The 461,373-nt window shown below is 58.1% G+C and carries 323 protein-coding genes, 5 tRNA genes and 1 pseudogene (2 of these 329 cut by a window edge); 161 read left to right on the forward strand and 168 right to left on the reverse strand.

What is annotated here, in order from left to right; all coding sequences use genetic code 11:
• From nusA to INF32_RS01045, 5 genes are all read left to right on the forward strand, one after another.
• Positions 1-916: the 3' portion of a transcription termination factor NusA gene (nusA, locus tag INF32_RS01025; protein ID WP_226386559.1), read on the forward strand. 314 nt of this gene lie to the left of the window's left edge; 916 of the gene's 1,230 nt are visible here — the last part of the coding sequence; its start codon lies off the left edge, out of view; its stop codon occupies positions 914-916.
• Positions 917-1,054: 138 nt separating this feature from the next.
• Entirely contained in the window at positions 1,055-4,039 is a 2,985-nt protein-coding gene (gene infB, locus INF32_RS01030; protein ID WP_226386560.1) for a translation initiation factor IF-2, read from the forward strand.
• Positions 4,040-4,049: 10 nt separating this feature from the next.
• The gene (locus INF32_RS01035) at positions 4,050-4,466 is read left to right on the forward strand and encodes a hypothetical protein (protein ID WP_226386561.1); all 417 of its coding nucleotides are present in this window, start codon (positions 4,050-4,052) and stop codon (positions 4,464-4,466) included.
• Positions 4,381-5,079 (forward strand): glycosyltransferase family 10 domain-containing protein, encoded by a 699-nt coding sequence (locus INF32_RS01040; RefSeq protein WP_226386562.1) that lies wholly within the window; start codon positions 4,381-4,383, stop codon positions 5,077-5,079. Before INF32_RS01035 ends, INF32_RS01040 begins: the two co-directional genes overlap by 86 nt.
• Before the next feature lie 74 nt (positions 5,080-5,153).
• On the forward strand, positions 5,154-6,641 hold the full coding sequence (locus INF32_RS01045) for a calcineurin-like phosphoesterase C-terminal domain-containing protein (RefSeq protein WP_226386563.1): 1,488 nt from the start codon (positions 5,154-5,156) through the stop codon (positions 6,639-6,641).
• Positions 6,642-6,776: 135 nt separating this feature from the next.
• Here INF32_RS01045 and INF32_RS01050 read toward each other — a convergent pair whose 3' ends face one another.
• Together INF32_RS01050 and tsaD are read right to left on the reverse strand one after the other, a co-directional pair.
• Positions 6,777-7,691, reverse strand: coding sequence for an O-fucosyltransferase family protein (locus tag INF32_RS01050; protein ID WP_226386564.1), 915 nt, complete (start codon positions 7,689-7,691; stop codon positions 6,777-6,779).
• A gap of 10 nt (positions 7,692-7,701) precedes the next feature.
• On the reverse strand, positions 7,702-8,724 hold the full coding sequence (tsaD, locus tag INF32_RS01055; protein WP_226386565.1) for a tRNA (adenosine(37)-N6)-threonylcarbamoyltransferase complex transferase subunit TsaD: 1,023 nt from the start codon (positions 8,722-8,724) through the stop codon (positions 7,702-7,704).
• A 109-nt stretch (positions 8,725-8,833) separates the two neighbouring features.
• Here tsaD and INF32_RS01060 point away from each other — a divergent pair, with 109 nt between their 5' ends.
• From INF32_RS01060 to INF32_RS01090, 7 genes are all read left to right on the forward strand, one after another.
• Positions 8,834-13,357 (forward strand): translocation/assembly module TamB domain-containing protein, encoded by a 4,524-nt coding sequence (locus INF32_RS01060; protein WP_226386566.1) that lies wholly within the window; start codon positions 8,834-8,836, stop codon positions 13,355-13,357.
• Between the two features lie 12 nt (positions 13,358-13,369).
• On the forward strand, positions 13,370-14,056 hold the full coding sequence (locus tag INF32_RS01065) for a MotA/TolQ/ExbB proton channel family protein (RefSeq protein ID WP_226386567.1): 687 nt from the start codon (positions 13,370-13,372) through the stop codon (positions 14,054-14,056).
• 4 nt (positions 14,057-14,060) lie between these two features.
• On the forward strand, positions 14,061-14,453 hold the full coding sequence (locus tag INF32_RS01070) for an ExbD/TolR family protein (protein ID WP_226386568.1): 393 nt from the start codon (positions 14,061-14,063) through the stop codon (positions 14,451-14,453).
• A 7-nt stretch (positions 14,454-14,460) separates the two neighbouring features.
• A complete protein-coding gene (locus tag INF32_RS01075) occupies positions 14,461-15,228 on the forward strand; it encodes a TonB family protein (RefSeq protein ID WP_226386569.1) in 768 nt (255 codons plus the stop codon).
• A gap of 52 nt (positions 15,229-15,280) precedes the next feature.
• Positions 15,281-15,667: a DUF1573 domain-containing protein gene (locus INF32_RS01080; RefSeq protein ID WP_226386570.1), complete on the forward strand. Its 387-nt coding sequence runs from the start codon at positions 15,281-15,283 to the stop codon at positions 15,665-15,667.
• Positions 15,668-15,738: 71 nt separating this feature from the next.
• Positions 15,739-17,055, forward strand: a complete 1,317-nt coding sequence (locus INF32_RS01085) for an amidohydrolase (protein ID WP_226386571.1) — start codon at positions 15,739-15,741, stop codon at positions 17,053-17,055.
• Between the two features lie 40 nt (positions 17,056-17,095).
• Positions 17,096-17,689, forward strand: a complete 594-nt coding sequence (locus INF32_RS01090) for a lipocalin-like domain-containing protein (RefSeq protein ID WP_226386572.1) — start codon at positions 17,096-17,098, stop codon at positions 17,687-17,689.
• A 58-nt stretch (positions 17,690-17,747) separates the two neighbouring features.
• Here the strand turns inward: INF32_RS01090 and INF32_RS01095 are convergent, their stop codons facing one another.
• Positions 17,748-18,374: a TetR/AcrR family transcriptional regulator gene (locus tag INF32_RS01095; protein WP_226386573.1), complete on the reverse strand. Its 627-nt coding sequence runs from the start codon at positions 18,372-18,374 to the stop codon at positions 17,748-17,750.
• A 229-nt stretch (positions 18,375-18,603) separates the two neighbouring features.
• On the opposite strand from INF32_RS01095, the gene kduI reads away from it, so the two are divergent.
• The 3 genes from kduI to INF32_RS01110 are packed head-to-tail and all read left to right on the forward strand — an operon-like array spanning position 18,604 to position 21,442.
• On the forward strand, positions 18,604-19,446 hold the full coding sequence (gene kduI, locus INF32_RS01100; protein WP_226386574.1) for a 5-dehydro-4-deoxy-D-glucuronate isomerase: 843 nt from the start codon (positions 18,604-18,606) through the stop codon (positions 19,444-19,446).
• Positions 19,447-19,505: 59 nt separating this feature from the next.
• On the forward strand, positions 19,506-20,294 hold the full coding sequence (locus INF32_RS01105; protein WP_317172703.1) for a gluconate 5-dehydrogenase: 789 nt from the start codon (positions 19,506-19,508) through the stop codon (positions 20,292-20,294).
• An 8-nt stretch (positions 20,295-20,302) separates the two neighbouring features.
• Positions 20,303-21,442: a DUF4861 family protein gene (locus tag INF32_RS01110; protein ID WP_226386576.1), complete on the forward strand. Its 1,140-nt coding sequence runs from the start codon at positions 20,303-20,305 to the stop codon at positions 21,440-21,442.
• A 292-nt stretch (positions 21,443-21,734) separates the two neighbouring features.
• Here the strand turns inward: INF32_RS01110 and INF32_RS01115 are convergent, their stop codons facing one another.
• Positions 21,735-22,844, reverse strand: a complete 1,110-nt coding sequence (locus tag INF32_RS01115) for a glycoside hydrolase family 88/105 protein (protein WP_226386577.1) — start codon at positions 22,842-22,844, stop codon at positions 21,735-21,737.
• 123 nt (positions 22,845-22,967) lie between these two features.
• Positions 22,968-27,395, reverse strand: a complete 4,428-nt coding sequence (locus INF32_RS01120; protein ID WP_226386578.1) for a hybrid sensor histidine kinase/response regulator transcription factor — start codon at positions 27,393-27,395, stop codon at positions 22,968-22,970.
• A 169-nt stretch (positions 27,396-27,564) separates the two neighbouring features.
• On the opposite strand from INF32_RS01120, the gene INF32_RS01125 reads away from it, so the two are divergent.
• Positions 27,565-28,956 carry a glycoside hydrolase family 28 protein gene (locus INF32_RS01125; RefSeq protein WP_226386579.1) on the forward strand — a complete coding sequence of 464 codons (1,392 nt, stop codon included), beginning with the start codon at positions 27,565-27,567 and terminating at the stop codon, positions 28,954-28,956.
• Position 28,957: 1 nt separating this feature from the next.
• Here the strand turns inward: INF32_RS01125 and INF32_RS01130 are convergent, their stop codons facing one another.
• The 6 genes from INF32_RS01130 to INF32_RS01155 all read right to left on the reverse strand — a co-directional run bounded on the left by INF32_RS01130 (position 28,958) and on the right by INF32_RS01155 (position 36,274).
• Complete coding sequence (locus INF32_RS01130; protein ID WP_226386580.1) at positions 28,958-30,223, reverse strand: YeiH family protein; 1,266 nt, start codon at positions 30,221-30,223, stop codon at positions 28,958-28,960.
• A gap of 567 nt (positions 30,224-30,790) precedes the next feature.
• Positions 30,791-32,053, reverse strand: a complete 1,263-nt coding sequence (locus tag INF32_RS01135; protein ID WP_226386581.1) for a sugar MFS transporter — start codon at positions 32,051-32,053, stop codon at positions 30,791-30,793.
• 123 nt (positions 32,054-32,176) lie between these two features.
• Positions 32,177-33,142: a glutaminase A gene (gene glsA, locus INF32_RS01140; RefSeq protein WP_226386582.1), complete on the reverse strand. Its 966-nt coding sequence runs from the start codon at positions 33,140-33,142 to the stop codon at positions 32,177-32,179.
• Positions 33,143-33,144: 2 nt separating this feature from the next.
• Complete coding sequence (gene gadC / locus INF32_RS01145; RefSeq protein ID WP_226386583.1) at positions 33,145-34,701, reverse strand: putative glutamine/gamma-aminobutyrate antiporter GadC; 1,557 nt, start codon at positions 34,699-34,701, stop codon at positions 33,145-33,147.
• A 150-nt stretch (positions 34,702-34,851) separates the two neighbouring features.
• On the reverse strand, positions 34,852-35,466 hold the full coding sequence (locus INF32_RS01150; protein WP_226386584.1) for a porin family protein: 615 nt from the start codon (positions 35,464-35,466) through the stop codon (positions 34,852-34,854).
• Positions 35,467-35,701: 235 nt separating this feature from the next.
• Entirely contained in the window at positions 35,702-36,274 is a 573-nt protein-coding gene (locus INF32_RS01155; protein WP_226386585.1) for a porin family protein, read from the reverse strand.
• Between the two features lie 274 nt (positions 36,275-36,548).
• On the opposite strand from INF32_RS01155, the gene INF32_RS01160 reads away from it, so the two are divergent.
• Positions 36,549-37,490: a DUF5106 domain-containing protein gene (locus INF32_RS01160; protein WP_226386586.1), complete on the forward strand. Its 942-nt coding sequence runs from the start codon at positions 36,549-36,551 to the stop codon at positions 37,488-37,490.
• On the opposite strand, the gene INF32_RS01165 is transcribed toward INF32_RS01160, so the two are convergent.
• Positions 37,481-38,491, reverse strand: coding sequence for a LacI family DNA-binding transcriptional regulator (locus INF32_RS01165; protein WP_226386587.1), 1,011 nt, complete (start codon positions 38,489-38,491; stop codon positions 37,481-37,483). The genes INF32_RS01160 and INF32_RS01165 overlap by 10 nt on opposite strands.
• Positions 38,492-38,657: 166 nt before the next feature.
• On the opposite strand from INF32_RS01165, the gene rbsK reads away from it, so the two are divergent.
• The 3 genes from rbsK to INF32_RS01180 are packed head-to-tail and all read left to right on the forward strand — an operon-like array spanning position 38,658 to position 41,709.
• Entirely contained in the window at positions 38,658-39,575 is a 918-nt protein-coding gene (gene rbsK / locus INF32_RS01170; protein ID WP_226386588.1) for a ribokinase, read from the forward strand.
• Between the two features lie 52 nt (positions 39,576-39,627).
• Entirely contained in the window at positions 39,628-40,641 is a 1,014-nt protein-coding gene (locus INF32_RS01175; protein WP_226386589.1) for a GRP family sugar transporter, read from the forward strand.
• Between the two features lie 45 nt (positions 40,642-40,686).
• The gene (locus tag INF32_RS01180) at positions 40,687-41,709 is read left to right on the forward strand and encodes a nucleoside hydrolase (protein WP_226386590.1); all 1,023 of its coding nucleotides are present in this window, start codon (positions 40,687-40,689) and stop codon (positions 41,707-41,709) included.
• 345 nt (positions 41,710-42,054) lie between these two features.
• Here INF32_RS01180 and INF32_RS01185 read toward each other — a convergent pair whose 3' ends face one another.
• Entirely contained in the window at positions 42,055-43,179 is a 1,125-nt protein-coding gene (locus tag INF32_RS01185; protein WP_226386591.1) for an aldose epimerase family protein, read from the reverse strand.
• 532 nt (positions 43,180-43,711) lie between these two features.
• On the opposite strand from INF32_RS01185, the gene INF32_RS01190 reads away from it, so the two are divergent.
• The 12 genes from INF32_RS01190 (at position 43,712) to INF32_RS01245 (ending at position 64,186) form a co-directional block, all read left to right on the forward strand.
• Positions 43,712-45,529, forward strand: coding sequence for a glycoside hydrolase family 2 protein (locus INF32_RS01190; protein ID WP_226386592.1), 1,818 nt, complete (start codon positions 43,712-43,714; stop codon positions 45,527-45,529).
• A gap of 436 nt (positions 45,530-45,965) precedes the next feature.
• Positions 45,966-49,127: a SusC/RagA family TonB-linked outer membrane protein gene (locus tag INF32_RS01195; RefSeq protein WP_226386593.1), complete on the forward strand. Its 3,162-nt coding sequence runs from the start codon at positions 45,966-45,968 to the stop codon at positions 49,125-49,127.
• A 14-nt stretch (positions 49,128-49,141) separates the two neighbouring features.
• A complete protein-coding gene (locus tag INF32_RS01200) occupies positions 49,142-50,656 on the forward strand; it encodes a RagB/SusD family nutrient uptake outer membrane protein (protein WP_226386594.1) in 1,515 nt (504 codons plus the stop codon).
• A 20-nt stretch (positions 50,657-50,676) separates the two neighbouring features.
• Positions 50,677-52,407, forward strand: coding sequence for an IPT/TIG domain-containing protein (locus tag INF32_RS01205; RefSeq protein WP_226386595.1), 1,731 nt, complete (start codon positions 50,677-50,679; stop codon positions 52,405-52,407).
• Positions 52,408-52,425: 18 nt separating this feature from the next.
• Positions 52,426-54,345, forward strand: a complete 1,920-nt coding sequence (locus INF32_RS01210) for an IPT/TIG domain-containing protein (RefSeq protein ID WP_226386596.1) — start codon at positions 52,426-52,428, stop codon at positions 54,343-54,345.
• Between the two features lie 103 nt (positions 54,346-54,448).
• Complete coding sequence (locus INF32_RS01215; RefSeq protein WP_226386597.1) at positions 54,449-55,822, forward strand: polysaccharide lyase 6 family protein; 1,374 nt, start codon at positions 54,449-54,451, stop codon at positions 55,820-55,822.
• Positions 55,823-55,834: 12 nt separating this feature from the next.
• Positions 55,835-58,093 (forward strand): chondroitinase-B domain-containing protein, encoded by a 2,259-nt coding sequence (locus INF32_RS01220; protein ID WP_226386598.1) that lies wholly within the window; start codon positions 55,835-55,837, stop codon positions 58,091-58,093.
• Between the two features lie 9 nt (positions 58,094-58,102).
• On the forward strand, positions 58,103-60,310 hold the full coding sequence (locus INF32_RS01225) for a heparinase II/III domain-containing protein (RefSeq protein ID WP_226386599.1): 2,208 nt from the start codon (positions 58,103-58,105) through the stop codon (positions 60,308-60,310).
• Between the two features lie 24 nt (positions 60,311-60,334).
• Positions 60,335-60,679, forward strand: a complete 345-nt coding sequence (locus INF32_RS01230; RefSeq protein ID WP_226386600.1) for a cupin domain-containing protein — start codon at positions 60,335-60,337, stop codon at positions 60,677-60,679.
• A 19-nt stretch (positions 60,680-60,698) separates the two neighbouring features.
• Positions 60,699-62,150 (forward strand): MFS transporter, encoded by a 1,452-nt coding sequence (locus tag INF32_RS01235; protein ID WP_226386601.1) that lies wholly within the window; start codon positions 60,699-60,701, stop codon positions 62,148-62,150.
• Between the two features lie 29 nt (positions 62,151-62,179).
• Positions 62,180-62,932 (forward strand): SDR family NAD(P)-dependent oxidoreductase, encoded by a 753-nt coding sequence (locus INF32_RS01240; protein ID WP_226386602.1) that lies wholly within the window; start codon positions 62,180-62,182, stop codon positions 62,930-62,932.
• Between the two features lie 78 nt (positions 62,933-63,010).
• Complete coding sequence (locus INF32_RS01245; RefSeq protein WP_226386603.1) at positions 63,011-64,186, forward strand: alginate lyase family protein; 1,176 nt, start codon at positions 63,011-63,013, stop codon at positions 64,184-64,186.
• Positions 64,187-64,320: 134 nt separating this feature from the next.
• Here INF32_RS01245 and INF32_RS01250 read toward each other — a convergent pair whose 3' ends face one another.
• Positions 64,321-65,739 carry a sialate O-acetylesterase gene (locus INF32_RS01250; protein WP_226386604.1) on the reverse strand — a complete coding sequence of 473 codons (1,419 nt, stop codon included), beginning with the start codon at positions 65,737-65,739 and terminating at the stop codon, positions 64,321-64,323.
• Between the two features lie 4 nt (positions 65,740-65,743).
• A complete protein-coding gene (locus INF32_RS01255; protein WP_226388075.1) occupies positions 65,744-66,736 on the reverse strand; it encodes an alpha/beta hydrolase in 993 nt (330 codons plus the stop codon).
• A 102-nt stretch (positions 66,737-66,838) separates the two neighbouring features.
• Here INF32_RS01255 and INF32_RS01260 point away from each other — a divergent pair, with 102 nt between their 5' ends.
• The 3 genes from INF32_RS01260 to INF32_RS01270 all read left to right on the forward strand — a co-directional run bounded on the left by INF32_RS01260 (position 66,839) and on the right by INF32_RS01270 (position 69,754).
• Positions 66,839-67,747 (forward strand): polysaccharide lyase, encoded by a 909-nt coding sequence (locus INF32_RS01260; RefSeq protein WP_226386605.1) that lies wholly within the window; start codon positions 66,839-66,841, stop codon positions 67,745-67,747.
• A gap of 55 nt (positions 67,748-67,802) precedes the next feature.
• Positions 67,803-68,498, forward strand: a complete 696-nt coding sequence (locus tag INF32_RS01265) for a FadR/GntR family transcriptional regulator (RefSeq protein ID WP_226386606.1) — start codon at positions 67,803-67,805, stop codon at positions 68,496-68,498.
• A gap of 224 nt (positions 68,499-68,722) precedes the next feature.
• Positions 68,723-69,754 (forward strand): hypothetical protein, encoded by a 1,032-nt coding sequence (locus INF32_RS01270; RefSeq protein WP_226386607.1) that lies wholly within the window; start codon positions 68,723-68,725, stop codon positions 69,752-69,754.
• Positions 69,755-69,854: 100 nt separating this feature from the next.
• Here INF32_RS01270 and INF32_RS01275 read toward each other — a convergent pair whose 3' ends face one another.
• The 13 genes from INF32_RS01275 to INF32_RS01335 all read right to left on the reverse strand — a co-directional run bounded on the left by INF32_RS01275 (position 69,855) and on the right by INF32_RS01335 (position 91,698).
• A complete protein-coding gene (locus INF32_RS01275; protein WP_226386608.1) occupies positions 69,855-70,988 on the reverse strand; it encodes a uroporphyrinogen decarboxylase family protein in 1,134 nt (377 codons plus the stop codon).
• 284 nt (positions 70,989-71,272) lie between these two features.
• Positions 71,273-71,857 (reverse strand): D-sedoheptulose 7-phosphate isomerase, encoded by a 585-nt coding sequence (gene gmhA, locus INF32_RS01280; RefSeq protein ID WP_226386609.1) that lies wholly within the window; start codon positions 71,855-71,857, stop codon positions 71,273-71,275.
• Entirely contained in the window at positions 71,854-72,957 is a 1,104-nt protein-coding gene (locus tag INF32_RS01285; protein WP_226386610.1) for a hypothetical protein, read from the reverse strand. Before INF32_RS01285 ends, gmhA begins: the two co-directional genes overlap by 4 nt.
• A 5-nt stretch (positions 72,958-72,962) precedes the next feature.
• On the reverse strand, positions 72,963-74,852 hold the full coding sequence (locus INF32_RS01290; protein WP_226386611.1) for a PfkB family carbohydrate kinase: 1,890 nt from the start codon (positions 74,850-74,852) through the stop codon (positions 72,963-72,965).
• 22 nt (positions 74,853-74,874) lie between these two features.
• Entirely contained in the window at positions 74,875-77,178 is a 2,304-nt protein-coding gene (locus INF32_RS01295) for a GH92 family glycosyl hydrolase (RefSeq protein WP_226386612.1), read from the reverse strand.
• A gap of 247 nt (positions 77,179-77,425) precedes the next feature.
• Positions 77,426-79,375, reverse strand: coding sequence for a glycoside hydrolase family 88 protein (locus INF32_RS01300; protein ID WP_226386613.1), 1,950 nt, complete (start codon positions 79,373-79,375; stop codon positions 77,426-77,428).
• Between the two features lie 30 nt (positions 79,376-79,405).
• Positions 79,406-80,980: a glycoside hydrolase family 28 protein gene (locus INF32_RS01305; protein ID WP_226386614.1), complete on the reverse strand. Its 1,575-nt coding sequence runs from the start codon at positions 80,978-80,980 to the stop codon at positions 79,406-79,408.
• A gap of 114 nt (positions 80,981-81,094) precedes the next feature.
• Positions 81,095-82,933, reverse strand: a complete 1,839-nt coding sequence (locus INF32_RS01310; RefSeq protein WP_226386615.1) for an SUMF1/EgtB/PvdO family nonheme iron enzyme — start codon at positions 82,931-82,933, stop codon at positions 81,095-81,097.
• A gap of 30 nt (positions 82,934-82,963) precedes the next feature.
• Positions 82,964-84,922, reverse strand: a complete 1,959-nt coding sequence (locus INF32_RS01315; protein WP_226386616.1) for a hypothetical protein — start codon at positions 84,920-84,922, stop codon at positions 82,964-82,966.
• A gap of 24 nt (positions 84,923-84,946) precedes the next feature.
• Complete coding sequence (locus tag INF32_RS01320) at positions 84,947-86,638, reverse strand: RagB/SusD family nutrient uptake outer membrane protein (RefSeq protein WP_226386617.1); 1,692 nt, start codon at positions 86,636-86,638, stop codon at positions 84,947-84,949.
• 28 nt (positions 86,639-86,666) lie between these two features.
• Positions 86,667-89,987, reverse strand: a complete 3,321-nt coding sequence (locus INF32_RS01325) for a TonB-dependent receptor (RefSeq protein WP_226386618.1) — start codon at positions 89,985-89,987, stop codon at positions 86,667-86,669.
• A gap of 84 nt (positions 89,988-90,071) precedes the next feature.
• Positions 90,072-91,073 (reverse strand): FecR family protein, encoded by a 1,002-nt coding sequence (locus tag INF32_RS01330; RefSeq protein ID WP_226386619.1) that lies wholly within the window; start codon positions 91,071-91,073, stop codon positions 90,072-90,074.
• 64 nt (positions 91,074-91,137) lie between these two features.
• A complete protein-coding gene (locus INF32_RS01335) occupies positions 91,138-91,698 on the reverse strand; it encodes an RNA polymerase sigma-70 factor (RefSeq protein WP_226386620.1) in 561 nt (186 codons plus the stop codon).
• Positions 91,699-91,981: 283 nt separating this feature from the next.
• Here INF32_RS01335 and INF32_RS01340 point away from each other — a divergent pair, with 283 nt between their 5' ends.
• The 7 genes from INF32_RS01340 to INF32_RS01370 are packed head-to-tail and all read left to right on the forward strand — an operon-like array spanning position 91,982 to position 98,657.
• Positions 91,982-92,605 carry a TetR/AcrR family transcriptional regulator gene (locus INF32_RS01340; protein ID WP_226386621.1) on the forward strand — a complete coding sequence of 208 codons (624 nt, stop codon included), beginning with the start codon at positions 91,982-91,984 and terminating at the stop codon, positions 92,603-92,605.
• Positions 92,606-92,608: 3 nt separating this feature from the next.
• Complete coding sequence (locus tag INF32_RS01345) at positions 92,609-93,889, forward strand: TolC family protein (RefSeq protein ID WP_226386622.1); 1,281 nt, start codon at positions 92,609-92,611, stop codon at positions 93,887-93,889.
• Positions 93,889-94,782: an HlyD family secretion protein gene (locus INF32_RS01350; RefSeq protein ID WP_226388076.1), complete on the forward strand. Its 894-nt coding sequence runs from the start codon at positions 93,889-93,891 to the stop codon at positions 94,780-94,782. Before INF32_RS01345 ends, INF32_RS01350 begins: the two co-directional genes overlap by 1 nt.
• A 24-nt stretch (positions 94,783-94,806) precedes the next feature.
• Complete coding sequence (locus INF32_RS01355) at positions 94,807-95,724, forward strand: ABC transporter ATP-binding protein (RefSeq protein ID WP_226386623.1); 918 nt, start codon at positions 94,807-94,809, stop codon at positions 95,722-95,724.
• Positions 95,717-96,457: an ABC transporter ATP-binding protein gene (locus INF32_RS01360; RefSeq protein WP_226386624.1), complete on the forward strand. Its 741-nt coding sequence runs from the start codon at positions 95,717-95,719 to the stop codon at positions 96,455-96,457. Before INF32_RS01355 ends, INF32_RS01360 begins: the two co-directional genes overlap by 8 nt.
• A complete protein-coding gene (locus tag INF32_RS01365) occupies positions 96,457-97,551 on the forward strand; it encodes an ABC transporter permease (protein WP_226386625.1) in 1,095 nt (364 codons plus the stop codon). Before INF32_RS01360 ends, INF32_RS01365 begins: the two co-directional genes overlap by 1 nt.
• 8 nt (positions 97,552-97,559) lie before the next feature.
• Entirely contained in the window at positions 97,560-98,657 is a 1,098-nt protein-coding gene (locus INF32_RS01370; protein ID WP_226388077.1) for an ABC transporter permease, read from the forward strand.
• Between the two features lie 42 nt (positions 98,658-98,699).
• Here the strand turns inward: INF32_RS01370 and INF32_RS01375 are convergent, their stop codons facing one another.
• The 9 genes from INF32_RS01375 to INF32_RS01415 all read right to left on the reverse strand — a co-directional run bounded on the left by INF32_RS01375 (position 98,700) and on the right by INF32_RS01415 (position 114,607).
• Positions 98,700-100,145, reverse strand: a complete 1,446-nt coding sequence (locus tag INF32_RS01375) for a sialate O-acetylesterase (RefSeq protein ID WP_226386626.1) — start codon at positions 100,143-100,145, stop codon at positions 98,700-98,702.
• A gap of 5 nt (positions 100,146-100,150) precedes the next feature.
• The gene (locus INF32_RS01380; RefSeq protein WP_226386627.1) at positions 100,151-101,560 is read right to left on the reverse strand and encodes a glycoside hydrolase family 28 protein; all 1,410 of its coding nucleotides are present in this window, start codon (positions 101,558-101,560) and stop codon (positions 100,151-100,153) included.
• 19 nt (positions 101,561-101,579) lie between these two features.
• Positions 101,580-102,950 carry an alpha-amylase family glycosyl hydrolase gene (locus INF32_RS01385; RefSeq protein ID WP_226386628.1) on the reverse strand — a complete coding sequence of 457 codons (1,371 nt, stop codon included), beginning with the start codon at positions 102,948-102,950 and terminating at the stop codon, positions 101,580-101,582.
• A 74-nt stretch (positions 102,951-103,024) separates the two neighbouring features.
• On the reverse strand, positions 103,025-104,587 hold the full coding sequence (locus INF32_RS01390; protein WP_226386629.1) for a SusE domain-containing protein: 1,563 nt from the start codon (positions 104,585-104,587) through the stop codon (positions 103,025-103,027).
• A gap of 26 nt (positions 104,588-104,613) precedes the next feature.
• Positions 104,614-105,774, reverse strand: a complete 1,161-nt coding sequence (locus INF32_RS01395) for a SusE domain-containing protein (protein WP_226386630.1) — start codon at positions 105,772-105,774, stop codon at positions 104,614-104,616.
• Between the two features lie 12 nt (positions 105,775-105,786).
• The gene (locus INF32_RS01400; RefSeq protein ID WP_226386631.1) at positions 105,787-107,358 is read right to left on the reverse strand and encodes a RagB/SusD family nutrient uptake outer membrane protein; all 1,572 of its coding nucleotides are present in this window, start codon (positions 107,356-107,358) and stop codon (positions 105,787-105,789) included.
• A 12-nt stretch (positions 107,359-107,370) separates the two neighbouring features.
• Entirely contained in the window at positions 107,371-110,352 is a 2,982-nt protein-coding gene (locus tag INF32_RS01405) for a SusC/RagA family TonB-linked outer membrane protein (protein WP_226386632.1), read from the reverse strand.
• 42 nt (positions 110,353-110,394) lie between these two features.
• Positions 110,395-112,707, reverse strand: coding sequence for a GH92 family glycosyl hydrolase (locus INF32_RS01410; protein WP_226386633.1), 2,313 nt, complete (start codon positions 112,705-112,707; stop codon positions 110,395-110,397).
• A gap of 193 nt (positions 112,708-112,900) precedes the next feature.
• Complete coding sequence (locus INF32_RS01415; protein ID WP_226386634.1) at positions 112,901-114,607, reverse strand: DUF6377 domain-containing protein; 1,707 nt, start codon at positions 114,605-114,607, stop codon at positions 112,901-112,903.
• 398 nt (positions 114,608-115,005) lie between these two features.
• On the opposite strand from INF32_RS01415, the gene INF32_RS01420 reads away from it, so the two are divergent.
• Together INF32_RS01420 and INF32_RS01425 are read left to right on the forward strand one after the other, a co-directional pair.
• Positions 115,006-116,214, forward strand: coding sequence for a glycoside hydrolase family 88 protein (locus INF32_RS01420; protein WP_226386635.1), 1,209 nt, complete (start codon positions 115,006-115,008; stop codon positions 116,212-116,214).
• Between the two features lie 12 nt (positions 116,215-116,226).
• Positions 116,227-119,910: a glycosyl hydrolase gene (locus INF32_RS01425; RefSeq protein WP_226386636.1), complete on the forward strand. Its 3,684-nt coding sequence runs from the start codon at positions 116,227-116,229 to the stop codon at positions 119,908-119,910.
• 55 nt (positions 119,911-119,965) lie between these two features.
• Here INF32_RS01425 and INF32_RS01430 read toward each other — a convergent pair whose 3' ends face one another.
• The 5 genes from INF32_RS01430 to INF32_RS01450 all read right to left on the reverse strand — a co-directional run bounded on the left by INF32_RS01430 (position 119,966) and on the right by INF32_RS01450 (position 125,213).
• Entirely contained in the window at positions 119,966-120,610 is a 645-nt protein-coding gene (locus INF32_RS01430; RefSeq protein ID WP_226386637.1) for a nitroreductase family protein, read from the reverse strand.
• Positions 120,611-120,823: 213 nt separating this feature from the next.
• Positions 120,824-122,125 (reverse strand): acetylxylan esterase, encoded by a 1,302-nt coding sequence (locus INF32_RS01435; protein ID WP_226386638.1) that lies wholly within the window; start codon positions 122,123-122,125, stop codon positions 120,824-120,826.
• Positions 122,126-122,205: 80 nt separating this feature from the next.
• Positions 122,206-123,354 (reverse strand): uroporphyrinogen decarboxylase family protein, encoded by a 1,149-nt coding sequence (locus tag INF32_RS01440; RefSeq protein ID WP_226386639.1) that lies wholly within the window; start codon positions 123,352-123,354, stop codon positions 122,206-122,208.
• A 452-nt stretch (positions 123,355-123,806) separates the two neighbouring features.
• Positions 123,807-123,880: transfer RNA gene (locus INF32_RS01445), tRNA-Met, on the reverse strand.
• Between the two features lie 139 nt (positions 123,881-124,019).
• Positions 124,020-125,213: a porin gene (locus INF32_RS01450; protein WP_226386640.1), complete on the reverse strand. Its 1,194-nt coding sequence runs from the start codon at positions 125,211-125,213 to the stop codon at positions 124,020-124,022.
• Positions 125,214-125,344: 131 nt separating this feature from the next.
• Between INF32_RS01450 and INF32_RS01455 the strand changes: the two genes are divergently transcribed.
• Positions 125,345-126,076, forward strand: coding sequence for an ion transporter (locus INF32_RS01455; RefSeq protein WP_226386641.1), 732 nt, complete (start codon positions 125,345-125,347; stop codon positions 126,074-126,076).
• A 27-nt stretch (positions 126,077-126,103) separates the two neighbouring features.
• On the opposite strand, the gene mscL is transcribed toward INF32_RS01455, so the two are convergent.
• From mscL to INF32_RS01495, 8 genes are all read right to left on the reverse strand, one after another.
• On the reverse strand, positions 126,104-126,538 hold the full coding sequence (mscL, locus tag INF32_RS01460; RefSeq protein ID WP_226386642.1) for a large-conductance mechanosensitive channel protein MscL: 435 nt from the start codon (positions 126,536-126,538) through the stop codon (positions 126,104-126,106).
• Positions 126,539-126,651: 113 nt separating this feature from the next.
• Positions 126,652-127,383: a LytR/AlgR family response regulator transcription factor gene (locus tag INF32_RS01465; RefSeq protein WP_226386643.1), complete on the reverse strand. Its 732-nt coding sequence runs from the start codon at positions 127,381-127,383 to the stop codon at positions 126,652-126,654.
• 5 nt (positions 127,384-127,388) lie between these two features.
• Entirely contained in the window at positions 127,389-128,441 is a 1,053-nt protein-coding gene (locus INF32_RS01470; protein ID WP_226386644.1) for a sensor histidine kinase, read from the reverse strand.
• Between the two features lie 34 nt (positions 128,442-128,475).
• Positions 128,476-129,696, reverse strand: a complete 1,221-nt coding sequence (locus INF32_RS01475; RefSeq protein WP_226386645.1) for an ABC transporter permease — start codon at positions 129,694-129,696, stop codon at positions 128,476-128,478.
• Between the two features lie 15 nt (positions 129,697-129,711).
• Positions 129,712-130,455: an ABC transporter ATP-binding protein gene (locus INF32_RS01480; protein ID WP_226386646.1), complete on the reverse strand. Its 744-nt coding sequence runs from the start codon at positions 130,453-130,455 to the stop codon at positions 129,712-129,714.
• 24 nt (positions 130,456-130,479) lie between these two features.
• Entirely contained in the window at positions 130,480-131,655 is a 1,176-nt protein-coding gene (locus INF32_RS01485) for an efflux RND transporter periplasmic adaptor subunit (protein WP_226386647.1), read from the reverse strand.
• A 22-nt stretch (positions 131,656-131,677) separates the two neighbouring features.
• A complete protein-coding gene (locus INF32_RS01490) occupies positions 131,678-133,003 on the reverse strand; it encodes a TolC family protein (RefSeq protein WP_226386648.1) in 1,326 nt (441 codons plus the stop codon).
• 297 nt (positions 133,004-133,300) lie between these two features.
• The gene (locus tag INF32_RS01495) at positions 133,301-134,239 is read right to left on the reverse strand and encodes a dihydrodipicolinate synthase family protein (protein WP_226386649.1); all 939 of its coding nucleotides are present in this window, start codon (positions 134,237-134,239) and stop codon (positions 133,301-133,303) included.
• Between the two features lie 173 nt (positions 134,240-134,412).
• On the opposite strand from INF32_RS01495, the gene INF32_RS01500 reads away from it, so the two are divergent.
• Positions 134,413-135,345: a DMT family transporter gene (locus INF32_RS01500; protein WP_317172651.1), complete on the forward strand. Its 933-nt coding sequence runs from the start codon at positions 134,413-134,415 to the stop codon at positions 135,343-135,345.
• Between the two features lie 15 nt (positions 135,346-135,360).
• On the opposite strand, the gene INF32_RS01505 is transcribed toward INF32_RS01500, so the two are convergent.
• The 6 genes from INF32_RS01505 to INF32_RS01530 all read right to left on the reverse strand — a co-directional run bounded on the left by INF32_RS01505 (position 135,361) and on the right by INF32_RS01530 (position 142,263).
• Positions 135,361-137,460, reverse strand: a complete 2,100-nt coding sequence (locus tag INF32_RS01505; protein WP_226386651.1) for a KamA family radical SAM protein — start codon at positions 137,458-137,460, stop codon at positions 135,361-135,363.
• Between the two features lie 358 nt (positions 137,461-137,818).
• Positions 137,819-138,364, reverse strand: coding sequence for a hypothetical protein (locus INF32_RS01510; RefSeq protein ID WP_226386652.1), 546 nt, complete (start codon positions 138,362-138,364; stop codon positions 137,819-137,821).
• Positions 138,365-138,377: 13 nt separating this feature from the next.
• Entirely contained in the window at positions 138,378-139,208 is an 831-nt protein-coding gene (locus tag INF32_RS01515) for an SDR family NAD(P)-dependent oxidoreductase (protein WP_226386653.1), read from the reverse strand.
• A 157-nt stretch (positions 139,209-139,365) separates the two neighbouring features.
• A complete protein-coding gene (locus tag INF32_RS01520) occupies positions 139,366-140,175 on the reverse strand; it encodes an SDR family NAD(P)-dependent oxidoreductase (protein ID WP_226386654.1) in 810 nt (269 codons plus the stop codon).
• A 13-nt stretch (positions 140,176-140,188) separates the two neighbouring features.
• A complete protein-coding gene (locus INF32_RS01525; protein ID WP_226386655.1) occupies positions 140,189-141,406 on the reverse strand; it encodes an NADH:flavin oxidoreductase in 1,218 nt (405 codons plus the stop codon).
• Positions 141,407-141,495: 89 nt separating this feature from the next.
• Positions 141,496-142,263 carry a DUF1295 domain-containing protein gene (locus tag INF32_RS01530; RefSeq protein WP_226386656.1) on the reverse strand — a complete coding sequence of 256 codons (768 nt, stop codon included), beginning with the start codon at positions 142,261-142,263 and terminating at the stop codon, positions 141,496-141,498.
• A gap of 396 nt (positions 142,264-142,659) precedes the next feature.
• Here INF32_RS01530 and INF32_RS01535 point away from each other — a divergent pair, with 396 nt between their 5' ends.
• The 6 genes from INF32_RS01535 (at position 142,660) to cydB (ending at position 151,710) form a co-directional block, all read left to right on the forward strand.
• Positions 142,660-143,814 (forward strand): efflux RND transporter periplasmic adaptor subunit, encoded by a 1,155-nt coding sequence (locus INF32_RS01535; protein ID WP_394368324.1) that lies wholly within the window; start codon positions 142,660-142,662, stop codon positions 143,812-143,814.
• A gap of 55 nt (positions 143,815-143,869) precedes the next feature.
• Positions 143,870-147,046: an efflux RND transporter permease subunit gene (locus INF32_RS01540; RefSeq protein WP_226386658.1), complete on the forward strand. Its 3,177-nt coding sequence runs from the start codon at positions 143,870-143,872 to the stop codon at positions 147,044-147,046.
• A gap of 30 nt (positions 147,047-147,076) precedes the next feature.
• Positions 147,077-148,567 (forward strand): TolC family protein, encoded by a 1,491-nt coding sequence (locus INF32_RS01545; protein WP_226386659.1) that lies wholly within the window; start codon positions 147,077-147,079, stop codon positions 148,565-148,567.
• Positions 148,568-148,688: 121 nt separating this feature from the next.
• Positions 148,689-148,904 carry a DUF4492 domain-containing protein gene (locus tag INF32_RS01550; protein WP_226386660.1) on the forward strand — a complete coding sequence of 72 codons (216 nt, stop codon included), beginning with the start codon at positions 148,689-148,691 and terminating at the stop codon, positions 148,902-148,904.
• A gap of 6 nt (positions 148,905-148,910) precedes the next feature.
• Complete coding sequence (locus INF32_RS01555; protein WP_394368311.1) at positions 148,911-150,542, forward strand: cytochrome ubiquinol oxidase subunit I; 1,632 nt, start codon at positions 148,911-148,913, stop codon at positions 150,540-150,542.
• 13 nt (positions 150,543-150,555) lie between these two features.
• Positions 150,556-151,710, forward strand: coding sequence for a cytochrome d ubiquinol oxidase subunit II (cydB, locus tag INF32_RS01560; protein WP_226388079.1), 1,155 nt, complete (start codon positions 150,556-150,558; stop codon positions 151,708-151,710).
• 75 nt (positions 151,711-151,785) lie between these two features.
• On the opposite strand, the gene INF32_RS01565 is transcribed toward cydB, so the two are convergent.
• Complete coding sequence (locus INF32_RS01565) at positions 151,786-153,723, reverse strand: glycoside hydrolase family 127 protein (RefSeq protein ID WP_226386661.1); 1,938 nt, start codon at positions 153,721-153,723, stop codon at positions 151,786-151,788.
• Positions 153,724-153,971: 248 nt separating this feature from the next.
• Here INF32_RS01565 and INF32_RS01570 point away from each other — a divergent pair, with 248 nt between their 5' ends.
• Positions 153,972-155,552 (forward strand): bifunctional GNAT family N-acetyltransferase/carbon-nitrogen hydrolase family protein, encoded by a 1,581-nt coding sequence (locus INF32_RS01570; RefSeq protein ID WP_226386662.1) that lies wholly within the window; start codon positions 153,972-153,974, stop codon positions 155,550-155,552.
• A complete protein-coding gene (locus tag INF32_RS01575) occupies positions 155,552-156,055 on the forward strand; it encodes a prolyl-tRNA synthetase associated domain-containing protein (protein WP_226386663.1) in 504 nt (167 codons plus the stop codon). Before INF32_RS01570 ends, INF32_RS01575 begins: the two co-directional genes overlap by 1 nt.
• Before the next feature lie 83 nt (positions 156,056-156,138).
• On the opposite strand, the gene INF32_RS01580 is transcribed toward INF32_RS01575, so the two are convergent.
• The 3 genes from INF32_RS01580 to INF32_RS01590 all read right to left on the reverse strand — a co-directional run bounded on the left by INF32_RS01580 (position 156,139) and on the right by INF32_RS01590 (position 159,684).
• The gene (locus INF32_RS01580; protein WP_226386664.1) at positions 156,139-157,689 is read right to left on the reverse strand and encodes a sulfatase family protein; all 1,551 of its coding nucleotides are present in this window, start codon (positions 157,687-157,689) and stop codon (positions 156,139-156,141) included.
• A complete protein-coding gene (locus tag INF32_RS01585; RefSeq protein WP_226386665.1) occupies positions 157,686-158,900 on the reverse strand; it encodes a glycoside hydrolase family 88 protein in 1,215 nt (404 codons plus the stop codon). Before INF32_RS01585 ends, INF32_RS01580 begins: the two co-directional genes overlap by 4 nt.
• Positions 158,901-159,036: 136 nt before the next feature.
• The gene (locus tag INF32_RS01590; protein WP_226386666.1) at positions 159,037-159,684 is read right to left on the reverse strand and encodes a carbohydrate-binding family 9-like protein; all 648 of its coding nucleotides are present in this window, start codon (positions 159,682-159,684) and stop codon (positions 159,037-159,039) included.
• A gap of 177 nt (positions 159,685-159,861) precedes the next feature.
• Between INF32_RS01590 and INF32_RS01595 the strand changes: the two genes are divergently transcribed.
• Entirely contained in the window at positions 159,862-163,947 is a 4,086-nt protein-coding gene (locus INF32_RS01595) for a hybrid sensor histidine kinase/response regulator transcription factor (RefSeq protein WP_394368312.1), read from the forward strand.
• Positions 163,948-164,069: 122 nt separating this feature from the next.
• Here INF32_RS01595 and INF32_RS01600 read toward each other — a convergent pair whose 3' ends face one another.
• Together INF32_RS01600 and INF32_RS01605 are read right to left on the reverse strand one after the other, a co-directional pair.
• Positions 164,070-165,344: a glycoside hydrolase family 88/105 protein gene (locus INF32_RS01600; RefSeq protein ID WP_226386667.1), complete on the reverse strand. Its 1,275-nt coding sequence runs from the start codon at positions 165,342-165,344 to the stop codon at positions 164,070-164,072.
• A gap of 295 nt (positions 165,345-165,639) precedes the next feature.
• Entirely contained in the window at positions 165,640-168,726 is a 3,087-nt protein-coding gene (locus INF32_RS01605) for a chondroitinase family polysaccharide lyase (RefSeq protein WP_226386668.1), read from the reverse strand.
• A gap of 311 nt (positions 168,727-169,037) precedes the next feature.
• Between INF32_RS01605 and INF32_RS01610 the strand changes: the two genes are divergently transcribed.
• From INF32_RS01610 to INF32_RS01625, 4 genes are read left to right on the forward strand one after another with little or no spacing between them, the layout of a single operon-like run.
• Positions 169,038-171,017 carry a hypothetical protein gene (locus INF32_RS01610; protein ID WP_226386669.1) on the forward strand — a complete coding sequence of 660 codons (1,980 nt, stop codon included), beginning with the start codon at positions 169,038-169,040 and terminating at the stop codon, positions 171,015-171,017.
• Between the two features lie 34 nt (positions 171,018-171,051).
• Positions 171,052-174,297, forward strand: coding sequence for a SusC/RagA family TonB-linked outer membrane protein (locus tag INF32_RS01615; RefSeq protein WP_226386670.1), 3,246 nt, complete (start codon positions 171,052-171,054; stop codon positions 174,295-174,297).
• A 20-nt stretch (positions 174,298-174,317) separates the two neighbouring features.
• On the forward strand, positions 174,318-175,970 hold the full coding sequence (locus INF32_RS01620) for a RagB/SusD family nutrient uptake outer membrane protein (protein ID WP_226386671.1): 1,653 nt from the start codon (positions 174,318-174,320) through the stop codon (positions 175,968-175,970).
• 25 nt (positions 175,971-175,995) lie between these two features.
• The gene (locus INF32_RS01625; protein WP_226386672.1) at positions 175,996-178,095 is read left to right on the forward strand and encodes a polysaccharide lyase family 8 super-sandwich domain-containing protein; all 2,100 of its coding nucleotides are present in this window, start codon (positions 175,996-175,998) and stop codon (positions 178,093-178,095) included.
• Between the two features lie 76 nt (positions 178,096-178,171).
• Here the strand turns inward: INF32_RS01625 and INF32_RS01630 are convergent, their stop codons facing one another.
• Both INF32_RS01630 and INF32_RS01635 read right to left on the reverse strand, forming a co-directional pair.
• A complete protein-coding gene (locus INF32_RS01630; RefSeq protein ID WP_226386673.1) occupies positions 178,172-180,787 on the reverse strand; it encodes a sodium:solute symporter family transporter in 2,616 nt (871 codons plus the stop codon).
• Between the two features lie 33 nt (positions 180,788-180,820).
• Positions 180,821-181,996: a sialidase family protein gene (locus INF32_RS01635; RefSeq protein ID WP_226386674.1), complete on the reverse strand. Its 1,176-nt coding sequence runs from the start codon at positions 181,994-181,996 to the stop codon at positions 180,821-180,823.
• A gap of 270 nt (positions 181,997-182,266) precedes the next feature.
• Here INF32_RS01635 and INF32_RS01640 point away from each other — a divergent pair, with 270 nt between their 5' ends.
• On the forward strand, positions 182,267-183,139 hold the full coding sequence (locus INF32_RS01640) for an AraC family transcriptional regulator (protein WP_226386675.1): 873 nt from the start codon (positions 182,267-182,269) through the stop codon (positions 183,137-183,139).
• 147 nt (positions 183,140-183,286) lie between these two features.
• Here INF32_RS01640 and INF32_RS01645 read toward each other — a convergent pair whose 3' ends face one another.
• The gene (locus INF32_RS01645) at positions 183,287-183,640 is read right to left on the reverse strand and encodes a PepSY-like domain-containing protein (protein ID WP_226386676.1); all 354 of its coding nucleotides are present in this window, start codon (positions 183,638-183,640) and stop codon (positions 183,287-183,289) included.
• A 295-nt stretch (positions 183,641-183,935) separates the two neighbouring features.
• On the opposite strand from INF32_RS01645, the gene INF32_RS01650 reads away from it, so the two are divergent.
• Entirely contained in the window at positions 183,936-185,303 is a 1,368-nt protein-coding gene (locus INF32_RS01650; RefSeq protein ID WP_226386677.1) for a mechanosensitive ion channel family protein, read from the forward strand.
• Between the two features lie 326 nt (positions 185,304-185,629).
• On the opposite strand, the gene INF32_RS01655 is transcribed toward INF32_RS01650, so the two are convergent.
• The 4 genes from INF32_RS01655 to INF32_RS01670 all read right to left on the reverse strand — a co-directional run bounded on the left by INF32_RS01655 (position 185,630) and on the right by INF32_RS01670 (position 193,752).
• Entirely contained in the window at positions 185,630-186,256 is a 627-nt protein-coding gene (locus tag INF32_RS01655; protein ID WP_226386678.1) for a hypothetical protein, read from the reverse strand.
• A gap of 192 nt (positions 186,257-186,448) precedes the next feature.
• Positions 186,449-187,537, reverse strand: coding sequence for a glycoside hydrolase family 88/105 protein (locus tag INF32_RS01660; protein ID WP_226386679.1), 1,089 nt, complete (start codon positions 187,535-187,537; stop codon positions 186,449-186,451).
• Positions 187,538-187,547: 10 nt separating this feature from the next.
• Positions 187,548-189,473, reverse strand: coding sequence for a heparinase II/III domain-containing protein (locus tag INF32_RS01665; RefSeq protein WP_226386680.1), 1,926 nt, complete (start codon positions 189,471-189,473; stop codon positions 187,548-187,550).
• A 187-nt stretch (positions 189,474-189,660) separates the two neighbouring features.
• Positions 189,661-193,752: an ATP-binding protein gene (locus INF32_RS01670; RefSeq protein ID WP_226386681.1), complete on the reverse strand. Its 4,092-nt coding sequence runs from the start codon at positions 193,750-193,752 to the stop codon at positions 189,661-189,663.
• A 310-nt stretch (positions 193,753-194,062) separates the two neighbouring features.
• Here INF32_RS01670 and INF32_RS01675 point away from each other — a divergent pair, with 310 nt between their 5' ends.
• The 9 genes from INF32_RS01675 (at position 194,063) to INF32_RS01715 (ending at position 213,320) form a co-directional block, all read left to right on the forward strand.
• Entirely contained in the window at positions 194,063-197,161 is a 3,099-nt protein-coding gene (locus INF32_RS01675) for a glycoside hydrolase family 2 protein (protein ID WP_226386682.1), read from the forward strand.
• A gap of 56 nt (positions 197,162-197,217) precedes the next feature.
• A complete protein-coding gene (locus INF32_RS01680; RefSeq protein WP_226386683.1) occupies positions 197,218-198,762 on the forward strand; it encodes a sulfatase family protein in 1,545 nt (514 codons plus the stop codon).
• A gap of 9 nt (positions 198,763-198,771) precedes the next feature.
• Entirely contained in the window at positions 198,772-200,364 is a 1,593-nt protein-coding gene (locus INF32_RS01685; protein ID WP_226386684.1) for an arylsulfatase, read from the forward strand.
• 119 nt (positions 200,365-200,483) lie between these two features.
• Positions 200,484-204,176 (forward strand): glycosyl hydrolase family 28 protein, encoded by a 3,693-nt coding sequence (locus tag INF32_RS01690; protein WP_317172654.1) that lies wholly within the window; start codon positions 200,484-200,486, stop codon positions 204,174-204,176.
• Between the two features lie 93 nt (positions 204,177-204,269).
• A complete protein-coding gene (locus INF32_RS01695; protein ID WP_226386685.1) occupies positions 204,270-206,159 on the forward strand; it encodes a heparinase II/III domain-containing protein in 1,890 nt (629 codons plus the stop codon).
• A gap of 60 nt (positions 206,160-206,219) precedes the next feature.
• Entirely contained in the window at positions 206,220-207,857 is a 1,638-nt protein-coding gene (locus tag INF32_RS01700; RefSeq protein ID WP_226386686.1) for a GH39 family glycosyl hydrolase, read from the forward strand.
• Positions 207,858-207,971: 114 nt separating this feature from the next.
• A complete protein-coding gene (locus INF32_RS01705; RefSeq protein ID WP_226386687.1) occupies positions 207,972-208,904 on the forward strand; it encodes a metallophosphoesterase in 933 nt (310 codons plus the stop codon).
• A 162-nt stretch (positions 208,905-209,066) separates the two neighbouring features.
• Positions 209,067-212,003 carry a TonB-dependent receptor gene (locus tag INF32_RS01710; protein WP_226386688.1) on the forward strand — a complete coding sequence of 979 codons (2,937 nt, stop codon included), beginning with the start codon at positions 209,067-209,069 and terminating at the stop codon, positions 212,001-212,003.
• Positions 212,004-212,033: 30 nt separating this feature from the next.
• Positions 212,034-213,320 carry a DUF4957 domain-containing protein gene (locus INF32_RS01715; protein ID WP_226386689.1) on the forward strand — a complete coding sequence of 429 codons (1,287 nt, stop codon included), beginning with the start codon at positions 212,034-212,036 and terminating at the stop codon, positions 213,318-213,320.
• A gap of 266 nt (positions 213,321-213,586) precedes the next feature.
• On the opposite strand, the gene INF32_RS01720 is transcribed toward INF32_RS01715, so the two are convergent.
• Both INF32_RS01720 and INF32_RS01725 read right to left on the reverse strand, forming a co-directional pair.
• Complete coding sequence (locus tag INF32_RS01720; RefSeq protein ID WP_226386690.1) at positions 213,587-214,849, reverse strand: metal-dependent hydrolase family protein; 1,263 nt, start codon at positions 214,847-214,849, stop codon at positions 213,587-213,589.
• Between the two features lie 36 nt (positions 214,850-214,885).
• Positions 214,886-215,563 carry a MarC family protein gene (locus tag INF32_RS01725; RefSeq protein WP_226386691.1) on the reverse strand — a complete coding sequence of 226 codons (678 nt, stop codon included), beginning with the start codon at positions 215,561-215,563 and terminating at the stop codon, positions 214,886-214,888.
• Positions 215,564-215,822: 259 nt separating this feature from the next.
• Here INF32_RS01725 and INF32_RS01730 point away from each other — a divergent pair, with 259 nt between their 5' ends.
• Entirely contained in the window at positions 215,823-216,722 is a 900-nt protein-coding gene (locus tag INF32_RS01730; RefSeq protein ID WP_226386692.1) for an NAD(P)-dependent oxidoreductase, read from the forward strand.
• Here INF32_RS01730 and INF32_RS01735 read toward each other — a convergent pair.
• The 14 genes from INF32_RS01735 to INF32_RS01800 form a co-directional block, all read right to left on the reverse strand.
• Positions 216,690-217,484, reverse strand: a complete 795-nt coding sequence (locus INF32_RS01735; protein WP_226386693.1) for an aspartate dehydrogenase domain-containing protein — start codon at positions 217,482-217,484, stop codon at positions 216,690-216,692. The genes INF32_RS01730 and INF32_RS01735 overlap by 33 nt on opposite strands.
• Before the next feature lie 224 nt (positions 217,485-217,708).
• On the reverse strand, positions 217,709-218,497 hold the full coding sequence (locus INF32_RS01740) for a hypothetical protein (protein WP_226386694.1): 789 nt from the start codon (positions 218,495-218,497) through the stop codon (positions 217,709-217,711).
• A gap of 236 nt (positions 218,498-218,733) precedes the next feature.
• Positions 218,734-219,861, reverse strand: coding sequence for a metallophosphoesterase (locus INF32_RS01745; protein ID WP_226386695.1), 1,128 nt, complete (start codon positions 219,859-219,861; stop codon positions 218,734-218,736).
• Between the two features lie 99 nt (positions 219,862-219,960).
• Complete coding sequence (locus INF32_RS01750; protein ID WP_226386696.1) at positions 219,961-220,689, reverse strand: IclR family transcriptional regulator; 729 nt, start codon at positions 220,687-220,689, stop codon at positions 219,961-219,963.
• Between the two features lie 192 nt (positions 220,690-220,881).
• Positions 220,882-222,186, reverse strand: a complete 1,305-nt coding sequence (locus INF32_RS01755; RefSeq protein ID WP_226386697.1) for a hypothetical protein — start codon at positions 222,184-222,186, stop codon at positions 220,882-220,884.
• Positions 222,187-222,335: 149 nt separating this feature from the next.
• Positions 222,336-223,598: an MFS transporter gene (locus INF32_RS01760; RefSeq protein WP_226386698.1), complete on the reverse strand. Its 1,263-nt coding sequence runs from the start codon at positions 223,596-223,598 to the stop codon at positions 222,336-222,338.
• Between the two features lie 8 nt (positions 223,599-223,606).
• Complete coding sequence (locus tag INF32_RS01765; RefSeq protein WP_226386699.1) at positions 223,607-225,103, reverse strand: glycoside hydrolase family protein; 1,497 nt, start codon at positions 225,101-225,103, stop codon at positions 223,607-223,609.
• A 22-nt stretch (positions 225,104-225,125) separates the two neighbouring features.
• On the reverse strand, positions 225,126-225,836 hold the full coding sequence (locus tag INF32_RS01770; protein WP_317172655.1) for an SDR family NAD(P)-dependent oxidoreductase: 711 nt from the start codon (positions 225,834-225,836) through the stop codon (positions 225,126-225,128).
• Between the two features lie 35 nt (positions 225,837-225,871).
• Positions 225,872-226,942 carry a dihydrodipicolinate synthase family protein gene (locus INF32_RS01775; protein ID WP_226386701.1) on the reverse strand — a complete coding sequence of 357 codons (1,071 nt, stop codon included), beginning with the start codon at positions 226,940-226,942 and terminating at the stop codon, positions 225,872-225,874.
• A gap of 14 nt (positions 226,943-226,956) precedes the next feature.
• On the reverse strand, positions 226,957-228,804 hold the full coding sequence (locus tag INF32_RS01780) for a RagB/SusD family nutrient uptake outer membrane protein (RefSeq protein ID WP_226386702.1): 1,848 nt from the start codon (positions 228,802-228,804) through the stop codon (positions 226,957-226,959).
• Positions 228,805-228,818: 14 nt separating this feature from the next.
• Positions 228,819-231,950 (reverse strand): SusC/RagA family TonB-linked outer membrane protein, encoded by a 3,132-nt coding sequence (locus INF32_RS01785; RefSeq protein ID WP_226386703.1) that lies wholly within the window; start codon positions 231,948-231,950, stop codon positions 228,819-228,821.
• Positions 231,951-232,018: 68 nt separating this feature from the next.
• Entirely contained in the window at positions 232,019-234,463 is a 2,445-nt protein-coding gene (locus tag INF32_RS01790; RefSeq protein WP_226386704.1) for a TonB-dependent receptor plug domain-containing protein, read from the reverse strand.
• A gap of 19 nt (positions 234,464-234,482) precedes the next feature.
• A complete protein-coding gene (locus INF32_RS01795; protein ID WP_226386705.1) occupies positions 234,483-236,804 on the reverse strand; it encodes a glycoside hydrolase 5 family protein in 2,322 nt (773 codons plus the stop codon).
• A 635-nt stretch (positions 236,805-237,439) separates the two neighbouring features.
• Positions 237,440-237,513: transfer RNA gene (locus INF32_RS01800), tRNA-Ile, on the reverse strand.
• 279 nt (positions 237,514-237,792) lie between these two features.
• Between INF32_RS01800 and INF32_RS01805 the strand changes: the two genes are divergently transcribed.
• Positions 237,793-238,671: a Cbp1 family collagen-binding glycoprotein adhesin gene (locus INF32_RS01805; protein WP_226386706.1), complete on the forward strand. Its 879-nt coding sequence runs from the start codon at positions 237,793-237,795 to the stop codon at positions 238,669-238,671.
• Positions 238,672-238,818: 147 nt separating this feature from the next.
• Positions 238,819-239,088, forward strand: a complete 270-nt coding sequence (locus INF32_RS01810; protein WP_226386707.1) for a type B 50S ribosomal protein L31 — start codon at positions 238,819-238,821, stop codon at positions 239,086-239,088.
• 209 nt (positions 239,089-239,297) lie between these two features.
• Here the strand turns inward: INF32_RS01810 and INF32_RS01815 are convergent, their stop codons facing one another.
• Positions 239,298-239,756 (reverse strand): hypothetical protein, encoded by a 459-nt coding sequence (locus INF32_RS01815; protein ID WP_226386708.1) that lies wholly within the window; start codon positions 239,754-239,756, stop codon positions 239,298-239,300.
• Between the two features lie 538 nt (positions 239,757-240,294).
• Between INF32_RS01815 and INF32_RS01820 the strand changes: the two genes are divergently transcribed.
• The 7 genes from INF32_RS01820 (at position 240,295) to INF32_RS01850 (ending at position 250,201) form a co-directional block, all read left to right on the forward strand.
• Complete coding sequence (locus INF32_RS01820) at positions 240,295-241,491, forward strand: helix-turn-helix transcriptional regulator (RefSeq protein ID WP_226386709.1); 1,197 nt, start codon at positions 240,295-240,297, stop codon at positions 241,489-241,491.
• A 559-nt stretch (positions 241,492-242,050) separates the two neighbouring features.
• On the forward strand, positions 242,051-243,316 hold the full coding sequence (locus INF32_RS01825) for a DUF3575 domain-containing protein (protein WP_226386710.1): 1,266 nt from the start codon (positions 242,051-242,053) through the stop codon (positions 243,314-243,316).
• Entirely contained in the window at positions 243,313-244,323 is a 1,011-nt protein-coding gene (locus tag INF32_RS01830; protein WP_226386711.1) for a DUF5119 domain-containing protein, read from the forward strand. The genes INF32_RS01825 and INF32_RS01830 overlap by 4 nt, the downstream gene beginning before the upstream one ends.
• Before the next feature lie 47 nt (positions 244,324-244,370).
• Positions 244,371-245,369, forward strand: coding sequence for a fimbrillin family protein (locus tag INF32_RS01835; RefSeq protein ID WP_226386712.1), 999 nt, complete (start codon positions 244,371-244,373; stop codon positions 245,367-245,369).
• 109 nt (positions 245,370-245,478) lie between these two features.
• The gene (locus INF32_RS01840) at positions 245,479-246,465 is read left to right on the forward strand and encodes a fimbrillin family protein (RefSeq protein WP_226386713.1); all 987 of its coding nucleotides are present in this window, start codon (positions 245,479-245,481) and stop codon (positions 246,463-246,465) included.
• Positions 246,466-246,488: 23 nt separating this feature from the next.
• Positions 246,489-247,655, forward strand: coding sequence for a fimbrillin family protein (locus INF32_RS01845; protein ID WP_226386714.1), 1,167 nt, complete (start codon positions 246,489-246,491; stop codon positions 247,653-247,655).
• Positions 247,656-247,669: 14 nt separating this feature from the next.
• Complete coding sequence (locus INF32_RS01850) at positions 247,670-250,201, forward strand: DUF4906 domain-containing protein (RefSeq protein WP_226386715.1); 2,532 nt, start codon at positions 247,670-247,672, stop codon at positions 250,199-250,201.
• An 81-nt stretch (positions 250,202-250,282) separates the two neighbouring features.
• Here the strand turns inward: INF32_RS01850 and INF32_RS01855 are convergent, their stop codons facing one another.
• The 4 genes from INF32_RS01855 to INF32_RS01870 form a co-directional block, all read right to left on the reverse strand.
• Positions 250,283-251,173, reverse strand: a complete 891-nt coding sequence (locus INF32_RS01855; protein ID WP_226386716.1) for a bile acid:sodium symporter family protein — start codon at positions 251,171-251,173, stop codon at positions 250,283-250,285.
• 193 nt (positions 251,174-251,366) lie between these two features.
• Complete coding sequence (gene thiE, locus INF32_RS01860) at positions 251,367-251,996, reverse strand: thiamine phosphate synthase (protein ID WP_226386717.1); 630 nt, start codon at positions 251,994-251,996, stop codon at positions 251,367-251,369.
• Positions 251,997-252,008: 12 nt separating this feature from the next.
• Positions 252,009-252,815 (reverse strand): hydroxyethylthiazole kinase, encoded by an 807-nt coding sequence (gene thiM, locus INF32_RS01865; protein ID WP_226386718.1) that lies wholly within the window; start codon positions 252,813-252,815, stop codon positions 252,009-252,011.
• A gap of 21 nt (positions 252,816-252,836) precedes the next feature.
• Positions 252,837-253,508 carry a Crp/Fnr family transcriptional regulator gene (locus INF32_RS01870; protein WP_226386719.1) on the reverse strand — a complete coding sequence of 224 codons (672 nt, stop codon included), beginning with the start codon at positions 253,506-253,508 and terminating at the stop codon, positions 252,837-252,839.
• A gap of 118 nt (positions 253,509-253,626) precedes the next feature.
• Between INF32_RS01870 and INF32_RS01875 the strand changes: the two genes are divergently transcribed.
• The 3 genes from INF32_RS01875 to INF32_RS01885 all read left to right on the forward strand — a co-directional run bounded on the left by INF32_RS01875 (position 253,627) and on the right by INF32_RS01885 (position 258,396).
• Positions 253,627-255,234 carry a glycoside hydrolase family 28 protein gene (locus tag INF32_RS01875; RefSeq protein ID WP_226386720.1) on the forward strand — a complete coding sequence of 536 codons (1,608 nt, stop codon included), beginning with the start codon at positions 253,627-253,629 and terminating at the stop codon, positions 255,232-255,234.
• Positions 255,235-255,260: 26 nt separating this feature from the next.
• Positions 255,261-256,817 carry a glycoside hydrolase family 28 protein gene (locus INF32_RS01880; RefSeq protein WP_226386721.1) on the forward strand — a complete coding sequence of 519 codons (1,557 nt, stop codon included), beginning with the start codon at positions 255,261-255,263 and terminating at the stop codon, positions 256,815-256,817.
• Between the two features lie 127 nt (positions 256,818-256,944).
• Complete coding sequence (locus INF32_RS01885; protein WP_226386722.1) at positions 256,945-258,396, forward strand: glutamate decarboxylase; 1,452 nt, start codon at positions 256,945-256,947, stop codon at positions 258,394-258,396.
• A gap of 70 nt (positions 258,397-258,466) precedes the next feature.
• Here the strand turns inward: INF32_RS01885 and INF32_RS01890 are convergent, their stop codons facing one another.
• Together INF32_RS01890 and INF32_RS01895 are read right to left on the reverse strand one after the other, a co-directional pair.
• A complete protein-coding gene (locus INF32_RS01890; protein ID WP_226386723.1) occupies positions 258,467-258,763 on the reverse strand; it encodes a helix-turn-helix domain-containing protein in 297 nt (98 codons plus the stop codon).
• Positions 258,764-258,778: 15 nt separating this feature from the next.
• Positions 258,779-259,105, reverse strand: a complete 327-nt coding sequence (locus INF32_RS01895) for a hypothetical protein (protein ID WP_226386724.1) — start codon at positions 259,103-259,105, stop codon at positions 258,779-258,781.
• 251 nt (positions 259,106-259,356) lie between these two features.
• On the opposite strand from INF32_RS01895, the gene INF32_RS01900 reads away from it, so the two are divergent.
• From INF32_RS01900 to INF32_RS01930, 7 genes are read left to right on the forward strand one after another with little or no spacing between them, the layout of a single operon-like run.
• Entirely contained in the window at positions 259,357-259,707 is a 351-nt protein-coding gene (locus tag INF32_RS01900; protein ID WP_226386725.1) for a hypothetical protein, read from the forward strand.
• Positions 259,704-261,701, forward strand: a complete 1,998-nt coding sequence (locus INF32_RS01905) for a LamG domain-containing protein (protein ID WP_226386726.1) — start codon at positions 259,704-259,706, stop codon at positions 261,699-261,701. The genes INF32_RS01900 and INF32_RS01905 overlap by 4 nt, the downstream gene beginning before the upstream one ends.
• A gap of 13 nt (positions 261,702-261,714) precedes the next feature.
• The gene (locus tag INF32_RS01910; protein ID WP_226386727.1) at positions 261,715-261,960 is read left to right on the forward strand and encodes a hypothetical protein; all 246 of its coding nucleotides are present in this window, start codon (positions 261,715-261,717) and stop codon (positions 261,958-261,960) included.
• Entirely contained in the window at positions 261,944-262,204 is a 261-nt protein-coding gene (locus INF32_RS01915; RefSeq protein WP_226386728.1) for a hypothetical protein, read from the forward strand. The genes INF32_RS01910 and INF32_RS01915 overlap by 17 nt, the downstream gene beginning before the upstream one ends.
• Positions 262,205-262,208: 4 nt before the next feature.
• A complete protein-coding gene (locus INF32_RS01920) occupies positions 262,209-262,811 on the forward strand; it encodes a hypothetical protein (RefSeq protein ID WP_226386729.1) in 603 nt (200 codons plus the stop codon).
• A gap of 10 nt (positions 262,812-262,821) precedes the next feature.
• Entirely contained in the window at positions 262,822-263,223 is a 402-nt protein-coding gene (locus INF32_RS01925; RefSeq protein ID WP_226386730.1) for a D-Ala-D-Ala carboxypeptidase family metallohydrolase, read from the forward strand.
• A complete protein-coding gene (locus tag INF32_RS01930) occupies positions 263,220-263,792 on the forward strand; it encodes a DUF6808 domain-containing protein (RefSeq protein ID WP_226386731.1) in 573 nt (190 codons plus the stop codon). Before INF32_RS01925 ends, INF32_RS01930 begins: the two co-directional genes overlap by 4 nt.
• A 106-nt stretch (positions 263,793-263,898) precedes the next feature.
• Here the strand turns inward: INF32_RS01930 and INF32_RS12120 are convergent, their stop codons facing one another.
• Complete coding sequence (locus INF32_RS12120) at positions 263,899-264,735, reverse strand: methyltransferase family protein (RefSeq protein WP_394368313.1); 837 nt, start codon at positions 264,733-264,735, stop codon at positions 263,899-263,901.
• Between the two features lie 408 nt (positions 264,736-265,143).
• On the opposite strand from INF32_RS12120, the gene INF32_RS01945 reads away from it, so the two are divergent.
• A complete protein-coding gene (locus INF32_RS01945; RefSeq protein WP_226386732.1) occupies positions 265,144-266,244 on the forward strand; it encodes an SGNH/GDSL hydrolase family protein in 1,101 nt (366 codons plus the stop codon).
• A 228-nt stretch (positions 266,245-266,472) separates the two neighbouring features.
• Here INF32_RS01945 and INF32_RS01950 read toward each other — a convergent pair.
• From INF32_RS01950 to INF32_RS01970, 5 genes are all read right to left on the reverse strand, one after another.
• Positions 266,473-266,544, reverse strand: a tRNA-Arg gene (locus tag INF32_RS01950).
• A gap of 58 nt (positions 266,545-266,602) precedes the next feature.
• Entirely contained in the window at positions 266,603-267,613 is a 1,011-nt protein-coding gene (locus INF32_RS01955) for a beta-ketoacyl-ACP synthase III (protein WP_226386733.1), read from the reverse strand.
• A complete protein-coding gene (gene plsX / locus INF32_RS01960) occupies positions 267,613-268,557 on the reverse strand; it encodes a phosphate acyltransferase PlsX (protein ID WP_226386734.1) in 945 nt (314 codons plus the stop codon). Before plsX ends, INF32_RS01955 begins: the two co-directional genes overlap by 1 nt.
• 27 nt (positions 268,558-268,584) lie before the next feature.
• Complete coding sequence (rpmF, locus tag INF32_RS01965; protein ID WP_226386735.1) at positions 268,585-268,767, reverse strand: 50S ribosomal protein L32; 183 nt, start codon at positions 268,765-268,767, stop codon at positions 268,585-268,587.
• A 36-nt stretch (positions 268,768-268,803) separates the two neighbouring features.
• On the reverse strand, positions 268,804-269,385 hold the full coding sequence (locus INF32_RS01970) for a YceD family protein (RefSeq protein WP_317172656.1): 582 nt from the start codon (positions 269,383-269,385) through the stop codon (positions 268,804-268,806).
• Positions 269,386-269,512: 127 nt separating this feature from the next.
• Here INF32_RS01970 and INF32_RS01975 point away from each other — a divergent pair, with 127 nt between their 5' ends.
• Together INF32_RS01975 and INF32_RS01980 are read left to right on the forward strand one after the other, a co-directional pair.
• On the forward strand, positions 269,513-269,938 hold the full coding sequence (locus INF32_RS01975) for a hypothetical protein (RefSeq protein WP_226386736.1): 426 nt from the start codon (positions 269,513-269,515) through the stop codon (positions 269,936-269,938).
• A gap of 211 nt (positions 269,939-270,149) precedes the next feature.
• A complete protein-coding gene (locus INF32_RS01980; RefSeq protein WP_226386737.1) occupies positions 270,150-270,578 on the forward strand; it encodes an Hsp20/alpha crystallin family protein in 429 nt (142 codons plus the stop codon).
• A gap of 250 nt (positions 270,579-270,828) precedes the next feature.
• Here the strand turns inward: INF32_RS01980 and INF32_RS01985 are convergent, their stop codons facing one another.
• The 3 genes from INF32_RS01985 to lptB are packed head-to-tail and all read right to left on the reverse strand — an operon-like array spanning position 270,829 to position 273,851.
• Complete coding sequence (locus INF32_RS01985) at positions 270,829-271,812, reverse strand: chorismate synthase (RefSeq protein WP_226386738.1); 984 nt, start codon at positions 271,810-271,812, stop codon at positions 270,829-270,831.
• Positions 271,813-271,826: 14 nt separating this feature from the next.
• The gene (gene aroA, locus INF32_RS01990) at positions 271,827-273,110 is read right to left on the reverse strand and encodes a 3-phosphoshikimate 1-carboxyvinyltransferase (protein ID WP_226386739.1); all 1,284 of its coding nucleotides are present in this window, start codon (positions 273,108-273,110) and stop codon (positions 271,827-271,829) included.
• A gap of 6 nt (positions 273,111-273,116) precedes the next feature.
• The gene (gene lptB, locus INF32_RS01995; RefSeq protein WP_226386740.1) at positions 273,117-273,851 is read right to left on the reverse strand and encodes an LPS export ABC transporter ATP-binding protein; all 735 of its coding nucleotides are present in this window, start codon (positions 273,849-273,851) and stop codon (positions 273,117-273,119) included.
• A gap of 350 nt (positions 273,852-274,201) precedes the next feature.
• Here lptB and recQ point away from each other — a divergent pair, with 350 nt between their 5' ends.
• Positions 274,202-276,391, forward strand: coding sequence for a DNA helicase RecQ (gene recQ, locus INF32_RS02000; RefSeq protein WP_226386741.1), 2,190 nt, complete (start codon positions 274,202-274,204; stop codon positions 276,389-276,391).
• A gap of 149 nt (positions 276,392-276,540) precedes the next feature.
• Complete coding sequence (gene rsmA / locus INF32_RS02005; protein ID WP_394368325.1) at positions 276,541-277,374, forward strand: 16S rRNA (adenine(1518)-N(6)/adenine(1519)-N(6))-dimethyltransferase RsmA; 834 nt, start codon at positions 276,541-276,543, stop codon at positions 277,372-277,374.
• Between the two features lie 277 nt (positions 277,375-277,651).
• Here the strand turns inward: rsmA and INF32_RS02010 are convergent, their stop codons facing one another.
• A complete protein-coding gene (locus INF32_RS02010; RefSeq protein WP_226386743.1) occupies positions 277,652-277,831 on the reverse strand; it encodes a hypothetical protein in 180 nt (59 codons plus the stop codon).
• A gap of 129 nt (positions 277,832-277,960) precedes the next feature.
• Between INF32_RS02010 and INF32_RS02015 the strand changes: the two genes are divergently transcribed.
• Positions 277,961-278,533 carry a porin family protein gene (locus INF32_RS02015; protein ID WP_226386744.1) on the forward strand — a complete coding sequence of 191 codons (573 nt, stop codon included), beginning with the start codon at positions 277,961-277,963 and terminating at the stop codon, positions 278,531-278,533.
• 126 nt (positions 278,534-278,659) lie between these two features.
• On the opposite strand, the gene INF32_RS02020 is transcribed toward INF32_RS02015, so the two are convergent.
• Complete coding sequence (locus INF32_RS02020) at positions 278,660-279,682, reverse strand: uroporphyrinogen decarboxylase family protein (protein ID WP_226386745.1); 1,023 nt, start codon at positions 279,680-279,682, stop codon at positions 278,660-278,662.
• A gap of 297 nt (positions 279,683-279,979) precedes the next feature.
• Between INF32_RS02020 and prmC the strand changes: the two genes are divergently transcribed.
• Genes prmC through INF32_RS02035 form a run of 3 tightly spaced genes read left to right on the forward strand, consistent with a single transcriptional unit; the run spans position 279,980 to position 283,112 of the window.
• A complete protein-coding gene (prmC, locus tag INF32_RS02025; protein ID WP_226386746.1) occupies positions 279,980-280,852 on the forward strand; it encodes a peptide chain release factor N(5)-glutamine methyltransferase in 873 nt (290 codons plus the stop codon).
• Complete coding sequence (locus INF32_RS02030; RefSeq protein WP_226386747.1) at positions 280,834-281,343, forward strand: regulatory protein RecX; 510 nt, start codon at positions 280,834-280,836, stop codon at positions 281,341-281,343. The genes prmC and INF32_RS02030 overlap by 19 nt, the downstream gene beginning before the upstream one ends.
• Positions 281,344-281,351: 8 nt before the next feature.
• Positions 281,352-283,112, forward strand: coding sequence for a M23 family metallopeptidase (locus tag INF32_RS02035; RefSeq protein WP_226386748.1), 1,761 nt, complete (start codon positions 281,352-281,354; stop codon positions 283,110-283,112).
• Between the two features lie 136 nt (positions 283,113-283,248).
• Here the strand turns inward: INF32_RS02035 and INF32_RS02040 are convergent, their stop codons facing one another.
• The 5 genes from INF32_RS02040 to holA all read right to left on the reverse strand — a co-directional run bounded on the left by INF32_RS02040 (position 283,249) and on the right by holA (position 287,109).
• Complete coding sequence (locus INF32_RS02040; protein WP_226386749.1) at positions 283,249-284,088, reverse strand: aminotransferase class IV; 840 nt, start codon at positions 284,086-284,088, stop codon at positions 283,249-283,251.
• A gap of 4 nt (positions 284,089-284,092) precedes the next feature.
• The gene (locus INF32_RS02045; RefSeq protein ID WP_226386750.1) at positions 284,093-284,707 is read right to left on the reverse strand and encodes a rhomboid family intramembrane serine protease; all 615 of its coding nucleotides are present in this window, start codon (positions 284,705-284,707) and stop codon (positions 284,093-284,095) included.
• Between the two features lie 181 nt (positions 284,708-284,888).
• Positions 284,889-285,323 carry a hypothetical protein gene (locus INF32_RS02050; protein WP_226386751.1) on the reverse strand — a complete coding sequence of 145 codons (435 nt, stop codon included), beginning with the start codon at positions 285,321-285,323 and terminating at the stop codon, positions 284,889-284,891.
• Between the two features lie 76 nt (positions 285,324-285,399).
• A complete protein-coding gene (locus INF32_RS02055) occupies positions 285,400-286,005 on the reverse strand; it encodes a Crp/Fnr family transcriptional regulator (protein ID WP_226386752.1) in 606 nt (201 codons plus the stop codon).
• Positions 286,006-286,035: 30 nt separating this feature from the next.
• Positions 286,036-287,109, reverse strand: a complete 1,074-nt coding sequence (gene holA / locus INF32_RS02060) for a DNA polymerase III subunit delta (RefSeq protein ID WP_226386753.1) — start codon at positions 287,107-287,109, stop codon at positions 286,036-286,038.
• 204 nt (positions 287,110-287,313) lie between these two features.
• Between holA and INF32_RS02065 the strand changes: the two genes are divergently transcribed.
• On the forward strand, positions 287,314-289,143 hold the full coding sequence (locus INF32_RS02065) for a heparinase II/III domain-containing protein (RefSeq protein WP_226386754.1): 1,830 nt from the start codon (positions 287,314-287,316) through the stop codon (positions 289,141-289,143).
• A 55-nt stretch (positions 289,144-289,198) separates the two neighbouring features.
• On the opposite strand, the gene INF32_RS02070 is transcribed toward INF32_RS02065, so the two are convergent.
• Genes INF32_RS02070 through INF32_RS02095 form a run of 6 tightly spaced genes read right to left on the reverse strand, consistent with a single transcriptional unit; the run spans position 289,199 to position 296,264 of the window.
• Positions 289,199-290,203, reverse strand: a complete 1,005-nt coding sequence (locus INF32_RS02070) for a uroporphyrinogen decarboxylase family protein (protein WP_226386755.1) — start codon at positions 290,201-290,203, stop codon at positions 289,199-289,201.
• Positions 290,204-290,224: 21 nt separating this feature from the next.
• The gene (locus INF32_RS02075; RefSeq protein WP_226386756.1) at positions 290,225-291,115 is read right to left on the reverse strand and encodes an AraC family transcriptional regulator; all 891 of its coding nucleotides are present in this window, start codon (positions 291,113-291,115) and stop codon (positions 290,225-290,227) included.
• 26 nt (positions 291,116-291,141) lie between these two features.
• A complete protein-coding gene (locus INF32_RS02080; RefSeq protein ID WP_226386757.1) occupies positions 291,142-292,353 on the reverse strand; it encodes an AGE family epimerase/isomerase in 1,212 nt (403 codons plus the stop codon).
• Positions 292,343-293,737 carry an MFS transporter gene (locus tag INF32_RS02085; protein WP_226386758.1) on the reverse strand — a complete coding sequence of 465 codons (1,395 nt, stop codon included), beginning with the start codon at positions 293,735-293,737 and terminating at the stop codon, positions 292,343-292,345. The genes INF32_RS02080 and INF32_RS02085 overlap by 11 nt, the downstream gene beginning before the upstream one ends.
• A gap of 4 nt (positions 293,738-293,741) precedes the next feature.
• Positions 293,742-294,926, reverse strand: a complete 1,185-nt coding sequence (locus INF32_RS02090; protein ID WP_226386759.1) for a glycoside hydrolase family 130 protein — start codon at positions 294,924-294,926, stop codon at positions 293,742-293,744.
• Positions 294,927-294,944: 18 nt separating this feature from the next.
• A complete protein-coding gene (locus INF32_RS02095) occupies positions 294,945-296,264 on the reverse strand; it encodes a glycoside hydrolase 5 family protein (RefSeq protein WP_226386760.1) in 1,320 nt (439 codons plus the stop codon).
• A gap of 742 nt (positions 296,265-297,006) precedes the next feature.
• Between INF32_RS02095 and INF32_RS02100 the strand changes: the two genes are divergently transcribed.
• From INF32_RS02100 to INF32_RS02125, 6 genes are all read left to right on the forward strand, one after another.
• Entirely contained in the window at positions 297,007-300,045 is a 3,039-nt protein-coding gene (locus INF32_RS02100) for a SusC/RagA family TonB-linked outer membrane protein (protein WP_226386761.1), read from the forward strand.
• A gap of 10 nt (positions 300,046-300,055) precedes the next feature.
• Complete coding sequence (locus INF32_RS02105; RefSeq protein WP_226386762.1) at positions 300,056-301,648, forward strand: RagB/SusD family nutrient uptake outer membrane protein; 1,593 nt, start codon at positions 300,056-300,058, stop codon at positions 301,646-301,648.
• A gap of 30 nt (positions 301,649-301,678) precedes the next feature.
• Positions 301,679-302,929 (forward strand): IPT/TIG domain-containing protein, encoded by a 1,251-nt coding sequence (locus INF32_RS02110; protein WP_226386763.1) that lies wholly within the window; start codon positions 301,679-301,681, stop codon positions 302,927-302,929.
• Positions 302,930-303,016: 87 nt separating this feature from the next.
• The gene (locus INF32_RS02115; protein WP_226386764.1) at positions 303,017-304,537 is read left to right on the forward strand and encodes a glycoside hydrolase family 28 protein; all 1,521 of its coding nucleotides are present in this window, start codon (positions 303,017-303,019) and stop codon (positions 304,535-304,537) included.
• An 8-nt stretch (positions 304,538-304,545) separates the two neighbouring features.
• Positions 304,546-305,643 (forward strand): glycoside hydrolase family 26 protein, encoded by a 1,098-nt coding sequence (locus tag INF32_RS02120; protein WP_394368314.1) that lies wholly within the window; start codon positions 304,546-304,548, stop codon positions 305,641-305,643.
• 75 nt (positions 305,644-305,718) lie between these two features.
• The gene (locus INF32_RS02125) at positions 305,719-306,975 is read left to right on the forward strand and encodes a uroporphyrinogen decarboxylase family protein (RefSeq protein ID WP_226386766.1); all 1,257 of its coding nucleotides are present in this window, start codon (positions 305,719-305,721) and stop codon (positions 306,973-306,975) included.
• Between the two features lie 106 nt (positions 306,976-307,081).
• Here INF32_RS02125 and INF32_RS02130 read toward each other — a convergent pair whose 3' ends face one another.
• Genes INF32_RS02130 through INF32_RS02165 form a run of 8 tightly spaced genes read right to left on the reverse strand, consistent with a single transcriptional unit; the run spans position 307,082 to position 316,095 of the window.
• Positions 307,082-307,528 carry a hypothetical protein gene (locus INF32_RS02130; protein WP_226386767.1) on the reverse strand — a complete coding sequence of 149 codons (447 nt, stop codon included), beginning with the start codon at positions 307,526-307,528 and terminating at the stop codon, positions 307,082-307,084.
• Between the two features lie 15 nt (positions 307,529-307,543).
• Positions 307,544-309,370 carry a V-type ATP synthase subunit I gene (locus INF32_RS02135; RefSeq protein ID WP_226386768.1) on the reverse strand — a complete coding sequence of 609 codons (1,827 nt, stop codon included), beginning with the start codon at positions 309,368-309,370 and terminating at the stop codon, positions 307,544-307,546.
• Between the two features lie 8 nt (positions 309,371-309,378).
• The gene (locus INF32_RS02140; RefSeq protein WP_226386769.1) at positions 309,379-309,987 is read right to left on the reverse strand and encodes a V-type ATP synthase subunit D; all 609 of its coding nucleotides are present in this window, start codon (positions 309,985-309,987) and stop codon (positions 309,379-309,381) included.
• A gap of 17 nt (positions 309,988-310,004) precedes the next feature.
• Positions 310,005-311,330 (reverse strand): V-type ATP synthase subunit B, encoded by a 1,326-nt coding sequence (locus INF32_RS02145; RefSeq protein WP_226386770.1) that lies wholly within the window; start codon positions 311,328-311,330, stop codon positions 310,005-310,007.
• 6 nt (positions 311,331-311,336) lie between these two features.
• Positions 311,337-313,097 (reverse strand): V-type ATP synthase subunit A, encoded by a 1,761-nt coding sequence (locus INF32_RS02150; protein WP_226386771.1) that lies wholly within the window; start codon positions 313,095-313,097, stop codon positions 311,337-311,339.
• Between the two features lie 16 nt (positions 313,098-313,113).
• Positions 313,114-313,959, reverse strand: coding sequence for a DUF2764 family protein (locus INF32_RS02155; protein ID WP_226386772.1), 846 nt, complete (start codon positions 313,957-313,959; stop codon positions 313,114-313,116).
• 10 nt (positions 313,960-313,969) lie between these two features.
• The gene (locus INF32_RS02160; protein ID WP_226386773.1) at positions 313,970-314,593 is read right to left on the reverse strand and encodes a hypothetical protein; all 624 of its coding nucleotides are present in this window, start codon (positions 314,591-314,593) and stop codon (positions 313,970-313,972) included.
• Positions 314,594-314,631: 38 nt separating this feature from the next.
• On the reverse strand, positions 314,632-316,095 hold the full coding sequence (locus INF32_RS02165; protein WP_226386774.1) for a DUF4301 family protein: 1,464 nt from the start codon (positions 316,093-316,095) through the stop codon (positions 314,632-314,634).
• Between the two features lie 216 nt (positions 316,096-316,311).
• Here INF32_RS02165 and INF32_RS02170 point away from each other — a divergent pair, with 216 nt between their 5' ends.
• From INF32_RS02170 to INF32_RS02195, 6 genes are all read left to right on the forward strand, one after another.
• Positions 316,312-317,685 carry an MATE family efflux transporter gene (locus tag INF32_RS02170; protein ID WP_226386775.1) on the forward strand — a complete coding sequence of 458 codons (1,374 nt, stop codon included), beginning with the start codon at positions 316,312-316,314 and terminating at the stop codon, positions 317,683-317,685.
• Between the two features lie 40 nt (positions 317,686-317,725).
• Positions 317,726-318,742: a UDP-N-acetylmuramate dehydrogenase gene (murB, locus tag INF32_RS02175; protein WP_226386776.1), complete on the forward strand. Its 1,017-nt coding sequence runs from the start codon at positions 317,726-317,728 to the stop codon at positions 318,740-318,742.
• 18 nt (positions 318,743-318,760) lie between these two features.
• On the forward strand, positions 318,761-320,116 hold the full coding sequence (gene tilS, locus INF32_RS02180; RefSeq protein WP_226386777.1) for a tRNA lysidine(34) synthetase TilS: 1,356 nt from the start codon (positions 318,761-318,763) through the stop codon (positions 320,114-320,116).
• A gap of 142 nt (positions 320,117-320,258) precedes the next feature.
• The gene (locus INF32_RS02185) at positions 320,259-320,831 is read left to right on the forward strand and encodes a porin family protein (RefSeq protein ID WP_226386778.1); all 573 of its coding nucleotides are present in this window, start codon (positions 320,259-320,261) and stop codon (positions 320,829-320,831) included.
• A gap of 145 nt (positions 320,832-320,976) precedes the next feature.
• Positions 320,977-322,965, forward strand: coding sequence for a fructose-1,6-bisphosphatase (locus INF32_RS02190; RefSeq protein WP_226386779.1), 1,989 nt, complete (start codon positions 320,977-320,979; stop codon positions 322,963-322,965).
• Between the two features lie 308 nt (positions 322,966-323,273).
• Positions 323,274-325,568, forward strand: coding sequence for a DUF2264 domain-containing protein (locus tag INF32_RS02195; RefSeq protein WP_317172704.1), 2,295 nt, complete (start codon positions 323,274-323,276; stop codon positions 325,566-325,568).
• A gap of 80 nt (positions 325,569-325,648) precedes the next feature.
• Here INF32_RS02195 and INF32_RS02200 read toward each other — a convergent pair whose 3' ends face one another.
• Both INF32_RS02200 and INF32_RS02205 read right to left on the reverse strand, forming a co-directional pair.
• Positions 325,649-326,740: an NAD(P)-dependent oxidoreductase gene (locus INF32_RS02200; RefSeq protein WP_226386781.1), complete on the reverse strand. Its 1,092-nt coding sequence runs from the start codon at positions 326,738-326,740 to the stop codon at positions 325,649-325,651.
• Positions 326,741-326,858: 118 nt separating this feature from the next.
• Entirely contained in the window at positions 326,859-328,262 is a 1,404-nt protein-coding gene (locus tag INF32_RS02205) for a sialate O-acetylesterase (protein WP_226386782.1), read from the reverse strand.
• A gap of 306 nt (positions 328,263-328,568) precedes the next feature.
• On the opposite strand from INF32_RS02205, the gene INF32_RS02210 reads away from it, so the two are divergent.
• From INF32_RS02210 to INF32_RS02270, 13 genes are all read left to right on the forward strand, one after another.
• Positions 328,569-330,524, forward strand: coding sequence for a PIG-L family deacetylase (locus INF32_RS02210; RefSeq protein ID WP_226386783.1), 1,956 nt, complete (start codon positions 328,569-328,571; stop codon positions 330,522-330,524).
• Positions 330,525-330,712: 188 nt separating this feature from the next.
• On the forward strand, positions 330,713-331,183 hold the full coding sequence (coaD, locus tag INF32_RS02215; RefSeq protein WP_226386784.1) for a pantetheine-phosphate adenylyltransferase: 471 nt from the start codon (positions 330,713-330,715) through the stop codon (positions 331,181-331,183).
• A 13-nt stretch (positions 331,184-331,196) separates the two neighbouring features.
• The gene (lpxD, locus tag INF32_RS02220) at positions 331,197-332,246 is read left to right on the forward strand and encodes a UDP-3-O-(3-hydroxymyristoyl)glucosamine N-acyltransferase (protein WP_226386785.1); all 1,050 of its coding nucleotides are present in this window, start codon (positions 331,197-331,199) and stop codon (positions 332,244-332,246) included.
• Positions 332,247-332,254: 8 nt separating this feature from the next.
• Entirely contained in the window at positions 332,255-332,947 is a 693-nt protein-coding gene (gene ruvC / locus INF32_RS02225; RefSeq protein ID WP_226386786.1) for a crossover junction endodeoxyribonuclease RuvC, read from the forward strand.
• Positions 332,944-333,972, forward strand: coding sequence for a TlpA disulfide reductase family protein (locus INF32_RS02230; RefSeq protein WP_226386787.1), 1,029 nt, complete (start codon positions 332,944-332,946; stop codon positions 333,970-333,972). The genes ruvC and INF32_RS02230 overlap by 4 nt, the downstream gene beginning before the upstream one ends.
• Positions 333,973-334,062: 90 nt before the next feature.
• Positions 334,063-334,136, forward strand: a tRNA-Arg gene (locus tag INF32_RS02235).
• Between the two features lie 310 nt (positions 334,137-334,446).
• Positions 334,447-334,995 carry an RNA polymerase sigma factor gene (locus INF32_RS02240; RefSeq protein WP_226386788.1) on the forward strand — a complete coding sequence of 183 codons (549 nt, stop codon included), beginning with the start codon at positions 334,447-334,449 and terminating at the stop codon, positions 334,993-334,995.
• Positions 334,988-335,329: a hypothetical protein gene (locus INF32_RS02245; RefSeq protein ID WP_226386789.1), complete on the forward strand. Its 342-nt coding sequence runs from the start codon at positions 334,988-334,990 to the stop codon at positions 335,327-335,329. The genes INF32_RS02240 and INF32_RS02245 overlap by 8 nt, the downstream gene beginning before the upstream one ends.
• A 36-nt stretch (positions 335,330-335,365) precedes the next feature.
• The gene (locus INF32_RS02250; protein WP_226386790.1) at positions 335,366-335,818 is read left to right on the forward strand and encodes a hypothetical protein; all 453 of its coding nucleotides are present in this window, start codon (positions 335,366-335,368) and stop codon (positions 335,816-335,818) included.
• Complete coding sequence (locus tag INF32_RS02255) at positions 335,815-337,302, forward strand: DUF1553 domain-containing protein (protein ID WP_226386791.1); 1,488 nt, start codon at positions 335,815-335,817, stop codon at positions 337,300-337,302. The genes INF32_RS02250 and INF32_RS02255 overlap by 4 nt, the downstream gene beginning before the upstream one ends.
• A 23-nt stretch (positions 337,303-337,325) precedes the next feature.
• The gene (locus INF32_RS02260) at positions 337,326-338,684 is read left to right on the forward strand and encodes a DUF1501 domain-containing protein (RefSeq protein ID WP_226386792.1); all 1,359 of its coding nucleotides are present in this window, start codon (positions 337,326-337,328) and stop codon (positions 338,682-338,684) included.
• Positions 338,685-338,696: 12 nt separating this feature from the next.
• Positions 338,697-340,847 carry a hypothetical protein gene (locus INF32_RS02265; protein WP_226386793.1) on the forward strand — a complete coding sequence of 717 codons (2,151 nt, stop codon included), beginning with the start codon at positions 338,697-338,699 and terminating at the stop codon, positions 340,845-340,847.
• 1 nt (position 340,848) lies between these two features.
• Positions 340,849-341,970 carry a chorismate transformation enzyme, FkbO/Hyg5 family gene (locus INF32_RS02270; protein ID WP_226386794.1) on the forward strand — a complete coding sequence of 374 codons (1,122 nt, stop codon included), beginning with the start codon at positions 340,849-340,851 and terminating at the stop codon, positions 341,968-341,970.
• 59 nt (positions 341,971-342,029) lie between these two features.
• Here INF32_RS02270 and INF32_RS02275 read toward each other — a convergent pair whose 3' ends face one another.
• Positions 342,030-342,569: a flavodoxin family protein gene (locus INF32_RS02275; RefSeq protein WP_226386795.1), complete on the reverse strand. Its 540-nt coding sequence runs from the start codon at positions 342,567-342,569 to the stop codon at positions 342,030-342,032.
• 206 nt (positions 342,570-342,775) lie between these two features.
• Between INF32_RS02275 and menA the strand changes: the two genes are divergently transcribed.
• Positions 342,776-343,672 (forward strand): 1,4-dihydroxy-2-naphthoate octaprenyltransferase, encoded by an 897-nt coding sequence (gene menA / locus INF32_RS02280; protein WP_226386796.1) that lies wholly within the window; start codon positions 342,776-342,778, stop codon positions 343,670-343,672.
• 162 nt (positions 343,673-343,834) lie between these two features.
• On the opposite strand, the gene INF32_RS02285 is transcribed toward menA, so the two are convergent.
• Both INF32_RS02285 and INF32_RS02290 read right to left on the reverse strand, forming a co-directional pair.
• The gene (locus INF32_RS02285) at positions 343,835-346,123 is read right to left on the reverse strand and encodes an FAD-dependent oxidoreductase (protein ID WP_226386797.1); all 2,289 of its coding nucleotides are present in this window, start codon (positions 346,121-346,123) and stop codon (positions 343,835-343,837) included.
• A gap of 6 nt (positions 346,124-346,129) precedes the next feature.
• Positions 346,130-347,797 carry a sodium:solute symporter family protein gene (locus INF32_RS02290; RefSeq protein ID WP_226386798.1) on the reverse strand — a complete coding sequence of 556 codons (1,668 nt, stop codon included), beginning with the start codon at positions 347,795-347,797 and terminating at the stop codon, positions 346,130-346,132.
• A 203-nt stretch (positions 347,798-348,000) separates the two neighbouring features.
• Between INF32_RS02290 and INF32_RS02295 the strand changes: the two genes are divergently transcribed.
• On the forward strand, positions 348,001-349,014 hold the full coding sequence (locus INF32_RS02295; protein ID WP_226386799.1) for a LacI family DNA-binding transcriptional regulator: 1,014 nt from the start codon (positions 348,001-348,003) through the stop codon (positions 349,012-349,014).
• Positions 349,015-349,113: 99 nt separating this feature from the next.
• Here the strand turns inward: INF32_RS02295 and INF32_RS02300 are convergent, their stop codons facing one another.
• The 4 genes from INF32_RS02300 to INF32_RS02315 are packed head-to-tail and all read right to left on the reverse strand — an operon-like array spanning position 349,114 to position 356,207.
• The gene (locus INF32_RS02300) at positions 349,114-349,848 is read right to left on the reverse strand and encodes a DUF4998 domain-containing protein (RefSeq protein ID WP_226386800.1); all 735 of its coding nucleotides are present in this window, start codon (positions 349,846-349,848) and stop codon (positions 349,114-349,116) included.
• Between the two features lie 18 nt (positions 349,849-349,866).
• Positions 349,867-351,117: a DUF5000 domain-containing lipoprotein gene (locus tag INF32_RS02305; RefSeq protein ID WP_226386801.1), complete on the reverse strand. Its 1,251-nt coding sequence runs from the start codon at positions 351,115-351,117 to the stop codon at positions 349,867-349,869.
• A 24-nt stretch (positions 351,118-351,141) separates the two neighbouring features.
• A complete protein-coding gene (locus INF32_RS02310) occupies positions 351,142-353,082 on the reverse strand; it encodes a RagB/SusD family nutrient uptake outer membrane protein (protein WP_226386802.1) in 1,941 nt (646 codons plus the stop codon).
• Positions 353,083-353,093: 11 nt separating this feature from the next.
• Positions 353,094-356,207: a SusC/RagA family TonB-linked outer membrane protein gene (locus INF32_RS02315; RefSeq protein WP_394368326.1), complete on the reverse strand. Its 3,114-nt coding sequence runs from the start codon at positions 356,205-356,207 to the stop codon at positions 353,094-353,096.
• Positions 356,208-356,707: 500 nt separating this feature from the next.
• Between INF32_RS02315 and INF32_RS02320 the strand changes: the two genes are divergently transcribed.
• Together INF32_RS02320 and INF32_RS02325 are read left to right on the forward strand one after the other, a co-directional pair.
• Positions 356,708-358,807 (forward strand): alginate lyase family protein, encoded by a 2,100-nt coding sequence (locus INF32_RS02320; RefSeq protein WP_226386804.1) that lies wholly within the window; start codon positions 356,708-356,710, stop codon positions 358,805-358,807.
• Between the two features lie 7 nt (positions 358,808-358,814).
• A complete protein-coding gene (locus tag INF32_RS02325; protein ID WP_262892951.1) occupies positions 358,815-361,010 on the forward strand; it encodes a GH92 family glycosyl hydrolase in 2,196 nt (731 codons plus the stop codon).
• Here the strand turns inward: INF32_RS02325 and INF32_RS02330 are convergent.
• The 4 genes from INF32_RS02330 to INF32_RS02345 are packed head-to-tail and all read right to left on the reverse strand — an operon-like array spanning position 360,989 to position 369,648.
• Positions 360,989-364,981, reverse strand: a complete 3,993-nt coding sequence (locus INF32_RS02330; protein ID WP_226386806.1) for a hybrid sensor histidine kinase/response regulator transcription factor — start codon at positions 364,979-364,981, stop codon at positions 360,989-360,991. The two genes, INF32_RS02325 and INF32_RS02330, sit on opposite strands and share 22 nt — an antisense overlap.
• Before the next feature lie 39 nt (positions 364,982-365,020).
• Positions 365,021-365,674 carry an SGNH/GDSL hydrolase family protein gene (locus tag INF32_RS02335; protein WP_226386807.1) on the reverse strand — a complete coding sequence of 218 codons (654 nt, stop codon included), beginning with the start codon at positions 365,672-365,674 and terminating at the stop codon, positions 365,021-365,023.
• A 3-nt stretch (positions 365,675-365,677) separates the two neighbouring features.
• Positions 365,678-367,753: an alpha-galactosidase gene (locus tag INF32_RS02340; protein ID WP_226386808.1), complete on the reverse strand. Its 2,076-nt coding sequence runs from the start codon at positions 367,751-367,753 to the stop codon at positions 365,678-365,680.
• A 38-nt stretch (positions 367,754-367,791) separates the two neighbouring features.
• The gene (locus tag INF32_RS02345; RefSeq protein WP_226386809.1) at positions 367,792-369,648 is read right to left on the reverse strand and encodes an FAD-dependent oxidoreductase; all 1,857 of its coding nucleotides are present in this window, start codon (positions 369,646-369,648) and stop codon (positions 367,792-367,794) included.
• A 633-nt stretch (positions 369,649-370,281) separates the two neighbouring features.
• Between INF32_RS02345 and INF32_RS02350 the strand changes: the two genes are divergently transcribed.
• From INF32_RS02350 to INF32_RS02385, 8 genes are all read left to right on the forward strand, one after another.
• Positions 370,282-370,788 carry a DUF1735 domain-containing protein gene (locus INF32_RS02350; RefSeq protein ID WP_226386810.1) on the forward strand — a complete coding sequence of 169 codons (507 nt, stop codon included), beginning with the start codon at positions 370,282-370,284 and terminating at the stop codon, positions 370,786-370,788.
• Between the two features lie 66 nt (positions 370,789-370,854).
• On the forward strand, positions 370,855-373,926 hold the full coding sequence (locus INF32_RS02355) for a SusC/RagA family TonB-linked outer membrane protein (protein WP_226386811.1): 3,072 nt from the start codon (positions 370,855-370,857) through the stop codon (positions 373,924-373,926).
• A gap of 6 nt (positions 373,927-373,932) precedes the next feature.
• Positions 373,933-375,642, forward strand: a complete 1,710-nt coding sequence (locus tag INF32_RS02360; protein ID WP_226386812.1) for a RagB/SusD family nutrient uptake outer membrane protein — start codon at positions 373,933-373,935, stop codon at positions 375,640-375,642.
• Positions 375,643-375,676: 34 nt separating this feature from the next.
• Entirely contained in the window at positions 375,677-378,688 is a 3,012-nt protein-coding gene (locus tag INF32_RS02365) for a SusC/RagA family TonB-linked outer membrane protein (protein ID WP_226386813.1), read from the forward strand.
• A gap of 17 nt (positions 378,689-378,705) precedes the next feature.
• Complete coding sequence (locus INF32_RS02370; RefSeq protein ID WP_226386814.1) at positions 378,706-380,538, forward strand: RagB/SusD family nutrient uptake outer membrane protein; 1,833 nt, start codon at positions 378,706-378,708, stop codon at positions 380,536-380,538.
• 20 nt (positions 380,539-380,558) lie between these two features.
• Complete coding sequence (locus tag INF32_RS02375) at positions 380,559-382,376, forward strand: formylglycine-generating enzyme family protein (RefSeq protein WP_226386815.1); 1,818 nt, start codon at positions 380,559-380,561, stop codon at positions 382,374-382,376.
• 218 nt (positions 382,377-382,594) lie between these two features.
• Complete coding sequence (locus tag INF32_RS02380) at positions 382,595-385,558, forward strand: glycosyl hydrolase 115 family protein (RefSeq protein ID WP_226386816.1); 2,964 nt, start codon at positions 382,595-382,597, stop codon at positions 385,556-385,558.
• Positions 385,559-385,601: 43 nt separating this feature from the next.
• Positions 385,602-387,635 carry a hypothetical protein gene (locus INF32_RS02385; RefSeq protein WP_226386817.1) on the forward strand — a complete coding sequence of 678 codons (2,034 nt, stop codon included), beginning with the start codon at positions 385,602-385,604 and terminating at the stop codon, positions 387,633-387,635.
• Between the two features lie 40 nt (positions 387,636-387,675).
• On the opposite strand, the gene INF32_RS02390 is transcribed toward INF32_RS02385, so the two are convergent.
• Positions 387,676-391,632 carry a hybrid sensor histidine kinase/response regulator transcription factor gene (locus INF32_RS02390; protein ID WP_226386818.1) on the reverse strand — a complete coding sequence of 1,319 codons (3,957 nt, stop codon included), beginning with the start codon at positions 391,630-391,632 and terminating at the stop codon, positions 387,676-387,678.
• A 197-nt stretch (positions 391,633-391,829) separates the two neighbouring features.
• On the opposite strand from INF32_RS02390, the gene INF32_RS02395 reads away from it, so the two are divergent.
• The 5 genes from INF32_RS02395 (at position 391,830) to INF32_RS02415 (ending at position 397,307) form a co-directional block, all read left to right on the forward strand.
• The gene (locus INF32_RS02395; protein WP_226386819.1) at positions 391,830-392,915 is read left to right on the forward strand and encodes a glycoside hydrolase family 88/105 protein; all 1,086 of its coding nucleotides are present in this window, start codon (positions 391,830-391,832) and stop codon (positions 392,913-392,915) included.
• A 13-nt stretch (positions 392,916-392,928) separates the two neighbouring features.
• A complete protein-coding gene (locus INF32_RS02400) occupies positions 392,929-394,164 on the forward strand; it encodes a DUF2264 domain-containing protein (protein ID WP_226386820.1) in 1,236 nt (411 codons plus the stop codon).
• Between the two features lie 15 nt (positions 394,165-394,179).
• Entirely contained in the window at positions 394,180-395,211 is a 1,032-nt protein-coding gene (locus INF32_RS02405; RefSeq protein ID WP_226386821.1) for a glycoside hydrolase family 43 protein, read from the forward strand.
• A gap of 81 nt (positions 395,212-395,292) precedes the next feature.
• Complete coding sequence (uxuA, locus tag INF32_RS02410; RefSeq protein WP_226386822.1) at positions 395,293-396,474, forward strand: mannonate dehydratase; 1,182 nt, start codon at positions 395,293-395,295, stop codon at positions 396,472-396,474.
• Positions 396,475-396,491: 17 nt separating this feature from the next.
• Positions 396,492-397,307 (forward strand): SDR family oxidoreductase, encoded by an 816-nt coding sequence (locus INF32_RS02415; RefSeq protein WP_226386823.1) that lies wholly within the window; start codon positions 396,492-396,494, stop codon positions 397,305-397,307.
• Positions 397,308-397,506: 199 nt separating this feature from the next.
• Here INF32_RS02415 and phnW read toward each other — a convergent pair whose 3' ends face one another.
• The 6 genes and pseudogenes from phnW to INF32_RS02445 all read right to left on the reverse strand — a co-directional run bounded on the left by phnW (position 397,507) and on the right by INF32_RS02445 (position 407,196).
• Complete coding sequence (gene phnW, locus INF32_RS02420; protein WP_226386824.1) at positions 397,507-398,607, reverse strand: 2-aminoethylphosphonate--pyruvate transaminase; 1,101 nt, start codon at positions 398,605-398,607, stop codon at positions 397,507-397,509.
• Between the two features lie 13 nt (positions 398,608-398,620).
• Positions 398,621-399,415, reverse strand: a complete 795-nt coding sequence (gene phnX, locus INF32_RS02425; RefSeq protein ID WP_226386825.1) for a phosphonoacetaldehyde hydrolase — start codon at positions 399,413-399,415, stop codon at positions 398,621-398,623.
• A 20-nt stretch (positions 399,416-399,435) separates the two neighbouring features.
• Positions 399,436-400,749: pseudogene (locus INF32_RS02430) on the reverse strand (DUF5690 family protein).
• A gap of 292 nt (positions 400,750-401,041) precedes the next feature.
• A complete protein-coding gene (locus INF32_RS02435; protein WP_226386826.1) occupies positions 401,042-404,887 on the reverse strand; it encodes an alpha-mannosidase in 3,846 nt (1,281 codons plus the stop codon).
• A gap of 198 nt (positions 404,888-405,085) precedes the next feature.
• The gene (locus INF32_RS02440) at positions 405,086-405,541 is read right to left on the reverse strand and encodes a GNAT family N-acetyltransferase (RefSeq protein ID WP_226386827.1); all 456 of its coding nucleotides are present in this window, start codon (positions 405,539-405,541) and stop codon (positions 405,086-405,088) included.
• A 113-nt stretch (positions 405,542-405,654) separates the two neighbouring features.
• A complete protein-coding gene (locus tag INF32_RS02445; RefSeq protein WP_226386828.1) occupies positions 405,655-407,196 on the reverse strand; it encodes a glycine--tRNA ligase in 1,542 nt (513 codons plus the stop codon).
• A gap of 65 nt (positions 407,197-407,261) precedes the next feature.
• On the opposite strand from INF32_RS02445, the gene ruvX reads away from it, so the two are divergent.
• Positions 407,262-407,681 carry a Holliday junction resolvase RuvX gene (gene ruvX / locus INF32_RS02450; RefSeq protein WP_226386829.1) on the forward strand — a complete coding sequence of 140 codons (420 nt, stop codon included), beginning with the start codon at positions 407,262-407,264 and terminating at the stop codon, positions 407,679-407,681.
• 4 nt (positions 407,682-407,685) lie between these two features.
• Positions 407,686-408,237, forward strand: a complete 552-nt coding sequence (gene def, locus INF32_RS02455) for a peptide deformylase (RefSeq protein WP_226386830.1) — start codon at positions 407,686-407,688, stop codon at positions 408,235-408,237.
• Between the two features lie 504 nt (positions 408,238-408,741).
• Here def and INF32_RS02460 read toward each other — a convergent pair.
• From INF32_RS02460 to INF32_RS02475, 4 genes are all read right to left on the reverse strand, one after another.
• The gene (locus tag INF32_RS02460) at positions 408,742-409,314 is read right to left on the reverse strand and encodes a DNA-3-methyladenine glycosylase I (RefSeq protein ID WP_226386831.1); all 573 of its coding nucleotides are present in this window, start codon (positions 409,312-409,314) and stop codon (positions 408,742-408,744) included.
• Between the two features lie 701 nt (positions 409,315-410,015).
• Complete coding sequence (rlmH, locus tag INF32_RS02465) at positions 410,016-410,489, reverse strand: 23S rRNA (pseudouridine(1915)-N(3))-methyltransferase RlmH (protein ID WP_226386832.1); 474 nt, start codon at positions 410,487-410,489, stop codon at positions 410,016-410,018.
• Positions 410,490-410,537: 48 nt separating this feature from the next.
• Positions 410,538-411,995, reverse strand: a complete 1,458-nt coding sequence (locus tag INF32_RS02470) for a glycoside hydrolase family 2 protein (RefSeq protein WP_226386833.1) — start codon at positions 411,993-411,995, stop codon at positions 410,538-410,540.
• A 30-nt stretch (positions 411,996-412,025) separates the two neighbouring features.
• Positions 412,026-413,771, reverse strand: a complete 1,746-nt coding sequence (locus INF32_RS02475) for a DUF4954 family protein (RefSeq protein WP_226386834.1) — start codon at positions 413,769-413,771, stop codon at positions 412,026-412,028.
• Between the two features lie 171 nt (positions 413,772-413,942).
• On the opposite strand from INF32_RS02475, the gene ppk1 reads away from it, so the two are divergent.
• The 5 genes from ppk1 to INF32_RS02500 all read left to right on the forward strand — a co-directional run bounded on the left by ppk1 (position 413,943) and on the right by INF32_RS02500 (position 420,873).
• On the forward strand, positions 413,943-416,024 hold the full coding sequence (gene ppk1 / locus INF32_RS02480; protein ID WP_226386835.1) for a polyphosphate kinase 1: 2,082 nt from the start codon (positions 413,943-413,945) through the stop codon (positions 416,022-416,024).
• A 3-nt stretch (positions 416,025-416,027) separates the two neighbouring features.
• Positions 416,028-416,957, forward strand: coding sequence for a Ppx/GppA phosphatase family protein (locus INF32_RS02485; RefSeq protein WP_226386836.1), 930 nt, complete (start codon positions 416,028-416,030; stop codon positions 416,955-416,957).
• A 157-nt stretch (positions 416,958-417,114) separates the two neighbouring features.
• Entirely contained in the window at positions 417,115-418,512 is a 1,398-nt protein-coding gene (gene asnS, locus INF32_RS02490) for an asparagine--tRNA ligase (protein WP_226386837.1), read from the forward strand.
• Between the two features lie 103 nt (positions 418,513-418,615).
• Positions 418,616-420,052 carry an RNA polymerase factor sigma-54 gene (rpoN, locus tag INF32_RS02495; protein WP_226386838.1) on the forward strand — a complete coding sequence of 479 codons (1,437 nt, stop codon included), beginning with the start codon at positions 418,616-418,618 and terminating at the stop codon, positions 420,050-420,052.
• A complete protein-coding gene (locus INF32_RS02500) occupies positions 420,049-420,873 on the forward strand; it encodes a hypothetical protein (RefSeq protein WP_226386839.1) in 825 nt (274 codons plus the stop codon). The genes rpoN and INF32_RS02500 overlap by 4 nt, the downstream gene beginning before the upstream one ends.
• A gap of 139 nt (positions 420,874-421,012) precedes the next feature.
• Here INF32_RS02500 and INF32_RS02505 read toward each other — a convergent pair whose 3' ends face one another.
• The 7 genes from INF32_RS02505 to INF32_RS02535 form a co-directional block, all read right to left on the reverse strand.
• A complete protein-coding gene (locus INF32_RS02505) occupies positions 421,013-421,984 on the reverse strand; it encodes a diacylglycerol/lipid kinase family protein (protein WP_226386840.1) in 972 nt (323 codons plus the stop codon).
• Between the two features lie 66 nt (positions 421,985-422,050).
• Complete coding sequence (locus INF32_RS02510) at positions 422,051-423,511, reverse strand: aminoacyl-histidine dipeptidase (protein WP_226386841.1); 1,461 nt, start codon at positions 423,509-423,511, stop codon at positions 422,051-422,053.
• A gap of 27 nt (positions 423,512-423,538) precedes the next feature.
• Positions 423,539-424,492 carry a phosphoribosylaminoimidazolesuccinocarboxamide synthase gene (locus INF32_RS02515; RefSeq protein ID WP_226386842.1) on the reverse strand — a complete coding sequence of 318 codons (954 nt, stop codon included), beginning with the start codon at positions 424,490-424,492 and terminating at the stop codon, positions 423,539-423,541.
• 31 nt (positions 424,493-424,523) lie between these two features.
• Positions 424,524-425,483 (reverse strand): PhoH family protein, encoded by a 960-nt coding sequence (locus INF32_RS02520; protein ID WP_226386843.1) that lies wholly within the window; start codon positions 425,481-425,483, stop codon positions 424,524-424,526.
• A gap of 10 nt (positions 425,484-425,493) precedes the next feature.
• Positions 425,494-426,135, reverse strand: coding sequence for a porin family protein (locus tag INF32_RS02525; protein WP_226386844.1), 642 nt, complete (start codon positions 426,133-426,135; stop codon positions 425,494-425,496).
• A 113-nt stretch (positions 426,136-426,248) separates the two neighbouring features.
• Positions 426,249-427,352 (reverse strand): ROK family protein, encoded by a 1,104-nt coding sequence (locus INF32_RS02530; protein WP_226386845.1) that lies wholly within the window; start codon positions 427,350-427,352, stop codon positions 426,249-426,251.
• A gap of 11 nt (positions 427,353-427,363) precedes the next feature.
• A complete protein-coding gene (locus tag INF32_RS02535) occupies positions 427,364-428,524 on the reverse strand; it encodes an MFS transporter (protein ID WP_226386846.1) in 1,161 nt (386 codons plus the stop codon).
• Between the two features lie 180 nt (positions 428,525-428,704).
• Here INF32_RS02535 and der point away from each other — a divergent pair, with 180 nt between their 5' ends.
• From der to INF32_RS02560, 5 genes are all read left to right on the forward strand, one after another.
• Complete coding sequence (gene der / locus INF32_RS02540) at positions 428,705-430,009, forward strand: ribosome biogenesis GTPase Der (RefSeq protein ID WP_262892952.1); 1,305 nt, start codon at positions 428,705-428,707, stop codon at positions 430,007-430,009.
• A 300-nt stretch (positions 430,010-430,309) separates the two neighbouring features.
• Positions 430,310-433,471: a SusC/RagA family TonB-linked outer membrane protein gene (locus INF32_RS02545; RefSeq protein ID WP_226386847.1), complete on the forward strand. Its 3,162-nt coding sequence runs from the start codon at positions 430,310-430,312 to the stop codon at positions 433,469-433,471.
• A 13-nt stretch (positions 433,472-433,484) separates the two neighbouring features.
• Positions 433,485-435,128, forward strand: a complete 1,644-nt coding sequence (locus tag INF32_RS02550; RefSeq protein WP_226386848.1) for a RagB/SusD family nutrient uptake outer membrane protein — start codon at positions 433,485-433,487, stop codon at positions 435,126-435,128.
• A 25-nt stretch (positions 435,129-435,153) separates the two neighbouring features.
• Complete coding sequence (locus tag INF32_RS02555) at positions 435,154-436,281, forward strand: formylglycine-generating enzyme family protein (RefSeq protein WP_226386849.1); 1,128 nt, start codon at positions 435,154-435,156, stop codon at positions 436,279-436,281.
• Positions 436,282-436,315: 34 nt separating this feature from the next.
• On the forward strand, positions 436,316-438,031 hold the full coding sequence (locus INF32_RS02560; protein ID WP_226386850.1) for an Ig-like domain-containing protein: 1,716 nt from the start codon (positions 436,316-436,318) through the stop codon (positions 438,029-438,031).
• A gap of 103 nt (positions 438,032-438,134) precedes the next feature.
• Here the strand turns inward: INF32_RS02560 and gltX are convergent, their stop codons facing one another.
• The 6 genes from gltX to INF32_RS02590 form a co-directional block, all read right to left on the reverse strand.
• Positions 438,135-439,670: a glutamate--tRNA ligase gene (gltX, locus tag INF32_RS02565; RefSeq protein WP_226386851.1), complete on the reverse strand. Its 1,536-nt coding sequence runs from the start codon at positions 439,668-439,670 to the stop codon at positions 438,135-438,137.
• Between the two features lie 202 nt (positions 439,671-439,872).
• Positions 439,873-440,295 carry a Fur family transcriptional regulator gene (locus INF32_RS02570; protein WP_226386852.1) on the reverse strand — a complete coding sequence of 141 codons (423 nt, stop codon included), beginning with the start codon at positions 440,293-440,295 and terminating at the stop codon, positions 439,873-439,875.
• Between the two features lie 10 nt (positions 440,296-440,305).
• Positions 440,306-441,214: a cation diffusion facilitator family transporter gene (locus tag INF32_RS02575; protein WP_226386853.1), complete on the reverse strand. Its 909-nt coding sequence runs from the start codon at positions 441,212-441,214 to the stop codon at positions 440,306-440,308.
• A 199-nt stretch (positions 441,215-441,413) separates the two neighbouring features.
• Entirely contained in the window at positions 441,414-442,142 is a 729-nt protein-coding gene (locus INF32_RS02580; protein ID WP_226386854.1) for an SIMPL domain-containing protein, read from the reverse strand.
• Positions 442,143-442,154: 12 nt separating this feature from the next.
• A complete protein-coding gene (gene ychF / locus INF32_RS02585) occupies positions 442,155-443,255 on the reverse strand; it encodes a redox-regulated ATPase YchF (RefSeq protein WP_226386855.1) in 1,101 nt (366 codons plus the stop codon).
• Between the two features lie 79 nt (positions 443,256-443,334).
• Entirely contained in the window at positions 443,335-444,261 is a 927-nt protein-coding gene (locus INF32_RS02590; RefSeq protein WP_226386856.1) for an NYN domain-containing protein, read from the reverse strand.
• Positions 444,262-444,396: 135 nt separating this feature from the next.
• Between INF32_RS02590 and INF32_RS02595 the strand changes: the two genes are divergently transcribed.
• The 7 genes from INF32_RS02595 (at position 444,397) to INF32_RS02625 (ending at position 451,707) form a co-directional block, all read left to right on the forward strand.
• A complete protein-coding gene (locus tag INF32_RS02595; protein WP_226386857.1) occupies positions 444,397-445,698 on the forward strand; it encodes an OmpP1/FadL family transporter in 1,302 nt (433 codons plus the stop codon).
• Positions 445,699-445,817: 119 nt separating this feature from the next.
• Positions 445,818-446,891 carry a hypothetical protein gene (locus INF32_RS02600; protein WP_226386858.1) on the forward strand — a complete coding sequence of 358 codons (1,074 nt, stop codon included), beginning with the start codon at positions 445,818-445,820 and terminating at the stop codon, positions 446,889-446,891.
• 21 nt (positions 446,892-446,912) lie between these two features.
• On the forward strand, positions 446,913-447,626 hold the full coding sequence (gene rsmI / locus INF32_RS02605; protein ID WP_226386859.1) for a 16S rRNA (cytidine(1402)-2'-O)-methyltransferase: 714 nt from the start codon (positions 446,913-446,915) through the stop codon (positions 447,624-447,626).
• Positions 447,627-447,635: 9 nt separating this feature from the next.
• On the forward strand, positions 447,636-449,003 hold the full coding sequence (locus INF32_RS02610) for a TIGR00341 family protein (RefSeq protein ID WP_226386860.1): 1,368 nt from the start codon (positions 447,636-447,638) through the stop codon (positions 449,001-449,003).
• 1 nt (position 449,004) lies between these two features.
• The gene (locus INF32_RS02615; protein ID WP_226386861.1) at positions 449,005-449,787 is read left to right on the forward strand and encodes an inositol monophosphatase family protein; all 783 of its coding nucleotides are present in this window, start codon (positions 449,005-449,007) and stop codon (positions 449,785-449,787) included.
• Positions 449,784-450,683 carry a lysophospholipid acyltransferase family protein gene (locus tag INF32_RS02620; protein ID WP_226386862.1) on the forward strand — a complete coding sequence of 300 codons (900 nt, stop codon included), beginning with the start codon at positions 449,784-449,786 and terminating at the stop codon, positions 450,681-450,683. The genes INF32_RS02615 and INF32_RS02620 overlap by 4 nt, the downstream gene beginning before the upstream one ends.
• A gap of 13 nt (positions 450,684-450,696) precedes the next feature.
• Complete coding sequence (locus INF32_RS02625) at positions 450,697-451,707, forward strand: glycosyltransferase family 2 protein (protein ID WP_226386863.1); 1,011 nt, start codon at positions 450,697-450,699, stop codon at positions 451,705-451,707.
• Positions 451,708-451,837: 130 nt separating this feature from the next.
• Here INF32_RS02625 and INF32_RS02630 read toward each other — a convergent pair whose 3' ends face one another.
• From INF32_RS02630 to glpK, 9 genes are all read right to left on the reverse strand, one after another.
• Positions 451,838-453,400: a sialate O-acetylesterase gene (locus INF32_RS02630; protein ID WP_226386864.1), complete on the reverse strand. Its 1,563-nt coding sequence runs from the start codon at positions 453,398-453,400 to the stop codon at positions 451,838-451,840.
• 104 nt (positions 453,401-453,504) lie between these two features.
• Complete coding sequence (gene xylE, locus INF32_RS02635) at positions 453,505-454,932, reverse strand: D-xylose transporter XylE (protein ID WP_226386865.1); 1,428 nt, start codon at positions 454,930-454,932, stop codon at positions 453,505-453,507.
• A gap of 18 nt (positions 454,933-454,950) precedes the next feature.
• Positions 454,951-456,258, reverse strand: coding sequence for a xylose isomerase (gene xylA / locus INF32_RS02640; protein ID WP_226386866.1), 1,308 nt, complete (start codon positions 456,256-456,258; stop codon positions 454,951-454,953).
• Between the two features lie 24 nt (positions 456,259-456,282).
• Entirely contained in the window at positions 456,283-457,764 is a 1,482-nt protein-coding gene (locus INF32_RS02645; protein ID WP_226386867.1) for a xylulokinase, read from the reverse strand.
• Positions 457,765-457,784: 20 nt separating this feature from the next.
• Positions 457,785-458,534 (reverse strand): NUDIX hydrolase, encoded by a 750-nt coding sequence (locus tag INF32_RS02650; protein WP_226386868.1) that lies wholly within the window; start codon positions 458,532-458,534, stop codon positions 457,785-457,787.
• A 187-nt stretch (positions 458,535-458,721) separates the two neighbouring features.
• On the reverse strand, positions 458,722-459,291 hold the full coding sequence (locus INF32_RS02655) for a GNAT family N-acetyltransferase (protein WP_226386869.1): 570 nt from the start codon (positions 459,289-459,291) through the stop codon (positions 458,722-458,724).
• Positions 459,292-459,360: 69 nt separating this feature from the next.
• Positions 459,361-459,431: transfer RNA gene (locus INF32_RS02660), tRNA-Gln, on the reverse strand.
• 80 nt (positions 459,432-459,511) lie between these two features.
• A complete protein-coding gene (locus INF32_RS02665) occupies positions 459,512-460,252 on the reverse strand; it encodes an MIP/aquaporin family protein (RefSeq protein WP_226386870.1) in 741 nt (246 codons plus the stop codon).
• Between the two features lie 10 nt (positions 460,253-460,262).
• On the reverse strand, positions 460,263-461,373 hold the 3' portion of the coding sequence (glpK, locus tag INF32_RS02670; protein ID WP_226386871.1) for a glycerol kinase GlpK. 398 nt of this gene lie beyond the right edge of the window; only the last 1,111 of its 1,509 coding nucleotides appear in the window; its start codon lies off the right edge, out of view — the gene reads right to left on this strand; the stop codon is at positions 460,263-460,265.

The following is a 461,373-nucleotide window of genomic DNA, read 5'->3' on the forward strand; positions in this document are numbered from 1 at the left end:
CGGGCGCCGCGCCGTGCTGTCGCTCCGTCAGAACCTGGCCTCGCGCATCCTCGATCTGGAGAAGGCCAACCTGTACGACAAGTACAAGGAGAAGGTGGGCGAGATCATCACCGGCGAGGTCTATCAGGTTTGGAAAAAGGAGGTGCTCGTGCTCGACGACGAGGACAACGAACTGATTCTGCCCAAGAGCGAACAGATTCCGAGCGATTTCTTCCGCAAGGGGGATACGATCCGGGCGATCGTCTCGAAGGTGGAGATGCGTAACAATACGCCGGCCATCATCCTGTCGCGCACGGCTCCCGAATTCCTGGAGCGGCTCTTCGAGCTGGAGGTTCCCGAGATTTTCGACGGGCTCATCACGATCAAGAAGATCGTCCGCATTCCGGGCGAGCGCGCCAAGGTGGCCGTGGAGTCGTACGACGAGCGGATCGACCCCGTGGGCGCCTGCGTGGGTATGAAGGGGTCGCGTATCTATTCGGTGGTCAAGGAGCTGCGTAACGAGAACATCGACGTGGTGAACTGGACCGCCAACACGCAGCTGCTGATCCAGCGTGCGCTGAACCCGGCCAAAATCTCTTCGATCCATCTCGACGAGGAGAAGAAGACGGCCGCCGTGTACCTCAAGCCCAGCGAAGTGTCGCTGGCCATCGGCAAGGGCGGCCTCAATATCCGGCTGGCCAGCATGCTGACCGGTTACGACATTGACGTCTACCGCGAGGTGGAGGAAGAGGACGTGGCGCTGGACGAATTCTCGGACGAGATCGACCAGTGGATCATCGACCAGTTGAAAGCCATCGGCTGCGACACGGCCAAGAGCGTGCTGGAGATTCCTGCCGAAGAGCTGGCGCGCCGTACCGATCTGGAGGACGAAACCATCCGCGAGGTGATCGGTATCCTCAAGGCCGAATTCGAATAGCCCCGCTCCGGGCAGGACGGCGGCTTAATTCTTCGTTAATTGCGCCGCATGCCTTGAAATTGGAAAATTTAGGAGTATTTTTGTAAAATGTAACACGACGGGTTTCCGTCACCAAGTAACGCCGAAAAAGGAGAATATATGCCCAGTGAAAGAAGAGTCAGGCTCCATCAGGTCGCAAGGGAGTTTAAAGTAGGACAGACCACGATTATCGAGTTTTTAGAGAAGAAGGGATTCAAGGTGGAGAATTCACCGAGTTCTTTCATCGGGCCCGATGCGTACAGCGTGCTCGAAAAGGAGTTCGGAGGAAACCGCACGGGCGAGACGGTCAATATCCGGGAAAGGATCAACCTCAAACAGGAGACGATCTCTTTGGGCGACAAAAGAGAGGGCGCTTCCAGGGGGGATTCCGATTTCAAGGATGAGGTCGTCATCAAAAGCGGCGTTATCAGTGTGAAGGACGAGGTCGCCTCGCGCAGCCATGCACCCAAGATACTCGGTAAGATCGACCTTTCCGCCGGGAATAAGCCCAAGCCGGCTCCTGCTCCCGCGCCTGCGAAGAGCGCGGCGCCGCAGCCCGAGCCCGTGAAGCCTTCCGCTCCGGCCCCGGCTCCTGCGGTGAAGGAAGAGCCCGTTCCCGCACCCCGGAACGAGGAACCGGTGCCCGCATCCGTTGCGGAGAATGTTTCCGGAAAGAAGGAGACGGCGGAGCCTGCCGTGGAACCTGCAAAAGCGGCCGAAACGCCGCGGGAAGCAGCTGCGGCGCCTGTCGCAGAGAAAAAAGAGCCTGTCGTCGCTGCGGCGTCTGCCGAGCCTGTCCCTGCGCCGAAAGAGCCGGAACCGGCGAAGGTCCCGGAGAAGAGCGCTCCCGTTGCCGAGCCGGTCGTGATCCAGACTAAGACCTACGACGAGCGCCAGGCCGAGAACGACGACAACGTATTCCGCCCGAGCGAAGGCAACCGGCTCTCGGGACCGAAAGTGCTGGGTAAGATCGACGTGCAGGCTTTCGACCGGAAGAAGGGCGGGGACCATCATAAGCGCGAGAAACGCAAGCGGATCACCAAGGATAAGGTGGACGTGACACGTCCGCAGCCGGCGGCTCCCGGAGGCCAGCGCCCGCAGGGCGGGGGTGCCGGGGCGCAGGGCGGCAAACCCGGCTTCAGGGATGGCGCTGGGAAGAAGAACAAGGGCGGCAAGGGGGCTCCGAAGCCCGTATTGCGGCCCGAAGTGAGCGACGAGGACGTACAGAAGCAGATCAAGGATACGCTGGCTCGCCTCACCTCGAAGGGAGGGAAAAGCAAGAGCGCCAAGTACCGCAAGGACAAGCGTGAAGCCGTTTCGGCCCGCCTGAACGAGGAGATGGAGCGTCAGGAGCAGGACAAGACTACGCTGAAGGTGACCGAATTCGTGACCGTCAGCGAACTGGCCACCATGATGGATGTGCCCGTGACGGACGTCATCACTGCCTGCATGAATCTGGGGCTTATGGTGTCGATCAATCAGCGGCTCGATGCCGAGGCGCTGGTGGTCGTGGCCGAAGAGTTCGGATACAAGGTGGAATTCGTTTCCGTGGACATCCAGGAGGCGATCGAGGAGGAGCACGACGATGAGGAAAACCTCGTGCCGCGTCCCCCGGTGGTGGCTGTCATGGGCCATGTGGACCACGGTAAGACCTCGCTGCTGGACAATATCCGGAAGACGAACGTGATCGAGGGTGAAGCGGGCGGTATCACGCAGCACATCGGCGCGTACAGCGTGGAGCTGAACGGACGCAAGATCACCTTCCTCGACACGCCGGGTCACGAGGCCTTCACAGCGATGCGTGCCCGCGGTGCGAAGGTGACGGACGTGGCCATCATCATCGTGGCCGCCGACGACAACGTGATGCCCCAGACCATCGAGGCGATCAACCATGCTACGGCGGCGGGTGTCCCGATGGTGTTCGCCATCAACAAGATCGACAAAGAGGGTGCGAACCCCGACCATATCAAGGAGCAGCTGGCCAATATGAACTACCTGGTCGAGGACTGGGGCGGCAAGTATCAGTCGCAGGAGATTTCGGCCAAGAAGGGCGTCAACCTCGACAAACTGCTCGAAAAGGTGCTTCTGGAGGCCGAATTCCTCGATCTGAAGGCCAATCCCGACCGCCGTGCTTCGGGTACGGTGATCGAATCCACCCTCGACAAGGGGCGCGGCTATGTGGCCACGGTGCTCGTGCAGAACGGAACGCTCCGCGTGGGCGACGTGATGCTCTCGGGCATCCATTCGGGCCGCGTGAAAGCCATGTTCAACGAGCGCGGCAAGAAGGTGAACGAGGCGCCTCCCTCGACACCGGTGCTGGTGCTGGGTCTCAACGGGGCGCCGCAGGCGGGCGACACCTTCAACGTGATGGAGGACGACCGGAGCGCCCGCGAGATCGCCAGCAAGCGTGAACAGTTGCAGCGCATGCAGGGCCTGCGCACCCAGAAACACGTGACGCTGGACGAGATCGGCCGCCGGATCGCCATCGGCAACTTCAAGGAGTTGAACATCATCGTCAAGGGCGACGTGGACGGCTCGATCGAAGCCATGACCGACTCGCTGCTCAAACTCTCGAAGGAGGAGGTGCAGGTGAACGTGATCCACAAGGCCGTAGGCCAGATTTCGGAGTCGGACGTACTGCTGGCCGCCGCTTCCAACGCCATCATCGTCGGGTTCCAGGTGCGGCCGTCGGCCAGCGCCCGCAAGCTCGCCGAGAAGGAGGAGATCGAAATCCGTCTCTACTCGATCATCTACGATGCCATCAACGACATCAAGGATGCCATCGAGGGTATGCTCGCTCCGGAGACCAAGGAGGAGATCGTCTGCTCGGTGGAGGTGATGGAGACCTTCAAGATTTCGAAGGTGGGCACCGTGGCCGGATGTATCGTCCGCGAGGGAAAGATCGCCCGCAACACCCCGATCCGCGTGATCCGCGACGGTATCGTGGTCTACACGGGACGGCTCGGCTCCCTGAAGCGTTTCAAGGACGACGTGAAGGAGGTGACCAGCGGTATGGAGTGCGGTCTCAATATCGAAAGCTACAACGATATCCGTGTGGGAGACATCGTGGAAGGTTACGAAACCGTGGAGGTGAAGAAGAAATAGAACCGGCCCTATGGAGAAGAAAACGGTTGAAGTCGGATTCGTCGATTTTTGGCCGGGATTCGATCCGGCGGACAATTTCATCGTCGCGGCTCTTTCGGAGCGGTACGAGGTGGTGGTGTCGGAGCGGCCGCAGATACTTTTCTTCTCCTGTTTCGGCCAGCGTTTCACGGGATACGATTGCGTGCGGGTGTTCTATACGCCCGAAAATCTGGTGCCGGATTTCAATGTGGCCGACTATGCGATCGGATTCCATTACCTCGATTTCGGACGGCGCTATCTGCGGTATCCCATTTACCATGCCTATGGGTGTGATGGTAAACTGATTGATTATAAGGTATTTAATGGGGGGGGCTGCCGCCCGCAAATTCTGCAGTTTCGTCTACTCCAACGGGGAGTGGGCTTCGCCGCTCCGGAAACAGTTCTTTGATCTTCTCTCTGCCTATAAACGGGTCGATTCGGGCGGCCGCTACATGAACAATGTCGGCGGTCCGGTGGAGGACAAACTCGCCTTCCAGTCGGAGTATAAGTTCTGCATCGCGTTCGAAAACTCGGTCGGGGAGGGATATACGACGGAAAAACTGGTGGAAGCCATGATGAGCGGTTCGATTCCTGTCTATTGGGGCGATCCTTCCGTGGCGGAGGAGTTCAATCCCGGGTCGTTTATCAACGTGTCGGATTTCGGGTCGCTGGAAGAGGTCGTGCAGGAGGTCGTCCGGCTCGACAACGACGACGAAGCCTATCTGGAGATGCTCAACCGGCCGTGGGTACGCCCCTGCGACGGGGCGTACGATGCGGTTCTGTATTCGGGGGAGAGGCTCTCCGCTTTTCTTGGCGACATCGTGGAGCATCCGGTGAAGTATGTCGTTCCTGGTAATCGACATTGTGATAATCACGAGAATATGTATCGGACCTATGCACTGAATCTGGATTTGTTCGATGATACACGCAAATTAGCGGGTTTGCGGCCGATTTATCGTTTATGTGGGCATTATTATCGTTATTTTGGGAGAAAATTATTGCATAAGTTCAACAGGAAGTAGAAATTAGGGCAGGCTTGAGATGTATCGGGCTGGATCTTCATCGGGGCCGGGTGTGAAACTTTTTTGTTCGGTATATGAAAAAAATATGGTTTGTTGCCGTATGGGCGGTGTGTGTTGCCGTCGATGCGTGGGCGGTTCCCGTCCGGGGTGTCGTTTTCCGGGACCGGAACGGAAACGGTATTCGGGACCGGGGTGAAAAGGCGTTGACGCACATTCCCGTTTCCGATGGGGATACGGTCGTGCTGACCGACGGAAAGGGGCGCTTTTCGCTCGATATCGGGCCCGGGACGAGCGTTTTCCCCATTCTTCCCGCCGGATACGCCTTTGCGGAGCGGGGCATTGCGAACGCTTCGTTCCGTTATTTCGGGCCGGGGGAGGAGATCGGGAGGGAGGAACTCTCTTTCGCACTGGTCGAAACTCCCCGGCGTGAGCGGTTCCGGATCGCGGCTGTGGGCGACGTGCAGGTCAAGAACCGGGACGAAGCCAGCTATGCCGACCGCACGGTGCTGACGGAGCTTGCCGGACGCGGAGATATCGACTTTTCCGTCTTCCTGGGGGATCAGGTCAATGACGACTGCGATCTGATGCGCTCGTTTGTCGGCGATCTCGCGGCGCTTCCCCATCCCGTATGGACGGTGGTGGGCAACCATGACCGGGATATGGATTCGGTCCGGCTGGACCGGGTCTACTGTTCCCTGCTGGGGGCGGGTACCTATGCCTTCGATTACGGGAAGGTCCATTTCATCGTGCTCAACAACGTTTTCACCGAAGGGCGGAAGGGCTATTCGGGCCGGGTGACGGAGCGCCAGCTGCGTTTTGTCCGCAACCGCCTGCGGCTGGTGCCGGAGAAGGACCTGGTCGTCCTGTGTCAGCATATTCCGCTGGCCTATACCAGGAACAGAGATGAGGTGGAGCAGGCGCTCGGGGGACGCAGGGTGCTCGTGCTCTCCGGACACACCCACACCGTCGGCCGTCATTGCCTGTCGGAGAAGATACACGAACTGGTCGCCGGAGCCTCCTGCGGAACCTGGTGGGTGGGCGAACGGGACCAGAATGCCATCCCCCTGGCGATGCAGCAGTGCGGTTCGCCGCGCAACTATTTCGTGGTGGATTTCGACGGTGCGGACTACGCCTTCCGTTACAAGGGGATCGGATTGGATGCGGACAGGCAGATGGAGGTGTGGATCGGCGGGGAGGAGCGGATCGACGGCGAGATACCGAAACTGGCGGCGATTCCGGCCGGAACCGTGGTTGCCAATGTGTTCGGCGGATGCGATTCCACCCGGGTGATGATGCGGGTGGACGACGGGGAGTGGATCGAGATGGAGCGCACTCCGATGACCGCGCCGAATGTGAGCCGGGTGGCCTACTGGAACCGTCACGGAGGATACCCCACGAAATTCAGCCGCCGGATGCCGCTGCGTCAGTCGGAATCGCCCCATATCTGGGTGGCTGAGTTGCCCGTACAGGCGATGACGGGAACCCACCGGCTCACTTTTACGGCCCGTGATCCCTATGGGTTCGACGTGAGCGGAGTCCGGGTGTTCACCCTCTCCCGCTGACGAAGGTTGCGGACCGGAGAATGCCGGAAAGGATGGCAGCGCCCTTGCCGCGGTGTACCGCGGCAGGGGCGCTGTCGTTCGGCACTCGTGGATTCCGCAGGAGGGAGAAAAACGGGGAAATCCCGCCGGAGATTGTCAGGGGTTCGTTTCGCCGGGAGTTTTTCGGCACACTTCCAGTTCCGTGCCTCCGATGGCGGCGGCCGTGCGGGAGAAGGTGCTGTACCATGTGGCGATGATGTAGCGGCAGCGGGAGAGCGTGTAGAGTTCCACCACAGCCTGTTTCATGCCTTCCGTGTCGTTCCGGCTGAGGCGGCCCCGGGGCGTCGTGAGCCGGCTGCCGAACAGGGACGAGAACTTCTCCTTGACCGAGGGGCTGTCCGTAGCCAGATAGAACCGGACGTCCGGATCGCGGGCGATCTCCTGCCGCATCCGTTCCACGAACAGTTCGTCGGGGCTCTCGCGGATCGCCACTTCGTTGTCCGTGCGGCGGATGTGGATGCCTACCGCATGGGCCGGGTCGCCCACTTTTCGGCACTCCTCCGCAATGCGGCGCTCCAGTTCGGAAACGGGTTCCCACCGGGAAAAGTCGGAACGGTCGATGCCGTACCAGCCTCCGGAATAGAAGATCCACCGGGTGCGGGCCGCCGCTTTCCATACTTCCGCCTCTCCGGTCGTGCCGAAAGCCTGTTTGCACAGTTCTTCGGCTGTACGGTACTCCGGATTTTCGGCCAGCACGAAAGGCCGTCCGAAGGCTGCGGCGAATTTCGCCAGCCACTTTGCGGCGGGTCGCAGGGGACCGACCCGGCATCCGGCCAGCCAGAGCATGCGCCACGGATTCAGCCGTCCGGCGATCCGGAACGTAACCGGGACGGAGACTTTTTCCGTGAGGGATTCGATCCGGAACAGCTCCTGCGGCCGGCAGCGTATCTGCCAGTTTACGCGCCAATAGATCACCACCGGCGTGCGGAGGCTTTCGCCCAGCGCGATGGCCGATTCGATGCTGCGCATGCGGTTGCAGAGGCCGCCGTCGGGGATGGAGAGGATCGGCATGGGGTTCCGGTCAGAGTTCGCTGATGCGGGCCACGGGAGAGACGTCCATCGGGGCGAATTCGCCCTTCAGATAGCGGTGCATTCCCGTCATGGCGATCATGGCGGCGTTGTCGGTGGTGAATTTGAATTCGGGCAGGAAGGTGCGCCACCGGCGCTTCTTTCCCTCGCGTACGATCGCTTCGCGCAGTCCCGAGTTGGCCGATACGCCGCCCGCGATGGCGATGTCGGTGATGTCGAAGGCCCGGGCCGCCTTGACCAGCTTGTTCAGCAGGATTTCGATGATCGTGTACTGGAGCGAGGCGCACAGGTCTGCCTTGTTCTCCTCGATGAAGGCCGGGTCTTCGGCCATCCGGTCGCGCAGGAAGTAGAGGAACGAGGTTTTCAGCCCGCTGAAACTGTAATCGTATCCGTCCACGGAAGGACGGGCGAAATGGAAACGTTTGGGGTCGCCCTCCTTTGCGAGCCTGTCGATCACCGGACCGCCGGGATAGGGCAGGCCCATGACCTTGGCACATTTGTCGAAGGCTTCGCCCGCCGCGTCGTCGATCGTGGTGCCGATGATCTCCATGTCGAGGTAGTCGCGCACGAGCACGATCTGCGTGTGGCCGCCCGAAACCAGCAGGCAGAGGAACGGGAACGAGGGATGGGGCAGCTGCCGGTCGGGCAGGTCGATGAAGTGGGAGAGGATGTGGCCCTGGAGGTGGTTCACCTCCACCATCGGGATGTTTTTGGCAAGGGCCAGCCCCTTCGTGAAAGAGACGCCTACCAGAAGCGACCCCAGCAGGCCGGGACCCCGTGTGAAGGCGATGGCGTCGATGTCGTCCAGCGTGAGGGAGGCTCCCTTGAGGGCGGCGTCCACCACGGGAATGATGTTCTGCTGGTGGGCGCGCGAAGCCAGCTCGGGAATCACGCCGCCGTAACGGATGTGCACTTCCTGGCTGGCGATCACGTTCGACAGGAGCACGTTTCCCCGCAACACCGCCGCCGACGTGTCGTCGCACGAAGACTCGATTCCCAGTATCGTTATATCCATTTATATCGGGCTTAAATGACGTTTTTTTGACTAAAATTTAATAGATTTGTACGCTTGTTCCGGCACGGGGCACGAATCCATGGGCAAAGTTATAAAAATATTGCTTTCTTTGTTATCTGCGGCGATTTTAACCGCGATCATCGTTCCCGTGGCCGTCTCGCTGCTGCTGTGTCTTCCCTCCGTGCAGAACTTCGCGGCCAGGGAGGCGGCCGGGTGGCTGGGCCGGAAGCTGGAGATCCCCGTCGCGGTGGAGCAGGTGCATCTGCGCCTTTTCAACCGGGTGACGCTCGAGGGGCTCTACGTGGAGGATTATCATGGCGATACGCTGCTTTACGTTCCGCGGCTTACGGTTGCGCTGAACCGGCTGGAGCTCTCCTCGGACCGGGTGGCATTGGGAGGAGTGTCGCTCGAGGGGCCCCGCTTCTATCTGATGCAGGACAGCACGATGACCTCCAATCTGAGGCAGGTCCTCTCCCGTCTGAAGCGGAAGAAGCCGAAGCGGGAGAAGAAGCCCTTTTCGCTCACGGCTTCCTCGGTGGAGATCAGCGACATGACGTTCCGGCACCGGAAGTTCGTGCGCAAGGGGCGGGACGGGGTCGATTTCACCGACCTGGCGGTCGATCATTTTTATCTGAAAACGCGCGGACTTTCGGTCGTGGGAGACAGCGTGACGCTGGCGATCCGGCAGATCGCCCTGCGGGATAAAAGCGGTTTTCAGATCGACGATTTTTCCGCGCAGCGTTTCTCGATTTCGGGTTCCGGCATGTACTTCGACGGGCTGGAGATCAGCCTGCCCGATTCCCATGTGGAGATGAAATACCTTCGGTTCCTGACCGGGACCTGGAAAGGGTACAACGACTTTCTGCGGCGGGTGAAGATCGAGGCGGAACTGAACGACTCGCGCGTGAGTTTCCGTTCGATCGCCTATTTCGCCCCTTCGCTGCGGAGCTGGCAGACGGTGCTGGACGGGGTGACGGGTACGGTGTCGGGGCCTGTGGCCGACATGCAGGGCCGTATCGCACGTGCCCGGACCCGCGATACGGAGATCGGCGTGAGGTTCTCCATGCGGGGCGTGCCCGATATCCGGAATACGCATTTCACCTTCGACGTGTTCCGGCTGCGGACTTCGGCCGAAGACGTGCGGTTCATCGCGGAAGACATAACGGGCCGGACCTTCTCGCCCGGGCTCGAAAAGAGTCTGTACCGGCTGGGAAATATCCATTTCAGGGGGCGGTTCGACGGTCTGCTGAGCCGTTTCCGGGCCGACGGACGATTCCGCACCGTGTTGGGCGAAGCGGCCGTCGATTTCGCGGTCACCCCCGCCGCCGACGGACAGAAGGCTTTCCGGGGCGACATGCGGGTCAACCGGTTCGATGTGGGAACGCTCTCCGGCAGCAGAAAACTGGGACGGGCCACGGTGCAGGCCCGGCTGGACGGGACCTTCGGGCGGGACGAACTCACGGTGAAGACCGATGCCGGGCTCTCCCTGCTGGAATTCAACGACTACGCCTACGGAGGGATCGTGCTGGACGGAACGGTGCGCAACCGTATGTTCCGGGGGCTGATCCGTTCGGACGATCCCAATCTGCAGTTCGATTTCGACGGTCTGCTCGATTTCAACGATACGGTTCCCCGGTATGATTTCGACCTGCGGATGCACATGGCCGACCTGCATGCGCTGAACTTCAACCGCAGGGATTCGATCTCGGTGGTGCAGGGACGCCTGACGGCCCACGCCGGAGGGTCTTCGCTGGACGACGTGAACGGCGAGGCGGTGATCCGTGACCTGCTCTACGTCAATCCGGTCGATTCGGTGCGTACGGGAGAGATACGGCTGGTGGGGGAGAACGGGCCCGACAGCAAATCGCTGGCATGGTACTCTCCCTTTGCCGACGTGACGTTCCGGGGGCGGTCGAGTTACGACCGCATGTTCGGTTATTTCACCAATACGCTGCGCTACTATCTGCCGACCCTGTCGGCCGGGAAGCGGCGCACGGACCTTTTTCCCGACCGGGACGGCGCTACGAACGTGGACGATTATTACGTGGTGAAGCTGGACGTGAAGCAGGCCAATAACGTGGCGGGTATCTTCCTGCCCGGCCTCCAGCTGGCCGAGGGGACGAAACTTTCGTTCCTGTTCAATCCGCAGGCCGAGCAGTTCTCCCTGTCGCTGAATTCCGACTATATCGAACGGGGCGACTTCTTCGTCTCCGGTCTCAGCGTGAACAGCCGCAACCAGGGCGACTCGATCTCGCTCTACGTGGGAGCGGAAGACCTCTTTGCCGGCGGGTTCTACATGCCCGATTTCTCCGTGATCGGCGGTGCCAAGCAGAACCGGGTCAATCTGGGCGCCCGTTTTTCCGATCCCGAACAGGGAACCTCCGCCCTGCTGGGGGTCGTGTCGGCACTGGAACGCGACAGCCTGTCGGGCCGGCCCCGCGTGCGTATCCGGTTCACTCCCTCGAGCTTTACCACCGGGGGACGGACCTGGCGGATCGGGGCCCGCAGTATCGTCTACGATGCGGATCGGGTGGCGATCCGCCGTTTCCGCATCACGAGCCAGGGACAGGAGCTGGGCGTGGACGGTGTGGCCTCCCGCGACCGGGAGGATACGCTTCATCTGAATCTTTCCAATTTCGACCTGACACCCTTTTCGCAGCTCTCCGAACGGATGGGTTACCATGTCCGGGGCATCACCAACGGGCATGCCGACATGGTGTCCGTACTGGGAGAGGGACTGATGTATGCCTACGTGAATTTCGACAGCGTGCGCGTCAACGACGTGGCGGTCCCGCCTGCAGTTTTCGAAAGCCGTTGGGATTTCCATGCCGAGCGGGCCAAGTTCACCCTGATGCGGCGGCAGAGCTCCGATACGCTCATGGTGGGGTATTACCGGCCGACCGACCGGCGCTACCGGGCCGACTTCGACCTGAAGGGGCTCGACCTTTCGCTGCTCGATCCGCTGCTCTCGGGTGTGGTGCGCGACACGCGGGGAAGCGCCGATGCCGCGCTGATGGTGACCGGCGTGCGGAGAAACGTGTCGCTGAACGGAACGATCCGGATTCCGGAACTCTCCACTACGGTGGACTTCACGAATGTACCCTACCGTCTCCGCGACGGGGAGATCGTCGTGAAGGACAATGTGTTCACACTGACTCCCGCCTGGCTGACCGATCCGGGGGGGAACCGGGCCTCCATGGAGATGAGCCTCGACATGAACCATCTGGCGAACCTTTCCTACGATCTGAAGGTGCAGCCCGAGAACATGCTCGTGCTCAACACCACTTCCCGGGAGAACGAACTGTTCAACGGCACGGTGTACGCCTCCGGAGGCGCACGTATCCGCGGCGACAAGCGGGGCACGAACATGACCATCGCCGCGACGACCAGCGACAACTCCTCCTTCTTCATGTCGCTGGACGGTACGTCGAACATTTCGCAGGCCGATTTCGTGGTGTTCGAAAACCCGAACCGGGTGCGGTCCGACAGTCTCAGCGCCGTGGAACTCAGGAAACTCAGGTTCAAACGCGAGCGGCGCCGCCGGAATCCGTTCCGCAGCAGCCTCGATATAGACATGTCGCTGAACGTGCGTCCCAACACCGATTTCCGTCTGGTGATCGATCCCGAAATGGGCAACGGCATCCGGGCGCGGGGCAACGGGGCGCTCAACCTGCACGTCAATCCCACCAAGGACGAGTTCACGATGTTGGGCGACTACGAAATTACGGAGGGGAGCTATAACTTCGTGTTGCAGAACATTATCAACAAGACCTTTACCATCCAGCCCGGCAGCGCCATCCGGTGGACGGGCGATCCGGCCGACGCCCTCCTCGACATCACGGCCGCCTACAAACTCAAGGCCTCGCTGGCCCCGCTGCTGAGCAGCGACGATGAGAATTTCCGCCGCAGCGTGCCCGTGGAGTGCGACATCAAACTGGCCGAACGGCTTCGGCAGCCGGCCATCACATTCGACGTGCGGGTGCAGAACGTCGATCCCGAGACGCAGAATCTGGTGGCCAATGCGCTCAACACGCAGGAGATGATGGCGACCCAGTTTTTCTGGCTGCTGGCCGTCAACAGTTTCTATTCGGACAATACGGGCAGTAACCAGAGCCTCAATATCGGCGCGATGGGCGGCAGCGCCACTGGGTTCGAGTTCCTGTCGAGCCAGCTGAGCAACTGGATCTCCTCCGACCGTTACAACATCGGTATCCGCTACCGTCCCAAGAGCGACCTCACTTCGGACGAGCTGGAGCTGGGGCTTTCGACGGGGCTGTTCGACAACCGCCTGCTGCTGGAAATGGAGGGAAACTATGATTTCGGCAACAATGCCGCCATGACCAACCGGCAGGGGACGAGCAACCTGACGGGCGACTTCTACCTCACGTGGCTGATCGACCGGGCCGGAAACCTGCGGACGAAGGCCTTCACGCGGACGATCGACCGTTTCGACGAGAACCAGGGTTTGCAGGAGAGCGGCATCGGTATCTACTACAAGGAGGACTTCAACAGCTTCAAAGATATTCTGAGAAATATACGCGAACGGTTCCGTCGTAAGAAAAACAAAGAAAAATTCGTAACTTCGCCCGGTGAAACATCCGAAAGCGAGAAACAAGAGCATAAAACCGAATAAAACCAGACACGTATGAGCATCTTATTACAGGCAACGGAGGCGGCTGCGGCCGTCGCCGAGGAGGGCGCCCGGACCACGATGGGACTGGGTCAGTTGATCGTGGCCGGAGGCTGGCTGATGATTCCGCTGGCCCTGCTGGCGGGAGCCACCGTCTTCATCTTCGTGGAGCGCTTCCTGGCGATCCGCAAGGCTTCGGAGATCGACATGAACTTCATGAACCGCATCCGCGACTATATCTACGAGGGCAAGGTGGCCGCCGCAGTGGACCTGTGCAAGTCGACCGACACGCCGATCGCCCGCATGGTGGCCAAGGGAATCGAGCGGATCGGGCGTCCGATGTCCGACGTGCAGAATTCGATCGAGAATGTGGCCAACCTCGAGGTATCGCGCCTGGAGAACGGGCTGCCTTTCCTGGCCACGATCGCCGGCGGTGCGCCGATGATCGGTTTCCTGGGTACGGTGGTCGGCATGGTGCAGGCTTTCATGAATCTTTCGCAGGCGGGCGGCACGGTCGATATGAGTTTGCTTTCGGCCGGTATGTACGTGGCGATGGTGACCACGGTGGCCGGTCTGGTGGTGGGTATTCCCGCCTATTTCGGCTACAACTATCTGGTGGCCCGCATCGAGAAGCTGGTGTTTCAGATGGAGGCCAATTCGATCGCCTTCATGGATATTCTCAACCAACCCGTAGACCGGTAGCGCCATGGCAATCAAACGAGGATCGAAAGTCGATAAATCGTTCAGCGCGGCTTCGATGACCGACCTGATGTTCCTGCTGCTGATGTTCATGCTCATCGCCACCACGCTCATCAATCCCAATGCGCTGAAGCTGTTGCTCCCCAAGAGTTCCAACCAGCTCAAGGAGAAGCCCTATACCACCGTCTCGATCACCGCCGACCTGCACTACTACGTGGAGACGGAGCCTGTGTCGTACGACAATCTGGAGAGTGCCCTGCGGAGTAAGATGGCGGGTGCGGAAGACCCTACGGTGTCGCTCCACTGCGACAAGAGCGTGCCGGTGGACGAGGTGGTGAAGGTGATGAACATCGCCAAGGACAACGGATACAAACTGATTCTGGCCACGAGCCCCAAATAGGAATCCCATGTACTATTACAGCACGGACGACCGCAAACGCAAATGGATCGGCGCTGCCGCGACGGCCGCCTACCTTGTCTTGTGGGTGGTGCTGATGGTGTGCGTCAAATTCAGTTTCGAGCCGCCCGAAACCGAGGGGGAGGGTATTCTGATCAATTTCGGAACGACCGAAGAGGCCGCCGGAGAGCAGGACCCCGCCCTGCAGGAGCAGATCGCGCAGGTTCCCGAGTCTCCGCAGAGCCCGGCTTCGCAGGAGGAAGTGACCACGCAGGAACACGAGGAGGCTCCCGCGGTCGAGACCCGGAAGCCGAAACCGACGGAGAAACCGGCCGAAAAACCGGTGGAGAAACCCCGCGAGGTCAACAAGAGGGCTCTGTTTCCCGGGAAGACGGCGGGAAGCACCTCTTCTTCCGAAGGAGAGAGCCGGGGAAAAGGCAATCAGGGCAATCCGGCAGGAGAACCTTTGGGCAGCCATGCGGGTACCGGAATGGGCGATTCGGGTGTGTCGTTCGACCTGCGGGGCCGGAATCCGGTAGGGGAGGTGAGGCCCAATTACAACGGCAACGACCGGGGCCGTCATGTGGTGAAGGTGCGTATCACGGTCAACCCTTCGGGCAGTGTGGTGAGTGCCGTGCACCAGGCCCAGGGATCGACCACCAACAGCAGGGCTTTCGTGGACGAGGCCCTGCGTGCGGCACGCAAGCAGCGTTTCACCCCTTCGGAGGGCGACAATCTCCAGACGGGGGTTATCACCTATGTTTTCAATGTGATGTGATTTCCGGAGCCGGATGCGCCGGCTTCGGCACGATAATTTCTGGATGAAAGGGATGAGAAGAGTCGTTTTGTTGCTGGCCCTCTCGCTGGCGGCGGTTGCGCTCCGGGCCCAGGAGGCTCCGGCCGAAGGACCCAGGCTCGTGTTCGACCGGGAAACGCACGATTTCGGCCGCATACCGGGCAGAGGCGGAAAAGTGTCCTGCGAGTTTCCGTTCACCAACCGGGGGACGGCTCCGCTGGTGATTACCCGTATCGTGACCTCCTGCACCTGCACCAAGGGGAGTTTCCCGAAGAGGCCGGTGGCCCCGGGAGGGACCGGGACGGTGACGATCACTTATGACCCAGCCCAACAGCAGGGGGTCTTTTTCAAGGCGATCCAGGTGTACAGCAACGACGGACGGAAACGCGTGATCGTGACGGTCAAGGGAGAAGTGTACTGACACGTGCCGGTTCCGGAACGATGGCTTTTCCGGGATTTTGATTATCTTGTCCTCCGAAAAAAACAGAAGTTATGAATATTCTGATTAACGATACGCTGGTGCTTCCGATGACCGCTTCCGGCGGCGAGGCACCTGTTTTCCGCGGCCATGTCGGTATTTCGGGCGACCGGATCGTGATGGTCGGCCGTGACGGTGAGGATGCGGAGCGTTTCCGCCGGGAACATGCCGGGGCGCTGCGCGAGATCGACGGCAGGGGAAAGCTGGTTATGCCGGGTTTCGTCAATACCCATAACCATGTCGCGATGACGCTCATGCGCGGCTATGCGGACGATATGCCGCTGATGCCGTGGCTCACCGAAAAGATATGGCCTTTCGAGGAGAAGGAACGGCCCGACGACGTCCGGTTGGGCGCCGAGGTGGGAATCGCCGAAATGCTGCTCGGAGGAACCACGACCTTCGTGGACATGTACTGGATGCAGGCTTCCGTGGCCGAGGCGGTCTGCCATTCGGGTATCCGGGCCGTGTTGTCACCCTGTTTCGTGGATGCCCGGTTCGGGGAGTTCGAACGCGATCTGGAGACCGTCATGGAGCGTTATGCCGGGGCCTGCGAAGGACGTATCGGCGTTATGATCGCTCCGCACGCTCCCTATACCTGTTCGCCGGAGCATCTGCGCCGGGCACTCGAACTGAGCCGGCATTACGGTATAGGGATCAATATTCATGTGGCGGAAACGGCGGCCGAGATCGAAACGATTGCCGGGAAATACGGGAAGAGCCCTGTGGCCTACCTGCGCGACCTGGGCGTCTTCGAGCGTCCCACCCTTGCGGTCCATGCCGTGCACCTGACCGACGGGGATATCGCCGTGCTGAAGGAATACGGCGTGTCGGTGGCCCATAATCCGCAGAGCAATATGAAGATTTCCAGTGGAATATCTCCCGTGGCGCGCCTGTTGAGCGAAGGCATCAACGTGGGGATCGGCACCGACGGTCCCTCCTCGAACAACGACCTGGACATGTGGGAGGAGATGCGCAGCGCATCGTTCCTGCAGAAAGTGGCGACGGGCGACCCGTGCGTGTTGCCGGCTTACGAAGTGCTGAAAATGGCCACGGTGAACGGAGCCCGGGCGATCGGCATGGAGGGAAAGGTGGGGCAGATCGCCGAGGGGCTGCTGGCCGACGTGGTCCTGATCGACATCTGCAAACCCCACCTCTGTCCGCAGCATGACGTGGTGGCCAATCTGGTCTATTGCGGCAAGAGTTCGGACGTGGATACGGTAATCGTGAACGGGAAGGTGGTGGTGGAGGGAGGCCGTCTGCTCACGCTCGACGCAGGGGCTTTGTGCGGCGAAGTGCAGGAACGGGCGGAGGAGATGCTCCGCCGCAGCTGACCTTTCGGAAAGAGAGACTCACTTTTAATCCGATAAGACGATGAAAAAAACGGTTCGGTTTTTGGCCGTAGCGGCTATCGCCGCAGCGGTGGCGGCGTGTTTCGGGGAGGCGCAGACTCCGGCTCCTTTTGTGGAGGGGGTGGTGCTGGATGCTTCGATGAACGGGGTGACGATCGTGACAGGTACGGGCGATACACTCGACCTGAGTACGATGGGCGTGAGCCGGGAGAGGTATCCCGGCGTGCTGATCGGCGATTCGGTGAAAGTGAAATACAGCGATGCCGATCGGGACGGAGCACGTGTTGCTACGGTCGATTCGCTGGTGGTCACCGTCCATTCCCCCTATTATTACATTCAGGGGGCCTGGGTGATGCCCGATCCCGTAAAACGGGGAGCCGAACAGGGATTCCGTCTCGAACCCGGCGGAGCGGAGTCGATCGGCATGGCTACGCTGCTGGTGGAGGACTGGGAGCTTCTCGTGTCCCGCAACGAACTGGTGCTCCGTGTGAAGAGTGTCGGAAACGGGAATGTGTCGGTGGGATACGATACGCTCCGGGTCGAAAAACTGAATGCCGATTCGCTGGTGCTTTCGAAGGACGGAACCGTGCTTTGGAGGCTGTCCCGCCGGAAATAGGGGCGGCTGGGACGGACGCCCCGTTTGAGGCGCTCGGTGCGGAGATCGGTTTGTCCGGCTATCGTTTGCCGAGGGTGTATTCGTCCAGCAACCGGATTCCTTTTTGGGTCGAAATACCCCGGAAAAAATAGGTCACAATGTATTTGAAGGCTTCGGACGGGGTGATATTGCTCTGCGAGTAACGCTCCGGCCGGGTAATCAGGCCGTACACCGAATCGGTGAAAATCATGATGGCCAGCTCCACGTTGATGTCCGGCAGGAAGAACCCGTCGCGGATGCCGTCGCGGATGCCGTCGCGGATCTTGTTTTTGAACATATTGAGCCGGTATTCCCCTTTCTCCTTGTCCTGCGTAGCCTCTTCGTAGATGCGGGGATAGAATTTCTTGATTCCCTCCATCAGTTTCATGTTGCCGTCCATGATGCTGTCCCAGTCGTCGAGCAGGTAGATGAACTCCTCGATGACGTTGCGGGCCTTCATCGTGCGTTGTTTCATCAGTTGGTCGATGCTTTCGAAGTGGTAGGCCAGGCATTGGCCGATCAGATTTTCCTTGTCGCCGAACAGTTCGTAGAGGGTGCGTTTGGAGATTCCCATGTGCGATGCGATGTCGTCCATGCGGATGGCCCTTACGCCCTGCTGTATGAACATCCGCGTCGTCTCTGCGATGATGTGTTGTTTGTCGAGCATGATGGTTCCGTTGCGTTAAGCGTTGCAAATATAAAACCTGAAAACTTATAAAACAAAAAAAGTTTTTAAAAATTCCTGTCAAAATCATACATTTTCATGCGCTTTTCGTTTATTTCGGAGTGAAAGGCGTACGGTACACTTGCACAAATGAAGAAAAAAGGGGATATTTGTATGTTCGCCCGCGAAGGCGAAAGAACGAACGACGTGTGATCTATTAAACCATAAACAGATGAAAACAAACTACGAAGTACGTTACTCCTCGCATCCGGCCGATGCGAAGAGATACGACACCGCACAGCTCAGAGAGCATTATTTGATGGAGAATGTGATGGTGGAAGACGAGGTGAACATGGTCTATTCGATGTTCGACCGGATTATCGCCGGCGGTGCCGTGCCCGTGAACGAAACGCTGGAACTGGAACCGATCGACGTGCTGCGGGCCGAGTATTTCACCGAACGCCGCGAGGTGGGCATCATCAACGTCGGCGGTCCCGGTGTGGTGGTGGCCGGAGACAAGAGCTACGACATGGAGTTCAAGGAGGCCCTCTATCTGGGCCGCGGCAACCGCAAGATCTATTTCAAGAGCAAGGACAGTAAAAATCCCGCCCGCTTCTATTTCAACTCGGCTACGGCCCACACCGCCTATCCCGACAAACTGGTGACCAAGAAAGACGCCGTGGTCATGGAGATGGGTTCGCTGGAGGGCAGCAACCATCGGTTCATCAACCGGATGCTCGTCAAGGAGGTGCTTCCCACCTGCCAGTTGCAGATGGGGATGACCGAACTCCAGCCGGGCAGCGTGTGGAACACCATGCCGGCCCACACCCACGACCGGCGGATGGAGGTCTATTTCTATTTCGAGATCGCTCCCGACCAGGCCGTGTGCCACTTCATGGGCGAGCCGAAGGAGACCCGCCATATCTGGATGAAGGGCGAGCAGGCCGTGATCTCCCCCCAATGGAGCATCCACTCGGCCTGCGCCACCAGCAACTATACCTTTATTTGGGGCATGTGCGGGGAGAACCTCGACTACAACGACATGGACGGATGCGCAACGACCGAGCTGCGTTAGAAGAATCGTAACCGAATCGTCAATTTTTAAACCTATTGATTATGAACTGCAAGTGCAACATGTTCAGCCTGGAAGGCAAGGTGGCCCTGGTGACGGGCGCCTCTTACGGAATCGGGTTCGCCCTGGCTACGGCTTTCGCCAAGGCCGGCGCCAAGATCGTTTTCAACGACATCAAACAGGAACTGGTGGACAAAGGTCTGGCCGCATATAAGGAAGAGGGAATCGAGGCCCACGGCTACGTCTGCGACGTGACCAGCGAGGAGCAGGTGAACGCTCTGGTGGCCAAGGTGGAAAAAGAGGTGGGCGTGATCGACATTCTGGTCAACAACGCCGGTATCATCAAGCGGATTCCGATGGTGGACATGACCGCCGCCGAGTTCCGCCAGGTGATCGACGTGGACCTGAATGCTCCGTTCATCGTATCGAAAGCCGTGATCCCTTCGATGATCAAGAAGGGCGGTGGCAAGATCATCAACATCTGCTCGATGATGAGCGAACTGGGCCGCGAGACGGTTTCGGCCTATGCCGCAGCCAAAGGCGGTCTGAAGATGCTGACCCGCAACATCGCATCGGAGTACGGCGAGTACAACATCCAGTGCAACGGTATCGGCCCGGGTTATATCGCCACGCCCCAGACGGCTCCCCTGCGCGAGCGTCAGGCCGACGGTTCGCGCCATCCGTTCGATGCTTTCATCGTGGCCAAGACTCCGGCTGCCCGCTGGGGCACGCCCGAAGACCTGATGGGCCCGGCCGTGTTCCTCGCTTCGTCGGCTTCCGACTTCGTGAACGGCCACGTGCTCTATGTGGACGGCGGTATCCTGGCCTATATCGGTAAACAGCCCAAATAATGCGGACGATGAAAAAGGTGCTTTTCGCAGCCGCTTTCGCAGCGGTGCTTTCCGCCTGCTGTTCGGCTCCCGGGGTGGAGCTGACCGTCAGCAATCCGCTGGTCGCAGACCGCAATGCCGAGGTCGTAGAGGTTGCCTGGGCCGATGTGGCCGCCGGGCTGGCCGGTCTTACCCCGGAGAATGTGGTGGTGCTCGACGCCCAGGGGGCACAAGTGCCTTCGCAGGCTGTTTTTTATGGCGATACGGTGCCCCGGACGCTGATTTTCGAAGCGACGGTGCCCGCGTCGGGCCAGAGTACCTATAAGGTGGTCGAGGGCGTTCGGGAGAAGTATCCCGTGAAGGCTTACGGCCGTTACGTGCCCGAGCGTGCCGACGACTATGCCTGGGAGAACAACATGGTGGCTTACCGTCTCTACGGTCCCGCCCTGGAGACCACTCCCAAGGAGATGCTCGTGACGCCCGGTATAGACGTGTGGGTGAAGAGCACCGAGAAGATGGTGATCGACGAGCGTTACAAACGCGGTCATTACCATACCAACTACGGTGACGGCATGGACTGCTACAAGGTGGGCCGTACGCTGGGCGCCGGTGCCTGCGCTCCCTTCGTGGACGGCAAACTGTGGATGAGCCGCAATTACGCCACCCAGCAGAACCTGGACAACGGCCCGCTGCGCACGACCGTGAAACTGACTTACGCTCCTTTCGCGGCCGGAGAGGACAGTGTGTCGCTGGTGAAATACATTTCGCTGGACGCCAACACGCCTTTTACGAAAATGACCAATATCTATTCGGGTGATTTCGAGACGATGCCCGTGGCTGCCGGTGTCGTGATGCACGACGTGAAGGGCAAGTTTACGTCCGATACGTATGCCGGTATCACCGAAGCCGCTTCCGATTCGAAGCAGCCCGAGGAGGACGGCGACATTTCGCTGGCCGTCATCATGCCCGCTGCCGACAGTTCGCTGGAGGCCGAGGGTCACATGCTGATGGTGGGTCAGGCCCGGAACGGCCAGCCGCTGGTGTACTACATCGGCAGCGGCTGGAGCGGCGCTTCGGTGCCCGACGTGACCGTCTGGGAGGGTGTCGTGAAGGATGCCGCCCAGAAGATCGCCAATCCGATGACCGTGACTGTCAAAGCCGGAAAATAGATTTGGATTTCCGGAACCGTCATTTCCGGTTTGTTTGATAACGAAGGAACCCGAATATTCGGGTTCCTTCGTTCGTTTTTGAGGGTGCCGGAGGCCGGCTTTCTGTCATGGATTTCGGTCGGGCGAATGCCGTCCGTCCGGCGTGTCCGGTCGTAGGGAACGGGGTGTCGTTGCGGGAAAAGAATCCGGTGCGCGGTGTGGCGGTACAGTGCCGGTATGGAAACGTCCCCTTCCGGCGGGAGGGGGGACGTTTGGGAACGGATCGTGTCGTCGGTATCCGTTATTTTTTATCCTACAACGCTTCGTACTCGAGCGAAGCCCAGATGAAAGGACCGACGCCTTTGGGATCGTTGTCGCGGATTTTTTCGTTGATATAGTAGTCGAATGTGCCGCTGCGCGTGGCATTCGTCCCGACCCCGCCCACGCCGGCCACTTCGCAGCAGCGGGTGAGGGAGATCGTACCGTCGGGATTCTCGCGGATGAAGGTCTTCACCAGATTTTCGTAGTTCTTTTTGGCCTGCGGCAGCAGTGAGGCGTCGAGGTAACCCATGCGGATACCTTTGAGCATGGCGTAGGTAATCATGGCCGAACAGGTAGCCTCCTGGTAGTTTCCCGCCCGGTCGGGCAGTTCGAGAACCTGGTACCACATGCCTGTCTGACGATCGGCATAGCGGGGCAGTTCCCGGTAGAGGTTACGGAAGATTTCGATCATTTCGCGGCGGCCTTTCGTCCCCTCGGGGATGTAGTCCAGTGCATCCACGATGCCGATCAGGTACCATCCTATGGCCCGGCCCCAGGAATGTCGTGCCAGTCCGGTGGTCTTGTCCGCCCAGAATTGGGTGCGGGTTTCGTCCCACACGTGGCGGTATAGTTTCGTGACGGGGTCGTAACTGTGTTCGGCCATCAGCAGAAATTGCCGGGCGACATCCTCGAAATCGCGTGTGCGGGCTTCGCCCGTTTCGAAACGGGCGATGTACATGGCGTAGAAGGGAGAGCCCATGTAGAGACCGTCCAGCCACATTTGACGGGGATAGATCAGTTTGTGCCAGAATCCTCCGTCGTGGGTGCGGGGTTGCAGGAGCAGCTGGCGGCGCAGCAGGTCCATCGCCTTTCTGTACTTGGTCTCGCCCGTGTGTTCGTAAACCTGGAAGAGCAGGGTGCCGGGCTTGATGTGGTCGAGGTTGTACTTTTCAAGCACATAGCGGCGGATGTCGCCTTCGTCCGTAATCATCGTGTCGGCGTACCGCAGGACGTAGTCCCACATGGCGGGATCTCCGTACCGGTTGTACACGTCCATGAAGGCATGGATTTCCAGCCCCGTGGTGTAGTTCCACTCGGGAAGTCCTTTCGGGGAGTCTAACAGATAGGGAACCGGGTGGCGCCGCATTTCCGATTCGGCCATGCGGACCGACCAGGGTTTCGTGTCCGGGGGGGGGCTGTCCGTCCGCGAACGGGAACGCGCCCGCTGTCCCGAGTGTCAGCAGGAGTATTCCTGATTTCAACAAGATGTTCATTCGGTTCTGTTTTAGGATGAGTGATTTCGGGTTTTGACCTGTTTCAGGAAGTCGGCCGCAGAGACTTTGTACTGTTCCTTGAAACATTTGCTGAAATATCCCGGGTCGGAGAAGCCCACTTTGTACGCCGCTTCGGAGACGGAGACCTGTCCCGATTCGAGCAGCATCCGTCCCCGGGCCAGACGGTATTCGCGCAGTAACTCGACGGGGGATTTTCCGGTAAGGCTCTTGAGCTTGTTGTACATGGTGGTGCGTCCCAGTCCGACGTGGGAGGCGAGCCGGTCGATCGTCAGTTCCGGGTCGTCCATGTTGTGTTCGATCCATCCGGTCACTTCCTTCAGGAACTCTTCGTCCCGGTCGGTCACGACGATCCGGGCGGGCGACAGATCGACCGTTTTCCGGGGTGTTTCCGTCTCCGGTGACTCCCCGGCAGGGGCGTCTGTCCGCAGGTTCGTGAATTTCTCGAACAGTTTGCGTCGCTGGGCGATCAGATTGTCGATACGGGCCTGGAGCAGTTCGATGCTGAACGGTTTGGTCAGGTAGTCGTCCGCTCCGTAACGCATGGCTTTGAGACGGCTTCCGATGGTCGTCTTGGCCGTGAGCATCACGATCGGGATGTGGCTCGTAGCGAAGTTGTCGCGGATGTGTCCCACCAGTTCGAGACCGTCCATGTTCGGCATCATCAGGTCGGTGACCACGATGTCGGGTTCCTCCTCTCCGATCCGGACGAGGGCTTCGGCACCGTCGGAGGCTTCCGTTACCCGGAACGTCTCCGAAAGTTGGTTGTAGAGGAAGATTCGCAGTTCGCGGTTGTCCTCCACGAGCAGTACGCGGGGTGCGTCGGCCGGGGCGGTCGGTTCGTTCCGGTTCAGCCCGCCGGGAAGATCGTCGCTGAGGGTAAGGTATTCCGATGTGGTGCGGTAGGCGCGGTTTCCGTCCGTAAAGTCGATCTGCTCCATGCTGAAATGGGCATTGCCCATTTTCAGCGTGAGGATGAAACGCGATCCCGCACCGGGACGGCTTTCCACCCGGATCGAACCGTGATGCAGCTCCATGATCTCCTTGCACAGGGCCAGTCCGATGCCGCTGCCCGGACCGGTCCTCATTTTGTTCTCCACCTGTGCGAACGGTTCGAAGATGTAGGACTGTTTCTCCCGGGGAATTCCGATACCCGTATCGCTCACCGTGACGGTGAATTCGGGAGACCCTTCCGGGTGTTCGACCGAAAGGGTGATGCGGCCTCCGTCGGGAGTGAATTTGAAGGCGTTGGCCAGCAGGTTGTTCAGCACGCTTTCGATCCGAGAGCGGTGGATCCATGCCTGCAGGCCGGCGGGCGGAAGGTCGGCCGTCAGTTCGATCCTTCGTTCATGGGCGGAACTTTCGAAGTCGGCCAGTACGCCCCGGGCCAGTTCCGTCACTTCCGTGCGGCTCACCCGCAGCTCCATCTTGTCGCTCATGATCTTGCGGAAGTCAAGCAGCTGGTTGATTAGGTTGAGCATCCGTCCGGCATTCTTGCGGGCCAGCGCGAGGTTGCTTTCGCTGCGGGGGGAGAGCCGTTCCCGTTTCTGTACCTCTTCCATGCCGCCGAGAATCAGCGTAAGCGGGGTGCGCAGTTCGTGGGAGATGTTGGTGAAGAAACGCAGTTTCATTTCGGTCATCCTGCGCTCCATCCGTACGCGGTTGCGCAGGGAGAAGAGCGTGAAGAAGATTTTCCAGCCCGTCCAAAGCAGGATCGTCCCCAGAATGACGTAACCGATGTAGGCCCAGGTGGTTTTCCACGGCGGAGGCAGAATGGTGATGGCCAGCGACCGTTCGTCGTTCATGTTGGGGTTGTCCTCCGCATAGCAGCGGACCTTGAACCGGTAATGCCCGGGCGGGACGTTCGAGTAGGTGGCGCTCCGGATGTTGCCGGCCAGCGTCCAGTCTCTTTGGTATCCCTCCAGAATATAGGTATAGTTGAGCCTCGGCTGCATCCGGTAGTTCAGCGAGGCGTATTCGATCCGGAACAGCGAATAGTCGTAGGGCAGCGTGATGTCCGGGGCTTCGGAGACCGATTGTTTCAGGGGCGAGTCGTCGCCGGGGGAGACCTCCTGGTTCCGGATTTCGAATTTGGTGAAGGTGAGGTGGAAATCCTCTTTCGAGGAGCGGATGCTGTCGGGCGTGATGATGAAGAGCCGGGACGTGCTGCCGAACAGCAGCCGTCCGTCCGGCAGCGAGAGGGCCGTAGCTTCGCTGAACGAGGCGGGGGGAATGCCGTCGTACCGGGAGTAGTTGCTGAATGTCCGGGTCGAGGGATCGAATTTCGAAAGTCCGTTCTCGGTCGAGAGCCAAAGGTTGCCCTTGGCATCCTCCGTGGAGGCGAAGACGAAGTTGCTCGAAAGCCCCTGTCGGGTGGAGTACACCTCGAAACGGGGATGTCCTTCGCCGTCGTATCCCGTGAGCCGGTTCAGCCCGCCTCCGAGCGAAGAGAGCCACACGCGTCCTTTCGAATCGCGCATGATGTGAACGATGTCGTTGCTGCCCAGCGAGAGGGTGTCGCCGGGAATTTTCTGGATGAGGCGGAACTCCATCTCTTCGGGCGTCTGTGTCGGGTCGAAGAGGATGAGCCCCTCGATGGTTCCCATCATCATGCGTCCGTTTCCGTCGGGCAGGATGTAACGGGCCTTCTGTCCGTGGCCGGCGGGAAAGTTCGGGAAACTGTTGCCCGGGTGGAGGAAACGTCCCCGTCCCTCGCCGTCGGGGCCCGGCGGTTCTTCCGATTCGAGCAGGTTGACCGCCCCGCCGTAGGAGGCGAACCACATGCGCCCCTGTCCGTCTTCGGCGATCGAAAAGATCGTCCGGTTGCTCAGGCTGAACGGGTCGTCGTCCCGGTGGCCGAAGTGTGTGAAGCGGAAACGCTCCCCCTCTTTGTGCATCCGGAAAACACCGTTGTCGCGGGTACCGATCCACAGGTCGCCGCGCGAATCCGTCTTCAGCGTATAGATCTGTCCCAACCGGGAAGGGCCTCCCTCTTCCGGGAACCGGTGCAGCTGTCGGAAACGGCTGTCGTAGCAGAACAGGTTTCCCGTCTTCGTGCCGAGCCACAGGTGGCCGTTCCGGTCGCGGCACAGGGCCCGTATCTCGTTGGAAGCCATGTTTTCCGGATGCTTGTCCGGCGCGAGCAGAGAGACCTGCCGCTGGATGATGGTCCCTTTGGTCAGGCCGCGCGAGTAGGTAGAGAGCCAGAGCACGTTGTTGGGGTCTACTTCGAAACAGGTAATGGCGTTCGTCATTCGGGCGGAGGTCTCCCCGGGTGAAGGAACGTTGTAGAAGGGACGCACCTCGTCGCGTTTGCGGTCGTAGTAGCCGAACCCGAAGCGGTTCATCTTGATCCACAGCACTCCGTTGCGCTCCACGATTTTTGTGATGGAGTCGTTGTAGTAGGGGACCGCATTCCGTTCGTGGACGAAATGTTTGTAGTTTTTCGTGCGGGGATCGAACCGGACGATACCCGTGCTGGAGGTCGTCACCCAGACGAGTCCTTTGCTGTCTGCGACCATTTCCCGCAGGCGGCCCGGACAACCGGCGGCCCGTTCTGTCCGTCCGTCGCGCGGGGTGTAGATGACGATACCGGAGCGGGCCGTACCGATGTAGAGGGTTTCGTGGTCGGGCGATTTCTCGAGTGCGGCGATACGGTCGTTCTCGCAGACGTGCAGGCGGGTAACCCGTCCGGTCCGTTTGTCGAGGACGAGCAGCTCGGTACCGGCTCCGAAACAGACGAACCGGTCCATCTCCACGATCGAGGAGACGTCGGACGCACTGGAGAAGAGCGAAATGTCGTAGTCCTTTTCCGAGGGCGAGAGACAGGCGATGCCCGTTTCCGAAACGACCCATATACGGCCGTTTTTCTCTTCGAACAGGCCGGTGATCTTTTTGCCGATCTCCTCGTTGTCGAAATAGTCGGTCACGTTCACCTCGCCGTCGGGCCCGCTCGTCACCCGGATCAGCCCCGCCTCCTCCAGGGCGATCCATGTGTCGTGCCCCGAAGCGTTGAGGTACCTGCTCACCTTGAAACTCGTGCCGGCCAGTTTTTCGGAGGCGCGCACCACGTCCGTAAACTGTTCCCGGTTACGGTCGAAACGGAACAGTTTGTTGTCGTAGGTTGTGACCCAGAGGTAGCCCAGGGCGTCTTCCGTGACTTTGAAGAAACGGTTGTGGGTGAGCGGCGAGCAGTCGCCCGGCAGGGTCTGGTAGTTCTTGAACGTGTACCCGTCGAAACGGCTCAGCCCGTACCACGTGCATATCCACAGAAAACCCTGCCGGTCGTGGTAGATGTCCAGTACGGCATTGTGCGGCAGTCCGTCCAGCGACGAATAGTGCTCGAACACGCATTCGGGCGCGGCGCCTGCGAGACGGAGGGCGGACAGGGCGGAGACGAGGAACAGGAACAATCGTTTCATCGGGAACCGGGTAGCGGGACAAAGATAGGAAAATATTCGGTTTTGTCCCCGGTCCGTCCTCTCCTGCGTCCGTTTTTCGGAGGGGGCAGTCGTTTTTCTTGTCGTTTTCCGAAAAAATAATCGTATTTTTAAACCGTCCGGTCCGTTGGTTCGGACGAAATGATGGATGATGAAAAGGATTTTTTTTCTGATCTTGCCGTTGTTTGCGGCCCTTTCCGGGGCAGGAGCCGCAAGGGAATGGACGACGCTCTGTCCCGCCATAGAACGGGAGATTTCCGTCCCCGCTTTTCCGGACCGTACGTTCAGTATCGTCGATTACGGCGCCGTGCCGGATGACCCGAAGGCGCTCAACCACGGAGCGATCGGCCGGGCGATCGAGGCTTGCCACGAAGCGGGCGGAGGCCGGGTGCTGATTCCTGCGGGTGTGTGGCATACAGGGCCGCTGACCCTGCGGAGCGGAGTGGACCTGCATCTCGAAGCCGGGGCCACGCTGCTGTTTGCTACCGATCCGGCCCTTTATCCTCCCGTGCTGACCCGTTGGGAGGGAATCGACTGTTATAACCTTCATCCGCTGATCTATGCCTATGGGGAGCGGAATATTGCGGTGACGGGGAAAGGGGAGATCGACGGGGGAGCCGGTCCCGACAACTGGTGGTCCATGAAGGGACAGACCCGCTACGGATGGCGGGAGGGGATGGTTTCCCTGCGGACGGGGCGTCCCAAACTGCTGGAATGGAGCGAACGGAACGTGCCCGTGGAGGAGCGGGTGCTGACCCCGGAGGATGGGTTGCGGCCCCAGCTGATCAATTTCTATCGGTGCGAGAACGTGCTGATCGAAGATGTCACGCTGACGCGGTCCCCGTTCTGGGTGATTCATCCGCTGATGTGTACCGGGCTGACGGTGCGCGGGGTACAGATACACACCTTCGGGGGGCCCAACTGCGACGGGTGCGATCCCGAGTCGTGCCGGAACGTGCTGATCGAGAACTGTTTTTTCGATACGGGCGACGACTGTATCGCCATCAAGTCGGGGCGCAACGCCGACGGACGGCGGGCGGGGCTGCCCAGTGAGAACATCATCGTCCGCGACTGCCGGATGAAGAACGGACACGGGGGCGTGGTAATCGGCAGCGAGATTTCGGGCGGTTTCCGCAATCTGTTCGTGGAGCGCTGTACGATGGACAGTCCCGAGCTGGAGAGGGTGATCCGGATCAAAACCAACGATTGCCGCGGCGGTGTGATCGAGAATATCTTCGTGCGGGACGTGGAAGTGGGCCGCTGCAAGGAGGCCGTGCTCAAGGTCAATCTGAATTACGAGCCGGAAGAGAAGTGTTCGCGGGGCTATTTCCCCGTGGTGCGCAACATCCGTATGGAGCGTGTACATTGCGGGGAGAGCCGGTATGGCGTATTGATAGATGCCTATGCCGACCGGCTGAACGTCTCCGACATCCGCATCGAAGAGTGCCGCTGGGACCGTGTTCCGGAAGGAAACAGGGTGATCGGGCAGACCCGGAACATCGAGTACCGGAATCTGCGGATCGACGGGAAAGCAGTGGAGTGACTTACCGTTCGAAATAGGGTTTCACGATGCCGAACAGCACATAGGCGACCGCAAGCGTGACCACGATATTGAAGAGCTGGGCCGTCATGAAGGCCTTGAACGGACGCCGGTTTTCGCGCGAGAAGATGTCGCGGAAACGGGTTTCGAGTCCGATGCAGACGAATGCGATGCTGAAAAGCGTGTTGCTGAACCCTTTGGTTACCTTGCCTGCCGCTTGGGCCGTCTCCGCATCGAGCAGGAAGCTGAAGACGAGCGAGGCCAGGACGAATCCGACCACGAATTTCGGAAAGCGGGCCCAGATCACGCCGAGTGTGGGCTTCTCCTCGCGCTCCTGACCGCTGTACGACCAGTAGAGCGAAATGGCGAAGGCGGCCAGTCCGAGCAGTACGTTCTGGGACGACTTGACGATGATGGCCGTCTGGGCCGCCTGCTCTCCGAGCATGGTTCCGGAGGCGGCGACAGCGCCCGTCGTGTCGATCGTGCCGCCGAGCCAGGCACCCGCCACCTCCTGGCTGAGCCCCATCAGCTCGGCGAGCCACGGCATCACGTACATCATCGGGACGGCGCAGACCAGCACCAGGGAGATGATGTAGGAGAGTTTTTTGTTGTCGCCGCGGATGGCGCCGCAGGTGGCGATGGCTGCCGATACACCGCAGATCGACACGGCGCTCGAAAGCATCGTGGACATCTGGCGGTCGACACCCATCCGGCGCGAAATCCAGAACGCGAAATACCAGACCGTGACCACTACCGCGAGCGCCTGGATCAGTCCGTAGGCTCCCGACTGCATCACGCTGTCGAACAGGATGGTCGAGCCGAGGCAGATGATACCTATTTTAATATAGAATTCACTTTGAACGGCCGGTTTGATCCATTCGGGTACGCGGCCGATGTTGCTTATGAGAAGTCCGAAGATCACCGAGAAGAAGACCGGTTCGAATCCCCATTCCTTGATGATCGGAATGGACGACACGGCCGACGAGAGGACGGCGATGCCGAAAATGGCCAGCAGCGAGAGGGGCAGGCCCCGCACCGGGCGGCGCAGGACGAACTGGCAGCCGGCGATGACCGTCAGGATGACGGCGAAAAGATAGAGGGCGTCGATCCAGGCCGCGGCGTTACCGAGCGTACGGGGCATGGCAGGCATCAGGTGCGGGAAAATCACCGAAAAAAGCAGCAGCAGCCCGCCCGCACAGACGATGATCCACTCTTCGGAGAGCAGGGGGCGTATGTTTTTTTGTACGCGGTCGGCGGAACGTTTTGTCATGGTTTTCATTTTGTCTGATTTCAAGGGACAAAATTGGCGGTTCCCGCCCGATTCTGCAATACGTAAATATACGTAAAATTAGCGAGATAAAGAGCGGATTCCTTCCGGGGCGCGATACGGGGAAGACGTGTGGGGGGAGGGAACGGAATGTGCCGTGTCTTTTTTTCGTCCGGCAGCGACTGCATTCCCGGGAACAGGGACAGGCTTCCGTTCCGTGCGGAGAGCGGAATCGCAGTGCCGGAGTCAAGGAGGGCGGATACATAAACGGCTACGGGATCGTAAGGGCATAAAAAAACCGGTATAGCTGAAGAACTCAACTACACCGGCACCCTAAAAAAACTAACTACCCTAAAAAAACCACCTAAACTGAGTTAGGTAGACCGTTATTATCGGATGGGCTTTCCTGCCCGGATAATGTCGTCGATCGTTCCCGGAATCCACCGGTCTGATTTCATATTGCAAAACTAATGCAGAAACTTCGTCCGGGGTGGGAAATTTTGTCATAAAGGAGGGAATTTTTATCAAAAAAGGGGCCTCAAGCCCCTTTTTGTATGATTTCCTTTTGATTTATGCGTTTTCGTGTCCGCGTCCGATCTTGTACAGGCGGGTGGCGAACAGCAGGATGATGATGTAACTCGGAAGGAGAATCAGGTAGGGCAGGTGCAGGTTGCCGCCGATAGCGTCGGCCCATGCTCCGTAGAGCAGGGGAATCGTGGCGCCTCCGGCGATGGCCATGATCATCAGGGCCGATGCCGTGCCGGTGTATTTACCGAGTCCTTCGATCGAGAGCGGCCAGATGCTCGGCCACATCAGCGCATTGCCGAAGCTGAGCATGACGATGAAGAAGATCGACAGTTTGCCCGTGGTGAGCAGGGCCAGGGCCAGAAAGACGATGTTCAGCCCGGCGCAGACGGCCAGTGCCTTGCGCTGCGAGATGTATTTCGGGATCAGCAGGATGCCCAGGATGTAGCCGACCGTGAGCGCCAGCAGGCTGTATGTCCCGAGTTTCGTGGCCACGTCGTCTGTCAGTCCGCAGTATTTGCCGTAAAGACCCAGCGTATCGACGGCGACCACTTCGGCCCCCGTATAGAAAAAGAGGGTCAGCACGCCCAGCCACAGGTAAGGGTAGCTGAAGATCGACTTGCGGGAGACTTCGCCTTCCGATACGTTCGATTCGGCGTCGATCTCCGGCAGGTGGGCTTTCTGGATGGCGAAACCCAGCAGCAGGAGCAGGACGGTGATGGCGATATAGGGAATGATGATTTTATGGGAAAGTTCGCTCAGCAGCAGGGCGTGTTCCTCGCCCGTGGTGGTGGCCAGGTGTTCGCTGATCGAATTGATATCGGAGAAGAGCAGGTAACTCAGCAGGAAGATGCCGATCATGCCGGCCACCTTGTTGCAGATACCCATGATGCAGATTCGCTGTGCGGCGCTTTCGATCGGACCCAGAATGGTGACATAGGGGTTGGAAGCCGTCTGGAGCAGGGCCAGTCCGGTGCCCTGGATGAAGAGGCCCAGCAGGAAGAGAATGTAGTTGCGGTCGAGGGCGGCGGGGATGAAGATGACCGATCCGATGGCCATGACGATCAGTCCGAGGGACATTCCCTTGACGAAACCGGTCTTTTTGAGCACCCACGACGACGGCAGGGCCATGACGAAGTAGGAGATGTAGAACGAAAAGGTGACCAGCAGCGCTTCGAAGTTGGTGAGCTGGCAGACCTGTTTGAGGAAGGGGATCAGCACGCTGTTGATCCAGGTGACGAAACCGAAAATGAAGAACAGCGCCCCGATGACGTAGATGCTGAACAGGTAACTTTTGTTGGTATTCATTCAGGTGAAGTTTTATTGATATTGACTCGTTGGCAGTGTTTCGAGTCTAAAAGTAGGAAAAAAATCGCATAAAAAAAGCATCCGGCATACCGCCGGATGCTTTTAAGAACGATTGTGCACCCATTATTGAACGATTTCGAACTTTTTATGTCCGAAAACGTTTACTCCGAGTTTGTTTGCGATGTACCTGATCGCTTTCTGGGCTTTCACCGAATTGCCCGCGCTGTCGAGCGGGGGGGCGAAGGCCGCGATGCCCATCAGTCCGGGGACGACGCCCATCACGCCACCGCCCACACCCGTTTTGGCCGGGATGCCGGAAGTGTAGAGCCAGTCGCCCGTGTGCTCGTAGAACCCGACGGTGGCGATCAGCGAGACGATCTGGGGCGATATGCCTGCTTCGAATACTTTCGTTCCGGTCACCGGATTCACGCCGTCCGAGGCGATCGTGCCTCCGGCGATGGCGAGCTGGCGGGTCGTGACGCCCATCGAACACTGCCGGGTGTAGAGGTCCAGCGACAGGTCGGGATCGTCGTAGATGCGGTCGTAATTCTTGAGCAGCCAGGCGATCGACTTGTTGTTGAAATTGGTGGCCGTTTCCGACTTGTAGAGTTCGTCGATCAGCACCAGTTTGCTGCCGCAGAGCGCTTCGAGGAAGTCGGTGATGGCTTCCCATTTGCCGTTCGGGTCGCCTGTGGGTTTGACCATGCTGCACGCGGCGATGGCACCCGCGTTCACCAGAGGCGTGGAAGGATGGTCCTTTTCCAGAAGGATCGCCATGATCGAGTTGAAGGGAAGTCCCGTGGCGTCGGCCCCGATCTTGTCGAGCAGGGTCTGTGCGCCGTATTGTTTCATGACCAGGATGGCTGTGGGGACTTTGGAGACCGATTCGATGCCGAACGCATAGTTCGTGTCGCCTACCTCCACGACTTCGCCGTTGGACAGGCAGACCGAGATACCGAACAGCGACGAGGGGATATTGGCCAGATAGGGGATATAGTTGGCGTTCGCTCCGCCCGTGTCGTTCTTGATTTTGTCGTATGCCTCCTGCAGGAGTTCCTGCATCAGGGAGACGGAAATTTTGTCGCTCATGTTTATTTGGTGTTTTTAGGAGTTTCTGCCTTTTTCTGGCCGGGAGCGGCGGAAGCGGTGCCGGATGCGGCGGCCGGAGCCGGCGCGTCACCGATTTGCTGCATGTACTGTACGCCGAACGGGGCGAATTCCTCGGCCGCTTCGGGGTCTTTCCACGACGGTTTGCGCGAAGCGTAGATGATGAAGGGGGCTACGACCACCACGATACAGCCGATGACCAGTACCGAGAACCATACCGTGTGGCTGCCCGTTGCGATCTGTCCGGGCGGAATGAAGCTCAGGATGAAGGCCAGCAGGGCGCCGCAGAAGCCGATTCCGGCCACGAGCCACAGCAGGCCGTTGCCCTTGCCGATGCGGAACGGGCGAACCACGTTCTTCATCTTGTACCGCAGGACGATCGCCGAGGAGAACATCAGCAGGTACATGATCAGGTAGAGCAGGACGGTCAGCTGCGAGAGTATCTGGTAGAACGACTGTACGGAAGGCATCACCACGAACAGCAGGGCCAGTACGGTGACGATGCAGCCCTGGATCATCAGGATGTTTTTCTGTACGCCGAGCTTGTTGGTTTTCTGGAAGAAAGGAGGCAGGTAACCCGCCCTGCCCACGGCGAAGATACCCTTCGAGGGACCTGCGACCCAGGTCAGCACACCGGCCAGTACGCCGAACATCAGGGCGACGGCGATAACGGGCGAGGCCCAGCTCATGCGCAGATACTGGAAGTAGTTGTCGAAGCCGATCAGCAGACTCTGCGTGAGGTTGATGTCCTTGGCCGGAATGATGAAGCCCAGGGAGAAGGTGCCCAGCACGAAGATCAGTACCGTGATGAGCGAACCGATGAAGATGGCTTTCGGGTAGTTCTTGGTGGGGTTCTTTACGTCCATGACGTGGATGCCCATCATCTCCATACCCGCGTAGAAAAGGAAGATGCTCGACGCCAGTACGAGATTGTCGAATTTCGAGAGGTCGGGGAAAAAGCCCTGGCTCATGTCCATGTGGTTATGGCCTCCGGTACTCAGGTAGACGATACCCAGGACGATCAGCAGTCCGGCCGGAATGATGGTGCCGACCACGCCGCCGATCTTGGCGATCTTTCCGACCCAGTCCAGTCCCTTCAGGGAGATGAAGGTGGCCACCCAGTAGATGAGCAGTACCACGACGAGGGTGAATACCTTGTTGGAGGCCATCAGCATGTCGTGGCTCTCGTTCATGCCGATGAAGGCGATGGATACGGCTCCGAAAGTGAGCACGGTGGGATACCAGATGGTGCTCTCGATCCATTGCAGCCAGATGGCGAGGAAGCCGGTCCTCGGTCCCAGCGCTTCGCCGACCCAACGGAACACTCCGCCCTGTTTGTCGGCGAACATGGCGGCCAGTTCGGCGGCCACCAGCGCCGTGGGAATCAGGAACACGATCGCCGCGAAGAGGTAGTAGAAAGCCGACGAAGGACCGTAAACGGCCTCTGCCGGCAATCCCCGCAGGCTCACCACGGCGGTGATGTTCATAATTGCAAGTGTCATGACACTCAATTTGAACCCGGTGTTTTTCTTTACATCCATATACGTGTGATTAGTGATTAGATAAAATGTCGTCGGTCGATTCCCGATCTGACGCAATGTCTGCAAAGAGTGTGCAATTCTTGCCGCAGGGATAAAAAAACGGAAGACCTCCAGAGGAGGCCTTCCGCTCTATGTTCGGGGCGAAACGGCTTAGAACACGAAGCCCATGCCCAGCTGAATCACGCTGTTTTTCCCTTTCATTCCCGTCAGGTCCTTGTCGAAGAAGTTGGTGATCCCCAGTCCGTAACGGGCCGAAACGAAGAGATTTTCGTTCAGATTGTAGGTGGCGCCCATGGCGATGCTGAAGTCCACCACATTGTAGCTGTTCTTGTCCAGCCGGCTCTTGGCGTTCACCACGTCGCGTCCGTCGCTCGTATCCACGCCTTTAGAGAAATCTTTGGCCGTCAGCACGAAACCGATCTGAGGTCCCAGGTCGAGAGTGAGGTTGTCGAGCAGGTAGAGGCGGGCCAGTACGGGAATGTTGATGTAGTTGGCCCGGACGCGGTTCCGTAATTTGCTGTCTCCCTCTTTCACGATGCCATAGGCCACACCCTGACGCGAATAGACCACTTCGGGCTGGATGGCGATGAAATCGTTGAATTTGTATTCGGCAAATGCGCCCACATAGATACCCGTCTTCATCTGGTTGGTGGGCACGTCCGTCAGGCTGGAGACGTTGAGACCTCCTTTGATACCCCAGGAGAACTGGGCGAATGCACCGGTTGCCATGACAACGCAGGCTGCGAGCAACAATACTTTTTTCATAATCGGATTTATTAAATTGGACATAATGAATCGGTGTTTGCCGTTTGGCAATTCAAATAAATAATAATTATGCCGGATTCGAGCAACTTTTCAACTTTTAGAGTATATTTTGTTACTTTAAGGACATTTCGCGGTATCCGAGGCTGCGCGGCCGGCCGGATTTATGCCGGTGGGGAAAAAGAAACAGCGGAACCGTTTTGAAACGGTTCCGCTGTGTTTGTCGGATCGGACAGGATTAGAAACGGTATCCTACACCGATCTGGATAACGCCGTTGCGGCAGGCATCGCCTTCGTTGTCTTTCACAACGTCGGTGAGACCCAGGTTATAACGGGCTGCCACGTCGAATTTCTCGGAGATCATGTAGGAAAGACCCATGTTCAGACCGAAATCGAACGTGTTGAATTCGTCGCTGATCGAAGTTTTGTACTCCTGATCGTCGTATTTCATCTTGGCTTTGCCGTTGAGGTTGAAACCGAACTGAGGACCTACATCGACCGAAAGACCCTTCACAACGGTAAATTTGCACATTACCGGGATATTCAGATAGTTCAGACGCTCCCAGCGTTTGAGATCGCCTTCCTTGAAATAAGCGCCCTGACGGGAGTAGAGCAATTCGGGGCTGAGGGTGAAGAAGTCGGAAATCTGGAAATCCACGAATGCACCGGCATAGAAACTGGGTTTCATCTTCGAATCCTCTACATTCGAAATGTCTGCCAGGTTCAGACCGGCCTTGATTCCGAGCTTGGGCTGGGCGAAAGCTCCGGCAGCTACGAAAGCGCATGCAACAAGTAAAACGAGTTTTTTCATAATACTTTAAATTTGGTTGGACTTATAGGTGTAAAAAATTCAATGCACAAATATATCATTAAAATATATTTTTTAGACATATAAATTCGTTATTTTTTTCGGAAATCGGAATAAAGGGTCCTGTTCGCGGTTACGGAACGCAAGAGAAGCGGTTATTTTTCATGGTATTATTTCCGTCGGGGGGTGGAGTACGATAAAATAAAGGAAAATATTCCGGAATCCGGTCGGGATGAACCCGGAAAATTCGTATTTTGGGGTCGGAATGAATCGGTATATGATGACTTTTTCGAGAATAGCGTGGGGGGCGTGCTGTTGCCTCTGTCTGCTCTCCGGCTGCGGCCGGGGCGGTGCCGGTGCGGTTGCCGGAGACGGGTTCGCGCTGCCGGAGATACCGGCCGTGATTACCTTGCCGGAGGAGAGGGCCGCCTATCTGGGACGACATTTCTGGGATCGTTACGACTTTGCGGACACGGCTCTCGTCTTTTCCGGCGAGGTGACCGAGCAGGCTTTTGCTAATTACGTGCAGGTGCTGGGGCTGCTGGCTCCCGAAGAGCGGAAAACGGCGGTGGGGAATCTGTTGGACCGCGCCCTGGAGACCGACAGCGTGGTGTTCGGGCGGTTTGCCGATCTGTTCGACAAATATCTTTACGATCCTAATTCTCCGATGCGCGACGAGGAGCTCTATATTCCGGTGCTGGAACATGTCGTCTCCTCGCCCCGGGTGCCGGAAGCGGAGAAGATTCTGCCCAGGGACCGGCTGGCCTGGGCATTGCGCAACCGAGCCGGTACGCGGGCTGCCGATTTCACCTATACGCTGGCTTCCGGTGCGACGGGAACGCTTTACGGTGTGAAGGCCGACTATACGCTCCTGTTCTTCAACAATCCGGACTGTCCTGCCTGCAAACGGATGCGGGAGGAGATTTCGGCTTCGCCGTTGCTCTCCGGCTGGATCGGACAGGGGCGGCTCCGGGTGCTGGCCGTCTATCCCGACGAGGACCTGACCGCCTGGCGGAATTACCGGAATGACATTCCGCCGGAATGGATCAATGCCTACGACGCCTCCCTGGCCCTGCGCGACGGGGAACTCTACGACCTGAAGGCGATTCCGACGCTGTACCTGCTGGGCCGGGACAAGACGGTGTTGCTGAAGGACTGTCTTTCGGTGGGACAGGTGATCGCTTTTCTTGAACGGGAACAGGCTTCGGATCAGAGCTGACGGACCGATTTGGCCAGCAGCAGAGTGGGGGGCAGCAACAGCTGTCCGGGCTTTTCGTCCCGTTTTTCCATCGTGCGGAGCAGGATTTTGATGGCCAGTACGCCGATTTCGTCGATCGGCTGGGCCACCCGTGTGACGGGCGGTTCCAGAAAATCCAGATACATATAGTTGTCGAAGCAGACCAGCGACAGGTCGTGAGGGACTGTGAGACCCGCCTCGCGGATGGCCTTGTAGGCTCCCAGGGCGATCGTGTTGCTCAGTGCGAAAAGCGCCGTGGGAGGCGTGCCTCCGGTCAGCAGCAGTTTGGTCTCGCCGTATCCGTTCTGTACCGAGAAGTCGTTGCCTACGACCAGCGCGTTGTCCGCCAGTCCGTGGTCGGCGAGGGCTTTGCGGTAACCCGCCACCCGGTTGCGCGTGGGGGTGGCCGAAGGGATTCCCTGCAGGCAGACGATCCGCCTGTGGCCGCAGCCGATCAGATGCTCGGTAGCTTCGTAGGCCCCGGAAAAGTTGTCCGTGCTGACATAAGGGAGCACGGTGTTCTCGAAATAACGGTCCACCAGTACCACGGGAACGCCCTCCCGGTCGATCCTCTCCAGATGTTCCGGCGACGTGCCGCACGGCACGACGATCATCCCGTCGATGCGGTGGGAGAGCAGCGACCGAACGCACTCCGCCTCGCCCGTCTCGCTCTCTGCGCTGTCCATCAGCACAATCGTATATCCGGCATTTTTCGCTTCGCGCACGATCACGCTCGCCACGTTGGCGAAAAACGGGTTGTCGATGCAGGGCACCACGAGGCCTATGGTATGGGTTTTGTTCGTTCTCAGTCCGCGGGCGATCATGCTGGGGGAGTAGTTGCAGCGCTGCGCTTCGTCCTCGATGATTTGCACGGTCTTTTTGCTGATCCGGTATTTTTCGGCTTTCCCGTTAAGCACCCTCGAGATGGTGGAAATCGAGAAGCCGGTGGTCCGGGCGATGCCCGTTATGGTTGTTTTGTCCATTGTATAACAATAATATATGCGATAAAGGTATCTTTTTATTTTATATTCCGCAACAAAAACGGTATAAAATTTTGGAAAATTGAAATCTTTGCGTACTTTTGGACAAACGTTTGCGCAAAACTTTACCTGAAACCGATTCTGTAAACCTGAAAACCGAACCTGAAACATGGGTAAAATCGTAGTGATAGGCAGTTCCAATACGGATCTGGTCATCAAGACCTCCCGCATTCCCCGTCCGGGGGAGACCATCATCGGAGGCGAGTTCATGATAAATGCCGGCGGCAAGGGGGCCAATCAGGCCGTGGCCGCGGCCCGTCTCGGCGGGCAGGTCGTCTTCGTCGCCAGGACGGGCGACGACCAGTTCGGCCACAGCGCCGTGGAGAATTACGAGCGGGACGGAATCGTCACCCGTCATATCGGCCGCGACGGGGCTTCGGCTTCCGGCGTGGCGCTGATTGCCGTGGACGATGCGGGCGAGAACTCCATCGTCGTGGCGCCGGGCGCCAATGCCACCCTTTCCCGGGCGGATGTGGACCGGGCCTCTGAGGAGATTCGCGGCGCCGACTACGTGCTGATTCAGCTGGAGATACCGCTCGATGTGGTGGCCTATGCGGTGGAGACGGCCCATGCCGCCGGCGTGAAGGTGGTGCTCAATCCGGCACCGGCCGCCCGGTTGGCGAACGACATACTGGCGAAGCTCTGGCTCATCACGCCGAACTGTACGGAGGCCTCCCTGCTTTCGGGCGTGGAGGTGACGGATGAGGCGAGCGCTCTCGAAGCCGCCCGGACGATCGCCCGGACGGGTGTTCCCAACGTGATCGTCACGATGGGGGGAGCCGGCGCGCTCATCCTGACACCGGAGGGGCACGAGACGGTGTCCGCCTTCCGGGTGGATGCCGTGGATACGACGGCGGCGGGCGACATCTTCAACGGGGCACTGGTGACGGCTCTCGTGGAGGGAAAGACACTGCACGAGGCCGTGCGTTTCGCTTCGGGGGCGTCGGCCATCTCCGTGACGCGCATGGGGGCGCAGACCTCTGCGCCCGGACGGAAAGAGGTGGAGGAGTTTCTCTCCGCCCGGTAGTTCTGGACCGGGATCTGATCAATCGGAAATACTAACTTAAAACCTGACTGATATGTTTATTGTGAACAGTTATGCTCTGGCAGTCGTCTTCTGCATCGTTACGATGCTTTGCTGGGGCTCGTGGGGAAACACCCAGAAACTCGCTTCGAAGAACTGGCGGTACGAACTCTATTACTGGGACTACGTGATCGGAATGCTGCTCTTCAGTCTGCTGATCGGCTTTACGCTGGGCAGCCACGGCGAAGGCGGACGTCCGTTCCTCGAAGACCTGCGGCAGGCGGATGCGTCGGGCATCGGCAGCGTGCTGTTGGGAGGCGTGGTTTTCAATGCCTCGAATATCCTGCTTTCGGCATCCATTTCGCTGGCCGGACTGGCCGTGGCTTTCCCGCTGGGAGTGGGGCTGGCGCTGGTGCTGGGTGTGATTATCAACTATATCGGTGCTCCGAAGGGCGATCCGGTGATCCTTTTCCTGGGGGTGGCGCTGATCGTGGCCGCCATCGTCTTCAACGGAGTGGCTTCCGGCCTGCAACAGAAAGGCAACGAGACGAACCGCAGCCATAGCCGCAAGGGAATCGTGCTGGCTGCTCTGGCCGGTGTCATCATGGCGTTTTTCTACCGCTTCGTGGCGGCGGCCATGGACCTGAACAACTTCGTGGAGCCCACGCCGGGCATGATGACGCCCTACACGGCGCTGTTCGTCTTCTCGTGCGGCGTGGTGCTGAGCAACTTCGTGTTCAACACCTATGTGATGCGCCGGCCGTTCGTGGGCGCTCCGGTCACCTATAAAGAGTATTTCAAGGGGAGCCTTTCCACCCACCTGGTGGGGGTGCTCGGCGGTATGATCTGGGCGCTGGGTACGGCGTTCAGCTATATTGCCGCGGGCGAGGCCGGTGCGGCCATCTCCTACGCCCTCGGGCAGGGCGCGCCGATGATCGCCGCCATCTGGGGCGTCTTCATCTGGAAAGAGTTCAAGGGGGCGTCCCGGACGACCAATCTGCTGCTGGCCCTTATGTTCCTGCTTTTTATCGGCGGACTGGCCCTGATCATCCTCTCGGGCGGAAATTGACCGGTTCCGGGAAGTTCCTGTTTGTCTGACTGCTAAACCGACGATATGAAAATGAAGATGAAATCCTTCTCTCTGTTGGCGGCCATGCTTGTGCTGGGGCTCTTCGTCTCTGCCGGGCCGTCGCCCAAGCCCCTGAAAGTGATTTTCGACACGGACATGGGCAACGACGTGGACGACGCCCTGGCGCTCGACCTGCTTTACAAGTATGTGGAGGACGGGCGGATCGACCTGCTCGGCATCACCTCCAACAAGGAGGAGCTGGCCAGCGTCGAATATATCGACATCATGAACAATTTTTACGGGTTTCCCGACATTCCGATCGGCCGTATCACCGATGGGGCCAACTGCGACCGGGTGAACAGCTACGTTTCCGTCGTGTCGAAGGACAAGCGTTACAAACGGAGCCATAAGGACTATACTAAACTGCCCGAGAGCGTCGATCTGATGCGCCGTCTGCTGGCCGAAGCCGAAGACGGTTCTGTGGCGATCGTCGCCGTTGGTTTTTCCACGAATCTTTCCCGCCTGCTCGCATCGAAACCCGACGGGTATTCTGCGCTGGACGGCCGCGAACTCGTACGCCGCAAGGTGAAGGGGCTCTATATGATGGCGGGGGACTTTACCCCCAAGCCGATCCGGCCCGAATACAATATCCGGATCGACAGGGCTGCCGCACAGGACGTATTCCGCAACTGGCCCACGCCGGTGGTGACCAGTCCCTGGGAGGTGGGAGAGGAGGTGCTCTATCCCTGCGAGTCTATCCTGAACGACTTCAAATACGCGGTGCCGCATCCGATGGTGGAGGCCTACAAGGTCTATAAGCCGATGCCTTACGACCGTCAGACCTGGGATGTGACTACGGTACTCTATGCCGTGGAGCCCGATGCCGGATATTTCGGTACGAGCGGTCCCGGTCGGATCGTGGTGACGGACGGCTCCCAGACCCTTTTCGAAGCCGATCCGGATGGAAACCGGAGTTATCTGACCATTACGCCCGAGCAGAGCCGGCGCGTGCGCGACTACTTTATCCGGATGATTACGCGGGTTCCCCGCGTCTACGGCGGAAAATAAAAACCGGAACCGGTGTTTCCCAAAATCGGGAGACACCGGCTCCGCCCGATAAGTCTCTGTCTCTTTTTGGAAGCTCTTTTGCGTCGGGAGTGCTCCTGCCCGGAACGGGACCGTGTGTGAGCAGCACGGTCCCGGGGGCGGGAGAGCCTTGCGCGGAGAGTCTTCCGGAAAGAGCGGAATCGGCCACCGGGACCGTTTCGTTTTTCCCGGGCCGGGACGACGAAGAACCGGGACTTCATGCTCCGGGATGTGATTCACCCCCTGTCACGGTACGTTCGTGACAGGGGGTGAATCCGTATAATTATATAGGGATGCGTTCCTTCCGAAGAAGGAGTGCATCCTGTACTATTTCGTGAAGAATTTGTACAGGCAGGTATGGGTGTAGACCTCGCCCGGCCGAAGTATCGTGGAGGGGAAATCGGGATGGTTGGGCCCGTCGGGGTACTTCTGGGTTTCGAGTGCCACCGATTCGCGGAAACGGAGCGGTTTACCCGTTTTGCCTGTGGTCGAGCCGTCGAAGAAATTTCCGCTGTAGAACTGGAGGGCCGGCTGGTCGCTCCATACCTCGATTCCGCGTCCCGAAACAGGCTCGTAAAGCGATGCAATCCATTCCACGTCGTCGGGGCTCTTGCGGTCGATCACCCAGTTCATGTCGTATCCGCGTCCGTTTTTGAGCTGGACGTTCTCCTGGTCGATCCGTTCCCCGATGGTCCGGGCGCTGCGGAAATCGAACGGAGTGCCTTCGACCGGCAGAATCTCTCCCGTGGGGATCAGTACGGAATCGACCGGGGTGATGGCGCTGCCGTTGATCGTGAGTAGGTTGTCGGTGACCGTTCCGTTGCCTTCGCCCTTGAGGTTGAAGAAGGAGTGGTGCGAGATGTTCGCCACGGTCGGTTTGTCAGTCGTGGCCCGGTAGGTGATCTTGAACCCGTTCTCCGGAGTAAGCGTGTAGGTCATGGTGATCGAGAGGTTGCCGGGGAATCCCTCCTCGCCGTCGGCGGCCAGATAAGAGAGGACGAGACGGTCGGCTTTCACCGAATCCACGTTCCACACCACGCGGTCGAGACCGTTCAGACCGCCGTGCAGGGTCTGTCCGTGGTCGTTCTGCGGCAGGGTGTAGGTTTCGCCGTCGAGGGTGAACGTTCCCCCTGCGATACGGTTGGCGCAGCGGCCTACCACGGCACCCAGAAAGCGTTCGCCCGTGTTGTTCACATACCGGTCGATGTTCTGGTATCCCAGTACCACGTCTTCGTATCTGCCTTCGCGGTCTGGAGCCCAGAGGGTTACCACCCGGGCTCCGTAGTTGGTGACCTGCATGGTCAGGTCGCCGCCCCGGATCGTGTAGAGCGATACGGCTTTCCCGTTGAGCGTGGTGTCGAAATCCGAAACCGGAAGCAGGGCGAACGGCTCCTGTTTCTTCGTGCAGGATGCGGCGAGCAACAGCAATGCGCCGAAAAGAAGTTTTTTCATCTGTTTATTGTCGTTTAGGTTTTCAATATCTGTGTCCGGAAACCGAAATGCAATTTAAAAATAGGAAGTTTTTCCGGAAAAAGTTCCCTTTTTCTCCGTTTTGCTCGATCTGTGCCATTGTTTGCCCGAATCGTTACATTTCCGAGTGCCGCCGGTCATCTTTTCCGGAGTGTACGAAGGGAGGGCTGGAGTCGTGGAATGGGGCGGAACCGCAGGGGAGGCAGGGAACATTCGGCGTATCGTTTGCCGGAATGATTCTGTGTAGGATGGTGTTTGTCCGTATCCTGAATAGCCGGAGAGCTCTGCCTCGATGTGGATGAGGGGATTGACTTTCCCGTTGTTGCCTGATTCGTTTCCGGACGACATTTTGTTCCGGAAATGGTACGATTTGACCGGATTGTGGCAAGGCCATTGTCCGGAAAGTCCTATTTTTAACTGCCGAAAATGTTTCGCGGCGGAGTGGAAAGCGTCTGTCCCGTCGGGAGACGGGGTGCCTGATGTTGGAAAATTTATTAACCTGAAAGAATTCGATATGAAAAAACGTTTGTTGTTGCTGTGTCTGTTGGGAATGGGTGCGGCTGTCCAGGCGCAGTGGGCTCCGGCGGGAGACCGGATCAAAACCCGCTGGGCGGAGTCGGTCGATCCCGCCCGGGTGCTGCCCGAATATCCTCGGCCCCTTATGGAGCGTTCCGAGTGGGTCAACCTGAACGGCCTGTGGGACTATGCCATCGTCGATGCGGGTGGCGGGGAGCCTCTCTCCTTCGACGGGAAGATACTCGTTCCCTTTGCCGTGGAGTCCTCCCTCTCGGGCGTAGGCCGCCGGGTGGGCGAGTCGAAAGAGCTGTGGTACAGCCGGACGTTCGGGGTGCCGTCGGCCTGGCGCGGGCGCCGGGTGCTGCTTCATTTCGGTGCCGTGGACTGGAAGGCCGACGTGTGGGTGAACGGCGTCCGGGTGGGCGGACACAAGGGCGGATACGCTCCTTTCAGTTTCGATGTGACGGCCGCTCTGGCCTCCAGGGGGGATAACCGGCTCGTGGTGCGGGTGTGGGACCCCACCGACCGGGGGCACCAGCCCAGGGGCAAGCAGGTGAACGATCCCAAATCCATTTGGTACACGCCGGTGACCGGTATCTGGCAGACGGTGTGGATGGAGCCTGTGGGGGAGTGTTCGGTCCGCGGTCTGCGTATCACACCCGACATAAATCGGAGGTCTCTGACGGTGGATGCATCGATCCGGGGTGCCGGTGCTTCGGATGTGGTCGAGGTGCGGGTGACGGACGGAGAGCGCCGGGTCGCTTCGGGTCGGGCCGTGGCCGGACAGGCCGTGGAGGTGCCTATGCCGGGAGACATGAAGTTGTGGAGCCCCGAATCCCCGTTTCTCTACGGATTGGAGGTGGTGCTGACCCGGGGCGGGAAAACCCTCGACCGGGTGAAGAGCTATGCCGCCATGCGCAAGTTTTCGGTGGGTACCGATCGCAGGGGAATCGTGCGGCTGATGCTCAACGACAAACCGCTGTTCCAGTACGGTCCGCTGGACCAGGGGTGGTGGCCGGACGGATTGTACACCGCTCCCACGGATGAAGCGCTGGCCTACGACGTCGTCAAGACGAAGGAGTGGGGTTTCAACATGATCCGTAAGCATGTGAAGGTGGAGCCGGCCCGCTGGTATTACCACTGCGACCGGTTGGGGATGATCGTATGGCAGGACATGCCCAGCGGGGACGGACAGACCGAATGGCAGCGTTTCGCCTATTTCAACGGTCGGGAGTTCGAGCGTACTCCAGAGTCGGAAGCCGATTTCCGCCGGGAATGGAAGGAGATTATGGATTGTCTCTATTCATATCCATCGGTGGGTGTCTGGGTGCCTTTCAACGAACGTTGGGGACAGTTCAAGACGGAAGAGATCGTGCGGTGGACGCAGGGTTACGATCCCACGCGGCCTGTCAATCCCGCCAGCGGAGGCAACCACTATCCCTGCGGGGATATGCTCGACCTGCACCACTATCCCGATCCGCAGCTGGCGATGTACGATCCCCGGCGGGCGACCGTGCTGGGCGAGTTCGGCGGAATCGGACGTGTGATGGAGGGGCATCTGTGGGAACCCGACCGCAACTGGGGCTACGTGCAGTTCCAGTCGTCGGACGAGGTGACCGACACCTATGTCCGGTATGCCGGTATGCTGCGAAAGCTGGTGGAGAAGGGGTGTGCCGCCGCGGTCTATACTCAGACTACCGACGTGGAGATCGAGGTGAACGGCCTGATGACCTATGACCGTAAGGAGGTCAAGGTGGACGAAAAACGTCTCCGCGAAGCCAACCGGGTCCTCTGCCGTTCGCTGGAAGGGGAGTAGGGGTGCTCTTCGCGCTCTGTCGCGTCACGATATAAATATGTAATATAAGTAGAAGGACGGCCTCCGGAGGCCGTCCTTCTTATTTTGAGGTCTCGGGGCTGCTTTTGAAAATGCAACCATAATGTCTGTGAATTGAGGCCGGGGACTGATGACTTTCGGAAAGGCGGAAAGTGTCCGAAAAGAGGAACGACGGAGCCGTTTCCGATAACTGAAACTGGGAAATAGCTCATTCTTAGTGGATTGTATTCCGTTAGGGCGGGAGACATCGTTCAAAAAGCAAAAAATTGCCGGATAAATTTGTTTATGTCATCTTATTTTCTTTATCTTTGACTACAATTAAAAATTGGTTTACCAGTTTGGTCGTCCAAAATACCGGGTTTGAGAATGAGATAATTATCTGTTAATCAGTACTAACCAAATAACTTGAGACTGCTTTATGGCTAAAAATTACTTGCAGAAGTCGTTGCTGATGCTATCAGTTCTGTTGATTAGCACGGCGGCAGCCTATGCGCAGAAAATCACCGTTCGAGGTGTGGTTTCTGACGAGCAAGGGCCTCTGATCGGCGTTTCCGTGGTGGTCAAATCCTCCGCCTCTTCATCCCCGACAGGGACCGCGACGGGTATCGACGGTTCTTATTCGATTTCGGTGCCCAATGCGGAGTCGGTGTTGGTGTTTTCCTACGTCGGCTATAAGACGATCGAGATCAAGGTCGGGAAACAGACTTCGATCAATGTGAAGATGGAAGCCGATGCCGCGAAACTCGATGAAGTGGTCGTGGTCGGTTATGGCGTGCAGAAGAAATCGCATCTGACGGGTTCTGTCGCGAAAATCGACGGCGGTATCCTGGCGGATCGTCCCGTTTCGGATGTCACGACGGCTCTTCAGGGTCAGATTCCCGGTCTGACGATCAATAATACTACGTCCGAAGTGGGTGTGACGCCGTCGATCCGTGTGCGCGGTACGGGGTCGATCTCGGCCGGCAGTTCGCCGCTGGTCATCATCGACGGTTATCCCGTTCCTGACGGTTTGCAGACGCTCAACCTTTCGGACATCCAGTCCATCGAGGTTCTGAAAGACGCCGCTTCGGCTGCTATCTACGGTTCGCGTGCGGCCAACGGTGTCATCATGGTCACCACTAAAAGCGGTGCTTCGGACAAATCCCGCTATTCGGTGAAACTTTATCAGGGTGTGAAGTGGGCTTACAAGCTCCACGACATGCTTTCGGCTACTGAGTACCTCCAGTGGCAGGAGAAGGAGGCTGCCTGGGGCGGTCCGGCCGTGAAGACGCAGGACAAGGTGGCCGCCTGGCTCGAGCAGAACATGGGGTCGACCGACTGGCAGCGCGAGGGTTTGCGCGATGCGGCCAGCGTCACCAACGTGCAGTTCTCTATGCAGGGCGGCAAACGCGGTGTCCGCTATTACTCGTCGGCCGCCTGGACCCGCGATCAGGGTATCATGCTCCAGAACGAAGTACAGAAAGTGACCTTCCGTACGAAGGTCGATGCCGATCTTTCGAAAACGGTCACTTTCGGGGTGAACGTGTCGGCCAACTATCAGAAGGCGGAGCGTCCGCGCAACAACTTCATTGATTTCTACCGTACGCCGTCGTTCCTGCCTGTTTACCACAATGCGTGGTCGACGGCATTGACGGGTTACACGGGTTTCGCACGCGGTAGCCACTTCAATAACCTCTATGCGCCGGTGGGCGATCCCGACGAGTACGGTAACCCGACCTACAATACGACGCCCGTGTCGCCCTTCAACTCGGCGAACAACAATCCCCGCAGCGTGATGGCCAACACCACGCGCTGGAGCGAGAACTTCCAGGGTATGGCCAATGTCTACCTGACGGTGGATATTTGCAAGGGCCTTCAGTTCAAGACTTCGAACGGTGTGAACGCTCGCTACCGGCCGCAGTATAGTTATGCCAACAAAAACGCCCTGAAGGACGGTACGGCCAGCGAGGCTACTTTCAACAGCATGCTCTACGTTGACCTGTTGACCGAGAATACGCTCACTTACAACCGCAAGGTCGGTCGGCATGAATTCGACATCCTGGCCGGTTACACGGCCGAGTCGACCCGCGTGCAGAACGTGGCGCTCACCGGTACGGGTTTCCCCACCGACAACATTCAGACACTCAATGCGGCGACGATTTTCGAACTGGCTTCCGAAAACAACGGAAACGGTGAGGGAACGGGAACGTTCCGTTATCCGAACCAGGTGCTCGAGTCCTATCTGGGACGTGTTTCGTACAGCTATGACGATCGTTATCTGATTTCTGCGTCGTTGCGTCTCGACCGTTCGTCGCTCTTTACGTCGGGTAACCGCAATGCATGGTTCCCTTCGGTGTCGGTCGGCTGGCGGATTTCCGAGGAGCGGTTCATGAAAAGCCAGCGGGTGTTCTCGAACCTCAAATTGCGTGCCTCCTACGGTGTGACGGGCAACAACAGCATCGACTACAACGCCGCCCTCGAAGTGCTCAATCCGGCCAACTATCCCACGGGCGCGGGCAATGGCTCGCTGACGCCGGGTGCTGCCAATATCTCTACGACGCTGGCTAATTCGAACATCACGTGGGAACAGACCGACGAGTACAACTTCGGTCTCGACGCCGGGTTCGTTGACAACAAGATATCTCTTTCGGTAGACGGATACTATTCGGTGACCCGTGCCCTGCTGTTCGAACAGCCTACGCAGTCGTTCACCGGATTCCAGTCCTACTGGAACAATATCGGCAAGGTCCGCAATGCGGGTGTCGAAATCCAGCTCGACACGCGGCAGATCAACCACAAGAAATTCAAGTGGTCGACGAATTTCAACTTCTCCCTTTCCCGCAATAAACTGCTCGAGATCGGTGGCGAGAAACAGGTCATCACGCAGGGTGAACGCTCGGAGAGCTATATCGCGCGTGTCGGCGAACCGCTGATTCAGTATTACGGCTTCAAAACCGTGGGCGTATGGAACAATCAGGCGGAGATCGACGCGAATCCTCATTTCGCGGGCGATGTGCCGGGAGGCCTCCGCATCTGGGATGCCGACGGAAACGGCGAACTGAACGATAACGACCGCGTGGCACTGGGAAGTCCCTATCCCGATTTCACGTGGGGCATGACCAACAACTTCAGCATCGGCAATTTCGACGTATCGTTCCTGCTGCAGGGCGTACAGGGTGTCACGGTGTTCAACGGCGATGTATTCTACAACGAGAGCCATAAGTACAACCGGGCCTACATGGAGAACCGCTGGGTGAGCGACACTCACCGCGGCGACGGCAAGACCCCTTACGCCAAAACCGGCTACGATATCATGCTTACCGATCTGGGCTTGCAGAATGCCTCTTATCTCTGTCTGCGGGACCTGACCGTAGGTTATACCTTGCCCAAGAAGACGGCGCGCAAAATCGGCCTGAACGGTCTGCGGCTCTATGTCACCGGCAGCAACCTGTTCTATCTCTGGAGCGATGACTACAAGGGTATCAACCCCGAGTCGCGCATGACTTCGGGCGATTATGCCAGCCCGCTGATCGACGGTTACCAGCGCGGTGGCTTCCCGCTCACGTCGACTTTCACATTCGGCATCGACCTTAACTTCTAACATCCGGAATGAAGATGAAAACTATTCTGAAATATATCGGTTCGGCGGCCCTGATGTTCGTCTTCGGAGCCTGCAACCTCGATCAGTATCCCTATTCCGAAACTGCGGCCGACGAGTACGTTAAGGATGCTGCGGCGGTGAACGATCTGGTGATCGGAACCTACAACGGCCTGCACAACGTCATGTATTACGAGTGGGCGCTCACCGAGCTGCGTTCGGACAATACCCGCATGCGTGTGAACGGTTCCTCGTCGCAGGATACGAAACTCATCGAACAGCTCGACCAGGGGACCATTACCACGGCTCATTCCTGGGTCGAGAACTACTGGAGTACGGCCTATGCGGCCATTGCCCGTGCCAACAAGGTGCTGGAAAACCTCGGTGTGGTAGGCGACGAAACGCTCCGCGCCCAGTACGAAGGCGAAGCGAAGTTCCTGCGCGCACACCTCTATTTCAATCTCGTGCGTCTTTGGGGACCGGTGTTCCTCGTGACGAAAAAGACGGGTTCCGATGAGGCGCGCCACATGCAGCGTTCGCCCGTAGAGGATATTTACGGATTGATAGAGGGCGATCTGAACGCCATCATCAACGGTGCGATGCTTCCCGATGTGGCGGCGTCGGGCAATGAGGGCCGTGCGACGATGCCTGCGGTCAAGGGACTGCTGGCCAAGGTCTACATGACCCGTTACGACGTGGGCTCCGATAATTACATGAAGGCCGGAAGCCTGTTGCGCGACGTGCTGGCCGCGGCGGGCAATCCGCAGAACGGATCGGATCTGGTGCCCTACGACCGGATTTTCGCCGTCGACAACGAGATGAACAAGGAGATCATCTTCGCCGTGCGCTACCTCTCGGGCAATGTGGGGCTGGGGTCTCCCTTCGGAACGCTTTTCGGGCCGATGAACAACGGCAATAACGTGATTATGGGTTCTCCCAAGCATTACAACTATCCTTCGGACGACCTGGTGGCGGCGTATAACAACAACGGTACCACCGAAAAGCCCGATCTTCGCAAGACCGTGACGCTCAAGGAGAGCTACTACAATGCCACGACCGAACAGACCGTCGAGGCCCGCTGGTGCGACAAGTTCCTCTCGCCGATCACCTCCGAGTACGACGGGGAAAACGACTGGCCCGTGCTGCGCGTGGGTGATGTGGCTCTGCTGCTGGCCGAGTGGATCAACGAAACGTCGGGTCCCACGGACGAAGCGATGCGGTATCTGAACATGATACGCGAACGTGCCGGCGTGACCACCTACGCCACGTCCGACCTCTCGTCGAAATACCTGTTCCGGGTGGCCGTGCGCAACGAACGCCGTCTGGAACTGGCGTGCGAAAACCAGCGCTGGTTCGACCTGATGCGCTGGAAAGTGGCCGCATCGACGGTCAGCGATCATCTCGCGTCGGAACTTTTTTACTCCGATTACGACTATACGGTCAATCCGATCGAGGAATGGCAGGTCCTGCTTCCCATTCCCATCTCGGTCATCAACATCAATCCCGACGTGGCCCAGAACCCCGGCTACTAAACTGATAACAGTAAAAACCTATGAAACGAATCGTAAATCAGATATGCACCTTTGCAGCTGCCGCCGGAATGTTCTTCGCGGCGGGTTGCGACGACACCTATGTGGACGAAGTGGTGAAGCATGCCCCCGTTATCGAGTCTTTCTCGCCCGCCTCGGCTCCCGTGGGCGCTGAGATCATCGTCACGGGACAGTATCTCAGCGGAGTCACCAAGGCTTATATCGGCGACGTGGAGATGGTCATCAAGGAGAAGGTGTCCGACAGCAGGCTGTCGATCGTCGCCGGGGCCGAGGGCCGCGACGGCAGGATCGTATTGGTCAACAGCGAGGGCCGCAGCGAATCGGAAGCCTCGTTCGTTTTCAGCTATGCGGTTCCCGAGCTGAAGGCTTCCCTGTTGCAGCCTTCGGTCGAAATGGGCGATCGCCTGCTGCTCTCGGGTACGCATCTTTCGGCTGTGGAGGCGGTGCTCTTCACCGCCGACGGGGACGACGGCGGGACTCCCTACGAGGGACACGAGGGCGATATCTATGAACAGAGCGAGTCGGAGATCGTCGTGCGCGTACCTTATGTCGAAAACGACAATGTGCGTATCACGCTGCGTTATTTCGACGGTACGGAGTCGGTGACCACGTCTCTCGACGAGGCACCCTCGATCGAAGTCATCCGTATCGTGCCCGAGTTCGATCAGCCTGTTGTATTGGAACGTACAGCCGTGGGGAAAACCGTGAAACTGACAGGAAAGAATCTCGACAAGGTCGACCGGATTCTCGTGGGCGGGTTTGAGGCTACGGTGTCGAAACAGCCTTCGGAACTGATTTTCACGGTTCCTGCCGGAGATTTCGTCGACGGAGACACCGAGACGGATGTCGTGGCGGAGTATTTCGACGGCGAGGAGAATATCGTCCTGAGCGAGACGTTCGTGGTCTACGTACCGTTCGTCCAGTTCTGGGAGAATATGCGGACCTGGGGACAGGGACGCGACGTGGAGACGCTCGCTTCGTTCTTCTCACCCGCAACGGGCCGCGTTTACGCCAATTCCGACTGGCGCGAGAAGGTCGACCCGATTTCGTTCCGCTACCAGGCGGCAACCTGCTCTGCCGCCAATACGCCCAACAAGTCGGCGATTACCGAGGAGCAGTACAATTCGGTCAATCCGTATTTCTTCTTCTCGGGTCTGAATGCGGGTCAGTTGCAGATCAATTCTCCCGCGAATTCGAACAGCCAGTTGCGTAACTTCTTCATCAATGCGACCAATCCCAGCGGAACGAAGACCGACGAGAACCGGCTGCCCGGGGCGAAGGTCGACTGCTATGGTACTCCCGTACTGACGTTCCGCTACCTCGATCCTTCCAACGGAACGGAACAGGCATTGATCGAGCAGGTCCGGAACCAGACGCTGGAGAAGATCGACGAAGAGGTTTTCCCGATCGACGTGGAGGCGAAGACCGTCGCCGGTATCGGGATCAATTCGGCGAAAGGCTCTCTGAACAGCGACGTGTGGGCGAATGGCAAATATACGGCAGGTACCGACGCTGCCAATGTCGATGTCGATGCCGTGCTGATGGTGCTTTATTACGGATACGAGGGTTCGACGGGAAATGTCGCGGCGAATGTGAAGCGGATCGGCTTCCTGCATATCCGTACGGTCAATTTCAAGACCTATAACAACACCAAAGCGCCGTCGTCGAGCGATGTGACTTTCAACTGTTACTGGCAGAAGTACGATTACGATTATTCCAAGATTGTCAAATAACCTAAAACTTCCCCGAAGATGAAACGAGTCTCCAAGTATCTGGCTCTCCTTCTGGCGGGATCGCTCGCGGTGCTGACTGCGTGCGGCCCTGAGATGAGCCAGGTTGATGTACAGCATATTCCTGCGGTAGACGGCACCAAACTCGATCCGTTGACCGACGAAAGCGGAAGTTCCCGTGCCTATGTCGGTACGGAAGTGAAGGCTGAGGGTTTCAACCTCGACCTCGTGACCCGCGTGAGTGTGGGCGAACTCGACGCCGAGATCACCGAACAGACGATCAAGACGCTCAAATTCAAGATTCCCGAGCTGCAGTTGGCCCAGCAGGACGCTCCGCATGCGGTTGACCTGAACATTTACGACGCGAAAGGTACGATCTTCACCTGTCCTTACTATGTGACCGTTCCGGTCACCGATGCCCGGATCGAAGGTTATGAACCCAACGAGGGTACGGTCGGTACGGAGATCACCCTCAAGGGGCGGAATCTGGAACAGATCACCCGCGTGCATTTCGGTGGAGTGACGGTCGAGGCGGCCGACTTCACGGACGTGGCCTCCGGTGCGGTGAAGTTCGCGGTTCCGGGAGGAGATTACGCCGCAGGGGACAGCCAGATCGCCATTTCGGCCGAATGGGGTACGAGTACGATCGACGTGACGGGAGAGGCCCCGTTCGCGATGCATACGCCGCGTTTCGATGCCGTGTCGCAGCCCGAGGGTACGAACTCCGCGATCGGCGATGAGGTGACCTTTACGGGTTCGAACCTCGATCTGGTGAACGGCATGAAGTGGGGCGAGTATGAATTGATCGTGACCGAAACGGAGGCCACGGCTGTCACGGTGAAATTCCCCTCGTCGATCGACAAGGCAGATCCGGTCGTTGCGACGGCGGCGCTGACGGCGCTTTGGGGTACTCCCCAACAGTCGACAAGCGTGGTTTCGGCATGGCGTGTCGATACGACGCCCACGGGTCCCGCAACACCGGTGCTGACCCGTATGGAGGCCGAGGACGGCGGCGAGGACAACAAGTTCTATCTGGGCAAGACCGTGACGGTCGTGGGCGAGAATTTGGCCTCGGTCGAGGGCTTTACGGTCGGCGGTGTGGAGGCCTCACTGGTCGGCGTCCCGACGGATGTCGAAGCTAAATTCACCGTGCCCGACGGCGTGACGTTCACCGAGGCGACGGAGGTTGATGTCGTGGCGCTCTACAACGGAGGCAACCAGGCCGATTTCGGCAAGGCGAAAGTCTATCCGTTCTATTACTACAAGAATGTCAAAATCGGTGCGCGGGATGCATCCAACGCTCAGATCGCTTTCTGTTTTCCCGACCTGGGCCGGACCGTGTCCACCGACGACTGGAGAACGTATGACAAGTATGCTTCCGCCGAAGTGATGAAGACGAAAAACGAGTTGAATAAAGATGTTATCGGCAAGGCGGAATATTACGAGGTACTTCCCTATTTCTTCTGTTCGAGCGGTTCTTCCTCGTTCTCGCTTCAGGGCCCCTGCGGCAGCAACAGCCAGTTGAAGAACTTTAAGACGAGCGGAGGTGTCAGCATTACCGACGGGAATACATGGTACGGAACCCCGATCGTGGGATTCCGCAATATCGAGGAGTCCGGAGCCAAAGAGGAGGCCCTGGCGACTGCCGCGGCCGTGCGCGACGGGTCCATCGGAACGATGGTTTTCACGACCGTGAAAACCGCGACCGCTTCGCCCGCCTATGCTTTCGACGGCGATGCGACGGGGTCGGGTGATTTCAAGGTCGGTTCTGTCCTGCTGGTACAGTATTCGACCTACGACTGGGGGAAGATCAAGGCCGAAGAGGACGGCATCTGCCGGACAGGGTTCCTGTTTATCAAGGAGGTGACGGCTGCGGCTACGGACGATACCTCGGGAACCATTACATTCGACATGTACTGGTCGAAGACGCTGAACGAATAGAAGCGGAACTGCATTTTATGGTTAAATGAGGGACGTCTTCCGGGGAACAGCCTCGCTTGAAAAGCGAAGGCTGTTCCGGAAGACGTTTGAAAGGAGATACGAAATGGTGCGCAAATCTTTCATCCTGTTGATGCTGCTGGCTGCACAGACATTGGGCTGCTCGGGAGGCGAGACGACGCCCGGTCCGTCGGGTCCGGAAGTGCCCGGAACGTCGGGAAAACTTTCCGGAGAACCGGTCTATGTCGCATCGGCCGACGAACTCAAGGCGCTGGGAAACCTCACGGCGGGATCGGTCGTCATCTGGAGGAACGGCACGTATGCCGACCAGACCGTCGAACTGAAAAGTGCCGGAACGGCTGAAAATCCCGTCGTTTTGCGGGCCGAAACCCCCGGGAAGGTCCTCTTTACGGGGACTTCGCGGCTCTCGGTGTCGGGAACGCACGCCGAGGTGAACGGTTTCTGGTGGCGGGACCCGGAGCCCGTGAAGGGAAAGGCGGTGGTCACGTTGGCGAAAGGGGCGGAGAAGTGTGCACTCGTCGATTGCGCCGTTACGGGGGACGGTACGCGGGAGGATACCTCTATCGATACCAAATGGGTTTCGCTCTACGGTTCGGGGCATCGTGTCGAAGGGTGCACGTTCCGGGACAAGCGCAATATCGGCACGCTGCTGGTTGTCTGGCTGGAGACGGGCATCACCCCGGGGCATACCGTTAGGGGCAACCGGTTCGAACGTCCCGTGACGCTTTACGATGGGAAAGGCAAGGCGATCAACGGCCAGGAGACCATCCGTATCGGTACGAGCGACTTTTCGATGCAGGATGCGTCGTGCACGGTCGAGGACAACTACTTTTATCACTGCCATGGGGAGCAGGCCGAGATCGTTTCCAATAAGTCGTGCCGGAACCTCTACCGCCGCAATCTTTTCGTGGAGTGCCAGGGCTCGCTGACCCTGCGGCACGGAAACAGTTGTACCGTGACGGGCAACTATTTCGTGGGTAACGGCATGGCCGGTACGGGCGGTATCCGTCTGATCGGCGAAGGACATACCGTCGAACGCAATTACCTCGAAGGGCTGGCCGGCACGGGGTACCGTTCCGCGATCTGTCTCGTGCGCGGCCAGCAGGATGCCCCCCTGAACGGCTACTGGCAGGTGAAGGATGCCCGGGTCTGCAACAATGTGGTGACAGGCTGCAAATACGGGCTGAACGTCAACTATGCCAGCAGCGGCAGCGACCAGGTGCTTCCCGTCGTTTCGACCGTGATAGCGAACAATACCGTATCGGCCTTGTCGTCGGGATATGCCGTCGACTGTACGACGCCGCCCGCTCCCGATATCGCATGGGAGGAGAACATCCTTTACGGCCGCCAGCGGGGTGTCTCGCTGCCTGCCGTGACGACGGCTCCCGTCAAACCCAATGTGCAACCGGCGATGGATGCTATCCGTGAGGGCGCCGGATGTTCCTGGAAAACCGAATAACACCGAAATTTTATGAAATACCTGAAACCGATTCTTCTGGCAGCGGTTGCCGTATTGTCGATCCGGCCCGCTCCGGCACGCGAGTACCGCGTGACGCTGGACAGCGTGGCCGCGGTGCTCGAAACGGCCCGTCCCGGCGACCGGATCGTCGTCGAAGAGGGCACATACCGCGATATGGAACTCAAGTGGCGCGGTGCGGGTGCCGAAGGAAAGCCCGTGCGCATCGAGGCTGCGACTCCGGGCGGCGTCGTAATCGGCGGCGCCTCGACGCTCCGCATTGCGGGCAGATGGCTCGAAATCTCCGGATTCGATTTCCGTGACGGATATGCTCCGTCGGGTTCGGTCATCGAATTCCGTTGCGGTAGGGAGGTCGCCGACGACTGCCGCCTGACAGAATGCGTCGTCGAAGGATACAATCCGGTCCGCCGTGACCAGGCATACAGCTATGTCCTGCTTTTCGGCCGCCGCAACCGCGTGGACCATTGCACGCTGACCGGGAAACTGAATCTGGGCGTGACGCTGATTGTGATGCTCAACGAACCCCGCAGCCAGCAGAACCATCACCGGATCGACCATAATTGGTTCGGACCTCGGCCTGTCTATGGTTCCAACGGTGCGGAGACCATCCGTGTCGGTACTTCGCAACAGGCCTATACCTCTTCGAATACCCTGATCGAGGAGAATCTTTTCGACCGTTGCAACGGCGAGGTCGAAGTGGTCTCGATCAAATCGAGCGACAACGTGATCCGCCGCAACGTCTTTTTCGAATCCGAAGGCGTGCTGGCGTTGCGCCACGGCGACCGCAACACGGTCGAGGAGAACCTCTTCGTGGGACACGGCAAGCGGAACACGGGCGGTATCCGTATCGTGAATGCCGGTCATAAGGTGAGACGCAACACGCTGGTCGGCATTGCCGGCGGACGTTTCTTCTCGGCGCTTGCGCTGATGAACGCCGTGCCCAATTCGCTGCCCAACCGATACTGTCTGGTCGAGGATGTCGAGGTGACCGACAATACCTTCATCGACTGTTCGAACATCGAGTTCGGAACGGGCAAGGACCTCGAACGCACCCTTGCTCCCGAGCGTGTCCTTTTCGCGCGCAATACGATCGTCAACGGGAAACTCGACGCCCCTTTCATAGCCGTGGACCGCACCGACGGATTCACGTTCCGCGACAATCGGGTGAAACTGGCGGAGAAGTGCACGCTCGAAGGGTTTGAGAATGTTGTGCCGCAGCTTCCCGTGCTGCCGACCGAGACTGCGATGCGTGCCGGGAAGGGCGCTGCGTGGTACAGGCCCCGGACTGAGATTCATAAACCGGTAGAGACGGTTTACACCGTACATGCCGGCGAGGACCTGCCCGCCGTGGTCGAGCGGGCCGAAGCAGGGGCGGTCGTCGAGCTGGCCGATGCCGGAGGCGACTACGCCATTGCGCGGGCGATGGTGGTGAAGGTGCCGCTGACGATCCGCGCCGCGAAGAACGGTGCCCGGCCCGTGGTGCGTTTCAACGGTGCGAAGGGCGATAACATGGTGACCATTGCCGACGGCGGTGATCTGCGTATCGAAGGCATCGCTTTCTCGGGAACGCTCGAAGCGGGCAAGGCTCTGGCTAAGGCAGGGATTTCTACCGCCGCAGAGATGATCCGTCCCTATAACCTGCGGATCGACAACTGTGAGTTCTTCGATTTCGGCGAAGGCGGTTTCTTTGCCGTGAAGGGGTTGCAGGCGACCTTTGCCGGGCGGGTCGAGATCCGCAATTCATTGTTCCGCGATCTCTCGGGCGATGCGATCAACTATGCAGCCGAACGTGACGACAAGGGGCGTTACAATGCCGACGACATGCTGATCGAGAACTGCTCGTTCTACCGGATACTTGGCCTGCCGATCAATATCTACCGCGGCGGCAGCGACGAATCGACCGCCGGACCCTATGTCGAAATCCGCAACTGCAACTTCGAAGACTGCTGTAACAAGGAGCGTGGTTCCGTGATGCGTCTGGTGGGGCCGCAGGTGCTCGATATTGCAGGATGCAATTTCTCGAACAGCGGCCGGGGGGGGCGTTCGATCCGTCTCGACGAGGCTACATGGGAGAAAATTTCCATTGCGGACTGTAATTTCTGGAATGCCGGGGGTATCCTTTCGATGACGGGCAATGTCGTCAAGGGGAAACTTTACGATGTGGAGCCTGACTATGCCGATCCTGAGGGACACGACTTCGCGCAACGTCCCGGCAGCCGTCTGGCGCAACTGGGAATCGGTGTGAAAAAATAAGTGGAGACGATGAAAAGGATATTTTATACCGTTGTGTTTACGCTCCTGACGTTTGCCCTGACGGCCGGGGAGCACCCCTCTTTGCTGCTTACGAAGAAGGGCGTCGCCGCCATGCGCGAGGCCCGGGGACAGGTTCCGGCGTTCGATGCCGCGATAGCCCGTACGCTGGCCGGTGCCGATGCTGCCGTGGCTTCGGAGATCGTCGTTCCCGAGCCCCGCGACGGAGGAGGGGGATACACGCATGAGCGCCACAAACTCAATTATTACGAAATGGTCGACTGCGGCATCGCCTGGCAGGTGACCGGAGAGGAGAAATATGCACGTCGTGTCGTGAAGATGCTGGAGGCTTATGCCGACCTCTATCCGACGCTGGGATTTCATCCCGTGACGCTGTCGAAGACTCCGGGCCGCATTTTCTGGCAGACGCTCAACGAAAGCGTGTGGCTGGTGCATACCGCGATGGCCTACGATTGCGTCTATGATTACATGACCCCCTCGCAGCGGGACGATGTGGAGCGGAACCTCTTTCGTCCGATGGCTGATTTCCTGATGAACGGCATGGAGGGAAACCGCGGCAATAACAAGGTGTTCAATAAGATGCATAACCATGCCACATGGGCTACCTCGGCCGTGGGCATGATCGGCATGGCCATGGGGGATGGCGCGCTGGTGAACAAGGCGCTTTACGGCACCGACGAAACGGGCCGGACGGGCGGGTTCATCCGCCAGCTGGATTATCTCTTTTCGCCCGATGGTTACTTCACCGAAGGGGCCTATTACCAGCGGTATGCCATCTGGCCTTTCATGGTTTTCGCGCAGTGTATCGAGCACAACCGCGCCGACCTGAATATCTTTGCCTACCGCGACGGTATTCTGCTCAAAGCGGTTTCTACGCTGTTGCAGCTGGCTTACAACGGGCGTTTTATGCGTTTCAACGATTCGCTGGAGAAGGGTTACGACGCTCAGGAGCTGATCTATGCCGTGAATATAGCCTACAATGCCGATCCGACGAACAAGATGCTGCTGGATGTAGCGGCGCGCTGGCAGGATTGGGTGCTGCCGACCGATGCCGGTTTCGCCGTGGCGCGCGATATCGCCCGCGGCGAGGCACGACCGCTCGTTCTCCGCAGTTCGCTTTTCCGCGACGGGCGCGACGGCGACGAAGGAGGGATGGCGGTGATCCGTTCCACGGACCCTGCGCTGAACAGTGCCCTGACACTGAAGGCCACGTCACACGGACTGAGCCACGGTCATTACGACAAACTGACGATGGCTTATTACGACAACGGCAACGAGGTTCTGGCGGACTACGGCGCTGCCCGGTGGCTCAACATAGAGGCCAAATACAAAGGGCATTACACCCGTGAAAACAAGACCTTCGCCATGCAGACCATCGCCCACAACACGCTGGTCGTGGATGAACGTTCTCATTTCGGCGGCGATTACGACGAGTCGATGAAGCACCATTCGGACATCTATTTCGCCGATTTTGCACACGACAGCGTGCAGGTCGTCTCGGCCAAGGAGGACAACGCCTGTCCGGGAGTGCGCATGCACCGCACGCTGGCCTATGTCACCACGCCGTTTCTGCAATATCCGCTGATTCTCGATATCCTGCGGGCCGAGAGCGGGTCGGAGCACCGGTATGACTATCCGATGTGGTACAACGGCCATCCGGTGAGTTTCAATTTTCCCTATGAAAAGGCTCTTTCGACGATGACGGCGCTGGGAACGGCCAATGGGTACCAGCATCTATGGCGGCAGGCGGCAGGGCGCAACGAAGCGTCGGGAACGAGTATCTTCACCTGGATCACGGGAAATCGGTTCTACTCGCTTTCGACCGTAACGACCCCGGCCAGCGAAATGGTGTGCGTCGAGGCGGGAGCCGGTGATCCCGATTTCAACCTGCGTTCCGAAAAGGCGTATATCGTTCGTGAAAAGGGAAAGAAAAACCACACGTTCTTTTCCTCGCTCGAGACCCACGGGACCTATGATCTGCAGGTGGAACAGTCCGACAATCTGACCTCTTCCTGTCTCGGGGTGAGGCTCGTGGCCGATACGCCCGACTATACGGTCGCGGTGGCCGACTATGCGGGGGGGCACAGCGTTACGCTCTGTGTCTCGAACCGTACGGCCGGTACCGGGGAGCGTCACAGCGTGGAGACCCCCGAAGGCCGTTTCGAATGGACGGGACCCTATGATGTGAAAATGAAATGACAAACCCATAAAAAATTGAAAAAGATGAAAACACGCAGTGAAACCTTTCAGCTCGAGAGCGAGCTGCAGTGGGAGAGCCCCGCTCCCGGCATCCGGCGCCAGATCATGGGGTACGACGGACAGTTGATGATCGTGAAGGTGAAGTTCGACAAGGGAGCCGTGGGAGCGCAGCATGAACATTACCACAGCCAGGCGACCTATGTGGCCAGCGGCAAATTCGAATTGTCGATCGGCGGTGAGAAGAAGATTCTCCAGGCCGGCGACGGTTACTATGTGGCTCCCGACGAGATTCACGGTTGCGTATGCCTTGAACCGGGTATTCTTATCGATACGTTTTCGCCGCACCGGGAGGATTTTCTGAAGAAGTAACCTGCAAACGGATATTCGAATGAAGATAAAAGGATTGCGATGGATCGTCCTGGCGCTTATCGCCATTGTGACGATCATCAACTATCTCGACCGGGGGACGCTCAACTACATGTGGGTGGCCAATACGAAGGTGGTATGTCCCGCCGGGGAGTATACGTTCGACGCCGAATCCGACACCTATGCGGTTTCTTCCGGCGGGGACCGTTTCGTGCTGCCGGCCGGCGATGTGACTCCGCTTGCCGACGGAGCTATCGAATACGTGAAGCACGGCGGTATCGCCAAGGAGCTGGGACTGATCGACACCTCGGCCCCTGCCGAGGAGCAGCAGCGGCAGGCCAAGAGCCTGCTGGCCGTCATTACCATGTTTTTCATGGTCGCCTACGGTGTTAGCCAGCTGGTTTCGGGCAAGATCTACGATAAGATCGGGACCCGTCGCGGATTCACCCTTTCGGCCATTCTCTGGGGAGGTGCCGATGCATTGGCTTCGATGGCCTCGGGTCTCAAGTCGCTGACTTTTTTCCGGGTTCTGCTCGGACTGGGCGAGGCAGGACCGTGGCCCGGCACCACCAAATCCAATGCCGAGTGGTTCCCGCAGAAGGAGCGCGCTTTCGCGCAGGGTATCTTCGGGGCGGCCGCTTCGGTGGGTTCGATCATCGCTCCCGTGCTGATTCCCGTGCTCTTCCTGGTTTTCGGATGGCGCGTGACGTTCGTCGTCGTGGGTTCGCTGGGTATCATCTGGGTTATTCCGTGGCTTATCATCAATAAGAAAGGTCCCAAGGAGCATCCCTGGATCACCGAGAAGGAGCGTGAATATATCCTCACCGGTCAGCCCGAGTGCCGCGTGTCGTGCGATACGGCCAAGTCGTGGGGGACGCTGTTGAGCGAGCGGAAGAATTACTCCGTGATCCTCGGCCGCTTTTTCCTCGATCCCATCTGGTGGATGTTCGTGACGTGGCTGCCGATCTATCTGATCGAGGTCTTCGGACTCGATATCAAGCAGATCGCCATGTCGGCCTGGGTTCCTTACGTGGGTGCCGCCATTGGGTCGGTGGCCGGCGGGTGGTTCTCCGGCCTGCTGATAAACCGGGGTAAGAGCGTCAACTTTGCACGCAAAGCCGCGATGATTGTAGGGGCTTGCTTTATCGTTCCGGGCATGGCCTTGGCCGCAGTGGCATCGTCGGCGACGATGGCCGTGGTGATGATGGCCTTCATCCTGGGTGGATACCAGTTCGTAATGACCAATATCCAGACCCTGGCCAGCGATCTGCAGACCGGCAAGGCCGTCGGCTCCCTGGCCGGGCTGGGCGGAGCGGCCGCTGTGCTGGGAACCATCATTTCGATCCTGTTCATCCCCTACCTGACACAGAGCGGCGATTGGACGCTGTTTTTCGTGCTGGGGGCGGCGCTCGTGCCGGCCAGCCTCCTGTGCGTGTTCCTGTTCGGCGGACGGATTGAGCAGCAAGTGAAATAACCAATAACCTTTTAAATATCAGAAAAGATATGAGACTAAGTGGAAAAGTAGCCATCGTTACGGGTGGCGCGCGCGACCTGGGTCGTGCGATCTCTGTGAAATTGGCTGCCGAAGGCGCCAAGGTATGTCTGAACTATTTCGACAATCCCGAGGATGCCGAAAAGACGCTTGCCATGATCAAGGCCGACGGCGGCGAGGCGATTGCCGTGCAGGGAGACATGACGAAAGCCGCCGACGTGAAGAATCTTTTCGCCAAGGCCGGCGAGGCTTACGGCGGCAAGGTGGACATTCTGGTGAATGTCGTGGGCGGTATCGTGGGCCGCAAACTCATCACCGAACAGGATGAAAAGTGGTACGATTTCCTGATGGACGTCAACATGCGGTCGGTGTTCCTCTGCACGCGCGAGGTGGTTCCGATGATGCCTGCCGGCGGTTCGATCATCAACTTCTCGTCGCAGGCCGCCCGCGACGGCGGCGGTCCGGGCGCTTCGGTCTACGCCACTGCCAAAGCGGCGGTGATGTGCCACACGCGTGCCATGGCCAAAGAACTCGGTCCGAAGGGCATTCGTGTCAATGCGCTGGCTCCGGGCATGATCAATACCTCGTTCCATGACCGTTTCACCAAGCCCGAGGCTCGGGAGAACCTGCATCATACGGCTCCGCTGCGTCGTGAAGGCGAAGCTTCGGAGGTCGCTGACCTGGTATGTTTCCTGGCCAGCAGCGAGTCGAGCTACCTCACGGGTACGAATATCGACATCAACGGCGGTACGCTTTTCTCGTAAGGCTTCCGGACGTTTTCATGCAGGGCGGACGAGATCCTCGGCGAGGGTATCGTCCGCCTTTTTCCTAATACCGTTGTTATGAAACGAATCTTTCTTTTCTTGCTGTCGATAACGGCCGTCTGTCCGGCCGTAGCGCAGTATGCGTTCAGTCCCGAGCTGCTCGGACGCTTTGCTGCGGCTTACCGCGAAGGCGATCCGCGTGCCGTGAGGGCTGCGGAACGGGTCATCGCGGCTTCCGGAGAGCTTCTGGAGATGGAACCGATGACGGTGACTTCCAAAAAACAGTTGCCGCCCAGCGGCGACAGGCGTGATTACATGTCCTTGTCTCCCTATTGGTGGCCCGACCGGTCGAAACCCGACGGCCTTCCCTATGTCCGCCGGGACGGGGAGCGCAATCCCGAAGTCTACGACTTTCCCGAACGGGAAAACGGTGACAGGCTCGGATATGCCGCACGGACACTGGCCGTTCTCTATCATGTCACGGGAGATGAGCGGTATGCCGCCAAATGTGCGGAACTGCTGCGCACGTGGTTTCTCGATCCGGAGCAGGGAATGAATCCCAACATGACCTACGCGCAGCTGATCCGGGGCCGTACGACGATCCGGGGTACGGGGATCATCGACGCGCGGCGCATGTGTTTTGCACTGAATGCCGCCTCGCTGATCGGGAACTCTCCCGCCTGGAGCGACGGGGACCGTGCTGCATTGGGCGAGTGGGCCCGGGCGTTCCTCTATTGGTTGGAGCACAGCGTCAACGGGCAGAAGGAATTGCACGCGTCCAACAACCACGGACTCTGGTACGATGCCATCCGCTTGATGACGGCGCAGGCCGCAGGGCTCGGCGGACGGGTGCGGGAGATCGCAGAAAAGTCCGTGAAACCCCGTTTCACTGCCCAGGTGGCTGCCGACGGATCGTTGCCGGAAGAGTTGGAGCGTACGCTTTCGCTGCACTATTCGACCTTCGTGCTTGAGGCCCTTTCCACGGCTCGTAACATGGCCCTCCCGTCGGGTGTGGACCTCTGGAGAATGCCCGAAGCGCAACGTGTGCTGGAGTTCCTGCTGCCGTATTACGAAAAGCCCGATACGTGGCCGTATCCCCAGATCAAACCTTTCGAACGCCGTCGCGGTGCGGCCCTGCTCTATGAGGCGGGAGTCGCTCTCGGCCGTTCGGAGTGGATCGACGCTGCCCGTCGTATCGGATACGGGGAAGGCAAGGCCGATTTTGCGGCTTTGCTGTTCTTCGAGTTGCAATAAACCGGCGAATTCCCGTAGAAACATGGCGGCCGGCAAAACGTAGATAATGGAACCGCCCCTGTCGGAAGAACTCCGACAGGGGCGGTTCCGTGAATGAGGGGTGCGCCGGTCTTCGGCTTTCCCGTTTCCGGAGACTATGGACGGTCCGTGCGGAACGGGAACGCCGGGAGCCCGAGCGTGTTGCGCAGATTGGTCGGCGTGTAGTTGCGGAAAGCGTAGCGCACGGCGGTCGGAACGGCTACCGCTTCGGAGGTGACCTCTACGATGGGTTTCGACGGAACGATGCGGCCCACGGCCGGGTGGAAAATCCCGTCGGCCCCTGCCAGTTCGAAGCCGGGAATGTCTTCACCCTGCGGTGTCAGTCCGTAGCGGGCATTGTCGAAGGTCACGACGGCCTTGCCGTCCGAGAACTCCGCATGGCGGAACCGAACGCCGGACCAGCACTCGAGACGCATGCCATAGGCGCGTATCAGCGCTTCGGCGGCCAGCCGTTCACCCACTTCCCTCTTTTTCCGGGGATGGATGCAGGTCTTCTCGCCGAGGTCGGTCGTGGCGATCATCGCCGCGTTGGGGATCAGTTTCAGCGCGTCGCTCTGGGCTTCCATGACCAGCACGCCGTCCGTCGCATCGGCGTCCTTGTAGTCGTATGGGGCGATCTGCACATAGAGAAAGGGCATCGCGGCCTTCGTGTCGCCCCACCGGGCGCGCCAAAAGCCGACCATCTCCTGCATCAGCCGGGCATAACGACCGGACTCCCGGCGGTTCGATTCTCCCTGGTACCAGGCGAATCCGCGGGCCGTGTATCCGGCGACCGGGGCGATCAGCCCGTTGTAGAGAAGACCGCATTTGGCACGTTGCTGAATATCGGGATCGGCATTGATCTTGTCGACATCGTAACCCATGCCGCGCAGCGAGGCAGGGTTCATCCATGCTTCGATTTTCGAACCGCCCCAGCTGGCCGAGATGATGCCTACGGGGACACCCAGCGTCCGGGTCAGCGTTTGCGCGAAATAGTAGGCTGCGGCGCTCATGCGCAGCGAAGTGGCGGGGGAGGGTATCTCCCAGTGTCCTTCGAAGTCGCGCTGCGGGGTTTCCGCCTCTTTCTTGGGCAGCGTGATCATGCGGATGCGGTTGCCGTACAGGGGAGATTCGAGTGCCGTGCGCATGGCTCCTTCGACGGGTTGTCCCGTATAGCCTCGCAGGGGCATGTACATGTTGGACTGTCCGGAACATATCCATACCTCTCCGATCAGAACGTTGCCGAGCGTCAGTTCGGAATCGGCGTCGCGTACCGTGAGGGTCTGCGGTACGTACGATCCGGCCGGAGTTTCGATTTCGGCCGTCCAGCGTCCTTCGATTACCTCGGTGCGTACCGGGGTGTCGCGCCACGAAGCCGAAAGCGTCACCTCCTTCTGGTCGGAGTCGCCCCAGACACGGACTTTCTGTTGTTGCTGCAACACCATGTTGTCGCCGAATACGGAGGGCAGGAGAACTTTGCCGTGGACGGTCAGTGCGGCCGGGACCGCAAGCAGCAGGAAGAATGCGCGTTTCATGCGTTCAGAGGTTTGCGGTAAGGAAATCCACGCTCTTGAAGAAAATTTCCTCCATCTTGTCCGAAGCCTTGTTGCTCAGATTGTGGTCGTAACCGGGATACACCTGGAGATCCACCTTGCCGCCGCGTTTGCGCAGGGCTTCGGCGAACTTTTCGCTCTGGGTGTATTCTACCGTGATGTCGCCCGTGCCGCAGAAGAGCTGCGCGGCGGGTACATGTCCGGAGGGAACGATGCTCGCAGGCGATGCCTCACGCAGGATTTCGGGATCGCGGTTGCAGAAATAGGCGATGCGCTGCTCGTCTTTCGATCGCTGGCAGATCGCGGCGGTTTCGAGATCGTATATGCCCGAGTAGCCGACGAACGCCTTGGCTTCGGGCGTGCGCATCGCCCCTACGGCGGCCAGATGCGCTCCGGCCGACGATCCGACGAAGCCCATGCGCGAAGGGTCGATGTTCAGCTCCCCGGCGTGGTCGCGGACATATTGCACGGCTGCCAGAACATCGGCGATCGACACGCGTACGTCGGCACCCGGCTGGGGGGCCAGCGAGTAGGCGATACGCACGCCTGTCACGCCTTTCTGTTTGGCCATGTATTGCGACAGCGTGCGGTAGACACCGTTGTTGCCGCGCGCCCAGCCCCCGCCGTGGCAGTAGAAGACGACGGGTGTGGGCCGTTCGCTCTCGGCCATGTCTACGGCGATCCGCAGTTCGTAGCCTTTGTGGGTCGTATAGACGAACTCGCGCACCTCCACCCCGCGGTAATCCTGCGTCTGTAACCGGTCGCGCTTATAGGTGTAGGGGACGAGCAGGTCTTCGATTTCCGAGAGGTCGAGGATTTTGGCGTAACGTTTTTCATTGATAAGCGAGTAGCTGCCGTCGTCGTTCCGGGAGAGCTTCATGGCATACCTGTTGGTGATCTGCTCGGCTTTTTGCGCGGGTTGCTGTGCCGAAGCCGTGAAGATCACGGCCAGAAATGCCGCAGAGAGGATTTTTTTCATTGTTTTCACGTTTAGGTTCGTTTTTTTGCTATATTTGTTCACGGAATTTTGGTCAACCAATTTTCCGTGAACAAATATAGCCGAATAAAATTACATGACCAAATGATGAAACGACTAATTTTCATGGGTTTCTTGCTGCTCGGCTCAGCCTGTTCGGCCGGTGTTCCGGAGGATGAACCCGCTCCCGGCGCTCCGGACGGCGGGTCCGAACCTGCTGCCGGGATGCTGGTCGCCGACGGCGATACCCCCGGGACCTATGCGCTGATCCGCCGCAGCGGGTACAATTACGAGACGCCCGACATTTCCAACGCCCATGCACGGGAGCCGTTCCAGCATATCCGTCAGTCCTATGACGAGGAGTTGGGGGCCTATGTTTTCGATTTCTATATCCACATCGACATCGACGACGATCGCGGGCTGCCGAACATTACCGACCGGCAGCGCAACGAAATCAAGACCGATGCCAAGTCGCCGGCTTCGATGGTGGGGCAACAGGGCGACGAAATGATTTTCCGCTGGAAATTCCGTCTGCCCGAGGAGATGAAGACCACGGAAAAATTTTGCCACCTGCATCAGATCAAGGGGATCGACAATGCGGAAGGGACGGCGGATGTGGGCAATCCTCTGATTACCTTTACGGCCCGTACGCTTTCCAACGGCAAACAGCAGTTTCAGGTGATCTTCGTGGGACCCTCTTCCGCTTCCACGGGCAACGTCTATCTCGCACGGGCCGATCTTGCGGAGTTTCTGGGCCGCTGGGTCGAGGTCGAGGAGCGTGTCGTGTGCGGCATGCAGGGCAGTTACCGGGTGAGTGTGAAACGTCTCGATGACGGCCGGGAGCTGGTTTCCGTTTCCGAGACCGGTTTGGCCATGTGGCGTGAAGGTGCGGCGGGGGTACGGCCCAAATGGGGAATTTACCGCAGTTTCGGTGCCGGCGGATCGCTCAAGGCCCGGCTGCGTGATGAAGTGCTTCGTTTTGCGGATTTTTCGGTCGAAAAGGTTTCCAAATAATTTGGGATAATTGTTTTTTTACGATCTTTGCATCTGTTTAATCAGTTTTTGTGCAATGACGAACATTAAACAGGTCGATATCGTATTGAAGCATATCAAGGAGCAGCTTTATCAGGGACGTTTGCAACCGGGCGACCGCCTGCCGGCGGAGCGCCGTCTGGCCGAAAAGCTGGGTGTGGGACGCACTCATGTGCGTGCTGCGTTTCAGAAACTTGAGTTTTACGGCATTGTCCAGACCTTTCCCCAGAGCGGCACCGTCGTCGCGCAGGAGAAGATGCAGGTGCTGGAGAGCATGATTACCGACGCACTCCGGATCGAGCAGTACGACTTCGCTTCGCTGGTTTACGTGCGTGTCCTGCTCGAGATCGAGGCCATAAAGCTCTGTGCCCGTAACCGTACGGACGAGGATCTGGTTGCCATCGAAGAGGCTCTGGTCGAATGTGAGAAGGGTTTCTATACCGACGACCGGGTGTCGAAGGATTTTGCCTATCACCAGGCACTCGCCCGCGGAGCCCATAATCCGGTGATCGCCTCGCTGCTGTTGGTTATTACGCCCGATGTATTGCGTTATTACCAGCGTTATCGCGTCTGTTCCGTGCCGTCGGAAGAAGTGTGCTTCGAACACCGCGAATTGTTGCGCTTTGTCCGTGAGAAGGACGAGGAGGGGGCGGCCAAGATGCTGCGCCGCCATTTCCAGTCGCTGCGTAAGTTCGCTGCGACGAACAACGATGAAAATCATTTTCTGGAATAGGTTTACTTCTCTCCGGTGTATATAGTTTTGTAAAATATGGATTCCGGCTTACAAAGCGCTGTCTGAATTTCGGAATCGTCCGGCGACGGATTTATTTTCTGTCTTTCCCGGAGCGGCCGGGGTATGCCGGTCGGCAAGGAGTGGCCTTTCCCCTTTTTGCGGTGATTCCTGAGAAATTTCCCGCTTTATTCGTATGTTTGCATCCGATTGGTAAATTCAAACGAATGACAATGATGAATAAATGGCTCTGCTCCCTGCTGTGTATGCTGGCTTTTGCAGCATGCAGCGACGACGGCAACGACACTCTGTTCGTGCCGGACGATGAAAAACCGTTTGCCCCGCACTCTTCGGCCGAGCTGCGGAGTCTGATGCAGGACAATCTGGACCAGTGCGAGCGGCAGGAGGCCGATTTCGGAACGTATGTGGAGCAGGTGCAGGATCGCTTTGCCGAAGCTATGGAGCATTACGGCGTGGATTTCGGTTTCGTTACGATCACCTCCGACTTCTCCTCGCCGCAGGTGCGGAGCGCTTCCGGGAACTCTTTCGTGGGGATGAAGCTGACGTGGAATCCCGACAAGAGTACACCGGGTTTCGACACGACGATCAATGCCGGTGCGGTCGTGGAGGTGCTCTTCCCTTCGTCGGTGACGGACGATTCGAAAAACGATCTGCGAGTGGTGATTAACAGCACCGTGGCGGCTTCGGAAAAATGGCTGGAATTTTCGCTGTATCACAACGGCGAACTTCAGATGCGTAGCAGTCGCTATGTGTCCGATACGAAGTCGGAGGGGGCGGTGACGGTTCCTCCCTATTCCGCGACGATGAGGCGGTTCCGTAACGAAGTATCGCTGAGCCGTTTCGTCATTTCCAGCATATCGGCCGAGTATCTGTTGAAAAAGGAGGGCGGTGCCTCGCATCTCTTTTCGGTGCTGACCGTCGGGTCGGATATGGAAATGAAGATGGAGTACAATAACATCCGCGTCCGGGGAACGATCAATCAGATTGGCAATATCTATGAATTGTGGTCCCTGTTCGAAGATATGGGGGAGGAACGGGCCAACGAATTGATGGGCGAGCTGATCGGCAAGAATCTGTCCCGGGCGGTGGTCGTGTTCACGGACCGTGACCAGAAGATCGGAGACCTGGAACTGGAGGCTTTCAACGGCAATTTTTACGATATGGATTGGACCTGCCGTTTCAGGGACGGGGAGAAGTTCTCGTTCCGGTTCGTTGCGCCGGGTCCCATGTTAAAATGACGAGGGCGGATGCGGAACGCCGGATGCGACATTCCGCACCGGACTTCATCCGTTTCGGGCATGATATAGTGATTCGCCTGCCGATGAGGGCGGATTGCTTCTACCGGCATATCTCGTGTATCCGGTCGTAGGTTTCTTCCTGTTCGGCGGGCGTTTCGCAGTAGGTGACCACGATCAGTTTCATGCCCGGTCGCCACAGTTCGCGCACTTTCTGTCCGACGGTTTCGGGCGAACCCACCATGCGGGCGTTCAGCACCACACCGCTTCCGGCGAAAGCCTCCGCAAATCCTTCCGTAGGATTGGCCGCGGGATCGGTCGCCTTGGTGAAGGCCCCGTCGGCCATGCGCAGCCCCTCGATGCCGGCCACGAGGCGCTTCTTGTCCGACCAGTTGCCGCACGAGTGGAATACACCGCCGCCGAACGGCGCGCATGCCTTGACGAAAGCGGGTACGGCCAGTTCGGAGTACATGTCGCCCGGGAGCATCACCGCGTTGTCATCGCTCATGCCCATTCCCTCGAAGGTCCGGCTCGACGAGAATCCGTGGCCGGGTTTGGCCAGCGCGCCGCCGATCATCTCCCGCTGGATTTTCATGTATTCCACGAACAGATCGGCTACCCGGTCGAACGCCCGGCGGACCAGATCGGGGTTGAGCACGAAATCCATATAGAACTGGTTCGAATCGACGATATTTCCCACCACGTTCAGCGGCGACTGCACGTCGCAGTAGGAGACGGGAAGCCGTCCTCCGGTTTTCTCCAGGAAATATTCCACCATCTCCAGTGTATGCCGTCCGATCTCCGTTTCCCGTACCGGCCGGGCGTCGTAGGCCAGCATCTCTTCGACCGAGCCGAAATGTCCGTCCACAGCCGGGGCCTGCCCCGGGTTCCATACGTATCCGAATCCGAAGGCCGAAGCCACTGTGCCCAGTCCGTACCACGGTTCCAGAAAGTTGGGGACGTCGGCCTTGAATTCCATGCTTTTGCGCAGGGCGCCCAACTGCCATTCCAGCGATTTGCGCATGTCGCGGCAGTCGGTTGAGAAAACCTCCTTCACACGCATGCGGCGATAGACCAGCACCCCTTCCTTTCCCTTCCAGAAGGCGTCGCACCGCTCGTTGAGTTCCTGTTCGTAGGCTTCGTAGGCCGGGATGTCGAATTTCTCCGGGGTCAGCGGTTCCACGGCCGTAGCCTGAGAGTCGGACAGCGAAAAGTCGAATTCTTTTTCCTGTGTCATCGTTTAGGGTGTCGTTTCGGAATTTTTACAAAAGTAGCAAACTTGCGGCAGAGAAAAAATGTACGATTCGTGCCGGATGGCTGGACGATTCTTTTCTGTCCGGGGAATGGCCGGACCTTTTCAGTCCGGTCCCTGTCCGGCCGGAATTTTTGGGGAAACACGGGGGGGTTAAGTCGGAAAGGCGGATCGAAAATGTCTGTAAGGCCTGAGCTCTGTCGTGGGCGGGTGTGCAGGACTGAAGCGTTTCGGTCCGTTTTACGATCCGGTGAGCGCGGCGGGACATGTCATTCCCCCACACCCAGCTCCAGTTCGATGTAATGGACCAGGCCGTGGATCACTTTTTCGTGAATCTCCTGCGCCCGGTCGGAATAACGGGTTTGGGGGGCACGGATTTCCACGTCGCAAAGCGAGGACAACTCTCCGCCGTTTTTGCCCGTGAGGGCTACCGTGGCGATTCCCATGGTCCGGGCCGTCCGGATCGCTTCGATCACGTTGGCCGAATTGCCGCTGGTGCTGATGCCCAGCAAGACGTCGCCGGAACGTCCCACTCCCTCTACGTATTTCGAAAAGACGTATTCGTACCCGTAGTCGTTGGCCACACAGGTGAGGTGGGAGACGTCCGCGGCAGCTACGGCGGCCAGCGCCCTGCGGTTCTCCCTGAACCTGCCTGTCAGCTCTTCGGCGAAGTGCATGGCGTCGCACATCGACCCTCCGTTTCCGCAGGTGATGATCTTGCCTCCGTTCCGGAGCGCCTTGACCATCAGGTCGCCGGCCCGGCGGATCGCATCCCAGTTGGCTTCGTCGGCCGTGAAGGCATCGAGGGTGGTGCGTGCTTCGGCGAAGTCTTCCCTGATTCTGTCGATACTCATCGTAGTGTCTGTTTGGATAGTTCCTGATAGAGTGCCAGTAAAAAGTCGCGGTTGTCTGCGGTGGTGTAGCTCATTTGTCCGCCCATGCGGGAGAAGGTCTTGCAGTAACGCAGATAGTAGGCCGGATTGTCCATCGGAGGCTCGCCCGATTGGTTCCAGTCCCAGGTCGATTCGGCCAGATCGACCACGAAAATCCGGTGTCCGTGGATGGTCTCTCCCCGTTGGAGGGCGAGGTTCTGCGACATGGAGAGCGATTTCTCGAAAACCATGGGCGACATGACAGCCGAACCGACCGACATGTAGACTCCGTCGGTAAGGCCTGCCACACTGTCGGCGAAGCGGAGGAAATCCCGTTCGGCCGTCCGTCCCACGGCGGCCCCGCAGTTCATCGGATGGGTGTATATGATGTCGTGGCCGAACATGGGGTGGGCCGTGAAGGGAATGCCCAGCCGCACGGCGGCGGCCTGGATACCGTACTGCGGGTAACGGTGTTTCACTTCGAGGAACCCCGGTTGCAGTCCGAACCTCCGGATCACCGTACAGAGGTCCAGTGCCGCCGCCGACCGTTGGGGATCGTCCCGCATGTGTTCGGCCGCAAAGGTTTCCAGCTCCTCAGTCGAGGGAATCGGCAATCCGTCGTCGGCGACCAGACGGCCGACCGATTCGCCGTAGCCGAATCCGCGCCAGGCACCTACGTTGAGGGCGAGGTTGAGGTTGAAGCCGGTCTCCTGCCAGGTGCCGAACTCCCCCCGGCAGACATTGGCCCGCACGTCCTCGCTGGTCTGTCCCTGGAAGGCCAGCTCCCAGTCGTGGATGATGCCTGCCCCGTTGGTGGCCAGATGGGTGCACCACCCCTCTTCCATTAGGGCGATCAGCGTGGGAGCCATGCCGTTCTTGATGGTGTGGGCTCCGAATGTGAGCATCACCGAACGCCCCTCCCGGCGGGCCTGCAGGATAAGCGGAACGAGGGTTTCGACCGTGTCCCGGGCCCGGTCGGAGAGGTGCCGGGGCGGCGTGTCGGGGGAGATCATGTCCCTTTCCGCGAACACTTTGTTCTTGCGTTCGGAGAGCGGTTTGATGATTAGTTCGAAACGGTTCATGGTTCTCAGAATATCAGTTGTTTGAGCTGTTCGAGCTGCGAGTAGTCGGGAATGACGATGTCGGCCCCGGCCAGAATCAGCCGTCGGCGTTTGGTTTCGTTCAGTCCGTAACGCCGTATTTCGTCGCTGGCTACGCCTACGGTGAAGCCTCCGGCTTTGGCCGTTTCGCGGATTTCCACGGGACCGTCGCCGAAGGTGACGATGCGCGATGCATTCTCCCGTCCCACCGAGTTGATGATGTTGTTGAGCACGATTTTCTTGGGTTCGTGTTTGATGTCGTTCACCGCGCCCCAGATGCCGCCGTCGAAATAGCCGGCATATCCCAGCAGTTCGGCTTCGCGGCGGACATCCTCCTCGTCGGTCCCGCTGGCCAGGAAGAGGCGTACGCCCATTTCGCGGAGGGCTTTCAGCAAACCGAACGATCCTTTTACGGTGACGTCCTCCAGTCCGAGTTCCCCCCGGCGAACCTTTTCGATGCGCCGGTTCACCATTTCCATCAGTGCCTCGTTATACAGCGCCTTGTAGCCGAATTCGTCGAGGATTTGCTCTTCGGGTACAAAACCGTATTCTCGGACCATTTTTACCAGTCCCTGCATCTGTACGAGGGTCTGGATTCCGGTGGTTTTGTCGATGAACTGGCGTACGTCCTGTTCGATTTTTTCGAACAGGGCTTCGCTTGCTTTGTCGTACTGGTCGCCCAAAATGGCGCGAATCATGACGGGTTCCATCACTTGTTCCCATCCTTGGCGCAGGGTGGAGAAGGTGCCGTCGTGGTCGAATACGGCGAAGGCGAAGTCGTGCGGGGATTCGCGGCCGGTGACTATTTCGATCTCCGAGCCTTCGAAATAACGGGCACGGCGTACCGATTCCGCGAGATCGTGGTTGTAGGCGTAGTCGGCGGTTGCGGCGAATGCGGTGATTTCGGCGGGAGTGGCGGTTCCCGTTGTGAAGAGTTTCTGGATGGTGACCCCGGCCACCATATTGCCGAATTCGGCGGCTTCGTCCGGGCGGCAGCCTGCGGCCAGGCTGGCCGCGATGCCTGCCAGCATACTGTCGCCGGCACCTACGGTATCCACTTTCGCGGTGATGTGGAAGCCCGGGACCGTCCGTATGCCGTTTTCGTCGCAGACGAGGCAGCCCCGTTCCCCCCGGGTGAGGAAGAGCGGTTTTTGCCACATTTCCCGGAGCCGTCCGGCCACTTCGCGGGCCTGTTCCTCCAACGGGTCGTCCGTATCGGGCAGACCGCACAGGATGGAGCCCTCTCGGTTGTTCAGTTTATGGACGGCATCGGGATACTCGGTGTTGTAGTCGCGGCAGTCGGCGATGAATACCGTCTGCGGGAACTCCTTCATGATGCGGCGCAGCCCCTCCCGGAAGCCCGGGGTATGGATGCCGTGTACGAACTGTTCGTTGACGACGAAATGGCCGACCTTTTCCGCCAGCCGGCGGATCGCCTCCAGCAGACGGTTTTCGGTTTCGGCGTTCAGACGGTTGAACGTGCCGAAGTCGATACGCTCCAGTTCGCGTTCGCCGTCGATCACCTTGCTGTAAACATGGGTATCCCACTCCCCGGACTGGATGCATATATGGCTGCGGTCGATTCCTTTGCCGTCGAAGAGTCTGAACAGCTCCTTGCCGAAGCAGTCGTCGCCCACTACGCCCACCGCGTAGACATTGCGGACGCCCAGGTCGATCAGGTTGTTGGCCACGTTGGAGGCGCCCCCCAGCGAGAATCGCATTTGGCTGACGGCCCGTACGGGCTGGCCTGTTTCCAGCGACAGTTCGGAGTGTTCCGGGTCGATCCGGTAATAGGCGTCGAGGCAGAAATCCCCGATGACCGCCACCTCTACGTCCTTCAGGCGTTCGAGGTGTTTTTCGAGATTCGGAATGAACATGGTATGACTGTGATCGGATCGGTTAACGTACAGGAGTCATGGAGTAGGGCCGGGCCTCCTTGCCGGCGGCCCATGCCTTGTTGGGTTCCGGACCCATTTCGAAGACCAGCGTGGAGCCGTTCGTTATGTCGTCGTGGGTGAAGTAGCTTTTGTCGTAGGGTTTCCCGTCGAGCGTGGCCGACTGGATGTAGACGTTTTCGTCGGAAGCGTTGTTGGCAACGATCGTGAATACCTTGCCACCGGGCAGTTCGATTTCCGTTTTGGGATACATCGGACTGGCGATGGCATACTGCGGTACACCGGGACATACGGGATAGAAACCCATCGACGAGAGCATGTACCAGGCCGACATCTGTCCGGAATCCTCGTTGCCGCAGAGCCCGCCCGGACCGTCGGCATATTCGGTGCGCAGGATGTCGCGCACGTAGCCCTGCGTTTTCCACGGCAGACCGGCCCAGTTGAACAGGAAGGCCGTCTGGTGGCCGGGTTCGTTGCCGTGCCAGTAGAAGTGGTGGGCGAACATGCTGTCGAGGTTGGCCACGAAGGTCTCTTCGCCCATAAAGTCGATCAGTCCCTGCACGTCCTGGGGCACGTACCACGTGTAATGCTTGGGTGTGCCTTCGGTGATGTAGCGGACTTTGACCGCAGGATCGAACGGCTCGATGAACCGGCCGTCCGCATAGCGGCCCCGGGCCCATTTCGTCTCCGGATCGAGCACGTTCTTGTAGTTGGCGGCGCGGGCGGTCAGTTTGTCGTAGTCGTCCGTCTTGCCCAGGTCTTTGGCTATCTGGGCCAGTACGAAGTCGTCGTAGGCGTACTCCAGTGTCCGGCTCACCTGTTCCCCGCGGTGGAAAGCGTCCAGGACGGGGTCTTCCAGCGGTACGTATCCGTACTCGAGGTAGGATTTCAGCGCCCGGCGGCCCATTCCCATCTTGTAGTCGGCCGAATCGGGCGAATCGAAGGCATTCTGACGCATGGCGGCATAGGCCTTTTCGATGTCGTAGTTGCGGATTCCCTTGCACCATGCGTCTCCGATCATGGCGATGCCGTGGTCTCCGATCATGGCCGACGTGTAGTTGTTGTGGAGCGGGAAGATGGGCAGCCAGCCTCCCTCTTCGTATTTGGCGATGAAGGAGTTGACGTAGTCGTTGGTCTTCTGCGGTTCGATGATGGCGGTTAGGGGCAGGGTGGCGCGGTAGATGTCCCACATCGAGAAGTCGTCGTAGTAGTCGCCCTCGTAGGCGGTCGGGACCGTCTCGCCCGTGGTGAAGGCGGGGCGCTGGCCGTCGAGGTCGTTCATCTTGCGGGGCAGCAGGGAGGTATGGTAGAAGGCCGTGTAGAAAATGTCTTTCTGTTGGTCGGTGGCCCCTTCGATCCTGATTTTGGACAGGTGCTCGTTCCACTGTTTCTCGGCCTCTTTCTTCACTCCGGTGAAGTCCCATTCGGGTATCTCCCCGTCGAGATTGGCCTGTGCGCCGGCCAGACCGGTAAAGGAAGTTCCTGCCTTGGCCGTTATTTTTCCGGTGCCGTCTTTAAAGGTCACCGTGGCCCCCATGTCCTTGAGGTCCCGGGCGGTGGTGGCTCCCGACTGTATCGTGCTGTCGCCGAAAATGCTCCACGATTCGAAGTCTCGGTCGAACCGCACCACGAAATAGCCGTTCAGATGGGCGGAAAGATGGTTCATCCGGTATTGGCGGTTGACGGGATTGTAGCCCCGTATCTCGCGTTTTTGCGGGTCGATTTCGATGAAACCCAGCCCGCGGTCGTTGTTGATCTGGACGATCGCTCCCGGCGTCTCGTCCCCTTCATAGTCGAAACGGAAAATGGCCGTACGTTGCAGTGCGGTCATCTCCGCGTCGATTCCGTAACGCTCCAGGCGAACCGAGTAATAGGCCGGTGTGGAGATTTCGCTGTCATGGCTGAAGAGGGAAGCCCTCGTTTCGGAGGTGGGGAAAGGGGTGCCGGTGACCGGCATCAGGGTAAATGTCCCGTAGTCGGCGGCACAGCCTCCGTTGATCCAGTGCGAGCCGCGGAAACCCTGCATCAGAGAGTCTTTATAATAATACGGAGCGACGCATTTCACCTCGGTGGCGCGTGTCTGGGGCGTCCACAGAGTCATGGGGTTGGGAGTGCAGACGTTGGGTGTGGTCTGGGCGAGGGATTCCGTGCCGGCCGAAAAGGTCAGGGCACTGACGGTCGTGCTCGCGCCGGTTCCGGTCTGGGGATTGACGTGCCGGATCAGGTCCGGCGCGGGGCCGCTGTTACAGGCCGTCGTTCCGATCGCCGCGATGCACGCGGACAGAAGGGTCGATCGTAGGTTTCTCATAACGGTTTGCAGTGTGAAGGTTTGTTTGTCTTTTTGATCGTTTTTGTTGGAGGGAGATTCCGATCCGAACCGCCGGAGCGGAGACCGGAAAGCAGGTTGAATATAGGAAGAAAAAACGAGACTGCCAATCCTCGAATTGGTTTCTGACGGCATTTCGGGATCGTTTTCGGATGAAATTCGGATAAAAATCTTTCAATTCAGGATGCTTTTCTGACAGAAGAAAAACACGGTCCCTGCCCGGAGGCGGTTATTCCTGTTTTTTCAGTTTCCGGTAGGTATTGTCGAACAGGATAGCCGCTCCGAGGGCGAATTCGGTCCCCTGTACCACGCCGCGGCGGTAGTAATACCCCCTGTCGCCGATGCAGGTTCCCGCACAGACGTTCCCGATCGTCACGTAATGTCCCGTAGGGAAGATGCTGTACTTTCCTAACCCTTCGTGTGCCCGTTCGACGGCGGGCATGAACCGGCGGGCGGGCAGGTCTCCCGTTTCGATTCCGCGGGCCATGGCGTAACCGAACATCGCCGTGCAGGAGCTTTCGATGAAGTTGCCCCGGCCGAGGTCTTCCGTGTGGACGGGCAACTGGAGCCAGTGTCCTGTCCGGGCATCCTGCAGGGGGAGCAGGGTGTTCATCATGCGGACGAACAGTTTCCGGCACTCCCTGCGGCCGGGGTAATCCTTCGGCATGGTGGCCAGGCAGTCGGCCAGCGTCATGGCGATCCAGCCGTTTCCGCGACCCCAGAATTCGTCGTTGCGTCGCTGCGGGTTGGCGCTCCAGTTCAGTTGGCAGCAGCCGTCGTCGGTCACCGTCGTGTCGTTGTCCCAGCCATGGTACCAGAGGCCCGTGTGCGGGTCGCCCAGTTTGTCGTAATGGGCGATGATCTGGACCGAAAGTTCATCCAGGTAGGATTCGTCGCCCGTCGCCCGGTACATTTCCAACAGAAAGACCCCGATCATGTAGATCGTGTCGTCCCACAGTTCGGTGACGTCGGCACGGTGCGAAACGCCGCCGTTCGAGGTCCGCGGTATTTTCAGGTAATCGCCGTACACCCTGTGTGCCGCTTCCATGTATTTCGGGTCGTCGGTGTGGCGGGCCAGGAACGCCAGTCCGAGTGCCGAGGCCACGGCATTCGGATGTTTTCCGTAGGCCCGTTCCAGATGGCGGTCCATACAGCTGTGGACGTACCGCATCGCCGCCTCCTTTTTCTCCGGCTGGTCCTCGTACAGGTCTACCATACCGCGCAGCAGGACGGCATCGCGCCAGTTCCAGCGGTATTTCGAGGGAGGCAGGTAGCAGCCGGTCGAATAGTGGACCAGCGAATCGCCCCAACTGCGCAGGGCGAACGGCGGTTGCGGATCGTCGAACGTCAGCCGTTCGACCGCCTCTTTCAGCTTGGCGGGCACCTCTTTCTCGATCATGTATTCGTGGCCGATGAACCCTTTGTATCCCGTTGCATAGATGGTTTCGGAAAGCGCCTTGAAATCCAGCGGCTCCCGGTCGGTGAAAGGCTTGCGGCCCTCGATCCCCGCCATGTGGTAATGGGCGATGTAGGGGGCGTACCGTTTGACGTCGGAAAAGACGTCGCGTCCCATGTCGTACATCTGCCATACGTCGTAGAGCAGTTTCAGATTCGGGGAACCCACCCTGTCGCATAAACGTGCGCCCCATTCGGGCGAGTCGGCGGCGTAGTGGGGAAAACTGTGTTTGAAGTAGAGGTCCTTTCCCTCCCTGCTGCTGTAAAGTTCCAGCAACAGGGTCACGTTGTTTTTCTCTGCGCTGCGGACGATCTCCTTCAGCCCCCGTGCACAGATTTCCAGCGCCTCTTCGGACGTATGGCGGGTGTTGAGGCCGGAGTAGCATATCAGATAGGGAATCCCCGCTTTGGCCACCCGGGGGATCATTTTTTTGTAGCGGGCGATCAGTTCCGGCTGGTATTCCGGATCGGCGAAGCCCCGTTCGATTCCCAGATCGGCCCCGTCGGCCACCAGGATGTCGAATCCCTGCGACTGTATCTGCCGCCATTGTCCGGGGCCCACGACCTCGATCGTGTGGACGTCGAGCGGTCTGGCCTGTTCCATCAGATAACTCAGAGGTACGCGGAATGCCCAATGCACCAGCGAATGCCTTACCTGCGATTCCCCGGCCCGGGAGACGGCGGCTGCCAGCAGAAGCAGGGCGACCGTCCAGGTTCTTTTCATAGCGTGTCTCATATAAACGGTGTCTCTCCTTTATTCGAAATTGTATTTTTCTATGATTGCCTCGGGGGCTACCTCGGCCGAGCGTTCTACGTGGCGTTCCACCCGGGTCAGGTCGTTTCCCGCCAGTTTGATGCGTCCGGTGCCGGCACCGCTCACCCGCATCAGCAGGGGAATCCGGCCTCGTCCGTCATATCCGGTGAAAGTCACATTGGTACACTCCTTTATCCGGACAAGGGCCTGTTCCGACGTGTGGTCCTTCGCCTCGAGGCCGGAAATCCGCACATTGTGCGCGTCTTCCAGCCAGAGAGCATGCCGGCGGTCGGAGTGTTCGAGGTTGACCCGGATATTTTCCAGCACGATTCCGTCCACGTGTCGCAGATAGAAGCCGTAGGCGGGCAGGGAGGGGCCGAACATCTTGTTCTCGGGATACATCCTGATCTGTTCCGGCACCTCCTTTTCCACAGCATCGATCAGGCCGCCTCCGCAAACGTTGAGCGTCACGTTGCTGATGGTGATTCCCTCCACCCGGTGGCCCGGGATACCCGTGATCGAACTGCTCATGTGGCTCACTCCGTTCGCAACGATATTGGAGATGACCACGTCGCGGAAGAAGCGCGGTTCGCGCGGTCGCCGGGCCCCGAACCGGATGAAGATCGGGGTGAGCACGTTGTCCATGACGATATTGGAAATCGTCACCTTTTCGAAGACGGCTGCATCCACCTGTTCCAGCGCTATGCCCGAATTGTTGTGCACCGGTACCGAAACGCCGGGAACGATGTGGGATTTGTAGCTGAACAGATCGTTTTCCGCCGGGGTCTTGATGACGCAGTTGCTCACGGTGATGTTCCGGAAACCGCATTTGGCCGCCGTGCCGAATTTGATGGCATTGCAGTTGGAGGCGACCACGCAGTTGGTTACGGCGATGTTCTGACAGGGTTCGCCCGAAGGGCTTTCGCTCTTGAAACAGATGCCGTCGTCGGTGGCTTCGATCAGGCAGTCGGATACCACGATGTCCCGGCCGTCGATGTCGATGCCGTCATTGTTGAAATTGCTGTGGGAGTAGATGCGGATTCCCCGGACGAACACCTCGCGGCTGTCATGGATCTTGAACGTCCAGAATCCGGCATTGCGCAGCGTGACGTCCTGCACGTTCACCTTCCGGCAGTCGTCGAGCAGGATGCAGTGGGGCCGCAGTTCGTTCTGGCCTCCCACCTGGAAGGCGGGACACTCCCCGCTGCCGTAAATCTCCCCGAAGCCCGTGACCGCGATGTTCGAAACACCGGCGCAGTGGATCAGTCCCTTGCGTTCCTTTTCCATGTCGGGATAATCCTTGTAGTCGGTGCTGCCGATCAGCCGGGCGTTCTGCTCCAGATGCAGCTCCACGCCGGAACGCATGAAGATCACCCCCGTATAGTAGTTTCCGGAGGGTATTACCACCCGTCCTCCGCCCTGTGCCGAACAGCGGTCCACCGCCTGTTGGATGGCTGCGGTGGCGAGCGTGCGTCCGTCGGCGACGGCGCCGAAATCGAGAATGTTGTAGTCGCCGGCCATCGCCCGGACCGCGGAGGAGAGCAGCAGGGCGGCGAAACAGATCGTTTTTTTCATTTTCGAAATAGGTTCGTAGGAATGTCCGGGCAAACTGCCCGGACATTTTTCTGTTTTTTGTGAAAACGGCAGGGAATGTTTCTTTCCCCTGCCGTTTTCCGGTGTATCGTTCCGTTATTCCGTCACGGGCAGGCAGAAGCGGAATCCCACGTTGCCTTTGGACGTGCCGTCCGTCGTGTTGTCCAACGTACTGCGGTGGATGCAGCGGAGATCGCTCTTGTTATTCGAGGGAACGTCGTTGGAGTAGTTGCCTCCGCGGATGGTTCTCGCCTTGGACCCGTTGTTTTGCTGGGATGCGAAGGTCTCCCAGTCGGATTTGTAGTTCTGGTACCAGGTGCAGGTCAGCTCCGACACGTTGCCGGACATGTCGTACAGTCCGTATCCGTTGGGGGCTTTCTGCCCGACGTCCTGCGGACCCGAAGCGTTGCCTTTGTACCAGGCCACTTCGTCGATATTGTCGCTTCCGGCGTACATGGTTTTGTCCGCATCGGTGTATTTGCCTCCCCGGGCCGCGAATTCCCACTGCGCTTCGTTGGGGAGCGTGCCGCCGTAGAATTTGCAGAATTCGAGCGCGCCGTAATAGGTGACTCCCGCTACGGGCTTGTTCTCGTGGCCGCCTTTGGCCCTCCACGTATCGCCGACCTTTTCGATTTTGATGGTCGAGGCATCGAACATCTTGACGGTGAACGTGGTCTCCTTTTTGTCGATGATGTCGGTCACCTCGATCGTCTCCTTCTGGAAGAGGGTCATGAACTCGGCGTATTCGCTGTTGGTCACCTCGTATTTACCCATATAGTAGGTTCCTAATTCTTCGGGCTGAACCGGCATGGGCATCGGGTTCTTTTCGTCTTTGTTCCGGTCGATCTGCGTCTGTTCGGTGAAAAGTCCGTCTTTGGTCGAAGTCCATCCCATCAGGTAGGCGGAGGCGGGCGGTGTGATCAGCACGAGACGGTCGTTGCCCATGCCGTAGGTGAAGGTCCGGACCTCCTGTGCCTGGCTGTAACCCGTACCGCCTTCGTTCACGGCGAAAGCCGCCACGTAGTATTTCGTGTAGGGTTTCAGTCCTTCGATCCGGGCCGTGAACGTCTCGCCGCCGGCTTCTACCACGTTGTCGGAGACCGTCGGGTTCGGCGAGGTTGACCAGCAGAAACCTTTGCGTGTCACGGTGCCGTTCGCTTCGGTGATCGCGGCTTCCACGTCGAGCGTAAAAATGCCGGTGTTTTCCTTGCCGATCGGGTTGAGAGTCAGTTCGGGCAGTTTCAGGTCGAGCGTCGTGAACGTGATCGTCTCGCTGTACCCCACGCCGGCTTCGGTCCGGGCGAATGCACGTACGTAGTAGGTCGTGTTGTTGGCCAGCAGCTGGTTGTCGAACAGGATCGGTCCCACTCCCGGTTCCTCTACGCTGTACTTCTCCCCGTTTTCGATGTCGGGATCGGGTTCGGTGCTCCAGCAGAAACCGGCCTCGAGAATCGGGAACCCTCCGGCGGAGACCACTTCGCCCGTGAAGAGTGCCGAAATCGAAGTGACGGAAGTCGGTTCCTCGATGGTCACCGTAGGCACCGCCACGGCCAGCGTGGTGAAACTCTTCTCCTTGCCGTACACGACACCCGTGGGGTACATGGCGAAAGCACGGATAAAGTATTTCGTGCTGTGTTTCAGCTCATAGGCGGTGAGCGTGTATTCGCCCGCACCTTTTGTCGCCGACACCATGTCGTCGTTTACGGTGGGCGTTCCGAGCGTATTGTAGCATATACCCCGGGCCATCATGCCCGACGTATTGCCTGCCGTTTTCCCTTTCAGGTCGGCTGACGAAACGGTGACGTTCTCGGCATCGAGCGTCTCCACGGATGCGGAACCGTTTTCGGTATCGTCGTCGCTGCATCCGCTGAATCCGCCCGCCGTCAGCATGAGGACGGCCGAGAGCATGCCTGTCAGTATTTTTTTCGTTGTCATGTTGTCTCCTTGTTTGTGTTAACGGTGAAATTATTTGGCGTAGGACGACCGGGCAAAGATTCCGTTGGCGACATCCGTCCCGTCCACTGCATAGACACTGCCTGAGGGCAGGGTGATGCCTCCGGTGATGTCGGTCGCTTTTTTTGTCTCGCGGTCGGCCGCCACTCCCAGTTTTTCGCCGCCTGCGGGCGTCACGTAGGCCGAGTAGACCGTTCCCCCGGCATCGGCCGGAGTGGAAATTTCCACGGCAGCGTCGATCATCGTCTTGCGGAACCGTTCGAAGGCGGCATCGTCGGTGATGCCCTCCTCCACGCGCCACCACATGGCTACGGCGCCGAACTTGCCTTTGGCAGGAGTGCCGGCCGAAAGCTGGGCGGAAAGGTGCATCGCGTCGCCCATGTTGGAGACGGTTTTCTTCTTGTTGACGATGCTGACCGGAACGGCGGCGTCCTCATCGTTCTGGACCAGCAGGTAACGGATGCCCACGGCCACGTCTTCGAAACGGAGGAAGAAGGTCTGTTTGTCGTCGGTCGAGAGGGGCTGTTCGGAAATTGCGCTCCAGTCGGTGATTTGGGTATTGCCGTTCCACATTCCGTCGATCTTGCTGGCCGGAATGATGACGTGCGAGCGTACCTTGTCGTTGATGACGGAGGTTTCGCTGCCGTCGGCCGCCAGCAGGAACACCATTTCGCTGCCGCGCACGGCTCCTCCCGATGTCACGTCGCGTTGGGCCCGTGCCAGCAGGTTGTCGCGCAGGTGGCGAGGTTTGGTGTGGCCCTGGCCGGTCACCACCTGGTTTTCGGCGTACGGATCGTTGCGGCCTTCGAGCACCGATGAGATGTTGACTACCAGTTTGCGGGCCGCGCTCGACAGGTTGATGACGAAATTCTTGTCCTCATAGCCGTAGGTATGTCCCGCACTTCCCATGTTCACCTTGTCGCCCACGAAAGAGATGGCATACTGGTCGGCGTCCGCCCCCGTTTTGTAGACGATCGTCCGGGGCGTTTTGTCGATCAGGGAGAGGGCCTGTCCGGTCGGGGTCCAGAAGGCATGGGAACTGTAAAAATCGGTGTCCCAGCCGCGGAGATAGTGGGCCATCAGTCCGTCGAGAGTGCCCGAGCGGCTCGAAAAATAGTTGTAGTCGCGCGAATGGGGGCCGCCCAGATACATGCCCGTCTTGAAGTAGTTGCCGAAAAGCAGCAGGCTGTAATATTCCAGTGCGATGTTCGCCTCCTGTTTTGCGGTCGCATCGTCCGTGAGGGCGGCCATGCAACCCAGGGCCACGGCGGCCACTCCGCTGTAAGTGGGGCTGTTGTACTCGGCCACTCCGTTCCGGGCGAGTTCCTGCATCCAGGTGCGGAGCATACCGTATCCTTCCTGTGCGGCTGCATTGTCTCCGGTCGCCTCCCCGAGCGCACTCAGCGACCACATTTTCATCACGTAGATATTGGTGTAGGTGACGGCTACGTTGTGCCGCTGCATGGCGACGATCGCCAGCCGGATCATCTCGTCGAGCATGGCCTTGTTCTCTGCGTTCAGATTGCCGTAGTAGAGTTTGCGCAGCACGGCCAGCTTTTCCATACAGAACTCCGCGGCGTTTTCGTCGATCTTGACACCCTTTTCCGCATTCCCTTTGGCGAAGTGGAAATTACCGTAGTACTGCCCGTATTCCGGGTCGCTCTGGTCGCGGATTTGCAGGTCGGTCAGGTTGGTCAGCGCCAGTTTCAGCCGGTTCTGGCTCCAGTTGTAGGCAGTGGCCTGGAGCAGGAATTCGGCGATGTCGCGTGATTCGAGTCCGTCGTTGTTCGCTTTTACCTTCGCCCAGAGATCGTCCAGCGCCGGCAGCGAATAGGGGGCTTCGGGATCGGGCGTGACGGGCAGCCGGATAGGGTCTACCGTGCAGGAGACGGCCGGCAGCAGAAGGCCCAGCAGAAGGGCGGAACTCAGCAGCCGCCTCCCGAAGGATCGCATTGATTTTATGTATTCCATGGTTCTCTGTTTTTTTCGTTTCGGTTAGTTTTCCCATCCGGGATACTGGGTCAGGTAACGGTTCATGTCGGTTTCGGCCTGTGGAATGGCGAACTGCCAGTTGCGTTCGGTGAAGACACGGTCCGAAATGTAAATGGACGTATTGAAGCCGGTTATTTTGTAATTGAGTTTTGTGGCGATGTCGTACGAGGAGTCGTACTTGTACCAGCGGCGATAGTCGTTGAAACTGTGGCCTTCGCCCGCGAGTTCCCACATGCGTTCGTCGCGGATGGCCTGCCGCATTTCGGTCTTGCCGAGACCCGACAGCGGGGGCATCTCCACCGAAGGACGCTGGCGCACCTTGTTGATCGCCCAGTAGACGCTGTCGACGGGGCCTTCCGCCTCGTTCTTGGCTTCGGCGAAGAGCAGCAGCAGGTCGGCATAACGCATGACGGGGATGTCGATCGGAGCGTTCCGGCGGATGGGACACTGGTTGCCCGTATTGACGAATTTTCTCCAGGCATAGGTTTGTACGTTGTTGTTGGTGGCGAATGCCATGTACTCCTTCTTGCCCGTGTAGGAGGCGGGATAATACTGGTAGGTCGAGGACTTCTTCGTCGAGTTGTAGGCTCCTTCGAAGAAAGCCCAGGGACGGATGACGGAGGCCTCGAGACGCGGGTCGCGGTCTTTGAACGCCTTTTCCACTTCGGTTTGCGAATTCCAGAAGGCATTCTGGTCGGCTGCGGCGGGAATGTCGCTCCAGCGGAATTCCGAGCCGTCCGTTTTGCGGTAGGAGTCCACCAGATAGGGTGTGGGCACGCATACGTTGCCTCCTTGGGCGAACGAGGAGCGGCTGCCGTAGATCATCATCATGAAACTGCCGTAATCCTGGATGTCGAGGTTGGGAACGATGAAGATACCTTCCTTGTTGTCTTCGCCGTCGAGCTGGAACAGTAGGTAGTAGTCCGGATAGAGTTCGTATTTCTGCTCCCGTTCGTTCTGGGCGACCACGGCGCCGAAGGCTCCGGCTGCCTTTTCCCATTGTTCGCTGTAAAGGTAAACCTTGCCCAGCAGCATTTGGGCGGCGGCGCTGTTGGCCCGGCCCGCCTCCGACGAGGTGAAGGGCAGGTCGGGGATCGCTTCCTTCAGGTCTTTGATGATCTGGGCGCGTACCTGGGCCGGCTTGCTGCGGGGCAGATAGGCGTCTTCGTAATTGGTGGGTTCGGTGTAGAGCGGTACGCCGGGGTCTCTCTGGTCATGGCCGCTGAAGAAACTGAGCAGGTCGAAGTAGAACAGGGCCCGGCAGAATTTGGCTTCCGCCAGCAGGGTGTTCTTCGTCTTTTCGTCGATGTTCATGCCCGGCAGGTGGGCTATCGCATCGTTGGCCCGCGCTATGCCCTTGTAAAGGGTGGTCCATTTTTCCTTGAAAATGGATTCGTTGGCCGTGGCCGTATTGATACAGAGTTTGTAGAAGCGGTACTCGTCGAACGTGGTGCCGGTTCCGTTCACGCACCATGCCTGAGGCGTGAGGCAGTCGTTGATGCCGTACATGTTGAACGCGAGTTTGGTCCGGACCGAATTGTAGATGGCCACCACGCCGAGTTTGGCGTCTTCCTCGGTGTTCCACATCTGGTTCGATCCGATGCCGTCTTTGGGATTGGTGTCGAGGAATTCGTTGTCGCAGCCCGACAGCAGCATTCCCAGCGACAGTGCCGCTGCACAATATATTTTTTTCATATAAAATCCTTTCATGACTGATGACCGATTAGAAGGTGATTGAAATACCGCCCACGATGCGCTTCATGTTCGGATAGGCATCGGCGCCGGAGAGTTCGGGGTCGAGGCCCTCGAAACCGGTGATCGTGAAGAGGTTCTCCGCACTGCAATAGATTCTCAGACGCTGCACGACGAACTTCCGGGTCCATTTGGCCGGGAACGTATAGCCGATCTGGATGTTTTTCAGCCGGAGGTAGGAGGCGTCCTGCAGCCAGAAGTCGTTGTTGGCCGTGTTCCGTCCGCCGTCGTCGGTCGTGACGGCGGGGATGTTGCTCGTGGGGTTCTCCTCGCTCCATGCGTTCAGGAACTTCTTGTTGATCTGCGACCCGTTTTTCAGCACGTTGGTGTACCACATGCTGTTCAGGTATTTGTGGACGCCTGCCACGCCCTGGAACAGGGCCGAGAAGTCGATGCCTTTCCACTCTGCGTTCAGCGTCAGCCCGAAATAGTGTTCGGGTACGGAGTTCCCCTTGATGACCCGGTCGTCGTCGTTGATGATCTTGTAGCCGGGTTCGCCGGGCTGTTGCTGGTCCTTGTAGATGAAATCGCCCGGTTTGGGGGTGGAGGGATAGAACTTGTAGCCGTTGGCCAGCATCTCGTCGATTTTGTCCTGGGTGGCGATGCACTCCACTTCGCGCACGTAGAACGGGTAGAGGCGGATACCTTCCAGCAGGATGCGCTGTCCGCTGTAAGTGGCCACTTCTCCGCGGTAGCGGTCCACTTTGCTGCGGACGAAAGTGTAGTTGGCGCTGATGCCGTACCGGAATTTGTCGCGGATCGCGTCGTTCCACCGGATGTTCAGTTCCACGCCCCGGTTGGAGACGATACCCGCATTCTGGTAGGGGGCAGAAAGTCCTCCCAGTACGAGGGGAACCGGCAGCTGGAGCAGGATGTCTTTCGTCTTCTTGTAGAAGAAGTCGCCCACGAATCCCAGCCGGCCGCCCAGTACGTCGAAGTCGATACCCACGTTGGTCATGGCTGTCGATTCCCACGTGAGGTTCCGGTTGACCAGATTGGTCATGGCGGCGCCCGTCGTCACCTGTCCCGCCAGTACGGCATTGGCCGATTTGTAGATCGACTGGGTTCCGTAATCGTCCGTCCGGTTGTTGCCCAGCGTACCCCACGAAAGGCGGAGCTTGAGGTTGTCGAGCCAGCCGATGTTCTTCATGAAATTCTCTTCCGAGATGCGCCATGCGCCCGAGAAGGAGGGGAACAGACCCCAGCGGTGGCCTTTTGCGAACTTGGAGGAGCCGTCGTAGCGGAGGTTGGCTTCCAGCAGGTACTTGTCGTCGAAATTGTAGTTGATACGTCCGAAACCCGAACGCAGGGCACGGTTGGAGAAGCCGCCCTTGATGGTCGAGGGGGATGCGGCCGAATTCATCACGTCGGTGTCGTAGCTCAGCAGGTCGTAGGCCGTGCCGATCGTGTTGGAAGACTCTTCGTACTCCTGGTTGTAACCCAGGATGAAATCGAGTTGGTGTTTGGCGTTGATCGGCAGGGAGTAGTTCAGGTAGGAGTCCACGATCAGACGGTAGTAGCGGTTGTCGTCGTTCTTCAGCGTGGTGCGGCTGGCTCCGGCCGTGCGGACCACCGTGTTCTCCTTCAGGTTCCACAGCTTGACGGGCTGTTGCCGGATATTCTCGAAACTGTTGTCGAACGTGACGTTCACGCTGTTATGCCACGTGAGGTTCTTCGTGAAGCTGACCGTCGCGCTCAGGGTTCCCAGCACCCGGGTGGTATAGTACATGTCGTCCGTCTCGTCGAAATTGGCGAAGACGTTGTTGGCCTGCTGGTTGCCTCCGGGGGCCCATTCGGCTCCGAGGCGGCCGTCCGAACTGCGGGGCAGCGTACCCGGCGAGGAGTTGCTGACGTATCCCATGTAGGCGCTTACGTCGGCATTCTCCCGGATGCTCCGATACCCGCTCACTTTGGTCCCCACTTTCAGCCAGGGGGTGACCTGTGCGTTCACGTTGCTGCGGAAGCTGTATTTTTCGTAGTCCGTTTCGGGCATCGAGCCGTTGTTGCCCAGATAACCCACCGAGATCATGTAGTCCACTTTTCCGGAACTGCCGCTGGCCTGCAGCGTATGTTCCTGGATGAAGGCGGATTTGTAGACTTCGCGGAACCAGTTGGTGTTCGGGTAGATTTCCGGATCGAGGGGCGAGTTGGCACGCCATTCGGCGATGATGTCGTCCTTGTACGCAGAGGGTTGTCCGGCCCGGTTCAGGGCTTTGTTGATGGTCTCCATGTAGAGGGCATAATCGTCCACCACGTCGATGTTGAAAGTCGGGCGCTGACTGCCCAGATAGGTGTTGTAGGTAACGCGGATTTTGTCCTTGCTGCCCTGTTTGGTCGTCACGAGGATCACGCCGTTGGCCGCCCGCGAGCCGTAGATCGAGGACGATGCCGCGTCTTTCAGCACCGAGATGGAGGCCACGTCGCTCGGCGCCACATCGCTCAGGCTGCCCACGATACCGTCCACGACCACCAGCGGCGAAGAGTTGTTCAGGGTGCCCTGGCCGCGGATGGTGATCGAAGTGGATTCGGCGCCGGGCTGCCCGGAACTCTGCTGCGAGAGCACGCCGGACATGACGCCCTGAAGGCTCTGGCTCATGTTGGTGATGGCGCGGGTCTCACCCAGGTTCTCCATGTCGACCGAGGCGACCGAACCCGAAAGGTTCACCTTTTTCTGTACTCCGTAGCCGACCACTACGACATCCTCCATTGCCACCGACTCCTCTTTCAGCCGGATGTCGATGACCGTACGGCTGCCCACTTCGACCTCCTGGGGAACGTAGCCCAGGAACGTGAACAGCAGGCGTCCGTCGGTGGGGACATTGAGTGTGAACCGGCCGTCGCTTCCGGTGCTGGTTCCGGTATTCGTGCCCTTGACGATGACGTTGGCGCCGACGATGGGGGCGCCTTTCTCATCGAGAACGCGGCCCGATACGGTCCGGATCTCCCTGCCGCCCGATTTCTGGCGGGAAATCACGATGTGCGCTCCTTTGATGGCGAAGGTGAATCCCGTGCCCTCGAGCAGTTTGGTCATCACTTCGCTGACCGTACCCGGAGCCGGTACGGATGCGAGCACCTTTTTGACGTCGATCAGCCGGGCGTCGTAATCGACCGACAGGGAGGTCTGTCTCTCCACCTGTTCGAACGCGGCCCTCAGCGTGAGGTTGTTTCCTGTGAGCGTCACCCGCTGATTCTGCCCGTAGGCCAGCGGTGCGACCAGAAGAAACCCCAGCAGGAGCACTGCCTGCCAGAAGTGTTTACTCCTGTGCAGACGTACTAAAGTCCAAAATTCCATGCTTTGTCGTTTTTAGTTAGTAGACCGGATTGGATTTGATTGTCAGAGTGTTGCTGTATGGTGTGTCGGAAAGGGAATAGAGTGCTAGTGTAGGTAGACCACCGATTCGTTGAACTGATAGGAGGCTCCGATCAGTTTGGCGAGGATCGCTATGGCCTGTTCAGCGGTTTCGTGCGGCTGGAATTTGATATAGTAGTACCTGCCTTCGTAAAGGGCCGCATTGTAGCTGATCCGTATGTTGTACCGTTTTTCGAGTTTGAGTACGATCTCCTCCAGCGGTGCGTTCTGGAAGATCAGATGTCCTTCCCGCCACATGACCAGCGAGGCTGCGTCCACGTCGTCGATCGCCACTTCGTTCGTATGCCGGGCGTAAGTCAGCTGCTTGTCGGGAGTCAGTACGGCCGAATAGAGCTCGGCTCCCCCGTCCGTGCTTACCCGGACCCGGACGCTGCCCTCCTCCAGCGAGGTGCGTACGTAGCGGGCGCCGGGGTAGGACTGTACGCAGAATACGGTGCCCAGTGCCTCGACCTGCATGTTTTTGGTATGTACGACAAAGGGTTTTTTGGGATTTTTCGCCACGCTGAAGTCGGCCTCTCCGTTCAGGTAGACGCTGCGTGTCCTGCCGGTGAACGATTCGGGGTAGATCAGAACCGAACCGGCATTCACCCAGACGACCGATCCGTCGGGCAGCGTTATTTCCTGACTCTCCCCGTAGGGTACGAAATGCTCTGCCATGCGGGGCGAGGAGGTGTCCGGCGCGGACGAAACCGCAGCGAAATAGGCCGCCAGTCCCGTTGCCGCCAACAAGGCCAACGCGGCGGCGTAACGTGCAATGCGCCGGAGGGGGTGACGGTGGCCGGCCGGCCGTCTCGCCGTTTCGATCCGTGCCCGCAGCCGGGCAAAGTCGGCCCGGGTCTTATCCGTGGCCATCGAGGGCGTGCGTTCCCATATCTCTTCCAGCGCTTCCTCCTTTTCCCGGATGTCGGTGTCGATACGCAACCAATAGAAGAAACGCCCGGCTGTCTGTGCCGAGAATCTGTTTTTGAAAAACGTACCGATGATCCGCCGAATGTTTCCCTCTTCCATAATTGCCGTTTGTACCTATAAGACAGCGACGGGGCCCGTTACGCACGGCCGGAAGCGGAATTTTTCAGAAATAGAAGAATATCAGGCAGATTTTCACCACTTTGCGGATGTCGTTCAGTGCCAGTGAAAGGTGGTTCTCTACGGTCCGCTTGTTGATCCGGAGCATCTGCGCTATCTCTTCGCTGGAGAGATTCTTTTCCCGGCTCAGGCGGTAGATCAGTCCCCGCTGGGGCGGCATGCGGGACACGGCCAGCCCGATCAGCGCTTCCAGTTCTTCGGCGAAGATCGTCTCTTCCGTTTCGTTCGATCCGGGTGCCGTCCGTCTGGCCGCGGCCGTTTCGAAACGGCCGCGTACCTGCCTGTGGTCGTGATAATTGTAGATCGTGTTGCGGGCCATGCGGAACAGGTAGGCTCCGAACGACTGCACTTCGGCGAATTTCTCCCGTTGTTCCCAGATCGTATAAAAAATGTCCTGTGCCATGTCGCGGGCTGCCTCCTCGTCTTTGACGAACCCTTCCAGAAAGCATACCAGCCGCGGCTGCCAGGCCAGAAACAGCGATTCGAAGGCACGGGTATCGCCCGTGCTCATCCTGAGCAGATATTCGTGTTCCGTATCCTTGTTCATGGTCATTCCGTGCATAGTGGAAAAATATCCGGTTCCTCTTTCCGTCCTGCGATGGCGTCGGACTTCTTTGCCGTAGAGGACGGCTTTCGTCCGGATCGGGGGGCGGAATGCAAACGGATAATTTCGGATCGGGAAAACGGCGGCATCCGGATACGGACCGCAATATAAATAAATTATGGGATAAAATATAAAAAAATCAAAAAAGAATTTGCAGATACGGATTTTGTTCGTATGTTTGCATCAACAATGTTGTTAAATAAAATTGTTAATTCATTGAAAAGCGATGACAGAACAATCCCGGAATAAAGAGGAGGCGATCCTGGAGGCAGCGGAGCGGGAGTTTATAGCCAAAGGCTTCGACGGGGCCCGCACGACTTCGATCGCCGAAGCGGCAGGTGTGACGCATGCCATGCTGCATTACTATTTCCGTACGAAGGAGAATATTTTCAATCGTATTCTCGACGAGAAGATGCGGCTGATGAGCCGGTCGGTGCTGATGGCTTTCGGGGAGGCGGGGCTTCCGCTGGTCGAGCGGCTGCGCAAGGGCATTGAAAACCACTTCGATTTCGTGGTCGAGAATCCCGGCCTTCCGCGCTTTATCGTCAATGAAGTGATGTCCCGTCCGGAGCGTCACGAGGCATTTAAGCGCAGGATCGGCTATCTGCTCGGTGCGGTGGTCGAAGGGTTGCAGCACGAGCTGGACGAGGCCGCCGACAGGGGGGAGACCGAACGGATAGATGTCAGGATGCTGATGCTCGACATCGTTTCGCTCAATATATTCTCGTTCATCGCCATGCCGATCATCGAACCGCTGGTCGGGGACCTGGCTGCCGACCGGGAGACGTTTTACCGGTTGCGCAAAGCGGAAAACGTGGAGGTTATTTTACGTCGTATCAAAAAACGGTGAATGATGAAACGAATTCTGATAGCCGGTTTCTGTCTGCTGGTTTCGTCCGGGGCGTGGGCCCAGCTTACGCTCGACGAATGTCGGCGGCTGGCCCGCGAGCACTATCCGGAGATCCGGCAGTACGATCTGATCCGGCAGAGCACGGAATACACTCTTTCGAATGCCCGCAGGGCGTATCTGCCGCAGCTGGCGCTCTCCGGGCAGGCCACCTGGCAGACCGATGTGCCGGGATTTCCGGAGGCGTTGACGGGAATGCTCGCAGGGCAGGGACTGCGTATCCCGGGAATGAACAAGGATCAGTATAAAGTCGCATTGGAGTTGAACCAGACTCTCTGGGACGGCGGGAAATCCCGGGCCGACCGGGATGTCGCCCGGGCCGAATCGCTGGAGTCGCAGCGTTCGGTGGATGTCGACCTCTACTCGCTGGAGGGACGGGTGGACGACCTTTTTTTCGGGATATTGCTGCTCGAGGAACGGATCGGGCAGACGAAACTGACTGCGGACCTGTTGCGCAGCAATCTCGAAAAGGTGCGTTCGATGCAGCGTAACGGTGTGGCCATGCAGACCGATGCCGATGCGGTGGAGGCCGAACTGCTCTCCGTGGGACAGCAGCTCGGGCAAGTCGAAGCGGCGTGCGACAGCTACCGGAGAATGCTCGCGGTCTTCATCGGCCGGGAGACGGACGGTCTGCGTCTGGAGCGGCCTTCGGTCGCGGAGCCCTCCGGTTACGAACCTCGGCGTCCTGAACTGGAACTGTTCGATGCCCGGATCGGAAAATTGTCGGCGCAGGAGTCGCTGGTGAAATCTTCCGTACGGCCCCGTTTCGGGCTCTTCGCGCAAGGTTACTACGGGTATCCGGGGATGGATTACTTCGAGAGCATGATGTCGGACGACTGGTCGTGGAACGCGCTGGTCGGTGTGAAGATGTCGTGGAATTTCGGGGCCTATTATACCCGGAAGAATTCGCTGAACCGGTTGCGTACGGCCCGGGAGCAGATCGGTGTGCAGCGCGACGTCTTTCTGTTCAACACCCGTTTGCAGGTGGCCGAGGAGAGCGGGGAGATCGCCCGTTTGCGCAAGGCTCTGGCAGACGACGACCGGATCGTCGGCCTGCGCCGTTCGGTGCGTGAGGCGGCCGAGTCGAAACTGCGCAACGGGGTGATCGACACCAACGACCTGTTGCGGAAGATCACCGAGGAGAGCACGGCCGCCATCGCCCGCAGCGCCCGCGAGATCGAATTGCTGAAAGCCATTTACGAACTGAAACACACGATAAACCGATGATGAGACGAATCTGGATTTGTGCTGCCGTATCGCTGACCGTAACGGCATGCGGCCGTGGCGGGGATTTCGATGCCACGGGAACTTTCGAGGCTACCGAAGTGGTCGTATCGGCCGAAGCGGCCGGACGTATCCTCTGTTTCGATGCGGAGGAGGGCGATGTGCTCGGGGCGGGCCGGCAGGTAGGTGCCATCGACACCGTGCAGCTCTATCTGCAGAAGTTGCAGATGGAACGGCAGCGGGCTTCCGTGCGGAGCGGCCGGCCCGATATTTCGAAACAGGCTTCGTCGCTGCGCGAGCAGATCGCCAAACAGCAGACCGAACGCCGGCGTGTGGAGAGCCTGCTCCGGGACGGTGCGGCGACCGCCAAGCAGCTCGACGACATAGATGCCCAGCTGCGGGTGCTGAACGGACAGCTGGATGCGTTGCTCTCCACGCTGGAGAACAACGCGCTCTCGATCGACGAGAACTCGTCGGCGATCGAACTTCAGATCGCGCAGATCGAGGACCGTCTGGCCAAATGCCGCATCGCCTCTCCAATCGGGGGGACGGTGCTTGCCAAATATGCCGAAGCCGGCGAACTGGCTTCGGTAGGGAAACCGCTGATGAAGGTGGCCGACCTGGAGCATATGCACCTGAGAGCCTATTTCACCTCGGATCAGCTGGCCGGGTTGGAACTCGGGCAGCGGGTGACCGTCACGGCCGATTTCGGCGGAGAGCAGCAGGTGGATTACCCGGGGCGCATCGTGTGGATCGCCTCCGAGAGCGAATTTACGCCCAAAACCATTCAGACGCGCGATTCCCGGGCCAATCTGGTCTATGCCGTGAAGATCGCCGTCGAGAACGACGGAAAACTGAAGATCGGGCTGTACGGAGAGGTGCGGCTGGACGACTGACGAACCCGCAGGACGATAGAGATTATGGATACGCAGTATGCCGTCGAAGTGGACGGACTGACCAAACGCTACGGCCCGCTGACGGCGCTGGACCGGGTGTCGTTCGGGGTCGGACGGGGCGAGTTGTTCGGGCTGATCGGTCCCGACGGGGCCGGGAAGACGACGCTGTTCCGGTTGCTGACGACGCTGCTCGACCCCGACGAGGGACGGGCCGCGGTGGACGGGTTCGACATCCGGACCGATTACCGGAAAATCCGGGAGCGGGTCGGATATATGCCGGGGCGGTTTTCGCTCTACCCCGATCTGTCGGTGGGGGAGAACCTCTCCTTTTTCGCCGCCTTATTCGGGGTTTCGACAGGGGACCATTACGACCTGATCGCCCCCATTTACCGGCAGATCGAACCGTTCCGTACGCGCCGGGCCGGGAAACTTTCGGGTGGTATGAAACAAAAGCTGGCCCTGTGCTGCGCTCTGATCCACCGGCCCTCGGTGCTCTTTCTCGACGAACCGACCACGGGCGTGGACGCCGTCTCGCGCAGCGAGTTCTGGGACATGCTGGCCCGTCTGAAGGAACGGGGGATTTCGATGCTCGTCTCCACGCCCTATATGGACGAGGCGACGCGCTGCGACCGGGTCGCCCTCTGCAACGAGGGGAAACTGCTCGGAATCGATACTCCACAGGGGATCGTCGCCCGGTTCGACGAACCGCTTTACGCCCTCTCGGGGGAGAATATGTACGGACTGCTGCTCGAAGCCCGCCGGGCGGAGGGCGTGAGGGAGTGTTATCCCTTCGGGGAGGCGCACCATCTGGTAACCGCTCCCGGGTTCGATCCGCAGCGGTTCGCCGATGCGCTGGTCCGGAAAGGGTTCCGGGGTGTGACTGTCCGGACTGCCGAGCCGGGAATCGAGGATGTGTTTATCAAACTGATGCGCCATGAATGATCCGATCATATCCGTCCGGGAACTGAGCAAACGGTTCGGCGACTTTACGGCCGTCGACCGCATCTCCTTCGATGTCGCCCGGGGAGAAATATTCGGTTTCCTGGGAGCCAACGGGGCCGGGAAGACCACTGCGATGCGCATGCTGTGCGGATTGAGCTATCCTTCCTCGGGCTGCGGCACGGTGGCCGGGTTCGACGTGATGCGGGAGGGCGAACGGATCAAGCGCCGCATCGGATACATGAGCCAGCGGTTTTCGCTGTACGACGACCTGACGGTGATGGAGAACATCCGCCTCTATGCCGGTATCTACGGACTGACGCACGGGGAGACGATGCGCCGGGCGGTCACGCTGCTCGACCGTCTGGACTTCCGCTCCGAAGCCGCTACATTGGTGGGTTCCCTGCCGCTGGGGTGGAAGCAGAAGCTGGCTTTCTCGGTGGCTACGGTGCACCGCCCCGAGGTGGTCTTCCTGGACGAGCCGACGGGCGGGGTCGATCCCGTGACCCGGCGTCAGTTCTGGGAACTGATCTACGAGGCGGCGGCCGGCGGGACGACCGTGTTTATCACCACGCATTACATGGACGAGGCCGAATACTGCTCGCGCGTGTCTATCATGGTCGACGGCCGGATTCGCGCGCTGGGTACGCCGGCCGAACTGAAAAAACAATTCGACGCGGAGACGATGGACGAAGTGTTCCGTACGTTGGCCCGCGGTGCAAAACGATCGGAGTGATGAAGGGGAGTTTCATGTCGTTTGTCCGGAAAGAGACGCTGCATATCGTGCGCGATCCGCGTACGATGATGATCGTGCTGCTGATGCCCGTCATACAGATGGTTCTCTTCGGTTTCGCCATATCCAACGAGGTGAACAACATAGATGTCGCTGTCGTGGCTCCGCATCCCACGGAGGCGGTCCGGCAGGCCGTCGAACGGATGTCGTCCAATCCCTATTTCACGTTCAAGGGGTATGTGCCCGGAACGCGGGTCGACGCGACGCTCCGTTCGGGGGAGGCGGATGCCGTGGTCGTCTTCGCCGACGACTACGACCGCCGGATCGGGGCGTTCTCCCGGGGCGAAGGCGGGGAGGCGGCGCTCCAGATCGTGTTCGACGCTTCGGATACCAATACCGCATCGGCCGGGGCCGGCTATCTGAGAGGCGTGTTGCTGGGCGGCATGTCCGCCGCTTCGGCGCCGGAAACGCACCTGCTTTACAATCCCCAGATGAAGAGTTCGTACAGTTTCGTACCGGGTATCATGGGGATGATCTTCATGTTGATCTGCGCCATGATGACCTCCGTGTCGATCGTCCGTGAGAAGGAGACCGGAACGATGGAGGTGCTGCTGGTGTCGCCCGTGCGCCCGTTGCGGATCGTCTTCGCCAAGATGATCCCCTACTTCACGCTCTCGTGCGTCAACCTGCTGACCATCCTGCTGCTGGCCCGGTTCGTGCTGGAGGTGCCCATGTCGGGCAATCTGGTTCCGATCGTCGGGCTGTCGCTGCTCTACCTCGTGCTGGCGCTGGCGTTCGGGCTCTTCATCTCCACCGTCGCGGAGCGGCAGGCGACGGCGCTCATCATCTCCGCGATGCTGCTCCTGATGCCGATCATCATGCTCTCCGGACTGGCTTTCCCTATCGAAAACATGCCGGGCGTTTTACAGGCTCTTTCGTGTGTCGTCCCCACGCGCTGGTATATCGAGGCCGTACGCAAACTGATGATCGAGGGGCTGCCGCTGGCCGCCGTGCTGAAGGAACTCTCCATTCTGGCGGCGATGACGCTCGTTCTGATCGTCGTGTCGCTCCGCAAGTTCAACGATAAACTCGAATAGCGATGAGAATCCTCCGTATTTTGCTCGATAAGGAACTCCGGCAGTTCGTCCGCAATCCGTTCCTGCCGAAAATGGTGGTCATGTTTCCGCTGATGGTGATGCTCGTCATTCCGTGGGTCACCACGATGGACGTGCGGCACATCAACGTCTCGGTGGTCGACAACGACCGCTCGCCGGCTTCGCGGAGACTGATCCGGAAGATCGCCGCCTCGGACTATTTTACGCTGCGGAGCGTACAGGAACACTATGCCGTTTCGCTGGCAGCCCTCGATGCGGGCGATGTGGATGCCATCGTCGAACTTCCCGACGGATTCGAGCGCTCGCTCTCGGGCGGGCCGTCCGAACGGGTGCGCATTTCGGCCAACGGGGTGAATGCCGTCAAAGGAAGCCTCGGGATGCAGTATCTGCTGCAAGTGGTGAACGGAACTCTTTCGGAACTGCGCGGCGAGAGGGGCCTGCCTCCGGCGGCCGATCCGGTCGTGGTGCAGAACCGTTACAATCCGACGCTGGATTATCGCCACTACATGATTCCTGCGCTGATGATCATGCTGCTCATCATGCTTTGCGGCTTTCTTCCGGCACTGAACATGGTAGGGGAAAAGGAGACGGGGACGATCGAACAGATCAACGTCACGCCCGTGAGCCGTCTGACTTTTACGCTGGCCAAACTGATTCCCTATTGGGTGATAGGGCTGGTCGTGCTGATGCTGGCGATGCTGCTGGCCTGGCTCGTTTACGGCCTGGTACCCGCCGGGTCGTTCGGGGCGATCTGCCTGGCGGCGGCGCTTTTCATCCTCACGATGTCGGGGATCGGCGTCGTGGCGGCCAACCACTCGGCGACCATGCAGCAGACGATGTTCGTGATGTTCTTCTTCGTGATGATTTTCGTGCTGATGAGCGGCCTGATCACGCCCGTCGAGTCGATGCCCGAGTGGGCCCGGTGGATCACGCGATTCCTGCCGCCCCGCTATTTCGTCGACGCCATGCGTTCGGTCTATCTCAAGGGATCGTCCGTCGCGGAACTGTGGCCGGATTATGCGGCGCTGACTCTCTTCGCTGTCCTGTTCAACGGCTGGGCCGCCCTCAGTTACCGGAAACAGGCGTGATCCGGAGAAGGGGTCGAATCACGCCTGTCCGGACGGTCCGTGTCAGTATGCGTCGTCCCACCGGTCGGTGCGGAACGGGGCCAGCGGCAGTCCCTCGGTAGTCGTTACGTTGGCGTCGGTCCAGTTCCGGAACGCATAGCGCAGGGCCACGGGTTCGGGGACGCTGTCGCAGGTCACTACGATCTCGTTGCGGTTTTCGGTGTGCCGTGCCCGGGCCGAATGGAAGCGGCGGTCGGCGCCGGCCAGCTCGAAGCCCCGGAGTTCGCCGGTGAAGTAGCTGAAACTGCCCCATGCGGCCGGAGCGTGGTCGGAGATTCCGCGGAACGTGACGACGGCCTTTCCTGCCGTGAACACCACCGTATCCACGACGGGAGGTTCCGGAAGCACCTTGATGCCGTAGGTCCTGTCCAGCGCGAGCGAAGCCAGCCGCTGACCCACCTCTTTTTTATGCGGCGGATGGATGGCGGTGGGGTGTCCCAGGTCGGTCGTGGGCACGATTCCCGAGTTCGGTATCCGTTCGAGAGCTCTGTACTGGGCTTCGACGGTCAGCGGAAGGGTGATGCGCTCCTTGCCGTCATAGGTGAAGGGAGCCAGCTGGACATAATAGAACGGCATGTCGTCGTTGTGCCATTCCGAACGCCAGAGCCGTACCATCGAGGCCATCAGTTTGTCGTAGTCGAAATAGTTGTGCTGGTTCGACTCGCCCTGATACCAGATGAATCCCCGGGCGGTGAATTTCGTGAGCGGGGCGATCATGCCGTTGAACAGGTAGGAGGCTTTCGCCGCATCGTGTCCGGCCCGGGGTGTCAGGGCCAGCTCCCGGTCGATCCCCTCGGTCGAACGGATGGCCTCCTCGGTCATCCACGGCTCGATGGCGATCCCTCCCACATTGGGTGTGATGAGCCCGACGGGAACACCCAGCACCCGGTGGAGGTATTTGCCGAAGAAGTACCCTACGGCGCTGAAATCTCCCACACTGCGGGGTGTGGATTTGAGCCAGTTTCCGGGACAGTCTTCCTGCGGTTCGGATTTAGGTGTGGGCGGGACGGTGAACATGCGGATGTCGGGATAGCGGGAGGCTTCGAAAATCGTCTCGACGCTGCCCTCCACCGGCTGGCCGTAGAACCCGTGCACCGGCATCTCCATGTTCGACTGGCCGGAACAGATCCACACCTCGCCGGTCAGTATGTCGTGCAGGGTCAGCGAGTCGGTACCGCAGACGATGCGCAGGCTGTGGGGACCTCCGGCCTGCGGGGTCTTTACCCGCACGAGCCAGCGGCCGTCGGTGCCGCTCGTCGTCGTGGCGGATTGTCCGCTCCATGAGGGCGTGACGGTTACCGTTTCCGACGGGGCGGCCCATCCCCAGAGGTTGACCCGGCTCGATCGCTGCAACACCATGTTGTCGCCCAGAATGGCCGGGAGGCGGATCTGGGAAACGCCGCACGCCGCGATGAGGCTGCAAATGGCGGACAGGAGGATTCTCTTCATGGCTGTCATTCGTTTATGATCGTACCGGTGTGGATGCTGACGATCCCCTGTTCGCTTCCGCTCGTCTTGTATCGCGTGTTCCGGAGCGTTGCCCGTCCCACGTTGTCGAACCAGAGGGCGGGACGTGTCTCTTCGCCTTCGAACGTCAGGCTGACGTTCTCGAAGAGGACGTCGCGCACGTTGCGCAGGTACCAGCCCCAGCAGGGCAGCTGGCGCGAGTCGGCGGGCGGCTGTCCCACCTTCAGTTTCCGCAGGGCCGCATTGTCGTTGCCCGCGTAGCTGTACGAAATGTCGCGGAACACCAGCTTGTCGAAACGTCCCCCGCGCCAACTCTCGGCCGACGCTGCGGCGAAGGTGATCCGGGTGGCGGTCACCCGTTCCACGAGGATGTCCCCCGCTTCGTTGCCTTCGTTGAGCACCATCATGATCGGATTGGTCACGCTGTCGATCCGGATGTCGTGGATGTGGATATCGTCCATGTCGCCCACGGCCCGGCCCCATCCTCCCGGCTGCAGCAGGATGGCCGACTGCATGTTGGTACGCCGCAGTTCGCGGGAGGTGCGGTGGGGATAGCGGCCGGGACCCTGGAAATCGCAGTGGGCGATGGTCAGGTCGGTCGAGGGCATGATCATGCGGATGCCGTTGCAGGCCGTGTTGATGTGGCAGTCGCTGATCGACATGTTGTCCCAGTAACCGCCCGCGATGGCGTCGTCGCCCGTGTGGAACTCGCAGTCGTGGATGACGATGTTTTTCCCGCCGCGGATGTGGATGCCGTCCCAGCCTTCGTTGATGGAGAGGCCGCGGAACGTGCAGTTTTCGATTTCGTAGGCCATGAAGGCGTAGTTGGCTGCGTTGTTGACCGTGATGTTTTCCATCGAGAAGTTGCGCGATTCGGCTACGATGATCGTATGGGGGCCTCGCATTTTCTCCTCCCCGCGGGGATCGAATACATGGCAGCCGTCGATCGTCCCTTCGCCCTCGATGGTGAAGTTCTTCAGTCCCACGCCGAGAATCAGCGCCCGGTTCCAGCGGGCGTCACGCGAATTGTTGGCGTTCTGGCCTCCTCCTCCGCTGTCGAAACGGGAGATGTCCTTGGTCGGGACGTAGGATTCGTAACGGTCGAGGTCGGCGGTGGCCCGCAGTACGGCATCCGCTTCCAGATAGAGGCGGACGTTGTCTTTCAGGTGGATCGTACCCGTGACGAACACTCCTTTGGGTACCAGCACCACGCCGCCGCCCCGGGCGTTGCAGGCTTCGATGGCCGCGTTGATGGCTTGCGTGTTGAGCGTTTTTCCGTCCCCTTTCGCACCGAATTTGCGGATGTCGCAGACGTTGCGCTGCGGGGCGAAAGTTCCGGCCTGCACTGTAAAAGCCAGGGCGAACAGGAGGAACAGAACAAATGGAGTCTTTTTCATGCGTTGCGTAGGATTGGGTTTATCGGACGTAAATGGCATAGCCGTTCTCGCGCAGCGGAATGCCTCGTTCGGTGAGTTGTTCGTAGGTGTTGTTCAGATAGTTTTTGAAGGTACCGGAGGGAATCTCTCCTTCGAAACGGCATTGTACCGCGTAATTGCCCAGGTTGAGAATCACCAGCACCTCGTGGTCTCCCCGCACGCGGGAATAGGCGAATACATTCTCGTTCGTGGTGGGGTAGATCTTGAGCGAACCCCGGTTCGTGCCGTCTTCCAGTGCGGGGTTGGTACGCTTGAGCTGGGTCAGTTTCTTGAAGAGGTTGATGAAAATCTTGTTGGCCGGGTCCCATTCCACGGGGCAGACTTCCGAAAAGACGAGCGACTTGTCCATACCGATCTCCTGTCCACTGTATATCAGCGGCATGTCGAAAATCGTGAACGTCAGTACGGTGAGGGGCAGCACGTTGCTTCCGAAGCGGGTGAATTCCGTACCTTCGAAGGCGCTCAGGTCGTGGTTGGTGAGGTAGACCATGCGTCCCTTGTCCCTGTATACTGGGTCTTTGTGCAGTGTTTTGCACGCTTCGACCAGAGCCGGTACGTCATTGGTCTGTCCGAACGACTTGAGCGCGTCGGCGAACTCCCAGGCATAATTGTAGTCGAACACCTCCATGTAGTCGGGATCGGAACCTTCGGCCAGCCACGTCACTTTCCGTACGGCATCGACCTGCCGGCGCACTTCGCGCCAGAAATCGAGGGGCACGTAGTCGGCTGCGTCGCAGCGGAATCCGTCGATGTCGAACTCTCGTACCCAATACTGCATGGCGTCGATCATGGCCGCCCGCATTTCGGGGTTGCTGTGGTCGAGCTGTATGGCGTCGTTCCAGCCGGGAGGCGAGTAGGGACGTTCGCCCTGGTCGTTGGTCGCGTAGTAGTCGATGTGGTCTTTTACCCAGACGTGGTCCCAGGCCGTGTGGTTGGCTACCCAGTCCATCCAAAGCTCCATGCCCTGCGCATGTACGGCGGCGATCAGCGACCTGAAATCATCCTCCGTGCCGAAATCGGGGTTGATGGCCTTGTAGTCGCGCACGCCGTAGGGGCTGCCCAGCGTTCCCTGCCGGTTCTCCTCTCCGATGGGATGGATCGGCATGAGCCACAGGATATCCACACCGAGTTCTTTCAGGCGTGGCAGGTCCTTTTCGATCCCCTTGAAGTCGCCTCTGCCTCCGTTCGAGTAGCTGTACACGTTGGCTTCGTAGATCACCCGGTTTCCGGCGGTGATCGGCTGCACCTGGCTGTTGGGCAGGTCGGACCATGTGTTGTCGTCGTCGTTTTTGCAGCCCCCCAGCGCCAGTGCGGCGGCAGCGGCTGCCATGAACCATTTTATCGCATTCATCGTTCCTGTTTTTGATCTGTTTGAAAGGCCCCGCACCGCTTTTCCCGCAGGCGCGGAGCCCGGTCGGTTCCCTGTTATTTGCGGAATATCGCGTACTGTCCCGTCAGGTCGTTGAAGACCACACGCAGCCGGGCGGCTTCCGGTCCGAAATAGACGTTTACGTCCGTCTCCTGCCGGAAAATCATGGTACCGTAAGGTGTGGACCAGTCTTTGCCGAGTATGTTCTGCCACAAGTTGTCGTAACTGCCGTCCGCGATGAATTTCCCGCAGTGGTATCCCAGATCGGAGGGCTCGATCGAGGTGTCCAGCGTCCAGATGTGGTTGTTCTCGTCGGAGAAACGGGTCATCGGTATCCGGGAGGGGTCCCATCCGGAGAATGTCCCGAAGAAGCACATCGTGTTCCATACGGTGGCGCTTCCCGCATCGTAATCGGCGATGCTGTACGTCATGTTATGGGTGTCGAGCGTGATGGTCTTGAATCCGGCCGTTTGATTCCAGAAAGCTATTCCCGTAGCCGAAATCTCCACGTCCGGCGCTCCGTCGGCCACCAGGCAGAAGGCCATGTCGGTGCCGAGCGACATTTCGGGCATGAACTTGTAGGCTCCCTGGGGCATGTATCCCGTGTAGGTGTACACGTAGTTCGACGTCTCGCTGTCGGTCTTGAACATAGGATACATGGCCGTGAAGTCCGACAGGCCCCAGTCGTTGATGTGCTGTCCGTAGATATAGACCGCCTGCAACGGATCGAAGTCGGCGAAGGGGACGATATAGAGCGTGAGCCGGTTGGACGATACGGTCTCCCCGGCGGATTCGCCTTCGCCGTAGGCGATCAGCAGCCGCATCTCCACTTCGTAGGCATGGCCCGCCGTCGCTCCGAAATCGTTCATCAGGATGGAGTTGAGTGCGTTGGCGTGAACGTCGGCCGAGAGCGACGAGGTGGTGGCCAGCGTCCTCGGATCGGCGAAGTCGTTGTTGCTCCGGTCGATCTGCAGCGTGTAGCTTACCGGCGAGACGGGAGAGGGCTCGGACGAGTCGTCCAGGTAGAACTGCGTGGCATTCCACGTGACGGTGAATACCTTCGGGTCCTTCACGCCCTGGTAGACGAGCGTGTAGGTGTCGGGCTGGAGCTCATCCAGCGTGCTCTCCTCGATGTCTGTGATGACGGGCGGCGCCGTGTAGGGCACGACCGTGAGCAGTACCGGTTCGGAGCAGACGGACATGCCGCCTCCGGTCGATTTGATCCGGAAACTCAGTACGAGCGGTTCTTCGCTCTCATCCTCCGCATAGTGGCCGCAAATGTCCCGGAGCGTCTGGGCATAGATGTCCAGATAGAGGCCGGAGGTCTTGGCGACCGATACCGGAGCGGAGAAATCGTTGTCGGAGAGGTCGGCCTGCACTTCGTATTCGATGCCGTCCACCCAGACCGGTTCCCCGCTTGCGGAGAAGAATTTGGTCTTGGTCCAGTTCATCCGGAAAAAGTAGGGGTTTTCGCTCTCTTCCGGCAGCTCGAAACTGCTCTCCTCCAGCGAGGCGATCACCGACGGCTGCGGCGCGAAGGTCTCCGGATCGTCCTCCTTGCATGCCGGCAGCAGGGCCGACAGGCAGAGAACACTCAAAAGGATTCGTATGTTTTTCATCGGTTCTGTTTTTTCGTTTGCGGCATTTATTGCTTCAGGATGACGTAGTGTCCCGTCAGGTCGTTGAATACGATCCGGTAGGCGCCGCCCTCTTCGAGGATGACGTTCGGGTCGGCCTCGTCCCCCGTCAGGTAGACGGTCTTCCCGTAGGGCACGTCGTAGGGATTGACCGCGGCCCAGCGGCTGTTCCAGCTTCTCGCTCCGCGGAACTTGACGTTGTGTATCTCTCCTTCGCCGAGCTCCGGAAGCGTGTAGTCCAACTGCCAGATGTGCGGATTTTCCGGAGAGATCTGCGTCATCAGCGGTTCGTTTTCCCAGTTGCAGAAACTTCCGATGAAGCCCAGGATGTTCCAGTCGAGGGCACCCGATTCGTCGTAGTCCTCGATCGACCAGGCCATGCTTCTCAGGTTGATGGTCACGGTCTTGTATCCGCCCGCGTCCACGTGGAGCGGGGTGCCGCTTTCGGCCAGTTCCAGCGTGTTGCCGCCCCCGTCGAACCAGGCTTCAGTTCCGCCCACCGATTCGCCCGGCACGAGTTTGAAGTCGCAGTTGTCGGGGAAATATCCGGTGAAGGTGTAGGTCTGGGTGTTGTCGTCGCTGTTGTCCTTGAACATGACGAGCATGCGGCTCGTGTTCCCGTTCTCCCATCCGGTCAGGTCGCCGGTGATATAGACGGGCGACAGGGGATCGCGGTCCTCGAACGGAGTGACCGACAGGGCGATCGTATTGTCCGAGAAGAGCGTCCGGGGCGTATTCTGTCCATAGTTCACTTTCAGACGCAGTTCGGCGTCGAACGGCTCGTCTGCCGAGGCGCCCAGGCTGTCGAGCAGCAGAAGGTTGAACTCCTTGAGGTGGACGTTCGAGGCGAGCGCCGAAGTGATGGTCACGGTTTTGGCCGATTCGAAGCCGTTGCCGGCCTTGTCGACCTGCAGCGTGTACTCTACGGGGGCCACGGGGGTCGGCGTCTGCGAACCGTCGAGGTAGAAGAGCGTTTCCGTCCAGGTGGCTGTGAAGAGTACGGGATCGGAGTTGCCGGGATTCCGGAGCACGTAGGTCTGCGACGGCAGGGGGTCGAGCGTGCTGGGAACCACCCGGTTCAGGGCCGGTTCGGTGTCGAAGTCGCCGCTGCAGGCCGTCATTGCGAGCAGCCCCAGCAGACCGAAAAATGATAGGATGCGTGATTTCATCTCTGTATGCCTTTAGTAACCGGGATTCTGTTTGATTCTGGTGTTGGCCGTCACCTCCGTAGCGGGGATCGGGTATATCTTGTACTTCTCGTCGATGTTGGTCACGCCGATATGCACTCCGTTTTTCCACGGCCATTTGTAGTTTTCGGTGAAACGGCCGTAGCGGATCAGGTCCATACGCCGGTGACCTTCCCAGTAGAGTTCGCGCGAACGCTCCTCGAGGATGAAGTCCAGCGTCAGGTCCACGGATTCGATGTCATCCGTGTGGGCCCTCCCGCGCAGTTCGTTGAGGTAGATCAGCGCCTGTTCCCTGGTACCTCCTTCACCCCCGCGCAACACGGCTTCGGCGTACATCAGATAGGCGTCGGCCAGCCGGAACATCGGGAAGTCGGTGTCGGCGTGGGCCGTGTTGGAACCCGGCGTGCCGTCGCTGTTCAGGTTGGAGTATTTGACCACCGACCAGCCGTAGGTGAAGTCGTACCATACGGAGGTCTCCAGCGTGCGGTCCTGTTTCCAGAACATGCCCCGCACGTCGTTGTCGGCAAAGAGTTCGGAGAGGCTCTCCTTGGCCCGGATGTTGGACCATGCCTGCGTGAAGCCCACGTTCGTCCCGGGGTTCATGTCGGTCTTCTGGGAGGCCGCGATCAGGAAGGTCGTGCCGCCGAAGGTGGCCGCCCTGCGTCCGTCGTAGACGATCGGAAAGATGATTTCCGGAGAGTTGTGGTTATCTGCGCAGAACATGTTGCTGTACGTGGGGTCGATGGAGAATCCCGCGCCCAGCACCTTGTTCAGGTAATACAGGCAGTCGTCGTAGCGTTCCTGTCCTGTGTAGACCTCTGCGTTGAGGTACATTTTGGCCAGCAGCATCCACACGGTCGGGTCGTTCACCATGCCGTAGTGGGCCTTGTCGGCCGGAGGCAGTTTGCCTTCCACCGCCTTCAGTTCGGATTCGATCCACGGGAAAAAGAAACTGCGGTCGCGCTGGACCACTTCGTTCGAACCGATCGGGAAATTTTCGTCGATGAACGGGACGTTTCCGTAGAGGTCCATCAGAAAGTAGTAGTTCATGGCCCGCAATACCCGGGCTTCGTTCCGGAAACCGGCCACCTTTTCCTTCAGCCGGTCGTCCGCGTTCCGCTCGGCGAGTTTTTCGGGAGTCGTCTCGCGCAGGTATTCGTTGGCGTAGGCGATATTGAGGAAAATGCGGGTATAGTTGAGCGAGACGAACTTGTTGGACGAGTTCCACTGGCAGAAATAGAGGCCGCGCATGGACTCGTTGTCCTCGGCTCCGATCACTTCGTCGGTACAGAGCTCCTGCAGGTTCCAGTAGGTACGCAGGAAGGTGGCTTCGCCCTGGTCGTCGGCCGTGATGTCGGGTTCGCCGAAAGAGCCCGAATTGCCCGACAGGGCCAGTCCGGCGTATATTTTGGCGAGGAACTCCTCGTAAGAGACGGGGTCTTTCCATGCCTGGTCGGGAAGGAGCAGGCTTTCGGTCAGCGGCTCCGTGTCCAGATCGCTCAGGCAAGAGGGCAGAGCCGTGCTGAGACCGAGCGAAAGGAGAAACAGAATATATGTTTTTTTCATGGTCATGGAGTTTTAGAAATTCAGATTGACGCCGAAAAGGTAGGTGACCGGACGGGGGTAGAGCGTCCCGTCGTATCCGCCGAACACCTCGGGGTCGATGCCTTTGTAGCCTGTGAAGACGAAGGGATTCTGCACCGTCGTGTAGATGCGGCCGCTGAGCGGGAACCATTTCGATTTGCGGAACGACCAGCCCAGCACGATGTTGTCGATGCGGAAGAACGAGGCGTCCTGGACATAGTAGTCCGACAGGGGCTGCGCGATCTGGAAATTGGTGTCGAACGCGCTCTTCACCCGGTTGTTGAGCGTTTCGCTCACGTAGACCGACGTGGGACTCAGGCCCGCTCCGTTCGCCGCCACGGCATTGTAGTTGTAGTTGCCGAGGCTGCCGTGGCCCGCGATGGCGAAATCCCACGCCTTCCAGGTCAGTTTCGTGTTCAGACCGAACGTCCAGTCGGCCGCCGCCTTTTTATAGGGACGGAGGTCTTCGGCGCTGATCTTGCCGTCGTTGTTCTGGTCTTTGTAGAGGCCTTCGATCGGTTTGCCGTGTTCGTCGTAGATCTGTTCATAGACGTAGTACATATTCGAAGCGTATCCGACCATGTTGACCACCACGCCGCTCTGGAGCCGGGTGTTGCGGTCGTCGCCGTCGGTCAGTTTGGTGATCTTGTTCTGGTTCCAGGCCGCATTGAATCCCACTTCCCACTGGAGGTCCTTCTTGTGGATAATGTGGCCGTTCAAGCCGAACTCGATGCCTTTGTTTTCGAGGCTTCCGATGTTGGTGGCCACGAACTCCTTGAAGTTGGTGCCGGCCGTCGTCTTGGTCTGGAGATTGATGAGGTCCTCGGTCTTGCGGTGGTAGAAGTCGAACGTTCCTTCGATGCGGTTGTTGAGGAACCCGAAGTCGAGTCCGATGTTTTTGGTGATGGTCGACTCCCATTTCAGGTCGGGATTGTACGACTCGGGGCGCAGGAGGGCCACCCAGATCGGGGTGCCGTTATCGAATCCGCGCAGGTAGCCCACTTCCGTGCCGGTCGAGTGGAGGTAGGCGCGCAGATGTCCGTAGTCGATGTTGATCTCCTGCTGTCCTGTGATTCCCCAGCCGAGCCGGAGCTTCAGGTCGCTCACCACATTCGAGTTTTTCAGAAAACTCTCTTCGGAAATCCGCCATGCCAGCGCCACCGAGGGGAAAAGCGACCAGCGGTTCGCCTTGGCGAAACGGGAGGAGCCGTCCCGTCGCAGGGTAGCCGTCAGCAGGTAGCGGTTCTTGACGTTGTAGTTGAGCCGGCCGAAGAACGAGATGAGGTAGTGTTCGTTCTCGTAGCTGGTGTCTTCGATCAGACGCGGGTTGCCGTATTCGTCGAAATCTTTGAGCCGGTGGCCGATGCTGCTCCCTTCCCGCCAGTAGCGCTGCCATTCGTAGCCGGCCATGATGTCGATGTGGCTGTCGAGGAACCCGAGTTTTTTCTCGTATTTGGCATAGGCCGTGAGCGTCGAGTTGCGGATGCTCTGGTCCCAGTTGAATTCGCCGCCCCCGTAGGTGTAGTCAGAGGGGATGAATTCGTCGTAGTATTTGAACCCGTCGCTGTTCGAGGCGTCGAGGCTGAGGTTGAGGTTCAGCCGCAGGTCGGGCCAGAAGTGGAGCTTGTAGTCGAACTGGGCGTTGCCCTTGAAGTTGAAGGCGTGGGCCTTGTCCTGGAACATTTCGAGCATCGACAGCGGGTTTTTGGTCGCCACCTGGATGACCTTGTGGTCGTCGCCGACCCAGGTGAAGTAACCGCCGTAGGGGCTGTCCTTGTCGTAGACGGGCTGCGAGGGGTCCATCGCCACGGCGGCTCCGATGGCATCCCAGTTGGCGAAGCGGTTCTTGACGTACATGAAGCGCCCGTTGAGGGTGATGCTCAGATGGTCGTCGAACAGTTTCGGCGTGAGGGAGAAGCTGCCCGTGTAGCGTTCCGTGCGCGAGGTCTTGAGGATACCGTCGAGATCGGTCAGGCCGAAGGAGACGCGGTAGGGCATCCAGTCTCCGGCCGAACCGTACACGCTGAGGTTATGCTCGGTGTTGACCGTCGTCTGGAAGATGACGTCCTGCCAGTCGGTGTTCACGAGTCCCTGCCTTTCCTTCATCTTTTCGTAGATCGGCAGATCGGAATAGGCCTCCTTGAGAAAGACGCGGAATTCGTCGCCGGTCATCACGTCCACCTTCTTTTTTAGCGTCCCGACGGATACGTTGCCGTCGTAGGTGATCCGGAGTTTGCCCGGCGTTCCCTTCTTCGTGGTGATGAGGATCACGCCGTTCGAGGCGCGTGAACCGTAGATGGCGGTCGCAGAGGCGTCCTTGAGCACGGTGAACGACTCCACGTCCGACGGGTTGAGCGTGCTGAGGATGTTGCCCACGCCGTTGATCTCCTGGTTGTCGATGTAGACCCCGTCCAGGATGATGAGCGGTTCGTTGTTGGCCGAGAGCGAAGAGCCGCCCCGGATACGGATGCGGGAGTGGCTCTGGGGAGCTCCGCCTTCGTTGATGATCGACACGCCGGCCACCTTGCCCACCAACAGGTCCTGGGCGTTGGGAGTGAAGCCGCGGACGGCATCGTCGATCTTCACGTTGGCCAGCGATCCCGTGACGTCCTGCCGGCGCATCTGGCCGTAGCCGACCACCACGACCTGTTCCAGCGTCTTGTTCTCCTCGAGGGTGACTACCAGTTCCGTCTGTCCTTTGAAGGCGATCTCGCGGGTCACCTGCATGTAGGAGAACACCAGCGTGTCGCCGACCGTGACGTTCGGCAGCACGAAACGCCCGTCGATGCCGGTCGAAACCCCGTTCGACGTGCCTTTCACATAGACGGCCGCGCCGACGAGCGGCTCCCTGTTCTCGTTTTGCACCACTCCTTTGGCCGTGCCCGGCTGTGCCGCCGCGGCGCTCTGGAGAAGGAACAGCTGGAGAACCGCCGCAAAAAGAGACGCGATCTTCATAAAGTTCAACTTTCTTCTCATTGGGTTCGGATTTTTATTTGTCATTCAGGTTGTTCGTCCGGTTTATCGCGCCGCCCGTCCGGGAGCGTCGCTGAACGAGGTGGGGCGTGCCGCGTCCGAGGTCCCCCTCGAACGGTTCGGCCGGTCGCTCATAGAGAAATCGAGCCGTCCGCCCCGTTGCAGCATGGCATGGGTGAAGTAGTTCCGGTCGTACGGACGTCCGTCGATCGTCAGGCGGTCGATGTAGACGTTCCGGTCGGAGTTCTCCGGAGCGTTGATCTCCAGTTTCTTCCCGTCGGCCAGCGTGACCGTCATTTTGCGGAAAAGCGGGGAGCCGAGGGCGTATTCGCCGTTGACGGGACAGACCGGATAGAAGCCCATGGCCGACAGCACGTACCAGGCCGAGGTCTGTCCGTTGTCCTCGTCGCCGCAATAGCCGTCGGGCGTGGGACGGTAGAGTCGCCTCATCGCCTGGCGGCTCCAGTATTGCGCCTTCCAGGGCTGTCCGACCCAGTCGTAGAGATAGATCATGTGCTGGATGGGTTGGTTGCCGTGGGCGTATTGTCCGAGGCCGGCCACCTGCATTTCGCGTATTTCGTGGGTCACGATGCCGTAGAAGGATTCGTCGAAGACGGGCGGCATTCTGAAAACGGAGTCGAGCATGCGGACCATCCGCTGCCGGCCGCCCATCAGTGCCATCAGTCCGGCGGGATCGTGGAACACGCTCCAGGAGTAGTGCCAGCTGTTGCCTTCGGTGAATTCTCCGCCCCAGGCGAACGGATCGAAATCGTTTCGGAACCCGCCTTTCGAATCCCGTCCGGCCATCAGTCCGCAGGTCGGGTGGAAGAGGTTTTTGTAGTTGAGCGAACGGTCCGCGAAAACTTTCCGTGTCTTTTCGTCCTTGTTCATGTATTCGGCCAGACGCAGCACGCAGTAGTCGTCGTAGGCGTATTCCAGTGTGCGTGCGGCGCTCTCTTTCACTCCCGCGTCGGTCGGGACGTAACCCAGACGGTCGTAAAGGCCGATACCGGCCCGGCCGACCGACGTGATGGTCGGATGGGCGTGGTAGGCATTCTTATAGACGGCCTCCCAAAGTACGTCCAGATTGTCTTTGACGCCGTTCAGGATGACTGCCGAGGCCACAACCGAAGCCGAATTGGAGCCCACCATGCAGTCCACGTGGCCCGGGGATACCCATTCGGGCAGCCAGCCGCTTTCGCGGTAGGTGTTGGCCAGCCCTTCCAGGAAATTCCGGCTGAATTCCGGGTAGAAAAGATTGAAAAAGGGGTGCACGGCCCGGAACGTGTCCCAGAATCCGTTGTCCGTGTACATGCGGCCCGGCAGCACCTTGCCGTTGAAAGGGCTGTAATGGACGAGCTTCCCGTCCGCATCGTATTCGTGCAGTTCACGCGGGTAGAGGAGCATGCGGTACAGGGCCGAGTAGAACGTGCGCAGGCGGATGGCATCGCCGGCTTCATCATCCTCCACGGCGAATCGTGACAGGTGGCTGTTCCATACGTCGTGTCCTTCCCGGCGGATACGGTTGAAATCTTTCTCCCCGATCTCGCGGGCCAGATTGCGTTCGGCCTGTTCGGGGCTGATGAACGAGGTGGCCATGCGGACCGTTACCGGTTCGTCCCGTTTCGTCTCGAACGTCACGACGGCGCCTCCGCGCGAGACATTCTCCGACTCGTCGCCCTCGGCGAAGCCGCCGTCGCGCCAGAGGGTTGCCGAGGCAAACGGCCGGTCGAAACGGATGACGAAGTAGTTTCTGAAGTTGCCCGGTTTGCGCTCGGGGCCGAATCCGTAGGAATCGGTCGTGTAACCTACTATTTTTCGTTCGCGGGGGATGATCTTCACGTAGGATTTCCCTGCGAAGGCGTCGATTACCACGTGGGAGCGGCGGCCCTCCGGGAAGGCGAACCGCATCATGCAGCCCCGCGGGGTGGGACTCATTTCGGCCGTGACGTCATGGTCGGCCAGATAGACGCTGTAATAGGCCGGTTCGACCGTTTCGGTCTTGTGGGAGAACCAGCTGCGGCGGTCCTCCTCGAGGAAGACCCGTTCCCCTACGGTCGGCATCAGCGAGAGCATGCCGTAGTCGCCGGCCCACGGGCTGGGCTGGTGGGTCTGCTTGAAGGCCACGATGTGGCTGTCGGTATAGGAGTATTGCCATTTGTCTCCGTTGACATCGGTCTGGGGGGTCCAATGGTTCATTCCCCACGGGCGGGCGATGCAGGGGTAGAGGTTTCCGTTCGAAAGTCCGGGGTCGTTCAGCGATCCGATGACGGGATCGACATATCGTACATAGTCCCTTTGGGCGAAAAGTTGGATGCCTGCCGCGAGGGCCAGCATCGTGAAGAACAATTTTCTCATGGTTCCGTTCGATAGTTTCAGGTGAGGGCCGGAGCCCGATACAAAACTATGCGAAATATATACTCAGGGTATTCCGAAGTAAACGTGAGGTAAAAAATAGCGGGATTCGGATTTTTTATCTGTTTGTAAACAAGGTTGTTGTGGACCTCTCCTGTTTTTCGCGGAGTAAAAATCCCTTTTGTTCCCGGGGCGTTCAGATGCTTTCGGAACCGATCCGTTTTACCCGTTCTTCGAAGTCTTCTCCCGTGTTGAGGGCCTTCGACCGGACCTTGCTGCGGTAGTTGTAGACGGTGCGGGCGGTGTAGTTCAGGAAGGTGGCGATCTTGTTCGTATCCCGGATGCCCAGCCGGATCAGGGCGAAGATGCGCATTTCGTGGTTCAGCGACCCGTCTTCGTTCTCCGGATAGCGCTCCTCCTCGCGTAGCAGGGCGTTGAACTCCTCCACGAAAGTCGGGTAGATGTTAAGAAAGGCCCGGTCGAAGTTGACGTAGAGTTCCCGGAGTTCCTGGGCCGTACCCTCGGTGTTGGAGGTCAGCCGGAGCAGGTCGGCGCTCTGTCCCGCCCGTATTTTGCGGTTGACCGTTACTTTGAAGGCTCGCAGTTTCTCGATGTACTCCGTGCAGATGTCCAGAAAGTTTCCGATGAAGAGCTCTTTGATATGGTTCGCTTCGGCCAGGTGGGCGTTGGTCTCCTGTTGGCGGCGGTTGGCGTTCTGCAGGATCGCGTTCAGGTTCTTGAGGCGGGAATTGGCGTTCTCGATATATTTGTTGGCCCGGGAGAGCCTCTTCATCTGGAGGGCGACGAATACTACGGCACCGATCAGAATGACCGACAGGACGCTGATCATGGTCAGCATCATGCGGAGTTTGCGCTGCTGGCTGGCCCTGTCCAGTTCGTAGGCCTTGTCGATGATCGGGAGCACTTTGGAGGTCTGGATGTTGCGCAGGCGGGCGTTGTAGAAGTTGGCGTCGTCGAGGCTCTTTTTGACGTAGCGGTTGGCCCGCCGCAGGTCGCCTTCCTGGAAGAGGAGTACGGCCAGCGCCCGGAGCGAAATGTTCTCCTTGATGCTGGCTTTCACGTCCGATAGGGCGGAGATGGTCAGGTACTCCTTCTGGCGGTCGTAATCGCCTTTCTCTCCGTAGATGTGCGAGAGAACGGAGGTGAGTGAAGCCATCTCCTTCGTGTCGGGCTCCACGCCGGGCAGGAAGTCCGTCAGTATCTTCTCGGCACTGTCGAGCCGGTTGCGCGCGATGTAGCGGTGTCCCGAATAGATCGCGTAATCGAAGGTGTTGCGATCGACGATCCTCAGCAGAGAATCCTGATAGAGCCCCCTGTTCCGGATCAGCTGGTCGAGGTTGTGCCCGTCCTGGTATTCGATCTGGTAGATGAAACATTCGATGTGGGTCTTGTAGTATTCGACCCGTTGCCGAAGGGTCAGGTCGCGGCTTGCGATCGAATTCAGAATGTCGAGGGCGTCGGCGAACATGCCTGCCTTGGCCTCGCTCCGCGCCCACTGGATTTTCCCGTCGTTCATCCACTGCGTGTTCCCGAGCGACCGGGCTTCGGCGATGGTCCGCAGGGAGTAGCTGACGGCCGAGTCGCATTTGTAGGTTTCGTACTCCCGGGCCAGGTTCAGACAGATAAAACACCGTGTTTCCGGAGAGAGCCCCGGTTCGGAAAGCTGTCCCTTGAGCCTCTCCAGATAAGCCTCTTTTCGCGCTACGTACTCCTTTTCGTTTCCGATGGCACGGTCCAGTTCGTGCAGCAGCGGTTCGGGGCTTCCTGCGAGGGCGGTGCAGGCCGACGACAGGAAACACAGCACGGACAAAATCCGCCGCCGCGGACCGAAACCCGGAGTGACAGCGGCAACCGTACGGTGTGGCAGTAAGATGCGGAGCATAGGACGGTTTTCTTGTATACAAATATAAAATAAATAATTCGAAACACGATGAACGAATCGGGGCGGAATCTTTTTCCTCCGGGGGAAAGTGCTTGTACCCTGTCTTTTGCCGGAACGGGACGAAAAGGAAAAACTGAGATTATCCGGTCAAAAATGGCAGTATCCGGTCAGATGCAGGGACTGTCCCGCCGGGTGTATCGTCTTTTCCGGGCTAAATTTTATTTTTGTGGGCATGCCTTCCGTATGGCGGGAAGACGGAGTCGTTTCGGGAATGCCTGTCCGGAAGTGCGGTCGGATGAAGAAGTCCGGCGGGGGCTGTTTCGCGGCCCGCGGAATTTTTAGTGCTAACCTGCAGGTGTCCGGAAAAACCGGAGCTTGTTTATTGAACAAAAGAGAGAATGAAAATTTATTCTTCGGTGGCAGCGGTCTTTTGCTGTTTGGCCGTCGCCGGGTGTTCCACCCATGAAAAAGAGATGAGCGCACTCGTGAACGGCAGTCTGCACACGGCTGCCGTGCAGTCGGAACGGATGGCGGAGAGCCTGATGGACAGGCCTGACGAACTGCCCCGGACGATCGGGAAGGACGGGAAACTGATGACCTCGAAGTCGAACTGGTGGACGAGCGGTTTCTTTCCGGGGGTGCTGTGGTATCTGTACGAGGCGGAAGGCGACGATTCGCTGAAAATGTATGCGGAGAATTTCACCCGCAGGGTGGAGAAGGAGCAGTTCACGACCGACAACCACGATGTGGGGTTCATGCTCTATTGCAGTTTCGGGAACGGGTTGCGTCTGACCGGTAATGAGGAGTATGCGAAAGTGCTCCTGCAGGGAGCCCGGTCGCTGAGTACGCGGTTCCGGCCGCAGGTGGGATGTATCCGCTCGTGGGACTGGAACCGGCAGGTGTGGCAGTATCCGGTCATCATCGACAATATGATGAATCTGGAGTTGCTGTCGTGGGCGTCGAAATATTCGGGCGATCCGAAGTTCGCGGAGATCGCGCGGTCGCATGCCGACGTGACGATGAAGCATCATTTCCGTCCGGACCACAGCAGTTACCATGTGGTCTCCTATGATACGATTACGGGACAGCCCGAAAAAAAGAATACGTGTCAGGGATATGCCCACGAGTCGTCGTGGGCCCGGGGACAAGCCTGGGCCCTGTACGGATACACGATGATGTACCGCGAGACCGGCGACAGGAAATATCTGGATCATGCCGGGAATGTGGCCCGCTTCATCATGGACCATCCCCGGCTGCCGGAAGACAAGATTCCTTACTGGGATTTCGACGCTCCCGACATTCCCGATGCCCCGCGCGATGCCTCGGCCGGAGCGATCATGGCTTCCGCTTTGATCGAACTGAGCCTCTGCACGGAGGGAGATTTCTCGAAACGGTGCCTTTCGGTGGCGGAGACCCAGCTGAAGACGCTCTCCTCCCCCGAGTATTTGGCCGAGCCGGGGACGAACTGCCATTTCATCCTGAAACATTCGGTGGGGAATTATCCCGGCAAGTCCGAGGTGGACGTTCCGCTGACCTATGCCGATTATTATTATGTAGAGGCACTGGTGCGTTATAAACGGGATGTATTGAAAGAGAACATGCGATAAAATTCCTGAACGATGCCGAGACTTTTACTGTGTGCCGCGGCCGCGTGCTGCTGGCTGTCGCTCTGCGGGCAGGAGGGCGGGAGCGCCGTCCCCCTTTTCAACCGGACCGAACCTGGCCGGTGCAAACCGGTCGCCGAACTGGAACGTGATTTCGAACGGCTCTCCGACAAGGCGCGTCCCTATACCTATTGGTTCTGGATGAACGGCAACATTACGAAGGAAGGCATCACGAAGGACCTGGAGGCCATGCACCGGATCGGTGTGGGCGGGGTTTTCAATCTGGAAGGGGGAACGGGCATTCCCAAGGGTCCCGTCACTTATCTGAGCGGGGAGTGGTCCGAGCTGAAGGCTCACGCCGTCGCCGAAGCGGCCCGTCTCGGCATCGACTACGTGATGCACAACTGTCCGGGGTGGTCCTCGAGCGGAGGGCCGTGGATCACCCCCGAATATTCCATGCAGAAACTGACCTGGAGCGAAATCGAACTGACCGGGGGAGCGGAAGCCGATACGCTGCTGCCGCAGCCGCCGACCGTACAGGGATATTACCGGGATGTGGCTGTGCTGGCCTTCCCTTCGTTCGAAAACGGGAAGCCGGTCGCTTTTTCGGACTGGAAGCGATTGAACAACAGTGTGTTCAATCATGACGGGAGGATTGGGATACAGGAGTATGACCGGCAGCAGGTCATCGACCCGGCCACCGTCGTCGACCTTTCCGGAAATCTGATTTCGGAAGGGCGTCTTTCGTGGCGTGTCCCGCAGGGGCGCTGGACCGTCATCCGGCTGGGACATACCTCCACCGGACAGAGGAACTGCGCGGCTCCCGATACGGGCGTAGGGCTCGAATGCGACAAGTTCAGCAAAGAGGCGATCCGTCTGCATTTCAATAAAATGATGGACCGGTTGTACCCGCTGATCGAGCCCTATGTGGATAAAATCCGGATCGGGCTGGAGATCGACAGCTGGGAGGTCGGCATGCAGAACTGGACGGCAGGGTTCGAGGACGAATTCCTCCGGCGGGCCGGCTATGACCCGATCCGCTTCCTGCCTGCGATGACGGGCAAGATCGTGGGGGACCGTGAACGGACGGAACGTTTCCTGTGGGATGTCCGCAGGGTTCAGGCCGACCTGCTTGCCGACAACTATTACGGGGAATTCCGCCGTTTGTGCAACCGTTACGGGTTGATCTCCTACTGCGAACCTTACGACCGGGGTCCGATGGAGGAGTTGCAGATCGGTGCGAGGGTGGACGGGGTGATGGGTGAGTTCTGGAACGGACTTTCGGCGATTTTCCAGAACAACCTGATGATGCGCCGCACCACCAAACTGGCCTCTTCGATCGCCCACACCAACGGGCAGCGGATCGTAGGGGCCGAGGCATTCACCTCGGAACCCGAGTCGGGCCGCTGGCAGGAGTATCCCTTCGCCCTGAAAGCCGTGGGAGACAAGGCCTTTACGGAAGGTATCAACCGCATGGTCGTCCACCGCTACGCAATGCAGCCGCATCCGACGGCGGCGCCGGCCATGACCCTCGGGCCATGGGGTATCCATTTCGACCGTACCAATACGTGGTGGGAACCGGCCCGGGCCTGGATGGACTATCTGAACCGTTGCCAGACCGTCCTGCAGGAGGGTCTGTTCGTGGCGGATTTCGCCTATTTCATCGGGGAGGAGGTGGTGGGCTACACCGATGTCCACCGGAAGGACCTGACCCCGGTGCCTCCCGAAGGGTACGATTACGACCTGATGAACTCCGAGACCCTGCTGCGGAGGGCCCGGGTGGAGAATGGACGTATGGTGCTGCCGGACGGGATGAGTTACCGGGCACTCGTGTTGCAGGGCCGTTCCCGCATGACGTTGGGGGTATTGAAAAAATTGGATGCGATGGTTGCCGGGGGATTGACGCTGATCGGACCGCGGCCGGAACATTCGCTGGGGCTGGCGGCATATTCGCCGGAGAACGAGGCGTCGTTCGTCCGGCTTTGCGATCGTCTGTGGGGGACCGGGACCGGGCCGGTCGTCGACAGGAGGATCGGTGCGGGCCGTGTTCTCTCCGGGATGAAGATGGAAGAGGCGGTGGACAGACTGGAACTGGGACCCGATTTCGAAGTGGTCTCCAATCCGGGGAACATTCCCGTACGCTATATCCACCGGAGGATCGGAGAGGCCGATGCCTATTTCGTGTCGAATCAGCGGAGAAGTGCCGGGGAGGTCGTGTGCCGGTTCCGGGTGGGGGATAAAGTGCCCGAGTTCTGGAATCCCGTGACGGGCGAAGTCGCTTCTGCCGTGATGTACCGGGCCGACGGGGAGTATGTTTCCGTACCCGTCCAGCTGGAGGAGTACGGCTCCGTGTTCGTGGTCTTCCGGCCCGGGAAGCCGCGGAAGGTGCTGACTGCGGTCCTGCGGGATGGAAGCGTGGTGGCGGATGCCTCCGCCTCCGGTACCGGAGAAGAGGGGCGGACGCTTTGTCCGGATGTGCGGGACGATTTTTCGGTCGCCCTGTGGGTGAAGCCCGAATCGGACGTGATGCTGAATACCGATAATCCGATGGGGTACATTCCTCATCCGTGGACGGAGTACTATGCGATATATCCCTCCGGAGGGGCGGCTCTGTACGGTGAAGGACATGCAACCTGCGGAGTGGCCGTCGGCCGAAACGGGGTGGCCGTGTGGGAGAACGAGAAGGGTTATCCCGAATTCCGGCTGGCGGCGGAACGGCCTCTGTCGGGCTGGACTCATCTGTGTCTGGTTTACGAGGGAGGCGTGCCCTCGGTCTATATCGACGGAATGTTGGCCGCCCGGGGCGAAAAGTCGCGGAGGAGTGTGCATCCCGGGCTGAATGCAGCCACACTGGCGGAGGGAGCTTCCTATTACAACGGGGATATGACCCGTCTCGTGCTGATCCGCCGGGCGGTGGACGCCGGGGAGATCGGACGGATGCGGGCCCGGGGATTCGCTCCGGAGGAGACCGGGCGGGCCCTCGACTGGATGTTCTCGGGGAATGCCTGGCTGGTGTGGCTTGAAGGCGATTACGTGACGGTGGCATCGGACGGTACGCGCCGTCGGGTGCCGGTGCGGAATATCGGTCGTCCTGTGGGGCTCGATGGCGCGTGGAGCGTCCGCTTTCCTGCCGGATCGGGTGCTCCCGGCCGGATTACGCTCCCGGAACTCGGATCGCTGCACCGGCATCCGCAGGAGGGTGTGCGCTATTTCTCCGGCACGGCGGAATATACGAAGGAATTTACCGTGGATGCTTCGCTTCTGGGCGATGGACGTCTGTTCTGGCTGGACCTGGGCCGGGTGGAGGTGATGGCCGAAGTGGAGGTGAACGGGGTGAACAAAGGGATTCTGTGGACGAAACCCTACCGGGTCGATGTTACCGATGCGTTGAAGCCGGGCAGGAATACGCTGACGGTGCGGGTGACCAATCAATGGACCAACCGCCTGATCGGGGACGAACAACTGCCCGAGGAGAACGATTACGTGCCGGGAGGGGGCGGCTACGGTCTTGCGGCGCTGAGCCGGGGTGCGATCCGTTCGCTGCCCGAGTGGTACCGGAACGGAGATGAGAAACCGGCGGGGGGGCGCATCGCGTTCGCCACATGGAAGCATTACCGCAAGGACTCTCCGCTGCTGGAGTCGGGGCTGATCGGTCCCGTCCGGCTCGTTCCCGCCCGCAGGATGAAGGTACCGGAATGACGGGGCTTTATTCCTGTCTCTGCGGGGTGCGGGCGGGGCTTCGGCTTTGGGCCCGTTATCTGGAAATAATCAACTCTTCCGTACGGAGTTTGGGAACGTAGTGGGTGCCGTTTCTGCGGTAATAGGCGAGGCTGTCGCCGGAACCGGCGGGAATCAGTTCGATCTTTTCGATACCCCGGCCGATAGCCAGGATCAGGAGCGGTTCGAAGGGCAGCCGGAACTCGTGCCTGATCCGGTCCCGGTCGAAAGAGCCGATGCAGAGGCCGTTGAGGCCGATCTCCGTGGCTTGGAGCAGCATGCTTTGGGCCGAGATACCCAGGTCGATATCGACGTAACGGTCTTCGGCCACGGTCGAACAGATAATGATGAAAGCGTTGGGTTCCGTACCCGGCAGAGGCAGGTGCAGGTCGGGCAGGGCTCCGCCGAGGCGGATGCCGGCCAGAATTGCGGGGGCTTCGTCCGACAGGACGGGTCTGAACCGCAAGACCTGCCGGTTTTGTGCCGACGGAATCCGGGTGTTGACTTCGATGATGCGCCGCAACTGGTCTTCGCGTACTATGAAGCGGCTGTCGTAGCCGCGGTGGCTGCGGTTTTTCAGAAGCAGTCTGCCCAGTGTGGCCAACGGCTTGCGGGGATTCCGGTCTGATGCAGGCCGGGCCAGATACTCTTCCATTTTTCTGCCGAGGTAGTTGTCTGCCATCTCCGTGCTGATTGTTTTCCGCAAAGATAGGGTATTTTTCGCTCGGAGGGACCCGATAGGGACGGATAATGTGTGTTCCGCATCGGGAGGACCTGCACGCTGCCGTGTCGCTTATGGCCTCTGATGTTTTTCGGTATCGACGAGTCCGCCCCTGTGCGGTGTAGGCGGCAGGGGCGGATTTGATCGTAGGTTAGCGGCGGTAACGTCGGATGGTTATTTTCGCAGTTGACGGAGCAGCCACTCCCGTTCGAATCTGTTGGTTTCCGGGTAGGTCCAGTGGGCCGCGTCGAGTGTGAGGCGGAGCTCTTTCGGCGAAGTGATTACGTTATAGGCCGCCAGGGTCGAGGTCGGGGGACAGGTGGCGTCGTTGTATCCCGTGCAGAACAGGATCGGGACCTTGAGCTTCCGGGCGAAGTTGACCACGTCGTAATATTCCGACACTTTCATCTTCGTTTCGAGATTGCTCTCGTTCGGGTCGCGGAAGATATGGGGCCAGCCGCCCGTAGCGCCCCGGTGGTAACCCGTCAGGTCGCAGAGAGCGGGATAGTTGGCCCACAGGCATTTGATCCTCGGATCGAGGGCGGCGGTGACGATGGACAGCGCTCCGCCCTGGCTCCCTCCGCATACGGCGATGCGATCCTTGTCGACCTGGGGCAGCGTGCAGAGGAAATCGACGGCCCGGACGCACCCTGCGTAGACGTTCCGGTAATAATACTTCTCGCGGTTGTCGATGTTGTAATAGTAATAGCCGTTCAGCGCGCCGAAACGGAGGTTGTTGTAGAGTTCGTCCGGCAGGTTGACGGGAATTCCGTGAATACCGATTTTCAGGGTGACGGCCCCGGCTTCGGTGTACTCCCTGTCCGGCAGGTAAGGTCTTACGCCGGCACCCGGAACCTGCAGTACGGCGGGAAACGGGCCTTCGCCTTTGGGAACCGACAGCATACCGTAGATATAACGGCCCGCGTTCCCGTTGCGGAAACGAATGTGATAGACATTCATTTTGGACGTGCAGTGTTCGGGCAACAGGGTCATCACCGGTTCGAGCGGAATGTTACTGTTGGACGAGAGGGTCTGTTCCCAGAATTCGTCGAAATCCGCGGGCAGTTGGGCGAACGGCTGGATCTTATCGGGGGCGAAAGCCACTTTGATGTAATTGGAGTAGTTGATCCCGCCGATGCGGACTTTCGCCGTGAGGGCCATGAAGCCGGGCTTGTCCATTCCGTCGACCGTCAGTTTCCGGCAACCCTCTCCTGTGTCGAGTTTGCCTTGTGTGACGGGTTTCAGCATGTCGGGTCCCCATTCGTAGGTCACCTCCACATTTTTTTGAGGGAAGTTGTCCTTGATGACCGATACGGTGAATTCCGGTTTTTCGCCGACCCGGTAATTCCAGTCGGCATGGTTCGGTGTGAGCAGGATTTTTACGTAGGTATGCTCCCGGGAGCGTTGCGCCCGTAAGGGCGACGACAGGATAACCCCCAGCAGCAACAGGGCCGTTATCCGGATTAGGTTCTTCATGGTTCGTCGTTTTGTAGGTTTCGATCGTATGGTGCAAATATAGAAAAATGGGGAAATGATGACTGTATGGGATAGGATTGCTACTCGTAATATCCGAATTCTTCGACGAGTTCGGACAGTTTCAGAATGTTCTCTTTCGGAACTTTCGGGGCGATGGAACAGGCTGTGCTCAGGATGAAACCCCGCCCTTTGGTCATGCCCGTTTCCAGAATGTGCCGTACGTCGTTGCGGATTTTTTCGTCGGAACCGAACAGCAGAGTATTGATCGAGTCGATATTTCCCTTGATGAACATCGACTTGCCGATCCGGTTGAAGGCATCTTCGATGTCGACGTTCCCGACCGGTGCGGGATCGAGACATTCCAGCCCGGAGGCACCGCTTTCCCTCATCAGTTCGAGCCTGTCGCCGATGGAGCCGCAGGTGTGGATATATACTTTTTTGCCGGCCGCCTTGATGGCGTCTATGATCCGTGTCTCGAACGGGAGCACGAATTCCCGGTAGGCCTCCGTCGAAATGAATCCCTGTCCGGCGAAAGGCGACGATATTTTGACGGCGTCGATGGGTGCGCGGCACATGCCTTCGGCTAAAGCCGTAATGCCTCGGGTGAATTTGTTGAGTATCCGTTTGCTTTTTTCGGGCTCGAGCAGCAGGGCGATCAATCCGTTCTCGTATCCCAGAAAATCCAGAAAGTAGTCGAACGGAGAGGTGATTTCCCCGTGAATGGATACCTCGTCGCCGACTTTCCCGTGAATCAGGTCGAAAATGTCGAACATCCGGTCCTTGCAGAGAGGAAAGTGCAGGTTGTTGGAAACGGGGATATAATTTATCTCGTCGGGGATATCTTTCTCTATGTCGACGGTTTCGATGGACGGAGTCGTCCCGGGGGATTTGAATTCAACCAGGGGCAGGTCTATCCACGAGTGGGTCTCCGTCCTGTCGGGATAATGCAGCCGTACTTTGCCGGGTTCTATCTCCTCGCGTTCGATGAGGTCTTTTTTCCATGCATCGGAATGGCCGTGCAGGCTGACCAGAATACCGTCGAAACGGAATTGCCGGCAAAGTGAAACCAGTCCGTCGGCGAACCTATCTTCGTTATACCAGAATTCTACGGGGTCCGGTTTCAGCTGCATCATCATGGAGCCGATGCTGAATTGGCACATAAGAGGTACCCTGTCGGGTTTTTGCAGGTTCATGGCCGTCTGTATCCGTTGCCTGGAAGTGAGTTTCATAGTGCGGTGACAAATTTGGTCGGTTGCGGTCGGGAATCTTTTTTCCGATCGGAATTTCCGATTTCGGTTCGGATTTCCGTTCTTTTTCGTGGAGGACTGTGAACCCCCATTTCTCCACTCTTTCCTGCCGGACATCGGTAGACGATAGAATCCCTGCGTTTTTTCTTGGTCTTCTTTCTCTGTCCGGGGCGTCGAGAATGATGAGGCTCGTTCGTCTTCCACGGTAAAGATAGATATTTCGTATAAGACTGCAAAAGTTTTTCTGTAGTCGTTGTTTATCGGGATGGTTCTGCGACGAGAAAATACGTAGATGAAAATCTCAAGTCGTATAATAGGAAGGCACGATAGATGCTTTGTGCTGTACTGTTCTGAATGGTTCGGATTTTGCCTCTTTATTATTATTTTTAAAAAGAAAAAGCAGTTACTTTATTTGTAACTGCTTGATTTTCGAGTAGCGGGAGAGAGACTTGAACTCTCGACCTCATGATTATGAATCATGCGCTCTAACCAGCTGAGCTATCCCGCCATCTTCCTTAAAGGCAGGTGCAAAAGTAATCATTTTTTTGTTAAGTCCAAACCCGTGCGGTGAAAAATATTTCCGGAACGACACATTCCGTGTCGGGAAAAGTAACTCCGGATCGGCTATCCTGCTCGCGGACAGAGGATCAGAACGATGCGACCACTTCGATCGTGAATTTGTCCTGCAGCAGTTTGTTTGCGGCGAAATCCGAAGGTTTGTGATGCCCGAGGAAATATTTTTCGTAGTTGAGCCGCAATTCCGATTTCAGCAGTTTCGGGGACAGTCCGAAGTTGACCCCGATCGTCATGCGGTTCGCATTGAACCGGTCGTGCAGTTTGGTTTGCGAGTTCAGGAAGTCCACTCCATGCCCTGTGTCCCAGCGGGCGATCGGTGCGATATGTTCCGCGAAACCGTTCCGGGGCAGTCCGAACTGGTAATACCCCTGTATGTGGGCCGCCGTGATGACATCCTTCTCCTTGTCGAACAGGATACGTTGCGCCACCTCCGCCTCGATCAGGAAGCGGTCGCCCACATAGTGGAGTTCGCAGCCCCACATGCGTATCTTTTGGGTGAAATCCTCCTCTTTCTTGACTCCGTCCGTTTCCACGACGTGTACGTCCAGCGGCGTGCGTCCCGTGTAGAAGCTGGCCGCACCGCCCAGTCCTTCGCGTTTGCCGATGTCCAGCCGGGTGGAGAGGTTCACGCTCTTCGACCACTCCGGATTGTTGCTGCCCGACCCGTTGAACACACCCACCGTGACGCGCATCGGAATTCCGGCCCGGAAACTGTAACGGCCCAGGGCGCCGATGTCGCGCGAACCGATCGTCTTCACGTACTCCTCGGCCTGGTCGCCCGCGAGGGTGCTGCCGTAGTAGGACGTGAGGTATTTGGCGATGAACGACCGGTTGGCGAACATGTTGGAACTGGGTCCCCGGTCCAGATCGGTACTGAATTTATACTGTTGCTGACCCAGCGTGAATTCGAAATTTTTCCGGAAATAGGTGACGTACGAATCGAGGATCGAAATTTTCCCCTCATTGTTGAAATCGACCTGGACGGCATAGCGCATGCTGGGGCTGACGAATCCCTTGACGCCGATCCGGGAGTTGCGTACGTTGAACCGGTATTCGCCGTCGGTCGTGCTCAGTTCCATTTTGGCCTTGACGGCTCCGTAGACCTGGGGCAGATAGGATATTTCGCCCGATTTGCGGACCGGAATGTCCGTTCCCCGCGTCTGGGTCCTGGACGTGTCTGCCGGTACGGGCTCCGCTGCGGTATGTCCGGCTGCCGTGACGGCGCCGAGCAGAAAAAGGAGGGAGAGGTTCGTTCGCAATGTCATAATCCGTAGTTGTTTTCCATAACCTCCGCAAAAATAGGGCAAATCCCGGGGATTGCAAACCGGTTGCCCCGAAAGTGGTATTTAATTTGATAAGATTAGGTATTTATGCTGATAATAAACGGAATAGCGATATGAAAAGAGAAAAGTACGGAAACCGGGGCGATCTCCGGCCCGAGACTTCCGTGCGGGGAGCCGCTCCTTCCGGCGGACAGACGGTCAGCCGGATTTTCAACGGATTGGTTCTCGCCGGCAGCCTTCTGATCCTGGTGTCGCTTTCGTTCGACATCATGTTCGAGCGGCAGTATTATCTGGGGGCCGGTTTCCTGCATCTGCAACTGGCCGTCTGCCTGATCTTCATGGCCGACTTTTTCGTACGCCTGGCGACGGCACCCTGCAAGCAGCATTACGTGGCCCGCAACTGGATTCTGCTTCTGGTCTCCGTGCCGCTGCTCAATCTGATGGAGTGGTTCGGCGTGGAACTTTCCCGGTCGTGGTATATCGTTTTCAAGGCCGCTCCGCTCGTGCGCGGTTTCTACGGTATGCTGATTCTGATCGGGTTCACCCGGGACCGCGTGCGCAGTCTGTTCTATGCCTATCTTTTCACGGTGGCCGGGTTTACCTATTTTTCCGCGCTGATCTTCTATTCGTTCGAACACGGACCCAATCCGAAGCTGGATTCCTTCGGTGATGCACTCTGGTGGGCCTGTATGAATGTCACCACGGTCGGAGCCGAAATTTTCGCTGTCACGACCATCGGTAAAATCCTGTCGGTCGTTCTTCCGGGGCTCGGCATGCTGATGCTGCCGGTCTTCACGGTCTACGTCACCGACCGTTTCAAACGAACACGCTCCGCCGGAAAGTAGCGGAGCGTGCATGTCGGTGAGTCCGGGTTATTTTCCGCCGCCTTTCGGGGCCATTTCGCTGTTCTGCTGTTTGAGCAGGTCGCGGATGTCGGTCAGAAGCATCTCCTCTTTCGACGGTGCGGGAGGTGTGGCCGGAGCCTCTTCCTTCTTCTTTTCCAGTTTGCTCATGACACGTATTACGGCGAAGATCGAAAAGGCGATGATGATGAAATCGACCACCGTCTGGATGAACTTTCCGTAACTGATCACCACGGCCGGGTCTGTTTCCGTGGCCTGTTTCAGCGTCACCGACAGATCGGCGAAATTGACACCGCTGAGCAGCAGGCCGATCGGGGGCATGATGACGTCGGCCACCAGCGAACTGACGATCTTGCCGAACGCACCGCCGATGATGATACCCACGGCCATGTCCACCACGTTGCCGCGCATGGCGAATTTTTTGAAATCGGATAAAAAACTCATAACAGAATACATTAAAGGGTTTCGGATTTTTGCTGCATAAAACGCACCAAACCGGACCGGCAGTCCGATCCGGGTACAATGGTAGTGATTTTCAGGCAAAAAACAAAATCCGGTTATCCGAGCGACCTGAGTTTCAGCAGTTCAGCGAACCGCTCTTTGTGGGAATCCGAAACGGGGATATATTCTTTCCCGAAAACGATCCGGCCCCGCTCGATCGTCCTGATCCGGTCCATGTTCACGATGTACGAACGGTGGACCCGTACGAACCGGTCGGCGGGCAGCCGTTCCTCCGCTGTTTTCATGCTCATCTGGGTGATAACGGGGCGGGTACCGTCGACCGTGTGGATTTTCACGTAATCGCCCACTCCTTCGATATAGAGGATCTCGTCCAGCGCGATCTGTAGCTGTTTGTAATCCGCTTTGACGATGATCGAACGGGGAGACGGCGATACGGCGGACTTCCTGCCCGCCCGGAATGCCTCGTCCTTCTCGAACCATTGTAAAGCCCTGCCTGCCGACCGAAGGAATTCGGCATAGCTGATCGGTTTGAGCAGATAGTCGAGCGCATCGACCCGGAACCCTTCCAGTGCATATTGTTCGAAAGCGGTGGTGAAGATCACCCGCGGGCGCTGGCCGATCATTTCCGACAGTTCGATCCCGCTCAGGTGGGGCATCTGGATGTCGAGGAAAAGCAGGTCGATTCCGCCTCCCCCCAGTATCCGCAGGGCTTCGGCTCCGCTGTTGCTCCGGCCGGCGAGGGTGAGGAACGGTGTACGTCCTATGTACTCTTCCAACAGGTCGAGTGCCAGCGGTTCGTCGTCTACGATCAGGCAGTTGAGGGTCATACAGGTTACAGGTTTACGATCAGTTGCGTGAGAAAGGTGCCGCCTATCTGTTGCTGGCGCAGGCTGTGGGCCTGCGGATAGAGCAGGTTGAGCCTTCGCAGGAGATTCTGCATCCCGATGCCCGATCCGCTCCGGTCGTCGTCCGATTTGGGGAAACAGCTGTTTTCGATCGTGCAGATCACGATGTCGTCTTCCCGCAGGCTGATCCTGATCCGTACGAATGAGGGCTTTTCCGTGCTGACCCCGTGTTTGAAGGCGTTTTCGATCAGCGTGATGAACAGCAGCGGGGCGATGCGCACTCCCCGGCAGTCGTCGGGCAGGGAGACTTCTACGGTCACGTTTCCGGCCAGCCGCAGTTTCATCAGTTCGATGTAACTGCGGATGAAGGCGATCTCCTGCTCCAGCGGCACTTTGTTTTCGTTGTTGTCATAGAGCACGTAGCGCAGCAGGCGGCTCAGGCTGTGTACGGCCCATTGCGCACGGTCCCGGTCGATGGCGATCAGCGAATAGATGTTGTTGAGCGTGTTGAACAGGAAGTGGGGATTGAGCTGGCTCTTCAGGTTGCGCAGTTCCGCTTCCGTCCGCTCTTTCGCCATTTCGGCCTTCTCCTGCTGGGTGCGGTACCATCCCGATGTGGTTTTGATCGCCACGCTCAGGGCTCCCGTCAGCATCATCATGGTCGCGTCGCGCAGGATGAACATCACCATGTCCGGTTTCGGTCCCCGGAGAGGTTTCGTGATCTGGGCCAGATGGGAGAAATAGTATCCCTGCCAGAGATGGAGCAGGCCCGACACCGTCCCTATCAGCAGCAGGTTGACGCCCAGGAATACGAGCCACCTGCGACGGAACAGCAGCCGGTCGATCAACAGAAAATAGTTGACATAGAAGACGATCATGAAGGCCGCGGGCACGAAAATATAGCCCAGATACCGGTTCCACGTCATCGGGTTGCCGTCCCGCGGCGACACGAGCAGAGGCAGTCCGAAAAGAATGCCCCAGCCGATGACGTGGATCAGGGCGACCAGCAGATCGTTGCGCCGGGATTGTGGCATGTTCATGGCGGTTTGGGAATGCAAGATAATGATTTTTCGTCTATTCGTAACGCAGGGCCTCGATCGGGTCGAGCCGGGAGGCTTTCTGGGCCGGATACCAGCCGAAAAAGATACCCGTCAGCGTGCAGACGGCGAAGGAGAGCACCACCGAGTAGAGTTGTACGAAAACCGGCCAGTTCAGCACGTATTTGATGACCGCCGCCGCTCCTACGCCCAGCAGCACGCCGATGATGCCGCCCGTGACGCTGATGATGACCGCTTCGATCAGGAACTGGAACAGGATATGCCGGCCTTTGGCGCCGATCGACATGCGCAGGCCGATTTCCCGCGTGCGTTCGGTCACCGAGACGTACATGATGTTCATGATGCCGATGCCTCCCACCAGCAGTGAAATGCCTGCGATGCAGGCCAGCAGGACGGTCATCATGTTGGTCGTGCTGCTGAGCATCGAGCTGAGTTCCTCCTGCGAGCGGATCGTGAAGTTGTCTTCCTCTCCGGGTTTGATCTTGTGGGTCTGGCGCAGGATTGCCGTCAGTTCGTCGATCGCCTTGTCCGACAACTCCTCGCTCACGGCCGAAAGGAAGATGCCGTGCAGGTAGGTGATGGCCAGCACCCGCTTCTGGACGGTGGTGTAGGGGGCGATGATCAGGTCGTCCTGGTCCTGTCCCATGGAATTGTAGCCTTTGGGCGTCAGTACCCCGATGATCTTCAGCGGAATCTTGTCGAACCGGATCGTCTTGCCCAGCGGGTCCTCCCCGTTCGGGAAGAGGTTCTCCACCACGGTCTTTCCCACGATGCACACCTTGGCGGCCCGTTTCACGTCCTGGTCGGTGAACATTTCGCCTTCGCCCACCGAGAGCTTGCGGATGGTCATATAGTCGCCGTTCACGCCGTAGAGCGAGGTGGGGGCATTGTTCGCTCCGTTGATCGCCTGCCCGCTGGCGTTCACCGTGGGCGATGCGGCGCTCACATAGGAGGCTTCGTGCACGATGGTGTTGTAGTCTTCGATCTTGAGCGTCTGCATGTCGCTGGCGCTCTGGCGCACGCCGCCCCGGCGGTCGGCTCCCGGATGGAGCATGATCATGTTCGATCCCATCTGGGAGATCTGTTCGCGGATGCTCCGCTTCGACCCTTGTCCGATGGCCAGCATGGCGATCACCGAGGCCACGCCGATGATGATCCCGAGCATGGTGAGGAAACCCCTCAGCTTGTTGTTGGCAAGGGCCTTGAGTGCGATCTTTATCAGATTGTTGTAGTTCATTCCTTACTTCCGGTTTTAGTTGTTCTCCACGGGCAGCGATTCGAGGACTTCCCGGGCCGATCGGATTTCGGGATTGGTCACGTCTTCCGTGATTTTCCCGTCCCGCAGGGTGATGTTGCGGCTGCTGAACTGGGCGATCTCCGGGTTGTGCGTCACGAAGACGATGGTGCGTCCTTCGGCGTGCAGCCGCTGGAAGAGCGTCAGTATTTCAAACGAAGTGCGCGTATCGAGGTTTCCTGTCGCCTCGTCGGCCAGGATCATCACGGGGTTGTTGACCAGCGCTCGGGCGATGGCCACCCGCTGCTGCTGTCCGCCCGACATCTGGTTCGAACGGTGCTGGATGCGGTCGGCCAGTCCGACGGCCACGAGTGCCTGTTCGGCCCGCTCTTTCCGCTCCCGGGCGCTCACCGCCGGATTGTAGAAGAGCGGCAGTTCCACATTCTCCAGCGCCGTGGTCTTCGGCAGCAGGTTGTAGGACTGGAAGACGAACCCGATCTTGCGGTTGCGGAGCGTGGCCCGGTCGTTGCGGCCCATCTCTCTCACGCGGATTCCGTCGAGGTAGTATTCGCCCGAGGTGGGTGTGTCCAGGCAACCCAGAATGTTGAGCAGGGTGGATTTACCCGAACCGCTCGTTCCCATGATGGTGACGAACTCCCCCCGTGCGATGTCGAACGATACACCCCGCAGGGCGTGCACCGTCTCCTCGCCCACCGTGAAATCCCTCCGTAGTTTTTCAGCCCGTATGATATACTTTTCCATAAGACGATTCCTCCGTTGAACCGATTATTTTTTCTTTTTCCGCTGTCCGGGAGGCTGGGGCATGAAGGGGCTCGACCCTTCCGGATTCTGGGCCTCCGTTACGGCGATTCCCATACCGAGTCCGGTCACCACCTTGTCTCCCTCCTTGATCTCTCCCGTCACTTCGGTGAAGATACCGTCCGAGTCCCCTGCCGTCACGGCCACGCTTTTCAGCGTTCCTCCGTTGTCCAGCCAGAGCGTCTTGGCCCGGTAATTCGCCGGGTCGGCCTCGGGTGCTTCCATCCCTTCGGGGGTGAAGCGGAGGGCTTTGGCCGGTACGATCAGCACGTCGTTCTTCTCCATCGTATAGACCGTGATGTTGGCCGTCAGCCCCGGTTTCAGCTTCAGGTCGGGATTGGGGGCATCGACCACCACCTCGTAGGTCACCACGTTCGATTCGGTGGTGGCCTGCAGGCGGACCTGCGTCACCGAACCCTCGAACACGTCGTCCGGATAAGCGTCCACCGTGAAGGTCACCCGCTGCCCGTCCTCCACGCTGCCGATGTCCGCTTCGTCCACGTCGGCGATCACCCGCATCTGGCGCAGGTCGTTGGCAATGGTGAACAGGGTGGGGGTTTCGAAGCTCGCCGCCACCGTCTGTCCCTCTTCCACTTCGCGGCCGATCACCACTCCGTCGATCGGCGAGGTGATGGTGGCGTAGCCGAGGTTCTGGCGCACTTTGAACATGTCGGCCTGTGACTTTTCGTAGGCGCTTTTCGATTTCATGTAGTTGTATTCCGCCGTTTCGAATTCCGTGTCGCTCACCAGGCCTTTCTCGTGCAGCCCTTTGGTGCGGAGATAGTTTTTGGTCTGGTACTCGTATTCGGTCTTGTTCGATTCCAACGTGGCGGTGCTCGATTCCAGTTCGGCCTGTAGGGTCGAACGGTCCAGTTCGGCGATCACCTGCCCCTTTTTGACCACCGAGTTGTAGTCCGCATAGATATGGTCGATGATGCCCGATACCTGTGTGCCGACCTCGACCTGTACGATCGGCTCCACCGTTCCCGTGGCGGTTACCGTGTTGATGATCTGTCCCCGCCGCACGGTCGTCGTGTCGTAGCTCGTGCGCGGTTTCGTCTCCCGGGTGAGTACCCAGGTCAGCGTGCCTGCCACGAGGGCGAGGACGATGACGGCGATTCCGATTTTCTTGCCTGTTTTCATGGGTTCTGCTATCTGTTTTTCGTTATAATTCGATGGATTCCCCCCGGTAGAAATTGAGAAGTTTGAGCGACAGGATCGCCTGGTATTTGGCTTGGAGCTGTTCGCGTTGGGCGCTGAGGTAGTTGTTCTTCTCAGTAAGCAGTTCCACGGTGTTCTTCATGCCGGCGTCGAACTGTTTGCTGACCAGTTCGTAGCTCTGTCGAGTGGCTTCGGTCTGGTCTTCGGCCGCCCGGTAGCGGCTCTGGGCCGACACCACGTCTTGATGGAGCGATTCGACCGTTTTGAGCAGCTCCTTTTCCGCTGCCGTGAGTTCCAGACGGGCCGAAACGGTCTGGAGTTTGGCCCGGGCAATGGAGCTGCTGGCCTGCCGGTTGCTGAAAATGGGAACGCTGATGCTCAGCCCCGCACTCTGGTTGAATTTGCGGTCGAGCTGGTTGCCGAACGAGATGCCCGATCCCGAGAAGTTGCCCGTTCCGATCCCTGCACTGAGCGATACGGTCGGCAGACGGGCTGCCGAGGCGATCTTCTCTTCGAGTTCGGCCGCTTCGATGCCGGTTCGGCTGCTCTGGATTTCGGGCATCGTCTCCAGTGCGGTGCGGTAAACCGATGCCAGCGTGGGGACAGGCAACAGCACCTGCGAGTCGGACAGTTCGGGGAAACTGACCTCGAACGGTTCGTCGAGCCCCAGTTCGAGCAGCTGTTTCAGGTCGAGGCGGGCCTGCGCGAGACTGTTTTCGGCTACTGTCACCTGATAGTTGTCGCTGCTGCGCTGGGCCTTGATCTGAGCCAGGTCGCTGACCGAGATCGACCCGGCCTTGCAGAGCTCTTCGGCCCGGGCCAGTTCGGCCTGCGAAACCTCCAGCGTTTGGCGGGCGATGGTCAGTGCCTCGTTGGCATAGAGGATTTCGAGGTAGTACTGCGTGACGGCGATCTCGATGTCGTTCTCCGCCTTGTTCACGTCGTACTGTCCGCCCCGGACGAGTGCTTCCTGCTGACGCACGGTGTTTTTGACCTTGCCTCCGTTGTAGAGGGTCCATCCGGCGTCCAACCCGTAGTTACCCGAGTAACTGGCGGCGGAACCGAGGGCGCCCGTGGCATTTTCCCGGCGCTGATTGATGACGCTCTGCGTAGTGCTGAACCCGAGCGAGGGGAGCCGCTGGCCTTTGGCAGCGTGCAGTTCCACCCGGGAGATTTCGGCCGAGATGCGGCTCTCCTCGATCTGAATGTTCTTCTGGCGCGCATAGTCGATGCAGCGCTTCAGCGTCCACGGCTGCGATCCGCTCTCCTGTGCGGAAAGAGTCCCTGCCAGCAGCAGGAGGGCGGCGGTTGTCGGTATGATCCGGATCATGTCTGCCTTACTGTTTTTGGTTTGCGGCAAACATACCCATCAAAAACCGAACCCCGAAACGAATCGGACGAACGGCCGTTTTTTGCCGTCGAACGCTTCCGTCCCGGGTGGAGAAAGGAAGGTTCTCCGCATACGCTCCTGTCTGCCGCAGGAGGATACGGCGGGAGCCACTGCCAGTCGGACAGGAGCGGATCAATGCCGGTTACGGTTCCCCGGCGAGGATCGTGTGAGCGGTGGTCATAGATAATAGGGCACGGCGACCTTCGCCGTGCCCGCGGATGCCGGAGCGCTGCCGCTTCAGGCCGGAAAGAATTCGGGGATGATGTTCCGGGCCTTCCGGCGTACCGTTTCCGCGTAGTCGGCCGGGATCGACCGGTAGGGCCACCGGAGCCTGTCGCCCGCGTCGCACCAGCCGCCCACGAGCGCCATGAACCGGTCGCAGGCATGGTTGGGATAGTGATGTTCGGTGATGAAGGGCGTGATGCAGCTCGCCATGAAGAGTCCGATCCGTTTTTCCAGTTCGAGGGCTCCCGGCAGGTCGGAAAGCATCTGTTCATACCATCGCTGGGCGGCATACGGGTTCAGGCAGGCCACGTTCGAGTAGGCTCCGTGCATGCCGGCCCGGACACCCGTGGCCAGATGGTGTCCCGGGACGAAGACCGAAAGACCCCGTACTTCGCGGTTTACCGTGTCGTACCATGCCGGGTCGCAGTCGTTGTCGAACACTTTGACGCCTGCCAGCGACGGTATTTCCCGTTTGAGGACCATCCACTCTCCGGGCGCCAGCCTCCGTTTGGCGTGGGGCGGATTGTAGAGTACCAGCGGAATCCCTTCGGCTTCCTGTTCCATGACTTTCAGAAAATCGACGGCTTCGGCGTCGCTCACGGGAAACCAGTCGGGCAGGATCACCTGCACGGCTCCCGGTTTCAGACGGCGGACGGCCCGCAGCCGTTCCAGCGAACGCTGGGCGCAGGGATGGCTCACGCCGATTTGGTAGGGTACTCCGGCCGCCTCGCATTTGGCGGAGAGCAGTTCGCTGATGTGCAGGAACTCCTCTTCGTCCTGGGAGTAGAATTCTCCGGCCGTGCCGTTCGAATAGATACCGCAGGGGCGGGAGTCGATCAGTATGTCGATCTCCTCTTCCAGCCGGGCGTAATCCATTGTCCCGTCCGGACCCGTAGCCAGCAGCAGGGTGGCCCAGTTACCCCGTATTTCAGTGTGGTCGAGTGGTTTCATCGTTCGTGTGTTCGGATAGCTGTCGTTTGTCTGACAAATATAAGGGTTATTTTTATTTATCCTATTTGTATGATGAAATAATCCGGGAATTTTTCCGGACTTCGCTCTATTTCGGCGGAAGGTTGCGTTATCTGCGAACTGTTTCGTATTTTTGCGCCCAAAATGAAAGGATGATGACCGACGACAAGAAACTTTCCGGCCATTTGGCGCTGCTGGGTGCCAATGTGATTTTCGGCCTCAATATGCCGATCTCGAAGACGGTGCTTTCGCTCGATTTCGTGACGCCCTACACGCTGAACCTGTTCCGTATGGGCGGTGCGGCGGTTCTTTTCTGGATCGCGTCGCTTTTCTGCCGCCGGGAAAAGGTGCCCCTGCGCGATGTGCTGCTGCTGTTCGCCGCTTCGCTGTTCGGCGTGCAGCTCAACCAGGTGAGTTTCCTGATCGGCCTGTCGATGACCGCTCCGGTCGATGCCTCGATCGTGGCGACGACCGTGCCGATCATCACCATGATTATCTCCGCCCTCTACTTGAAGGAACCCATCACATGGAAAAAGGTGATCGGCGTGCTGGTGGGGGCTTCGGGAGCCATCATGTTGATTACGGGCGGACAAGGCGCCTCGGGAGGCGAGTCGCACCTGGCCGGGAACCTGCTCTGTCTGTTGAGTGCCGCCTCGTTCGCCACCTATCTGGTGCTGTTCAAAAAACTGATCGGCCGTTACTCCTCCGTGACGCTGATGAAGTGGATGTTCCTCTTCGCGGCTCTGTGCAACCTGACTTTCTGCTGGGACGATTTCATATCCACCGACTTTTCCCGTTTCACGTGGGATGTCTCCCTGCGCGTGGCCTACGTGGTCTGCGGCGCCACGTTCCTCTCCTACATGCTGATTCCCGTGGGGCAGCGGACGCTGCGTCCCACGGTGGTGAGCATGTACAACTACGTGCAGCCGCTGGTCGCCTCGCTCGTGGCCGTGCTGATCGGTCTCGATTCGATGAACTGGGTGAAGGGCGTTGCCGCCGTGCTGGTCTTTTCCGGGGTCTATATCGTGACCCTCAGTAAGTCGCGGGCACAGCTCGAGGCCGAAAGGGCGGCCCGGACGAAAGTGTAGGCTTTTCCCTGCGGGTCAGATCGCGTCCGGGGCGATATTGGTGATTGCGGAGGTGACCTGCACTCCGTCGTCCGGGTATTCGAACAGGGCGAAACGGGGTTCCGTCTCCCCGTCCCGGTAACTCCACAGCGTTCGGTAGTGGTCGGGATTTTCTCCCATTCCGGCCAGTTGGCGCAGATAGGCCGCCAGCGACTTGTTTTCCGTGATGTAGACGTGCTCCATGTGGTCGATCACCGGACTGTGGCGCCGGCCGCGGTCGTGGTCGAATCGGAGGATTCTCCTGCCGTCCGGGGTGAGGCCTGCGAGGATGAAGGTCATGCTCTTTCCGATGGCGGGCAGATTGAGCACGCTGCGGTCGGTCGCCAGGAAGGGCAGGCCTTTCCCCTGCATGAACTCCCTCAGCCGGGTACGGAGCTGTTCGGGATGTCCGAATGTCCGCATCAACTCACGGGCCTCTTCGGGCGTCATCCCTCCGTAGCGTTTCTCCTCCCGTTGTTCCTGCATCGAGCGGGCATTGGGTGCGAACAGGGCATAGTTCTCCCCGAAACCTTTCACCGAGAAGGTGTAGTAGCAGATCACTCCTTCCCGGTTGAGCATCTGCCGCAGGCGTGCGGTGTGTCCCCGGCGCGAGGCGGCTGCCGTGAATACCAACTGGTTGGTGACGATCCACCCGGCCGATTGCAACCGGCGGATGCCTTCGCGTGCCTCGGGCGTGATCTCCAGGGGCGATTCGAAGTGGGTCTGGATGATGAATTGCCGTACGCCCGCTTCCGAAGCCCGTTCCTTGAAACTCCGCAAGATACTCACCAGTTCATCGTCGATCCGCATGGGCAGGTAGGCTGGCAGGCGCGTGCCGAGCCTCACCCGTTGCAGTTCGGCGTATTTCTCTCCCTCCGGTCTCCGGGCGTTGGCCCGGCGCTTGCGCAGGGCCATGCGGTAAACCGCCTCCAGAATACCCCGCAGCGTGGCATTGCGGCTCATCAGCGCGTCCCCGCCCGTGATGAGGATGTCCTTCAGTTGGGAATCTTCTTCGAAATAGCGCATCAGTTTGCGCAGTTTCGTATTCCAATGTTCGTTGGGTTTCAGGTTCTGGAATTCGAACCCCAGCCTCCGGCTCTGGAAATCGTACATTCGCTGGCAGGGGGCGCACAGCCCGCCGCAGGCCCGGCCCATCGAGTCGGGAATGAGGATCGCCACGTCCGGATAGCGCCGGTGGATGTTGTGTCCCGGTACGATCCATCCTGCCGCATTGGGTTTGCCGGCCTCCACGATGTCCTCCTTCTCCCAGGCCCGGATCGTCCCGTAGGTCCGCACCAGCTCCGGGGAGTAGATCACGTAACTGCGGATCGTCCGGTCGTCGTACCCGTCGGGGCCCGGATTCAGCAGCGAGAGGTAGTAGGGGGTCACGAAGAAGGGAATCTCCTTGTGCCGGGCCTCCTGCAGCAGTTCCATCGTCTCGCGGGAGAGCGATCCGCCCAGCATGCGGTTCAGTTCACGGGGGGAACGCACGGCCATCGCCAGGTGGAAACGGTGGTCGTTCCACCACCGGCCGATCGTCTCGCGTTTCTCCTCCCGGGAGAGACCCTCCGGGAAAACGAACCGGCTTTGGGTGCCCGTCCTGTGCTCCACTTTTTCGATCAGCAGGTCGATGATCCGTTCCTTGTTCCGCTCCCGCACGGCCCGCACCTGCGGGTCGAGCCCCGAAACCCAGCGTCCGGCTTCCCGGGCCACGGCGATCCGGTTAGGAACGGGATATTCATGCCCTTCCAGCTGCCGGAACAGTTCGGTCATCTCCAGCATGAAATCCGGATGGGTCTCTTCGCCCCGGAGCGCTCCCCGCAGCAGGGCGAGCGTACGGCAAGGTACCTTCTCGCCGGTCGAAAGGTCGGTTACGGTCGTCCCCTCCGCCTCGAGCAGCCGGCGCAGGTGTACTTCGGCCTCCCGGGCCGGGGTCGGTCGCTCCCCGTTCCTTTCGTCCAGGCAGCGGCGGAGTCCGTCGCGGAACGACTCTGCGTCGGGCGACTCGTCGGCCAATGCGGCGATCTGCGGATATTTGCGGCGGAAATGCTCCACGATCCGTTTCGTGGGCAGTGTCAGTAATTCGTGTAATGTCATAGCCTGTCTCTGTTTTTCGTCTCTTCGTTCGAAGTCAGGGCATCCCGTTTTTCTCCGGAAAGGGGGATACGGCAATATCCCGCAGAACTTTCCGCGTGCGGCACCGAGCATGTAGAGCTGATCGTCCCGGAAACGGGGCGGGCTCGTGCGCGAGGGTCGGAGAATCGACCGCAAGAATTGTGCAGTGCCGCCGCCGGGAAACTGTACTTCGGACAAATATAGCGAAAAAAAGGGAGAAATCAAAACACGGTTTCCGGAAACCGTGCAGAGACGGGCAGGGTCCGGTATCCGCCTTCCCGGATGGAGGATACGCGGAAGCGGTTTGCCGCTTCCGCGTATCCGGCTTTGTCGGGCGGGTCTATTTCTTCTCTTCGGCCCTGTATTTTTCGATGACCCGGAAGAAATCCTTTTTGTCCTGTTCGGTGAAATCCCCGTAGCGGAAGAAGTCGATCACGCCGTTCCGGCTGACCAGCAGGACGACGAACTTGTTGTTGCAGTCGCCCAGATTCCATCCGTCGCGCAGGCTGTGGTCGGGATCGGTGTAGATGGCCGCTCCGGTCGATTTCTGCTTGGAACGCATCACGGCGCGGAGCACGCTGTTGGGCAGCAGGGGGGCGTCCTTGAGGTTGGTCACCCCGTAACCCCGCAGTGTGGGACCTTCCACCGGATTTTTCGTCAGGTAATCCACGAACTCCTCATTCTGTTTGTAGTGGTCGGGGTCGACATAGAAGATCAGCAGGTTCTTCTTCCCGAATTCGGGCAGGGGCAGGGGATTGTTCTGCGTGTCGCGGATGACGACCGTTTTCACCGTCGTCCCCTCCACCTCTTTCGGTGTCTTGGCCTCTTGGGCCGCGGCCGTGACCGATAACATCAGCAGCAAGGCCGGAATAGATGTTTTTTTCATGGTATGGTGTCGTTTAGATCTCTTCGAGACCGGTTTTTTCCCGGACCAGCCGTTCCGTTTCCTCCCACAGCGTGCGGCGGCAGGGTGAGCCGGTCACCCGCCGGGGGAGTCGTTTCGGCCGGCGGCCGGCGTAATAGACGGCTCCTTCCGGTGCCGCACCTCCGAGTGCCAGCCACAGGGACGTGTCGGCACCCTGCCGGGGCGTGCGGATCAGCGGCCGGAAGAGAAGATCGGCCAGCGGATCGAACCAGCGGCCCATCGTAATCATCCCCGTGCTCACCACCCCCGGGTCGGCGCCCCAGACGCCGATACCGTGTTCCTTCATCCGGTCGGCCAGTTCCAGCGTGAAGAGCAACAGGGCGAGTTTCGAACGGGAATAGGCTCCGAAACGGGAGTAGTTTTCAGCTTTGGGCCGCAACGGGTCGCGGCCCAGCCGGCCGATGCGCCACGTGCAGGAGAGGGTGTTCACGATCCGGCTTCCGGGCCCCATGCGGTGCAGCAGCAGACGGGTCAGCAGCCAGGTGCCGGTGTAGTTCACTCCTATGGTCTGCTCCAGTCCGTCCGCCGTGGTGCGAAACTCTCCGTTCATCACACCTGCGTTGTTGATTAAGGTCTTTACGGCGATTCCGTCGCTTTCCAGTCTCCCTGCGAAAGCAAGGATCGAACCGAACGAGGAGAGGTCGAGCGGCAGCAGCCGGATGTCCGGGTTTTCAGTCGCGGTCGCGATTTCGTCCCGGACGGGCATGCTCCGCTCCATGCTGCGGCAGGCCATGACGACCCGTTTCCCTGCGAAGGCCAGCTCCTCAGCCAGTGCCCGGCCCATACCGGCGTTCGCTCCGGTCACCACATACCAGCCTTCCCTCTCAGAGCCGGACGAGGGTCCTGCCGGAGAGGACGGTGTGCAGGTTGCCGCCCTGCCGGATGCCGGTTCGGGAACATCCGTTCTTCCGGGGCGGGCGGTCCCGGCGGGGGAAGTGTCCGTTCCTGCGGTATGCGGTTTTTTATCTTCCATAGCGGTAAAATCCTGCGTGACGTTTGATCCACCGTACCAGCGGGGAGGGAATCAGCGGCGGGATGAGGACGAACAGCCGGTTGATCGCCCCCGGCATGACGCACCGTTTCCCGCGGAACATCGCCCGCAGTCCTTTCCGTGCCAGCCGTTCGGGCCGCATCAGGATGCCCAGCCGGATGCCCAGCCGCTGGAGTCGGGGCTGAAGCCCGTAGAGATCGGTAGCTACGGCGCCCGGACAGACGGCTGTTACGGTAACCCCGTAGTCGTACAGTTCGTTGTACAGCGCTTTCGAAAAGATTTTCAGGTAACTTTTGCTGGCCGCATAGACCGCGATGCCGGGCACCGCGAATGTAGCCGCCATCGAAGCCATGTTGAGGATATGGCCGTGTCCCCGCCGTTTCATCGCTCTGCCGAACAGGTGACAGAGCAGGGTGGGAGTGGCCATGTGCAGGCCCGTCATCGTTTCGAGCCGGGAGGTGTTCACCTCGACGACGTCGTCGAAAAAGAAGATGCCCGCGTTGTTGATCAGTATCTCGATCTCCATTCCCTCCCGTTCGCAGTATCCGTACAACTCTTCGGCGGCTTCCCTGCGCGAGAGGTCCATGCAGAGCGGCCGGGCGTCGATCCCGTACCGTCCGGCCAGTTCCGAGGCCACGTGTTGCTGTTCGGCCTCCTGGTTGCTCACCAGCAGCAGGTCGAAGCCCCGCGCCGCCAGTTGTCGGGCATATTCGAGGCCGATTCCGGAACTGGCTCCCGTGACCAGCGCCCGTCGGCGGAGAGAGGATTCCGTCTCTTTCATGTTTTTATCCGTTTTATTTGCCTTCCAACCGCTCGATTTCCCGTTTCAGGCAGCCGGGCAGGTCGTTCAGGTGTTTGTGGCAGGCCATTTCGCGCGAGTACATCCGGGCGATGCAGTAGTTGGAGTGCCCGCAGTCGCAGCACGCCTCACCGGCCTTCATGCGGTTCACGAAATCCGGCGTGTTGAGCAGGGCCCGCGCCATCGCTACGAATTCGAATCCCGAGTCGAGTACCATGTCGATCTTTTCGCGCGATACGAGGCCGCCCACATAGACCAGCGGCAGTTTCAGCGCCTCGCGGAAACGGAGCGCATCCTCGTAGAAATAGGCCTCTTTGAAGGGCACCGAGGGAATCATCCACCGTCCGACCATCCGCACGCCCCAGCGCAGCCACCACGGATGCATGTACCATGTCATCGAACGGATCGGCATCTCTCCCCGCATGACGTACATCGGGGCCTTGCTCACGAATCCGCCGCTGAGTACCAGCGCGTGGGCCCCCGAGGCTTCCAGCGCCCGGGCCACTTCGAGGCACTCGTCGATTTCGAGCCCTCCCCGGAAACCGTCCCGCATGTTGGTTTTCACCAGCACGGCCATATCGCTGCCCGCCGCCTCCATCACTTCGTCCATGCACATGCGCATGAATTTCATGCGGTTTCCGAGCTGACCTCCGTACTCGTCCCGGCGCCGGTTGGTATAGGGCGAAAGGAACTGGCTGATAAGGTACCCGTGTCCGGCATGCACCTCCACTGCGTCGAAACCCGCTTCGCGTGCCAGGCGGACGGCCTGTCCGAAGGCTTTCGCCATTTCGGGCAGTTCGGAGGCCCGGAGCCCCCTCACGAACGTGGGCGAATAGAGGTTGAATCCCGAAGAGGCGGAGACGGGCGTTTCACCCGCCATACCCGGTTTGGACATATTGCCGCAGTGGCCGATCTGAATCGAGGCCGCCGCGCCTTCGGCATGGATGGCGTCTGTGATGCGCCGCAGTCCCGGCACCGCTTCCGGCCGCATCCAGAGCTGGTGCGGAAACGAAAGACCGTTGCGTGTGACCGAAGCGTAGGCCAGCGTGGTCATGCCGATTCCTCCGGCCGCTACGCTGCGGTGGTAGTCGTAGAGCAGTTGTGTGGGGCCGTTTCCTGCACACATGCCTTCGAATGCGGCGGCCCGGATCGTCCGGTTGCGCAGTCTGAGGGGGCCGATCTTCCCCTCCGTGAAAAGTAGCGAATCCTTCATGCCTTATCCTTTTTGCCTGCCGGCCGTACCGGTCAGGATTGACGTATTTGTATGATCGTGGCGGACGTATCCGGCCCCGTTTTTTTATTTTAATATATATAAGGTATCACCCGTTTCAGTTTTTTCCCGCGCATCTCTTCTCCGAACATCTCTCCGTAACGGTGCCAGATGGTGTTGGCCCGGGGAACGAGGTTGGCGAACGTCCATACGGCGAAGGCCGTTCCCGCCAGCGACCAGGTCAGAACGGCGAATCCAGTCCATTCGACGATCTCTCCGAAATAGTTGGCCGAGGTGACGTAGCGGAAAAATCCGCCGCGGGGCAGGTAGTGGTTCCTGTCGCCCGGCTTTCTCAGGTGGCGGATGACATGGTCGGAGTGGAGGTTGATCGCCATGCCTGCGAAAAAGAGTAGGGTGCCGGCGAGGAATTGGGGCGAACCGAGCCATGAAAGCGGGTAGGCCTCCTCCGGTGAGAAATAGAATATCCATCCGCCCTGCATACAGGCATTCAGTACGTTGAACACCACGCCCATCGTGACGATGCCCAGGGGCATGGGGCTCGGCGTGCGGATCAGCAGCGGATAGACGAAGGCCCGGTTCAGGTAATGGAGCTGGAACAGCCCGAAAAAGACGAGCCGCACCGCATCGTCCCGGCGGTCGGAGAACCACCACAGCAGCGTCATGGCCACGAAAACGGGCGCTTCCATCACGATCCATCCCACCCGGTTGTCGATCTTCGGTCCCCAGCGCCCGTCGCGCAACATGCCGTATCCTGCCTTGACGAAGTAAAGCGCCACGAAAACGACCGCGGCGAGGGCGATCATGATCCAGAGAAAGAGTTCGAATTGTCCGGTTGTCATCGGTTTGCGTTTTTGGGGTCCGCCGGAGCGGAAAAACGACACAAGATAGAAAATTTTTCCGGGTTTTCTCCCTTCCGATGCTTTCTGGGGAGGGCGGACGGGGCGTTTCTGAAAAAAGTACAGAAAACTTTCAATTTTTTTTGAAAAATATATTATCCGACGACCTTTTTGGCATATATTTGGAAACCAGTGTGTTTTGAAGACCGGTTTTCGGAAAACTTTCAGTACGTTCCGGGTACCGCCGGATGTAAAAGAGTATTTATCTGCGAAATAAATACTAAATTTGCCCGTTCAAAAGAGTGAATGTAACGTTCAAGATCAAATAGTATGAGTAGAAGAGTTTTAAGCAAACGGAACGGAAACGTGCGGGGAGTGACAGGTTCGCTCGCCCGTGTGATGGTTTTATCTTCGATGGCGCTGGCCGCGGTCTCCTGCGGTGGGAACCAGCGGGGAATGGGCATGGGCGGTGTGAAAGCCTATGCGGTACAGACGCTGGAGCCCACTTCGGTGAGTCTGAACACCTCCTATCCTGCCTCCATTCAGGGTATGCAGGACGTGGAGATTCGTCCCCAGGTGAGCGGTTACATCACCAAGCTGTGTGTGGATGAAGGTGCGGTGGTGAAAAAAGGGCAGGCGCTCTTTCTGATCGACAAGGTGCAGTATGAGGCTGCCGTGCGCTCTGCCGAGGCTGCCGTGAAGATGTCCGAAGCTGCTGTGGCTACTTCGAAACTGACGCTGAACAACAAACAGGACCTGTATAACAAGAATATCATTTCGGAATATGATCTTTTGACCGCCCAGAACAATCTGCGCACGGCCGAGGCTCAGCTGGCCCAGGCAAAGGCCCAGTTGATTTCCGCCCGTCAGAATCTGGAGTTCACGACCGTGGCCAGTCCTTCGGCCGGTGTGGTGGGAACGATCCCCTACCGGGTGGGAGCGCTGGTGAGCGCTTCGTCGGCACAGCCGCTGACCACGGTATCGGATATCTCCAAGATGTACGTTTACTTCTCGATGACCGAGAAAGACCTGCTCAAGTTCGTGCGGAACGGCGGTACGGTGAAGGAGTTGCTCGCCGCGATGCCCGAGGTGCAGCTCAAGCTGGTCGACGGTTCGATCTATCCCGCCAAGGGACGTGTCGAGACGCTGAGCGGCGTGATCGACAAGAGCACGGGTGCCGCTTCGATCCGGGCCACTTTCCCCAACGACAAGAATATCCTGCGTAGCGGCGGAACGGGTAACGTGTTGGTTCCCATGCAGATGGATTCGGTTCTGACGGTGCCCCAGAAAGCCACTTTCGAATTGCAGGACAAGAAGTTCGTGTATGTGGTGACCGACAGCGCCACCGTGTCTACGCGTGAGATTCAGATATCTCCGGTTGACAACGGTGCGGAATATGTGGTGACGGGCGGTCTGAATCCCGGTGAAAAGATCGTGGTTGAAGGTGTGGTTTCGCTGCGCGAGGGCATGAAGATTCAGCCTGTGGAGAAAGGTGCAGCCGCCGCTGTGCAGCCTGCCGCAGAGGCCGGGAAAGCAGGGGAGGCCGCCGAATAGGGCGTACTGTTCCGTTGAACGGTATGATCGGTAAAATAATTACAGAAAGAGAATTATGAGATTAGATAAATTTATTAACCGTCCCGTCCTTTCGACGGTTATCTCCGTGATAATCGTCATACTGGGTATTTTGGGCCTCGTATCGTTGCCTGTCATGCAGTATCCGGACATTGCGCCTCCGACGGTGCAGGTGTCCACGACCTATACCGGTGCCGATGCGCAAACCGTGCTGAACTCCGTGATCGCCCCTCTGGAGGAGGAGATCAACGGTGTGGAGGACATGGATTACATGACTTCGACGGCCACCAATACTGGTAGTGCCACCATTACGGTCTATTTCAAGCAGGGAACCGACCCCGACATGGCGGCGGTGAACGTGCAGAACCGTGTGGCGAAAGCACAGAACCTGCTGCCTGCCGAGGTGACGAAGGTGGGTGTGATCACCTCCAAGCGTCAGACCAGTATGTTGCTCGGTTTCTCTATTTACAGTTCCGACGACAAGTACGATACACAGTTCATCGAGAATTATGCCTCCATCAACCTCGTGCCGATCATCAAGCGTGTGAACGGCGTGGGCGACGTGATGGTGATGGGTTCCGACTATTCGATGCGTATCTGGCTCAAGCCGGACGTGATGGCCCAGTACAACCTGATGCCGACCGATGTGATCGCTGCCCTTTCGGAGCAGAATATCGAGGCCGCTCCCGGTCAGTTCGGCGAACAGGGCAACCAGTCGTTCCAGTACGTGATGAAATACCGGGGACGCCTCCAGTCCGAACAGGAGTTCGAGGATATCGTGATCCGGGCCACTCCGGACGGCGAGGTACTTCGCCTGAAGGACATCGCCACGCTGGAGCTGGGACGTCTGACTTATGGCTTCAATAACATTATCAATGGCCATGACGGTGTGACCTGTATGATCTTCCAGACGGCCGGGTCGAACGCCACGGAGATCGTGGCCGACATCAAGGTTCAGCTCGAGGAGATTCAGAGGCAGCTGCCTCCCGGTATAAAGATCGAGATCATGATGGATACCACGGACTTCCTCTTCGCGTCGATCCACGAAGTACTCAAGACGCTGATCGAGGCCTTCATTCTGGTGTTCCTCGTGGTGTATATCTTCCTGCAGGATTTCCGTTCCACGCTGATTCCGACCATTGCCATTCCTGTGTCTTTGATCGGCACTTTCTTCCTGCTCTACATTATCGGGTTCAGTGTCAACCTGCTGACTCTGTGCGCTCTGATCCTTGCGATTGCGATCGTGGTCGACGACGCCATCGTGGTGGTCGAAGGAGTACACGCCAAACTGGACCAGGGTTACACTTCGGCCAGAAAGGCTTCGATCGACGCCATGAGCGAACTTTCGGGCGCCATCCTCTCCATCACGATGGTGATGATGGCCGTATTCATCCCGGTGAGCTTCATGTCCGGTACGTCGGGTACCTTCTACCGTCAGTTCGGTCTGACGATGGCCTTCGCCATCGGTATTTCGGCGCTGAACGCCCTGACGCTGACCCCCGCGCTGTGTGCCGTGCTGTTGAAACCGCACCAGAAAGGAACCGGAAAGAAACCCTCGCTGATAGACCGTTTCCATACGTCGTTCAATGCGGCTTATGAAACGACCCTGAAGAAGTACAAGAACGGCGTGCTTTTCTTCATCCATCACCGCTGGATGTCGTTCGGAACGGTGGCTCTGAGTATCGTGGTGCTGATGCTGTTCATGAAGTTCACCCCGACCGGTCTGGTGCCGAACGAGGATACGGGTACGATCTTCGCTGTGGTGGACCTTCCGCCTGCAACGTCGCAGGAACGAACGAATGCGATTATGAAACAGGTGGACAGCCTGGTGGGATCGCATCCCGCCATGCAGAGCCGCACCACGATCACGGGATACAGTTTCCTGGCCGGACAGGGCAGCAACTACGGTACGATCATCGGAAGGCTCAAACCGTTCGAAGAGCGCGAGGGCGAGGGAATGGACGTGAACTCGGTGGTGGGCATGCTCTACATGCAGGCCATGCACTCGATCAAGGATGCGCGGGTACTGCTCTTCTCGCCCCCGATGATTCCCGGTTACAGTATCACCAACGGTTTCGAGTTCAACCTTCAGGACCGTACGGGCGGCAGCCTGGACGACTTCTTCGAGGTGGCGAACAATTTCCTCGCCGCTTTGCAGGCACGTCCCGAAATCGCGTCGGCACAGACTTCGTTCAACCCGACCTTCCCGCAATACATGGTGGACATCGACGCCGCCAAGTGTAAGCAGGCGGGACTCAGTCCGAGCGACATTCTGACCACGCTGCAGGGTTACTACGGCGGTATCTATGCGTCGAACTTCAACCGTTTCGGTAAGCTCTACCGTGTGATGATCCAGGCCGATCCCGCGTTCCGTATCAACCCCGAGACGCTCAACAGCATCAAGGTGCGCAACGGCAGCGAGATGGCGCCGATCACCCAGTTCGTGACCCTGCGCAAGGTGTACGGTCCGGACAATATCAACCGGTTCAACCTGTTCACCTCCATGAAAGTGAACGGTGCGCCGGCCGACGGCTACTCTTCGGGCGAGGCGATCGCCGCGATCGAGGAGGTGGCCCGCGAAACGCTGCCGTTCGGATACAGTTACGAATATTCGGGCATGACCCGTGAGGAGCAGAGCACCGGTACGAGTACGACGGCGATCATCTTCGTCCTCTGTCTCGTGTTCGTGTACCTGTTGCTGAGCGCCCAGTACGAAAGTTACATTCTGCCGCTGGCCGTGATTCTTTCCATTCCGTTCGGTCTGGTGGGCAGCTTCCTCTTCGCCCGGATGATGGGGCTGGAGAACAATATCTACCTCCAGATCTCGCTGATCATGCTGATGGGTCTGCTTGCCAAGAACGCCATCCTGATCGTGGAGTTCGCGCTCGACCGGCGCAAGATGGGAATGACCCTTTCGTGGGCGGCCATGCTGGGTGCGGCAGCCCGTCTGCGGCCTATCCTGATGACCTCGCTGGCCATGGTGGTCGGACTGTTGCCGCTGATGTTCGCCAAAGGCGTGGGTGCCAACGGTAACAGCACGCTGGGTGCCGGAGCCGTGGGCGGTATGTTGATCGGTATGATCTGCCAGATCTTCATCGTGCCCACCCTGTTCGTGGCCTTCCAGTATCTGCAGGAGCGGGTGAAACCGATTCAGTGGAACGATCCCGATTCGAGCGAGGTGGATGCCGAGTTCAAGGGTTATGTCGAAGAGTAACAGTAACAAACGATGAAAAAGATTATGGGAATGAAAAGATATGCGGGGGTGACGGCCGTGTTGGCCGTGACCGTGGTGCTGAGCGGCTGTAACATCTACCGGCCCTACAAGCGCCCCGACATGAAGGTGCAGGGGCTCTACCGCGATACCGTTTCGGTGAACGACACCCTGCGCGGCGATACGACGAACATGGGCAATCTGCCCTGGCAGGAGGTTTTCACCGACGCCAAGTTGCAGAAACTGATTCAGCAGGGGCTCGATAACAACATTGATCTGCAGACGGCCATCCTGCGCGTGAAGGAAGCGCAGGCCCAGTTGACCTCGGCCCGTTCGGCGTTTGCCCCGGGCTTCTCGCTGGCCCCCAGCGGAACGGTGGCGAGCTTCGACAAGAGGAAGGCCACGTGGACGTACCAACTGCCTCTGTCGGCCAGTTGGGAGGTGGACCTTTTCGGCAAACTGCTGAACTCGAAACGGGGGGCCAAGGCCGCCCTGCTGCAGAGCGAAGCCGGGCGCCAGGGTGTCCGGACGCAGGTGATCGCCACGGTCGCCAATCTCTATTACACGCTGCTGATGCTCGACCGCCAGCTCTCGATCAGCGAGGAGACGGCCGAGAACCTGAAGCTCACGGTGGAGATGATGAAATCGCTCAAGTCGGCCGGTATGACCAACGAAGCGGGCGTTGTACAGGCCGAGGCCAACTACTTCTCGGTGGTGGCTTCCCTCTCCGATCTGAAGCAGAGTATCCGGGAGACGGAGAACTCTTTCTCGATCCTGCTCGGCCAGACGCCGCAGGCGATCGACCGCGGCACGATCGAAGAACAGCGGCTGCCCGACCGGTTGGCTGCGGGGATTCCCGTCCAGCTGCTGTCGAACCGTCCGGACGTGAAACAGGCCGAAATGGCGTTGGCTACGGCTTATGCCAATACCAATGTGGCCCGTGCTTCGTTCTACCCCGGACTTTCGTTGACGGGAGCTTTCGGATGGACCAACGATGCCGGTTCGATGGTAATCAATCCCGGTAAGATGATCGCCACGGCTACCGCGTCGCTCGTGCAGCCTCTTTTCGCCAAGGGCGCCAACCGGGCACGGCTCAATGTGGCCAAAGCCCAGCAGGAGGAGGCCCGTCTGGCGTTCCAGTATGCGCTGCTGAATGCCGGTTCGGAGGTCAGCAATGCCCTCTACCAGTACAAGACGGCGGACGACAAGGGCGTATGGCGCGATCAGCAGATATCCTCGCTGGAGAAGTCGGTGGACTATACCAAGGAGTTGATGCAGATCGGATCGGCCACCTACCTGGAGGTGATTACGGCCCAGCAGTCGCTTTTGAGTGCACAGCTTTCGGGTGTGCAGGACGATTATCAGCGGATGGAGGCGGTGGTGAACCTCTACCATGCGCTGGGCGGCGGCCGCGGTGAAAATACGCTGCGCGAGAAGGATATGAAGGTGTACGATTCCGTCTATGAAAAGGCTACGCGCCAAACCCGGGCGGATCGGAAAAAAGCCGCGAAGGAGATACGGTAATTTTTCGGAGGACCTATTTATGCCAAAAGAGGACGGGCGGAAGTTTTTCCGCTCCGTCCTCTTTCTTTGGCTTTGTTTGTGTTGAAAAAGTTTCTATTTTTGGACAAAACAGACAGACGACATGGCACAGGAAAATGTCATAGTCCGGGTGTATCGCTTCTACCGGGACGGTTTCCGGGGAATGACCCTCGGACGCACGCTTTGGGCCGTGATTCTGCTGAAACTCTTCATCATGTTCGCCGTGCTGAAACTCTTTTTTTTCCCCGACGTGCTGGGGCATTTCACGCCCGAGGAGCGCAGCGATTACGTGCTGGAGCAATTAACCACTAAACCGTAACGAGCAATGATGCTATCTGCTGCCGACTGGATGAGCGTGGTGGACTGGTCGCGGGCCCAATTCGCCATGACGGCCATCTACCATTGGCTTTTCGTGCCCCTTACGCTGGGGCTGGGCTTTATCGTCGCCATCATGGAGACGATCTATTACCGCACGGGCGACGAATTTTGGAAACGGACGACCAAGTTCTGGATGCGGCTTTTCGGAGTGAACTTCGCTATCGGCGTGGCTACGGGGATCATCCTCGAGTTCGAGTTCGGGACCAACTGGTCCAACTACTCCCATTTCGTCGGCGATATTTTCGGGGCGCCGCTGGCCATCGAAGGAATCATGGCCTTCTTTCTGGAGAGCACCTTCATCGCCGTGATGTTCTTCGGCTGGAACAAGGTGTCGAAAGGGTTCCACCTGACGGCTACGTGGCTGACGGCCGTGGGGGCCAGCCTTTCGGCGCTCTGGATTCTGGTGGCCAACGCCTGGATGCAGTATCCGGTGGGCATGACTTTCAATGTGGAGACGGCCCGCAACGAGATGACCTCGTTCTGGGACGTGCTCTTTTCACCGGTGGCGATGAACAAGTTTTTCCATACGGTCACTTCGAGCTATATGCTGGCGGCCGTTTTCGTGGTGGGAATCAGCGCGTGGTTCCTGCTCCGGGGCCGTGAACGGCAGATGGCCCGGCGGAGCATGGCGGTGGCTTCGGTGTTCGGGCTCGTTTTCGCACTGGTCGCTGCGGCCACGGGCGACGGGTCGGGCGTGCAGATCGCCCGCACGCAACCCATGAAGCTGGCGGCCATGGAGGCGCTCTACCACGGACAGAAAGGGGCCCCGCTGACGGTGATCAGCGTTCTGAAACCCGAAGCGGAGCGTGCCGCGGAAGAGAAGGCGGGGTGGTTGAACATCGAAATTCCCCGCATGCTTTCGTTGATGAGTTACCGTGATGTGGATGCCTATGTGGCCGGGATCAACGATTTGGTGAACGGCAATCCGGAGCGAGGTATGATCTCCACGCAGGAGAAGATCGAACGGGGCCGAGTGGCCATCGGCGAACTGGCCCGTTACCGCCAGGCGAAACAGGCGGGCGACCGCGAAGCGATGCGGGAGGTGCTGGCCAAGTTCGACCCGCAGACGCCGGAGGGAAAGGCGTTCCACAAAGAGTATTTCCGCTATTTCGGTTATGGTTACCTCTCCTCGCCCGACGAGGTGGTGCCCAACGTACCGCTGGTCTATTACAGTTTCCGCGTGATGGTGGGGGCCGGGGTTTTCTTCATCCTTTCGTTCCTCTTCACGCTGTGGCTGCTGAAGAAGGGGCGTATCGAATCCCGGCGCTGGTGGCTGTGGGTGTTGCTGTGGTCGATTCCGCTGGCTTATGTCGCCTCGCAGGCGGGGTGGATCGTGGCGGAACTCGGGCGCCAGCCGTGGACTATCCAGGACCTGCTGCCCACGGTGGCGGCCGTGTCGAGGATCGACTCCACGTCGGTGATGGTGACCTTCTTCCTTTTCGTGGCCCTCTTCACTACGCTGCTGGTCGCCGAGGTCATGATTATGAGACGGCAGATACTCAACGGTCCCGAAGACCTTTCGCCGGAGGCCGGAACCGCGACCTCATCGGCCGGGGATAAAACGAATGCGAACGAATAAGAGCGAACACGTTATGGATACCTATGTGCTTTTACAACATTACTGGTGGTTTCTGATCTCCCTGCTGGGCGGCCTGCTGGTCTTCCTGCTCTTTGTGCAGGGAGGGCAGGGCATGCTCTACACGGTGGGAAAGAGCGGTATGGAACGGGATATGATCGTCAATGCGCTGGGACGCAAGTGGGAGACCACCTTCACCACGCTGGTCACCTTTGGGGGCGCCTTTTTCGCCTCGTTCCCGCTCTTTTACAGCACCAGTTTCGGCGGTGCGTTCTACGTGTGGATGCTGATCCTGCTCGTCTTCGTCATCCAGGCCGTGGCCTACGAGTTCCGCCGCAAGGCCGACAATTTCCTCGGGGAAAAGACTTACGAATGGTTTCTGATGATAAACGGCGTGTTGGGTGCCCTGCTTTTGGGCGTGGCTGTGGGCACGCTCTTTACGGGGGCCAATTTCACGGTGAACCGGCTCAATCTGGCAAACGTGGGTGGCGATACCACTATTTCGCAGTGGACGACCCCGTGGAGGGGGCTGGACGCACTGGCCGACTACCGCAACTGGGCGTTGGGGCTGGCCGTGCTCTTCCTGTCGAGGGTCCTGGGGGCGCAGTATTTTCTCAATACGATTGACGACAAGTCGATCCGTACCCGTTCGCGCCGTCAGCTCTGGTTCAACGGGGTCCCGTTTGTCCTCTGCTTCCTGCTTTTTCTGGTGAGCATCCTGCTTTCAGACGGGTGGGCGGTCGATCCGGCTACGGGAACGATCTCTGTGGAGCCCTATAAATACTGGCACAATCTGCTGGCGATGCCGCTCCTTTTCGCGGCGCTCACGGCGGGAGTACTGGCCGTACTGACCGGAATCGTGCGCGATCTGCGGAAAGAGAGCAGTACGCAGGGAATTTGGTGGAGCGGGTCCGGGACGGTGGTGACGGTCGTGTGCCTTTTCCTGCTGGCCGGATATAACGATACCGCCTACTATCCTTCGCTGTCCGACATGCAGAGTTCGCTTACGATCTACAACAGTTCGTCGAGCGAGTTTACCTTGACGGCCATGAGTATCGTTTCGGTGCTGATTCCGTTCGTGGTGGCCTATATCTGGTATGCATGGCGGGCGATGAACCGCAGGAAGATCACCCGCGAGGAGATCGCCTCGGCGGACGAGCATCTGTATTGACCTTCTGCGTAAAACAGTCGGAGCGGAACCCCGAAAAGGGTTCCGCTCCGACTGTTTTACGTAGAGGTAAGGGGATCACTCTTCCGGCGCCGTGCCCAATGGCCAGTAGAGGGTGTATCGTTCGAAGTGGATGCGGTAGAAGGGTTCGATCGAGACCTGCCCGTAGCCGGGGGCGTCGATACCGAACGTAAGCGGACGTTCGCTCCGGCGGACGATATGCCGCAGGGGCGGCTCTCCGGCCGGAAGGACACTCCGGTCGGGAACGGGGATTTTGTTGTGCGCGATGTTGTCGATGCCGGCCCAGAAGGAGGCGGGCAGATTTTCGGTACCCATGCGTCCGGCCAGCACGTAGGGGCCGTAAAGAAGGGCGGCGTAGCGGTCGGAACCGGGCAGCGGTTCGGTGCGCAGTTGCAGAGGGAAGTCGATTTCGATCGTGTTTTCCTTTTTCCAACGTGTCTCGATCTCCCAGTAACCGTTGCGGCCGACCGTCGGGGTGACGGTCCGGCCGTTGACCCGGATAGCGGCCTTTTCCCCCCAGCCGGGACGCCGTACGAGCAGCCGGACGTCCCGGCTGTCTCCGGGACGGAACCGGAGAACGACCCGTCCCGATTCGGGCATCGAAGCCTGTTGTTCGAGCCGCATGCCCTGATCTTTCCATTCGAGGGTGGCGGGTACGAAGAGATTGACCATCGGGTCGTCTCCCTGCCGGGTGAATACGAAGCGGGTGAGTTTGGCGGGTGTCTCCAGTCCGGACTGGTTGCAGCACCAGAAGGAGCCCTCCTCGGAGCCGTAGATACGGTAGTGGGCCGGCCGCATGGGTGTGAAATAGCAGCACATGCCCCTCTGCGGATCGTAGGCCGGAAGAATGTGGTTGAGCAGCACCCGTTCGTAGAAATCGGCCATGCGGGCCGTAGGCGTGTAGGCGAACAGGGCTTCGGTCAGACGCATCATGTTGGCCGAATTGCAGGTTTCGGGACCGCCGCCCGAAAGCATCTTCTTTTCGAACTCTCCGACGGGGAAGAAAAATTCGCCGGCACTGTTGCCGCCGATCACCCACGAATGTCGGCCGGTGACGATCTCCCAGAAGGCGCGGGCCGCCCGGTCGAACCGTTCGTCGCCCGTGAAGGCATAGTAGCGTTCGAAACCGATGAATTTGGGTATCTGGGTATTGGCATGCCAGCCCAGCAGAATGTCCCGGTTTTGCGAGAGAGGTTCCCACATGGCCCGATCGTGGAGCCTGCGTCCCCATTCCAGGTAGCGTTTGTCTCCCGTGAGTGCGTAGGTTTCCACATAGGAGAGGTTGATCGAGCCGTGTTCGCAAATGAGCAGGCGTTGCAATTGGTCGTCGTCGAGGCGGTCGATCACTTCCCGGCCGAACCAGTCGGCCAGTCCGGTAAGCAGGGTGAGGGCCCGTTCCTCGCCGCAGGTGACATAGGCGATGGCCAGTCCGCGCATTGTCTTGTCGATCAGGTAGAGAGGGGCCCACGAACCGTTGACGGTGGGGTTGTCCGTTTTGATTTTTCCTGCGGCCACATCGCGGAACAGGGCCCTTCCGTTGCGGATGCCCATGATGTATCCGTCGCCTCCGGCCCGGCGGCAGGTGTCGAGTTCGGCCAGCGTGTAGCGCAGGCGTTCGAGCAGAAGGGGATTGCCGGTGGTGCGGTACATCAGGGCCAGTCCGGAGAGGTAGTAGCCTACGAAACCGCCCCGCAGGGGGCCTGCGCCCCACACGTTGCACGACTCCCAGCCTCCGTAGGGTCTGGCTTTCGGGACGAGACCCGCCTCTGTGCGCACGAAGTGGAGCAGGGAGTCGGGCTGGAGCCGGAGCAGGTATCTTTCGCCTTGCCGCTGCAGGTCGAGCAGGGGGCCTTCGTTCAGCCGGACCGTGCCGGGGATGAAGTAGGAGACGGCGGGCGTTACGGTCGGGGAGACCTTTTCGCCCTGGCCGGAAGCCGTTGCCCGGAGTGCACAGAGGCAGCCCAGGACGATCATCAGGTGTCGGGTAAGTGTCATAGTATAACGGTTGTTTTTCGGTTTTTTTCAAAGATAGGGGGTCTGCCGGGGTTGTGCAAATCGCTTGCTTTTTATTTAAGGTGTTTATTGTCAGTGTTGTAAGTGAATAGTTTCCGGTTTTTGCCCCGATTGTTCTATCTTTTGGTTAAAACCGGCGATAAATTTCCGGTCTCCGGGCGGTTCGGAGGACCGGGCGGGACAATTTATGCCGAAATGTTGTAAATTTGCAGCCGTTAAACGACGGAATCATGGAATATCCTTTGAAAATCAACAAAGTCCAGATACGTAATCTCCAGATGGAGGATTACGAGGAACTTTCTCAGTCTTTCACGCGGGTGTACTCCGACGGTTCGGACGTGTTCTGGACCCGCAAGCAGATCGCCAAACTGCTGCGTATCTTCCCCGAGGGGCAGATCGTGGTGGTGGTGGACGACAAGATCGTGGGGTGCGCCCTTTCGATCATCGTGGATTACGATCTGGTGAAGAACGACCACACGTACGACAAGGTGACCGGACACGAAACCTTCGATACGCACAATCCGAACGGGAACATTCTTTACGGAATCGAGGTCTTCATCCATCCCGACTACCGGGGGCTGAGGCTGGGACGGCGGATGTACGATTACCGCAAAGAGATATGCGAGAGCCTCAATCTGAAGGCGATCATGTTCGGCGGCCGGATTCCGAACTACCACAAGTATGCCGACAAGATGCGCCCCAAGGAGTATATCCAGAAGGTGAAGATGAAGGAGATTTTCGATCCGGTGCTTACATTCCAGCTGTCGAACGACTTCCATGTGCGCAAGGTGATGACCAACTATCTGCCCAACGACGAGGAGTCGAAGCACTACGCCACGCTGCTCCAGTGGGACAACATCTACTACACGCCCCCCACGCAGGAGTACATCACCCCGAAGACCTCCGTACGCGTGGGGCTCGTGCAGTGGCAGATGCGCAATTACCGCGACGTGGACGAACTGTTCGAACAGGTCGAATTCTTCGTGGACGCCGTGTCGGGGTACAAGAGCGATTTCATCCTTTTCCCGGAGTATTTCAATGCGCCGCTGATGGCCGGTTTCAACGACAAGGACGAGTCGGAGGCGATCCGGGAGCTGTCGAAATACACGCTGGGCATCCGCGACCGTTTCATCAATCTGGCGATCAGCTACAATATCAACATCATTACGGGCAGCATGCCCTACATCAAGAAGGACGGCCTGCTCTACAACGTGGGGTTCCTCTGCCGCCGGGACGGCAGTTACGAGACCTACGAGAAGATCCATGTCACGCCGGACGAGATCAAGAGCTGGGGGCTGTCGCCCGGCCGGACGATCCGCACGTTCGACACCGACTGCGCGAAGATCGGCGTGCAGATCTGCTACGACGTGGAGTTTCCCGAACTCTCCCGCATCATGGCCGAGCAGGGAATGCAGATTCTCTTCGTACCTTTCCTGACCGATACGCAGAACGCCTATTCGCGCGTGAGGGTGTGTGCCCATGCCCGGGCCATCGAGAACGAGTGTTTCGTGGTGATTGCGGGCAGCGTGGGCAACCTGCCCCGGGTGCATAACATGGATATCCAGTATGCACAGTCCGGGGTCTTCACGCCGTGCGACTTTGCTTTCCCCACCGACGGCAAACGGGCCGAGGCCACGCCCAATACGGAGATGATCCTCGTTTCGGACGTCGACCTCGACCTGTTGAGCGAACTGCATACCTACGGCAGCGTGCGCAACCTGAAAGACCGTCGCAGCGATCTGTACGATGTGAAACTCAAACGGTCCTACTCGGCGGAGGATGAAGACGAGGACCTGAAACAGGACCGGTGATGGAAGAGACAGTGGATCGCAAACGGGTCGTTTACGACTACCTCGACCGGGCGGGTATCCGGTACACGTATTACGATCATCCGGAGGCGCCGACGGTCGAGATCGCCCGGCAGTACTGGCACCGCGACGGATCGCGTCATTGCAAGAATCTTTTTTTCCGGAACCACAAGGGAAACAGGCACTATCTGGTAGTGTTCGACGCCGACCGGAGCCTGGCCATTCACGATCTGGAGCGCCGGCTGAGGCAGGGAAAACTGTCGTTCGCCTCCGAGCAGCGCTTGGAGCGTTACCTGGGCCTGAGGCCCGGCTCGGTGTCTCCTTTCGGACTGATCAACGACACGGAAAACCACGTGCACCTGTTTTTGGACAAAAATCTGGAACGGGAGGAGAGCCTCAGTTTTCATCCGAACGACAATACGGCTACCGTGGTGATCGCCCGGGAGGAATTTCTCCGGTTCCTGAACGGGTGCGGAAACAGCTACGAATTCGTCGAACTGTACTGATTGCGGTTTATTGACGATGAAAAGGGAGGAGGCACCTGTCTAACGGGTGCCTCCTCCCTTTTTTATTCCGTATGCCTGCGGAATTACCGGTATGGCAGCAGGTCGGACAGTATCCGGTCCCGGTACCACGGGTCGCCGACCGTTTCCAGTTCGGCGGCCAGGCGTGCGAGCAGCCGTTCGGTGAGGGCAGGGTCTTCCGAAAGGGGAATATTCCGCAACTGGTAGGGGTCTTTCCGGTCGTCGAAAAGCAAGGCATGGTCGAGTTGCAGGGTTTCGGGATCGAGGTAGAGGGCCAGCGTGTGGGATTCGGTCTTCAGACCGCGTGCCACGGGCAGGTAGTCGCGTACCAGCCCGGCGGAGTCGGTCTTTCCGTCGATATTCTTGATATAGAGCGCCGCATCGGGGCGGACGGGACCGCGGGTCGTATCGGCCAGGAACAGGGACGAAAAGTCTCGGCCCTGGACGGCGGCGGGAATCCGGTCGCCCAGTCCGCTCAGGCCCAGCAGGGTGGGCATGATGTCGGGCGAGGAGAGCAGCAGATCGTCCACGCGCGGGGCGATCCGGCCCGGCCAGCGCACGAGGAAGGGTACGTTCATCGACTCGGCGTAGGGCGAATTCTTGGGGTCGTCCGTGCCCTGGCTGCACATTGTCTCCCCGTGGTCGGAGGTGAAGACGACGATCGTGTTGTCGTCCAGTCCCAGTTCGTGCAGGGTGGCCAGAATGCGTCCGAATTCGCGGTCGACACCCGTTACCGAAGAGAAGTAGTAGCGGGCCGATTCGGCCTTCTCCATGCGGGGATCGGCATTGGGGCGTATCAGGAGACTGTCGAGCGGGATGTCCCTGTACAGGTCGAAATCCTGCTCCATGCAGTCGTCCAGTGAACGGTAGGGGCTGTGGGGCGGATTCATACCGATCATCAGAAAAAACGGCTTGTCGCCGCTGCGCTCCCCGTGTTCGTTGCGCAGATAGGCGATCGCCCGGTCGGCTTCGTGACGGGGCGACCATTCGCGGATTTCGTGGCGGCGGCCTTCGGTGTCCCAGTAGTGGGGCCGTTTGTGTACGTCGAATGTGCCGTAGGAGTACCAGTAGTTGAACCCGTGGCGCCGTTCGGCCGGGGTGTAGGCGTCCCAGGCGGGAATCCGGTCCTCCACGTAATGTCCGGGACGCTGGGGATCGTTCGGCCTGGGGAAGTCGGCGTGCAGTTTGCCGATGTAGGCGCAGTCGTATCCCGCGCCGCTGAATACATCGCTGACGGTGACGGCGTCTTCCTTCAGCGAGGAGATCGGCCGCGAGGAGTTGCAGTTGAGCGGAATCCCGCTTTCGTGGGGATACATGCCCGTGAGGAGCATGCCCCGGTGAGGGCTGCTCAGCGGACAGTTGCTCTGGGCCGAGGTGAGTACGAGCGCCTGCCGGGCGAACGAGTCGAGGATAGGGGTGTGGACCGGATCGGGCCGGAAGTCCACCCGGTCGCGGAAGCCCTCTTCGCCCCAGAAAGCCATGGCGTGGTTGCGCATCTGGTCGGGGAAGAGGTAGATCACGTTGGGTCCGGCGGTCTCCTGCAGGCCGGACCCGCAACCCGGAAGGGCGGCTGCAGCGCAGCCGCCCAGCACGAAGGGCAGGATACGGCGTTTCATCCTAATTTCCCGTTTTTCTCCAGTTCGCGTTTGCGCAGGAGCGCTTCCAGATAGTAATAGTCCGCGTAGTTCAGCGGCACGTCGATCTCCTGCCCGTGGGGAATGCTGCCTACTGAGTGCATCAGGATGAAATTGTTGTTCGTTCCTACGGGAGCCCGGTAGGCAGGCGAGGAGAGGTTTTCCACGATTTTGTCGGCGGTCTCCTTGTAGCCCTTGTCCGGTACGTAGGTGCTCAGTTCATAGAGGGCCGAGGCGGTGCAGGCTGCCGCCGAGGCATCGCGCGGTTCGTTGGGGATGCCGGGTGCGTCGTAGTCCCAGTAGGGAACCAGATCGGCGGGCAGGTTCTTGTCGTTGAAAATGAATCCGGCGACCTTTTCGGCCTGTTTCAGATAGCGTTCGTCTTTCGTGTAGCGGTAGCAGAGGGTGTACCCGTAGAGAGACCATGCCTGTCCTCGGGCCCATGCCGATTCGTCGGCATATCCCTGGGCAGTCTGGCGTGCCCGTACGGCCCCCGTTTCGGGATCGTAGTCTACCACGTGGTAGCAGCTGTTGTCGGGCCGGAAGTGGTTGGCCATCGTCGTGTTGGCATGGTCGACGGCAATGTTCCACAGCGTGGAGTCGCCCGAGAGCCGCGAGGCTTCGAAAAGCAGTTCGAGGTTCATCATGTTGTCGATGATGACCGGGCATTTCCATCCGCGTTCGGCCTGCCAGCCCCGGTCCACGTTCCACGACTGGATGGTGCGGGCTCCCGGACGGTAACGGGTGGCCAGCGAACGGGCCGCCTGCACGATCACATCCTTATAGGCCGGTACGGAATCGGTGCGGTAGCCGTTCAGGTAACTGCACCCGATCATGAAGCCTACGTCGTGGTGCCACGTGAGGTATTGCACCGAATCGAGGGCTTCGGTGTACTTTTTGGCCAGCGGCAGCCATTTCGGATCGTCCGTGAGTCGGTAGATGTACCACATGGTGCCCGGGAAGAAGCCGCTCGTCCAGTCGTCGATCGGCACGTAACTGATGCTGCCGTCGGGTAGGGTGGTGCGGGGATTGAGCACGTGTCCCGACTGTTCGATCAGGTCGGTCTGCAGGGTGAGCTGCTGCGCCGCATGGGCTACGTTCTCTTCGATAAAGTCCCCTTTGTCGGCGGAGGGAGAACCGCATCCGGCAGCCAGAAGTACCGACAGACCGAGAAGTTTTGAGAGTCCCTTCATAGTGTGTACAGGTTGATTTTGAAGATTGCTGAGATTTTTTTCCGAGTACGAAAGTAGGCACGGCGACCTGTTCCGGGGGGATAAAATCGTACATTAATCGTCCAAAATCATCTGAACCGCCTTTTTATGCGGAATTTCAGCCGAAGATCATCTCTCCGAACCACTCCGGGCGATGGAAGTCGGGTTGCGGAGTACGGATCGGGTTCCATGAAAGGAAATGGGGGCGGGGCAGTTCGTCTCCGCACTTGTAGAAATTTCCTCGCATCGTGTCGCCCGGTTTCGGAGCGAGCGTATGCCGGGAAAAGAGTCCGTAGGGAACCGAAAGGGCCACTTCCCACGCACCTTGTGCCGGGCGGGTTTCGAAGGGGGTGCGCCCGAGCGAGGCGTAGCGGTCTGCGGCGCGGAGTTCTCCGGCCGGAATGCGGACGCGGTCGTGGCGTCCGGTCCCTACGCCCAGCAGCAGGGTGCCGATGCAGTTGCACTCGATATTGTAATAGGGCCCGTCAGGGGTGGGCTGCAGGAAAAATTCGACGCAGGAATCGGTCCATACCGATCCGTTGTCCTCTCCGTACCGGGCCCGCAGGTCGGGTTCCCCGACCCGGAAATGGAGGCAGAAGCCTTCCGGGGTGTAGGCGATGCGGAAAGCGGCCTGCGGACGGAAAGGGTATTCAGCCCAGTTGGCCGAGGCGATCGGGTGCCAGGACAGCCGGGACGTGTCCATGACTTCCGGCAGTTCGGCGGCCGGAATGCCGGCCGGCAGGGGGGGGACGAAAAGCGGTTTCATCGTAGTCTCAGTTTTCGGGGTAAGATAGTGTTTTTTTCGGGGAAAACCTCGCCTGTTCCGGGAAACCGGGCGGGGAAAACAGCGGAAAACGATACGGTTCGTGTACTAAAAATGGTCTCCGGACGGTTTATTTTTACATAATAATGGTATATTTGTTATATAAGATATGTTTTCCCTATGCCGAAATCGCTGAAAAGACTATCGCTGAAAAGGCTGTTGCCGGTATGGTTCGCGGCGGTGGCCGTCCTGCCGCTCTCCGCCCGGAACATCACGTTCCGGCACCTGACTCCGGACAACGGATTGTCGCAGGTGTCGGTCAATGCGCTCTACATCGACGCGCGCGGTTTCGTGTGGATCGGTACGAGGGAAGGGCTCAACCTTTACAACGGGAACGACATCAGAACGTTCCGCCTCGACAAGAACGACCCGAAGAGTCTGTTCTGCAACAACGTGTTGAGGATCACCGGCGATAACGAGGGCAATATCTATCTGCTCTGTACCGACGGGGTCGCCCGGTTGGACCTTCACCGGGACGAGTTCACGACCCTGTACGAGGGAAGCGTGTCGGCCATCTGTTACGACAGCGTGCTGTACGTGGCACGGGGTGGCAGGATAGATAGTTACGACCCCGCGGCGGGGACTTTCGAGCCGTGGTACACCTTGCCGGGGGGCGCACAGGGGAAAATCACGGCCCTGTACCGCGATCCGGAGGGTGTGATGTGGATCGGCACCGAACGGCAGGGTATTTTTTCACTGGACCGGGACGGGAGGCCGGACCATCCGGTGCGGGAGGGTAACGTGATCGGTTTTTACCGCGATTCGAAAGAGAATGTCTGGGTGGGAACCTGGGAGCACGGCCTTTGGCGGCGCGATGCGGAGGGGCGCTGGAGCAATCTGCGGAGCGGCCGGGGAGAGGGGAAGGGCCTGCTGTCCGATTTCGTGAGGAGCGTGTGCGAGGACAATCAGGGAAATATATGGATCGGAACCTTTTTGGGGTTGAACCGGCTCGACGTACGCACGGGGAAAATGGACGCCTTCGTGGCCGACGGGCGTCCGGGCAGTCTGAGCCACTCTTCGGTGTGGTGTCTGCTCAAGGACCCGCAGGGGACGATCTGGGCGGGCACCTATTTCGGAGGAGTGAACTATTTCAATCCCGAGTATGAGATCTATACGCGGTACGGTGTGTCGGAAACGCCCGGTGAGGGGCTCAGCTCCCCCATCGTGGGCAAGATGATCGAAGACGACCGGGGACGGCTCTGGATCTGTACGGAAGGGGGCGGGGTGAACGTACTCGACCGGGAGACGGGGCGTTTCACATGGTACCGTCACGGGCCCGGCGGCATTTCGCACAACAATGTCAAGGCGATCTTGTACGATCGGGAACGCGGTGCGATGTGGTTCGGCACCCATCTGGGCGGTCTGAACCGGCTCGATCCGGCGACGGGCCGTTTCACGGTCTACCGGCACCGGGAGGGCGATCCCGCGACGCTGCCGTCGGATATCGTGAGGGACATCGTGCCGTGGGGGAGGAGCCTGGTGGTGGCCACTGCGGATGGGGTGTGCCTGTTCGACCCTGCGACGGGCCGTGCGGACCGTCTGTTCGGTGATACGGAAGAGGGCCGGACGATCGGCACCGTGGCCGATCTGCATATAGACGACCGGGGGACGCTCTGGATCGCGGCGACCGGCGAGGGTTTGTTTTCCTACCGGTTCGACACGCGGGAACTGAAAGCCTACCGTCACGATCCGGATGATCCGAACAGCTTGAGCAGCAACAATATCAACAGCATCGTGCAGGACCGAAAGGGAAACCTCTGGCTGGCGACTTCGGGCACGGGGCTCGACCGTTACCGCTACGGGAGCGACGATTTCGAGAATTACGACGCCCGGCATAACGGACTCTCCAGCGACTGCGTGTACGACGTGCGCGACTCCCCGACCGGACGGCTGCTGGTGGCGACCAACGAGGGGCTGTCCCGCTTCGATCCCGTGACAGGCCGTTTCGAGAATTACAACCACAGGAACGGCTTCCCGCTTTCGGCTGTGAACGAGAACGCCATTTGCCTGACGCGTGACGGACAGATATTCCTGGGAGGCACGCAGGGCATGGTGTCGTTCAACGAAACGTCGCTCAGTTTCACACCCAAACCCTACCGCATCGTGCCCAGCCGGCTGACGGTCAACGGCAGGCCCGTGAAAGCGGGCGACGGGACGGGGATTCTGGACTATTCGCTCTGTTACAGTCAGGGAATTACGCTCCGAAGCCGGCATACCATTTTCAGTGTCGAATTCGCCACGTCGAATTTCGTTCCCGCCAACCGGGACGAGATCGTGTACAAGCTGGAAGGTTTTTCGGAGGACTGGAACCCTGCGCGGGGACAGCATACGATCACCTACTCGAATCTGAATCCCGGCGATTATACGCTTATCATCCGGAGTGCCAAAGACTCCGGGGCCAACACCCCCGAGGCACGGCTGGCGATCCGGGTGCTGCCGCCCTTCTACCGTACGGTGTGGGCCTGCCTTTTCTATCTGGCGGCTGCGGGGGCGCTTCTCTGGTTTCTGATCCGGACTTACAAGGGGCGTATCCGGCTGCAGGAGTCGCTGCGCTACGAACAGCAGCATATCCGTGACGTGGAGGAACTGAACCAGTCGAAGCTGCGTTTCTTCACCAACATCTCGCACGAATTCCGCACGCCGCTGACGCTGATTATCGGTCAGGTGGAGATGCTGCTGCAGGTGCAGTCGTTCACGCCGACCATTTACAACAAGATATTGCGTATCTACAAGAACAGCCTGCAACTGAAGGAGCTGGTGGGCGAGCTGCTCGATTTCCGCAAGCAGGATCAGGGACACATGAAGATACGGGTCGGGGAGCACGATCTGGTGGCATTCCTGTATGAGAATTTTCTGATTTTCATGGAGTATGCCGGCTACCGGCATCTGAATCTGCTGTTCGACAGGGGCGTGGATAAACTCGCGGTATGGTACGATCCGGTGCAAATGCAGAAGGTGGTCAATAACCTGATATCGAATGCGATGAAACATACGCCCCGCGACGGGACGATTACCGTGCACGTGTGGCGGGGGGACGATCGGGCCTTCTTCTCGGTGAGCGATACGGGCCGGGGGATCGCGCCGGAGGATGCGGACCATATTTTCGACCGTTTCTACCAGATGCGCCATCCCGATTCGGTGGCCGCGCAGGGCACGGGTATCGGTTTGGCTTTGAGCAAAGGAATCGTGGAGCTGCACGGGGGAACGATCGGCGTGGATAGCGAACCGGGGCGGGGAAGCACCTTCACCGTGTCGCTGCCGCTGGGCAACGCCCATTTCTCCGGGGAGCAGATCGTCCGGGAGACGGCGGAGTGTCCGGAAGCGGAGGATGCGGCCCCGGAAAAGGCTTTCCTGCGCGAAAAGGAGGAGATGGACGAAGGGGTTTACGACCGGATCAGGGGGGCACGTATCCTGATCGTGGAGGACAATGAACAGTTGAGGGAGATGCTCGTCCGGCTGTTCGAACCCTTCTACGAGGTGGATACCGCTTCGGACGGGGAGCAGGGTTGGGCGCTGGTGCTCTCACGGGAACCTCAGATCGTCCTTTCGGATGTGGTGATGCCCAGACTTTCGGGAACGGAGCTTTGCAAGCGAATCAAAACGGACGTCAATACATGTCATATTCCGGTGGTGCTTCTGACGGCGCGGACGGCCGTGGAACACAATATCGAGGGATTGCGGATCGGGGCGGACGACTACATCACCAAGCCGTTCAACGTAGGGCTGCTGCTTTCGCGCTGCAACAACCTGGTGAACAACCGGATGGTGCTCCGGGAAAAATTCAGCCGGCAGCCCGACCGCTCGCCGCGCATGCTGGCTACCAATCCGGTCGACAAGCAGCTGATGGACCGGGCGATGTCGATCATCGAACGGTATATGGACGATCCGGAATTCAACGTCGGCACCTTCGCCCGCGAAATGGGGATGGCCCGCACGAATCTGTTCGCCAAAATAAAGGGCATCACCGGTTCGACGCCCAACGAGTTCGTTTCGACGATCCGTCTGCGCAGGGCTGCGTCGCTGCTGAGGAACAATCCGGAACTGAACGTCTCGGAGATTGCCGACTGCACGGGCTTCAGCTCGGCCCGCTATTTCAGCAAGTGTTTCAAGGCCCTGTTCCATGTGAGTCCGCTCTCTTACCGGAAGGGACTTTCGGAGGACCCCGAAGCGGACGGGGACGACGGGGCGGCGGAAGGAAAAGAATGATACATAAGGGATCGGAATCCCGGTTAACGAAAAATCCCCGGCAGTGATCGCTGCCGGGGATTTTCAGTCGGGTTATGATTCGGGCCGGAAAATTCGCATCCCTTTCCGGGCGGTTCGGACGGTTATTTCGAACGGTTTTTCAACTTTTCGTATTCGAGGCTGGCCATGATGAAAGGACCGATGGCTTTCCCTTCGTTGTTGACGCGGGTCACGTCCTTTCCGCAGAGGTAATAGCTGGCCGTACCGTCGCGGTGGGGATCGCGGGCGGGACCGAGGCCGGCCGAACGGCAGGAACTCTCGACGTTGATCGTGCCGTCCGGATTGCGGGTGATGAAGGTTTTCAGCACGCCTTTATAAGCCTTCTCGGCCGTGGAAAGGTATTCGGAACCCAGGACGCCGATCCGGACGCCTTTCAGGTAGGCGTAGGCGAACATGCCCGAGGCGGAGGATTCGAGGTAGTTGGGCAGGCCGCATTCGCCCTTGAAGGTGTCGTCGTAGCGGAGCAGCTGGTACCATACGCCGCTCTTTCTGTCCTGCCAGCGGCGCAGGCCCCTGGCGACCTGTTCGGTGATTCCGACCAGTTTCCGATAGTCGGGATGGTTTTTTGGCATGACCTCCAGTACATCCACCAGTGCTGCGAAATACCAACCCATGCCCCGGCCCCAGAACTCCTGCGAGCACCCTTTGAACGGAGCCTCTCTTTTTGCCCAGAACGAGTTGGGGTCGGAAGGATCGGCCGACCAGCCGTGGTAGTTCAGCCCGTACTCGGGATCGTAGGTCCGTTCGTTGACCACGATGAACTGGCGGGCGATGTCACTCCACGACTCCATGTCGTCCGGTGCGAAATTCTTCTGCCATTCGGCGTAGAAGGCGGCGCCCATGTAGAGGCCGTCGAGCCACATTTGGTTGGGGTATATGTCCTTGTGGAAAAAGCATCCTTCGGCTGCGGGCAGCTGGATGCGGGAGTAGTCGTTTTTGAGGTAGTCGCGCAGGAAATCGGCCGCTTTCCTGTAACGGGCCGCGTGGTTCGTGCCGTTTTTCCGGTCGAGGCGGCTCTCGTGGCGGTAGAGCTCGAAGAGGACCTTGCCGGCGTTGATGTTGTCGATGTTGCCTTTCCGGAAGTTCTTGAACGTGCCGTCCTCGTTGATCGCGTCATCGGCGTAGGCTTTGGCCAGGTCGTAGTATTCCTGTGTCCACGGTGCGTCGCCGTACTGTTCGCACATCATCAGCATGGACTTGGCCACCAGGCCGTTCACGTAATCCCACGGTTTGCCGTGTGTCCACTCCCTGCCCTGCGAACGGGCCATCCGGCGGGAGTAGGGTTCGTCGCTTTTCGGCACGGCCAGTGCGGTGGAGCCCAGCAGCAGGGCCGCTGCCCAAATGGAAATCTTCTTCATCTTTTTTATCGTCTTTTCAGGGTTTGTCGCATGTGCCGGTCCGCCTTTACGGCGGGGCTTCGGGTTCAAATATACGATTTTCTTCCGAAACGGGAAAAATCGGAATACATAATACCCTCCGGGTATCCTGTGCGTCCGGGTGAGAGAGGAGGCCGCGGAAGTCCGATTGCGGGGAGAAGGTGCCGCTTCCGGAGGAAGAATGTCCCTGCGGTCAAGGGATTCCGTTCGCCGTGAAAACAAAACATCCTCCGGAGATGCGGGAGCCGGAGGATGTTTTCGGTTCGGCGGGACGGTTTTACCGTTTGCGTTCGAGACGTACCTCGAACGATGCTCCGTCATGACAGGAGAATTCGAGGACGGTGGTTTTCCCGTCGGACGAAACCACCCGGCACTCGGGTGATCCCGCGGCATTCCATTCTCCTTCGAGGGTGACGCGGACGGGAATCGTGCCGCTGGGATTGTCGATCCACGAACGGGAGTAGACGCTGCGTTCGATGCGTTTGCCCTCCTTATCGTATTTTTCGTCGGCCGGACCCCGGTAGAGGGCCAGGTCGGGATTGCAGACGGTCAGCACGGCCTCTTTCCCGCTTATTTCCCGCAACATGACCAGCGAGGCGGTGTCCACGCTGCGGACGATTCCTCCGGGCAGGGTACCGGCCGTTTCGAACAGGACATAAGATGTGGTGCGGGTCGGCAGGTCGCGGACGATATGGGCCCTGCGGTCGTGTTGCAGGACCTCGTAGGCCGGTTTGCGGGCAAAGGCCTGCAACGCTTCGGACGAAGTCCGGGGCAGGATCGCGTATTCGTAGGAGGCGCCCCGCGGGGCTTTGCCGTGGTCGATTGTCAGCGACACCCAGTCGCCGCGTGTCTCCTTTCCGGTTTTCTCGCCCAGCGAAAGCTGGGGAAAGCGGCGGTCGAACTTCAGACGGTTGCCCGGTTTGTCCGGGATGAAATAGCCCGTACCCAGGTGGTCGAGCCAGGCTTCCCCTTCCGGACGGTATGTCTGCCAGTAGGCGCGGGCGGCGGAATCGGGTGCGGTGAGCTGGAATACCGTGGTCTCCGTATCGTACTCCCCGTTCGTGTTTTCGATGTCGGAACCGAGGCAGACGATACGTCCGTCGAAAAAGTGGAAGGATTTTCGGGCGCGGTGCGAACCGTTGTATTTGTCGTGCTCGTGGAGTTTCATGCCGAATGCTCCGTTGCGTCCCTCCTGCGAAATGCCTCCGGCGAAGGCTTCGTCGGAGAGAAGCATCTCCTCGTTGCCCGAGTAGGCATCCACGTTGTAGATGCGGGCCCGCAGCCGTTCTACGGGCAGGTGGATGGCGGTGGTGCCGGGAATACGTCCCCAGTCGAAGCCCTCCTCCTGCCAGCCGCTCGTGGCGGGCGTCACTTCGGCTCCGGGGGCTGCGGTGAGTATCTGGAGGGAACCGTGGGCCAGATAGCGGCCGTAGAAGTTGTCGGCGGCATAGTGCTCCGAAGCCCACAGATAGCGGGAGTGGCCGCGGGCCACGGCCGACCAGTTGTCGCGGCGTTGTACGGATACGCACCCGTAGACCATGGCGATATTGCCCTGCGGGTCTTCTTCGGGACGGAATCCCTTCCCGAGCAGGAACTGCTGCATCCGCTTTTCACGTCCTTTGGGAACGTAAGGCATGTATTCCGGATTGTCCCTGCTCTCTCCCGGGGCGACCAGGCGCAGAAAAGCGGCGGCCATCTCCGGATCGTATTCCTGTCGGCCGTCGGGTGTGCCGGCCAGCGCCATCGTGGCGTATTGCAGCGGGCTGAGCTTGCCTTTCCCGTTGGGATGGCGGCCCGACATGGAGAGGGGAAAATAGCGCGTGTTGCAGTAGAAGCGCATGGTGAGCAGCACGTGTTTCACGGTGGAATGGCCCGATTCCGAAACGGCGAAATCGGTGTCGTGGAGCAGGTAGATCATGTTCGTGGCTCCTTCGAGGCCGCCCACGGCGTAGGCCGGATAGTTGTTGCGGTGATGGAATGCGCCGCCGTCCGTCTTGAAGGCTCCGGCCAGTCCGGGAGCGGGTTGGCAGCCGTTGTCGATCCAACGGCTGAACGAACGGAGGTACCGCACCTTTTCGGGGGAGTCTTCCATCAGCAGGATACTGGCGATGCGTCCCGTGGTGACGGTGTTGAAGGAGTCCATGTCCATGCCGGCCATCGTGGGGGCGGGATAGACCTCGTTGGTGGTGGCGTACCAGAGCATGGCCCGCGAGGCGTCGTCCAGGCGGCCCGTGCTGCGGAGCACCTCCTTCATCAGAAAATAGGAGGTGTAGAATCCCCGGAAACTGTATCCGTAGTGGGTGAAATTGCCCCAGCAGCTGCCGTAGGCGACCCCCTGGTCGGTGATGTGGTCGTACATGGCGAGGAACATCTCCCGCAACTGCTTCCGGTGCTCCTCCTTCACGGCGTTGTTATAGGCCACGGCGATGCGGTTCATCAGATCGAAGTAGGCCCTGACTTCCATGCCGTTGCGTTCCATGATCCGTTTCCAGTCGGGAATCAGCCGTTCGTAGGCCTCCTGTGCCCGGCCGAAAAAGATGGGCAGGCCGCTTACGCGTCCCCGGCTGTCGTACCGGATACCGTATTTTTCGTAGGCGGCGCGCAGGGTGTTCACCGTCTTGTCGGAAGGTTTGCCGGGATTGAGGATCACTCCCCGGAAACGGCGCTCGATTTCGGCGATCTGTTCCTTTTGGCGGGGGGTGACGGTCTCCTCCAGCGGCAGGTCGGGCCGCATGCGGGAGCGTTTGAGCACCACCAGCCAGTGGTTGTCGCAGGCGGCATTGACGAAGGGCACCTGCAGGTCGGCCGTCTGGTGGCGGGGATCGGTCTTTACGGCCGGAATCAGGTGGTCGATCCATAGGCGGCCGGAGGTTCCCGGGGCCACGATACGGATTTCGTCCATCCCCTTTTCGGGGGTGCCCCGCATGTCGCGTTCGAAACAGACCCATGCCGCCCGCCAGCCCTTGAATCCGGTCCACATCGAGAACCAGGAGCATCTGCGTCCGTCCCGGAGGAACTCGAAGCGGACAGAATCGTTTACGGGCCGTTCGTTGTAGACCCAGACGACGAATGTGGAGAGGTACAGGTCGCGGTCTCCGCGGATGCGGGGCTCGAAGCCTACGTCGCGGCGCAGGGTGAGCGTTCCCCCGGGCCGGAAACTCCAGCACAGGGACTGCGTCCCGTCCTTGTAGTGGGTGCCGGAAACGGAGATTTCGGAATTTTCCGCCGACAGGAAGGTCGGTACCGTCTTCTCTTCGAACGATAGCAGCCGTTCGTGCCGGACGATCTGGGCGGCCAGGGGGCCGGCGGTCAGTGCGGAAAGCAGCAGCAGGATACCCTGCCGGAAGGAAACTTTGCTGAACATAGTCGTGTCAGGTTAGATGGATTTTCGATGTACGAAGAACGGTATTTTTCCGTTTACCGTGTGGCGAAAATCGTACGGAATTGCTCATTTTTCATCCCGCAGGCGGTCGAAGGGACTTTTCCCGGCGCTGTTTTTCCGTGTTTTGCAGGAGGTTCCGAACCCTTTCAGAACGCTGTGTGGCGGGTGTCCGGAAAAATATGGACGATTTTACACATTCGAAGGACTAAAGGAACACCTCTATGTTTTCCGGACTTTCTACTTTAGCCATACGATTAAAATGTCGCACATGAACCTTAAACTTTTACTTGCTTATGAAAACCTTTGCTAATCTGCTGATCGGCCTGTTTTCGGTAGCGGTCGCCGCGTTCCTTTTCACGGGGTGCGATGACGACGACACGTCGGGAAACCGGTTGACGGAACTGACCTATTCCGACGGCGAAGTGGCATTGGGCCAGGCATACGTCTCTGCCCGGCCTTCGGTCTATGCCGTCGGTACGCCCTCTTTCGACCTTGTGCGTGTGAAGCACAACGGGACGGTGCTGAACGACCAGACGCTGATGACGATCGACGCCTCGACCGGCGTGATTACGGCCGTTGCCGTGGACGATCCGGAAGGGATCGGCGAATATCTGGCCTCGGTGCGCGTGACCGATAATGGAGGGAGCACCCTGTACGACGATGCTTTCCGGCTGGTGGTGAAGGGCATCCTTTTCGGCGACACCAAAGTCTCACGCGGAGAGGAGAGGACCTTCCCGGTGGAGGGTGCCTATTTCGTCCAGGAAAAGGGGACTGTTTTCTCGCTGGTGCTGCCGGAAGGGAAGACGGCCGAGGACTACAAGGGGATTTCGATCGACCCGGAAAACTGCGCTCTCGTCGTGGACGGGACGGCCGAGGCCGGTTTGTATCCCATTTCTGTGGGTGTGAAAAACCAGACCAATCCCGAGGGGACGGTCTTTTCCGATCTGGCCACGCTGATCGTGGAGAGCGAACCCTACGAGCTGGCATACGATCCCGCCCGGGTGACGCTGGTAACCAGCGAGGGGCACGTTTCCGCCGCGCCGACCGTGCGGGCCGCTTCGGAGACCGACGGGGAGACGGTGACCTATGCCCTGGCCAATAATTTCGACGGTCAGTTCAGTATCGATGCCGCGACGGGGGTCATTTCCCTTCCCGAGGAAAATGCGCTGCCGGGCGAGTACAAAAGCTACAAACTTTCGGTGGACGTGACTAACAGTCTCGGTACCGTCACCTTTACCGATGTATACGAAGTGATCCTCGATCCCGACAAGCCGATCGACCCGATCACGGGAGTAAGCTATCCGGATGCCTTCCCGGTGGAACTGGGACCGGGTGAGGCGTGGACCTCGGGCCGTCCCACGGTGACGGGAGCCGCGATCGGAGTACGCTATGCGCTGGTGGGCGCTCCGGAGGGCGTGACGATCGACGAGAGAACGGGCGTCATCTCGATGGCTGCCGGACACCGCATGCCTTTCGCTGAGGATAACAAGCTGACTGTGAGCGTGAAGAACTCGGGTATGGACGAAGGTTTCGAGGCGCAGGTGGGTGATTTCTTCGTGAACCCCGTGCTGTGGGCCGTGGAGCTGGGGACGAACTCCTCTTCCGATGCCACGACGAACAGCGGTATCCTCAACATGGACCGTTACTCCTTCTCGGGACAGATTCAGAGCAACCAGGGTAAGCCGGAGACAAAACCGACCACAATCCAGGTGAAAAACGCATTCGGCAAGGCGGCCAACCCGACGGTCAACGGAATTGTCGGCGTGGATTTCGTCGGGGTGAATACGGGCAATACGTGGCCCGGCAACACGAACCAGAACAACGACTGGCTGGTTTCTTCCGAATTCCTGATTCCCGCGACTTCGTTCCATCCTGCCGTTCAGTTCAACTTCCTGAACCAGTACGGTACGGATGCGCAGAATATTCTGGAACTTTATATCGTGGAGATCAATGCCTCGAACGTGTATGTCAAGGGCGAGGAGGCCCAGGACGACCGGGGCATGGATGCCGTGCCGTCCGATCTGCCGTGGGTGGCACTGGCTACGACCGACAAAAACGATGGGGAAATTCCTGCCAAGATCGACTATAACCTGGTGAGCGGCGGTGGTAGTTTGCAAACATTCGCACCGGCTCCCCGTTCGTTCGACGTATCGGCCTATAAAGGGAAGACCGTGCGGATCGCATTCCGTTTCTGGAATCCTGCGGCGACCAACAACAACAGCCGGACCTACCGCATCGAATCGCTCCGCGTGGAGGACCGGATGACCGAATAACCCAAGAACCTTATAAACTTTCACATCAACCGTTATGAAACGAATCGTAAAAAACATAGGCGTTACGCTGGTCGCGCTGCTGGGAGCGACGGTGCTCCGGGCACAGACGGTTCCTGTGGCCGGAACGGTCTACAACGAGGAGAACCAGCCGATGGCCGGCGTGACCGTCATCATCCAGAAGACGAACAAGGGTGTCGTGTCGGACGCCAAGGGTCAGTTCAGGATCGAGGCGCAGAAGGGACAGCACGTCGAGTTCTCTTTCATCGGATACAAGAACCGCGTGATGGAGGTCAAGGACCGCATGACGGGGCTCTCCGTGAAGCTGGAGCCCGACGTGAACAAGATCGACGAGGTGCTGGTGACCGTGGGGTACGGCCAGGTGGCCAAAAAAGACCTTTCGGGGGCCGTGGCGACGGTGCAGCTCTCCGATCTGGAGAAAACCATGTCGGCCAACCTTTCGGACGCGTTGGCGGGCCGGATGTCCGGCGTGCAGGTGACCAGTTCCGAAGGCGGGCCGGGTGCCGGGGTGGACATCACGATCCGGGGCGGCAACTCGCTTACGGGCAGCAATGCCCCGCTCTGGGTGATCGACGGATTTCCGGTGGACGATCCGAACACCTTCTCGATCGACTCGAAGGACATCGAGCAGATGCAGGTGCTCAAGGATGCCTCCGCCACGGCGATCTACGGGGCCCGGGGCGCCAACGGTGTCATCATCATCGAAACGAAGAAGGGTGCTTCCGGCAACAAGGTGAACGTGGAGTACAACGGCTCGTTCTCGATCAGCAGTCTGCCCAAATCGCGCCAGATAGAGATGGTGCAGGGGCTCGACTTCCTGCGGCTGTCGAGGGCCATTGCGGCCCAGAACTCGAGCGACGGTTCGACGACGAACTTCGACGACCGGTATCTGGTGAACGACCTCTATAAAAGGGTGTCTCCGGGCGGAGAGTACATGCTCGACGGGAGCGGCAACAGGATTCCGCTCACCTATGCCAACGCGGCCGACTGGGAGAAGCTGACCATCGAGGACTATGCGAACTATCCCTCCTACATGCACAACTGGCAGGACGAGGCTTTCGAAACGGCCTACACGCATTCGCACCGGGTGGCCGTCAACGGAGGAAACGACCAGACCCGGTACAGCGTTTCGATGAACGCGTTTCTGCAGGACGGTATTCTGCTCAAGACGGGGATCGACAAGTACAACATCCGGGCGAGCCTCGACCAGAAACTCAGCAAAAAGATCAAGTTCACCGCGCTGGTCAACTACAACGCCACGCGCCGCCACGGGCTCCAGAGCTCCGAGGGCGCACGGAACTCGGTGATCCGCGACATCCTGCAATACCAGCCGGTCAATCCGATCAAGTACGGCGACCTGGGATCGGGCGACGTGCCCACGGACGTGGATTCGGACGAGAACAACCTGACCTATCCCCCGATCCGCAACATCAACAACGCCTACCGGGAGACCTATATCGACCAGCTGACCTTCAACGGTTCGCTCAATTATCAGATAATTAAAAACTTGCGCTTTATGGCCCGGGGCGGCTACACCCACTATACTGTGCTGGCCGACGTGTTCAACAATGCCAACAGCCGCTACGGCCATCCGATCCTTTCGGCCAACGGGATCAACGCTTCGAAAGCCAATACCGTGCGCGACACGTGGTTCAACGAGTACACGCTGACGTATAACAAGAAATGGGGCAAGAACCGCTTCGACGCCATGGGAGGATACACGATGGAAGGATACAAGAACCGCTATATCTTCAACCAGTGGATCAAGTTCCCGACCGACATTCTCGGCATGAACGACATGAGCCAGGGAACGCCCGTTCCGCCCCAGAATTCGCTGGAGGAGTGGTTTTCGATGTCGTTCCTCGGACGGATCAACTATGTCTACGACGACAAGTATATCCTGACCGCCTCGTTCCGTGCCGACGGCTCGAGCAAATTCCTCGGAGACAACCGCTTCGGATATTTCCCTTCGGGGGCCGTGGCATGGCGCATGTCGCAGGAGCCGTGGCTGAGGGACGTGGCGTGGTTGTCGAATCTGAAACTGCGCGGCTCGTGGGGTATGACCGGTAACAATCGGATCGGCGCGTCGAGCGTGTACGGTGCACTGAGCAGCAGCAATGCTACGGGGTATCCTTTCGACAACGACTATGTGACGGGATACCTGCCCTCGCGGGTGGCCAATCCCCTGCTGAAATGGGAGACGACCCGTCAGACCGACGTAGGTGTGGATTTCGCCGTACTGAACAACCGGATCAGCCTGACGGTGGACTGGTATCACAAGGTTACCAAAGACTTGCTGCTGAACACCGACCTGCCCAATTCGTCGGGGTACAGCAAGGCGCAGAAGAATGTGGGATCGGTGCAGAACACCGGCTGGGAGTTCTCGCTCAACACCACCAATATCGACCGGAAGCACTTTACCTGGACCTCGTCGTTCAACATCTCCTTCAACCGGAACAAGGTGTTGGCGCTGAACAGCGGCCAGCGTTACATGCTGACCAATCCGAACTGGTACCACCAGTACACGCAGGACCAGTATATCGCCGAGATCGGCATGCCTGCCTCGATGATGTACGGGTATGTGTTCGACGGTATCTATCAGACGAGCGATTTCTATTACGTGGACGGGAAGTATATCGTCAAAGAGGGGCTTCCCTCGCTCGTGGGTGCGTCGGCTCCGATGCCGGGCAGCATCAAGTACAGGGACCTGGACGGTGACGGCACGATCGATGCCAACGACATGACGGTCATCGGCGATCCCAATCCGAAACATTACGGAGGTTTCACCAACAATTTCCGCCTCTACAATTTCGACCTGTCCGTCTTTTTCACCTGGTCGTACGGCAACGACATCCTGAATGCCAACGACGTCTATTTCACGACATTCGAGAATTACCGCAACAACTATCTGGCCAAGTCGCTGAACTATTGGAGCCCGACCAATCCTTCGAACAGCATGTCGGCGCCGAAGTCCTTCGACAAGTGGGTCTCCTCGCGTTCGGTGGAGGACGGTTCCTACCTGCGGCTGAGCAACGTGACGCTGGGATATAACCTCGACGCGCGGAAGGTGAAGTTCCTCAAGAAACTCGGATTGACCGCGATCCGCGTCTATGCGGCCGCCGACAACCTGTTCGTGATTACAGACTATTCCGGTTACGATCCGGAAGTGAACACGAACTCCTCGGCACTGACCCGCGGACTCGATTACTGTTCCTATCCTCGGGCACGGACCTTCACTTTCGGACTCGACCTCAAATTCTGACCTTTAATATGAAACCGGAGATGAAAAAATACATGATAGTGGCTGCGATGGCCGGATTGCTCGGCACGGCGGCCTGCAACAAACTGGAGATCGCTCCCAAGGACGAAATCAACGACCGGGAGATGGCCTACAAGAACGATGTGATCCGCAACCAGATACTGACGGGTATCTATTCCCTGCTCTACAACGATGCAACATGGGGCAACATGATTCCTATCCGGCTGGAGGCTGCCACCGACGTGCAGATTACACGCATGTCGACCAGCGGGTCGCCCGAAAACAATTCGCACACCTCGCAGAGCGACCTGGTCGAGGAGAACTGGCGGGTGCTCTACCAGGGAATCAACGCAGCCAACGAATTTCTCTACTACTCCGACCTGTACGTTCCTGACGGGGAGAATAAGACGCAGAGTATGGGCGAAGCCCGTTTCCTGCGTGCCTATTTCTATTTCACGCTGGTGAGGCTGTACGGCGACGTGCCTTTCCGGACGCAGCCCACGTTCGACGTGGTCAATACGGATATCGCCCGCACTTCGGCGGTGGAGGTCTACGATTTCATCGTGAAGGAGCTGGAGAAGGCGCAGGGAGAATTGGGCGATCCTCTTGAGGTCTCTTACGGACGGGTTTCGAAGACCGCCGCCCAGACGGCGCTGGCGGACGTCTATCTGAATCTGGCGGGCGAACTGATGAAGAACCGGCTTCCGGCCGACTCCACCTCGGAGTTGATGCACCGGCGGGCCGCCTACTGGTGCGAACAGGTGCTGGCCAATCCGGCCCACGACATTGCGGCGACCGAGTATTCCACCGTTTTCCTCAACCAGGTGCGCAGCGTCACGAACGTAGCCGAACAGGTTTGGGAACTGCAACCCAAGTATATGATCGAGGAGGGGTATCGCTGTGACTCGCGGCTGGGTAAGTACAACGGCATGGGCAATGCGGTGGACGGAGTGTACAATGCGCGCGCGGCCATTTATGCCGGCATTCCGCTGCGGAACCTCTACGGCAAGCTGTCGGCCGACGATCTGGAGAACGACGACCGTTATGACTGGAACTGTCCGTGGACAAGGATCGGTGCCGGATCGAAACTCGGGTCCCCGGTCTATGTGGAGATCGACAAACAGCACCGGAATATCTACCGGCTTTTCCCCGGCAAGTGGCGGACGATTTTCGCCAACACGGTGGCCGAGTCGAGCGATATCAATTACAGCGGCGCCCGGCTGTCGATTTACCGGATCGCGGACGTGCACCTGATGTATGCCGAGGCGCTCAACGCCGGCAGTGACGACCAGGCCGGTGCGATCGCCCAGATCAATAAGGTGAGGGCACGTGCCCATGCGTCGGCGATCCCGGACAGTCCGATGCCTTCCAAAGAGGAGGTGTTCGGTCTGATCGTGGACGAGCGGGCCCGGGAACTCTGCTACGAGGGTAAACGCCGGTTCGATCTGATCCGTTGGGGTCTTTACGAGACGAAGGTGCGCGAGGCGGCCAAGACCTACGAGAATCCCCAGCCCAATGCCTCGTGGGTGACGACGGCCATGCTCGCCGGATTCGTCAATTTCAATGCGGCCCGCCATGAAATCCTGCCGATTCCGCAGAGCGAGATCAGCCGGAATGCCCTGATTCCGCAGAGCGAACAGAACGAGGGTTGGGGCGGAAACCGGAAATGGAAATAGGGGTCGGACATAGAAGAATTTGCGTATGAAGAAGTTATGTATGGCGGCAGCGGCGGCTGTCCTGGCTCTGCTCCCTTCCTTCGGGACGGAAGTCCGTGCGGAGACTGTCTCGGCCGGGATTTCCGCTCCCGCTCCGAAGCCCAACAAGGGGGAGATGCGGACGATCAAAAAACGCATGCACCGTTCGTTTCTGCCCGGCAAGCCTTCGGACGCCGTGGTGGCGGAACTGATGAAGGAGATCGGTACGGACGGCTCTTTCTCCGATGTGGACTACTCCTCGGAGGAGTTCAACTCGGGCGGCGAGAAACGGAAGCATCTGGCCAATCTTGCAAAACTGGCCCGGGCCTATGAGACGCCGGGCGGAACGTATTACAAGAACCGTGATCTCTACAATGCCATTGCCTCGGCTTTGGCCTACTGGGTGGAGAACAATTACGAAGACCCGAACTGGTGGCACCGTATCATCGGTTTCCCGAAGGACATGATGGTGACGGTGGTGCTGCTGAACGACGACATGAAACGGTACGACAAGGAGCTCTACCGGAAGTGTACGGATTATCTGCTCTACTCCTGGTCGGTGCCCAAACAGCGGGCGCAGGAGGGTGCCAACGGGACGGATATATGCAAGTTCACGTTCGCCGCGGCCGTGATTACAGAGAACGAAACCCTGCTGCGCGAGGTGATCGAAAAGGTCAATTCACTGGTCAAAATCGCAGCCGGGGACCGGGAGGAGGGTATCCAGCCCGATTACTCCTTCGCCCAGCACAACGGCAGCGGCCGTCAGCTCTATCTGGGTACCTACGGGCGGGAGTATATCGACGGAGTGCTCTATTTCATGGAGTTCGTGGCGGGTACCTCGTTCGAACTGGCTCCCGAGAAGGTGGCTCTGTTCGAGGAGTTCTTTCTGGAAGGTGTCGCATGGGGCTGGTATAAGAACGAAATGGACCTCAACCAGTGCGGACGGGGTTTGCTCCGGGACAATACCGGACCTTCGTTCGTGGTGCTGACCCAGCGTTTGGCGGCACTCGGCACTCCCCGCAAGGAGGCGCTGGAAGGCGTAATCGCCATGATGAAGGGGAGCCGGGAACTCAACGGGAATAAAATGTACTGGAGAATGGACTACATGGTGCACCGGCCGAAGGGAGCCATGGTCGTATCGCGCATGACCTCGACCCGGACGGTGGGCAACGAGGCCGGAAACGGAGAGGGTCTGGACAACTATCACACGGGCGACGGGGCCAACTATGTCAAGGTGCACGGAAACGAATATACGCCGATTCTGGCGGGGTGGAACTGGAAACGGATTCCCGGTACCACCGTGATCGAGGATACGCGCAAGATGCCCGCGCCTATGTGGGGCGAGGGCGGTGCCGGGGGCAGCGATTTCGCCGGGGGTGTCTCCGACGGACGGAACGGTGTGTGCGGATTCATTTACGCGAAAGACAGTCTGGAAGCCCGCAAGGGCTGGTTCTATTTCGACGACTACTATGTGGCGCTCGGGGCCGGAATCAATTCGCAGAGAGGAGACGCGCCTGCGAAAACGACTGTCAACCAGACCCTGCTGGCAGGCAAGGTGGCGCTGGCGGATGCGTCGGGTGCGGCATCCGATCTGGCGGGGGCCGGGAACACGTCGCCTTTCAGCCGTCTGTGGCATAACGATGTAGGGTATCGTTTCGAAGCGGGCAGTGTCCCGGCGGCCGAGATCTACAAGAGCGGCAAGCGGGACGTACTCTGTATTTCGTTCGACCACGGAACGGGACGGCAGGGCGGTTCGTATGCCTATGCGGTCTATCCGGCCGTGAGCCGCGGAGATTTTTTCGGGCGTACGGGGGAGGACTACCGTGTTCTCGCCAATACGCCGCAGGTGCAGGCCGTTCAGGATGTGAGGACGGGCCGGACGATGGCCGTGTTCTATGAGGCCGGGAGTGTGCAGGCCGACGGGTTGGGCGCCCTTTCGGCCGACAAGCCCTGTTTTCTGATCGCGGAGGGGAATGGCGGTGCCGTGAAGGTGACGGTAGCCGATCCGTACGGAGAGAAACGGACGCAGGAGTCGGTCTCCGTGACGGTGGGGGGAAAGAGTACGGCGGTGCCGTTCAGGAACGGCGGAAGTTCCGCGCAGTTGTAAGCGGAGTGTGCCGCAGGCATAAAGAAAAAGAGACCGTTTGTCGCGGTCTCTTTTCTTTTCGTCGGGGGACGTTTGGTTATCGGCCCCGGCCGAACAGGAAGCTGGAGAGGTAACCGATCGCGCAGCAGGAGACCAGCCCGATCAGTCCGTAAAGCAGGAAAGAGACGTTCGAATAGCTGTTGAACAGGAGCAGGACCACCATGCTGCCCACGAATCCGGTGATGGCCCCGGCCGTGCCGATCCGTTTGAAGAAGATGCCCATCATGAAGAAGCCGCCCAGTCCGCTGGTGAAGAGACCGAGGAAGAAGTTGAACTGGTCCCACAGCGAAGCAATGTCGAACGAGGCGAGGAGAACGGCCATGAGGATACCGAGTCCGCCCACCAGAATGCCCGACCAGCGGGCGAAGCGCATTCGGCTGCGGTCGCTGGCTCCCTTGCGCAGGTTGCCGAGAAAATCTTCGGTCAGCACCGTGGAGATGGAGTTGATGTTGGACGAGAGGGTGCTCATGGCGGCGGCAAAGACGGCGGCGATCAGCAGACCTGCCATGCCGGCCGGCAGGCGGCACATCATGAAATGCGGGAAAATGGAGTCGGTGTTCTGCATGCCGATGCTGAGCAGTTCGGGATGCGATTTGAAGAAGACGTAGAGGCCCGTGCCGATGCAGAAGAAGAGCACGGTGATGGGGACGCTCAGCAGTCCGTTGAGCCAAAGGCTTTTCTTGGCTCCGGACATGGTTTTGGTGGTCATGTATTTCTGGATGACCGACTGGTCGCTGGTGTAGGTGAGCAGCTGGTTGGCGAATCCGCCGAAGAAGGTCACCCAGAAGACGGGTTTGGTCAGGTCGAACGCGAAGTCGAGTATGTGGAACTTACTGTCTTCGACGGCGACGGAGACGAATTCCGAGAGTCCGCCTTCGGTGCCTCCGATCATGTAGAAAAGCGAGGCGATGGCTCCTCCCACGAGGATGAAGCCCTGGATCACGTCACCCCAGACCACAGCCTCGATTCCGCCCATCGTGCAGTAGATCAGCGTGACTACGCCCATGAGCAGGATACAGAGGTAGATGTCGATACCCGTCACGGCATTCAGGGCCAGCGAGGGCAGGAAGAGCACGATGGCGATCCGGGCGAACATGAATACACAGAAGAAGGCGGCCGCGATGTAGCGGACGGGACGGCTGAACCGCTGTTCGAGGTACTCGTAAGCCGAGGCCACGCTCAGTTTGCGGAAAAACGGCAGGTAGAAGAAGATGACTACCGGGACGATGACCAGGATCGACATGTTGAACATGAACATGCTCCAGTCGGCGGCATAGGCTTTGGCCGGAATCGAAAGGAAGGTGATGGCGCTCAGGGCCGTAGCGAAGATACTGATGCCGGCCGCCCACCACGGGATACGGCTGCCGCCCTTGAAGAACTGTTCCGTGCTGTTCTCTTTGCGCATGAAATAGAAGCCCATGCCCAGCATGATGAGCAGGTAAAGGGCCACGACCGAATAGTTGATCCACCCGAAAGAGGCATGTTCCGCGATCCGGACCGAGAGGACCCGGTCGCTCCTCACACCGGGGGAGGCCTCGCCCGAAGGAAGGACTATATTGTTTCCCGAAAGCACGGCCGTAGTGACGGCGGGCAGCGGTTCGGCGGAAGTACCCAACCGTATCCACGTGTCGGTGATGGCGTGGTAGGCGAGGATATCCCGGGAGAAACCGGGGTGTTCCGTGAAGGCGCGGGTCAGTTCCCGGCTCAGTGAATCCCGTTCGGCCGGATCGTCGGTCGAAGCGATCGCCTGTTCCAGGGCGAAGCGGCGTGAAAATTCACGGCCGTCGTCGCCTCCCAGTACCAGAATGTGTCCCGATCCGTAGGGAACGGCGGCCGGAGCCATCACCACGACGGGTGCATGGTCGCCGTCGGGGATGATCTCGCCCTTGTGTTTCCAGGTGTTATGGACCGGCGTGTATTCCCATACGTCGGTGAAAAGGGTCAGCGTGCCGTCCGTCACGTCCCGCCCGCCGATCAGGTAGAGCGCCTCTTCGTGTCCGTCGTGCTGGCGGACGAGAACGGCACCTTCCGAACGCCGGGCAGCCGGGCAGGCGGCCAGCTCTTTCCACCGGCCGGAAGAGGGAGTGTAGGCGTAGAGCAGGTTCGCGGACGGGCCGACGCCGTGGATGTAGAGGTTGTTTCCTGCTGCTGTTGCGGCTACCGGAGTGAAGTCGTCGGGCAGGCGGCTGACGGAGTCGATCCGTACGCTGCCTCCCGTGCAGGTCAGCCGGTAGACGGTGCGGTTGAGCCCGTCGGACCCGGTCCCTCCGAAACAGTACAGATGGTTGCCTGCGGTGACGGACGCACCGTGTGCGAGGCCCTTGCCTTCGGCCGGGAATTTGACATCGGGCAGCAGGGTGCAGGCATAGTTGCCGTCCGGGCCGGGTGTGAGCAGATATACGTCATCGGAGTAGTGTTTTTGGCCTCCTTCCCACGGGTAGCCCTGGGGAAAGTTGGACCCTCCGGCCAGGATGATGCGGCCGTTCGAGAGCCCTGCGAAGGCTCCGGCCACGCCGGGATTGGCGGTCGAGTCGGAGAGAAGCGGCAGAGTGCCTGTCTGTCGGACGTCGACGGCGGGGGCACCTTGCAGGGGGTGCGTGAAGAAGCCTGCCAGCAGGCAGAACAGAAGCGGAAAGAGAAGTCTGGGTTTCATGGATCGGAGTCGGGTTTAGGAATGGAAAGGTTTCTATTGTGCGGAAAGTTTCGTTTTGCCGGTGATGACCGAAGCCGGGACCGTACGGAAGACGATGCGTTCGTAGGGTGAGGCCTCCCCGGTTTCGTAGAGAATCCCTATGTCGCCTCCGGGCAGTACGGTCAGGTCGGAGTAGGCGGCCGGCCGGGAATCGAACTTTAGGGCCTGTTCCCAACTCCGGCCGTTGTCCCGGCTGATGCGCAGGGTCATGTCGACCCGCTTGGATTTGGAGGCGGGATTGGAGAAGAGAAGCGTACGGGTGGGTTTGCCCTTGGGGGCATAGTTGAGGAGGCTGCCCTGGCATACGGGTTCGATCAGTACGGTGTCGTGGCGTACGGGACCGAACGTGACGCCTCCGTCCCGGCTGACGGCGACGCTCCGGCACGAGCCGTTCCTCTCCCGTTCGGGGCCGCGCACGCCCCGCATATTGAGCATGACGCTGCCGTCGCTCAGTTCCGCAGCGGTACTTTCGTTTCCGCCGACCGGACTCCGGGCTCCGGTGTGCCAACTCTCTCCGCCGTCGTCGGAGTAGATCAGAAGGGAGTGGTAGACGGAACCCTTGCCTGTGAATTCCCCGTAGTCGCACGGTACGACGATCCTCCCCTTGTGTTTTCCTTTTTGCAGTTGGACGGCATGGCAGGGACCGGTGGCGTACCAGGTCCAGGCAGGGTCTTTGACAGATGCGGTGATCTCCCGGGGTGATGACCAGTTTATCCCGTCGTCGTCCGAAAAGAGCACGAACACCCGGCGCGTGTCTTTCGACGTGCGGGCGTTGATTTCCTTTTCGTGGTCGCTGCCCAGATTCCAGGTGGTGACCAGGACGATGCGTCCCGTGGCCCGGTCCACCACCGCAGACGGATTGCCGCAGACGTTTTCGCCGTCGTCCCACACCGTGATGAGGGGCCCCCAGCTTTTGCCTCCGTCCGTGGAGCGGCGCAGGACCAGGTCGATGTCGCCTGTGTCGGAACGGCTGTTGCGCCGTCCTTCGGCGAAAGCGAGCAGAGTGCCGTCGGCCGTGACGGTCAGCGACGGGATGCGGAATGTGTGGTAACCCTCCGTCTGGCGTTGGAAAATCGTTTCCGGTGAAGATACGGCGGGTGAACCGCCCCTGGCGGCGGATGTCCCTGTCAGGAGCAGCAGGGACAGAAAGGGTAGCAGCATGGGTTTCATAGGTTCGGAATATCGGTTTCAGATAGTTTGCCGGTCTCCCTTCCGGGGTTCCGGTTTTATTTGTGGTATTTGTCCGACAAATATAGGGATAATTTGATTTTATGCAAATTTTATTCGAAAATATGCGGAATTGCGGAGGGAATTCCCTGTTTTTCGTCCTTTTGTTTTTTTATGCGCGTTTTTTCATGTAATTTGGTTCCGGTTTCCGGGGAATGATACCGTACTTCTTGTCGGAAAACAGAGGTTTGAATGTAAAGCAAAATGTCGTGTATGGCGGAAGATATATTCGTGGAGGACGGGAGTTCTGTCGGAGAACTGGGTAAAGAGCTGGGAATCCGTGAGGGCCGTCTCCCTTTCGCCTCGGTCGTTTCCCGGAATCCGCATTGTCTGGTCGGGCTCTGCCGGGAAGGGTGGGCGGATCTCTGCGTCTATACCCACAGACACAGGCTGGTGAAAGACGAATTGCTGGTTCTGCTGCCGGGGCAGCTCGTATCGGTGTCGGGAATGAGCCGGGATTTCCGGCTCGAATATTTCACGGTGGAACAGATTCTGTTCGACGACGTTCTCAGCGGTATACGCCGTTTCCCTCCGCATTTCTATTTCTACATGCGGGATCATTATCACTACCTTCTCTCCCGGGAAAATGTCTCCCGGATGGAACTCTATCTGACGCTGCTGAAAAACCGAGCGGTTTCGCCGGGCAATCTGTTCCGCAGGGAGTCCGTCATTCATGTGCTGAGGATTTTTTTCCTCGATATGTATAACGGTTACCAGATAGCGAGCAGCCGTTCGGAAGAGCGGCCCGAAGAGCGGCAGGAGGATCTGGCCAATCGTTTTTTCCGGTTGCTGATCGACCATTACGAACAGCATAAGGAAGTGCTTTTCTATGCCAACCAACTGTGCATCACGCCTAAATATCTGACGATGATCGTCCGGCGGGTGAGCGGGAAATCGGCCAAGGAGTGGATTTCGGAGTATGTCGTGCTCGAGATCAAGTCGTTACTGAAAGATACCCGGCTCGACATCCAGGAGATCGTGTACCGTACGCATTTCGCCAATCAGTCGTCGATGGCCCGTTTTTTCAGGAAACATACGGGAATGTCTCCCCTTCAGTACCGGAAAGAGAAACTCGTACAGCGGTGACGTCGTTGTCGCTCCGCGTACGAGCCTCTTCTCCCCGTATGGGTATGCTTCAGAAGTTCATCTCTTCCCGGACGAAGTCTCCGTCCGAGGTGTAGATCAGTTCGCGGTTCCCCGTGATGGAGACTTCGTAGCCGCCCGGTTCCTTCTCTATCTTGTAGGCGGCCGCCTGCGGATAGTTTTCCGCGATGTGTGCGGCGATCCTGGGGGCAGGATACCTTCGGGAAGGGTGGAAAATTTGCAGTCCACGCTCTGCCATACGCCCGAGGCATCGAAACTCAGTTCCGTGCCGTTGTCCAGCACCACTTCGTATTCTTTTCTCCCGTTGTCGGTATCCTGTTCGACGTGGTTGACCTTCCGGTCCGGGAAGTGCTCGCCGATGAACTCTCGGGCCGTTTGCGGCAGGTCGGCGTATCCGATTCTCTTTTCGTCATCGTCGTCGCATCCGTGGAAGGCAAGCGCTCCGGCCAGCAGGGCCATCAACATCAGAATTTTCCGTTTCATGGTTTTCGTAAGTGTATTCGATTCGACAATTTGTTTTTTGTCCGGTACTGCAAAAGTCTTTCCCGATTTTGAAACGGATTTGAAATTCCGGAAAAAACATCGTGCCGGAAAAAGATCGAATCCGGGGTCGGCTACGGCATCTGTATGTCTTTATAACCTGTTTCTGCATCGGAATGTAAGCGTTCCGGAATCGGGGCATATTCTTTGTTGTCTTAAGGTGGCTGAAGGAGCGATGCGCCGTACAGTCCGATTGCCCGGCGCTGCCGTATCCGGGGATATAGCCAGACGACCGATTATGAATACCAACGAATTTGCCCTGACTTTGCTGTCGGGAATAAAGGATTTTCTGACGTGGATAGGTGTTCCGCGCCACATGCTCGACAAACTGGATGAGATACTCTTTCTGGTGCTTATTGTCGTTATCGCGTTTCTTTTCGCGGCCGTGGTGCATGCCGTGTCGGTCCATTTTGCCAGGAAGATTCTGAAACGGAAGAATGCCGGGGTACTCGATACGCTCGTCAAATACGGCGTTTTCAGAAAACTTACGGCCGTCATTCCGCCCCTGATCGTCTCGGCCCTGCTGCCTTTCGCCTTCAGCAAGGATTCCGCCTGGTTCATCGTGGGGGACAAGGTCACCTGGATCTATTTTTTCATCGCCCTGATCGTCTCCGTCAACGCCATATTGAATACGGTGGGGGATGCCCTGAAAAACAACAGGCAACTGAAAAACCGGCCGATGAAAGGGTTCATCCAGATTTTTCAGGTGGTTTTCACCTGTGTCGCCGTTATCGTCATCGTTTCCATTCTGATCAATAAGTCCCCGTTCAACCTGATCACCGGGCTGGGAGCCTTCACAGCCGTGCTGATGCTGGTGTTCAAGGATACCATTCTGGGGCTCGTCGCGGGCGTGATGATCTCCGAGGACGACATGCTGCGGATCGGCGACTGGATCGAAATGCCGCAGAACGGCATCAACGGCATCGTGACCGATATTTCGCTGGATGTCGTCAAAGTGCAGAATTTCGACAATACGATCGTGACCGTACCTCCCTATTCGCTGGTCTCCGGCTCCTTCGTCAACTGGCGGGGCATGAGCGAATCCGGGGGGCGCCGCATCATGCGCGAGTATACCCTGAAGCTCGACTATATCAAACCCTGTACACCTGAATTCCTGGAGCGGATGAAGGATTTCGACACGGAGCTGGCGCAGTTCATCATCGAAAAACAGAAACAGGCGGCCGACGGGAAGACGGTCAACACGGACAATCCTGCCGGACTGGTAAACGGAACCATCGACACGAATCTCGGATTGTTGCGGGCCTACATGACCCTCTACCTGCGCCGTCACCCTTCCGTCAGCAGGGAACTGCTGCTCATGGTGCGTACGTTGGCCCCGACGGGGAACGGTCTGCCGGTGCAGATATATTGTTTCTCGGCCAATAAGAACTGGCCGAGTTACGAGTCCATTCAGGCGGAGATCATGGAACATTTCGTATCGGTGCTGCCGGCTTTCGAACTCTATCCTTTCCAGAGTGCGGATGCGCGCGACGCCATTGTCAGCGGATTGATCGAATCCGGGAAGATCGACCTGTCTGCGATTTCCGGTATTCCCTGGCATACTCTTCGGCCCGAAAAGGACAAGAGCGGATCTGGGCCGGTATAGGAAGGTTTCGGCCATGTTCGGAAGTGGCCCTGCAGACGGTCTGTCTTTGCGGGGGAACTCGTATCCTGGCGGAGGACCGGGGGCTGGCGGACGGTCGGTGGCGTTCCGGGTGCCTGTGCCTCTTTCCGGACGAAGGATACGGATGCCGTCTGCGGAACTGGCCATCAGATAGTCGGCGATCCATCCGGTCTGCCACCAGCCGTGCATCGGAAAGGGTGGGTCGGAGGTTTTCGAAGTCGGTATCGATGGGACGACGGGTTCGTTTGTCATAGGCTGCAGCGAAACTGCTGTCCGGGTGTTATCACGCCAGCAATTTCTCGGCTTCTTTACGCAGTCGGAACCGGGGCAGGAGACGGTCGCCCTGGAACCATCCGGGAACGACGCCCCACTGCAGATCCTTTTCGGGCAGCGTGGCCGGAGTGGGCGAGGAGAGAGAAATACCCGTCGCGGGAGGGAATGAACCGGAGACTTACGCGGATGTCATCCGGGAATAGCGGGTCGGGCCACCAGCGGGCGGTCAGGCTCCCGACGGGGCATTCGGCGGTGAAGCGCAGCGCGTTTCCGGAACGTTCGGCCTGCCGGGGATAGAGACGGTACTCTTTTCCTGCCCGGTTCATGGGAACGGACGAAGTGGCCCGCAGGATTTTCTGTTTGATATGGGTCATCTTCTGTTCGACGAAGACGATCGAATCGCCCTTTTGATTGGTGATTTTCAAGGGAGTATCCGAAGGTTTCTCCTTCGAGTAGAGGATTGAATAGCTGCCGTCGGCGACGCCCCACGGGATTTCCCGTCCGGTTTTCGTGTGTTCCATGCGGGTGAGTTTCCATCCCTCCCGTGTGTTTACCCAGTTCAGACTGACGGTTTGCGTGCGCAATTCCTCTCCGTCGGGCAGGCATCGGCCCGTCAGGGGCAGGCAACTCAGGAGCAGAAGCGGCAATGATCCGTATCTCATGGGACGTGTGTTTGGGATACGAAACAAAGATAGTCCTTCCCTGGCATTTTTGCAGGGGATAAGGGGAAGAATCAGCGGGAACGTTTCCGCCGGAGGGAAACGGTGACGATAGGGGCTGACGGGTCCCTCCGGACCGGGGAAAAATGAAAGGGCTTTTCAACAAAGCCCTTTCATGTGTATTCGGTGCCTGTGTTACAGATTCATCTCCATCATTTCGCTGGCTGCCAGAAGGAAGGCTCCCACTCCGTAGACGGCGGTCATCTCCCCGGATATTTCGACGGGGGCATGCCCGATGGGCTGGACGTATCCCAGCTTCCCTTCTCCGTTCACATGGCTTTTCAGGGCATTCCACCCTTTCTGTGCGGCTTTTCTGTACTCTTTGCCGAGAATGCCGTGGTTCACGCCCCATGCCATCCCGTAGACGAAAAATCCGGATGCGCTGTTTTCCGGCTGGGGATAGTATTCGGGTGCGTACAAACTCGAGTGCCACGATCCGGCCTTGTCCTGGCAACGGAGTACGGCGGGCGACATTTTCAGGAACAGGTCGAGGTAGTAACCGTACACGGGATCGTCTTTCGGAATCCGTTGCAGCATCAGTGCCAGACCTGCGTAGACCCAGCCGTTGCCCCGGCCCCAGAATACTTTCTTCCCGTTCTTTCCCCGGTCGTTCACCAGCCGCAGGTCGCGGTAGAAAAGATTGTCGTTCCGGTCGAAAAGGGAATCGACCGTCACTTTGTATTCGGAGGTGCAGAAGTCGAGGTAATCGCGTTTTCCGGTTTTCAAATACAGTTGTACATAAACGGGAGGAGCCATGAACAGGGCGTCGCACCAGCCCCAGCGGTTGCGGTTGTATTTGCCGTTGGGCAGGCGCAGCGATCCGGTTTGCGAGTGTGCCATGATGTAGTCGACCCGGTCTTTTACTTTGGCGATCATCCGGGGATCGTCGTATTTTTCGGACAGTTCGAAATAGGTCTGCCCTACGCACAGGTCATCGGCGTCGTAGATTCTCGGAGGCATGTCCCAGTCGCTCTTGCGGCCGATTTCCCGCAGGAAATCGTAGATGAAATCCGCATTTGTCCTGGCGGCCCATTCGGCCATGCCCCGGTAGAGGGCGGCATTGGTCCAGTGCCCCAGCGGGAAGGAGACCGTATCGAAGTGTTCGATCTGCCATTTGGCCACCCGGTCGGTCAGTGCACGGTCGGCGTCTTGACGGTTTCGGGCGGTCAGCGCCGGTTCCGGAAACAGAATGCCCAGCAGAAGGGCCGGAATCAGTCTTTTCATAGCGGTGAATTTATCGGTTATCTGGTTCGTATGGTTTTCTGTCGTTTTCACACGGTTTTCCCCATTGCGAAAGGGCCGGGATTCCGTTCAGGAAATTCGCATTGGCTTTCTCCGGGATCAGGTAGACGGTATAGTTGAGACGGGCATCCGGAGCGGCTTCAGCCGTGAATCCGACCAAAACAGTGCCCGGGTTGGGGGCGTCGTAATGGCGGGGCGGAGCCGTAGACCAGGTACCCAGCCTGAAACCGGACCCTTCGACCTTCATGTAAAGCGTCTCTCCGTCCTGCGTGAGCCTGATCGTGCAGGTGTCCGTGATCTCTGCTTCGGCCGGGGTCACCATGGCCCAGCGCAGCGGCATGGTCCGGTCGGTATTGACGATTTCGTCCCGGACGACCACGTAGCTGTCGTCGACGATGGCTATGCCGCGCCGATAGGAGGCGACCGCTCCGCCGTTCACGGCCGTCAGATCGGAGACGGCATAGCGGAATCCGGGCTCCTCTCCGTAGCTGTCGATTCCGGCTTTGGCATCAACCCGTTGCAGGGAGTCGGCGAAGGTTATGAGGTTGTGCGACCGGTTGCCCAGCCGGAAGGCGGCCCATCGGGACGAGTGTTGCGAACGGTCGCCCAGTGTCACCCCGTGGCGTTCCAGCGAGTGGTAGTCCTGCCGGCCGAGATCCGTGGCCCACTGCCTGGTCCCGGTGTACATAACGAAGCTCCCGTTGTCCATGTGGGCATGATTCGTGGAGCAGGAACCGCCTTTGAGCCCGACAAAGATTTCGTCCGGTCCGCCCCACCGGTTACGCATCAGGGCGACGGGGGTGGGACCCTGTCCGACGTAGAGCAGTTCGGAGGGCGCTTCCATGTGCCGGGCGAGGCAGTCCGCCGGAGCCCACAGCATCAGTGAAGGCAGGTAACGGATACCGAACATCTTCTCCTCCTGTCCGCGGGCGTTCATGTAACGGATCTTTTCCGCTTCCCCCCAAAGCAGCGACGGATCGTTCAGCCGGCGGGCGAACCAGAACATCGGATAGGAACATCCGACGGAGGTAGGGCAGTCGGAGTAGGCGAAGCAACTCATCTGCTGGGCGGTCATCTGGAGAACGTATTCGGGTGTCCGCATGAAGCCATGGTTCTCTTCTGCGCCGAACGGCAGTCCGGTGGCTTTTTCGTAAGCGTCGATCAGCATGACGGCGAATCCGGTGCCGTAATTCCAGTAGCTGTATCCTTCCGGGTAGTTGCCGTCGGGAAGATACTCTTTCAGGGCCACGTCCCGCACCAGTTCGACCGAACGACCGAGGATGCGGGCGGATAGTTCCGGATGTTTCTCCCATGTGGCGATGGCCCCGAAGGCCATTCCCGTATTGCAGACGCAGTTCCAGTTGTTCTTTTTCTTGAGCCATTGGCAGTTCCGGGGATCGGATGCCGTTTCGGGGAAGGACTGCCGGAGTCCTTTTTCCAGTATGGAGCGGCAGGCCAGTTCCCGGGTGGATTCGTCCAACCGGTCGTACAGCCAGTCGTAGCCGATGGCGACGGCCGCGGTCATCTCCGCGGCGTCGAGAAAGTGGCTCGGATGCCAGTCCCGGAAGGCGCACACCGTGCGTATGACTTCGGCGGCCCGACGGGCGAAACGTTCGTCGCCGGTCATCCGGTAGCTGTACGACAGGTAGTAGATCTGTTCGAATGCTTCGCGGCTGACGGATAACATCCGCTTTCCGATCACCCGGTAGGCGAGGTCCGGAGCCCGGAGCATCTTTTCGCTTTCGGCGAGAATCCAGTGGTGCACCCGTTTCAGGAATTCGTTCCCTTCCGCCTTCTTCCGGAGGGAATCCTCCTCTCCGGCAAGCAGCAACAGGCGCGGGTGTGACGGGATCATACGGAATGCGGGTTCTTTCCCTCCCTGCGCAAGGACGTTGCCGGCCAGGAGAATCAACAGCAAAAGGGTCGTTTTTCGCATCGGGTCGGTAATGTTTGGGTTTTCTGCAAATATCCCGAAATAGTTGCGGATTCGGAGGCGGTAAATCTTGTAAAAGGATTTGCCGCTTCTTGCATCTTTTTCCCGTGCGCCCGTGACGAATCGTGTGAAAATGTTTGAAAATCCCACGATTCGGCTTTTTATGTGCTTGTTATTCAGATTTCTGTTCCTCTTCAGGGGCTTTTTGCTGCTGGTAGGCGGATGGTGTCGAGCCGAATTCCCGTTTGAAACAGGTGCTGAAATATCGTATGTCCGTGAAGCCGACCCGCGAAGCTACTTCGGAGACGGTGTAGGCCCGCGTGGCGAGCAACTGTGCGGCCCGTTTCAGCCGGATGCTGCGGATGAATTCGTTCGACGAAAGGTCTGTCAGACTTTTGATCTTCCGGTAGAGCATCGAAGTGCTCAAATGCATCTTGTCGGCGAAAAGGTCCACCGAGAAGTTCTCTTCGGCGATGTTTTTCTCGACCACTTCCCGGGCTTTGGCCAGAAAACGGTCGTCGGCCGAGAGAAGCTGCATCTCCCGGGGGCTGATGATCAGTTCCTGTTTGATCCGCTCCCGTATCCGTTCGCGGGAGCGGAGCAGCTGTGCGATCCGCATTTTCAGATATTTCACCTCGAAAGGTTTGGTGACGTAGGCGTCCGCACCGCTTTCGTATCCGGCCTGCTTGTCTTCGGGCCGGGTACGTCCGGTGAGGAACATGAACGGGATACAGTTCGTCGCCGGATGGGTCTTCACCTGCCTGCACAGGTTCAGACCGTCGTTTTCACCGTCGAAAACCAGTCCCGAAATCACCAGTTGAGGCTTCAGTTCGACGATCCGGCTGAATGCTTCCGTGACCGAGCCGAACGAACGGACCCGCACCGTGTCGTGTAACAGTTTTCCGAGATATTCCAGCGTCTGGGCGTCTTCGTCGACCAGTACGGCCAGCGGAAGTTTCGTCTTCGCTTCGTTCTGCGGCTCCGTTTTGATTTCGATCGTGTCGATATAGTCCCCGATGAACGCAGGGGAAACCTCCTCTTTCTGCGGCCGCTCGATTTCGGCGTTCTGGAAATGGGCTTTGCCGGTCAGCAAAGTGAGGGTGAATACGGTTCCTCCTTCGGGTCGCAGATCGACCGTGAGCGATCCGTGGTGCAGTTCCGCCAGTTCCCTGGCCAGCGAAAGGCCGATGCCCGCTCCGCTGTGCCGTTCGGTGCCGGTTTGGTCCCGTGTCCAGAAACGTTCGAAGACGCGTTCCCTGTCCTTTTCCCGGATGCCGGCGCCCGTGTCGGAGACCCGAAGGAGGAACCGGTCACGGACTGTGCCCGATTCGCAGCGAATCTCCACGCGTCCTCCTTCGGGAGTGAATTTATAGGCGTTCGATAACAGGTTGAACAGGACGGTCTCGATCTTCTCACGGTCGAATACCATCGGGAAATTCTCCCGGTCCGATGCGAACGTGAAGCCGATCTGTTTGGAGGCGAACAACTCCCGGAATGCTACGAAAATACTCTCTGTGAAATGGACGATGTCCGCTTCGGCCAGATGCAGCGGGAGTTTTCCCTGGTCCAGTTTGCGGAACTGCACCAACTGGTCGACCAGTCGGGAGAGGCGGTTGCCGTTGCGGTTCATCACCCCTAACTGGTATTTCACCTCGTCCGGCGACATCGAATCGTAGTTTTCGATCAGATTCTGAAGGGGGGACTGGAGCAGCATCAGCGGATTTTTGATGCTGTACGAAACGTCTGTGTAGAATTTCAGCCGGGAACGGTTGATGATCGCCTGGGTGCGGTACTGTTCCCGGATGCGCCACATGTGGAACAGCAACCAACCCAGCAGGCCGGCCAGCAGCAGGTAGACGGGTATGCTGTACCATGACCACAGCGGATGGGGGCGGATCCGGATCACGAGGCTGCGCACGTTGTCGAGCCACGTGCCGGAAGCGTCGGTGCTGCGTATCTTGAGCGTATAGGTACCTGCGGGGAGATTGTTATAGGCGATGTACCGGTTTCCTGACCCGGCATGGAGCCACTCCGTGTCGAGGCCTTCGAGCATGTAGGCGTAGCGGATGTTCTCCCGCTGCGGGAAGGCGAGCGCCGAGAACGCGAAGGAGAACTGGTTGTCCTTGTGTCCGAGAACGATCCGGTCGGTCCGGTTGATGTCCTGGGCCAGGATGTCCGACCCGACGGTCGCCGTCCGGTTGTGCACCTTGAAATCGACGAAGAAGAGCCGGTAATGTGCGGTGTCTGCTTTTATTTCGGCGGGATTGAACAGGGTGACGCCGTTGATGCCGCTCAAATATAGGTATCCGTCCGAATCTTTGGCGCTTCCGAACACGAACCCCCGCCGGGTGAAACTTCCTCCGTACAGTTCCGTGTATTGGAACTGATTGTTCGAAAGCGAGTATTTGTAGACGCCCGAGAGCGTGGAGAGCCAGAGGTTGCCCCGGTCGTCGTCGATGATGTTGCTGATGTGGTTCGAACGGGCGGCGTCCGGCATGGGTGTCTCCTCGAACCGGTCCCGGTCGTAATCGTAACGGTACAGGCCTTCGGAGGTGCCGGCCCAGATGTTGTTGTATGGATCGGTATAGATGCATACGACCGTGCGGGATGTCTTCCCGTCCGTTCCTGCTTCGGCAAACGAATAATCGCGTATCTCCTCGATCCTGCCGGCCCCTTCGTAACGGAAGCGGACGATACCCCGGTTCTGGATGCCTACCCATATGATTCCGCTGCGATCTTCGGCGATCGACATGCATTTGTCCGCCAGCATGTCGCTCTGTCCCTTGCCGGCCGGATAGACTTCGCCGGTTTTCGCGTCGTGGACATATACGCCGCCGTTGGCGAATCCGATCCACATATTGCCTCGGGAATCCCGCATCAGTGCGCGTACGAACGAAGAGCCCTTTACGGCTTCGTCGATTTTGGGGCGGTTGTAGAACCGGTTGCCGCGGGGATCGAAGAAACTGACGGCGTCTTTGGTCCCGAGCCAGAAATCTCCCTGGGAACTTTCGGCGATACATTCGAATTTGTTCCGTTGGATATAGCCGCTTCCCGGCCGGCGGTCGAAATAACGGGCTATGGTATAGTGCCGGTGGGTCGGATCGGTGAATTCCACCCTGTTAAGACCGAATGCCGTGGCGATCCAGACCGTGTTGCGGTTCTGGATGTAGATGTCCGAGACCGTATTGTGGCTGATGGTGTTCTCCGAGCCGATGTCGTTGCGGATGTTGATGAATGGGGCTTCCCGTTTTCCTTCGGCCAAATAGAGGCCGTCCCGCGTGGCCAGCCAGACATTGCCGTTGCCCTCGTCGCAGAACCCGTTGGTCGTATTGCTCAGGTCGTTGTAGTATTTGTTGATGGTGTGTCCCGTGCTGCCTGTGATGCGTCCCTCTCCGTCGCGGGAGAGCACCAGGAACCCTTTCCCCCGATTGCCGATCAGTACGTCGTTTTCCCGCGGCAGAAGGGCGGTCGTCTCGATGTTCAGAGAGTGGTAGAGAGGCCGGGTCTCTTTACCGACGTTGGACAGACGGACGGCTCTCAACTCCTGTCGGTCCCAGAGCCAGAGGATGTCGAAACGGTCGATCCGGATTCTTTTCGGGGTTTCGAAGTGCAATACGGTGTCGATGCGCACTTCGGGTAGGGAGTCGGCCGAAACGCGGTTGAGCAGTCCGCCTTTCGCGGAGAGCCGTACGAGACTGTTGCCGTGGGAGAACCAGAGGTTTCCGTCCCTGTCTTCCGAAAAACTGCTGCGTGGAGAGACGGTCGTTTCCGGGGAGGTCGCCGCCGGGGAGAAATAGGCTACCATCTTCTCGCTGCGGGGCGAGTAGGCCAGAACGCCCCGGTCCGTGGCCGTCCACAGGTTGCCGGAACGGTCCGTCAGAAATTCGTTGATCCGGATGCCGCGGAACGCTTCTACGACCGACAGACGGTGGGTCCGGGTGTCGATCCGGAAGAGCCCTTCGTTGCTGCCGGCCCACAGCAGGTCGGGACCGGTGAAGACGAGACACTGGACGAGATTGCCCTTTTCGAACAGGAGACGGTTGATGTCGTTGTCGAGCGAATGGTAGGAGAGTCCGTCGAAACGGGCGAGTTCTTCGTGCGAAGCGACCCAGACGAAACCGTAGGGATCGCGTTCGATGGCCGAGATATTGCCGCTCAGCAGGGGCTGCCCGAAATAGGGATGGCGGTAATCGACGATTCCGACTGCCTCCGAAACATTTCCCGATAAAGCGACGAGGATGAAAAACCGAAACAAGCTGCGCATAATATCCCGTGTATGACACCGTCTACAAATTTAAACCGAAAAAAATAAAAAAACGCCGGATCGGGCAAGAAATACGGATTTTCACCGAAAAGTTTCGTGAAAGTGCGTCTTGTTTGTAAGTGTTTTGTATGCAGTGTTTTATGTGACGTATTTGTCGGATTTGTCAACATTTTTACAATATTTACCGCTGTCGGATCATTTCGCCGGGAGCGGATTTTTCCACCACAATTCACGATTTACGGCTTTCGGAATAGGAAAGTCCTGAATAAATTTGTATTTGAAACCTACCGACCTGAAATACCGTTTCCGAATGAAGAGATTGTACCTTATCTTCCTGCTCGTTTTCCCGACTTTTCTCGCGGCGGGGGAGTACGTTCCCCGGACGGTCCGTATCGTGCAGACCGTGAACCGTGACTGGACATTCAATTACCTGCCGTCGGGAGAGGAGGACCTCTCGGTGGCAGGGTCCGCGTTCGACGACCGGAAATGGCAGGCCGTTGCGGTTCCCCATACATGGATGACCTACGAGACGACCGGCGACCTGCATCCCTACATCATGTCGGCTTCCGAACGGGAAGACCCTTACTGGTGGAACGGCTGGGGCTGGTATCGCAAGCGTATCGTTTTCGGCCGAGAACTGGAGGGAAAGCGTATTTTCGTCGAGTTCGACGGCGTGCAGAAGTATGCCAAAGTGTTCCTCAACGGGGCCCTGCTCGGCGACCACAAAGGGGGATACGGCGGGTTCTGTTTCGACCTGACGCCCCACGTCCGTTTCGGAGAGGAGAATCTTCTCTGCGTGGAGGTATCCAACCGCAGGGACGACCGGTTCGGGACCATCGCTCCGGCAACGGCGGGGAATTTCAACGTGTACGGGGGAATCTACCGGGACGTGCGCATCGTGGTCAAGGACCCGGTGCATATTCCTTTCCAGGGTTCTTACCTGCACGAGGGCGGAACTTTCGTCACTACTCCGCAGGTGTGCGAAAAGGAGGCTGACGTGTGTGTAAAAACCTACGTCCGGAACGGTATGTCCGTTCCGAGAGAGGTGACGGTCAGAAGTGTCGTGACCGATTCCGCCGGGCGGGTCGTCCTGACGCTCCGTTCTTCGCGGCGGGTGGAGCCCGGCCGTATCGCCGAGTTTGTGCAGCATGGCGGTCCGCTGGTCCGGCCCCGTCTGTGGAGTCCGCAGTCGCCGTATTTATATACGGTATGGTCGGAAGTGTACGATGGCGACCGGTTGACGGATACCTATCGCAGTCCGTTGGGATTCCGCTGGTTCCATTGGGATTATACCGACAATACGCTGGTGGTGAACGGAGAGAAGATACACATTCACGGCACGAACCGTCATCAGGAGTATCCCTGGCTGGGGGATGCCATGCCCAAATGGCTTACCGAACGCGACATGACGGACATCCGTTACGGAATGAACACCAATTTCATGCGTACGGCCCACTATCCCCACGATCCCATGGTGTACGATTTCAACGACCGGCACGGTATCATCACGGTGGAGGAGGTGCCCAATCTGAAGGCGATCCGCTACGACCGCGGAACCCAGGAGGACAATATGCGCGAAATGGTCCGCCGGGACCGGAACCATCCATCGATCTTTTTCTGGAGCGTGGGTAACGAGACGACGCAGGCGGCCGATTCGAAGTGGACATACGAAGAGGATACTACGCGTATTATTCACGAGCGCAAGACCGAAATGTACGGCGACTATGTCACGCACCACGCTTCGAACCTCGACATGGAGAACCTGCTGCGGGTGACGATCCGGGGCTGGTATGACAAGGATGTGAAGAATCTCGAGCCCCGGAACAACGCGCGCGTGCTCAAGAGCGGTCAGCTCGCCGGTACCGAGGAGTGGCAGCATAAGATGGCGCGGGTGCAGGACGGAAGTATCCGGGGACGGATCGACGGCAACGTGCTCGGATGGCTCTACGAGGACCACGGCTGTGACCGGCTCTATACCGATTCTCCGCTGAAGAATATCAATTATAAGGGATGGGTTGATCTGTACCGTGTGCCCAAATACATGTATTATCTCTGGCAGGCCAACTACCTGCCGGAACTGATGGTGTTCGTGCAGCCCCATCACTGGCAGCGTAAATATGTCGGGCAGCGCAGGACCATTCAGGTGGACAGCAACGGCGAAAGTGTGGAGCTGCTGGTTGACGGACGCAGTCTCGGTGTGAAATATCCTTCGAAGGAGAATTTTTTCACCGTGGAATTTTCCGACGTGGAAATTGTTCCTGGTGAGTTGAAAGCGGTCGCCGTGCGGGACGGGGAACGGGTCGAGTCGCGGATCGAAATGGCGGGCGAACCGGCCCGTATCGTGTTGAAGGCGGAACGGGGAGTCATTCCCGCCGACCGCAGCGGAGTGGATATCATCATGGCGGACATAGTGGACGATCGGGGCAATCATGTGCTGGGTGTGACGGCACCCCTCACTTGGGAGGTTTCGGGCGAGGGGACGCTGGTCGGCCCCGGGCTCTATACGTCGGATATGGACAAGACGCTTGCGACCGAAGGAACGGGGTATGTGGTGACGCCCGTTCCCAATGTGGTGCGCTCGACCGGCCGGCCGGGGACGATCACCGTCCGGGTCTCCTCGCCGGGTGTGGAACCGGCCGAGGTGACGATCCGAACCGAAGCGGTGGAAAGGGCCGTCGGTACGGGGATTTACGAGCCGGAACTGAGCGACGAAGGTCGGGAGCGGGTGGCGAAGGACACCGCTTTCCGCGAGGTCGTGAAATATGTCGAGGAGATGAAACCCATCGACTCGTCCGAACAGATCGACGCGGATACGCCCCGGCAGTATGCCGACCGGATGCGCGGATTCGTGATGGAACGCAATCCGCAGATCGACTCTTCTTGCGTGGAGTTCCGCAGTCTGGTGAAACGTCTGTCCGATTACGTGGCCGGCGTGAAGGGGGAGCTGACCGAAGACGATTACAATTTCATCGCCCGGACGTACAACGACGTGAGGATGCTGGCACGGGTGGTGGACAGCAGGAATTTCCATCCCGCCTATGCCGAAGAGCTCAAGAAATATTATGCCGAGACAATGTTGGAACGCGGCGAACTGACTGATGTGGAAGGAGAGGTCCGTATGCTGGAGGCGATTCCCCGCGAAATAGACATAGTCTATATCCGCCGTCCGAAGGGGACGGCAGCCGATACGATCCAGTACGGCAATACGACCTACCGTTACTCGGCCTACACCTCTTCGCTGGAAGGGGCCGTCGCTCTGCTGCATCCCGGTTTCGGGAAATTCGGACCGCAGCAGCGGGAAAAGGTGCTCGACTACCTGGTGAAGATCAATCCGAGCCTTACGCGGGACGGCGGGAAGTACCGCTTCCGGTTCGACCGTCCGCTGGCCGTACCCCGTAAATTGGAGTAAACTTTCAGGAGGGACGGCCATTCCGGTCCGTTCGTTACCATAAATCGCAATCAGCCATGAAAAACCGTTTTGTTTATACCGCATTGCTGCCTTTGGCAGGCTTATACGCCTGCGGAGGAGAGAAGACGGAGACGAAGCCCAACGTGTTGTTCGTCATTGCCGACGACCAATCCTATCCCTATGCCGGGGCCTACGGGTGCCGGACGGTTTCCACACCCGGATTCGACCGGGTGGCACGGCAGGGAGTGCTTTTCACCAACGCCTACGTCACCTCTCCCGGGAGCAGTCCCTCGCGGGCGAGCATCCTGACCGGGCTGTACCCGTGGCAGATCGAGGAGGCCGGCACGCATGCCAGTTCCTTCCCGGATGAATATACCTGTTTCCCGGATATGCTCCGGGAAGCCGGATACAGGATCGGCTATACGGGCAAAGGCTGGGGACCCGGCGACTGGCAGGTGTCCGGACGTCCTTACAATCCGGCCGGGCCGGAATACAACGAGTGCCGTCTCGATCCCCCGTACTCCGGCATCTCGAAGATCGACTATGCGGCCAATTTCAAGAAATTCCTTTCCGGGCGGGACAAGGGTGAGCCTTTCTGTTTCTGGCTGGGCACGCACGAACCGCACCGGCCCTTCGAGAACGGATCGTGGGTGAAAGAGAAGCGTGAACTCGACCGGGCCGAGGTGCCGGGATTCCTGCCCGGGTCGGACACCGTTCGGGGCGATATTTCGGATTATGCCGTAGAGATTGAGTGGTTCGACCGGCATCTGGCTGCCTGTCTGGACGAGTTGGAGCGGATCGGGGAGCTGGATCGTACGATCGTGATCGTGACGGCTGACAACGGCATGTCGTTTCCGCACGCGAAGGCCAACTGCTACGATGCCGGACTGCACGTGCCGCTGGCTGTCCGTTGGGGCGACCGGATCAGGCCCGGGCAGGTGGTCGATGCCCTGGTGAGCATGGTGAGCGTCGCTCCCACACTGCTCGATGCTGTGGGGATTGAATACGAGGGTGATTATCCGCTGAGCGGGGAGAGCCTGATGCCGTTGCTTGCGGGGCGGCGGGAACGGTACGGGACCGATGCCGTCTATGCCGGACGGGAGCGTCATTCCTGCTCCCGCCGCGACAATCTGGGGTACCCTATGCGGAGCGTGCGTGTAGGCAACTACCTGCTGGTACGGAATTTCCACAGTGAACGCTGGCCTGCCGGAGATCCCCGCGCCTACGATAAGAACGGAACGACGCTGATGCCGATGCACCGAGCTTATTACGATATAGACGCGGCACCTTCGAAGGACTATCTGATCGACCGGAGGGATGACCCGTCCGTAAGACCCTATTTCGATGCGGCGGTGGCCAAGCGGCCCGAGTACGAACTGTTCGACTTGAAAAATGACCCGGATTGCATGCACAATGTGGCCGGAGACATGACCTATGCCGACGTGCTGGAGAATCTGAGGGGGCGGTTGGACGCGCGTCTGACCGAAACGGGCGATCCCCGTGCGGTAGGCGACGATCCCGAGATATGGGAGCGTTATCCGAGGCTGAACGGGAAAATGAGGCTGTTTCCCGAAGAGAATGAATCCGTTGTCGTAAAATAGAATCCGAATATGAATACATCCAGAATTTTTTCGTTGACGGCTCTCGCCACGACAGCCTGCTGCTGTGCCGGAGCCCAGGCCCAGAAGCCTCGGAAAGAGGCTCCGCGGGATGCCCGCCCCAATGTGCTGCTGATCTGTGCGGATGATCTGGGATGGTCCGACATCGGCTGCTATGGCAGCGAGGTGCAGACGCCCAACCTCGACCGGCTGGCCGCTGAAGGAATCCGCTTCACCGCCTTCCACAATACGTCGAAGAGTTTTCCTTCGCGGTCTTGCCTGCTGACCGGGCTGTATGCCCAGCAGAACGGCTATTTCAAGAATGCCCGGGCTCCGTTGCAGAACTGTGTCACGCTGGGCGAGTACATGAAGAGTGCCGGATACATCACCCTGTGGTCGGGCAAGCACCACGGGGCGGAGAATCCGCGTACGCGGGGATTCGACCATTATTACGGCCTGCGGGACGGAGCCTGCAACTATTTCAATCCCGGTTGCCAGCGCGATGGGGAGGGAGTGCCTGCCCAGAAGGTGAAAAACCGTTTCTGGTGTGTGGAAAAACAGACCTATGCCCCCTTTACCCCGAAGGAGAAGGATTTCTACACGACCGATTATTTCACCAAATACGCCCTGCGCTGGTTGGATGAGTACAAGGATGCCGACCGCCCCTTCTTCCTCTATCTGGCCTACAATGCGCCGCACGACCCGTTGATGGCCTGGCCGGAGGACATTGCCAAATACAAGGGGCGTTACCGGGACGGGTACGAAGCGATCCGGCGGGAACGCTACCGCAGGCAGCTCGACATGGGGCTGATCGACGGTCGGTTCCGTCTCAGCGAACCCATTTTCGAGCCGTGGGCCTCCCTGTCGCCCGAACGGAGAGCGGAGGAGGAGCGGAAAATGGAGGTCTATGCGGCGATGATCGACCGGATGGACCAGGGGATCGGAAAGGTGATCGACAAACTGAAGGAGCAGGGTAAATACGACAATACGATCATCATATTCGTCTCCGACAACGGAGCTTCGGCCGAGGTGGTCGATCTGAAGGGGAGTTACGGGGAGATCGGTACGATGACCAACTGGACCTCGCTGGGCGGAAATTGGGCCAACGTGGCCAATACGCCGTTCCGGTTCTACAAGAATTACAGTTACGAGGGAGGAATCGCCGCACCGATGATCGTCACGTGGCCCAGGGGGTTGGCAAAGCCCGGCACCGTAACGGGCCATGTGGGACACTTCATCGACATCATGCCCACGTTCGTGGAGATCGCCGGAGTGCCCTATCCCGAAGAGTACGGAGGACACCGGGTGCTTCCCTGCGAGGGCGAATCGTTTCTGCCGGTGATCCGGGGCGAAGAGACCGGGCGCCGGAAGCCGATCTTCTGGGAGTGGCAGTACGGACAGGCCGTGCGCGAGGGCAGATGGAAGATCGTGAAGCACGGGCTGGACAATCCCTGGTCGCTTTACGACATGGAGGCCGATCCCACCGAAACGCGCGACCTGGCGGCGGAACAGCCCGACCGGGTGAAGCGGATGGGGGAGATGTTCGATGCCTGGAAGAAGAGGGTGTCGATCACCAAAGCGGTCGATAAACCCAAAAATCTGTGACGCGATGAGGACCGACCGGCTGATTCTTTCGTCCGTCCTGACGGCGGCCGCGGCTTCGGGTTTCGCCGGGGAACGTACCCCTCATGCGACGGACCGTCCCAATATCCTCTGCCTGGTGTGTGAGGATATCGGCCCCTACATCGGATGTTACGGCGATCCGGGCCGCCATCGACGCCTGCACGCAGAGTGGGGGCGGGCGCGTGCTCGTCCCCGAGGGACTCTATTTCGTCAAGGGTCCGGTCGTGCTCAAGAGCCATGTCGAACTGCATCTGGCCGAAGGGGCCGAACTGCGTTTCAGCAGTGACGAGAAGGATTATCTGCCTGCCGTACCCACCCGCTGGGAGGGGACGGAGGTGTTCAACTATTCTCCCCTGATTTACGCGTATCACGTGAACAATATCGGTGTGACGGGCAAAGGTGTCGTCAACGGACAGGGTACGAAGAATTTCGCCACGTGGAAACCGGGCCAGAAGTCCGACCAGCGTGCACTGCGCCGGATGGGGACGGAGGTCCGTCCCCTCTCCGAACGACTGTTCGGCGAAGGACACCGTCTGCGTCCCGCCCTGTTGGAACCCGTGGGATGCAGCGATGTGCTGATCGAAGGCATTACGCTGGTCGATGCGCCGTTCTGGGTGATCCATCCTGTCAGTTGCGAGAACGTGACGGTGCGCGGGGTGACGGTGTACAGCCTCAACCAGAACAGCGACGGATGCGATCCGGAGTCCTCCGTGAACGTGCTGATCGAGGATTGCAACTTCACGACGGGCGATGACGGCATCGCCATCAAATCGGGACGCGACAACGATGCCTGGCGGATCGGGCAGCCTACCGAGAATGTTCTGGTCCGCAACTGTACGTTCCGTTCCAGGACCAACGGGGTCTGCATCGGCAGCGAAATTTCGGGCGGTGTGCGGAATGTGTGCGTAATGGATTGCGACATTCCGCTGAGCCGCAACGGGATTTATTTCAAGTCGAACCTCGACCGGGGCGGCTATGTCGAAAACGTACGGGTGAAAGGGATCAGGGCCGATACGCTCGGAGAGGCCCTGATCCGGTTCGAATCCGACTACAAGTCCGAGAGCCGGGAGAACTATCCCACCCGTTTCCGGGGGTTCCTGTTCGAGGAGATGACTTGCGGAGTGGCCGGGCAGTGCGGCATCGAGATCGGGGGATTCGCCGCCCTGCCTGTCCGTGAGGTGACGGTCCGCGACGTGATGCTGGGCCGGACGCCCGAACCTCTCCGGATCAATCATGCGGAGGAGGTGGAACTGAGCGGCGTGACGATGAACGGCCGTCCGGTCGTCTACAATACCCGCCCCGACCGCTGCATTTCGCTCGACGGACGATGGAATGTCGCCATTTCGGACGGAGAACCGGCCGTGTTCGGTTCGGAGGTTCCCGTGCCGGGTGTCATTACGCAGGCCGTTCCGTCGCTGGGTGAAGACCTCGACGCCAACGGGACGGATACGGTCGGATACGACTATGTGTGGTACCTGCGTGAATTCGAGGTGCGGGGGGCTGAGAATTATCCTCGGGCGGTGCTGAAACTGCGGGCCAAATACAATGCGAAGGTGTTTCTGAACGGTAAGGAGATCGGTGAAGACCTCCATACGACCTATTCGCACGGAACGTTCGACGTGTCGGACGCACTCGTCCGGAACGGAAAGAACCGGCTGGTCGTGCGGGTCGGCAGCTGGAATACGGCCACCTCTCCTTCGAAGGAGAATTCGGCCGAGTGGTGGCGGAATTCCCGGGCTCCCGGTATCTGGGACGACGTGACGCTCGAACTGGGACAGAACGTCTCCGTGAAACACATGAAGATATTGCCCGACCTGAAATCCTCTTCGACGGAGTGTGTCGTGACGGTGGACAACCGGGAGCGCGGGTCGCAGACGGTGAAGGTGCTGGCGGCGGTCATGGACGGCGACCGGGAGGTGAGCCGGGCCGAGACGTTGCTGGAGGTGCCTGCGGTCGGGGACGGACAGGCGGTGCTGAAGGTGCCGAGCGGGATGTTGCGGCCGTGGAGTCCCGGTAAGGAGGGAACGCCGAAACTCTATCGGATGACCGTCGCGGTGACCGCTTCCGACGGGCGGCTGCTTTCGCGCAAAAGCGACGATTTCGGTTACCGCAGTATCGAGGTGGCCGGCCGCGATGTGCTGTTAAACGGAAAGAAAATCCTGTTCCGGGCCGAGAACGTCGCGTTCGTACGGGCGCTCAGCCGGTGGGCGGATGCGGTGTTCGACGAGGCGTGGATACGGGCCTTTCTCCGGGCGGCCGTGCAGGAGTATAATTTCAACTATCTGCGCATCCATCTGGGGCACGCATACGGCAAGTGGTACGATATCGCCGATCAGGAGGGCATCATGCTGCAGGACGAGTGGCGCTACATGCACGACGACGAGCCGGTCGGCAAGGACCGGGAGGATGCCGTGACGGAGTTCACCCGCTGGGTGGAGCAGAACGTCAACCATCCCTCCATCGTGACCTGGGACCAGGAGAACGAGGGAAACGTGAAACTGGAAGAGCTGAAGGCAGCCCTCCGCAGGTATGATCCCACCCGTCTGTGGGGTGAGGACGATTTCGAGGCACGGCACATCTACGAGTATACGGAGAACATCGTGAAGTCCCCCGAACACGCGATTTCCGGGACGAAACCCTCCACGGTGCTCGAATCCTGCCGCCTGTGGACGAATGAGTACGGATTGCTGGAACCGAGGGAGAATTTCAAGACGAGCCGTACCGCCAGCGGATGGGGCCTGTTCAACTACACCCGGGAGGACGTGGCCCGGCTGCTCGCCGACCTGCATGCCGATCTGGGAACGTTCTACCGTTCGCGCCGGATTCAGGCATGGGCTCCCTTCGCTCTGCTGAGCGGTGCCGTGAACGGCCATAATTTTTACAAGGGAAATATCGCCGATTCGCTCTCTCCGCAACCCAATCTGCTTGTGCTCAAAAAACTGAACGAGCCGGTAGGAACTTCGGTGGAGATGCTCCAGGCGCGCGAGTGGTACAAGGACAAGACGCTCTATGCACCCGGCAGACGGTATGCGAAAAAAGTGTGGGTGTGGAACGACCGGAACGAACCGGTGGAGGTGGAATTGACGGTGGGGCTGGCGAACGAAGCGGGCGAGACCCTTTCCGTGCAGCGACAGCGCCTCACCGTGCCCGCATCGGGAGCCGTCGCACGGGAACTGTCGTTCACGATGCCCCGTGAAGAGGGCGTGTACCGGATTGAGCCTTCGCTGACTCTGCCGGACAGTGTCCGGATCGGAGGACCCGGACGCCGGTTGATGGTGGCACGCCGGCTGACGTCCCGGATCGAGGAGTATATGGCCTTCGGCGGACGCAGAAAACCGGTGGAAGGGAGCCGTTCGTTGATGGAGCACTTCATCGGACGGGAGGTGCCGTTGCAGGTGCAGTACCGGATCGAAGAGGCCCTGCAGGGCGGTCTGCTCGACAAGATGGAATATTCGGACGATCCCGCCCGGATGTACACAGTTCAGTCGACCTACTATTACGACCGTACACGGCAGGATATCACTACGCTGGTATTCGACAAGGACGGGACGGTGGTCTCCAGCACGAAGGCCGAAGCGATGCCCTACGTAAGCTTGCCGGCTCCGATCAAAAAGACGATCGTGGAGGTGATCGGAAAGGTTCCCGTGGACGAGTCGAAAATCACCCGCAGACGGGCCGGTGCCGACAGCCTTTACGAGATCAGCATGATCGGAAGCGATCTGAAATACAAACTGACGATTTCGGACTCGGGGGAACTGAAGGATAAGAAGGTTTCCCGTAAAAAATCCAGGTAGCAGGGACCGGTTCCGCCGCAGGGGCTCTGCGACGGATGCCGGAATACGAAATCCGGTCTTTTATTTTGGTGGGAGAAACGAAAACAGCAAGCTATGAAATACCTCTTTTGTCTATGTTGGGTCTGGGCAGTGCTTTCGGCCTGTACGAGGAAAGAATCGTCCATAGAGGTCCTGGAAGGGCATCCCCGTCTGCTGATGCTGGCCGGGGAGGAGCGGACGATCCGGGAGAAGATCGCCGCCAATCCGTTCCTGGGCCAGGTGCACGATCATATTCTCGCTTCGTGCGAGGAGTGGCTCGACCAGCCCGATCCGGTGCGCCGGATCGAGGGCGACGTGCTGTTGGGCCAGTCCCGCAAGATTTTCCGGCAGGTCTATTTCCTCTCCTATGCGTGGCGCATGACGGGAGAGGAGCGGTATGCCCGCCGGGCCGAACGGATCATGCTGGCTGCCGCCCGGTTCGAGGACTGGCATCCTTCGCATTTTCTGGATGCCGCCGAAATGACGATGGCGCTGGCCATCGGGTACGATTGGCTCTACGACCGGCTGTCCGACTCTTCGCGCAGGACGATTCGTGCGGCCATACTCGAAAAGGGAATCGCAGAGTCGTTTCCAGAGACGGCGACGGATAAACGGAACTGTTCGTGGCTCAAAAAGAAAAACAACTGGAATGCCGTCTGCAATACGGGAATGGCCTTCGGGGCCCTTGCCACGTGGGAGGACAATCCCGGACTGTCGGAGAGGGTCGTCTGCCGGGCCGTGAAACTGGTGAGGGACGTGGCGCTGAGGGAGTATCTGCCGGACGGAAACTATCCGGAAGGATACACCTATTGGAATTACGGTACGGGATTCGCGGTCATGCTGATCGACGCGCTCGAAAAGGCTGTGGGCTCGTCGTTCGGCATGACCGGGAACGAGGGTTTCATGCGCTCACCCTACTATATGCTGCATATGACGACGCAGAATCTCGACTGTTTCCGGTACGCCGACTGTAATCTGAAAGGGGTGGAGTTCTCCCTGCCCGTCTTCTGGTTCGCCCGCCGCACGGGAGACAAGACGATGCTGTGGCGTGAGATGGACAAGATCGACTACATGAACGGGCAGGGAGAGCAGGATCACATGCTGGGCGTGCGTTACCTGCCTTCGCTGATGCTTTGGGCTCCGGACGACCTGACCCGGGGAGAGGCTCCGTCGGAGACCGTGTTCGTTGGACAGGGGCGTGTCCCCGTGGCGCTGTTGCGCAATCGCTGGGGCGGCGACAATGAGATATTTCTCGGGCTCAAGGGCGGTCTGTGCGAGATCAATCACGCCCACATGGACATCGGCAGTTTCGTTATGTCTGTGGGCCGGACCGACTGGGTGGTCGACATGGGGGCCCAGGGATACCATACGGTGCTGGAACATGGAATCGCGCTGGGCGACCGCAGTCAGTACTCTTCCCGCTGGGAACCTTTCCGGTGGAGTCCCCGGTCGCACAATATCATGATGTTTTCCGATTCGCTGCAACGGGTCCGGCCCGTCGCACGGATCGACCGGCATGGCGAAAAGGCCGGTTTCATCCATGCCGTGACCGATCTTTCCCGGATCGACAGTGCGGCGGTCCGCTCCCATCTTCGGGGTGTGGCCATCGCGGACGATGCCTATGTAGTGGTCCGGGACGAGGTGGTCAATTCGGATCGGACGACCCCGTTGCGCTGGGCCATACTCACGCCTTCCGAGGTGACGCTCACGGGTCCGAATTCGGCGCTTTTGGTCCAGGGAGGCGAGAGACTCCGGGTAGTCGTCGAGGGGGAAGGTGTGTCCATGGCCGTGTGGCCGACCACTCCGCCTCCCCATTTCTATGACGAACCTGAGCCGGGAACCGTCATGGTGGGATTCACCGCCACGCTGACTCCTTCACAAAAAGCCTCCTATACCGTCTACCTTGTGCCGGAAAAGGCCTGGACTGTTTTCGAACCCTCGGCGGGACCGCTGGAGACCTGGTGAGACACGTGCCGGCGACGGTGAGTATTATTCTTGTTCCGGAAAACAGATAAAACGAAATTTATGAATGCGTTGTGTAAAATATGGTCGGTCCTTTCACTGGCGTTTCCGCTGGCCGTGTGGGGAGAGCCGGCCGTTACCGAACGGCCGACCGCAGCTTTTTCGGTGGATTGCGGAGAGGTGGCGGGCGACAACCACGGATTCTGGAAAGCCATCGGCTACGATTTCCTGTTCAAGATCGTCAACGAACCGGAGGGAGCCGAGTTTCTGGACCGGGCACGGAAAAACAATTCCGTGCGTTATTTCCGTACCCACTATACGTTCAGCGACCATACCGTGGTCGAGAAGCGGGCCGGAGGAAATGTATGCGGCCGTGTGATACGCCGGGGAACCGATGGTAAGATATCCTATGACTTTTCGCTCGTCAACCGGACGTTCCGGGAGTATGTGAAACGCGGTATGAAACCGATCGTCGAGTTCGACTACTATCCGGACGGTTATTCGGCTTCGACACAGGCCTCCCGGAACGACGAGTCGCTCGAGGCGAGGACAGGAGCTCCCGCTGACTGGGGTCAGTGGCAGGAGTTGCTCGATGCCTTCATGAAAAACCTGATGGAAGAGTTCGGGGCGGAGGAGATGCGTACATGGTATTTCGAGGTGTGGAACGAACCGGACGGTTGGTCGTACGAGGAGGTGCCCGATTTTTTCCGGCTCTACGACGTTTTCGCCCATACGGTCAAGTCCTGCGATCCCGGATTCCGGGTGGGAGGCCCCGCTTGTTATAACCTCTATTTCATGAAGGCGTTTCTCGACCATGTCGTCTATGGAACCAATTACGTGACGGGAGAGACCGGCTCTCCGGTCGATTTTCTCTCCTTCCATATTTACGGACTGTCGGGTTCGTGGCTCGATCCCGCGCCGGAGATCGTTCCCGTAGTTTCCAAATTCACGGCCGACATGCTGTGGCTCCAGCGGCTGACCAAGCGTTATCCCGGTATCGGTGGGGTCGAGATACACCTGAACGAATGGGGGCTCTGTTCCCACGGCGACAGCAAATTCGTGGACCGTTTTCCTCAACTCGAATACCGGAATAGCGAGGTTTCGGCCCTGTTCATGGTCAAGCTGGTCGATTGTCTCTACCGCATTGAGGATCGGTTCGGTTTCCGGACGGAACTGATGCTCTACTGGGGGGCGTGGTACAATGCTGCGACCGGTCCTCTGTTTATGGGATCGCGCGACTTGATGACTACGGGAAACGTGCCCAAACCGATCCTCACCGCCTATGAGATGCTTGCCCGGCTCGGACCGGACCGGTTGAAAGTCGGTGGACCGAAGCCGGGCGGCCGTTACGGGGTGCTCGCCGCCCGGAGCGGGAAGGAAGTGCAGTTGCTGGCCTACAATTTTCAGGAGACGGACGACGATCTGCGGCGAACGGACCTGTTTGCGATCGATCTGTCCGGTCTGGCGGACGGTAATTATCTCGTGAAGGCCTATCGTATGGACCGTACGCATCACAACACATTCCGGGCCTGGGAGAGGATGGGCCGGCCGGTTGCGGATCGGGAGGTCGTGGCCGCACTGCGTCGGGAAGGCGATCTCGTGCCGGAGCCGTTCACGGTCCGGGTGCGGGACGGCCGGGCCGAAATAGAGGAAGCATTGCCCCGACATTCGATGTGTCTGTATGAAATCTCTCCGGAATAGTCCGTCGGAACGGTGAGTCGGAATATATCATAATTGGATGCGCTAATTTGTTTACTAACCTGAATGAAGTGTTTTAAGATGAAAAGCATGTCGTTGCGGAAGAAAAGGATCGGAGTGTCCGTTTTGACGGCCATGGCTGTGTTGTGGCTCGGGAATTATGCACAGGCACAGTTGCCGTCGCTTCCTCCCGGGAATTTGAATTTTATCGTACTGAGCGATATGGGAACCACTCCGGATAAGCAGGTCGCTGCTGCGGCCGTCGCGGAAAATGTGGCCCGTATGGTTGCGGGTAACCGCATGGATTTCATTGCCGTTGCGGGCGATGCGATTCACGGCAACGGAGTACAGAGTGTGGATGATCCCGAGTGGACGACACGTTTCGAGAACCTGTTTTCGGCGTCGGCGCTGCACACTCTGCCATGGTATACGGTGGCGGGCAACCACGAATACAAGGGAAGCGTCCCTGCCCTGGCGGAGTATTCGCACAGGAGTCCCCGATGGAATGCCCCGTCGCGCTATTTCGCGTTCGAGCGGAGCCTCGGTTACGGCAATCCGCCTTGCCTGTTCGTTTTTCTCGATACGACACCCCTTATGGACAGTTACCGGAAGGACCCGCGGCGCAAAGGAATTCTCGAGCAGAGCCTGGAGGGCCAGTTGAATTGGCTCGACTCCGTGCTCACGACATCCCGGGCCGGATGGAAGATCGTGATCGGACATCATCCGGTCTATGCGTTCACGGCGAAGAACGTCAATGAACGGCTCGATATGGAGAAAAGGGTGGGGACCCTCGTCGAGAAACACGGGGCGGATCTCTATATCTGCGGTCATATCCACAGTTTTCAGTTCATCCGTCCTGAGGGTTGTAAAGCGAATTACGTGGTGAATCCTTCGGCCCATACGAGTCGTCCCGTGGAGCCGACGGACGGGACGCTGGCCTGTGAGAATGCTCCGGGATTCACGGTCTATTCCGTCTCGAAGGATACGCTCGACTTTTACTTTGTCGACGATAAGGGAAAAGTGGGTTATACGACGAAAATCGGGAAATAATATGACAGGCCGGATATTTTTTTATTTTTTTTATAATATAAATACTTTTTGACAAACGAATGACATTGCGGCCGGAACAGGATAGGGGAACGGCCGTTTCCGGAAGAGTCCCCGGACCGTAATACGAAAACCTGAAACCATTACTAACCAAATCAAACTGTTATGAGAACAAAACTATTAACCTTGTTGTCAACTGTTCTGTTCGCAGGGAATCTTGCGGCTCAGAATGCGACGATTACGGGTATCGTTACCGGTAAGGATACCAAGAACTATCTGGTCGGTGCGAGTGTCCTGGTCAAAGGTACCACGAAAGGCACCGTGGCCGATGCCAACGGGCAGTATAAACTGCTCGTGCCGGTAGGGAAACAGACCATCGAGTTCTCCTTTATCGGTTATCAGACCCAGACCCGCGAAATCGAGTTCAAGGCTAACGAAGTGCAGACGTTGAATATCGAGTTGGTGCCCGATGCCGTTCAGCTGGAGGGCCTCGTGGTGAGTACGCAGGCCAAGGGACAGATGGCGGCGATCCGGCGCCAGGTGAATGCTCCGGGTATTCTGAACGTCGTGTCGGAGGAGAAGCTGCGCGAGTTGCCCGACGTCAATGTGGCCGATGCCATCGGCCGTCTGCCGGGTCTGATGATCCAGCGCGACGGCGGCGAGGGCCAGAAAATCGTCATCCGAGGTCTGGACCCCAAATACAACGCCGTAGCTATCAACGGCATGAGCGCTCCGGCGACCAGTACCACCGACCGGAGTACCGACCTGAACATGATTTCCCCGGATATGATCGCCGGAGCCGAAGTGCTGAAGGCCAACACGGCGGACAAGGATGCCGACGGTATGGGAGGAACCGTGAACCTGATCATGAAGGACGCCCCGAGCGGTATGAAACTGAGCGGCATGTTCGAAACCGGTTACCATTCGCAGAAGAACGGATGGGGCCGCTATAAGGGGAGCCTCTCGTTCAGCGACCGTTTCTTCAAAGACAAGCTGGGCGTTATCATGGCCGCCAGTGCGGACAAGACCGACCGGAGCAACGACACCTTCCGGGCGAACTACGATGTCAGCGGAAACGAAATCACTCCCGGCAAGAACTATACGCAGCCGTGGCTTACGAGTACCATTCTCCAGTCGAATCTCGAAGACCGTCAGCGTTACAACGTGAATCTGAACCTCGACTGGAAGATGCGCAACGGTTCGAAGATCAAAATGACCAACCTGTTCAGCCGCATGAACCGCGACCGTGATATCCGGGAAAAATATTACGATCTGAGCGGCAGCCGTCTGCGGTTTTCGCAGGACGACGTCGAATCGAATACCTCGAACCTGACCAATATCCTTCAGGGCGATTTCAACATAGGAAACTCCACGCTGAACGTCGGTGCGGGACGCAGCCAGGTCATGAACAGGACTCCTTACCAGCATACGATGGAGTTCCGAGTGGACGCTCCGTTCCTCGTAAACCTGAGCGCACTTTCCTATCTGGCTCCCTATCTGATCATGGACGAACGGTTCGTGGACGAGAGTGACATCGACAAGTTCTATCTGTATGAGACTTCCATGGAGAAAGAGTCCACCAAAGAGACGGAATACACCGCCTGGCTCGACTGGAAAACCCCGTTCTCTTTCGGTGATAAGGTGAGCGGTTATATCAAGTTGGGAGGCAAATTCCGCGAAAAGGAAAGGAAGCTGGAGACGGCCCGTTCCTACGGTCGTATGGACCTGGCCTCGGGTTTCGAACCCGTATTCGAGAACATGCCGGATCTGGCGCGTTCCTCGTTCCGGGACCTGATCGGTATCCGCAGTTTCCTGGATGACGACTTCAAGTCCAGGGAGTTCCTGAACGGGAAATACCCCAACCTGCGTTACGATTTCGCACTGAGCGACGGAGCCATGCAGAATTTTTACAATACGAACAAGGACGTGCTGGAATACACTCCCACTTCGAAAGTGCGTAGGGACTATTCCGGTCGTGAAGAGCTGTGGGCCGCTTATCTGATGGCCGAACTGAATCTGGGCAAATACATCACCTTTATTCCCGGCGTGCGTTACGACTACTCTTATCTGCGTTACAAGGCATACAGCGGGAACAACATTCCGGACGGCGAATCTAAATACTACGATCTGGACATCGATCAGACGGTCGATTCGGAGCGTTTCGGATACTGGCTGCCCCAGATACACCTGCGGATCAAACCCCTCGACGGTCTGGATATCCGCCTGGCCTACACGAAGACACTGTCCCGTCCCGATTACGACCTGATTGCCCCGAGAACCATTATCCGGCCCACGGTCAATGAGGTTTCGTGGAACCGCACCAACCTCAAACCGGTGCTTTCCACCAACTACGACGTCATTCTCTCGTATTTCTCGCCCGATTACGGATTGTTTACCGTCAGCGGTTTCTACAAGAAGATCAAGAATTTCATCTATACCCGTTCCGCCTATTTGCTGACCGATACCGGTACCGATCCGTCGAATTTCGGACTGACTGCCAACGAAGCGGGCTTCAACATCACCTATCCGCTGAACAGCCCTTACACGGCCGATCTGAAGGGACTCGAATTCGACGTGCAGTTGCAGTTCCGCCGGATGAACAATTTCCTGAAAGGATTGGTATTCAGCGCCAACATGACTTTGATGGATTCGAAAATGTACTATTTCGAAACTTTGAAATCGAGGGAGAAAAACCCGAATTATGTGACCGGAAGCACGACGGAGAAGCCGTTCGTTTCGGTCAACAAGGATGTCGTGTATGTCGACCGTCTGCTGAATCAGCCTTCGCTGCTGTTCAACATCTCGCTGGGTTACGACTACAAGCGTTTTTCGGGCCGTATCTCCTGTAACTACCAGGACGGTGTGCTGATCTCGGAACAGCACCGTCAGGACCGGGCCGACGTGGAATCGACTCGCGTATTCACCAAATGGGACGCCCAGTTGCGCTACAACGCGACCAAGAATCTTTCGGTCTATTTCATGATGTCCAACTTCACCAACTCGTCCGATCGCAAGCGCCGGGACATCACCAACTTCCCGACCCGTGTGGAATACTATGGTTCCACGTTCTATCTCGGGCTGAGGTATGATCTTTTCAAATAAACCGTTCCGATCACTAAAAACAGATAAATCATGAAAGCACGGAATATATTATTTTTTAGTCTGGGAGCCCTGCTGGCCCTTTCGCTGACCGGTTGCGAACAGGAGGATATTATGAGTATCGGCGACCTCGAAATTCCCCCAAAGGGGTCCGGAGTGGAGATTGTCGTCGAGCCCGACGATGGAATCACCTCGGTGAATGCTTTGGCGAAGGCCGTCGAAACCTATGGGGCCGGTACCTATATTCTGCGCCGCAACGGTGTCTACTATGTGGAGGGAAAGCATCCCTACCAGTCCAATATCGTCGTCAAGGCGGAAGAGGGTGAAGGGCAGATGCCTGTCATCCAGCCGATCAGCGATGAACAGGGGGCGATGCCGAATTATCTTTTCGAATTGGAATGCGATTCCGCCCGGTTCGAGAACGTCTATTTTCTGCTTCGGGATGCCGCTACGGGTAACCTGCATGACCGGGCCATCCGCCTGACCGGTACGCCTACCCGCGTGGAGATCGACCATTGTATTCTGGAGACGGCGACCTCGACCTTTTTCCGCTGCGACAATTCGAACAACAATATTTTCATCTCGAATTCCGTCATCCGGAACATCTCCCGGCCGACGAGCGCTTCCAACGGCCGCGTGGTCGATACACGCGGACACGATCAGGATAGTATTGTGCTGCGGAACAACTATATATACAATGTTACGGGACAGATACTGCGTCAGGACAACAGCATGACGAAGTATTACGAACTGTCGCACAATACCTGTTGGAATGTGGCGAACGTGCAGAATCTCGACTGTCCGTATGAAATGGTTTTCGAAAACAATATTTTCGCCAACTGGGGATGGAAACCCCTCAAGAACAATCCCGAGAATCCTCAGCAGTGGGTATTCGATCTGTCGGCTTTCAGCGGACGGGAAACGATGAAAGATAATCTGAAGATCTCCATCCGTAACAACAATTTCTATTTTTCTCCGGAAGTGGAAGCTCTCTATACGCAGTATCCGGGCTCCAAAAGGACCGATTTGTCGAATGCGACCGGTGTGGGGCTGCGTGCGGACCAGTTCGTGTATGAAAACAATATTTCCGAAGTGCTGACCTTCGATTATGCGCCCGCACTGCCATTGGCTTACATACAGTATTTTTTTGCCAATCCTAGCGAATCCGACTGTACCGAACCGTTCGACTCCGACGAAGACGGTGTCATCGGTGTCATTAACGGGGAGATGTTCACCTTCCGCTACGCGCCTTCGTTCCGGTCGGCGACGGCATCCACTACCGGCGGGCCGCTCGGAGCCGACATCGAGGTGGTGTTCTGACGCTACCTCGTGCGTCCGAAGCCGGGTCCCGTCCGGCTGATTATGGGTACCCCCGCTCCAGTCACGATCTGGAGCGGGGGTATCGTTATGTCATACCGTAAATATTTTTAGGAAGGGAGGGAATTGTAGTGATTGTCCGGGCTTCCCGGAATGGGATACGGGGCAGGAAAGAATGAACTTGCCAGTTCGACAGATCCGGATCACTGTTTGTCGTGGCCGCACATTTTGCTGATGTCTGCGGTGAAGCCGCTGGCCGGCCGGGAAAATCAGAGCGTGTTTTTGTAGATTGTGCCGTTCTTGACGATGACTTTGATATTGCCGGCCGGGTCTTCCAACAGGCCGAGGTTCCGGAGCACGTTTCCTTCCACGAGCAGCAGGTCGGCCAGGGCTCCCTCTTCGATGACGCCGAGTTTGCCCGGATAGGGGTTGCGGGCTCCGGACATCGCCAGCAGCCGGGCGTTGCCGGAGGTGACCATCTTCAGGATTTCGAAATTTGAGAACCATTTCTGCAGTTTCACGATCCCGTGGTTCTGGTTTTTCGTATGAGCGGGGTCGAACAGCAGGTCGGTTCCCCAGGCCAGTCTGACCTTGTATTTTCTGGCCAGTTCGTATGTCCGGTCGGTGCCTTCGCATATTTGAAGGTGTTTGGCCTGTTGCACGGGCGAAGGATAGGTGTTGTCCTCGGCGGTGAAAGGCTGCATGCAGAGCCATGCGCCGCTTTCGGCTACCATCTCCATCGTGGGCTCGTCCATCAGATGCCCGTGCTCGATGCTTCTGACCCCGGCTTTCAGCGCCCGGGCTATTCCCCTGGAGTGGTAGACGTGCACCATGACGTAGGTCCCCCAGTCCTCGGCAGCCTGCACGGCGGCCTCGATTTCGGATGCGAAGAACTCGGTCACGTCCAGTGGGTCGTAAAGGGAGGCGGCTCCGCCGCCCGTCATGAGTTTTATCTGGGAAGCTCCCTGCCTCAGGTTCTCGCGTGCGGCTGTGGTGACGGCGTCGGGTCCGTCGACGATCCAGGAGGCACCTATCTCCTGGACGTGGGCCGCCTCGCAGCCGCAGCCCGTGTGCGAGCGTTCGTATATCATCCGGAAGTCGCCGTGTCCGGAGGTCTGGGAGATCATGGCTCCGCTGGGGAATATTCGGGGGCCCGGCAGCAGTCCCGTGTCGATGGCCCGTTTCAGCCCGAAGGCGGGGCCGCCCGCATCGCGGATGGCGGTGAATCCCCTTTGCAGCGTCGCTTCGGCCTCGCGTCCCGCAACCAGATGGGTGAACGACGGATCGGAAGAGAGCAGGTCCGTCATCGTGTTGCAGCACAGATAGGCGTGCCAGTGTGCGTCGATCAGTCCCGGCATCAGGAATCGTCCTCTGCCGTCCAGCACCTGGGTTCCGGCTGCCGGATCGACGGGGATCGGACCGGCCGATATCTGTCTGATCCGGTCGTTTTCGATCAGAATGTTGCCTCGTGCGGTCGCCTCGTCCTGACCGTTGAAAATCTCGACATCGTTTATGAGTATCCGTGAGTCCATATCCGTATGGTTTTGGGGCTGCTGTCTGCGACCCGGTTATTGCAGTACGTTGAGGCGGAATATTTTCGCCACGCCCTCGGTGACGATCTGTATCCCGACGCAGAAGGTGAAGAATGCGATCATCTTGTTGATGATCATGCTGCCCGAGCGGCCCAGCCTGCTGACGATTCGCTGTCCCTGGGAGAGAAAGAGGTACAGGATCAGACACATCAGCAGGATCACCAGAGCGATCAGCGCGTAGTTCAGCGCGCTCCTTACGATGTCGCCCTTTACGCTGGCCGAGGCCATCAGGGTGAAGATGACCGACACGCTGCCGGGACCGATGCTGATCGGGAAGGTGAGCGGATAGAATACCTGCGAATTGATTTTCGACATGGCGATGGGGTCGACGGCCTTGTTGGGTGCGGCACTGATCGAGGAGTCGGAATCATTGAGCCATTGCAGGGCCGTCTTGCAGATCAGCAGTCCCCCGCCCAGTTCGATGACGGGCACGGAGAGCCCGAACAGGGAGAGTACGAAATGCCCGATGGCCAGGCTGCCCAGTCCGATCAGCAGGTAGTTGACGACGATTTTGCGGATGACGACCTTTCGCTGCCGGTCGTCGAGGCCCGATAGGAACCCGTTGACGAGAAATCCCGATCCCACGGGATTCGCCACCGGGAACAGCGCCATGAAGGAGGAGACGAACATGAAAAGGAAACCTTCTTTCAACATTTCGGAACAGCTGTTTGGCAGTTGCCTGCCGGTTAGAGGGCGTTCCGTTCCTCGGGGGAACCGGACGCCGTTTTGTCGTGAATACGACTATCAATAACTGTTCCAACGGCTCTTTTTCCTGTGTGCGGTTCGGGGCGGACGGGGAAAACGGACGGACCCGGGTTGGGGCCGCATGCGGATTCCGGCCGCAGGCGAAGGGTTTACGGGAAGTTTTCCCTATCTTTGTTCCGAGAAAAACATTTAAAACAGACAGATTCCCATGTTCAAGAAACTCGTTGCCATAGAGCCCGTGAGTCTGGTGCCGTCGGCAGAGAAGGCCCTCCGTTCGTTTGCCGAAGAGGTGATCCTGTATCCCGACATACCGGACGGGGACGAAGAGGTGGCCCGGCGCATCGGCGATGCCGATGCCGTGCTGCTGAGCTATACGACGCGGCTCGGCCGCGAAGCGTTGGAAAAATGCCCGGATGTGAAATATATCGGCATGTGCTGTTCGCTCTACTCGCCCGAGAGCGCCAACGTGGACATTCTTTATGCCGGCGAGCGGGGCATTGCGGTGACCGGTATCCGCGATTACGGCGACGAAGGCGTCGTGGAGTACGTGGTGAGCGAACTGGTGCGGTGCCTCCACGGATTCGGCCAGCCTGCATGGGACGGGATACCCCGGGAGATTACCGGGCTGAAGGCCGGTATCGTCGGTCTGGGAAAGTCGGGCGGCATGATCGCCGACGCCCTGAGGTTCTTCGGTGCCGAGATCGCCTATTTCGCACGCAGCGAGAAGGCGGAAGCCCGGGCCAAAGGCTACCGGTTCCTGCCTCTGGACGAGCTCCTCTCCCGGAGCGAGGTGGTCTGCTGCTGTCTGAACAAGAACACGGTACTGTTGCACCGGGCCGAGTTCGAACGGCTGGGCGACCGTAAGATTCTGTTCAACACCGGTCTCTCTCCCGCGTGGGACGAATCCGCCTTCGCCGAATGGATAGGCGGCGACAACCTCTGTTTCTGCGACACCTTGGGGGCGCTGGGGGCGGAAAAGTTCCTGGATCACCCTCATGTGAGGTGTATGGAGGTATCGACCGGCCGCACGCGTCAGGCGTTCGACCGGCTCAGCGAAAAGGTGCTGGCGAACCTGTCAGAATACGATCGGCGAAACGATATTCCGTAGCGTACTCACCACGGACCATCCTGCTATTTCGGGCGTGGCGCTGTACACGTCCACCACGGCGTGCACCTGGTCGTTGCGGATTTCCACGCGCTGCGTGTCCCCGATGAATCCGGGGGTGGACTGCATGCGTACCCGCATTTTTTCGGGGCCGACCGAAGCCAGCGAGGCGGCGACCGACACGTTGAGCCCCGTGGGGAAGGTGGCGATCGCCTCCCTGGCAGTGCCGGAGAATACGGTGCGCGATTCGGTCTCGAGCGCAGGGTCGTACACGGGCGAACGGCGCAGGGCGGCGACCCCCTTCTCATTGAAGAATTCGGCCGAGGCGTTGCCCATGAGGGCTGCGGTTCTCAGTACGTCGAATCCGCCGGTGGCTCCCGAGGCGATATATACGCGCGTGCCGTATTTCCGGGCTGTCTCCTGAACTTCCATATAGAAATCGGTGTCGGCGAAAGCCCCGATGGAGAGGGTGATGACGGAGGTACCGTTTTTCAGCGCCGGCAGCGCGATCTCCTTCATGGCGGCGGGAGATGCCGATTCCACCAGATAGTCCGGCTTCAAGGTCAGCAGTTCGTCCAGGGTGGGGCACACGGTGCACGACATGCCGCATCGGTGCATGATGTCCGCGATGTGTCCGGCTTTGGCCGCCGTGCGCGAATAGACGCCTGTCAGTTCATACTCCGGCAGCAGCCCTCCGGCCGCCGCGTTCGCTACGATCCCGGCCAGCCTTCCGCAGCCGACGATCACTAATTTGTTCTTTTTCATACGCGGACAAAAGTACGGAATAAAACCGGAATCCGGCGTTCCCCCCGCGGATAAAAATACGTCCGTATGTTTGGTCCGGATCGGGTGACTGCCGTAAAAGACGATCGAGACGGTTGCTGGGCCGTCTCGATCGTCTTTTTGCGTTATGTCGTTCCGGTTCGAATCCCCCGTCGAAATGATCGGGAGAGGGTCCGGCCGGATGCGGCGGAGCCGCTGCCCCGTTCTCAGAACCGGAATCCGAAATAGATGCGGAACGAACTGGTTTTGAATTTGCGGTCGGGAACGTTTTTGAGAACGTCGTCCACCGACGGATCGCTCATGTCGTCCTCGTCAAACTCGGATTCGTCGAATGTCATCCCGTCGTATTTAGCCGTTCCCCAGCGCCATTCGGCTCCGAGCGACACTACTTTCCAGGCCACGGTCAGACCGGCATTGCAGAAGGTCACATAGTGGTGGTGGACGGTTTCGTCCAGATACAGCAGCGAGTAGGAGGGCGTGACGCGGAAGTAGGCTCCCACTTTCAGGTGGTGTACGGGGTTCACCGTCACCGACGGTCCGAACTGCATGCCGAACTCGGCCTGGTGGATGTCGTCCGTGATGGTTTCGTACGTTTCCATGTCGAAATCGTCGATCGAGGATTTGGCGTAGTTGATGTCGAGCCACGACCAGTCGAGGCCGAATTTCATCATGCCGAACAGCGGTTTTTTGTGCAGGTAATAAGTCTTTCCCCAGCTCAGCGACACGCCGAAATCGCTTTTGAGTTCACCGCCGTAGGTCTTGTCCGTCAGTTTCTGGTTGACGTAGCCGATGTTGAAATACTTGGAGCGGTTTTTCCAGATCGCCCGGTCCAATTCGGTCTGCTCGGCGGACTGTACGCGGGCGTTGAGCGAATTGACTACCGTTTGCAGAGAGTCCGCCTTGCGGGCGTTGTCGTCCGGCTGTCCCGGTTCCTGCGCTGCGGCCCCGTAGGATACGGCGAATGCCGCCAGCAGGCAAATGTAAAGTTTCTTCATAGGTGTGTGTTATTTGAATGATATTGGAAATTCGGATGCCGCCGGGTATGCCGTCCCCGGCGGGAAAGAGTCGTCCCGTCCGGCGAAAGGGTACGAAAGTGTTTCTCAGCGGCAGTCGTCATGTATGTATGGAAATACGGTGCAAAAATAGTAAAAAAATCGGGATCGGTGAAACCTGGCTCCGTCGAGGCACCTTACGGGCGAAATGCCGGTATTTCCGGTTTCCGGGGAGTCATTCAGTTTTGTTCTGCCGGAACCGCTTCGCGGGGCGTCTCCGAAAACGATAGGTCGAATACGACCAGTTCGCCGCGCGTTCCGATGCGGAAGGGCGGGCCCCAGAGCGAAAGCCCCGAGGAGACGTAGGCGTACATCGTTCCCCAGCGACGGTAACCGTGGCTTTGGGGGAAGATCCGGTCGGTGATCCAGTTGGCGGGCCACACCTGTCCGTGGTGGGTGTGGCCGCAGAGGAGCAGGTCCACCGGGAGCGCCGACGCCCTCTCCACCTCGTTCGGCTGGTGGTCGAGCACGATGACCGGAAGCGACGGATCGGCCTTCTCCAGCAGTTCCGCGAGCGGACGGCGCGACGGATTGCTCCGGTCGTCGCGTCCCACGATCTGCACGCCTCCTGGCAGCGTCGCCACGCTGTCGCGCAGGACGCGGACCGGAGTCCTCTTCAGAAACGCCAGGCTGCGGCCGATCCCGCTGATGTATTCGTGGTTGCCGGGAACCATATAGACACCCAGCGGTGCGTGCAGCCGGGCCACTGCTTTTTCCATGTGCATCCGTTCGAGCGGTTCCACGCCGTTGTCGATCAGGTCGCCGCCGATCAGGATCACGTCGGGAGCCGTCGCCCCGATCATCGCCGCGAACTTCTCCATGCGTTCCGGCCCCGTGCCGTAGCCCAGGTGTATGTCGCTGCAATAGGCGATGCGCAGCCTGTGTTGCGGCAGGTTGCAGTTTTTGTCGATCCGCAGGGGAATTTCCCGTACCGCAGGATGGCGGTGCGCCCGATACCCGACGGTCAGTACCGTACACACGATACCCGCAGCCCAAAGGAAAGAACCCGGAACCCTCACCCTGCACATGTGCAGCAGGTCGAAAGCCAGCAGGGTCAGCACCATGTAGAGGATGAACACGAGCCAGCCTGTGGAGATATGAAAGATCGTCTGCATTGCCCCGCAGGGCAGTTTGGCGTGGCGAAGCGCGAACATGACGATGAAAAACGAGAGGGCGAGCACGGCGAAAAGCACCGAATAGCAAACCCGTCCCCAGAGCGGAGCGAAGGAGAGGAAGGCCAATCCCTTGAGATAGACGTAGCCGTTTCCCAGCAACAATCCGGCCAGCAGAATGATGAAATAGATCATAGTCGAAAATCGGGAAAATGTCTGGTATAAGCGTCAATAGCAGAACCCGGCAGGAACAGGCCAAATAAAAGGAAGTCGCAGTGAATATCTGTACTCCGATTAACCGAGCAGTGTCTCTGCCTTCCGGACGGTTTCGCTCAATTTATCCTCGAGGTTCTTGTGTGTAGCCGTTGTAAGACGCATATCGGGAAGATAGCATCCGATTGAGGCCACCACCTCTCCATTCTTGAATACGGGTGCTGCGATGCAGGCGAAGTGCTGATTGATAACCGTGAAACATTTTTTTGCCTTTATTTCCGAAAGACGATTCAGCAGATCCTCTTTTGTTCTGATTTCTGGCCAGTCCTTACCCGGCATGCCGGCCAGTTTGAGAAAGTTATTGAGTTTCTCCTGACTGTAACGGGCAATTATGACCTTCGCAGTCGTGGCCTGCCACGCCTTCATCTCGTATATTATCTTTGCCTCTATCGCATGATTGGCCTTTACGCTGTAAAGGTTTATACGTTTGTCGTTTTTTATGACCGACAGCATGACATTTTCGTTGACCTCTTTGCATAGCGAGTCGAGAAGAGGCTTCAGCAATGTCACGATCCGATCGGGATCGTTGTTTACCCCCGCAATGGCATAAAGTTTCTCACCCAGAACATAACCTTTGCGGTAGCTCATCTGCTCTATGAGGCCGAGTTCCTTGAGAGTCTTGAGAATATTTGCACAGGTGGCCCTGTGCATATCCAGCGTGTCTGCTATTTCCGACAGGGGAACTTCTCGTTTCCTGTTTTTCGAAAGATAGACAAGTATCTCCTCGACTCTCTTTATGACTTGTATCATGTATCGGTACTTAAGTGGCTTACTTTTAGTCGACAAAGTTAGTCTTATTTTTCATATATCTCTTTAAGGGCTTGTTCAAAATTTGTCGGCCTTTCCCGGAAACGTCCGGAGCGGACCCGACAACCGAAGCGGGTGTTAACAGTGATTACGCTAACACCCGCTTCGATATCACCCGTTATGTAGAGCTGCCGTCTATTCTTCGAGTGTTTTAGAGTATACGACCGTAATGTCGAACACTCTCAACGAAGCTCCCGAGGTAAACTCCATCGTATAGGATTTTCCTTCGATGGTATTGATGATTTGGGCATCCGATGTCGCTGTTGTAGGAAAGTTTACAGTCTCCGTAACAGGTGTCGTCGAACCGGACGCCGAAAGCAAAGGAGATGAATAATATTTTCCAACCGGGTTCCGGCCTTCCTGTACCCTGAACCGTTTGGCTGTCGTATTGCCGTGACTCATGGATACGGACTTCAGGTATCTTCCGGGGATTCCGGGAAGCTCGATCCATGCGTTATTTTTAGCACCGAAGATTAATACGTTATGGTCGAGTCCCGAAGCTTTGAAGTATTGGTAAGTTGCACTGTTGTTGCCTTTGCTTATCGTGAATGTGAAATCCTTGCTGACCGGGGTGCCATCGAGTGTGTAATGGTAGGTGTAGGAATACTTTTCTCCGCCGGTCTGCTGATTGGCTACAGGCACGAAGGTGCCTAAAGGATTCTCGTCGTTTTCGTTATAAAAGTTGAGTTCGATCGTTATCACGTCGGGTAACGTGTCGTCCAGTGCTCCGTCGAACGCTCTGAAACTGCTGCGGGGAACGGTAATGCCATCCGCTTCACCGAGGGTACGGACAAGGGTGGTGTCGCTGTAATTGACCGTGATGCGCAGACCATCGGCATAGAACTGAGGAAGGACGGAAACATAATATGAACCTGCCTTCAGACATCCGTCGAGTGTCGAAGCATCTGATCCGCTTATGGGAGCGATCGTGACGGAAGATGATTGCGGTTTGCCGGGCGTCGCACTCCAGAATGCCTTGTCTCCGAGTTCGAGGTTCGCATAATTCACGTCGACATAACCGGTCATGATTTCGCCGCCTATCGACTCGATGGTTATGGACCTTGCCGTCGAGTCGTGCATGGCAATTTTGATAAGCCCCGAAACATTCTTCATCGGATTGATTTTGTAAGCTGTCGAATTGCCGCTTATCTTACCCACGGCGACTATCGCATTCTCCGCCCAGGCATTTACGGTTCCAACCTGCTGTTCTCTGTCCAGCATTACGCTCAAAATGCCGTCCGTGGTGCACGAAATGTCGTCGGAGGAGGTGGAGTAGGCTGCATACGTGGGGGCGTTGCCGCTCCATTTGTGCGAATAGAATATCGCCTTGGTCCCGTCGTCGGTCGTGCCGAGTTTGATTCCCGTGTTGTTCTTGTCGAAAACAATGAGCGAGTCCCTTCTGTCCCAGGATACTTTATTCTCAGTGTTCGTAGTTGTCATCAGTTCGGAAGAGACGGTGATACGAATAAAATTTGGATTGTCCCATACCGTACCCTCGTCGACATTCTCGTCGCAAGCGGTTGCAAACAGAACGGCGAGAGAAAGAATCATGGATGATCTCGTTTTCATAGACCGGAAATTTTGAAAATTTATATATTCGATTGGCTGCGGATGCGCTCGCGGTCTCTTTCGTAATAGACTCTTGCCACCACGAACATCAGAATGCCGCAAATTACCCAGACAATTGCGAGTATAGGGAACGTCGATCGGAGAGTCCCCATACTCTGTTTAATGCTGCCGAGAATCAGCGGGGCGAAGGCGCCGACTGCAAAACCTATCATACCCATCACACTTGCACAGGAGGCATGAAGCCTTTCGGGCGTAACGTCGTAAAGGACAGAGTAGGTGTTGGCATCAAAGAAGGCACGGAAGAGCCCCCATCCTGCGAAACAGAAATAGACTATCGCCAGAGACGAATCTCCGCCCATGAAGCTCAGAAATGCCGCTCCGCACACCAGACCGAAAGCCTGAAGATACATACGATATTTGTTTTGCCTGAGAGCGAGTCTGTCGGACAGCGAGCCTGCGAGCAGAACGCCGATGAAAGCGGCTACGTAGGTCCAGAACATCGAATTGAAGCCCGCTTCCGCCTGAGTCTGTCCGAACTCTTCCTGAAGGTAGGCCGGAACCCATGTCATGAATCCCGTGATTACGAAGATGAGGCCGCTGAAACCGATCGTCAGCATCAGGGCGGTGGGGGTGGTGAGTACGGTCTTGAAACCATCCAGAAAGCCTGGCTTCGATCTGGCGGCAGTATCGCCGGCGGGAGCTTTTACCGGCATGTTGTCGAGCCGGACGATCATCAGGATGCCCCACAATATGCCAGCCCCACCGAAAAAGAAGAACGAATATTGCCATCCCACCTTATCCGCGATCAGACCGGCCAGCCAGCCGGACAGGATAACGCCGATATAATAGGCCGTTTGGTGTATCGACATCGCACGCGCCCGGGTGTCGGTATGGTACTGGGCGAGTATCGAATAGTTGGAGGGACCGAAAAGAGCTTCGCCTCCGCCCGTGGCGATAGAACGCAGCAGTATCAGCATGACGAAACTGTTGGCATAGCCTGTGAACATGGTCGCAATACTGAAAAACAAAACGCTGAATGTGACGACGAATTTGCGCGAAAAGCGGTCGCCCATCCATCCTCCGATCGGTACGACAATGGCAAAGGCGAGGTTGAATATGGTGGCGATAAGGCCGACGGATACATCGGTCAGGTTCAGCGCATCGCGGATCGCAGGCAAAACGGTGTTGAACACCTGGCGGTCCCCCTGATTCAGCAGGTAGGCCATCCATAGCAGAAGCAGGACCTCCCACTTGTACATTTTCCCTTTATGGAGCTTCTTCATGGCGGCGATCAATGATATCTCTTCATGTTCTTGCCCTCTCGGACAAACCATGATTTATCAAGCGTCAGAATATCCTGGGAGGTGATGAACGTCGGTGAATCATACACGGGGACGGAGTATGTGGTTCTTTCCCCGGAACTTCCGATCTGCGATTCACTGATCTTGTAGACATTTCCTGTAAGCAGGTCGACCCAAACGGGGTTTTGAATCGGTTTTCCTTTTACCGACACCGTTGCCTTTCTGGTGATATTTTCATTGGAAGGCATGGCGGAGGCATCCCAGAAAACGACTACCGGGGTGCCGGTCTCGCGATCCTCCCAGTCATAGACGACGCAGTTCTCCGCTCCTTGTAGCGTCGAACTTGTATGCTGGGGGGAGAGGCACTTCAGGGCATCGTTGAAAACCGACACCGCATTCTGAATCGCATAGTACGACGTTTTGACTTTGAGTACACGGAAACCGTCGGCCTGTCCGGTGGTTTTCAGAAGTCCATATCGGAGCAATCCCCAGTGGCGCTTCACGGCTCTGTATTCGAGATCGCAGAGGTGGAACACCTCGGTGTCGTCGCCGTGTCCCAGGTCGCCGAGCGAGCGACGCAGGTTATATTTGGCCTGTGTCAGTTCTGTCCAGAATACGTTTGAAAGAGCACCGTTCCTGCACCACTCGCTTTGGGTACCGCCTTCTCCCTGCATGAGCTTTATGTTCGGAGTGTATCGGGCTACAATCTTGCGGCTCTCTTCGATCTCTTCATATCCTGCATCGGGATTGTGTTTGTAGTGGTGGTAGGCAATGGTGTTGAAAAGATGGGCTTTCCCGCGTTTTTTTAGCTCTTTGACAAAGGGTTCGATCCATTTCGGATCGGCTTCCGTCAGGGCGAATGCCGCAATCTTGGCATCGGGTATGACACTGCGCAGAATCTCGGCCGTGCGGATGGCGAAATCCGTAGCCTCTTCTATGGTGTTGCCTGAAGTCTTGCCATTCGGCTCGTTCCAGATGCACCAGTCGATCACCACATCCTTGTAGTGCTCCGCGATTGCCCTGACCCAATTGTCCCAGGCGGCAAGGCCCTCTTCCGAAGAGGGAAATCCGGCATTTAGATGACGTCCGCCGCCGCCTTCATAGGCAGGATTGCCATAGCTGAGTTCCATCCACACGTTGACACCCATCTTCTTGGCATCCAGCACACACTGGTCGAGCCATGCGAAATCGTACATCCCGGGATCTTTCTCGCAGCGGGCCCATCCCGCCTGCTGGCGGATGCGAGCTATACCCAGAGGTGCCACGTAACCGCGAACGGCACGCCAGTCGGCATGTTCACGGTCCATGCCGCCGCAGTCGAGTGTCCAGCGCGACGAGGAGATTTCCGATACGGACCTGGGTTTCAGGGTCCCCATGATCTCCATGTCGATCTTGATGTCGGTCTGTACTCTGGTAGGGCTGTCGTCGATCACGACACCCGGTGTATTCATTGTTGCGGCCAGCAGAGTTGTTAATAGAATATTCATTTTTATAGCGAAGTTATGTTGTTCAATAGGTTTTCTGATACATACAGAGTCTTCCTCCGTCGACCACGTGGTTGCTGCCTGTGATGAACGAGGCATTTTTGCTGCACATGAATAGAATTACGTCCACAAGTTCGTCGAGTTCGGCGGCCCGGCCCAGAAGCGTAGGCATGCCGGACATTGCCGCACGGGAGAGTACCGGGCCGGGAGTGACGCAAACCGCCCTCACTCCGGAAGAAGCCCCTGCAATGGCAAGGCCTTTGACGAAATTGAAGAGGCCCGATTTCGCTGTGCCGTACATGGCGCCCATACCGTCGCCTTCGAATCCTGTCACGGAACCGAGAACGACAATTACACCGGACTTTTTCGCAATCATTTGGGGCATCAGTGCCCTCGAAAAATAGACAGGACCTTTCAGGTTCACATCGAGTCCCCAGTCAATTACTTCGATCGGTTGCTCGTAAAAGGGGACCATGCTGTTCAGACAGCGGGCTTCGTATCCTCCGGCGCATGCCACGAGACAATCGGCACCGCCCTGTTTTTCGGCCTCAGCGGCGACCGTCATGGCATAGCCGAAGTCGCGGACATCGCCCGTCACGGGGATGGCTGCCTCTCCGATAGTTTCGGCTTCGGCTTTCAGCATCTCTCCGTTGACATCACACATGATGACCTTTGCGCCGAGCCGGACAAACTCTTTCGACGCATAAAGCCCGATTCCGCTTGCGGCACCTGTCACAACGACAAGTTTTCCTCCAAATTCAATTTCTTTCATTATCGGTAATGTTTTTTTACGAATTTCATCATATCGTCATAGCATTTGTCGAGTTCGGCTTTCTGGCGTTCGGTAAGTTTGATATCGCTGAGCACCCATTTCGACTTGTTTTCCCTCGTATATGTCCCGTTCGCGGCATCGGGTTCTGCGGCATAGGTTCTGGACAGCATGTTGTCGAACAACCCGAGACGCACCAGATAATAAAGCGAATAGCCGCGAAGACTGTCGTAGGGCAGGAATCGTTGATCTATCAGAAGACGGTAAAGCGCATACGCCTCGGTGAGCCGTCCCTTCTTGTCACCCTCTTCCATCAGTTTCCAGACCGTCGAGGTGATCGGCGCATAGGCGACTCTCTCCGAAATGAGGCCGGCCGTACCGATCTGGCGTCGCTGGTAAAGCCATTGCCATCCACCCCAGGCGGAGAACACGGTTTTGATCGCATCGCGGGCCTCGATCTCATTCTGCTGCCGGATATTGGCCTCGAGTTTGTTGGACTCCTCCTTGATCCACCCATAAGTGTCGGGGTACTTTCGGGCAAGCCCCACGAGGAGATCGACGCTCGGTGTCGGGCAGGCGTCATTTACGTAAGTTTGGATGATGACGGGTCTCCTGGCCACTCCGGCAAGCGCCTCGAAATATGCCAGCTGTTCGGCCTCGGTAGTCCCGTAGTAAGGGGGGCGTGCCGCAAGGACAATATCGACACCCGACTCGGCTGCGAGCCTCTCGGCTTCATTGGCGAAGACGAGCATCTCCTCGAGGTCGTCTCCGTTGACACCGAGCACGAGGACGGTTTTTTTCGGATTCTTTCGCCACTCTTCCACCAGCGCTGCCATGCCTGCGAAACGCTCTTCCTTTGTCAGGAGGTCTATCGCATCATTCGACTGGGGCCATATTACCCCAGGTGTATTCCACCGGGCGGCGAAACGAGCTTCTTTCACCAGATTCGCATAGTCGACCGATCCGTCGGCATGGTAGGGTGTCGAGAGGATGAGGAAAGGACCTTCGATGTTCGCGGCCAGCAACAGCGGCGAAACGATAAGAAAACAGAGACCAAAAATTATCTTTTTCATATTTTTCATAACCGTTATCTCCAATATACTTCCGTGGGATTTTGCCCGAGGTTCGGATCGGACTTATTCACGTCCAGGCAGGTGTTATATATAAGTTCATCGTAGGGATAGGCACTGATAAGGCCTTTGCGTACGAGAGTCCAGTCCTCGTCATACCTGAAGTTCTGGCCGTAATAGAGTGTGCGGTAACCGTTGTAATCGATCCCGTTGTTGGTGTAATCCTCCTGCTCGTCGAGATAAAGAAACACGTTCTTGGGCTTGGCAATGTTTTCGGCAAGCCATCTGGCCCCCATACGGTGGGTGTCGAAATATTCATGATGCTCGAACGGCATTTCATAACATCTCTCCCAGAAGATGCCGTTGATAAGGTCTTCCTTCGAATCGAATCTCGAAGTTGTCCAGGCCCGAGGTTCGGCCGCGGGTTCTCCGTCGACGGATTTGCGGGCACGGTCGAGAATCACGTTTACATAGTCAATAGCCTTCGTTCCGTAGAGATCCGAAACGGAGGAGCAGAGATTCGCGCAAGCCTCGGCAGCGATCAGATATACCTCTGCGAAACGCATCACGTAGAGATCCGCGTTGCCGACGCTATTGTCGTAGGTCGGATCGTAATATTTCTTGTAATACGGGAGTCCATAGTGCTTCATCAAGGTCTCGTTCCCGGGGAAAATACGGTTGTTTGCAGGATAACAGTTGTAGGGGGTATTGTTCTGTCCGGGGTAGGAGTTATAAATCAGATTGACACTCAACCGGGGGTCGGGACAGTCGACATATACGTTCTTATTGTAGGTTCCGGTACCTTTCTGCCCGCCGTAATCCTCGCACCACCTCTGGAAAAACCAGCGGTCGGGGCGGCAACGCCCGAAATTGTCCACATTGGAGGTTCCCATATAGCGGTTCGGCAAAGCCCACATGGTCAGTCCGCTGTTTCCGTCGCCCGCCTCCGGGGAGCGAGGCATGACCCAAATGCGTTCTTTAAGCTGCCAATCCTCCGCATTGGTCCATCGGAATAACTGGCGATAATCGGGACAAAGTTCGAACGGTCCATGTAGAATTACGTCTTCGGCATCGGCAAGGGCCTTTTGGAAAGCATCTTCGGCATCGGCGATTCCGATCTCTGAAAAATCGGGGGTACGGTTGACCCAGAAGTTGTCGTCCGGATGGGCGAGAAGAGTGCCGATGGTAAGATAGACCAATGAGCGGCAGGCCACGGCTGCATAGTCGCACACTCTGCCGGAAGCATTGCCTCCCGCGACTTCGATCATCCTGTCGTAGCTGCGCATCAGAGTCTCTGCAGCATAGAGATCTTTGATAATCCGGCAATATACGACCCAAAAGTTCTCTCTGGCGCTATACACTTCACTCAATGACGTAGGGGCTTCGGTATGGAGCGAAACATCGCCATAGAGACGTACTAAATAGAAGTAGGCCATCGCCCTTAGGAAATAGACTTCTCCTTCGATCTCTTTTTTATAGTCTTCATCCACCGGGCTCGATTTCATCGCTTCGAGGAGCGAGTTGCAGAGGTAGATTGATCTGTAAAAACTCGTGAAGGAGTCATACGCCTCGGGATGCTGTGAGAACCTGGTGAACTTCAGGCAACATGTCCATCTTTCGAGGGGATTGGTCAATGCGCTGGTGTTGCTCCAGTGAGCGAGGCCGGAAGCGGGCGCCAGCCATTCGCAGAACGTGCCGGATTTGAATCCGCTCGAGGCGAGTTGTCTGTGGATGCCGAGAACATTGGCCTCGAGGGCTTCCGGGGAGGAAACCATCACGGAACCGTCATACGATGTGGTTACTTTCTCGTCGAGAAAATCCGTGCAGCCTGCCAGAAATATTACGAAGACGAATATATATTTCATAGCCTTTTTCATGATTAGAATGTTAGTTTAAGGTCGAACATGTAAGTACGTGCAGCGGGATAGGCTCCCATATCGACACCGTATCGGAGGACGTTCCCGTAGATGTTCACGTCGGGATCATATCCGGAATATTTGGTCCAGCAGAAGAGGTTCTTTCCGGAAATGCCAACATAGATGTTCTTGAGTATGGAGCGTTTATTCTTGATCCCGATATTGTATGAAAGGGAAAGGTTAGCCAGCCGGAGATAGGAACCGTCTTCGACGAAACGATCCGTACACCAGCTCACGTCGCTCGTTCTGTAAGCCGAAACGGCAGGGAACTTCGCTCCCTGGTTCTCGGGGGTCCATGCATCGAATACCGCGGCTCTGAGTCTGTTTTGGCTGTTGGTCGACAAATCGCTGAGAGCGGCCAGCTGCTGATTGTAGACATCGTTGCCGTACGAGCCGACGAACGATGCAGAGAGCTGGAATTTCTTGTAGCGAAACGCCGTATTGAAGCCGTAAGTGAAGTCGGGATTGGGATCGCCTACGACCACTCTGTCGTCGGAGGTAATCATTCCGTCCTTGTTCGTGTCGACGAAGTTGACGGAACCTTCGCCCCTCACTTCACCGTCAGCGAACGGGATTCCGGTCTGTCTGGCGGGAACGAGCCCATCGGTCGGCATTGCATAGAAGAGGCACATCGGCTGTCCGACGATAAAGACGTTGATGTAGTCATGGCAGACAGCCGCCGACGAGAGCAGATTTCCCGAAAAGTATTCCACTTCCTGAATGGGTTGGTCGGGGTACACATACATTTTCGCCCTGCTTGTTCCGCTCGGATCGATCGAGAGGATTTTGTTACGGTTTAACGAAAAGTTACCTCCGACGGTCCATCCGATGTTTTTGTTATCGAGAATTACGGCATCGAGAGTGAGTTCGAAACCCTTGTTCTCGATGGACCCCATGTTCACATAAGGGTTCGTGACCCCTGCCGATCCTGCGAGGATCTTGGTCTGGAGGAGGTCTTCCGTCTTTTTGTAATATATATCGGCAGCAAGAGAAATGCGATTGTCGAGGAGGCCCAGATCGAGGCCCACATTGTACTGCGAAGTGGTCTCCCATTTCAGGTCCTTCGACGGCAGATTGAGCGAAGCGACCGAAATCAGCTTGTGTGTATCGTTGTCATGCGTCGATACCGAACTGGTCGAATATCTTTTGATGGTCTGATACGAAGGGATTCCCTGATTGCCGACCATTCCCCAACCTAAACGTAGTTTCGCCGATGAAATGGCGGGAACTTTGAACCATTTCTCTTCGCTCAGACGCCATGCGAATGCCAAAGAGGGGAACTGTGCCCATTTGTTTCCGGCGGCGAATTTCGACGATCCGTCGAAACGATAAGTGGCGGTGAAGATATACCTCTCGTCGAAATTATAAACTGCGCGGGCGAAAAAGGACATCAACTGACTCTGCGACTCACCGTATCCAAGCCACGTATAGGGGGCCGAATTGAGAGATGAGGTCATGCCTTTCCACTGGTCTATGTTGGTTCCTTCGACGCTCTGCGTTCTGGTGATGGATTGCGAGACCGACTGCCCCAGCGTTCCGGAGATGGAGTGTCTGTTGAACTTCTTGTTGAACATGAGAAGGTTGTCCCAGTTGAAATTAAGAAGTTCCGCATGGGTGATCGCGCCGTTCGATCCTGTCGCCTGCGTATTGATTCGCTTCGACTTGAACATCAGTCGTTCATTGGTTCGGAAATCGGAGCCGAACGTGGTTTTGAAGGTCAGCCACGGAAGAATCTCGTACTGTCCGTAAATGCTTGGGGTGACGCGCATTTCGGTCCGCTCGCTCTGGTAGTCGCTGAGCCACCTGTCAGGCCCGGAGATGGGCGCACCGTCGTCATCGACCTCCGATCCTTCGTCGTCATACTCGACGATGTGGCGCAAAGGTCTTGTCATGAGCATACTCAATACCATTGAAGTGGCCGGGGTTTGTGCGACAGTCGCACCCGCCCCCTGAGTCATGTAGGAGTTGAGATAGGAAAAGGAAGTCCGGGTGCCGATCTTGAACTTACCGATAGTCTTGTCGAGATTGAGGCGGAGTGTCAGATTCTCATATCCGGTACCCTTTATGATTCCCTCATTGTCGTAATAACCGATCGAGAAACGGTAATCGGTATTGTTGGGACGACCGGCGATCGTCAGATAGTAACGCTGCGTTATGCTCGTGCGGGTCGAGTAATCCTGCCAATCCACGGGGGCGTAGGTGCCGTTGTCTACCTTGTCCGTAAAGACTGTGTATAGGGTCGAGCTATGGTCGACACCTTTGAGGTCAAGGTATTTCACATAATCGTCGGCATCCATCAGGTCGAACTTTTTGTATATGTTGCTGATGCTAATGCCGCTGGAGACGGTTACGATCGGCCGCCCCCTGCTGGCGGACTTCGTCGTGATGAGGATAACTCCATTGGCTCCCTGCGAACCGTAGATTGCCGTTGCGGATGCATCTTTGAGAATCTCCATCGAAGCGATGTCCTGGGGATTGATACCCATCAGGCCGTTGTTGTCTTCGGTTACGCCGGAATCGCTGCCGCCATGTCCGCCTACGGAAATCGAGCCGGAGGTGTTCATGATGACGCCGTCCACGACATAGAGGGGTTGAGACGAGGAGTTGAACGAACTGGCACCGCGGACAGTGACACTGACGCCGCCGTCCGGAGCTGCGCTGTTCGAGACGACCTGCACGCCGGCGGCCTGTCCCTGAAGAAGCTGGTCGATCGAGGAGATTTGTGAGGCCCGGTTTTCGTCGATCTTCACTGAAGTCACCGATCCCGTAAGGTCGCTCTTGCGCATGGCTCCGTAACCGACTACCACGATTTCGTCGATTTGCTTTCTGTCCTCTTCGAGGACGATGTCGATAACGGTACGTGTTCCCACTTCGACGGTTTGGGTGAGATACGAGATGCTGGAGAAGACGAGTTTCGATGTCTTCCCCTCTTTTGTCTTGAAGGTTATGGAGTATTTCCCATCCTTATCGGTCACGACACCTGTGTTGCTGCCTTCGACCATTACAGTGGAGCCGACGACGGGCTCTCCTTTCGAATCCTTGACAGTTCCTTTGACAGTCATGCTGTTCTGGGCGAAAGCGCTCCCTGAAATCAAGAGTAATCCCGTTAGGAAGCAGGCATATATAGTGTATATTATTTTCATGGTCATTAGCTCTTGAAAAGTTAAAATTTGAGGCTCACACCCAGAATGACGGAACGGATAAGGGGAAAGGAGCCGTAATCGACGCCATTGCTTCGCGTCGTTACACCGAAACAGTTGACATCGGGATTCCAGCCGCCGTACCCTGAAATGGTGAAAAGATTCCGTGCGGCAAGATTTACCTTGAAATCCTTTATCCACTTGACTTTGACAGGAATGTCATAGGAGAAGCACAGACAGTCGAGTCTGAGGTAATCTCCCCGCTCCAGATCGTCCGAAGAGATATAATCCCGCCCTTTTTCAACGGCCCTGTTGGCATTGATGATGTGAAATCCGCCGGCTGCAGAGAATTTGGCATCAACGGTGAGGCCATACAAGTGCAGTGTGGTTCCGAGTCCTCCGGCATATTTCGGAAGGGTGTTGCCGAGAATATCGGGATCTGCAGATGCAGGTTCTCCCTTCCCGTTCAACCTGTAGCCGTATGCCTGAGCTACCGACTCGCCTTCTTTGTTGGCTGCGATATAGATCCCATTGGCAAGACCGGGAGCGTCTTTTTCATGGAGCGAGACGACGCTGTTGGTATTGAACGAAGCATTGGCCCAAAGTGTCCAAGCCACATGCTTGCGCCCGACAATACGGAAGTCGGCGTCGATTTCAAACCCCTTGTTCTCGATAGAGGAATATCTCTCCTCCAAAACGGACCACTTGGCTGTCCTGACCCACAAATCTGCTAATACTTTTCCGAAATTGTAGATTTTGAAGTTGTCGTCGGTCTTTTTGTCATAGTACTTGAATGCAAAATTCACCCTGTCTTTTATAAATCCGATGTTGAAACCGATGTTGTATTCCGTACTGATAAGGCGGTTGATGCCGTCGAAGTAGGGTTCCGCACCAATGTCGACTGCCGGAACATCAGAGATATAGTTTGCAAGCCACTCATACGGCAAAATTGTCTCACGGCCTGCTTTCCCGAATCCACCCGTAATTCTCAAAGAGGATATGGTCTGTGTCCGTGCCCCTGCAAGCCTTTTGATGTCCACATAGGCGTCGGCTGCGGGAAAAAACGTGGGGGCATTTTCGAACCGTCCGGTTTTGTCGAACCGAGCCGTAGCTCTGATTCCTGCATAGCTGTCAAAATCATAGCCGACGTGTGCGTAGGCACCCCACTGGTTGTAATTGCGGTCGAACTTCCGGATCGCATGCTGGCTCGCCGATCCGGACAAACCCTTGCCCCGGAGGAAGGGCAGGTCGAAATCGGTGCCGCACATGGCATTGGTCTTGTTCATGTTGCCTTTCAGATCGAAAGCCAGAGAGGCATTGAAACGGTGCTTCACGGTAAAATTTCTGTTGTAATTGAGTTCTCCCTTGGCATTGTAGGTGAAAAGAAAATTGTTGAGAATACCGGCTGCTCCCGAAAAATCTTTACCGAAAGAGGTACCGTCGCCGAACCAGATGTAGCGCGACTGATTCTGGTAATCCATGCCTCCTGTCACTTTGAAATGAAGGCCGCGGATAATATTGATCTGCAGCCACACGGAACTGACAATGCGGTAATCCAAAACCTCGTCATCGTAGGATTCCAGCCATCCGGTGACCTTGTCGTAGGGAAATATGTCGGGATAGCGCGAGCCCATCATCGTGGAAGGTGCTCCGATGTAGTTCGTTCCTCCGGTCGAGTGATAGTTGCCATAACTGAGATTCGTGTTGAGACCGAACATGAAAACTTTGTTGGCCATCGTCTCGAAATTGGCTGCCAGGCTGCCGACGATCGAATTGGTGCCCTTTATGGCCGTATTGTTCTGGCGCAGGAAACCCGATATGTTGTAATAGGAGTTGTTTCCGGCCGCACCGTTGATCCCTGCCTTGTGTATATGGTTGATGCCTGCTTCGAAAGCATCTCCCTTTTGGGTGGAGAAATCGACACCGACATTCGACGAAAGGTGAATGTCGTGGGCGTTCGAGGAGTTTCTTTTCGTCTTGATAACAATGACGCCATTGGCTCCCGACATGCCGTACAACGCTGCCGCCGACATATCCTTGATGACCTCTATCGACTCTATGTCGGCAGGGTTGAGCCACCCGAAGTTGCCGACGGGAGAAGTGTAGCTCCGTCCGGAATAGTCGGGAAGCGCATCCCCTTTTGCGGTCGAGCCTCCATTGAGATAGAAGGCATTCAGATTCTGGTGTACAGACGATCCGATCACTGCTCCGTCCACGATCCACAGCGGTTGCGAATTCCCTCTTAAGGTGTTGAGTCCTCTGATGTTGACATTGAAAGCCCCGTTGGGATTGCCATCGATGGACGAGACCCTCGTCCCGGAAACCTCACCTCTGATCAGTTCTTCCGGACTCATGGCGATTGTCTTTCCGACACAAAGTGAATCTATCACTGCGACTTGGGCGGAAATCCGTGCGGGTGGACCGGCCAGCAGCAGGCAGATAACAGCAATAATTTGTTTGTGATTCATGGTTAGTATATGGTTAGTGTTAGTTGGTTGAATTGTCTACTATCACCTCATACCACAAAGTCTTGTATCTCGGACTGATTTCGAGAATCGCCTCTCCTGATTCGTTTTCAATGACCGGAACCTCTTCGGTGCGTTTCCCTTCCGAATCCAGGGCATAACACTTCACTCTGCCGCCCAAACCGGCGAAAGCGAGTTGTGCCTCGATGCCCTCGCACAGAACGGGAGCCCTGCCCAATCTTCCCCCGTCGGGTTCGGAGCAGGAGATTTTTCCCTTTCCGACTTCGACTATCCTCATACCGGTGTTGTGGACAAGCCCTGTTGCTGCAAGCAGATAAGATCCTGTCTGCAGTAGGTTTCCCGGGACCGATTCGCCTATGGGCGATGCAAGGGTCAACGATAAGGTCAGCCAATCCAGCCTCGTTTTGGCCGGGATAAGCCGCATTCCTCTGTACATGAAAGTCCTTCCTTTCACGAATCCCGAGAAAACTTTGGTATTCCGGGTATCCACCATGAAAAATCCGGCATCTTTTTCCTGCCAGTTCCATGTGAGTTCACCCGTACTGCTCTGCATCAGCCTGTTTTTGTAAGCTTCTTTTATTGACGTGGGCACATCCGCCTCGCTTCGGATCACGGTACGCCCCTCGCTTGAGAAAAGGCGGGGATACTCCTCGACTTGGGTTCCCGACCGTACGGCCAACGGAAGGCTATTCAAAAGACCCGATCCATGTAGCCCCGGGGCGTTTGCCGCCTGCTTTTCCGCCACTTTCAATATATCGCTCTCCTCTTTCGACGGGAAAGCGAAAACCAGACGGTCGTCGCCGCTTCTCACGTCACCCCGCACGAACATAGCCCAACAGGCAGGAAAGTGGACGAGCTTCTGGGGTGCGGAACACATGTCGAACATCGGCCAAATGTGCCCTCTCTCGTAGTCCGTATCGAGAATCCATGCAAACTGCATAAGCGCCGACCAGTTCTGGAATGCGCCCATGGCGGCCAGCATCACGTTGCCTTCGGCACAATAGAAATTGAGGTTCGGGTGGTCGTATTCGCTGACCGTAAAAGGCTTGCCGAGAATACGTGCCTGTGCCATTTTGGTGAAGGTATTGCCTGGATGTCCGTAGCTGTTGACCACAGAACCGTTTCTCAGGTTCCAATGGGCGTTGTTCCATTTCCCTCCGGGAAACGCGGGATGACACCAGTAACCGTGAATATCGCAGTAGTCCGTTGCCGCCTGGGCCCGATTGAATCCGTAACCCAATTGCGTGCCGGTCACCGGCTGGCGGATCTTCAGGTTTACCTTTGTATTGGCATATAGATCCGCGAAATATTTGGATTCCAGTCCTGCCAGAAATTCGGTAAAATCGTTTGCCCGCTGGGGAAACCGAGACCAATTGTATTTATAGGGCCAATCGATGTTCTTTTTCTTGAAATTTTTCGACTTGGGCAGAATTTCATCCACATTCGCTTCGGTCCCTTTTCCCCATGCCGTTCTCAATGTCTCCATGTCGCCGTATTTGTCAAAAAGCCAATCGTTCCATATCTCGATTATCTCGCTTTTGTAGGGTTCGACAAGGGCCGTGAACTTATGTTTGGGAGAGAACCACGAATGGACGATCGAGTTCTCGTTGGCGAGCTCCATCATGCTGATCGATGTATCGTCCTTGTAAGCAATGCCGGTATAGGGGTTTATATGGTTGAGGATCTCTCCGTGAAATTTCTTCTGCAGATAGACCATTCTTTCGTTGACATTGTCGATGCCATTCTTGTAATAAGGGAGCAGGTGGGCATTCACGAATCCATTCACCCAACTGACCTTCCTTGCGATGTTTAACTGAAAATAGATATGGATGCCCTTCTCTTTCAGCTTTGCGAAAAGATAGTCGAAACGCTCCAATTGCACCGGTTCGATAAAAGAATCGAAAAACGGATAACCCTCCTTAGGTGTTCGGTGGCTGACATAGTGCATGCGCACGATATTTATTCCGTAACGGGAGAGCTCTTCGGCCAGTTTATCCGCAGAGGCATGGTCGGGGAAACATCCCGTCATACCGATATTGGTGCCTATGAAGCGGACCGGCCGACCGGTTTCATCGACAAGAAATTCACCTGCGGGAGATATGAAGCCTTTCGGTCTTGCATTTTGCCGCACAACGGCTTTCCATGTACCGACATTTGTGATGTTTTCCGGTGCATTGTGGGTCGGCTGGAACGGAAACATGGGGGCGAAATTATCGGATGCCTCGATCTCTTCGAGAAGATTGGGTCGTAGCGTCTCTTGAGCGTAAAGATTGGCGAGTGCCAACATCATCGCATAAAGCGTCAAATGGAAAGGCCTTCTCATATTCTTTAACTATTTAACTTTGAGTTGTTACAAAGTAATGTAATTATTTTATATTTTACAAATAAAAAATATAATTTTATATTATAAAATAAATGGCCGAAAGGAAGGGCCGTAAAATTCATTTTCCCCTGTCTTTTTCGGCTGTATTTCGATGCGCCGGATAGTCATATTGATGTGGTGGGTTTTGGTGATGAATTTTAGGAACGTTATGGGCCTGCTTTCAGAGGAATTTGTGCATATCCACGTAATCTGCGGAAATATGAGGAGAAAAGGGTGAATACGGAACAGTCATTGAAAACTTCGTGGCCGGTACAAGGGCTTTCTTTCCGGACTGTCGGTGCAGATTAGTTATATCTGACCCTCAGCGATGACTGCGGCAGAGGTATTCGAGTTTGGTGAATTGCGGACAACTTTCGGATAACGACCGAGGAGGGGGGCTGTTATCAGGAATATGCTGGGACTTATATCCGGACGAACCGCATAACAAATCTATGGACGTATTGGCTTGACAGACAGATGAATATATCTGGGAAGAAAGGATAAAACAGCACTCGTTTTTCAGTGCGTGTGGCAGTCGGTTGAATGTTTGTATTTTATAGAAAAAGCAGCTGTACGAAATGCAACTGCTTTATAGGTGGACCCGGAGGGGCATGATCCCACGACCTTCGGATTATGAGTCCGCTGCTCTAACCAACTGAGCTACGGGTCCGTATCGTTTTTTACCGGCAATTTTCGCCGGCTGTTCCTGCTGTCAGCTACCGTACCGGTCATGCTGTTCCGGAACCGCGTGATTTTCCGCTGTCTCCGGAGGGACGGGGCGTTCTGATGCGGACACAAAAATATATAAACGGGAGCAATTTGCAAAATTTGTGAAAAAAATAATCCGGCAATGGAATTAATTGCTATTTTTGCCGCCGTGAGCGATTCCCGCAGGGATGCCGGTGGGTAGCGGGAGGTCGGAACGACGGTTAATTATTTAGGGTATAATATGAAGAAGATCGTTTACCTGATTGTCTTGTTGACACCCCTTTTCTCCTGTGTGGGCAAGAGGAATGCGGAGAGGCTGGCGGGCGAGAAGGATTCCTTGTCGCTGGCGCTGGCAGCCAAGGATTCGGTTATCAACGAAGTGTTCGCTTCGCTGAACGACATTGCGGAGAACCTCAATGCCATCAAAGTCCGTGAGAATATCATCACCACGGCGGTCGGCAACGGGGAGATCCGGAAGCAGGCGACCGTCCAGATCGGCGAGGACATCGAGGAGATCGACCGTCTGCTGCAGAGCAACCGGGAGACGATCGCCCGTCTGGAGCGCAGCGCTGCCCGGCTGAAGAAGGCCGACGTGAAGGTCGCCTCCCTGGAGAAACTGATCGGCGAAATGTCCGCCCAAGTGGAGACGAAGGATGCAGAGATCGCCGCCCTGCGGAAGGACCTGAAAAAACTCAACGTCGAGGTGGAAGAACTCCATACGCAGGTGAGCGGCCTGGGTACGGAGGTCGACAGTCTCAACCGGGCGAAAAACCGTCTGGAAGGCGAAGTGAAGACCCGGGACGACCTGCTCAGCGTGGCCTATTACATCGTGGGCTCCCAGAAGGAACTGCTCGAAAAGGAGATCGTGTACAAGTCCGGATTCATCGGGCGCACGCTCAAGATCAACGAGAACCGCAGTCTCGACAGTTTCACGCAGGTGGATATCCGGAATTTCGATGAGGTGATTATCGGCAAGCGGGACGTCGTGCTGGTCAGTTCGCACCCCGCCGGGTCGTATGAGTTCGTGATGAATGACAACCGGGTGTTCTCGTCGCTGGTCATCACCGACCGCGACAAGTTTTGGGAGTATTCGAAAGTGCTTGTAATCAGCTACAAGTAGGCCGGAGGCGGGTAGGGGGCCGCTTCCTTGCGGAGTCGTGGGGCGGAAATCTCTCCGCCTGCGGAAAATTAAAGGGCCGCATCGGTTGCAAATCGGGAATTTATTCCTATCTTTGCGCCCATATTACACATTAAACAAAAAACACACATGAAAAAGGGTATTCATCCGGAGAATTATCGTTTAGTGGCATTCAAGGATATGTCGAATGACCATGTGTTTTTGTGCAGGTCCGCCGTTCAGTCAAAGGAAACGATCGAAGTGAATGGCGAAACCTATCCCGTGTACAAGATGGAAATTTCCAACACCTCCCACCCGTTCTACACCGGTAAGATGAAGTTGGTTGACACCGCTGGACGCGTTGATAAGTTTATGAGCCGCTATCAAAAGCATTACGATAAGAAGAACGCCGCCAAATAGGGTGGGGATTCTTCCGCGATAAAAGGGATCGGTCTCGGACCGGTCCCTTTTTCGTTATGTTTCCGGCCATGCGAAGACGGGCCATTCCGTTTTGGCGGCGGCTCTTCGCCGTTCGGAGGTTTCCGGTTCGGCCGCTCGGTGCGGAGGCCGGAAAGACCGGTGCATCCGTGTGCCGCGGGATTCCGCAGGCAGTACGGTCAGGCAGGCCCTCAAGGCCGGATGATGAGCGAACAATGCTCTCTGAGATACTCCTGGCAGAGCAGTGCGGAGTTTCCCTGACCGGGAACGGGCGATATGACGATCTCTCCGTCGGCCTGCATGACCAGATCCGAATAGCGTTTTACCAGTCCGGGATCGAGTTGTTTCAGCCATTGCATCAGTACTTGCCGGGGCTGGGGCGACAAAAGAATCATCCGCAGGGAGCGACCCCTTCTCATCCGCATGAGTGTTTCGGCCGCTTCGATTTCCGCGGCGTTGTCGAGCGTGAAGATCAGTGTGTCGTATCCCTTGCGGACGATCTCCCCGAACACGGAGTCCAGGGCATTGGGAAGGATGTGCAATAACCTTGGCGAGGCTTTGGAGGAGGGCAGGCCCGTGACCGGGAAGGTGGTGATGCCTGCGGTTCTGGCCGGGTCGGCCGGGAGTATAGGTCTTGAAGTATTTTGCACGGAATTTGCAGGTGTGTATCGCATCTGATGTACAGGAATCTGTATAATGAAAGTAGCACGGTACCTAACATTGTCCGCCCCTATGGTAACACCAATACCTCGCAGGAACAAGTTAAGCCCGTGCTACGTTCGTAACACAGACTTTACCCGTTTTATTTCCTGCTTAAAATTTGGTGTTTTCAGGGCGGAATAAAACAGCTAAAGCTATTTGCTGTATGTCAAATCGGTCGGCAAGTCGTTTAATTCATGGGCTCTGCGTTTTTCTCTATACAAATATATGGATTCTTTCGGAAGCTGCAAGCGCTTCTTCCCTCAATCCGCTAATTTTTGTCGTCTTGGAGACTCTGAGAATCGGACATTTCCGGATATTGTGACAGGAGGGGGGCGATGTACGGCGGGCGGATATACAGTTTCCCCATGCCGGAATTGGGTCTGTTCCAGGCGGAAGTACGATTCCCTCCGGTTGTTCGGAGCTTCCCTTTCGCTTTTGCGGGAAAGCGGTGTTCGCCGTTCGGGGAAATGTGCTAAATTTGCAGGAATGGATATGGAGATATACGGAGATATTTTGCAAATGCTGATCCCGATGGCAATGACCATCTGCCTGGGCGGCTTCATTTTGCTGTCGCTGCGTTCCTCGGGTTCCCGTTCGCGGCGCCTGCTGGCCTTCACCATGCTGGCATGGGGACTGATCTACCTGGGACGGACGGTAGGTCTCGCTTTCAGTCTGTTCGATGTCGCGGATGTCGGAGCCTTCTCTCCCCTCTACCTGCTGGTCGGAAACCTGTATCTGATCGTGCTGATTCCCTATCCGCTTGAAGTGATCCGTCCGGGATGGTTCACGCTGCGGCGGGTGTCGTTGTTGCTGTTGCCCTTTCTTTCGGTGACCGCCGTCTATCTTTTGGGCGTCGCTTTTCTGAGCCAGTCTCCCGCCGATCTGGACAGTATCGACGATATGTTGGATCGCGTCGATGAATTCAATGTCTGGTTCCGCCTGGTGATTCTCCTTTCCGTGACGGGGTATCTCGTTTATCTGTTCCGGACCATTTTCCGTTACGAGACTTCTTACAGGCAATGGTGCGAGGAGAACTATGCTTCCACCGAAAACATGGAAATATCCTGGTTGCGTTACTATGCCGTCGGGATCGCCTGTATTGCGGTACCCTACTTCTGGCTGATTTTCGATGGAGGGCTCTATTGTAATGTGGTACACAACGTCGTGGTGCAGGCATTTTTCGGACTGGCGCTCTATAAGGGGCTGTTTCACGAAAATCCCTATGCCGAAAAACACTTTGTCCGTGTGCTCGACGAACGGCAGGCTTGTGCCGGGGCAGAGTCTTGTGAGGAACCGTATGGGCTGCCGGTTGTCTCCGAATCCGAAAGTTACTTCCGGATGAAACTACCCGACTACCGGGATGCCGTACAGACATGGATGGAGGAGTCGAAGCCCTATTTGCGCAAGGAATTCAAACTGATGGACGTGGCTGAACTGCTGCCACTCAACCGTAGCTATCTTTCCCGGGTTTTCAACGAAGGTTTCGGCCAGAGTTTCTGTCAGGTCGTGCGTGGTTATCGTCTGCGGGAAGCGGAACGGCTTCTGACTCTCCGCACGGAGATTCCTGTCAGGGAGGTGGCCTACCGTTGCGGTTTCTCCTCTCCTGCGGTGTTCCATCGTGTTTTCGCCGAGAGCCACGGAGGCGTAACACCCAATCGCTACCGGCGGGAAAATGTCGTGTAGGCGAATACTGTCCTTTCCTGTCGCCGTGCCTGTACCTTCTCTGGTGCAGGTTATTTTGTCCTCTTTCGACGGGTGATTTGCATTGCGAAACGTAAAAAGACGGCAGATTTTACGAATGGCGACCCGATTTTTTACGAATCGGGACTGTCTGTGATTTTTCATCACTTTTCATCCGCTAATTTTATAAACGAATTGCCGATTTTGTTACTTCAGTGCCCTTCCGGGCCATTTTGGGGTTCGAAAGTACGATTTGATGTTCGTTAAATCGTTGGTTTTCAGCAAAGGTATAAAATGTAATGTGAATTTTTTGTGTTTTTTTGAAAAAAAATGATGATCCATTTGCTAAATGTCTGCCTTTTAATTTTTTATAAATATAATTTTAAAGGTATTCGAAAGACTCTCTGTCGGAGCGCTTCCCCTCTTTTGGACTGACGATTTAACGAACGATTTTTCGATGCGGAAAACCGTCCGTAGGTGGTTATATATCAATTTCTTCCATCTCGTTATGCGGAACGGGGCGTCGGATTATGAATAATACGGAACGGGTATGATATACCGTATGTTGATATTGTTTCAGATGATCGGTTGCTGCGGATGTCTCTGTGCGCAGTCTGCGGTCGATTCGGTGCGTGTCTATTTCCGTCGCGGCTATTCCGTACTCGACCTTTCGTTTCGTGACAACCGGCAGACGCTCGACGCGTTTGTCGGACGTCTGGACTCCCTGCTGGCCGATACGTCCCGGCATATCGTCTCCCTGTGCGTGGAGGGGAATGCCTCGCCGGACGGTACCCTCGGAGCCAACCGGCGTCTGAGCGGGAACCGGGCGAAACGGGTGTTGGAATATATCCGCCTTCGGGTGGCGCTGCCCGATTCGCTGGTCTGTGTCGTGGCCGGCGGAATCGACTGGGACGGCCTTGCGGAACGGATTGCCGCCGACCCTCGCGTGCCGGCTCGCGAACGGGCGCTGGATATTCTGCGCCATACGCCGGTGTGGGTTTTCGACGACAGCGGACGGATCGTGGACAGTCGTAAAAAACAGTTGATGGATCTCGACGGGGGGCGGACCTACCGTTATCTGTTGGAACATTTCTTCCCCGGGCTCCGCAACGCATCCCTGCGCCTGAGTTATACGGTCGCGTCCGTCGTCCAGCCGGAGGAGAAGCCTGTCGGAGTTCCGGAACCGGAGCCGGAATCCGGACCGGCCGTCCCCTCCTCCGGGACCGACAGTCTGCCGTCGCGGGAGGCGGTGCCGGAGCCCTCGTCCGGTTCCGCTTCCGGACATGCGGAGCCGGAAGAAAGGGAACCTCTGCACCGGCTGGCCCTGAAGACGAACCTGCTCTACGATGCGGTGCTGATGCCTTCGCTGGAGGTGGAGTACCGCATCGACGACCGATGGTCGGTCAATCTCGAGGGCGAAGTGGCCTGGTGGTCGAAGAAAGACCGGCACAAATACTATCAGATCGCCACGATCGGCCCCGAAGGACGCTATTGGTTCCGGACGAGGAAACCGTGGCACGGTCATTACGTGGGGGCTTTCGTGGGCGGCAGCTGGTACGACCTGGAGAACGGCGGACGCGGCTACAAGGGCGAACTGGTCATGACGGGCCTCAGCTACGGATATATGTTCCCCATCGGCCGTTCCCTCTCGCTGGAGACGGGTATCGGAATCGGTTTCCTGCACACCTCCTATGAGGAGTACCTGCCCGTGGACGGACACTATGTCTATCAGCAGACCAGCCAGACGAACTATTTCGGTCCGGTGAAACTCAGGCTCTCCCTGGCCTGGCGGCTCTGGGACCGGAACCGGAAAGGAGGTGCGCGATGAAAGTCCCGTCTCTCTTCTCCCTGTTGCTGTTGGGCGGCGTCGTGCTGCTGGGCGGATGCCGCAAGGACCTCTGCTATGACCACGACCTGCACGGGCTCAACGTCCGGGTCCTGCTGCGGCCCGAATGGGAATGCGAATGGGAGCGCGATTACGGCCGGGCCTGGGAGGAGAACTGGCCGGCCGAACACGGCATGACCTACGCATCGCTGCGTCCGGCCGCGGCCACGGGCATCGTCTCTTTCGTCTATCACGAGGACGGTTCGCGCACGGAGCGCCACCTGCCGGGCGAAGGCGGTCTGCTCCCGATGAGCGAGGGCGAAAAGTCGATTCTGTTTTACAACGACGACACCCGCTATATCGTTTTCGACGGTCTGAATTCGTGGGCGACGGCCTCGGCCTCCACCCGGACACGCAGCCGTTCCACTTACAGTGAGGACCATGCCGGGGAGAAGACCGTCAATGCGCCGGACATGCTCTACGGCACCTGGATCGACCGTTACACGGCCGTTCCGACCTCCGAACCCTCTCCGATGGCCGTCACGCTGCGCCCGTTGGTCTACACCTACCTGATCCGTTACGAGTTCGAACGGGGACTGGAGCACGTGGCGCTGGCCCGCGGGGCGCTCTCCGGTATGGCCGAATCGGTCTATCTGCAGGACGGGCATACGGGAGAGGAGACCGCGACCATTCTATTCGAGTGCGAACTGAAGAGTTACGGCGTCGAGGTGAGACTGGCCTCGTTCGGTGTGCCCGGTTTCCCGGGGGATCACTATGTGCAGCGGGACGGACAGCGGCAGATGCTGAATCTGGAGGTGATGATGAAGAACGGCAAGCTCAAGGAGTTCGAGTTCGATGTCACCGATCAGTTGTCCGCACAACCGCGCGGCGGGGTGATCACGGTCGGCGGCCTGGAGGTGACGGACGAGGAGGCCGGCAACGAATCGGGCTTCGACGTGGACGTGGACGGCTGGGGCCGGTACGAGGACATCGAATTGCCGCTGGGATGACGCAACAAGCAGAAATATTTATTAACCACTTATAAACCAATAGAACGATGAAGAGAAATGTATTTGTGTATGCCATGGCCGTTGCGGCGCTGGCAGGTTGCAGCAAGACCGAGACGGTAGACCAGTCGCCGGTCGGGGCCATCCGTTTCGACGGTGCCCATATCAGTTATCCGACGGAATCCCGTTCGGTCACCGAGCTTGACCAGAGCATAACTGAGTTCCAGGTCTTCGGACAGTACACGAAGGAGAGTGAGCCTGTTAAGGTATTCGACAACGAGACCGTCACCAAAGGGGGAGGGGGCGGCTGGACCTATACGGGAGGACTCCGGCCCTGGATCGAGGGGGCCCAGTACGTGTTCGCCGCCTACGCCCCGGCCGATGCGCTGACCTCGCCGCAGGTGAACGAGGCCGGCTACCTCACGCTGACCGATTACAGCGTGGCCGGCAATCAGAAAGACCTGATCTATGCCGCCAAGATAGCTATCGGCCAGGCCGCGGGCAGCAATACCGCGGTTCAGTTCTCGTTCAAGCACCTGCTCTCGATCGTCGGGGTCACGTTCAAGAGCGGATTCGGCGAGGACACCGAACTGACTGTTTCGGAAGTGAAGGTGAACAAGGTTCCCTCGAAGGCGACCTTCACCGCTTCGGGCGAAACCGGCTCGGACCAGTTGGGCGGCACCTGGGGTGCGGCATCCGATCCGCAGTCGTTCGGCCTGACCATTGCCGGTATTACGGAGCCCGAGGGCACGTCCGCCGATAATATCGTCGTCATTCCGCAGACCATTCCGACCGGTGGCAATGCCGTCGAGATCGCTTTCAAGGTGACGGTGACCACCGCTGCCGGAGAAGAGCTCGTTTCCGGAAAGGAATTCACTTCGGAGATTCCCGTGGGAACGATTACCACATGGGACCCCGGGTTCAAATATAATTACGTGGCCACGATCACGCCCGAAAGCGTGGAGTTGGATTATATCGAATTCTCCGATCCGGTGGTCGATACGTGGAAACCGGCAGAGGACGGCGATCAGGATCTGCCGCTTCAGTAGGCACCTCCTTCCTGGCGAAAAAGATGTGTCCGGCCGTGAGCCGGGCACGGGCCGGAAGGGGTTGAATGTCCCCTTTCGGTCGCAAGCGAATCAATAAGAACGACGACGAATGAAAGGAATTATACGGCATATCGGTCCGTGCGCCGCGGCGCTGCTTCTGCTGGCGGGATGTTCCGAGACCACCGTGGAGCGTGGGCCCGGCGGCGAGGATGCGATCGGTTTCACAACGGATGTGACGCGGGCGGCCAAGGAGGATTTCGCGGCGGGCGACGCCTTCGCCGTGTGGGGCTGGTATGCTCCCGACGACGCTTTCAGCCGGGTGTTCGACGCCACGAAGGTCTCGACGCCCGACGGCACCTCCTGGAGCTACGAGGGCATGCGTTTCTGGAAAGCCGGCAAGACCTATGCGTTCTATGCCCTGCATCCCGCCGCGGACGCCCTGCCGGGAACTGCCTCGTGCAGCGCCGACGGAATCCTTTCCGTCGCGGGGTTCGATGCCTCGCGCGGCGTCGATCTGATGGCGGCCTGTGCCACGGGGATGGACGGCGGCCGTCCGGCACCGGTGCCCTTCACGTTCACCCACCTGCTCACCCGGATACAGATCGTCGGGAAGCGCAGCGAGTCCACGGCCGGAATCGTGGGATTCACACCCCGTATCCATGCCGTACGGCTCTACGGGATGCCGGGGAAAGGCGACTTTTCCCTCTCCGCGGCCGACCTGGCGGACCGGGAGGCGCTCCGGGCCGCATGGACGGCCGCGCCCGGTATCACGACTTCCGATGCCCCCCTGGCCGCCTTCATCTCCGACGGGGGCGAGGAGGCGACGGCCGAAGGGACGCTCCTGCTCGACGCCTTACCCTATCCGCAGCGTATCACGCAGGATTGTTACGTCGAGGTGGTGTATTCGACCGACGGTACGGGCACCGACCGGCAGACCCGGACCGTCCGACTGACTTCGCTTCCCGTGACGGTCTGGGAGGCCGGACGGCAGTACCGCTACACCTTCAGCGTGTCGGACAATGACCGTATCCTGTTCGACACCCCCACGGTGAACGCATGGGACGAGGCTGTGGGAGGCATCATCATCGTGGACTGATTCCGGAAAAACAGCGATAAATCATGAATGCGAAACGATTGATATGGTGGGTGGTCTCGCTGGCGGGAGTCGCGGCCTGCGAACGGGAATATCCTGCAGACCCGGCTGCCGGGACGTCGGACCGTATCCTTTTCGGGACTCCGGTACTCTCCGTGGAGACCCGCAGCACCTTCAAGAATGCCCTCGACCCGGGCGACGAGTTCGGCGTACTCGGCTACTGCGTTCCCTACACCGTGGGAACGACCGCACCCGATTACAATGCCGGGAGCAGTCCGTGGGTGCTGAAAAAGGCCCAGTGTCCGCCCGAGGTGTTCTACGACCAGCGGGTCGTCGTCGGGGCGAACGGCTGCCGCTACGACCGCAACGGCGGTACGGACAACGACCCGAAATATTGGTACCGGGACGGTTACGACACGAACAACAGCGCGAACGGCGCCATCGTCGGAACGGACCGTTACCGTTACTCCTTTTTTGCCTGGTACCCTTACGAAGGGGCCTTCACGATCGACCGGCCGAACGGCTCCGCCGAGGCGGGGGCTCCCGTCTTCACCTTCACCATGCCCCAGACGGGATCGTCCCTTTCCGATCCGCTCGAACACGGCAACACGCCCGACGCCATGGTCGCCGTGCTCTACAACCGCACGAAGGAGGACGGAAACCTGCGTTTCAACTTCAGCCACGTGCTCACAGGGATCGGTTTCCAGGTGAACAACCTCAGCGAGTACGACCTCACGGTGCACTCGGTCTCTCTGAGCGGCAGCTTCTACAAGGACGTGACGATCGACCTGACGGGCGATAACTCGCAGTTCTCGTTCTCTTCCGCCCGCTACACGGGAAGCTACGCCCTGCTTTCGGAGGACCTCTCCCTGCCGGCTCCCGCCGAGGGGACGACGGCCACCTCTTCCGGGCTGATCGGCGGAGAACACCTGCTGCTGATCTCCGGTACGGGCACCAGCTTCGGGGAAAACGTCACGGTGAATATCAAATATACGTTCAACGGACAGCCGGGCGACCAGCGAATGGCCCGTCCCGGGACGTTTACCCCGCGGCCGGGCGTGAAGTACACGGCCCAGCTCAATTTCGTGGGCGAGACGTTCGTGCTCCAGTTCGTGGTGGACAACGGCGAACAGTGGGAGGACGGCGGGGCGGACGACGGCCGGGAGGACAACGACGACATCGTATTCGAATAGGAAGACCTGATGATATGACACGAACGAAGATTTTTCGGACGACGGCTGTGCTGTTCCTGCTGCTGGCGGGGTTCTCCGCCTGCCGGCAGGACGATCTGCCGGGGCCGTCCGCTCCGGGCGGCGGCACGGCGACCACCCTCGCTTTTGTCAGCGACCCGATGGCCCTGCACCGGGTGACGACCCGTTCCTCCGACATGAAGGACGAGGAGGAGAAACGCATCAACCGGCTTTATATCTTCTTTTTCGATGCCGGGGGCGAATACCTGGACGGAGACTATCTCACCGGCTATCCCAACGCTCCCGACAACGGGGGATACTATGCTGCGGGAGAGGGCGTGAGCCTGCTGAAGATAGACAGCAAACTCTTCGACGATCCGGATCTGGCCCGGAGCGCTACCGTCTATGCCGTGGCGAATGTTGATCCCGGTCTCTTCGGGAGCGATGACAACGGGGACGGCCGGCCCGACACCATCCGGAACCGGACCGATCTGGAGAACTTCGTCTATAGCCTCGATCCCGGGCGGGTCTCCCTCGGCCTGCCCGCCGAAGGTATGCCGATGGTGGGACACAAGGTGCTGGACCTGACCGGGGGAGCGCCCGAAGACGAACGGCGTGTCGAACTCCAGGCTCTGATGGCGCGGATCGACGTCAGCATCCGGCTCGAAAGCGACGTGCAGGAGAACAATCTGCCCGCTTTTTACCTTATGGACTGGACGGCCAGGAACCTTCCGACCCGGGCGGCCTTTACGGCTCCGGACGGGGACGGCCGGACCGGATGGACGGAGAGATGGACCAAGGAGATCAATACCCCGCTCCAGCGTACCATCTACAACAAGAACGGACAGATCGACTTTTCTTTCTACATGTTCGAGAACGTGCAGAATGCCGAATGGAAAATCGACGAGGGAGAAAATTGGGTCGACCCGAACGTGAATCCGGAAGAGCTTTCCGACGAGGAACGGGCGAAGGCTCTCTATCCGGACAGCATTTCCGACAGTCAGAAGCAACGTTACAAGCCCTATCTGGCCCATGCGGACGCGGCGGCCGTGGAGCTTCACGGATTCTACACCACCTACAACGACGCCACCTACGAAGTTACCTACACGCTCTACTTGGGAGCCAACCACACCGACGATTTCCGGGTGAAGCGCAACCACCAGTACAAGAACGATATCACGATCAAGGGACTGACCTCCCAGAGTTCGGCCGCCGGCGAATACACGCTCGATGCACGCGTGAACGTCGAGGAGAACGACAACGAGTATTATATTGCCATGCTGCGCGAACGCAACCACGACGCCCATTTCTGCGTCACGCCCATGGACGTCTATCTCTTCGCGCCGGCCGGGCGGCACCCTACGATGGAGGTGATCCTGGGAGAGGTGATAGAGGGCCGTGAGGTGCCGCTTCCGGGAACCGTACCCGACTGGATCCGGATGGAGCGGATCACGACGGCGGATATGGCGGCCGGCACCGTGACAGATTCGGGATTCACGCCCTACGGACAGGGCGGCACCCACCTGGCGGCCGGTTCGCCGTGGACCGCAGGCAACGGCAAGCGGGCCTTCTTCACGAAAGGCCTGCTGAAATCCGGCGGGGCCCTCTCCAACGGTACGCAGGTCACGGTCGAGGGTTCGCGCGACCGGGTCTACTTCTATCTCGACGAGAATCTGGACAAGAATCCGGACGGCTCGCTGAAACAGGAGAACCGTACGGCGACTGTCACCCTGATTTACAAGGAGAACGGCCGGGAGGTAAAGCGCCGCACCCTGCGGCTCGAACAGACCTATCTGCTGCCGGTGACGATGCGGGACGGCGGAACGCTCTATATGGAACAGTTCGAAGAGTATCTGGACCACTACGATCCGCTGGACGGATACGCTTCCGAACAGATTTACACCGGACTGCCCTGGGCCGACAAGAATTCCGGTCTCGATAATTTCACGATAGAACAGTTATATGAAACATGGGTTTTAACGGCTCTTACCTCGACTCCGTATGATCCACCCGGACAGGTTTTCAACGACGGGTATCCCTATACGGGTTTCATCATCTATCGGGCGGATCAGGGTATCATGACTTTGAACGGCAAACCCCGTTCAGCATTCGAATATTGCTACAACCGGAACAAACGCAATGCGGACGGCACCATTACGACGGCATATGTGCCCCGCAGAACCGGCGGGTTGGTGGGTGACAGGGTTTATGAAGAGGAAAGTAACGAAAGCAAATGGTTCCTTCCGGGTATCCGCCAGATGGAAGATGCGCTGACCCAGTATTACACGACGTACGGAGAGTTCCAGACATCCTATTACTGGAGCGCTTCGGCGGGAGAGGCGGCTGGCCGCGGGAATGGACAGAATGCCCAGCGGGCGCGTGCAACCAAAGTCGATCTGACCCACCCCACCGGGTATGCACAAAGCGGCGGCGGAGCAGAAGGGGGCTGGACTCAATATGCATACGAATACGGCAACGGAGGATACGCATTGCGCACCGAATCTCTGCGTATCCGCGCTTTCCGGGTGGACCTGGAGCCTGTGGACTGATCCCTTTCCCGTATCGCAAACTCTGCGCCCGCGGCCGTCTCCGGCTTTGCGGGCGCGGTGTCGTTCAGGCTTGCCCGTTTCCTACTTCTTGTCCCCCCTGCGCCATATCTGGTACGAGTTGACGATGTTCTGCCACACCACGTAGGATGCCGGGCCGATCGAGGCGATCGGGTCGAGGTAGATGCCGGCCATCCAGATCGCCAGGATCGTGTTCTTCTGTCCGAGCCCCTGGGCTCCGGCCACGGCGCTGCCGAAACGGCGTCCCAGGCGGCGGCCCGTGTAGAATTGCAGGGCGCAGACGATCAGGGCGATTCCTACGGTCAGCGCTTCGGTGAAATAGTGGCTGCGCTCCTGTCGCACGAGGAACGAGACGGTGCGTCCCATGACGATCGTCAGCGCCACCGACCAGAGATAGAAGGAGACCGACTGCCGGTTCCGGAGAATACGGTGGGCGCGGGGCCAGAACCGTTCCAGCGCGAAGGCGCCCGCCAGCGGCAGGATCAGCAGGGGGACTATCTGCCGGGCGATGATTCCGAACGATTGCCAGAAGGGAAGCGACACGTTTTCGCCGATCACCGAGAAGACGAACGGGGAAAACACCGCCACGGCGATGTTGCTCAGCAGGGTGTAGGTGGCCAGCGTGCCGACGCTGCCGCCCAGCATGCCCGTCACCACGGCGGCCGAGGTGGCCGTGGGTGCCAGCACGCAGATGAATACTCCCTGCGACACGGAAGGTCCCAGCGGCAGGAGTGCCGCATAGACGGCCGCTGCCCCCGCGATTTGCAGCACGAGCATCCACAGGTGGAGGGGGAGAATCCGGATTTCACGCCACGACACCCGGCAGTAGGTGATCAGCAGCATCGTGAAGATCAGATAGGGGGTCAGGGGCGAAAGCCTTTCGAAAAATTCGTATCCGGCGCCTCCCACGATCATGGCCACGGGGAGCATCCATTTCTTGAAACGATCCGTCACTCTCTTTTCCGTTTTTTTGAAATGTACAAAGGAACGCACTATTTTCGAAACTTCAAAACGATGCCGCCGCCGGTCCTCCTTTCCGGTTTTTCTCTGTTCCGTTTCCGGCACTCTTTTTTTTCTCAGGGGAAAAATGCCCTTCCCTTCTGGAACTGGAGGCTCCGGATTCTCTCCGCGGAGAGTGCTGGCCGGCTTATGCTTCCCGTTCGGCTTCGTCCGCGATGCGTTTGTAGAGGCGGGCGGCCTCGCAGGGGTCGGCGGCCGAGCAGATGCCCGAAACGACGGCCAGCGAGGAAGCTCCCGCCCGGACGATGTCGGCGGCGTTTCCGGGTTTGATTCCCCCGATGGCCACCAGCCTGTGACGGGAGTGGAGCCGTATCCAACGCAGGCCCTCCAGCCCCCATTCGATACGGGTGTCCGTCTTGGTGGGGGTGGCGAACACGGGGCTGGCGGCGATATAGTCCACATCCAGCCCCTCCGCATCGAGCACCTGCTGCGGGCTTTCGACCGACAGGCCCACGATCTTTCCCGGGGGGAGCAGACGCCGCACGAGAGCGGGAGGCATGTCGCTCTGTCCCACGTGCACGCCGTCGGCGTCGGCTGCCAGCGCCACGTCCACGCGGTCGTTGATGATGAGCGGAACACCCAGCGGGGCCAGCAGCCGCTTCAGGGCGGCGGCCCGTTCGACGAACAGCCGGGTGGAGGACTCCTTTTCCCGGAGCTGCACCATGCCTACGCCTCCGCGTACGGCTTCGGCGACCGTGGTGGCCAGGTCCTTGCCCGACAGCAGCCCTTCGTCCGTTACCAGATAGATTTCGGCCATTGTCCGGCAGGTTTATTTGCCGCGCACGCGCACCGTCTCGGTAAACTGCCGTTCGGTGAGGGTGTGCATGACGTCGTAAAGGTTCAGCTGGAGCGAGCCGGGACCGATCGACTCGCGGGCCGCGATCTCGCCGCAGACGCCCATGTAGGCCGCTGCGCTGATGGCCGCCATGAAGCGGTTGGGCTCGACGGCCGCGAAGGCGCCCAGAATGGCCGATGCCGTGCAGCCCAGTCCCGTCACGCGGCACATGAGCTGGTCGCCGTTGTCCACGTAGGCCACGTGTACTCCGTCCGTGATGATATCCGTTTCGCCGCTCACGCTGACCACGCATCCGCGCTCTTTGGCCAGGCTCTTGGCCTGTTTCTCGCAGCCGGCCGAGGCGACCGCGCTGTCCACCCCCTTCGAGGCGACGCTCGTTCCCGCCAGCGTCATGATCTCGCCCGCGTTGCCCCGGATGAAGGTGGGTGACGCCACGCCGAGCAGTTCGTCCACCGTGCGGTTGCGGTAGGGGGTGGCTCCGGCACCCACGGGGTCGAGCACCGAGGGCTTGCCCAGCCCGTCGGCCTTTTTCAGCGCCAACTTCATGCTCTCCACGGAGTCGTGGTTCAGTGTGCCGATGTTGATGACTGTGGCGGCGCACAGGGCCACCATGTCCTCTACCTCTTCCGGGGCGTTGGCCATGATGGGCGAGGCTCCCGCTGCCAGCAGGGCGTTGGCCGTGTTGTTCATGACCACGTAGTTGGTGATGTTGAGCACCAGGGGGGAGTGCTCCCTCACCTGCTGTATGTCATTCCATATCTTCTGTTTCAGTTCGCTCATGGCTTTATTCTGTTTATGGATTCAGTTTTTCGCGTATTGTTTCAGTTTTTCGGGGAAGAGCACCGTGATCCGCTTGCCCTGCACGTAGATCGACCCTTCGGCGGCCATCTCCCCGATGGCCCGGGCCAGCGCCGGACGCGTCACGCCGAACATGTCGGCCATCTCCCGCTGGGTGAGCGCATTGTTCAGCTCGCAGCCCTCCTGTTCCTCCATCAGGTTGAGCAGGTAGTTGGCGAACTTGCCCTTCATGGTCTTGTAGGTGCGGTAGACCACCCGCTCCGACAGGAACGTGTTCGGGGCCGAGAGGATTTCCAGAAAGTTGACCAGCAGGGCCCGCTCCCGGCCCAGCAGATCCGTGAAGGCGTCGCGTCCCAGCGCCAGGATCGTCGCGGGCGTACGGGCCGTGAGGCCGGCCGGAAGACGGTCGTTCTCCGCGAAGAGACAGAGCGGGGCGATCAGGGACGGGGCGGCGATGCGTTCCACGTGCAGCGTGTTGTGGAGCGAATCGGTCGTCTCGGCGCTCACCGTGCCCTCTGTGAGGATCAGCAGCTGCGTGTGGCGCGCTCCCTGCGGGGCGATCACGTCCCCTTTGGCGTAGGTGCGCGTACGGGCGCCGGCCTCTTCCAGCAGGGGCCTGATCCGTTCCGGTTCCACGTCCCGGAACAACCGGCATGCACTCAACGGTTTGGTCATGGTTTTTGTAATAATATGTTACAAATATACGCTTTTTTCCGCCGGGGCGGAATGAATCGCGGAAAAAATATTACTTTTACGAACCCATCCCGAAGACTAACTCTAAAAACGACGCCCTATGCCGTTTCCTGCCCGTTTCCGTCTGCCTGTTTTCGTCTGTGCCTGCCTGCTGTTCGCCGGCTGCGCCTCTTCCGGTATCGACTGGCCCGAAGATCCGGGCGGAGGAGGCCCGGAAAAGGACGACGGAGCCGTGACGCTCGAATACACTCCGTTCAAAACCTATGCCTATGTCTCCGCGGACCTCTGTCCCGACCGGGACTTCGTGATCGACTATCCCGAGCGGCTCGTGTCGGCCTCCGTGTCGCCCCGCAGCCGGGGCGTGGCCTGCATGAAGGAGGGAAAGAGGGCGCGGTTCCGGATCACCCGGCCGGGCCAGTATGTGGTCTACTTGAACGGATTCCGGGTGCTGCTCTTCGTGGAGGAGCCGGAGGTGCTGCCGGAGAATGCGGTGAGTATCCTCTCGAAAGGGGTGGACGCTACGGGCTGGCGGGACGAGACGGTCCGGATACAGGCGGCCATCGACGAAGTGGCCGGCACGGGCCGTACGCTGCTTTTCCCGCCCGGGACGTACAGCGTGTCCCAACTGAGGATCTGCGACCGGGAGGGGGTGAAGATCCACCTGTGCCGGGGAGCCGTGCTGCGGGCGCGGACCTCGGAGGCCGATCCTTTCGGGGTGACCGACCTGTTCGGCGAGGCGGAGGAGTCGGTGCGCGAACCGGGCAAGAAGGCCGGCGTGGCGAGGGGCTTCATCGTGATCTTCAACTCGCGCGACGTGCATATTTCGGGATACGGGGCCATCGACGGCAACGGCTACGCCCAGCGGGTGGTGACCACCCGGCGGTGGAACAGCGATTCGCGGGGGCGTCATCGCAACCTGCTGATCGCCGATTCGGAGGACGTGACCGTGGAAGGTATCCTCTCGCTCGATCCCGGGTCGTGGAACGTGCATCCCATCCTGTGCCGCCGGGTGACGTTCCGTAACATGAAGCTGCTCAACGAACTGGATTACGCCCCCACGCGGGACGATCCGTTCCGTATCGACCACGACCGGGTGAACGCGGACGGCTTCGACCCCGACTCCTCGTCGGACGTGCTGATCGAGCGGTGTTTCGGCTACTGTGCGGACGACAACGTGGCCGTCAAGACCTCCCAGTACAACAACCGTCTGGGCGACGTGGACGGAGTGACGGTGCGCGGCTGCGTCTTTCTCACCCAGAAGTCCTCGCTCAAGGTGGGGACGGAGACGGCGGCCGCCTCCATGAGCAACATCCTGTTCGAGGACAACGACGTGATCGAGGCCGACCGGGCGATCTCCCTGTACAACTACGACGGGACGGAGATGCGTAACGTCCGCTACCTGAACAATCGCGTGGAGCGAAATTATCCCGACGTGCGGCAGGCGCTCTTTTTCATCGAGGTGAAAAAAAGGGTGGCAACGAGCCGGGTCGGCCGGGCGCAGGTAGAGATACGCGGTCTGCGGGCGGAGGAGGCGTTTCCGAACAACTCCTGCGTGGTGTACCGGGACGGGGCCGATCCCTCCGACCTGTCGGTGACCCTTGCCGGGGTGACGGTGGCGGGTGTGCCCGTGACGGATGCGGAGGGCGGACGGATTACCGTACAGTACCCTTCGGCCGCCCCCTCCGGACCCGAAGTGAAATTCGAATGACTCAACCCTAAAAAAAACGATAGCTTATGAAACATGTTTTCCGAAGCGGAACGACGGTAGCGGCGCTGTTGCTGGCGCTGCTGGTGTCGCCGCCGGTCTCCCGGGCGGAGACGCAGAAAGCGAAGCCGACGGTGCTCCGCTACACGCTTTTCAAGACCTATGCCTATGTGTCCACCGATTTCCGGCCGGGGACGGTGTGGGCCATCGACTACAAAGAGCCGCTGCGCGAAGCGGAAGTACGTCCGTACAGCCGCCGCGTGGAGTGCCGCCGGGAGGGGAACCGGGCGCTTTTCACCCTGCCCGCGCCGGGTGCCTACGTGGTCTATCTGAACGGGTTCAAGGTGTGCCTGTTCGCCGAGGAGCCGGAGGTGCTGCCGGAGAATACCGTGAACATCCTTTCGAAGGGGGTGGACGCCACAGGTAAGGAGAACGTGACCCGTGCGGTGCAGGAGGCCATCGACGAGGTGGCCGGCACGGAGAAGACGCTGCTCTTTCCGGCCGGTACCTATAAGGTCTCCCAGGTGCGGATCTACGACAAGAAAGGGGTGAAAATCCACCTGTGCCGGGGCGCGAGGTTGCGGGCCGATATCGACGATCTGGAGAGTTACTCCACGGAGGGACGTTTCGGGAAGTCGGTGCCCCATAAGTACTTTCCCGGCAGGAAGTGTGCCGCGGCGCCGGCCTTCGTGGCGATCGACCGTTCGGAGGACGTGCGTATCTCCGGGTACGGGATCATCGACGGACGGGGATTCGACGCCCGCGTACAGGCGCTCCGGCAGTACGAGAAGGCCACGAAAGGGCGGTACCGCTGCATGCTGGTCTCCCGGTCGAAGGACGTAATGCTGGAGGGGTACATGGCCATCGACCCCGGGTCGTGGAACACCCACATCCTGCTCTCGGAACGGGTGACGGCACGGAACGTGAAGCTTCTCAACGAACTGGAATTCGCTCCCGTGGCGGACAACTTTCTGAACGTGGACCACAGCAATATCAATACGGACGGTTTCGATCCGGATTCGTCGAAAGACGTGCTGATCGAGAAATGTTTCGGCTATTGCGGCGACGACAACGTGGCGATCAAGACCTCGCAGTATTGCGGTCTGCTGGGCGACGTGGAGCGGATCACCGTGCGCGGCTGTGTCTTCCTCACCCAGAAATCGTCGCTCAAGGTGGGTACGGAGACCGTGGCGGCCCGCATGACCGACATCCTGTTCGAGGACAACGATGTGCTGGAGGCCGACCGGGGCATTTCGCTCTACTGCTACGACGGGGCGGAGTGTACGAATATCCGCTGGGTGGGTAACCGTATCGAACGCCACTATCCCGATGCCAAACAGTCGCCTTTCAATATCGGGCTCAGACAGCGGATGCCCGAATGTCCGCTGGGCAGGATCGACGTCGAGATCCGCGACACGGAGGTGCTCGGCTTTTTCCCGAAGCCCTCGCGGATTTCGGGTCCGAAAGGTGGCGATCCGGAACGGGTCCGGGTGCGGTTCGAGAATCTGCGGATCGGGGGCGGACGGATCACCGATGCGGGGCAGGGAAAATTCAGCGTGGAAAATGCCTCCGTAACCTTCAAATAGGTAGCGGAGTAGGTTCGTGGTGCGGCGGCGCTCCCTTCGCAGGGGCGCCGCCGCCGTGTCATACGGGTATGGTTTTTGCGAAAAAGGACGAGGATACCGAAACTCCATTTCAAAAACCTTTATATCTATGAAAACAACGACGACTGAAAGAAAAGACACGGTGGACACCTCTGTCTACGGCTCCGACGAGATGCTGCACCAGGCTCCGGTTGACAGAATTCCTGATGGTCCCACTACGGGCGAGATCGCTTACCGCATGGTCAAGGACGAGACCTATCCGCAGACGCTGCCCCATCTGAATCTGGCCACTTTCGTGACGACCTACATGGACAAGTACGCCACCCGTCTGATGAACGAGGCCATCAACATCAACTACATCGACGAGACGGAATATCCGCGTGTGGCCGTGATGTGCGCCAAGTGTATCAACATCGTGGCCAATCTGTGGAATACGCCCGAAAAGGCCAAATGGAAAGCCGGAGCGCTGGCTATCGGCTCCTCCGAAGCCTGTATGCTGGGCGGCGTGGCTGCATGGCTCCGCTGGCGCGACCGGAGAAAGGCGCAGGGCAAACCTTACGACAAGCCCAATTTCGTGATCTCGACCGGATTCCAGGTAGTCTGGGAGAAGTTCGCCCAGCTGTGGCAGATCGAGATGCGGACGGTGCCCCTGACCCTCGAGAAGGATACGCTCGATCCGGAGGCGGCGCTGAAGATGTGCGACGAGAACACGATCTGCATCGTGCCGATCATGGGTGTGACGTGGACGGGCCTGAACGACGACGTGGAGGCGCTGGACAAGGCGCTCGACGCTTTCAACGCCCGGACCGGTTACGATATTCCGATCCATGTGGACGCCGCTTCGGGAGGTTTCATCCTGCCGTTCCTCAAACCGGAGCACAAGTGGGACTTCCGGCTGAAGTGGGTACTGTCGATCAGCACTTCGGGACACAAGTTTGGCCTAGTTTATCCCGGTCTGGGCTGGGTGGTGTGGAAGGAGAAGAAGTACCTGCCCGATTCGATGTCTTTCAGCGTCAACTACCTCGGTGCTGACATCACGCAGGTGGGGCTGAACTTCTCGCGCCCGGCCGCCCAGATCCTCGGTCAGTACTACCAGTTCATCCGGCTGGGGTTTCAGGGATATAAGGATATCCAGAGCAACGGTATGAAGATCACGAAATACCTGCATGACCAGATCGGCCGTATGGCTCCCTTCAAGAATTATAGTGACGAGGTAGTCAATCCTCTCTTTATCTGGTACATGAAACCGGAATATGCCAAGACGGCCAAGTGGACGCTTTACGATCTACAGTCCAAACTGCAGGAGAGCGGCTGGATGGTACCGGCCTATACGCTGCCCGCCAATCTCGAACAGATGGTGGTGATGCGCGTGGTGGCCCGTCAGGAGTTCAGCATGGACATGGCGGAGATGCTCCTTTCGGATATTCAGTCCGCCATCAGCGAGTTCGAAAAGCTGGAATATCCCACGCCGACCCGTCTGGCGCAGGAGCGTAATCAGGAGGTCAAGGGAAAGATTTACACCCACACCAGCCGTCCGCGTGCCAAAGCCGCGGCGAAATAGGTTTCGGCGTTTTTTCGTCTGCCGGGAAGGCCCGCACCGATTGACGGTGCGGGCTTGCTTTTTTTGTGTCTCACGGTTTGTCGCGGACGGTGAGCCGGTAAGCAGCCAGGTGTTTCCCGTCGCATCCCCGGAAACGGCGGGTGACGATCGGATACCCGGCTACCCGCAGTTCCCGGATACGGGCGCTGAGCCGGAGACAGCCGTATCGTTCGATCGCTTCCGTGGTCGTGAGTTCCTCTCCGCGGCGCAGGTGGGCGAGGACGGTCTCCCGCTGGGAGAGGGCTTTCGTCCGCAGGGCCGGTTCCTCGGTGTGGCGGGTAAACGGGTGCAGCAGTGTGCAGAAGAAACGGTTCGCATTCTTTTTCATGGTCTGTTTTGTTTTTTAGTATCCGTAACAGTCGAGTATCCAGCGGCGGAGGACGGGCCAGCGGAAGTCGTTCCGGGTCTCGACGCCGTCCCGTGCGGTGAGGAGCGTGATTCCGTCGCCCGCGATGTCGAGTAGACGCAGCAACGGGCAGCCGTCGGTGTCCGGGAGCCGCAGCCACCGCATCCGGAACGTGCCGTACAGGGTGGCGTAGAGGGAGCCCTGGTCGGCTTCGAGTCCCCGGGGCGGAAGAAGGGTACGGCAGGAACGTTCCCGGATTTCCCACCAGAGTCCGGAGGCAAGGAGTGCATACAGTTCGTCGGTTACGGTCGTGGTCGTTTTCATGGTCGGATCGGTTTTTCGTGAAGCGGCGGATGAAGGTGCCGCAGATGCGGACGTCCTGTCGCCGGGAACAAAAATAGGGGGGCGGAGCGGCGGAATCTTTATATGTTTTCGGACGGGACGGGCGGCGGAATTCGTAGAAACGGGAGGCGCGGGACGGGATTACTTTTGTGCAGGATCGGGGCGGTCCGCGGGCGTGTCCCTGCCGGGGAAGAGGTCTCGATCCGGATAATCTGAGGGTAAACGATATGGATATGACGACGGAAACGATTTGTCAGGGAGAGGATTTCTCCCTTTTGTTACAGGCTTTGTCCGACGGGGAGGAGACTCCCGAAGATGTGTCGGGTTTCGATTTCGAATTGTTGCTGTACACTTCGGCACTGGGATGCCGGGTGCTGGCTTCGACGGCGGGGCGGGGGGAGCTGCTGATCGTTCGGAAGGACAGCTCGACGATGTTCGTGAACGTCCCGGGTGAGAAAACGGCCTCCTTTACGGCCGGGCCCCTGAAACTGGAGGTGATGAAGGTGGACCGGACGACCGGTGTGCGGGAGATCGCCCGGCGGATCGTCTTGCAGGTGTCGGAATCCAAACTGGGCAGGCTATGAGATTGAAGTGTACGGTTCTGAAAGACGGAATCGAAATCTGCGGCAGTGGGCGGCAGGGACGCCGTATCTCTCTGGAAATGACCTTATCCAACCGGATCGGGTTGGACGGAGATACGCCGACTATCGGGGAGAACGGGAATTGGTGGATCGGGGGAAAAGATACGGGAGTGAAGGCGCAGGGTCCGCAGGGAGAACAGGGGCTACAAGGCGATCCGTTTACTTACGGGGATTTCACGCCGGAGCAGATCGCCGAGCTTCAAAAGCCGGCCACGGAAGCTGCCGGAAGAGCTGATGCGGCGGCAGCGTCGGCCAATGAATCCGCCGCGAAAGCGAACGGGGCAGCGGAGGCGGCGGACGAGGCCCGCGAAGGCATCCAGTCCGATCTGGCGAAAAAGGCGGACAAGGTAGTTCCGACAGCCTCGGGGAACCTTGCGGGCCTGACGGGCGAAGGGAATCTGGAGGACAGTGGGATCGCCCCGGGGAGCGTTGCCCGGCTGGACGGGGAGGGCGAGCTGCTGGCGGATCAGGTATCCCCGTTGCAGGGGCGTCAGACGGGTGTAAGAACAGCGGAAGGTTATTTCAGTTCAGCAGCTCCGGAACTGCTGTTCGAAGGTGACCGGAGTGTGGAAGTGCTTTTCCGGGCACCGGACAGCATATCGGGATTTATGACGATTTATAACTCCGTATCCAATGCGGTGACCGGGTTGCTGATCCGCTTGTCTGCGGTTACGAAGGGAATATCCGTTGTGGTGGGGAACGTGAGTTTCCCGGCCTTTCCGTTTGAGTTCGGTGCGGAATACCATGTTGTGGCTACTGTTTCCGGACAGAGTTGCAGAATGTATGTGAACGGAGTGCTGCATGGAAGCATAACGCCCTCTTCGGTTGCGGTTTCCGATGTTTTTTTGGTGGGAAGTTACAACACTTCCGAATCGGGAAACGGTTTGTTTACCGGAGTTATCCGTCACGTCCGCCTGTACAATTATGCCCTATCGGACGGGGAGGCGGAGGAGTTGTGGAACGAGGGGAGACCGGGGGGGTATGTGGTTCCGGAGGAGATGCAAGGGTTTGATCCGGATCATAATTATTCCTTCATGTCTCCCATGACGTTGGATGGTTGGAGTACCCCGGATGGGACTGATATACCTCCGGTAATCGAGGATGGTGCGATAAAATGCGCGTTCAATGCCACAGCCGTGGCATCCTATAAAAACGGCATATTTCGAAATTTGGGAGCTTTTACAAGAAACAAGAAGGTTGTTCTTACAGTAAAATTAAAGTCTTCAGTCCCTGGGAATAGGTGTACTTTCGGAATAACAGGGAATAATGGGGCCAGCATGTACGCCGCCACTCCGGTTGCACTTAGCGCAGACTGGCAGGAATTTACGGTAGAGGCAGTAAACAACTTTGCCGCAATTCTTGACAGTATCGTTTTTTATTCGAGGTTCAATACCGCTCAGGAAGGCTTTTACTACGTTAAAGACGTTGTGGTGAAGGAGGTGGGCTGTATCGCCGAGTACCTTCCCTGCGGCCTGCTTCCGGACCGGTGGCGGGGCACGTCGGGCAAGGGCCTCGACCTTATGGCAACCGGCTCTCCGGTCCTGAGCTATCAGCCACTCCCCGACCAGCGGGAAGTCGTGATCGACACGGGGGTGTTCTATACGGATATAGCCTCGGGAGTGGCGGGCAAGAGCATATCCGTTCCAGAAGGGTATGCCGTTGATACGGTAGTTGTGAAAAGTTATAACGGTCAGTCACTTACAGGCGTGAGTGTTTTGAATAACTATTCGGATAAATACTTCATTTACAATCAGGATATTTCTATGGTGGGAGGACGTGATACGTTGGTTGCTCCGGGTGTTGGACTATTTGACAGAATCCAATATGTTCAGACTTATGCTTCCTCGAAAGCGACTCCTGTAACAGTTAATGCGACGGGAAACACAACCGAAGGGGGCATGCGGGTGAAGGTACTTTGCCGATGGATAGGTTTTTAAAACAGTAAAGAACATGAGAAAGAAGATAGAGTTTCCGCCGTATGAGGAGGCGGAGGTAAAAGAGATTTACGAGGACGGGAGCATTCTTTGCGACCTGTACGGGGGAAAGACTGTCGGTGAGGTGGGGTCGGAGATATGGGCCTATATGGATACAGACATTGTCTTTCCGGCGGATTCGGAGATCATGTCGCTGACCGAAGAGGAAAAGAGAAAATTTTTCGAAGAACAAAAAATGTTGGATGATGAAACGGCTGTTTGACAGATTCCGGAGGTGGCTGACGGCCATTCCCCAGGACAAACTGTGGCACGTAATCGCCGGCCTGGTGATCGGGGCCTTCTTCGCCATCGTGCTGCCGATGGAGGCTCCGGTGGTGCCGGTGATCTTTGCCGGGGCGATCAGGGAGTTTGTGGATGACTGGAAGCACGCTAATGCAGACTGGCGTGATTTCGTGGCTACGGTCGCCGGAGGAGGGGTGATTCAGGTAATGGTGTGGGTCGGGTAATGTTATGGAATATTTACCTGCGATCATCAGCGCCCTGGGAACCATCATTGCCGCATGGTTTGCTTACAATCAGTACAGCAAGAACAAGTTGACGGACCTGAAGATCGAAAAATTCAAAAAGGAAGAGGAGATCAAGAGTATCCGCCGTGCCGACAACTCATCCATCGTGTATGGCGAGTTATGGAACGTCTTGCATGAACTGGATGCCGACCGGGTTTATGTCGTCCAGCCGCACCCGCTGGGTAACGAAAGCCTGCTGTCCATCTATTACGAGGTGAAGCGCAAAGGAGTTGAGCCGATGAAACCCCACGTGCAAAACCTTCCGATCTCGGAGGTGGCCAAGTTCAGCAGTGACCTCGTGCGGAACCTCTTTCTGTACATCACGGACATCGACGGCCAGGTGGAGGATAAATATGCGAAATCGATCCTTTCGAGCTACGGATGCCAGGCAGCCATCATCAAACGGCTCAACGACAACCGACACGACTGGATCGGGAGCATTTTCTGCGAGTTCACCCGTCCGATATCTGTATCGGAGGATAGTGCTCGGGAGATCATGCATGCGGCGGCTATGAACATCCAGTATCTGTTGCCTGAATATAAATAACTCTATATGTATGGGAAAGTATTTCAGTATAGGTGAATTGACCCGTTCATCCGTGGCCCGACGGGAGGGGATCGACAACACGCCGCCGCCGGATGCGGAGATTAGGTTGAATCAGTTGATCGACTGCCTGCTCGACATAGTCAGGGAAATGTGGGGTGGTCCGATTACAGTGACCAGCGGTTTCCGATCGCCACGTCTGAATGAAGCGGTGGGAGGGGTCCCCTCGTCCCAGCACGTAAAGGGCGAGGCGGCCGACATTACGGTCGGCAATCCGGAGGATAACCGCAAGTTGTTCGAACTGATTCGCAGGTCGGGTTTGGAATTCGATCAGCTGATTGACGAGCGGAATTATGCGTGGATACATGTTTCCTATTCGGCGGAGAACCGCTGTCAAATATTGCATCTGGGATGAAAATCGGGGGTATCTGGGTTTTGCTGCCGTGCGCCGTGCTGTTCCTGCTCGGCGTCGGGGTGGGGCGCCGCTCACAGACGTTCCGTCCGGTTCCTTTTCCGGACACCGTGCTACGGGTGGACACGGTGCGGGATACGGTGCCGGTTCCGCGGAACGTGTATGTGGCACGGGTGGATACGGTGTGGATAGCGGCGGATGCTCTCGTCCCTCTCGCTGCGGAGACGGAGGGTCCGGGCGATACGGTTCCTGCACCAACTTCCTGTCCGGCCGGACAGGGGGCTGGAGGGGAGGCCGCCGGCCGGGACAGCCTTCGCCTGTTGCTTCCCGTCGAGCGCAGGATTTACCGGACGAACGAATACCGGGCTGTGGTGGAGGGTTGGCGGCCGTCGCTGGTGGAGATGGAGGTCTACCCGCGGACGCGGACGGTCACGCGGTACATGACCCGTGAAACGGTTAGGAAAACCCGCTGGGGTATCGGTGTGCAGGTGGGTTACGGGATCGGTCCGGGGGTCGGCCTCTGTTCGCCTTATGTCGGGGTGGGGGTACAGTATGCCCTGGTTCGGTGGTGAGCCCTTTTTCGGACGGTTTGCCGCGCCGGAGGGCGGATATGTCTTCCCGGAAATCAGACTGTTGCGGGGCGGAGGAGTTTCAGATAGGAGAGCAGGATGACATTCATCAACAGGGCGTAGACGATGGCGGGAATGGCCATCTCCCCGTTGTCGAAAATGAGCGGGGAGGTGGCGATCGCAATGGCTTGGGCAGCGTTTTGCATGCCGACTTCGATGACGATGGTGCGCCGGACGGCTCTTCCGAGGCGGAGCGAGCGGGAGAGCAGGGCGCCGGCGAACGCAGCCAGCCGTATTTCGGTGCCTCGCCCGCCAGCCACTCTCCGGAGACGTCCATCAGGCTGAAAACGGCGATCAGTGCGAACAGACCGTTTTTCTCTTGGAAGAGTACTTTCCGGAGGCTGAAAGGTTGCGAAGGGGGGCAGAAATTCCGCAGGCGGGGAAGGACGCTCGGCGTCCGGTCGGCCCAGAGCCGGTAGGTCTCCCCGAATTTCTCTTGCAGGTACTGTTCCTCGGCAAAGATGATTCGTTCGTAGTATAAGATGTAGAAGAGGATAAATGCGATCACGAACCATGCGTTGGCAGTGAGCAGGGCGATTCCCAGCCACATGAAGAAGTTACCCACGTACAGCGGATTCCGCATGACCGAGTAGATGCCTGTCGTGTTGAGCTTGTCGGCCACCTGGCGCTCGGTGTTCCGGCCGGAGGTGCCCTCCGGAGTATGTCCGACCGTATAGACACGCAGGGCGAATCCGATCAGGGAAATCAGCAGACAGCCCATCTCGAACGGATATTCCCACCGGGTTCCTTCCAGCGGGAAGAGTCCCGGTTCCAGTTCGGTGCGGTAATATTCGTACAGTGCCGCACCCAGTACGCCGACGGGGATGATTCCCCGGAAGCGGAACAGCCAGTTCCCCTGTCTGGCGAAAAGTTTGTCCGATAACATAACGTGGTATTTGAGAGGTTCGGTCCGAAATTATTTCGAATCCAATACAAATATAGGGGGGCGCGGGAATGCCCTGCCGTTTCGTGCGATAAGTTTTCGTTAAATTTTCCCGGGAAAGGACGGAGCCGAATACATACGGCCGGGGGAGAGCGGTGGGCGGGTTGGGGAGAGCCTGTATTCGGTCGCTCCTTTTCGGAAGGACAGGGGAAAATCTTCCGTGCGACCGTCCGCCTGAAATATCCCGCGGTCTTTGTTCGCCTGCGGTCCATCCGTAAGGAATTGCGGGCAGGCTGCGGTTTCCTTCCGTCGGAATCCGTGCCGAAAATGGAACAGAAGTATGATCTCTCGGAATTAATTGTTAAATTAGTGCGCCGGAAAACACGAATAAAACAGACAAACCCAAAGAATATGAAACCGATCCGATTGTTTTTCACAGCTTTTGTGCTGTTGTTCGCCGTGTCTGCACTCCGTGCACAGACACCGAAAGATGTAGAGTATGTCTATACCGAGGCATCGACCCTGAACCTGATAGGGAAGATTCTCGAGAATACCCCGAACCCGTATCACCGGGTGGACACCTGCAAATACAAGGGGTTCACAAGCGGGGAGAATACCCAGGTCCGCTGTTCGGCGGGGTTGGCCGTGCTGTTCGAGACCAACTCTTCGACCATATCCGTAAAACCCGACTACGGCTATATGAACAGGAGCGGCAACACCATGGGGATCGCCCTGCGCGGATACGACCTGTATATCATGAAAGACGGGAAGTGGCTCTATGCCGCGTCAAAAGCGCCTGCCGACGGCAGGGAGGAGAACAACCTTGTGTTGATTAAGAACCTGCCGCAGGGCGTGAAGCAGTGCATGCTTTATCTGCCTATGTACAGCGAACTGTACTCCCTCAAGATAGGGGTCGAGAAGGGCTCCGATATCTCTCCGATGGAGTCGCCGTTCCGATACAGGGTCGGGATCTTCGGCTCCAGTTTCACGCAGGGCATCAGCATCAGCCGTTCGGGAATGAGCTATCCGATGCAGTTGATGCGCCGCACCGGCATACAGATCCTAAGCCTGGGGTGCAGCGGAAATTGCAAGCTTCAGCCCTATTTCGCCGATGTGCTGTGCGATGCGAATGTCGATGCCCTCGTATTCGATGCATTTTCAAATCCGTCGCCCCAGATGATCGAGGAGCGCCTCTTCCCGTTCATCGAGAAACTCCGGAAAGCTCATCCCGACATCCCTCTGATTTTCATGCAGACGATCTATCGTGAAAGCCGGAATTTCAGCACGAGCAGCGACGCCTACGAACAGGCGAAGATGGATATGGCCGCGAAGCTCATGGCCGAGGCCGTCAGAAAGTATGACAATGTGTATTTTATCCGGACCGATACCGGCGAGAACAGCCGTGAAAGTTCTGTCGACGGCACCCATCCTTCCGATATGGGCTATCTCGGCTGGGCGGAATCCATCAAGAAACCGATCATGAAGATACTCAGGAAACATGGCATGAAATAGATCGGGCGGATGGCGGCAGGGGCATGATGTATTATCGTTTTTAAATCATCGGTTCGTGCCGGACTTCGGAATTTTCGTATCCGCTTGTCCGATCGTCGTTATTATATGGCAGGAACCCTTTGCAGGGAGGATTCCTGCTGTTTTTTTATGCCTATTTGACGGGTTCCCTTTTGTTTGTCCGAAAAAACGAAAACGGCTATAAATCGTTTGATTTATAGCCGTTCCAAGTACCCCCGCCGGGAATCGAACCCGGATTACCGGTTTAGGAAACCGAGGGTCTATCCATTGACCTACAAGGGCTTATACTTGTCGTTCGTTCCGTCCGATGATCCGTAATCACCGGACGGAAAGGGTGGTGCTATTTCGAAAAATCGCCGCCGTCGTACGCCCACTTGAGGAACGTCGATCCCCAGGTGTATCCGCCGCCGAAAGTGGCCAGGATCAGATTGTCGCCTTTTTTCAGGCGGCTTTCGTAATCCCACAGGCAGATGGGCAGTGTTCCGGCCGTCGTGTTGCCGTATTTGTCGATATTGATCATGCACTTCTCCTTGGGCAGGCCCATGCGGTGAGCCGTAGCTTCGATGATGCGCAGGTTGGCCTGATGGGGTACCAGATACCGGATGTCATCCGGGGTGAGGTGGTTGCGCTCCATGATCTCCACCGAAACGTCTGCCATGTTGGAGACGGCGGCCTTGAATACCGCCTGGCCCTCCTGATGCACGTAGTGCCATTTGTTGGTGACGGTCTCGATCGTGGAGGGATAGGCCGAACCGCCCGCCTTCATGTAGAGGTGCTGCGCTCCGCCGCCGTCCGAATGGAGGATGGCATCCTGAATGCCGAGGCCCTCCTTGTTGGGTTCCAGCAGGACGGCACCGGCTCCGTCACCGAAGATGGGACAGGTGTTGCGGTCTTCGTAGTCGATGATCGACGACATTTTATCGGCCCCCACGATGATTACCTTCTTGTAGGTGCCGTTCATGATGAACTGGGCACCCGTGTTGAGGGCGAAGAGGAAGCCGCTGCAGGCGGCCGAGATATCGAATCCGAAGGCATTTTTCAGCCCCGATTTGTAGCAGATCAGGTTGGCGGTCGAAGGGAAGAACATATCGGGGGTCACCGTGGCGCAGATCAGCAGGTCGATGTCCAGCGGGTCCACGCCGGTCTTCTCGAGCAGGTCCTGTACGGCCCGTTCGCCGAGATAGGAGGTGCCCAACCCTTCGCCTTTGAGGATATGCCTGGTCTTGATACCGATCCGGGTCATGATCCACTCGTCGGACGTATCGACCATCTTGCTGAGTTCGAAGTTGTCGAGTATGTATTCGGGCAGGTATGCTCCGACGCCGGTGATGGCGGCTGTAATTTTTCCCATTAATTGAAAGTTTCTCGTAGTTTGTTGACCAGGTCGGCCTTGACGGTCTTTTCGGTCTGAAGAATCATGTTCTTGATTGCCAGGGGGCTCGAACAGCCGTGGCCGATGATGACGGCGCCGTTGATACCCAGTACGGGGGTTCCTCCCACGCGCTCGTAGTTGAACTGTTCGATGAAATCGTCGTGCACGCCCCGGGCCTTGGCGATTTCGTAGAAGCCTTCGGCCTGTTTGAGGACCGTGTTGCCCACGAAGCCGTCGCATACGATCACGTCGGCGATGTCCCCCGTGAAGAGGTGTTTGGCCTCGACGTTGCCCACGAAACGGAACGCGGCGGCCTCTTCCATCATCTCGTAGGTGGCTTTGGTCTGCTGGTTGCCCTTTTCCTTCTCCTCCCCGATGTTGAGCAGCGCCACGCGGGGCTCGGCGATGCCGAGCACGTTCTTGGCATAGATGCTGCCGATGATGCCGTACTGGAGCAGGACGTCGGGTTTGCAGTCCACGTTCAACCCTACGTCCAGCAGCAGGGACGGCGTCCCCGTGATGGTGGGGATGATCGAGGAGATGGCCGGACGGATCACCCCTTCGATCTGTTTGACCGTGTACATGCAGCCGACCATCATCGCTCCGGTGCTGCCCGCACTGGCGAAGCCGTCTATCTCTTTGCGGAGCAGGTGGCCGAAACCGACCGCGATGCTCGAATCCGGCTTCTTGGCGAACGCCTGAGCCGGATGGTCACCCATTTCGATGACCTGCGTGGTGTGTACCGTTTCGAAGGTGTCTGCGGGTAGGTTCTCTTCGCGGAGAATCCGTTCGATCTGCGCCTGGTCGCCAAACAGGACGATTTTACTATCGCTGCCGAGCTCCGCGCGCGCCGCGATGGCACCCCGGACGACAGCCGACGGGGCATAGTCCCCGCCCATAGCATCTATTCCTATTTTCAGCATATCACAGTTGCTTGGTGAGCGGCCCGCCTATTCGGCTTTCTTTTCTACGGCCAGTTTACCGCGGTAGAAACCGCACTCGGGGCATACTCGATGGTACAGGACGGCCGAACCGCAGTTGGAGCAGACGGCCACCGTGGGAACTTCCGCCTTGTAGTGGGTTCTTCTTTTATCTCTCCGGGTCGAGGAGACTTTGTGCTTAGGATGTGCCATGGTTGAAAATGAATTATAAGTTTGACTTTATGTTCTCTATTCCATTTGGTCTTTCAGCGCTTTCAGCTTTTCGAACTCGGGATTGGGGGCTCCGTGCTCCGCAGCTTCCTGCTCGATGCGCCCGAACTCCTCCGGGGTTACGATCCGGAAGCGGGCGAGCATCTCCGGATTGCATGTGGGGCGGCCGTTTTCGTCCGTCGGATGCACCCGCTGATAAGGAAGGCTCAGGCAGATGCTTTCGTAGATGTACTGGGCCAGATTCACCTCGGTTTCGGCCGGTGAGAGCCACATGACCTCGCCGTCGTACTCTTCCTGCGTCTCCGAAAAACGGACGACCAACTCTCCCCGGTAGTGCACCGGAAGCGTGCAGTCCTCCAGACAGCGGTCGCACTCCACGGTCACCTCCCCGTCGATCTCCACCTCCAGGGTCAGCAGCGCGGAACCCCTGTCAAGCTCAACTTCCACGCGGGCACGGCCCCGTTTGATCTCGGAGTTCTCGAACGCCTCGAAGAAACGGTCGTCCACTTCGAATTCGAAACGGTGTTTGCCGGTGCTGAGCCCTTTGTAGGGTATGGCGTATTTTTTCAAAATATCCACTTCTGTCCGAAAATAGAGCACAAAGGTAAAAATTATTACTGTAATTACAAAGTTTTCGTTACTTTTATCGGCTGAACATCCCCTGCATAAGGGCTTCCGTTCCTTGCAGGATATTTGCAGGCGATGTTCCGGACCGGAAACGAAATCTATGGAAGAAAGCATCTACCGAGTGCGCCTTCTGTGCGATTACGAGCAGTGGTGGCGCTACAACATATTCATGACGGTGGTGGAGTACGACGTCGGGAACCGGCAAACGGGATACCGCAACTTCATCGACCGCGTCTACGACGTGGACGATGGCAGTGACGACCGTACCGCTCCCGAGGGATACACCAACGACCGCGGGGCCGAGATCACGACCGGCCCCTGCCACCGTATCGAGATTTACCTGTATGTCATCGCCAACACCTTTCCCTCTTCGGTGGTGATCCGCGATTCGCCGCCTTTTCAGGCACGGCTGGTGGTGGAGCGCGATGGGCAGCCGGCGGTCGACCGTCTCTGGGACGTGAACCAGTGGGGCGGGCTGACGCTGGTGGGGTTCCCGGTCGGAGGCCCGGACCTGCCCGGTGTCTGAAAATTTGTCATAATGTGCTGACTGTCAGATGTTAAAATGTCTTGACGGTCATGAAAAAATTGCAGTTTTTCTGTCGTTTCGTCATTTTCTCCGGACTGGGTCCCCGTTTTCGGGCGGTGGCACAGAATTTGAACTTTCCCTATGCGAAAGCGGCCCGCAGGGGCTGCGGAAACAAAAGGAATGTTTAACTAAAATTATAGGAGGATTGATTATGTTACCTATCAGAAGAACCCAGGGGTGGTTACCCGACATCTTCAACGATTTTCTCGACAACGAATGGATGACCCGCGCCAACGTCACGGCGCCTGCCGTGAACGTCATCGAGACGGAAAAGGACTATAAGGTGGAGATCGCCGCACCGGGCATGAACAAGGGCGATTTCAACGTGAAGATCAACGAAGACAACCAGCTGGTCGTCTCCATGGAGAAAAAGGAGGAGAAGAACGAGGACAAGAAGAAGGGCAAGTATCTGCGCCGTGAATTCTCGTACTCGCAGTTCCAGCAGACGATGATCCTGCCCGACAACATCGAGCGCGACCGGATCGAGGCCAAAATGGAGAACGGTGTGCTGAACATCGACATTCCGAAGAAGGTGGAGGTTCCCGAAGCCAAGAAGGAGAAACAGATCGAAGTGAAATAAGGTGTTCGTACCGGACGGCGGACGAACTGCCTCGAATCAGTGAAAAGGCGCCTGTAAAAGGCGCCTTTTTTCGTTTGCTCCGCAAGCGGAGGTACCGTGTCCCCTCTGCAACATACGTCCCGACGTTTTGTGGGGGCAGGTGGAGTGGGGTGCAGAGGAAAAAGGGACCGTCGAAGGCCTCCCGTTCATATCCGGGGCTGCGTTTCGGCGGACAGGTGACCGCGGCGGGAAGAAACCCTTTTCTCTGGTTTTACGGGCGGTCGAGCAGCCTCAGGTCGGCCAGCGCGATAGCCACGGCCGATTCGATCACCACCGGGGCGCGCAGGGCGATGCAGGCGTCGTGGCGCCCTCTGATCCGCAGTTCCTGTACGGTGCCCGTGGTCATGTCGAGGGTCTGCTGGGGGGCGGCGATGCTGGCCGTGGGCTTGACCGCCACGCGTACCACCACCGGGTTGCCGTTGGTGATGCCGCCGCAGATGCCGCCCGCGTTGTTGGTGGCCGTCCGGCCCGAAGGATCGACGATCGGGTCGTTGTTCTGCGAGCCGCGCAGGCGGGCGCAGGCGAATCCATTCCCGAACTCCACTCCCTTGACGGCCGGTACCGAAAAGAGCAGGTGGCTGATGACGCTCTCCGCCGAATCGAAGAAAGGTTCCCCCAATCCCACGCCGGCCCCTTCGGCCCGACATTCGATGATGCCGCCCACCGAATCGCTCTCCCGCATGGCATTCTCCACCACTTCGGGCCAGCGTTCAGCGTCGGTGCATCCCCCGATCTCCAGAATCCGGGAGGTAATCTCCACCCCTTCCAGAATTTTTTTCGCTACCGTACCGGCCACCACCAGCCCGAGCGTGAGCCGTCCGGAGAAGTGTCCGCCGCCGCGGTAGTCGGCGTAACCGTGGAATTTCTGCCGGGCCACCCAGTCGGCGTGCGAGGGACGCGGGTGGGTCACCAGATTGCGGTAGTCGTTCGAGAGCGTGTTTTCGTTGGCGAAGACCACCGTAAGCGGAGCCCCCGTGGTCTTCTCCTCGAACAGTCCCGACAGGATCACGGGCCGGTCGCTCTCTTTGCGGGGAGTGGTGCCCCGCTGTCCGCTCTTGCGGCGCGCGAGATCGTCCGTGAAATCCTCCTCGTTGAGGGGAATGCCGGCCGGCACCCCGTCCAGCACCACGCCCACGGCCCCGCCGTGTGACTCCCCGAAAATGGATACCCTGAATTTGCGTCCGAAACTGTTCATTGTCTTTTGTGGTTTTAACCGTTCGTTGCCCCTTTTTCCATAAGGACCTCCAGATCGTCCCAGAAATCGGGGTAGGATTTGTCGACCGCCTCCGCGCCGAGTACGGTCACCTTTCCGTCGGCCCGCAGTCCCGCCGTGGCCAGTGCCATGGCGATCCGGTGGTCGTTGTGGCTCTCGACCACGGCGCCCGAAACCGGTCCGCCCTCCACGCGCATCACGTTCTCCTCGGAGATGTCGACCCGGATGCCCAGCCGGGCGAACTCTACGGCCAGCGTTTCCGCCCGGTTGCTCTCCTTGTGGATCAGCCGCCGGGTTCCCCTGATTTCGCTCACTCCGTCGCAGGCCGAGGCCAGCGCCACGAGGGCGGGGAAAAGGTCGGGACAGTCCGTCGCATCGAATTCGAAAGCCGTGAGCTCCCTGCGGTGGACCGTCACGCTCTCCGGCGTGGAGATCACTTCGGCTCCCGCCCGCGAAAGCGCGTCGATCACGGCCACGTCGGCCTGAAGCGAAAGCGTGTTCATGTTCTCCACGGTCACTTCGCCCGCCGTGGCGCCCGCCACCAGCAGGCACGAAGCCCCGCTCCAGTCCCCCTCGATGTTGTAGGTGGCCGGCTCATAACGCTGGCCTCCCTCCACGAAAAACTCCTCGTAGTCGTTGTGTCCGATCCGGATGCCGAAACGTTCCGCCACGGCGATCGTCATGTCGATGTACGGGCGGCTCCGGAGACCCTTCACGTGCAGCGTAGTGTCGTTCTGCGCCAGCGGCAGGGCCATCAGAAGTCCCGTGATGAACTGGGAGCTGAGCGAACCGTCCACCCGGGCTTCGCCTCCTCTGAGCGGACCGCGCACCGTGATGGGCAGCAATCCCTTTTTTGTCCTGACCTCGGCTCCCAGCTGCCGCAGGGGCTCCTCCATCATGCCGACGGGCCGCACGAGGATCGAGCCCTCGCCCGTGAGCGAGATGCGGCGTCCGCACAGGGCGGCGATCGGCGTGAACAGGCGGGTGGCCAGCCCCGACTCCCCGACGTTGAGCCGGTCGGCCACAGGGCACACCGTCCCTTCGCGGACACCTCCCAGCACCGAGTAGTCCCACCGGGCTCCTTCGACGGGCGCGATCCTGGCGCCGAGGGCCTCGGCGATCTTCATCGCGGCTCGCGTGTCGTTGCACAGTTCCATGTTGGTGAGGCGCGACTCCCCCTCGCAGAGCAGCGAGGCGGCCAGCGCTCGCTGGGCGTAACTTTTCGACGAGGGGGCCAGCACGGTTCCCGCGACCCGTCCCGGGGTGATGGTCTTCTCCATGGCGCGTTATCTGAGTTGGAAGTCTTTGCCGAGATAGACCTTGCGGACGGTCTCGTCGTTGGCGAGGTCCTCGGCCGAACCGGCTTTCAGAATTTTGCCCTCGAACAGCAGGTAGGTGCGGTCGGTGATGGCCAGTGTCTCGTGTACGTTGTGGTCGGTGATGATGACTCCGATGTTCTTGTTCTTCAGCGTTCCCACGATGCTCTGGATGTCCTCCACGGCGATCGGGTCGACGCCTGCGAACGGCTCGTCGAGCAGGATGAACCGGGGATTGATGGCCACGGCCCGGGCGATCTCCGTCCGGCGCCGCTCGCCGCCCGAGAGCTGGATGCCGAGGCTCTTGCGCACCTTTTGCAGCCGGAACTCCTCGATGAGGCTTTCGAGCCGCTCCTTCTGGTACTCCTTGGTGAAATCGGTCATCTCCAGCACGGCCTTGATGTTGTCCTCCACGCTCAGGCGGCGGAACACCGAAGCCTCCTGGGCCAGATAGCCCACGCCCATCTGGGCCCGGCGGTAGACCGGCTCCTTGGTCAGTTCGAGCGTCTGGCCGTCTCCCTCCAGGAAAATGCGTCCTTCGTTGGGCTTGATAAGCCCAACGATCATGTAGAACGTGGTGGTCTTTCCGGCTCCGTTGGGGCCCAGCAGGCCCACGATCTCCCCCTGTTCCACTTCGATGGAGACGTGGTCGACGACGGTACGTGTCTTGTATCTTTTTACGAGGTCTTGCGTGTATAGTCTCATCTGCGCTCCGATGGTTCGTTGTGCATTATCCCGCAAATATAGTTCTTTTACTCCGAACGGGAAAACGGCGCCCCTGTTTTTTCCTGCCGGGGTCGTTTTTCTTCCTTTTCCGTTCTCCCCGGACCGCGCTCCGGCGGTAAGGCGGATGCGGGCATGCTGATTTTCCGCGGCTTTCGTTTCCCGGGAGAGGCCCGGACGACGGCGCGGACCGTGCGGCAGGGCGGGGGCCGTTCCCTTTTTTTGATGAATTTTTTCCGGATATTGACGGAAATTTGAAAAAAATGAATATCTTTAGGTGATGAAGTGTTTAAAAACGATCGGAAACAGAATATTTCAGGACGCATAACAAGATGAATCAACAGGAAGATACCCGGCTGCACGATAAGCTGAAAGAGTATTTCGGCTTCTCGTCGTTCAAGGGGAATCAGGAGGCGGTCATACGCAACGTACTGGCCGGCCGCGACACCTTCGTGCTCATGCCTACGGGCGGGGGTAAGTCGCTTTGTTACCAGCTGCCCGCGCTCATCATGGACGGGGTGGCCATTATCATATCGCCGCTGATCGCCCTGATGAAGAATCAGGTCGACGCCATGCGCACCTTCAGCGCGGACGACGGCATCGCTCATTTTCTCAATTCGTCGCTCAACAAGGCGGCGGTCACCAAGGTCCGCAACGACGTGCTTGCCGGCCGGACCAAACTGCTCTATTTCGCACCCGAGTCGCTCACGAAGGAGGACAACGTCTCCTTCCTGCGCAAGATAAAGATTTCGTTCTACGCCATCGACGAGGCCCACTGCATTTCGGAGTGGGGGCACGACTTCCGTCCGGAGTACAGGCGTATCCGTCCCATCATCAACGACATCGGCCATGCGCCGCTGATCGCCCTCACGGCCACGGCCACCCCGAAGGTGCAGATGGACATCCAGAAGAACCTGGGCATGCTCGACGCCACCGTGTTCAAGTCGTCGTTCAACCGTCCCAACCTCTTCTACGAGATACGGCCCAAGCACGACGCTGCCCGCGAGATCATCCGCTACATCAAGCAGAACGAGGGCAAGTCGGGTATCATCTACTGCCTCAGCCGCAAGAAGGTAGAGGAGCTGACCGAGCTCCTGCAGGCCAACGACATCCGTGCGCTGGCCTACCATGCCGGCATGGATGCCGCGCAGCGGGCCCAGAATCAGGACAAGTTCCTGATGGAGGAGGTCGACGTGATCGTGGCCACCATCGCTTTCGGCATGGGAATCGACAAGCCCGACGTGCGTTACGTGATCCATTACGACATTCCGAAGAGCCTCGAGGGCTACTATCAGGAGACGGGCCGTGCCGGACGGGACGGAGGCGAGGGGCATTGCATCGCCTTTTACAGTTACAAGGACATTCAGAAACTGGAGAAATTCATGCAGGGCAAGCCGGTCGCCGAACAGGAGATCGGGAAACTGCTGCTCATGGAGACGGTCTCCTATGCCGAGTCGGCCATCTGCCGCCGCAAAACCCTGCTGCACTATTTCGGGGAGGAGTATCCGGAGGAGAACTGCGGCTGCTGTGACAACTGCACCCATCCCCGGCCGAAGACGGAGGGCCGGGAGCAGATGCAGCTGGCGCTGAAGGTGCTCCGGGCCATCGGGGACAAGTTCAAGATGGACTACCTGATCAACGTGCTGATCGGGCGTACCACGGCGCTGATCAAGTCCTACGGCCACCACAAGAGCGAGTGGTTCGGGGCGGGCGCCGGGCAGAACGACCGTTTCTGGGGAGCCGTCATCCGCCAGGCGCTGATCCTGGGGCTGATCGACAAGAATATCGAGAATTACGGCCTGCTGTCGGTCAATGCCCGGGGCGAGGAGTATATCGAGCATCCCTTCTCGGTGATGATCGCCCTCGACCATGACTACGACGAGGAGCAGGAAGAGGAGGCCGCCCTGCCCACGGGCAAGGGAGGCGCCGCCGACGAGGAGCTCTTCTCGATGCTCAAGGACCTGCGCAAGAAGGTGGCCAAACAGCACGACCTGCCTCCCTTCGTGATTTTCCAGGACCCTTCGCTGGAGGATATGTCGATCCAGTATCCCGTCACTCTCGAGGAGATGCAGAACATCAGCGGCGTAGGCGTGGGCAAGGCCAAAAAGTTCGGCGAGCCTTTCATCAAGCTCATCAAGGCCTACGTCGAGGAGAAGGAGATCATCCGTCCGCAGGACATGGTGGTCAAGAGCGTCGTGAACCGCAGCGGCAACAAGGTCTTCATCATCCAGAGCATCGACCGCAAGATGGACTTCGAGGACATCGCCCGGGCCCGCGACCTGGAGTTCGACGAACTGCTCACCGAGATCGAGGCGATCGTCAACTCCGGAACCCGGCTCAACATCAACTACTACATCTCCGAGGCGATGGACGAGGACAAGGCCGACGAGATTTACCTCTATTTTAAGGAGGATGCCCAGAGCGATTCGCTCGACGAGGCCCTCGAGGAGCTGGGCAGCGATTTCACGGAAGAGGAGATTCGTCTGGTGCGGATCAAGTTCATTTGCGAACAGGGAAACTGACGGCCGGCGTGACGAAGGATCGCAGAGAGAGAAGCCGTCCCGCCGCGGGAGTGCGTGCGGGAGAGCCTTATGGAGAGGGGAGAGCCCGCCGTACGGAAAGGAAGGACGGAGAAGCCGTCCGTGCCAAGAAAGAGCTCGGCCAGCATTTCCTGACCGACTTGAATATCGCCCGCCGCATCTGCGACAGCCTGTCTCCGGCCGGGCCGTGCGCTCCGGCGGAAGAGGCCGGACCTGCTGCCGGAAGCGGGGGAGAGTGTCCCTCCGCCCGGGAGGCGGCCAGAGAGCAGGAATGTCTGCCCCGCGCCGTGCTCGAAGTCGGGCCGGGTATGGGGGTGCTGACGCAGTTTCTGTTGCAGCGGACGGATATGGAACTTTATGCGGCCGAAATCGACACCGAGAGCGTCGTCTATCTGCGCCGTCACTACCCGCAGCTGGAGTCCCGGCTGATCGAGGGCGATTTCCTGCGGATGAATCTGCGGGAACTCTTTCCCCGGGGGGTGCGCGTGATCGGTAATTTCCCCTACAATATCTCGTCGCAGATATTTTTCCGTATTCTCGAACACCGCGATCTGGTTCCCGAGGCGGTGGGCATGGTGCAGCGCGAGGTGGCGGTGCGGATCGCCGAACCTCCCGGCAGCCGTGACTACGGCATCCTGAGCGTCCTGCTTCAGGCGTGGTACGACATCGACTACCTGTTTACCGTGAGCGAGGGCGTGTTCAGTCCGCCCCCGAAAGTGAAGAGCGCCGTGATCCGGCTGAGGCGCAACGGAGTACGGGAACTCGGCTGCGACGAGAGGCTCTTCGTCCGGGTGGTCAAGGCCTCGTTCGGCCAGCGCCGCAAGATGCTCCGCAACTCTCTGCGGGCCGTATTCGGCGATTTCGGGGGCGAGGAACATCCTTTTTTCGCTTCACGGGCCGAACAGCTGGGCGTTCCGCAGTTCGTTGAGCTGACCCGCTGGATCGCTGACCGTCTTGCCCGGTAGCGACGCTACACACGATCGTTCCGTTTTTCCGGCCGCCGGAAGGAGAGTGCCGGGGAGTCTGCCGGTTCATGGCGGAGCCTGTGCCGGACGCCGAAACATTTCGGCGTTCACGGGACCGCTTCTCCGAGTGCCGTACTTTCCTGTACGGCCGTTTGGAAAATCGCCCCTCGTCCGGTCGTCTGCGGATAGACCCTGACGTTCTGTTCCTCTGGACGGTCGGTTTGCCCCTGCAGTTCGGGAACCTGCCCTTTCCCCTCTCTTTTCTGTTGGACGGCTTCTATGCCCACCGGCTGCTCAGCCACAGCAGCAGCCACGCCAGAAATACCATGACGCACAGTCCCGCGATCAGAAACAGCGCCGACCGCAGGGCCGCTCCTTTGCGCCGCGGAGAGGGAGCGCCTTCGCCGGCCGTTTCGCGGATAATCCTTAACTCTTCCCTGGTCAGTTTGTTATACATGGCATCCCGTTTTTACCGTAAAGGTAAGGCTTTCCGCGGGAATCCCCGCTTTTTTATTTGGCATTTTTTTTGAGACGTTCCCCGTAGTATTGTATGGAAGAAAATATTAATCATTAAATTCAAGAAGCTATGAAAAAGATTTTACTGTCCGTTGCCGGATTATTCCTGATCGGCCTTTGTGCCAACGCCCAGCCCTGGGGTTTCGGTCCCAAGGTGGGTGCCTCCTTTTCCACGGTCAACGGCGTCGAAGGCGCCAAGATGCGTGCCGGCGTGGTGGCCGGTGTCTTCGCCGACCGGATGATAAACGACTGGCTGAGCGTGGAAGCCGACCTGCTCTACGCCATGAACGGATTCCGCGTGCACGGCGATAACGGTGTCAAGTCGAAGATCAACCTGGACTACATCTACATGCCGGTGGTGGCCAAGTTCTACCTGACTGACGGGCTCAATTTCCAGCTGGGGGCCCGGTTCGGGTATCTGGTGACCAGTAAGGAGGATGTGGACGGCGGAGACAAGTACACGATCCGCGACGCCATCAACCGTTACGACGTCGACCTGCTGGCCGGTCTGGCCTACGACTTCGATTTCGGGATGATTATCGAGGGACGTTACAACATCGGCGCCACGAAAATGCTGCGGGTGGCCTCGGCCAATCCCATGACCAACGGAGCCCTGGAGTTCTCCGTGGGCTGGAGGTTCTGAGAGAAGGTCCGGAAATGAACCGGGGGCGCACGTGATCCACGTGCGCCCTCTTTGTATCCTGTCCTCCGGTACCTTCCGCAGTTTGCCCTGTCGCTACCCCTGCCGCGGCGGGTACGGCGGGCGGAGTTACAGGGCCCAGTTCCGGGCGGTTTCGACGAATTTTTTCACGTTCTCGTGGGGTGCGTTTCTCGGTATGGCACAACCGGCGTTGACCACGAGCCGCGGACAGCCGTCATACCGCCGCAGCAGTTCTATGGTCTTCTCCTCCACGTCCCGGACCGATCCGAAGGTGATTACTCCGCTCGGATCGACCGTGCCGAACAGGGTGCAGGTGTCGTGCATCACCCCGTAAATCCGGTCGATGGGCGTCTTGTAATCCAGTTCCACGGCATCCAGCCCGATGGTGGCCATCTCTTCCAGGATCAGATCGGTGTTGCCGCAGATATGCAGCAGATAGGGTTTCCCGCATGCGTGGGAGTAGTCGCTCACGATCTTTTCGTAGGGCAGGGCGAATGTCCGGTACATTTGCGGAGAGATCATGTCGGGTCCGGCCGGGCTGTCGCCGTTCGACAACATGTCGGCGCCCGCTTCCGCCATCAGACCGATCATCTGCTTGGTGATACCGGTCGTGTACCGCAGCAGTTTCACCGAATTTTCCTCGTCGAGCATCAGGTCCATCATGAAATTGGCCGGAGTACGCACCATGGTGGCGAGCGAAAAGGGCGACTGGTCGCAGTTTCCCCGCACGTAGACCTCTCCTTTGAAGTGGTTCTTGAGGATGCGCACCGTCTCCAGTGCGTGCTGTACGCGGACGCTTTTCGAGATATCCACCTGTTGCAGCGAATCTACGTCGGCGAGGTTTTCGAGCAGCGGCTCGTGGGTACGCGCCGGTTCGTCATCGGGGTAGTCGGTCTTTACCCCGATGGCCGAGGCGAGCAGGGCGGTGTCCACGTCGAACAGCACGCCGTCCAGCCCGTACCGTTCGACCGATTCGATCAGGCTCCGGGCCGCCAGTTCGGGGCTCTCGCGGTACTGTTTCATGTTGATGCCGGCGAGTTCCGCGGCGTGCAGGAAATTGTGCAGCATGACGGGCCGGCGGTCGGGCATCCGTCCCTCCAGCGCAGCCTTGATTCTTTCGTATCCGTTCATGGTCGTTCGTTTTCGGTTGTATGGAATGATGTGTTCTGTTTCCTTTGCGGTGTCCGGGTGTCGGCGGCCCATTCTTCGGAATGCTTGCCGCGGCCGGAACGACGGCCGTTCCGGTTCTGGCGCGACCGGCCTGCGTGCCCGGCCGGCGGTGCGTTTTGCCGTCCTTTCCCCGGGTAAAAATAGTCAAAATCCGCCAGAAATGATTTTCGGAAGGGAGGAATCGGCGAACTTTCGGCGGATGGGCGTCCGGAAAACCGGTAAAATTTCGGTATCTTTGTTCCGTAAATGGACGAACCGATGACACGCCGTGCGCTTTTCCTTTCCCTTTGCGAACCGCTCGTACCCTTGTACGGGCAGGAGGAGGCCCGCGCCGTCGCCTGCCGGGTCTGTGAACGGATCGGCGGCTTCACTCGGCTGGACGCGGCGGTCGAGCCTCTGGCCGAAGTGGCGTTCCGGCCCGGATGCGATGAGCGGACGGTCCGGCGGATGGTCGGGGAACTGGCCGCCGGGCGCCCCGTGCAGTACGTGTTGGGAGCGGCTCCGTTCTGCGGCCGGGAGTTCCGGGTGGGAGAGGGCGTGCTGATCCCCCGTCCCGAGACCGAGGAGCTGGTGTGGTGGATCGTCTCCGACTACCGTTCCGTGCGGCCGCTCCGCCTGCTGGATGTCGGCACCGGCAGCGGGTGCATCGCCCTTTCGCTCGCGCTGGAGCTGGCGGGGGCCGAGGTCTCGGGTGTGGACGTTTCGCCCCGGGCGCTGGCCTTCGCGCGGGAGAATGGCTCCTTGCTCGGTGCCGCGGTGCGGTGGGAGCGGGCGGATGTGCTCGATGCGGACGATCCGTGGTGGCGCGGCGGGGACCGCTGGGAGGCGATCGTCTCCAATCCGCCTTATGTGCCCGCCTCCGACCGGGCGTCGATGCACGTCAACGTGCGCGATTACGAGCCGGGGGAGGCGCTTTTCGTGCCCGACGACGATCCGCTGCTCTTCTACCGGGCCGTCGCCCGCCGGGGCCGGGAAACCCTCGCGGAGGGAGGGCGGCTCTACTTCGAGATTTACGAGGGGCTGGCTGCCGAGACGGTCCGCCTGTTGGAGACGGAGGGGTACACGGAGGTGGAACTCCGTTGCGATATGAACGATAAACCGAGAATGATCCGATGCAGAAAGATGACCTGAAGCGGGAACGTCCGGCCGGTCCGCGTGTGAAAACGCCGGAACAGGCCCTGCGTTCGCTGATGAACCTGTGCGCCAAGACGGAGAAATGTTCCGGCGACGCCCGGCGGCTGATGACCCGCTGGGGGGTGGAGCCGGCCGCGCAGGAGCGGATATTGAAAACCCTTACCGACCAGCGTTTTATCGACGACGGGCGGTATGCCGCCGCTTTCGTGCGGGAGAAAATCCGGCTGAGTGGATGGGGGGCCTACAAGATACGGGCCGCCCTCTCGGCCAAGCGGATCGCCCGGGAGGTGATCGACGGCGCGCTGTCGGAGCTGGACGGGGAGGCCATGCAGGGGCGTCTGCGCGAGGCGATGGTCCGCCGCATGCGTTCGATGGATGCCGATACGCCCTATCGGACGAAGGGCCGGCTCGTGCGCTACGGTCTCTCGCTGGGCTACGACTACGAGACGGTGTTGTCGCTGACGGACGAATTGATGAACGAAGAGTGATTTTTCCGATGAAGAAGCTGTTTTCCATACAGATAGTCGCGGCCGTCCTGATATGCTGCCTTTGGTCGGCGGGTTCCCCGGCTGCCTTTGCGGTGAAACCGGAGCCCGGTTACTACCGCTTCCCGCTCGATATGCCCGCGTTGCTCTCGGCCAATTTCGGAGAGGTGCGGGCCAACCATCTCCATTCCGGGATCGACATCAAGACGGGCGGTACGGTGGAACATCCCGTGCTGGCCGCAGCCGACGGCTACATTGCGCGCGTGGTGCTCAACCCCTCGGGTTTCGGCCGGGCCCTCTATGTGGCCCATCCCAACGGGACGACCACCGTGTACGGACACCTCGACCGTTTCACGCCCGCTGTCGAACGTTATCTGAGGGACGAACTCTACCGCCGGGAGCGGTGGAAGGCCGATCTTTTTCCCGGAGCCGGGCGGTTTCCCGTGCGCCAGGGAGAGGTGATCGCCTATTCGGGCAATTCGGGTTTCTCTATGGGACCCCACCTCCATTTCGAGGTACGCGAGACGGCTTCGCAGCGTACGGTCAATCCGCTCGCCCTGCGCCTGTTTCCGGTGAAGGACGATCTGCCGCCCCGTATCGTGAAACTCTACTGGTTCGGGGTGGACACCCTGCGGGGGGTGCCCGTTCATTCGGAACCCCGCCCGGTCGCGCTCCGGGAGTGCGGTCCGGGCCGTTACCGGACGGTCGACACCGCCGTGCTGGAGGTGGGGTCCCGGGGCTATTTTGCCGTGGAGACCACCGACCGCAAGAACGGCACGGCCAACACGATGGGGGCCTACCGCGTGACCCTGCGGCTGGACGGCCGTACGCTCTTCGATCTGAGCAAGGACGGTTTCCTCTTTTCCAATACGCGCTACGTCAACTCCGTGTCGGTCTATCCCCTTCAGCGGGGCGCCCGTAACGAGTTCTACCGGCTGGCGCTCCAGACGAACAATTTCCTGCCCTCCTACCGCACGGTGCACAACCGGGGGCTGATCGCCCTGCCGGATACGCTGCCCCATGCCGCGGAGATCGAGATCGAGGACGACAACGGCAACCGTTCCCGGCTTTCGTTCCGTATCCGGCGGGGCGGGAGCGGTGCGCTCTCCGTGTTTCCGGCCGACAGTGCGGCCCGGATAGTCGACTGTCGCCGTCCGTTCACGGGCGACCGCGACGGGATGCGTGTGTCGATTCCCGCCCGGGCGCTCTACGAATCGGTTTTCTACCGTCAGGAGAGCGCGGAGATTCCGGCTTCGGTCCGGCGGCCGGTCTATTCGCCGGCCTTCACATTTCTTTCGCCCGACATTCCCCTGCACCGTTCCGCGACGGTCGGGCTCCGGGCCGACGGTCTTCCCGCATCGCTCCGGGCCGGGGCCTGTCTGGCCCGTATCACCCCGAAAGGGACGCTCTCCTATGCGGGCGGCAGCTGGAAGGAGGGTTGGGTGACGGCCTCGGTGCGTGAAGCGGGCACCTACTGCGTGGCGGCCGATACCGTGCCTCCCCGCATCGCTCCGGCTTTCCGCGAGGGGGCCGACCTGCGCCGGGCCACGGAGGTTTCGTTCGTGATTTCGGACGACTTTTCGGGAGTGGCCGATTTCCGGGCTACGGTGGACGGACGTTGGGAACTGTTCGAGTACGATGTCAGGAGCCGCCGCATCACCCATCGTTTCGATCCGTCCCGTCCGGCTACGGGGGCACGCCACTGTGTGACGCTCGAGGTGACCGACGGCAAGGGAAATAAAGCGCGGTACGAGGGAGTTTTCCTGCGCTGAGCGGGGAGAGGGTGTCGTCCGTGCGGTTTTTCGGATCTTCGGAGGCGTCGTACGGGCCGGTGGTTTCGTACCCCGTCGGTGTATTCCGGATTGATTTTTCTCCCGGATATATGCACTCTTTCCGGAGTTGTGCCGGTCAGCGGATGCCGAATTCGAAATTCTTTTTCCGGGCCGCCCGCTCGAGGAGCGCGCCCAGTTTTTCGGCCGTGATGTTGAAACCCATCCGGCCGTCCCACTCCAACAGGCTTACCACGCCCTGCGGCGTCAGGCAGAAGAGTTCGTCGCAACGGCGGAGCGTTTCCACCGTGAGTGTCTCCTCCCGTACGGACACTCCCGCTTCGCGGCAGAGTTCCAGTCCCAGCTGCCGCAATACGCTCTCTGCCGCTCCGCTTTCGACCGGTGTGGTGAGCACGGTGTCGCCGCATACGGCGAACAGCGGGTTTTCGCCTGCGCCCGTGACGACGCCCTGTCCGTTTTCCGTCAACGCAAGGTCGTATCCCGTCCGGCGGGCGTACTCTCCGGCAAAGGTGTGGGCGATGCGTGAGAGGGCGGTCTCGTGCTCCGGGAAGGGATAGTCGTAGGGGAGGGTGACTGCCTTCAGACGGGAGTGCCACAGCGTGTAGCCGGGGTAGACGAGGGTTTCCGTGCAGCTGACCATGCGTGGTCCCGGTCGCCCGTCCCGCGGAGGAAAGAGGTAGAGCGTCACCAGATTGCTGACGGCCGGATAGCGGTTCTCCTCCAGCGTGAGGGCGATTTCGTGGCGGAGGGTCTCCTCGTCCGCGGCAGGGACGGTGCCGTAGAGGGCCCGGTAGCTTTCCGTGAGCCGCTGCGTGTGGGCGGCGAGGTGGAGGGGACGGTGCGCCAGCGTGTGGATGCGTTGGTAGAGGTATCCCGACGAGAGCAGGCGGTCGGTGTCGAACTCCGTCCCGTTCCGCTCCCTCAGCGTACCGTCGATACAGACCCTGTCGCCCCGCATCGCCTCAGAATCTGAATCCCTGGAGGAAAACATGGATGAGCGATGGGCTCATCAGCAGCGGGAAGACGAACCCGTACACGGCTCCGAAAATATGGGCGTAATGGTTGATACGGTCGCCTTCGCGGCGGGCCGACCACCGTTCGTAGAGCAGGTAGAGCACGCCGAAGACGATGCCCGGTATGGGGATCACGCCGAAAAAATAGATCATGCCCAGCGGCTGGAAGAAGATCGAGGCGAAAACCACGGCCGACACGGCTCCCGAAGCGCCGATCGAGGTGTAGCGGGGATCGTCCCTCCGTTTGAAGAAGTCGTAGAGCGAGGCTGCGACCATACCTCCGAAATAGAGGAGGAAGTAGGTGAGGTAAGCGTCGGAGATGACGCCCGCGAATTCCTGGATTTTGAATATCCGTTCCATGAGTGCTCCGAACGACCACAGGACGAACATGTTGACCAGCAGGTGAGTGTAGTCGGCATGGACGAACCCGTGGGTCAGCAGCCTCCACCACTCCCGTCGGTGCCACACGGCATAGGGGTTCATCGAAAGCCGTGAGACCAGATTTCGGTTGCCGAAGCATACGATCGAGACCGCGACCGTCAGAAATATCAGTATGTACGTCATCTTGTCTCCGTTTTTTGTGATCGGCGGACGGTCGGTGTTCGCCGCCGACGGGACAAAGGTATGAAATTTATGCTGACGAAAGGAGAAAACCCTCTCTTTTCTGTCTCTTGCGGCCGTTTCCGTGCGGTTCGAGGTTTGCGGGGCGGTCGTACGGAAGATTTCCGGAGAGGAATGTCTGTTTTCAGGGTCTCCCGCTCACTCCTTTTTTCAGGATTTTCCATCGTTTGACCATGTGTCCGATGCCGAGTATCCCGAATGCGATTCCCGTCCCGTAGTGTACGGTTCCCATACGGGAGCCCTCTCCCCGGGTAAACGCCAGCAGATACACTCCCGAAACCGCTGCGGACAGGAAGACGAGGGTGAGTGCGGCCGTGATCCTGTTTCTGCGGCGCCGCGGATTCGGCCGCGGTTTGTACCATGTCCGGTGGTGTCCGATGTGCATGGCCGCTGCGGTCACGAATGCGATGTTCGCCAGCGTGTGGACGATGGACCACTGATGCCAGGCCGTGTGCGATTGGAAATGGCCGGCGTAGTGGATGCCGATGCCGGAAAGGAACGAGAGAGGGAATAGGACGGCCAGTGCCAGGTCGGTGCGGAAACGTGTTTTTTGTTTCATCTCCTGAGAAGTTTCGGTTTCGGTGCAAAGGAACCCGAAACGGGACGAACGGACGATAACAATTGTTAAGAAATGGCTATCGGCGGTTGCGTATGCGGCTTAGCGACACCGGAGTGATGCCGAGATAGGAGGCGATATAGTGCTGGGGCACCCGTCTGACGATGTCGGGGCGCTCGCGCAGCAGCTCTTCGTAGCGCTGCCGCGGCGTGTCCCTGATGCGGGACAGGAACAGCTGCTGGTAGGTGCGGAACCTGTCTGTCAGTTTCTCCTCGTACAGCAGCCTCAGGGAGGGCACATTGCGGAGCAGACCGTAAAGGTCGTTCCGTCCGATTGCGACCGCTTCCGTTGCTTCGATGCTTTCCAGTGAGAACCGGCTCGGCAGATGCCTGTGCATGCTGTCGAACGAAGCGACGAAATCCCCTTCGAAAAAGAATTGAAACGTGATGTCCCTGCCGTCGTCGAGGAAAAAAAGACGCAGGCAGCCTTTTTTTATCAGGTAGAGGATGTCCGCTACTTTCCCCTCTTCGAGCAGGAGCGTTTTGGCCGGGATGGATATGGTTCCGATCCGGTTGCCGAATTCCTCTATGCAGGCCCGTTCCTCCTCGGAGAGATTTTCCATGCCGTCGGGCACGGATGCGCCGTTCGTGGGGAGGCTTTGCGGCAGACGGTCGAAGATATTCATGGCGGCGGGGCGGCCGAAACAGGCGACCGGTTATAGATAGAAGATTTTGAGCAGCAGCTCCTTCAGCAATTCCCCTTCGGCGGCCGAACCTCCGTTCATCCCCTTGCTCTTGAGGTCGTACTCGCGCAGCAGGCCCAGGATCGTGAAGACCTTTTTGTTGGGGTAAAGACCGGCCGCCTGCTTGTATTCGTTCAGGAAGAACGGATTGGGCAGTTTGAGCATCCGGCTCAGTTCCATGTCCGGGGGCATCTGCACACCCCGGTTGCGCACCAGCCAACGTTGGTAGTTGAGGATGAAGATACGCTGGAAATGGCTGAACAGGGTGCTGATCGTCACGATCAGCGGGTTCTCCTTCGGGTTGCGGGCGAAGTGGTCGGCAATCAGCAGCGCTTTCTCCATGTTCCGTTCCGAGAGGGCCCGCGTCAGCTCGAAGTTGTTGAAATCCTTGCTGATACCTATGTTCTGCTCGATGTGGTCGGCCGTGATGGCCTTCGTCCCTTCGGGCAGGAAGGTGAGCAGTTTGGCCAGTTCGTTGGAGATTTTCGCAATGTCCACGCCGAGGTGGTCGGTGAGCATCGTGAGTGCCTTGGGCTCGATCGTGCACCCTTTCGAGCGGATGAAGTCGGAAAGCCACGGACCGATCTCGTAATCGCGCGGGCGCACCGATTCGAACACCTCTCCCCGCTGGGCGATCTGTTTGTAGAGCTGTGTCCGCTTGTCGAGGCTCTTCTCCTTGTGGCAGAGTACCAGAACGGTCGTGGCGGCGGGTGCCTGGGTGTAAAGCGCGAGCTGGTCGATCCTGCGCAGCTGTTGCGCTTCCCGCACGATCACCACCTGGTAGCTTCCCATCATGGGCATCTGGCGGCAGAAGTTGATGATCGCTCCGCACTCGCTGTCCTTGCCGTAGACCACGATCTGATTGAAGGCCCGTTCGGCCTCCGTGAGCACTCCGTTCGCCAGCCTGTCGCACAGTTCGTCGATGAAGTACCCCTCCTCGCCCATGAGCAGGTAGACGGGGGCGAACCGGCGGGCCGCGATCTCCTTCTGCAGCCGACCAAACTCGGCTACGCTCTCCTTGAATGTGGTTTTTCCGCTCTTTGCCATGATCCCCGCAAAGATAGGAAGATTTCGCGTAAAACGGGCGAAAAGGCGTGCGAATCTCTCCGCCGGAGCGTTTCTTCTGTCCGGAGGCCGGGCCGCGGAACCGGTTCCTGCAACTCTCCGGATGAAAAAACGGCCCCGCGGAAGCGGATATTCGCAGAATTGTGCTATTTTTGTCTCCGTTAAACCTTAAAATTTCAGATTCCGATGAAAATTCTGCGACCGATCCTTTGTCTGTTCTCCGTTTTCCTCTTCTGCCTGCCGGTCCGTCTGCCAGCTGCGGACCCGGGGTTCGACTATGATCGGGCAGGGGCGCATCCCCGCATCCTGCTCGGGAAAAAAGAGATGCGGCAGCTCCGGAAAACCGTGAAGGAGAATCCTCCGCTCGGTGCGGTGCATGCCCGGATACTCGAACTCTGCGACGGATTTCTCGAAAAACCCGTGCTCGAACGCAAGATGCTCGGGCGGCGTATGCTGTCGGTTTCCCGTAACGCCTTGCAGCGGATATTCTATCTCTCCTATGCCTACCGCATGACGGGCCGGACGGAGTATCTGGAACGGGCCGCGAAGGAACTCGATGCCGTGAGTGCATTCTCCGACTGGAATCCGTCCCATTTTCTGGACTGCGCCGAGATGACGATGGCTGTGGCGATCGGCTACGACTGGCTCTACGGCGACCTTTCCTCCCGAACGAAGGAAAATGTCCGCCGGGCCATCGTGGAGAAGGGTCTGGGTGCTTCGCTGGTGCCTCGGTACGAACAAATGTTCACCACGCGCAAGAACAATTGGAACCAGGTGTGCCACGCGGGGATGGTCTACGGGGCGCTGGCGGTGCTCGACACCGACCGGGCGCTCGCGGAGAGGGTGATCGTCCGGGCCGTGGAGAACAATCCGGGCGTGATGGAGATGTACGCGCCCGACGGCGTCTATCCCGAGGGATACAGCTACTGGGGATACGGCACCTCGTTCGAGGTGATGATGCTGGCCGCGCTCGAACACGCTTTCGGGTCGGATGCCGGGCTCTCCCGTTTCGCGGGTTTCGACCGGACGGCCGGTTACATGCTCTATATGACGGGCCCTTCCGGGCTGGCGTTCAACTATTCCGATTCGGGGCCGGGGGTGAACGTGCATCCCGCCATGTTCTGGTTCGCGCAGCGTTACGGCAATCCCTCCTGGGTGTGGACGGAGAGCCGGCTGATCGGTTCGGACCCGGGCCGCGACCGGCTGTTGCCCGCGCTGGTGGTGTTCGCCCGCGGCCTGGATTTCGACAGGGTGGCGCCGCCGGCCGAAAAGGTATGGGCGGGCGGAGGACCCAATCCCGTGGTGCTGGTGCGGACGGGATGGAAAGACGATCTGCAGGACAAGTATCTTGCCATGAAGGGCGGGTCGGCCCAGTTGAGCCACACTCACCTCGACATGGGCTCTTTCGTCTACGATGCGGGGGGCCTGCGATGGGCGATGGACCTGGGTATGGTGGACTACAATTCGTTGGAGAGCCGGGGCGTGAAGCTCTGGGGCCGGAAGCAGAATTCCGAGCGCTGGACGATATTCCGTTACAATAACTACGCTCACAATACGCTCACCGTGAACGGCCGCCTGCACGACGTGCACGGATTCGTGCCCGTTACACGGGTGTACCGGGAGGGACGCGAACTGGGCGGCAGAATGGACTTGTCGGCCCTGTTCCCCGATCTGAAAAGTGCGGTGCGCAAGGCCGTGATCGTCGATGAGAAGCGGCTGGTGGTCGAGGACCGGGTCGTGGGGGGCGAACGGCCGGCGGTGCTGCGTTTCAGCATGGTGACCCCGGCGCAGGCCGAGATCGTGGATGCGGAGACGATCCGGCTCACCCAGCGGGGGCAGACGATGACGATGCGTTTCAAAGGAACGCGCTCCCTCGCGGTCAGGACCTGGCCTACGAAGCCCGCGCGGCCGTACGAGCCCTCGAACGAGGGTACGGTGATCGTCGGCTTCGAAGCGGAGATTCCGGCAGGTGCCGCCGAGACGTTCGAGATGACGCTGGAAGAGGCTGGAAAATAGAAAACGGAGCGCACGGAATGAGTCGCGCTCCGTTCCGGATAGTCTCCGGGTCCTATTACAGCGACAACTGCCGCAGAAGGACCATATTTTCCCGTGGCGTCATCATCGGGATTTCGCAGCCGCCCGAGAGAATCCAGTTTTCGGCGGGAACGGAGTTGCGGACCGTTTCGTATGCTGCGCCGATCCGCTCCCTGTCCCCTTCCAGAATGACGGCCACCGGGTCGAGGTTGCCGCTCAGCATTACATCCGGCCCCATCGCCCGGTGGGCTGCAGCCATGTCCACCATCCAGTCGATGTCGAGAATGTCAGCCCCTTCGCGTGCAATGAGAGGGAGCAGGTGAGTGATGTCTCCGCAGATATGCAACTTGACAAGGGCTCCTTTTTCATGGATGAAATCGAATAGTTCCCGATGTCGGTCGAAAGCGAATGACTCGTACATATCTGGCGGTATCTGCGAGCAGATCGCGTCGCCTACCCCGACGATGTCTGCTCCGGCCTCGATCTGGGCTGCCGCGAAGGCCTTGCCCATTGCCAGCGTCTTGTCGCAGAGGGCATGGATGTCGTCGGGAGCCAGCATCATCTGCATCATCGCTTCGCTCATGCCCATCAGGTCGGCTGCTTCGGCCAGCGGACCTTCTACCCAGCCGATGACCGGGAATCTGCTGCCCAGTTCCCTGCGGAACAGCCGTACCCCTTCGATCCGGTCGAGGGTCCGTTCGTGAGCGTATACGTCCGGCAGGGAGAGGCGGTCGATGTCGGTGCGGTCGTGCACGATTTTTTCCGCAGAAGGTGAGTCGTTGCCGGCGAAGCGGATCGCTGCCCCGAAAGCCGCAGTTTCGCGGTAAGGATCGGAGATCACGCTTACGGCGTCGTGGTCGTACAGTTCGAGGCATTTCAGATTCGCGGCGACCAGCTTCTTGTGATCGCGCATCAGCTCTTCGTAGGTCATGCCGCTCACGTGGGAGGCGTGCATCATCAGGATCGGGTGGAACGGAATCCGTCCGTCGGCCGTTTGGGGTGTGCGCAGCCGGGCGTGTATTTCATTCAGTTTTGGATTCATGGCTTTGTGGTTTTGGTGTGGTTACAGAATCAGTTGTTTCTTGCGGTACATGCTGCGGAAATCGCGGGGCGAGCACCCCTTTCTCCGCTTGAAGATACGGTTGAAGTTCGACAGGTTGTTGTAGCCGCACTCGTAGCATATTTCGGCGATGCTCTTGTTGGAGTCCACCAGCAGACGGGAGACGTGTCCGAGCCGGATGTCCGCCAGGTACTCCGTGAAGGTCTTGCCCGCGTGTGCCGTGAAAAAGCGGCTGAAGGCCACTTCGCTCATGCTGACGATCGCGGCCGCATCTTTCAGGGTGATGTCCTGAGAATAGTTCTCCTTGAGGAATTTGTCCACCTTGCGGATACGCCGGCTTAGACTGCTCCCGTTCTGTTGGGCGAACGAATTGCTGGCCAGCGTGCGCATCTCTTTCGAAATGGAGAGTTCGTACAGCAGCGTAAGGAAATTGAGTACGGAATAGAACCCGACATCCTCCAGCGTGAGCGAATTGAGTAGGTAACGTACCTTGAGGATGGTGGACAGCGAGAACGCCACTCCCTTGCGGGCCTGTTCGAACATGGCGCGGATGGATTTGAACTGGTTCTTGTTGAGCACCGATCCCGAGAGCCAGTCGCCCGAAAACTGGATCGTGATTTCGCGGATGTTGCCCGTCGTGCAATGATGGGTCTGCCATGCGTGTTCGAGGTTTTCGCCCGTGATGAGCACCATGTCGTAGTCGCCGATCTCCTCGATCGAATCGCCCACCACACGGAGGGCTCCCGTCGCGTTCTCCACGTAGTTGATCTCGAATTCCGTGTGAGAATGGATCGGGAAGTTGAATTCGCTTTTTCGGCGTTCGATCACGTAGATGCAGTCCGCCTCGGAAAGGGGCGGCAATTCGTGCAATACGCTGCTTCCTGTCTTCTCCATGTCTGTGTTGTTGCTATGGTTTCCCTCTATTTCCCTCCGACCGGGATGCCTGTGCGCCCGATCAGTTCGAGACACATGCGGCTGTTGTGATACGGACATTTCCAGAATCCGGCGCGGTCTCCTTCCGTGTTCACGAGGCCGTCTCCGTGGATACTCCAGAGCCACTCTCCGGCCGGCCGCAAGGAAAAATGTGCGTCGATGTACTGCCATGCCTCTACCGCCCGTTCCAGAGCGGTCTCGTCACCGAAATGGTGGTAGAGGTTGAAATATCCGACTACCGTTTCGGCCTGTACCCACCAGTGGCGGTCGTGGTCGTAGCGTCCGGTCGTGCGGTCGAATTCGTAGATCATGCTTCCGTCGGGCCGGAGTCCCTCTGCGGCTGCCTGTGCGATCTTCTTGGCGAGCGGTTCGATACGCTGCAGCGTATCGTGGTCGCCCAACACCAGCGCCGTTTCGTGGAGCAGCCATGAGGCTTCGATGTCGTGTCCGAAAGAGACGGTATTGCTTTGCAGGTTCCATGCATCGTCGAAAAAGAGCCCCAGATGTCCTGTCTCGGGATCGACGATCGTTTCGGCGAAGATCGAGAGCAGTTCCCGCAGTCGCTGCCCGAGCAGCGGATCGTGCCAGACGCAGTAGAGGTTCGTATAAGGTTCGATGATATGCAGGTGCGTGTTCATCGTTTTGCTCAGGTTCTCGTCCTTTTCGCTCAGACGCATGTCTTCGATCGGCGACCAGTCGCGTCCGAACGCTTCGAAATAGCCTCCGTTCACGGGGTCGTGGACATGTTCCTCCAGCGAGCGGAACAGTTCGATTGCGGCTCGGAGCGACCGTTCGTCTCCCGTGGCACGGTGGTATTCGCTCAGACCGTAGATGGCGAATCCGATGGCATAGCTCTGCTTCTTCGTGTCGAGCGGGTGGCCTTCGTGATCCAGAGACCAGTAGATGCCGCCGTAGTCCCGGTCGATGAAGCGGTCGAGGACATAATCGCGGGCGCGGGTCGCCATTTCGAGGTATTCCGGGCGTTTGAACACCCGGTAAGCCGCTGAAAAGGTCCACAGAATGCGGGTGTTGAGCACCGCTCCCTTCGGGGCGTCGGGAACCCGGGTCCCGTCGAACGTCACCTGCCCGTAGAAACCGCCGTTTTTCTCGTCCTGCGTGCGGGTGATCCAAAAGGGCAGAATGTTGTCGAGAAGTTCTGTCCGCAGCGATTCAGCCAGTCGTATTGCTTTAGGATTCATGGCGCAGTTTTTTGAGTTCGTTCTGTATCTCGTTGATTTTCTTTTCGCTGAGCGGATAGATCGAGATGAAGACCACTCCGAGGACGGCACTGGCTGCCGGCAACAGGCTCAGCATCATGCGGATACCGTTGAGGGCTTCGGGTGTCTGCGTCGTATTGGCCTCGAATCCGAAATAGGCGAGTAGCCATCCGGTTACGGCTCCTCCGAAAGTCCAGCCCAACTTCTGCGACATGCTCGATGCGGAGAAGATGAGACCGGTGGCACGCCGGCCCGTATTGACTTCGGACCAGTCGGCCGTGTCGGCGTACATCGACCACAACAGCGGGAAAATGGACCCGGCGCACATGCTGATCAGCACTTGAAGGCCCATCATCATCCATACATCGTTCGGTCCGGCGAAAAAGAACAGTACGCTCAGCACGGCCGCTCCTGCCATCGCCCACAGGTAGGCCATTTTCCTCCCGATCCGTTTCGAAACGGGTACAACCAGAATGATGCCCAGAATGTTGGCCGCCTGTCCGAGCACGAGGTAAAGTGTGGTCAGCGAGAACGACAGCCCCGTAAATCCGAGGCCGGTTTCGCTACGGGCGGCTTCCACGTAATATTTGAAATAGTAGGCTGCGGCACCGTCCCGGATCGAGTTGAAGATCAGTGCCCCGACCCCGGCCGCGAAGAGTATCCACCACGGACGGTTGCGGAACAGGTCGGAGACATCCTCTTTCAGGGAATTTTTTTCCGTTCTGACCGGAATCACCCGTTCGCGCGTCCAACGGAACGTGCAGAAGAAGAACAGGACCGTGATGATTGCGAAGAGCGTTACCGCATACTGCCATCCGGCCGCCTGTCCACCGAACCGGCTGAAATAGTGTACGAGCGGTTCGATGAAGGTCAAGACAAGGATACTACCCAGAAAGGCGAAGATCATACGGTAGGAGGAGAGTTCGGTGCGCGTGTCCGGATCGGGGGATATGACGCCCAACAGCGAAGCGTAGGGCACGTTGACCGTGGAATAGACCATCATCATCAGCGTGTAGGTGACATAGGCCCATACGATTTTTCCGGTCATTCCGAAATCGGGCGTCGTGAAGGTCAGGATGCCCAGCACGCCGAACGGAACGGCGAACCAGAGGATGAAGGGGCGGAAGCGTCCCCAGCGGGTACGGGTGCGGTCGGCGAGTATGCCTACGACCGGATCGACGAGCGAATCCCAGATGCGGGTGATGAGGAACATCGTCCCCACTGCGGCGGCCGGCATGCCGAACACGTCCGTGTAGAAAAAAAGCAGGTACATGCCGAACAGTTTCCAGAAGATGGAAGAGGCGGCGTCGCCCAGCCCGTAGCCGATTTTTTCCTTGAGTGTTACCTTTGTCGCGCTGTTTCCCATGACGTCACGGTTTCAGAAGTTCCATGAACGGCCTGTTCCGTTCGATCAGTTCGTTGATGCGTGCCACTGAAGCGGCCGAACGGAATCCGTCGGCAGGGGTGTGCATGCAGTAGTCCACAAGCCGCTCGACGGTGGAGGTGGCCACATGCATCCGCGTGTCGCAGGAGGCGTAATAGATGTAGACGGTTCCGTTTTCGTCGGCGATCCATCCGTTGGTGAACAGTACATTCGAAACGTCTCCGACCCGTTCTTCGCCGACGGGTGCGAGCAGGTGTCCGGCCGGTTCGGCAATCACCCTGGTCGGGTCGTCGAGTGCCGTCATGTACATATAGATAACGTATCGGAGCCCGGCCGCGCACATCCGCACGCCGTGGGCGATGTGGAGCCACCCCTGCGGGGTTTTGATCGGATGGGGGCCTTCTCCGTTCTTCAACTCCTTGACGGTGTGGTAATACCGGCGGTCTATGGTCTTTTCTTCCCTGATCACGGCATTCGTAATGTCATCGACCAGCGCCCAGCCGATTCCGCTGCCACTGCCGGCGTCGATGAAACCGTCTTGCGGACGGGTGTACAGCGCATATTTTCCATCGACGAACTCCGGATGAAGCACTACATTGCGTTGCTGCGAGGCGGACCGAATGTCGGGCAGACGCTCCCATCGGACCAGGTCGTGCGTGCGGGCTACGGCCGCTGTGGCTACCGCGGCCGAAAGGTCGCCGGGCCTGCTCCGGTCTTTCCGCTCGGAGCAGAATATGCCGTAGATCCAGCCGTCTTCGTGGGCTGTGAGTCGCATGTCGTAAACGTTCACGTCAGGATCGTCCGTTTCAGGCATGACGATAGGTTTGTCCCGGAAACGAAAATTGTCAATGCCGTTCGGGCTTTCGGCGACGGCGAAAAAGGATTTGCGGTCGGCTCCCTCTACCCGTACGACTAAGGCGTATTTGCCGTTGAACCTAATGGCGCCGGCATTGAATACCGCATTGACGCCGATGCGTTCCATGCAGAAAGGATTGGTCTCGGGATTCAGGTCGTAGCGCCAGTGCAGGGGGGCGTGTTCTCGTGTCAGGACGGGATATTTGTAGCGGGTCCATACGCCGTTCGAATCCGCCGGCTCGTTCTTCCGGGTCAGCAGCGCCTCCAATTTCCGTTGGCGAGCCCGGATCTTTTCTCTGAAGGATGTTTCGTTCATCGTTGTTTTGGAATAGTGTTATTGTTCGGTTGACGGAGCGGCGGTCTCTGCCTGTCGGCCGCTGAGCAAACCGGAATACTTGCGGATGAGTTCGATCGTGGTGGTGTCGGAACTGAATACCGAGTTCAATCCCTGCGGTTCCTGTGCCGGATCGCCGGTGTAGTCGTCCCCTCTGCGCCATTTCGATGGATCGTCCGACAGTGCGGCGAAACCTCCCCAGGCCCAGAAATTACAGCCGGCGAACAGGCCGCCGTTACACATATTGTCGTGTATGTAGGAGAATATGGCTTCGTAGTAAGTGTCCCGGCCTGAGGTGGAGGTTGTCCTGTCGCAGGCCAGTCCGTCGCGCGGGAAACCGAACTCTTCCATTACAACCGGTTTGCGATGCCGGGAGGCTATCGCCAGGTGCTCGTCGATATACTCTTTGGAGTTGGCAATGGCGGAGGAGAGGTTTTCCCGCATGTTTTCCTTTCCGATCCAGCCCCAGTTGTAGGGCCAGATGTGGATGGTCATGTAGTCGATGTTCGGATCGGCGTGGATGGCTTCCCAAAGTCCGATATCTCCTTCCGTGCCGGCTTTCCCTTCACTGCCGGTCGAGATAAGGTGGTTCGGGTCGAGCGCCCGTATCCGTGCGGCGATGTCTGCCATCCACTGCCGGTAGGCCTCCTTGTTGTCGTCTCCGAATGCGCGGGGTTCGTTCCCGATCTGCCATGCCATAAGAGCCGGGTCGTCGGTGTATTTCACACCCGTGTAACGGTTCGTACGGTTTACGATGTCTTCCACGTACCGGGCGAAAAGAGCCTGGGCCCGTTCGTTTTTTGCGTATTGGGCCACATATTCCGTGAAAGCGTTCCAGCCGTCTATGGCGGGGATTTTGACCGGGCCCGCTCCGGCCCATTCGAGATATTGGGAGTAGCCGCCCGACCACTCCCACGAGTTGTTCAGATAGAGCACGGCATACATCTCCCGTTTGCCGAGTTCGGCCATCAGAAAGTCGAGCCCGTCGAGAATCTCGTCATTGTATTGGCCCGGGGCGCGTTGCAAAGTCGGTTCGACTTTCGCCGTCACCCCTTCCGGGCCGTCGGCTCCGACCAGAATGCGGAGGTTGTCTACCCCGTTCTCTTTCAGAAAGTCGAGCTCACGCAGCAGTCTTTCCCGATTGCCGCCTTCGCCCTGCGAACCGAGAATGGCTCCGTACCAGAGGTTTGTCCCTACGAAGTGATAGGGCGTTTCCCCTTTGTAGAACCGGCCGTCCTTCACCCGGATGAACCGGTCCGTTTTCCCTGCAGTGCATCCGGCGAGGCCGTACAGCAATAGTGCAAATAACAGTTTTTTCATCTGTTTGTGTTTTTTTCGAATGGAATCCGTTCCGATCCCCTTTCCGGGCAGAAAAACCGGTCGGGAGAATAGTGCCGGATGATGTTAAAAAAATACCGAAAAATGAATTTATTCCTTGTTAATGTTTGGAAGAGTGGATTTCTGTTCCGATGCGGACGGTAGGACTGGGAATTCTGTACCCATCTTTTCCGCGAAGCCGTTTCGGAGGGTGTCCGTCTCCTTCTGTGTCGGAAGGAAAGAATTTCCTGTGTTTCGGTTTTGCTTTTAACATCTTTGTAACCAATCGAATGTTCGTTGTTTGTTCGGGTTGACACTCTCGCGGACAACAGCGATGAATTCACGATACAGAGATATTTACCTTTTATGTAGAGCAAAACTATGGGATATTTTCCGTTTCTCCAAACGATTTTTTCTTGAAAAAAACCGAATGATAAAAAAGTATCATTATTGGTTTTTATAATATGATATATACGCGACTTTATCTCTTATTTTTGCAATAAATATGGTTGACACCCGGACAGTACCGCTGAATTGTCGTGCGGACGGATTTACCGGAAAGGCGGGGGTAAGGTTGCAGACGGAGGGACGGAGCGTGTAGGTCGGATGCGTGTCGGAACGGATGGCTGTTCCGGAAAAACCGATCGGGATGCGCCATCCGGCTTTATGGATGCGGCGGCCCTTGTCGTCCGGACTCTTTTCGCAGGCGGAATTTGAACTAATCTTTAACTTAATAATGAACACTATGAGAAAATTATTCTTGCTGATTCTCTCCGTGTGTCTGGCGACGATATCGTATGCCAAGGAAGCGGACAGGATCAAGGGGCGTGTCATTGACAAGACCACGAAGGAAGCGCTGGTCGGGGTGGCTGTGGTCTCCCAGGCCAATACGAGCGTCGGGACTTCGACTGATGTGAAAGGCGAATTTACGTTGTCGGTAGCCCCCGGGACCCAGCTTTCGGTCAGTTACCTGGGATACGTCTCCCGGACCGTAGTCGCTGCCGACGGCATGACAATCGAACTGGAGCCTTCGTCGGTGAGTTTGGACGAACTGGTCGTGGTTGGTTACGGTACTGTGCGCAAAAGTGACCTGACGGGTTCTGTGGCCACTGTGAAGGGAGCGGATCTGAACATCCTTTCTACGCCCAATGTCGGTGCCTCTCTGGCGGGGCGTACGGCCGGTGTACAGGTTGTCTCGAGCGGTTCGCCGGACGGACAGACCAAAATCCGTATCCGGGGTATCGGTACGATCAACAATTCCGATCCTCTTTATGTGGTGGACGGCTACCAGACGACCGACATCTCCTACCTGGCTCCTTCGGACATCGAGTCGATGGAGATCATGAAGGATGCTTCTTCCAGTGCGATCTACGGTTCGCGCGGTTCGAACGGCGTGATCCTGATCACCACGAAGAAGGGTGCCGACCGCCCGACCAGTGTGTCGGTCAACGCTTATTTCGGTATCCGTAAATCGAGCCGGTATCTGGATGTGCTCAATGCGACCGACTATGCCAAGGCGCGTATCGAGGCTTATGCGAACGACAACGCCACGATGAACACCAACGACCTGGCCATGCTGAACTATGTGATCGACAATAATCTGGGCGGAACCGACTGGCAGAAGGAGGTGCTTCGTACGGCCACGGTGCAGAATTACAATATCGCTGTACGCGGCGGCTCGTCGAAAGTGCGCTACAATCTCTCTGCCACCTACAATTCGGAAGAGGGTGTACTGAAAAACAGTTTTGTGGACAAACTTTTCCTGAAGTTCAATACCGAATATCAACTGCACAAGTCGGTGACGGTCGGTTCCGACATTGCCTTTGTCGACTACGACATGAGCGGACAGGACCTGAGCAATATGTACGGTTCGGCACTGACGCTGGCCAGCCGGGCGGCTCCCGTGTCGCCTGTTTACGATCAGGAAGGTAATTGGTTCCGTACGATGGGGCAGGACAACAACCCCGTGCGCGTCATAGACCAGGAGCGTTACAAAAAGCGCCACGGAAACAAGTTCGTGGGTAATTTCTACCTGAACGTGGATATTCTCAAGGGACTTTCGTTCCGCAGCACGTTCAGCGGCGACTACACGTTTACCCGGAATTCGGATTATGTGCCCGAATATTATGTGAGTCAGCAGGAGAAGAACGATCTGAGCGAATTGAGCGAATTCCGCCAGAACTCTTTCAACTGGGTGTGGTCGAATGTGGCCACCTATAATTTCAGCCTGCCGCGGGCCCACCGGCTGACGGCCATGCTGGGTGTGGAGGCCACTAAGGACAATTACACTTCGATAACGGCCACGGCTTATGACGTGGCCGAGAATGCCGACATGCGCTATATCTCTGCGGCCAAATCGAATAATTATAATGCCGATTCCGACCAGGGTATCAGTACGTTGTTCTCGCAGTTCGCCCGGGTGAATTACTCGTTTAAGGACCGCTATCTGCTGACGGCCACCCTGCGGCATGACGCTTCGTCGCGGATTCCGAAGGACCACCGCAGCGATTTTTTCCCTTCGGTATCCGTGGGTTGGAATATGGCCGAGGAATCGTTTCTCCGTGACTGGAAACCTCTGAACCAATTGAAACTGCGTGCCGGTTGGGGACAGGTGGGTAATCAAGCGAGCGTCGGTATCGGTGCCTATCAGGCTGTCATTGCCAATAACCTCAAGTATGTCCTCGGGGGCCAGGTCTACGAGGGCCGTATTCCGACCACCCTGTCGAACGAGGATCTGCGGTGGGAAACGGCGGAACAGTTCAATGTCGGTGTCGATGCCGGGTTCTTCGACGGTAAGCTGACTGCCACGCTCGATTATTTCGTGAAGGATACGAAAGACATGATCATCACGCCTCCTGTGCCTGCCTACGCCGGTGCCGACCCTGCCCCGGCCAATGTGGGGTCGATGCGCAACAGCGGTTTCGAGTTTTCGCTTAACCATACCAACCGGATCGGCGAGTTTTCCTACAACGTGGGGTTGAACATGAGTTTCATCCGCAACAAGGTGACTTCGCTGGGCGGCAGCGCCCCGATCGTCAAGACGGTTTATGATTCCCGCCTTACGGGTACTTCGCGTACGGAAGAGGGCCGCGAAATAGCCTACTACTACGGGTACCGGACCGACGGCATCTTCCATACCGCCGAGGAACTGGCTGCTCACGTGAACAAGGACGGTCAGCCCCTCCAACCGAATGCGAAGGTGGGCGACGTGAAATACATCGACCGTGATGGCAGCGGCCAGATCGACGAAGGCGACCTGGACTATCTGGGCAGCTACATGCCGAAGTTCAATGGAGGACTCAGTCTCGGTGCGGCCTACAAGGGCTTTTTCCTCTCGTGTTTCGCGGACTTCGTGTACGGCAACCAGATCGCCAACATGAACCTCTACGACCTCTACTCGACTCAGATGGACAAAAATATCCTTTACAAGTATTACAACGACCGCTGGACGGAAGATACCCCGTACAACAACCAGCCCCGTCTGACCACGGCGAACATGGCCGAGAACATGCGTTTCTCGGACCGCTATATCGAGGACGGAAGCTATTTCCGTATCCGTAACCTGCAGTTCGGCTATGATTTCCCGACGAAATGGATCAAACGGGCGAAGATGTCGAATCTTCGTGTTTATCTGTCGATCGACAACCTCTACACGTTTACCAAATATACGGGTTACAATCCCGACGTGACCGACCAGTGGGGCGATCCGCTCGTCGCCGGTTCCGACGTGGGCGGTACGCCGCTGCCCCGGACCTTTACGGTGGGTATCAATCTAACTTTCTAACATTACGACCATGAAAAAGAACTTTATATCGTTTGCTGCGGGACTGGTTTCCGTCATGGTGCTGGCGACTTCCTGTTCCGATTTCCTCGAGCAGCCGGTGCTCGGGCAGAATGCCGACACTCCGGAATACTATGACGATCTCGACAATGCCAACATGGCGATCATCGCCTGCTATAACGGTCTCACCTATGAGGACGATCTCTCCACCTACCAGTGGATATACGGCGATGTCATGTCGGACGATGTCTGGAAGGGTGGCGGTACCGCCACGGACGCCAACGACATGCAGGAGTTGAAAAAGTGGACCGCACTCAGTACCAATTCCTATCTGACCAATACCTGGACGGCCTGGTACCGTGCCATTCATCGGGCCAATGTAGCGATCGAGAAACTTCCTTCTGTAACATTCGATCCCGACAAACGCGACCAGTTTATTGCCGAGGCGAAATTTATCCGCGCTTTTTCCTATTTCACGTTGGTGAAACTGTTCGGCGACATTCCCTATGCCTCGAAGCCGGTGGCGGTGGACGAAATGGGCAGTCTGGGCCGTACGCCTTTCGATCAGGTGATCTCCCATATCATCACCGATCTGAAGGATGCCGGAAAGGTGCTTCCCGAGAGCTATTCGGCCGAAGACCTGGGACGTGCGACCCGTTACGCCGCCAAGGGGCTCCATGCACGGGTGGTGATGTATGCGATAGGAATGTTCAAGTGCATGCCCGAATCGGCCTGGCAGGATGTGTATGACTTGTGCGACGAGATCGAACGGTCGGGATATTTCCGCTTGCTGCCCAATTTCGGCGAGGTGTTCGAGGCCGAGGGAGAGAATTGTGCAGAATCGCTGTTCGAAATCCAATACGCCACGACCAATACCGGTTACAATTTCGAGAATCAGGGAAGCTGTTCGGGTATTTATGTGGCCAACCGCGGTACGACCGAAAATCCGGAATGGGGTTGGGGTTTCAACTGCCCGACACAGGACCTGGTGGATGAGTTCGAGGCGAACGATCCGCGCCGGGAGTGCACGGTGCACGGCAACGGTATCACGCCCTATCTTTACGGTGTGTTCCAGGAAGTGGACCAGACCACCGACTATCTGACGGGGTATCATGCCCGCAAACTGGCCATCGAACCTTCGCTGCGCCCATCGAACCAGTCCGATTCGCCTTCCAACCAGCGTATCCTGCGCTATTCGGACGTGCTGTTGATGAAGGCCGAGGCGGCCTACCATCTCAATGATGAGGATACGGCCCGCGATTATGTCAACAAGGTGCGCGAACGGGCCCGTAAGTCGGCCTATCCGAAAGGATATATTGCCGGGACCAATATTTATTCGCCTACCGGTTTTTCCGATAACCTGCCCGATATAGAGGATACGGTGACCGGCGAGGCTTTGCTCGACGCCATCAAACATGAGCGCCGTGTGGAACTTGCCATGGAGTCGCTGCGATACTGGGATTTAGTACGTTGGGGCGACTATGCGGAGACGCTGGACGTTGCGACCCGAGCCAATTTCGAGCGCCGCCAGTTGCGCGGCGTGCCCGTGATACCGATCCCTTCGGAAGAGGTTTCGGGTTGGGGACTGGAACAGAATCCGATGTAATAGGCTAACCGATCAGACAAAGACAAAGAGATGAAAACATACAGCAAATTATTCATGGTCGTCTCCTGCACGCTCGCTCTCGCTGCTTGTAAGGAGGATGACTTCGGAACTCATTCCGATCTGAATTATCCGATTCCGGTCGTTGTCTCCGTGACGGAAAATCCTTCCGTAGGCAGCGAGATCACGATTACGGGAAAAAATTTCGCCGCTCCGAACACGGTGAGCATCGACGGCATTTCGATGACCGTCACCTCGGAGACCGAGACGGAAATCAAGGCGGTTCTGCCTCGTATCTTCACCGGTGCTCCGATCGTCATTCGCAATGCCTATCTGAACCAGAATGAGGAGAACATCGTCATCATGCCCAATTACCCGTCTGCGGAGGAGATCGCAGTGGACGAGTGGCCCGAGAAGATCTACCGGGGGCGTCCGCTGGTGATGCGTGGGCGGAATGTGGATCTGGTGACCGAGATCACGATCGGCGATACCACGTTCTCGGTCAATTATACATCGCAGTCACCCGAGCGCCTCGTGCAGATGATGCCGTCCGACCTGGCTGGAACCTCTTCGAAAATCGTGCTGAGAACCGTTCTCGGAAATACGATCGAGTCGGCCGAACTGGCCATCGAAAACAAGCCCGATCCGTATGTACCCGAACCCGACCTGTTACTGATGGATTTTGAGGATCAGAAGACGCATTTCGTACCGGCCGCCGCTTTCTCGAATTACACGGTGCAGATCAACCGGGAAGGTATAGCTCCGGCTCCGCAGGGAGGAAACTATTACCTGAGTTTCTATGCGCAGAACATCGCCTCCAACTGGGATCACCTCGGGTCGGTCAAGGTGGAATACACACCGGGTGTCGATCTGATCATGTTCAACGATCCGCACGTGACGTTCCTGTACAACAGTGCCGACAACATTGGTAATTTCCAGTTCTCGGTGGTTCAGAACGGCACGACGTTCGGAGGGTATTTCACTCCCGGTTCGACCGACAATCCGGACGATGCGTGGACTCTCCGCGCAACGAAGGGTGAGTGGCAATGGGTGAGTGCCCGTCTTTCGACTATTCTGAACGAAAACTGGACCGGAAACGGCAATACGTTCGATCCGAACGGTTATATCAATACGGTGGAACTGATCCTCAAACAGATCAATGCCGGTTACTGGGACGGCACGACGACCGCCGGCGGCGTTTTCGTCAATCCGCAGATGAAACTTAACATAGATCAGATCTATATCACGGACGGCCCGTACCTGCAATATCCCGACGGGCAGTAGAGATAAACGGAAAAAATTGTATATAGGACCGTAGGCCCGTGTCCGGCATGGGGCTACGGTCCCCTCTAACAATCAACGAAACAGAAAATGAAGATCAAACGAATGATTTTATCGGCCCTGATGACGGGGACGGTTCTGACGGTCTCGGCCGGGGTGTACGATGTGATGGATTTCGGGGCGAAAAACGACGGGAAGACTTTGACTACGAAAGAGATACAGGCAGCCATAGACCGTTGCCACGAGGAAGGCGGCGGTGTGGTGAGCGTGCCGAGCGGACAGTACCTGGTCGGTACGTTAAGCCTGCGCTCCGATGTGGAGTTCAACCTCCGGCGGGGGGCCGTTCTGGTGGCCACCACCGATCTGTCGCAGTACAAGGTGCCCGAGAAGGCCAAGCATCCGGCCGGAGTGTTCTATACCGAAAATGCGGAGAACGTGGCTATCACGGGTGAAGGACGGATTTTCGGTCAGGGAATGGAATTCATGGAGAAGGATGTGGCCAAGAGGATCGTCGGTGAAGTCAACAAGTATATCCGTCAGGGGTACGATTTCCGTAAGGTGGAGAACGGGTTGGGCGATGGTCCCGTCAATCCGAAAGACCGTTATCACCAGATGGTGGTTTTCAGCGGCTGCCGCAACGTGACGCTCCGCGATTTCGACTGCATTGATGCCCCTTATTGGACGATCCTGTTGGTCAACTGTACGAAGGTGACCGTTTCGGGAGTGTCGATCGACAACAATCTGTTGATTCCTAACAGCGACGGGCTGGATATCGTCTCCTGTCAGGATGTGAACGTCTCCGACTGTATCTTCAAATGCGGTGACGACGCGATCGTACTGGCCGGATACGCCCATCATTTCGACGATCCGGGATTCAAAAACGTGCTGATGCCGTCGCGCAACATCAATGTATCGAACTGTATTTTCCAGTCGCGTTCGAGTGCGATCCGGATCGGAGGATGGGACCAGAACCACATGTCGAACTATAATTTCGACAATATTACGATCTTCGATTCGAATTGCGGTATCAACCTCACGGTGCGCGATTCGGGGTCGATCCAGAACGTGAACTTCACCAATATCCGGATCGAAACCCGCATGCATACGGGCGACTGGTGGGGCAACGGCGAGCCGATCAAGATATCCGCCCTGCGCGGGGTACCCGACAATCCGATCGGCGAGATCCGTAACATCAACTTCACCAACGTCACCTGCAACGGCGAGAATGCCGTGCTGATGTATGCCTCGGACGAGAGCAAGATCGAAAACGTCTATTTCAACAATTTTGATTTCGTGCTGCGCAGAAGTCCTTTGGAGGCAGTGAGCGGCGGTAATTTCGACCTGCGGCCCTGTACGGTCCCCGGAAAGGAGATTTTCAAATCGGACATTCCCGTGATTTATATCGAGAATGCGAAAAATGTCTATTTCAACCAGGGCAATATCGGTTGGGACGGAGTGGACCGGCCGCATTATACGCATGCCATCGAGGCGGTAAAAGTGGATAATCTTCGGCTGAACAACATGACGGCAGCGCCGTCGCCTTCCAATCCGGAATTGCCGGCCGTGATGTTGCGCGGGTGCCGGAATGTGGTCGATCACATCGGTAAATAACTATGGAGATGAAAAAATCGGTTATTATACTGGGTGCGGCGGTGCTTCTGTCCGCCTGCTGTGAACGGGACGGCGACGCGTTGACGCCCGAGACGGAATGCCTTCTTCGGACATTACGCGAAGTGCCGCAAAAGGGATATATGTTCGGACATCAGGATGCGACGGTCTATGGCATCGGCTGGGACGGCGACAGGGACCGGAGCGACGTGAAGAGCGTCTGCGGCGACTATCCGGCCGTGTGCGGATGGGAGATCGGCCATATCGAGTTGGGTGATCCGGTCAGTTTGGACAGCGTACCGTTCGACCGTATCCGCTCCGCCTGCATCGAACATTTCGAGCGCGGAGGTATCAACACGGTCAGTTGGCATCTCGACAACCCTCTCACGGGCGGCAGTTCGTGGGACACGAGCGGAGGAACGGCCGTGGTGGCATCTGTTTTGCCCGGCGGGGCCAATCATCAGAAATTTCTCGGATGGCTGGATCGTCTGGCTTCCTATCTCGACAGTTTCGAAACGGCAGAAGGAGTGAAGGTCCCGATTCTGTTCCGGCCGTGGCACGAACACACCGGCAGTTGGTTCTGGTGGGGAAAGGAACATTGTACGCCGGAAGAGTATCGGCAGCTTTGGACGATGACCCACGATTACCTGCGGAAGAAGGGGCTTCGCCATTTGCTCTATGCCTATTCTCCGGCCGGCGGTGCTCCGCAGGAGGACTCGGAAGCCCGTTATCCGGGCGACGACCGTGTCGATCTGCTCGGTTTCGACTACTATCAGTTGAACGGAACGGCGGGTGAGGAGGATTATGTGCGTGTAATGGACGACAATCTGAAACGGCTCGTCGGCATGTCGAAACTGCATGACAAACCGATTGCGGTGACCGAAACGGGTTTCGAAACCGTGCCCGACTCTACGTGGTGGACGCGCGTGCTGCATCCCGTTCTTGACCGCTATCCGGTTTCCTACGTGTTGGTGTGGAGAAATGCCCGTGAGCGTCCGAATCATTATTATGCACCCTATCCGGGTCAGATATCGGCCGGTGATTTCATGGATTTTTATGGTCTGCCGCAGACTCTCTTTGCCGGGGATGTGAAACGGCTGGACCTTTAGATGCTCCGGCGGGCTCTCCGTGTCTCTGCGGAGAGCCTGTTTTCCGGGATCAACTGTTTTTATATTATTCGGATTATGGAACCATCGAAACAGCGGGTCGGAAAGGTCCTTTCGCATGAACGGCCGGATCGTTTTCCTGTCGATTTCGGCGCTACGGCCGTGACGGGCATTCATTGTAAGGTCGTGGAGGCGTTACGCGACCATTACGGTCTGGAACGTCGTCCCGTACGGATCGTGGAGACGCTTCAGATGTTGGGTGAAGTGGATGAAGAACTGAAACGGATCATGCATGTCGATTGCGAGCCAGCCATCGGATGCCGCGATTTTTTCGGGTGCGATACCCGCCGTCTGCACGAACAGAGAACGCCTTGGGGACAGACTGTATTGCTACCCGACACCTATGATCTGACGCCCGACACCGACCGGAATATCTGGATATATCCCCGGGGAGACCGTTCGGTGCCCCCTTCCGGAGTGTTGCCGGATAAATGCTATTTCATGAATGCCGTCGAACGGTGCGGGACTGTGGACGACGCCCGGCTGGACCCGGAGGACAATCTGGAAGAATACGGTCTGATCGGAGACGAGGATTTCGCCTGCTTCGTCAGTGCGGTGGAACGGGCGGCGGCGACGGGCCGGGCGGTCGTCCTCTCCTATGTCGGGACGGCTCTGGGGGATGTCGCCTTCATTTCGGGACCGGCTCTCAGTCGTCCGAGAGGTATCCGGAGCGTATCGGAATGGTATATGTCCACTTTGTTGAGGCCCGACTATATCCACCGGCTGTTCGACCGGCAGGTGGACTATGCCATCGCCAACTGCGAACGGTTGTGGAAGGCTGTCGGAGAGAAGGTTGACGTGATCTATACCTGCGGTACCGATTTCGGTTCGCAGGAGTCGCAGTTCTGTTCCGAGGAGACGTTCCGCGAGCTGTGGTTGCCGCATTACAGGCGGCTGAACGACTGGATTCACCGGAATACTACCTGGAAGATATTCAAGCATTCGTGCGGTTCGATGATGCCTCTGCTGCCGGCTCTGATCGACGCCGGATTCGACATATTCAATCCGGTGCAGGTGAATGCCCGGAACATGGACCCTCACGAACTGAAGGATCGCTTCGGTGATCGGCTGGTGTTCTGGGGCGGAATCGACACGCAGCAGGTAATGCCGTTCGGTACGCCGCGGCAGGTGGCCGACCATGTCCGCCGCCAGGTCGATATTTTCGGCGAGGGAGGCGGGTTCGTACTTAACACCGTTCATAACATACAGGCGAATGTGCCGGTGGAAAACGTTGTGGCCCTGATCGAGACGGTCAACGAACTGCGGGGATTGTAGATGTTGCCGGATTGGAAGGTGACGGTTGTTCCGGCCGGGAACGGAAACAGAAAGGGAGACCCCGGATCACTCCGGGGTCTTCCTTTCTGTTTGGGATGACCGGAAATCAGATCGCCGTACTGATGAGGAAGACGGCGGCTACGCCCAGAATGGCGTACAGCTCGGGATAGGCGGCCAGGATCAACGTATTACCGAATACGTTGTGGCCGTTGCCGATGGCCGCGATGCCGTTGGCGCAGGTCTGGCCCTGGCGGACCGAACTGAGCAGGCCGACGAAGCCCATGATCAGACCGCCCCCGAGGATGGCGGCCGCCTGCGTCATGGTGATCTCCGGGGTGAGGAAATCCTTGATCATGAAGTAGCTGACGAATCCGTACAGACCCTGGCTGCCCGGCAGGGCCGAGAGGATCATGTAGTTGCCGAAGGCGCCGCTGTTCTTCTTCATCGCGCCCACCGCCGCATTGCCGGCGATCGTCGTTCCGTAGGCGCTGCCGATACCCGCCAGGCCCACCATCAGGGCCACGCCGAAATAGGCTAATAAAATAGGTGTCATACGTGTTTTGAGGTTTTAGTTAAGTTTCTGTGTTCGATCGTTATGTTTGTTGTGCCGGAAAGGCTCGAAGGGACGTTGGGAGCCTTCGAACCCGGCGTTTTTATAGAATTCCACGAAGGTCAGACGCATCGGGTGGACGAACGACCCGAGTGATGACATGAACAGGTTGATGCCGTGGCCGATCAGCAGGATGATGATCGTCACGAGCAGGCCCACGACCGGAATGTCGGGACTGAGCCCGAGGGCCAGATCGTTGAAGACCAGCGCGAGCACGCCGCCCGAAAGGCCGATGGCGAACAGGCGGATGTAGCTCAGCACGTCGCTCATCAGCCCCGTCACGTCGTTGTAGGTGTTCCACAGTCCGGCCCCGAAGTTGGCCAGCGGGTTCTTGCCCGGGGAGTTGAGGAAGAGCATCATGAAGAGCCCCGCACCGAGGCAGGCCAGGTAAGCTGCGGAGCCCATCGAAAACTGCCTGATCCCCAGGTCGGGCAGGAACATGGCCGCCAGCGTGGAGACGATGACGATCATCCACCCGATCGTGGAGAGTGCGTACCGGAATCCGAACTGGCGCGAGATGATGGTCACCTTGAGCGCCATGCCGAAGAGAATCTGGATCAGGCCCAGCGCGATCGCCAGGTTGAAGAGCTTCTCCGACGAGAGGAAATACTCCCGGAACTGAGCGAACAGGGGCAGACCCGCCAGCTGGACGCCGAAGAACGAACCCGTGAGCAGTCCGAACAGCACCGTGGCCGCTCCGCACCAGACGGTCAGTCCTGCCGCCTGCCGCAGTTTCGGCCCCCCCTTCCAACGCATCAGCAGCCCGGCCAGCACGAAGATCAGTCCGTAGCCGCCGTCCCCGAGGCAGAAGCCGAAGAAGATCATGTAAAAGGGACCGAAGTAGGGGGTCAGGTCCATCGTGCCGTATCTGGGCAGCGAATAGAAACCTCCGATCAGTTCGAACAGCCGCGCGAACCGGTTGTTTTTCAGCAGGACGGGAGTGTCGTCGTCCGGTGTGGGATCGGATTTGAGGTAGAACAGGTCGGGATACTCTTCCAGCATCGCGTCCACTCTGTCCGCCGTCTCCCGCGTGGCCCAACCCTCCAGCAACACCAGCGAGCCGTCGGCCTCCGCACGTCCCGAACTGTGCACCTGCCGGAACCGGAGACGTTCCCTCAGGGAGGCTTCGTGCTCCGCGATCGCATCCTGCGAGGCCGCGCAGCGGGCCAGCTGCCGGTTCCATTCCTCCAGTTCCTTTTCGAGCGATTCGGCCTCCCGCCGTTTGTCGTCGCGGGTGGCCTCGGGCCGGCGCATCTCCTGGGCGTCGATCGCCACGTCCGTGCCGGGCGGAACTACCGCCACGAAATAGGTGACACCGTCCCGGGAGGCGATCTCTTCGATGAGATAGGATTCCCTCCATCCGGCCACCCGGTCGCCGAAGTCCTTGTCGTAGGCCGAGAAGAATCGGAGTTCCACACCCGCCTCCTCCAGCCGGGCCAGTTTATCCGGGTTGAAGGCTCCCCATACGGCCAGTTCGTCCGCCTCCTTGCGGGCGCGGGCGATGCGTGCCGTGAGCGATTCGATCTCCCGGGCGGCTTCCCGGTAGCGCTCGAATGCCTCCTTGCCCGTGGCGAAAGGCTCGCCCGGGACGAATTCTTTCCGTGCGGTCAGTTCTTCGAAACGGCGGGCCGCCTGCCTGTGCTGTTCGATCTGCACGAGCAGCTGCCGGTCGTCCTCCGAAGGTTCCCAGCCCGTGGTGGTGATGTCTACCAGCCCCAGCTCCCGCAGCCGCTCCAGGAAATCCTCGTAGCGGTCGTAGTGGAGCACGAAATCGTATTTCATCATCGGTACGATCATGGCCGCACCTCCTCTCCGGTTTGTCCGTGCCGGGTCTTGACGATCTTCTGGGCGCTCTTCGAGAGGTTCTCCTCGTCCTCCAGGAAACGCTTGATCTTGCGGATCGCATCCTCGTATCCCGGAATCTGGACCTTTTCATAGAGGTTTACCTTCTGGGTGGTCTTCTTGCGGGCGTGGTCCAGCAGCTGCGTCTTGTGGTCGTAAAAGGCGTGTTCGATGCCCAGCGTGGCGATGCGCTTGAGCACCTCCACCCCGTCGGCGATCCACACCGGACTGCTAAACAGGTCGTAGGGCTTCACCTCGAAGTCGATGCTCCGGAGCACGGGAATGCGTACCCCGGCGATCTTGACCGTACCCAGTTCCACGTCCCGGATACTCACCAGCTCCGGATCGAATTCGCTCCACAGGGCGGCCATGTAGTCGTAACGGGAAGAGAGCTCGTCCAACTGCCGCGCATACTCCGCAGCGGTGTCCTTCGCCTTCTTCACCTCCACGCGCAGGGCCGACTCCTTGCTCTTGATCGTGGGCAGGGCGCGGGTACGCATCCTGAGCTGTTTGCCCAGTTCGTTCAGCGACGTTTTGTTATACTGAAATCTGATAGCCATATTTCCGCGGATTTACGCTATGCCTCTTTCGGCCAGTATTTTTCCACCAGTTCGTCCTTGATGGCCACTTCGCTCTTGCTGAAATATTTCGCGAACATGGCCCAGGCGCGGTCGAGCATGCGGGTGATGTCGATGTTCACGTCGATCGAGAGCAGGTGTTCCGAGTAGTCGCGTGCGAAGGCGAGGGCCCGTTCGTCGTAGTCCGACAGGTCGAAACCGTTCTCCAGTTTCGTCTTGGCGTTGGCGGCGTCGGCATAAAGGCGCACGGCGGCGTTCATCACCTGCGGGTGGTCTTCGCGGGTCTTTTTGCCGATCACCAGCTGCTTGAGGCGGCTCAGCGAACGGAACGGGTCGACGATCACCTTGCCCGTGTCCGAATCGTTGCGCAGAAAGAGCTGACCTTCGGTGATATAACCCGTGTTGTCGGGTACGGCGTGGGTGATGTCTCCGCCCGAAAGGGTGGTCACGGCGATGATGGTGATCGACCCCCCGTTGGGCAGCTGTACGGCCTTTTCGTAGATGCGGGCCAGGTCGGAGTAGAGCGAGCCGGGCATGGAGTCTTTCGACGGAATCTGGTCCATGCGGTTGGCCACGATGGCCAGCGCGTCGGCGTAGAGGGTCATGTCGGTCAGCAGCACGAGCACCTTCTCTCCCTTGTCCGCCGCGAAGTATTCGGCGGCCGTGAGCGCCATGTCCGGCACCAGGAGCCGTTCCACGGGCGGATTGTCGGTCGTATTCACGAAGCACACGATGCGGTCGAGCGCTCCGGCGTTTTCGAAAATGTGCTTGAAAAAAAGGAAGTCGTCGTTGGTGAGCCCCATGCCGCCGAGGATGATCTTGTCGGCTTTGGCCCGGAGGGCCACCATGGCCATCACCTGATTGTAGGGTTGGTCGGGGTCGGCGAAAAAGGGTATTTTCTGACCCGACACGATCGTGTTGTTGAGGTCGATGCCGGCGATGCCCGTGGCGATCAACTCCGAGGGCTGGATACGCTTGAAGGGATTCACCGTGGGGCCTCCGATCTCGCGGGCCTCGCCCTCGATCCGGGCGCCGCCCTCCATCGGCTCGCCGTAGGCGTTGAGGAAACGGCCGGCCAGGTCGTCGCTCACGTTGAGCATCGGGGGCATGCCGTGGAAAATCACTTCCGAATCGGTGGCGATGCCCTCGGTACCCGAGAACACCTGGAGCGTCACGCGGTCGCCGTCGGTCTTGACCACCTGCGCCAGCTTGCCCCCCACCGTGGCCAGCTCGTCGTTGCCCACGCCCCGGGCGCGGAGGCTCACCGTCGCCTTGGTGATGTTGTCGATCTTGGTGTATATCTTCTGAAATGCTTTCGTCTCCATGGCTGGTTATGCTTCTTTGGTTTTGGCTGCGACGGTCCGGTCGATCCGGCTGCGGTAGTCCCGGAACCGGTCGCTGTCCCACTCCGAATAGTTCATCTGTTTGAAAAGGTTGATGAGTCCCTTGAAGAAGGAGGCGCACTCCTCGAACCCGGCGAAGGAGAACTCCCTGCGGCACACCTCCAGCACCAGTTTGTACATGTACTGCTGGCGGACGATCGGGCAGTTGGCGTCGATCCGGTCGAAGGCGTCCTGCTGGAGAATCACGAAGTCGATCAGCTCCGATTTCCAGAACCGTTCGTGGTACTCGGTCGGCACGCCGTCGTCGCCCAGAATGTTGATCTGCTCGTAGGCCTCCTTGCCCCGCTGCACGAGGGTTTTGCCCTCCATCACGAGGGATACCCATCCCGGTTCGATCCGCTCGTCGAGGTACTCCCTGATCTCGGGATATTCCAGGTATTTCGAATAGCTCTCCAGCGGGTCGATCGCCGGATAGCGCTTGCTGTCGGCCCGTCCCTGCGACAGGGCGTAGAAACAGCGGGCCGCCTTTTTGGTCGATTCGGTCACCGGTTCCTTGAGGTTGCCGCCTGCGGGCGACACCGTACCGATGAAGGTCACCGAGCCGTGCCCTCCGCCCGGCAGCACCACCATGCCTGCCCGGGCGTAGAAGTTGGAGATGATGGCCGGCAGGTCCATCGGGAAGGCGTCCTGTCCCGGCAGTTCTTCCAGCCGGTTGCTCATTTCGCGCAGCGCCTGCGCCCAGCGCGAAGTGGAGTCGGCCAGGATCAGCACCTTCAGCCCCATGGCCCGGTAGTATTCGCCGATGGTCATGCCCGTGTAGACCGATGCCTCGCGGGCTGCCACGGGCATGTTCGAGGTGTTGCAGATGATCGTGGTGCGTTCCATCAGCTTGTGGCCCGTGCGCGGGTCGTCCAGCAGGGGAAACTCGGTGAAGATCTCCACCACTTCGTTGGCCCGCTCGCCGCAGGCCACGAAGATGATGACGTCCGCATCGGCCTGTTTCGAGATGGCGTGCTGGAGGACGGTCTTGCCCGCCCCGAACGGTCCCGGGATGAAACCCGTACCGCCCACGGCGATGGGGTTGAACGTGTCGATGGCCCGCACACCCGTCTCCATCATCCGCGAGGGGCGCGGTTTCTCCGTATAGGCCCGGATCGGCTGTTTCACCGGCCATTTCTGCACCATCGTGATTTCGTGGTCGCGCCCGTCGGCGTCGGTCACCACTGCCACCGTGTCCTTTACGCGGTAGAGGCCCGCCCCGGCCACGCTTTTGACCGTGTAACGGCCCGTCATGGCGAACGGCACCATGATCTTGTGCTCGATCCATTTCTCCTGCACCTGTCCCAGCCACGAACCGGCGCTCACCGTGTCGCCCGGGGAGGCCAGCGGTTTGAACTCCCATTGCCTTTCGTAGTCGAGCGGATCGGTATGCGATCCCCTTTTGATAAAGAGGCCATCCATTTTTGCGAGGTCGTTCTGCAGTCCGTCGTAGTTCTGCGAGAGGATGCCGGGACCGAGCGTGGCCTCCAGCATGTGGCCCTCGAATTCCACGCGGTCGCCTACCTTCAGCCCGCGCGTGGAATCGTACACCTGCACGTAGGCGTTCTCGCCGATCACCTTGATCACCTCGGCCATCATGCGGATGTCGCCCAGGTAGACGGAGCAGATTTCGTTCTGCGCCACGGGGCCGTCCGCTTTCACCACCACGATGTTGGAGATGATGCCGGCCACCTGTCCTGTTGTCTTCATGTCGTATTTTCGGTTTTTATTCGTTCGTACTTTCGGCCCGGCCGATCAGTTCCGCCCCGCCCAGCGAGGCCAGCAGCCGGGCGAACATCTCCTGACCCCGCTCGCGGTCGAGCGACATCCAGCGGGAGACGATGCCCACGCGCACCAGATAGCCCAGGATGAATTCGATGTTGAAATAGTCGAAGGTCGTGAGCTCCTCCGACATCTCCCAGCGCAGCGAGTCGATGCGGTGTTCCTTTTCGAGCAGGTTCTCCTCGTCGGCCACGGCGGCGATCACCCGGTCGAGGTATCCCACCTCGCCTTTCAGCCCGAAGTCCGCCGCCGAACTGCGGGCCAGCGATTCGGCCACGTAGCCTCCGCCCACCAGCACCTGCGGTACGGGAATCCCCAGCCGGCGGGCCGTGAGGGCCGCGCAGACGTTGCGCAGGTTGCGGTCGAACTCGCCCCATTCGCGCAGAAAACGGCTCTTCGACGCGGCGCAGGCCCGGTAATAGGCCTCCATGAGCGAGCGTTCCAGCGCCTTGCTGCGGTCGATCTCCTCATAATCCGTACCCTCCGGGTCGGCATAGGCTTCCAGCACTTCGCGCACGAACCGGGGCAGGCGTACGGGCCGAACCGCCTCCTCCTCCAGTTCCGCCCGGCCGAAATTGCCCAGGGGGGAGAACTGTGCGCGGCCCGCTTTCAGGTTCACGATGTTCCCGATGTCGTGATAGGTGCGCAGCAGAGCCACCTTCTCCCGGTCCTTCCGGCCGATTCCCTCGTCGATTTCGGCCTGTACGGACGCGGGGTCGAAACCCTTGTGCTCGCCTTCCCGGGTGAATTCGCGCAGGCCCGCCACCAGACAGTAATAGTTCTTCGCCATCGTCTCCCCGCTATTTGCCGGTCTCTTCGCCGTAGAGAAGCCCGGCCACCTGCGGGCGCAGGTATTCGTCCAGCAGGGCGTTGAAATCGGCATCCGTGAAACTGAGGTAGTATCCTCCGTCTTTCGGGCCGATCCGGAAACCGTTTTTCACTCCGTCCGCGTATTCCAGTTCCACACCCGCGTCGAGGAGGGCTTTTGCAGCGGACGCGAAGGCGGCGTCCAGCTCCTGCTTCCGGCCGGCCGGAAGCAGGGCTTTCAGTCCCGCTTCGCCTCCCGAGGCCTGCCAGTTCCGGACGGTCTCCAGCAGCAGCTCCTTCACGAACTCCGCATCGAGCATCGCCCCGCCCACGGCCTTCCCTGCCGTGCGGGCCACGATCATCGTACGGATCGACTCCTTGAGCGCCGAGACGCTCTGCCGAGCGGCCAGCGCGATTTCGGTCCGGGTATTCTTTTTCAGCTCCGCGGCGCTCTGTCCGGCTTCGGCTACGATCCGTTCGGCTTCGGCCCGTGCGTCGGCGACGATCTTCTTCGCTTTCGCCTCCGCCTCGGCCACCAGTTCGTCGGCCCGGGCCCGTCCCTTCGACAGCCCTTCGTCGTAGAGCCTGCGGGTCAGCTGTTCCAGTTTGTTTTCCATAGATTCATTCGGTATTATTTCGGTTTTGTCGGTTACAATCATTGGTGCTGGGGACGCAACAGGTCGTTCACCACTTTCACGGGCGAGAACGTGGAGATCGGAACTTCCACGAACAGCGTGTTCCAGCGGGCCATGGCCCCGTTCCAGAGCCCCGGCAGTTCCTGTGCCTTCAGTTCCCGGCCGTCTTTGGACTTGGAGGAGATGAACCCCGTCGATTCGTCCACGTAGCGGAGCAGATCAAATTTCCTGCCTTTGTAGTCCTTTACGCCGCAGACCAGGTCCACGGGATTGAAGTGGGTCGCCCGTTTCATCAGCTCGGCCTGGGCCGGGGCGATCTGGGACGACTCGGCGATCTGGAGCGACTGTGCGCCGCCCGGTTCGTTCACCCAGAAGGGACCTCCGCCCGGCTCTCCCTCGTTGCGGACCATGCCGCAGACGCGGATCGGACGGTCGAGCAGCGAACGCAGCAGTGTACTGCGGGCTTCGGTCGTCATTTGCGTGTAATTCTCCGGTAGCCGGCAGGAGAGCTCCTCCTCGAGGAAGCCGGCGATTTCGCGGTTCAGGTCGTCGTCGGCTCCTACCCGATCGAGCGTTTCGAGCAGGGCGAACGCCTCCTCTTGAAGCTGTACGAGCAGCCCTGCCAGCGCTTTCTTGTAGGCTACCGTGTCGGCCTTGAGCCGGTCGGGAGCCACGTTGTCCACCGTCTTGATGAAGATCAGGTCGGCGTCTATCTCGTTGAGGTTCTCGATCAGGGCGCCGTGGCCGGCCGGCCGGAACAGCAGGGAGCCGTCGGCTTCGCGGAACGGTTCGTTGCCGGGTGTGACGGCGATCGTGTCCGTCCCCGGCTTCTGGACCGAATAGTCGATGCGGAACTTCACTCCGTACAGCTCTTCGTAACGCGGAAGCACCCGTTCCATCAGGGCGTCGAACTCCGCACGGTGTTCGGGCGAAACGGTGAAGTGGATGTTCACCCGTCCTCCGGCCTCCGCATACAGTGCTCCTTCTACCAGGTGCTCTTCGGCCGCCGTGCGGCTGCCGTCGGCGTATTTGTGGAACAGAATCAGTGCTTTGGGTTTCGAGCCGTAGTCCAGTCCCTTCCCGACGATCGCCGAGACGATCTTCACGGGGTCCTGTTCGTCGCCCACGGCCTTTTTCAGTTCGGGCCAGAACGCGAACCGGCCGATGTTCTCCAGCAGCGGGTCGATCCCCTTGCCGCGCTTTCCCCCGTTCACGAATTCGAACAGCTCCTTGAACATGCGGGTGGCTGCGCCGGACGCCGGGACGAATTTCACGATCCGGGCGGTGCGGCTTCGCTCCGTGTAGATGTCGGAAAAGCGGTCCATCTGCTCCTTGTCGAAGATGCGGATGCCGTCGCCGGCCACCGCGGCCCGGTCGACGGGCAGAAAACCGAAGCCCCGCCGGAAATTCTCCATCTGCTTCTCCACGCCCTGCGGCGTGAGCCCGTGGGCTTTGATCTGAATTAAATCCTTGTCCGTAAACATATTGAGTGCTTTTTGAACCTGTCTTTCTTTCGAACCGTCTAAATGTAGTCATTTTTTCCGAAACTGTTTTCGCATTGTTGATTTTTTAAACCTTAAATGTTGATAAATCACACGGATAGGACAAGGTAAACTATTTTTGTTTTTCAAGTTTTTTGCCGGAAACCGCATCGGAGTCGGAATAATTTCGCACCTTTGTTTTCCGTAAGGAGGACGGGAATGAAGGATTTTACGCGGGGGCGCGAGTGGAGCCAGATTCTCGGTTTCGCGCTGCCCATGCTGCTGGGCAACCTGTTCATGCAGCTCTATCAGTTCGTGGATACGGCCATCGTGGGGCGCTTCGTGGGAAAGGAGGCGCTGGCGGCGGTAGGGGCCTCCACGCCCGTCATCTTCATGACCATCGCGCTGGTGGTGGGCATGGGGATCGGTGCCTCGATCGTCATTTCGCAGTATTTCGGCATGAAGCGTTACGACCGGGTGCAGGCCACAGCCGACACGCTGACGATCTTTCTGGCCGTGGCGGCCGTGGCGGTCACGGTGCTGGGGGTGCTTTTTTCGGTCCCTCTTCTGCGGCTGATGAAGCTGCCCGAGGAGATCGTGCCGATGGCCGCTGGCTATCTGAAGATCTATTTCGGCGGTTCGGTTTTCCTGTTCGGGTTCAACAGCGTCTCGGCCGTGCTGCGCGGGGTGGGCGATTCGAAGACGCCGCTTTACTTTCTCGTTGTTTCGGCCGTACTCAACGTGGGGCTCGACCTGCTCTTCATCGTGGGACTGGGGTGGGGCGTTCCCGGGGCCGCGTGGGCCACGGTGATCGCACAGGGTGCGGCATTCCTGCTGGCCGTGGCCTATGTGAACCGGAAACACACGCTGTTGAAATTCAATCTCATCAATCCGAAATTCGACGGGGCACTGTTTCGCCAGTGCTTGCGCATGGGGCTTCCGTCCGGCCTCCAGCAGACCTTCGTGGCCGTGGGCATGGTGGCCCTGATGGGGGTGGTCAACGGTTTCGGCACGGACGTGATCGCCGCCTATTCGGCGGTCAACCGCATCGACACTTTCGTGGCCCTTCCGGTGATGAATTTCGCCGCCGCGCTCACCTCGTTCACCGGGCAGAATGCCGGAGCCGGGAAGTGGCTCCGTATCCGCCGGGGACTGCGCGACACGCTCTGGATGTCGAGCGGCTGCGTACTGGTGCTCAATGCCGTGCTGATTCTTTTCGGGCGTTCCGTGCTGCGTATCTTCACGGACGATCCGGCCGTGCTCGACGCCGGGTACGAATGTCTGGCGGTGATGAACTCCACCTACCTCCTGTTCAACCTCATGTTCGTGATAAACGGCATGCTGCGCGGGGCGGGCGCCACGGTCTTCACGATGCTGATCACCTTCGTCTCCCTGTGGCTGTTCCGGGTGCCTGCGGCCGTCTTCCTGTCCGGAGTGTTCGGGGAGACGGGCATCTGGTGGGCCATGCCCGTGGGCTGGGCTGCGGGACTGGCGGGATCGGTCGCCTATTTCTATTCCGGACGGTGGAGAAACCGGGGAGTCGGCCGTCCGGATGCCTCCTCCGTGGCTCCCCCCGCCGAAGAGGGGCTCTGATCATTTGTCTTTTGCGCGAAAATCCCCTACCTTTGTCCTTATGATGGAACGATTTCTCGATATAGACCTGACGCCTTACAACAGTTTCGGCGTTCCGGCGCGGGCCGACCGCATGGTGACGTTCGACAGCCGCGAAGAGTTGCGCGAACTGCTGGCGGACGGGGAGATACTCGCCGGGCGATGGGGTGTGCTCAGCGGCGGGAACAACATCCTTTTCACGCAGGATTTCCGCGGTACGCTGCTTCACCCCGTAGGAAAGGGGATCGAGGTGCTCTCGTCCGACGTTTCCCGGGTGAGGGTGCGCGTGCAGGCCGGTCTGGAGTGGGACGATCTGGTGGCATGGGCCGTGGAACGCGGTCTGTGGGGGCTGGAGAACCTCTCGCTGATCCCCGGGTACGTGGGGGCTGCCCCCGTACAGAACATCGGTGCCTACGGGGCGGAGGCGAAGGATACGGTCGAGGCGGTCGAACTGCTCGATACGGGGACGCTCGCCCCCCTTACACTGGCGGCCGCCCACTGCGGGTTCGGTTACCGGGAGAGCGTTTTCAAGGGAGTGCTCCGGGGTCGGGCGGTCATCACGGCCGTCGTCTTTTCGCTGGGACGGGTGCCGCGGCCCTCGTTGGGATACGGCGACCTCGCACGGGAGACCGCAGCGCTGGGCGGGCCTTCGCTGGAGAATATCCGGCGGGCGGTGACCGCCATCCGGCGCCGCAAGCTGCCCGATCCGAAAGAGACGGGAAATGCCGGCAGTTTTTTCAAGAATCCGGTGGTGGAGCGTTCCGTGGCCGAAAGGCTGAAGGAGAGGTATCCCGATCTGCCGCTCTATCCGGCGCAGGATGAGGCTCACTGCAAGCTGCCGGCCGGCTGGCTGATCGACCGGGCCGGCTGGAAAGGTCATGCACGGCCTACGGTGGGGGTGCACGGGGCGCAGGCGCTGGTGCTCGTCAACCGGGGCGGGGCTACGGGAACGGAGGTGCTGGGGCTGGCTTCGGACATCCGTCGGGACGTGGAGGAGCGTTTCGGCGTGCGGATCGAAACGGAAGTGAACGTCTGGTAACGATAAAACAGAAGTGCGATGGAAAGGCTGCTTGATAAATTTCAGGATTATATCCGGGAAAACGAATTGGTGAAACCCTCGGAACGGGTGCTGCTCACCGTGAGCGGCGGGGTCGATTCGATGGTGATGCTTTCGCTCTTTGCCCGCAGCGGTTATGCGATCGGCGTGGCCCACTGCAATTTTCAGCTCCGGGGGGCCGAATCCGAGGAGGACGAGGTGCTCGTGCAACAGGAGGCGGCCCGCTACGGTGTTCCTTTTTATAATATGCGTTTCGACACGAAGGGAGAGATGGAGCGTACCGGCGAATCGGTGCAGATGGCCGCCCGACGGCTGCGTTACGACTGGTTCAATGCGCTGTGCGCCGAGTACGGATACGACGCGATCGCCATCGCCCACCATGCCGACGATTCGATAGAGACCTTTTTCATCAATCTGCTCCGGGGAACGGGTCTCCGAGGGCTGACGGGCATTCACGCCGTGAACGGCCGCATCGTCCGGCCCCTGCTGTTCGCTTCCCGGCGCGATATTCTCGACTATGCCCATGCCGAGCGGATTCCTTTCCGGGAGGACTCTTCGAACCGCTCCACCAAGTATCTGCGCAACAAGGTGCGGCTGGGTCTGATTCCCCGTATCCGGGAGATCAATCCCAAGTTCACCGAACAGATGTGCGCCAACATCGAGCGGCTCACCGACGCCCAGCTCTTCATCAGCCGGGGCATGGAGCGCATCCGGGCCGAAGTGGTCGAACAGCGCGACGGACTGAGTGTGATCGACCCCGCCCGGATTGACCCCGCTTTCCCGGTCGATTTCGTGATCTACGAGTTGCTCAGCGCCTACGGTTTCAAGGGCGATGTGATCGATTCCCTCTGCCGGTCCATGCGCCACGACTCCACGGGCAAGCGCTTCTATTCCAAAGAGAACGTGGCCTACATCGACCGGGGAAAGATACTCGTGGCCCCGATCGCCGAGGAGGATGCCTGTGCGGTCGAGCTGGGAGAGGAGATGTCCAAACTCTATTGCGGCAATTCGGTGCTCTATCTGGAGAAGCTCGATATAGACGATATCGACACGCCTGCCCAGCCCGAAAACGTGGCGCTGCTCGACCGGGACCGGCTGCATTTCCCGCTGGTCGTGCGCCGCTGGAACGAGGGGGACAGTTTCGTGCCTTTCGGCATGACGGGACGCAAGAAGGTGAGCGATTTTCTGATCGACGCCAAAGTGCCGCTGGCCGAGAAGCGGCGCCAGTTCGTAGTGGTCGACGGCGGAGAGGGGGCCGGGGAGATCGTCTGGCTGGTCGGGCGCCGCATCGACGATCGGTTCCGGCTGGGGTCTGGGACGGAAAATGTGCTGAAAATCACGAGAGAAGTGCTTTGACCTGCGGCCTCCCCGGCGGAAAATCCGTATCGGCCGGGCGGAAAGATGCATAAAAATGTTCCGCTTTATTTTATTCTATCCTAAATAGTTTTATATTTGTAGTACGAACTACCCTGAAAACTGACAACCCTAAAACGAACGTATGAAAAAATTTCTCCTCCTGTTCTTTTTTTCTGCGTCGGTCGCTGCCGTTTCGGCCCAACACCGGGTTTCCTATGGTGTGAAGGCAGGGATCAACGTCTCCCAGATCTACAATAAGTTCGCACAGGACGGTTCCGACCTGCGGTGTGCGCCCGTGGCGGGTGCTTTCGTCGGTTATCGTTTTGCGGACGGGCGGTTGGGCGTGCAGGCCGAAGTGCTCTATTCGGGCCGCGGAGGCCGCTACGGAAGCCGGGCCCGGGCCTACGATTACATCGACGTACCTCTGCTCCTGAAGGTGAAACTCTGGAAAGGGCTCGATCTGAATGCGGGCGGGCAGTACGGTTATCTGTTCAATGCCCAGGAGAAAATGAAGAACTCCAAGCCTCAGGCCATCACCGATGCCCGCAGACACGAATTTTCCGCGGTGGGCGGCCTCAGCTACGATATTACGGAACATCTGTTCGTCGACGGCCGCGTGGTGATCGGTACGATGCGTCTGCAGGACATCGACGTGAAGAACAGCAAGAAGCTCTACTCCTCGACCGCCGCCCTCACGCTGGGGCTGCGCTTCTGAGGGGCTGACCCGAACTTGATTCCGCGGGCCGTGCCGGAAAGGTACGGCCCTTTTTTTGCGTTTTTGTGCGGGCGGGGAGGATATTAATGGAAAATCCCTTATTTTTGGTCGTTGTCCGGCGTGTCCGGGTCTTATTTTTCCTGCCATGAGTAAAAGTACGCTTACAACGGAATCGGTACAGAAAGAACTCAAGTACCTGCAACTGCTTTCACGGAGTTTCCCGGCCGTATCGGACGCTACGACCGAAATCATCAACCTGGAGGCGATCCTCAATCTGCCGAAAGGTACGGAGCATTTCCTGACCGACCTGCACGGGGAGGACGAGGCGTTCCGGCACGTGCTGAAGAACGCGTCGGGCGTTGTGCGCCGCAAGGTGGAGGACCTTTTCGCCCATACGCTCCGCGAATCGGAGCGGAGGGACCTCTGTACGCTGATCTACTATCCGGAACAGAAGCTGGAGCTGGTCAAGGCCCGCGAGAGCAACATGGAGGATTGGTACCGGATCACGCTCCACCAACTGATCCGGGTGTGCCAGAACGTCTCCTCGAAATACACCCGGTCGAAAGTGCGCAAGGCGCTGCCGCCCGAATACTCCTACATCATCCAGGAACTCCTCCATGAGTCGCAGGCCGAACCCAACAAGTTTGACTACATCAACGGCATCATCGGGGCGATCGTCTCCACGGGTCGGGCCGACCACTTCATCACGGCCATGAGCCACCTGATCCAGCGTCTGACCATCGACATGCTCCACATCGTGGGGGACATCTACGACCGGGGTCCCGGGGCCCATATCATCATGGACACCCTGTGCCGTTACCACAATTTCGACATCCAGTGGGGCAACCACGACATCCTCTGGATGGGGGCGGCGGCCGGCAATACGGCCAGCATCGCCAATGCCGTGCGGATCGCGCTGCGTTATGCCAGCCTGGCCACGCTCGAAGACGGTTACGGGATCAACCTGTTGCCGCTGGCCACCTTCGCCATGGAGCAGTACGGCGACGATCCCTGCACCGTGTTCCGGCCCAAATCCGGCGGCGATGCCTCCCCGGACGAGAAGACCGTGCGTCTGATCGCCCAGATGCACAAGGCCGTCACGGTCGTACAGTTCAAACTGGAAGGACAGCTCATCGCCCGGCGGCCGGAGTTCGGCATGTCCGACCGGCTTCTGCTCGACAAGGTCGATTTCGGCCGGGGCGTGCTGCGGATCGACGGCCGGGAGATACCCCTGCGGGATACCCGTTTCCCCACGGTCGATCCGGCCGATCCCTACCGGCTCACGCCCGAAGAGGAGGAACTGGTGGAAAAACTGCGCCACTCCTTTCTCTCCAGCGAGAAACTGCGGCTCCACATGCGCTGTCTGTATGCCCACGGCAGCCTTTACCTGGTGAGGAATTCCAATCTGCTGTTCCATGCATCGATTCCGCTGAACGAGGACGGCTCTTTCCGGGAGGTGACCCTGCTCGGGAAACGGTATGCCGGCCGGCGGCTGCTCGACCGCATCGACTCGCTGGTGCGGACGGCCTATTTCGGCAGCGGGAACGGGCGGGAGCGGCAGTTCGCGCTGGACTATATGTGGTACCTGTGGTGCGGGGCCGATTCGCCGCTTTTCGACAAAAGCAAAATGGCCACCTTCGAGCGCTATTTCACCGCGGACAAGGAGGCGCAGCGCGAGATCAAGGGACACTATTACACCCTGCGCGACGAGGAGGCGGTCTGCGACCGCATTTTCGCCGAATTCGGACTGGACGGAACGCGCTCCCACATCATCAACGGTCATGTGCCCGTCAAGACGCTCCGGGGCGAGAAGCCGATGAAGGCGGGCGGACGGGTGCTGGTGATCGACGGAGGGTTCTCGAAAGCCTACCAGCCGGAGACGGGGATCGCGGGCTATACGCTGATCTACAATTCGCACGGACTGCAGCTGGTGCAGCACGAACCTTTCGAGTCGGCGGCCCGGGCGATCGAGGAGGGGCTCGACATCCGGTCGGCGCTGCTGGTGCTGGAGTTCACCGAGCGGCGCATGATGGTGCGTGATACGGATATCGGCCGCGAACTGGAGAAACAGATCGAGGATCTGAACAAGTTGCTGGTGGCCTACCGTAGCGGGCTTATCAAGGAGCGGACCTGAGTTCCTGACGCATTTTGTACGATTTTGCCAAAAACGCCCCTTTTTTGTACGATCGTAATGCGGAAAACGGGACGGATACACTTTTTTTGTCTCCGGAAATTGACGCTATGTGAGGGATAACGGCCGGACATTGAGTGCGGGGTGAAGATGAAAAAAGATATTTTTGCCTGTCGTGCGATTTCGTCCCGGCATGGAGAACCTGATTATTTAACCTGAAAAAACGAATGATGAGATCTTTTTTGTTGGCATTCGGCCTGTTGTCGTGTGCTTCGCTTTGGGGTGCCGTTCCTCGGCCCCAGACCCTGAAAATGGCCGACCGAGCACTGGAGACCGCCCGGGGGCAGGCCCTCCTGCTCTACCGTGAGATGGGGGCCTATCCCGACCGTCTGCCCCGGACGGCGGAAAAGGGAAAACTGAAGACGACCGCCTCCAAAGGATGGGTGAGCGGTTTCTTTCCGGGTACGCTCTGGTACCTCTACGAGAACAGCGGCGATTCCCTTCTGCTGGAGGCCGCCCGGAACATGACCGAGCGCGTCCGGAAAGAGCAATATACCACCACTAATCACGATGTGGGGTTCGTCATCAATTGCAGTTTCGGCAACGGATACCGGTTGACGGGCGACTCTTCCTACCGAGCCGTGCTCGTGCGGGCCGCCCGTTCGCTCTCCACGCGTTTCAGTCCTGTGGTGGGCTGCACGCGTTCGTGGGACGGGGCTCGGTGGAACTTTTCGGTCATCATCGACAACATGATGAACCTCGAACTGCTCACGGTGGCATCCTCTCTGACCGGGGAAAACACCTTTTACGATATGGCCTCCTCGCATGCAGACCGGACGATGGAGAACCACTTCCGTCCCGACGGCAGTTCCTATCATCTGGTGGACTACGATTCGCTGTCGGGCCGTGTGGTGCGCCGGATCACCTACCAGGGCGCTGCGGACGAGTCGTCCTGGGCCCGCGGCCAGGCATGGGGCCTGTACGGTTTCACGATGATGTACCGTCAGACGGGAAAGAAGGCCTATCTCGACCAAGCGGTGAAGATCGGTAACTACATCATGAACCATCCCCGCCTGCCCAAAGACAAAATTCCCTACTGGGATTTCGATGCTCCTGGCATTCCCCGCGCCCTGCGCGACGTTTCGGCCGGGGCGATCATGGCCTCGGCCTATCTGGAGCTGAGCACGTTCGTGGAGGGAGAGCTCTCCGGAAAGTACCTGCGTCTGGCCGAACAGATGCTCTCGTCGCTGGCATCGCCCGCCTACATGAACAGGCCGGGCGGCGATTTCGGGTTCATCCTGCGTCACAGCGTGGGGTTCATGGGTAAGAATTCGGAGGTGGATGTGCCGCTCAGTTATGCCGACTACTATTTCGTGGAGGCGCTGACGAGGCTCAAGAGACTGGCCGAGGGGCGTCCCGTGGTGGAGATTCGCACGGCATGGTCGGAGAATCCCGACCGGGCCCGCTGGCTTTCGGTGCTGGACCGGGTGTCGCGTCCCGTGCTGGAGCGCATGAGCCGAGGCGAACTGAAGAAGTGCATGCCGGTAGAGTCGTCCAACCGCGATCTGAGAGGACGCTGTGAAGTGACCCATCTGGAGGCGTTGGGGCGGCTGGTCACGGGCCTGGCCCCGTGGCTCGAGCTGGGGCCGGACGCTACGCCAGAAGGGCGTCTGCGCGGGTTGTATATCGACTGGGCGGTGAGGTCGATCCGTCATGCGGTCGATCCCTCGTCGCCCGACTACCTCAATTTCACCCGTAACCGTCAGCCGCTGGTCGATGCGGCTTTCCTGGCCCACGGGTTGCTCCGGGCCCGCACGCAGCTTTGGGACCGGCTCGACCGGCAGACGCAGGAACGGCTGATTGCGGAGTTGAAAGCCACGCGGACCATCAGGCCCGCCGAAAACAACTGGCTGCTCTTTTCGGCCATGGTGGAGACGGCCCTGAAGGAGTTCGCCGGGGAGTGGGAGTACGAACGTATCCGATACGCCCTCGACCGTCATCGCAGTTGGTACAAGGGTGACGGGTGGTACGGTGACGGACCGGAGTTCCATCTCGATTTCTACAACAGTTTCGTGATCCAGCCCATGCTGACCACCGTGCTGGAGATCGCCGGAAAGAACGGGGCGGGCGACGAGGCTTTCCTGCGCGACCAGCTCCGACGTTATGCGCGCTACGCCGAACAGCAGGAGCGGATGATCTCGCCCGAGGGGACCTATCCCGTGCTGGGGCGTTCGCTGGCGTATCGTTTCGGCGCCTTTTACGCCCTGTCCGACGTCAGCTACCGACACATGCTGCCCGGAACGCTGAAACCTGCCCAGGTACGCTGTGCCCTGACTTCGGTGATCGCCCGCCAGAGCGAGGCGCCCGGAACGTTCGATGCGCAGGGATGGATGCGTGTCGGACTTTGCGGCCATCAGCCGGGGGTGGGAGAGACCTATATTTCCACGGGCAGCCTCTACTTGTGCAGTGCCGTTTTCGTGGCGCTGGGACTGCCCGTCTCCGATCCGTTCTGGAGCGATCCGGAGGCCGACTGGACGGCCCTGAAGGTTTGGAAGGGCGAGGATATCCGGTGCGACAAGGCGCTGAAAACCCCGAAAGACAGATAGTCCGCGGCAGTTTTACCGGGTAAGGAAAGGGATACCCCCGCGGCATTCGCCGGCGGGGGTATCCCTTTCCCGTCAGTCTCCTATTTTCTCGGGCGCTCCGTCCGCTTCCGGGCCGTGAGCAGGTCGAGTTCGGGACCGATCAGCCCTTCGCGCCGCGTGATGTCGAGCAGTTTCCGCTCCGTCTCTTCGGGCGGGAGCAGGGGACCGGCCGGCCGGGGTCGGAGAGCCATGTAAAGCGCCCCTTCGTTGTGGAGGGCCATCGTCGCGTCGATATACCGGAGCAGGGTGGGCTCCTCCAGCATGAAATTGAGGGGGGCTTTCCGCTCCAGTACCCGTTCGTCGGGGATCGAGGGTCCGTATTCGTCCTCCACGCCCATATTGGCCAGCAGGGTGTCCGATCCGACGAGTGCCTCGGCCGGGATACGGCCTTCCAGCGCATGGGGAACCCCGGTGGCGGTCACGACGGCATAGGCGCCTTCCAGTGCCCGGGCCACGGCACTGCGGTCCCTGTAGTCCGCAATCTCTTCGGCACATGCCCTCACCCGTCCGCCTGCCGTGCCCGGGTCGGTCACAACATGGACCCGCGCTCCGGCCCGGAATGCCTGGAGAATGATGCCCGTGCCCACCTTGCCGCTGCCGAAGACCACCAGTTTCTTTCCTTTCCACTCCCCGTACCCCAGCGTGCGCATGGCCCGCAGGTAGCTTTCGCCCGTTCCGAGGCAGGTTTCGATCTGCTTGATGATTCCTTCGTCGGCCATGAAGACGGGCCTCGGACACCGGGCATAGGCCCGTGCTCCGGAGCGGGTGAGTTCGGCGTATCCGATCCGGGCCTGCCGGCCGGAAAAGGCTCCGGCGCAGTCCAGCACGAGGTCGTATGTTCCCGGATCGGCGCTCTCCTCCCGTTCGAACGGAATGCCGGTCGCAGCCAGACGCCCGAGCAGTGCGGCATCGTTGGGCAGGCGCCGAGAGACGCCCAGCGTGAGGCGCGCCCCGGCGGCCAGCAGGGCGAGGTGTTTGAGCAGCGTATTGTGGAAAATGGGGGTGGCGTCGAGTATCTCGAGCCCATCCAGCGGCCGGGACGCCCTCCACCGGGCGGTCTGTTCCCGCAGGGCCGGATACTCCTGTTCTACGTAACGTCCGGCCACGATCGCTTCGATCTGGTCTGTCAGCATAAGGCGAATGTTTTTGCTAAAATAGTCCGTTCGGACGAAAAAAACAACCCGGACGGGCGAGGAGGGCCCGAAAGCCCCGAATCGTCCGTCCGGATTGTTATGGTGCCGCTGCGGGCCGTTACCAGTTGTCGCTGCGGAACGGGGCGGCGGGCAGGCCTTCGGTGTTGTAGAGATTGGTTTTGTGCCAACTGTGGAAGGCGAAACGGACGGCTACCGGAGCCGGGACGGCTTCGGACGATACCACTACCCGTTTGCGGTCTTTGTGGACGCGGGCCTTGGCGGGATGAAAAACCCGGTCCTCGCCTGCCAGTTCGAAGCAATCCAGATCGGTCTTTTCGGGAGAGAGTCCGAGTCCCGTGTGGTCGAAACTGACCAGTGCCTTGCCGTTTTCGAACTCCACGCTTCTGAACAGGGGGCCCGAGGCGGGGATGCCTTTCAATCCGTACGTGCCTGCCAGTGCGGCTGCTGCGGCCCGCCGGGCTACGGGTGCCTTGAGGGGGGCGTGGATGAAATTGGGCGACCCGATGTCGGACGTGCCTACGAGCGAGCAGCCGGGAACGGTGCGCACCACCTGTTGCTGGGCCTCCATGATCAGAGCCCCGGCCAGTTCCTCACGGCTGGCGTAGGGACATATCTGGCAGATGATGAACGGCATGTCGGGCCGGTTCCACTCACTGCGCCACAGTCCGATCATGTCGGTCAGCAGCCGGGCGTAGATGTGTGCCCGCGAACGGTTGCTCTCCCCCTGGTACCAGACCACGCCCTTGAAGTTCATCTTCAGCAGCGGGGTGAGCATGCCGTTGTAGAGGGTGCTGGGGGCCCGGTGGGGCATGTCCGCCTTTTCGGCCGGGATGTAGTCGCGGCCGGGAGTGTATTTCGCCAGCGTGGCGGGGCTCATCCATGCCTCCACGTTCGATCCTCCGTAGCAGGAGACGACGATACCGACGGGTATGCCGAGCGTCTCGTTCAGCTGTTTCCCAAACAGGTATCCGACGGCGCTGAATGCGGCCACGCTCTCCGGGGTGCAGGTTTTCCACTCTCCGGAACAGGAGGCCTGGGGTGCGTCGGCCGGTTTGCGTCCCACGGTGTAGAGACGCAGATGCCGGTAGCGGGGCGACGACATGATCTCCGCGAGGGACCCGTCGGTGGGCTGGGACGGAAAGCCACGCATGGGCATCTCCATGTTGGACTGGCCGGAACAGAGCCATACCTCGCCGATCAGTACGTCTTCGAGCGTGGCGGTTCCGTCTCCCGAGGCGGTGACGGTCTGGGGCTCGGCCGTGGCTGCCGGCGTGGGAACGGTGACGCTCCAGAAGCCGTTGCCGTCCGCCCTGGTTTTACGGACGAGGCCGTCCCACGAGCAGGTCACCCCGATTTCGCTGCGGGGCGAGGCGCTCCCGTGGATGGTCGCTTCGCTTCGCTGCTGGAGCACCATGTGGTCGCCGAGGGTGGGGTGGAACTTTACTTCGGCCCGTAGCGTGAAGACGGAGCAGAGGCCGAGGATCATAAGCAGTTTTTTCATCGTTTCAGGTTGTTTGGTTACCGTGCAAAGATAATTCAGAATCCTTTTTCCCGGATCGGAATAATGTCCCGAGCCGTTGTAAAATAGTACAAAAAGACTAATCCGTCGGGGAAGACAGAGGGCCCTTCCGCTTTCCCCGACGGATAAGGGGAGAATTGCGGACGAAATATGCCGCTATTCCGAACTATATTGGCCGTTCTTTCCGAGGGGGGACGCTATCTTTGTAAAAAAGGAGTTTCGTGCGGAAGGCGCATAGTTTCCGAATAAAATTTCCTATTTTTACCACTCCATAAAATTCCAGAGGTTATGAACGGCAATTATAATTTGCAGATCGACGGGGGACTGATTACAGAGGGTGTCCCCTACGACATCATTCACCGCTACGAGCGGATCAGGACTTCGGTTTTCCCGACCGAGTACGACGGCGTACAGCATGCCGCCGACATCATCGTGGGGATGATCAACGACCACAGCCGCGAGGCGGCCGAGTCCGGCATCGACTATTCGGCCACGCCCTTCGCTCTGGGGCTGAGTACGGGACGGACGCCCGTGGGGCTCTATCATGAGCTGGTGAAGCGTTACGAGCGGGGAGAGGTGAGTTTCCGCGAGGTGGCGGTGTACAGTCTCGACGAATTTTATCCGATCACGGCGCAGGAGCAGCAGAGCCGGAATTTCCGCATCCATGAGGATTTTCTGAACCATGTGGACATCCTGCCCGAGAATATCCATATTCCCGACGGTTCGATTCCCCTGGAGGAAATCTCCTCCTACTGTACGGCCTACGACATGGAGGCGTCGAACATCGACCTGATGATTATCGGTATGGGCATCCAGGGACAGGTGGGCTTCAACGAGCCCGGCAGTTACCGTAACTCGCGTACGCGGCTGGTGGCCCTGAACAACGCCACGCGGGAGTCGCTTTCGCCGATCTTCTACAACAACGTTGAGGATACGCCCCGGATGGCCATTACGCTCGGCATGGAGACCATCATGAAGGCGAAGCGGATCATTCTGCTGGCCTGGGGCGAGGAGAAGTCCGACGTGGTGGGCAAACTGGTCGAGGGCGAGGTGACGGTGCAGGTGCCCGTCACCCTGTTGCAGGAGCACGAGAACATAGAGGTCGTGGTGGACGAGAATGCTGCGCAGGGGCTGACCCGCATCCAGGCCCCGTGGCTGGTGGGGCCTTGCCGGTGGACGCCCAAGTTCATCCGCAAGGCGGCCGTATGGCTCTGCCAGCAGGTGGACCGGCCGATCCTGAAGCTGACCTACCAGGACTATATCGACCATTCGCTGGGTGGTCTGCTCGACAGTGTGGGGCGTACCTATGACCGGATCAATATAGACGTGTTCAACGATTTGCAGCACACCATCACCGGCTGGCCCGGAGGCAAACCCGATGCCGACGACTCGACGCGGCCCGTACCTTCGAAGCCCTACCCGAAACGGGTGATCGTCTTCTCGCCCCATCCGGACGACGATGTGATTTCGATGGGCGGAACGCTCCACCGGCTGGTGTCGCAGGGACACGACGTGCATGTTGCCTATCAGACTTCGGGCAATGTGGCCGTACATGACGATATGGTGCTTCAGGTGATGGATACGGCCCGCGAAGTGGGTCTGGGGGACCGTTACGATGAGATACGCCGGGTGATTGCCTCCAAAAAACGGGGTGAGCCCGAACCGAGGGAGCTGCTCGACGTAAAGGGGGCGATCCGAAGGGGCGAGGCCAAGGCGGCCTGCCGCCTGTTCGGGTTGGACGACAGTACAAACGTGCATTTTCTCAATCTGCCTTTCTACGAGACGGGAGGCATCAAAAAGAGCCGGCTGGGCGAGGCCGATATCCGGATCGTGGTCGATCTGCTGCGCACGATCCAGCCGCACCAGATCTATGCCGCCGGCGACCTGTCCGATCCTCACGGCACGCACCGCGTCTGCATCGAGGCCGTACTGGAGGCCCTGTCGCGTGTGAAGGACGATCCGTGGATGAAGGGCTGCACCATGTGGCTTTACCGCGGGGCATGGCAGGAGTGGGACCTGGGTGTGGTCGATATGGCCGTGCCGCTGAGCCCCGAGGAGATGATCGCCAAGCGTCATGCCATCTACCGCCACCTTTCGCAGAAGGACATCGTGCCCTTCCCCGGTGCCGACAAGCGGGAGTTCTGGCAGCGGGCCGAGGAGCGCACGCAGAACACCGCCCGGTTGTATGACCGGCTGGGTATGGCCGAATACCAGGCCATCGAAGTCTTCGTGCGGATGATGTAGAACGCGCGGTTTCCGATAAACGGGCCGGTTCGGGGGAAAAACGGACCGGCCCGCTGTTTTTTCCTGACCGTGTCCGGCTGTTACCGCACGGGGAGAATGCGAAACGGAGCCGGGAAAATCAAGTAAGGCGCTTTTTTGCGCGGCATGTCTCAAAATTTGATTACCTTCGCGTCAAACTGATTCGTTTTATGGAGAGAGTCGCATTGTTTCCGGGGTCGTTCGATCCTTTCACGCTGGGCCATCAGGCCATTGTGGAGCAGGGGCTCCGGATTTTCGACCGCATCGTCGTCGGGGTGGGGGCCAACAGCGAGAAGCACGGCCTGCTCACCGTGGAGAACAGGGAGCGTCTGATCGGCGATATCTACCGCGGGAATCCCTGCGTGGAGACCGTTTCCTACGGCGGACTGACGGGGGATTACTGCCGGCAGCGGGGAATCCGGTTCATTCTGCGGGGCATGCGCAACACGGTGGACTACGAGTACGAGCGGGGCATGATGCTGATCAACCAGCGGCTCTATCCGGAGATCACTACTGTCCTGCTGTTCACTCCGCCGGAATACGTGGCGATCTCCTCGAGCATGATCCGCGAGCTGGTCTCCTACGGGAACGACCCGATCGAGCTGATGCCCAGTAATATCGACATCAAGAATTACCTATAAAAGCAACGACGTTATGGAATTTACAGCCGAAATCATAGCAGGTTTCCTGGGCGGTGAGATCGCGGGAGACAAGGATGCGAAAGTGTGGACGATCGCCAAGATCGAGGAAGGTACCCCCGGGGCTCTCTCGTTCCTTTCCAATCCCAAGTACGAACATTACATTTACGATACGGACTCTTCGATCGTGATCGTGAGCCGGGAATTCGTTCCCTCGCGCCCGGTGCGGGCGACGATGATCCGGGTGGACGATCCCTACGGTTGTTTCGCCAAGCTGCTGGAGCTCTATGTGGCCAACAAACCGCAGAAGACAGGCATCAGTCCGCTCAGCTCGATCCATGCCGGTGCCCGGCTGGGCGAGAACTGCTATGTAGGCGAGTTTGCCGTGATCGGCGACGGGGTGACTGCCGGTGACGGCTGCAAGATATATCCTCATGTGTATGTCGGCGACCGGGTCCGATTGGGAAAGAACGTCACGCTCAACGCGGGGGTGCGTATCTACGAGGATTGCGTGATCGGCGACAATGTGATCCTGCATGCGGGATGCGTGATCGGGGCGGACGGTTTTGGTTTCGCGCCCAACGAGAAGGGTGAGTTCGTGAAGATTCCCCAGATCGGCAACGTGGTGATCGAGGACGACGTGGAGATCGGGGCCAATACCTGCGTGGATCGGGCCACGATGGGGTCTACGCGCATTAGGAAAGGTGTGAAGCTCGACAATCTGATCCAGATCGGGCATAACGTGGTGGTCGGCGAGAATACGGTCTGCGCCTCGCAGGTGGGAATCGCCGGTTCCACGAAGGTGGGACACAGCTGCATGATGGGCGGTCAGGTGGGGATCGCCGGTCATCTGACCATCGGCGACGGCGTGAAGCTGGCCTCCAAGAGCGGCGTGTCGAACAGTATCGCCGACGGACAGACCTATATGGGATCGCCCGCCCTGCCGGGAACCAAGTTCCACCGGGCGCATGCCGTTTACCGGAACCTGCCCGATTTGAGCAACCGGGTGCATCAGATCGAAAAGGCGCTCGAAAAGTTGTTGAAGGAGCGGGAGGCTGCCGAATAGTTTTTCCGATGAAGGAACGGCCGGAAAGGATCATCATGGGGATCGACCCGGGCACCAATACGGCCGGGTACGGTTTCCTGGAGGTGCGGGGTGCCGCCGTGCACTGCATCGTGCTGGGAGATATCGCGCTTCACCAGTTGAAAGACCCTTACCGGAAACTGCGTCATCTGTTCGACCGGGTGGGGGCGCTGATCGAGGAGTATCGTCCGGACGAAGTGGCGCTGGAATCGCCCTTTTTCGGGGAGAACGTCCAGAGCATGTTGAAACTCGGCCGGGCGCAGGGGGTGGCGATGGCCGCCGCGCTGACGCATGACCTGCCCGTGTTCGAATATGCCCCGCGCCGGATCAAACAGGCGATCACGGGGCAGGGTGGGGCCTCGAAGGAGCAGGTGGCGGCCCTGTTGAAAAGTATGCTGCACGTGGAGTACGACGTGAAGAGGCTGGACGCCACGGACGGGCTGGCGGTAGCGCTGTGCCACTATTTCGTCAGTTCGGCCCCGATCAACGAGGCTTGCGGGGACGATCGGAAAAAGGCTCTGGGCGGCGGATTGAAGGCCGTGTCGCGGCAGGGAAGCCGCAGCTGGGAGAGTTTCGTGAGCGATCATCCCGACCGGTTGGTGCGGCCGGTGTCCGGGAAACGGCCGGTGGCGGAAGGTGCGGAGTGTCCGCTGGAACATAGAATTCAAAAACGGAAACCATGAAGAAAAGGATATGGAGCACGCTATTGCTGGCTGGTATGCTGGCAGGGTGCGGAGGACAGGACGGATACCGGGTCGAAGGCGACTTGAAGGGGCTTGCCGGAGAGGTGTATCTGAATATCGACGGGCGGATGGCCGATACGGCTTCGGTGAAGGATGGCAAGTTTGTCTTCGAGGGGAAGACGGAGCGTCCGGCGACGGCGACCGTTCTGAACGAACGCGGACAGGTGACGACCTTCTTCCTGGAGAACGGCCGGATCGTGCTGAAAGGGGATGCGGAGAAGCCGATGGAGATCGAGATCACGGGAACGTTGAGCAACGAACGGTACAGTGAGGTGCGCCGGAAGCTGACGGCGTGCGTCGACCGTTACATGGCGGCTTCGTCCGGCGAGGAGAAAGAGGCGGCGATGGCATCGTTCGATTCGCTTTTCTGGGCTTCGGTGGATGCGAACACGGACAACATGCTGGGTGCTACTTTGCTTTACCAGGCTGCCCAGGGAGATGATCCCGCGCGGGTGGTTGATGCGATCGGGCGGTTTTCGTCCGAAATGCGGACTCATCCCATGATGAAAGAGGCGGAGCGGATCGCCGGAACGGCTCTGCGGACGGCGGTGGGGCAGCCTTATACCGACATCACGTTGCCGGATGCGGACGGAAAGAATGTGTCGCTCTCTTCGCTGGTGGGCGAGGGAAAGTACGTGCTGCTCGACTTCTGGGCATCGTGGTGCGGACCCTGCCGGGAGGAGTTTCCCTATCTGGCAGAAGCGTACGGGAAATACCGTGCGAAGGGGTTCGACATATATGGCGTTTCGCTCGACCAGGACCGGGAAGCATGGTCGGAAGCCGTGGAACGTTACGGTCTTGTGTGGACGAACGTGGTGGCGGACGAAAATCCGAACGATGCGGCACAAGTGTATGGGGTCACTTCCATTCCGGCCAATTTCCTGATCGCTCCCGACGGAAAGATCGTGGCGCGCGACCTGAGAGGAGAGGCATTGGCGAAAAAACTGGCCGAATGGCTGGAATAATCATGCCGGATCATAAAAAAACTGAAAAAATCACCGAAATATTTGCAGGGTCGTCAAAATTAGCTATATTTGCACTCGCAAATCAGACAAGGCTCCGTAGCTTAACTGAATAGAGCACTTGACTACGGATCAAGAGGTTACAGGTTTGAATCCTGTCGGAGTCACTGAAAAAAGCAACTTGCAGAAATGCAAGTTGCTTTTTTTATGCCATTTGGGGTAGGTATCGGGTGATTCGTGCAGACCTGTGTGAACAGGGAATCGACATGCATGCCCCCGTCGCCGAAGTGTTGGCGGTTGAAAATCATCGGCAAATGGAGTGTCCTGTCGATATCGTAGTGAGATCGCCTGTGCCGCCAGCCTTTCGGGCGCTCGGGAGAGCCGGGAGGGAAAAATTTCCGTTTTTCCGGGAAATGTGGAATATTTCGTTTATCTTGATTTAACATTTCGCTGCCCGTTGCATCATTATCAATGAGTATGAATTCAGCGACCGATAACCGTATCATTGCCATGCTGGGCGACGGGGGCGACCCGGAGGCTGGGGTCAGAATGCTCGTCGAGCTGTACGGTGAGCGTATCTACTGGCATGTCAGACGGTTGGTGCTGTTTCACGAAGAGGCCGAGGAACTGACTCAGGATACCTTCGTGCGTGCCTGTTTCCGTATCGGGTCGTACAGAGGGGAGGGGCCGTTTTCCGCCTGGCTCTACCGGATCGCCACCAACGAGGCCCTCCAGTGGATTCGCAGGAAGCGGGCCGGCCGGAAAAACCTGATCGGGGTGGAATGCCTTTCGGACCTTCCGGCCGAAGAGGTGGAGCTGGGTGATGCGGCGGCAGACCTTTTTGCGGAGGCGGTCCTGCGGCTTCCCCCGCGGCAGCGGTCGGTCTTTACGCTCCGTTACTATGACGGGATGCCGTACCGGCAGATCGCGCAGGTAATGGAGACGACAGAGTCGAACGCCAGAACGACATACCATTATGCAACGGATAAAATCAGGGATTTCATAAAGGAACATGGTTATGAATGATGTATTTCAGACCGGACGGAGGGACGGCAGGATGCCTTTCCGGGTTCCGGAAGGATTTTTCGATGAATTGCCCCGGCGGACGGTGCTGCGGCTGAGGGCCGAGACCCGGAGACGCCGACGGAGGCTGATCGTCCGGGTGGCTGCAGTCGTCGTACCGTTCGCCGCCTGCCTCGCGGTGGCCATAGTGTTCCGTGTCTCCGACGGGAGGGAACGGGAAAGTGTCGCTTTCGGGTCGGACGGCACTGAACAGTTCGACTGTTATTTGCAGGGCCTTTCTGACGAGGAACTGAAGAACCTCGCGGCCGAAGCCTCGCTCGATCCTACTTTCTATTGACGATGTAGTATGAACGGATAAAACTTTTCCTTTGCCATGAAAACAATCGGAACGATACTGCTTTTCGGCCTGTTGCTGCCCTTTTTCGTCGCGGGGCAGGGAAACAGCCGGCAGGCCCGGCTGATCGAGGCCAAAGCGGCGCTTATGCGGAGTGAACTGAATCTGACGGCGGAGCAGGAGGAGGCATTTCTTCCGCTCTACACGAGCTACGAGAAGGAGATCGCCGCATCGTCCGCTCCGATGCGCAGCCTGCGCAACCGGATGCGGGCCGATACCCTCACTTACGGACCTGTTCCGACCCGTGAGCAGGCCTTGTTGCAGATACGGACGGGATTCCGTGTGTCGCAGTCCATTCTGGATGTCAAGAAGCGTTATCTGGACCGGTTCGCCCTGGTGCTCGATCCCGGACAGTTGCTGAAGTTCTACCAGACCGAGAATGCGATCCGTAACCGAATCAATCGGGAACTCAAGCGTAGGAACAATCCATGAGAAAATTACTGCTTCCCCTGATGCTCGCGGCCGCACTGACCGGCCGGACATCCTCCATCGACAGCCTGGTCGGAATGAAACTCCGGCAGCAGGGCGTAGTGCCTTCGCCGCAGTGCAGCGATGCCCGGCTCGTCCGTCGTCTTTACCTGGTGACCACCGACCGTATTCCCACCTCGGAGCAGGTACGGTCCTATCTGCGCAACCGGAACCGGGAGGTGCTGGTGGACAGTCTGCTTGCCAGTGAGGGATTCGTCGAGAAGATGACGCTCAAGTGGGGCGATCTGCTGCGTATCAAATCGGAATTTCCGAGTACCCACTGGCCCAATGCCGTGCAGGCTTACAACAAGTGGCTGACCGACCGTTTCCGGGCCAATATGCCTTACGATGCTTTCGTGCGCACTCTTCTGCTCGGTACAGGCAGTAACTTCCGGGTGCCGGAGACCAATATTTACCGTACGGGCAGCGACCGTGCCCCGGAGACTCAGGCGGACAATATCGCCCTCCTGTTCACGGGGCGGCGGCAGGCTCCGCCCGAGTGGAGCGTGTTTTTCACGCAGTTGAGATTCAAGGGGACCGGGGAGTGGAAGGAGGAGATTCTTTGCCTGGACATTGATGTTCCGGCTCCGGCTCTGCCGGTGCGGCTGGCCGAAGGGGTTTCCGTGAAACTGCGGGAGGGGACCGACTACCGAGTTCCGTTCGTCGAATGGCTGACTTCGGACGCGAACCGCCCCTTCGCCCGTGCCATGGCCAACCGCATGTGGTTCTGGTTCATGGGCAGGGGAATCGTGGAACCGTGCGACGATATGTCTCCGGAGAACGCACCTTCGAATGCCCCGTTGCTCGAATACCTGACCGACCGTTTCATCGCTTCGGGGTACGACCTGCATGCTCTCGCCCGGGAAATCCTGCTCAGCGAGACCTTTTCGCGGAGTTCGCTCTCCGCGGGCGGCAATGAGGCCGATTCGCTCTGGTTTTCGCACTATCCTCTGCGACGCCTCACTTCCGAACAGCTGAATGATGCCGTGTGCGACATCACGGGCGTGCCCGATCTCTATTCGAGCCGTGCTCCGGAGCCCTTTACCAACTATCCGGCAGGGACGCGGGCCATCCAGCTCGGCGACGGAACCGTGACCACCACGCAGCTCGAACTCTTCGGCCGTCCCTCCCGCGATCTGGCGCTGGAGAGTAACCGTGACAACCGTCTCGATTCGAAACAGCTTCTCTATCTGCTCAATTCGACCAACGTATACGACAAACTGCGGACGAGTCCCTATCTGAAATCCCTGTCGCAGCGGAAATTGGGTGTGAAGGGGACCGTCCGAGAGATTTATCTCCGGGTGCTCGGCCGTCCCGCATCCGACCGGGAGGTCGGGGCCGTCACGGCATGGGCCGCCGGCCTTCCCCAGCGGAACCGGCTCCGTAACATGGCCGAATCGCTGATGTGGGCTTTGCTGAACAGCGACGAATTTATTTTCATGAACTGACCTACGCACAAAAAACACTCCCTATGAATTCGAAGAAAAACCGCCGGCAGTTTCTCCGGGAATCATTGACACTCGGAGCGGGACTTATGTTCTCCGACAGACTGCTGGCCTCCCTTGCGGGTTTGCATTTCGGGATGGGACGGTCTGCCGGTCCCGGTGTTTCCGGTCCGGCTGGTGGCCGGGCCCGGTCGGTGGTCTACATCTATCTCGACGGCGGTTCGTCCCAGACCGACACGTTCGATCCGAAACCCGAGGCCGGGCGCGATTATGTCGGCAATTACCGGAATCCGATAGCCACGAACGTGCCCGGAATCACGATCGGGGAGAAGCTGCCCCGCCTGGCGCAGTTGGCGGATCGCTATTCGCTGTTGAGGGGCATGGTCGTTCGGACCAACGCCCACGAGACGGCCCATTATCGTATGCAGACGGGCGACCTGACCGGGGGAAGCATCGTCTATCCTTCGTTCGGCTCCATGATCTCCTATCTGAAAGAGGGTGAATACCGGAATCCGTTGTTTTCTTATATTACGCTGACGGCCGCTTCGACCCGCTTCAACGAGGCCGGATTCCTGCCCCCTAAGTACAAACCCTACGACACGGGGGGCTCTCCCGGAAAGGAATACTTCGACGTGAGCGGTATTTACGACCACACGGTGCCCGATTCCCTGCTGTTGCAGCGGAAGGCGCTGCTGGAGATGCTCGCCCCGCTCGGTGAGAGGGTCGAGCCCACGGAGGAGGTCCGGCTCGCCGAAGAGCTGCGCGCACAGAACTACCGGTTGATCCTGGGCGATACGCGCCGGGTGTTCGACCTGTCCGAAGAGCCCGAAGATCTGCGGCAGTCCTACGGAATGACCGATTTCGGACAGTCCTGTCTGGCCGCACGGAAACTCGTGCAGGCGGGCGTGCTGATGGTTGTCGTTCGTTTCCGGGGATGGGATACCCACAAGGAGCACTTCAAACGGATGGATGCCCGGTTGGAGGAGCTGGACAAGGGCGTTTCCTCGCTGCTGCTCGATCTCGAGAAATTCGGACTGCTCGACCGGACGGTCGTGCTGTGCGGCGGCGAGTTCGGGCGGACGCCCCGTATCGCCTGGGGGCCGCCCTGGAACGGCGGACGCGGACATTGGGGCGACGCCTTCTCCTATCTGGTGGCCGGAGGGGGATTCCGGGGCGGGGCCGTTGTGGGGAAGACCGACGCCAAAGGGGAACAGGTCGTCGACCGGCCGGTCTATCCGGCCGACCTGTGGGCCTCGGTCTATTCGCTGATGGGAATAGACCCGAAGCGGACGGTCGTACATCCCACTCGGGGCGAAATACCCATCCTGCCCTCTTTCGGCGTCGAGGGTCAGAGCGGAGGAATGTTGACAGAAATCATGCGTTAAATGGAGACTGTTATGAAGAGATATCTGTTGCTTGCCATATTCGTGTCGGCGGCCTGTGCCGTATTTCCCCAGAAGGGGAACATCGGTTTCGTCTATCCCTGCGGAGCTGCCCGGGGAACCACCGTGGAGGTGACGGTCGGCGGCCAGAACCTGAGCCGTGCGGAGGGCATCGTCGTGAGCGGAGCCGGGGTGAAGGGGGAGCTCGTCCCTCTGCCCGAGGGCCAGCCGAAGAAGAAACGCAAGGGCCGCAGGAATATCGGCGAGGAGGACAACCTCCAACTGGCCGACCAGGTGTGTTTTCGCCTCACGGTGGCTCCCGATGCCGAGCCGGGTCTGCGCGACCTGCGGCTGTTGCTGCCCAACGGCATGACGAACCGCCTCTATTTCGAAGTGGGCGAACTGCCCGATGTGCTCGGGAAAGAACCCGACGATGAGCAGGGAACTTTCGTAGAGACGCTCCCGGCCACACTGAACGGCCAGGTGATGCGCAGCGATGCCGACCGTTTCCGGTTCCGCGCCCGCAAGGGGCAGACGCTCGTGGCGCGGGCCAAAGGACGGCTGTTCGTTCCCTATCTGGCCGATGCCGTGCCGGGCTGGTTCCAGCCTGTGATGCGGATTTACGACAGCCGGATGAAGGAGGTTGCCTATAACGACGACTATCGTTACCAGGTCGATCCGGTCATTCTGTTCGACGTGCCGGAGGATGGCGAATATACGGTGGAGATACGCGATGCGCTTCACCGCGGGCGGGAGGATTTCGTCTATCGTATCGACTTGGGCGAACTGCCTTTTATCACCTCGATCTATCCGCTCGGCGGTACGACCGGCCGGAAGAGCAGCGTGATGCTGAGGGGCGTGAACCTGCCCGGAACCGCTCTGAAGCTGAAACCTGCGGAGGAGGGCCGGATTCCCGTCTCGGTGAGGAAAAAGAACGGACCTGCGTCGAACACCGTCTATTTCGAGTCGGGTCCGGAGGTCCAGCGCTATGCCGATTCCCGCAGGCCGAATTTCACGATCGGGCAGGCGGCCGAGATCGGATTGGGTGAGGTTTTCAATGCGGTGGTCGACCGTCCGATGCGGGTACACTGGTACCGGATCGACGTACCGGCCCGCCAGCCGGTCGTTTTCGAGGTGATGGCCCGCCGTCTGGGGTCGCCGGCCGACATGCGCATGACCCTCTACGACAGCCGGGGAAAGGTGCTTGCCGACGTGGACGATACGCCGGACAAGGAGGAGTACCTGCTCACGCACCATGCCGATCCGCAGATCATCCGCCGGTTCCGGCAGGAGGAGACCTGTTTTCTGCGGCTGATCGAGTCGCAGGGTAAGGGTGGGGAGGAGTATGCCTACCGTCTGAAGGTAGGGAGAGCGGAAGCCGATTTCGCCCTCAATATCGAACCGGCGACCGTTTCGGTCGCCCGGGGAGGAAGCGGAGTGCTGAATGTCATCGCTCTCCGCAAGCAGCAGTTTCGCGGGCCGATCGACCTGCATGTAGAGGGATTGCCCGAAGGGTTCCGGATCAGTTCCGTCCGGATTCCGCAGGGAAGCCAGCGCCTGATGCTGACGGTTACCGCGCCGGAGGGGGCCGACACGGCAGTCGTGCAGCCGAAAATCTACGGGACGGCCGAGGGCGAGGGCGGGCGTGTCGTGCGCCGCGATGCGCGGCCCGTGGAGACCATGATGCAGGCATTTTATTATACCCACCTGATGCCGATCGACGAGTTTCGCCTGGAGGTGACCGACCGGCTGCCCTTCTCGCTCAGCGTGGCGGAACCGGAGCGGCCTCTGTCGCTTTCCGCGGAGCGTAAGGTGCCCCTGACCGTGCGGGTACGTCGGGACGAGGGGTACGACGAGCCGATCACGCTGATGCTGCGCTCCTCCGAACGGGGAGTGAAGGCCGAGGCGGTGGTCGTCGGACCCGGACAGTCGGAGGCGGTGCTGGAGATCGAATGCAAAAGCGCCCGTCAGCGGGCCGTGCCAACCCAGCTGGTCGTGTCGGGTGTCGTGAAGGCCTCATCCAAACGGATCGCCGGACAGGCCCGCAACGCTTTCGTGGCCGCCGTCAGCGCCTTTACCCCTGCCGTGACCGCCATGATGCCCGTCTCTCCGAAACAGCCGGCGAAGCGGAAACCGGCCGCAGATCAACCGAATAAAGAGAAATAGGATGGAAGGAGGTTATTTTTGCAGGACGGCCCTCGCCAGCGGGGAGGATGTCCGCACCTGTGCCGGAGAGCTGGCGGAGCGGCTGGTCGGCGGACGGCCTTCCGGCACCGTGCCGGTCCGCCTCGTGTTTTTTACGGATGCGGCCGAAGGGGAGACTTTCCGGACGGTCGCCGAACGGATCGGAGAGGTGCTGTCCGGACGGTATCCCCGGCAACGGCCCGTATGGAGTCTCGTCGCCCAAAGGCCTCTGTCGGGCGGTATTCCGGCCCGTGCGTTGGCTGCCGAGGTCCACTATCATGCCTTGCCGCGGCGGGGTGCGGTGCGGTACGGGTGCTTCGGAAAGATTCCCTATATCGTGTGCGACGACGGGGAGCGGCGGGAGCTTTTCCTCTCTGTGGGGCCCCATAACACCTGGTTGCCCGACTGCGTACCCGCCCAGGCGGAGGTCGTTTTCGGCCGGGTGGCGGAGATCATGCGCCGGGAGGGGTTTCCGATCGATTCCATTCAGCGCCAGTGGAACTATGTGGAGGGTATCACCCGAGAAACGCACGGCTGCCAGCACTATCAGGCGCTCAATGACGCCCGCAGCGAATTCTACGCTCCGGTCTTCTGGACGAACGGCTATCCTGCGGCGACGGGGATCGGAACCGTATGCGGAGGCATCACGGTCGATGTGAATGCGGCAACCGGTCTGGTTTCGCGGGCGGTGGACAATCCGCTGCAACGTGCCGCGCATGTCTATTCGGAAAAGGTGCTCCGTCCGGGCGACCGGGCCGTCCCCACGACGCCTAAGTTCGAACGGGCGAGGGTGGTGGAGTACGGCGGGCAGTCGCTCTGCTACGTCTCCGGTACCGCCGCCATCCGGCGCGAAGAGTCGCTCGCCGGGATGGATGCCGTCCGGCAGACGGAAGTGACGGTCGGCAATATCGGACAACTCACCGCACAGGTCTCCTCCGGGTGTCGCGTCCGTTCGGCACGGGTCTATGTGAAACGCGCCGAAGACGTGCCAGCCGTGGAGGAGGCCGTACGGGCTGCCTATCCGGAGGCCGATCTGCTCTTTCTGGAGGCCGACGTGTGCCGTCCGGAGCTGTTGGTCGAAATCGAAGCGCTGGCTTTCGGCTGACGGCCGGGGCCGTGCGGGACAGAGGGACCGGCTGTCGCCGGAGACCTTGATTCCTGCGGCTACACGTTTTTCCCGGCTTCGAAGGCTTCCTGCATGGCGGGCTTGTCTTCGATCTCCCCGACTTTCCAGGCTCCCACGCCGTAGATTACCCCCTTTTCCGCGGCGCCTTCGAGACAGTCGAGGAATCCTCGGAATCCCTCCACGGTGCGCTCCATGGCCGGAATGTTCGTCTCGGCCGCCGTGACGATGAAGTAGAACTCCTTGTCCCGGATTTCCAGGTAACAGGCGCAACAGCGGTCGATCAGCGTCTTCATTTGAGCGCACATCGTATAGAAATAGACTGGTGTGGCCATCACGATCACGTCCGCTTCGATCATCTTCTCTACGATCTCCGCCGCGTCGTCCTGCTGCGGGCAGGGCTTGCCGTACATGCTGCACACGCTGCACCCCGTACAGTAATGAATGGTCTTGTCTTTCAGGAAAATTTTTTCCGCCCGGTGTCCCGCCTCCTGCGCCCCTTGCAGAAACTGGTCGCACAGGGTGTCCGAATTGCCTCCGCGGCGCGGGCTCGAGGAGAGGATCAGTACTTTTTTACTCATGGTTCCCATCTTGTCGTTTTTTCGATACGGCAAAGATACGGGGCGTTTCCCGTTTTCCCGTTATATATATTCCGGTTTGTCATACCCGGTTTACGGATCGGCCGCCGTTTCCCCTGTCTGAGAGGGTGGGGCGGACGTATCGGCGAGGTGATGACCGTCGGCTCCGAATTTTGGTTATCTTTGCGGTGACTTTTACCCTGCGAACGATGGATACCGAACGAATGACTCCCTGGCGGGCATGGTTGCTGGCTTCGCGTCCCAAGACATTGGCCGGGGCTGCCGTGCCCGTGCTGATCGGATGCGCGCTGGCTGCCGAAGCCGGCGGTTTCGCGTGGACGCCCGGCCTGCTCTGCCTGGGGTTCGCCTTTCTGATGCAGGTCGACGCCAACCTGATCAACGATCTCTGCGACTACCTGAAGGGGAGCGACGGCGAGGACCGTCTCGGTCCCGACCGTGCCGTCTCCAAAGGTTGGATCGCGCCCGGCGCCATGAAACGGGGTATCCTGATCGTTACAGCGTCGGCCTGTGCCGTGGGGCTCTGCCTGTTGTTTTATGGCGGCCCGGAACTGATCGCCGTGGGGATACTCTGCATCCTGTTCGCCTTTCTCTATACGGCGGGACCCTATCCTCTGGCCTATCATGGTTGGGGAGACGTGCTGGTGCTGCTCTTTTTCGGTTTCGTTCCGGTGGGATGTACCTATTATGTCATGTGTCACGGATGGACCTCTTCTGTGACGGTCGCTTCGCTGGCTTGCGGGCTGGTCGTCGATACCCTGCTGATGGTCAACAACTATCGTGACCGGGAACAGGATGCCCGCAGCGGGAAACGCACGCTCGTTGTGGCGTGGGGCGCCCGGGCCGGACACTCGCTCTACCTGGCGCTGGGAGTTGCCGCCGCGGGGCTTTGCCTTCTTTTCTTTGCCGAAGGGCTGAGATGGGCCGGGCTTCTGCCCCTGCTCTATCTGCCGCCGCATTTCGCCGCATGGCGGAAGATGGGCCGGATCGGGGAGGGACGGCAACTGAACCGGCTACTGGGCGAGACTTCGCGGAATATGCTGCTGTTCGCCGTACTGCTCTCCGCAGGCCTGTTGATCGGGCGGTAGAAGCGGGAATGCCGGATATATCTTCAATCGGACATTATATTACCTGATGTAATAAAGTAAAGTTGAGGGCAAGTTTTTTTGAAGAGGTCGATTCCGCAATTCTTGACTTGATGTTTGGACCGTTGGTTCATTCTCGCGTCGGTTTCATTAATTCGCTTTATTTTACTTTACTATAATTCCCATAACGCTGACAGGTGCATTGTCGCTGATGCGTTCGAAACGGAATACGAGTCTATCTGTAATTACAGTTCTTTTGAGTACTATGTTGCATACAGCATTGTGATTGTCTGTTATGTGAGCAATGTTATTACCATTGCCGTCTTCGACACTGAAATTACGCACGGTATGGGGGGATATATTAAAAAAGTGATTCATCTGTACGGTTTCAAGAGCTTGATCGTAGTCGCTATCGAAAAATACACGTATGGTATTAAGGGCCTTTTTTTCATTCCAGTGCACATCTACCCAAGGTGTAATGTCGTTCCAATCGGCTGACCAGCAATTAGGTGAGTTGACAGGGCGAAAAATATGTCTGGATAGGTTTTCTGCTTCAAATCCATCTATGGGTGAATGGAAATGCAACGCTATGTTCGAATTGTTTGGAATACGTTTGGGACACCAGAATTCAAATTCTTCGATTCCTATGTCTGCTGGGGGAACCTGTTTGCCATAGTTCGAAACCGCAGGATTGACAGTGTTGTATACTGTTGTGACGCCTGATATGATTCCTGAAGCCATTTCAATCTCTACTTTTTCGTTGCGCATAAAGCAGATAAACAAATATTTAGCTTGCTTTGTAGTATAGTCGAAGCCAAAGTCGATAGTTTGTTCCCCTTTGTCAAGATGGATGGTTTTTGTCCCTATTGTTTCGCAGGGGGTGAAATTGCCCATTCGTTCGGAAGTCCTGAGTTGAATTTCTAACGAAGTTCGCTCTGAGCAACGTACATTTAGGGAGATCCGAGGCAAATTCCCCTTTATCGACAAGAGCGTTGCAGCAGATTCGGCGAGTGGCATAAAACCAATGCTCTTGCCTAAGTTGTCGAGTTTGAGTGTCGAAGAGACACTGATTGATGCTTTTGATAGCAGTGAATCTATGGCGGAGATATCCAGATTGGGTATATGGTGCCCCCTTTCGATGAGAGAACGTTGGAGCTGTTTGATTTTCTCTTTATCCATGAAGGCCGCGGGGAGCACGTTGTTTTTCGTGCACATTGCAGCACTGAGCCCTATCACTTCACCGCCATAGGCGCAGGTACACATCACGCGCGTCGAGCCATTGGCAACGTGCGAGACGGAGATGATACGTCCTCCGATTAAAAGATTATCTATATCCTTGCTTAGATAGCAGCGATAGGGGATTTGGTAAATACCCTTCGAGTGCCATTGGTTGCACGCCCTCAGTGACGAATATACTCCGTCGGCAGGGTGAAGATCTATCGACCAGCCCCCGAAGGCCACCGCATCATAATGTGTGTTTTGCAAGATAATATCATTTTGCGTCAAGGTGTAATAGCCGCAAAAACGTCTGCTCTCTCGTTTGCCCGGTATGATGCCGACCCATTCCAAAGTCTGGTTTGAAGTTTGTGGATATTTGCCGGAATTTTTGATGTAATCCCATATTCCATATACAACACGCCACAATTCGTATTTTATCTTTTCAGTGTCGTAAACTGTGTCCAGACGACCTCCGTATTCAATCCACCAATATTTACAGCCATGTTGTTCGACATTGAAATATTCACTGTTGTTGATTCGTATTATCTTGTGCTCTATGTTTTTGATCGCAAAATCCGGCGCATGATACTCAACGGGGCTATCTGTCTGTTTGGTGTAAAAAAATATCGTATGACCCAAAACCTCTCCATAGGCTTCTTTGTCGGCAATGAATTGTTCTCCGAATTCGTCTTTGTCCTCGGCACCTATACGGAAAGATGCTCCGGACAGGTAACCTACGATACCGTCACCCGAACAATCTGCAAACAACGGAGCGGAAAATCTATATTCGGTCGAATTTTGTGAGTTAAAAGCATCCACCGAAGCGATCATCCTATCATTGTTTTTAGTGACGGCCGAGACCGAGGTGTTTAGGAAAAGATCAATATTGCGTTCTGCACATACTTTGTCTATCAATAGTGCGTCTAAAAATACGGGGTTACCCTCTTTGTTGCGGTATAGGTTTTCGGTCATCAGTTCATCGACTAAACCACCTTCCCGTGACCATCTGTTGTTGTTCGCCATGTGAGAAGTGGCTCCTAACATCCATATACGTACCTCGCTAGATGCATTGCCGCCTAGGACGGGACGATCCTGGATTAAAGCTACTTTAATACCTTCACGTGCGGCGGTAATGGCACATGTGACGCCTGTAATACCTCCTCCTACGACGACAAGGTCATAGTCGAGTGTCTCGCGTTTATTTTTTCTATTGGTAACAAAATCGCTGGTTATCATAGAGAATTATTTTTTAGCTTTTAGAATTATAAAACCACCCAAAATAACAAGTATTGCACCGACAATTATCGTGACACCTGGTTTGAATCCTGTATCTATTATTCCCAGTGTAGCGACCATTAACCCTGCGCTCAAAATCCCTATTCCGATTACTTTTATGCTGTATCTGTTATTTTTCACTTCGTCGATGTTTTCCGGTGAAGAGGCTTGCTGTTGTTTCTCTCGGTTCATTATAGCCTGTTCGCATTCTGCGGCCCTGGGATCGATATAGCCCGTGTGTCGATACCATAATTCGAATAGGATCAGCATGATGGTCGGTAGGCTGACTCCGAGTACCATCTCCTCTGTACGGCTTAGAGCGAAATCAAACAGGGCGGGAGTGACGAACTTAAAGACGGCATTGACCCCGAGGCTGATCAGCGTCGTAGCCATAACTGCTTTGCTGTTAATACGTCGGGAAAATAGCGTCCAAATGACGGGTAGGTAGAGCGGAACGCCCGTCAGGGCTCCTAAGCTGATCACCACATTGACGATACCACCCATATGGGGAACGAGCAGGGCCACGATGACCGCCAGAAGTCCGAAGCCGATGGTTGACAGACGAGCTACCCGCATGATCGTTTTGTTCGAGGCATTGGGTTTGAGCCGGCAGAATATATCGTTGGTGAATACTCCTGCCGAAATGTTCAGTGTTCCGTTGAGCGAACTGGCTGTGGCGAAGATCATGCCCCCGATCATCATGCCCAGCAGTCCCTTGGGCAATGCCTCTTTGCACATGAGCAGGTAGGCACCTTCATCGGCGAGACCCGATAAGTCGGGGCTGTAAACCCGGTAAAGCATCGGGGGAAGCATCCATAAAATTGGGCTTATGACATAGAGCGAGCCGAAAAGCAAGCCTAGTTTCCGTGCATCTTTTTGGGTCGCAACGGTGGTGTATCGTTGAACGTACGACCAGTTTCCTCCCAAAAATACTGCATTATAAAGTATATAGGCAATAATGAAAAACAGGGTGTATTCGCCGTTAAAGACTTTAAAGAAACCGTCCGGTACGTTGTCTATGAAATTGGACACACCTCCCACTTTGTCGAAAGAGAGGGGGATGACGATTAAAACGGCCGCGGTTAATATGACGAATTGCAGAACGTCCGTCACCACGACGGCTCTAAGGCCGCCCACCGTGACATACAAAATGCTTATACCCCCCAGAAGTAGAATGGCGCTGTAAAGTGGAAGTCCGCTCGATACCTCGAGAATCTTCGCCACGGGATAGAGGAATGAACCGGTGGTGAACATCGAGATGAAGAGGAACAGATAGGTGTATGTTTTTTGTACATTAACACCCAGACGCGAAGTGATGTATTCGGCTGCCGTAAGTACTCTGGTTCTCTTCCATCGCGGAGCGATCAACAGGGCTATGATGAAACCGGCAATACACATGCAAGCCTGAATGGTGATGGCTACCAGACCGTATGAATAGGCGATCGATCCCCATACGACGAAAGTGCCGGCCGAGAAAAATCCCATAAACAGGGACAGGCCTCCGATCCACCAGGGGACGTTACCCCCTGCGGCAAAAAAACTTTTGATGCTTTGTCCTGCTTTTGAAAAAGTGATTCCTGCGATCAGAATCCCCAAAGTGCATAGTACGATAGTGATATAATCTAAAGCTACCATAGGCTTTAAAACATGGATTATTATTAGGGTTTAATAGTATAAGATTAAAATAATTGTCCGAGAAAGGCAAATTTTTCTGGGTAAATCGACCTCAAAATAGTCGGTTACGTTACCGGTATCGTTATCGAAATTCCGCGATCGTACGTGAAGTTGTTTTTTTTGCATAAAAAAGCTATCTTTGAAAGTCCCTAAAAAGAAGTACCATGAGACATTTCACCACGATTAAGGATATTGCTAAAAAATTGGGAGTCTCTACGTCGACCGTTTCAAGGGCCTTGGCCGATCGGTGGGATATCAATCCGAAGACCCGGGAGCTCGTTCTGGAGACGGCTCGGGCAATGAACTACAAACCCAATCCTATGGCGGTGATGTTGTCGAAGCATCAGACCAAAACTATCGGCATAATCATTCCCGAGTTTTATAATTCATTTTTCCCTACGGTCATCGAAGGAATTCAGGATGTGCTCCAAAAGACCGGGCACAAATTGCTTATCATGCAGTCGAAAGAGTCGATGGAAACCGAACGTGTAAACATGGAGTTTCTCGAAAATTGCATGGTCGATGGAATTATCCTGGCTATCACGCAAGAGGGTGAAAATGTCGAACAATACAGGGGGCTGATCGAAAGGAGTATCCCGATTGTTTTCATTTCGCGGGCCTCCATGCAGGTCAATGCTCCGAGAGTGATGATCGATAACTACAAAATGTCGTTTGCGGCCGTTGAACATCTGATACTCACCGGTCGTAGACATATTGCCCACATTTCGGGTCCTGTCAGTTTGAACATAACGGGTGACAGAACGAAGGGCTACCTTGATGCGTTGGCTAAATACGGGCTCGAAGAGGATCGATCGCTCATCGTTCCGGGGGGAATGGTACTTGAAGGTGGCTACGAGGCTGCGTGTACGTTGTTGAAGTCGAAACGGAATATCGATGCCATTTTTGCCTTTAACGACCATGCGGCGATCGGTGCCATGCGTTATTTGAAAGAGGTGGGGGTAAGTATTCCTGAAGATATTGCTATTGTGGGGTTTTCCGAATCTCATTCGGCACTTGTTGTCGAACCTCGGTTGACTTCCGTTGCCCAGCCGCTTACCGAGATGGGACGCAAAGCGGCGGAGATCATTTTGAAATTGATAGATAACAAGAAATTCCCTGAAATGAACGTTTGTCTCGAGGCTCAATTGAATATTCGTGAGTCGTCGTTTAAAATCTGAAAATATAATCTGTATTAAAAAATTGCGGGGCCAATCGGTCCCGCAATTTTTTTGTCCGAATAGGGTTTTGACCCTCGGAACTTTTTCAATGACCCCGGATTATTGATAGGGCGAACCGGTAAAGAGCAACTCCTCATGCACCGTCCTAAAGGTATCTATGGCCGTCGGTTCGGGCAAAAAGTGTGTCACATAGCTGATCGGCTGGCGCAAATCGATATTTTCCAGAGAAAGGCCGTTTTTGAGTTCTGACGAGATATAGAATTCCTCCTTGGGTTCTCCGTCGCTACCGGTATAGTATAGCGTCACGCCGATCTCTTTTTCCGATGCGGCACTTCCCCATACGATGTCTATACCTTCAGGAACATAGTTTGTCGCTTTGCGATACTTGGCCGATTTGATGAATTTGGGGACAACCCGTTTTTCGAAAATCTCACCGTAGACATTGACCACTTTTTCATCTACGATCGATTTGTGGCCCAGATTGTCGTGGGTGACCAGTTCGATAGTGTAGTTACCCTCGGCTATGGGGTTGTCGGCATCGCCTATATAGACATCGATCATATCCTTTTTGTCGTCCTCAGTGATGGGTATAATCAACGAGTCGGTTCTCTGGGACCAGTATATGTGCATTCTTGTAGCACGCGGATCGGACATCCAAAACCGGATCATGAAACGCTCGTCTCCGGCATAGGCGAAAGCTGAGTCCGGTTTCGAAATGTAGATGATCTCCCCTTGGGATAAATAGGGCTCGATGCTCTCGTTCATGCCCGTACAGCCGACCAGACCGATTATCGCCGGAACGATGATTCCATATAATTTTTTTATCGATTTCATCTCAATTTATATTAACAGTTATTCATCTCCTTCGTTTCCTTCTCCGCCGACTTCACCTTCTCCGTCTTCTCCGTCTTCTTCTGTCGCTTCCTTACCCCACAACTTCAACTCGTCGAAGTGGAGACCCGTACTTTTACCCCAGTTTTCGACACTCCGGAAACGGAAATACCGGATCGGAATAATGTCATTCGGGAATTCGAACTCTTCGCCTGCATTGGCATATTCGAGGTCTTCGGGCGTGGGTTTTACGTCCGGGCCCAGGCCAGAGGGACGAATGCTCTCGAAGAGCGCCAGTTTGGTCCATCCTTCCCAATTGGAGGGATCGGCTGCTGCCATAGGATCGGAGGTTCCCCAGATTTCGAAGATATGGGGGCAGTGGAGCTGAAACTGGTAGTCGGCATTCGCTCGTTGCCACATTTTCATACGCGACATGAGGTATTCTTTACCCAGGTCGATGGTGAAGTAGGGATTCGGAGCGCCGCCCGCAGCGATATAGAGAAGTTTCGTTCCGTCGCCGTGGATACCGTCCCAAAGACACGTTATGTTTCCCTGTGCTTTGCGGAACTTATAGCCCGGAGCCAGAGGAAGCGCTGTAAACAGATTGGACGGAATCTCAATCTCGTAGTAAGGGGTCAAGTTGACTTGGACTGTGTCGGATGTGTTGCCGTAGACATCCTGTATCACGAATCCGAATGTGCTGGGTTTGGGCTCCTGGCCGCGCACCGAGCGTTGTGCGGATTCCTCGGTCGAATAGAAAGTGTCTATTTCTGTGAATTTATTGTCTTGATCCATTTTCAGTACCCTCACGATAAACTGTTCTCGTGTGGGGTTCTCCCAGTTTAAAACAAGACCGCTCCAGCTTGGTCTGACTTTTAGCTGCGCCACTGCTGTATAAATGGGCGAGTCTTCAGGTTCGATTTCGACATATACAGGGCCCGATTCATTGCGGCTGCGGTCGACGGAAATCAAGCTGATCGTACGTTTGATTTTCCGGCCGAAACCAGAGATCTCCAGTTTGTTGTTGAATACGGAAGCCTTTACCTCCTGCGGATGGCCTAAAGCGTCGGTGTAAACTGCCTTTACGTAAAGCAGGTCCGGTTCGTTGGGAAGTTGATAGGTGATGGATACCTTGCCCGGGAGATTTGTTACGACGACATTCGATACCATCTGTGGAGGTGTTGAATCTACAGGATATTGTCCCACTACCTCCTCTTTGCAACCATACAGGAGGCAGAGACATGCTATAATGATGAAACTTATACTTTTCATGTCCGTTTACATTTTGAGAAAATATTACCAGTTGGGGTTTTGAACCAGATTGCCATTCACGCGGATGGCATAGTCTTTAATAGGCCACAGATAATCCCTTGTGCGGAAACCGATGTTGTCGATCGTTGTGACGCGATAATATTCGGCTTCGTCCGATGCGTCGATATTCCATGCTTGGATTAGCCCTGGGACCACTTCGTGGGCCTCTTTCCAACGGCGCAAATCCCAGAATCGTTTGCTCTCGAAACTGAGTTCGATCATCCGTTCCCGATGAACGATTTCCCGGAAACCCTCTTTAGTCGTCGGTTTGGTAGGATAAGTCGAATGTTCGGCCCAACTTTCTACGACACCTTTCAGGCCGGCTCTTTTACGTACGAGGTCGATGTAATAATACACTTCGTCATCGGGTTGTTCCTTTGTTTCATTCAGCGCCTCGGCATAATAGAGATATAGGTCGGCCAGACGGATGATGGGAAAACTGTAACGATAAATGTTTGACCGGCCTGCAGAGGTAACAGAGCTCTGGATACTGCTCGGTTTCTTGGCCCAATAGCCGGTTACGGAATAACGTACGGGACCGCATTTACCCATGGTCTCACCTTGTTTCATGCGCATTTTCCATGCGGCTGTCGCTTCGTTGGCGTCCACGTCGCCATAACGTCCGTTGCCGTACCAATATCCTCCGTCGAAAGCCAGATTTGCATAAAAACGGGCTTCGCGATTCATATGAAGTTTCGCCGTTTTGAAGTCGGGTTGAATCGAGTATTTGTGGGTGGTTTGGTCGGCTGTGGCAATGGAGAACCTGTCGCCGTATTCATATTCGTTGTCTTCTTCGATAGGTACGCCATTGACGGAGTAATATAGTTCGGCCATTTTGAACGTCGGAGCCAGAAGGCCGCGCCAGGGTATCGTACTTTGGTAAGAGTCCTCGAAGAAAGGCAGGGTATGCGATTGATAATTTTTCGAATTGGCACTCGTGTTGCCCCAAATGATCTCCTTGTTGTATCGGTCGGTAGCTGCACACCGTAACGATTGCTGCAAAATTGTCTCAGGTGAAAGCATGTAAACATAGTTGGGATCGTTGAATTCGAATAAATCGTGTCCCGCCAACAGACAAGTGTCGATCGCATTTTTGCAGGCGAGGGCAGCTCTCTCCCATTTTGAGTCGTCGCGGGTCTGAGGGAACAATTTTACGCCGCGGTTGTCGGTTAGCGATATGAAATCGGGGTTTCCATTAAACAAGGGACTTGCAAAAGTAACCAATATTTCTGCTTTGATGGCCAGTGCAATTGCTTGCGTAATGCGGCCCATGTCGACTCCCGGATCGTTGATCTTCAGAGGAAGATAGGGTACTGCCTCGTCGATGAGCTGTATGACATAGTTCACACATTCGTCCAGGGGGTCTCGGTAGACCTTGACTTCCTCCGTCGAGGCTTCGATCGACATGTTTTCACGCATGAGCGGAATGGGACCGTACATGCGCATCAGGTAATAATGGTAATAGGCCTTGAGGAATTTGGCTTCGGCTTTCCATTGCTCTTTCTCGGCTCCTGCCAACTGGGGGCCTACTTTATCGGCGTTTTCGAGAAAGATATTGCAGTTGCGGATGCCTTCGAACAGATCACCTCCCGAATTCTCTCCGTCCCAGTAGTTGACGTAGGGAGCATTGCTGTTCTGCAATCCCATTTTGATATAGAAGCTGTTGTAGTTGCCCACGGTGCTACTTGCTTCGGTCTTGTTGATAAAGTTCCAGGTTTCGTCGCTACCCATAATGGCTGGGTCCTTGGCAGGATTGCCTATATCGGGAATATAGCTGTAACAAGTGGCCAAAAATCTTTCCGCTTTGACTTTGTCCCGGAAAGCGTAATCGATGGTTGCCACATCGTCGGGAACTATATCCAGGTATCCCGCACAGGATGACATCGATACTAACAGCAGGGTTGAAACTATGTGATATTTTTTCATTGGTCTGATCATTAGAAAGTTAGGTTAATGCCGAAGTTGAACACCCTCTGTGTGGGGTAGGCGAGACCATTGCCTGCCATCTCGGGATCCCATAATTTGAACTTACTGAATGTCAATAAATTGGTTCCGCTTACATACAGGCGGACAGTTTTCAGATATATTTTTTTTGTAAAAGATTCGGGAAGGGTGTATCCCAACTCTACCGATTTGAGACGCATGAACGAACCGTCACGCATGAACCAGGTACTTCGTTGATTGTTATTCTCCACCAGTTCACCCGACAAACGCGGCCACAGGGCATATATGTTGCGGTTACTTTCAGACCAGTGGTCATTGGCATAGGCTGCCAGCAGGGCGTTTTTCGACACGATGCTCGACGAGCCGTCCGTATCGATGAACGGAGCGGTTTTCTCCGAATCTATCCAAAACGATTCGCGGGCCAGACCCTGGAAGAAGCAAGAGAAGTCGAAACCTTTGAAACCGGTCGAGAATCCGAAACCGTAGACAATCTCGGGTTCTGTCGGGTAACCGATGTACACTTGGTCATCGGTGGTGATCTTGCCGTCTCCGTTTATATCACGATATTTGATATCGCCCGCACCGTAGACTCCGAACTGAGTCGGCGAGTTGGCAACCTCCTCGTCATCGACGAAAAGACGTTCGGCGATGTAGCCTTTTTGTTGGGATACGGGGCGTCCCACGCGTTCGAGCCATGGAGTCATGGAATTGTCCACATCTTCGTACTTGGTGTACTCGGTAGTTCCGTAGGTGAAGTTAACACGTCCGTTGATCCACCAGTCCTTTGTGATGAATTTGTTGAGGTCGATCGAAAAGTCAATACCCGATCCTGAAGCTTCTCCCAGGTTGGATTGTGGGGCACTGCCCATAAGGCCCATCGAAGAGGGAATATAGGTTCTGGTGAGCAGGATACCCGTACGTTTTTCGGTATAATAATCGAACTGAAAATCTAACATATCGAACAAGCGTGCTTCGAGACCTAAGTTCATCTTGTAAGAGCGTTCCCAGGTGATTTGTTCGTTGGGATATTTGCTGACCGAGATTCCGTTGATGGAGTTAGTGTATTCGTTACCGAATTGGACTCCGTAGCTGGAGTTGTTCATATTGACTTGAGACAAGTAGAAGAACCGATGCTCTTGAGTACCGATCGCATCGTTGCCCACCAGACCGTAGGTAGCTTTCAGCTTGAGCATATCGACCGTCTTATTCTTTTTCCAAAACGGTTCGTTTGAGAGAATCCAGCCCACACCGATTGAGGGGAAGAAACCGAAACGCTCGGATTCGGCAAAACGTTCCGATCCGTTGTAACCGAAGTTGAACTCCATAAAGTAGCGCAAGTCGTAATTATAGGTAAACCGTCCCGCCAGACCGAGGTTGCGGGCAGGCAGCGAAGCGATCAGCGATCCTGCGTTACCGACGAGTTTGCTGCGAGCAGAGAGAACCAACAGGCCGCTCACGCCGTGTTTCTTGTTGAACGTTCGGTCGTAATTGACCACGCCCTCGAAGTAGGTCACCGTATTGACATCTTTGCCACCCTCTTTGTAGGTCAGATAGTCGGTGCCGTCGGTGTTGAGCTGGCGCAGGGTGTATTGGTCTGTGTATTTGTCATATCCTCCTACCGTGTAATAATTCGGAGTGTATTGACGGCTGACGTCAAAATAAGAATAGCGTGTTGTACTGAACAGTCCACGAGCCTTCAATCCCGGAGTGATAAAGTCGAGATCTTGTTTCAACTCGAACTGCGCGAGCATGGTTGATTTGGAGTATTGTTTGTAGCCTTTGACCATATCGGCATAGGGGTTGAGATATTGTCCCTCGTCGTAGTTTCCGAAAAGAATGTGTTTGGCCGTTGCATACTCGCCGGTAGGGGGATAGTATGCCGGATAGCTTACAGGGTCGGTACGCATAATCTTTTGGTACAGATCGCTACCTCCGTCGAGAGGACCCGAGTAGTCGTCGAACGTGCCGTGTAGACGAACGATGACTTCGGTCGTCTTGGTGACGTTGATGTTGACATTGGAACGGAGCAGATAACGCTTCAAATCGATATTGTTGTTGAAATTATTGCGCTTGTCTACCTTTAATATACCGTTGTCCTGGTTGAATGTTCCCGCGATGTAGTAACGGGCTACTTTTCCTCCGCCACCGAGGTTAAAGTTGAGACGGTGGTTGACTGTCCGGTTTTTGAGCAGCAGATCGCGCCAGTCGACAGCCGGATATACCATCGGATTTTTACCGGCTATCGTGTTGTCGATCTTCTCCAGCGAATAGGGGGTCGGAGCGAGTTTGTTGCGGGTCGAAATAGCCTCGTTGTTCAGCCGCATGTAGGTAATGGGGTCGGCGAGTTCGATATTTTTGGTCGGCTGCGACAGCGATGTTTCATATCGGATCGAAATGGTCGCCGGACCATCGTGTCCCTCTTTCGTGGTTACCAGAATCACACCGTTGGCTCCGCGTGCACCGTAAAGCGCCGTTGCCGTGGCGTCTTTCATGATCGAGAAACTGGCGATATCGTCGGGTTGCAGCCGGGCCAGGTCGGAGGAGGACATCTCCACACCGTCGATCAGGATCAGCGGGCCGCTGGCGTAGGTCAGCGAGGTTACACCGCGAATAAAGAAACTGGCGTCGTCCTGTCCCGGTTCGCCGCTTCGCTGGTAAGAGATAAGTCCGGCAACACGACCGGCAAGCGCTGTGGTCAAATTGCTGCTCGGGGTTTTCAAAGCCGATGGTTTCACGGTCGAGATGGAGGCGAGCACGCTCTCTTTCCGTTGACGGGCGAAAGCGACTACCTCTACCTCTTCGACCTGAGTGATATCCTGTCTGAGGGTGATGGTCAGCGATTTTTTCTCTTTTATTTCTATGGTTACGCTTTGATAACCGATAAAAGATATGGTGAGTTTGTCTCCGATTCGCGCAGAAATGGTAAAAGCTCCTTTCGCATCAGAGATAACCCCCTCTTGAGTACCTTCCAGAATCACGGATGCACCGACGATCGGAGTTCCCGCCTCATCTATGATCGTACCGCGGACTTTGTGACGTGGCGATGAAGCGGTCGTTGACGAAGTTTTTGTGGCTTGAGCGTAGCTTTCCCCGGCTACGATCACCATCATCATGCATAATACAACTTTCAACAGGACAAATTGCCAAAGTATCGTATTGTGAAATCTCGAAGTTATTCGTTTTTTCATAATTCAATAGGAATTTGGTCTGTTCGAATCAAGGTTAATGAAGCGTGAAGGGTTGCAGTTTTGTCTCATGTTTTTTGTGTTTTAGGTTGTTTGAAAGTTCATTGTGGAAATAAATTATGTTTTAAATTTATTAAAGATTATTGGACAAATAATTGTTTATAGTGAAAAAATCCTCGGAAACGCGATCGGTAACGTAGTCGAAAAAATATGTCTTGTTTGCGCATGAGCCATTTATGCCGATTTTTTAATTGTAGAAATGTGTGTGACTGGAATTTACAAATCGAGTCTGCTTGTCGAATGAAAGTAGCTCGAAAATGGTAGTTTTGGTTCGAGAACGGAGATGGCTCAACCTGTCGATTTGTGTATTTGTATTAAAATGACTACTCTTGTATTAACCCTAACCTATAAATAATAATGTTATGAAACAATTGTTGATACTCTCTGTGCTTGCGTGCCTGACTACGGTATTTTCGTATGCACGACAGTGGCCCGACAGGTCTTTGGGCGGTGGCGAAAAACTGCTGTTCAACGAATCCATGATCGAGCAGATGCGCCAGCGCATAGACAATCACCAATGGGCGCGCGACATTTACACGAAGATCCGGCATGAACTGTCCGTTCCGGCCGCCCCTTCGCAGGGAGAAGGCGAGCGGTTCGCCGTAGGTATATGGTATAAAAACGCAGCATTGTACTACCGTATCAGCGGTGATGAGAAATTCCTGCCCAATGTGTTCTCTGCAATTGTCAGCAATTTTAAGCTCGACAAGGCGGAGCAACCCCTCTTTACCGACACGACTAGACGGCTGCGGTCTCATTGGGAGTGGTGCCTGTACAAGTCCAACCTGTTGGTGGCGTACGACCTGTTGCAAAACCACCCTGTGCTCGTACCATATAAAGAACTTATGAAACATCGTCTGGATGAGATCATCGCTCAGGGGTATCGTTTCCTGCGTGGTAGGAAAAGCGTTAATAACACGGGATTTTGGGTGACGACGGTGGTCGGTATGGCGGGATATATGCGTGGCGACAAGGCTGCCATTGCGGAGGCTATCGACGGTGCTTGCGGCTTCAAGGCCATGTTGGCGAAATTTCGCGACCAGGGCAGGTTCAATCCCGAACCGATCAACTACACCACCAACTATATCGACGGTTGCCTGCTGATTCTGGCCGAAGCATCGCGCAACAACTCGATGGAAGATCTCTATGCTTATGTCGCACCTAACGGCGCATCGATCAAGCGGCTGGCCGACTCCTATTTCGACATTGCCAACGCAAACGGAATGGCGGTGGGCAACGGCGATTTCGGAGACTATGTCCTGATCAATGAAGATAAGGTGTTCTATGGCGGTATCGATATATTTTACGGCAAGGGGGGACCTCACCGTTCCTGTCACAAGATGGAGCTGTTCAATGCGCGCTATAACGATCCCAAGTTCGCGTGGGCTATTGCACAAAACCCTGCCCGCGACAACAAATGTTTCGTTTTTTGGGGCTATACGGCTCTCACTCATGGAGCCGAGATAACGGAAACTCGTGCTCCGGAGATCAAGAGCGAGATATTTCCCGGTATGGGCAATGCCATCATCAGGTCGGTCGAAGACACGACCTATTGGAACAGCGATGCGATAACGGCGCATATGCGAAGCGGAAAACCGTTGCAATCGCACAACCAGAACGACCACTTCAACCTTACGATCAATGCCTACGGTAAGAATATATATAAGGATTGGTTCCTGCGTTGGGACTACCTGGCACCCCGGGCATCGAACGGATACAGAAACGCAACCCCTCTTTCGCCGCGCATCATCGGCCATAATACGGTGAGCGTCGATTTTGCAGAACCCACTGTGTTCGATGTGCAATTTTCGGATATCACGCGTCGTGATGGCATGCAGATTGTTTCGGCTGCGGGCGAGGTATACAAGGGCGTTCGGCAGAAGCGGACGATCGGGGTCACCAAAGAGTATGTTATCGATATCTTTACCTTGGAATCCGACCAGGAGCACAATTATGACTATGCCCTCCATTCGGTCGGCAAGGCATCCTATTCGGGCGTGGGGATATGGCAGGAGTATATGCAGCTGAACGATGAGTACAGGATGGGCAAGATCGACAAACAGGCAACTCGGCCCAATAACGTGTGGTTCAGTGCTGTGCGTCGGGCTCAAGCTAAAAAGGATGTCGTGGCCGATATGGTCGACACCGATGGTATAGGCATGGTTGCCATCCTGCTTAACGACACCGGGACCGAAGTCATCGCGGCGGAAACGCCCTATTTTGTCTCCATCCGGGGATGGGATGATATAAGCCCCAAGGCGACGATTCCCGAAAGGAAACCGATGACCGTTTTCCGCCGCCAGGGTAAAAACGCAGAATTCTGCGTGCTGCATCAGCCCTATCGCGACAAAGTATCGCGCTTGAAATTCAGTCGCAAAGGCAATCTGTTCGTCGTCGAGGGCGATGCATTTACCGATACGTTCAATATCGAAAGCTTGGAGTATCACAGAAAAAACAGATAGAATCGTCATGAAACGAGCCTGCATCTCTCTTGTACTGCTGCTGTCGGGTGTCCCTGCGGCCATGTCGAATCCAGATTCCGGGATCGTGCCGTTTGTCGATCCCAGGATCGGCGTGAATGGCGGAGGCAATGTATTGATAGGTCCCTGCCAGCCGTTCAGCATCGTGCGAATGAATCCCCATATGGAAAAACCGCATATAACGTCGGGTTATAAGATAGGTGCCCGTATAACGGGCTTTACGGTGACCGGAGTGAGCGGTACGGGAGGCGGTGGGCGATACGGCAATTTTTGCGTCTATCCCCAGTCGGGTGAGCTCGATCCCTCAAAGCGCCTTTCGGAAGTGGCGGACGAGATGGCCGAACTGGGGTATTATGCCGCAAACCTCACGGCCGAAAGGGTAAAGGCTGAGTTGACATCCACCGAAAAGGTTGGATACATGCGTTTTACCTTTGGACCCCAGGCAGCCAAACATATTCTGCTCGATATGACCAGTGTCATAGACCGGTTTCGTAGCCGTCCCTCGGACGGGCGGTGTGTGGTTGCCTATGGTGTCATGAACGACGACGGTTTGATCGAAGGTCAGGGCGTGTTTCAGGGAGGATGGGGGCATAACAAGCCCTACATCCTCTATTTCAGTGCCAAGACCGATGTGCCATGCAGCGCTTTCGGCGCCTTTAAAGGGGGTGAAACATTGCCCGGTATGCGTGTGATTACGGGAGATAACTGCGGATTTTACATGACGTTTTCAGACTCTCAGCCCCAGGCGATTACGGTTAAGATCGCTGTTTCTACTCTGTCTGTGGGCAAGGCGCGGGAACATCTGTTGCGTTCGGGGGATATGGATTTCCGGCAGGCCCTGGAGGAAAATAGGGCTACCTGGTTGAAGTATCTCGACCGCTTCCGGATCGAGGGCGGAACGCAAAAGCAACGGACACTCTTTTATACTTCACTCTATCGTACCCTCGTGATGCCTACCGATGTTACGGGAGAGAATCCTCAATGGCAAAATTCGGAACCGCATTTCTGGGATTACTACTGCATATGGGATACTTTCCGTACCGTTTTCCCGCTTCTCTCCATTGCTTATCCCTCTCAGTATGTCAATATGATTCGCTCGCTGATAGACATATACGATCATGAGGGTTGGCTGCCGGATGCGTGGGTCGTGGGAGGTATCGCCCGTCAGCAGGGCGGGACGAATGCCGATGTGGTGATAGCCGAGGCAATGGCCAAAGGGATCAAAGGTTTCGACTACGACAAGGCCTATCTGGCAGTTAAGAAGAATGCTACCGTACCTGCCGACGAAAGCTGGGACAACTATCAGAGTGTCATGGCTGGAAAACATGCCTCATACATGGAAAATGGATACGTCCCCGCCCATCGGATCTCGTGTGTGTCGCACACGCTGGAGTATGCCTATAACGATTACTGCATGTCTCGGATTGCCGCCAAAATGGGACATAGGGAGGAGGCCGAAGTTTATGCCCGTCGTTCGATGAATTGCTACAATCTTTTCGATTCCCGAACGGGATTTTTCTGGGCTAAGACGGAGCAGGGCGAATGGGCGGAAAACTTCTCGCCGACATTTATGGACAAGTCGGTGACCAATCGTTATTACTACGAAGGGACGCCGTGGCATTATGCCATGTATGTGCCTCATGATTTTGCAGGTCTGATCCGACGGCATGGAGGAGCGAGGGCTTTCGAGGCGAAACTCGACTCGATGTTCATCGGAAAGTACTACACCCAAAGCAACGAACCCGACATTCATGTGCCCTACCTGTACAACTACGTGGGTGCACAGCATCGCACTGCGGAGGTCGTCAGATCGCTCCTTTCTACCAGATATTCCACCCGCCGTGCCGGATTGCCCGGTAACGACGATTCAGGCTGCATGTCATCGTGGTATATCTTCTCCGCGATGGGCTTTTATCCCATCGCGGGCCAGTCCTTTTATCTGATCGGCTCTCCCGTTTTCGACAAGGTGACCATTGCCCTCGAAAACGGCAAGAAGTTTATCGTCCAGGCCGTCAACAATTCCGAAGCGAACAAATACATTCAACGCGCATACCTCAACGGCAAAGCCTTGGACCGTTCGTGGATCGATCACAGTGAGATCGCACGCGGCGGCGTGTTGCGTTTCGAGATGGGTGACAAACCGTCGGGATGGGCGTCGGATTGTCAGATGCCCATCCCGATGTGACTTTTACGATATTGCCAGGGAGTTTGTCCATATATCTTCTTGAATTGACGAATGAAGTAGTTGCAATCGGAATAGCCTGCGTTCATGGCAACCTCTTCGATGTTTGCTTCTCTTGATTCAATCAGTAATTTTCTGGCATATTTCATTTTGATAGATGTGATGAGATTGTTGGGAGTCTGACCTGTGATGCCCCGAATTTTGGTAAAGAGTTTTGTACGTCCCATGCACATTTCGCGCGCGAAAACATTGATGTCAAAGTCTGGATTGGTTATATTATGTTCGATTATTTCTACTGCTTTTTCAAGTAGTTGCTGATCGTACGGATTTGTGGTCAACTGGTGGGATTGAACCTCTCCTGTGCAATATGACTTCTGTAGTTGTCGGCGGCCATTGATTAGATTGTGGCAGCGGGTTACCAATATTTTTGTGTTGAATGGCTTGGTTATATAATCGTCGGCTCCGATCATCAGTCCTTCCAGCATTTTGTCGACTGAAGTGCGTGCAGTAAGCAGCACGACAGGTATGTGGCACGTATCGTCATTGCTCTTGATAAGACGGCACAGCTGTGAGCCGGACATTACAGGCATCATGACATCCGAAAGTACGAGATCGGGTTGCAGCTTCAGGGCCATGTTATAGCCTTGTTGGCCGTCTGTGGCTTTATAAACTTTGTATATTGATGAAAAAATTTCTTCGAGTACTGCAAGTAATTCGATATTGTCTTCGACGATAAGTATTGATATGGTATGTGAGTCGGATTGATGTTGGGTTGAACGTATTTCCTCGATGAATTCATTGTCAGGTAATACTATGTTTGTTATGCACTCGTCAGGCTCGGTATTGACGCCTGCTTTCTGTTCCTCATTAAAATGTTTGTCGCCTAACAACAACTCGACTTTGAATGTCGATCCTTTGCTGATATGGCTATCGACGCTTATTTGTCCATGGTGTGCCATTACGATATTGCGACTCAAGGCCAATCCGATACCTGTGCCTCCTGCGATTTTTCCGCTCTCACTTTGGAAAAACTGAGAGAAGATTTTCGGCAGATCTTCATGGCTTATACCTATACCTGTATCTGCGATTGAGATGCTGACCTTTGACTGGCTTTGCTCTACAAGGATAGTTACGTTTCCGCCCGGGTTTGTGAACTTTAGTGCGTTGAATATTAGATTGTTGAATACTTTCTCCATTTGTCGCTTGTCGAACCACACCATAACGTGAACGGGTTTGTGGATGTAGTTGAGAGCGACCTGCCGTACTTGTGCATATTCCTTGAACGATATGTATATTTGTTCTAGAAAAGGTATTAAATCATACTCGTTAACTTTAGGAGGCATAAATCCATGCTCTTGTTTATAAAAATCCATCAATTCGCTCATCAATAGTTTGACTTTTTCGACGTTTTTAATCACGCCCAATAAACGACGATAGATGTTCTGCGGAATATTCCCGCTCTGAATAGTCATGTCGAGTTGTGTGGCTATCAGTGTTATAGGGGTCCTTAATTCGTGGGATATGTGGGTGAAAAACTCCAATTTAGACTTATTCATCGCTTCGATACTCTGCTTTTCTTTCTGGCTGAAAAGCAGTGAGGTCTGCAATTTGATACGTGATGTGTAGTTGTATAGAATGACCAGGAGTAATATGCTGGCGATTATGAAATAGAGTAGATAGGCAATAGTTGTACGCCATATTGGAGGCAGTACTTTTAGGATAAGTTGACGTTGGCAGACTAATGGTTTATCGTCTTCCGTGGTGGCTCTTACCCGAAGTGTGTACTTTCCCGGAGAGAGATTGGTAAATGTTATAGGACTCCCTCTCTCTATCTGTACCCAATGGGGATCGAAACCCTCTAACTGATACTCAACCTTCGGGCGCAGTGAACTTATGTAGTTGGTCAGAGCGTACTCGACCGATATTACAGAGTGGTTGTTTCTTAATGTTATGTGATCGGAGTAAGGTAGTGATTGGGATAATATTTTTGTCTCATCCCCCACGATAACAGGCGTATTGTTGGCATATAGCCGTGTGAAGACGACATTGAAATTTTGGGCTTTACGATTCAGGTCGCTTTCATGCATGATATACATGCCGTTAAAACTGCTGATGATCATGTTGCCGGATTCCGTTGTGGTAATGCCACGCTCATTGATACGCGAAAAGGGAAAAAACGTGTTGAATTTGTAATTGGATATGTGGTGGGTTTGGGGATCGAGTACTGATATGCCAGTGGTGCTGCCCAGCAGCATATATCCTGATGGCGATTCACTTAATGCCATAACGTCGTTGTCTGGCAAATTGCTGTTTTCGCAGTTGTATCCGCGAACGTCTCCACTTTCGGGATCAATACATATCACTCCTCCTGCTGATCCAACCCATATTCGTGCCTGGCTGTCCTCTGTCAATGCTGTCAGGCGAAAGATGTGTAATTTAGACTTGGAATCATATCCTCGTTTAAGTGCCTGCCGTTCTTCCTTTCCGTCGATGCAGAGCAATCCATGGTGATTGGTAACCCATACTCGCTGATTCTTGTCGACGAGCATATCCCACACCGTATATGTCCTCCCCTTTGGGCCCGATAGATCTAAAAAATTGACAGATGTATTGTTCTGGGGGTCATATAAATGTATCATATTGCGGCTGCCGATCAGAATTTTGTCTTTGTATGGATGTACGGAGCGGATGAAAGTTGCTGCAGTGGGGTTGTCCGTGAACTCGATTGGAGTGAAGGCCCGTTTATCTATGTCGAATCGGTAAAAACCGCCGTAGGTGCCTACCCATAAAACTTGCCGAACTTTGTCATAGAGCAATGTTTTAATGTTTATTGCAAGAGGAGTGTATGGATTGTGATAGTGGGTAAATGTTTCTGTTTTCCGGTTAAAGAAGTTGAGACCTCCGTCTTCTGTACCTATCCACAAATTTTTTTGATCATCCTCGCACACCTGACTTACTGTCGAGCCCGATATCCCATTACCATCGGAGCGTACGGTATAGTAGTCGCAAAATGAATATTCGGGATGAATACAGTCTACGCCTCCATAGAACGATCCTATCCATAATGAACCTTGTGCATCTATTTCCAGAGCCCAGATCGATGATCCGCTGAGACTATAACGGTCAAATTCGCAATGTGTATACGTCGTAAAACTTTGAGACTGGGGCTTATAATGGACCAGTCCGTGTGCTGTTCCTATCCAATAGTTACCAATATTGTCTTGTCTTATCGCCCTTACGTTGTCATTGGGCATCGAGTTGGTATTTGTAGGGTCATGGCGGAAGTAGGTGAAGTTCATCTGTTGATCAATACGGTAAAGTCCCGAAGATGTCGTGCAGACCCAGATGTTTTTATGATTGTCCTCGTATATGGCATATACGTCTTCAGATTGGAGATAATGTGTTAGTTTTTTGTTTTTATCCACAACATACATTCCTCCATGACGCAATCCCACAAACAGGGAACCATTCGAGGCTTCTAATAGTGCACCTCCGATGAATTTGCCCTTGAAACGCAGATGTATGTCGAATCTACTTGTTTGGGTATTGTAGATCAGCAGAGTGTTGTCTCTTAGTACCCACAGTCCTGATGCGCCATAATTTATTTGACTTACTCCGCCGTTAAAAAGGCGCCTGAAACGCTCTTTACGTAAATCATACTCCAACAGTGCACTTGAATTGACAATATATAAGTGTCCATCCTTGTCGCCGCATATTAGGCGTACGTTGTTGGTCACTAGGCTTGTTGAGTCTCCGATAATGGCTTTGAACGATTTGATTTTGGTGCCGTCCCACATCATCAACCCACTGTTCGAGCCGAACCATATCAGTCCTGATTCGTCTTGATATAGTGTGTTGATAGCATCCTGCAACTGTTCGCCTCGATTGCCTATATGTGAAAAAATGAGTTCACGTCCCTGAGTGCGAGCTAAACTCAACAATAATAAAAATGATAATAATACTCTGATCATCATTCTAAATAATTATGGTTTAGCATCGCGCTGTTTCCGAAACTATTTCATGAACTTTACGATACTGCGTCGCCAATTTTTAGCCATTACAATACCACCTTCGACATTGGGGTGTACACGGTCTTCAACTGTATGGCGCTGCCAGTTGAAACCACGCGCCACGGGCACATATATTACTCTTTTATCATGAATTTCGCGAATCAAAGTGCGAATGGCCTTATTCAGTTCGGGAATATAAGCATACTTCGGCATTTTACCGCTCTCTACGATTTGGGCTACGAAGATGGTGGCTTGGGGATTTATTTCAAGAACGGTATTGATCATCTTTTTGTAGGCGGCAATTATTCCCTTGACAGGCTTTGTCTCATATGAGTGATTGTGTCCGCTTTGGAGTAACACTATGTCGGCGGGATAGGTACTGTATATATTCTTTAGCCGTGAGGCGATATACTCAGCATTCTTGCCGGAAAATCCGGCTTGACGAAATTCTCCAAATCGGCTTTTGCCTGTATGGGGGCCGACAAGCTCTACGTTGTACCCATCGTTGCGTAACATGTCGTATAAAGCAGGAAGATATGAATCTGCGCGTTGTGTTAACGAGTCGCCAATGCCCAATATGGTCACTGGCCGTTGTTTTGCATCGGTTGCACAAATGAATCCGAGTGCCAGCAGAACAATGAAAGGTTTAAGTTTCATAATCTATTTTATTTCATAATTGTACATGACGAAATCACGGGGGGTGTTTATTTGGAAATTGACGTTACCATTCATGTCGGCTTTGACTTTTTGTTGTATGCCCTTGCCTTTGAACACGGGATGAAGCACAAGTGTGGCATAAGGTTTTACGTATAGTTTGAACGTGTGGATATTCTGGCTGTTGTTCTCTCGATAGAGCAGTAGATAACCCCTCGAGTCGTGTATAGACTGGAATCCACACCACGATTCGCCTGATGGTTCGTCGCCAATGGGAAGTATCACTCCATTGTGAAAATCGTGTTGGATTTTTTTGTATTCGTCTATGCGTGAACGTAGGGTAAATGCTGTGTCCGGCAGTCCCGAGAGTTCCATCCAGGCCAATGGTTGTCCGGCTAATGTAGTTGCAAATAGATATTCGAACGAATAGTGTTCGGGATTGTATGGCGACGGAGGATATTTGTCTTTGTTGCGCCAGTTGTTGAGGAATTCGACCTGTAATCTTTCGGCAGGTACGTAACGCGAAAGCATCCATAGGTTACGAAGAGTCCAGTGGGGATAGTAGTTCCCCCAATCGGTGTATCGGTTTTCAAGAAATATGTTGCCGTATTCGGTCATATAGAAATAACCTCCGCGCCGACTTGCTGTTACATCTATATTGAACGTTACGTTGTTTTGTGTTGAGTCCATTACTCTGTCGAACATCATGCGTAGGCGTTCTTCGGCCAGTTTGTCGGCCACTGTCACGCCGTCGATTTTGAACACTTTGATCCCGTCGCGCTTGTACAGTCGGATCAATGCCTGAGCGTCTTTACGCCAATCTGCAAAATGATCTTGTGAACTGGGATTGAACCACAGGGCCAATTCGATTCCTTTCTCTTGACATGCTTGGGTCAGAGGTTTGAGGCCGCGCGGATATTTTATGGGATCGGGTTCCCAGTAGTGGGGATTCGACCAGATGTTTTTGAACGATCCTCCGAATGCCGAATTTCCGCTTTTGCCCGATTGCCAACCGTCATCTATCTGATAATGCGTGATGCCCATGCGTGCCGCCCGGTCAATCTCTTCCAGGCAGAATGCTTCATTCACTTTGCGGTCCTGTCCACGGTCTCCCCACGTGTTGGCCATGATCATCTCGTCACGAGAAGAACAGGTGCTGCGCTCAAGTTTTTGAAAACGCCTCAATTCAGTAAGCCTTTGCTGTTCATCACCTGCATACAGCCCTATGGCACAACCGTAGGCTCTAGTCCATCTGTCGGGGTTCAGATCGCTCCCTTCGACGCCAACTCCTAGTACGTTGACCTTACCGTAATCGATCGAAAAATCGGCATTCGGATAAGCAAGTTGGATGGAAGATACGGGGGCTTGCTTGATGATGAAAAAGCCGGCGTTGGAGAGTTTGTTATGCATGAAAAGCAAATTGCCGCGATACTGGCAATTTTTATAACTCGACGCACGCACTTCTCTGACAAGTGTGTTATTACGGTCGGTGACATCGAAAAACTCTACGGCGTTAATGTCCCAGTGAATGCCACCCAGATTCAATCTGTCGAGTAGGGGATAGGCGGGTCTGCGCTTTTCTCTTTTGTTTGATTCGATGTTTTTTAGATCACCGGGATTGATCGTTTGGAACCCCGATAAACCGTTGGCGCTGCCTTTTAGATAGGTGTCGCAAGCCAGCACTTTGCTCGAAGGGTATATGCGGTATATGCGTTTGACTTGCAACGAATCCAAGCTAAAGGTCACCTCCGCCTCTAATCGTTCACCGCTCACCGCGTTGGCAGCCAGACGTCTAACGCGCAACTCTCCCTGCTGGGCCTTTGCCGTTGTGTGGGGTACGAAAAAATCGGGACCGGCCGCTTTATTTTTCCAGTCGATGCCGCTGGCCTTATCATGCAGGGATAGGGTTATCAGGTTGCCTCCGTTCCACAGGAAAACTCTCTCGATCGCATGGTTGCCGATGCGGAGGGTGTCGTTCTCGAGGGTGGCGTAGCATGATCCGGTAAATTCTGTTCCGTATGAGGAGATACAAAGAAATGACAAGACAATCCATGTCGATGCCTGTTTTAAAATAGCGGTCATATTAGAGAGGTGATTAATGGGAATTTCAGTATGAAACTTTATTTTTTGGGGCCGAGCCAACGACCTGGATTGTATGTCTGATTGTTGGGTAAATCAGGTTTGGCGACGCCTGCTTTCATCAACTCTGTCAACTCTGGGAAATGTGAAGGGAACAACTCCCTTGGGTTGATGTTATGGCGGCGGCACACCGTTGCGGCCATGCCCACCACTTCGCCTAAAATACCTCCTGTTCTCATAACCCTCACAGTACCGAGAGCGACATGCGTTACGCTGATATTGCGTCCCGCCATGAATAGATTGTCCACATTGCATGAGTAGAGGCAACGATAAGGGATCGGATAGGGATGGATACGGATGTGTTTAGCGACCGATTTGAAAGCTCCCTGGGGAAAATTTGCCAGATTTTTTTCATTGGGATAATGCAGATCGATACTCCATGTGGTACTTCCCGTGGCATCAGGATATATTTTGTAATCGATAATGTCATTCTGTGTCAATACGATGTCGCCTATCAGACGTCTCGATTCTCGTTTCCCGCCGATATAAGCCACCCATTCCAACGAGCGTTTCGCATAGTTTTCGCGTGACGAGAACCGGTTTTTGAGAAAACTCCAGTTCGAATATATCACCAAAAGTCCATAGTCGCGAATGCGTTCGAATTGAGATATTTGATTATAGTTCATGCCTGTTTCCCACGTCCATTCGCCCATGGTTACGTTTTCGCAATTAGATTCGTTAATTTCTAAACCGTAATTGAACTCGGGGAATGATGTCTTGGAATTTTCCAGTTTCGAGTACCATTGCACCGATGTCCCCATCGTTATGCTGTCGGCCTCTTCGGGTGCAGTAGGTTCGCCGTACTGCGCTTTTGATTCGCGTCCCATTGCCCAGCGGGCTCCTGCCAGAAAACCGATCGTACCGTCGCCGGTACAATCGGCAAACAACGGGGCGCTTACGACTATTTCGCGGCTGTTTTCAATATGCCTGGCCACGACGCTTTTGATGTGCGTCCCTTTTTTGATCACCTTGAAGGCTCGGAAACAGGGAAAATAGGTGATATTTTTCTCTGCCCGCAATGCCTGTTCCTTTTTGTGGTCTTCGTAATATTCGAAAGGTTTGGCGTTGCCTGCCCGCGAAGGACCGAACTCTTTTTGTAAGCCACCCAAGGCGGGGTATGGCTGTTGTTCTATGCGGCCGCCTAAATGTACTCGCACTTCGGAACTGTTGTTGCCTCCCGGTATTGGGCGGTCATGGATAAGTGCCACGCGGCAGCCTAAGCGGGCGGCACTTATGGCAGCGCTCATTCCCGCTATACCTGCACCCACCACAACCAGATCGTACGAGCCTTTATCCGCAGGTCGGGATGGCAGATTCAGTAATTTGCGTCGTAATTTATCGAGCATGTCTGGGTCGCTGGGAGGGATATCCTTTGATCCTGTGGTGAGAAAAATGGCATCACATCGACCATTAAAACCCGTCAAGTCATGCAGTCGCAATTCGGTCTCTCCTTGGGGAAGATACATTTCACCTGCTTTTTGCCACATCCAGCGGTCGCCTGTGGCTCCCACTACATTTCCGGCAGATCGGGAGCCGACACGCAACAAAAATCGGCCGGCTCCCGGTGCAGTTGACCAGGGCGAAGTCCAGTTGAATGTGCGTACGTATATATGGTATGTCCCTGCGTTTGGGATATATATTGTCGTTACGGCATCTTCGACCGGCTTTCCCATTCCGTGGGCCATTAGATAGGGTGATCCCATCAGATCGGAAAACTGAGGATCAACGACCCAACCTCCTTTTTGGTCGAAATTCTCTGCTTCAATAAATAGTTGGGTCCCGATGCATGGAAGGCATAGAAACAAACAGATTGTTAAAACAGCGGAAAATATCTTCATATATAATTTTGATTTTTAGTTTGTGTAATAATTATAACGACATGTTGTTTTGAGTCTTCTAAGATAATGAATTTTGGAATAAAGATAGTTGTATTTATGTCGTATTCAGTTGCTGATAGTTCGAAAAAACAGGATAATAATGCATATCGGAGATATGGATTTTCTTATGTGTTGATTTTTAGATAGATGGTGGGTCGTTTCGTGTCTGCTGTGGATTGGCGGATTTAAATATCAGAAAATTAATGCGCTGCATAATTATATGTGATGAAATGTTTGAAAATTATACAGCTCTAAAACTCGTGGAACTTCGTAAAATTGAGGTGCAAAATTCTTATTATTTTTCATGATTATTTAATTGATTTATATTCAGTGTATTATCCGATAGTGGCGTTTGTGCGGATTTTTTAGATAGTTTATGTGTCCTCTTATCCGTGCGATCCGGAACTTTTCGGGCGGAAAAAGGTAATTTTTGTCGTCGGAACGGCTCAGAACGGTCTCCGGAGGGCATGCACAGATTTTGTCATTCTTTGACCATAACGTTGCACTTGATTATATTATAAAATAATTCTTTTGTACAACCGAAAAAGCCCGAACCGAAGAAAAAGATCATAAACTTTAAAACTTTCAGTGCTTATGAAGAAACTCGTTTCACTCCTGTTGTGCCTTTGCAGTCTCGGATTCACCGCCTGCGACGACGAGGACGAACAGATGGAATACGCCAGCATCTATTTCCCGCTGGCTACCCGGGCAGGATCGAACGGCCTGTTCTCGGCTTCGTTCGATTTCAGCCGGGATACCACCTTTATTATAGGTGCCTATTGTGCGGGCAGCATCCTGCCTCCGGAGGATATCGTGGTGGGAATCGAAGTGGCGGCCGATTCGCTGGCTTCGGCCGCGCAGACCGATGCTCAGCTGGCGGGGATGACCCTGCTTCCGGCCGACACCTACGAAGTGTCGCCCGCCTCGATGCAGGCCGTGATCCGCAAGGGGACCGAGCGCGGCGACCTGACCTTCACGTTCCATACGCAGACGCTCGATCCGGGGACCCAGTACGTGCTGCCCTTGAAGATCGTTTCGACGTCCCATTACGTGATCGCCCCGAAATACCAGTGCGTGTTTTTCGGAATCAAGAAAAAATAATCTAACTGCTAATTCGATATGAGGAAATTTACGATTTCATCAGTCGCAACCGCGATTCGGTGCGGCATGACCTTCCTCTTTGTCTCGATGGTGCTGGGATTCACCCTCGCGGCCGGACCGGCTTCGGCCCAGGCTCAGCGGCGCACCGTGAAGGGAGAGGTGGTCGACAAGGACGGCAATCCTCTGCCGGCGGTGCTGGTGGACCTGAAAGAGAGTCTGATTTCCACGCTCACCGACCGCGAAGGCCGGTTCGAAGTCCAGTTCCAGGGAAAGTACAACACACTGATCTTTTCGCTGGACGGATATAACGAGCAGAGCGTGGTGTTCGGCAAGGAAAACTATCTGAAGGTGATCCTGACTCAAAACGACAAGGCCAAAGACCGGGACATCTATCTGATGTACGGTAAACAGAAACAGTCCAAGATCACTTCGGCGGTCTCCACCGTATGGGGCGAGGAGATCGAGGATATCCCCGTCATGTTCCAGAATGCGGCATTGACGGGGCGGCTGCCGGGCGTGCTGACCATCCAGGAGAGCGGAGCCCCGGGACAGGACAACGCCGGCCTCTACCTGCGCGGACGCCGTTCGTGGCAGAACCGCAACCCGCTGGTGTTCATCGACGGACACCGTCGTGACTTTTCGCTGGTCGACCCCCACGAGATCGAGCAGATTTCGGCTTTCAAGGATGCCGGTGCGCTGGCGATCCTCGGTCTGCGGGGCGGCAACGGAGCCTTGATGATGACCACCAAACGGGGTATCGAAGGGCGTCCCGTACTGAGCTGGAATTCGCAGGTGAATATCCAGTATCCCACCCGGCTGCCCGACTTCCTCGATTCGTGGCATTACGCCACGCTTTACAACGAAGCCATGCTCAACGATGATCCGTCGGCTGAGCCCCGTTACAAGGAGGAGGACCTGAACAAATATCTCACGGGAGAAAGTCCCTACACGCACCCGAACGTGGACTGGCTGGACGAGAGTCTGAAAAAGGCCTCCGTGTCCCAGCGGCACAACCTGAGCATCCGCGGAGGCAGTTCGGCCGCCCGCTATTTCGTCAACCTTTCGTTCATGAACAACGACGGTCTCTACAAAACGGATAAGGACGTCAATACCTATAATACCAACGCGGGCTTCAAGATGTACTCGATCCGTTCGAACGTGGACGTGAACCTGACCAAGACCACGCTGCTGGCCCTGAGCCTTTACGGGCGCCAGCGTGTGCAGAACAACCCGGGCGCGACGACCACGACCAATGCCCTGTTCAATACGCTCTATTCGATTCCCTCGAATATCTTCCCGCTCAACTACGGATCGGACAAGGTGGCCGGTACCAACGAGTTCCGCAACAATCCCTACGGTATCCTGAACCACAGCGGATATTCCAAGTATATCCACAGCACGATGGAGTCCTCGATCGAGATGCGCGAAAACATGGACTACTTCGTCAAGGGGTTGAGCGTCCACGGTGCGTTGGCTTTCGACCTGCGTTTCGACAATACGATCAACCGCAGCAAGACCTATCCGGTTTACCAGTATAAAGGGGTGGACGAGTTCGATAACCCGATTTTCGACGTCTGGGGCGAGGAGAAACCCCAGAACAACTCCAACTCGTTCGGCAGCCGCAAGATACGTATCTTCGACGTGGAGGTCGGTGTCGACTACAACCGTGTATTCGGCAAGCACGACGTGGCGGCCACGCTGATGTACAACAACAACCAGGAGTCGGACGATACGGAAAAGCTGACCAATTTCCACCAGGGAGTTTTCGGCCGTGCGACCTACGTGTTCGGCTCGCGGTATATCGCCGAATTCTCGTTCGCCTACCAGGGCTCCGAACAGCTCCCGCCCGACAATCGCTACGGGTTTTTCCCGGCCGGTTCGGTGGGGTGGGTCCTCTCCGAGGAGCCGTTCATCAAGCGTAATATCGGCAACGTGCTCAGTTTCATGAAGCTTCGTGCTTCGTACGGACTTTCGGGCAACGACGACGGTATTCCCTACTATTATTACCTGCCATCCTTCAAGCTGAACAGTTCGAACCGCTACAATTTCGGCGTGACGGGAACCAACGTGGCCGGATGGGTCGAAGACGGTCTTTACAACGAGCATGTCACCTGGGAAGAGTCCAAAAAGCTGAACCTGGGGGCGGATATCCGCCTGTTCAAGGACCGGCTGAGCCTCGGGTTCGACTATTTCGACGAGCAGACTTCGCAGATTCTGACCGAGCGCATGTCGGTCTCTTCCCTGCTGGGTATGGGTGCGGGGACGGGACCGCTCGGCAACGTCGGCAAGACCAAGAACCGGGGTTACGAGGCCCAGATTGCTTATACCGATCACTACAAGGATTTCTGGTGGACGGTCGGCGGTAATATCGCCTATGCCCGTAACGAAATCCTTTTCAACGACGAGCAGGCCTATGCCTACAATTACCGAAAGACCGTGGGGCACTCCATCAACGATATTTTCGGATATGTTGCCAACGGGCTCTATTTCGACGAACAGGACATGCTCAACAGTCCCTCCACTTCGTTCGGTACGGCTTTCCCGGGCGACATCAAGTACCGCGACCTGAACGGCGACGGCATCGTCGACAACCAGGACCAGAAGCGGTTGGGGCACAGTAATCTGGCCGAGACCAACTACGCCTTTTTCGTGGGACTCAACTGGAAGGGTTTCGATTTCAATATGCTCTTCACGGGTGTGGCCAACCGGAACTATTACATGAAGAATACCAGTGCCGCCGTCATTGCCTTCTACAATGTGGCGGGAACGGGCGGCAAGTACGACGGAAACGTGCAGCAGTACCACTGGGACCACCGTTACAACCCGTCCGATCCTTCTACCTGGAAGACGGCCACCTATCCGCGCCTTTCGCTGGCCGGCCGGGACCACAATACCCAGCAGTCGAGTTTCTGGCTGGAGAACGGCAATTTCCTGCGGCTGAAGAATCTGGAAGTGGGGTACACCCTGCCGCGCAGGATCACGCAGAAATGGTACATTTCCAAGGCCCGTATCTTCTACAGCGGCTACAACCTGGCCACGTGGGACAACATGCGGATGCTCGATCCCGAAAGCGGACCCAATGCCAACAATTATCCCGTTCAGGTGGTGCATAGTATCGGTATCAACATTCAGTTTTAAGGAATTATGAAGAAAATAAGCATATTATTCGCGTCGGCGGCACTCGCCTCCTCCTGCGCCATGAACGACATTCCGCTGGAGAACATGCCGCCCGAGATCGCTTTCCGGGACAGTCTCCGGGTAGAGATGTTCGTCAACGAACTCTACGCCTACCTCCATACCGGACAGAGTTACAACCGGCTGGGAAGCGGCGGTACGGGCGGTTCCATGTTCGACTGCGTGACCGACCTGGCCGTCTATACTCCCGTACGCAATCAGCCCGAGGTGAACAAGTTCACCCAGGGTACCCTGAACGCCTCTGCCTCGGGCAATCCCGACGCCCGCTGGGCGGAGATCTACCAGGCGATCCGCAAATGCAACGTGGTGCTCGACAACATAGATTATGCCGTGAACGTCTCGCAGGAGCGGAAGAACCGGTTCATCGGTGAGGCTACGCTGCACAAGGCGATCCAGCACTTCGAGGCGATCCGGCGTTTCGGCGGTATCCCCATCATGGACGACATATTGGACATGACGGGCAATATCAACATTCCGCGCAGTACGTTCGAAGCCTCTGTAAAATATGTGGTGGAACTGTGCGACAGGGCGGCTCCGTTGCTTCCCACCCGCTACGCCGACAACGACTACGGACGCCTGACCCGCGGTGCTGCCTACGGCTTGAAGGCCCGTGTCCTCCTCTATGCGGCCAGCCCGCTCTACAACGAGAATCCGGTTCCGGGTTCGACCGAACTTCAGCGTTACGCTTCGCCCGACCACGAGCGGTGGAAATATGCGGCCGATGCCGCCCTGCAGGTGATCGACCTGAAAAATTCGGACGGCTCTCCGGCCCACAGCCTTTTCCGTCCCTATTCGCGCCTTTTCTTTACCCGTGCAGGGAACTACGAGTCTCTCATCATGAAACAGCAGGGTCTGACCAACAGCGTAGAGAAGGCGAACGGGCCTTCCGGTTACCAGAACGCCCGCGGCAATACGAACGCCACGCTGGAGCTGGTGAATATGTACGAGACGAAAAACGGTCTGCTGCCGGCGGACGATCCCGATTACGATCCGCAGAAGCCATACGAGAACCGCGACGAGCGTTTCAATACGAGCATACTGTACAGCGGCGCCCAACTTTGGGGCCGGTCCGTGGAGACGTTCGAAGGCGGAATGGACTATCCTGCCTCCAGCGGCGTGAAGGGATGCGTAACGGGATTCATGATGTACAAGCACATCGACCCCCAGACCAGTATCGTCAGTCCTGAAAAGACGACCTATCACGACTGGCCCATCCTGCGTTATGCAGACGTCCTGCTGATATATGCCGAGGCGATGAACGAATACATGGGCATGGGCGACGACGACCCGGTGACGGAAGAGCGGATTTACGAATGTGTGAACGAAGTGAGGGACCGGGCGGGGCTGCCTCCCGTGTCGGGGCTCACGCGCGGGGAGATGCGGACGCTGATCCACCGCGAACGTGCCGTGGAGTTCGCTTTCGAGGAGTCCCGTTACGGCGACCTCAAACGCTGGAGGGAGGCCGAAGTGGTGCTCAACCGTCCCGTTCACGGTGTGAAGGTCACGAAATCGGGTAGCGAAATCCGTTACGACTATACGGTCGACGGCGATTCGATCGTGATCGAGGACCGCGTGTTCCCCATGAAGTTCTACTATTATCCGATTCCCCAGTCCGAACTCGACAAGAACACGGCGCTGGTGCAGAATCCGAACTGGTAAAACTCCCCATTGTCAAATCCATAATTCATATTCAATGAAGAACTTTTTATTGATATTCATGATAGCGCTGATGGGGATGGGGATCAGTTCGCCACTCTATGCGCAGAAAGTTACCGTCACGGGACGCATCGTCGATGCCGCCGAAAAACCCGTGTTCGGCGCCAGCATCGTCGAAAAGGGAACTTCCACCGGTGTGATGAGCGACAAGGACGGAAGGTACAAGATCACGGTCTCCGGAGAGAAGAGCGTGCTGGTGTTCAGTTTCATCGGTTATGCCACGCAGGAGATCGCCGTGGGGGCGAAGACCCGGATCGACGTGGTCCTTGCGGAAGAGACCCTCGACATGGAAGAGGTGGTCGTGGTCGGATACGGCGTTCAGCGGAAAGCCTCCGTGGTGGGTGCCATCTCTACGGCCGATGCACGGGATATTCAGAAGACGGGTACCACCAACCTGACCCAGGCGATCGGCGGGCGTATCGCCGGTGTGATGACCAAATCCTCGGGAGGACGGCCCGGTGACGACGACGCCTCGATCTTTATCCGGGGCCGGGCCTCCTACGCTTCGGGCGGTTCTTCGCCGCTGGTGCTGGTGGACGGAGTGGAACGAGAGTTCTCCCAGATCGACCCCGAGGACATCGAGAACTTCTCGGTGCTGAAAGACGCTTCGGCCACGGCCGTGTTCGGTGTGCGGGGTGCCAACGGTGTGATCCTGATTACGACCAAACGCGGTGAGTCGGCCAAGCCGACCGTGGACCTGAGGGCTTCGGTGACGCTCAGCACCCCGATCCGCCTGCCGAAGAAACTGGGCTCCTACGACTATGCCCGCCTGATGAACGAGGCGTTGGTCAATGTCGGCGAGACGCCCCTGTACACGCCCCACGATCTGGAGATGTACCGTACCGGTGCCAGTCCCTACACGCACCCCGACAACGACTATTTCGAGGACATGCTCAAGGATTTCACCACCAAACAGCAGTATAACATGGTGGTAAGGGGCGGCACGCCGTTCGTACGCTATTACGTTTCCGCGAATTTCCTCGACGAGCGCGGTATCTACAATACGTTCGACAACAACAACTACGAAACCAACGTCTATTTCCGCCGGTACGGCCTGCGTTCCAATCTCGACTTCAACGTGACCCGGACCACCACCCTGGGCATTGATCTGTCGGGCCGTCTGGAAGAGCGCCACAACAACGGATACGGCGACAACCTCTACCAGTCGCTGGTGAGGACTCCGCCCAACTATTTCAATTACATCAACCCGAACGGTTCGCTCGGCGGCAACCTGAACCTGGTGAATCCCTACGCGGCACTCTCGCGGTACGGTTACGACCACTCCAAACGGAACGTGTTCGAGGCGGTGGTGAAACTGAACCAGAATCTGGATGCCATGACCAAAGGCCTTTCGGCCCGGGCCATGTTCGGTTTCGTCTCTTCGATGCGGTCGCGTCGGGACCTGAACGAGAAACCCGAGTTGTGGAAGTATGACAAGGACGGCAATTACAGCGTGGTGCAGGATGAGGAATCCATCACCATCGAAACTTCGGCCGGACCGCATACCCGCGACTTCACCGTGGAGGCGGCCGTGAATTACGACCGCAAGTTCGGCAACCATGCCGTGACCGGGCTGCTCGCCTACAACCGGCTCCAGAATTTCAACAATGCGAACCTTCCCATCGGTTATGTGAACTACGTGGGCCGTGTGACCTATGCCTATAAGAACAAGTATCTGGCCGAGTTCAATGCCGGCTACAACGGCTCGATGCAGTTCTCCAAAGACAAGCGTTACGGATTTTTCCCCGCTTTCTCCGCCGGCTGGGTGGTGTCCGAGGAGAATTTCTGGGGAAAGAACGCGAAGACGTTCAATTATCTGAAGATCCGCGGAGCGTACGGCGAGGTGGGTAACGACAAGATCGGTTCCGATACGTATTACTATTTGCAGACCTATCCCCAGCTTACCGCCAACCGTGTCTCCTTCGGAGGGACCAACCAGGCCGAAAACCGTATTTACGAAGGCAAGGAGGGTAACAGCGAAGTGGGATGGGAGCGTGCCCGCAAGGCGAACGTCGGTTTGGACATGAAGTTCTTCAACCAGCGTCTGAGCCTGACCGTCGATGCCTTCTACGAACACCGGACGGGTATTCTGGACCACGACGAGACCATCTCCACGATTTACGGTATGCTCGACCCGTCGGATTCCGACAAGGGTTTCCCCCCGCAGAATATCGGCGAAGTGAAGAACCGCGGATTCGAGATCGAACTGGGTTACGACGACCACGTGGGCAAATTCAACTATTACGTACGGGGAAACTTCTCCTTTGCCCGCAACAAGATCGTGAAACTCAAGGAGAGCCCCGTCACCTATCCCTGGATGAGCAAGATCGGCACTCCGATCGGACAGCGTTTCGGCCTGATTTGCGACGGGTTCTACAACAGCTATGAGGAGATCGCGGCGCTGCCGTCCGGTTTTTCGAGCAACCTGAAGCCCGGCGACCTGAAATACCGCGACGTGAACGGCGACGGCCGGACCGACAGCTATGACCTCTATCCGATCGGTTCCACGGGGCTTCCCGAGATTTTCTACGGTTTCACCCTCGGCGGCGAGTGGAAAGGGCTGGATTTCTCGATCTTCTTCCAGGGAGCGGCCAATTCGGACATCTATGTGAACGGATACGGATACTGGGAGTTCGTCAACCAGAGCGGCGTGATGGAGCATCATCTGGGACGGTGGACGCCCGAAAACAAGGATCACGCCACCTATCCGAGCCTTTCGCCCGCAAGTTCCGAACAGAACCACCGCCTTTCGACCTTCTGGCTGAAGAACGGGGCCTACCTGCGGTTGAAGAACGTGCAGATCGGTTACAGCCTGCCGCAGCGCTGGGTGAAGAAGATCGGCATGTCCAACCTCAGAATCTATCTGAGCGGGACGAACCTGCTGACCTTCTCGGAGTTCAAGGAGTACGACCCCGAATCGAACGACGGTGACGGATCGGCTTACCCGCAGATGAGCCAGTATAGTATGGGTCTGAGTATCAAGTTCTAATCCGCAAAACCGAGACTATGAAAACGAAATATTATATCCTGTCCCTGTGCACGGCGGCCGCTGCGTTCTTCTCCTGCACCGATGCCTCCTCCCTGTTGGACCGGGAGGATGTGGGAACCCTGTACGAGAGCGATGTGTTCCGTAATCCCGCCTATGCGCGCTATTTTGTGAACGATATTTATTACCATTTGCCGGGAGCGGATTGGACTCCGGGCACCGGTTACCAGCCCAAGAGCACGTGGTACGGGGCCTATCTGGAATGTGCGACCGACAATGCCGAGGCACGCCGGCTGGATTCCGATGCCCAGCACTTCAACGAGGGAAACTGGAATGCGGAGTCGATGCCGCTGGGCGACGTGTGGGCGAACGACTATGCCCAGATACGCGCCTGCAACAAGTTCCTGGAGAATTACGAGTCGATCACCCCGATCTCCGGAGTCGCCAGTGCGGAGGAGATCGAGTACCTGCGCGGACAGGTGATCTTCCTGCGTGCGCTCTTCTATGCCGATCTGGCCAAACATTTCGGCGGGGTGCCCGTAGTCGAGAAAGTGCTTCATTTCGATTCGCCGGAATTGCAGTCCTCCCGCTGGAAATTCGCCGATCTGGTCGATTATATCGTATCCCAGTGCGACGAGGCGGCCGCGATTTTCCGTGAGGTGGAGGGTGCGATTACGGAAGATACGTTCGGCCGTGCCAACGAGGGGGTGGCCATGTCCCTGAAAGCGCAGGTGCTGACGATGGCAGCCAGTCCGCTCTTCAACCGTCCGGCCGGTTATCCGCAGTACGATTCGGGCGATCCGAACGTGGCCCTGTGGCGGTATCCCGATTACGATCCGGAGCGCTGGCGGCGTGCGGCCGATGCTTTGGGTGCTGTTATCCAGTCCGGAAAATACTCCCTGTGGACCTCCAAGTCGGGTACGAAAACCGCCTATGAAACCTATTTCGTCACGCGGGATACCCGTCAGGAGTCGATCTTCTCCAGCCTGAAAGGTCCGGACATCACGCTCTATTACAGTTGCCTGCCTTTCGACTTCATGCTCATCAACGGAAAGGGCAGTCCGGTGTGCTACAACCTGCCGACCTACGACCTGGTAGCTTCGTACGAGATGGCCAACGGCATGCTGCCCGAACAGGAGGGTTCGGGCTACCGTCCCCTGCACCCCTTCTCCGGCCGCGATCCGCGTCTGGAGGCGACCGTATGGCACGACGGATCGACTTTTTGCGGCATCGAGTTCCAGACCTGGCGCCGGGAAACCACCTCGCAGAAACAGAACGGGAAGGACTATATCACCGGATACTCCCGCACCGGTTTCTTCATGAAGAAGTTTCTCGACGTGGATCTGAATCCGAACAACAAGGTGACCCTGCCCAACAGCATGCCGATCATCCGTTACGCCGATATCCTGCTGATGTATGCCGAGGCGCTGAACGAATATTATGACATGCCTTCCGCAATTCCGGGTGACAGCGCCTGCTGGGCGATCAACCAGGTGCGCAGCCGTGCCGGCATGCCTGACGTGGCGGAGACTTTCGCCAACAGGGGCTGGACGCTTGACCGTGACAATCTGCGCAAGCTGATCTACAACGAGCGGCGCGTGGAGTTCGCCTTCGAGAACCAGCGTTTCTGGGACGTGCGCCGCTGCATGATCGGTCCGGAGACGCAGCGGGCCGTGCATGAGCTGGACATCGTGCTCAAGGATGACGACAAAACCCGTATCTACACCGTGAAACAGATGGAGAAGCGGAGTTTCGAGAATTACATGAACCTGATGCCCATCCCCCAGTCGGAGATCAACAAGAACCGCAATCTAGTCCAGAACTGGGGCTGGGCGCCTGCATCTCTCAACTAACGCGATAAATGAAATCCGATATGAAAAACATCATAAAAATAGGAATCTGCGGCCTGTTCGCGCTGGCTGCGCTGGCTTCCTGCAAACAGGAGGACATCGTCGAACCGGACGTGCAGGTCTTTACGTACGAATTCTCGGAGATTACCCGTACCAGTGCGGTGGGTACCGCCTACATCACGGAAAACCGGATCGGAACGATCGAGGCGAAGGGTTTCTGCTGGGGCGAAACCTCTTCTCCGACCGTAAACGACCATAAGGCGGAGATCACGGGCGGCGAGCCGATCGGAACGTTCACCCTTCCCATCTCGGGTCTGGATGTCGCCACCACCTATTACGGCCGCTCCTTCGTCACCGTGGCGGGAGCGGTGCACTACGGCAACGAAATCACTTTCACCACGCTGGCCGCTCCTTCGGAAGGCTGGTGCCTGATCGACGAGGTGACGAACATCACGGCCATTTCCGCCGATGTCGTCATGCAGATCGCCGACAACGGAGGAAATGAAGTGCTGGAATACGGTATCTGTTACAACCAGACCGGCGATCCCACCGTGGAGAACGATACGAAGGTCGTTGCGGAGCAGGGCGGTTTCGAATTTACGGCCGCACTCACGGGGCTGTCGCAGCTTACCCAGTATTTCGTGAAACCTTACTTCATAACGGCCGAATACGGAGTGGTGTACGGCGAGCAGGTCGACTTCACGACTTCGACCTTCATCAAGAGCGTCGCTGCCTTCCCGGGCTTCCGGACGGCCTATCTGACGGCCCAGGTCGTCATGGATGCCGGATCGGAGACCACCGAACGCGGTATCTGCTGGGGTACGGAGCCCGACATAACCGTCGAAACGGCGGAGTATGCCGCAGTCGGCCAGGGCATCGGTAATTTCTATACGCTGGCGAGCGGACTGGAGAAAGGGTCGACTTACTACATGCGTGCCTATGCCAAAAATGCCGAAGGCACCTTCTACGGTGAGGCGATCCAGTTCACGACCCGGACGGGAGAGATTCTGCCCAACTTCTCGAAAGACCAGATGGTGCTCGTCGAGCACGGAACCTACGACATGGGCGAACCCAATACGGAGACGATTTCCTCCTGCATTACCGCGGATACTTACGGTAAGGAGCCTGTTCACCGGGTGACCATTTCGCGCGACTTCTACATGTGCAAGTACGAGGTGACCAACGAGCAGCTCTGTGCCTTCCTGAACGTCTACCAGAGTACGCGCCGCCGCGATTACGACCAGGCGATCTACAATGGCAGCGGACGTACCTTCTCGTTCAATGTATCGGGCTCTGCACCCAACCTGAGATTCACGCCGGTTTCGGGCTGTAATCAAAAGCCCGCCTCCAACTTCACCTGGGGCTGCGCCTCCCAGTTCTGCGAATGGCTTTCCGCCGAGTTGGGCGTGACGGTGCGCATGCCGACCGAGGCCGAGTGGGAGTTCGCCGCACGCGGAGGAAACCTCAGCCAGGGCTATACGTACAGCGGCAGCAACAACAGTTCCGAAGTGGCCGTATATACAAACAGCAAGACCGGTCCGAGCATCGTCGGTTCCAAGAAGCCTAACGAGCTGGGTATCTACGATATGTCCGGAAACGTCTTCGAGTATTGTTCGGATGCCTTCGACATGGACTTCTATCTGGACCAGGTGGGCAAGACCACGGTCGATCCGGAGAACGTCACCTCGGCTAAGAACGCCCAGCGTGTCATCCGAAGCGGAAGTTTCCGTCACAACGCCTATTTCCGGGTTTCCGCCCGCGGTAAGACCACGAACGAAGCCGATTGCGGCAACCATTCCGGTCTTCGTCTGGTGATGAATTCGCTCCCTTCCGAACTGTAACCGGGTCGGAATGAGTATGGCAAAGACCGTCCGGGCCTGTCTTCGGACAGACCGGACGGTCTTTTAAATGGATTGATAATATGGTCGTTGTCGTGTGTCGCGGGTTTGTCGTTCATACTCGCGGGGCCCGGTTCATGCGGCGGCGATTCCCTCTCTGCGGTGAAGTGGACGGCGTGGAACGATGTATGCCGCCGGGGAACAACGATGAATGTGAAACGATGAAAAAGATTTGTGTAAAGATTCTGTCTCTGGCGATCCTGTCGGGCTGGGGCGCTTCCGCGGCTGCCCAGGTGCGGCTTGCTGCGCCGGATGCGGAAGGGGCGATTTTCCCGTTGACACGGGGAGGAACCGGAGCCGTGCTCTGTTACGATCCGGCCGATTACACCGTGGTGTCGAAAGCGGTTTCCCTGCTTGCGGACGATATTCAGCGGGTTACGGGCCGCAGGGCTCCCGTCCGGGCCGTTTCGGAAGGGCGTCTGCCTGCCGAGTGCGTGATTGCCGGGACGGTCGGGCACAGCCGGCTGATCGGGAGGCTGGCCGAACGGGGCAGACTGGATACGGCGCTCCTCTCGGGCCGTTGGGAGAGTTACCGGGTGCAGGTGGTCGAAAATCCCCTGCCCGGTGTGCGGCGGGCGCTGGTAGTGGCCGGCAGCGACCGCCGTGGTACGGCTTACGGCTTGCTCTCCGTATCGGAGGCGATCGGGGTCAGTCCGTGGTACTGGTGGGCCGACGTGCCCGTCGTCCGCCGCCGGGAACTCCGGCTGGCGGTTCGGCCGTTTGTGTCGAAAGAGCCGTCCGTGCGTTACCGGGGCATATTCATCAACGACGAGGATTGGGGTCTGCTCCGCTGGGCGCGCGGGACGTTCGAGACCGACCGGGGGAATATCGGGCCGAAGACCTATGCCAAAGTGTGCGAACTGCTGTTGCGGCTGAAGGGGAACTATCTCTGTCCGGCCATGCACGAGGCTTCGACGGCCTTCAACAGGATTCCCGAGAACAAGATGGTGGCCGATACCTTCGCCATCGTCATGGGGTCGGTACACTGCGAGCCGCTGTTGTTCAACAACTCCAGCGAATGGAACCGCAAGACGATGGGCGAGTGGGACTACGTGGGCAACGGGGCCATGATTGACCGTGTGCTGCGCCGGCGCGTGGAGGAGAACCACCGCTACGAAAACGTCTACACGCTGGCCCTGCGGGGTCTGCACGACAAGGCGATGAAAGGCGGGGCGGACATGAAGGACCGGGTGAAGACGCTGGGTGACGCGCTCGCTTCCCAGCGCCGCATCCTGACCGAAGTGACGGGGCTCCCTGCCGAACGGATTCCGCAGGCATTCACTCCCTACAAGGAGGTGCTGGATGTCTACCGGGCCGGGCTGGAGCTTCCCGACGACGTGACGATCATCTGGCCCGACGACAATTACGGCTACATGAAACAGCTCAGCAGCCCCCGCGAACGGAGACGTTCCGGGCGTTCGGGCGTCTATTACCACGCCTCCTACCTGGGTAAGCCGCACGACTATCTGTGGCTCGCTTCGACCCCTCCCTCGCTCATGTACGAGGAGCTGAGCAAGGCCTACGACGCTACGGCCGACCGTATCTGGCTGCTCAACGCGGGAGACATCAAATCGTGCGAGTTTCCCGTGAGCCTCTTTCTGGCCATGGCCTACGATATGGAAGATTTCAGCTACGAACGGGCTGATTCTTTCGGCGGACGGTGGCTCGGGACCATGTTCGGCGACCGCTATCGCGACCGGCTGGACGACATCGTGCGGAGCTATTACCGACTGGCTTTCGCCCGCAAACCCGAAGCGATGGGGTGGGGTTACGAATGGAACAGCAACAAGTATCCCCGGGAACGGGTGACCGACACCGACTTCTCTTTCGCGGATTACGGAGAGGCCGAATCCCGTCTCGCGGAATATGCCCGGATCGCCCGGGAGGCCGGACGCCTGATGGCGGAGCTGCCCGGTGAGAGCCGCGATGCCTTCTATCAGTTGGTCTACTATCCCGTCAAGGGTGCCGAACTGATGAACCGCATGCATCTTTCCGCCCAGAAAAACCGCTGGTATGCCATGCAGGGACGTCCTGCGGCCAATGCCCTGCGGGACGAGGTGAGACGTTGCCATGACAGCCTGCAGATCATTACCCGCGGATACAATTCGCTCCGCGGCGGAAAGTGGAACCATGTCATGTCGATGGTGCAGGGGGTGACGACCTCCTATTTCGAGCTGCCGAAAAACACGGAGACCGTGACACCTGCTCCGCAGGCTTCTCTCGGACTTTGGGTCGAGGGGGAAAGCGTGCTCCGTGGGATGGGGAGTTTCCGGGCCCTCCCGACATTCAACAAATATACGCGCCGCAGCTATTTCTTCGAACTGTTCAATCGTGGAGATGGTCCGGTGCATTGGAGAGTCGAACCGTCGGACGACTGGATCGTCTGCGATACCCGGGAAGGGGAGAGCGCCCAGGCCCGGGTGACGGTACGGATCGACTGGGACAGGGTTCCCGTGGGCGATCGTGTGCTGGGGGAAATCGGGGTGACGGCCGCAGGGGAGACCCAACGGATACTGGTTTCGGTGTTCAATCCTGCCTCCCCATCGACGGAGGAGATACGGGGGCTCTTCGTGGAAGACAACGGCTGTGTTTCGATCGGGGCCGCCGGATACCATCGCAAACGGGAGAACGAACACATCCGAATGAGGACGATCCCCGGCATGGGATACGAGGGAGTATCCGTGCAGCTGGGCGATCCGCTCGCTCCGGTGCAGAGCCCTGCCAGCAGCGTCGCTCCCTGTCTGGAGTACGATTTCTACTGTTTCAGCCGCGGTTCCGTGGATGTCTATACTTACATGTTGCCGACCTTCCCGCTGACGCCGGAAGCCGGGTATGCCGGCCACGAGGCGACCAACGTGGAGACGCGCTACGGCGTGACGATAAACGACGGCGCCCTGATGCGTCCCTCGACCTCTTCGTTCGAGTATGCCCAGACGTGGTACGAGAACGTGCTGAAGAACTGCCGCGTGAACAAGACCACCCTTCACGTCGGAAAGCCGGGGCGCAATACGGTGAAGATCGTCTGCGGCGACCCGGGTGTGGTGATACAGAAGATCGTGCTCGATTTCGGCGGCATGAAACGCTCCTATCTGGGACCCCCTCCCACTCCGGTCGCGGAGAACTGAACGGTCCGGACACAGAATCCTATATAAAAATCAATCAATACGCATGAAAACCATCGGAAAAATTCTTTGTACAGCTTTTCTTTTGTCGGGTACGGCGGCGGCTTCGCAGGCGGCATACGATCCCGTTTCCGCACGTCATGGCTTGTCGTTGAAAGTTCCCGGAAATTCCGCGAAGGAATATGCCCTGCAGGCCCGGCCGGCGGGGAGCGGAAATTACGAACTCGTGGGGCGCGAGGCGCTGCCCCTGCGCATCGGGCTGACCGTATCGGAGTGCGGGAATGCGACCCGCGTGAGTGTACGCCTCAGAGCGCTGGACGATGTGTGGTTCCATTATGCCCAGCTGGTACCCAGCGGTTACCGGCACGAGGAGTGCCAGTTTCTGATGCCGGGTTTCTGGTACCGGCGGAATCTGCGTTCGCCCGAAGGGGCGCCTTCGTTCAAGGTGGCGGACAGCTGGACGGTGCGGGAGGATCGTCTCAGCACACCGCTCTGCGCCGTCTATGATCCGCAGGGCGGAAAGTACGTGTCGGTGCTTCGTACCGACCGGCCGGACTGCGACGCCCTGACGACCCACCGGGAGGGTGAGGTGATCGTCTCGGGCCGTACTTCGCTCGGATACACCGGTTTCGAGAACCTCGACGGCCGGGCCTGTCTCAGCTTCGGGTTTCCCTATCGGGAGACACCCCGCAGTTACGTGCGGAAACTGACGCTGGCACCCTCCGTCCGGGCGTTCCAGCATCTTCGGGCCGGTGAGGAGCTCACGCTCGGCTGGGAGATCGTTTCGGGCCGTGCGGAGGATTTTTCGGAGTTGGTGCGCCGGGTATGGGAGTATTCCTACGCGGCGCTTGCTCCCCGTCCGGTCGAAACGCCCTATACCCCGGAGAGGATGAAGGAGGTGCTCAGCCGTTATTTTACTCAGGCTTACGTGTCGGATTACCCGCTCAAGTTCACTTCGGGTGTTCATTTGCGTACGGCCGACTGCCGTTCCAACGGCATGGCCGAGGTGGGATTCATCGGCCGCGTGCTGCTCAACGCTTTCAATGCGCTGGAGTATGGGCAGGCACACGGTGACGGAGAGATGGCCGCCCGGGCCGCTGCCGTTTTCGACAGTTACCTGGCCCACGGATTCACGCCGGGCGGATTGCTGCGCGAATCGGTCGATTTCGCCAAAGGTACCGAAACGGACGTGTTCAGCATTCGCCGCCAGAGCGAAGGAATCTATGCCCTGTTGTATTACCTGGATTACGAAAAGCGGCGCGGAAACCGCCACCCGCAATGGGAACGGCGGGTGACGGATTTGCTCGACCGTCTGATCCGCCTGCAGGGTGCCGACGGCAGTTTCCCCCGTAAGTTCGGGGACGACCTCTCGGTGGTGGATGCCGGCGGGGGTAGCACCTCTTCGGCGACCCTGCCGCTGGTGATGGCCTACCGTTATTTCGGAGAGAAGAAATATCTGGAGTGTGCCGAACGCACGGCCGGTTATCTGGAAAGGGAGATCATCGACAAGTCCGACTATTTTTCCTCCACGCTCGACGCCAACTGCGAAGACAAGGAGGCTTCGCTCTATGCCTCTACGGCTATGTATTATCTGACGCTGGTGACGCGCGGAGAGGAGCGGGCACGTTATGCGGCCCTGTGCCGGGAAGCCGCCTATTTCGCCCTTTCGTGGTACTATCTCTGGGACGTTCCCTTCGCCCCCGGGCAGATGCTCGGCGACATCGGGCTGAAGACGCGCGGCTGGGGCAACGTCTCGGTCGAGAATAACCACATCGACGTCTTCGTCTTCGAGTTCGCCGCCGTACTCGATTTCCTGGCCGGGGAGTTCGGCGACGACCGCCTGTCCGGTTTCTCGAAAGTCATCCACACCTCCATGCGCCAGTTGCTTCCCTATCCGGGGCATCTGTGCGGCGTGGCCCGCGAGGGCTATTATCCCGAGGTGGTGCAGCACACGGCCTGGGATTACGGCAAGAACGGCAAAGGGTATTATAACGATATTTTCGCTCCTGGCTGGACGGTGGCTTCCCTCTGGGAACTGTTCTCGCCCGAGCGGACCCATGCCTTTTTCTCGCGCCGCTGAGATTGTTTCATACCGTACGTTTCATTCCCGGTTCGGGGTGCTATTGCTCTTTGTTGTACTCTTTGGGCAGCACCCCGAACTGTTTTGCGAAGCATTTCGCAAAATAGGAGGGGGAGTTGAACCCGACCAGATAGCAGACTTCATTCACCCGGTAGATGCCTTCCGAAAGGAGTTCCGCAGCCCGTTTGAGCCGGTAGGTGCGCAGGTAGTCGTTTGGGGTCATGCCGCATACCCCTTTCAGCTTGCGCTGCAGGTTCGAACGGCTGAATCCCAGCTCCTCCGAAAGCATGTCCACGTTGTACTCCGGATCGGAGATGTGCTTTTCGATCTCGGCGTTGACCCGCGAGAGCATGTCCCTGTCCTTGTTGTTTTTCACCAGGTTGCCGCAGAGTGAGACGGGCGTGTGCGAGAAGGCTTCGTACATCCGGTTGCGGCTGGCCAGCAGGCTGTCGATCTGGGCCCTCAGGTGGGCCGGAGAGAAGGGTTTCTCGATGAATACGTCGGCTCCGCTCTCCAGTCCCTCCACTTTGGTTTCGATGCCCGTCTTGGCCGAAAGGAGGATGATCGGGATGTGGCAGTAGTCGGGGTTCTCGCGGATGCTCCGGGCCAGCGTGAGACCGTCCGTGCCCGGCATCATGATGTCGAGGATCAGCAGGTCCACGCTGTGGCTTTCCATGATCTTCAGGGCGCTTTCGGCCCCGTCCGCCGTCAGCAGGTGGTACTGCGGGCGGAAGTTGTTGTGGATGAACCTGCGGATCTCCTCGTTGTCGTCCACGAACAGGATGGTGGGTTTGTCGGATGCGGTCTCCTCTTTTTCTTCGGTGATGTCGGCCGGCCGGACCTGCGGTTTTTCCAGCGACCGGAAGGTGAACGTGAAGAGGCTCCCGTGGGGCCTGTTGTCCCCCAAAGTAAGTTCGCCTCCCAGTTTTTCCGCCATCAGCCGGGCCAGCGAAAGCCCGATGCCCGTGCCCTGTCCGGAGTTCGAATCGGACTGGAAGAAGGGTTCGAACACACGTTCCTTGATCGCGTCGGGGATGCCCGGTCCGTCGTCGGCCACTGTGACTGTATAAGCCTCGCCTTCCGTCCGTTTCAGCCGGACCGTGATGTTGCCGGCGGCGAACTTCATGGCGTTGCTCAGCAGGTTCGTGCAGATTTTTGTCAGCGCATCCCGGTCCGATATGATCGTGGTGCGGGCCTCGGGATCGGCCTCGAAGATGAGCGAGACCTCACGTTCCCGGGCCAGCGTGTCGAATTCGGCGATCAGATCCTTGAGAAAGTCATAGAGGGAGACGGCCTGGTAGCGCAGTTTGTAGTGGTCGGTGTCCAGTTTGCGGAAATCCAGCAGCTGGTTGATCAGCTCGGCCAACCGTTCCGAGTTGCGTTCGATGATCTGGAGGTTTTCCCGAGTCTCCTCCGATCCTTCGCCGGAGGAGAGGACGGCCTCCAGAGGTGCCTTGATCAGGCTTACGGGCGTGCGTATTTCGTGTGCGATCGAGGTGAAGAAACTGAGTTTCGATTCCATGCTCTTTCTCTCTTCGATGACGCGGAACTCCTCCATCTTCACCCGGGAACGTTTCTTGTATTTGTACTTGTAGTAACGGATGATGACGAAGACGATCCACGCCAGCAGCGCCGCATAGAGCAATTTGGCCCAGCCGCTCTGCCAGAACGGGGGCAGGATTTCGATCTGCAGGGAGTCGCCCGTCTCGTTCCAAACCCCGTTGTTGTTAGAGGCCTTCACACGGAACGTGTAGTCGCCGGGCGCCAGGTTGACGTACGTCACGCTCTTGTGGTCGGTGGGGTAACTCCAGGTCTCGTCGGCACCCTCCAGCATGTAGGCGTATTCGTTGCGGGCCGGGGCCTTGTAGCTCAGCGCCACGAACGACACGGTGAACGAACTGCGGTTGTGTGGAAGCGTGATTCGGGTGCCGGTTCGGAGCTGCCGACGGATATTCTCTTCGAACGTCTGGTCGCTGTCGTTCAGAAACCGGATCGAGTGGATTTTCACCGGGGGCTCGGTCTCGTTGAACGGCAGGTCGTCCGGCCGAAAGGCATTGAACCCGTTGATTCCTCCGAAATAGAACTTCCCGTCGCGGGCCCGGTAACTGGAGCGGTAGTTGAACTCGTTGCTTTGCAGACCGTCCATCTGGGTGTAGTGGAGCAGGGCGGTGGAGTCTTCCGGATTGAAACGGTTGATCCCCCGGTTGGTGCTGAACCAGAGATTGCCCGAGGCGTCTTCCAGAATGCCGTACACCACGTTGTTGGCCAGTCCGTCCCTGTCCGAATAGGTGGTGAAGCAGTCCTGCGCGTAGTCGTACACCGAAATGCCGCCCCCTTCGGTCGAAACCCACAGCCTGTCCCGGCTGTCGATATAGAGACCTGTCGCCTTGTTATGGGCGAGCGAATGTTCGTTCCCCTCCTCGTGGAGATAGTGGTGCCATGTTCCCTTTTTCCGGTCGTAACGGTAGAGGCCGCTGCCGCAGGTGGCTACCCAGAGATTGCCCCGGGTATCTTCCCGGATGTCGATCACGTAGGTCGTCACGCGGAGCATCCGTTGGAAACGGTCCCGCTTCCGGTCGTAGCGGTCGAGCCCCACGGCGGTTCCCACATAGATTTCCCCGGCCGGGTTCCGGTAGATGGAGAAGATGCAGTTGTCGCTCACCGACGACGAGTCGCGGTCGCTGTGCCGGTAGTTGCGGATCGGGCCGCCCGGCAGCCGGCAGACGTCGATTCCCCGCGAAAAGGTGCCGATCCACAACCGGTTTTCCTCGAGCATCAGGGCGTGCAGGTTGTGGTAACTGATCCCGTGCGGCACCCGGTGGTTCTCGAAGGAATTGGTCCGGGTGTTGAAATAGTTGAGGCCTCCGTCTTCGGTGGCGATCCAGAGGTTTCCCGCGGCGTCTTCGCAGAACTGGCTGACGGCCCGTCCGGTGAGCGCCCGTCCGGCAGGGTCTCTCGTGTAGATGTCGATGTTGTTCCGGACCAGATAGTTCACCCCGCCGAAGTAGGTGCCGATCCAGATGCCGTCCTCGCGGTCCTTGTAGATGCTGTACACGTTCTTGTCGCTGAGGCCGGAGACGAAGTCCGCACGGTCGATGCGGCGGACGTTCCAGTCGGCCTTGTTCACCCGGTAGAGCCCGTCGTCCGACCCGACCAGCAGATGATCGGACGAAAAGTCGAAGATGGTGCGGATATGGGATATTTCGTTTCCGCTGCCGTGACCGAACCGGGACGTGAACGTCCGGGTGCCGCGGTCCAGTTTCTTCAGCCCGCCGGACCAGGTGCCCAGCCAGAGGAAGCCGTTGGCGTCCTCGCAGATGGAGAGTATTTCGTCGTCGCCCACCATTTTCGCCTGCGGGTCGAGGACGGGTGTGAAAGTCCCTGTCGCCTCGTCGTATTTGACCAGTCCTTCCCGTGTGCCGGCCCATACGGAGCCGCCCCGGTCCTGGAATACCTTCCAGACGACCGACGAGGGAATCGTGTGCGGACTGTTCCCGGGAAGGAACCGCACGGTCCGGTCGCTGTCGGGTTCGTAGAGGAACAGTCCCTCGTTGGAACCCATCCATACGCGGCCTTTCGTGTCGATGCAGATCGAGTGCACCTCCCGGTTCAGCCGCGAACCCGCCTCGCTTTTCAGGTCGAAGCGGCGGAACGTCTCCCGTTCCATGTCCATGATCCAGACCCCCACGTCGGTGCCGAGCCATAGTTCGCCCGTCTCCGAGAGGGCCATGCTGCGGACGAAACTGTTACCGAGGCAGCCGGGTTTGCCCGTGTTGCGGTATATTTTGTAGTTGATGCCGTCGAAACGGTTCAGCCCGTCCTTGGTGCCGAACCACATGTATCCCTCCCGATCCTGGAGAATGCAGAAGACGGTGTTCTCCGAAAGTCCGTCGTCCACCTGGTGACGGCGGAAACGGAGCGGCGTGTTGTCGTCGGCCGCGGCATACGTCCCGCAGACCGAAAGCGTGAAAAACAGGGTCGCAAGAAGACCTTTCATGGTAAATTTCTGACTATATTTGACCCTAAAGTAATAAACAATCCGGGAAAAAAGGAAACGGGAAGGCGGCCGTCCCGGGTATTGCCCGGAAATTTCCATTATTTGACCGTGTTTTTTTATTTCCTTGCCCGAAAAAGTAGTTGTTTTGCATACGGTCGGAAGACCGCGCAGCAATCTATTAACCGATAAGTAATGAAATGAAGAAAATTCTGTTGACGACCCTGCTGTCGGCCGCCGTTTTCTGCACGGCCGCGGCGAAGAAGAACAAAACCGAGGACCGGCGTCTGATCGACCGGGTGGCCGCATGGCAGATCGAACATTTTCCCGAAGTGAAGCACAATCCGCTGGACTGGACCAACGGTGCGCTCTACCGCGGCCTGCTGGAGTGGGCCGATTATACGGGGGATTCCAGATACTATGATTTCCTGATGGAGATCGGCGAGAAGGCTAAATGGGGTTTCCTGCGCCGGGTGTATCATGCGGACGATCTCTGTGTGGGACAGATGTACGTGGGGATGTACCGCAAGTTCGGGCGGCCCGAAATGATCGACCAGACGCGCCGGCGGCTCGACCATCTGGTGTGGTTTCCCTCGACGGTGCCCCTGTGGCACGGCGTGAAGGGCGGTTCCGACCGCTGGTCGTGGTGCGACGCCCTTTTCATGGCTCCGCCCGTGTTCGTGGAGATGTACAACGTGACCGGCGATGAAAAGTACCTCCAGTTCCTCGACCGGGAGTACAAGCTCTCGACCGATTCGCTCTTCAGTCCCGAAGACGGCCTCTTCTACCGTGACCGACGGTTCATCGGCCGCCAGGAACCTAACGGGAAGAAGGTGTTCTGGGGACGCGGGAACGGCTGGGTGTTCGGCGGGCTGGCCCTGATCCTGGAGCACCTGCCCAAGGACCATTACACCTACGGGTACTATCTCGACCTTTACCGCCGCATGGCCGATGCCATCCTGCCCCTGCAGGACGAGAAAGGTTCGTGGCATGCCAGCCTGTACGATCCGGTGGCCTATCCGCTGGCCGAGAACAGCGGTTCCGGCTTCTTCGTCTTCGGCCTGGCCTGGGGTGTGAACCACAAGGTCCTGACGGACGACCGCTACAAGGAGGCTGCCGTCCGGGGATGGGAAGCCCTCAAAGGGTATGTGGACGAGAACGGCCGTCTCGGGTCGGTACAGCCCATCGGAGCGGCTCCCGGCAAGGTGCGGGCCGATATGACCGAGGTGTACGGCGTGGGAGCCTTCCTGCTGGCCGGTAAGGAGATGCTGGAGTTGAAGTATTAATACAAGGGAAACCATGAAAAAGATCATTGTTACGACGATATTGGCCTGTGCCGTGGTCTGCGGCGCCCAGGCCGGGAAAAAGAAAAAGGAGGCTCCCGTGCAGAGCGACCGGGAGTATTGGGTGGAGACGATGGTGAAGATCGCCCGCCCCGTGTTCGACAACCTGAGCCGGAACACCCTGCGCAAGAGTATGCCCGTGGAGACCAACGACGGGATGAATACGGGCAAGCGTAAGGGTGTGACCCATCTGGAGGCGCTCGGCCGTTCGTTCTGCGGCGTGGCTCCGTGGCTCAACCTTCCGCCCGACGACACGCCGGAAGGCCGGCTGAGGGAGGAGTTCACCGCGACGGTCGTGAAGGCTATCGCGAACGCCGTCGATCCCGCTTCGCCCGATTACCTGCGTTTCGACGGTCCGGGCGGCCAGCCGCTGGTGGACGCAGCCTTTTTCGCCCACGGCCTCCTGCGCAGCCGCGACCGGGTGTGGCCCCGTCTGGACGAGGTGACCAAGGCCCGGATCGTGAAGGAGTTCAAGGCTTCCCGCAAAATCAAGCCCGGCCAGTCCAACTGGCTGATGTTTTCGGCCATCATCGAGGCCGCCCTGCTCCATTTCACGGGCGAGTGCGAAATGGGCCCCATCGACTACGCCCTGCGCAAGCATAAAGAGTGGTACAAGGGTGACGGGTGGTACGGCGACGGAGCCAATTTCCACCTCGATTACTACAACAGCTACGTGATCCAGCCCATGATGGTCGACGTGCTGGGTGAACTGCGTGCCCAGGGGCTCGATTCCACCCGATTCTACGACACCGAGCTGCGCCGGTTCATCCGTTTCGCCGAGCAGCAGGAGAAACTGATCTCGCCCGAGGGAACCTATCCCGTGCTGGGTCGCTCGATGGGGTACCGTTTCGGTGCCTTCCAGGCGCTTGCCCAGGTGTCGCTGATGAAGAAACTGCCCCTTTATATCGAGCCGGCGCAGGTGCGCTGTGCCCTGACCGCCGTCATCAAACGCCAGCTCGTGCCGGAGACCTTCGACAAGGACGGATGGCTGACACTCGGCTTCTGCGGGCACCAGCCCGGTATGGCGGACGGATATGTCTCCACCGGCAGCGCCTACCTCTGCACGTTCGTATTCCTGCCGCTGGGTCTGCCGGCCGACGATCCTTTCTGGTCGGCCCCTGCTGCCGAATGGTCGTCCAAACGGCTTTGGGAAGGGAAATCCATGCGGCGTGACGGTGCGATCCGGAACTAAAGGAACGGCGGAATCATGGGACTGAAAAATCTTTTTCTTTTGGCACTGACGGGCATGACCGCCGTCGGGTGTGCCCGTCAGTACTATACCAATCCGATTCTCGAACGGGGGGCCGATCCCTGGGTGATCGAGCGCGGAGGACGTTATTACTATTGCGGCGGGGGAAAAGGCGGTATCTGTGTCTCCGTCTCCGACCGGCCTCAGGCGATCGGGGAGGGACAGCTGGTCTGGCGGCCCGGGAAGGGGCGCTGGAACAGCACCTGCGTCTGGGCTCCCGAACTGCATTGGTGGCAGGGGAAGTGGTATATCTTCTATGCCGCCGGGTGGTCGGGACCTCCCTACGTCCATCAACGGACGGGGGTGCTCGAATCGGTCACGGACGATCCGACGGGAGACTATGTCGATAAGGGAATGGTCTATACGGGCGATACGCTCGGCAAGTGGGATTCCAACCGCTGGGCCATCGACATGACCCTGATGGAGCATCGGGGCAAACTCTATGGTATCTGGTCGGGATGGGAGTCGTCCGAGGCGACCGACAAGACCCCACAGAACCTCTACATCGCCGAGATGTCGAATCCGTGGACGACGGTTACGCCCCGCGTGCTGATCTCCGAGCCGGACACTCCCTACGAACTGGCCGGCGGCGAGCTTCCTATCAACGAAGGCCCCCAGGTGCTCAAGCACGGCGACGATACGTTCATCGTCTACTCCTGCGGCCAGTCGTGGCTGGATACCTACAAACTCTCCTGGCTGAGGCTGCGTTCGCCCGACGCCGATCCCCTGAAGCGGGAGAGCTGGATCAAGAGCGACAAGCCGGTGTTCGAGGACAACGAGTACACGCACGGGGTGGGGCATGCGAGTTTTACGACTTCGCCCGACGGCAGGAAACATTACATCATCTATCACACGAAAAAGGAGAAGACGCCCGGCTGGAACCGGGAGGTGCGGATGCAGCGTTTTCGTTTCCGGGCCGACGGAACACCCGATTTCGGTGAGCCCGTCGATCCCGCGAAGCGGCTGAAAGGCGTTTCCGGACGAAAGTGATACGGATTCGGACCGGTTTGCGATCGCGGAAAGCCCGTTTCGATTAATTTTGCGGTATCGGTCCAACGAATACGGAATATTATGGAACTTACATGGCGCTGGTTCGGGAAAAACGACCGGATCGGATTGAGAGAGTTGAAGTCGATCGGTGTAGAGGGGATCGTGACAGCCCTGCACGGGATTGCGAACGGGGAAGTCTGGCCCGAAGAGGAGATCGTGCGGCTGAGGGACTATATCGCCGGGGCCGGGCTGCGATGGTCGGTCGTGGAGAGTCTTCCCGTCAGCGAAGGGATCAAGTGGGGCTCTCCCGACCGGGACCGTCTGTTGGAGAATTACCGGGTTTCGCTCGAACATCTGGGGCGGGCCGGTATCCGGACGGTGTGTTACAATTTCATGCCGGTGATCGACTGGATTCGCACCGATCTGCTCCGTCCAACCCCGGAGGGGAACTATACGCTCTATTTCGACAGGATACGTTTCGCCTATTTCGACTGCCGGATACTGGCACGCGAAGGGGCCGAGCGGGATTATACGCAGCAGGAACTGGCTGCGGTCGAGGAGTTGGCTGCAACCGTCACCGAGGAGGAGAGGGAGCGGCTCGTGGATACGATCATCGTCAAGACTCAGGGGTTCATCAACGGCAATATCCGGGAGGGAGACCGCGATCCGGTTTCGCTTTTCCGGCAGTTGTTGTCGCGGTACGAAGGAATCGACCGCGACCGTCTCCGGGCCAATTTCAAATACTTCATGGAAGCCGTGGCCCCCGTGGCCGAGCGGTACGGGATCGGGCTCTGCGTGCATCCGGATGATCCGCCGTACCAGGTGTTGGGCCTGCCCCGCATCGTGACGGGCCGGGAGGATATCGACTGGCTGCTGAGTGCGGTGGATTCGCCTGCCAACGGGCTGACGTTCTGTGCGGGATCGCTGAGCAGCGGTCTGCATAACGATGTGCCCGAACTGGCCGGACGGTATGCCGACCGCACCCATTTCGTGCATCTGCGCAGCACGGATGCCTTCGACAACGGAAATTTCGTGGAAGCGCCCCACACGGAGGGCCGGGGCCGTCTGGTCGAGGTGATTCGTGTTTTCGAGAAACGGCGGCCGGAAGTGCCGATGAGGGTGGACCACGGCTTGCTCATGCCGGGCGACGTGGGCAGGGGAGACAATCCGGGCTATTCGTTCCTGGGACGCATGTATGCGCTTGGGGAGGTGCGCGGAATGATGGCTGCGGTGCGGAAGGAGATCGAAGAAGGCAGAATCTGAAACGAAATAAACTCACTATGAACGAACAATTCAGCATTGCCGGGAAGGTGGCCGTGATTACGGGTGCCGGAGGCGTTCTGGGCGGCAGTATCGCCCGTCATTTCATCAGTCAGGGAGCCCGTGTGGTGGCGCTGGACATCCGGAAGGAACAACTGGACAAACGGGTGGAGGAGTTGCGTGCCGCGGGAGGCGAGGCGGTCGGCTTCGAGGCGAACGTGCTCGATATTCCGAGCCTCGAGAGGGTCCGCGACCGCATCGTGGAGACGTGGGGCCGGATCGACATCCTGGTCAATGTGGCCGGAGGCAACATGCCGGGTGCCACGCTCACGGTGGACCAGACGATTTTCGACATGAAAATCGAGGATTACGACAAGGTGACCCGTCTGAATCTGAACGGGACGGTCTACCCGACGCTGGTGCTGGGCAAAGTGATGGCCGGCCAGGGCTCGGGGAGCGTGATCAACATCTCTTCGATGGCAGCCTATTCGGCCATTACCCGGGTATTGGGTTATTCGGTGGCGAAGACGGGCATCATCAGCTTCACGCAATGGATGGCCATGGAGATGGCCATGAAGTTCGGCGAGGGTATCCGGGTGAATGCGCTGGCTCCCGGCTTCTTTATCGGCGACCAGAACCGGGCCGTACTGATTAATCCCGACGGCAGCCTGACCGAACGGAGCAAGAAGGTGCTGGCGAAGACCCCCATGGGACGTTTCGGCGATATCACGGAACTGAACGGGGCCGTACAGTTCCTCTGTTCGGAGGCGGCCAGCTTCATTACGGGCGTGGTTCTGCCGGTCGACGGCGGTTTCAGTTCGTTCAGCGGGGTATAGGGTTCCGACCGGATTCGGAATGTAGAGGAAGGTTCCCCCTGCTGCCCGGCGGTTCGCAGAAATCCGGGTGAAAGGGAACGTCCGAATAGAAACGAAGCTCCCGACAAAAGTGTCGGGAGCTTCGTTTTCTGCGGGGAACGTCGTCCGCACAGGCGTTGCCGTTTCCCGGTTCGGATTTCCCCGAGGCGGATACGGACGATTACTCTCCTGTTAGGCGCACTTCCCGTACGGCTGCGAGCAGACCGTCGATGTCCGAGGGATATATGTCGCCGATGTTGCCGATGCGGAAGGTGTCGGCCTCGGATATTTTACCCGGATAGATGACATAGCCTTTCGCTTTGAGCCTGTTGTAGAAATCCTGGAAGTCGAAATCCTGCGACGGATAGTAAAACGAGGTGATGATACAGCCCTGCTTGTCGTCGGAGAGCAGCGGACGGAAGCCCAGTTCGCGCATTCCCCCGACCAGCCGCCGGTGGTTTTCCTCGTAACGGCGGTGTCGGGCAGCGATGCCGCCCTCCTCCTTCAGTTCCTGCATGGCCTGATAAAAGGCCCGTACGACGTGTGTCGGCGATGTGAAGCGCCATTTGCCCTTGCCCTGTTCCATCGTTTCCCACTGGTCATAGATGTCGAGTGAGAGCGACCGGGCGTTTCCTTTCGTGGCGAGCATCTTCTCCCGGCGGGCGATGATGAACCCGAACCCCGGAACCCCCTGGATACACTTGTTGGCGCTGCTGATCAGAAAGTCGATTCCCAGTTTTTCGATGTCGATGGGTACGCCGCCGAAGCTGCTCATGGCATCCACGATGAAAGTGATGCCGCGGCCGCGAAGCACTTCGGCGACTTCGTCGATGCGGTTCAGCAGTCCGGTCGTGGTCTCGCTGTGAACCATTGAAAGATGCGTGATGCCGGGATGCGCATCCAGCGCTTTGCGGGCCACATCGCCTGTAATGAGCTCGGTTTCGCTCAGTGAGACGAGTGCGTAGTCGATCCGGTAATAATCCGCGATCCGGGCCATACGCTTGCCGTAGGCCCCGTTCGCCAGAATGAGCAGTTTGTCTTTCGGACCGACCGACGATCCTATGGTCGCCTCGACGCAGTAGGTGCCGCTGCCCTGCAGCAGAACGGTAGTGTAGCGCTCTTCGTCGAGACCGGCTATTTCCAGCAGGCCGCGGCGCAGCGGCATGACGATTCCTTCGTTATAGTCTTTGTCCCATGTACACCAGTCCTGCATCATCGCTTCCCTGACAGTTTCCGATGTGCTCAGCGGTCCCGGGGTCAGCAGCAGATAGTTCCTTTTCATGTCTTGTGTTCGCTTATTTGTTGAGTCGTTCGTTCAGTGTTTCGATATAGGCGGGCAGTTCGGTGATGTTGTCCAGCACATGGTGGGCTCCCGCACCGAGCATCCGTCGCCGGACCTCCTCTTTCATGCGGGCCAGCTCTCCGTCCGGAATCCGGGCGTATTCCGCTTCGGTTATCCCCATTTCATTGCTGCCGGTAATGACGCCGACGCTCCAGACACCGGCGTTTATGCCCTCCCGGATGTCGGAGAGCGTGTCGCCTACCTTAACGGCCTCCTGCACCGAGGGAATGGCCAATTCGGTCAGGTTGCGGAAGATCATATAGGGTGCCGGACGACCTGCCGGAAGTCCGTCGGGCGTGGCGAGGAAGTCCGTGACATATCCCTTTTCGGCGGCTCCCGGACGGACGACCTCCATCATCTGTGCCGTGTAGCCGGTCGTCGAACCGATACGGATATCCTGCCTGCGAAGCGAGTCGAGCGTTTCGACCACTCCGGGGATCGGTTCGGTAAATTCGGTCAGCGAAGCGAAAAGGTGCTTTTCGAAACTCCGGTACATCTCCTCGACGTCCGTTTCGTTCCAGTCGCGGCCGTAACGGACTGTGAATTTTTCCCGGACGTCGGGCATGGAGAGAATGGCGCGGATGTGGTCGATTTTGAGCATCCCCATGGGTTCCCGGGCCTGCCGGAGCGTGATTTCGATGCCTTTTTCCTCTGAGAACACTTTGAGGAAGGCGTTCAGCGGGGCGAAACAACCGTAATCGACGGCGGTTCCGGCCCAATCCATGATGACGCATTTTATCTGTTTCATATCTGTCGAATGTTAAAGGATTATTGCATATTGACGGAGAGCACGGCGCGAGGTTCCCTGCGCCTGATGCGATAGGGTTTCCGCTCCTCCCTGCGGGTCAGCCAGCCGATGCTGCCGATGAAGAGCAGGCAGCAGAGCGAGCCGAGCACGGTGACCATCGTGTTGTAGAATTCGATCCAGTTCAGGTCGGAGACGAAAGCCTCTTTGAAAACGAGGACGCATACGGTGCCGAGATAACCGACGAAGTCGATGGTAATGATGAAGAAGCCTACGTTGCCCCGGATATTGAAGCAGGAGACGAAACGCTCGAAAAAGAGGGTCTGGAAACTCAGATAGGCCGTGTAGAGCCCGAGGCTCTGAATGAAGAGCCAGAGCACGGGGGACAGTCGCAGGCTGTCGTACCAGTAGGCGACGCCGGCCAGTCCGGTCATGCCGGCCGTCACGAGCGCCAGCAGCGCGATGAGTACGGTCCGGTGGTTGCGGATGAGCGAAATGAGCAGGAACACCCCCAGGATAATCAGGGTGACGAGGCTGTCGATACCGCTGAAGGCCCACGACGAGAACTGCGAGGTATCGACGAGTTTCACGAGGAAGTCTTCCTTGATGTCCTGCATGACGGTAATGAAGAGATTGGCGAGGAAGAGCATGCAGAGCAGCGGTGCGAAGCGCAGGAAAATGCTCTTGCGGCGCCGGGCGTCCATCGGAATACGTTCGGTGCAGGATGCCACGTCTTCGGGCGTGGGATCGGGAAGCCGGTTCAGTGCGAAGGCCAGCAGGACGAGGAGCGGGAAAGCTCCGGCCCCGATAGTTGCGGGCATCCAGAATTCGCCGATTCCCAGGTCGTGTACCAGGAAAAGTCCGAGCTATTTGGCCAGTCCCGAGCTGAAGGCGATGCTCAGCCCCATGATGCTGGCCAGCACGCCGCTCAGCCTCCGTCCTTCGAGGAAACTGAAGATTACGCCCCACATGCATCCCAGCGAGAGGCCGTTGAAAAAGAGGGCGAGGATATTGAACGGCTGGGGCAGCATGGCGAAAAGGAGCAGGGAGAGCTCCGCCGTTGCGACGGAACCGATGATGAAACGCAGCCGGTTCTCGCGTTTGAGCTCGGAGATGAACTTGATACCGAGCAGTTTGGCGAGCATGTAACCGGCGATTTGCACGATACTGGTCGCTGTTTTGTAATCCATACCCAGTATTTCGAGCCCGTCGAAAGTCGCCGCGGTAAAGGGTTTCCGCAGCGCGTAGACCAATGCGTAGGAGAGCAGTGCGGCCCCGCCGGCCCAGAGTATGAAGAGCAGATCGGATGTTTTTCGTGTTTGTGTCGAAGAATCCATCGGAACGGTACTTGATTTTCGGGCACAAACATACATCACGCATGTTACGCGAATATGAAGGGGAGATTAAGAAAGCGTTAAGTGTGACCGGACCCGGTCGTCTATTGGGATTTGTTTTAATTTCCGGTACTGCGACCGGTGGGGCGGGATCATGTGAGTAACCGGACCGAATCCGTGGAAATGACGAAAAATTACTCCGTCAGCGGATACCGTGACGGAGCAATTGTCTTCCATGCCGATAGGCGGCGGTCTTTTTGAAAGAGGAACGGATACGTCCCTCTTTCCGTCGTTTCTATTCGGTGAACAGATCGATTTCGTCGAAAGCCTCCGGGGAGTGGGCTCCGAGCGAGATAAGCAGCACTTTGCGGGCTTTCACGCCCTGCGGGACCTCCACGACGGATACCTGTGCGTTCATCGGTGAAATGCCGCGGGGTGAGACCGTGGTCACGTAGGTCCAGCCTTCCGCTGCGGGATCGGCCGCGGTCGCTTTCGCTCCGGAACGGGTGCTGACCCAGAGCGTGTAGCGTACCGGGCCGCTCTTCGTGGCGATAAAGGAGGTGGTCGTAATTCCTTTGAGTGTGACTGTCCGCCCCAGGTCGAGCAGATAACGTCCTTCGCCCTCTTCGTAGTAGCGGGCCGTGCGGTTCCTGTCCGGACCCAGTTTGCCGTCCGTCATGGCCGGGCACTCCACGGGCTGCGTGCTGCCCGACGGCGATGCTTCCGGGCCGAACGGCAGGCAGTAGTACCGGACAGTCCGGTTCGACTTCGTCGCGGGATCGTCGGCCGAAGCCGTAGCATCGAGCCGTGCGGGCTGGTCTTTCAGCGTGCCGTTTTTCTGCCGGTTGAGCCCTGTCCATCCTTTGGAACCCAGATAGTGGCAGGATTTTCCGAACTCTTCCGTGCCCTCTCTGACGTACGAGGTGGGGTACAGCAGTTCGAACGGCTCCCGGTCGTCGAAATTGTCGTACAAGTCCATGGCCGGAACGACCCGGTCGTTCGTACCTCCTGCCGCGGTGACGGCGAAGAGTTTCACGCCCGGAGCGGAGGGCAGTTCGAGCGTCGAAGCTCCGCTCACCGGAATGGAGTATTTGTATATATAGGAATACCGGTAGGAGAGATCGCCCTCGGGCGTATGGCGGTGGGTGCCGAGCAGGGCTACCGGGTCGCGTTTGATGTAACCCGTTTCGATGCCGTACAGCACGTCGCTCAGTGTGTTGTCCGTCAGTCTACGTTCCCATTGGCCGATATAGCCCTGCCAACTCTGCACGTCGATCGGGAAACTCTTGCTGTCCACTTTGATTTTTACCCCTTCGGTGTCCCGGTCGGCGGACATCAGCAGGTAGAGTCTGTCGTAGTCTCCTGCGGGCAGAGCGATCCGCTGGCCGCGTAGGCTCACCGCATTGTGCGCTCCGGGAGCCGTGTCGCCCAGTCTGAAGACGATGTCGTCCACCGTGAGCGTTTCGGGGAACAGTTCCCCGGCGAAGGAGGAGCCTTGGGCCATTTCCCCGTCGCTGCGGTCGGTGTTCAGGCTCACCGCATCCGTGTCGAAAGGCAGTTCCACCGGCGTGCACCGTACGGAGGGGACCGTCTCCGGCGCTTCGAACCGGACGGCGAACGTGCGGATGCCGTAGCGTCCCATCGTGAAGCGGAGCCCGTCGGGAGTGAAGTCGGCCGGGCCCGTCCGCCGCTCCTGGCCGTCCGTTTCGTAGGCATCCGCGATCTTCCGGCAGAACCGGGCCTGCACGTCGTCGGTGAGGGTGTTGCCGTAATGTTCGTTGAAACGGACGATGTAGTACCCGTCGGCATGTTCGGCCCGTTTCATGGCCAGCATCTTCACGTTGGATTTGTCGACCGAGGCGGCCGAAACCGAACGGCCGAGCGGTCCGGCGTGCTTCTCCCCGGGCAGGAACGTGAGCAGCGGTTCGTTGAAGAAGCGTCCGCGCCTGTCGCTGCCGGCCTTCTGCCAGCTTCCTTCGTGACCGTAGAGGGCATAACTGAATGCGTGTTCGCCCCAGTCCTGCCATACGCCGTAGTATTCGCGGTTGGCGTGGGGCGTGTAGAGCAGCGTGAGGCGCAGGGTACTGTCGTTCGGCTTGTCGGAACCGTTCTTGCAGTCTTCCAGTACGGAGACCCCGTAACTGCCGCTGCGGTCGGTCAGGTCGAACCACTCGTGGGAGGGCGATTCGAACTTGTGCGAGCGGTTGTTGTCGCGCTGTACGGTGGCCGATTCCCAGTTGTAGGTGGCTTTGGGCGCCGAGACGGTAAGCGGGAAGGAGGCGCGGAGCGACCGGCCCCGCATCTGCCACTTCACCGTGTTGTCATACCGCACCGTGTTTCCCGGTTCGCCGGCCGCGAGTGAGATCACCTGCCGGAACATATTGCCGCGCAGCGTGCGTTCCACCTCGATGGCCACACGCACGGGACCGTTCTCCACGATCCGGACCCGGGCCGGCCCCGACACGTACTCCTTGACGGGCAGCTGGCGGTCGGCCCACTCCATGTTCCACGAGGGGAACCTCAGGGGGTGTTCGTAACAGAGTTCCCAGCGGGCCGCTTCGCGCAGCAGTTCGCGGCGGGCCCGTTTGTCGTATACGGAGCAGACGTCCCCGTTCCGGTCGATCATCACCTTGTAGCGGTCGTTTTCCAGCGTGTTGTCCGTCACGCGAAGCGGGGAGGCGGCCGGTTTTTCGGCCGGGGTCACCGAATAGACCGCATAGCCCGAGGCGGGCATGTCGGCCAGAAAGATCAGTTTCGTGCGCCGTCCGTCCGTTCCGATGATCTGGGCGGGGACCTCTTTCCCTTCGGGTGAGGTGACCCGTACGGAGGCAGGAACCTGCGCGAACTCCACGGTCGCCTCGGCAATGTCCTGCCGGGGTCGTTCGACCGGGTTGTAGACGATGACGGGAATTCCTTCCGTCTTCGTATCGAGACTCCTGCTGACGGCACCCACCGCATTGGTGAGCACCGAAGAGGCGAGATTCATCACGAGTACCTCGTCGTTGTGGCTGTATTCGTACACTTTCGAGATCGACGAGCCTGGGATCATGTCGTGCATCTGCGAGCCGAGCAGCAGGTCCCATGCCTTGTGGAGGCGTTCCGCCGGATAGTCGCTCGTGCCGAGCATCGCGGCCAGCGATGCGGCGCGTTCGGCTGCCTGGAGCAGGCGTTCGTTCTTGCGGTTCCAGCGTTTCATGTAAGCCTGCGAGGTGAGCGTACCGGCCGAGTGCTCCACCAGCAGCAGGTCGCCTTCGTAGGTGGGAAGCGAATAACCCTTCTGGTGCTCCATGTCCCGGAACAGCTGATCCATGCCGCAGAGGCGGATGTTGAAATTGCGGTGCCGCTTCGAGGCCTCCAGTGCGTTGAGGAAATCGCTCTCGCGGGGAGCGCCTCCCCGGTCGCCCACGCCGTAGTAGCGCATGTCCGCATAGAGCCCCGTGCTTTTTCCCGCACGGTTGATCCGGTCGGTGAATTCGGGGTCGATGTCGAAATTTTCGGGGACTTTGCCCGTGTAGTCCATGCAGTTCAGTCCGGCGTAGATCTCGCTGCCGTCAGGGCCGCGCCAGATGCCGAAGTTGAAGGGGATGGGGTTGGCCGCCTGCCACGACAGTTTCTGGGTGGTGAATCCTTTCAGACCGGCATGGGAGACCAGCGTGGGAAGCGTGGCGGGGAACCCGAAACAGTCGGGCAGCGAGAAGTCGAGCGCTTCGACGCCGAACTCCCTGCGGGCGAAGTCGGCTCCGTAGAGAAAGTGACGCAGGTAGGATTCGGGACCGGAATTCACCACGTCCATTTCGTCGACCGTAGACCCGTTGACGATCCAGCGTCCTTCGGCTATGTATTTTTTCATCCGTTCGTACCGCTCCGGGTAGTACTCCTTCATCATCGCGTAGCGCCGCGATCCGGTGAAGTTGAACAGGTATTCCGGGTATTTGTCCAGCAGGGCGAATCCCTCGTCGAGCGTCCTTTTCAGGTAGGTGTCGATGGTGGTGGGGTAGTCCCACTGCCACTGGGTGTCCAGATGGGAGTAGGGGATCAGGTAGAGGGTTTTCTCTTTCGAGAGGTCGGGCGCACCGGGATTGCCGGCGGCAAGCGTCGTTGCCAGGCACAGGCCACCCAGCAGGAGTTGCAGTTTTTTCATGGTAGTTCGGGTTATGTCTGACAAATATAAGAAAAATGCCGTTCATAGCTTGTAATGAACGGCACTTTTTGTCTTTCAGCGCAATGAAGTTATGTCGGATTTTCAACGGTCAGACCCAACCGTTTGAGGAATAGACATGCCGCGGAGTATTTGGGAGGCCGCGGGTGGCGATTTGGCAACCGTGCGATTTCCAGGCGCTTATCCTTTTTGTTGCGGTTGCTGTAAGTGCAGGATGGGAAAAGGTTTGCCCGAAGAATCCAACTCGTCCCGTCCTACGACCTTATAGCCCATGTGCAAATAGAATTTGTAAGCCTGCTCGTTGTCTTCATTGACATCCACTTTGTGGATATTGCATTTGCTGACGGCATACTCCACGAATGCTTTGCCATAGCCGCGTCCTTGTTCTTCGGGCAATACGAACAGCATTTCCAGCATGTCGTCGCTTAATCCCATAAATGCGGCGATCCGTCCGTTCTCGTTGCGTGCAACGAAGAGTTCGACTGCCGGAAAATATTGGTTTCTCACTAATGGTTTGAAGTATTCTATATCTTCTTCCTTTAGAAAATGATGAGAACTGCGTACAGACTTTTCCCATACCGACAGCAACTCGTCTAAAATGTCATCTGATAAAGATTGTAATTTTTCTATTTTCATCTCTTTGAATCATTATACGCCGGAGGCGAAGTTACGAAAAGAAAGCTGCCGGAAGGCAGCTTTCTTAGTATAAAATGAATCGGTGTCCCGCTCTTTCCGGGACCCCGTCGGGATCAGACCAGTTTGGCGAACAGCGTGCGCAGGCTCACCTCGTTCTCCACGATCGAAGGCAGTTCGGCGATCGCCACCCGGTGCTGTTCCATCGTGTCGCGGTGGCGGACGGTGACCGTGCGATCCTCCAGCGTCTGGTGGTCCACCGTCACGCAGAGGGGGGTGCCGATGGCGTCCTGACGGCGGTAGCGCTTGCCGATGCTGTCCTTTTCGTCGTACTGCACGTTATGGTCGAACTTGAGCGATGCGATGATCTCGCGGGCGATTTCGGGCAGTCCGTCCTTCTTCACCAGCGGCAGCACGGCCACCTTGACCGGTGCGATGGGTGCGGGGATGCGGAGCACCACACGCTCTTCGCCGTTCTCCAGCTTTTCTTCCGTGAAAGCGGCCGAGAGCACCTGGAGCACCATGCGGTCCACGCCGATCGAGGTCTCGATCACGTAGGGCACGTAGCTTTCGCCCGTCTCCGGGTCGAAATACTGCATCTTGCGGCCCGAGAACTTCTGGTGCTGGCTCAGGTCGAAATCGGTGCGGGAGTGGATACCCTCCACCTCCTTGAAGCCGAACGGGAATTCGAATTCGATGTCCGTGGCGGCATTGGCGTAGTGGGCCAGTTTGTCGTGGTCGTGGAAGCGGTATTTGTCGTCGCCGAAACCGAGGGCCCGGTGCCAGCTCATGCGGGTGGCCTTCCACTGCTTGAACCAGTTGAGCTCCTCGCCCGGACGTACGAAGAACTGCATCTCCATCTGCTCGAACTCCCGCATGCGGAAGATGAATTGACGGGCCACGATCTCGTTGCGGAACGCCTTTCCGATCTGGGCGATACCGAACGGAATCTTCATGCGTCCGGTCTTCTGCACGTTGAGGAAGTTGACGAAAATACCCTGCGCCGTCTCGGGACGCAGATAGATCGTGTTGGCCCCTTCGGCTACCGAGCCGATCTTGGTCTCGAACATCAGGTTGAACTGGCGCACTTCGGTCCAGTTGCGTGTGCCGGAAATGGGACAGGCGATCTCGCAGTCGAGGATGATCTGCCGCAATTCGGTCAGATCGTTGTCGTTGAGCGCTTTGGTCATGCGTTCGTGTATCTGGTCGCGTTTTGCCTGGTGCTCCTGCACGCGGGGATTGGTCTGGCGGAACATCTGCTCGTCGAACGATTCGCCGAAACGTTTGCGGGCCTTTTCGACCTCTTTCCCGATCTTCTCGTCCTGTTTGGCCAGCCAGTCCTCGATCAGCACGTCGGCGCGGTAGCGCTTCTTGGAGTCGCGGTTGTCGATCAGCGGATCGTTGAAGGCGCTCACGTGGCCCGATGCCTCCCACGTTTTGGGGTGCATGAAGATGGCGGCGTCGATCCCCACGATGTTCTCGTGGAGTCGGGTCATCGAATCCCACCAGTATTTCTTGATGTTATTTTTCAGCTCCACACCCATCTGCCCGTAGTCGTATACGGCACTCAGCCCGTCGTAGATTTCGCTCGAGGGAAAGATGAATCCGTACTCCTTGGAGTGTGCGATCAGCTTCTTGAAAAGTTCTTCCTGTGTCATTTTCTGAGGTATTACGGTCTTATAGTGGGCAAAGATAGTTTTTTATTTTTAACTTTGCATCCGTTATGGGCAGAATCTTGGCGTTGGATTACGGTAAAAAGCGGACGGGCGTCGCGGTGAGCGATCCCCTGCAAATCATTGCCAATGCGCTGGAAACCGTACCGACCGCCCAGTTGATGCCCTACCTGAAGCAGTATTTGTCCCGCGAGTCCGTCGATACGATCGTGGTGGGCAAGCCTACGCGGATGGACGGCACTCCTTCGGAGACCTTCGCGCTGATCGAGCCCTTCGCGGCGCGGCTGCGCAGGGAGTTCCCCTCGGTGGAGGTGGTCTACTGGGACGAACGGTTCACTTCGGTGCTGGCCCACCGGGCCATGATCGACGGAGGGGTGAAGAAGATGGCCCGCCGGGACAAGGCGATGGTCGACCGCATCAGCGCCACGATCATCCTTCAGGGATTTATGGAGAACAAGAAAAACGGATGAAGATATGATTTTCCCTGTGTATGTGTACGGCTCCGCCGTGCTGCGCGAACCGGCGGAAGAGATTGCCGACCGTTCGCTGATAACGCCCCGGTTCATCGAGGATATGTTCGAGACGATGTACAGTTCGGACGGCGTGGGGCTGGCTGCTCCCCAGGTGGGCAGGAACCTGCGTCTGTTCGTGGTGGACGCTTCGCCCAATGCCGACGACGATCCGCGGCTGGCCGACTTCAAAAAGGTGTTCATCAATCCCGAGATATACGAGCGTTCCGAGGAGGAGGTGCTCATGGGCGAAGGGTGCCTGAGTGTGCCGGGCATCCACGAGGAGGTGTATCGCCCCGAACGGATCAGAATCCGCTATCTGGACGAGAACTGGCAGGAGCACGACGAGGAGTGGGACGGTTTTGCCGCCCGTGTCATCCAGCACGAGTATGACCATCTCGACGGTGTGATGTTCGTCGACCGTCTTTCCCCGTTGCGCAAAACCTTGTTGCGGGGCAAACTTTCGTCGATGAGCAAGGGAAAATACAAGGCTTCTTACCGTACCAAACAGAAGTAGGTTTTCTGACGCACCGAGGTCCTGTGTCCGGGCTGCGGAGGTTTCTTTTCGCTTGCAACCGGACAGGGGGGGGGCATGCGGTTTTCCCGTGACATGTTTCTGATATTTTCGGATGGCGGGCGTTCCGACGTTTGCCGGGGACGTCGCATGCCCGGTTTTCCGGTTCATGTCCCAGGGCAGTCCCTTGTAACGGGATTTTTTTCCGGGTCTGGGTGCCCCGGATGATTTTTTCTCTCTTCCCGCCGGTTCCGGCACGGGGTTTGCAGCTATTCCGAGTAGTTGTACGTTAACAAAGTTCCTTCCTTACCGTTTGGCACGATGTTTGAACACTATACTGACAGAAGCGGACAATAAACCAAGGGTTATTCCCGTTTAGTTAGAGAAGTGAACATACAACAACAAGGTTTCTTCATTTATTTAAGTTTGGGTTAGTAGTTTAGGGGTTCAAAAGCCCCGAGGGCAGGCGGCAATCGTGAGATTCCCGCCTGTTTCTTTTTGTCCGGATTATTTTCTGCGGCATATGCAGCCGGTCAGATGGTCGTCGATGAATCCGGTGGCCTGCAGGAAGGAGTAGCAGATCGTCGGTCCGAAAAACCTGAAGCCTCTTTTTTTCATGTCCCGGCTCATGGCCTCGGATACGGGGTTCGATACCGGGATTTCGCTCAGCGACCGGAATCGGTTGACGATCGGTTTCCCGTCGGGGAAAAACGACAGGACATAGGACCGGAAACTGCCGAACTCCCGTTGTACGGTGAGGAAGTGTCTGGCATTGGAGACGGCGGATTCGATTTTCATGCGGTTTCTCACGATGCCGTCGAACCGCATCAGCTGCCCGACCTCCTCTTCGGTCATCCGTGCCACGGCCCCGGCATCGAAATCCCGGAATGCCCGGCGATAGCCTTCCCGCTTTCTGAGGATGGTGAGCCAGCTCAGGCCGGCCTGTGCACTCTCCAGTACGAGGAATTCGAACAGCGTCCTGTCGTCGTCGGCCGGTTTGCCCCATTCCCTGTCGTGGTATTCCACATACAGCCTGTCGGTCCCGCACCAGCCGCAGCGTCCGTTTATCAAGTCTTCCATAAGCATGACGATATTGAGCCGAAGCATACGTTTCCCGCGAAGGTACGAATAAAGGCCGGTTTATTCAACGGCCGGCCGGATTCGGAGGGAAAGTCTCGGGAAATCTTCCGGTTTTACGGTGACGCCGTCCGTATGTCGGGAGAATCCTGTCCGGTTTCATTCCTGCTGTGCAAGGGGGCGGCTCTTCGCTTCGCCTGAATTTCGCTTTTTATTTCCCGGAAAATTTCCCTTTCCGGGAAATCTTTCTATTTTTGTATTCGGATAAAACCTTTGCAATGGCTTTGTCCGTGTTTCGCCGCCTCCACATCGAACCGAGAACTTGATAGCAGTGAAGCGGTGCAGCAGGCTCAGCCCGGCTCATGCCCGGGCACGTGCTTTGTATCTCATGCTTTAGGGCGTGGGCCGCTGTACCTGTCGACTGCGAGGCTTTCTCGGGCCGGATGTGAGACGGGATGCAGCGGTTCTACGCTCTTTTCTTTTTCGGGGAGTCTCCGGGTCCGTTTCCGGTGTCGCCGGCGTTTTCGCCGTGCACCGGCCTGTCGTCCGGAGACCGGTTTATTTAAGGGATAAAAGTTGGTGTTCCCGGAAAGAATAAGGGCTCCCGGCGGAGGGAGCGTCTGGAAACGGATCGCAAGATTCGGGTGTGACTTCTGCCGGGACTGCCGCATGCCCTCTGCCATCGCGGATACTCGCCCCGTTTCCTATTCGTGATGGTAGGGTTCGTTGCCCAGGATGGTGAATCCGCGGTAGAGCTGTTCGGTGAAGAGCACGCGCACCAGTTGGTGCGAAAAGGTCATCCGCGAGAGGGAGAGTTTCCCGTCGGCGCGGGCGTAGACTGCGTCGGAGAAACCGTACGGACCTCCGATCACGAAACACAGCCTCCGTGTGGAGCCGTTCATGCGCTTTTGCAGCCACGCGGCGAATTCCACCGAGCGCAGTTCCGTGCCCCGTTCGTCGAGCAGCACCACGCAGTCGCCCGGCGCGAACTGCCGCAGCAGCATGTCGCCTTCCGCTTTTTTCTGTTCGGCATCGGAGAGGGTCTTCCGGTTTTTCGGGTCGGGCAGCGTGACGACGCCAAACCGGACGTAGAAGTTGATCCGTTTGCGGTACAGCTCGATCAACTCTTCCACGGGCCGGGAGTCGGTCTTCCCGATCATGATGAGGTCGATGTTCATAACGTTTGTCGCTTTGGCACGTCGGCAGCGGTTTTCGGCCGTCCGGGATCATCTGCGGGCGGCGGTCCTGTTTTTGGCCGTCCGGCGCTGCAGCTCCACGGCTTCGAGGATTGCCTTCCCTGAGTGGATCTCTTTCAGTTCCAGGTCGGTGTTCCATTCGCCCTGTGCGTCGGTGTAGAGCACGGCGCGTCCGGGATCGGCCTTTTTGAGCCATCGGTAGCACCGGTACATGTTGTAGCCGTTGCCTGCATTGCCTCCCAGCGACCAGCCGATCACGCAGGTGCGGTTGCGGTTGCGGGCCTGCAAGGCCTCCACCCGGTCGAGGAACGAGGGCAGCCAGGCCGGGTCGTTCGACGGGGCGGGACGCAGACCCTCTCCTTCGGCCCGGGGGGCGCTGTTGATGTCGGCCTGGTCGATTACGTAGAGACCGATGCTGTCGCACAGGTCGTAGAACCATTCCGGCTGGGGATGGTCGGGCAGCAGCGTGTTGATGCTCTGCCCGCGCAGGAGCGTCATTTCGTCCCGTGTCCGCTGCCGGTCGCCGGCCGCCGCGTTGTACCGGGCGACGTTCAGTTCCACGGGCTTTCCGTTGCGGTATATCGTTCCTTCGTGGAGTTCCGTCTCCCCGAATCCCAGCGTGTAGGGAATGTATTCGATCAGGCGGCCGTCCCGGCGTACGAAGAGCATGACCCGGTAGAGGTCGGGGTTTTCTGCGCTCCACAGGTGGGGGATCACCCCGTAGACATATTCGTCGAACCGGACCGTATCGCGTCCCTGTCCCGGTATCTTCACATCCCGCATGTCGTAGTAGAGCAGTTTGCCCGTGGGGGCGTAAATGTCGTATCCCACCGTGACGGTCTCCTGCGAGTTGTAGCTGTTGGCCACGGCCAGCTTCACCGTGAACATGCCGTTGCGTCCCGTGGAGTCGAGGCCGGGGCGGAGGGAGAAATCCTCGATCCGCAGTTTGGGCTGGGAGTAGAGGTAGACGTTGCGCAGTGCGGTGCGGTCGGCCGGGTCTCTGCACGGCAGGGCCGATTCCAGGGCGGCACCCGTTCCGTCAGCGACCGCCTCCAGCCGGATGGTGTTCACGCCGTCCCTGACCAGGGACGAGATGTTGAACTCCGCGGGCGTGTGGCTGCCCTGCGCGTATCCGGCCATTTTGTCGTTGACGTAGAGGTAGAGGCCGGGAGCCCCTTCCACATGGAGGAACAGTTCACGGTCGAGCCACGGATAGGGAATGCTTACCAGCGTGATATAGGTCTTGCGGGGAGAGCCTGCCGGGGTAGGGGGCGATTCCAGCTTGCCGGTCAGATTCCGGTAGAAAGGCGAGGCCGAGGGATCGCCCTTTTCCGCGTCTTCCCGGGCGGTGTAGCTGATGAATTCGCTGCGCGGAACAGCTTTCCCTATCGACCCGATCCCCGGATCGTTCCATTCGGTTTTTGCCTGCTGGGCGTTCAGCGCGAGGGCGGCGAGGAGGCCTGCCGCCCCCAGTGCGATATGTTTCATCGGTTTTATTTCCTGGTGATTACGTATGTTCTAATGACATTCCTTGACGGCAGCGAAATCTGCGTCGATCTCTTCGGGCGTAAGGGCGTCGATGCCGTATCCCGTGTTCATGACCCCTTCCCGGTCGCGCTGGGCGTCTTCATCGGTCATGGCACGGAGGGCGGCGGCCGCTTCCGTGCCTTTCCGCACGGCCGTCTCCAGATCGGCTTCGGTCGGTTCGTGCTTCAACAATCCGGCCAGCGTGTGCAGAGCCCAGCCCCGGGCATACTGCGGATACCGGTCGTGTATCTCTCTCAGGCGGTTGTCCAACTCTGCGGCCGAGGCGATCTTTCCTTCGTCCACCTCGTCGAGCAGGGCGTCGACGGCCGCCCGTGGAGCGTACATGCCCGCCATGTCCACCCATGTCCCTTCCCCTGTCCGGTCGGGTTCCATACCCCGTGTCTCGTCGAGGATCGCCCCGAGCGAGGAGTCCAGCGCCAGCCGGTAGAGCTGCACGCCGCGCCGCAGCATGGACTGCTTGATGCGCATGCGTTCGTAATTGTAGGTGTCCTGTCCCTCCCGGGCGAGCAGCTGTGCCGAGATTTCGAGCGCCTTGACCACCCGTTCGGCCAGGTAGGGCGTATGTTCCCGGAAGTTGATGAGATCGGCTTTCGGACCTTTGCGGCGGTCGCGTTTGGGCCATTTGGCAATGTCGCGCACCATGCCGTAACAGCGCAGGTTGGCCCCCGGCAGCAGGTAGGATTTGCCTTCCGAATCCATCAGGTAGGAGAACGGGAAATATTCCGTGTTGTAGTGGCTTCCGTGCCGGCCGAAGACCACGGTGAAGGCCCCGTCCTTGGCCGGGAGCATGGCATAGGCGTTGCTGGCGAACTTGCAGCCCCGCTGATGGATGCCCTGGTGCACGGCCCCCGTTTTGAAAAGGTGGTTGCTCTGGTTGGTGCCGCTTCCCGCGTTGAAGAACGAGAAGAGCCCCGCGATCAGCAGCGACGAACGGTGGTGCGTCACGGTGTAGGGACCGGCGAAAATCGAGCAGGCTTCGCCGCTGCCGCAGTCGCAGTTGGCGAAGAAGAGCGAATTTTCAGCCATGAAACCGTTGTCGAGCCGCACGGCTTCGCCTACGAAACAGTGTTTGAGAATGGTGCCGTTGTCGATCCGGGCTCCCGGCATGGCGATGAAATCGTGGGCCTTCACGCCGAATCCCACCACGACAGGGTCTTCCCGGCAACTGTTCAGCGTACCGTTCTCGACGACGGATACGCCCATCAGCCGGGCATAGGGACCCACTTTGACGTTGAGCAGCATGTTGCATCCCCGGACCGAAGCACCCCTGCCGATCACGCCCATCGTCGAGCGGACCTGTGCGCAGTGAGCCTTCGTGAACTCCCCGAGCCGGGCGACCGTTTCGCGGCGGTGGCGGTACATGGCCGTGATGTAGGCCGTCTGGGCCGTCAGTCCGTCCCGGATGGGGACTTCGCGTCCGCCCGCCTCGTTGACGGCGGCCACCTCCACGCCGTTGCCGAAGGTGCTCTCTCCGGTCGTCTCGATCAGCCCCGTGTTTTCGATATAGGCATCGTCTTCGATAATGCAGTTGGCGATGTATGAACCGATGTTGGAGATGTAAACGTTGTTCCCGATCTGCACCCGTCCCCGGAACTGGCAGTTCCAGATTTTGGCCGGATCGAAGCGGTCTCCCACGAGGACTCCGTTCCAGTCGCCGGCACGGCAACCCTGTCTCTCCAGTTGTCCGATTTCGCCGGCAGTCAGATTTCTTTCCATGACGTTTTGCTTTGCAAACGGACAAAGATACCCTTTTTTTTCGATATTTATGTGCAGGTATGTTTTTTGCTCCGCCCGGAGGGATTGTTAACGCAGACTTAACCCGCGTTTTTGCGGGGTTTGGAGGAAATTCCGTTATTTTGTAACTTCGAAAAAAACAATGCTGACGCCATGGCGGAAAATACGGATCAAACGACGCTCGACAACCGGGAGCTGAGCTGGCTCTCCTTCAACGGCCGGGTGCTTCAGGAGGCGCGCGACGAAAGCGTGCCCCTGCTCCAGCGGCTGCGTTTTCTGGGAATCTATTCCAATAACCTCGACGAGTTCGTCAAGGTGCGGGTGGCCAACGTGGAACGGCTGGCCGCCGTAGCTTCCGACCGGAGCCGCACCCTCACCGGGGGATACACGCCCGCAGCCCTGCTCGACGAGCTGAACGCCCGCATGCAGTCCATGCAGGCCGACTACGAACAGGCCTATGCCCAGATTCTGCGGGAGATGGAGACGCACGGCATCTTCATCGTGAACGAGACGCAGCTCGACGGGGTCCAGCAGGCGTTCGTGTGGAACTATTTCGCTTCGACGGTCAGTCCGCGCACGGCTCCGCTGATGCTGCGCAAACGGGTGAAACTGCCTTTCCTCTCCGACGACCGGGCCTACCTGGGCGTGAAGATGGAGACGGCTTCGGGCCGCGGACGCTATGCCGTTCTGGAGATTCCCTCCAGTTCGGCCTGTCCCCGGTTTGTGGTGCTGCCTTCGCCTCCGGGCACTACGCATATCATCCTGCTGGACGACATCCTGCGTTTCTGTCTGGACGAGATTTTCTTCATGTTCGAGTACGTGAGCATCACGGCCCACACCTTCAAGATCAACCGCGACGCGGAGCTGACCCTCGACGACGACATCTCCAAAAGCCTCGTGCAGAAGATGGAGCAGGGGATCACCAAGCGACAGCACGGACGTCCCGTACGTCTGGTGTACGACAAGGAGATGCCCGAAGACCTGTTGGAACTGATCCTGTCGAAATTCTATATCCGCAACCGGGAGAGCGTTTCGCCCGGCGGACGCTATCATCTGCTGCGCGATCTGATGCGTTTCCCGAGGGTGGCCCCCTCGCTGGAGGAGACTCCGCTGCCGCCGCTGCACCATCCCTACATCAGGCCTTTTTCGAGCATTCTCAGCGTGGTGAAGCGGTCCGACCTGCTGCTGGCCTATCCTTATTATACGTTCAACCATCTGATCGACTTCCTGCGCGAGGCGGCGATCGACCCGAAGGTGGAGAGTATCCATATCACGCTCTACCGCATGGCCGAACGTTCGAAGGTGGTGGGTGCGCTGGTCAACGCGGCCCGAAACGGCAAGCGGGTGGTGGCGCTGGTGGAGCTGATGGCCCGTTTCGACGAGGAGCGCAACATCGACTTCACCGACGTCATGCAGCAGGCCGGCATCAAGGTGATCCACGGGCTGGACGGGGTGAAGGTACATGCCAAGCTGATCCTGGTCGAACGCAGGGAAGGGGCCCGGCTGCGGGGATACACCTATGTGGGCACAGGCAATTTCAACGAGGATACCGCCACGTTGTACAGCGATTTCGGCCTGCTTACGGCGGACGACACCGTCGCCGGGGATGCCGCCCGGGTCTTCGATTTCCTGCAGAACACCCACAAGCATTTCGAGTGCGAACGTCTGGTGGTGTCGCCCTATTTCATGCGGGAGCATTTCGTGCGCATGATCGACCGGGAGATCCATTATGCCAGAAGCGGCCGGCCGGCTTATATCTATGCGAAATTCAACAGCCTGACCGATCCCGACATGATCGCGGCCCTCTACCGGGCCAGCGATGCCGGGGTGGACGTGCGGCTGATCGTCCGGGGCGCATGTTGTCTCAAACCGGGCGAAAAAGGGCTCAGCGAGCATATCCGGGCCATCAGTATCGTCGATCGTTTCCTGGAGCATGCCCGCCTGGTCGTTTTCGGGGGCGGGGGAGACGAACGGAGCTATATCCTCAGTGCCGACTGGATGCCCCGCAACCTGAACCGCCGGGTCGAGGTGGGCATTCCCGTGCGCGACCGCCGAATCCGCAAGTTGTTGCGGAAAATTTTCGATATTCAGTGGAGCGACCGCGTAAAGGCGCGGGATTTGAGTAACTTTGCGCAGAATCAGTATGTCGGCCGCGAACCGGGACGGGAGACGGAACACCCCATCCGTTCGCAGACCGCCATCTACGACTATCTGAAATCGTTAACCGAGCGATAAGCCATGATCGAAAAGAGAAGCGTGGGCGCGATCGACATCGGCTCCAATGCCGTGCGGATGCTGATCGCCGACGTGGAGGACTATACGGGGACCGTGACCTACAAGAAGACCGCCTTCCTGCGGGTGCCGATCCGTCTGGGCGAGGATGTCTTCGTCCGGGGGCGGATCGGGGAGGAGAAACAGAGGCGCCTGTGCGAGGCCATGCAGGGGTTCGTACATGTCATGAACGCCTACGGGGTGGAGCTGAGGCGGGCCTGCGCCACGAGTGCCATGCGTGAGGCGGCCAACGGTCCGCAGACGGTGCGGATGATCCGGGAGTGTTCGGATGTCCGGGTGGAGATCATCTCCGGGCAGGAGGAGGCCGACCTGATTTTCTCCGGGGGCATGCGTTCGCTGATGGACCCCGCGGGCAGCTACCTGCTGGTGGACGTGGGGGGCGGAAGCACGGAGGTGACGGTCTATGCGGGCCGGAGGCGGGTCGACTCCCGCTCCTTTTCGCTGGGAACCGTGCGCATGCTCAGCGGGGCGGTGCCCGACGGGGAGTGCGACCGTTTCCGGGAATGGCTGAGGCAGGCTGCTTTCGATTATGCCCCGACCACCATCATCGGGTCCGGAGGCAATATCAACAAAGCCCAGAAGCTCATGGGCCGCAAGGAGAAGGAGGCGATTTCGCTCGGCGACCTGAAATCCCTTTACGGCCGGATCAAATCGCTCAGCTACGAAGATCGTATCCATAAGATGGGTATGAACACCTACCGGGCCGACGTGATCGTCCCTGCGCTGAAAATCTTTCTCACGGCGGCCAAAAGCAGCCGTGTGGAGCGTTTCGTGGTGCCGAAACTGGGGCTGGTGGACGGTATCGTGCACCGGCTTTACCGGGAAGCCGTACCGGCTGCGGCGGACGAGCCCGAGCGCACGGAGGAGGAGATATGACGCGATCGGTGCGTCGGGATGCTCCCCTCGGGGCGGATCGTACGGCGGACGGGCTTTAAGAGCCGTCCGCCGTTTTATTTGGCGTTCCGGGTTGGGAAATGTGATAAAAATTCCGATATTTGTGGTCTATCTGAGTGTACGAAAAATTATTAGCTGTATGTCAAACGGAGGAAGAACCAAAATTTCCGAACTGCTGAAATCCGCCGACCGGAATGTGGAAGTGACGGTCAAAGGGTGGGTGAGAACCAAACGGGGAAACAAGAATGTGGCGTTCGTTGCCCTGAACGACGGCTCCACGATCCATAATATACAGGTGGTGGCCGACGTGGCTTCGTTCGACGAAGAACTGCTCAAGAAGATCACCACGGGGGCCTGCCTGCGGGTGGACGGCCTGCTGGTCGATTCGCTCGGTTCGGGCCAGCCCGTCGAGGTGCAGGCCCGCCGGATCGAGGTGTACGGTACGGCCGATCCCGAGAGCTACCCCCTGCAAAAGAAGGGCCATTCGCTGGAGTTCCTGCGCGAGATCGCCTATCTGCGTCCGCGCACCAACACGTTCGGGGCCGTGCTCCGCATCCGGCACGCCATGGCCTATGCCATCCACAAATATTTCAACGACCGGGGTTTCTACTATCTGCATACGCCGCTGATTACCGGTTCGGATGCCGAAGGGGCCGGGGCGATGTTCCAGGTGACGACCCTCGATCTGGAAAACGTGCCCCGCAATCCGGAGGGAAAGGTGGACTATTCGCAGGATTTCTTCGGCAAGGAGTGCAACCTCACGGTCTCCGGCCAGCTCGAGGGGGAGCTCGGTGCGCTTGCCCTGTCGCAGATCTATACTTTCGGACCCACGTTCCGTGCCGAAAACTCCAATACGCCGCGTCATCTGGCCGAGTTCTGGATGATCGAGCCCGAAATGGCCTTCTATGAGCTGGAGGACAACATGGAACTGGCCGAGGACTTCCTCAAGTATCTGATCCGTTATGCGCTGGACAACTGCATGGACGACCTGGAGTTCCTGAACAAGATGTTCGACGAGGGGCTGATCGACCGCCTGCGGTTCGTGGTGGAGAACGATTTCGTGCGGCTGGACTACACGGAGGGGATCGACATTCTCCTGGCCAGCGGCCGCAAGTTCGAGTTTCCCGTGGCCTGGGGCGTCGACCTGCAGAGCGAGCACGAACGCTACCTGGTGGAGGAGCATTTTAAGAAGCCCGTCATCCTTATCAACTATCCGAAGGACATCAAGGCTTTCTACATGAAGCAGAACGACGACGGAAAGACCGTGCGGGCAATGGACGTTCTCTTCCCGAAGATCGGCGAGATCATCGGCGGATCGGAGCGCGAGGCCGACTACGGCAAACTCAACGCCCGGGTCGAGGAGCTGGGCATGAGCAAGGAGAGCCTGTGGTGGTATCTCGACACGCGCCGCTGGGGTTCGGCGCCCCACAGCGGTTTCGGACTGGGTTTCGAACGTCTCCTGCTTTTCGTGACGGGCATGGGCAATATCCGTGACGTGATTCCTTTCCCGCGTACCCCGAAGAACGCGGAATTTTAACCGGCCTGTACGGAGGGGGCGCTTCCCGCTCTCTCCGTTTTTTCTTATATAGCTTAGATTCGAATTATCCAATATTTTTATTTAATCAAAACCTGAACACATTATGTCGAACATCAATCAGAGACAGATACAAAAGCTGCTCCAGAAGCTGTCGCCGCAGCAGATACAAATGATCAAACTCCTGGAACTGCCTGCCGTGCAGCTCGAACAGCGCATCAAGCAGGAGATCGAGGAGAATCCCGTGCTGGAGGAGGACATGACCGAGGAGAAGAACGAGGAGGAGAACCAGCCCAAGGAGATTTCCGTAGAGGAGTATCTCAAGGAGGACGATACGCCCAGTTACAAATATCATGCGAACAACTATTCGAAGGACGACCAGCGCCGTCCGGTCTATCTGACGCGGGGACGCACGCTGCACGAGTACCTCGAAGAGCAGCTGGGGTACAAGACCCTGACACCGCGCGAACAGACCGTCGCCAGTTATCTGGTGGGCAGCATTGACGACGACGGCTACCTGCGGCGCGATTTGGATTCCATTTCGGACGACATCGCCTTCAGCCTCGGGATCGAGGTTTCGCGTGAGGAACTGGAACATCTGGTGGGGATCATCCACGAACTGGAGCCCGCCGGAGTGGGAGCCCGCTCCCTGCAGGAGTGCCTGTTGTTGCAGCTCGACGCTTCGTCGGCCTGCACGACCAAATCGGGACGGTTGGCCCGCAAGATACTGAGCTCCTATTTCGAGGAGTTCACGAAAAAGCATTACGAAAAGCTGATGAGCCGCCTGGGGGTGGGGGAAGACGACTTCCGTGCCGCCATCGAGGAGATCGTCCGCCTGTCGCCCAAACCGGGCAACCTTTACAACGAAGGGGGCAGCGAAGCGTCGCCCTATATCATTCCCGACTTCATCCTCGACTACCAGAACGGACAGTTCGAGTTGAGTCTGAACTCCTACAATGTTCCGGAGGTGAAGGTCAACCGCCGTTACGTGGAGATGATCCGCGAGATGGCGGGCAAGGACGGCGCTTCGGTGAGCGACGGGAACAAGGAGGCGATTCAGTTCGTCAAGAACAAGATTGACTCGGCCAAATGGTTCATATCCGCCATCAAACAGCGGCACGATACGCTGATGCATACCATGCAGGAGATTCTGAATTATCAGAAGGAGTATTTTGTGGACGGCGACCAAAGCAAACTGCGCCCGATGATTCTCAAGGATATAGCCGACCGCACAGGGCTCGACGTGTCGACCATTTCGCGTGTGGTGAACAGCAAATACATTCAGACCCATTTCGGCATCATTCCCCTCAAGCAGCTCTTTTCGGAGGCGATGCAGACCGACAGCGGCGAGGAGGTTTCCTCTTACGAGATCAAGAACATCCTCACCCAGTGCATCGACTCGGAAGACAAGCGCAAGCCTTTGACGGACGAGGTGCTGATGGACATTCTCAACGGCAAGGGATACCATATCGCCCGCCGCACCGTGGCCAAGTACCGCGAGATGCTGGGCATTCCGGTGGCCCGGCTGCGCAAACAGATTTGAACGCAATGACGCAGGAGGAGACGATGCCGGAGGACGGTTTCCGGAAAGAAGAGAGCGACGGAGGAGGGGGAACGGTGTCCGACGGGAAGACGGTCCCGGCACCGGAAAAAGCGGAAATGACGGCCGGGATACTTCCGGCGGAGGCCGCCCCTGTGGAAGGGAGTCTCTCCGGTGTCGCCGCAGAAGGAGGGGGCGAAGCTCCGGAAGAGGGGCCTTGCACCCGTCTGAGCCGAGGGATATCGCTGTTGCTCCACCCCTTTCTGGTGCCGGTCTATACGGTGCTCGTCCTGTTGTTCGGCGATACGATCATGAGCAATATCGCCGCGGGTCTCAAATGGTTTTTCGTGCTGGTCGTGGCGCTCAATACGCTGGTCATTCCGGCGATCTTCATCGCCCTGATGCGCACGTTCGGCGTGCTTTCCGACCTTTCGCTCCGGCGCCGCAGGGAGAGGATGCTGCCGCTGGCGGTCGTGGCCGTCTGTTATTTGGTCTGTGCGCTGATGCTCTCGGACGTGCTGGTGGCTTTTCTGATACGTAAGTTCCTCTATGCGGCACTCGGATGCGTCCTGCTGGCGCTGGCGGTCAATTTCTGCTGGAAAATAAGCCTTCACCTGGTTGCCGCCGGCGGAGCCGTTGCCATGCTGCTGATCGTGGCGGTTTCCCGGTTCGGGAATTTTACGGGAACGATCGTTGCTGCCATCCTGCTTTCCGGTCTACTCGCCTCGGCCCGTCTGTGGCTGGGCTGCCATACGCCGGCGCAGGTGGCCGCCGGATTTTTCGGAGGGTTTGCCGCCGCATCGCTGGTGATGCTGGCCCTGTAGAAACAAGGAAGTTTGCCGGACGAATCCGGTTTAAAAATAGAATCACCCCTGCGGAAAGCCCTGGCGGGGGTGATTTCTGTTTTGGGTGGCAGGCTTGCTGCCGGATACTCTTCTTTTATGCCGGACGGTCCCGGGCGGTTCAGTCCGCCCGCCCGTCGTCGATGCCCTTCAGGAAGCGTTCGGCCACGATCACGCGGATGGCCCGGTCGATCACCTCGAATTCGAACGGCGAATAGCCGAGTGCCTCCCCGTCCACCTCCACGGCGATTTCGGGCGACGATTCGATCCGGATTTTACGTCCCCGGTTGAGGGAGATACGTTTGATCCGGTAGATTTTTCCGTTGTAGAGCGAGCGGAAGCGGGAGATGACACCCAGACGGCTGATGCGCCGGATGATCGTCAGGTCGAGCAGTCCGTCGTCCGCTACGGCCTCCGGTGTCTGGAGCATACCGCCCCCGTTGTATTTTCCGATGCCGATCGTGGCGCTGTACACCAGTTCGTTGGCTACGGGCTGGCCGTCCACCCAGATTTTGACTCCCGTGGAGCGATAGGAGAGTACGGCTTTTATCGTGCTCCACACGTAAAGCCATTTGCCGCGTTTGCCTTCCTCTTTCAGGTGGTTGTACTTGCGGTTGACGAAGGCGTCGAATCCCACGCCCGCCACGTTGGCCATGTAACGCGTCTGTTTGTAGTTGGCCTTGTGGTAGGAGAGCAGGGCTACGTCCTGCAGGAACGAGTGGCCCGCCACGATCGCCTTGATCGCTTCGGAATACTTGCGCGGAATGCCGAACATGCGAATCCAGTCGTTACCCGTACCCACGGCGATCACGGCCAGCAGCACATCCGTCGTGGGGACCGTCTTCTGGATGAAAAGCCCGTTCACCACTTCGTGGATCGTGCCGTCGCCGCCCACGACGATGATTTTCCGGTATCCCTTGTTGACAGCCTCCACGGCCAGTTCGATTGCGTGGTATTTCCGTTCGGTGAATGCATATTCGGGTACGATCCCGTTGTCCCTCATCAGTTTGCTGATAAGGGGCCAGTCGTCCAGCCCCTTGCCGCTGCCGGCTACCGGATTGACGATGGCGAACCATTTCGGATTTTCCTCCATAGGCGTAAGGCGATTGAACGCCTCCGATCCTCCGTCTTCCGAAACGAGAAGGACCGGAGACGCAGACTATTTTTTCGGTGCGTTTTCGATGGTATGGCACAGGAATTCCCAGAACTTGCCCACCGAGGCGATGTTCACCTTTTCGTCGGGCGAATGCGGATAGCAGATCGTGGGCCCGAAGGAGATCATGTCCAGATTGGGATAGGTTCCTCCGATGATGCCGCACTCCAGCCCCGCATGGATGGCCATCACGGCGGGTTCTTTGCCGTAAAGCGCCTCGTAGCTCTCGCGCATGGTCTTCAGAATCGGGGAATTCATGTCGGGATTCCATCCGTCGTAACCGCCGACGAATTCGCAGCGGCCTCCGGCCAGCTCGAATACCGAGGCGATCATGTCGGCCAGGTACTCCTTTTCGCTGCGGACGGAACTGCGCAGCAGGCATTGCAGTTTCACCCGGCTGCCGTCGGACACTACACGGGCCAGATTGTTCGAGGTCTGCACGAGACCATTCATCGAGGGGCTCATGCGGAACACGCCGTTGGGACAGCCGCATACGGCGTCCGCCAGCTTGCGGGCGGTGCCTTCGTCGATCATGCGGGCCGGCGTTCCGGTCGGGACGACCGTGACGGAGACGGAATCTTCCACGCCCTTGTACTCTTCGGTCAGAACCGCTTCGAACCCTGCTGCGGCTTCGGTGAAACCGGCCGCCTGGTCTGCCGGAACCAGCACGACGGCTGTGGCCTCGCGCGGGATGGCATTGCGCAGTCCGCCGCCGTCGACCGAGGCGATCCGGAGTCCGAACCGGGTCTGGGCCGAACGCAGCAGCCGGAACAGAGCCTTGTTGGCGTTGGCCCGGCCGAGGATGATCTCCATGCCGGAGTGGCCGCCCCGGAGACCTTTGACGGTCACCGTAAACGCTTCGTATCCGGCCGGGACCTCTTCTTCCCGGTATTCGAGCGTGATGTTGGCGTCCAGTCCGCCGGCACATCCGACGTAAAGTTCCCCTTCGGTTTCGGAATCGAGGTTGAGCAGGATGTCTCCCGTCAGCAGGCCCGGTTTCAGCCCGAACGCTCCGTCCATGCCCGTCTCTTCGGTCATGGTGAAGAGGCCCTCCAGCGGACCGTGCTTCAGGTCGGGCGACTCCATGGCCGCTAGGATAGCCGACATGCCCATGCCGTTGTCGGCGCCGAGCGTGGTGCCGTCGGCGGTCACCCATTCACCGTCCACATAGGCCTGGATGGCGTCTTTCTCGAAATCGAACTCCTTGTCCCCGTTTTTCTGGGGCACCATGTCCATGTGGGCCTGGAGGACGATCCCCTTGCGGTCTTCCATGCCGGGCGTGGCGGGCTTGCGGAGCAGGACGTTGCCTGCCTCGTCCACCTTGTATTCGATGCCGTGCTTCCGGGCGAATGCCACGATGTAGTCACGGATACCCTCCTCGTGATACGACGGGTGGGGAATGGCGCATATCTCCTGGAAATGCTCCCAGACCTTCCGGGGCTGTAAAGCTGCGATGTTCTTATTCATAGGTCGTTCTGTTTTTGGTGTCCGTAATCAGCGCAGCCGGGCAAGCATGTTGCGCACGTTCTGTTCCATCCGCTCGGCCACGTTGTCCGTGGGCGATTTCACGAATTTTTCACCCGTGATCTGCTCGTAGAGTTCGATGTAGCGGTCGCTGATACTCTCCACGATGGTGGGCGTCATTTCGGGTACCTGTTGGCCCGGTTTCCCCTGGAAGCCGTTCTCCATGAGCCATTCGCGCACGAACTCCTTGGAGAGCTGGCGCTGCTGTTCGCCCCGGTCGAAACGCTCCTGGTAGCCGTCGGCATAGAAATAGCGCGAACTGTCGGGCGTGTGGATTTCGTCGATCAGCGTGATGACACCGTCCATTTTGCCGAATTCGTATTTGGTGTCCACGAGGATGAGACCCCGTTCGGCCGCCATTTTCGAGCCCCGCTCGAAGAGGGCGAGGGCGTACTTTTCGAGTTGTTCGTAGTCTTCCCGGCTCACCAGTCCCTGTGCGATGATCTCCTCTTTGGAGATGTTCTGGTCGTGGCTGCCGATCTCTGCCTTTGTGGTGGGGGTGACGATCGGACGGTCGAACCGCTGGTGTTCACGCATGCCCTCGGGCAGAGGTACGCCGCAGATGCTGCGGGCCCCCGCCTTGTAGTCCCTCCACGAGCTGCCGGTGAGGTAGGCGCGTACGATCATCTCTACGGGGAACGTCTCGCACTTGTGTCCCACGGTGACCATCGGGTCGGGCGAGGCGATCTTCCAGTTGGGACAGATGTCGCTGGTCGCGTCCAGAAATTTCGATGCGATCTGGTTGAGCACCTGTCCCTTGTAGGGAATGCCCTCGGGCAGGACCACGTCGAAGGCCGAAATCCGGTCAGTGACCACCATCACCAGGTATTTGTCGTCGATGTTGTAAACGTCTCTCACTTTGCCGATGTAGAGGTCTTTCTGGCCTTCGAATCGGAAGTCGGTTTTTACGATAGCTTCATTCATGATTGTATGGGTTTTTGTCTTGTCTCCTGTTTTATTCGCGGCCCTGTTCGGCTGCGGCATGTCTGTTGAACGCCTCCACGATGTATTTCACCAGCGGATGGCGGATGATGTCCCGGTTGTCGAACTCTACGATGCCGATTCCCTTGATCCCTTCGAGCATCCGGATGGCGGGCACCAGCCCCGAGTCGCCGGGTTTGGGCAGGTCCACCTGCGTCATGTCGCCCGTGACGATGAATTTGGCGCTGCGGCCCATGCGCGTGAGAAACATTTTGATCTGTGCCAGGGTGGTGTTCTGCGCCTCGTCCAGGATGACGAACGCCTGGTCGAGCGTGCGGCCCCGCATGTAGGCCAGCGGGGCGATCTGTACGGTACCCTCTTCGATGTATTTGCTCAGTTTGGCGGCCGGGATCATGTCGTTCAGCGCGTCGTACAGCGGCTGGAGGTAGGGATCGAGTTTCTCTTTCAGGTCGCCCGGCAGAAAACCGAGCTTTTCTCCCGCTTCCACGGCGGGACGGGTGAGGATAATCCGCTTCACCTCCCTGTTTTTCAGCGCCCGTACGGCCAGGGCGATGGCCGTGTAGGTCTTGCCCGAGCCTGCGGGACCGACGGCGAACAGCAGGTCGTCCTTTTCGTACAGCCGGACCAGTTTCTGCTGGTTGACGGTGCGGGCGCGGACGATGTTGCCGGCATTGCCGTAGAGGATGACGTCCTTGTCCGCCGCCCCTTCCGGGCGGGGCAGCCCCCCCGAATAGACCTGTTCGATCACCTCTTTGGAGATGTGTCCGTATTTGGCGTGGTATTCGAGCAGGGAGGCCAGTTTCTTTTCGAACAGTTCCGATTCCGCCGCCTCGCCGATCACCTTGATCTGCGAGCCGCGGGCCACCACCTTCAATTTGGGGAACAGGGCGGCTATCTGTTCCAGATTCTGATTTCCGGCCCCGTACAGCTCTCTGGGGTCGATCCCTTCTATCAGAATGTTTTTTTCAGTCATCGTCAGGTTTTTAAAACATATATCCCAGGCTGAAAGTCCAGTTGCGCGTGCGTGTCCGGATTACGCGTTCCTGCTCCATGCCGTCGATGAGGATACCCTGGACCGGGCGTTTGAACTGCCCGTGGTAACGGACGTCGAGGGTCACCTTCCGGATGATATCAACTCCGATGCCAACCATATAGCTGACCGAAGAACGGCTGTACAGGATGCTGGGTACGGTCTTGCTCTCGGGTACGATCGAGTTTTGCGTCGAGAGGTTGAACACGGGACCTGCCTGGAAACGGAAAAAGAGGGCTTTCACGCCGAACAGGATCGGGAAGTCCCATGTGTTGATCCTGACTTTGGCCCGCGTTTCGGGCAGCGTGCCGTCGCCGATCGGGTCGCCGGCCAGCTTGTATTTGTTCATCGAATAGACGATCTCGGGCTGGATGTGGAACATGGCTAGATTGACGCGTGACTGAAGCCCGATGTGGAATCCGCTGCGGTTGTCGGTCGAAAAGGCATAGTTGTCCGCGTTGGGGCGGATCAGTTCCGTCGTCTGCGTGTTGACACCGGCCTTGAGGCCGAACTGAACCAGTTTGATCCTGCCCTGGGCTCCGGCCAGCAGGCCCGAGAGGAGGAAAAGCGAAACGAGTGCGGTTTTTCTGATCATAGCGTCCGGATTTATCCGTCAAAGATAGTGTTTTTGCCGGATAAAAGAAAGGGGGCACGCCGATTTGTGATGCGTGTCCCCATGTGTGGGGTTCCGGGAAGGACAGGGTGTCGTTATTTCCCTTCGTCGATCCGGTTGAGCGCGAATGCGTAGGCCCCGAGCGAAATGGCGCGGCTGGTGCCGATTTTCGAGGTGGTGATCCCGATCCGTTTCTCCGGGTCGTAGATTACGGTGCGGTCGCTGCCGTATACCTTCAATTCCCGCGAGGCGCCTTTGGCGAAACGGTCGAATTCGGCCGGATCGTCCAGATCGTAGATTTTCATCTGAACCCGGTTCAGTATATCTCCGCTCATGGCATATATCTTGCCCCTCATCTCGCGCAGCAGGGCCGGGAAGATGTACTTGCGGGCTCCGATCAGGCCGCCCCCGATCACGATCGGCGCGTCGATCAGCGTGGCGGCCGTGGCGATGGCGTCGCCCGCGATCTCGCCCATTTCTTCGAAGGCGGTGATGGCGGCCAGCCGGTCGCCGGGCCGGGTGCCGTCGGCGATCTCGCAGATCTCGCGCGGTTCGAGCACATGGTCCGGATTGCCCGTCAGTTCTCCGTACACGCGTTTTACGGCGCGGATGCTCGCACCGTCTTCCACGAGAAAGTCGGGGTGTTTCTTGTTGCGCAGGCAAAATGTCTCCACGCAGGAGTTGTCGCCGATGTGGAGTTTGCCGTCGGCCACGAATCCGAATCCGAACCCGGTGCCGAAGGTGTAACCGATCAGGTTTTTGTAGCGTTTGGCGCTGCCGGCCGCCTCGAGCTGCGCGTTGATCGAGGGCAGGGCCCCGGCCAGGGCTTCGCCGTAGGCATAAAGGTCGGCGTCGTTATTGATGAAGACGGGGATGCCGAACGTCTCCTCGAGGAAGGGGCCGATCGCCACTCCGTCGCGGAACGACGGGAAGTTGGGCAGGTAACCGCCTACGATACCGTTGGGGTAGTCGGCAGGTCCGGGAAAGGCGAAACTGATGGCGACCGGTTTGTCGGGCAGGCGGTCGATGACCATGCGGAAGCCGCGTTCGAGATTGCCCATGCAGGTGTCGAGGTTGTCGGACAGGGAGGGCAGGGTGATGGGGTCTACGACGAATTCGTTGCCCCGTATGGCTCCGAAAACGAAATTGGTGCCTCCGGCGTCGAGGGTGACGACGGTTCTGTTGTCGTTTCTGTACATCGGTATGTCGTTTATTTAGAGGTTTTCAGTTTCAGCGAGCAGAAAATGAGGTAGCAGACGCAGAGCACAATGATGGCCAGCGAACCGCCCTGATGACCCACACTGTCGGTGGCGGCACCCATCAGCGGGGGAACGATTCCGCCGCCGAATACGCCCGTGATCATCAGTCCGGAAACTTCGTTGGCTTTGTCGGGCCGTGCTTTCAGCGCCTGGGAGTAGATCACCGAGAAGATGCTGGAGCAGGCGAAGCCGACCAGACCGACCATCGTGAGGATGGCTGCCTCGCCCTGCACGAAGAAGAGCGCCGCGAGGAAGAGCAGGGCGGCCAGGATGTGAATCCGGAAATATTTCACGTCGCTCATCCGGGCCAGCAGGAAGGTGCCGACGAAAGCGCCGGCCGTGCGGCAGACAAAGTAGACGCTCGATCCGAGCCCCGCATCGGAAAGCTGCATGCCGCAACGTTCCATGAGCAGTTTCGGGGTGACGGTGTTCATGCCCACATCGACGCCCACCACGAACACGATGCCCAGGAAAAGGAAGAGGATGGTGCTGTCTTTCAGCAGTCCGAAGGTGGCTCCGACCGAGGAGCTCTGCACGGTGACCGTTTCGCGTGGGATTTTCGTCATCTGCAGCCACAGTCCCGAGAGCAGGGTGATCAGCGCGAAGATCGGGAACAGGTAGTGCCAGTTGCCGAGCGAGGTGAGTGCGAAGGCGGCGATGACCGGGCCGCAGAGCGAAGAGATCGCCTTGACCACCTGTCCCGCATTGAGGGCACTGGTGAGCGATTCACCGCTCACTACGTTGGTCAGCAACGGGTTGAGCGACACCTGAAGGATCGTGTTGCCGATACCCAGCAGGGCGAAACCGATCATGCAGGTGACGGGATTGAACACGAGGAAAGGAATCACCATGCCCAGGATGGTGATAAGGTTGCTGAGCTGCACCATATTTTTGCGGCCGATCCGGTTCATGGCGATGGCCGAGGGCACCGACAGCAGCAGGAACCAGACGAAGACCATCGAGGGTAGCAGCCCGGCCATCGTCTCGCTCCAGCCGAAATCGTTTTTGACGTAGCTCGTGGCGATGCCCACTACGTCGCAGAATCCCATGACGAAGAACCCGAAGAGGATGGGCAGCATCCTGACCAGGCCGCCCGAAGAGGTTTTTTCCATTACAAGTTGAGTTTTGCAGTTAGAGTTTCCGGGACCGGCAGTGCGCGATCCCGGACACAATATTAATAAAAATTTTGCAAAACCCGACTGTTCCGGCGAACATTTGTGACGATTCGGAATAAATATTGCCATATTGCGAAAGTTGGCTATCTTTGTACCCTTTCTTAATACTTTGGAATTATGGCATTAGTGGCAATCGTCGGACGCCCGAACGTGGGTAAGAGTACGCTTTTCAACCGGCTGGTGGGCATGCGCAAGGCGATCGTGGACGATACGGCGGGAACCACCCGCGACCGGCATTACGGCAAGACGGACTGGTGCGGACGCGAGTTCTCAGTGATCGACACGGGCGGCTATTCGGTCAACAGCGACGATATTTTCGAGGAGGAGATCCGCAAGCAGGTGTTGCTGGCCATCGACGAGGCCGACGTGATCCTCTTTCTGGTCGAGGTCTCCACGGGCATCACCGACCTGGACATGCTGATGGCCGATGTGCTGCGCCGTTCGTCGAAAAAGGTGATCCTCGTGGTGAACAAGGTGGACAACAACGAACAGCTTTATGCCGCACACGAATTCTACGGACTGGGGCTGGGCGATCCGCTTTGCATCAGTTCGATGAGCGGAAGCGGAACGGGCGACCTGATGGATGCCGTCTGCGCCGCGCTGCCGGAAGACGCCGGGGCCGAGGAGGAGGCCGACCTGCCGAAGATCACGATCGTGGGGCGGCCGAACGTGGGGAAGTCCTCGCTGACCAATGCCCTGCTGGGCGCCGAACGCAATATCGTGACCCCGGTGGCCGGAACCACCCGCGATTCGATCCATACGAGGTATAACAAGTACGGGATGGACTTCTATCTGATTGATACGGCGGGTCTGCGCAAGAAGGGAAAGGTGACCGAAGACCTGGAGTTCTATTCGGTGATGCGCTCGATCCGTTCCATCGAGAGTTCGGACGTCTGCATCCTGATGCTCGATGCCTCGCAGGGGGTGGAGTCGCAGGACATGAACATTTTCAACCTGATCGTGAAAAACAAGAAGGGGTGTGTCGTGGTGGTCAACAAGTGGGACCTGGTGGAAAAGGAGACCAACACGATGAAAGAGTACCGGGAGTTCGTCGGGAAAAAGCTGGCCCCGTTCAACGACATTCCTGTCATATTCACCTCCGTGCCGGATAAGCAGCGCATTCTGGACGTGTTGCAGACGGCTGTCCGCGTCTATCATTCGCGCCGGAGGCGGATACCTACGTCGGAATTCAACGACTATATCCTGCCTGTGGTGGAGGAGACGCCGCCGCCTTCGACCAAGGGGAAGTATATCCGCATCAAATATGCCATGCAACTTCCTTCGCCGACCCCCTCTTTCGCCTTTTTCGTCAATCTGCCCCAATATATAAAGGAGCCTTACCGCCGTTTCCTGGAGAATAAAATCCGGGCGAGATGGGACTTTTCCGGGGTGCCGATCCAGGTATTTTTCAGGCAGAAATAGTCCTGTCTGCCGGCCGTTTTCTGCCCCCGGACCGAAACCGTCCGGGGGATTTTTATGTCCGGGAATCGGATGCGGTAACGAATATATTCGTGAATATAGTATTTATATTAAAAAATAATTCTATTTTTGTGTTCGGAAACGATCCGGACGCATTTTTTCCGAATTGCGGGCGCAGACCTGTAATTCGGATGCGTTTTTGGATCGGGCAGGTTCTTTTTCAGATTGATCGATAGGCAATACAACCCGACTTCGATGTACCATCTTTTAAATAATAACCCCTAAAAACTAACTCACATGCCTATGAGAAGAGATCGACTCGGAGATTCCTGGCGGAATTTTTCGAAAAGAGTCGCGTCTTTTGCGACACTGGCAGCGCTGTGCCTCATATCGGGCATGGCGTCGGCCCAGAACATCAAGGTGAGCGGACGCGTGATCGACTCCGACACCAAACAGCCCCTCGTGGGTGTCACCATCGTGATACAGGGTTCCGCGAAAGGAACCACGACCGGAACGGACGGTAAGTACACGATCTCCGCACCCAAAAACGCAACGCTGAGTTTCAGTTTCATCGGTTACGAAACCGCGGCTGTTCCCGTTAACGGGAAGACGCTGGTGAACGTGACGATGAAACCCAGCGCCACCGACCTCGACGAGGTGGTGGTGATCGGTTACGGTACGGCCCGCAAAAGCGAGGTGACCGGTTCCATCGCCTCCATCGGCACCAAAGACATCAACAAAACCATGATTACCTCGGTCGATCAGGCTCTCCAGGGCAATGCGTCCGGCGTGCTGGTCATCAACACTTCGGCCGAACCGGGAGGCGAGGTGACCATCCGTATCCGGGGCGGAAGTTCCATCTCCGGGGAGAACGAACCTCTGGTCGTGGTGGACGGTTTCCCTACCGACAAGTCGGTGCTTTCGCTGCTCAGCCCGAATGACATCAAGTCGATGGAGGTGCTCAAGGATGCGGCGGCTACGGCCATTTACGGTTCGCAGGGCGCCAACGGAGTCATCATGATCACTACCAAGAGCGGTCAGGAGGGCAAGGTGTCCGTTTCGCTGGACATCAAGCAGGGTATCTCCACTCCCCGCCGCTACATCCCGATGATGGACGGGCCCCAGTTTGCCCGCTACGGGCAGGCGGCCATGATCAACAGCGGTCAGAACATGCTGGGACGGAGCGGCAATGCTTCCTATACCTATATGCCCGATACGCTCGGAACGTTCGACGCCCAGCGGATGATTATCAAGGATATGGCCAACAGGGGCGATTACAGCGTGCAGATTTCCGGAGGCAAGAGAGGGTTGAACTACTATATTTCGGGCGGATACCTCCGGGAAGAGGGTCTGTTGAACAACTCCTCGAACGACCGGCTTTCGTTCCGTTCGAAATTCAATATCGACCTGACCAGCAACGTGAAGCTGACCCTGAATGCGGCCGTGAGCCAGAATACGCTCAAGTCGATCATCGGCGGCAGCGACGGCGGTGCCATCATGCGTACGCTGCTCATCAAGCCCAACACCTCGACAAAGGGCGACTTTATCGACGGCGTGTTCTACGATCCCGAGACGGGAGAACCCACCAGTATCTCCACCGAGGTGGCGATCGCCATGAACAACAACCGCAAACGCAAGACCTTCTATACCGATATCAACGGACTCATGCGCTGGTCGATCAACAAGTATTTCACGCTGTCGGTGAGTGCCGGATACCGCTATACGGAGACCAACAATTACGGTTATGTGCCGGCCGACATTTTCCAGCAGCAGGCACATATCAACCGGTACGTGAGTGCCAACCGCGACACCCGGGGTACGGGCAAGTGGATCAACGAGAACGTGCTCAACTGGAACCGCAAGTTCGGCAAGCACAGTTTCAACGCCATTCTGGGGCAGAGCTGGGAGCAGACCAAGAACGAGTCGTTCGGCGCCAAGGTGTACGGGTTCGACTACGACTTCGGTTGGGACAACCTGGGGGCCTCGACTTTCACCTCGACCACGGAACCCACCTCGAACTATTACGGCAACCAGCTGATCTCGTTCTTCACGCGTGTCATGTACAACTGGAACCAGCGTTACCACGTGACCCTGTCGATGCGTGCCGACGGTTCGTCCCGTTTCGGGCCGGACAAGCGTTTCGGTTACTTCCCTTCGGCATCGCTGATGTGGAATGTGACCCAGGAGGATTTCGCCAAGAACTGGTCGACCGTTTCGATGCTGAAAGTGCGTGCCAGCTACGGCGTGACGGGTAATCAGAGCATCTCCAACTATCTCTCCCAGTCGCAGCTCTCGCAGGGGCGCGTGATCATCGACAACGTGGCCTACGGCGGTGTGCAGACCAATACGATCGGCAACGACGACCTGCAGTGGGAGACCACCGCGCAGTATAACGTCGGAGCCGACCTGGAACTGCTCGACGGACGGATTTCCATGGCGCTGGATGCCTATTACAAGAAGACCTACAATCTGCTCTATTCGTACCGTATCCCCGGTCTGAGCGGCTATTCCACGGTGATGAAGAACATCGGCAACATCGACAACAAGGGTATCGAGTTCGAGTTCACCTCGCGGAACATCCAGACCAAGAATTTCTCGTGGACGACCAGTTTCAACATCGGATACAACAAGAATACGGTGACCGATCTGGGCGGTAACGACAACGTGGTGCTCTACCGCATGTCGGGCGTGATGACAAACGACATCACCTACCTGAAGATCGGGCAGCCCCTGGGTACGATCATGGGGCACAAGACCACGATTTTCAAGGACTGGAACGAAGTCTATTCGCCCGATGCCTTCTGGGTGGAAGACCCCAACAACATTCCCACCACGCCGGGTATGATCCGTTACTACGACCGGAACGGCGACGGTATGATCGACGACAACGACCGCGTGAAACTCGGTCAGGTGCAGCCTTACCTGATGGGCGGTTTCACCACGACTTTCACCTACAAGAATCTGGATTTCACACTCTTCTTCAACGGAGCCTATGGTAACAGCATCGTGGACGGCAATACGGGACGACTCGACCGCTGGCAGGGCAACCAGTACGGACAGACCCGCAAGGGCCTCAATTCGTTCCGTCCCTACAACTTCTATACGGGTGAGATCGGATACTCCGTACATGCCAAATATCCGGTGCCGGCGATGTACACGCAGAGTTCCACCGCCAAGGAGTATCAGGCGATGTTCAACAACTACTGGGTGCAGGACGGTTCCTACCTGCGTCTGAAGACCGTTACGATCGGTTATACGTTTCCCGAGAAGATCACCAAGAAGATCGGTATGAAGGGCCTGAGGATCGCTTTCAGCGGCACCAACCTGCTTACTTTCACCAACTATTTGGGTATGGACCCCGAGATGAGCAGTTCGGTGGGTTCGTCCAACTCCAAGCTGGGTATCGACCAGAGCAGTTATCCCGCCGCCAGGCTTTATACGCTGAATGTGAACTTTAAATTCTAAAATCGTCTGAACCATGAAGTTTTTATATAGAATATTGATTGCTTCGGCGCTCGTCACCCCCTGCTTCGTGTGCACCTCCTGCGAGTGGTTCCTCGAAGAGGACGTCGAGAGCAGCATTCCGCAGAACACCTATTTCCGGACAGAGGAGGAGGCCGTCAAATTCCTTTACGGCGCCTACGCCTCGGTACGTTCGACGGTCTTCGGGCCCGATTTCTTCCTCGTCACCGACTGTATGACCGACGACATGGAGTACCGTGTCAGCACCAACTACACCTACAAGGCCATTTCCGCCTTGCAGCACAACAAGCAGCTCAATACCTTCTATACGGTGTGGAACAAGCTGTACAAGGTGGTCAACGACTGCAATATCCTGATCGACCGGACGAACCTGCTGCGCAGCGACGAGAAGGTTACCTACAACTCCGGGAACCTGATCGAAGCCGAAGCCCGGTTCATCCGCGCATGGGCCTACCTGAATCTGGTGCAGTTGTGGGGCGACGTGCCTTTGCAGACCCTGCCCACCTATAATATCAAGGAGGACAACCTGGTGCCCGAACGGGCTCCGGCGGCATCGGTGTATGCCCAGATATTTTCGGACCTGAACTTCGCCTATGAAAATCTGACGGACAAACCCGGATCGGTGATTATCCGTACGGATATTACCTATCCCCTGACCATCGGAAAGGGTGCCGTGCGGGTGCTGCTGGCCCGGGCCTATCTGATTCACAAGCAATATTCGGATGTGGTGGAATACCTGCAGCCGATGATCGACAACAGCGGCGACGGTGCCGACGGTGCCGGGAAACTCTACGGACTGATGGCCAGCCACGAAGATGTGTTCGACCAGCGGAAGGTGACGGAGAATATCGAGGAGCGCAAACGGGAGATTCTCTGGACGATGGAGGCCAGCAAGGATAATGCCATCTATAACAGCTGGCATGCGCAGATCGCCACCAATCAGAAGCGGAACTACAACGGAACCTCCTATACGGACGAGGAACTTCCGTGCCCCACGACCAGTGCGACGGGCGCATTCGCTCCGACCGAAGACCTGATCCTTACCTATGATGCCCAGAAGGACAAGCGTTACCAGTGGCAGTACAAGATGTATTCCCAGGCTCCTTACTCCTACTTCCTGCCCATGAAGGGGTACGACATGGGGGCGACGGTCAACAACCAGGCCGGTTGCAACCAGATTCTGATCCGCTTTGCCGATGCCCTGCTGATGTATGCCGAAGCGAAGAACGAACTCGACGATCCTTCGCCGGCCGTCGAGGCCCTGAACCGGGTGAGGGTACGGGCCGGGCTTGATCCGGTCGACCTGGCCGACCTGTCCGATGTCAAGAGCGAACTGCGCGATCTGATCATGATGGAGCGCCGGCACGAGTTCGCCCACGAGTGCTACCGGATTTTCGACCTGCGGCGTACGGGAACCTACATTTCCGAGATGGAGCGTTTCAACCGCAAGTTCTCCGAGTTGAAAGACAAGGGTGTGTTCAAGGTATTCGTGCCGCAGTATGCCTATCGGGGCGATTTCACGGACGTCTATGTGTGGGGAAGCAGCAACAAGTACCCGCAGTCTTACCATGTCCTGCATCCGATTCCCTACCTGGAGACGGTCGCCAACAAAAACTTGACGCAGAATCCGGGTTATTAATCAATTGTCAAAAGAGAAAAGAGATATGAAAAAGACGGTATTGACATTCAGCAAATATCTTCTGGTCGTGGCGGCGGCGCTGCTGACCGCCCGGTGCGAGGACGATCCCTCGGATTTCGGCCACGATGCCATTCCCGATCCCGGCCCCGATATTTACGTGACCCCCATCACGCCGGAGGAGCGTGCGCAGATTGTTCCCGACGACCAGATTGCCGAGTACGGTTCGACCGAAGAGATGATCGAGCGGAGTGCGGGACAGGTATCGGCCGCCATCGAGATGGGATACACGGGGACGGACAGCAAATATTCCGCCGATCAGCGTCCCAAGCATTACGTGGCGCTCAAGGCGCTCAAGGTGATGCGGTTCGAGGTGACCGTAGAGCAGTTCCGCAAATTCGTCGAGGCCAACCCCGGAAAGGTGCAGATGCCGCCCGAACCCTATTGGGGCTGGACGGACCACGAGGGTAATTCGCGGGAGAACTTTCCGGTCGTGAACGTCACCTGGAAAGAGGCCAAGGCCTTCGCCGAGTGGCTAGGGGGGCGGCTCCCGACCGAGGCCGAGTGGGAATGGGTCGCGGGCAATCTGTGGCGCGACCGCAAGACTTTCAGCGTCGGGAACGTGGTTACCAACTGCACGTGGTTCTATCAGAACTCTTTCCAGCTGGTTAAGGTCATCACCGATCCGCAGGGCAATCAGGTCGAGCGGTGGGGATACATGCCTCATCCCGTAGGTTCGTACAAAGTGTCCAACTATGTGCTCAATACGACGACGGGGTGGGGGGCGACCAAGGACCGCACCACGTGCATGGGAACTTTCACCTCGACCGATACCAGCGACGGGATATGCGACGCCAGCGGCAACGTCATGGAGTGGTGCAGCGACTGGTTCAGTCCCACTTATTATCAGGAGTGTGCCGACAGCGTGGCGAAGGTGACTTATGTGTCCGACGAGATTACGAAAAGCAAGGAAAACGTGGCGTTCGATCCCAAAGGTCCCGATTCGGGCGATATGAAGGTGCTGCGGGGCGGCAGTTTCCTCATGGGAGACGAGGGCGGTTCCCCGATGGCACACCGGATCACTTCCCGGCAGCGTGCCTATCCCGGTGTGCGCGACGTACAGGTCGGATTCCGTGTGGTATGGGATGTGGAGTAAATGATTGTGAAACGTTGAAAAAATGTCATTCGATATGAAAAGATTATTGTGGATCGGATGTGCGGTTCTGCTCTTTGCGGGCTGCGAAACGGACAATCTGGCCCCGAACGAAAAATATATTCCGGTGAAAGGGGTGCAGATCAACAAAAGCGAACTGGATCTGGTGCGAAAGGACAACCGGACGCTTTTCGCTTCGGTGGTTCCGGGCGACGCCACCGTCAAGGAAATTATGTGGGAGAGTTCCGACCCCGAGTCGGTAGCCGTGGACGAAACGGGTAAGATCACCGCGATAAAGGGCACGGACGACGGCCAGCCGGTGACGGTCACCGCCGTTTCGAAGGAGGGCGGTTTCCGGGCCGAATGTCAGGTCTCCGTCCGCGATTACGGAATCATTATCCGCGACCAGAACGGGAATTCGGTCTCCGAACTGAATCTGCCGCTTACGGTAGGGCAGGAGAAGGCCTACAATTTTACAGGTGAAGCCGTCCTGCCCAACTCTGTCGGTCAGGCTCTCGTCTGGACCTCGGACGATCCCTCCGTGGTGACGTGCACCGACGACGGTGTGGTGACGGTGGTGGCCCAGACCGCCGCCGATACCAAAATCACGGTCACCTCGGCCGTGAATTCGGAAGTCTCCACCACGCTCGACGTGAATATCTCGATGGTGATGCTGAACTCCATGGCCCTCAGCGTGACGGACGTGCTGCTTCCTGTGAGCATTCCCGACACGGTCTCCCCGTACCAGCGGTCGAGTGTCGTGACCCACTGGTTTGTGAACGGCCAGATCGTCGATGTCTCCGAGGATGCCAGCAAGAATAAAGACCGTCACCCCTACATCATGGTGGAGCGGCCGGAAATCAAGCGGGAGATCGAGGTGTCGTTCGATCCGGCGATTCCGAGCTATTCGGACGTGACGTGGGAACTGGATGCGCAGGCGCAGAAATGGAATCTGAAGATCGAACAGAAGCTCGGTCCCGAAGGGGAGCCCGTGAAGTCGCCTACCGGCAACAATATCTATATCCTGACCTGTCCCAAGGGAGGCGACATGCTGCCCGACGGAGGATGGAGCGGCTGGTCGCCCGAAAACCCGGCGATCGCCACCGTCACAGCGAAGACCACGGAACCCGGTTCGAACGTGTCGGCCGCCTGCAAGGTGGAGGTGTACTGCTTCGCTTCAGCCTATAATATTTCGGCCGATCCCGCGTCTGAAAATTATGTCCGTAAGAAAATGGGCGATTTGGAACTGGAGTGCCTTATCGACGGGGAATATCGTCCCGTGAAACTGTATTATGCGGATGAAGTCGGCAAAGCCGACACACAGGACAGGACGTATGAGGCTGTTACGCTCAAGATCGGCGAGATGTACCATTTCCGGTTCAAGACCCTCAACCGTTACGCGATGCCTTATATCCACACGCAGCGGGGAGGTTCGACCAAATATTTCCCGATAAATATGTTCGAGTACGATCCTTCGATTCCGATCCGGGAGCAGAACTGTTTCTACAATAAGAGTTATGAAGGCGGAAAAATGATGACCCTTACGCCGTCGGTCGGTCCCGATGAAGGTTTCTGGGTCTATCCCAGCGAAGTCACTTCGCAATCCGTATATGTCAAGATACGGAGCGTGAAACTGGATAAGAAGGGCGACCATTCGGGTTATTATTCCGATGCAAACCTGTTCCCTTACTATACCTTCAATAACCAGGCAAGCTGTACTTGGGCCATGTTCAATATGAATGTGGTGAAGTAGGGAACGGAGGGTTTCAGATAAAAAAGAGAACGGCGGTCGATACCGCCGTTCTCTTTTTTATCTGATCGGAGAGAGTTTTTCCGGATTACCCTTTTCGGGCGACTTACTTTCCGAGCCGTTCCAGTGCCCGGTCGATGCGGGCGAGGGTCTCTTCCTTGCCCAGCAGTTCGCACACGTCGAACATGCCGGGACCTTTGCCGGCTCCCACGAGGGCCAGACGCAGGCTGTTCATGATCTGCCCCATGCTCAGCCCGTTGGCTTCGATCCACTCCCGCGTCGCCTTTTCCGTGTTTTCCACCGTGAAGTCGCCGACCGAAGCCAGCACTTCTTTCAGTTCGGCGATGCGGGCCGGATTGTCTCCTTTCCAGTATTTGGCGGCCACCTTTTCGTCATACTCCTGCGGAGCGAAGAAGAAATAGGAGGTCAGGTCCCAGAAGTCGTTCATGAACTTGGCGCGCTCCTTCATCAAGCCCGCGATTTTCGAGGCGAGGAAGATGCAGCAGTTCTCCACGCCGTGTTCCCGGAGAATCGGCAGCAGGAGGGCTCCCAGCTCCTCGTCGCTCTTGGACCTCAGGTACTGGGCGTTGAACCATTTGGCCTTCTCCGGATCGAAGCGGGCGCCGGCCTTGCCGACCCTTTCCAGGGAGAAGAGCCGGATCAGCTCTTCCATCGAGAATATCTCCTGCTCGCCCCCCGGGTTCCAGCCCAGCAGGGCCAGCATGTTGATGAATGCCTCGGGAAAGTAGCCGTCCTCGCGGTAGCCGCGGGACACTTCGCCTTCGGGCGAGGTCCATTGCAGGGGAAAGACGGGGAAACCCATCTTGTCGCCGTCGCGCTTGCTGAGCTTGCCCTTGCCCGTCGGTTTGAGCAGCAGGGGCAGGTGGGCGAACCGGGGCTGCGTGTCGCTCCAGCCGAAGGCCCGGTAGAGCAGATAGTGCAGCGGCAGGGAGGGAAGCCATTCTTCGCCCCGGATTACGTGGGTGATCTCCATCAGATGGTCGTCCACGATGTTGGCCAGGTGGTAGGTGGGCAGGCTGTCGGCCGATTTGTAGAGCACTTTGTCGTCCAGCGTGGACGTGTTTATCGTCACGTCGCCCCGGATCAGGTCGTTCATGTGCACCTCTTCGTTTTCCGGCATTTTGAACCGGATCACCCACTGGTCGCCCCGGCCGATGCGCTCCTTCACCTCCTCGGGCGAAAGGCGCAGCGAGGTGTCGAGCCCTTCCCTCACCTTGTGGTTGTAGGAAAAGGCTTCGCCCCGGGCTTCGGCCCCGGCCCGCAGGGTATCCAGCGCCTCGGGCGTGTCGAAGGCATAGTAGGCATGGCCCGATTCGACCAGCTGCAGGGCGTATTTCAGATAGATCTCCTTGCGTTCGCTCTGACGGTAGGGCGCGTGGGGACCGCCCTGTTCGATTCCCTCGTCGACGGTGATGCCACACCATTTGAGCGAGTCGATGATATACTGTTCGGCTCCGGGCACGTAGCGGTGCGAGTCGGTGTCCTCGATGCGCAGGATGAAGTCGCCGCCGTGATGGCGGGCGAAAAGATAGTTGTAGAGCGCCGTGCGTACGCCGCCCATGTGCAGCGGTCCCGTGGGACTGGGCGCGAAACGCACCCGTACGCGTCTTTCTGTTGCCATATCGTCGTTTGTGTTTTTGAATCGGTTGTGAAAAACGCTACAAAAATAGGAAATTAACGGGGAATTCTCCCATTTGTCCGAAGGAAAAAACAGTCCGGATGCGAAGCTGCCGATGGTACGGAGGCGTTGCCCGCCGCGGTGTCGCGGCAGGGCGTTTCTGCCGGTCGGGAGAAAGAGGGGGTGCGGTGAAGGTAAGGCGCGGTTATTTCGATCCGGAACACTCCCGGCACACCCCTTTTACCATGTAGTTGATCGAGTGCATGGCGAATCCTTCCGGAAGGGCGATTACGGGAATGTGGATCGCTTCGAAGCAGAAAGTCCGGTGGCAGATTTCGCAGTAGAAATGGGTGTGCATGTCCGCGACGGAACAGGAATCTTCCCCGCTGCACACCTCGTATTTCAGCGAACCGCTGCCATCCTCGATCGTGTGTACCACGTGCTGTTTCACAAAGAGGGTCAGCGTCCGGAAAATGCTGGATTTGTCGACCGTGCCCAACATGATCTCGAGTTCCTGAACGGAGACCGCACGCGCTGCCGCCAGCAGGGTCTCCAGTACGAGAATCCGGTTGGCCGTCGGCTTGATTCCCTTGCGGGTCAGTTTTTCGATGCATTTGCTGTTTTCCATACGCGTGCGGTTACAGGCAGCCCGTGTCGTGGCAACAGGTGCCGGAAGTTTCCGTTTCCAGTGTGGCATGGGTGATGCCTGCGGCCCGGAGCTCCTCCCGGACCGCCTCCTTCACGGCATCCGCATCCGTGTTCCGGGTCAGTACGAGGTGGGCGGTCAGGGCCGTGTCGGTCGTGCTGATGGCCCATACGTGGATGTGGTGTACACTTTCCACTCCGGGGTTTTTCCGGAGCGTTTCGCGTACCCGGTCGATGTCGATTTTTTCGGGAATGCCGTCCAGCGACAGCCTCAGGCTTTCCGCGAGCAGTTTCCAGGTCGAGACCAGAATGACGGCCGCGATTGCCAGGCTGACGATCGGGTCTATGACGTAAAGGCCTGTCAGCGAGATTGCGATGCCGGAGATGACCACTCCGACCGACACCAGCGTGTCGGCGGCCATGTGCAGGAAGGCGCCCCGCACGTTGAGGTCGTCCTTCTGGCTCTTCATCAGCAGCCAGGCCGTCAGACCGTTGACCAGGATACCGGCACCGGCCGTCCACGACACGGCAGCCCCGTTCACCGGCACGGGATCGTTGAATTTATGGATACTTTCGAGGATGATGGCCCCGACGGCCGCCAGCAGGATAATGGCGTTGAGCAGCGATACCAATACCGTGCTTTTCCGGTACCCGTATGTGAAGCGTTTCGTGCTGTGTATCTTCGCCAGTTTGAAGGCGAGCAGTGCCAGCAGCAGGCTGAATACGTCGCCCAGATTGTGTCCCGCGTCGGAGAGCAGGCCCAGCGAATTCTCGTGGAACCCGACGGCCGCTTCCACCACGACGAACAGCAGGTTCAGCACGATCGACACGATGAAGATGCCGTTCAGCGATCCGATCCGGTGTTCGTGTCCGTGGGTGTGATGTTCGTGATTGTGTGCCATAGGCTCTGTTCTTTCCTCTGCTTTGTTCTGCGAACAAAGGTACGCAAAGAATCGTGCAACCGGGTTGCATAATCGTCCGTCTCCCGGACTTTTTTATCCGGCGGCCGGGCGGAATGAGAGGAAGAGACTCTCCGGAATGAAAAAAGCGGCGCAGCCGTCTGCCCGCTGCACCGCCATGCCGTGTTTTCCCGTGACCGTTCTATTTGATGTGGTATTCCAGCCGCATGGTGATCCGGGCGATCTTGTTTTTGCTGGAGGTATTGAACGTTCCTCCGGCCGTGAACGCCTCGTTCGAATTGGGGCTCGTGATCTGGAAAACGCCCATGCGGGCCGTGCGCAGTTTTTTGAGCCTGCTGCCCGCCTTTTTGGCGATCGTCCGGGCCCGCAGGTTGGCGTCCTCGGTGGCTTTGGCGATCAGGTCCATCTTCACGTCGGCCAGTTTCGTGTAGTAATATTCCGGCTGCCACGATTCGATCTGCACGCCCTGGGCGATCAGCGACGAAATCTCGCGCGAGACGGTCTCCACGCGGGCTATGTCCTTCGACTCCACCGTGAACTCCTGCCGCAGCTCGTAGCCCGTGTTGCGCTGGCCGATATACTGTCCGTTGGCATAGATGGGCTCGGTGGTGCGGTTGACGTTCACGAACTGGAAAACTACGCTGCTGTCGGCGATCCCCTTGCTGCGGATGAACTCCTGCACCTTCCGTTTGGCGCTTTCCAGCTGGGCGTATCCGGCTTCGGCCGAAGGGCTCTGCTGCACGATCCAGCCCCGCCATACGATCAGGTCCGAGGTGAACTCCTTCTCGCCCAGGCCGGTCACCACGATCGTGTCCTGCGCATGATACTTGTACTTGTAGGCGCTGCCCAGAATGGCCGCCGTGATGATGATACAGATACCCGTCAGGGCCCAGTTCAGGTTGTTTTTCATACGCAATAGGTTTTATACGTTAAACAGGAAGTGCATGATGTCTCCGTCCTGGACCACGTACTCCTTGCCCTCGATGCCGATCTTGCCCGCCTCCCGGCACGCCTTTTCGGAACCCAGCCGCACGTAGTCGTCGTATTTTATCACCTCGGCGCGGATGAAACCCCGTTCGAAGTCGGTGTGGATGATGCCTGCCGCCTGCGGGGCCTTGGTCCCCCGTGTATAGGTCCAGGCCCTGGTCTCGTCGGGCCCCGTGGTGAAATACGTCTCCAGGTTCAGCAAACTGTATGCCGATCGGATCAGCCGGTTGACACCCGACTCCTTGAGGCCGATCTCCTCGAGGAACATCTGCCGTTCTTCATACTCTTCCAGCTCGGCGATGTCCGCTTCGGTGGCTGCGGCCACCACGAGCAGTTCCGCATGTTCGTCGGCAATGGCGGCCCGTACGGCCTCTACGTGGGCGTTGCCCGTGGCTGCCGAGGCCTCGTCCACGTTGCAGACGTAGAGTACCGGTTTGACGGTGAGCAGACCGAGTTCCCTGACCAGCTTGGCGTCCTCCTTGTCGATCTCCACGGTGCGGGCCGAACGGCCCTGCTCCAGCGCCGTCTTGTACTGGACGAGAATTTCGTAGAGTCGTTTGGCGTTCTTGTCTCCGCCCGACTGTCCCTGCTTCTGCACCTTGCCGATGCGGTTTTCGACCGTTTCGAGGTCCTTGAGCTGGAGCTCCGTGTCGATGATCTCCTTGTCGCGCACGGGATCGACGCTTCCGTCCACGTGGGTGATGTTGCCGTTTTCGAAGCAGCGCAGCACGTGGATGATGGCATCCGTGTTGCGGATGTTGGCCAGGAACTTGTTGCCGAGCCCCTCGCCCTTGGAGGCGCCTTTCACCAGGCCGGCGATGTCCACGATCTCGATGGTGGTGGGGATCACTTTTTTGGGATTGTCGATCCGGGCCAGGTTCACCAGCCGTTCGTCGGGTACCGTGATGACGCCTACGTTGGGCTCTATGGTGCAGAACGGGAAGTTGGCCGCCTGGGCCTTGGCGTTGGAAAGACAGTTGAAAAGGGTCGATTTGCCGACGTTGGGCAATCCGACTATGCCGCATTGAAGTGCCATGTCGATATTTGATTTATGTTTTTCAGGTCTGCAAAGATAGCGAAATGAACCGGAATCCGTACTCTTACCGGTAACCGTATTACATTTCGTACAGTCCGGGGAACTCCTCTTTTTCGTCCCCGGCTTCGGGTGCGAGTTTGCGGACGTTTTTCGCCACGTCCTGCTGTTTCTGCGGGTTCCGCTCCACGGTGAACTCCACCGTGTCGCCGGGGGCCAGATCGGCGAAATCTCCGATGACGTCCTTGTTGTGGAAATAGAGGTTGTTGTTCGGGTATTTGATGAAGCCGTAACCGTCTTTCAGGCTCAATATTTCGCTGACTTCCCTTCCCGAGCCCGACGAGGAGGCGTTGTCGCCTCCGACGAAGAGGCCCGAGATCAACGGGTCTCCCTGTTTCAGCCCGCGTTCGATCTCCTCGTGCATCGGGATGGGATAGGTGGCCAGCTGGAGCAGTTCGTGCGAGGTGCGGGTGACTACCTTGCCTCCCTCGTCGTTCTGGTAGTCGAATTCCCAGCTCAGGAGCATGGTCCGCACGCCGAGCGAACAGAGTTTGCGCAGCAGGGGGGCGTAGTCCGTGTCGGAGAGGATCAGCACCGCCACGTCGATGCGGTGCATGATGGCCAGTTCGAACACCTCCAGCGAGAGCCATACGTCGATGCCCCGTTCCTCCTTGCGGCCCGAAAAATTCCGCAGGGGCAGATAGTGGGTCTGGATTCCCTCGGCCATCAGGATGTCTTCGAACACGCGGTCGTTGTAGAGCTGGTTACCGCGCTGCGACGCCTCTGCTGCGTTGATACGCCCGCGGAAATAGTGGGCTTCAGCGATCTGGCACCGCGCGGGCGGACACTCTTCCGCCCGCGCGGCCCGGGTCCGGATGAAATCGTGCAGTCCGCTGATGCTCAGCCGTGTATGCAGGGGGTGGATATAGTTGTAGTAGTTGGATGCGTGCAACAGGAAATTACCGTCATAAAAGACTCCGAGGCGAAGGGGCGTGATACTGTTGGTCATGGTGTATTTCGATGAAAATATTAAATGTCTCTAAATTACGCATATATCCCTGCAAAATTATGAAAAGTTTTTCATATATGATAATATTTGTCGATTTTATGATAGTTTTGTGCCGCAATCAATCTGTAAAAAATTATGAGAAAACTAATTACTGTTTTGAGTGTGTTTCTCTCCGCGACGGCTTTCGCAGAGGGGTATCAGGTGAATCTCCAGAGCACCCGCCAGGCGGGTATGGGGCATGTGGGAACGGCCATGAAACTGGGGGCCGAAAGCATGCATTTCAACCCTGCGGGGCTGGTCTATATGGACAAGAAGGTGGACCTGTCGTTCGGAGCCTCCGCCGTGGCCACTGACGTGACCTACCGGGGCGAGGGCGGTTATCATGCCAATACAGACAATTCGATCAGCACGCCCATGTATTTCTATGCAGGCTTCAACGTGTGGAAGGATATGATCGCCGCCGGGCTTTCGGTGACCACCCCTTACGGGAGTTCGCTCGACTGGGGCAATAACTGGAAAGGAGCCGCCGCCGTGCAGGACATCGCTCTCAAGTCGTTCGTCTTCCAGCCCACGGTTTCTCTCCAGCTGCTCGACGGGTTGAGCATCGGAGCCGGCCTGATGGTGGCGACCGGGAATTTCTCGCTCTCGAAGGCGGTGCTTCCGGCCGGGTATCTGGCCCAGCTTCCTGCTTTCGGCGAGGCTTATAAGGACGTGGTGCCCGTGTCGGTCCGTCTGAAGGGGCGTTCGAACGTGCGCGTGGGATACAACGTAGGAATCATGTGGCAGCCCTGCAAGAAGATCATTCTCGGCGCTTCGTACCGTTCGAAAATCCGTATGACGGTCGATAACGGCGAGGCTGTGCTGACCTATGCGAACAATGCGATCCAGTCGGCTATTTCGGGAAGCGTCTCCATGCTGGATAACGGTACTTTCGCCGCTTCGCTTCCGTTGCCTTCGAACTGGAATTTCGGTGTCAGCTACATGCCGACCGACCGCTGGATCGTGTCGTTCGACCTGCAGTACGTGGGGTGGGACGCCTACGACCGGCTGGTGGTCGATTTCAAGGAGAACATGCTCAACGACAACGACCAGGATCTGAAGAAGGATTACAAGAATACGTTCGTATATCGTCTGGGTGCGCAGTGGCAGGCCCTGAAGACCCTTCAGGTGCGTCTGGGTGCCTATTTCGACGAGACGCCCGTGCGGAGCAACTACTACAATCCGGAGACGCCGGGAGCCAACAAGCTGGGCGTGTCGGCCGGCCTGAGCTACGAGCCCGTGCGCAACATGACGCTCGATCTGGCCTTTACGTTCATCAAGGGATTCAAACGCGACGGTTCTTACGAGTACCTGCCGCCCCTGCCCGCAGGAACATTCTCCGGAGAGTATGAATCCACGGCGTATGTTCCCTCGCTGGGTGTGAGCGTGCGCTTCTGATCCGCAGCGGAAAGACTCCGAAAAGCGGCATATCCCGACGGTATGCCGCTTTTTCTTTGTTTCGGATTTGTATTATATGGTGAGAAAATGTACCTTTGGACAAATATTTTTCATCGAAAATGAGTTTGAAGCAGATCAACGAGGAGTTGTCGAAAATCGGGAGGATCACCTCCCGGTGGGGCGACTCGCCGGTAAGCGATATAGAACGGGAGCTGGTGCTCGACAAATTGAAATGCCTGTACGAGCAGGTGATGTTTTTCGAACGGGACCTCCCGGAGGAGCTTCCCTCGGATGCCGGGATCGCCGTCCCGGCCGCGGCGACGGCCGAAGAGCTGGGTGAGCAGGCCGAGGAGATGCTCCGTGAATTCGACCGGGAACTGTCCGGACCCTCCGAAGCCGGGGAGGCCGCTGTCGAAGTGGCAGAGGCGGTGCTGGCCGGACAGGCGGAGGAAAAGGCGAAAGAGGCGGAAGAGGTGAAATTCCCTGCCGGGGAGGGCGGAGGCCGTCCGGCTGACGGGGTCGGTTCCGACCAGCCGTTGTTCGATATGGACGAAATCGTGGTACGTCGGCGGATCGACCATCGTACGATCCTTTCGCTCTACGGCGAGAACTGCGAGATCGTGAAAAACGAATCAGGCCGTGCCGAGGTGCGTTGTGAGCGGTTCGTGGAGAAGACCCAGGTGGAGGAACCTGCAGCCGGTCCGGAACCTGCCGGCGAGCCGGTGGAATGTGTGGCCGGTCCCGAGGCTGCAGGGGATGCGGAATCCTTTCCCGAGACGGATGCGGAAACTCTCCGGCCGGAGCGGGAAACTATCGTGGAGGAAGGGCGGACCGAGCCGCCCGTCACTCTCGCCTCCGGAAAGTCCGGGGCCGTGCTGGGCGAGGTGATCGCCCGGGGGGAGACGCTCGGCGATGCCCTGGCCCGCAGTGCGACCCACGACGATCTGGCTTCCCGCGTAGCGGCTACGCGGACGGACGAATTGCGCAAGTCGATCGGGATCAACGACAAGTTCCTGATGATCCGAGACCTCTTTGCCGGTGATGCGGCTGCCTACGAAGAGGCGATCACCGCCCTGGACGCTTTCACGGACCTGGACGAGGCGATGCTCTACCTGCACGACCACTATACCGGAAATCCCGACAGCGAAGGGGTGAAACTGCTGGTCGAACTGCTCGTGCGCAAACTTTCCTGACGGATCAACGACTTCGGGCCCATGGCAAAACTGTACGTAGTTCCCACACCGATCGGCAATCTGGACGACATTACGCTTCGGGCGGTGAAAGTGCTCTCCGATGCGGATATGATCCTTGCGGAGGATACCCGTACGACGGGTTTCCTGCTGGCCCATCTGGGAATCGAGAAGCCGAAGCTCCGGTCGCATCATAAATTCAACGAACACGCTACCGTGGAGATGATCGCCGAGCGGATCGCCGCCGGCGAGAGTGTGGCGCTCGTGTCGGATGCCGGCACGCCCGGCATCTCCGATCCGGGCTTTCTGTTGGTGCGCACCTGCGTCGAGGCCGGGCTGGAGGTGGAGACGCTTCCGGGGGCGACGGCCTGTATTCCGGCGCTCGTGCAGAGCGGGTTCCCCTGCGACCGCTTTTGTTTCGAAGGGTTCCTTCCACAGAAAAAGGGTAGGGTCAAACGGTTGCAACAGTTGGCCGGGGAGGAGCGTACGATCGTTTTCTACGAATCGCCTTACCGCCTGGTGAAATGCCTCGGGCAGCTGGCGGAGGTGTTCGGGCCCGACCGCAGGGTTTCGGTGTCGCGCGAGTTGACCAAGAAGTTCGAACAGACGGTGCGCGGCACGCTGGCCGAAGCGATGGACTATTTCCGGGAACACGAGCCGCGGGGAGAATTCGTGATCGTGCTGGCAGGCCGGGAGAAAAAGGACAGAATGTCGCATGCGGATTCCGAAGACGAATAGGAAACGACAATGGAAGAGACGGGAAAAAAGATAAGGAGGGACAGATACTGGATCGGAGCGTTGGGCCGTTTCCTGCGGAGCAAGTTCGATCTGGACGAGGACAAGGCCCAGCAGAGCGAGGTGGTCGAGAACATCGGCCGCGGGGTCGAGTTCCGGGGAACGAACCTCTGGGTGCTGATTTTCGCCACGTTCATCGCCTCGCTGGGGCTCAATGTCAACTCTGCCGCCGTGATCATCGGCGCCATGCTGATCTCTCCGCTGATGGGACCGATCATGGGGATCGGCCTTTCGCTGGGTATCAACGATTTCGAGCTGATGAAGCGCTCGCTGCGCAATTTCGGGTTCATGGTGCTGGTGAGCATCCTCACCTCGACGCTCTATTTCTGGGTCTCTCCGCTCAGTACGGCCCAGAGCGAACTGCTGGCGCGGACGATGCCTACCACCTACGATGTGATGATCGCCTTTTTCGGCGGTCTGGCCGGTATCGTGGCCCAGTCGCGCAAGGACCGCACCTCGACCGTGATTCCCGGCGTGGCGATCGCCACCGCCCTGATGCCGCCCCTCTGTACGGCCGGTTTCGGGCTGGCCACGGGGCAGTTGACCTATTTTTTCGGTGCATTCTATCTGTTTTTCATCAATACGGTTTTTATCGCTTTCGCCACCTTTTTCATCGTCCGTTTCCTGAAGTACGACAAGAAGGTCTTTCTGGACAAGGCGCGGGAGCGGAAGGTGCGCCGTTCGATGATCCTCATCATCGTGGTGACGATCGTGCCCAGCGTGGTGATCGCCTACCGGATCGTGCAGCAGACGATCTTCGAGACCAATGCGGACCGGTACGTGAATGCCGTGTTCCGACTGGACCGCACGCAGGTGGTGGATTACAGGAAAACCTACAAGGGAGACGGGAAAAATTCGCGGATCGAGTTGCTGCTCATGGGTGATCCCGTTTCGGAGGATATGATCGAGAGCGCCCGGGCCCAGCTGCTCAGTTACGGGCTCTATGGAACGGAACTGACTGTGCGCCAGCCGGGGGAGATGGATAAGCTCGATTTCAGTTCGATCAACGTGAATTACGCGCAGCTTCTCGAGGAGAAGAACTGCCAGATCGCCCGTTTGCAGGAACGTCTGGAACGGTACGCCTTCGACACGGTGGCCGTGGCCGATATTTCCCGTGAGGCGGGTGTCGTGGTGGGGAACATCGCGGCGGTGTCGCTCTCCCGTGCGGTGAGGTACGACACGGCGGGCCGGCCGCTCGATACGGCGGTCGTGTGCTTGGTCAAACCGGTCTCCGCCGAATCGGGGATCGACGAGGATAAACTGGCGAAGTGGCTGCAGGTGCGGACACGGAGTCCGAAAGTGAAGATTTATGTCGAATAGTATGACCGATTACAAAACGATTTGCGAGCGGGTCTGCGAGGTGGCCCGCAAGGCCGGGGAATATATAGATTCGCAGCGCAAACACTTTTCGTTCAGCGATGTGGAGTTCAAGGGTGTGCATAATATGGTCTCCTACGTGGACAAGGAGTCGGAACGGATGATCGTAGAGGCTCTGCGCGAAATCCTGCCCGGCTCGGGTTTTATCACCGAAGAGGGAACGGCTTCCTGCCGCGGAGAGCGTTTCCGGTGGGTGATCGACCCGCTGGACGGAACCACCAATTTCGTGCACGGACTGCCGCCCTACTGCGTGAGCATCGCCCTGATGGAGGGCGAAGAGGTGGTGGCGGGCGTGGTCTACGAAGTGACGCACCGTGAGTTGTTCCATGCGTGGAAAGGTTCGGACGCCTATCTGAACGGGGAGAGAATCGTCTGCTCGAAGGTGGACCGGCTCGAAAACGCCCTGATCGCCGTGGGGTTCTCCTATGCTACGATCGCGGAGGTGGAGGATTTTCTGGACGGAATCGCCTACTACCAGCGCAACACCGACGGTATCCGCCGCGTGGGGTCGGCTACGGCCGATCTGGTCTATGTGGCCTGCGGACGGGTGGACGCCTTCTCGCAGGTGAAGCTCTCGGCCTGGGACGTGGCTGCCGGAGCCTTCATCGCGCAGCGGGCCGGGGCCGTGGTGACGGACTATTCGGGTGGCGGGAACTTCATCTTCGGACGGGAGATCGTGGCGGCGAATCCGCTGGTGTATGACGAATTTATCAAGACCGTAAAATGAAATTCTGGGCCCGGGTGCGATATTGGCTGTTGCTGAACTCCTGCCGTGCGGCGGGGGCGCTCCCCACGTGGGTTCTCTACCATTTTTTCCAGGACCTGCTCTATTTTGCGATCTACAAGATGGCGCGTTACCGGCTGAAGGTGGTGCGCGGAAACCTGCGCAACTCTTTCCCGGAAAAGACGCCCGAGCAACTGCACGAGATCGAACGGCGGTTTTACCGTCATCTTTCCGAAGTCGTGGTCGATACGGTCGATCTGGTCAATATCAGCCGCCGGGAGCTCGAGGAGAGGATACATTTCACCAATGTCGACGAGGTCGAGGCACAGATGCAGGGCAAGGATTGGATCGCTGCTCTGGCTCATTTCGGCTGTTGGGAATATTTCGGGGCGTATCAGCTCCACACCGCCTCGCAGGTGATCGGCGTCTACCGGCCCCTGCACGAGAAGGCGTTCGACGAGTATTACAAATATATGCGTTCGCGCTTCGGTCTGCGGCCGGTGGCCATGCACTGCCTTCTGCGCAACATTGTGCAGAACAAAAAGAACGGATGCCGCCAGATACTGGGGCTTATCGCCGATCAGACGCCTCCCGAGCCCGAAATCAACCATTGGTTCGATTTTCTGCACCAGCCGACCGCCTTTTTCATGGGGGTGGAAAAGTTGTCGCTCAAGTTCGGAATGCCTGTTTACGTAATGAGCCTCAGCAAAGTGAGCCGGGCGCATTACGAAGTGAGTTTCCATCCGATTTACGACGGCGTGGAGCCCGTGCAGGAGTTCGAAATCACGAAACGCTATGCCGCCGAGCTGGAGAAGATGATCCGTCGCAGTCCGGAACTGTGGATGTGGTCGCATCGCCGATGGAAACACAAGCCCGTTCCTGCGGTTCCCGAATCTTAACGGAGATGTGCGTATGCCGGTAGTCAAAGTCGTTATACTGAATTGGAACGGGGAGGAGCACCTGCGCCGTTTCCTGCCTTCCGTGGTGGATGCGACCCCGGCGGAAGCGGAGATCGTGGTGGCCGACAACGGTTCGACGGACGGTTCGCTGGTCCTGTTGCGGGAGCGGTTCCCTGGGGTGACCTTGCTGCTGCTGGACCGTAATTACGGGTATGCCGAGGGATACAACCGCGCTCTCGCACAACTGGAAGCCGATTATTTCGTCCTGCTCAATTCGGATGTGGAGACGCCGCGGGGGTGGCTCGGGCCGCTGGTGGAACGGATGGAGTCCGATCCTTCGATCGTCGCCCTGGCGCCCAAACTGCTCGCTTACGGCGACCGGGGACGTTTCGAATATGCCGGTGCGAGCGGAGGGTTTCTGGATATGCTCGGCTATCCGTTCTGCCGGGGGCGGATTCTCTCCACGCTGGAGCGGGACGAGGGACAGTACGACACGGCCCGCGAGGTCTTCTGGGCATCGGGGGCCTGCATGGTCGTGCGGGCCGGGATGTTCCGGGAACTGGGCGGTTTCGACGGAAAGTTCTTCGCCCATATGGAGGAGATCGACCTTTGCTGGCGGGCGCAACTGCGCGGGTACCGGGTGTGGATCGAACCCCGCAGCCGGGTGTGGCATCTGGGCGGCGGGACCCTGCCCAACAATACGCCCAGGAAAATCTATCTCAATTACCGCAACAATCTGGCGATGCTCTATAAGAATCTGCCTGCCGGGCGGGTGGAGGCGATCCTCTTCCTCAGAATGGTGCTTGACGGCCTCTCCGCGCTGGTGTTCCTGTTGCAGGGCCGGCCCGACTTCTTCCGGGAGGTGTTCCGGGCCCACATGGATTTCCACCGCCGGAGGGGCGAACTGAGGGAACAGCGCCGCCGGATACAGGATGGGGCGGTGGCCTCTCCGCGGATGATCTACGGAGGTTCGATTATCCTTCGCTATCTGCTGGGAAAGCGGCGTTTCGGGACGATGATGTGACCGGGAGAGAGAGAAATTCGAAGTCGATAGATACCGAGATGAAAACACCCCCGCGGAGCAGTTTCCGGCGGGGGTGAATCGTTTCGATCGTGCCGCATGGGCACCTTTGCCTTTTTTCAGGAATGACGGGTCAGCGGATGATTTTCTGTCCGTTGGCATAGACGTACCGGTAGGTATCGTGCAGCTTGCCTTCGGTTTTGAGCCGGAAGTCATCGGTGCGGAACGGTGAGGCGGGCAGCGAGTCTGTATTGATGAGGTTGCCGTCCGGCACTACCGACCAACTGTAACGCACGGCTACGGGAGCGGTCACCCGGTCCGACCAGACCACGACTTTGTCTCCCTCGATCCGGGCTTCGGCCGGGACGAATTGCTGGTCTTCGCCGCATATCGTGAAACTGCGCAGTGGTTTTCCGTCAGCTGAAGCCAGTCCTCCGCAGACGAAATCGAACGTCAGGACCGCCTTGCCGTCCTCGAACGAAACACCTTTGTATATGGGGCCGGAGTAGGTCAGGTCGTATCCGTAGTTTTTGGCCAGCGCGATCAGGGCGAGACGGTGTCCCACGGGTTGTTTCTGGATGGGATGTATCTGATCGGGTTCGCCGTATCCCATAGCCATAGCCATGCCCGTATTGGGCGTGTGGAGCCAGCTCTGGAGCTGGGCCCAGCGCAGTTCGGGGAAAGTGGAGCGGTCTTGCAGCTCGGGTACCTGCACGAAATAGAACGGCATGTCGGGCTGCCGGAATATTTCACGCCACTCTTCGATCAGCGCAGGAAACAGTTTCTGGTATTGGGCGGCGCGGGTGGTGTTGGCCTCGCCCTGGTAGAAGATGACTCCCCGGATCGTCATGGGCGCCACGCGCAGGACGTTGGCGAACAAGCCCGACGGACGGCGGAAGTTTTTGGGGCCCATCGGTTCCTGGAGGCGTTTCCCCTGCCGGCCGTGAGACTGGTAATAGGTGTTCCACTCCTTGTAGTCGGCCAGCTGGCGTTCGTATTCGCCGGGGGCCATGGCCGCCATGTACCGGTCGTAATTCTCTGCGATCGGGACGAAGAGCGGGTCGGAAAGGAGCTTTTCGCGGCTCATCCATACCGAGGCGGTGGTATTGCCCTTGTAGAGGCAGATGATGCCTACCGGAACGTTCAGTGTCTCCTGCAGTTCTTTGGCGAAATAGTAGCCCACGGCGCTCATCGAACGCACATAGTCGGTGGTGGCATGGCGCCAGGGAACGGGCTTGCAGGGCTGTGCCCCTTCGTAGGGGATTGCGGGTACATAGGCGACCCGGATGTAGGGGTTTTGCGCTTCGGCGACAGCTTTGTCGCCGTCCTTGCTCGAGCGGAGCGAAAACTCCATGTTCGACTGGCCGCCGGCGAACCATACCTCTCCCACGAGAATGTCTTCGAGCGTCGTCTTTTCGTCCCCGGCGGAGACGGAGAGGGTGAACGGGCCTCCCGCTTTCATGGCGGGCAGCTCCGTTGTCCACGCTCCTTTTTCGTCGGCCGTGGCGGATACCCGGGTGCGCAGGATGGAAACCTCCACCCGGGTGCCGGGATCGGCCGATCCCCATACGCGGATGGGGGCTTCCCGCTGAAGTACCATGCCGGAGTTGAAAATATCGGCGAATTTCGGCGGGTTCGCCAGCCCTGCGCCTGCGGAGAGACAGAGAAATAGGGCGGAATAGAACAGTTTTTTCATCGCATAGGTTTTTTTAGGATGTTGTAATATACAAAGATAAGGGAATCGCATAAAAAAAGGCCTCCGCAGAGGCCTTTTTTTATGCGGACAGTCTCGGGACCGCCCTATTTTTTGAACAGGCCGTTCATCTCCTCGAGGGTTTTCCCCTTGGTTTCCGGAACGAATTTCCATATGAACAAGGCCGACAGGATGCCCATCAGGGCATACACCCAATAGGCGAATCCGTGGTGGAAGAGTTCGTTCAGGTAGGTCGATTTGTCCATCATGGGGAATGTCCACGATACAAGGTAGTTGGCTGTCCATTGGGCCGCTACGGCGATGGCCATTGCCTGTCCCCGGATCTTGTTGGGAAAGATTTCGGACAGCAGCACCCAGCATACCGGGCCCCAGCTCATGGCGAAGGAGGCCGTGTAGAAAAGCATGGCCAGCAGGGAGAGGATGCCCATCTGCCCGGTGAAGAAGGTGAAGCCGAGGGTCAACATGCTTACGGCCATACCCAGGCTGCCGATAATCATCAGCGGCCGACGGCCGAAACGGTCGACGGTGAAGATGGCCAGTACGGTGAACGACATGTTGATGATGCCCACGATAATGGTCTGCAGCAGGGCCGCATTGGTTCCCAGCCCCATGTTGCGGAAGATTTCGGGAGCATAGTAGAGTACCACATTGATTCCCACGAACTGCTGGAACACCGAAAGCAGGATGCCGATCACGACGATTCCCACTCCGTAGGAGAAGAGCCGGGAACGGACGGTGCCGCCCAGTGAAGCCCTGATGTCGGCGATCTCGCCGGCGGCATCCCCGCCCGTCACCTTGCGGATGATGCCGGCCGCCTTTTCCTCCCGTCCCTTCATCATCAGCCATCGCGGACTTTCGGGGATGAAGAACAGCAGCAGAAGCAGCAGCACGGCGGGGATCGTCTCCGAGAGGAACATCAGCCTCCATCCGGTCTCCGTGATCCACTGTTCGTCGCCGCTGAGTGCGATGCCGTAGTTGACGAAGTAGACCACTACCATGCCGAAGATGATGGCGAACTGGTTCCACGAGACGAGGCTTCCGCGTTTTTCTGCGGGAGCCATCTCGGCAATGTACATCGGCGAAAGCATCGAGGCCAGTCCCACGCCGACGCCTCCGATGATACGGTAGATGACGAAGTGGGTGATGAATTCATCCATGTGTCCCGGGGCGAATCCCATTTCGGGATAGGCGGAACCGACGGCCGATATGATGAAGAGCACGGCCGCCACCAGCAGGCTCCGCTTGCGCCCCAGCCGGGTGGCCATGAAACCTCCGATCAGTCCGCCGACGACACAGCCGATCAGGGCGCTCGATACGAGGAAGCCGAGCAGGGAACTGGCCGCCGTTTCGTCCAGGCCGAGCGGGTCGATGAAGTTGATCCCGAGGTATTTCACCGTGCCGGAAATGACCGCCGTGTCATATCCGAACAGGAGACCTCCGAGCGTGGCGACCATCGTTACGAACAGCAGGTACGGGCCGCTTTTTCTGTTTTTGTCCATGGGTTCGGGTTTCATTCAGGTTCAGGTTTTCCGTTAGATATACATCGAAAGCAGCTGCTCGTATTTCTCCTGGTGGCCGCTGAGCTGTTCGGGCGTATGCTCCGTAGCGTATTCGCGCAGTTGTTCCAGAGAGAGACCGCCCTGTTCGAATTCGGCGCCCTTGCCCGAGTCGAACGATGCGTAGCGCTCCTTGCGCCATGCCTCGTAGGGCGATTCGGCGAGAATGCGGTCGGCGATCAGCAGGGCGCGGGCGAAGGTGTCCATACCGCTGATATGGGCGATGAACAGGTCTTCCACGTCGGTCGAATTGCGGCGTACCTTGGCGTCGAAATTGAAGCCCCCGTGTCCGATGCCGCCTCCGGCCAGAATGACGAGCATGGCTTCCACGGCGTCCTGCAGGTCGATCGGGAACTGGTCGGTGTCCCAGCCGTTCTGGGCGTCTCCGCGGTTTGCGTCGATACTGCCCAACATGCCGGCGTCCACGGCGCATTGCAGTTCGTGCTGGAAGGTGTGGCCGGCCAGCGTGGCGTGGTTCACCTCGATATTTACCTTGAAGTCCTTGTCGAGCCCCCAGTGGCGCAGGAAACCGATCACCGTCTCGGTGTCGTAGTCGTACTGGTGCTTGGTGGGTTCCATCGGCTTGGGCTCGATCAGGAACGTCCCTTTGAAACCCTGTTTGCGGGCATAGTCGCGGGCCATGGTCAGCATACGGGCCAAGTGCTCCTTCTCACGTTTCATGTCGGTGTTGAGCAGGGACATGTAGCCCTCGCGTCCGCCCCAGAACACATAATTTTCACCGCCGAGGGCGATGGTGGCGTCGATCGCGTTCTTGATCTGGGTGCCGGCCCAGGCCACGGCGGCGAAGTCGGGGTTCGTGGCCGCACCGTTCATGTAGCGGGCATTGCTGAATACGTTGGCCGTGCCCCACAGCAGTTTGATGCCCGTTTCAGCCTGTTTCTGCTTGGCGTACTCCACGATGGCGTGCATCCTCCGTTCGTACTCGGCTACCGTATCGCCTTCGCGGACGATGTCTACGTCGTGGAAACAGTAGTAGGGGGCGCCGATTTTGACGAAGAAATCGAAGGCCGAATCCATCTTGGCCTTGGCCTGTTCGATCGGATCGGAAATGCCTTCCCAAGGGAAATGGCGGGTGACGCCTCCGAACGGATCGACTCCGTCGGCGCAGAACGAGTGCCAGTAGGCGATGGCGAAGCGGAGCTGCTCCTTCATGGTTTTGCCGCCTACGATACGGTTTTCGTCGTACCAGCGGAATGCCAGCGGATTTTTTGAATCGGGACCCTCGTAACGGATCTTGTCGAATTTTGAAAACATGCTTGTCATGGTCTTGATTATTTTTTGATTGGTTTATGAGTTCAGTTTCGATTCCAGTTCGTGTTTCCACGTATCGTATGCTTTTTCGAGCGCCACCCGGTCGGCGGGTGCGGGCTCCACGGTCTCCAGCCGGTGCAGGGAGGCGAAAGCCTCTTCCCGGTTGCGGTAAAGTCCGGCGCCGAGCGCTGCACCCCGGGCTGCACCGAGCGATCCGTCGGTGTTGTAGAGTTCGATACGGGCTCCGGTGAGGGTCGCCAGCGTGCGGCGGAAAAGGGGGCTGAGGAAAAGGTTGGCTTTCCCGGCCCGGATCACGGTCGGGTCGAGGCCCACTTCGCGCATGATGTCGATGCCGTAACGGAATGCGAAGGCGATTCCCTCCTGCGCGGCCCGCAGCAGATGGGCCCTAGTATGGCGGTTCAGGTCGATGCCGGAGAGGGAGGTTCCCGTGTAGCGGTTTTCCAGCATGCGTTCGGCGCCGTTCCCGAAGGGAAGCATGACGACCCCTTCGCAACCGGCCGGAACCGTTTCGCAGAGGGCGTTGATCTCTTCGTAACTCATTTCGGGGGCTGCCGTACGGCGGGTCCACGCATTGAGGATACCCGCTCCGTTGATGCAGAGCAGCACGCCGTAGCGCGGGGCGTCGGCCTTGTGGCTGACGTGCAGGAAGGTGTTCACACGCGAAAGGGGATCGGCTTTCGGCGTGTCTGTGACACCGTACACCACACCCGACGTGCCGCCCGTGGCTGCGATTTCGCCGCTTTCCATCACGTTCAGCGAGAAGGCGTTGTTAGGCTGGTCGCCGGCCCGGTAGGAGACGGGTGTGCCGGCCGGAATGCCCAGTAGCGCTTCCGTGGCCGCATTCGTACGGCTTTGGATACCGATCGAAGGGAGGTCTTCGGGAATCATCCCGGACGGGATGCCGAAATGGTCGGCTACGAAATTGGCCCGTTTGCCGGCGGCGAAATCCCACAGGATTTGCTCCGAAAGTCCGCTGTGCGTGGTGCTGATCTCTCCCGTCAGGCGGTAGGCGATGTAGTCGCCCGGCAGCATGAACCGGTCGGTACGGGCGAAGACGTCCGGTTCGTTTTTCCGTACCCAGCCCAGTTTGGCCGCCGTGAAGTTGCCCGGCGAGTTGAGCGTGCGGGCGAGGCAGTATTCCCGGCCGAGGGCTTCGAGAGCTTCGGCGCCCGTCTCTACGGCCCGGCTGTCGCACCAGATGATGGATTTGCGCAGCGGTTCGCCCTTTTTGTCGAGGCAGACCAGACCGTGCATCTGATAGGTGATGCCGACGGCGGCGATCTCCTTCATGGGGTGTTGTCCGGCGAGCGTGCGAATGCCCTGGCAGACGTAGTCCCACCACATCTGAGGGTCCTGTTCGGCCCAGCCGGGACGGAGCGCGTCGATGGGCATTTCCGTCGGGGGCAGGGTGACGGAACCGGCGCACCGGCCGGTGTCCACGTCCAGCAGGGAGACTTTGACGGAAGAACTTCCGATGTCGATACCCAGTGTTTTCATAATTGCGGTTGCGTTTCGGTTTACTCGTGCCAGCGGATGAAACCCTGCCGGAATTTGCGGCGGAGCTCCTTTTCGTAGGCTGTTTTATTAAAGGTATAATATCGTGCCGGTTTGTGGGCCACGTTCGTTTCGTATTCGGCCGTGGGAGTCAGATAGCCCGAGGCGAAGATCTTTTTCCGGAAATTTCGGTTGTCGATCTCGATCCCGAGGATACCCTCGTAGAGGGACTGCAACTGGCGGATCGTGAATTTCCTCGGAAGCAGTTCGAAAGCCACGGGCGAGTGGGTCAGTTCGCGGCTCAGGGTGGAGAGTGCCTCCACCAGAATTTTCTTGTGGTCGAGTCCCAGGTGGCGCACATGCTGGACATCGGCCCATACGGCCCGTTTGCGGCGGGTGTGGAGTTCGATTCCCTTGCTCAGTTTGAGCAGCGAGTAGTAGGCCACGGTGATTACCCGGTCGGTCTCCACCCGGTAGTATTCCCTCAGCCAGCGGAGGTATTCGCCCTCCACCCGGCGGGGCTCGGAGAAGACATGCAGTTGTTTGAGGAAGATGTCGCGGATACCGGTCATCTCTTCCAGCACCCGGTAGGCGGCCGAACGCAGGTCTTCGTCCTGCCGGATCAGGCTGCCGGGCAGTTTGTAGTCGGGGGGCGCGGTGTCTTCCCTCTCCGTGTTGCGCTCCACCTCGATGAGCAGGATTTTGAGTGCCGTGCCGTCGAAGCCGAAGATAACGCAATCTACCGATACCGAAGGATTGAAGGATGAGTCCATTGCATGATCCGTTTCAGGTTATTCAAAATTAGAAAAACCTGTTTCCAAATCCAAACTTATTGTAAAAAGTACGCTAAGTATGCGGGGAAAATACGGGGAAATGACGATGCGGACCGCCCCTCGTGCCGATCGGCGGGAGAGGGTCTCAGAGCGTAAATTTTACAGTAACTGCCGGCCCGGGCTGCGGCTATTCCGCGGTGGCGGCTGCTGCGGCCGTGTAGCTCAGCACCTTTTCCCGCATGTAGCGCAGAAATCCGTCGAACTCCGTGCGCGTGATGGCACGCGGGTAACTCAGAATCGTGAGCGGGTGTACGGGCCCTGTTCCGTAAGAGGGGTGGAAATATTCGTAGTCGTTGGAAACGAATCCCTGGTGGCGGTAGAACCGCAGACGCCGCTGCGCCACTTCGTCCACCGGCGGGTCGATTTCCAGGATGGTGGTCGATTCGACATGCCGGGCCAGAAACTGACCCAGCAGGGTGGACCCGATGTTCTGGCCCCGGAGCGCCGGATCGACGGCGATGTGCTCGATATAGACCATCGGACCGTGTTCCCAGTAGAAGAAGAGGGCGAGAAGGGCGGGGGCGGCTCCGTTTTCCCCGCGGCGTACGGCCACCTGGCAATGGAACTCCCCGTCTTGCATGGCCCGCAGATGATCTTCGGGCAAACGGCGTTCGTAGGGAGGGAAACTCTCTTCGTAAAGTTTCCATGCCTGGCTCCAAAGTTGACTGTCGGTCGGTCGCAGCGAAATCAGTTCCATCGTTTTTCTCGTTTAGTGCGGTTCCTTGCAAAAAAAGCGCCTGACCTGTCAGACGCTTTCCGTTTTTTGTTGACCCACCAGGATTCGAACCTGGAACGACAGAACCAAAATCTGCTGTGTTACCATTACACCATGGGTCAATCCCCATCGGGATTGCAAATATAGGAACTAATTTTTATCCGTGCAAGTAAGAAGGTGTTACACGGCTGTTTTTAGCGGTTTAAGCGAGGGCCCGGTAGAGCAGAGCCGCCAGCGAAGCGCCCAAAAGAGGGCCCAGAACGGGAATCCAGGCGTAGCTCCAGCCGCTCCCCTCCTTGCCCCGGATGGGTAGAAGGGCGTGCACGATCCGGGGAGCCAGGTCGCGGGCCGGATTGATAGCATAACCCGTGGTACCTCCGAGCGACAGGCCGATCGCCCACACGGTGAAGGCTACGGGGAGGGCTCCGACTGAACCGAGCCCCAGCGGCAGGGTGGAAAGGGAGTCGGTCAGGGTGATCTCTCCGGTGGTGATATAGAAAATGGTGAAAAGCAGAACGAAGGTGCCGATTGTTTCGCTGAACAGGTTCGACAGGGGCGAGCGGATTTGCGGGTCCGTGCAGAACACGGCGAGTTTGGCCGCAGGGTCTTTCGTGACTTCGAAGTGGCGGCGGTAGAAGAGCCATACCAACAGGGCTCCCAGTGCTGCGCCGAGCATCTGGGCGAGCAGGTAGGCGGGCACTTCTGTCCACGGGAATTTGCTTGAAAGAGCGAACGCGAGCGTGACGGCGGGATTGAGGTGGGCTCCGCTGTAAGGTCCCGCCACCACAACGCCGACGAATACGGCCAGGGCCCAGGCTGTGGCGATGGCCAGCCATCCGGCCCCGTGACCTTTGGTGCGAACGAGCACGACATTGGCCACGGCGCCGTCGCCCATCAGGATCATCAGCATCGTGCCGAGCAATTCCGCGGTGAAGGGTGTCATCTCTTTCTGTTTAAAGTTCCTCCTTTGCCCATTCCCGGGCCCGTTCCACGGCCTTATGCCAGCGGTCGAGCAGGGCTTCGGCCTCGGCGGGCGACTTTTCAGGGTCGAACCGCCGGTCGACGGCGATATGCGAGGCGATCTCCCCGGTATCCCGCCAGAACCCGACAGCCAGTCCGGCCAGAAAAGCGGCTCCCAGGGCCGTGGTTTCCAGAATCTCCGGCCGTACGACCCCGGCACGTGTCAGATCGGCCTGGAACTGCATCAGGAAATTGTTGGAGACCGCCCCTCCGTCCACGTGCATCTCGATGGCGGGCCGTCCCATGTCTTTTTCCATGGCCTTCACCACGTCGCAGACCTGGAAGGCGATCGCCTCCAGCGCTGCCCGGGCTATGTGGCCGGCATGGGTGCCGCGTGTCAGTCCGATGATGAGGCCTCGGGCATACTGGTCCCAGTAGGGAGCCCCCAGGCCCGTGAGGGCGGGAACGAAATAGACCCCTCCGTTGTCTTCGACCGACAGGGCCAGCGCTTCGCTCTGGGGTGCCGTGAAAAAGAGGTGGAGACCGTCCCTCAGCCATTGGACGACGGCTCCTCCCACGAAAACGCTGCCCTCCAGAGCATAGGTCGTCCGGCCTCCGATCTGCCAGGCGACGGTGGTGAGCATGCGGTTGGCGGAGATGCGGGGCCGGTCGCCCGTATTCATCATCACGAAGCAGCCGGTGCCGTAGGTCGCCTTGGTCATACCCGGTTCGGTGCAGAGTTGTCCGAAGAGGGCGGCCTGCTGGTCTCCGGCGATGCCCGAGATGGGAATTTTCGTGGAGAAAAGCGTGGTGGCCGTGGTGCAGTAGACTTCGCTGCTCGGTTTCACTTCCGGCAGGATCGAGGGAGGAATGCCGAACAGTTCCAGCAGTTCGTCGTCCCACTGGAGGGTGTGGATGTTGTAGAGCATGGTGCGGCTGGCATTGGTCACGTCGGTGATGTGATACCGGCCCCGAGTGAATTTCCACACCAGCCAGCTGTCCACCGTGCCGAAACAGACCTCTCCTTTCTCCGCCCTGGCCCGGATACCCTCGATGTTGTCGAGCATCCACCGGATTTTCGTGGCTGAAAAATAGGCGTCGAGG

It is taken from the genome of Gallalistipes aquisgranensis, from assembly GCF_014982715.1.
GTDB lineage: Bacteria > Bacteroidota > Bacteroidia > Bacteroidales > Rikenellaceae > Gallalistipes > Gallalistipes aquisgranensis.

Excerpts from the sequence above, each read along its gene's own strand:
- INF32_RS02135 (WP_226386768.1), bottom strand. The coding sequence starts at position 309,370 with ATGATGAAATACGATTTCGTGCTCCACTACGACCGCTACGAGGATTTC.
- INF32_RS01760 (WP_226386698.1), bottom strand. The coding sequence starts at position 223,598 with ATGAAGAAGCTCCATAAAGGGAAAATGTACAAGTGGGAGGTCCTGCTT.
- INF32_RS01425 (WP_226386636.1), top strand. The coding sequence starts at position 116,227 with ATGCCGAGACTTTTACTGTGTGCCGCGGCCGCGTGCTGCTGGCTGTCG.
- INF32_RS01125 (WP_226386579.1), top strand. The coding sequence starts at position 27,565 with ATGAAAAGGATTTTTTTTCTGATCTTGCCGTTGTTTGCGGCCCTTTCC.
- INF32_RS01595 (WP_394368312.1), top strand. The coding sequence starts at position 159,862 with ATGCCGAAATCGCTGAAAAGACTATCGCTGAAAAGGCTGTTGCCGGTA.
- INF32_RS01175 (WP_226386589.1), top strand. The coding sequence starts at position 39,628 with ATGTTTATTGTGAACAGTTATGCTCTGGCAGTCGTCTTCTGCATCGTT.
- INF32_RS01685 (WP_226386684.1), top strand. The coding sequence starts at position 198,772 with ATGAATACATCCAGAATTTTTTCGTTGACGGCTCTCGCCACGACAGCC.
- INF32_RS01315 (WP_226386616.1), bottom strand. The coding sequence starts at position 84,922 with ATGGAATACATAAAATCAATGCGATCCTTCGGGAGGCGGCTGCTGAGT.
- INF32_RS01580 (WP_226386664.1), bottom strand. The coding sequence starts at position 157,689 with ATGAAACGCCGTATCCTGCCCTTCGTGCTGGGCGGCTGCGCTGCAGCC.
- INF32_RS01525 (WP_226386655.1), bottom strand. The coding sequence starts at position 141,406 with ATGAAGGATTCGCTACTTTTCACGGAGGGGAAGATCGGCCCCCTCAGA.
- phnX (WP_226386825.1), bottom strand. The coding sequence starts at position 399,415 with ATGAAACAGATAAAATGCGTCATCATGGATTGGGCCGGAACCGCCGTC.
- lptB (WP_226386740.1), bottom strand. The coding sequence starts at position 273,851 with ATGAGACTATACACGCAAGACCTCGTAAAAAGATACAAGACACGTACC.
- INF32_RS02440 (WP_226386827.1), bottom strand. The coding sequence starts at position 405,541 with ATGAAAATAGAAAAATTACAATCTTTATCAGATGACATTTTAGACGAG.
- INF32_RS01945 (WP_226386732.1), top strand. The coding sequence starts at position 265,144 with ATGAAACCGATCCGATTGTTTTTCACAGCTTTTGTGCTGTTGTTCGCC.
- INF32_RS02360 (WP_226386812.1), top strand. The coding sequence starts at position 373,933 with ATGAAGAAAATAAGCATATTATTCGCGTCGGCGGCACTCGCCTCCTCC.
- INF32_RS01755 (WP_226386697.1), bottom strand. The coding sequence starts at position 222,186 with ATGACAACTACGAACACTGAGAATAAAGTATCCTGGGACAGAAGGGAC.
- INF32_RS01210 (WP_226386596.1), top strand. The coding sequence starts at position 52,426 with ATGAAACGAGTCTCCAAGTATCTGGCTCTCCTTCTGGCGGGATCGCTC.
- INF32_RS01255 (WP_226388075.1), bottom strand. The coding sequence starts at position 66,736 with ATGAAAAAAATCCTCTCTGCGGCATTTCTGGCCGTGATCTTCACGGCT.
- holA (WP_226386753.1), bottom strand. The coding sequence starts at position 287,109 with ATGGCAAAGAGCGGAAAAACCACATTCAAGGAGAGCGTAGCCGAGTTT.
- INF32_RS02530 (WP_226386845.1), bottom strand. The coding sequence starts at position 427,352 with ATGTACAGAAACGACAACAGAACCGTCGTCACCCTCGACGCCGGAGGC.
- INF32_RS02375 (WP_226386815.1), top strand. The coding sequence starts at position 380,559 with ATGAAAAACATCATAAAAATAGGAATCTGCGGCCTGTTCGCGCTGGCT.
- INF32_RS01305 (WP_226386614.1), bottom strand. The coding sequence starts at position 80,980 with ATGAAAAAAACGATCTGTTTCGCCGCCCTGCTGCTCTCCTCCGCGGTC.
- def (WP_226386830.1), top strand. The coding sequence starts at position 407,686 with ATGATTTTCCCTGTGTATGTGTACGGCTCCGCCGTGCTGCGCGAACCG.
- INF32_RS01715 (WP_226386689.1), top strand. The coding sequence starts at position 212,034 with ATGAAAGCACGGAATATATTATTTTTTAGTCTGGGAGCCCTGCTGGCC.
- INF32_RS01700 (WP_226386686.1), top strand. The coding sequence starts at position 206,220 with ATGAATGCGTTGTGTAAAATATGGTCGGTCCTTTCACTGGCGTTTCCG.
- INF32_RS02505 (WP_226386840.1), bottom strand. The coding sequence starts at position 421,984 with ATGGAGGAAAATCCGAAATGGTTCGCCATCGTCAATCCGGTAGCCGGC.
- INF32_RS01750 (WP_226386696.1), bottom strand. The coding sequence starts at position 220,689 with ATGATACAAGTCATAAAGAGAGTCGAGGAGATACTTGTCTATCTTTCG.
- INF32_RS02020 (WP_226386745.1), bottom strand. The coding sequence starts at position 279,682 with ATGAACGGATACGAAAGAATCAAGGCTGCGCTGGAGGGACGGATGCCC.
- INF32_RS02035 (WP_226386748.1), top strand. The coding sequence starts at position 281,352 with ATGAAGAAGCTGTTTTCCATACAGATAGTCGCGGCCGTCCTGATATGC.
- INF32_RS02205 (WP_226386782.1), bottom strand. The coding sequence starts at position 328,262 with ATGAAAAAACTGCTTATGATCCTCGGCCTCTGCTCCGTCTTCACGCTA.
- INF32_RS01980 (WP_226386737.1), top strand. The coding sequence starts at position 270,150 with ATGTTACCTATCAGAAGAACCCAGGGGTGGTTACCCGACATCTTCAAC.
- INF32_RS02560 (WP_226386850.1), top strand. The coding sequence starts at position 436,316 with ATGAAAAGATTATTGTGGATCGGATGTGCGGTTCTGCTCTTTGCGGGC.
- cydB (WP_226388079.1), top strand. The coding sequence starts at position 150,556 with ATGGATACCTATGTGCTTTTACAACATTACTGGTGGTTTCTGATCTCC.
- gadC (WP_226386583.1), bottom strand. The coding sequence starts at position 34,701 with ATGGATGTAAAGAAAAACACCGGGTTCAAATTGAGTGTCATGACACTT.
- INF32_RS01195 (WP_226386593.1), top strand. The coding sequence starts at position 45,966 with ATGGCTAAAAATTACTTGCAGAAGTCGTTGCTGATGCTATCAGTTCTG.
- INF32_RS01110 (WP_226386576.1), top strand. The coding sequence starts at position 20,303 with ATGAAAAAGGTGCTTTTCGCAGCCGCTTTCGCAGCGGTGCTTTCCGCC.
- INF32_RS01680 (WP_226386683.1), top strand. The coding sequence starts at position 197,218 with ATGAAAAACCGTTTTGTTTATACCGCATTGCTGCCTTTGGCAGGCTTA.
- INF32_RS01475 (WP_226386645.1), bottom strand. The coding sequence starts at position 129,696 with ATGAACTACAACAATCTGATAAAGATCGCACTCAAGGCCCTTGCCAAC.
- INF32_RS02625 (WP_226386863.1), top strand. The coding sequence starts at position 450,697 with ATGCCGGTAGTCAAAGTCGTTATACTGAATTGGAACGGGGAGGAGCAC.
- murB (WP_226386776.1), top strand. The coding sequence starts at position 317,726 with ATGATGGAACGATTTCTCGATATAGACCTGACGCCTTACAACAGTTTC.
- INF32_RS01380 (WP_226386627.1), bottom strand. The coding sequence starts at position 101,560 with ATGAAAAAGACTCCATTTGTTCTGTTCCTCCTGTTCGCCCTGGCTTTT.
- INF32_RS01905 (WP_226386726.1), top strand. The coding sequence starts at position 259,704 with ATGAGATTGAAGTGTACGGTTCTGAAAGACGGAATCGAAATCTGCGGC.
- INF32_RS01375 (WP_226386626.1), bottom strand. The coding sequence starts at position 100,145 with ATGAAGAGAATCCTCCTGTCCGCCATTTGCAGCCTCATCGCGGCGTGC.
- INF32_RS01895 (WP_226386724.1), bottom strand. The coding sequence starts at position 259,105 with ATGAAAACGACCACGACCGTAACCGACGAACTGTATGCACTCCTTGCC.
- INF32_RS01625 (WP_226386672.1), top strand. The coding sequence starts at position 175,996 with ATGAAGAAGTTATGTATGGCGGCAGCGGCGGCTGTCCTGGCTCTGCTC.
- INF32_RS01045 (WP_226386563.1), top strand. The coding sequence starts at position 5,154 with ATGAAAAAAATATGGTTTGTTGCCGTATGGGCGGTGTGTGTTGCCGTC.
- lpxD (WP_226386785.1), top strand. The coding sequence starts at position 331,197 with ATGGAATTTACAGCCGAAATCATAGCAGGTTTCCTGGGCGGTGAGATC.
- glsA (WP_226386582.1), bottom strand. The coding sequence starts at position 33,142 with ATGAGCGACAAAATTTCCGTCTCCCTGATGCAGGAACTCCTGCAGGAG.
- INF32_RS02165 (WP_226386774.1), bottom strand. The coding sequence starts at position 316,095 with ATGTTTACGGACAAGGATTTAATTCAGATCAAAGCCCACGGGCTCACG.
- INF32_RS02295 (WP_226386799.1), top strand. The coding sequence starts at position 348,001 with ATGAGACATTTCACCACGATTAAGGATATTGCTAAAAAATTGGGAGTC.
- tsaD (WP_226386565.1), bottom strand. The coding sequence starts at position 8,724 with ATGGATATAACGATACTGGGAATCGAGTCTTCGTGCGACGACACGTCG.
- INF32_RS01900 (WP_226386725.1), top strand. The coding sequence starts at position 259,357 with ATGACGACGGAAACGATTTGTCAGGGAGAGGATTTCTCCCTTTTGTTA.
- INF32_RS02475 (WP_226386834.1), bottom strand. The coding sequence starts at position 413,771 with ATGGAAAGAAATCTGACTGCCGGCGAAATCGGACAACTGGAGAGACAG.
- INF32_RS01775 (WP_226386701.1), bottom strand. The coding sequence starts at position 226,942 with ATGAAAAAGATAATTTTTGGTCTCTGTTTTCTTATCGTTTCGCCGCTG.
- INF32_RS01185 (WP_226386591.1), bottom strand. The coding sequence starts at position 43,179 with ATGAAAAAACTTCTTTTCGGCGCATTGCTGTTGCTCGCCGCATCCTGC.
- INF32_RS01620 (WP_226386671.1), top strand. The coding sequence starts at position 174,318 with ATGAAAAAATACATGATAGTGGCTGCGATGGCCGGATTGCTCGGCACG.
- INF32_RS01535 (WP_394368324.1), top strand. The coding sequence starts at position 142,660 with ATGGTTTTATCTTCGATGGCGCTGGCCGCGGTCTCCTGCGGTGGGAAC.
- INF32_RS01205 (WP_226386595.1), top strand. The coding sequence starts at position 50,677 with ATGAAACGAATCGTAAATCAGATATGCACCTTTGCAGCTGCCGCCGGA.
- INF32_RS01780 (WP_226386702.1), bottom strand. The coding sequence starts at position 228,804 with ATGAAATATATATTCGTCTTCGTAATATTTCTGGCAGGCTGCACGGAT.
- INF32_RS02590 (WP_226386856.1), bottom strand. The coding sequence starts at position 444,261 with ATGACCAACAGTATCACGCCCCTTCGCCTCGGAGTCTTTTATGACGGT.
- INF32_RS01870 (WP_226386719.1), bottom strand. The coding sequence starts at position 253,508 with ATGACCAAACCGTTGAGTGCATGCCGGTTGTTCCGGGACGTGGAACCG.
- INF32_RS01710 (WP_226386688.1), top strand. The coding sequence starts at position 209,067 with ATGAGAACAAAACTATTAACCTTGTTGTCAACTGTTCTGTTCGCAGGG.
- INF32_RS01385 (WP_226386628.1), bottom strand. The coding sequence starts at position 102,950 with ATGAATGCGATAAAATGGTTCATGGCAGCCGCTGCCGCCGCACTGGCG.
- rlmH (WP_226386832.1), bottom strand. The coding sequence starts at position 410,489 with ATGAACATCGACCTCATCATGATCGGGAAGACCGACTCCCGGCCCGTG.
- INF32_RS01840 (WP_226386713.1), top strand. The coding sequence starts at position 245,479 with ATGAAAGGAATTATACGGCATATCGGTCCGTGCGCCGCGGCGCTGCTT.
- INF32_RS01275 (WP_226386608.1), bottom strand. The coding sequence starts at position 70,988 with ATGACACAGGAAAAAGAATTCGACTTTTCGCTGTCCGACTCTCAGGCT.
- asnS (WP_226386837.1), top strand. The coding sequence starts at position 417,115 with ATGTCAAACGGAGGAAGAACCAAAATTTCCGAACTGCTGAAATCCGCC.
- INF32_RS02315 (WP_394368326.1), bottom strand. The coding sequence starts at position 356,207 with ATGGTGATCGTAGCCGGGGAAAGCTACGCTCAAGCCACAAAAACTTCG.
- INF32_RS01925 (WP_226386730.1), top strand. The coding sequence starts at position 262,822 with ATGGGAAAGTATTTCAGTATAGGTGAATTGACCCGTTCATCCGTGGCC.
- INF32_RS01440 (WP_226386639.1), bottom strand. The coding sequence starts at position 123,354 with ATGAAACTCACTTCCAGGCAACGGATACAGACGGCCATGAACCTGCAA.
- INF32_RS02120 (WP_394368314.1), top strand. The coding sequence starts at position 304,546 with ATGAAAAAATCGGTTATTATACTGGGTGCGGCGGTGCTTCTGTCCGCC.
- INF32_RS01635 (WP_226386674.1), bottom strand. The coding sequence starts at position 181,996 with ATGAAACCCATGCTGCTACCCTTTCTGTCCCTGCTGCTCCTGACAGGG.
- INF32_RS01675 (WP_226386682.1), top strand. The coding sequence starts at position 194,063 with ATGAAGAGATTGTACCTTATCTTCCTGCTCGTTTTCCCGACTTTTCTC.
- INF32_RS01050 (WP_226386564.1), bottom strand. The coding sequence starts at position 7,691 with ATGCCGATCCTCTCCATCCCCGACGGCGGCCTCTGCAACCGCATGCGC.
- INF32_RS01575 (WP_226386663.1), top strand. The coding sequence starts at position 155,552 with ATGGAAGAGACAGTGGATCGCAAACGGGTCGTTTACGACTACCTCGAC.
- INF32_RS02470 (WP_226386833.1), bottom strand. The coding sequence starts at position 411,995 with ATGAAACATATCGCACTGGGGGCGGCAGGCCTCCTCGCCGCCCTCGCG.
- INF32_RS02460 (WP_226386831.1), bottom strand. The coding sequence starts at position 409,314 with ATGGAAGACTTGATAAACGGACGCTGCGGCTGGTGCGGGACCGACAGG.
- INF32_RS02010 (WP_226386743.1), bottom strand. The coding sequence starts at position 277,831 with ATGTATAACAAACTGACCAGGGAAGAGTTAAGGATTATCCGCGAAACG.
- INF32_RS01810 (WP_226386707.1), top strand. The coding sequence starts at position 238,819 with ATGAAAAAGGGTATTCATCCGGAGAATTATCGTTTAGTGGCATTCAAG.
- INF32_RS01115 (WP_226386577.1), bottom strand. The coding sequence starts at position 22,844 with ATGGCCGAATCGGAAATGCGGCGCCACCCGGTTCCCTATCTGTTAGAC.
- INF32_RS02595 (WP_226386857.1), top strand. The coding sequence starts at position 444,397 with ATGAGAAAACTAATTACTGTTTTGAGTGTGTTTCTCTCCGCGACGGCT.
- INF32_RS02210 (WP_226386783.1), top strand. The coding sequence starts at position 328,569 with ATGAACGGCAATTATAATTTGCAGATCGACGGGGGACTGATTACAGAG.
- INF32_RS01480 (WP_226386646.1), bottom strand. The coding sequence starts at position 130,455 with ATGGAAAAGTATATCATACGGGCTGAAAAACTACGGAGGGATTTCACG.
- INF32_RS01650 (WP_226386677.1), top strand. The coding sequence starts at position 183,936 with ATGAATACCAACGAATTTGCCCTGACTTTGCTGTCGGGAATAAAGGAT.
- INF32_RS01245 (WP_226386603.1), top strand. The coding sequence starts at position 63,011 with ATGAAACGAATCTTTCTTTTCTTGCTGTCGATAACGGCCGTCTGTCCG.
- INF32_RS02305 (WP_226386801.1), bottom strand. The coding sequence starts at position 351,117 with ATGAAAAGTATAAGTTTCATCATTATAGCATGTCTCTGCCTCCTGTAT.
- INF32_RS01360 (WP_226386624.1), top strand. The coding sequence starts at position 95,717 with ATGAATGATCCGATCATATCCGTCCGGGAACTGAGCAAACGGTTCGGC.
- INF32_RS02170 (WP_226386775.1), top strand. The coding sequence starts at position 316,312 with ATGAAGGATTTTACGCGGGGGCGCGAGTGGAGCCAGATTCTCGGTTTC.
- INF32_RS12120 (WP_394368313.1), bottom strand. The coding sequence starts at position 264,735 with ATGTTATCGGACAAACTTTTCGCCAGACAGGGGAACTGGCTGTTCCGC.
- INF32_RS01040 (WP_226386562.1), top strand. The coding sequence starts at position 4,381 with ATGGGGGGGGCTGCCGCCCGCAAATTCTGCAGTTTCGTCTACTCCAAC.
- INF32_RS01335 (WP_226386620.1), bottom strand. The coding sequence starts at position 91,698 with ATGAACAAGGATACGGAACACGAATATCTGCTCAGGATGAGCACGGGC.
- INF32_RS01670 (WP_226386681.1), bottom strand. The coding sequence starts at position 193,752 with ATGCGCAGCTTGTTTCGGTTTTTCATCCTCGTCGCTTTATCGGGAAAT.
- INF32_RS01915 (WP_226386728.1), top strand. The coding sequence starts at position 261,944 with ATGAAACGGCTGTTTGACAGATTCCGGAGGTGGCTGACGGCCATTCCC.
- INF32_RS02245 (WP_226386789.1), top strand. The coding sequence starts at position 334,988 with ATGAATGATGTATTTCAGACCGGACGGAGGGACGGCAGGATGCCTTTC.
- INF32_RS01485 (WP_226386647.1), bottom strand. The coding sequence starts at position 131,655 with ATGAAAACAGGCAAGAAAATCGGAATCGCCGTCATCGTCCTCGCCCTC.
- INF32_RS01565 (WP_226386661.1), bottom strand. The coding sequence starts at position 153,723 with ATGACACTTACCCGACACCTGATGATCGTCCTGGGCTGCCTCTGTGCA.
- INF32_RS02085 (WP_226386758.1), bottom strand. The coding sequence starts at position 293,737 with ATGGGAAACAGCGCGACAAAGGTAACACTCAAGGAAAAAATCGGCTAC.
- INF32_RS01085 (WP_226386571.1), top strand. The coding sequence starts at position 15,739 with ATGAATATTCTGATTAACGATACGCTGGTGCTTCCGATGACCGCTTCC.
- INF32_RS02655 (WP_226386869.1), bottom strand. The coding sequence starts at position 459,291 with ATGGAACTGATTTCGCTGCGACCGACCGACAGTCAACTTTGGAGCCAG.
- INF32_RS01490 (WP_226386648.1), bottom strand. The coding sequence starts at position 133,003 with ATGATCCGGATCATACCGACAACCGCCGCCCTCCTGCTGCTGGCAGGG.
- INF32_RS01415 (WP_226386634.1), bottom strand. The coding sequence starts at position 114,607 with ATGCTCCGCATCTTACTGCCACACCGTACGGTTGCCGCTGTCACTCCG.
- INF32_RS01590 (WP_226386666.1), bottom strand. The coding sequence starts at position 159,684 with ATGAAACCGCTTTTCGTCCCCCCCCTGCCGGCCGGCATTCCGGCCGCC.
- INF32_RS02055 (WP_226386752.1), bottom strand. The coding sequence starts at position 286,005 with ATGAATATCTTCGACCGTCTGCCGCAAAGCCTCCCCACGAACGGCGCA.
- INF32_RS02145 (WP_226386770.1), bottom strand. The coding sequence starts at position 311,330 with ATGGAGACGAAAGCATTTCAGAAGATATACACCAAGATCGACAACATC.
- INF32_RS01095 (WP_226386573.1), bottom strand. The coding sequence starts at position 18,374 with ATGCTCGACAAACAACACATCATCGCAGAGACGACGCGGATGTTCATA.
- INF32_RS02650 (WP_226386868.1), bottom strand. The coding sequence starts at position 458,534 with ATGGACTCATCCTTCAATCCTTCGGTATCGGTAGATTGCGTTATCTTC.
- INF32_RS01285 (WP_226386610.1), bottom strand. The coding sequence starts at position 72,957 with ATGAACCGTTTCGAACTAATCATCAAACCGCTCTCCGAACGCAAGAAC.
- INF32_RS01555 (WP_394368311.1), top strand. The coding sequence starts at position 148,911 with ATGATGCTATCTGCTGCCGACTGGATGAGCGTGGTGGACTGGTCGCGG.
- INF32_RS02140 (WP_226386769.1), bottom strand. The coding sequence starts at position 309,987 with ATGGCTATCAGATTTCAGTATAACAAAACGTCGCTGAACGAACTGGGC.
- INF32_RS01875 (WP_226386720.1), top strand. The coding sequence starts at position 253,627 with ATGCCGTTTCCTGCCCGTTTCCGTCTGCCTGTTTTCGTCTGTGCCTGC.
- INF32_RS02265 (WP_226386793.1), top strand. The coding sequence starts at position 338,697 with ATGAAGAGATATCTGTTGCTTGCCATATTCGTGTCGGCGGCCTGTGCC.
- phnW (WP_226386824.1), bottom strand. The coding sequence starts at position 398,607 with ATGAAAAGGAACTATCTGCTGCTGACCCCGGGACCGCTGAGCACATCG.
- INF32_RS01420 (WP_226386635.1), top strand. The coding sequence starts at position 115,006 with ATGAAAATTTATTCTTCGGTGGCAGCGGTCTTTTGCTGTTTGGCCGTC.
- INF32_RS01235 (WP_226386601.1), top strand. The coding sequence starts at position 60,699 with ATGAAGATAAAAGGATTGCGATGGATCGTCCTGGCGCTTATCGCCATT.
- INF32_RS01920 (WP_226386729.1), top strand. The coding sequence starts at position 262,209 with ATGGAATATTTACCTGCGATCATCAGCGCCCTGGGAACCATCATTGCC.
- plsX (WP_226386734.1), bottom strand. The coding sequence starts at position 268,557 with ATGCTGAAAATAGGAATAGATGCTATGGGCGGGGACTATGCCCCGTCG.
- gltX (WP_226386851.1), bottom strand. The coding sequence starts at position 439,670 with ATGGCAACAGAAAGACGCGTACGGGTGCGTTTCGCGCCCAGTCCCACG.
- INF32_RS02665 (WP_226386870.1), bottom strand. The coding sequence starts at position 460,252 with ATGACACCCTTCACCGCGGAATTGCTCGGCACGATGCTGATGATCCTG.
- INF32_RS02510 (WP_226386841.1), bottom strand. The coding sequence starts at position 423,511 with ATGAATAAGAACATCGCAGCTTTACAGCCCCGGAAGGTCTGGGAGCAT.
- INF32_RS01155 (WP_226386585.1), bottom strand. The coding sequence starts at position 36,274 with ATGAAAAAACTCGTTTTACTTGTTGCATGCGCTTTCGTAGCTGCCGGA.
- thiE (WP_226386717.1), bottom strand. The coding sequence starts at position 251,996 with ATGGCCGAAATCTATCTGGTAACGGACGAAGGGCTGCTGTCGGGCAAG.
- INF32_RS02355 (WP_226386811.1), top strand. The coding sequence starts at position 370,855 with ATGACCTTCCTCTTTGTCTCGATGGTGCTGGGATTCACCCTCGCGGCC.
- INF32_RS01405 (WP_226386632.1), bottom strand. The coding sequence starts at position 110,352 with ATGAGAAGAAAGTTGAACTTTATGAAGATCGCGTCTCTTTTTGCGGCG.
- INF32_RS01435 (WP_226386638.1), bottom strand. The coding sequence starts at position 122,125 with ATGAAGAACCTAATCCGGATAACGGCCCTGTTGCTGCTGGGGGTTATC.
- INF32_RS01845 (WP_226386714.1), top strand. The coding sequence starts at position 246,489 with ATGAATGCGAAACGATTGATATGGTGGGTGGTCTCGCTGGCGGGAGTC.
- INF32_RS02445 (WP_226386828.1), bottom strand. The coding sequence starts at position 407,196 with ATGACACAGGAAGAACTTTTCAAGAAGCTGATCGCACACTCCAAGGAG.
- INF32_RS02105 (WP_226386762.1), top strand. The coding sequence starts at position 300,056 with ATGAAAAAGAACTTTATATCGTTTGCTGCGGGACTGGTTTCCGTCATG.
- INF32_RS01740 (WP_226386694.1), bottom strand. The coding sequence starts at position 218,497 with ATGAAGAAACTTTACATTTGCCTGCTGGCGGCATTCGCCGTATCCTAC.
- INF32_RS01135 (WP_226386581.1), bottom strand. The coding sequence starts at position 32,053 with ATGAATACCAACAAAAGTTACCTGTTCAGCATCTACGTCATCGGGGCG.
- INF32_RS02645 (WP_226386867.1), bottom strand. The coding sequence starts at position 457,764 with ATGAAAACACTGGGTATCGACATCGGAAGTTCTTCCGTCAAAGTCTCC.
- INF32_RS01470 (WP_226386644.1), bottom strand. The coding sequence starts at position 128,441 with ATGAACATGCCACAATCCCGGCGCAACGATCTGCTGGTCGCCCTGATC.
- INF32_RS01430 (WP_226386637.1), bottom strand. The coding sequence starts at position 120,610 with ATGGCAGACAACTACCTCGGCAGAAAAATGGAAGAGTATCTGGCCCGG.
- INF32_RS02040 (WP_226386749.1), bottom strand. The coding sequence starts at position 284,088 with ATGCGGGGCGACAGGGTCTGTATCGACGGTACGCTGAGGGAGCGGAAC.
- INF32_RS01540 (WP_226386658.1), top strand. The coding sequence starts at position 143,870 with ATGAGATTAGATAAATTTATTAACCGTCCCGTCCTTTCGACGGTTATC.
- INF32_RS02555 (WP_226386849.1), top strand. The coding sequence starts at position 435,154 with ATGAAAAAGACGGTATTGACATTCAGCAAATATCTTCTGGTCGTGGCG.
- recQ (WP_226386741.1), top strand. The coding sequence starts at position 274,202 with ATGAATCAACAGGAAGATACCCGGCTGCACGATAAGCTGAAAGAGTAT.
- INF32_RS01165 (WP_226386587.1), bottom strand. The coding sequence starts at position 38,491 with ATGGACAAAACAACCATAACGGGCATCGCCCGGACCACCGGCTTCTCG.
- INF32_RS01745 (WP_226386695.1), bottom strand. The coding sequence starts at position 219,861 with ATGATCTATTTCATCATTCTGCTGGCCGGATTGTTGCTGGGAAACGGC.
- INF32_RS02190 (WP_226386779.1), top strand. The coding sequence starts at position 320,977 with ATGAGTAAAAGTACGCTTACAACGGAATCGGTACAGAAAGAACTCAAG.
- INF32_RS01615 (WP_226386670.1), top strand. The coding sequence starts at position 171,052 with ATGAAACGAATCGTAAAAAACATAGGCGTTACGCTGGTCGCGCTGCTG.
- INF32_RS02250 (WP_226386790.1), top strand. The coding sequence starts at position 335,366 with ATGAAAACAATCGGAACGATACTGCTTTTCGGCCTGTTGCTGCCCTTT.
- INF32_RS01325 (WP_226386618.1), bottom strand. The coding sequence starts at position 89,987 with ATGGAATTTTGGACTTTAGTACGTCTGCACAGGAGTAAACACTTCTGG.
- tilS (WP_226386777.1), top strand. The coding sequence starts at position 318,761 with ATGGAAAGGCTGCTTGATAAATTTCAGGATTATATCCGGGAAAACGAA.
- INF32_RS01070 (WP_226386568.1), top strand. The coding sequence starts at position 14,061 with ATGGCAATCAAACGAGGATCGAAAGTCGATAAATCGTTCAGCGCGGCT.
- INF32_RS01390 (WP_226386629.1), bottom strand. The coding sequence starts at position 104,587 with ATGAAAAACATACGAATCCTTTTGAGTGTTCTCTGCCTGTCGGCCCTG.
- INF32_RS02045 (WP_226386750.1), bottom strand. The coding sequence starts at position 284,707 with ATGACGTACATACTGATATTTCTGACGGTCGCGGTCTCGATCGTATGC.
- INF32_RS01295 (WP_226386612.1), bottom strand. The coding sequence starts at position 77,178 with ATGAGAAACCTACGATCGACCCTTCTGTCCGCGTGCATCGCGGCGATC.
- INF32_RS02395 (WP_226386819.1), top strand. The coding sequence starts at position 391,830 with ATGAAGAAAATTCTGTTGACGACCCTGCTGTCGGCCGCCGTTTTCTGC.
- INF32_RS02580 (WP_226386854.1), bottom strand. The coding sequence starts at position 442,142 with ATGAAAAACAACCTGAACTGGGCCCTGACGGGTATCTGTATCATCATC.
- INF32_RS02075 (WP_226386756.1), bottom strand. The coding sequence starts at position 291,115 with ATGGAGAAGACAGGAAGCAGCGTATTGCACGAATTGCCGCCCCTTTCC.
- INF32_RS01190 (WP_226386592.1), top strand. The coding sequence starts at position 43,712 with ATGAAAAAACGTTTGTTGTTGCTGTGTCTGTTGGGAATGGGTGCGGCT.
- INF32_RS02185 (WP_226386778.1), top strand. The coding sequence starts at position 320,259 with ATGAAAAAATTTCTCCTCCTGTTCTTTTTTTCTGCGTCGGTCGCTGCC.
- INF32_RS01350 (WP_226388076.1), top strand. The coding sequence starts at position 93,889 with ATGAGACGAATCTGGATTTGTGCTGCCGTATCGCTGACCGTAACGGCA.
- INF32_RS02545 (WP_226386847.1), top strand. The coding sequence starts at position 430,310 with ATGAGAAGAGATCGACTCGGAGATTCCTGGCGGAATTTTTCGAAAAGA.
- INF32_RS02255 (WP_226386791.1), top strand. The coding sequence starts at position 335,815 with ATGAGAAAATTACTGCTTCCCCTGATGCTCGCGGCCGCACTGACCGGC.
- INF32_RS02285 (WP_226386797.1), bottom strand. The coding sequence starts at position 346,123 with ATGATAACCAGCGATTTTGTTACCAATAGAAAAAATAAACGCGAGACA.
- INF32_RS01120 (WP_226386578.1), bottom strand. The coding sequence starts at position 27,395 with ATGAAACGATTGTTCCTGTTCCTCGTCTCCGCCCTGTCCGCCCTCCGT.
- INF32_RS02340 (WP_226386808.1), bottom strand. The coding sequence starts at position 367,753 with ATGACCGCTATTTTAAAACAGGCATCGACATGGATTGTCTTGTCATTT.
- INF32_RS02525 (WP_226386844.1), bottom strand. The coding sequence starts at position 426,135 with ATGATCAGAAAAACCGCACTCGTTTCGCTTTTCCTCCTCTCGGGCCTG.
- INF32_RS01065 (WP_226386567.1), top strand. The coding sequence starts at position 13,370 with ATGAGCATCTTATTACAGGCAACGGAGGCGGCTGCGGCCGTCGCCGAG.
- INF32_RS02110 (WP_226386763.1), top strand. The coding sequence starts at position 301,679 with ATGAAAACATACAGCAAATTATTCATGGTCGTCTCCTGCACGCTCGCT.
- INF32_RS01570 (WP_226386662.1), top strand. The coding sequence starts at position 153,972 with ATGGAATATCCTTTGAAAATCAACAAAGTCCAGATACGTAATCTCCAG.
- der (WP_262892952.1), top strand. The coding sequence starts at position 428,705 with ATGGCATTAGTGGCAATCGTCGGACGCCCGAACGTGGGTAAGAGTACG.
- menA (WP_226386796.1), top strand. The coding sequence starts at position 342,776 with ATGGATACCGAACGAATGACTCCCTGGCGGGCATGGTTGCTGGCTTCG.
- ruvX (WP_226386829.1), top strand. The coding sequence starts at position 407,262 with ATGGGCAGAATCTTGGCGTTGGATTACGGTAAAAAGCGGACGGGCGTC.
- INF32_RS02050 (WP_226386751.1), bottom strand. The coding sequence starts at position 285,323 with ATGAAACAAAAAACACGTTTCCGCACCGACCTGGCACTGGCCGTCCTA.
- INF32_RS02405 (WP_226386821.1), top strand. The coding sequence starts at position 394,180 with ATGGGACTGAAAAATCTTTTTCTTTTGGCACTGACGGGCATGACCGCC.
- INF32_RS01160 (WP_226386586.1), top strand. The coding sequence starts at position 36,549 with ATGATGACTTTTTCGAGAATAGCGTGGGGGGCGTGCTGTTGCCTCTGT.
- rpoN (WP_226386838.1), top strand. The coding sequence starts at position 418,616 with ATGTCGAACATCAATCAGAGACAGATACAAAAGCTGCTCCAGAAGCTG.
- INF32_RS01260 (WP_226386605.1), top strand. The coding sequence starts at position 66,839 with ATGATGAAACGACTAATTTTCATGGGTTTCTTGCTGCTCGGCTCAGCC.
- INF32_RS02520 (WP_226386843.1), bottom strand. The coding sequence starts at position 425,483 with ATGACTGAAAAAAACATTCTGATAGAAGGGATCGACCCCAGAGAGCTG.
- INF32_RS01365 (WP_226386625.1), top strand. The coding sequence starts at position 96,457 with ATGAAGGGGAGTTTCATGTCGTTTGTCCGGAAAGAGACGCTGCATATC.
- INF32_RS01455 (WP_226386641.1), top strand. The coding sequence starts at position 125,345 with ATGAAAAGAGAAAAGTACGGAAACCGGGGCGATCTCCGGCCCGAGACT.
- INF32_RS02535 (WP_226386846.1), bottom strand. The coding sequence starts at position 428,524 with ATGGAAAAAACCTCTTCGGGCGGCCTGGTCAGGATGCTGCCCATCCTC.
- INF32_RS01075 (WP_226386569.1), top strand. The coding sequence starts at position 14,461 with ATGTACTATTACAGCACGGACGACCGCAAACGCAAATGGATCGGCGCT.
- INF32_RS01985 (WP_226386738.1), bottom strand. The coding sequence starts at position 271,812 with ATGAACAGTTTCGGACGCAAATTCAGGGTATCCATTTTCGGGGAGTCA.
- INF32_RS01320 (WP_226386617.1), bottom strand. The coding sequence starts at position 86,638 with ATGAAAAAAATATATTGTGCAGCGGCACTGTCGCTGGGAATGCTGCTG.
- INF32_RS02415 (WP_226386823.1), top strand. The coding sequence starts at position 396,492 with ATGAACGAACAATTCAGCATTGCCGGGAAGGTGGCCGTGATTACGGGT.
- INF32_RS02065 (WP_226386754.1), top strand. The coding sequence starts at position 287,314 with ATGAAAATTCTGCGACCGATCCTTTGTCTGTTCTCCGTTTTCCTCTTC.
- INF32_RS01310 (WP_226386615.1), bottom strand. The coding sequence starts at position 82,933 with ATGACAACGAAAAAAATACTGACAGGCATGCTCTCGGCCGTCCTCATG.
- INF32_RS01035 (WP_226386561.1), top strand. The coding sequence starts at position 4,050 with ATGGAGAAGAAAACGGTTGAAGTCGGATTCGTCGATTTTTGGCCGGGA.
- INF32_RS01080 (WP_226386570.1), top strand. The coding sequence starts at position 15,281 with ATGAGAAGAGTCGTTTTGTTGCTGGCCCTCTCGCTGGCGGCGGTTGCG.
- INF32_RS01345 (WP_226386622.1), top strand. The coding sequence starts at position 92,609 with ATGAAACGAATTCTGATAGCCGGTTTCTGTCTGCTGGTTTCGTCCGGG.
- INF32_RS02370 (WP_226386814.1), top strand. The coding sequence starts at position 378,706 with ATGAAAACGAAATATTATATCCTGTCCCTGTGCACGGCGGCCGCTGCG.
- INF32_RS01495 (WP_226386649.1), bottom strand. The coding sequence starts at position 134,239 with ATGAAACCACTCGACCACACTGAAATACGGGGTAACTGGGCCACCCTG.
- INF32_RS01975 (WP_226386736.1), top strand. The coding sequence starts at position 269,513 with ATGGAAGAAAGCATCTACCGAGTGCGCCTTCTGTGCGATTACGAGCAG.
- INF32_RS01340 (WP_226386621.1), top strand. The coding sequence starts at position 91,982 with ATGACAGAACAATCCCGGAATAAAGAGGAGGCGATCCTGGAGGCAGCG.
- INF32_RS01090 (WP_226386572.1), top strand. The coding sequence starts at position 17,096 with ATGAAAAAAACGGTTCGGTTTTTGGCCGTAGCGGCTATCGCCGCAGCG.
- xylE (WP_226386865.1), bottom strand. The coding sequence starts at position 454,932 with ATGAAACCCGAACCCATGGACAAAAACAGAAAAAGCGGCCCGTACCTG.
- INF32_RS02335 (WP_226386807.1), bottom strand. The coding sequence starts at position 365,674 with ATGAAACTTAAACCTTTCATTGTTCTGCTGGCACTCGGATTCATTTGT.
- thiM (WP_226386718.1), bottom strand. The coding sequence starts at position 252,815 with ATGAGCGAACTGAAACAGAAGATATGGAATGACATACAGCAGGTGAGG.
- uxuA (WP_226386822.1), top strand. The coding sequence starts at position 395,293 with ATGGAACTTACATGGCGCTGGTTCGGGAAAAACGACCGGATCGGATTG.
- INF32_RS01410 (WP_226386633.1), bottom strand. The coding sequence starts at position 112,707 with ATGAGAAAATTGTTCTTCACGATGCTGGCCCTCGCGGCAGGCATCCAA.
- INF32_RS01230 (WP_226386600.1), top strand. The coding sequence starts at position 60,335 with ATGAAAACACGCAGTGAAACCTTTCAGCTCGAGAGCGAGCTGCAGTGG.
- INF32_RS01725 (WP_226386691.1), bottom strand. The coding sequence starts at position 215,563 with ATGTTGAAAGAAGGTTTCCTTTTCATGTTCGTCTCCTCCTTCATGGCG.
- INF32_RS01180 (WP_226386590.1), top strand. The coding sequence starts at position 40,687 with ATGAAAATGAAGATGAAATCCTTCTCTCTGTTGGCGGCCATGCTTGTG.
- INF32_RS02310 (WP_226386802.1), bottom strand. The coding sequence starts at position 353,082 with ATGAAAAAATATCACATAGTTTCAACCCTGCTGTTAGTATCGATGTCA.
- INF32_RS02125 (WP_226386766.1), top strand. The coding sequence starts at position 305,719 with ATGGAACCATCGAAACAGCGGGTCGGAAAGGTCCTTTCGCATGAACGG.
- INF32_RS01150 (WP_226386584.1), bottom strand. The coding sequence starts at position 35,466 with ATGAAAAAAGTATTGTTGCTCGCAGCCTGCGTTGTCATGGCAACCGGT.
- INF32_RS02365 (WP_226386813.1), top strand. The coding sequence starts at position 375,677 with ATGAAGAACTTTTTATTGATATTCATGATAGCGCTGATGGGGATGGGG.
- INF32_RS01655 (WP_226386678.1), bottom strand. The coding sequence starts at position 186,256 with ATGAGATACGGATCATTGCCGCTTCTGCTCCTGAGTTGCCTGCCCCTG.
- INF32_RS01300 (WP_226386613.1), bottom strand. The coding sequence starts at position 79,375 with ATGAAAAGAACCTGGACGGTCGCCCTGCTTCTGCTGGCAGCCGCCGTC.
- INF32_RS01730 (WP_226386692.1), top strand. The coding sequence starts at position 215,823 with ATGTTCAAGAAACTCGTTGCCATAGAGCCCGTGAGTCTGGTGCCGTCG.
- INF32_RS01240 (WP_226386602.1), top strand. The coding sequence starts at position 62,180 with ATGAGACTAAGTGGAAAAGTAGCCATCGTTACGGGTGGCGCGCGCGAC.
- INF32_RS02260 (WP_226386792.1), top strand. The coding sequence starts at position 337,326 with ATGAATTCGAAGAAAAACCGCCGGCAGTTTCTCCGGGAATCATTGACA.
- INF32_RS02100 (WP_226386761.1), top strand. The coding sequence starts at position 297,007 with ATGAGAAAATTATTCTTGCTGATTCTCTCCGTGTGTCTGGCGACGATA.
- INF32_RS02155 (WP_226386772.1), bottom strand. The coding sequence starts at position 313,959 with ATGGCGAAGAACTATTACTGTCTGGTGGCGGGCCTGCGCGAATTCACC.
- ychF (WP_226386855.1), bottom strand. The coding sequence starts at position 443,255 with ATGGCACTTCAATGCGGCATAGTCGGATTGCCCAACGTCGGCAAATCG.
- INF32_RS01720 (WP_226386690.1), bottom strand. The coding sequence starts at position 214,849 with ATGGACTCACGGATACTCATAAACGATGTCGAGATTTTCAACGGTCAG.
- INF32_RS02090 (WP_226386759.1), bottom strand. The coding sequence starts at position 294,926 with ATGAACGAAACATCCTTCAGAGAAAAGATCCGGGCTCGCCAACGGAAA.
- INF32_RS01510 (WP_226386652.1), bottom strand. The coding sequence starts at position 138,364 with ATGAAAAAAACATCTATTCCGGCCTTGCTGCTGATGTTATCGGTCACG.
- INF32_RS02485 (WP_226386836.1), top strand. The coding sequence starts at position 416,028 with ATGATCGAAAAGAGAAGCGTGGGCGCGATCGACATCGGCTCCAATGCC.
- INF32_RS02350 (WP_226386810.1), top strand. The coding sequence starts at position 370,282 with ATGAAGAAACTCGTTTCACTCCTGTTGTGCCTTTGCAGTCTCGGATTC.
- INF32_RS01660 (WP_226386679.1), bottom strand. The coding sequence starts at position 187,537 with ATGAAAAGACTGATTCCGGCCCTTCTGCTGGGCATTCTGTTTCCGGAA.
- INF32_RS01910 (WP_226386727.1), top strand. The coding sequence starts at position 261,715 with ATGAGAAAGAAGATAGAGTTTCCGCCGTATGAGGAGGCGGAGGTAAAA.
- INF32_RS01795 (WP_226386705.1), bottom strand. The coding sequence starts at position 236,804 with ATGAGAAGGCCTTTCCATTTGACGCTTTATGCGATGATGTTGGCACTC.
- INF32_RS01200 (WP_226386594.1), top strand. The coding sequence starts at position 49,142 with ATGAAAACTATTCTGAAATATATCGGTTCGGCGGCCCTGATGTTCGTC.
- ppk1 (WP_226386835.1), top strand. The coding sequence starts at position 413,943 with ATGGCGGAAAATACGGATCAAACGACGCTCGACAACCGGGAGCTGAGC.
- INF32_RS01215 (WP_226386597.1), top strand. The coding sequence starts at position 54,449 with ATGGTGCGCAAATCTTTCATCCTGTTGATGCTGCTGGCTGCACAGACA.
- INF32_RS02390 (WP_226386818.1), bottom strand. The coding sequence starts at position 391,632 with ATGAAAGGTCTTCTTGCGACCCTGTTTTTCACGCTTTCGGTCTGCGGG.
- INF32_RS02150 (WP_226386771.1), bottom strand. The coding sequence starts at position 313,097 with ATGAAGACAACAGGACAGGTGGCCGGCATCATCTCCAACATCGTGGTG.
- INF32_RS02330 (WP_226386806.1), bottom strand. The coding sequence starts at position 364,981 with ATGATGATCAGAGTATTATTATCATTTTTATTATTGTTGAGTTTAGCT.
- INF32_RS01265 (WP_226386606.1), top strand. The coding sequence starts at position 67,803 with ATGACGAACATTAAACAGGTCGATATCGTATTGAAGCATATCAAGGAG.
- rsmI (WP_226386859.1), top strand. The coding sequence starts at position 446,913 with ATGGCAAAACTGTACGTAGTTCCCACACCGATCGGCAATCTGGACGAC.
- INF32_RS02030 (WP_226386747.1), top strand. The coding sequence starts at position 280,834 with ATGCAGAAAGATGACCTGAAGCGGGAACGTCCGGCCGGTCCGCGTGTG.
- rbsK (WP_226386588.1), top strand. The coding sequence starts at position 38,658 with ATGGGTAAAATCGTAGTGATAGGCAGTTCCAATACGGATCTGGTCATC.
- INF32_RS01825 (WP_226386710.1), top strand. The coding sequence starts at position 242,051 with ATGTTGATATTGTTTCAGATGATCGGTTGCTGCGGATGTCTCTGTGCG.
- INF32_RS01250 (WP_226386604.1), bottom strand. The coding sequence starts at position 65,739 with ATGAAACGCGCATTCTTCCTGCTGCTTGCGGTCCCGGCCGCACTGACC.
- INF32_RS01290 (WP_226386611.1), bottom strand. The coding sequence starts at position 74,852 with ATGTTCATTCCGAATCTCGAAAAACACCTCGAACGCCTGAAGGACGTA.
- INF32_RS02325 (WP_262892951.1), top strand. The coding sequence starts at position 358,815 with ATGAAACGAGCCTGCATCTCTCTTGTACTGCTGCTGTCGGGTGTCCCT.
- INF32_RS02320 (WP_226386804.1), top strand. The coding sequence starts at position 356,708 with ATGAAACAATTGTTGATACTCTCTGTGCTTGCGTGCCTGACTACGGTA.
- INF32_RS02115 (WP_226386764.1), top strand. The coding sequence starts at position 303,017 with ATGAAGATCAAACGAATGATTTTATCGGCCCTGATGACGGGGACGGTT.
- INF32_RS02620 (WP_226386862.1), top strand. The coding sequence starts at position 449,784 with ATGAAATTCTGGGCCCGGGTGCGATATTGGCTGTTGCTGAACTCCTGC.
- INF32_RS01550 (WP_226386660.1), top strand. The coding sequence starts at position 148,689 with ATGGCACAGGAAAATGTCATAGTCCGGGTGTATCGCTTCTACCGGGAC.
- INF32_RS01330 (WP_226386619.1), bottom strand. The coding sequence starts at position 91,073 with ATGGAAGAGGGAAACATTCGGCGGATCATCGGTACGTTTTTCAAAAAC.
- INF32_RS01520 (WP_226386654.1), bottom strand. The coding sequence starts at position 140,175 with ATGAAAGAGACGGAATCCTCTCTCCGCCGACGGGCGCTGGTCACGGGA.
- INF32_RS01500 (WP_317172651.1), top strand. The coding sequence starts at position 134,413 with ATGACCGACGACAAGAAACTTTCCGGCCATTTGGCGCTGCTGGGTGCC.
- INF32_RS02070 (WP_226386755.1), bottom strand. The coding sequence starts at position 290,203 with ATGAATCCAAAACTGAATGAAATACACGCCCGGCTGCGCACACCCCAA.
- INF32_RS02345 (WP_226386809.1), bottom strand. The coding sequence starts at position 369,648 with ATGAAGATATTTTCCGCTGTTTTAACAATCTGTTTGTTTCTATGCCTT.
- INF32_RS01790 (WP_226386704.1), bottom strand. The coding sequence starts at position 234,463 with ATGAATCACAAACAAATTATTGCTGTTATCTGCCTGCTGCTGGCCGGT.
- INF32_RS02270 (WP_226386794.1), top strand. The coding sequence starts at position 340,849 with ATGGAAGGAGGTTATTTTTGCAGGACGGCCCTCGCCAGCGGGGAGGAT.
- INF32_RS02080 (WP_226386757.1), bottom strand. The coding sequence starts at position 292,353 with ATGAATCCTAAAGCAATACGACTGGCTGAATCGCTGCGGACAGAACTT.
- INF32_RS02230 (WP_226386787.1), top strand. The coding sequence starts at position 332,944 with ATGAAGAAAAGGATATGGAGCACGCTATTGCTGGCTGGTATGCTGGCA.
- INF32_RS01545 (WP_226386659.1), top strand. The coding sequence starts at position 147,077 with ATGAAAAGATATGCGGGGGTGACGGCCGTGTTGGCCGTGACCGTGGTG.
- INF32_RS02275 (WP_226386795.1), bottom strand. The coding sequence starts at position 342,569 with ATGAGTAAAAAAGTACTGATCCTCTCCTCGAGCCCGCGCCGCGGAGGC.
- INF32_RS02570 (WP_226386852.1), bottom strand. The coding sequence starts at position 440,295 with ATGGAAAACAGCAAATGCATCGAAAAACTGACCCGCAAGGGAATCAAG.
- INF32_RS01765 (WP_226386699.1), bottom strand. The coding sequence starts at position 225,103 with ATGAATATTCTATTAACAACTCTGCTGGCCGCAACAATGAATACACCG.
- INF32_RS01530 (WP_226386656.1), bottom strand. The coding sequence starts at position 142,263 with ATGACAACCGGACAATTCGAACTCTTTCTCTGGATCATGATCGCCCTC.
- INF32_RS01640 (WP_226386675.1), top strand. The coding sequence starts at position 182,267 with ATGGCGGAAGATATATTCGTGGAGGACGGGAGTTCTGTCGGAGAACTG.
- INF32_RS01505 (WP_226386651.1), bottom strand. The coding sequence starts at position 137,460 with ATGACATTACACGAATTACTGACACTGCCCACGAAACGGATCGTGGAG.
- INF32_RS02550 (WP_226386848.1), top strand. The coding sequence starts at position 433,485 with ATGAAGTTTTTATATAGAATATTGATTGCTTCGGCGCTCGTCACCCCC.
- INF32_RS02380 (WP_226386816.1), top strand. The coding sequence starts at position 382,595 with ATGAAAAAGATTTGTGTAAAGATTCTGTCTCTGGCGATCCTGTCGGGC.
- INF32_RS02575 (WP_226386853.1), bottom strand. The coding sequence starts at position 441,214 with ATGGCACACAATCACGAACATCACACCCACGGACACGAACACCGGATC.
- INF32_RS01930 (WP_226386731.1), top strand. The coding sequence starts at position 263,220 with ATGAAAATCGGGGGTATCTGGGTTTTGCTGCCGTGCGCCGTGCTGTTC.
- INF32_RS01105 (WP_317172703.1), top strand. The coding sequence starts at position 19,506 with ATGTTCAGCCTGGAAGGCAAGGTGGCCCTGGTGACGGGCGCCTCTTAC.
- INF32_RS02615 (WP_226386861.1), top strand. The coding sequence starts at position 449,005 with ATGACCGATTACAAAACGATTTGCGAGCGGGTCTGCGAGGTGGCCCGC.
- INF32_RS01805 (WP_226386706.1), top strand. The coding sequence starts at position 237,793 with ATGAAGAAGATCGTTTACCTGATTGTCTTGTTGACACCCCTTTTCTCC.
- INF32_RS01645 (WP_226386676.1), bottom strand. The coding sequence starts at position 183,640 with ATGAAACGGAAAATTCTGATGTTGATGGCCCTGCTGGCCGGAGCGCTT.
- INF32_RS01400 (WP_226386631.1), bottom strand. The coding sequence starts at position 107,358 with ATGAAAAAAACATATATTCTGTTTCTCCTTTCGCTCGGTCTCAGCACG.
- mscL (WP_226386642.1), bottom strand. The coding sequence starts at position 126,538 with ATGAGTTTTTTATCCGATTTCAAAAAATTCGCCATGCGCGGCAACGTG.
- INF32_RS02385 (WP_226386817.1), top strand. The coding sequence starts at position 385,602 with ATGAAAACCATCGGAAAAATTCTTTGTACAGCTTTTCTTTTGTCGGGT.
- INF32_RS02200 (WP_226386781.1), bottom strand. The coding sequence starts at position 326,740 with ATGCTGACAGACCAGATCGAAGCGATCGTGGCCGGACGTTACGTAGAA.
- INF32_RS01630 (WP_226386673.1), bottom strand. The coding sequence starts at position 180,787 with ATGAAACCCAGACTTCTCTTTCCGCTTCTGTTCTGCCTGCTGGCAGGC.
- INF32_RS02195 (WP_317172704.1), top strand. The coding sequence starts at position 323,274 with ATGGCCGACCGAGCACTGGAGACCGCCCGGGGGCAGGCCCTCCTGCTC.
- INF32_RS01850 (WP_226386715.1), top strand. The coding sequence starts at position 247,670 with ATGACACGAACGAAGATTTTTCGGACGACGGCTGTGCTGTTCCTGCTG.
- INF32_RS01270 (WP_226386607.1), top strand. The coding sequence starts at position 68,723 with ATGACAATGATGAATAAATGGCTCTGCTCCCTGCTGTGTATGCTGGCT.
- infB (WP_226386560.1), top strand. The coding sequence starts at position 1,055 with ATGCCCAGTGAAAGAAGAGTCAGGCTCCATCAGGTCGCAAGGGAGTTT.
- INF32_RS01885 (WP_226386722.1), top strand. The coding sequence starts at position 256,945 with ATGAAAACAACGACGACTGAAAGAAAAGACACGGTGGACACCTCTGTC.
- xylA (WP_226386866.1), bottom strand. The coding sequence starts at position 456,258 with ATGACAAGCATGTTTTCAAAATTCGACAAGATCCGTTACGAGGGTCCC.
- INF32_RS01880 (WP_226386721.1), top strand. The coding sequence starts at position 255,261 with ATGAAACATGTTTTCCGAAGCGGAACGACGGTAGCGGCGCTGTTGCTG.
- INF32_RS01585 (WP_226386665.1), bottom strand. The coding sequence starts at position 158,900 with ATGAAGGGACTCTCAAAACTTCTCGGTCTGTCGGTACTTCTGGCTGCC.
- prmC (WP_226386746.1), top strand. The coding sequence starts at position 279,980 with ATGACACGCCGTGCGCTTTTCCTTTCCCTTTGCGAACCGCTCGTACCC.
- ruvC (WP_226386786.1), top strand. The coding sequence starts at position 332,255 with ATGAAGGAACGGCCGGAAAGGATCATCATGGGGATCGACCCGGGCACC.
- INF32_RS01835 (WP_226386712.1), top strand. The coding sequence starts at position 244,371 with ATGAAGAGAAATGTATTTGTGTATGCCATGGCCGTTGCGGCGCTGGCA.
- INF32_RS01225 (WP_226386599.1), top strand. The coding sequence starts at position 58,103 with ATGAAAAGGATATTTTATACCGTTGTGTTTACGCTCCTGACGTTTGCC.
- INF32_RS01830 (WP_226386711.1), top strand. The coding sequence starts at position 243,313 with ATGAAAGTCCCGTCTCTCTTCTCCCTGTTGCTGTTGGGCGGCGTCGTG.
- INF32_RS01450 (WP_226386640.1), bottom strand. The coding sequence starts at position 125,213 with ATGACATTGCGAACGAACCTCTCCCTCCTTTTTCTGCTCGGCGCCGTC.
- INF32_RS02630 (WP_226386864.1), bottom strand. The coding sequence starts at position 453,400 with ATGAAAAAACTGTTCTATTCCGCCCTATTTCTCTGTCTCTCCGCAGGC.
- INF32_RS01355 (WP_226386623.1), top strand. The coding sequence starts at position 94,807 with ATGGATACGCAGTATGCCGTCGAAGTGGACGGACTGACCAAACGCTAC.
- INF32_RS01600 (WP_226386667.1), bottom strand. The coding sequence starts at position 165,344 with ATGAAGAAGATTTCCATTTGGGCAGCGGCCCTGCTGCTGGGCTCCACC.
- INF32_RS01955 (WP_226386733.1), bottom strand. The coding sequence starts at position 267,613 with ATGGGAAAAATTACAGCCGCCATCACCGGCGTCGGAGCATACCTGCCC.
- INF32_RS01465 (WP_226386643.1), bottom strand. The coding sequence starts at position 127,383 with ATGACCCTCAACTGCCTGATCGTAGACGACGAACCGCTGGCACTCGAC.
- INF32_RS01130 (WP_226386580.1), bottom strand. The coding sequence starts at position 30,223 with ATGACAAAACGTTCCGCCGACCGCGTACAAAAAAACATACGCCCCCTG.
- INF32_RS02160 (WP_226386773.1), bottom strand. The coding sequence starts at position 314,593 with ATGGAAAACAAACTGGAACAGCTGACCCGCAGGCTCTACGACGAAGGG.
- gmhA (WP_226386609.1), bottom strand. The coding sequence starts at position 71,857 with ATGAGTATCGACAGAATCAGGGAAGACTTCGCCGAAGCACGCACCACC.
- INF32_RS01220 (WP_226386598.1), top strand. The coding sequence starts at position 55,835 with ATGAAATACCTGAAACCGATTCTTCTGGCAGCGGTTGCCGTATTGTCG.
- INF32_RS02290 (WP_226386798.1), bottom strand. The coding sequence starts at position 347,797 with ATGGTAGCTTTAGATTATATCACTATCGTACTATGCACTTTGGGGATT.
- kduI (WP_226386574.1), top strand. The coding sequence starts at position 18,604 with ATGAAAACAAACTACGAAGTACGTTACTCCTCGCATCCGGCCGATGCG.
- aroA (WP_226386739.1), bottom strand. The coding sequence starts at position 273,110 with ATGGAGAAGACCATCACCCCGGGACGGGTCGCGGGAACCGTGCTGGCC.
- INF32_RS01695 (WP_226386685.1), top strand. The coding sequence starts at position 204,270 with ATGAAATACCTCTTTTGTCTATGTTGGGTCTGGGCAGTGCTTTCGGCC.
- INF32_RS01735 (WP_226386693.1), bottom strand. The coding sequence starts at position 217,484 with ATGAAAAAGAACAAATTAGTGATCGTCGGCTGCGGAAGGCTGGCCGGG.
- INF32_RS02515 (WP_226386842.1), bottom strand. The coding sequence starts at position 424,492 with ATGAATGAAGCTATCGTAAAAACCGACTTCCGATTCGAAGGCCAGAAA.
- INF32_RS02300 (WP_226386800.1), bottom strand. The coding sequence starts at position 349,848 with ATGAAATCGATAAAAAAATTATATGGAATCATCGTTCCGGCGATAATC.
- INF32_RS01395 (WP_226386630.1), bottom strand. The coding sequence starts at position 105,774 with ATGAAATCACGCATCCTATCATTTTTCGGTCTGCTGGGGCTGCTCGCA.
- INF32_RS01610 (WP_226386669.1), top strand. The coding sequence starts at position 169,038 with ATGAAAACCTTTGCTAATCTGCTGATCGGCCTGTTTTCGGTAGCGGTC.
- INF32_RS02435 (WP_226386826.1), bottom strand. The coding sequence starts at position 404,887 with ATGAAAAAACTGCAACTCCTGCTGGGTGGCCTGTGCCTGGCAACGACG.
- INF32_RS02610 (WP_226386860.1), top strand. The coding sequence starts at position 447,636 with ATGGAAGAGACGGGAAAAAAGATAAGGAGGGACAGATACTGGATCGGA.
- INF32_RS01605 (WP_226386668.1), bottom strand. The coding sequence starts at position 168,726 with ATGTTCAGCAAAGTTTCCTTCCGGCAGGGTATCCTGCTGCTGCTTTCC.
- rpmF (WP_226386735.1), bottom strand. The coding sequence starts at position 268,767 with ATGGCACATCCTAAGCACAAAGTCTCCTCGACCCGGAGAGATAAAAGA.
- INF32_RS02600 (WP_226386858.1), top strand. The coding sequence starts at position 445,818 with ATGAGTTTGAAGCAGATCAACGAGGAGTTGTCGAAAATCGGGAGGATC.
- INF32_RS02130 (WP_226386767.1), bottom strand. The coding sequence starts at position 307,528 with ATGACACCTATTTTATTAGCCTATTTCGGCGTGGCCCTGATGGTGGGC.
- INF32_RS02095 (WP_226386760.1), bottom strand. The coding sequence starts at position 296,264 with ATGAAAAAACTGTTATTTGCACTATTGCTGTACGGCCTCGCCGGATGC.
- INF32_RS01820 (WP_226386709.1), top strand. The coding sequence starts at position 240,295 with ATGGATATGGAGATATACGGAGATATTTTGCAAATGCTGATCCCGATG.
- coaD (WP_226386784.1), top strand. The coding sequence starts at position 330,713 with ATGGAGAGAGTCGCATTGTTTCCGGGGTCGTTCGATCCTTTCACGCTG.
- INF32_RS02400 (WP_226386820.1), top strand. The coding sequence starts at position 392,929 with ATGAAAAAGATCATTGTTACGACGATATTGGCCTGTGCCGTGGTCTGC.
- INF32_RS01890 (WP_226386723.1), bottom strand. The coding sequence starts at position 258,763 with ATGAAAAAGAATGCGAACCGTTTCTTCTGCACACTGCTGCACCCGTTT.
- INF32_RS02015 (WP_226386744.1), top strand. The coding sequence starts at position 277,961 with ATGAAAAAGATTTTACTGTCCGTTGCCGGATTATTCCTGATCGGCCTT.
- INF32_RS02240 (WP_226386788.1), top strand. The coding sequence starts at position 334,447 with ATGAATTCAGCGACCGATAACCGTATCATTGCCATGCTGGGCGACGGG.